This window comes from Niallia circulans (assembly GCF_003726095.1).
Lineage (GTDB): Bacteria > Bacillota > Bacilli > Bacillales > Cytobacillaceae > Niallia > Niallia circulans_A.
In genome coordinates this window covers 4077844-4539216 of record NZ_CP026031.1, presented here as the reverse complement: position 1 = coordinate 4539216, position 461373 = coordinate 4077844, and the positions used below count along the sequence as shown (strand labels likewise).

The window sequence follows — 461373 nt, the reverse complement described above, 5'->3', positions numbered from 1 at the left end:
AGACTACTTTTTTCTCGTAATCTACTTCCAGTTGATCTAATATGCTACAAGCATGCTTCATTGTCTCCCAATCTGATTTACTCCCCATGATAATACCAACTGATGCGGTCATGCTCTTCCCCCTGATTCCAATTTAAAAAGCCCTAGACAGAAAACTTCTACACTAAAAGAGAGAAAGTATCTGTCCAGAGCTTAAATAAACCTGAATAAAGTAGGTTTCTACTTTTTTCAGCTCTTTTTCATTCACTTTCCCTCATAGTCCAGTATTTTACGGTTACCGGGTAGAAACTTATGGGCCATATTCCCATTATTATATGAGGGCTATTTAATTAAACAATTATTTCGTTTATCTGTTAGTTAACACTATACCATCTTAACAAGCATATTTATATATTGTCAACACTAAATGTCGAACAATTAATATAGTTTTATTTTTATTGTTCGTGATTTAACCTTCTAATTGGATAGCTTCAAAGATTATTTGCTGTGACACAGGCTCATAAGACATTTGACCATTTACCTTTACTTCTTTAAAAACAGGCTTTTCCATCCGCTTTATTGGCATATAGCCTTCCTGTTTCATTCTGTCTAAACAGTCATCAATCGACTCATTTGTTTGCACTTCAAATCTTTTTTTCTTACTCATTAAATAACTTTCCTTTCTTAACACTTTTCACCCAGAACCCGCCATATATTGTTTTTGGCTCATATGCAATTATAAATGCTTTTGGGTCTAATTCTTTAATTGTTTGATATAATTTTAATTCATATTTTCGAGGAGTCAATATCTGCAAAGCCATACGGTCGCCTTCTAATCCTTGTGCAGTCCACGTTGTTACTCCATATCCCTGTGTTCTTAATGATTTCGGTAAATCTCGATCATATTCCTTTGTAATAACATTTACTGTTATATATCCTAAAGCCAGTTTTTCCTCTATCTTCATCCCTACAATGACTCCTATTCCATAACCAATAGCGTAGGCAACCAAGTTTTGAATTTGATCTAAATTATCTAAAACCAGCCCTAATCCAATAACATAAATGACTACCTCAATCATACTGATGAAGGCAGCTAAGTATCTTTGTCCCTTTAAAGTTAAAATCATTCGTATCGTAAAAAAAGAAACATAAACAATATTAATTACAAGAATAATCAATATCATTGTAACACTATTTTCAAGCATATACTTTCTCACTCCCAGATGTATTAATCATTCCTATATTATACTTATAATTACCTATTTAGAGAGAAGTAAACAATCTTCCCTCTACATACAGAAGACAGATAAATCAGAAAAAGGATTAAATAATAGAAGAAAGTAGAATTTTTTCATTTTCATATCTAATTCAACTTTGACAAATTAATCCCTAAAATCAGATTTATGATTCGGATAATATTTAGTATAGAAAAAAGACCTAAAAGCATATGCTCTTAGGTCTTTTAGTGCCTGGCAACGTCCTACTCTCACAGGGAGAGAACCCCCAACTACCATCGGCGCTGAGAAGCTTAACTTCCGTGTTCGGTATGGGAACGGGTGTGACCTTCTCGCTATCGCCACCAGACTATTTAATTTTTGAGGTTATTCCCTCAAAACTAGATTATGAAGTAAAAGAAAGAACAAGTAATCTTTCTTAGCTTACGCTAAGATTATTTTAGTTAAGTCCTCGATCTATTAGTATCAGTCAGCTCCACATGTCGCCACGCTTCCACCTCTGACCTATCAACCTGATCATCTTTCAGGGATCTTACTAGCTTGCGCTATGGGAAATCTCATCTTGAGGGGGCTTCATGCTTAGATGCTTTCAGCACTTATCCCTTCCGCACATAGCTACCCAGCGATGCCTTTGGCAAGACAACTGGTACACCAGCGGTGCGTCCATCCCGGTCCTCTCGTACTAAGGACAGCTCCTCTCAAATTTCCTACGCCCACGACGGATAGGGACCGAACTGTCTCACGACGTTCTGAACCCAGCTCGCGTACCGCTTTAATGGGCGAACAGCCCAACCCTTGGGACCGACTACAGCCCCAGGATGCGATGAGCCGACATCGAGGTGCCAAACCTCCCCGTCGATGTGGACTCTTGGGGGAGATAAGCCTGTTATCCCCGGGGTAGCTTTTATCCGTTGAGCGATGGCCCTTCCATGCGGAACCACCGGATCACTAAGCCCGACTTTCGTCCCTGCTCGACTTGTAGGTCTCGCAGTCAAGCTCCCTTGTGCCTTTACACTCTACGAATGATTTCCAACCATTCTGAGGGAACCTTTGGGCGCCTCCGTTACTTTTTAGGAGGCGACCGCCCCAGTCAAACTGCCCACCTGACACTGTCTCCCACCCCGATCAGGGGTGCGGGTTAGAATGTCAATACAGCCAGGGTAGTATCCCACCAATGCCTCCACCGAAGCTAGCGCTCCGGCTTCCAAGGCTCCTACCTATCCTGTACAAGCTGTACCAAAATTCAATATCAGGCTGCAGTAAAGCTCCACGGGGTCTTTCCGTCCTGTCGCGGGTAACCTGCATCTTCACAGGTACTATAATTTCACCGAGTCTCTCGTTGAGACAGTGCCCAGATCGTTACACCTTTCGTGCGGGTCGGAACTTACCCGACAAGGAATTTCGCTACCTTAGGACCGTTATAGTTACGGCCGCCGTTTACTGGGGCTTCAATTCAGAGCTTCGCACTAACGTGCTAACCCCTCCTCTTAACCTTCCAGCACCGGGCAGGTGTCAGCCCCTATACTTCGCCTTGCGGCTTCGCAGAGACCTGTGTTTTTGCTAAACAGTCGCCTGGGCCTATTCACTGCGGCTCTCGCAGGCTTGCACCCGCAAGAGCACCCCTTCTCCCGAAGTTACGGGGTCATTTTGCCGAGTTCCTTAACGAGAGTTCTCTCGCTCACCTTAGGATTCTCTCCTCGCCTACCTGTGTCGGTTTGCGGTACGGGCACCCTAAATCTCGCTAGAGGCTTTTCTTGGCAGTGTGGAATCAGGAACTTCGGTACTATATTTCCCTCGCCGTCACAGCTCCGCTTATGTGGTAATGGGATTTGCCTCATTACCAGCCTAACTGCTTGGACGTGCTAACCCAACAGCACGCTTACCCTATCCTCCTGCGTCCCCCCATTGCTCAAACGATTTAAAGGTGGTACAGGAATATCAACCTGTTATCCATCGCCTACGCTTTTCAGCCTCGGCTTAGGTCCCGACTAACCCTGAGCGGACGAGCCTTCCTCAGGAAACCTTAGGCATTCGGTGGATGAGATTCTCACTCATCTTTCGCTACTCATACCGGCATTCTCACTTCTAAGCGCTCCACCAGTCCTTACGGTCTAGCTTCAACGCCCTTAGAACGCTCTCCTACCACTGACATCAAAGATGTCAATCCACAGCTTCGGTGATACGTTTAGCCCCGGTACATTTTCGGCGCAGAGTCACTCGACCAGTGAGCTATTACGCACTCTTTAAATGGTGGCTGCTTCTAAGCCAACATCCTGGTTGTCTAAGCAACTCCACATCCTTTTCCACTTAACGTATACTTTGGGACCTTAGCTGGTGGTCTGGGCTGTTTCCCTCTTGACCACGGATCTTATCACTCGTAGTCTGACTCCCAAGAATAAGTATTTGGCATTCGGAGTTTGTCTGAATTCGGTAACCCGATGGGGGCCCCTAGTCCAAACAGTGCTCTACCTCCAATACTCTAAATCTTGAGGCTAGCCCTAAAGCTATTTCGGAGAGAACCAGCTATCTCCAAGTTCGATTGGAATTTCTCCGCTACCCACACCTCATCCCCGCACTTTTCAACGTGCGTGGGTTCGGGCCTCCATCCAGTGTTACCTGGACTTCACCCTGGACATGGGTAGATCACCTGGTTTCGGGTCTACAACCACATACTATTTCGCCCTATTCAGACTCGCTTTCGCTGCGGCTCCGTCTCTTCAACTTAACCTTGCATGTAATCGTAACTCGCCGGTTCATTCTACAAAAGGCACGCTATCACCCATAAAAGGGCTCTAACTACTTATAGGCACACGGTTTCAGGATCTATTTCACTCCCCTTCCGGGGTGCTTTTCACCTTTCCCTCACGGTACTGGTTCACTATCGGTCACTAGGGAGTATTTAGCCTTGGGAGATGGTCCTCCCTGCTTCCGACGGGATTTCTCGTGTCCCGCCGTACTCAGGATACACTCAAGAGGGAACGAAGTTTCGACTACAGGGTTTTTACCTTCTACGACTGACCTTTCCAGATCAATTCGTCTACCCCGTTCCTTTGTAACTCCATATAGAGTGTCCTACAACCCCAAGAGGTAAGCCTCTTGGTTTGGGCTAATCCCGTTTCGCTCGCCGCTACTCAGGGAATCGCGTTTGCTTTCTCTTCCTCCGGGTACTTAGATGTTTCAGTTCCCCGGGTCTGCCTTCAGTACCCTATGTATTCAGGTAAAGATTCTATCCCATTACGGATAGAGGGTTTCCCCATTCGGAAATCTCTGGATCAAAGCTTACTTACAGCTCCCCAAAGCATATCGGTGTTAATCCCGTCCTTCATCGGCTCCTAGTGCCAAGGCATCCACCGTGCGCCCTTTCTAACTTAACTTAGTTTCGACCAAAGATAAGCGGTGTATCTCTTCGTCAGCTTCCTCACTCTGCTCCTCACGTACTGTCGTACGCTCTGGTGCTCGTTCGGTCGCTTCCTTGACCTACTTGCTTCTCTTTGCTCTCCAATCTTTGAAGGAGTATTCGTTTAATACGACTACTTTCCAAAGAAGTAATTCTCTAAAATAGAGAATCTAAGATGGCGATTACTCGGTTTCTTTCTTGGTTCTTACTATTCATAATCTAGTTTTCAAGGAACAATTTCGGCTAAAGATAAACTTCGCATCTCTTCGTCAGCTTCTTCGCTCTGCTCCTCACGTACTGTCGTACGCTCCGGTGCTCGCGCATTTGCTTCCTTGATCTACTTGTTTCTCTTTACCCTCAAACTTATTACTGTTTTGAGGAATTAATTGCTCCCTCAAAACTGAACAATCAAATCGTCAACAATCTTTGATGGAATGTAAATTCCATTTTCCTTAGAAAGGAGGTGATCCAGCCGCACCTTCCGATACGGCTACCTTGTTACGACTTCACCCCAATCATCTATCCCACCTTAGGCGGCTGGCTCCAAAAGGTTACCCCACCGACTTCGGGTGTTACAAACTCTCGTGGTGTGACGGGCGGTGTGTACAAGGCCCGGGAACGTATTCACCGCGGCATGCTGATCCGCGATTACTAGCGATTCCAGCTTCATGTAGGCGAGTTGCAGCCTACAATCCGAACTGAGAATGGTTTTATGGGATTTGCTCGACCTCGCGGTTTTGCTGCCCTTTGTACCATCCATTGTAGCACGTGTGTAGCCCAGGTCATAAGGGGCATGATGATTTGACGTCATCCCCACCTTCCTCCGGTTTGTCACCGGCAGTCACCTTAGAGTGCCCAACTGAATGCTGGCAACTAAGATCAAGGGTTGCGCTCGTTGCGGGACTTAACCCAACATCTCACGACACGAGCTGACGACAACCATGCACCACCTGTCACTCTGTCCCCCGAAGGGGAACGTCCTATCTCTAGGAGTGTCAGAGGATGTCAAGACCTGGTAAGGTTCTTCGCGTTGCTTCGAATTAAACCACATGCTCCACCGCTTGTGCGGGCCCCCGTCAATTCCTTTGAGTTTCAGCCTTGCGGCCGTACTCCCCAGGCGGAGTGCTTAATGCGTTTGCTGCAGCACTAAAGGGCGGAAACCCTCTAACACTTAGCACTCATCGTTTACGGCGTGGACTACCAGGGTATCTAATCCTGTTTGCTCCCCACGCTTTCGCGCCTCAGCGTCAGTTACAGACCAAAGAGTCGCCTTCGCCACTGGTGTTCCTCCACATCTCTACGCATTTCACCGCTACACGTGGAATTCCACTCTTCTCTTCTGCACTCAAGTCCCCCAGTTTCCAATGACCCTCCACGGTTGAGCCGTGGGCTTTCACATCAGACTTAAAGGACCGCCTGCGCGCGCTTTACGCCCAATAATTCCGGACAACGCTTGCCACCTACGTATTACCGCGGCTGCTGGCACGTAGTTAGCCGTGGCTTTCTGGTTAGGTACCGTCAAGGTACAAGCAGTTACTCTTGTACTTGTTCTTCCCTAACAACAGAGTTTTACGATCCGAAAACCTTCATCACTCACGCGGCGTTGCTCCGTCAGACTTTCGTCCATTGCGGAAGATTCCCTACTGCTGCCTCCCGTAGGAGTCTGGGCCGTGTCTCAGTCCCAGTGTGGCCGATCACCCTCTCAGGTCGGCTACGCATCGTTGCCTTGGTGAGCCGTTACCTCACCAACTAGCTAATGCGCCGCGGGCCCATCTGTAAGTGACAGCGTAAACCGTCTTTCAGCTTTTCCTCATGAGAGGAAAAGGATTATCCGGTATTAGCTCCGGTTTCCCGAAGTTATCCCAGTCTTACAGGCAGGTTGCCCACGTGTTACTCACCCGTCCGCCGCTAACTTTAAAAGCAAGCTTTTAAAGTCCGCTCGACTTGCATGTATTAGGCACGCCGCCAGCGTTCGTCCTGAGCCAGGATCAAACTCTCCAATAAAGAGTTGATTAGCTCATTGCTAAACTCTAGCTTTTTGTTACTTTTTTGTTTTATAACGCTAGTTATAAAACGATTATTGTTGACGTTTGTTTGTTCAGTTTTCAAAGAGCAATTTATCGTTGCTATCAGATGCAACTTTTATATATTATCACATTTAATAGTTACTAGTCAATAACTTTCTTAAAAACTTTCAACTATTAAATTATCAATTTCCGTTACCATTCAAGGTAACTTTTACATAATAACAATTATCCATACAATCGTCAACAGTTTTTTATATTTTTCCAATCAAATTAAACTCTCAGAATATATAAGAGGAGCATGCTTTTTACTATCTATTCTAATTAATCCTATTCGGTTTATTTCCCCTTTTAGCTTTTCATCCATCTTTAAACAATAATTATATGCATCCTTAAGTTTTTCTTCTGAAAGTCTATTAGCTAAGGTGCAATGCGGAACCCATTTACCCGGAAGATATACCGACTCTTCATCATCAATAAAGGAGGCGAAATTTCTATGATGATCAGAATGTAAATCAAGTAACTCTTCAGTTATAGTCGGGGAATAAAATAACGTTTTTGTATTTATAAAAGATCCTATTGTCTGAAAATCAACTCTAACTTTTTCTTTACCTTTATAAAAAGTTCCCATCTTATGTATAAAGCTCATGACCGGAATATCTTTATAGTTTGCTAGTGTAATATGTGGCACTCTATCACCGACTTCTCTCGCATAATAGGATATTTCGTTACTCTCTAAGCCTTCCCATATCATTTTTATTCTTTGTTCTAATTCTAGATTAAACAATGCAACTACTGCATACATCGCAATCTTCTCCTTTATTTAATAGATAGTGTCTTTTATTTTTTCTAAAATCGAATTTTCTCTAGCTATCCAAGGATTGTAATTTAATTGAGATAATGCATATTTATTTCTTCAATCGCCTTATCAACAAATATCCATACTGGCGTAGAATCGAGTTCAAACTCATAAGCGTCTAGCTCTTGCTCCATCTTTTCATCTTTTACAAGCTCACACAGATAATAATGAGATACCATTTGAAAATATATATGCTTATCGTACTAATCAACTTGATTATCTATTACTTTTCCTAGATATTCTTTTCACTTCTCTCCATAACGCTTCTACAAGTCCCTCCTCCCGGAAACTTAAAGTCACCTTTATTTGTTTGCATAAGTAAAATCTTTTGCTTCTCAATCATCACAGCCCTTACTGCTACTCGGCGACGAATTTTCTGGTATTCTCCCTTTATATCCCGACCTATCCTTTCATTAAATTGCACTTTAGTACCTCCGCAGTCTTTCTATTTTAACCCCCATGAAATATTTTTCACTAAGGAACTTTCTCAAAACTTCATACAAGTTATTATTTCTTACTTTTTCTAGACTAATTTCTATTTTTCTTATCCCTATTCGAAACTTCACATAAAGCTATTGATTGTTGATATATCATAAGCGATTCTTTATAAAAAAAGAACAAGTTAGTTATGAATCCAGATTACCTCTTTATTATACGCTTTAACAAAATCATCAATAGATGCGAATGACAGTTAAAAAATGTATTAAAGCATACTTGGCTATTTCACCCTTATTAAACAGTTGTTAAAAACGTTACCTATAATCTAATAGGCATCTTAAGATACACTTATAAGATTAAAGAAATCCGTTTTTACAAATAATAGTTTCAATCATTTCCTTGCCTAATCTGCTCCCAATTTCCCCTAACCATCTCTTCATCTTTTCATAACATTTAGAAATCAATTAAGGTAATAGAAGCTTAACATACATCCTTTTTATGAACATTATTCCATAAAGATTTTTTTAGTAATAGTAAATATAGAATAAAAAATAAAATTAAATGAACTATTCGCAGTGATTAACCGTCTTATGATTTGAAAAAGAAAAAGGAGGCATCGATTTTACTTTGGACAATGAGAAAAGACTTATTAGATTTGCAAAAGAAGGAAACGAAGATGCCTCCACTCTTCTTTTTATTCATTAGTTTACTCGGACCAATTTTATATTTTGGCATAGGAAGAAAAAAATTAGGAGACACTAAAACGTTCGTACAAGTAAATCATTAGAAATAACATTTTAAAGACCATCAAGCAATAAGTAAATCTCCTTTCACCATTAAAAATAATTGTTGTACAGCATTATTAGGTCCAAATGAAGCTGGGGAAACCAACTATTCTTCTTCATATGCTCGCTGCTTCGCTATCCCGAACAAAAGGTTCCATCTCTTCCAACGGAGAAAATGACTATCGTAAACATATTGACTTTATGCCCCAGCATCCTAGTTTCTTTAATTGGATGACTCCCAAGAAATTTTAAATGAATTATAAATAATAGCCTTTCATTCGTTGGACTAACCGAGAAAATGAACCAGTTTCCACCTTAGAAATCCAGAAGGAAGAAAAAAATTACTAGAGCTTATGAGAAAATTAAAGGATAAGATGAAAATCCGTTTTTCCACCCACGGCCTCAACGTTACAAAAAAGTTTGTGATTACGGAAATCCCCCTTACTGCTTTTAAATTACATCAGTCTACTTATCCACACACAAAAAGACCTAAAAGCTATATACTTTTAGGTCTTTTTGTGCCTGGCGACGTCCTACTCTCACAGGGGGAGAACCCCCAACTACCATCGGCGCTGAGAAGCTTAACTTCCGTGTTCGGTATGGGAACGGGTGTGACCTTCTCGCTATCGCCACCAGACTATTTAATTTTTGAGGTTATTCCCTCAAAACTAGATTATGAAGTAAAAGAAAGAACAAGTAATCTTTCTTAGCTTACGCTAAGATTATTTTAGTTAAGTCCTCGATCTATTAGTATCAGTCAGCTCCACATGTCGCCATGCTTCCACCTCTGACCTATCAACCTGATCATCTTTCAGGGATCTTACTAGCTTACGCTATGGGAAATCTCATCTTGAGGGGGGCTTCATGCTTAGATGCTTTCAGCACTTATCCCTTCCGCACATAGCTACCCAGCGATGCCTTTGGCAAGACAACTGGTACACCAGCGGTGCGTCCATCCCGGTCCTCTCGTACTAAGGACAGCTCCTCTCAAATTTCCTACGCCCACGACGGATAGGGACCGAACTGTCTCACGACGTTCTGAACCCAGCTCGCGTACCGCTTTAATGGGCGAACAGCCCAACCCTTGGGACCGACTACAGCCCCAGGATGCGATGAGCCGACATCGAGGTGCCAAACCTCCCCGTCGATGTGGACTCTTGGGGGAGATAAGCCTGTTATCCCCGGGGTAGCTTTTATCCGTTGAGCGATGGCCCTTCCATGCGGAACCACCGGATCACTAAGCCCGACTTTCGTCCCTGCTCGACTTGTAGGTCTCGCAGTCAAGCTCCCTTGTGCCTTTACACTCTACGAATGATTTCCAACCATTCTGAGGGAACCTTTGGGCGCCTCCGTTACTTTTTAGGAGGCGACCGCCCCAGTCAAACTGCCCACCTGACACTGTCTCCCACCCCGATCAGGGGTGCGGGTTAGAATGTCAATACAGCCAGGGTAGTATCCCACCAATGCCTCCACCGAAGCTAGCGCTCCGGCTTCCAAGGCTCCTACCTATCCTGTACAAGCTGTACCAAAATTCAATATCAGGCTGCAGTAAAGCTCCACGGGGTCTTTCCGTCCTGTCGCGGGTAACCTGCATCTTCACAGGTACTATAATTTCACCGAGTCTCTCGTTGAGACAGTGCCCAGATCGTTACACCTTTCGTGCGGGTCGGAACTTACCCGACAAGGAATTTCGCTACCTTAGGACCGTTATAGTTACGGCCGCCGTTTACTGGGGCTTCAATTCAGAGCTTCGCACTAACGTGCTAACCCCTCCTCTTAACCTTCCAGCACCGGGCAGGTGTCAGCCCCTATACTTCGCCTTGCGGCTTCGCAGAGACCTGTGTTTTTGCTAAACAGTCGCCTGGGCCTATTCACTGCGGCTCTCGCAGGCTTGCACCCGCAAGAGCACCCCTTCTCCCGAAGTTACGGGGTCATTTTGCCGAGTTCCTTAACGAGAGTTCTCTCGCTCACCTTAGGATTCTCTCCTCGCCTACCTGTGTCGGTTTGCGGTACGGGCACCCTAAATCTCGCTAGAGGCTTTTCTTGGCAGTGTGGAATCAGGAACTTCGGTACTATATTTCCCTCGCCGTCACAGCTCCGCTTATGTGGTAATGGGATTTGCCTCATTACCAGCCTAACTGCTTGGACGTGCTAATCCAACAGCACGCTTACCCTATCCTCCTGCGTCCCCCCATTGCTCAAACGATTTAAAGGTGGTACAGGAATATCAACCTGTTATCCATCGCCTACGCTTTTCAGCCTCGGCTTAGGTCCCGACTAACCCTGAGCGGACGAGCCTTCCTCAGGAAACCTTAGGCATTCGGTGGATGAGATTCTCACTCATCTTTCGCTACTCATACCGGCATTCTCACTTCTAAGCGCTCCACCAGTCCTTACGGTCTAGCTTCAACGCCCTTAGAACGCTCTCCTACCACTGACATCAAAGATGTCAATCCACAGCTTCGGTGATACGTTTAGCCCCGGTACATTTTCGGCGCAGAGTCACTCGACCAGTGAGCTATTACGCACTCTTTAAATGGTGGCTGCTTCTAAGCCAACATCCTGGTTGTCTAAGCAACTCCACATCCTTTTCCACTTAACGTATACTTTGGGACCTTAGCTGGTGGTCTGGGCTGTTTCCCTCTTGACCACGGATCTTATCACTCGTAGTCTGACTCCCAAGAATAAGTATTTGGCATTCGGAGTTTGTCTGAATTCGGTAACCCGATGGGGGCCCCTAGTCCAAACAGTGCTCTACCTCCAATACTCTAAATCTTGAGGCTAGCCCTAAAGCTATTTCGGAGAGAACCAGCTATCTCCAAGTTCGATTGGAATTTCTCCGCTACCCACACCTCATCCCCGCACTTTTCAACGTGCGTGGGTTCGGGCCTCCATCCAGTGTTACCTGGACTTCACCCTGGACATGGGTAGATCACCTGGTTTCGGGTCTACAACCACATACTATTTCGCCCTATTCAGACTCGCTTTCGCTGCGGCTCCGTCTCTTCAACTTAACCTCGCATGTAATCGTAACTCGCCGGTTCATTCTACAAAAGGCACGCTATCACCCATAAAAGGGCTCTAACTACTTGTAGGCACACGGTTTCAGGATCTATTTCACTCCCCTTCCGGGGTGCTTTTCACCTTTCCCTCACGGTACTGGTTCACTATCGGTCACTAGGGAGTATTTAGCCTTGGGAGATGGTCCTCCCTGCTTCCGACGGGATTTCTCGTGTCCCGCCGTACTCAGGATACACTCAAGAGGGAACGAAGTTTCGACTACAGGGTTTTTACCTTCTACGACTGACCTTTCCAGATCGATTCGTCTACCCCGTTCCTTTGTAACTCCATATAGAGTGTCCTACAACCCCAAGAGGCAAGCCTCTTGGTTTGGGCTAATCCCGTTTCGCTCGCCGCTACTCAGGGAATCGCGTTTGCTTTCTCTTCCTCCGGGTACTTAGATGTTTCAGTTCCCCGGGTCTGCCTTCAGTACCCTATGTATTCAGGTAAAGATTCTATCCCATTACGGATAGAGGGTTTCCCCATTCGGAAATCTCTGGATCAAAGCTTACTTACAGCTCCCCAAAGCATATCGGTGTTAATCCCGTCCTTCATCGGCTCCTAGTGCCAAGGCATCCACCGTGCGCCCTTTCTAACTTAACTTAGTTTCGACCAAAGATAAGCGGCGTATCTCTTCGTCAGCTTCTTCACTCTGCTCCTCTCGTACTGTCGTACGCTCCGGTGCTCGTTCGGTCGCTTCCTTGACCTACTCGCTTCTCTTTGCTCTCCAATCTTTGAAGGAGTATTCGTTTAATACGACTACTTTCCAAAGAAGTAATTCTCTAAAATAGAGAATCTAAGATGGCGATTACTCGGTTTCTTTCTTGGTTCTTACTATTCATAATCTAGTTTTCAAGGAACAATTTCGGCTAAAGATAAACTTCGCATCTCTTCGTCAGCTTCTTCGCTCTGCTCCTCACGTACTGTCGTACGCTCCGGTGCTCGCGCATTTGCTTCCTTGATCTACTTGTTTCTCTTTACCCTCAAACTTATTACTGTTTTGAGGAATTAATTGCTCCCTCAAAACTGAACAATCAAATCGTCAACAATCTTTGATGGAATGTAAATTCCATTTTCCTTAGAAAGGAGGTGATCCAGCCGCACCTTCCGATACGGCTACCTTGTTACGACTTCACCCCAATCATCTATCCCACCTTAGGCGGCTGGCTCCAAAAGGTTACCCCACCGACTTCGGGTGTTACAAACTCTCGTGGTGTGACGGGCGGTGTGTACAAGGCCCGGGAACGTATTCACCGCGGCATGCTGATCCGCGATTACTAGCGATTCCAGCTTCATGTAGGCGAGTTGCAGCCTACAATCCGAACTGAGAATGGTTTTATGGGATTTGCTCGACCTCGCGGTTTTGCTGCCCTTTGTACCATCCATTGTAGCACGTGTGTAGCCCAGGTCATAAGGGGCATGATGATTTGACGTCATCCCCACCTTCCTCCGGTTTGTCACCGGCAGTCACCTTAGAGTGCCCAACTGAATGCTGGCAACTAAGATCAAGGGTTGCGCTCGTTGCGGGACTTAACCCAACATCTCACGACACGAGCTGACGACAACCATGCACCACCTGTCACTCTGTCCCCCGAAGGGGAACGTCCTATCTCTAGGAGTGTCAGAGGATGTCAAGACCTGGTAAGGTTCTTCGCGTTGCTTCGAATTAAACCACATGCTCCACCGCTTGTGCGGGCCCCCGTCAATTCCTTTGAGTTTCAGCCTTGCGGCCGTACTCCCCAGGCGGAGTGCTTAATGCGTTTGCTGCAGCACTAAAGGGCGGAAACCCTCTAACACTTAGCACTCATCGTTTACGGCGTGGACTACCAGGGTATCTAATCCTGTTTGCTCCCCACGCTTTCGCGCCTCAGCGTCAGTTACAGACCAAAGAGTCGCCTTCGCCACTGGTGTTCCTCCACATCTCTACGCATTTCACCGCTACACGTGGAATTCCACTCTTCTCTTCTGCACTCAAGTCCCCCAGTTTCCAATGACCCTCCACGGTTGAGCCGTGGGCTTTCACATCAGACTTAAAGGACCGCCTGCGCGCGCTTTACGCCCAATAATTCCGGACAACGCTTGCCACCTACGTATTACCGCGGCTGCTGGCACGTAGTTAGCCGTGGCTTTCTGGTTAGGTACCGTCAAGGTACAAGCAGTTACTCTTGTACTTGTTCTTCCCTAACAACAGAGTTTTACGATCCGAAAACCTTCATCACTCACGCGGCGTTGCTCCGTCAGACTTTCGTCCATTGCGGAAGATTCCCTACTGCTGCCTCCCGTAGGAGTCTGGGCCGTGTCTCAGTCCCAGTGTGGCCGATCACCCTCTCAGGTCGGCTACGCATCGTTGCCTTGGTGAGCCGTTACCTCACCAACTAGCTAATGCGCCGCGGGCCCATCTGTAAGCGACAGCGTAAACCGTCTTTCAGCTTTTCCTCATGAGAGAAAAAGGATTATCCGGTATTAGCTCCGGTTTCCCGAAGTTATCCCAGTCTTACAGGCAGGTTGCCCACGTGTTACTCACCCGTCCGCCGCTAACTTTAAAAGCAAGCTTTTAAAGTCCGCTCGACTTGCATGTATTAGGCACGCCGCCAGCGTTCGTCCTGAGCCAGGATCAAACTCTCCAATAAAGAGTTGATTAGCTCATTACTAAATTCTAGCTTTTTGTTACTTTTTGTTCTATAACGCTAGTTATAAAACGATTATTGTTGACGTTTGTTTGTTCAGTTTTCAAAGAGCAATTTATCGTTGCTATCAGATGCAACTTTTATATATTATCACATTTAATAGTTACTAGTCAATAACTTTCTTAAAAACTTTTAACTATTAAATTATCAATTATCGTTACCGTTCGAGGCAACTTTTATATAATACCAATTATTTATTTAATCGTCAACTGTTTTTTATTTTAAATTCCAGCATATATATACTTTCCTTAAGCACTCTTTTTTTATTACTCCCATTTGATAAAAGATACTAATCACTTAAATTTTCAATAAACCTCTAACAAACTATTGAGTACAGCAGGAAATCACGATTACCTATTAATTTACATAAGGAATATTTCCATTCTTTGATTATTATAGTCTTATCTTACAACAATCTATAGGGCACTTTGAATACTCATCGCCAACCTCTATTGTCTTCTCCCAAAAAACCATAATAGTTTTTTCTCGTTTCTTTCTATTGAAATTTTTATCATCGTCCTTATACTTGCGAAAAGGAATTAACCCAAGGATATTCTTTTGGTTCATTTTTATTTTCCCCACTATATTAACTTTTACATGAGAAAAAAGCGTTATTTTGTTCCATACAAAAATCCGTATTTAATTTCCAAAACCCGAAAGATACTTCAATGTCCCTTTTGAAAATAAATTATATGGTACAATATGGATGGAGTTAAGTTAGACTAAAGATATACTAACTAGAAAGCGAGAGATACAATGGAAACTAGTTTAGAATACCAAATAAAAATTACTGTAAATAGAAATAAGTTTTCAGGAACCATTCTTATCAAAAAAGCAGAAAATAATTTATTTTCTGCAAGTTATGGTTATGCAAATCGTAGCGATAACATAAAAAACACTATAGATACACGCTTCGGCATTGCATCAGGATGTAAATTATTTACGTCAATCGCTATTTGCCAACTTGTCGAGAAAGGTAAACTATCTTTCGAATCAAAATTAGAAGATTGTCTTCCTATTACCTTTCCAAATTTTAATAAAAATATTACAATTCATCACCTTTTAACACACACAGCTGGAATACCAGACTATTTCGACGAGGAAATAATGGATGATTTCGAGGAGTTGTGGATAGACCTTCCCATGTATCATATAAGAAAGTTAACCGATTTTTTGCCTCTTTTTCAGAATAAACCCATGAAATCAAATGCTGGGGAAAAATTTCATTATAATAATGCTGGATATATTTTACTTGGATTGGTCATCGAGGAAGTAAGTAAAATGTCATTTACTGATTTTATCGAAGAAAATATTTTTAAAAAAGTCGGAATGCAAAACTCTGGTTATTATGAATTAGATGCTCTTCCAAAAAACACTGCTTTAGGTTATATCGATTTGCCGAACAATAAATGGAGAACAAATATTTACTCATTGCCTGCAAAAGGTGGTGCAGATGGAGGCGCATTTGTAACTGCACTTGATATGTCAAGTTTATGGAATGCACTTCTAACTAATCAATTATTAAGTGATGAATATACTTCCAAGTTACTTACTCCATTTATTCAAACAAAGAAATCAACCGGATTTTATGGTTATGGGTTATGGATAGAGAAAAAGGAAAATGCTATTTTTAAATATCATATTATGGGTTACGATCCTGGAGTTAATTTTCATTCTGCCTTTTACCCCAAATCACAAATTCATACTGTTATCTGTTCAAACAAATCTGAAGGTGCGTTTGAAGTTTCGAAAGTCATTGAAGATCAACTAATAATAAAAATGGAATAAGTATCTATCCCTTACAATAACTAAACAAAAGCACTTATCCACATAAAAAGACCTAAAGGCAATATGCTTTTAGGTCTTTTTGCGCCTGGCGACGTCCTACTCTCACAGGGGGAGAACCCCAACTACCATCGGCGCTGAGAAGCTTAACTTCCGTGTTCGGTATGGGAACGGGTGTGACCTTCTCGCTATCGCCACCAGACTATTTAATTTTTGAGGTTATTCCCTCAAAACTAGATTATGAAGTAAAAGAAAGAACAAGTAATCTTTCTTAGCTTACGCTAAGATTATTTTAGTTAAGTCCTCGATCTATTAGTATCAGTCAGCTCCACATGTCGCCATGCTTCCACCTCTGACCTATCAACCTGATCATCTTTCAGGGATCTTACTAGCTTACGCTATGGGAAATCTCATCTTGAGGGGGGCTTCATGCTTAGATGCTTTCAGCACTTATCCCTTCCGCACATAGCTACCCAGCGATGCCTTTGGCAAGACAACTGGTACACCAGCGGTGCGTCCATCCCGGTCCTCTCGTACTAAGGACAGCTCCTCTCAAATTTCCTACGCCCACGACGGATAGGGACCGAACTGTCTCACGACGTTCTGAACCCAGCTCGCGTACCGCTTTAATGGGCGAACAGCCCAACCCTTGGGACCGACTACAGCCCCAGGATGCGATGAGCCGACATCGAGGTGCCAAACCTCCCCGTCGATGTGGACTCTTGGGGGAGATAAGCCTGTTATCCCCGGGGTAGCTTTTATCCGTTGAGCGATGGCCCTTCCATGCGGAACCACCGGATCACTAAGCCCGACTTTCGTCCCTGCTCGACTTGTAGGTCTCGCAGTCAAGCTCCCTTGTGCCTTTACACTCTACGAATGATTTCCAACCATTCTGAGGGAACCTTTGGGCGCCTCCGTTACTTTTTAGGAGGCGACCGCCCCAGTCAAACTGCCCACCTGACACTGTCTCCCACCCCGATCAGGGGTGCGGGTTAGAATGTCAATACAGCCAGGGTAGTATCCCACCAATGCCTCCACCGAAGCTAGCGCTCCGGCTTCCAAGGCTCCTACCTATCCTGTACAAGCTGTACCAAAATTCAATATCAGGCTGCAGTAAAGCTCCACGGGGTCTTTCCGTCCTGTCGCGGGTAACCTGCATCTTCACAGGTACTATAATTTCACCGAGTCTCTCGTTGAGACAGTGCCCAGATCGTTACACCTTTCGTGCGGGTCGGAACTTACCCGACAAGGAATTTCGCTACCTTAGGACCGTTATAGTTACGGCCGCCGTTTACTGGGGCTTCAATTCAGAGCTTCGCACTAACGTGCTAACCCCTCCTCTTAACCTTCCAGCACCGGGCAGGTGTCAGCCCCTATACTTCGCCTTGCGGCTTCGCAGAGACCTGTGTTTTTGCTAAACAGTCGCCTGGGCCTATTCACTGCGGCTCTCGCAGGCTTGCACCCGCAAGAGCACCCCTTCTCCCGAAGTTACGGGGTCATTTTGCCGAGTTCCTTAACGAGAGTTCTCTCGCTCACCTTAGGATTCTCTCCTCGCCTACCTGTGTCGGTTTGCGGTACGGGCACCCTAAATCTCGCTAGAGGCTTTTCTTGGCAGTGTGGAATCAGGAACTTCGGTACTATATTTCCCTCGCCGTCACAGCTCCGCTTATGTGGTAATGGGATTTGCCTCATTACCAGCCTAACTGCTTGGACGTGCTAATCCAACAGCACGCTTACCCTATCCTCCTGCGTCCCCCATTGCTCAAACGATTTAAAGGTGGTACAGGAATATCAACCTGTTGTCCATCGCCTACGCTTTTCAGCCTCGGCTTAGGTCCCGACTAACCCTGAGCGGACGAGCCTTCCTCAGGAAACCTTAGGCATTCGGTGGATGAGATTCTCACTCATCTTTCGCTACTCATACCGGCATTCTCACTTCTAAGCGCTCCACCAGTCCTTACGGTCTAGCTTCAACGCCCTTAGAACGCTCTCCTACCACTGACATCAAAGATGTCAATCCACAGCTTCGGTGATACGTTTAGCCCCGGTACATTTTCGGCGCAGAGTCACTCGACCAGTGAGCTATTACGCACTCTTTAAATGGTGGCTGCTTCTAAGCCAACATCCTGGTTGTCTAAGCAACTCCACATCCTTTTCCACTTAACGTATACTTTGGGACCTTAGCTGGTGGTCTGGGCTGTTTCCCTCTTGACCACGGATCTTATCACTCGTAGTCTGACTCCCAAGAATAAGTATTTGGCATTCGGAGTTTGTCTGAATTCGGTAACCCGATGGGGGCCCCTAGTCCAAACAGTGCTCTACCTCCAATACTCTAAATCTTGAGGCTAGCCCTAAAGCTATTTCGGAGAGAACCAGCTATCTCCAAGTTCGATTGGAATTTCTCCGCTACCCACACCTCATCCCCGCACTTTTCAACGTGCGTGGGTTCGGGCCTCCATCCAGTGTTACCTGGACTTCACCCTGGACATGGGTAGATCACCTGGTTTCGGGTCTACAACCACATACTATTTCGCCCTATTCAGACTCGCTTTCGCTGCGGCTCCGTCTCTTCAACTTAACCTCGCATGTAATCGTAACTCGCCGGTTCATTCTACAAAAGGCACGCTATCACCCATAAAAGGGCTCTAACTACTTGTAGGCACACGGTTTCAGGATCTATTTCACTCCCCTTCCGGGGTGCTTTTCACCTTTCCCTCACGGTACTGGTTCACTATCGGTCACTAGGGAGTATTTAGCCTTGGGAGATGGTCCTCCCTGCTTCCGACGGGATTTCTCGTGTCCCGCCGTACTCAGGATACACTCAAGAGGGAACGAAGTTTCGACTACAGGGTTTTTACCTTCTACGACTGACCTTTCCAGATCGATTCGTCTACCCCGTTCCTTTGTAACTCCATATAGAGTGTCCTACAACCCCAAGAGGCAAGCCTCTTGGTTTGGGCTAATCCCGTTTCGCTCGCCGCTACTCAGGGAATCGCGTTTGCTTTCTCTTCCTCCGGGTACTTAGATGTTTCAGTTCCCCGGGTCTGCCTTCAGTACCCTATGTATTCAGGTAAAGATTCTATCCCATTACGGATAGAGGGTTTCCCCATTCGGAAATCTCTGGATCAAAGCTTACTTACAGCTCCCCAAAGCATATCGGTGTTAATCCCGTCCTTCATCGGCTCCTAGTGCCAAGGCATCCACCGTGCGCCCTTTCTAACTTAACTTAGTTTCGACCAAAGATAAGCGGCGTATCTCTTCGTCAGCTTCTTCACTCTGCTCCTCACGTACTGTCGTACGCTCTGGTGCTCGTTCGGTCGCTTCCTTGACCTACTTGCTTCTCTTTGCTCTCCAATCTTTGAAGGAGTATTCGTTTAATACGACTACTTTCCAAAGAAGTAATTCTCTAAAATAGAGAATCTAAGATGGCGATTACTCGGTTTCTTTCTTGGTTCTTACTATTCATAATCTAGTTTTCAAGGAACAATTTCGGCTAAAGATAAACTTCGCATCTCTTCGTCAGCTTCTTCGCTCTGCTCCTCACGTACTGTCGTACGCTCCGGTGCTCGCGCATTTGCTTCCTTGATCTACTTGTTTCTCTTTACCCTCAAACTTATTACTGTTTTGAGGAATTAATTGCTCCCTCAAAACTGAACAATCAAATCGTCAACAATCTTTGATGGAATGTAAATTCCATTTTCCTTAGAAAGGAGGTGATCCAGCCGCACCTTCCGATACGGCTACCTTGTTACGACTTCACCCCAATCATCTATCCCACCTTAGGCGGCTGGCTCCAAAAGGTTACCCCACCGACTTCGGGTGTTACAAACTCTCGTGGTGTGACGGGCGGTGTGTACAAGGCCCGGGAACGTATTCACCGCGGCATGCTGATCCGCGATTACTAGCGATTCCAGCTTCATGTAGGCGAGTTGCAGCCTACAATCCGAACTGAGAATGGTTTTATGGGATTTGCTCGACCTCGCGGTTTTGCTGCCCTTTGTACCATCCATTGTAGCACGTGTGTAGCCCAGGTCATAAGGGGCATGATGATTTGACGTCATCCCCACCTTCCTCCGGTTTGTCACCGGCAGTCACCTTAGAGTGCCCAACTGAATGCTGGCAACTAAGATCAAGGGTTGCGCTCGTTGCGGGACTTAACCCAACATCTCACGACACGAGCTGACGACAACCATGCACCACCTGTCACTCTGTCCCCGAAGGGGAACGTCCTATCTCTAGGAGTGTCAGAGGATGTCAAGACCTGGTAAGGTTCTTCGCGTTGCTTCGAATTAAACCACATGCTCCACCGCTTGTGCGGGCCCCCGTCAATTCCTTTGAGTTTCAGCCTTGCGGCCGTACTCCCCAGGCGGAGTGCTTAATGCGTTTGCTGCAGCACTAAAGGGCGGAAACCCTCTAACACTTAGCACTCATCGTTTACGGCGTGGACTACCAGGGTATCTAATCCTGTTTGCTCCCCACGCTTTCGCGCCTCAGCGTCAGTTACAGACCAAAGAGTCGCCTTCGCCACTGGTGTTCCTCCACATCTCTACGCATTTCACCGCTACACGTGGAATTCCACTCTTCTCTTCTGCACTCAAGTCCCCCAGTTTCCAATGACCCTCCACGGTTGAGCCGTGGGCTTTCACATCAGACTTAAAGGACCGCCTGCGCGCGCTTTACGCCCAATAATTCCGGACAACGCTTGCCACCTACGTATTACCGCGGCTGCTGGCACGTAGTTAGCCGTGGCTTTCTGGTTAGGTACCGTCAAGGTACAAGCAGTTACTCTTGTACTTGTTCTTCCCTAACAACAGAGTTTTACGATCCGAAAACCTTCATCACTCACGCGGCGTTGCTCCGTCAGACTTTCGTCCATTGCGGAAGATTCCCTACTGCTGCCTCCCGTAGGAGTCTGGGCCGTGTCTCAGTCCCAGTGTGGCCGATCACCCTCTCAGGTCGGCTACGCATCGTCGCCTTGGTGAGCCGTTACCTCACCAACTAGCTAATGCGCCGCGGGCCCATCTGTAAGTGACAGCGTAAACCGTCTTTCAGCTTTTCCTCATGAGAGGAAAAGGATTATCCGGTATTAGCTCCGGTTTCCCGAAGTTATCCCAGTCTTACAGGCAGGTTGCCCACGTGTTACTCACCCGTCCGCCGCTAACTTTAAAAGCAAGCTTTTAAAGTCCGCTCGACTTGCATGTATTAGGCACGCCGCCAGCGTTCGTCCTGAGCCAGGATCAAACTCTCCAATAAAGAGTTGATTAGCTCATTGCTAAACTCTAGCTTTTTGTTACTTTTTTTGTTTTATAATGCTAGTTATAAAACGATTATTGTTGACGTTTGTTTGTTCAGTTTTCAAAGAGCAATTTATCGTTGCTATCAGAAGCAACTTTTATATCATATCAACCTTTGCTAAATAAGTCAATTACTTTTTTAATATAATTTTTATTTTACTATCAACTTAAATGAATCAATAGCATTAGCAAGGCTGTTTTCATATAATAGCAACTTTTCACAGTTTAGTCAATAATAAATATAAATAAATACTAAAAAAATAAAAACCACCCGCGATCCTAGCATCTCGCTCTCTCTTAAGCATCTTCGAATATATTATTCCAAAAGAATAAAATCTAAACTAAATGATCATTTCTAACATCATACCTCTCGTTAAAAAACTTCATTATAATATAGAAAAAACTCGATCAAGAGACCGAGTTTTTTCTATATATTCTATTACTTAGTAATAGTTATTACGCCTTCCTCTTTAAGTTCTACATTACCACGTTTATTAATTTGTACAGCTTCACCCTCAGCTAAGTTCGTAAACACAACAGGAGTAATTGTTGCTGTTGCATTTTCCTTAATGTAGTCAAGGTTTACTTTCAATAGAGGCTGTCCTTGTTTCACTTGATCATTTTCAGTCACAAGTGTTTCAAAACCTTCCCCTTTCAATTTAACTGTATCAATACCAAAGTGAATTAAAATTTCACGACCGTTGTCAGCCAAAATTCCAAGAGCATGTTTCGTTGGGAATAAGTTAACGATTTTTCCGTCAACTGGAGAAACAACTGTTCCTTCAGAAGGAATAATCGCAAAACCATCTCCCATCATTTTGCCTGCAAATACTGCATCTGGTACATCTGTAATAGGAACCAATTCTCCTTTAATAGGAGCAACAAATGAATCTTCACTTGTTATATTGCTTTGCATGGCACTTGGATTTACCTCTTCAATTTGCTCTTGTACTTCTTTATCCATAGATGGTTGTGCAGCAGGACGTGGTCTTTTCCCACTCATAATATCTCTCATCTGGCCTTTAATCGTTTCTGAACGAGGACCAAAGATAGCTTGAATATTATTCCCTACTTCAAGCACTCCAGCAGCACCGAGTTTTTTCAAACGATCTTTATCAACAGACTTAATATCATTAACAGATACACGAAGACGAGTGATACACGCATCTAAATGGGCAATATTGTTTTGTCCACCCATTGCTTCTAACACATCGTACGGAAGATCGCTAGTTGCTCCTGTTGAACTACTGTCACTTTCTTCTGTCTCGTCTTCTCTACCAGGTGTTTTAAGATTGAACTTACGAATCGCAAAACGGAAACCAAAATAATAAATAACCGCGAACACTAAACCTACTGGAATAATAATCCATGCATTTGTTTGCGGATTAATTAAACCGAATAACACATAATCGATTAAACCACCAGAGAATGTCATTCCTACTTTTACATTTAATAAATGCATTGTCATAAAGGATAAACCTGCAAAAACAGCATGAATCCCAAACAATATTGGAGCTACAAACAAGAATGAGAATTCCAGTGGTTCTGTAATACCAGTTAAGAAAGAAGTTAATGCTGCAGATCCCATTAATCCACCAACAATTGCCTTTTTCTCTGGACGTGCTTCATGATAAATTGCAAGAGCTGCTGCAGGTAACCCGAACATCATAAATGGGAATTTACCAACCATAAATGTACCTGCCGTTAAATTTTGAACTCCATCTTTAATTTGGCTCATAAAGATAGCTTGGTCACCTTTTACAATTGTTCCTGCTTTCGTAGTATAACTACCAAATTCGAACCAGAAAGGAGAATAGAAGATATGGTGTAAACCAAATGGAATTAATGATCTTTCAATTAAACCAAAAATAAATGCTGATAAAGTTAAATTAGCACCCAACATGTTCTCAGAGAAAACATTTAATCCATGTTGTATTGGCGGCCAAATAATAATCATGATCAAGCCTAAAATAACAGCACTTGCAGCTGTCGCAATTGGAACAAATCGTTTTCCAGCAAAGAATCCTAAATAGGATGGTAACTCAATTTCAAAGAAACGATTATACATCGAGGCAGCAACAATACCAACAATAATGCCACCAAACACACCAGTTTGAAGAGTAGGTATCCCTAAAACAGCTGCATATTCTGTACTGCCTTTTAAGTCCTTCGCATCAATGCCTAGAACAGTACCCATTGTAACATTCATAATAAGGAATCCAATAATAGCCGCTAAACCAGCAACCCCTTCACCGCCAGCTAGACCAACGGCAACTCCGACAGCAAATAGTAAGGAAAGGTTACCAAATATAATGTTCCCTGCATCCTCCATTACAGATGCAACCATCTCTACCCCACTATTATTTAAAAACGGCGCAATATCTACAAGTGTTGGGTTTTGCAGTGCATTACCAAAGGCAAGCAAGATACCGGCAGCCGGAAGAATAGCTACTGGGAGCATAAGTGCTTTACCGACTTTCTGTAAAACACCAAAAATCTTTTTAAACATTTCATAATCCTCCTAAGTTATTTTTCGGCTCAAAAAGCTTTCTCAATCAAGAGTAAAAAAACAAAAAAGGCATGAGTAAAGAGAGATTGAAAAAACCTTCAAGGGTAGGTTACCCTAAAACATTTAACTCAACCATCTTTTTCACTCATGCCTGATCGAATCAGTAACACGTTGATAAGATAATACCTATTTAATTTTTTTCTGAAGTCTTTGTAAATGCATTGTCAGATATACCGCTTCTGCGTCAAAGACTGGCCTTTTAAGTACTTGTTGCATTACTTTTATGAGCTTCCACGCAAGATTATAGCATAGGGGATACTCATTCTTCAATAGCAATGTTATTTTTTCTGGTTCTTCTACTTTTTCTCCTGTATTGACCCGTTCAATCGCAAAACGCAAATGTCTAACAAGGCGCATATAATCGATGCTATCTTTATCAATTTTCGTTTCTAGTTGATCTTCTATTAAATTCACTAGATGTGTGACTAACTGTGAATGCCGATTAACTTCTGATAAATTTTTGTTCATCATGGCACTATGAATATGCAAAGCGATGAAACCGATTTCACCCACTGGTAATTGAAGTCCTGATTGTTCTCCGATTAATTTTACAACCTCTTCAGCTATTGAATACTCAAACGGGTACAACGCCTTTGTTTCAATCAAAAATGGATTATTTAATACTAGTCCGTTCGAAACTCTGGAGGAAGCGAACATAATGTGATCTGTTAACGCTATATGAATATGCTCGTTCAACTTTGCATTTGTCTTGTTTTTAATCAATTCAATAGATGATACTATTACATCTAATAAATCATTATCCACTTGAGGAAGAAGCTTTAAATAATTGCTCTGCTCCTTTTCATCCTTTAAGACAAATAACTTTTCCACAACACTAATATCAATATAATCCCCGCTTTTCTGATTAAAGCCTATACCTTTTCCTATAAGCACTACTTCTCCATAGGTTGGATGGTCTCCAATGAGCACATTATTATTCAGCGCTTTCTTTATTAGTAAATTAGGCATACTTATTTCCCCACTTCGACAGACATCTCGGTAACTCAATGTTATTAAAGTCTTTATAGTAAGTCAACGAAAAAATGAGAAAAAGGATACCCAAAAATGGATATCCTCATCCTACTAAGAAAATATACTCTCTTAAACTCATAAAATCTCACACTATTTTTATTTCCAAATCCCTTTCTACTATTGCAAGAAGATAAAGTACAATGCAAAGATAACAAAGAATACGTACATAATTGGATTAATTTCTTTGATACGACCTTTAACAATCATTACGATTGGATAGAAAATAAATCCTACCGCTATACCTGTTGCAATACTGTATGTTAAAGGCATCGCAACAATAGTAAGGAAGGCCGGCACAGCCACTTCAAACTTTGTCCAATCAATTTTACCTAGGGACGAAACCATCAAAATACCTACTACTACTAAAGCTGGTGTTGTAACTGCTGATGTGACTACTTCCAATAGCGGGAAGAAGAACAAGGATAGCAAGAAGAATCCAGCTGTCACTACTGCCGCAAACCCAGTACGAGCACCAGCCGCTACACCTGCTGAAGACTCTATAAAGGAAGTTGTGGTAGAAGTACCGAATATAGAACCTACCATAGAAGCAATGGAATCTGCGAATAACGCTTTTCCTGCTCTTGGTAATTTATTCTCTTTCATAAGTCCTGCTTGATTAGCAACCGCAACTAATGTGCCCGCATTATCAAAGAAGTCTACAAATAAAAATGTTAAAACGACCACTAACATGCTCTGTGTATAAAATCCTGGATCACCAAGCGCAGAGAATAGCGCTCCAAATGTTGGTTTAATGCTTGGCACAGCAGATACCACAGCAGAAGGAGTATTAATTACACCGAAAATCATGCCGACTACTGCTGTAATGATCATTCCATAGAATACACCGCCATGAATCCCTCTAACCATAAGAATAATAGTAATGAAAATACCAAATATCGCTAGCAATGTACTTGGATTGGTTAAATCACCAATATGGACAAGTGTCGCTGAGTTATCAACAATAATTTTAGAATTTTGCAATCCGATAAACGTTATAAATAGCCCTATACCTGCGCCAACCGCAAGCTTTAATTCTACTGGAATAGCATTAATTAATTTCTCACGAAGCCCAGAGATTGTTAACAATAAGAAAAATACACTTGAAATAAATACTGCTGCTAACGCATATTCCCATGGATGTCCCTGTGTTAAAACAACGGTATAAGCAAAATATGCATTTAACCCTAATCCTGGTGCTAAAGAAATAGGATAATTAGCGAAAATACCCATAATAAGAGAACCCACAGCAGCAGCAAGAGCTGTTGCAACAAACACTGCTCCATAGTCCATACGCAGCGCATCAGGAAGATCAGCTACATCCCCTAATGATAATGTAAATGGATTTACCGCTAAAATATAAGCCATCGCAAGGAATGTAGTGAAACCACCTAAAAACTCTTTGCGGTAATTTGTGCCTAGTTCTTCAAATTTGAAAAACTTCTTCATTAATCTTTCCCCTCTCATAATGCTTTAATTATCTACTAAAACAAAAAAACACTCCTACGATTAAGGAGCGTTGACTAAGGGTTTGTGTTATATAGGAAGGGCAAATTACTTAATAAAATAAAAATGATTTCATTACGATTCCCTATATATACACTTACCTCGTAGTCAAGCTATTTACGGTAGCTCGGTAGAAACTTTCGGGCCGTATTCCCCGATATTATACGAGTAAAATCTTTTTCAGTTGTAAATTCAGTTTATCAGCTTGACGAATACTCGTCAATACAAAAAGCGAACAATTATAATTAAAAATTAATAATCGTTCGCTTTCTAACAAATATTTATTTATTTATTTATACTTGCGTGGGCAATGGCTAAGCGAGCAGCAGGAATACGATATGGCGAACAAGAAACATAGTCGATACCAATATTCCGGAAGAAAGCTATCGATTTAGGATCTCCGCCAACCTCTCCACAAATACCAATCATCAAGTTTTCTTTAGTCTGTCGTGCTTTCATTACTGCTAATTTAATTAATTCCCCTACTCCATTTTGATCGAGAGTTTGAAAAGGATCATTCGTCATAACATTTTTCTCTTTATATGAATTAATAAATTTCCCAATATCATCTCTAGAAAAGCCATATGTCATTTGTGTAAGATCATTTGTACCGAAACTAAAAAAATCGGCTTCTTGAGCAAGTTGATCGGCTATTATACAGGCACGTGGTAATTCAATCATTGTTCCGATTTCATACGGAAAAGGCTCCATTTGATGATTAACAAAGATATTTTCAATTGTTTCTATTAAAAATGCCCTCACATAGGCCAGTTCTTCTTTTTCTGCCACAAGCGGAATCATAATTTCAGGAAAGACAGTATAGCCTTCTTTTGTTAACTGGATTGCGCTATGGAAGATAGCCCTTACTTGCATCTGATAAATTTGTGGTTCAGTTATTCCTAGACGACAGCCACGATGGCCTAACATTGGGTTCGTTTCTTGCAGCCTCTTAATTTGTTTTTCAACAATCGATGGATGTTTATTTAACTTTGCCGCTAACTGTTTCATCTCAATTAGGTCACGAGGCAGAAATTCATGCATAGGCGGATCTAATAAGCGAATGACCATTCGTTTATCTTCAACAACTTGAAACATCTGGTAAAAATCTTCTTGTTGGAAGGCCTGCAATTTGTCTAATGCATCTCTGATTTCTTCTTTATTCTCCGCTAATATCAAACGGCGCATTTCCAGCACTCGTTCTTCACCAAAAAACATATGCTCCGTTCTCGCTAATCCTATACCAGTTGCTCCAAACTCAATAGCCGTTTTTAAATCGTGAACTGTCTCAGCATTCGCACGTACTTGTAAATCAGCATATGCATCAGCCCAAGAAAGAAGAAGCTGTAAATTCTGGTCGTTTTCCGCTGTAACAGTAGGGACTTCGCCCAAGTACAATTTACCAGCAGTACCATCTACAGAGAGAAGGTCGCCTTCAGTCAAAATCCTTTCTCCACATGTAATTGTTTTCAATTCTTCATTGACAGTTAATCCTTCACATCCTGTTATACAGCAAGTTCCCATTCCTCGGGCAACAACTGCTGCATGCGAAGTCATTCCTCCTCGACTTGTAACGATAGCCTCGCTGACAACCATTCCCTCAATATCTTCGGGTGAAGTTTCTTGTCGCACAAGAATTACTTTCTGGCCAAGAGCATGACATTCTTTTGCTTTTTCCGAAGTAAAAACAATGGCACCAGTAGCTGCGCCAGGACTGGCCGGTAAACCCTCTGCCAGTAATTCGACGTTTTGAATAGCCTGTGGATCAAATATAGGATGGATCAATTGATCAATCGTTCCAGGTGAAATACGTAATAAAGCTTCACTCTTTGTAATTAATCCTTCCTTAACTAAATCTACTGCAATTTGCAGTGTCGCTTTAGCCGTCCTCTTTCCGTTTCTTGTCTGCAGAATAAATAATTCCCCTTTTTCAATCGTGAATTCAATATCTTGCATATCTTTATAATGCTGTTCCAGTATATTGGCATATCTTTTAAAATCTGCATATGCTTTCGGAAGGATTTGTTGTAATGATTCGATAGATTCTGGTGTACGGATACCCGCTACCACATCTTCCCCTTGAGCATTTAGCAGAAATTCACCAAACAATTTATTTTCGCCAGTGGAAGGATTCCTTGTAAACACAACACCTGTACCGCTTTCATTTCCGCTATTCCCAAAAACCATTGATTGAATATTTACTGCTGTTCCTAAATGATGAGGAATTTCATGTAATTCACGATAAACCTTTGCTCGATGATTATTCCATGATTTAAAAACAGCTTTAGTAGCTTCAAATAATTGATCTATTGGATTTTGTGGAAAAACCCTATTGTTTTCCATATATAGCTCTTTAAAAGACTCGATTAATTGCAAATGGTCCTTTTCTTGAAATTCTGCAACTGTTTTACTAAGTTGTTTTTCCATTTTTCGGAGTCGTATATTAAATTTATCCTTATGTATGCCATAAACTACATCACCAAACATTTGCAATAATCTTCGATAACAATCAAATGCAAAATCTATACTAGTTAATTGAGCTAAAGATTGAACTCGTAGATCATTTAATCCTAAGTTAAGAATCGTATCCATCATACCTGGCATAGAAAATGCTGCACCACTTCTTACAGAAACTAATAAAATATTTTCCTCGCCTGTAAAGGATTTTTTCGTCTCTGTCTCCAATTTTATAACCGCTTCCAAAATATCCTCTTTTAACCAGCTTTCAAAAAAAGAAGGTTCTCCCAGATACTTCATGCAGCTTTCCGTTGTGATCGTAAATCCTGCTGGCACCGGTAACCCTAAACGAGTCATTTCAGCTAAATTTGCCCCTTTGCCGCCTAATAATCCTTTATCTTCACTACTTCCTTCCTCGAAAAAATAAATCAACTTTTCCATCGTCTACCTCCATATTTTAAATATGTATCACATTAACTTTATTTACACTTTAATATGATACATATATAGTTGTCAATATTAAAAATAACACACATATTAAAGTTGAATAATTAAATTATCGATGTATAATAGAGCCATAATGATGATAATCCTATTATCTATTTAAACTATCTATTTTTCGGGAGATAATAATGAAACTAAGTGAAAGACAAGAAAAAATTATTAAAATAGTCAAAGAATATCAACCTGTAAGTGGAGAAAAGGTGTCTGATTTGTTGGATGTATCAAGAGCCACCCTGCGATCAGATTTATCTTTTTTAACGCTTGTTGGAATCTTACAAGCTACCCCCAAAATTGGGTACACCTATTCGGGATCAGATTTAGAGAAATTTTTCTTTTTTAAAACTTTCAATACAAAAGTAAATGAGATAATGATGCCGCCGTTAATGGTTAATCAAGATACTTCCATTCGAGATGCTATAACAACTTTATTTATGTATGATGTAGGTTCATTATATGTCACTGGAGAAGAAAAGCTTCTATTAGGGGTTTTATCAAGAAAGGACCTATTAAGAGCCTCATTAAATACGAATATAGATCAGACACCTGTAGCGGTCTGTATGACTCGCGTACCTCATATTAAAGTCTGTAAAAAAGACATGGACATCTTAGAAGCGGCAAGTATTCTTCAAGATTTTGAGGTGGACTCATTACCTGTTGTGGATGATGAAAATGAAAGAAAAGTGATTGGAAAAATCACTAAAACCAGAATATTAAATTTCATTATTCAACAGGCAAGAAAGGCAGAATTAAATGAATAGAGGAGATTTTTTATGAAAAATGAAATCATTGTATATACCATTTCCGATTCAATAGGGGAAACTTCACAAAAATTATTAGCAGCTGTAACTGCTCAATTTCCAGATTTGGTATTCAACAACAGCTACCGTTTTTCTTTTGTTAACAAAGAAGAAGAGTTAGTTGATATATTAAATGACGCGTTAAAAGATGATGCAGTAGTAGTTAGCACATTAGTTGATAACCATTTAGCTAATGTTGCTAAAGACTTCAGTAAGCGAACAAAGTTACATTACTTGGATTTAATGAATCCCTTTTTTGAGATTATTAAATCTAAAACAGGTTATACCCCCATAGAAGAACCTGGTATTGTACATAAGTTAGATACAGAATATTTTAATAAAATAGCAGCAATCGAATTTGCAGTAAAATATGATGATGGAAAGAACCCGCAAGGATTTCTTCAATCCGATGCTGTAATACTCGGTGTTTCCCGTACTTCCAAGACTCCTTTGAGTATGTATTTAGCCAATAAAGGTTATAAAGTATCAAATTTACCACTTATACCTGAAGTCCCCTTACCTACCATATTAGAGAAGCTAGAGGGGCAGAAGATAATCGGCTTGATTTGTAATCCAGAAAAACTATCCAGAATCAGAAGTAATCGCTTAGATTCTTTAGGATTGAGTCACTCATCTAGTTATACAAATTTAGAAAGAATTTATGAAGAGCTAGAGTATTCAAAACAAGTATTTAAAAAGCATAATGCCTATGTTATTGATGTAACAGATAAATCAATTGAGGAAACAGCTTATCTAGTAGAAAAACATCTAAAAGAAGTAAGTATCCACCGGTAGAGCCGGTGGATACTTACTTCTTCTTGTATCAACGCATTCTCGATTATTCAATTACATGAAATAATGATCCGTTTTTTTCCGATAAAACAATATTGCATACCAGCACTTATTCTTATTCCTCTATATTTCCACCTTCTTTTCTTAAGAAATTCAATGAATGACAAACAGCTTGAATTAGCCCAACTTCTCTTTGTAGTATGCTAACATTATATTGATTCTAAGAACAATTTTTAATTAATATAAGTAAAGAGAGATGATTTTTAGTGGAATTATCATTTTTAATGTTTGCATTAATTGGTGTTATTATTGGAATTCTATCAAGTATGTTTGGCTTTGGGGGTGGATTCGTAGTAGTTCCTATCCTATTTGCATTTTTACCAGATTCTATTCCAAGCGAATATTTAATGCATACAGCTATTGGTACATCATTAGCAGTTATGATTATAAATTCATTCAATTCAACATATAATCATGCGAAAAAAGGCAATGTGACATGGTCAGTCTTCAAACTATTAGTAGGGTATATTGCAATAGGTTCTTTAATAGGTGGTATGCTTGCAGTCTATATTGATAGCGATTTCCTTAGGTTTGCGTTCATTGGTCTCTTAATTTACGTTTTGGTTTCAAACATTTTCAAAAAATCATTCACCAGAGAGATTGATGAACAATCATTTCATATGCCTAAGCAAAGTTCAGCATCTTTTATTGGAATAGGCATTGGATTTCTTTCAACCTTGTTAGGTATTGGCGGAAGTACCATGACAATTCCTTACCTTAGAAATAGAGGTATGCGTATGATACACTCTGTAGCTCTGGCTACCCCATTAGGTCTGCCAATTGCTATCGTTGGAGCCCTTACTTATTTAATTACAGGAATACAGATAGATACAATGCCTTCATCCACTCTAGGGTTTATATACTTACCTGCGCTAATCGGGTTTACAATCGGTGGTTTTGTTGGCGTACCTATTGGAAGATCTTGGGCTCAAAAGTTATCTGACAAACTTTTTTCCAAAATATACTTAATTCTTCTGTTTATTGTGGTCATTATGATGATTATAAGCTAATTATGGAATAACATTATACATAGAGATATTTATTATAATATAACCAAGTTATCTCAGAAAATGTTCCCTACCAAAATTCAATGAACAAACAAAATTCCCTACCAAAATTGTTTCTTGGTAGGGTTTTTGGTAGGGAACCATATTATTTTATATAGTATTTGACCATTTTTTACAAGGTTAAATCCTTATAAATCGGTGTTCCCTCTTCAAATGTATTCTTATTCCCACTCAATCGTCGCAGGCGGCTTACTAGTAATGTCATACACGACGCGGTTAATATGGGCTACTTCATTAACGATTCTTGTCGAAATCACTTCTAGTACATCCCATGGCAGTCTTGCCCAGTCAGATGTCATTCCATCGATAGAAGTAACTGCTCGAATACCGATTGTATAATCATACGTACGTGCATCTCCCATAACTCCAACACTGCGGATATCAGGAAGGACAGTAAAGTATTGCCATACATCGCGTTCTAAGCCAGCTTTTTTAATTTCTTCGCGTAAAATGGCATCTGATTCACGGACGATTTCTAGTTTTTCTTCTGTAATAGCTCCTAATACACGAATCCCTAAACCTGGGCCCGGGAATGGCTGTCTCCACACAATATCATCAGCTATTCCTAATTCAGAACCTAAAGCACGTACTTCATCTTTAAATAGCGTATTTAAAGGTTCAATTAATTGGAATTGCATGTCTTCAGGAAGTCCGCCTACATTATGATGGGACTTAATGGTTTGTGCAGTAGCTGTACCACTTTCAATAATATCTGTGTAAAGAGTACCTTGTGCTAAGAAATCAATTCCTTCTAATTTTGCTGCTTCATCATCAAACACATAGATGAATTCATTTCCGATAATTTTTCGTTTTTTCTCAGGGTCACTTACACCTTCTAACTTAGACATAAAACGTTCTTTCGCATCTACTTTAATGACATTCATGTTAAAGCCTTCTGTGAAAGTTTTCATTACCCCTTCCGCTTCGCCTTTGCGAAGAAGTCCATGGTCTACAAATATACAGGTTAATTGATCGCCAATAGCTTTATGAATCAACACAGCAACAACAGAAGAATCTACTCCACCACTTAAGGCGCAAAGAACTTTCTTGTCGCCGACTGTCTGGCGAATTTTTTCCATTTCAATTTCAATGAAGTTCTCCATTGACCAGTCACCTTTGCAGCCACAAACACCGAATACAAAGTTTTTCAATAATTCATTTCCATATACAGAGTGACGTACTTCTGGGTGGAATTGAACAGCATATAATCCTTTTTCTTCATTACTCATCGAAGCAATCGGACAAGAAGCGCTTGTTGCATCAATTGTAAATCCAGCAGGAGCTTCGACCACTAAATCACCATGGCTCATCCAAACAATTTGTTCTGTTGGAAGGTCAGTGAATAATTTAGAGTTGTTTTCGATATTAATTGCTGCTTTTCCATATTCACGATGCTTTGCTTTTTCCACTTTTCCGGCAAAATGTTGGGTCATCAATTGCATTCCATAACAAATGCCAAAAATAGGAAGTTCTAAATCGAATATTTTTTCATCTACGCCAAATGCATTTTCATCATATACACTATTAGGTCCGCCTGAAAAAATGATTCCAGAAGGGTTTAATTCCTTAATCTCTTCAGCTGTAATGGTATGTGGATGCAACTCACTATATACTCCAAATTCTCTAATTCTTCTTGTAATCAATTGATTATATTGACTACCAAAATCTAGGACAACGATCATTTCCTGACCTTCTATATGCGCTTTCCCCATTCCTATTCACCCCAACTACTCTATTTGAATTTCTCTTCTTACTATTTCCAAATACCTTCATTATTCATGCTTATCTTTTTCTCTTAATCAGATTTTGTTTTTTACAAAAAAGCTGATTTCGAAAGAAAACAACCACCTTTTATAAAATACCAACAAAAAAAGACTAGAATCCGCCTCAAATAAAAACGAAGGCAGAATTCTAGTCTTCTTCATAAAAGCTAAATAAATCAAAGACTTATCTGCCTTCATAGTCAGATCATTTAAGGCGACCCGGTAGAGACTCTCGAACCATATCATCGAGGATATATGAAGGAATTATATATAGATGTGAATATTGTAACAACATGTCGAATCGATGGTCAAGCTGTTGTTTTTTTAATTAAATTTTCCCACAATTCTTTCACATCTTCCCAAGTCTCTTTTTGTATATAACCTTTATACAGATATTCCTCATATTTAGCAGTCAATTGGCTCATTTCTTCACTTGAATAAATATGATCTATTTGCTTTGCATACTCTCTTAAGGTAATTTCTTCCTTCTTGCGGAGTCCGGCTATCTCTAGTAGATGCAGCAGCACCATATAAGCTTTTGGAAAATTAGCTTCCTCTGTTGTATTTCGGAATTTCCAAATGTAATAATAAGGAAGCCATTTATAGCGAAATTTATAGGCTGCTAATCCTGCTGTAATGATGATTACTAGAACTATAGTGACCCACTGCCAATTTTCTTTAGCAGTAGTTTTATAACTTTCCCATCCTTCTGTAGATGGTGATGCTTGCTCTATTGTTTGCTCTGGAGTTTCTGGTTTTTGTTCTGGCGTTTTTGGCTGTTGTGCCTTTTCCTCTGGTGTTTGTGTTTCATTATTCTCAGTATTTCGATTGCTTTCCACATCATTAATATACGTATTCGCATTAGAGAATCCTTGCGTTGGCTCAAAGGAAACCCAGCCTACTTCTGGAAAATAAACCTCTACCCATGAATGTGCATTATTATTTGTAACCTCATAGCGGCGAATATCCCCGTCCGCTTCTACAAATTCTCCCTCTGTAAAACCTTTAACCCATCTTGAGGGAATCCCAATAGAACGCAGCAGGGTAACCATAGAAGTCGAATAGTTATCACAATAACCCAGCTTTGTTTCAAATAAGAATTGATCCACATAATCCTCTTCCTCATTCGGGACTGCAACATTATTTTGACTATAAGCAAAACCATTAGAGGAGAAATAAGTTTCTATCGCACGTACCTTTGCAAATAGATTTTCATCATTTTTCGTTATATCAACAGCAAGATCTTTCACTCTTTGCGGCAATGAATCGGGAAGCTGAAGGTAGCGTTTCACCATGTCTGGATTATTTCTTATAAAGTCTTCCATATCAGCTGTTGTTAACGCATTTAGACTGTATTCCGGCACATCAAATTTAACCGAGTAACTTTCTACATATCCATTAAAAACACCACGTTCATTCCCACTTTCAATTTCCATGAACGAATTAGCAGCAGATACTTCTTTTACCCCTAATGGGTATAGTAAATAAGAAAAGCCATTGGTAAATTGCACGGTGCTTTCAGACTCTGTCCGCTTCACATTTTCCCCTTCTACAAAAGAGACAAAAGGAATTTCGCCACCTTGATCTAATACTTCAAAGTTGTCCCGATTTAATTTTAAAGATTCCTCTGATTGGACCCAGCCTTTTCCGGTATAAGTATCTTTCGTTTCTACCTTCCAATAATGAGGCTCTTCTACCTCCGCAACAAAGACCAAGGAAGAATCACCAATAAAGTCTCCCCCTAACCTCGAATCATCGACACTATAACCAACTCGATGAACACCGCTTCCTAGAATATCTCCGTCCTCTTCTCCTCCTTTATCCCCCATTGTCTGGATAAAAGGAACAGGATCTGGCCAAATAGGATCTGCCTTTGGTGATAAGTAGCCAATCCCAGCACTTCCAATTACGAATAAAAGTAAAGGAATCATCCATTTTACGATCGAACTGTTAGTATTTCTAGCTCCTTCTTTATCACTTAATCGAAAGAATGTTAACATGCCCATTGCTGTAAAACCTATGATTACCGTACGAATAATTGCCGCATCAGCACTATAAATCGTAAAAGTATCTAATACGGTAATATAAATAATTGTCAGCAAAAAGAATGTAAAAATCTTTCTTCGCTTAATTAGCCAATAATCAATTAAATACGCCATCAGCCATAATAAAATGAAACAGAGACTGCTTTTAAACATATTTGTCATTTCCGGCCACTTTGTATTAAATACCAATGCTAAATTATCGATAAATTCGGCTGCAAAAGGTTGAATCCATTGAAAAGTAAAAAATGATTCCTCATAATATAAATATTGAAGAATAAATATAATATAAACAGTCTTTAATGTGCCGCTTACCCAGCTCGGTGTCCGGAAAAAGGCTAACAATAAAGATAACGCAAGAAATAAGTGAAAAACAATCACATTCTCTGTATTCGTTAATGCTTCCAACGGTCCGAGCCATTCACAAATTAATAAAAAACCTAAAATATATAATAAAAAATTGGCAATTGTGATATGTTGTTTGCTATAGGGTGTTCCCATTTATGCCACCCCCTCTCCAAGAGCCTCTTTAAATCTCCCCTTAGAAACAGGAATGATTCGAATGCCCTTTTTTCCAGCAAATGCACTTAATGTTCTTTCTTCATTAGATAAACCTTCCTTTTGTCCCGTGATGGTAAATATCACAATATTATATCTTTTACTTGCCAACCACCCAGCTTTATCTATAAGTTCTCTCGTTACTTGGGAAGTAATTAACATGATAGTGGCCTGTGGGGGCAATTGACTACTTTCATTATCTAAAACCTCTGCTAATGTGATTTCCTTTGTAGTACGTACTTTCGCTAAATGATGGAGAAGGTATTGTTGGTGACTTTCCCCTCCTCTTATTGGAAAAATTTTACGATCCGTATCTACCGATAATAAGCCTACTTGCGCACCTTTTTTTAAAATAGCTCGAATGATAGAAGCGGTGAAAGACACTGTCGTTTCCATTCTTTTATTTTCTTGGCAATCCATCACAATCATAATGTCATGCGACTGCTTTTGTTCAAATTCCTTTGTCATCATATTATTGCGCCTTGCACTTGCTTTCCAGTTAATCCATGAAAAGCGGTCACCTGGCTGATACTCTCTCACACCAACTGCCATTGTCGTATCTCGCTGCACTCGCTCCTTCGATGAAGTCATTCCCTGCTCATAGTGATTTTCCAGCGGTTTATATATCATTTCTTCAATAGGAGGATACACTAGAATCCGTTCTACTTGAATATAGACCTTCTCCTTCTCAATCAGACCTAAAGGGTCGCCTAATTGGAGACAGATTTGATCAAATACATGCTCTCCTCTTGGCAACTCCTTCACTGTATAATTAAAGCGTAGTCTCCGCTTTAATCCAGGCATTAGCATTCTCTTTTCTTCTATTTTCTGCCCCACTGTGGAACTAAAGGAATCTCTCACCACCATATAAAAAACAGGAAAAAACGAGTTTCTCGTTAATTCAATTTCTACATGCATTTCTTCTTTCGCACTATATTCATATTTCAAAATCTTTCGTTTCACTTGCCAATCCCGCATTGGATAGACTGCAATAAAAAGACCATATAAAGCAAATGGTAAAAAACTATAAAATAAAAACCAGCTTACAAACCCACCTTGAAACATAGCATAGGAAAATACCATCACTATTAATAAAAATAGCAAAATTAATTTCCAAATCCGATTTAATTTTTGCAAAGATCTTTTCATTACTTCACTAACCTTTGTACCGGGACAGATACTTGCCCAATAATTCGATTAATAATTTCTTCTGCTGTTATCCCATCGAACTTTGTTTCTGATTTTAAAATCATTCGATGAGCAAAAACAGCTTTTACTAAGAATTGCACATCATCTGGGATGACATAATCTCTTCCTTGAATAAAGGCATAGCTTTGTGATGCTCTCATTAATGCAATGGAACCCCTCGGACTGACCCCTAGATAAACACTCGCATTTTCTCTTGTTGCAGTAGCGAGTTCCACAATGTATTTTTTAATCGTCTCATCCACATACACTTGTCTTACTTCATTTTGAAGAGTAAGTAACTCATCTAAGCTAACAACTGACTCTAATTTTTCAATTGGCGCTGCTACTTGGACTCTAGTTAACACTTCTATTTCTTCTTCTACAGTTGGATATCCCATATTCATTTTCAATAAGAAGCGATCTAATTGTGCTTCTGGTAGAGGATAGGTTCCTTCATATTCAATTGGGTTCTGGGTTGCCATAACAAAGAATGGCTTTTGTAACTGATGTGTCACACCATCAATCGTTACACTACTTTCCTCCATCGCTTCCAAAAGAGCTGACTGAGTCTTTGGAGATGTCCGATTTATTTCATCAGCTAGAATAATATTTCCCATGATTGGTCCTGGCACGAATTGAAATTCTAGCTCTTTCGGGTTATAAATAGACACTCCCGTTACATCAGAAGGTAAGAGGTCTGGAGTGAATTGAATTCTACGAAAATTAGCTCCCACTGATTTCGCTAAAGCTCGCACCATCATTGTTTTCCCAACTCCTGGAACATCTTCTAATAAAACATGCCCTTGGGCAAGCAAAGCAATTAAACTCAGTTCTGCTACATCCCTTTTCCCAATCATCACCTTTTCGATATTACCGATTATTCTGTTAATTACCAAACTATGATTTCCTGCCATTCTTCTCCTCCTGTTGCATTTCTAGTAACTTGCTAGTTTATGTGATTGTTACGACCCTATCTTTCAACTAAGCAATCATTTTCTTACTAGTAACCAATCGATTCTTTTCATCTAGCTTCTATATCTAGCATTGCCATTTTTTAAGATAAAAATTCCTGTGGATTTAAACCTAATTCTCGACAAATTTCTGTCACCACTTGTTTTTCCCTTTGATCGAAATGACCATCTGCATATCCAATCGCAATACAATACCGAGCTACAAGTCTAGCAATCTCTGGCTTTGAACGAACTTTTCCTAGTGCTCGAAAGCTTTCAGCTCTACCAATAATTTGATCATATTCTATTTTTCGGACAAAGTAATTAAATTGCTGAATTACTTTATTTGTATCAAAAACACGTAATTCCTCACTTTGATGGATAAACTCCATCATTTTTTGTTCTTCTGCATGGTCTAGCCTTCCATCAGCCATTCCTACTAATGCACATGCAGCGACAACAGCGTCAAGTACATCTGGATTTTTATAGCGCATAAAGAGATCTCTAGCTCTTTGTTTCTGCTGCCTTCCCCATTCAGCATAATCCGTCTGAGATGGAGACCAACTATAGCCACAACTATTGCAAGTTATTTTCAGCTGTCCTTTTCCGATAAATCCACCTAATAAACCGACAGGTCCTAAAATCAATCCTCCAATTGCCGCTTTGCCAATTCCGAAGCCTTTTTCGCCGGTACGGACATTTGTACTTCTACATCTTATACACTGCATATGATCACTAGAATAAGCGTCATTAACAGCATCTTGTCCATACATTTGTGGATTTCTATTAGTATAAGACTGTTGCCAGTTTGGCTGATAAGCCCCGCTACTTGAAGCCGGATAAGTTTGCGTTTCAAATGACTGGTAGTAAGGCCTATTAGGTTCTTGATAAGCTTGTTGGATAGAATCATTAGGATAGGCAGGTGCTTGGGGTTCATCATCAACTGTTACTCCAAAATTGCTGCATAAGGCAGCTAACCCACCTTGAAAGCCACTTCCGACAGCATTAAATTTCCATTCTCCGTGATGTCGGTATAGCTCTGCTGCAACAATAGCAGTTTCAACTGTATAATCTCTTCCAAGATTAAAACGAAGAAGTTCTACTTGATCTCCCTCATTAAATACTCTGACATAGGCATTAGATATTTGTCCAAAATTTTGTCCTTTATTATAAGCGTCATGAATGGTAATGGTAAAAGCAATGCGTTGAATAGTGGAAGGTACTTGGGATAAATCCACTCGAATTTGTTCATCGTCCATTCTGCCATGCCCGCTCCGGTTATCTCCACTATATACTACCGATCCATTAGGACCAGTTGGATTATTATAAAATATAAAATCATTATCACTCCATACTTTATGATTATCGCCCAACAAAAAAGCTGACGCATCTAAATCATAGTTGGCACCATGCTGATTGATATCCCAGCCTAAACCAATTACTACATTCCTTAACCCAGGATGTGATTTTGTCAAATCTATCTTTTGACCCTTGCTTAGCATAACCCCCACAAAGAACCTCTCCTTTTTTACATTCAAATTCTTCCAACTATCGATACCTATTATTTTACAGCATTATCTAGGTAATTGTACGTATATTCATTTACAGTTATATTACAACTACCCCTTTTACGATATAAAACATGAAAAAGTTTCTTCTTTTAGCAACTCCTTATTATCCTTTTTCTTTCTATACCTTTTCTCTTCTAATTTGTAATTTTTTTTGGAGGTTTGTCATAAAAAAGATAAAGTAGACATGTTTGTCATGAATTTGGTAGGTTCGTAACGGTTATTTAACCAAACAAAATTCACTTGTACTGTAGAATGGAATAGGTAAAGGAGTTGTTATGTATGTTATTGGGTTCCCTTATTTGTAAGATACGAAAATATCATAAATATAATTATTATTACAGTGGTATATGCATCACTTGCGGAGAAGTAAGAAAAGAATACGAGAAAGTACAAGAAGACACCATAGAGGAACAAGCAGAGGAAAAAGATATTACAGATCGATCGATTACACAGTAATCATTTATCATATAAAATTCTATCCCTTCTTCATTTAAGGCTTTGTTCAATGAATCGTTTTGGCAAAAAATAAATACTTTCTAAACAATATTTTACTTGAACAAAGCCTAAGTGATTTAACTTATCTTCAATAATTAAAACTTCTATCAGCGGGAGGTTCTTCCTCCGCACTGATGGTTATATTTGGACCACTAATGGAATAACTAACGATTAACAACTCTTTGTATATGAATAGCTAAATATAACTTTTCATTATCTGTTAAAGAATAATTGAATTGACTTTCAATATATTCATTTATTTTTTCCGTGCATCTAAAGGCTTCTCTATGCTTATGTTTCACCATTTCGAATAGATATGGATCATCATCATCCATGTATGTCTTGCTATAGAGCCTTTGTGCAAAGAACTTCAAATGAGTAAGAAATCGAAAATAGTTTAAAGAGTCCTCATCAAATTCCATCTTATAATGGTATTTAACAATATTTAATATATTTTGCATAACCTTTGTGATGTTTGCAATATTAGGCATTTCTTGACTCAGGTCTGAATTAACTAGATGCATTGCAATAAAACCAGCTTCATCTTCTGGCAGCTCAATACCTAATTTCTCTTTCATTAGTTGAATGGTCTCTAATCCAATAGCAAACTCTTCCTTATAAAACCTTTTTATTTCCCATAATAAAGCGTTCTTAATTTCAAACCCCTTTTGGATTCTCTGAACAGCAAAATGCAAATGATCGGTTAAAGAGATATAAAAACTATCATTTAACTTTCTGCCTAGCCTGCTGCTAGCAATCTTAATGACTTCCTCTGTGATTTCGATATATTCAACAGGTACTTCATATAAAAGTGTTTTAAACTTTTCCGACATATCATTATTTTTCAAAGCAAATACTTTTTCTATTTTTGCTTCTTCCACTAAATCACCAGGCTTCTTTTGAAAAGCTATACCTCTACCCATTACTACTAATTCTTCGTCTTGTTCATTAAACGCAGCAATTACATTATTGTTATATACTTTTTCTATTTTCATTTGACCACCTGTAGTTTAATATGGCTTTTTTTCCTTATCATGGATAAGTGATCGTGATAATGGTTTAAAAATAGGAAAGAAGGAAAGCTGAAAAATCAACTTTCCTATTTCCAATTATACATTCTCTCCATTAGAGGCTATAACCTCTTTATACCAATCAAAGCTTTTTTTCTTTGATCGCTCTAATGTTCCGTTCCCTTCGTTATCTTTATCTACATAAATATAGCCATAGCGTTTTTTCATTTCACCAGTAGAGGCACTTACAATATCAATTGGCCCCCAGCTCGTATATCCGATCATTTCTACACCATCCTCTATGGCCTCAGACATTTCTAACACATGCTTTCGTAGATAATCTATCCGATAATCATCCTTTACCTCTCCATCTTCCGAAGGAATGTCGACAGCACCTAACCCATTTTCTACTACAAATAGTGGCTTTTGATAGCGATCATACAATTGATTTGCAGTGATACGGAAACCTTTAGGATCAATCGTCCAACCCCATTCCGACTTTTCCAAGTATGGATTTTCAATAGAACCAAACACATTGCCCGAAGTCTGCTTATTGACCTCTGGATTTGTACTTGTCGTACGACTTGCATAATAACTAAAGCCTATATAGTCAACCGTATACTTCTCTAATAACGCTTCATCCTGCTCTTCCATTTCAATCTTTAAATTCTTATCTCGGAAAAACCTTTTCGCATAGCCAGGATATTTCCCACGAGATTGAACGTCTATGAAAAAGAAAGAATCTCTATCTTTTTCCATTGCATCCAAGACATCATCTGGATTACAGGAATATGGATATGTTTGACCCGCCGCCAGCATGCAGCCAATTTTCATATCAGGATTAATCTCATGTCCAGCCTTTACAGCTAAGCTGCTAGCAACCAATTGATGATGGGCTGCTTGATATTTCACTTGAAGCTTATCTTCTCCTTCTTCAAATACCAAACCTGCTCCAACAAACGGTAAATGTAAAAGCATATTGATTTCATTAAAGGTCATCCAATATTTCACTTTATCCTTATATCGCTCAAATAAGGTAGTTGCATATTTTTCAAAGAAATCGACTAATTTACGATTTTTCCAGCTGCCATAATTCTTTACTAAATTTATTGGTACATCAAAATGAGCAATGGTTACGACTGGCTCGATTCCATATTTTAAGAGCTCATCGAAAACATTATCATAAAATTTCAATCCCGCTTCATTTGGAGTAGCGTCATCTCCGTTTGGAAAAATTCTTGCCCATGAAATTGATAAGCGCAATGCTTTAAATCCCATTTCTGCAAATAAAGCAATATCTTCTTTATAACGATGATAAAAATCAATCGCTTCATGTGAAGGGTAAAATTCTCCTTCAAGTGGTTGATAGGAAGGAAGCTTCCCCATCATAATTTCAAATCTTTTATCACCAGTTGGTAATAAATCAACAGTAGTTAACCCCTTTCCATCCTCTAAATAGGCTCCTTCTGCTTGATTAGCGGCAATTGCACCGCCCCATAAAAAACCTTTTGGAAATGCCATAATGTCTCATCCTTTCTCCTAATTCTTGCTTATTTTTACTTAGTTTCGAGGTGGAATAAAGAATCTCCTTGTTGAATCTGTTTTTTATCTGTCATCGCTAAATGAAACTCTCTATAATTTGTAATCACAATTGGTGTTGTTAAAAGCTTGCCTGAGTTTGCTATTTCATCCATATCAAATTCAATAAGTAATTGTCCTTTTTTCACTAACTCACCTTGTGTAGTGTGTACAATAAAATGTTTGCCTTCTAATTGAACAGTATCCATTCCGATATGAATCAAAATATCTGCACCAGTATCTGTTGTAATCCCAATTGCATGTTTCGTCGGAAATAAAGCAGAAACCGTCCCATCAGCAGGAGCATATAATTTCCCTTCACTTGGTTCAATAGCGATACCATGGCCAAGTGCACCAGATGCGAATGCTTCATCTTTTACTTCTGATAAAGGTTTTACCTCTCCCTTTAGAGGGCTTAGCACTTCCTCTTTTTCTACCTTTGTTGCTGCTACTTGGTTCGATGCTGTAGTATTTCCTGTTGAATTTTGTCCTTTGTTAATGCCGCCAAAGAACAATGTCAATAAGAACGCTACGATAAAGCCAACTGTGATGGAAATAACTGCTCCCCATAAGTTCATATTGATTCCCTCTGGTGTAATATAAGAAGGAAGACCAAAAATTCCAAGACCGCCAACGATATAACCCTTTATATCTGTTAACCCGGCAATAGCACCACCAATACTTGCAGCAATACAACTAATAATAAATGGTTTCTTTAAAGGTAAGGTAATTCCATAAATAGCTGGCTCCGTTACACCAAAGATACCGGAAATAAACGCTGGATAACTCAATGTTTTTAACTTTTGATTTTTTGTCTTGATCAAAATTGCAAGAACTGCCCCAATCTGTGCAAAAGACGCTGCGAAGACAGGAGATAAAATCGTATCATAGCCAAGTGTCGCTACATTGTTGATAGAAATTGGTACTAATCCCCAATGAAGACCGAAAATAACAATCACTTGCCAGAATCCACCTAACAATAATCCTGCAATAACGGGGCTTAAATTATATAAGTATAAAGATCCTTGACCAATTAATGTACTTGCCCATGTTGCAATCGGGCCAATAACAAGAAATGTAACTGGAACTACAATCACTAATGTAAATAATGGCACAATAAATGTTTTCACTACATCTGGAATTACACTTCTTAGCCATTTCTCTACTTTAGATGCAAAGAATGTCGATAAAATAATTGGGATAACCGAAGACGAATAACTCATTAAAATTACTGGTATCCCTAAAAACGTAACATGGACTGGCGATTCAAATAATGTACCTCCAAACAAAGTATATAATGGATCACCTGTCGTTAAAGTGGATAAGGTTGGATAAACTAATGCAGCCCCTATCGCCATTCCAATAAACGGTGTTCCACCAAATTTTTTAATCGCTGTATATCCTAAGAAAATTGGTAAGAAATAAAATAGTGCGTCACCTGTGGCATTTAGAATTTGATAAGTACCAGATGATTCCGTTAACAATTTTGTTGATAGAAATAGTGCATTAAACCCTTTAATCATCCCTGAAGCTGCTAAAATACCAAGAACTGGCGTAAAAATACTTGAGATCATGTCGATAAATCGATTGAAAAGTGAACCTTTAGGACCTTCCTCTTCCTCTACAGGCTGTTGGTTTTGGAAACCCCCTACTGAAACAACTGCTTTGTATACATCGGGAACATGGTTGCCGATAACGACTTGATATTGACCGCCGCTTTTCATGACAGTTACAACATCATCCATATTTTTTAGGACTTCTGTATTCGCTTTACTTTCATCTTTAAGCTTAAAGCGAAGACGTGTAATACAGTGCACAACACTGGAAACGTTTTCTTTTCCACCTACATTGGCAATAATATCCTTTGCTAATTGCTCATATTTCATTTTTTTACCCTTCCTTCAGCTATGGAATTTGGTTTTTACAAATAAAAAAACCTGACCTGACTAAAATACACGCAAAACAATAGCATGTTCTTCTAGTCAGTTCAGGTTATGCCCACTTAAGGTAACATTCCTTCACGGAACTTTTAAGTTTTGTTATTTGATATCTGTAATTTATCACGTCTTGCAAAATATGTCAACGCTTTCTTTTTAGAAAAGTTAATTTTTTATTCCCTACTTAAATGCCATTCCAATCCATCTTTCAAATTTTATACTTCTCTTTGCTTAATCTCTTTTTTATTGTGTCCTTGACATAGTGCCGGTTTAGATGTGCCTCTTCTTTTCCTACACTTTCGATAATTTTTTCACGGCGTTATGCATCAAGCTTTTAAACTTATTTGATTATGAAGTGTTTTTCTAACAGCTCCTAATCCCTGTATGAATTGTTTAAAAAACAGCTCTACTTTGTCTCCTAACCCTATTGCATATAAATTGCTACCAAATATTCGCTCATTTGATAGAATTGGCTGTAAGTAATTTCCTACTGAGCCAGGGCTGCCAAACTTTATTTTTTTTATTTGCTTTTGTAATTCCTCTAACAAAGGGTCAGGACTTAACGACATTTCCTTACCACCATCATTAATCCCCATCAAATATCGACACCAGGCAGCAATCGTTAGTGGGATAAAGTGTAAATCCTCAACATCCAAATCATCTCTTTTTACATATAATTTAATTGTTTCTCCAAAACGAATAGCTAGTTTTTGAGAGGTGTCAGCTGCTATTCTCTGCGGTGTATCTGGATTGTTTGGGTTGGGGAAACGTACTTCTATTACTTCCTTTATAAACTGCATTGGATGAATAATTCCGGGATCAGTTACGACTTTCATCCCCTCTTCATAGCCTATTTTCTCTACTAAACTTTTAAGATCGTTGTCTTTCATTTCATCCGCAATGGAAGTATATCCTAGTAAACAGCCAAATATAGCCAATGCTGTATGAAGAGGATTCAAACACGTACATACCTTCATTCTTTCAATTTGATCCACTGTATCTCTATTTGTAAAGAATACACCTACTTCTTCTAATGATGGTCTTCCATTTGGAAAACAATCCTCCATAACCAAATATTCACTTTCTTCGGTATTCACAAATGGAGCAATAGTGGGAGCATTTTCTCTTATCTTAATCAATTCTGTACTTCCATAACCAAGGTCAGATAACTTTTCTTTTACTGCAACAGAAGGAAGTGGCGTAATCTTATCTATCATGGTCCATGGGAAAGCAATTTTTGTTTGATCTGTTAGATATTCAATAAATCCTTTGTCCACAACCCCTCTTTTTTGCCAATAAGCAGCAACCGTGAGAATAGCATCTTTCAGCTTATCTCCATTATGGGAGAAATTATCTGTGCTAACTAATGCTAAAGGTATCTTTCCAGCCTTATATCGCTCATTCAACAGCGAAGTTAACATAACCATCGTATGTTTTGGTTGATAAAGTCCTTGTTCTAATTCTTTTATTATAGTTGGTTGAAGATTTCCTTTTATATCTCTTAATTCATACCCTTTTTCTGTAATCGATAAAGTAATGAATTGTAAGGATGAAGTTGTAAATATCTCTATCAGACGCTGCCACGAATAATTATTACTATAGGCAGCTATACTTTCCGCCACACTTGCAATGACTTCCATATCTAGCGTACCGTTACTTTTCATTACTACATTTAGACTTAAGTTATCATATGGATGGTAAATTTTTTCGATTAATCCATCATCCATGGTAGATACAACGATTATTCCTTTTTTCGTTTTTTGTTTTTCAATTAAATGCTGCTGTAATACCGAATGAAAAGCTCTAAATAAATTCCCACCCCCTATATGTAACCAAATAGGCTCTTTCTTTGTCTCTTCCCATATTCCTCTATAATCATAATTAGGTGTTTTTATTCCTATTCTTGAAAAACTATCTTTCTTGGATTGAATAGCCTCTTTATCTAGTAATAACAACATTCTTCGCCTTCTTTATTTTTATTTGCATCGATTCAGTAATCCATTTTTAACTGAAAATCAAAATAACGCTGAGCATTATAATAAGATATATCTTGAACAATTTGCCCGAGCCATTCTATATCATTTGGGTACTCTCCATTTTCCACCCAATTCCCTATTAGATTACATAGAATTCTTCTAAAATAATCATGACGGCTATAAGATAAAAAACTGCGTGAATCTGTCAACATTCCAATAAATCTCGATAATAGCCCTTGGTTCCCAAGTGTTTTCATTTGTGCTACCATACCTTCGATATGATCATTAAACCACCAGCCAGATCCGAATTGTACTTTGGATGGAATTCCACCTTCTTGGAAATTCCCAGCCATCGTTGCTAAAACTTCATTAGCATTCGGATTTAATCCATACAGAATGGTCTTAGGGAGGTTGTCATCTCGATCCAGCTCATCTAATAATTTCGCTAATGGAATAGCAATAGGACTATCTTGCATCGAATCACAGCCTATATTTGCACCAATTGATTGAAATAAACGAGAGTTCGCACTTCTTAATGCTCCGATATGATATTGCATCACCCATCCTCTTTGGCTATATGCTTTACCAAGGCTAACAAGTAAACTAGTCAAAAACTGATTATTTTCTTTTTGAGTAATAGCCTCACCAGTCAACGCTTTTTTTACAATCATATTTAACTCTTCCATTGTTGCTGGTTCATATACAACCATTTCTAAACTATGGTCAGACAATTTGCAGCCAATCCCATGAAAATACTCTATCCTATGATCTATTGCCTCCATCAAAGTGCTATAACTCGTTATTTCCACTCCTGTAAGATTGCTTAGTTTTCCAACATATTCTGCCCAATAATTGCTTTGAATTGCCATTAGGTGATCTGGACGAAATGCTGGTAAAACAGTTGTCGAAAAAGTTTTGTCTTCCTGTAATAACTTATGAAAAACTAAATCATCAATCGGATCATCTGTAGTACCAATAAGAGCTACATTTGACCTTTCAATTAAGCTTCTTGCTGAAAAATCTGGACTCTGTATTTTGCGATTACAAATTTCCCATATTTCCTTTGCTGACGTTTTTTTTAGAATTGCTTCCACTCCAAAATATTGTTTTAACTCTAAATGCGTCCAATGATAAAGTGGATTTCCAATTAACCTTTCTACGGTCTCAGCCCATTTCTCAAACTTACTGTAATCATCTGCATCTCCAGTTATATAGAATTCATCTATGCCATTAGCACGCATGGCACGCCATTTATAATGGTCCCCTTCTAGCCACAGCTCTGTAATATTTTCATACCTTCGATTCTCATAAATTTCCTTTGGCTCTAAATGACAATGATAATCATAGATTGGCATTGTTGCCGCATAATCATGAAATAATTTTTTCGCTGTTTCTGTCTGTAATAAAAAATCTTTATCCATAAAACCCTTCATTTTGTTATCCTCCTCTTAATTAATCTTCACTTGTGTTAAAGCCTCATCTGTCTTTCCACCCCAAAGCTTTTCATAGGAATAACCTGTTAAAGATTCGACCACTTTCTTCGTTTTTGGATCTACATCCTTTTTTAAACCGTTGTTCTTTAAACGTTCAATTTCCTCTACAAGAACACCATGCGTTTCTTTATTTAATTTAAAGGTGAATGCTGTAATTAATGAAATAAAAAGCAGAAGACCTACCCCAATAATCATGATAGACATTATAGTATGAACAGCACTCTGTGGCTGCGTTGCCGAGCCTTGTACAAATCCCCCTGCCTCTAAGATGGCTCCAACTAAAAAGGTGGCAAGCGCTACAGAAGACTTTCTAAAGAACGTCATTACAGAAGCAAAAATTCCTTCTCTTCTTTTCCTCGTAATCATTTCATCTACATCTGGAATAAATGGAAAGACATTCCAAGGAATGAATTCCAGCATACTTCTTCCAATTTGATAAAAGAAGGAAATAACCCCTAACACTAGGATTAAATTACTAGGATGATATAAATAAACCGCCCCATATCCTAATAAACATAAAATCATGGTAGAATACGATATTTTAAATAAATTTGCTGGTCCAATTTTAATCATTAAAAATCCATAAAGAATAGCTCCAGGGAGCCCAATAATACTAAATGAAAGTAGATTCGCTGCTACAGTGGAAGTACTATTTAAAGCGTATACACAAAAGAATACAAATACTGCGTTAAAAGCATCTTTCGCTGTCATCGAACAAATATAAATTAATAAATGTTTACGAAAGCTTTTCACCCTGAAAGTGGAAGCAAAATCCACAAACGTTTGTATCACTACCTTTAAACCATTTTTTCGTTCTTTCTTCTGGCTCATCAGTATCTGTAATTCTTCAGGCGAAACTTCTCGTTCCCATGTAGAACGGAAAGAAATATACACACATATAGCAAAAACAACTGCAAAAAAAGCACCATTAATGAAGAAAGCAAGGGAATTATCTTGTCCTAAAATACTAAAGAGCTGTCCAGGTATAAATGTTGCTAAAAAGGTTCCAAGTCCTGAGATAAACATTCTAGCAGTTGATAATTTCGTTCGTTTATTAAAGTCAGTTGTCATTTCAGAAGGGAGTGTTTCCCATGGAATTAAAACCATCGCTGCAATAATTTCAAATGCTAAATAAGTAAGGAGATAATATAAATAATTCATTCCCGAAGTCCAGAGTAATACATATACAAGCATAAGTGGTGAACCAATCAATAAGAAAAATCTTCGCCGTCCAAATTTTCTTCCTAACTTAAATTTTAAAAAGTTATCTGAAAAGCTTCCCATAAATAAACTGACGACTGCATCTACTATACGAGCAATCGCAATAATAGAAGCACCTTCAACTGGCGTCAAACCAGCATAACTTGTATAAAAGAACAAAAGCCATGCGCCTATAATGGTAAAAGCCCCTCCACCCATCATGTCTGTTAAGCCGTATCCAATACTCCTTGCAAGAGTAACGTCTTTTTGTTTTTTTCCCATTTCTAACGCCTCCTATTTTTATTATCAATACGAACATAGGTAAAACGTTTTCATTTATCTGAAAGCATAATAGGAAAAAAGAAAGTATCAGGAACCTCTCCTTTTCCTATTATCTTTTCTTTATATTTTTTGCATTTTCTCTTTTGTTAAAATTTTGTTTGTATCCCAAGCTCCTAATAAGTACATTACCCCTAACGCGCGATCATATAACCCATATCCCGGCCTGCATACTTCATCCCAAATATGTCTCCCATGATCTGGTCGAACATACCCACAGAAACCGTTTTCATATAATCCATTAACAATTTCAGTAATAGGTACAGATCCATCCTCCACATGATGAGAAGTTTCTATAAAACTACCATCTTCAAAACGTTTAACATTTCTAATATGGGCAAAAGGGATTCTCTTAGTGAATGATTTCACAATATCAACTAAGTCATTACTTGAATTTGCTCCAAGTGAGCCGGAGCAAAAAGTTAAACAGTTAGCTGGACTGTCTACACTAGTTAAAATCCGTTCGATATCTTCTCTGTTTTTGACAATCCGCGGCAACCCAAAGATAGAAAAAGGCGGATCATCCGGATGAATAGCCATTTTAATTCCATATTGCTCTGCAACAGGAGTAATTTCTTCTAGAAAATACACCAAATTATCGAACAAATCCACTTCTGATACATCTTTATATAAAGTAAATAAATGCTGTAAATCTTTTAGTCTCTCTGGTTCCCATCCAGGCAGCGTTAACTCTTTTGTATTTTCTTCCATGTTTTTTACTACTTGCTCAGGTGTAAGAGAAATGACTTTTGTAGCATCAAAATACAATGCCGTACTGCCATCTTCTGTTTCTTTAAATAAATCTGTACGCAGCCAATCAAAGACAGGCATAAAGTTATAACATACTACTTTTACGCCAAATTGACTAAGATTCTTTAATGTTTGTTTATATGCATCAATATATTGCTGTCTGGAATTTAATCCCAGTTTTATATCTTCGTGAATATTAACGCTTTCAACAACATCTGTATGAAAGCCATACTCCTTTGCCTGATTTACTACTTCCGCAATACGCTCCACTGGCCAAACTTCTCCAACTGGTACATCATGCAGAGCCCACACTAGCCCTTTAACCCCTGGAATTTGGCGTATTTGTTTTAAAGTGATGGTGTCATTCCCTTCTCCATACCATCGAAACGTCATTTGCATATTTTGTTTTCCTCCTTTGTCGCACCATCATACTTTTTCCATTAGTATTGCTGCGGATAAAAATATTCAGGAAACTCTTGTAATAAAACACCTTTTTCAGAAAGCATTAATCTCATATGATCAGACATTAATTGTTCTGCTTTTGTCCGATTTCCTTCTAAGATTGCTTCATAAATTTCTTTATGATGACTAATTAATATTTCCCAGTCTAAATCCTTTATGTCTTTTAATCTTAATAAGCGAAATCTATTCAAATGGCCAGCCATATCTTGAATCATTTTCCAAGTTCGCTCTTTGCCACAGCAAATAAAAAGTTCCTTATGAAAACTTTCATCCAAATCGAAGAATTTTACTTTTTCCTGTTTTCCTACTTCATTGCTTGCCAGCATTTCCTGCATCTTTAAGTTCATTTCTAACTTCAGGGAAATTTCATCAGTTATATTCTCACAACATAGACCAACGATATTTGTCTCAATTATCTCACGAACAAAGCGCGCTTCTTCGGCAAGGCTAAGGTTAATTAGAGAGACAAATGTACCACTCTGCGGAACAATCGTTAATAACTCTTCTTGCGCTAATCTTATAAATGCTTCTCTAATAGGTGTTCTACTGACTTGCAATTCATCTGACATGATTTTTTCACTGATCTTTGTACCAGGTATAAGCTTTAATTTTAAAATTTCATCTTTCAATTGGTTATAAGCAAATACTTTCGCACTATTATTTGACATGAGGGACCCTCTTCTCCTTTTTATATTTTTTTAGTATATAAAAAGGAGGGGGAAATGTCATTCCTTTTCATTAATTTCAATAATCGCCTCCTCCAAAACATATTAATATACTAATATGGTAGTTATGAGTACATTATAACTTCATTTCTTTTGGAATACAATTCAAAAATAGTACTAAAATGTGACAATTGCATTAACAACTTTTGCAATTTATTTACACTTTTATTAGAATTAATGAATTATTATGGGAATACTTAATAATTATTGATGCTTTTAAGGAGGAATGAAATGCTAATACAGAAGAGGAGAGCGTGAAACCAATACGATGAAAAAAGTAAAAAGAAGTATTTATAAAAATTCCTTATTTATATTGAAAAAGAAGAAGCGTGGTTAAAGGAAAGTATAATCTTTAGACATAAGGATACTTCTTTCTGATTAAATTTTGTGTGGTAACTTAATTTCATCAGAAGTTGTCCTTATTTTTATTGTAAAAATAATCAAAACCGATGAAATTTTACTTGTCGTAAAATTTCACCGGTTTTTCCATCTTAGAGATGTTTTTGTCCCAGTCTCGTATACACATCACGTACCTAAAGGTTTCCGAAAAAAAGAAGGTATTTCCTGTTACGAAGACTAAATTCACGTTTAATATGGTTCAAACTTAGATATAGTTTCTGACGCAATATTAGTACCTATTTCCATACACTCTTGCAAACTCCTATCATTGTAAATTCCTGAAATAAAGCCAGATATATAGGAATCTCCTGCACCGACAGTATTAACAATGTGAGAAGTCTTTGCTTTTTCATAAGTAAACGAATTGCCATCATAAGCTAAACTGCCATCTTCCCCTAACATCGCTATTACAACACCATTCTTTGTTTTTGATTGAGTGATTTTCAGAAATTCTTTGATTCTTTCATCCTTTTTTTCATATGAAAAGAAGGAATAATTCATGTACGGGAGAATTTTATCATTTAATTCATCATCTAACCTCTTTGAAAAATCATGAATCCAAATCTTATTTTGATCATAAATTGAATCTAAATATCTATAAATCTTTGAACGCTTTTCTGAGTAGATAATACTAGAATTCTCTATAATTTTAGAGATAGATCCAGGTAGTTTAAAATCAGCTAATACGTTTTCATAGAAAGACTCGTGAAATCTATCATTATTGATAAGTTTCATCTTTGCCATAGCAGTTGGCTCATCTTTGTTGTATGAATTGCTAATATCGACGCCGTTCTCTTGTAAGGTCTTTTTTATGAATTCACCAAATATATCATTACTAAAAACAGTTATTAAAGAAACATCTATACCTTGTTTCTTTAAGTTGATCGCAAAGTCAACAGCATTTCCTGTAGCGTAAAAAGTTTTCTCTTTTAAATAAATATCTACACAGTTATCACCTATTGCCAATACCTTTTCCTGTTTCTTCATTTTATTCACCCAATAATTGAATAAAATATTTTCTATTTTTTATTCCATCAAATTCTGCGAAATAGATGTCCTGAGCATGACCTAGAACCAGCTTTCGATTTTTTATTGGTAATACACAATTATTGCCCACAATCATCTGTTTTAAATGCCCCGGTGAATTTCCACTCGTCGTGCCATAAGACATTAAAAAATGTGCGTGAGTATAAGGAGAATCTACTGGGACTATAGTATCCAAAAAGTCAAGGATATCCGTTTCTACGCATTCCAAACTTTCATTTATTGTAATTCCGCAAGTCGTATGAGAGCAAATAATAAACACAACACCATTTTCAATCGAACTATTAGAGACTGCTTTTTTTACTTCTTCGGTGATTTTGATTAATTGTGTTTCCATATCAGAACAAAGATGTTTAATCAGTAGCTCTGTTTTCATCAATATCCCCCTTTTCCCCCAAGAATCGCATAGCATTTTTATAAAGAACCTTTGAGCGAGTTTTTTCAGACATATATACTTTCTCTAGGCCGCGCAAAATTCTAATGGGTCTAAATCTAGGAGTATTAGAGCCAAACATTACTTTATCCGGAAAGTTATGATCTAACCAGTATTTCCCCATGTCTCTTGTGAACACCTGTTCAAAGAACAGCTCAGGACTATCCATGTAAAGCATTGATGTATCAGTGTAAACATTAGGGTATTTTACGAGTAGTATCGCTGTTTCTTTTACAAATGGCCACCCAAAATGAGCTAAGCACATTCTTAACTTGGGGTACTTAATTGCAATTCTTTCAAATCTAAAAGGATGAGCAAACTCGGATATCGAATTTTTATCCCAGGAAAAACCCGCGTGAAACATGATAGGCTTATCATATTGCAAACATTTTTCATATATGGGGTAATAATCTGGATGATCAGGTGAAAATTGTTGTTTCGCTGGGTTAAGTTTTAAACCACTCAAACCAAGTGTGCCAAAAGCATGCTCCAATACTTCTAGAGCATCAGCTCTATTCGGATCAACACTTGCAAAACCGATAAATCTTTCTGGTCTTAAATAAACCAGCTTCTTAATTTCATCATTAGAAATAAGGGTATCACCTGTTGTTGTCGTTGTGTCTAAAGGAAGTAATATTGTTTTACTGATTTTCGCAAGATCATTTTGCTTATCTATGACAGTGAGATCTGATGGACTCATCAAGCCTAGACCCATTTCCTTCATTCTAAAATTCAGACGTTCTTCACTCTCACTAATAGGGCTATACAGGGAAGGATGGGCGTGTACGTCAATTATAGTCATTGCTTTGCCTCATTGTTATTATCTTCTAGCCATTTTATCGTCTTAATTAAGGCTTTCTCGGGTTCTAAGAAGTACCTTCGATCAAGAAACTCAAGACCAAGGCACCCCTGATAACTTGTTGATGCTATTTTCTCCAGTGCATGTTGCATATTTAAGCTTCCATCGCCTGGCACTAAATGTCCACCAGGATTACCATCTACAAAATGGACGTGATGCAGATTGTCACCTAATGTATCAATGAAACTGTCAATCGATTCCTCACCTGTTGAAGCGACTACATCGATATCTATAAGTCCCTTTAATGCATGACTCCCCACCTCTTCAATCATTTTTACAATATGTGAAGAAGTATTAAATACATGTGTTGAATACTTTGTAAATGCTTCAAGAACTAAAGTGACTCCTTCGTTTTCCGCCGCTTTAGAAATAGCTTCTAAAGATTGTCTACACCATTCCCATTGCTGAATAATAGGTATATCAAGATATGCAATACCTGTTGTTACTAACACTTTTTTACAATCTAATACTGTAGCTGCTTCAATATGTCTCTTAAAAAAATCAATACTATTCTGTCTGTATTGTTTATCGGGGTGACTTATGCTAATTGGATAGACAGCTTGTTCTGGAGTTAAACAATCCACTTTCAGATTCCTATAATCAATTTTTTTCTTCAGCTCCTTAATGTCGTTCAAAGTAAAATAATCAAGATGAAAATGAGGACCTGAAGCCCATAATTCAATATATTTAAAACCTAACTCACTTACAGAATCCAAAAAATAATCAATCGTGTATCTCTTAAAGTGATAATTACCAGGTGCTATTCTATCTATCTTCATAAATACACTCCCTTTATAGAATAATACTTCCTAAAATTGTGGCTACAATTACTGATATTATAGTGTTTATTAATCCAGGAACCATAAAGCTGTGGTTAAGGACATACTTACCAATCTTTGTAGTACCCGCTGTATCAAAGGATATTGCTGCTAACGTTTGAGCTGAAACAGGTAGAAAATAGTTCGCGTTAACCGCCATCCATGCACCTATTATTATTGCTGGAGGTAGATTTAATCCTATGGCAATAGGAATCATGATGAGCGTTGTCGCTCCTTGGCTTGTTATCAAGGCAGCTACTGCGAATACAACAACTGCAAATAGCCATGGATATCTGTTGACAATTTGAGCTACATTCTCTTCGACAAATTCCTGATGTGCTAATATAAAAGTATTACTCATCCAAGCTAAACCAAAAGCACAAACTATAGCTAAAGCACCTGCTTTAAAGATAGAGCCACTTAAGATTTCTTCAATTTTCGGCTTACATACTATTATTATTAGAGCTGCACAGGTCAACATGATAATCTCAATAGTATATGGCATTGATAATGGAGTAACTTTTCCCTCAATTACCCAAGAAGGTCGTAAACCTGTAAATAATCCCAAAACAATAACAGAAACCACAGCAAGTAAGAAAATTAAAACAGACCATTTTTGAGAATTCGCTATATCCTTAATTTCTTTCCTCTCAAACTTCTTGATAAAACCTTCTTCCAACCGTCTTATATATTCAGGATCTTGGTGAAGTTCTTTGCCCTTTTTTATTGTTAAAACAGAACTTGCTATTACTCCAATAAGAGTTGCTGGAATCGTTATCATTAATAATTTTGAAAAAGATACATCAATAGTTGCCATAAAACCAATCATGGCTGCCGTTGCTGCTGACATAGGTGAACATGTTATGGCTTGTTGAGATGAAATGATACTATTAGAAATTGGTCGTTCTGGTCTAATACGGTTATCTATTGATAATTCATTCATTACTGGCAGTAAACTATATACAACGTGACCTGTTCCAGATAAGAAAGTGAATATCCAAGCCACTATTGGTGCTATTATAGTAATATTGCTCGGGGATTTTCTCAGTATCTTTTCAGCTATGATCACTAGATAATCCAACCCTTTGGAGGACTGTAAGGCCGAAGCGGCTAAGACGACCCCCAATATAATGAGCATAACATCGATTGGCGGACTAGCAGGTTGCATACCGAATACAAAGACAAATATTCCCACGCCAACTCCACCCAACAATCCCATAAAGACATTACCTACTCTAGAGCCAAAATAAATCAGTACAATTATTAGTATCAATTGTATCCAAAACATCGGAATCCCTCCCGCCTCATTGTAAGCACTTTCATTTATTGCTAAGCAAGTAAGAATTTTAAACTCTTACTTGCTTACCATATCCGAATGCACCTTCGATTTTGCAAATTTCAGCTGCAAACTTTGAACCCTTTTTCATTGCATTCTGTATTACTTCAAAGGTTAGATCGTCATCTTTAAACCTAAATGAACCATTTGATTGATCTAACAATTCAATGAGGAAGGCGGTTAAATAAGCATCTCCTGCTCCCATAGTATCAACAACGTCTTCATCTATAATTGCTGGTTGATATATAAAATCACCTTTATATAACGCGTATGAACCATTCTCCCCCACAGTGCCGACTATAAGATCGGCTCCAAGCTCTTCAGCCTTTTTCATTTCCCTTTCTCTTTCAGAACTTGTTAAATGACTGCAAGAGAGGAAGGCTATATCTATATAGGGGCATACTTCCTTCAAATATTCGTCATTCCATCGGACAGAAAAATCAAAGGATATTGGAATATCTAGAGATTTTAAAGTCTTCAGTTCTGATTCAATATAGCTATTTAGGCTTGTATGAATTAGGGAAAATTCACTTATATAAGAAATCATCTGATTAGTAAGTTCCCATTTTTTTTCTTTGGCGACACCGCCTTTATTAGAGCCTAAAAACACTCTTTCATTCTTATCTAGTTTTACCTTCGCATACCCATTCTCACCACTATAAGTTTTAGAGTAAGAATAATCTATTTGAAGTTCATCCAAAACAGCTTTAATATATTCAGCAACATCATCGTCGCCAAATTTCCCAATGTAAGCAGATTTAATATTATTCATTTTGGCATATACACTGAAATTCAGAGCATTTCCTCCCGGGTACATCTTTCCTTCCAAGACATATTTATCGACTACATTATCCCCTATACCAATAACTTTATATTTTCGCATATGGGGCCTCTCTTAATATTCTACTTTCCACATATATCTTCTTGTTGAAAGCGGATGCTCTCGAACTGTTGCTAGTGCCTCATTATAAACAGGATACACATTATTAAATAATAAGTGGTTAAAGTAATCAATTACATCAGCATCAATAGTAGATAATCCTAACTCTTTAGCATCCAATACTTCAATACGTCTCGCATATTTCTTTAAGAACGTAAGTGCACGCTCATCAAGAGCCCGTGTACTTCCTTCGGAAACCTGGATGACAAACGGAATTTCAGCATCTGCAATTTCAAAAGGTCCATGGAAGAACTCTCCTGTATGAATTGTAGATGAATTAATCCACTGCATCTCCATAAAGATACAAATACTTTGTAAATAAGCAGCTCCATAACTTGCTCCACTTGCCAAAGTATATATAACATTGTCATCTTTATGCTCATCAGCAAATCTTTTTGCACGCTTTTCAACATGTTTGCGTGCATTTTTTACGATAAGATCAATCTTTTGACGACCATCCATAAATTTTTCGTAATATGGGTAACCTTCCACTTGATTCAGAAGTTCGACAGCTGTCAGTAAAGCTTGCATTGTTTTTTCTTCAGCTATATCTTTGTCTGGACCAAAAGTATAATCAACAATATAGTCTGCTTCTTTTGTTATAGGTGAATCAGATATCCAAGTTAGGGCAATAACTGGTACTCCTTTTTCCTTTCCAATTGCAGCTGCTTTAACAGTCTCAGGTGTATTCCCTTTATGCGATGCAACTACAAGAACAGAGTTTTTTCCAAATGCTTTTGGAAGGTTGTGTACAAACTCATTACTAGAATATAGCCCCACTTTAATTTCCTTGGACTCTTTCTCTAAAAATGCTTTAGCTGGGTAAAAAGCAGCGTAAGATCCTCCGCATGCAACGTAATAAACTTCCTTAACACCCCCATCTTCCTTTTTATCACTAATAATCTTTCTGATAATCTCTTTAATATTCATTATGACTCCTCCTATCCTAATTTGTATTGCTTTGTATATTTCGATTATAATACAAAGCAATACAAATTGCAACAGCGCTTTCATATTTATTTTCACTCTCTTATTTGTTATAATTTAAAAAACAAAACGAGCTAATGAGGGATTATAATTATGGATATTAATGAATCAATACCAAAATATGAGCAGTTGAGAATGAAAATACTGAATGATATTGAGAGAGGCATTTTGAAGAAGGGAGATAAAATTCCCACTGAAAATGAATTAAGTAAAAATAATCAAATTAGCCGGGTAACTGTAAGAAAAGCTCTAGACTCCCTAACAGAAGAAGGTTATCTGATCAGAATTCCAGGTAAAGGAACTTTTATAACTGAAAACAAGCTATTAAAAGACATTGGTAATACAATAGGATTTAGCGAAAATACTAGAATGCAAGGAAAAAAACCTGGTGCGAGGGTAATTGAAAATAAAATAATTGACTTAGAAGAAGAAGAGCAAAACGTATTCGGTACTCTTGGTAATACAAAACAAATTAGTATTGTCAGAGTTAGAACTGCTGATGACATCCCTGTTTCAGTTGAATATTCTCGATTTCCAATGGACTTCGATTATCTACTAACTGAAGACTTAAATAACACCTCACTTTATGACATCATAAAAGAGAAGAGTAACATTAAATTTGGTAACTCTAGAAAGGCAATTCAGATTGTAAGTGCCTCTTTTGAAGAAGCCATGTATCTGAACGTAAAGGAAGGCCATCCTGTCTTATGTATAGAAAGTTTGGTAAAAGATATTAAAGGTAGCACAATTCATTCCTCAAAACAAATTATGCTCGGTGACAAATTTACATTAATTGTTTAAAAAGGGCTTCCAAGACGATTATCCTTGTAAGCCCTTTTCCCAATTAATGTATAAGAAAAAATAATGCCACTGTTGATAATACATAAATTAACAATAACACGCCTATCTTTAGTAATTCACTAAGTTCATTTTTTTCACATGCATTTTTAAAGTCCATAATAACACTCCCTTATTCACTAATATTTTTTTTGATAAAGCTCCTTTTTGATGGAGAGGCTTCAAACTAGATACTATAGCTAAAATTCATCCTTGGCTACAAACAAATAATAACAGGTACATACCCTTTTGGGTCATTATATACACCCATCAAGTCAGATATAATAACTTGGCAAAAGGGTACGTATCACAGAATTTATTACCTAGATGAACCAACAACTGATCTAACTACTTTCTTTTTCTATGCGACTGCTAAGCTACATGAAGAAGTGGGCTGCATAGCGAATTTCCTAAACGACAGTGATTATAATTTACAAAATATTACGAATTTGACTGATCTACCAGCTAAAACATCCTGCTGCATAGACGCTGCTTCACTAATTACTCTTTATAAATTCTTCACTGCTTTCTCCATTTCCGTTTCACCAGAGACTAAATCAAATGATTTATTAAACACATTTTTTTCTTTTATAGAAGCCATTATTGTCGCTGCTACATCTTCTCTTGGGATCACTCCTATTTCCAGATTCTCAGCAGCTGCAACCAAACCAGTACCAGCTTCATTTGTTAATCCGCCCGGACGAATAATGGTATAGGTTAATCCACTCTCCATAAGAATGCGATCAGCATAGTGTTTTGCTACATAATATGGCTTAATTTGTTCATTCCAGTTTTCTCGATGATGCGCCTGCAACGCACTAACCATTACAAACCGTTCTACCCCTGCATTCTTTGTTGCCTCCATCATTTTCACAGCACCATCAAGATCAATCAATAATGTTTTATCATATCCCGTTTTCCCACCTGAACCTGCTGTGAATACGACGGCATCACAACCTTTCACTGCAGACTCTAGCTGTTCCACCGTTTCTTCCAAATTACCTAAAGCAGTTTCTATTCCGACTTTGTCAAAAGCTTTCTGCTGTTCTGACGTTCTTACCAATGCTCTAACAGAAAACTCATTACTTTCGTGTAATAATGTCACAAGCTGTTTACCTATTTGCCCGTTTGCTCCAACCACTAATACTTTCACAGCACTGACTCCTTTCTAATCCATTTTCTACTATTATTTCATCCAATTGTTTCTTTTTCAAATAGCGTGCTTTCTAAGGGATAGGAAAAAGGCTTCCACTTAAGTGAAAACCCATTAAATTTAATGCCATTTTAGTCTAAATATCTCTTTATCTCTTTTATTACTTCTTTTATCTCATTTACAAGGCGATTTCGTTGGCGGACAAATAATGTGCTTAGAAAAAGAAATTCTTCTGGAGACGCATTGCTCCAATAAACCGATTTCACCTTCGCTAAGCCAGGATATGGCTGAAAAGGGTCTGTATTATCATAATCATACTTACTAGAAGAAGAGAATTTAAGTCTATTCAATATCCCACCAACTGTTTTTAATAGTTGATTATAGGAATCAACATCAGTGACTTCTTTTTCTAAAAGCTTTTCAACCATAGTTGTGACCTTTTCAAAAATAGAATGAATCATTGTAAAGTCAAAAGCCTCATCCGAATCTGCATCCAGTTCGTTAATAATCGCTTTGCTTTTACTCAAAAAGCGAATAAGGTTAACCGGTAAAAGAGAAATATTCGCTAAATAATCCACTAGCTCTATATGCATTCCAGTATCTCTCACCAATAGATTACTATCCACTTTATCTATTAAATCCTCTTCTGTATGCCACCACCAGTTTCCTCCTGGTGTTTGATAGCTTTTTTTCTGATGTGGCGGTTCGTATTTAAGCATTAAATGAATTGGGATATTCGTCCCCCAAAAAGATTGATCGGCTCCTCTAGGTAAATACTCTATCCTAGACGGCTCTCTATCTGTGTATTTACGAATGATGTTTATTAATAACTCGTGATTTTCCATCGCAGTTGATCTAGGTACTACTTCAACATTTTCTTTTGTTCCAGGAAAATCAATATTAATATGTGCTACACAGTTCTCATTAATTTCCTCCCAAAATTGATCACAATACCAAGCAGATCCTGCATATCTTCCATTCGAATGTCCTGCCCACCATGCTAGTTTAATGGTTCTTCTACTATTTTTTTTAGAAAATATCCTGGCCATTTCCAGCATAAGCGCATTTGCGGTTGCGTTATCTGTTGCTCCCTTATGCCAAGAATCATAATGACCAGAAATCAGAATATAATCCTCTGATTCACCTCGAAGAGTAGCAACCGGCAAACTCGTCTTTTTAAGCGCATTTTCTAATTTTGTTTTCACCACCGCTTCCAAAGAACCATTCTCTTTTATCCAATCAAGTAGGGTAACTCCATCCTCATAATTTATCCCAACAACCGGAATTTTTGGAAGTTGATCAATATTTTCCGATGTAGGTGTTCCCCAGATAGTTCCTACTGTTTCTTCATGGATAGCAATTTCCTTCGACGGCCATATATGAATGAGACCAATTGCACCAGCGCGCTCTATTTTTTTTACATAATCTTCATAATAATTCCAGCTGATTATTATTTTATCTTTCATTTTTTCATAACGATCAGCTGGTCCGTTTATTCCTCTTAGTGTTTCACTATAACGATCATATAAAAGGTTACCCTTTATCCCTTTTGGAAAGTGACCGCCAAACGATCTTGCTTTCGCTATAATCACTTTTTTCTTCGCTCCACCCACATATACTTCTCCATGAATAGGATTACTAAAATACCCAACAAACTGATAACGATTATACGACACTTCATATTGCTTTAGAGTTTCTATTATATAATCTGCGGCTCTCTCCGCCTCTTCTTCTCCAGTTAACCTTTCATACTTAGTAAGTACTTGAATGTGATCATACAAAAGATCTTTATCAATTAAATCTATATACTGGCTTGTCACTTATTTTTCACCCCATTATGAATAGTGAATAACATCTGCCACGATAACAAAAATACCTCCAATAACAAGCCATACTAATAATAATGGCCAGAAAAATTTTACCCATTCTTGATATTTAATTTTGGACACTGCCAAGCTTCCCATTAACATGGCAGACGTAGGAAGGATACAATTGGATAATCCGTCTCCTAGCTGATAAGCTAAAACAGCCGTTTGTCTTGTTACATCAATCAAATCGGCTAACGGCACCATAATCGGCATCGTCGTTGCTGCCAATCCTGTTCCAGAAGTAATAAAGACATTCATGATTGTTTGGAAGAAATACATTCCTAGTACTTGAATATAGCTAGGCATGTGATCAACCATTATTGCTAGCCCGTTCACAACAGAGTCAATAACATGGCCATCCTCTAAAACGATCACAATCCCTTTCGCTAATCCGACGATGAAAGCGCCAAAGGTTATATCTTTTGCACCAGCTACAAATTCACTGGCAATTTTACTAGGGCCATATTTAGACAGAAATCCTACTATAACACCAAGGGCTAGGAAAAATGCTGCTAATTCCTGCATCCACCAACCTTTTTCCGAAACACCCCAAATCAATAGACCAAAACCAGCTAATATTACCATGATAGTTAAATAGTGGCTTATCTTCATAGATGATAAGGATGATATATCTACATTATTATGACTTTCCTCTGCTTCCAGTTGAGCAACAATACTTGAAGATGGGTTCTTTTTAACCTTTTTCGCATAACGAATAATATAATAACTAGTGGCTATTAATAGAACAACAAGGATAATAGCACGTAACCACATACCAGAAAACATTGGAATTTCGGCAATTGACTGAGCAATCCCTACATTAAAGGGATTTAGTAATCCCGCTGTAAACCCTGCTGCTGCACCCAACATAACCATCGCTGTCCCTGTTAACGCATCATATCCTAATGCTCTAGCAATCGCGATTCCAATTGGAACAAACGCCATTACCTCTGCAGACATCCCTATCGTAAATCCGCCGAATGAAAACAAGGTCAAGAAAATGGGAATAATTACGAGGCCTCGATTCATAAAGGTTTTTCCGACTCTACCAGCAATCGCCTCAATTGTTCCAGTTGAATTAATAATTTGAAACACACCGCCAACAATAAAAATGAAAAAAACTGTATCACTTGCACTAACCAATCCTTGAACAACTGCTAACGGAAGATTAAATAGACTGATAGGATTCTGTTCAACATGATGATAAGAATCTTGAACAACAACGGTGTTACCTGAGCTTGCATCTTCAACTCGATCAAACTCTCCTGCTGGAAGAATATAGGTCAGAACTGCCGCAAATAATACCATCGTTAATATAATGACAAATGTATGGGGCATTTTTACTCTTTTTGGTCTCGACTGTTTAATGGAGTGCATCTGAGAGACTACTTTATTGGTTTTCAATATCTTCATCCTTTACCATTTTTTAATTTACTATTTTAGTATTTTGCTGCTTTTCCATTCTTCAAATTCACTGCGGATAGCCTGTAAATATTCACGATTGGAGCACACATCGTAAGCCGTCATAGCTAATGCTTTTGCTGCTTTATTTAACCCCTGCATACCTTCCTCTGAACCTGCTGCCTCTACAAACTCTGGTGTATGTGTATTCGCTGAATCAGTAATTTTAATATAAGGATGAATGGTAGCTGTCACTTGGCCAACATTGCCAATATCAGAAGAGCCTATTCCCCCTTTTTTAGGTGGATCGCTTACTTCTTCATCTAGGTATTCCAAATTTTCTTTAAACATCTTGGCAAGTGTGTGATTATTATTCCTTTCCGCATAAATAAGTCCTTCTTCAATCTCTAATGCTGCACCTACTGCTTCTGCCGAATAGCGAGCGGCCGCATAGACCTTTTCTCGGACAATTTCGAGCTGCTCTACATTCTCTGCCCTTAATAAAAATTCAGCCTCACAATATGCTGGTACCACATTTGTCGCCTCTCCACCCTTTGTAATGATTCCATGGATTCTTACATCATCTTTAAAGAATTGACGTAAAGAATTGACTGCAACAAACGTATGAATTACCGCATCCAATGCACTTATTCCTAATTCAGGACTTGCAGCTGCATGAGCCGCCTTGCCATAGTATTTGAAAGTCGCATCTACACAAGCTAAGCCACCACGTAAAACCATCGATTTCTTATGGGGATGACACATCATTGCAACGTCAACTTGATCAAAAATGCCATCCTCTACCATCATAATTTTTCCACCGCCTAACTCTTCAGCAGGTGTTCCCAGTACAACAATTTTTCCTTGCAAATGAGGCACCGCCTCCTTTAACGCGATAGCCGCACCTACAGCAGATGTGCCAATGATATTATGTCCACAACCATGCCCTAATCCAGCCAATGCATCATATTCCGCAAGCAAGGCAATGGTTGGTCCTCCAGCTTCGCCTTCCCATGTTGCCCTAAATGATGTTTCCAGATTGGCAAGACCTGTTTCTATCATAAATCCAGCCTTTTTCAATGGTTCTGTAAGCCAGTTCATTGCTTGATATTCTTGGAAACTAACTTCTGGATTCTGATGGATTTTCAACGATAATTCTCGTAATTCCATATCCATTGCATCCACTTTATCGATAAGTGTCTGTTTTTCTTGAACACTTTTATTATGCATAAAATATACAACCTCCTAAATATTCTGACTAAACAATAATGTATATACCATTTTAATTCTCTTATTAAATTAAGTAAAATTAAGCTTTTTTTTATAATCTATAAAAATTTTTTATAGATTATACAGACAAAAATATGTATTTACTTTTATTTTTATACAAAATAAAACAAAAAAGAGAATCTTAAAAGTTCTCCTCTTCTTCCTTGTTAGTACCATTAATCTATATTCATTACATATTGAACAAATGCTGCTACTGTGGCCAGACTCATCGATGCTTCACGATAATATATCCAGGTTCTTCTTTTCATTTCCTGACCATTTTTAAAAACTAGAGGACAAGAATATAAGTCATCACTCTTCTTCAGAAATACACTTGGGATAATGGCATATCCAAGTCCCTTTTTCACCATTTCCTTACAGGTTTCATAACTGTCAACTTGCATTGTTATCAATGGTGGATCACTAAACCTTTGATTCCACCAATACTCGATACTTTGCTCAAAGGGATTATAAGGACTTGTCTTATATTTAAGAAGCACTTTAGGCTCTTTTCGATTAATCATCGCCATTTGCGGAAGTTTGTGAATAGCAATTGGTTCGTTTGCAATAACACAGACATTTTCTTCATCAAGAAGATATTTAGCGTCCGGCCAATTATAATCTCCTCTAACAATCGCTACATCAATTTGCCCATCCACTAATAAATCCATCATTTCTGTACTAAATCCCGTATCTACATTTAATTGAACCTTCGGAAAGTTTTTTCTATACTCTTTCAGAATAGCTGGAAGAGTATGCAATCCAAAGTGACTATTAACACCAATTTTCAAATGTCCAATCAGTTCATTTTCTATATTCAATAAAAACTCTTTTGTTTTGCGCAAATCATTCAGAATTCTTTTCGCATATTCTACCAAATATTCACCAGCTGGCGTCATTTTTATATACTTACCATTTTTCGAGAGAATTTCAACCTGAAACTCTTTTTCCAGCTGTTTAATACGATAGGTCAAAGCAGGCTGCGTCATAAACAGATGTTCCGCTGCTTTTGTTATATTTTGCTCTTTCTGTAAATAAATCAGCAGCAAGCAATCCTTCTCATTCATTTCGTACCCCCGCCCGTTTTTAAGATTATCTTCTATTTAAGCATACAGCATTCCTATTGACTAGATGCTAACAGCATATTGTTTTTCTAGAAACAACAGATTGATTCTTATAATAGGGAAACCAAATATGATAGAATGGATAAATGACTAAAATGAGTGTGAACACAGAGCTCTAAGGCTAATCAAACATCCATCATTTACTTTCAAAGTAACTTAGGAGTGTAACTTAAAATGAATAAAAAAGATATCGCAAACATCCGAAAACAATTCAAAATGAATAATGATCTACTTAGAATAACAGATATGTTTAATGTTTATGTCATGAAAGAATCAAGTGATATATTCCATTATCAAAGTCAGCCCTTTGGCATGCTTGATCAAGATCAACAAGAGTTATTTTTACATAACTTCAAGAAATTACTTGCCGGTAATTTGGATGAAAAGCTGTTTGAATTAAAGTTTCAAAGAGAAGCAGAAAATAATAGCCAGCTTATTTTACATAAAGGATTACTTAGCTCAGAAACAGAGGATTGGAAAGAGCAAATGCTACTGATGGTAGACAAGATGCTTAATAGCAGACAATATGACAAAGATATTGTCATCACATTTATTCGCGGGGAATATTTAAAGCCAAAGAAGCGCCGCAGTGAAGAGTCTGAAGAAAGTGACCGAGATACAGTTTTCTCTCATCCTTTCATTTTATGCAGTATCAACAACACCCAAGAGCCGAAAAAAGAATTGCTTTTTGATTATGTAGAGAAAGAATTTAAATACAATATTGTTGTTGACCCCATTATTAATCTGAATGCGCCAATGGGTGGATTTCTTTTCCCAAGCTTCACAGATAACGCAGCAGATGTTAATCATATTCTCTATGCTGCCGGCAAAATCCATGAGCCAGATTACCAATTTATCGAGGAAGTTCTCAACGGCGAGGAAATGATGACTGCTCAAGATGATAAAATTGTGTTTGAGGAAATCATTAAAGATGTGACTGGAGATCAATTGAGCACTTCTACTCTTTCGAATGTATACGAGGAAATTAACCGAATGATTGTCGAAAATGAAGAAGAAGAGGTTCCAAAATTAGACTCCAAAGACGTGGAACAAGTCTTAAAGATGAGCGGAGTAGAGGACATTAGTCCAGAAAAAATCGAGTTTGCCTTCAAAAAAATTATTGATGATGATAAATATGAATTAAAAGCAAGTAATATCTTGCCAAAATTCACATCAAAATCGATTAAGATCAGCACCAAGATTGCTAACATTGCGATCAGCCCTCCTGACTTAAGATATGTGAAGCAAATCGAATTTAGCGGCAAACGCTACTTAATGATTGAAGTCGAAGAAGACACCGTAATCGAAGGATTTACAATGATTCCCGAAGCCTTCGGCGGAAATCCAGAAGAAGACTAAGATTCAAAGAGAGAGTGGGACATAAGTATTTCAACCAAATCTAACCCCCGAACAATAAAAAAATTCGTATAATTGTTTGGGTTTTTTATTTATTTTAAGAACGAAGGTTTGTGGTAATCACCCGCAGCCTGAATACACTTCGCTTTCCATGGGGCGAGCGCCAAGCCTCCTCGTTCTGCGGGGTCTTGGACTTTCTCGCAGCTCCCATAGGAGTCTACGTGTATTCAGTCTGCTCCATTTAGTTTCTTTTGAAAAAAAACTGGAACGAATTGGATTCACCACTAAATTAGAGATTGTTCGTCTTTATCCATTATTTATTTTGTTTTGTCCCACCCTCGATAAATCTAACTTACTGCTCTAGTCGCCGCTAACGCCTTTATTGACTAAGTTGTTTACTTTTATGGTTTTCGCGAATAATCCTGTATAAATAAGAATAGTCCCCACCATTACAATGAAGCCAATGTAGACAGACATCATTGTTGGAATTAAGAATGCCCCGATAATAATACTAGCTCTTGCAATTAAATCTGCTCCACTAAATGATAGGTTGGAAAAAGCAGAGTATGATCCACGTTTATCGCTTGGAATCATATTTGCCTGCTCTGCATTTCGAATCGGTGAATAAATTAATTCGCCCATCGTTGCTATCAAATTAAATAAAACGAGCATATACCACGTATTCGCCGAAGTAACAGTCACATATCCAATTCCATATATAATAAGACCTGTTATTAAAGCATTCTTTTTATTCATCTTATCTGTGAACCGATTAATAATGAAAGTAAAGCAGACTACGAGCAGCATATTTTCTATATTTAATATACTTAGCATTCGTACCCCAACAATTTCAAAACTCCCAATCCTAACTGCTTCAAAAGTTTCAGCAAGGCGAATCCCAATATAACTATTTAATGAAAATTCAGCTGCAAAAATAAAGGTGGAGCCTGTAACCACTTTTACAAAGGCTGTATCTTTAAATGCCACTTTATAATTGCTGATTAAGTCAACCAAGACATTCTTGTGCTTTTTCTGTAACTGATCTGTGAACTTGTCCTGCAGCCAAACCCCGTAAGCAATTGGAATCAATGTAGATGTGCAAGTCAGCATGATGAATAATTCTTTCTGATGATTCAAATATAAAAGTCCTCCAAGTGCTGCCCCAATAGCCATCGATAAATTAACAAGCCAGTAATCGAGTGCATAAATAGCTTTTCGATTTTCTGGTGTTGTGGAATCAATAATAATCGCATGCATTGCTGGTCGCCCTAGACTGCTTGTGATAATAAATCCAACGTATGCCAAAGCAAACAAAACAATTATTTTATTGGTCGGAAATAGACTGATCGTCATGATTAAAAAGAAGAGTGCATTCAGCCAGGATGTTATCATTAAAACCTTTTTTCTGGGAAAGCGGTCAGAAATATATCCTCCCACTAAATTGATCAGAAATCCAATAACCACTGTACTGATCAAAAATAAGCCTGCCCAAATTTTGTTTAATTCCTGTGCAAAGAACAAAGCCATAAATGGCATAACTGCTGATGATACCGCCCGATTAAAGAAAGAGGTAATCATCCTAACTTTGATATTTCTCGGTAATTCCTTCCATTTCATGTTGTCTCCCCCTTGTTATTACTGTATATTAAACTAGACGAATAATTCTAAAAATAGACAATTAATAAAACAATGTCCCCTTTTAGGAGGAAAAAGAATGGATAACAAATTACTTACACTTTGGAGATATTATCCTTCTGGCAGTATTCGAATGGAGGAAATTTCTGAAACCTTGCAATTGAGCTCGAAACAAACAACACGTTATTTAAAAAAATGGATGGAAGAAGGCTGGCTATCGTTTACACCCGGACGAGGACGCGGAAACATCTCAACTTTGTTATGGAAAAAAGAGGTAGAAACTTCTTACGAGGAAGAAGTTTTAAAGCGAATTGATCTTGAACCAGTAGAACAAACAAGCAAATACTTAATGTATGATTGGTCCACAAACAGTAAAATGAGATTAATGAATAAATTTCACACAAAACTTGGCTTTGTCCAAGAGTCAAATGATAAATTAATCGTACCAAAAAGATATCCTTTCCATTCCGTCCATCCGCTTGAGGCTGGAGATGTCTTCAGTGCGCATTTAGTGGCAAATGTGTTTAATCGGCTTGTCACTCATACAGAAGATGGAAAAGTATTACCTGAAATTGCCCATAGTTGGGACAGCACTCCTACTACATTAAGACTCTATTTAAAAAAAGACATTAAATTTCATGACGGTTCTGTTTTGACAGCAAAAGATGTGGCCGAATGCCTTGAAAAACTTCGGACACATGCTTATTACAAAGATTTATGGACACCTGTTGAAAGAATTGAAGTAAAGTCTCCACTTATTCTCGATATTATTCATCCCAATGGATGCAGCTATATCCTTCCTATGCTTAGTATGATGTGTGCAAGCATCTACAGAGAGACGAATGAAAAAATATTGGGTACTGGTTACTTCATCCTGCAACAAAACAGCGATAAGAAGACAACTTTAACTGCTTTTCAAGATCATTTTCGAGAAAGGCCATTAATTGATGTAGTAGAATTCATTCAAGTTCCTGAGGATTTTAAAGGAATCTATCATTCTCCTATGGAAAAGAATACATCTTCCTCCTTCGAAGTAGAAAGTGACTCGGGTTTTGGCATTATCGTAATGAACTCCTGTAGAAATTCTGCTATCAGGCAAAAGGAAGTAAGAGATTACCTTCATTGGATTATCGTTAAAAATCGTCATACTATTGGTGACCTAAGTCCAAGACTAATACCGAATGATAAGAGTATAATAGTCGGCCAAAATCAACAGCTGACTATTTCTGAAGTAGAAAGGCCAATATTTTCTAAACCAATTGTGATAAGAGGTGCCAGACATACTGCTAATACTACACAATGGCTTGCAGAAGTATTTGCAAAAGAAAATATCCCTATAGATATCCAATGGTTTTCCTTTGCTGATATATTAACAAAGCATCCTGAGACATTAGACGTAGATCTTTTTATACATGGAGAAGTTTTTGAATTCAATCAAGATTTTTCCTTTTACCACTTTTTAATGAATGGGTTTTCCCCACTTTCTCAAATGATAGCAAATAATGAAACACTTACAAACTTAATGGATAAATATAAGGAAATACCATTTGAACAATGGACAGCTTTAAATCTAGAAATCGAAAAAGAATTGATTAATCAATCGATTATGATTCCCCTTTATTATCAAAAGCGGTATATTCCATTTTCAACCGATATAAGCAATATTAAAATTAGCCATTTTGGCTATGTGGATTTTTCAAAAGTGTGGGTTCGGCCGAAGGAATGAGTGGTATAGGAAAGAGACATTCTCAGGATTTTTTAGTACTTCTCTTTATTAACTAAGTAAAAACAACACATAGAGTTCCAAAAGATAAGGCAATATAAAAAGACGAAACTGCTGGACTCTATGGAAAGGAACTAAACAGATGAAGATTCGCTTTGGCTATGTGGCAAATGCACTAGGATTATGGGATGCAAGTCCTTCAAAGGCTTTAACCTTCTCTCGATATTCAGCACTCCCTAAACAGGAAGCCACAGAAAAGCTACTAGCTGTTACAGCTCAAAATTTAAAAAATACAAAAAGAATTCTCTACTATAATGCTGCCAATGAAATTCCATTGTACCGCTTATCCAGTTCGTTAGTGCCCTTAGCAACGCATCCAGATGTAGACTGGGATTTCATAACTCCTTTTCAAGAACAGTGGAGAGAACTTGGCCAATTAGTTAAACAATTTAAGCTGCGGGTTAGCTTTCACCCCAACCAATTTACGCTTTTTACTAGCCCTAGGGAAGAAGTAACCATAAATGCAATAAAAGATATGACCTTCCATTATAAAATGCTAGAAGCTATGGACGCCCTTGATACCAGTCTTATTAATATTCATATTGGCGGAGCCTATGGTGATAAAGATACTTCTTTGCAGAGATTCCAGCAAAACATCCAGCAACTTCCTATGGTAATTAAGAACCAGATGACCCTTGAAAATGATGATAAAACATATAATGTGAGAGAAACACTGATAACCTGTGAGCAGGAAAACATTCCCATGATTCTTGATTATCATCACCATATGGCCAATAAAGAAGATATTGACTTAGCTCTTTATTTGGAGCGCATTTTTAAAACGTGGAAAAATCATAGAATGGTTCCTAAAGTCCATATTTCCTCCCCGAAATCCACTCTGGCCTTCCGTTCTCATGCTGACTTTGTCTCATTTGATTTTGTACTTCCCTTTTTAAAAATGGCTAAAAATCTTAATCAAGATTTCGACGTTATGATAGAAGCAAAACAAAAAAATCTGGCTATGTTTAAGCTTATCGAGGACATTGCCTCTATTAGAGGAGTAAAGAGGGTTTCTGGTGGAACAATAGAATGGTAAGTGTTTCTCTACATTTTAATACAAACGAGGAGGTGTAATGGATGACGATTGTTCGACTTGGATATGTCGCAATGAGCATGATAGTAAAAAATGCATCTCCTTCAAAGACGATGACATTTAAACAGTTTCAAAAAATAGATGACCGGGATGCAGGTCTTCGTAAGCTGGAACGGATCGCCTTGCAAAATCTCCATAATACGCTTCGGCTACTAAAACATACTGCTGCTTCCGATATCCATTTTTACCGCCTTACCTCCAGGCTAATTCCATTAGCCAATCACGAAGAGCTGCTTGATTGGGATTATATGAAACCTTTAAATGAGCCTTTAAAAGAAATAGGTGAATTTGCCAGAAAGCATCAAATTAGGCTTGATTTTCATCCTGATCACTTCGTTCTCCTTAATTCCAATCAAAAACATATATGGAAAAACTCAATTAAAACTTTAAGATTACACTATTTATTATTAAAAGGAATGGGGATTGATACAACTCATCGTTGTGTTATGCATGTGGGAGGGAATTATAAGGATACCGAAAAATCATTAGAAAGATTTATTGATAATTGGATGCTAGTCCCAAACTCTATTCAAGACATGATCATGCTTGAAAATGATGATACCTCTTTCACATTGGAAGATACTCTTTACTTATGCGAGAAACTAGGGATTCCACTTGTGTTTGATTATCATCACCATCTCTCCCATCATCATAATCCCAATTGGGAGGATAACTGGAGTCGTATTCTTCAAACATGGAGTACATCTCCATTACCAATTAAAATGCATATTTCCAGTCCCAAGGATGAAAAGCACTTCCGTCATCATGCCGATTATATTGATATAGATATGTTTTTCTATTTCCTAAACCGAATAAAAGGAAGCATTCCTGTTATCGATTGCATGATAGAAGCTAAAAAGAAGGATGAGGCCCTTTTTAAGTTAATAGAAGAAGTGAGCATTAGAAACGATGTAGAAATGATTGATGGCTCTTCTTTCCGTCTTAAGTAAAGGAAAGAAGAGCCTAAAACAATTCATTAATTACCTAGTGTTAACTCTTGTACAGGTTCGCCATTCCTATTTAAAATTCGAATAACGTCAGGCTGCACTTGAAGGAACACATAATTTGGATCCATTGGTCCTTCAAACCATTGTTGAAACGACTCGTTCCAAAACTGCTTTTTTAATGTTTCAGAATTATTAATAGAGCAAGTTCCAGCTATTTCCACATAAGAATCGCTTTGTCCCTTTTCTTCATAGCCTAACAATACAGAAACATGAGGATTTTTTTCTATCTCATCTATCTTTTCTGTATCCATTTGAGTGGGCGAGTACAAAGTTAAATTTTCATGATAAAATGTCATATACCGTGAATGAGGTTTATTATTTTCCACAGATGAAAGTACTCCTGTTCGATGACCTGAAATAATGTTAATAACTTGATTCTTTAAATTTTGATTAGTCATATTCTGTTTTACTCCTCTAATTACGGCTATTTTATTTATGTGCTCTTACTGTTCTAAACGATTCAATTCCTGAATGCATTCTTGCACCAGGGTAACTCCTTGGCTCATGGTCGCTCCCCCGCCAAATGCAGCAGTTACGCCTACTGCTTCTAAAATTTCCTGTTCGGAACATCCTTGATCCAAGCATCCCTTTGTATGATAGATGATACAATACTCATCTTGAGCATGAAGACTAATCCCTAAAGCTATTAATTGCTTTTGTTTTTGTGTTAAGGCACCTTCCTCAAAGCAGGCTTCTGTAAAAGCATTATATCTACTTGCAAACTCAGGCATTTTTTGTGTAAAATCCCCTATCCCCTTTTTAAACGATAACAGGGTAGATTCTATTGAATTGCTAGTTTCCATTTCCAAACACTCCTTTTAATTAAGCTGTACAACAAATTTATTATAAGTAAACTTCAATCGAATTAATTATCCCTTATTCATTTCCCATAACTTCCATAAAAAGTGATACATAACTGGTGATTAGGAAGGGAAAAATGGCATTATATTCAATGTAGAAGGTGAGTGAATGGAACTGTATAATGAAAATCATGCCTATCAAGCTGGGGACATCGTTTATGTTTTTTACCGGAACCCGCATACCCAAGATGTAGCGAATATCCAAGCAGCTGCTGTTGTAAAAAATCCAGACAATTCCAATGAATTATCTTTATTTCTATACGAAAATTACTACCCTCTCTCAAATGAAGTTGCTGTATATACTACAGAAGCAGAAGCTCAAGAAGCCTACTATTATTATTATGGAGATGTTTCGGAAGGGAGATTGGAATGATTAAACCCTTCACTCCAAAGCTTGTCTATTTTGAACCGGAAGCATTAGAGTATCCCTTAGGGAAAGAACTGCTGGAGAAATTCAAAAAGATGGATGTAGAGATTCGCTATACCACTTCCCATAATCAAGTTAGAAATCTTCCTGGCGACAATGATTTTCAACGTTACCGAGTGGCAAAGTCAACGCTTGTTGTCGGCATTCGCAAAACACTCAAGTTTGATACATCTAAGCCCTCTGCCGAATATGCCATTCCTTTTGCTACCGGCTGTATGGGACATTGTCATTATTGCTATTTGCAAACAACGATGGGAAGCAAGCCATACATCCGCACCTATGTAAATGTCGAGGAAATTTTAGAAGCCGCCGATAACTATATGAAAGAACGCGCTCCAGAATTTACACGTTTCGAAGCATCCTGTACATCTGATATCGTTGGAATCGATCATTTAACCCACACGCTTAAACATGCAATTGAACACTTCGGGGAATCGGAGTACGGCAAACTGCGATTTGTCACAAAATTCCATCATGTTGACCACTTGCTTGATGCGAAGCACAATGGAAAAACCCGCTTTCGTTTTAGTGTAAATGCAGATTACGTCATCAAAAACTTCGAGCCTGGGACATCTCCTTTGGAAAAGAGAATAGAGGCTGCTGGAAAAGTCGCCAGAGCCGGCTATCCACTAGGATTTATCGTGGCACCCATTTACCTCCATGAAGGATGGGAAGAAGGCTATCTGCATATGTTTGAACGCCTAGAAGCTGAGCTGCCTCCAGAAGCAAAGAAGGATTTAACATTTGAGTTTATCCAGCACCGCTTTACAAAACCTGCTAAAAGGGTAATCCAAAAAAATTATCCAATGACTAAATTAGAGCTGGATGAAGAAAAGCGCAGATATAAATGGGGAAAATACGGAATAGGAAAATATATTTATCAAAAAGAAGAAGAAGCAGACATAAAAGATCACCTACATTCTTATATGAAAAAATTTTTCCCTGATGCTAAACTAGAATATTTTACGTAAACAAAAAGAAAAAGGTCTTTAATTGTATGAGGCCTTTTTCTCCATTGATATTATTTTTTCGTAAAGACTTTAGCATCGCTAATCCATGTTATTCTTTCAGTATGTGGTAGCTCTACACTCCCAATCGGAAAAGGATTCCGCGATTCTGGACCATGAAAGTCACTACCTCCAGAAACAAGGAGATTAAATGCTTCTGCCATTCTCCCCCAGTAGTTTTGCTCCTTATCGGAATGTTTGGAGTGATATACTTCGATACCATCTAACCCCGAATCAATTAACTGTTGAAGCTGAAATTCATGTTTATAAATGCCTGGATGAGCTAGAAATGCAAGACCGTCAGCTTCGTGGATTAGTTTAATAGCATCCTCTGCGGAAAAACTGCCTCTTTCTTCAAAAGCAGGCTTTCCTTTTTTTAAAAGCTGTTCATATGCATCCTTACTGTTTTGAAAATATCCTGCTGATACTAGTTCATCTGCAATATGGGTTCGAACAAGTACGCCCTTTCCAACACGCGCAAGGCAATTGTTAAAGGAAATGTCGTAGCCAAGATTTCTTAATTTCTCCACTATTCCTTTTCCCCATTGAATTCTGTCCTCCACTCTCCAAGAGACATGATCTTTTAATTTAGGATGATGCGGGTCAAATTGATAGCCTAATATATGCAATTCACCTTGAGGACCATCTGTATTAAGTTCAATCCCAGGGATAACCTTTAATGCATCCTTGCTATAGGATAAAGCTTCTTCATACCCAGTTAATACATCATGATCCGTTATTGCAATAATTTCCAACCCTTTTTTGATACTATCCTCTACAATTTCTTGTGGTGTCCAAAAACCATCAGAGTAGATGGAATGTATATGCAAATCCATCATGCTTTTCCCTCCTAGTCTACCTGCTCCCTGTCAGCACAGCTCTTTCCTCTACTCCACTAAATATCCTCAAGGAAACAGCGTCTCCTGGCAGAAATCGTTTTTCAAAAACAGATCCATACACATTAATTGTCTCTTCCCCCACTTGAACGCTATAATGAATTTCATTCCCTTGAAACTGGGCAAACTGGATAATTCCTGTCATCTCTTCTTGCTCTGCCTCGCCAAGCTTCCATTGCTCAGGACGAACAGGGTAAAGATTTTGGGATTTGATCTCCTTTGAAATTCCGATGTCTTTCCAAGAAACATTAGGAAACTCCGCGGGAATAAACCGATCCTCTCCAATCCACTCTCCTTTGATCAGATTGCTCTTTCCAACAAATGTGGCAACAAATACCGACTGGGGATTATTATAGATACTTTCCGGAGTACCAATCTGCTCGATTCTTCCATTATTCATTACAACAATTCTATCAGCCATCGCCAAAGCTTCCCCTTGATCATGGGTAACATAAATTATGGTAGTTCCCAGCTTCTGGTGAATCCTACTAATCTCTCTTCTCATCTCCATACGAAGCTCCGCATCAAGTGCACTTAATGGTTCATCCATCAAAAGAAGAGATGGCTTTGGAACGATAGCACGAGCAAGTGCAACTCGCTGTTTTTGACCTCCAGAAAGTTCAGCCGGATAGCGTGTTTTCAAATGGGTAAGGCCCACCATTCCTAATGCTTCTCCAATTCTAATCTCCTGCTCCTCTTTGCCATTTGTTCTGCCAAACCGATGATGCTTAAGAGGAAAGCGAATATGGTCTTCTACTGTCATATGCGGCCATAATGCAAAGGATTGAAAGACCATACTTATATTCCTTTTCTCAGGTGGAACGAGTTTACTAGAGCTTGCTGCTAACTCATTATCTATCGTAATCGTTCCTTCTGTCGGTTTCATAAACCCTGCCAAAAGCCTTAATAACGTCGTCTTTCCACATCCAGAAGGACCTAGAATAGCGATAAATTCACCATTTAGCAATTCTAAGTTAATATTATTTAAGGCTGTAAAGCTTCCATAGTTCTTTTTTAACCCATCAATACTAATCACTCTTCATCACCTTCTTCTTCCAGATTTTTTCTAATAAAACAAATAGAATGCCCATGATCAATACAGATCCCACAATTAAAGTGGAAAATGCCGTTGAGTAAGTAGTGTATCCAGCTTGCTCAAAACTAAAGATAACAACACCTATCGTTTCAGAACCGCTAGACCATAATAAACTGGACACAGTCAGCTCTGTAAGAGCAGTCAGAAACACAAGAGCAGCTCCGCTTAATATACCAGGCATTAGCAAGGGAAAAAGGATGCTTCTCCATTTAGCTAATGCTTTTGCCCCTGAAATTCTTGCTGCTTCCTCCACAGAAGAATCAATTTGCGAAAAAGCAGTCAGGCTTCCTCTCATCTGTAGTACCGTAAAGCGAGTGATATAAGCAATAAGCAAAATCCATATCGTGCCGTAAATTCCTGGCTGAAAGCCTGGCACTGGCTGCAGCCACATCAATATAATTGCTAATGCAAATACCGTTCCTGGCAAAGCATAAGGAATGGTTACAATAATTTCTGAGACCTTCACTAAAACAGATGGCTTTTTAAAACGAAGATAAGCAATAACGGTTCCAATTACCATACAAATCAGCATGGTCACCAAGGCAAGCGTTACGCTGTTTCCTATCGCAGCGCCTGTTTTACCATCCTCAAATAATAGATACGAATAGTTTTTTAAAGAAAGATTTTCCCAAGCAAGAGATAATCCATATGCCTTGATAAAGGATGTAGAAGCCATAACGACTAATGGCAAAAGTGTCGTGAGCAACAGGAACATCCAGAGCACTATTTCCACTGCATTTCGCAAGCCCCTTGGGAGAAAATACCTTGGCTCTATATCTCGTGCTGCTGTTTCACTTACATTGCTTTTTCTTATAATTGCCCATTGGAGGACTGTCCCAATTAAAGCAATTACACCAAGAATAACGGAAAGAACAGCAGCTCTTGCAAAGGCAGATGGTCCATATCCAATAATCTGTTCGTAAATATACGTACTCAAAACACGGATATTTGCTGGTATACCAAGAAAAGCCGGAATGCCGAAATTATCAATATTAGATAAGAACGCAAGAATACCACCACTCGCAATTCCCGGAAGCGCCATTGGAAAAATTACTTTTCGAAAGACAACTCCCCCAGATGCCCCAGAAGTATTGGCGGCATATTTCAGTTCCCTTGGTATCCTGCGAAATACTTCCACACTCATCAAATAAACAAGGGGATAATGGGAAAGCCCAAGAACAAAAATGATTCCTCCCATACTGTACAAATTAACTGATTGATGGAAAAGAAATTGGATAGGTCCATTTCCTCCAAAGAACTGTACCCACGCAAGGGTTGAGATATACGATGGTATCAAAAAGGGTAAAAAGATAAGTAATTGCAGCCACTTTTTTGCCCTAATATTCAAATATGCCATAGTAAATGCAAGCCCTACTCCTAAAACAAGGGAAAGCAATGTACTTGAGACCGTAATGATAACAGTATTTTGAATCGTCTTCCACGTAGCCCTTTCTACCAATACTTCCTGATAAAGCTCCAGACTAATTCCTTCTCCAGAGGATATGCTCAGCCAGACAAGACGCCAAACAGGAAGTAAAAAAACAAAGATAAGCAGCAAAAATCCAAGAATCCCCCACCACTTACGGGAAAGATAAGAAAAGGAGAGCGGAAATAATGCTTCCGTCTTCCTTTCAGCGCTCTGAATAGATGAGTTCATTATGTCCACTCCTTCATAAATAGTGTTCTATTCACTGATTACCGTTTCAAATTCCTTCTTATCACCGTCTCTGGCACGATATAATTCTTGCACATCAGTAGAAAGGACTTTCATTTCATCTATCGTTTTAAGTCCCTCAGGAGCTTCAACCCCTTTGCGAATTGGTGTATATCCAAGCTCGGCAGCAAGCTTTTGTCCTTCCTCGGATAGAACGAAATCAACAAAGGCTTGTGCTGCATCTACATTGTCTGCGTCCTTCATAATTCCTATTGGTTCAGTGATAACAGGCACCCCTTCTTCAGGATAAATTAGCTCCACTGGAGATCCTTCTGCTTTCGCGCGTGTAACTAGATAATCTACAACCATCCCATAGTCTTTTTCTCCACCAGCAACACCTTTAAGTACATCGCCATTCCCTTTTGTAACCGTTACATCATTTGCAGCAATATTTTTGTAAAAGTCCCATCCTAATTTATCTTGGCGAGTAAACACTCCTAAATTATAGGCAGCAGCACCGGAATATAATGGACTTGGCATAATAATTTTCCCTTTTGCTTCTTTAGAAGTAAGGACATTCCAGCTTGTTGGCAATTTTTTTACTTTTTGCGTGTTTACAACTAATCCAGTTGCCATGACCTTCGTTCCATAGTAAGTATGATCTGGATCAACAAGCTCAGCAGGAATTTCAGCAGCTTCTTTTGATTCATATGCTTTGAGCATATCCTCTTCTTTTAAACTTTCAAATGTTACTGCATCTGCTACCAATAGAACATCTGCTTGAATCTTGCCAGCCATTTTTTCCGCTTTAATTTTTGAAATGACTTCCTCTGTTCCTGAACGGAATGTTTCTACCTTTACATCAGGATATTTAGCTTGAAATCCTTCTACTAATTTAGCAGCATCTGCATCGGGCTGTGAGGTATAAAAATGAAGGGATCCCTCTAGCTTCGATTCTGATGAACCTGTATCTTTAGAGGCATTACTGGGCTCACTGCTTTCCTTACTGCCACAGCCTGCTGTAAAAACCATCAGTATTCCAAACATTAATACAAGCATCCACTTACGCATAATCTATTTCCTCCTCATCTGTACTAGCAATATTTAAATGAGCAAACCAACGTTCAATTTGTTCTTTTTTTCTTCTATGAAATGTTCTAAACTCGATTGGCGATATGGTCACATAGCCTGTTCTCAACAAAGTGTAATCACTATCTGCTTTAAGGTCCTTCATATTATGAAGCTGATCCTTCAGCCAGTAGTACACTTGTCCATGCGGATCATTCAGTCCAACATATGAATACCTGGCAACATCCATATCTAGAGGAACAATACGAACTCCCTTATAAACTTCCCTCGAGAGGTATGGTAAGTTCACATTCAGAAAGACTCCCTTTGGAATCTTGTTTTGCAGAAGTACTTCCACAATAGGATAAAGCAGCTTTTTCACTTTTTCATAATTGATATCTATATCAGAAAAAGCGTTTAACGATACTGCTACAGCTGGAATGCCATAAAGCAGCCCTTCCACCGCTCCAGCCATGGTGCCTGAGTAATAAAGATCACGCCCTAAATTTGGCCCAAGATTTATCCCTGAAATAACAAAGTCTGGCGGCTCTTTCATCAGCACTTCTATTCCAAGCTTGACGCAATCTGCCGGAGTTCCATTAACAGCCCAGCAGCCTTTTACACCAGGAAAAAGCGGGAGTGGTTTTGCTTTTAAAGGAACTCTTAATGTTATCGAATGACTGACAGCACTTCTTTCCTGATCTGGGCAGGACACATAAACATCTGCAAAATGCTGAAGCACTTCAACTAGTGCCTGGAGACCTGGAGCAAAAATACCATCATCGTTTGTTACGAGCACTTTCATTGTGGTACCTCCTTCATCATTGCCAGGCTTTTTAAATAATGAAGATTATGATTCCACCAGTTCAAGCTTTCTGATGCATCAAAGCCCTCTACTACAACTGGAAGATCATTGATCGATATAAATTCTTTCAGCATATTTCTATCAAGAATACCCGTACCAAGAGGAACATGCAGCTGCCCCCGAGAATTGTCACTAATATGAATTTTGTCCACATTTATTAACTGAGCAAAGGCTTGCTGTGGAGTTCCTTCTGAAATATGAGCAACGTCAAAGGTTGTTTTCAGTTCCGGCAAGAAGCCCGCGATCAGTCGATTCATTGTTTCTGGAGTTGTCACGAATTCCTTTGCCTTTACCTCCATCAATTCTATGCTTAAGGTTTTCTTGTACCGCTTTGCTGTTTCGATTAATGTCAAAATAGATTCCATCATGAAAGATTCATATATTTCCTGTTTTATCTGCGGAAGTGTCAACCTCCCCGGATGAAACGTTATCGAGTCTGCCCCTATCTCATCTGCTAACTTAATAGAATTCTGGATCTGCTTTACAGAGCCTTCTCTTATTTCTTTTTCTAGAGAACTAATATTTAAGTCCCAACTCGCCGCATGCATGGTTAGGTTGATAGACTGATTCCGATTCGCTTCACGAATTTTGTTTGGATCTGTACCATGAAACCATACATGTTCTGCCCAAATTTCTAATCCTGATAACCCGCTCTGCTTAGCAAGCTGGACCACTTGATCTACCGGATAAGCCCAAGCTAGTGTGGACGCAAAATGCATAAAAGTACCTCACTCCTTTTGATTACTTTAATTTCTCTATTAATTTAAATTTTAGAAAATAAATATAAAGCTACATTAGGGAGTAGTGTAAAGAAATCATTAAATAAAATTCTGATTATTTAAGCTGAAGGGATTGATTTTACAGGAAAAAAGCGAGCTTTTGTAAAGGAAGCGTAAATTATTTACATTTGATTAAAATACATGGCGATTTAAAAAGGAGAAAGTTAAGTTAGTTTGAAAAGACCTTGGAAGATTGCTAACAGCTAAGTAAAAGCAAATTATACTAAAGACAAAATGCCTCTCCGAATAGGAGTTGCTCCAGTTTGTTTGTTTTTCTCTATTCCCTTTTTCCTCTGCTTCTCTTCCTTTTGGGCACAGAGGATGTCTCTCCATTTCCTTTGCCTTTATTTCTGTTATCTTCCATATTAAAAATAAATAAAATCAGGGAGTGTGCTTTGTAAATGTGGATTTTGTTCGAGGTTAACAAAACTTATTGATTTCATTATTCGTATAGGAAAGTAAAAATAGCGAATGGTATTGATAACGATGTTTAAATCTGAATTAGTAAATTTAGTTTTGAAATTTGTTTGTTATGTTCTATTTATGCTTTTTATTCTCTTTAGTTTTGTTGATTATTGGTTGAAAATTGCTTTTGTTGTTCTTATTATCCCTCTATGGGTAATTACGGATGTTATACAATATAGGAAAAAGAAAGAAACCCATGAATTTTAAAACGACAAACGGCTTATAATTTGTAAAATAAAAATGCCTACCACCACTGGCAAATCGAACAATCCGATTCTACCAGGAGTAGAGGCATTTTTTCTAATTTATAATTTCATTAAACATTGGCCCACATTCCAACACTTTTAATTTTCTTATATTCAGGCTGCCAAACTGCATCGATCACAGCCTTTGTTACATCCGTAATCTCGGCTCTTGCAATTCCTTCCTCTATAGCCGCTTTTGCGACTTCCACTGCCACATAGATAGAGACATCATGTAATTTCTCAATCGAAGGAAGTAACGATGCCCCTGGTTGGTTCGTTTCACACATTTCGGCGACCGCATTAGCGGCTGCAGCAAACATTCCTTTGGAAATAATTTGCGCTTTTGCAACAATAGCACCAAGTCCCAAACCTGGGAAGACAAATGCATTATTCGACTGCCCAATTTCATAGGAAACACCATTATATTCTACATCAGCAAACGGACTTCCTGTTGCAATTAATGCTTTTCCATCCGTCCATTTAATCAAGTTTTCCGGCATAGCCTCAGCCAGATTAGTAGGATTGGACATCGGCATAATAATAGGACGTTCAACATGCTTTGCCATTTCTTTCACGATTTCTTCCGTAAAAGCACCCGCTTGGCCAGAAGTACCAATTAAGATGGTTGGCTTCACCCTTTTAACTACTTCCATTAAGGAAATGATTCCATCTTCATTTCGATTCCAATGCTTAACTTCTTCTGCTTTTCTTACATAAGGCATTTGAAATTTCAAAACACCTGGTGTTTCATCTGTCAGTAATCCTCGATAGTCAATTGCAAAGAAACGGTCATAGGCTTCTTCTTTAGTAAGTCCCTCTAGAGCCATTGTATCAACCATTTGGTCCGCATTACCGATTCCAGCAGCACCCGGACCAAAGACAACAATGCGCTGATCCTTCAATGCTCCACCTGTGACTTTTAATGCAGACATAATCGCTGCAAGCGTTACAGCACCTGTTCCTTGAATGTCATCATTAAAGGTAAGAATTTTGTCCCCATATTTATCCAAAATATTGCGGGCGTTCACATTGCCAAGATCCTCCCAATGAAGAAGCACTTCTGGGAAAAACCTTCTTGCAGTATCAATGAATAAATCAATGAATTGATCATAACGATCCCCACGAACACGGGCAAACTTGTTACCAATATAAATAGGGTCGTCAATTAAAGACTGATTATTTGTACCAACATCTAGTACAACCGGCAGAACTCGGCTAGGATCAATACCAGCAGCTGCTGTATATACCGCTAGTTTTCCTATTGCAATATTAATACCACCTACTCCTTGATCTCCAATTCCAAGGATACTTTCCGAATCAGTGACAACAATTAAATCTATATCATTTTTGGCTTTTCCTAGATTACGAAACGCCTTTTCCACCCCTTCCAAATGATCAATGGAAAGATATAATCCTTCTGGACGATGATAGCTATGAGAGTAAGACTGGATAGCATCACCGACAGTCGGGGTATAAACGATTGGCAGCATTTCTGCAAGATGTTCTTTTAAAAGTCGGTAATATAGAACGACATTGCGATTATATAAATCATTCAGTAAGCCGTTTTTGAAAAGATTAGTGGTCCTCATCAAATATTGCTCATAGACTCTGTTTACTTGTTCATCAAGCGTAAGTACTTGGGGCGGTAACAGACCGTCTAGACCAAGGTCTTCTCTTTCCTCTTTCGTAAAAGCTACTCCTTTATTTAAAAAGGGATTAGAGAGAATTTCTTTTCCTTTTAACGTTGTGATAATTACATTATCTGACACAGTCATTGTGGGTAATCCTTCTTTCTATTTAAAATATGATTAAAAGATCGCTTTTTTTATTCCTATGTTATTACTGTTTGTACTTTCTCACTAGGTTATTTAACTTAAATTCATTATTTTGTAACTAAATAATGCAGTACTCGTTTTTATCTGTCATGCTGCACTCGCCATCGACTTTTTGGTCTTCTTTCTTTGCGACCTTTTAAATACATAGCTAACAATAATCGGACAGATAATGGCAGATACAACACATGCTGCTGCAACTTGAGCAGTAGCTGCTGGGGCTATTGAAGATAAGGTCGGATCTGCGGCTGCAACCACAGCTGGTGTAGCGACAGCATTCCCAGCAGTAGAGCCTGTTGCTAAGCCAACAATTGGATTTTCTTTAAATAATTTCAAAAGAAGATAAGCTCCAATTCCTGTAAACGCAGCTATTAATCCTAGTAATAACCCTGGCCCTCCTGCTTCTACAATGGTTCTAAGATCCATTCCTGCTCCTAATGGGAAAGAAAAGAATGGAATTAATAATAATTTACTGCTACCAAGAAACTTTCTCATGTCTGGATCAATATTTCCCAAGATCATTCCAATCAAAATTGGGATTAAGACACCTACAAGTGCCTGAAAAGGAATGGCTGCAAGACCGGATGCTCCTAGTGCAACTAGCGTGAAAAATGGTCCGTCTTTTAAAGAAAATAATGCATATGCTCCTACATCTGTTTCATCACCATAAGAAGAAGCAAGCGATGCATATAATCCTCCATTCGCATTTAATAAGGCTGCAAGAATTGCCAATGGCGATAACCCTAATATTCCAGCAGGTCCAAATAGCATGGCGACTGCAATCCCTATCCCCGCACCTACTATAAATTTACCTGTTAGTAAGATGGCACCCTTTTTGATTGCCTTTGGGGCAAGTTTGAAATTAATTTGTGAACCAATCAGAAACATAAATAATGCAAGAATGGTGGATGATGCTTCCTTGCTGAATAAAGCTGTTGTAAAATGACCAATTTCTAAAAATTGCGGGAAAAATGTGTTCGTTAATACCCCTAAAAATAACGGTACAACCATCATACCACCTGGAATTTTATCAAGCGTCTTCTTAATTGGAATATGCATTTTAATCCTCCTAACAAAGTTTTTACTCCCTATTGACTTCATTCGAGCCTCTATCAATACGTTTGAGATTGTTAAGCCCAAAACGTTTTGTTTTTTACAAGTTCATCTTACTCTCCAGTTAAACGCTTTCATAGTTTATGAAAGTTTAATAATTCTTTTTGTAAATAAAAAAAGTAAGCAGCTTTCATGCTGCTTACAAAAAGTTTTTTATTCTGTGTTCTTTTAAGCGATTATATTCATGTTGATAAACAGGTCTTCCAATCGTGCCATAGATTACCTTAACTTCCAGTATTCCTAAATCTTTTAAGAAATTTAAATACTTTCTAGCAGATACTCTTGATATACCTACTAAGTTCGCAGCATCATCGGTCGAGAAAGGTTCCTCTTTTAATTTTTGAACTGCTTCCCATACTTGTTTTAACGTATCCTTTGTTAATCCCTTCGGCAATTCTTCCACTGTCACAGATTCTTCCCTATGTAAAAGAAGCGTATCTAACTCTTGTTGACTAATGGAAGCTTGCTTATTGGTAATCCTAGCTTGCTCTAGATAAGTTGTCAGCGCTGTGTTAAATCTTTCAAACTCAAACGGCTTTATTAAATAATCGACTACACCATGTCTTAAAGCTTTCTTAATGCGCTCAAGATCGGAAGCAGCCGAAATCACGATAACATCAATAGCAAGATCATTTTTTCGAAGATAAGCTAATAGCTCCAGCCCAATCTTTCCAGGCATAAAAATATCTAAAAGGATAAGCTCTATTTTTTCTTTTTTTAATAAAGTAATCGCATCATCTACTGAATTGGCGGTTGCAGTTAAATGAAACCCATTGATTTGAGAAAGATATCGTTTATTAATTTCTGCTACCATTGGGTCATCTTCTACAATCATCACATTAATCATTTTATTCATCCTCTGCTTTATATGGTATATATACGGCAAAAGTGGTGCCCTTCCCAGGCTTGGACGAAATAATAAGCTCCCCCTCCAGCCTTTCAATCGCCATTACTAATAAGTACAATCCAAATCCTCGATTATTTCCTTTAGTAGAGAAGCCTTTATCTAACACTTTATTTTGAAGTGCATTTGTCATTCCTATTCCAGTATCTTTCACTTCGATCGTTAAAATTTCTTCTGCATAATCCAAGGTGAGATCTATCTTTTTGTTTATGCTGTCTACCATTGCCTCTATTGCATTATCAAAGATATTTCCGATAATCGTAATTAGTTCATTTGTAATCTCCGGGTCTGCTGGTTTTGGAAGGATATTTTCACAATCAAAGGAAAGGGAAACGCCTGATTCTCTAGCAAAGCTTAGCTTACCAATCAAAAATCCAGCAAGTACAGGATCTTGAACCTTCTTCGTAACAAAGCCTACCTCTGTTTCCCGATGATTAACCGTTTCACTTACATAATTAGCAAGGGTTTCATATTGTTCCGTACGAACTAAACCAAGGATAACATGGAGTTTATTCATAAACTCATGCGCCTGAGCACGGAGCGCATCTGCATAATTGCGCACCCCTGTCAGCTGCTCAGCTAATTGTTGAACCTCTGTTTTATCACGGAATGTGGCAATAGCCCCAACTACTTGATTTTCTACCACTACAGGAACTCTATTTACCAAAATGGTTACCCCATGCAAGTTCTGCTCTTGATCCAAATCCATTTCACCAGATTTTATGATGCGTGTTAACCGAGTTTCTGGTAAATAATCTTCAATGTTCCTTCCAATAGCATCCTCCCCAATGCCTGCTTTTTGAAAAAGCTTACTAGCTGCTTTGTTCACAAGCGTGATTTTTCCCTCCTGATCAATGGCTATAATTCCTTCACGCACAGACTGCAGCATCGAGCTACGCTCTTCCAAAAGCTTAGCAATAGCAAAGGGTTCAAGCCCTAACAGAATTTTCTTGAAATACCTCGCCAGCACGACAGCCCCTATTATGCCGATGAGAATTCCTATTAAAGTCCCTATTCCAATTCCCATCCGTCCTTTGTGGACAGCTTCTGTTACACTCTTTAAAGAAATTCCTACTGCCACTGCACCAATTTGCTCTTCCTCAGCGTTTTTTATTGGCGTAAATGCCCGCATCGATTTTCCAAGAGTTCCTTTGGAAATAGAAACATATTCCTTTCCATTAAGTACGGGGCCTTCATCTCCTCCGCTAAAATGCTTTCCAACTTTACTAGCTTCCGGATGGGATAGACGGTTTCCGTTCATATCCATCACCACAACAAAGTTCACATTCGTCTGGGTTTTAATTTGATTGGCAAATACTTGGACATCTTCCTCATTCTCTCGACCTTCAAGAACTCCTATTACTTGCGGAGTTATCGCCATCATCCTCGCAACATCCAGTGCCTTCTCTTTCTGTGTTTCTTCCACGCTGGAGGTAATGCTATTACTGATAATCAAATCCGTAATTCCAAGGGAGAAAGCAACAACAATACATACAAAAATAATAATGATAGCTTGTAAACTGAATTTGCCTTTTTTCATATTCTCCTCCAAGGGGTTATAGGGTTAATTGTTATCGTAGTACTTAAATAAAAAACTGCTCATTCTAAAGAGACAAAAACAGACTCCATTCTCTATCATAAATGGCAAAACAGCATTAAGGAGAAATAATCAGCATATAATATAGACTACTATTTAATAAAAGAGTGTCTATCACTTGATATATAAGGTCATGAAAACTAAAAAACCTTCCCTTGTAAAGAGAAAGTTTTTTAAATTCATTATATACTTAAATAAACTATGGGGCTTTTTTGTAATTAAAAAAAGTCCTTCCTTATAGCAGGGAAATGCTGTCATAAGTTGATGTTGTTTTCATAAAAAATGATAAGTGTTCTTTTAAAAATGCCACATAACGGTCAATCTCTTCTACTGTAGAGTATGGCGAAATAGTGAAAAATTTATGCGCATATACAGGGATTTTCTTGTTTGAATTTGCTGCTTTTACTAGGCACTGCTTTTTTGTATTCCCAAAGAAAATCGTATCTCTTTCAGCACCGATTATTTCTGCAAACGCATCATTAAATTGATTAATTTCAATCATTTCCTCAGCAGTTAAAAGACCGTTCCTTTCTTCTTTCCATTTTGGCTCTTCTGGATAAAAACGGAAAGTGGTAATCGGTGAAACCTCATTCGTAATGGCAACATTCGGGATTTCTTTTGTCAGCGTTTCTCTAAATTTACTATTCACACGAATATAGTTAGCTAGCAGCATTTGATATCCCTCCACACCAAATGCTAATAACGATGCATAAATTGCTAACGCACTTCCCATTCGCGAACATTCTAATGTATAGCCTGTATGGTAGCTGCCGTAACCACGATTGCCAACATAAGGAGTTTCCTCTTCGTCTAAATCAACATACTTAAGGCTTTCTCTGTTTTTAATCAAAAATAAACTTGTAATATACGGTGTTTGTCCTAGCTTATGGAAATCAAATACCATACTATCAGCATGCTTGATCTGTTTAAACTTCTGTTGATAGGATTGCAAAACTTCCTTAACATCATCTTCCAATTGAAGGGCATTTCTCTCAAAATCATAATCATTAAAGAAGGTGTACATTCCTCCCATCGCTGAGTCTGCATGAATATAGAGCGGGCTTAGACAATGCTTGCGTTCTAGCTCCTCCGCTAGTTGCTTAATTCCTGCTATATCATCAATTCCAAAGGTATCCGTTGTGCCCATTGTTGCAAGAATATAAAGAGGCACCCCACCTTTTGCAATAACTTGCTCTATTTTCTCCTTTAAATCTTCTAGATTCATAGAATGATCTTGGTTCACCTTGACTCTAACCATATTTTCTACTCCAATTCCGGCTGCTTCTACAGATTTATATAAGCTGTAGTGGGATAACTCAGAACAGAAGCAGTAAAGATTTTTCGGAATGCCCATTTGGTTAGAGGAAGGAGCATAACGAGCAATAGCGAGGCGTAAAGAATTGAAAACAGCTCCTTGCCCTCCCCATGTTGTATAGCCCGCACTTAAATTTTCGTCATATCCGATTAATTTAGACAGCATACTTGTGATTTCCACTTCAGCTGTAGCTGCGGCCGGGCCTTCTACATCCCAAAGGTTATTCCCATTTACAAGCACCATGACTAAATTACCTATGATACTAGCAATATTCGGCAAAGGTGCTGCATTGGCCACATAATTACGATTGACATAGCGATGACCTTCTACCAATTTTAGAAGCTCTTTGATTACTTCATCGATCGACACCCCTGCTTGAGGAACATTCGCATTTTGAATCACACGATTGTAATAATCCTCGGTGTACTCTGGCATTTCTCCAAGTGTTAATTTGTCAGGATCCTTTAATTCATCTATTTTTGTTAAAATTGTCTTAAAGTAGGACAGTAATTCCTCTCGTTGAAAGTCATTTCCGTCCATGCTAGGAAACAATGCTTGTATTTCCTTCATTTTATTTGACCTCCTTGACGTTTTTTCCTAGAAGTATTTTTTATTTAAACAAAGTAATAATCCAATCTGATAAGCCTGCTGCGTCTAAAAAAACGATAACAATGGCAATAGGAACAACGTATTTCAACAGAACATAACAAATCATAAAAAATACATATCCTACATTTGATCCTCGCTTTAATTCTGCAAATAAATCAGCCTTTGAAACTTTTTGAGAAACAAAAATAGCAATTAATAATGCACCTAGAGGCATTAAGATGTTACTAACCAGATAATCCATCAAATCAAAAATTGTCTTATTGAATAGATAGATTTCGGAAAGAGCACCATACGATAGGCAAGATGGAATACCAACAATAAAAATAAGGAATCCAATTATCCAAGTAGCTTTCTTCCTTTTAGCTGCATCATTTTTAGTAACTGCTGCAACTATAATTTCAATCATTGAGAATGCGGAAGTGAGAGCTGCAAATAAGAATAATAGTAAAAAGGCCAAGAAAAAAAACATCCCAAAGGGCATATGAGCAAACACTGCAGGTAAAACAGAGAATATTAACACAGGTCCTGCATTTGGCTCCATACCAAAGGAGAAAACTCCTGGAAAAATAGCTAATCCCGCCAATAAAGCTATAACGATATTCAAGATAATGATCGAAATGGCCGAACGGGGTAGATTTTGAGACTTAGGTAAATAGGAAGCATATGTAAGCATAACCGAAACACCTAATGACAAGGTAAAAAACGCTTGTCCTAATGCAAATAAAATACTCTCAGATGTCAGCTTCGAAAAATCTGGCACAAGCAGGAACTTTACTCCCTCCATTGCTCCATCCAAACTTAAAGAGCGAATCACTAATATTAAAAATAAAATAACTAATGCAGGCATCATAATTTTACTTGCTAATTCAATTCCTTTTTGCACACCTTGGGCAACAACAAGAATCGTGATTAGCATAAATACAAGCTGTGCCGATATAGTGGAATAAGGGTTGGAAATAATTTCGCCAAACAGCTCTCCGTATTGATCTTGACTCAGTCCAGCTAAACCACCGCTCAAAACCTTTACAATATATAGGATTATCCAGCCGCCTACAACGCTATAAAATGATAGAAGTAAAAAGCTTGTAAACACACCGAGTTTACCAATAAAATTCCACTTAGTATTAGAGGCTAGCTTGCCATATGTTCGAACCGCATTACTTTGCCCCATTCTCCCAATCATAAACTCTCCTAATAATAAGGGCATACCCAACACCAAAGTAAATACTAAAAAAAGTAAGAGAAAGGCTCCTCCTCCCCCTGTTCCAGCGACGTAAGGAAATTTCCAAATAGCCCCCAATCCTATCGCTGATCCGGCTGCTGCTAAAACAAATCCTATTTTTGATCTCCATTGCTCTTGTTGTGACATAATTACTCCCTTTCCTGTTGCAACATACAATCCCTTCTGCTAGAAACTCAAATCCAAATAAAAAAGTCCACACGAAGGAGGACATAAAAAAGCAATCTATTGCTTTATAAGCAAATATCCAACCCTTTTGGCAACCCTGGCTACCATGGAAATACTTCTTTAGGCCCGCAGCTTTGCGTCCTCATTTTTCAATGAGTTTGCTATTTTCGAAGGAATATAACAAAATACTGTTATTTACGTTAAAAGTGGAATTAAAGTAAAAGCTTCTCACAAGTTTGAATACCGATGAGAAGCTTTTTTCTAACTTAAACCGCTACAGTAATATCACCTTCAGCATGTGATTTTTGTTCTGAAGCTTGATTCCACGTGGATAATAGTTTATCTACATCATTTTTCAATTCTAAAAGATTTTCGGCTTCTTGTACTAGACCTTGAATTGTTTGTAATTCATCATCGCTGATTTCGATTAATTCCTCAAACATTTCAACCGATTCTCGTGAGATAGAAGCTATCTGTACAATTGTCGCCATGATTTGTTGAGAAGCAGACGATAGTTCTTCTGTACTTGCAGAGGAATTCTCATTATTTTCCGCAATAACCTTTGTCGTCGACAGAATCTGTTCAAACATTGTTCCAACCTCTAAGATGTTAGTATTTGTCTCTTTAAATTCTTCTGTGCCCTGTTGCATTGATTTAACAACTATATTCGTTTCTTCTTGAATATTTTTCACAATATTCGATACTTCTGAAGAGGACTGACGGGACTGTTCAGCCAATTTTCGTACTTCATCTGCTACAACAGCAAATCCCTTACCGTGTTCACCGGCCCGAGCTGCTTCTATCGCTGCGTTTAAAGCCAATAAATTAATTTGTTCGGAAATACCTGTAATTACTTTTACGATTGTTCCAATTTCTTTAGATTTTTCTCCAAGATTATTGATGGCATGAAAAGTTGTATTAATTGTTTGATTAAATTGCTCCATTTGCACTAAAGAGTCCTTTAACTTTTCGTCTCCCTCTTGCGTTAATTCTAATGTAGTATTGGACTGTTCCGAAATTTGATTGGATCTTATGGATAAATCCTCAATCGCCTGAGCCATTTCTTCCATTGAAAGGGCGCTTTCCTCTGTAGCGACTAATTGTTTCTGTAAGCCTCTGCCAACCTCGTCAATTGCTGCTCTAACAATGTCCGCTTTTTCCATCGCGTATTCACCAATTTCAGTTAAACTTTCTCCCTTTTTATGTACATTTTTGGAAAAGAAAAGAACTTTCCCCTTACACGCTCTAAAAATTCAATTAATTGATTAAAGGTAGCATGATAAGAACTTGAACCTTCTACTTTGCTGCTCATACTGCCTGCAGCTATTTCTTTCATCCCGTTCATGATCTCTTTATTAATATGAGGATGATGTTTCAATGTAAAATATCGATAAGCAAAATACACGGTGGTAACCAATAAGATAACAATAATACCTAGCAATATAGCCTCCATAATAAATAACTCTCCTATTTATATATTTGTTTAGACATACTGAAATTTTAAAACTCTTTCATAATGATATAAGTGCCGTCAGCGATTGTTGCAGGAATATCTTTTAATCTGCTATTTTCTTGATATTTATGAACAATATAATTTCCTTTAACATCTCTATATTTCTTCATATTATGATATTTTTCCATGACACGCATAGACTTAGGATTTGTTGCTTCTCCTACAACAGCCTTTAATCCCTGTTCAGATGCTTTCGTTATTAATTTATTTCCTAATTGCTTAATAATTTCGTGACGCTCAAGTTCAGCAGTTACTCCTAACATGAATAAATGAAGTATCTCGCCATCCTGCAGTTCTTTTCCAGTGCGCTGCTTATAATCATCCAAAAAGCGTTTATCTACATCCTCAAGAACATGCAGAATAACATTCATATCTAAAAAGGTGCCTTCAAATACATCTTCTCCAATAATCTCTGGAGCATTGGTATCTCCAGCAAGAACACCAACAACCTTTTGATTATTATCTATTGCAACTGCACAATATCCTTGCTCCACAGTAGCATCTATATAATCTTTCGTGAACTGATAGAAATCCTCATAGCCTATATTTAACTGACCAACCATTGGCTCTTGAACCCATTTCCCAGCAATATCCACTCCAATAAATGAGCTTGCAAGACAGTCAGCAGCCTTTTCGATTAGATCCGTTTGTTCCTTTGTTATAATTTCATATTTATACGACATTTCTACCTTTTGCACTTCATAACTCCCTTTCAAATCGGATTAAAAAATAGCTTTTTTATTAAAACCTGGCATTACTTAGAATGAGAGGCACGATCAATAAATGTACCTGCAAAATCAATTCTTTCTAGGGCGTTTCTAATTTGCACTTGGGCAATTTTTGACGAAGGTTTAATTACAAGAACATCCTTAAAACCTAAGCTAGAGTAAAATTGCATTGTTTGTTCTAACTGAGGTACCACCTTTGATGGAACAGGCGTTTGATGAGTACCATCCACGACAAAAGTATAATCCTTTTTAGATACTTTACTTATCGTATCCTGTAAATCAACCATATACCCCTCTGCGTCTTCCTCTCTCATCAATCCATGTACCTGGACACGTACTTCTTTTGAGTTTTCATCTATTTCCATTTTATACTTCTTTTTGTCTACAACAATCATCTCAAATCTCCTTTTCTATTAAGTTTCTATAGTTTATGTTTTTTATTGTTCTCCACAAGTCCAAAGCAAAAATAAATAGCTATCCTAGACATACATAAATAGGGATAGCCAAATAATTGCTTAAAGTATACCTGGCAACCCGACTATCATTATCCAGAAGGATTTTAGACTCGTAGCTTTGCGTCCTTACCTTTCGATAAGTTTGCCTTTTTCAATTTCAGGAAAACAATAGTACTAATAGCATATATACATATTACTATTCCATTATAAGGAACTTGTCATTTTTTGTCGATACCAGTATTTTTTCTTCACATAAAAGAAACAAAAAATAGGTCTAATTACCTTGTTTTTTCCAAATGATAATATTTGAAAATTCTCTCTCTTTACGTATATAGTTAAATTGTATAATAAACTCAATAAAGGAGTGGCGTTATGGGATTGAAAAGGAATTGGGCAGGGAATTTTCAATATAGTGCAACTAACTGGCACGAACCAGAATCAGTGGAGGAAATTCAACAATTAGTTTTAAAATTAAAAAAGCTTCGTGTAATTGGAACTCGTCACTCATTTAATAGCATCGCTGATTCAGAGGAGAATATCGTCTCTTTGCAAAAACTGAATAAAGTTATTGCTATTAATAGCGAAGAAAAAACAGTAACGGTAGAAGCAGGAATGAAGTATGGAGATCTTTGCCACGTGCTTCAGCAGCATGGCTATGCCTTACATAATCTTGCATCCCTTCCACACATTTCGATTGCTGGAGCTTGTGCTACAGCAACTCATGGTTCAGGTAATAGCAATCAAAATTTAGCTGCTGCAGTTTCCGCTATGGAAGTCGTTACAGCGGACGGTTGTATCATAACTTTTTCAAGAGAAAAGTCAGAAGAGGAATTACATGGTGCAGTCGTTGGATTAGGAGGAATTGGTATTGTTACAAAACTCACCTTAGATATTCATCCAAGTCATCTAATGCGGCAAGATGTTTATGAAAATCTTCCATTTGCTCAAACAGCTCATCATTTTGACACCATTTCTTCCAGTGCTTATAGTGTCAGTCTGTTTACAGATTGGCAGGACGAAACATTTAATCAAGTGTGGTTAAAGAGTAAGCTGACAGATGACCAGACTTTTTCATTAGGTGATGACTTTTACGGAGCAAAAGCAGCCAAAGAAAATCTTCATCCAGTACGAGGAGTCGCTGCAACTAATTGCACGGCACAGCTTGGTGTTCCAGGAGATTGGCTTGACCGCATGCCACACTTCCGGATGGACTTCACTCCAAGTAAGGGACAAGAGCTGCAAAGTGAATATATATTCCCGCGAGAGCATGCTTATAACGCTCTTTGTGCCCTTAGTGAAATACGTGAATACATCGCACCCCTTTTATTTATTTCGGAAGTGCGGACAATTGCGAAGGACGAACTGTGGTTAAGCCCATCCTATAAACAGGATTCCATCGCTATTCACTTTACTTGGCAAGATAAGTGGAAGGAAGTTCAGCAAGTACTCCCGTTAATCGAATCCAAGCTCGAGCCTTTTCAGGCAAAGCCACATTGGGGGAAGCTATTTACTACCGCCCCTTCCAAAATACAATCGCTATATGAAAAAATGCCCGCATTCCAGCAATTACTTATTAAGTACGACCCACAAGGTAGGTTTCGCAATACTTTTATGAATAAGTATATTTTTAACGAACATAACTGAATCCGTTTACAATAAAATCCCGCTAGGTTGCTTCTAAACTAAAAAGCAATGGGTGCTTAATCTATTGCTCCCATTGCTTTTTAGAAAACATCAAATTTTTCATGCTAAATCTCAATAATAATCGGAAGAATCATCGGCTTTCTCTTTGTTTGATTAAATAAATACTGGCCAACCGATTTTTTAATATTTTGTTTCATTACATTCCATTTATGAATATTCTCTGATTGCAAGTCATTGACAGTCTTTTTGACCAAACGGTTTACTTCCTTCAGTAATTCATCAGAGTTACGGGCATAAACAAATCCCCTCGTAATCGTATCTGGGCCAGAAATAATCTTCCTGTCGCCCTTGCTGATGGTAATAATAACAACAAGCATCCCATCTTCCGATAGCTGCTTTCGATCTCTTAACACAATATCGCCAACATCCCCAACACCCATCCCATCTACATATGTGTCTCCTGCTGGGACAAAGCGTGTTTGACGGGCTACTCCATTTTTGATATCGACAACTTCTCCATTTTTAATAATAAAAGTATTTTCTTTTTCCACTCCCACTGATTCTGCTAATATTCGATGATGGTAGAGCATACGAGATTCTCCATGAATGGGAATGAAGTAGGTTGGTTTCATTAAGGTTAACATTAACTTTAGATCTTCTTGATAGCCATGACCAGAAACGTGCATACCGGTTGTACTGCCAGAACCATAAATTACTTTTGCCCCAAGTTGAAATAAATTATCTATGATTTTAGAGACGTCTTTTTCATTTCCAGGGATTGGAGATGCTGCTAGAATAACAGTATCCCCCGGATATATTGTAACATCGCGAAAGTTCCCACTTGCTAAACGTGACAAAGCAGCCATTGGTTCTCCTTGACTACCTGTACAGAGAATGGCAACTTTCTCTGCTGGCAGTTGGTCTACTTGACTGACATCAATTAACATTCCCTCCGGCATATGAAGATAGCCACGTTCTATAGCAACGTTCACCACATTTACCATACTGCGGCCAAGCAATGCTAATTTACGATTCGTTTTTATAGCAGACTCTACTACTTGTTGTATTCTATTAACATTCGAAGCAAATGTCGAAATGAAAATTTTCCCATCTGCTTTCATAAAGGCTTCATCTAAATGAGAACCAACCATTTGTTCAGAAGGAGTTAACCCCTTTCGTTCTGCATTTGTGCTCTCTGATATTAATGCTAAAACTCCCTGCTGCCCGATTTCCGCCATTTTATGTATATCAGCATATTGGTTATTCGCCGGGGTTAAATCAAATTTAAAGTCACCTGTGTGAACAATATTTCCTTCTGGGGTGTGGAAAACAACTCCAAGACAGTCTGGGATACTGTGACTTACCTTAAAAAAGGAAACTTGCACTTCTCCAAACTCTAGCTTGGAGCTAGAATCAATAGTTATTAATTTTGTCTCTCCGTTTAGCTTATGCTCATTGATTTTAAGCTCTATTAAACCTAAGGTAAATCTTGTAGCATAAATAGGAATGCTTAATTTCCTTAGAATATAGGGGATTCCACCAATATGGTCTTCATGACCATGGGTAACGATTAAAGCTTTAATTTTATCCTGATTCTCCTCCAAATAGGTTATATCTGGAATTATTAAATCAATACCCAATAAGCTTTCATCAGGAAATTTCCCTCCACAATCAATAACAAAAATTTCATCCTCATATTGAACGACATACATATTTTTTCCGATTTCATTTATTCCGCCTAATGCAAAAAACGACAAAGCATTCTCATCCACTTTCATTATTCTCCTCCTTAGCACACTAAATATTGTTATTATTTCTTTTTTATTTAGCTTTCATGCAAAAAGAAGAGAAACACATCTATTGCTTAAGAAACTTTAAAGAAAAGGCTCCTGCAGAAAAAGAAAAAACCCCAATAAGGGGTCTTAATCCAAAATTCACTATTTTAAGTTTTTTATGCCAGTTTCTAATACTTCCATTTGCCATAACGTTTGTTCGTCTGTTATGGTCTTATCTTCCCCATTTATAATCGCTTTGTATAAATCATCATACACTCTTCCATAATCGCCGTTTACCGATTTCACTGTTTCTTCATGGATTGTCCCTTCATCATCAATGTAGGTTAATACTCCATAATGTTTTATCGTATCTATCCCGAAATCTTTATTATCCGGCATGTAAAATAATTTTAAATGTTCCTCTTGACGATCTTTTGTTTCTTTCACAAAACATCCCTTTTTTCCATGAACGACAAAGCTAGGTCTTTCTTTCAATCTAAAATAACTAGACTTTACAGACACTTTCATCTTCCCATAATATAAATCTAAATCAAAATAATCATTCATTCTTCCTTGTCCTAATAATTGCCTTACATCATAATGAATATGATCAGGTTTGCCAAAATAGCTGATGACTTGATCAAGCGTATGGCAGCCATGTCCATATAAAAATGACTCCGCAGGATTAAAGGTCTGTGCAGATTCTGGCACTTCCGGACGGTAATAATCGTAGTGCATTTCCACTTCCAGCAAATCCCCTAGTTTTCCTTCTTCAATGACCTTTTGCACAGTCAGAAAATCACTGTCAAAACGTCTATTTTGATACGCCTGCACAATTAAATTCTTCTCTTTCGCCAATGCAAATATTTCTCTGGCCTGTTCGGCAGTTTCCATAAAAGGTTTTTCAACTAAACAGTGTTTATTATGTTCTAGTGCTAATTTAGTGTATTCAAAATGACTGTCATGTCTTGTGCAAATAACAATTAATTGAATGTCTTTATCATTTAATAATTCATTTAAATCAGATGTATAATTGACTCCTGCAATTCGATCCCAGCTTTCACGCTTTGGATTTCTTTGGTAAATTGTTTTTACCTTGATATTCTCTCTTTGTAATACAAACGGCAGATGATATCTGTTTGTGCTTTTCCCATTTCCAATATAACCAATAGTAAGCATAGCAGCCTCCTAAAAATTTATTTATTATACTATTTATCCCATTTTTCTTCCTATTTGTCATGTGAAAAGCACCTCCTAAAAAAATCATACTAGGAGGTGCTTTTCTCTTTTATATTGTCTTACTTACATTAAGTGAATTAGGTGGAATACAATACCTACCACGAATAAGCCAAGAATCATAACGATTGGAGAAACTTTCTTTCTAAGCAGCCACATACAAAGAAGTGTTAACAATAATCCAGCTAAACCAGGAATTAAGCTATCTAAGTTGCTTTGTAATGTAGTTACTTTTATTGGATCTAATGAAAGACCAGCAGCTTGCTGTTCCAAGGCGGTCTTAATCCCCTCTGCTCCAGCAGGTAATTTATCCCAATCAATATAAGCACCTTCATCAAGCTCTACTGACGATACAACAGGGGTAAATTTGACCGATACCCACCGGTTTACGAGTGCACCGAGGATAAACATCCCGAGAATCGATGCCCCTTTTGTAATGTTTTGTAGCAACCCACCAGATAAGTCATCCGTAATTTTTGAACCAGCTTTGTAGCCAACTTCTTGTGTATACCAAGTGAATCCCATGCGGATAAGGTTCCAAGCAAAGAAGTAAATAATTGGTCCAAGAATATTACCAGTTAAAGCAAGAGAAGCAGCCAAAGCACCAAGGATTGGCTTCACTGTAAACCAGAAAACTGGATCTCCAATACCAGCTAATGGTCCCATCATTCCGACTTTAACCCCTTGAATTGCTTTATCATCCACTGGTGCTCCATTAGCACGCTCTTCTTCAAGTGCTAATGTTACACCAAGAATAGGTGAAGCCACATAAGGATGTGTATTAAAGAACTCTAAGTGACGTTTTAGTGCTTCCGCACGATCTTCTTTTGATTTATATAATCTTTTTATAGCAGGAATCATGGCAAATGCCCAACCACCGTTTTGCATACGTTCATAGTTCCAAGAACCTTGAATAAACGTGGAACGCCACCAAACCGAAATACGATCTTTTTTTGATAATTTAAATGCTTTTTCCATTTTCTGTCCCCTCCTTCTTAGTAATTATCGATAATATCGCCTAGTGGATCACCAGTGTTCCCATTTCCGCCATTACCAGAACCGCCTTTGTTAGAAAGCGCAAGATAGATAAGAGCAAGAGCCACACCGATAGCCCCAAGACCAATAAGTGTAATTTGTGAAACAGTCGCTAATACGAAACCAATCGCAAAGAATGGCCATACTTCTTTTGTAGCCATCATGTTAATAACCATTGCGTAACCAACAGCTACAACCATTCCCCCACCGATTGCTAAACCGTTTGTCAACCAATCTGGCATTGCTGTAAGTAAGTCACTCACAGGACCTGCCCCAATAGCGATAATTAATGCAGCTGGAATAGCAATACGTAATCCTTGTAAGATAATCGCAAAAATATGCCATAGTTCAACTTTTTTAATGTTTCCTTCTTTCGCCGCCGCATCCATCAAATGCACCAATCCTGTTGCAATTGTACGAACGATGATAGTTAATAATAAACCAGCAACTGCAAGTGGAACTGCAATCGCAATAGCAGAAGATACACCGGCATCTCCTTGACCACTTAAAACTAAAATAATGGCAGATGCAACTGATGCTAATGCAGCATCCGGTGCTACTGCAGCCCCGATGTTCGCCCAACCTAAAGCGATCATTTGAAGGGTACCACCTAAGATAAGACATGGTACTAATTCTCCTGTAACTAAGCCGATTAACGTACAGGCAATGATTGGTTGGTGAAAGTGGAATTCATCCAGGATTCCTTCAACACCAGCTAAAAACGCTACAATAATGACTAATAATATTTGAATCATATTTAAATCCATGTTTATTAATCCTCCTTTTTCTTTGATATTCGGATTATTTTCGTCTATTTAATTCATCTTGTGCTTTCTTGATTATTTCATCCATATTACCTTTTGAATCATTCGGAACTTTACGTACATCAAAGCTTAAACCAGCTTCTTTTAACTTCGCAAATGCATCAATATCGTCTTGGTTAAAAGCTAACACCTTATTCGGCTGAACTTTACCAGGTGAGTGTGCCATAGAACCTACGTTGATTGTCTTTAATGGAACACCACCCTCAACTGCTCTAAGAGCATCTTGTGGATTTTCAAATAGTAGTAAAGCGCGTTGACCACCAAAATGTTGATCATCTTTTGCAAGTTCAATCATTTTTTTCACAGGAACAACATGTGCTTTTACTCCTGGAGGAGCAGCCTGTTGGATTAATTTCTTCCGAAGTTCATCCTTCGCTACTTCATCAGAGACAACAATAATACGGGTAGGCTGTGTCGTTTTTGTCCAAGCAGTTGCTACTTGTCCATGAAGTAAACGAGAATCAATACGTGCTAACACATATTCAAATTTTCCAGGAGCACCTGCACTTACTGGCTGAGCAGTCGTATTAGCAGCTGTTTCTGCTGGTTCTAAAGCTTCAGGTCTTACTTTAACTCCTTCTTTAGCTGTTCCTAAAATATGTGCGGCAATTTCATGTGCAGTGTTCATTGTAAAGCGTGATGCATAAGCTTCAATCAACATTGGTAAGTTCATACCAGCAACAATTGCCCATTTTTCATTATGTTCTTCAAACAAGCTATTGGCTTGGTTGAAAGGAGTTCCACCCCAAAGATCAACTAAGAATAGTACTTCGTCTTGGTTATCGAAAGAGGCGATCGCTTCTTGCATTTTTGCCTTTACATCTGCAGGTCCTTCGCTTGGCATCAATGTAACAGCTTTTACATTTTCTTGCTCTCCGAAGATCATTGCTCCAGATTGCAAGATACCACTGGCAAATTCACCATGACTAGCAATGATAATTCCTACCATCTTTTTACCTCCCATTATTATTTTTACAGCTATCAAGCTGCATTTTTCCAACTCATCTAAAGCGATTACATAAAAGCGATTACAGTGTTTGATAAAAATAAAAAAGGCATGAGTAAAAAGTCGATTTAAATGAAGTTATAGGTATAGAATGCCCCTATTCCCTTCATTCAATCATACTTTTTTACTCATGCCTGATCGAATCAGTAACACGTAAAATAATGACGATAGTTATTCAATTTATTCTGTAAACGCTTTAAACGGAGTAATTAATATCCTTCTGCTTCACTTTAGTAAGCTTGCAAAAAAATTATAGCACACTGGATTTTCTCTTTCAATAGGGAAATTATTTTTTTTGATTCCGCTATCATTTTCTGAAACCCTCTCTCCCAAACAATGCTATGATTCTTTAATTGCAATAGTTTTTTCCTCTATCCATTCTACTGCGGATCTATTATTTTTTCGACTTACCCTTTAATCCGCGTTTAATAACATCAAAGAAACTCAACGATTGAACCATACGCTTCGGATCAACGTACTCACGAATTGTCCGTAAAACTTTTTTCGGGTCTTTAGAGGAAAATGTATATGTCCCATTTCGCTTCGTTTGGATAGAATAACGCGGAATCCATTTCCCCTTGAACATGATAGAAGCAATTACATAATCCACCTCTTCCCAAGGAATCTGGATAAACTTGCGAGCATCACGGCTATTAAAGAATTCAAAGCCCTTGTCCCCAATCATAATCTTCCCATATTCTGAGATTCCTGTGTGTGAGGTTGCGTTCATAACTAAATCGACTTTTGTATTAATTGATTGGACCATTTGTTTACTCCATTTCTATCTTTTAATACTAATAATTATACGTCTTTTTTTGCTTTAAGCAAATACTCTGGGAGAGTTCACATTATCTTAAGAATTTGGATTGAGTAATATAGAAGATGTTATATCTATCGGAGATCTCTCGTATTAATAGTCTAGTATTTTATTAGTAAAAACTTGAATAGTCTAAACAGAATTGACTTATTAGGAAATATAAAATAAGGAACAAGTGGATAACACCTGTTCCTTAGCTATTTATCTCCAAATATCTTTTAATACCCAATAAGTAAAATCAATTACTTGTGCTTCGCCATTTTCCAGAAAAAGTTCTACACCTAATCTTTCCTCCTTTGGATATATTCGACTAGTCATTGATACCTCTCCATCATTGGCGAATATCTCTATAGAGGATCGATCAATAAACACCCTGAGAGAAAGTAACTGGTCTGATTTAAGCATTGTACTTCTAATCCCATCTTCCTCCTTACCAGACTTTGAACAATCCAATACTAACTTTTTATTCTCTTTTTGATACATGATGGTTGTCTTTTCTTGATTGATCCCACAAATTTTTAAGCCGACAGCCTCAGCTGATGTTTTTGCCAAGTCAAACTCTACTCTCAATTCAAGTAGATCCTCTTTTATTTCAACGAAATAAACACTGGATAAAATATGATTTTTACATACAGTTCTCTCTGTTTCCCGCAATAAAGTTAACTCTTCAACAGGATTCATTAAAATTTTATTATCTTCCCCTAATTTTAGTTCCCTTGGCAGTGTTAACGCTCCACACCATCCATCTTCCTTCGATGGCATGTTTGACTCCCACATATCCATCCAACCAATGGAGATACGGCGACCTTTATTATCCAGGAATGTTTGAACAGCATAAAAATCATGTCCATTATCCAACTCAATAAAAGCACCGTGTACAAACTCATTTGTTTCGTAATTATATTCACCAACTAAATATCCTGTTTGAAATAAATTATTATATAAATCTCCTTTTGCTTCTATCCCTTGTGGCGAAAATAATAAGACATACTTTCCGTCCAGTTCAAAGAAATCAGGACACTCCCACATATATCCAAGAGTTCCATCGCTTTCAGCCAAAACACCAAGATACTCCCATTTTCTTAAATCTATTGATTTATAAAGAACTGCTTTTCCAATATCCCCTTTTCGAGTACCTAATACCATATACCAATAATCCCCGTGTTTCCACACTTTCGGGTCGCGAAAATGCCCGGACCCTTCCTCTGGATGCCTTGTAATTACTGGATTTGCAATTTCCTTTGTAAAATGAATACCATCATTACTTGTCGCGATACATTGTGATTGATCAAGAATATCTTTTTCTTGATCAATAAAGATATTCCCTGTATAAATTAATGTCAGGATCCCGTTATGATCAACTGCGCTTCCTGAAAAACAACCATCTTTTTCATAATCTTCTGTTGGAGCAAGAGCAATCGGCAAGTGTTCCCAGTGAACCAAGTCTTTACTTTTCACATGCCCCCAATGCATAGGCCCCCAATTTTCATCGTATGGGTGATGTTGATAGAATACATGGTATTCCCCCTTATACTGTACTAATCCGTTAGGATCATTTATCCAGTTTGCTGGAGCCATAATATGGTAACCTAAACGATAACGATTGTTGATTTTTTTCTTTGCATTTTGAAGAGCTTCTTCCGCTTGTAACAGTTTATCAATTGTTTTCATCTGAAAAGCCTCCTAACTAATCTCTTTCAAATTTTTTGAAGTTTTATTGACTATGTTTTTATCAGAATTTAATAAAGTAAAAATTGAAATAGTGGAAAATAAAAGTACTGAAATTCCCATAATGATATAAGATTGACGGAAGCCAATACTATCATATAAATTACCCGCTACAGGCGACAGAATCGAAGCACCAACTTGTGACGAAAATTGGAAACCAACTAAATATAACACAGATGACAAGCGTGTATCGAAGTTTGCTGCCAAATATTTAAAGATTGCAATTAACATGATTGGCAGTTCAACTGCATGAATCAATTTCATTGCTGATATTCCGATTGGTCCTGCAACTAGCCCCGAACCAACAATTCGGAAAGCCATTAAATAACCCGCTAAGAGTAAACTTTTTTTCGGTCCAAGCTTATTTACAATAAACGGAGCAAGGAACATCATTCCTGCCTCTAAAAAAACTTGGAAGGAATTTAAGTATCCAAATACTTGATTTCCTAATTCCTTTGTTGGGAATAAAGATGAATAATAAATTGGAAACTGCTGATCATAAACACTATAAACACAGGTGACCCCAATTACATACATCATCAATAACCAAAAGTCCTTTAAAAGAAACAATTGTCCAACATCTTTTAATTTTACTGAATCTGCTTTTTCCATCTCCTGATTTGAAATTTCAACTTGTACCGAAATAATGATGGCGACTAAGATTATAGCTGAGACAGAAGCAATCCAAAAGTTGATATTAGGATTAATATTAAATAATTGGCCAGCGAAAAAAGTCGCTGCCGCCCAGCCTAAAGAGCCCCACATTCTTGATTTCCCATATTCAAAGTTGTACTTACGTCCTACTTTTTCAATATACGATTCAATTGCTCCAATTCCTGCTAGAAAGGCAGAACCTAGGTAAAGTCCCCCTACGATTGCACCCACCATTACATTGTATTGTAATAATGGCCCATAAACATAGATATAAAAAGGTCCAACAAATACAAGTAATAAACTAATGAAAAATAAGATGTTTTTCTTTAAGCCAATTTTGTCTGAAATATATCCATATAACGGTTGCATACACAAAGCAAAGATAGCGTTTACAGAAAAGATAATACCTGTTTCCGCCCCATTTAAATTAACCTCTTGCCCTAACCAAATTGAAAATAAGGAATAGCTGGATGACCAAGTGAAAAAGAAAAAGAAAAAATATGCACTTAATTTCCAATAAAGACTTTTTGAACTCTTCATTTTCATATCTCCTTTACAGTAATTTAGAAAAACAAACCCAAACAAATACTGAAAGCACTTTCAATGATCATTCTATGTCAACCGGTTCCATATGTCAACCCGTTGACATAATAAACAGAAAAATAATCTACTAAACAATCTTTTAAGCTATTGTTCCTTTTAGTACTTTTACTGGAAGCTTTATTGAATAGAGGATCCCTAAATTCGCTTTCATTTTTACCTCTATAAACATTAATACAAGAAATAAAGTTTAATAAATTCCAAATGTATCTTTTAAAAGAAGAAGTTCTCTTTAATCTAAATAAATAAAATAATTGTAAAACTAAAAATTATATGATAACATTCAAATAAATTTGAACGTTAAAGGAGTATTGAATGATGTCCTCTACAAATTTATTATTGATTAAATCTTACGATCAATTAAAAGCGATTAGTGATCCCTTAAGAATAAGAATCTTTTCCGAAATAACAAACCAATCCAAAACGGGGAAACAAATTGGGGATATTTTAAATATCCCTGCCCCTAAGGTGCATTACCATTTAAAGGAACTTGAAAAAGTTAAGATAATATATATTGAAAAAACGGAATTACTAAATGGGATTGCACAGAAATTTTATAAGACTTATGGAACAGATATTGTTATCGACCAAAAGCTTTTTCCTCACCTCAATGAAATGAATGAATCAATTAGAACTTCAATATATTCAATTTTGTCAAATGCAAGAAATGAGGCAATTGTTGCTCCCGAGGAATCATTTTCAATATCTTCAGGAGAATATATGGATTGGCCATTAATTTCTATTCAAACAAAAGTTAATATTAATCGACAACAGTTTATGAAGTGGAAAAAAAAGTATCATAATCTTTTAAATGAATTAGCAATTATGGAAAATACGGACCAAGAAGATATAAGCACTTTTTATATTTCAAGTGTAGGTTTCGAAGTAAAAAAGGAAAAAGGTGAATTTTAAAATGATATCCTTATTTAGAAACTGGAGGTTTACACGATTATTTTCCGGAAGAATTATAACTAATATGGCAGACAGTATCTATTATATTGCAGCAATGTGGTTAGTATATGAATTAGGAGGATCAGCATTTCACACTGGATTAGCAGGCTTTTTAGCCTTGTTACCACAAGCAATACAATTTTTAGCAGGTCCATTGGTTGATCGTTGGTCTTTAAGAAAAACCCTATTTATTACTCAGCTTGTTCAAGGCATACTTATAGCTATTATTCCGATTGCGCATCAATTCAATTATTTAAATGTAACTACAGTACTAATTATAATTCCTTTGATATCTTTGCTAAATCAATTCGCATACCCGGCTCAAACAGCTGCTTTACCTTTGATATTGAAAAAAGATGAATTAGTTAAAGGTAATTCATTATTTAGTTTTGCTTATCAAGGCATTGATATGGCTTTTAATGCAATTGCGGGTATACTAATTTCATTATTAGGAGTAGTAACGTTATTCATTATAGATTCCATAGTATTTTTTATTGCTGCCGTATTATTTTTATCAATTAGAATTTCTGTTAATGAGGATCCAGATGTCTTAATACCAGATAATAAACAAAGAAAACTGAAACAATTACTTAAGAATTATTGGTTAGAATTAACTGATGGATTTAAATTTGTTTTTGGTTCTATCATTGCTAAATTATTTGTATCGATAGTTGTTGCAAACTTTGCAATTGGGGCGACCCTTGCTATTTTACCAGTATACGGTGAATACCTTGGTGGTTCTGAGACATATGGATATTTAATGGCAGCATTATCAGCAGGAACATTAATAGGAGCTCTATTGGGGAGTATTATGGGAAAATTCCCTTTAGGTACTTTGACAATTATAGCATTTATTATAGGATTTTGTTTTTGGATTAGTTCCATCTTTATGCCTTCAAAAACTTTATCTATTATATTGTTTGGTTTTGCTTGGATACCTTTAGGTGTAACCAATGTTGTCATGAATTCAGCTATATTAGGAATGATTCCACAGAAATTGGTTGCGAGAACTATTACGGTGGCAGCTAGTATCGGGACTTTAATGATGCCTATCGGTTCCCTTTTAGGCGGTTACGTTGCTACAATTCTTGATATTACCCTAGTCTTCGGATTATTAAGTTTTGGATTTTTATTCATATCAATTTTTTGGATTTTAAATTCTACATTAAGGAAATTGCCACAGCCAGTTAAAATGAATGCTGAAGATTATGGATTACATGTAAAAAATCAAAAATCCAACTCAGGCTAAATAAACCAACTATAGTCTAGAAGTTCTCATCAACATACTTCTTTATTGATCATCTCTTACTATCCTTTCTGCGGATAAGCTTTGTACTGTTCATTTAAGTTGATTTTTGTATAAAATTTACTTTCTATTAAAATAATTACAACTTATAATGTATTTAAATCTATACTAAGGAGAAAGAAATGAATTATGAAAACATCTACCCCATGCCCTAACTGTAACAAATCTCTTACAATCGAACATTTTGAAGATTTTCCATCACCATTTAATATGAAATGCCCGCATTGTAAGGCTAAGTTAAAAGAAACAAAGATGACACCAATATTAATTTTAGTAGCAATAATCATAATTCCTCTCTTTATTTTACTTGGTGTCACTGTCAAAAACTTTTTAACTAACTTCTTTCCTATTGTGGAAAAAATTCCTACAGCAATAATTTTCCTAGCATTTTGCTATCCCGTTTATGCTTTATATGAAGCTTTCAATGCTGTTATTATCTTTAAAGGGAATCTCCAATTAAAAAAACGTCAGTAATAATAGAAGCGTGAATTCTCTCACGCTTTTTGTATTAAATTAGAGCTTTTCTTTTCCGATTGCACAGCTGTTATCTACTTTCCTTACGTTTAACTATTAGCTTTCGTCCATCACATATTTCCGTATCTAATTCTTGTTAATTTCATGAAAACGATGTCTTCATTTTCTTTATCAAACCAAAACACCATACTCCCACGACATCGTCTAAAATCTTAGCCAACTTTACTCCTCCTTGCTTCACTTTAGTTATCTGTTTTCACTTCATGTCGAATCTTTTAGTTTTTTGTGGAATTCTATTCCTTTAATAATTCCAGTATTTGATATACCATAAATATACTTATTACGTTTGAAAGGCGGTGAATTCATGAAAAAAAATCTCTTGAAAATTACAATGGTTTTTGGATTAATTTTCTCTGTGTCATCACCAGTATTTGGTTCAGATGTGAAACCAATGATTTCTGACTGTGGTGGTTCAGAACATCCAGTTCCGTGCTGGGCTTATTAAATTTTGTACAGTAATACATTGGAACCTTTATTGATTTACTTTTATGAAACAATTATGCCTTTCCTTCTCTCCCTCCCGAAGGATTAAAAATGATGATATTCCTTGATGCAGCCAAAAGCTCGGAATATCCAAATGACTATATAATTTTCTTAATTCTTGCCTATACCTAGATTGCGGGCTGGAGGATTATAAGCCTTTAAGTGGAAAGGTATTGACTTTGGAGAACATACCATTAACGCCAGCTATCCACAAACGATTAACCCCTCATTCATTAAGACATACACACTTTTCTTTTAGCAGAAGCAGGAAATGAATTACTTCAAATCATGGACCGGTAGGAACATACACATTACTAATGACAGAAAAAAAGAAGCCTCTCAAAAGCTTGGTGAACTGATGAGAAGCCTGTAAAGTGATGGAGTTTTTCCATCACTTTTTATTCCTTATAAATGTTCTATTCTTTAATGAAATACTATTTTAGCATGTCAAAAATCCAGTTACACAACTGTTGAGATGTTAAAAGCTCTATAAATATAGTGGTCAAGGTGCTACCAATTCAACCTTAATTCTATCCGGATCTTCAAAATAAACCGCGTAATGTTTTTCCCCTCCTGCATAGGGATGCTTATCGGTATAAAGGATTTTAACACCTTTTTGGTCTAACTTTCTTGTCATATCGTCTATTTGTTGACGAGAACTTGCGTGGAATGCCAAATGGTTTAGACCTACCCGACATCTATGGTAAGGTATGTCCATAAACCGTTCTTCTGCTTGTACGAAAACAATATATGTCTCTCCGAGTTTCCAGCTATGTCCACTTTCCCACGATTGAAAAGACTCATATCCTAATTCCTCTAAAAACCACCCCCAAAAGGTGATTGAACTTTTCAAATTTGAAACATATATTTCAATATGGTGAATAAGACCTTTTGACAATGGATGGCCTCCTTTTCTAATCTATATAGATTATTTTATCAGATAATTTAGAGCTACAATTATTTAAAGCAACATTCTTTAAGAAAATATCCTTAGAAAAATATTTTATTTGTTTTTTGTTGGGGCAAATTGGGCAAAGCTAATAGTCCTTTTAAAAAAATTCTCTGGAAGTTTCATATTACAAATACATGCTGGCTTTTTTATAATAAATTTACAAAAATATGATATGTGAACAAACTTTTATTAAGTCATATTAAAAGAAGACTATATCAATGACCACCATCTGGATCTGGTCTTGCTGGCCTCCAACTGATGGACCTAATTTTGGTCTGACTCCATCCACCTGGATTATTTTCATTAAATGTTCTACTTCCTTCTACAGTATCTTGTTTATACAGTCTTCCTCCGATAACTTATCATTCGTTAATTATGTATTCTAGTTATGATATTAAATACCCCCACAAAAAAACCAACTTTGGAGAGGGCTATTTAGGCATGATTTAATAACAACCTGATTACTGCTTATCCAACTTTAAATGATTATTCATCCTAGCAAGTAGTATTGGAAAAATCGGTATATCAGTTCTACCTTTATATACAGAAGAAACAAATTTTATAAATTCTTCATCAATTTCGTAATCTGAGTAAACTAAACTCCAAGCAGATTCACCTGCAAATTCGACTATATCTTTATCACTATGCTTGAGGAAATGTCTAATATTATCAAGATTTTCAGCAAGAATTTCCTGGTCATCTGACAAATTATTGAAAGCTTCAATACCAGTTAGCACTTCTATTTTATTATTACTATTTATTAAACGTCTTGCTTCTTCAATGGTATATGTTATTGTGTCATCATCTTCTTCAAAGTTTCCTTCCACTTCTTCTCCTTCGATATATAAAGCCTTTAACATCTTACTAAAAGTTTCATACAACTCTATTACTTCATCTTCATCTGTTAGAATATAAACTACTTTAGGTTCCTCTGAAGTACTGTAATCTAAAGCTAACCATTCATGACCATCACCGCTTAAAAGAATTACTCTCTCTTTATTTATCTCCCATTCTTTTAAGTAATAATCTGTTTGCATAATCCCTTCGTCTTTTTTTATTCCATGTATATATTCTATTAAAATAAAGTCATCCTCTTCCCGCCCGTTTAAAGAAAAAGGTAAAGCATTATATCTTAATGTTCCACCATTCTTTATCTTTAAAAGATCTATATATTCATCAGGTAGCTTAACTTTGAAATGTTCCTCAGCTAGTTTAATATCCTCAGACGTTATACTACTTAAAGTATAAGTGCTATTATCATCATTCCATATATTCATATAATTCCACTCCTAAAAAGCATGTATATTTCATCATAAATTTCTTGTATTAGACATAAATGGCTTGTATTCTCAATAATTACAATAATAAACTGAATTTCATAATAGAAGAATGAAAAAATATTTATTAAAATGCTCATTAGTTTTATTATCATTATATTGGTTTGTTTTTGCGAAAGAATTTGACGAAACAGAAATTGTCAAAAAAAAAAATAGAAACTCGTATGAATCGATTATTAAGAATTGCTGATTTGGTCTTCTTTTTCACCACAAACACATAAAAATACCTATGCAACCATGTTAATAGAAAAAAGAGTAGAGTTTGAATATATCCGAACAAGACTTCGACACGTAAAAGGATCTTACTTAACAAATAGTACTTATATTCATCAAACAGAACAACAAAAAAAGAAACTTTCGCTAAGATCAATTTTCTTGCGAAAATTTCTTTTTTAAAATTTTTGAGAAGAAATTGAACAAGGGATGGGCAATAACACTATCCCATCCCTTTCAAATCCTTTATACCATGGTATTACTGGGATTCAGGCGGTTATTACATCATGCCGCCCGTAGGATGAGAGTGTGTATTATCTTTAACGATAAGTGCAGAAATTGCGGTATATCAATATTCTATTGAAACTAAGGTGTAACATCTTTAACGGGGATTTACTGTTTTTTATCGGATTGCGTTAGCAAAATGTTAACAATTCAAGTTGAAATCTGCTCTGTTGTTCATACACTCCACTTGGCACGAAAATTCATTTAGTATGTCTAAGTTAAATCAAACATATCGAGAAGTCTTAATGGATATGTTTATTTCTTAATACTTTCACTATAACTACACTTAGGATACCCTTTACACCCATAAAAAACTCCATACCTACCATTTTTTCTACGAGCGGTTTGCCGCATTTCGGACAGACCTTTGATCTGTTTCCCAATAAAGTCGCTACCTCGTTCTTCATTTCCTGTGTTGTATATTCCACTTTTTTGACTTCAATAGTTTGAATTGTAGGTCCCAGAATTGACTCTGTATTTTCGCAACCTGATAGCATTTTTATCAAATTATCCGATGATATATCATTATTAACTTTATCACGTGCAACTTTCACAGGCTTACAACTCCATACTTCCCTGTCTCCTATAATATAAAGACGATATTTAGCTCTTGTAGCTGCCACATTCACAATATTTTTATTTACCCAATTTGCTGCCTTTACAGATGATTTATCACAACCAAGTAAGAATATAACCTCATCTGTTCCTTGTCCTTGGAATGTATGAACAGTTCCAATATTTTTATCTTTTAACCATTTCTTTACACGAGAATCACGTTTATAGAAATCAGATTTGCGTAATGCGTCACTCATTCCCTCTTTCACGGATGTGAATGGTGTTATAATAAATATTTTCGGAATATCACTACCGTCTTTCTTGAATTTTTCTTCAAGAAGCTTTAGAACAATCTGACCTTGTGACGGTACATAATGATTCTTATTCCCGGACTGTTCCTCACCTTTTACATTTATCCAATATGACTTCTCCAAGATAAAGGTCTTCACAACTTTTTCCTTTGGTGCTTCTGTTTGCTGTTTCATAGTTCCGTCATAAGAAAGACAATTTGATATACTATACATCGGGTCTATACAACGCCTATGGACAGTAAGGGGACATCCAACCCACTCTTTTTCTTCATCTTTTCCGAGAAAGTTCCATAGCTATTAATATAATCAGCAAATCCTTGTACAGATATTTTCTTGTCCTGATATGGTGTAAGTAAATCAGATGTAATAAGACTTTTAATCATGTCTGTTTCTTCCGTCACAACCGGCTCTATTTGCTTAGGATCTCCAACAATTATTGCTCGACGGCATCGCATCAAAGCTCCAACCGCCATCTGAGGTTGTGCCTGCCCTGCTTCATCCACAATAAGCGTTCCAAGTGTACCAGGATGCTTTATATCACGTAAGAAAGTCTGTGCAGATGCAAATGTAGTTGATATAACCGGGGTAATAAGAAATATATTTTGAATCAATGCTGGGAAAGCATCAATTCTGTCTTTCTCACTCATGCGCACATCACAATCTTCATGCATATCCCACGCAATCAAAAGATTGATTATATTCTGCCTAAAGGCTTTAGAGGAAATTACAAATTCCTTATGTAGTTTACAAGCATAAAAGAACAGCTTTTCCCGCTCCCTATTGTAACGCTCTGTAAACCAAGGATTTGTAACCTGTGCCTGGGTTGACTCGATCTCATCATCCGATACATACCTGGCAATAAAAGATGAATCAATAGGAGTAAGTTTCTCAGCACCTTCGCTATGTTTGCTTAAAAGATTATAATAGCTAGTAATTTTTGAAAGCCGGTCTTTTTGTTTTTCAAAACTTCAATTTCAACCTTTTTCTCTGCTATCAAATTGTCTCGTGTAGTATCTTTCTTCCATCTTCCGAATAATCCTCTAGGTCTTGATTCCTCAAGTTCCATTAGATATGCATAATTTTCTTTTATTTTTCTATCAAGATCAACCTCAGAAATACTCTCATTAGTCAATGGTAAAGACTTTGCATAATGGCACAGGATTTCCAACTCTTTCTCAAGTTCTTTCACAATCTTAAGTTGTCTAAGAAAGCATTCTCTTTGCTCTACATATTTCTTTCGATGTTCCTCACGCACATTGTTAAGATTATAATCATTAATAAACTTTTTAAGTACAGATACACAATACTTGTTAATATTAGCACGTTTCCCAAACGGAGCAGATATAAGACCCCAACAGTCTTTTCGATTTAAAAGGTTATTAGCATAGCGCGTGAAATAAATATCACGTTCTTCTTTTATTTCACCGGATATTTTTATTTGTTCAATATCTTCTGATTTTTTGACGTTAAACAAATTATGAACTTCATTCAATCCCGACACCACTGATTCTTCATCATCTTTTGAAGGTTCAAGACTCTTGAGAATGTCATCACTTTTAGGAAGATCTGCAGTGATATTTTCGACAGCCGAATTATTACATGATGCTACTAACATTCCATATTGATTGATTTTATCATTCTTCAGCTTAAAATAAGATGGTGCATACTTAAAATACCCCTTATTATCCAACGGTCCTTGTGTAAATGAGCACCTCTCATAAGCATCGTCCGGATCTGAATGTGCGGCTTCCGCTAGAAGCTCAGCTCTTTTTACTATATTACTAGATACGATTTCTTTAAGAAGTGTTGTCTTTCCAGTGCCAGGAGGACCATTAACAGAAAATACTTCCGTGTTTGCATTTTCATCTATCGCAAGATTTACTGCCACTTGTTGCATAAGAGCAGGCATGAATTTAGCAGGCCACTTTCCTAGTGGAGCATTTTTGATATTAAGTGTATTTTGAAAGAAATCCATCATCTTCTGACGCTCTTCCTCTGGAGAAATAGATATACTATTCTCTGGAATAATTCCTACAGCTTTATTGTGTGTAGACAAAATATAATCTATCACTTTACGCTCATAATCAGAACCCTCTCCAAATTTTCCTGATTTGATTGCATCTATAAGCAAAACGATATCAGCCAAAAAAAAGCTCTTACCTAAACTTGCATAATCTTCTAGATTTTCTTCTTTATTCTTTACCTCACCATTCTTGTACCTGTCATAAATAAAGTGTCCTATGTAATCGGCAGGAAGTTCCGACTTTATTATCTTCACATAAGTATTATAAATATCTGAAAACACAGACGGCAATACAGCAAATAAATCCTCTGCTTCCTCAAACCAACTGTCATACTTTTTAGTCTCATCATCATAATCAATCGAATTCAAAGAAAATCCATTAACTTTTTTATTCCATACGGAAATAGCCCACAAAAGTGGAGATAGCTGGAATGAATTCTTCTGATAAATACCTTCCGTATCAGTTCTAAATGAAAACCAAGCAATCTCGCTACTTTTCGGATAGGCTATGTTTGGCTGTTCGTCATAATTTTTCACAAATTTAGCAAGATAATCTACCAAGTCATTTCTTTTAATTCTACCGAAAAGGAATGACAAATCTGTTCCCTCACAAGGAAATAGAGAAAATTTCTCCTTGTCGTTTTTTAATGCATGAGAAAGATCAATCGAAGGCTCTTTTATCTTGGTGAATATTGTAATTTTATCCAAATTACTATCGATCCGTTCACCTCTTGTAATCTTTTTTACTACTTTCTTATTGTCTCCAATCTCCTGTGGGATATCTACTTGATTTAAAAGTTCTATCGTCTTCCAATAATCAAGTATTTCAAGTACTTTTCTCTTCTCTATGTTTGTCATTTCTACTCTCCTAAACTGAAAAATTACTACTATTACTTACTGTTATGACATTTTTCTTCTGATAATATATTTAAAAATAGTGTGTTTTCACTCTTCTCTGTTATTATCCTGATATCTACCATCACTTTCAGTTTTCATCTCATTCCCATCCGGCAGAACAAACGCTTCCTCAACTCTATTATCCTTTATCTATTAGACAAAATGAAATCTGTTAATTTAGTTTTATCCCATTTTTGTGCTTCATTGGTGTGAATCTTATTATTTTGATATGAATCATAATTTTTCTGCAGATGCAACCGCCGCTCCTGCAACGATTATTGTTATTTCCTACTTTCTATTTATTTTACAAATTCTTTATATCAGAAGTAGCATGAAAATTAATATCTATATTAACTAATTTTTCCATTATTTATTATAGCATTTCACTCTAATACATTGTAATACATTTTATAGTTAGTGCTTTTCATTCTTATCAGCTTGTTATTATTAACTACTGGACTAATTATATCTAACTTATGAATTGTTAAATAAAAAATGGAAATAATGGTTATCGGTCATTAAATATTCTAGGAAGTGAGTTAAAAAGATGAGATGAAAGGTGATTTCTACAAAAGGGGTTGCACAAGGAAAAATGTACTTGTGGTTCCACTTGGGTCTTTATGATTGGTCTCGGACATCTTGCACTTAAATTTATTGTAATTTCATTGATGGCGTTAACAAAATGTTAGCATTTTTAATGCACTATCTTTTTTATTGTTATACTGGCTAAAAAATTAAAAGCATAAAAAGCAGACGAGGAAACCGCTCTCGTCTGTCATTTATACCTCTGATTATGAATTTTTAATAATCATGCTTGTAGCTTCCAATAACTTCTGCTCTTCTTCTGTAAGATTCTGTAACTCTACACCAACCAAATCACGAAAAATGTCTATCCCCACGTTACTCAAGAAATGAAAAAAGAAGCTTCCCACAAGTTTGCTCAACTTATGAGAAGCCTCCTATAAAACCTTCATGTTAACAATCCACTCTCATCTTATATAAAACCCTTATACATCGAGGGATTGGAAGGCAGATTACATCATGCCGCCCGTAAGATGAGAGTGTGTAATATTTTGAACGATGTGTGCCAATAGTGCGGTATATCAAGGTTTTGGGAATTCTAAGGTGTAACATCTTTAACGGGAATTTATTCTTTTTCACGAGATTGCGTTAGCAAAATGTTAGCATTCTACCACATAATTTTAAAGGAACAAATAATTATTCTATTCATTCTACACAATCCCATTACTAATTTATTGTTTCAAAAAGTATTTAGCACCATTCTACCCTCCATCGAAGGATGATGGGGGCCGTATCTTAAAAAATCTAAATAAGCTATTTATTTTCTGTACTCCAAATTTTTTTCATCTGAAATATACTTCTTAAATTTCCCTTTATCATAATCTACTGTATACCACCATTCATGAAAATGTTTTTTAGCAACTTTCTCAGCATAGACGCCCCACATTAACGAGTAATCACTTTCTTCAATAAACTGGATTAACTTATCCTTTACGAAGAGTAAACAGCTATCATATCCTAATAGTGCAGAATCGAAACATATCATGTCTCCGTCTTCATTGTGCCAGATCCCTTCAGTTTGTTGTTTTAGATTAAAGCACTCGACAATAATTTTGGATGGCATTACGTATGTTGGAATATTCCCGCCATTTATCGATTGATCCGTTTCCCACAGATACTTATGACAGGCAGGCATTACATCATTATCTTCAAAACTAGTCCTTTCTTTTTCAAAATCAATATAAGATTCACTCCAAAAGTGCTCATAAGCAAATATATTATATGTGTTTGGTAATGGTAGGCCATTGCCATTTATAGAATCCATTCTTTTTTTCAGAACTTCTTCTTTTTTGCTCTTATTAACAAAAAATGCACTTGCTAGGAATATTTTAGCATCTCTTTCGTTAAAGTTGTTATTCTCTTTTTTAACCGTCCAATCAAAATGAGAATACAGTGCAATATATTCAGTTCTGTCAAACTCGAACTCCAAATATTTCTGAGAATTCTCATAGAGAGAATCATTTTTCACCCATTCTATTGTTGGATTTGTCGGAAATTGATTTGGAATCAGTTCTAATTTTTTTGTTGGCATATCTTTCAATAAAAAAGTTGGATCAATGTCACGCATAAACGGTTCCCATGGCCCGGAGTATTGCGGAAGGAAAACTTTATTAACTTTAATCACATGGTCTTCCTCATTTGGTTCTTTCTCAATCTCCTCTATTTCTTCTTTTCCTTCAATTAGATTCCATAGATTTTTGTTTTTTCTATCCAAGTATTCTTGATACTCAATTGTATATATTTTTTCTTCCTCAAACGTAGGAAAATTATCGGTCAACTTTGCCATTAACTCATGAAATGCAATCCACTGATATTTCTTTCCAATCCTTTCAATTACATCATTATGTCTATCATGAGGACTAATATTTATGTCAAATTCTCCATGAAGTTTAATATCATATCCCATTTCAAAAACTCTTTTTATCGCTATATTACTTAATTCTTGGTCACTATCAAATTGATTTTCCCATTCTCTAACTTTTGAACCCAAAACATATCTACCGAAATCTCCATATCCACCAACACCTCTACCATACTCGGTTGTCATTGATGAAACAATTCTATTAACTGAATATACTCCCCGTGTGTTTTTATCTTTAGTATGTTCTTGTTCTAATTGATCAATTTCTTCGTTCGTAGGAATAGATTTATACCACTTGCTTTTATAAGGTGGCTTAATTTTACTCTTATCTATTTCTAGCATGTCATAAGTTAATAAAATAAATTCTATAGTTTGTCTAGCATAATCTCTTAATAAGACGTGTGGATATACTTCACTTTTACAAAAAATTTCATTATAAATATATTTAGCGATTTTTGGATGTGCTTCATAATTGTTACTTCTAACTACTCCTCCAAATACAGCTGCATATAATCTCTCTAAAATATATGGATCATCTACATCTTGAAATTTTTGTAACATGTTTATCATTGTTTCAGGAAACTCTTTAAATAAACTTACTAAACTCTTTGTACTAGAATCCCTAATTGCTTTGTTTGTGGAACTCAAAGTCCAAATTAAAGTTATTTCATATAATTCAACTGTTCTAGCGTCAATCTTTCTACTATTTTCCCAAGCCCAGTTAATAATCTTCAATATATTGATATCTCTTTTAGATATTTTTGTAGTCCAGAAAGAATCCCTTACTGGCAATGGATTTTTTATCAAAATTTCGAATAAAGTATTAGCATTTAATGGGTGGTCAAGTAGGCAACTTTTCTGGATTAGTACATTTAAAAAATTGTCAAGTGAATATTTATAACGGAATATATGTTTATTTATATAATTTTTGGTTGTCTTAGTAATACTTACCCCGTCTCTCCATATTAAGCTATCGTTAAATGACTCCATAACAGAAAAGTTATCTTCATGTTCTGGGAAAACTTCGAAGAACTCAATATTGAATTCATCTGCTAAAATAACCGATAATGCCTGTAGTAATCCAACATTAAAGGATATATTGCTCTCGGTGTTAAAGTATTTATTAATATTATAATCTTCTCTAATGTTCTTAGGTAATTCTTCACTACTTAATCCTTTTGTTCTGAATCGCTCAAGTAAATAATTAGCTAACAAATAATCACCCATGCGCTCATATGCAAAATATACAATTCTTTCTCCTCTATAGTTAACTGTATCCATTAATATATTTTCCTGAATTAAGGCTTCTAACACTTTTGTGTCGAAGCTAGTATAGTCTGTAGCAACTTTTCTTACTCTCCTATAAACATTCATATAATCCATTTCCCTATACTGAGAATCGTGCTGCCCCCTTATAACTTCTTCAAGTATTTTATGTATTACATTCAGATTTGAGTCAAAATCTAATCTATTATATGCAGAGAGCTTTTTATTAACGTCATCAATTATAAATGAAAATAGATTTGATATTTTAAGATTTTGATCGAATGAACTACGCTTTAAACTAGCATGTAATTCACATACAAGCTTTAGAAATAATGGATTATCATATTCTGGATTTAATAATGGAAAAACTGGTTCTTCAAGTTTATAGTAGGAACAAAAAGATGTAACTGGACTGTAGTCTTCTTTACTAAATCCATGATGTTTAAATTTTGTTATTTTGTTAATATCAATAAAACCCTCCGGTAGCAATTGTGATATAAAGGGAGTTCTAATTGAAAAAACGAACGATATATTTGAATACTGCTTTATTTTGTCTGTAAATCTTTGGAAATAACTTTTCCAAAGTCCTTTACCTTCCCCTTCATTTAATGCATCAATTATAAGAATAGCACGTTTACCAGTTCTTTCTGCTTCCCTATTTATGGTCGATAGAAATTGGTCAGTTGATCCTGCTAAATCCAAACTGTCTAGTAATTGTTTTAATGGCTCAATTTGGCTCGAAAAATGTTGCCCTAAAAAAAGAAAGACAATGTGGTTTTCTGCCCTTTTCTTCTTTGCCATATCTGCTAATAAATGTGATTTACCTATTCCTGCTTCTCCGTGTAATAATAAGTACGGATCATATAAACATCTGTAGCAAGTTTGATCTAAAAAACGATTGAAGTTTGAAATATTTATAGTAATTTCTCTAAAATAATCTATAAGTGAGTCTTTATCTTTCTTATCAAAATCTGCTTCGTATACAAGGTAAGTGTTTGACGCTGCTTGAATGTTATCTAAGACAGCATGTGCTTCTTTTAACAGGTCAACCTTCTCCTCAAAATTTTTATGACTTTCCAAAAAGGAATTAATTTCACTTATATCCAAATCTATTTGATTCATAAAATGACGATAAAACTCTTTTCCCTCTATACTTTCTAACGAACTTTCACTCTTTTTCTTAATGCTATCAATAATCTTCCTCAAGTATTTGTAATTTTCTTTTTGAAAATACTCACTCATTGTTATTGCTTCAAATGCGAGCATATTCTCCGTCTCAACGTTTAGTTCAGAAGTATAGCGGGGTCCAAGAGAGGATAGACTCATAGATAACTGAGTGTCAATAAAGTTATCACTTAATTTAAAATGATTATCTACATTGTTAATGGGGTCTAATTCTTTAGACAAAAATTCAATTATGCTATTTTGATTATCAATATCTAAATCTATAAATTTACTAGACAAATCGTTAGTTAATATGATATCAATTTTAGGATTGAAATGAATGCTATGAGGATTTAAAAACGTACCATTTTTAATATTTTCATTCTGGTTTCCAATAAAGAGAAATTTCATATGAAACCCATCTTTTTTATATTCAGCTATTATATCTTTTGATAAAGAAGATTCAATTTTTCGCTTTGTACAAGTAGCAGATACCTGTATAATTAGTTTTGACTTTCGGTCAATTAAATCAATTGCTGCTGCATTTTGTTTTTCCTCATTCATATTCGATAAAGATAGTCCAAATAAATAATTTAACAAATCCCTATAAAAATTTTCAGCATGAACATGTGTTGATAACAAGTTTAAACGACCATTTTCCTTAATAAATTCATTTAGTCTTACTAAATAACCAACAAACATACTTGTATTATTATTTCTATTCATCATCATTCCTCCAAATCGATTGCTTTTAAATAAACAGAGCTTCGGGTTAATCGTTGTATCTGCTAAGAATCAAGATAACAGTTTATTATTTGACTAGAATGAATTAAAAATTTCCTTCTTCCTTTTTCTCAAAATAACAGGCAATACGAACTAGTAGTTTAATTTCGTCTGCATTCATGTTATCTATGTTAATTTTGACCCATTTCACAGCAAACTCATTTGCAAAATGTTGCGCTTGTTGTAAGCCCCATTTATATTCAGATGATGATTCATTACCAACATGAAGGTAGCCAAATATTTTTTCAAGTTGGTAATGGCCCATTTCATGTATATTTTTAGGTCGGGCAGACAATACATTATCAAGTGCCGTAGCCATCTTTTCATAATCTAGTTCTTCAACTGCTTCAATTAAACAAGGAATTAAATTAGTTATGATTTTTTTATATGATGAAACAATATCCTTATTTGCCATTTCTGTTATTTCACAACTAAGACATTTGATCCCAAGTTCTACATAGTAAGTATTTTCATAACGGCTTTTGAGGATTTCTAATATATATTCCAAAGTAATAGTGGGGGATAAGTTTCTTGGAACTTTGACCTTTCTCCAAATCTTTTCTTTGTTATCAATAATTTGATACACTTTTTCTGTAGCTTTTTTTATAAGAAGAAACCGAGAGTTAATATATTCTTTGAGAAGGCTAAATGGAAAGAGTAGATCTTGAACTTCTTCAAATTTATTGGAATATATCCGAATTCCTACCCCATCCTTAATGCCTCTTGCACTCATAAAGTTACTATTCGCGATAACCAAAGGAGAATATTGTATCTCGCCCTTTTTAAAAAACTTTGGTCTATTTGTTTCAAATGGGTGAGCCATCGAAAGTGAGCGTATATATTCAAAAAACTTGTCATCAGTTGGGCAATCTTCTTGAGGAATATTTAATGGGGGAGCTACGCAAATATCTTTGAAAAATTTATATGAAACTGCATTGTCTTTATCTGAATAGACGTTCTCTATATCTAAGCTTTTTAAAAGTTGCTTGACAGCATCTAGTACCATACATGTATACATGATAAAAAATAGTAATTCTTCCTCTGACTTCGGTGGGTTAGCATTTCTATTAAGATATGAAATACTGCTATCCATTCTATCCATCACAGCACAAAAAAGATTGTAATGTTCTTTATATTCATTGTCATAAATAAAAATATCTGTTTTATTTATGGATTCTCTAAAATCTTCGCATATTTTCACATCTAAAAATCCGGTCATTTCATATCTCCTCTGTAATGTATTTTTTTAAAATAGATCTCATTCAACAGATTCGTAGAGTAAATTGAACTCTCCGTAACTCTCCTTGTTTTAAATATACTAAAACCAATGAGTAAAGGATTCTTTATTAAATGAGGATGAATAAGTTTATTTTCTCCTACCTTATTGAATGAGCAAATAAGATACCAACAATTCCTTTCCATATCCTAAGTAGATTATTCCACATTTACATTCAGTAATAGTATCATCTTCCAATCACACATAATGTTCGTTTCAAATATTTTAATACTATTTTACTATACCCTCGTAAAAAATCTAATTATCTGTATACTTTGTATCTATTATATATATTATTTCATTCAACCGACATAGGCGTGTAGTTTGTTTAATCTGGTTCATAAATTTATTAGCCCTGCAGACGTAACAAAATTCCTAAGAAAATAATAATTAATATGAAATATTAGACTCAACATCACAATTGCTGTCTCAATTAAGCAATTTTTGGACAGCCTTGGACATTCAATATTCAAATCACAAAAAAATGCGTACCTTCACTTCAGGCAAGAAATGAAAAAGAAGCCCCCAAAAGTTCAGTGAAATTATGAGAAGCCTCTAATAACGCATTAAATGTTAGCCAGTTGTTAGCCAAATGACTCTTAACTTACGTTAAATCCTTATATACGAAGGTTTCAGACGACTATCACATCATGCCGACCGTAAGATGAGAGTTTGTAATATCTTTAACAGTATGTGCAATAAGTGCGGTAAATCAATGTTTTGGATATTGCTTACTGTAACATCTTTAACGGCGATTTACCGTTTTTTGGATTGCGTTAGCTAACTGTTAGCATATTTTTCCTTTATGTGGTATTCGATATACTAAAATCGATAAATCAGCGTTTGGTAAGTTCTGTACTTTTAAAGCGCCAATGTTATTCCTTAAAATCAACATATATTGAAGTATTGTACAAGGCTTATAAGTATAGACAGCTTTATTGAAATGAAGAAAGGTCCTACAATGAATTGCTTTTTCGATTGTCTATGGATTTCATAATATTTAATATACTGTATAACTGCCAGCTATATTTTCCCTTTTAAATTCCATACTACGATCTCTATAAGGAAATGGATTTTTCTCATTTGTTTTATAAGTCATAAGAAGCACGCTCCCTTTCTTGGAAAGCTTGTCTCTTATAATCCTCAGATATTTTTAATAATTGAGTCGAAACTTTTGGGTATCTAATTCTAACTTTTCTTGCATAATTTTCATATTGAGCAGCTAGAGCTTCTTCTTTTCTACCATTAGTTCCCTGATAAATACCTCTGCTATTATAAATGCCCAATACAAATCCTTTTCCAATATCTTCTGTGTAATATTTTTCAAATACCTTACACACCGCAATATGTGGAAATATTTCATCATTCCTAGGAGAATAAGCAAAGCATTCGCCTAGAATCTGTCTTCCTATTATCTCATGTCCATTTTTATCAATTTCATCTAAAAATATTTTAACCCATATTTCTAATTTTTCTTCCGAAATATCGTTATTTTCGTCTACACATGGACAAAACTTTAATTTAAATAAAATTTCCCATGCCTGTTTCCCTAACCTTATTTTCACTTCATCAATATCTTTTTCTTCTTTAGAAGATTTATAAGCTGCTTGAATTAATGACGCTAATAATTTGGGGTCAGTTTTAAGTTCCTCCATTAAATATTTAGGAGGTAGTTGATCAATTAGTAAACTAAAGTATTCCCATTCTAGATGACAAATTCTTAAATAGAGATTTCTTTCAATATTTAGATTTGATTCTCTATAAATATTTTCAAATACCTCAATAATTAAGTAGCTATTTTGACTGTTTATAGTGAAAACTTCTTGATTTGATAATATTGCTTCTAATATTATTAGATTTTTTTCTAAATCTTTTTGAAAATATAGATCTATCATTCTTAATAATGCATTAAAATTTTTATACTTTAAAAGTTTTAACCATACCTCCTCCTTTACTCGGTTATCAACTATATCCCAATATATTACAAAATCCGTCCAATACTTATCCTGTAATTCTTCCGTGTACGCACTTAGTAATTCCAATACTTTTTCATCAACGTGTGCAATTTTTAATATAGGAAGAACCATTTCATCATTTTCTTTTAAGTAATTTAGTACATATTCTATTATCTTGATTCCTTCTTTACTATAAACCTTTTCGACGTAAGATATAAATAGGATCTCGGCTGAGTTTGCCAAAGCCTCATTTAAAAATTCGAAGTCTAAATTATAGTTGTAAATATCACTAGCTAAAATATTTCCAATGACTTGTTGTGAACGTCCAGTTGTATCATGAACCCTTAAAAGCTTTACCAAATTCCAAATAGAGTCTTTCGGATTCTCAATAATCAAATTTAATGCTTTTATACGTTCTTCTTTCAACTTTTCATTTTGTTTGTCCCAATCAGTTCTTTCATTTCTATCATATGGAGTAGGGTTTAACTCAACTAGCTTTTCATTAGTGAATAAATACAAATAATTATAAGTAACACATTTAAAAGTGATTAGATTAAATAGTTCTTCGATTTTTTTTACATTTACTTCACTTAAAGCCCAATCGGAATCTTTAAAGAATCTATGTCTATATATAATATCTCTTAATTTTTCTTTAAATGTGTATCTAACTTCATCTATTTCATTATTAAAGAGCGCTTGAACTAATTTTTCTCTGGCTAAATCATATAGTTCTAACTCAATAAATGTACATTTATCAAATAATACACCCCATTTTTCTAAATCGTTATTAGCTGTGTTAATTGCAATTGAAGTGTATGCCTTATAAGTTTTGAATAATTGATCTCTATATTCTAATTTATATTTAAACTCATATGGCCTATAATCTAGACGAGTCATACTCAAGAATGAGCCATGATTACTCCTATCGGGTAAAATTCGCTCCAAAATTAACCATCCAATTGAGCTAGTTTCAACAATATATTCAACTAAATCAATCTTTTCATCTAAACTAACATTTATCACATGTAACCAACCAGATAAAGCTTGACCTAGTGTGGATAAAGGACTATTAGATATCTTATAACTCAGATCCCTTTCTGCAAGCTTAACTAGTATTTTTATAGATCTAGGTGCTAAATTTTCTAAACAAAGTAACTTTTCAAGTGACCATATTACATGAGTATAATAATTTCTTGCGAAAAAACCATCTGATTTACTTTCAAACAAGTCCCATAGTTTCGATTCCGGATTATTAACTTCCTTTTCTAAAAAATCAACAAAAATAAATGGCGAAGCTTCTGATATTAAAGGTAAAAACTCCGCTATTGCAAACCATTGTTTTGAATTTTGTGTTTGGAGAAATAATCTTTCTATAATATTATCTACATATCTTTGAGTATCAAATGTATTAGCATTCTCTTTTAATGCTAAAGCTATCAGAGACCTAATTATTCCTCCTTTTAAGCTGCTAGAGTACTCTGAATCCTCATCCGTTAGTAATCTAGACCGATAGTGTTCCTCAATAGGCAAATCAAATTTAGCTGGTATTTCACTAAAAACTTCCAATACTAAATCTTCAAATAGTTGCAGTTTATCTTTAGTAATTTCAGAAAATAATATTTCCCAACTTTCTTCAATATTTGCTAATTTAAATACATCTTCATAACCAGTATTGTAGTGTAAAATAAATGGATCTTCACCATTCGTAACATCTTTAATAGAGTCTATATATTCGTTATAACTTATATTAATCAATCGTTCTATAAATAATTTATCTTTAGAATTATTTTTCCATGAACTTGCTAATAAAGCTGGTAACAAATTTAAATCTGTGTATTCTTCCCATCTAGGTTTACCGTTTTTACCTTCAAATACTTTCCGTTTAAAAATAGAATATAAACCATTACATTGGCGAACTAACTGATGCGCTATTGTTGCGTCACCAATTTCATCAGTTAACTTATCACGCATATTGTCTAGAGTTCGTTTATTAAGTTTCAAAGGTTTTTTATTACTAACAAAATCTTCTTCACCATATAAAATAATACTCACGTTTTTTGGAATAGAAGTGATTTCATTAGCATTGAAATTCGGAATTAAAATTTTATCTTCGAAACTCTCTTTTAATTTATTCCATTCTTCTAAATCTTCTACAATTAACACTTTAGGAATTAGGTGCCTGGACTTTGTTTTAATAATATATAAAATATATCCCATCACTTCTTCTTTTGTTTTACCCTGCAAATATATTGTACTTTGAGTACTAAGCATTCTAAAAAAATCCTCTTCAAAATCATTTTCTTCGTAATTGAAAAAGTCCAAGGAAATTTTTGGGTTAGTACACCCCATTAAAAATTCTTCAAAGCGATAAATGTCCGAAGCTTTTTCAAATAAAGCTAAGCCAATTTCTTTGAAATATTGTTCATATTTCATCAAGCTAACCGCTCCAATACGACTCGCTTCCCCATTTTCGGCAACTTGCTCTAACATTACTCCTACTACAAAGTTTTTATATATAATAGGTCCACCTGAACATCCTTGATAATCCTTAATAGAATCTGAATTAACCTTCAAATCCAAGTAACCGTTATCTCCGAGTAGTTTAAGTTCAATTAATGTACCTTCATTTTCTCGAACAGCTGGATAACCATATGTAAAAACATCTACTTGATCCTCAAAACAATACTTTATACATTCAAGCGAATTTGTATCACCAACAGTTTCATTAAGCTGCAAAGCAATAATTTCAAAATCATCTATTTCTCCATTACTAGGTAAAATAGGTGTTGCATGTCTAGTGAACTTTTTTCCATTTTTGTCTTGAAAAATAGTCTCGATTAGATTAGTATTATCAGATAAATATTCTTTTATTGAATGAATAGTTGTAATAACCTTATCATCTGAAACTAGAAAACCTGTTGAAACTTCTTCATTACACTTTACTTTCGGTATAGAATTTTTATATTTAAACCTCATATTAATCACTCCTAAAGTTCAATTACTAAAGGCTCTTCGCCATTTCCCGCAATAAGTTTATAATTATATTTATTTTGTAATTCCTCCCTTTTAAATAAATTAAAAGTTTCTGTTTTGTAATTAAAATATAATTGTTTTTCACAATTTGGATTAGCGGCTAACAATTTCATTATGGTTTGAGGATCCGGATGTTGATGTTTAAAACCATTAGTTGAAAAAAGATATTTCGGGGATTGCAATTTTAAAGCTAATTCGCTAGTGGTATTTTTAAAACTTCCATGATGTGATACTTTTACTAAATCAAAACTTTCTTGGCCTATTTCTCTCAATTTATCAAGAATAATATCTGGATGAGCATCAGCCAAAAACAAAAGTTTTCTTTCATTACTTTCTATTAAAATAGCGATTGAAGAACCATTATTAACACTTTTATCAATAGGATATTCTACTCCTATATAGTCTTCTAAGTTCATTGCTTCTTCCTGACGTTGCTTGGAAATTTCATTAACAGTTATTGTAGTATCATCCTCATACATCAATTGCATATATTCATATGCATCATCAAATAATTTATTATCGTTGATAGTAAAATTCCATTTTTTCTTTTTTAATTCTTTGACCCAATATGCTTCTAATTTATATAACTTGTCGTAATCCGGTGACAGTACATTTATTCTAATATCATCTATGTATATGGAATTATTGTCTTCTGATACAACTGCCCCTCCATTAAATTTGCCATTCCAATTATATTTTCCCTGCAGTAACAAAGCACCTAGAGTTGACCCTTGTTTTGCACTAATTTCATCTTTAGTTATCTCATCTTGATTAGCTCGTTTTACATGCGATTTCCCTAAAGATATTTCCCTTTCTAATATATCCTTCTCATTATCTTGTAATTCATATCCACCCTTTTTAAAGTTTTGTAAGTGACGATATGCATTAAACCAAACTTCATCAATTTCAATGAATTTATTTTTATTATTATCTTCAATAAATTTTATTGCACCTGAAATATGATCAGAATCTATATGAGTAATAATCATTAAATTTATCTTTTCATTATTTTGAGCTATTTTCACTAAATCTTTTTTCAAAAATTTTTCGTAAGTATTTATATATCCGCAATCTATCAATATGTGTTTTTTCTTTTTATCTCCAAAAGATATTAAGAAGCAATCTCCATTTTTTGCCGGGTACATTTTAACTTTAATCATTTATACCTCCAAGATTTTTCCTTGTTTAACTATGCAAAAGCTACAAAAGAGGCTGGTACACTTATAATATAATCCTAATTTATTAATCATTTGCTCGGCACTCACCCTTGTGATGAATAAGTACAATCTTCTAATTCTATTATACAAGAATATGCTAATAGATGGTTACATTACCTTATATTAGGGCTAACTATATTAATTCTATTTTCCTTTTTAACTTCCATTTGTTTCTTTGTACATTGTATATTTAAATAAATTTGGTAATATAATATTAATGTTGTAAGTGCAACTTGTAGTTTTGGCAGAGGGAATGCTACTCACGGCTCTAGAAAAATTGGAATTTCTAGTTTAGAAGAGGATAGAGTTACAAAATGGGAGTGTCCAGACTGCCATCAACAATGGGATCGGGATTAAGTAGACTTATTGATGCAGATAATACTCATAAGGTTTTCATATTATAATTTTATATAAATAACAGAAAAATCCAGCACTGAAATTAGTGCTGGTTTTTTCTCTTTAATGTCTTTGTTGCATTTCAGTCGACTATGTTTATTACTTCCACCTACTTAAAATTTATCATTATCTTGGCCCCACTAATCTTCTTCATTTCGATTAAGGATTAAATATATCAATAATCCTAAACATTTTTTTGCTATTGGCCAGCTCAAATTCTCAATTCTTACAACCGTTCGAAATAAATTTTACTGAACTACTTTTAATAATTAGTATCGTCTCTAACAACATAATTTACAATTTAATAAGAAATTCAAAAAGTTTTCATTCACATTTTCCTTATATAAAATCTATGGGTTTAACTATTTTATAAATATCTAAAACAAGAAAATATATATTATCAACTTTTTGAAAGTAAGATGTTTAACGCTTGAGGCCGAAAGCATTTAATTACAACCCTAGAACCTAGAAAGGAGGGACTCCCAAGTGGAGAACAATAAAAACAATTCAAATACTGATTGGTATAAGCAATGTCTAACTAACTGTGAAGATGTTGGAATCTCAAAAGCTATCATTCATATGTTCATCCACTTACAGGAACAAAAATATGAACAAGATAATTAAAAAACTTCGCATTCCCGGACATGAAACGAAAATAATTATCAAGACAATGGATAATCAACCAAAACAAGTGGATGGTTTTCAATTATCCCTTGATATAGATACGGAACTAAGAAATTCAACAAAAGGTCATTAACGTATAAATAATTCTCCTTCAGTCAAAGATGTTTACAAAAAACTAGATTGGAGGGGATAGTTTGAGAAAGCACTACCGTGTTGTAAAAGTGACTTACTCCGAAGAACTACCATCAGAATCAAGAATTGTGGTTTAAGCGTTTTATTGAGAAAGCACTTCTTGAGCATATTACAAAAGATGATTATAGACTTCAGGCTTTACTAATTGGTAGAAAATAAATTATTAGGAAGGAAACTGTCATGGAAGAAAAACAATTCATTGTGGTTTATAACCAGATGTATTATTGGTTTCATCATCTACAGCTGTAGATTTATATTCGTCGCCTACCTTTTCAAACTCAAAAGTATAAGTGTCTTCTTTTCTTTCTAAGGTAATCGTATTGTCGTCAATTTCATAAGTCATTCCTAAAGTAAAAGCACCTTTTTGAAATGAAACCGTATCTTTACTAAATTCGGCTGTATAAGATTCGCCATTACTTGAAACAACATTCCATTTTTTTGATTGCAAATTATCACCGACATTTCCACTCCCACAGGCTGTAAGCACCAGTAACAACGCTATTAAAGAAATAAATTTCTTCACGCTTTTCCCCCTTTCTGAAACTTATTTTTTGAAACTGAAAATACAATTTTCAAAAGAACTAAAATGAAGTAAACTGCACTCACACCAACCATAATTTTTATTAAAATATCCATAGTAACCATGAACATTAAAGCATTATCAACTTCTTGATTATCAACGTAATTTTAAATAGATAACCTGTTTTTATACAATGCTATTTTTTGAAAAATAAATAGGAAAAACGTTGTTATAAGAGTCGCTAAAAAACCAATAATAAATTTTTTATTCTTCTCTAACCATGCAACCATTTAAACCACTCCTACAACTGATTTAGCTAATGAGTGGGTTCTAGTTAACATCAAAACAAGTACCCCCATTGAAACTAACATCATCAGCAATCCATAAATTGTTGCACCTTCATCAATAATTAAAATACTTACTTTCTCTATCAAACCAGCATATACAACCAAGCAAACTATCATAAAAAACCCTTGTAGCATTAATGCTACTAATTGTTTAAGGTATGTTTGACCAATTGACCCGACCCAATCACGATTCATAAGCGTTGAAAATGGAAGTGGTGCAATTGAAATATGAAGCATTATTGTAATCATACGACTCCATGCAACTAGATAAATGATGCCAGCCATGACAAGTGAAACAATCAAAGCAATCGACGCCACAACCAATAATGTAAGTGCCATTCCTATATTTCCTTCTTCCAAACCATCAACAATTGTTGTTTTAAAAAGACTTGTTATTGATAATGCATCATTTGGTATTTGATTAATCATCCATTGACCTAAGTCAAAGAACGCAAGTGTTATATCAAAGCTATTTTAATTAAAGTAATGATAATCGCTGCTTTAAATATTAGAAAAAACATCTGTCCTGTATCAAATTCATTTCCTCTGTTTTTTTCAACGACAAGATTATAAATCTCGTAACAAAAAGCATAGGTTAATATCAAACCAGCAATAGGCATGACTGCCGTTTCTGATATAGTCCTTAACGTTTCAACTAAATTAGGTGAAAACTGTTCAGGTGTTTCAATTATTCCCGATTGGACATTATCAATACTTTTTTCAAATATTTCAGCTGTATGTCCTAATAATGATTCAATCGCGCCTTTTACCATGTTGAAGAAAACTTCAATTATCATTTCTTCTAGATCTTCTAGACAACCTCTCATAAATCTCACTCCTTATATTTTTAGTATCCCTAGTACCCCAACAAAAAAGGTCGACCCTTTCCTATCTCGGAAAAATCGACCTAATAAATATGGTTTATATTTTTTGTATCTCATGTATCTTTCTCTTACCCACATATTGAATCACTCCCTTACTTTATAATGTCTGAACTGTCTAATTTAGTTACCTGTTCGCTCAGAAATCGTTTTACAGATTGTTTAACCTCGTTTTGATACTTCATCTGTTTTATCCTCTAAATAGCTTAAAAACGCTTCTCGCTCCTTTAATTCAACAACAGCTTTCACTTTTTTATCACCCCTTCATTTTTTGTATTTATGAATAGCTATTTGCAACACTTCATCAATTTCATTTTCTCCATCAACATATGTTTGCAATAAAGCCCAATTTTCTTTCGTTAATGGTTCAGATCCAAGAGCATTAATCGCTAAGGCATCAGCAACAAATTTCGCTCGTTGTTCTCTTGTTGAATTTGCAATAAGATATTTATCCATGCTCATTATTTATCTCCTTTTATAATCTCTGCACCATCTAATTTAATCATATTTTCAACCGACTGTTAGCTGTACCAAATATCATTACTGTCTAAATTACTCTCCAGATATAAATTCCCTCCTTCTATAATCAGAACCATTCATCACAATTACATCTGTACTCTCCATCATTCTGGAAAAGTTTCGTTCTCCCACATGATTCTTTAATTCCTTACTATTAAAATTCGTTGTGTAAATGGTTGCTTTTCCAGCACGATCATCCAGGATTTCGAATAATTTGGAATTAGACTATACTGTGCGTTGCTCAGCTCCTATATCATCAAACACTAATAAATCCACACGTTGTATAACTTGTAATAACTCTGCCTCTGTTATCCCTTCCTTATTGTAAGTTTGCTTAATTTTTGTCAACAACTTAGGAAGTGATAAAAACAAACATTCATATCCTTGTTCTATCAATTTTTTAGTAATAGAGACAGATAGATGACTTTTTCCAGTTCCGTAGTTTCCTGTAAATAAAAGATTTTGTTTTTTATCAAAAGGAATCGATATAGGATAAGACTATTTGTTTAGCTTTCTCTAGCTCAGCACTAGTTGCTTCAAAGTTATCTAATGTTGCTTGCTTTAGTGAATCATTTATTAAAGAATAATAATTAAAACTCATTTTTAACTTTCTTCTTTTTTGTTGATAAGAAGCCTGTATAGCCAGCCTGTTCTACAAGTTCTATATCCTCACAGATACACCCAAGATAAATTAAGCTATGGTAGTTCTTAGAAGATAAAATTAAGTGAGGTAAACATATGAGCAAGTATAATTTTTTTGGAGAAGAAATTAAACGTATAAGAAATGCGAAAAAAATGACTATTAACGAATTAAGTGAAAAATCCTCCGTCTCTTCTTCCTATATCTCACAGATTGAAAATGGAAAAAGGGATACCCCTACACCGGAGTTAGAAGCTGACGTTTTCTTTACGAATTCGAAACAACTATCTGCTTATTTAAATATGTCGTGGAATACGATTGTCGAACAGAAAATGAAATTGCTAAGGGAACACATTTATTTGAATCGAATATCACATTTGAAGAACTAACAGATGAATGGTTTGAACATTATGCATCAGACTAAAATCAGCAGTGTTAGGCTAGGAAATACGCTATAAAACATTTGATAGATGTATGGAGAAATGTCCCAATAAAGAAAATCACTAAACATATGTATCAAACGGAACTTGACAAACTCAATAAGGAATTTAGCAGAAACTATATTGATAGCATTCATACTACAGCAAACATGATTTTTAAGTATGCTATAAGAAAAGATTTGCTGCATAATAGCCCTTCTTCTTCCTTTGTTATGCCTAAAAAGCAGGTTACAGTGGAAGAAATTGAACAAGAAAAGATACAGGAAAAATTTCTTGAGTTACATGAGCTGAAAGAATTTCTCTCAATAGCTAAAAAACATGGGCTTAGTATGGATTATTTAATGTTTACTACATTAGCATATACAGGTTTGCGATTAGGTGAATTATTAGCCTTAAAGTGTTCGGATATAAACTTTACTGAGTGCACTATTCGTATTTCCAAAACTTACTACAATCCAAATAATAAAATAGACAAATTTCAATTGTTAACTCCTAAGACAGACAAGTCGATTCGTACAATTATGGTTGATAAAGACTTGGTAAAATTATTTAAAACTCACCGTAAAGAGCAAATAGAACAGAAAATGAAAAATCAAATGTTATATCAAGATCAGAATTTCATCTTTGCTGAAAGTACAGGATGTCCAAGAGTAATGAAGAAGGTTGCTATCCGTTTACAACGTCTTATAAAATTGATGAACACAGATAAACACATTACCCCACATGGATTTAGACACACACACGTCTCTTCTTATAGAAGCTAGTGCAGGTGTTAAAGAGATCCAAGAACGATTAGGACATTCAGATATTAATACAACGATGAACATCTACGCACATATGACCAAAAATATAGAAGAAAAGACCTCCCAAAAGTTCAGTGAACTAACAAAAGGTCTTCTCTAAAAATTTTATTGTATGGCGTATCAAAATAATGGAAGTTAGCAATTTAACACTAACTAACCCTCAACCCCTTTAATATCAAGGGATTCAGGCGGTTATTACATCATGCCGCCCATTCCGCCCATGCCACCCATGTCAGGCATTGCAGCACCTTGACCAGCTGGCTCTGGCTTGTCAGCTACGACAGCTTCAGTAGTTAAGAACATTGCAGCTACTGAACCTGCGTTTTGTAATGCAGAACGAGTAACTTTAGTTGGGTCAACGATACCAGCTTCGATCATGTTTACCCATTCGCCGTTAGCAGCGTTGAATCCTGTTCCTACTGGTTCGTTTTTCAATTTTTCAACGATTACGGATCCTTCTAGACCTGCGTTGAATGCGATTTGACGAACTGGTTCTTCGATCGCGCGTAGAACGATATTGATACCAGTTGCTTCGTCACCTTCTGCTTGGATAGCAGCTACTTTATTGTATACGTTTAGAAGTGCTGTACCACCACCTGCTACGATACCTTCTTCCACAGCAGCGCGAGTAGAGTTTAGAGCATCTTCGATACGTAGTTTGCGTTCTTTTAATTCTGTTTCTGTTGCAGCACCAACTTTCACTACTGCTACACCACCAGAAAGTTTTGCAAGACGTTCTTGTAATTTTTCACGGTCAAATTCAGAAGTAGTTTCTTCTAATTGAACACGGATTTGATTTACACGTGCTTGGATATCTTCTGTTGAACCAGCACCTTCTACAATTGTTGTAGTTTCTTTTGTGATTACTACTTTTGCAGCGCGACCTAATGATTCAATAGATGTTGTCTTAAGTTCTAAGCCAAGATCTTCTGTAATTACTTGACCGCCTGTTAAAACAGCGATATCTTCTAGCATTGCTTTACGACGATCACCGAATCCAGGAGCTTTAACAGCTACTGCAGTGAACGTACCGCGAAGTTTGTTTAATACTAATGTAGCATTTGCTTCGCCTTCAACGTCTTCGGCAACGATTAATAATGGTTTACCTTGTTGAACAACTTGCTCTAACACTGGTAAAATTTCTTGAATGTTTGTAATCTTTTTATCTGTAATTAAGATATATGGATTTTCAAGAACAGCTTCCATTTTATCTGAGTCAGTTACCATGTAAGGTGATACATATCCACGGTCGAACTGCATACCTTCTACTACGTCTAGCTCAGTAGTGAAACCTTTTGATTCTTCGATTGTGATAACACCATCGTTACCAACGCGTTCCATTGCTTCAGCAATTAATTGTCCTACTTCTTCATCTGCAGAAGAAATAGCAGCAACTTGTGCAATAGAAGCTTTGCCTTCGATTGGTTTAGAGATAGCTTTTAATTCCTCAATCGCAGTTGAGATTGCTCTGTCCATCCCTTTACGGATACCCATTGGGTTAGCTCCAGCAGTAACGTTTTTAAGTCCTTCACGAATCATTGCTTGTGCTAGAACTGTTGCTGTTGTTGTACCGTCTCCAGCAACATCATTTGTTTTGCTTGCTACTTCTGCAACTAGTTTTGCACCCATGTTTTCAAACGCATCTTCTAATTCGATTTCTTTTGCAATTGTTACACCATCATTTGTAATAAGTGGTGAACCATATTTTTTCTCAAGAACCACGTTGCGTCCTTTTGGTCCAAGCGTTACTTTAACAGCGTCTGCTAGAGCGTCTACCCCACGCAGCATTGCACGGCGAGCTTCTTCACTAAATTTAATATCTTTAGCCATTTTGAAAAACCTCCTCAAGTATTGTTATCTCATGTATTTTTATAATCAGTAATCTCTTATGTTAAAATAAAATTAGCCAATAATAGCTAAAATGTCGCTTTCGCGAAGGATTAAGTATTCTTTCCCTTCGTACTTCACTTCAGTACCAGAGTATTTTGAGAAGATAATGCGGTCATCAACAGATACTTCAAGCGCAGCACGTTCTCCGTTGTCTAGTACACGACCAGTTCCTACAGCTACTACTTTACCTTCTTGAGGCTTTTCTTTAGCAGAGTCTGGTAATACGATACCACTTGCAGTTTTTTCTTCTGTTTCAACAAGCTCAATAATAATGCGATCTCCTAATGGCTTTAACAAGTGAAACAACCTCCTCAAATTATATACAAATTTTTATTATTAGCACTCAATCACAATGAGTGCTAACACAATTATTATATTAATTAATCTTTTCTCAGAATGCAAGAGACAAGACTTATTTTTTTGTAAATTTTTTTCTAGTTGCTTTTGCCCTTACAAAGTATATACCTTTACGCCTTAAATATTCATTCTTTCTATTATTTTAGTTGCTACTATTTGAAACAAAGCACTCCTTATTAGTAGAATAGAAAGTATGATTGTCTGTTATCTTCAATATAATAAGACAGATTAGGTTAGATATAATTCCTTTGTCACAAACTTTTAAACCATCATTATTTAAAGGAGCTTTTATTTTGAAAAAAGAATATTGGATTATCATCATAGCTTACATTGCCATGCAGCTCTCTACTTTTGTTGGAGTTCCTGTTATTCTCTTTATCGCTGGTTTGCTTGGATATAACCCAGCATCTAAAGCGATTCAATTTCAATCTAACATTATTTGGTTGATATTTAGTTTTGTCGTTACCCTTATAATCTGTCTTTTTCTGTTAAGAAAAGAAATGAGAAATCCAATGCGCTCCGATATGATGAATATTCCTTCTTCTATCGGCTGGGCAATTGGGGGGATTTTTCTATCTTTATTTGCACAAACCTTTGCAGGCATAATCGAACGACTATTAGGCATAGAAGCTGGATCGGAAAACACAGAGCAAATCATGCAACTTATTAATGCTGCACCTCTTGTCATTATCGTAGTAAGTGTGATTGGACCCATTCTCGAGGAAATAGTGTTTCGTAAAATTATTTTCGGCTCCCTATATAAGCGGTTCGGATTTTTTATCTCTGCACTAATTAGTTCCCTTATCTTTGCGGTTGCTCATAGAGATTTCACCCATATTCTACTATATGCAAGCATGGGATTTACATTTGCTTTCCTATATGTGAGGACCAAAAGAATCCTTGTGCCGATCTTCGCTCATGTCGCAATGAATTCGTTCGTAGTTATCATGCAATTAAACTATGATAGAATTATCGAATGGCAGGAAAAGTACTCAGGCGTCACACACTTTATTGGAGGATTTTTATAAAATGAGAAGATCACCGCTATTTTCAGGAATTATATATATTATATTTGGAGCTTTCTTTATATACTTTGCAGTACATGATTTACAACGAAACCAAGAATGGGGATTCTATACATATTTACTAGTCATCCTCGCAACCTTTGATATCGGTTCAGGAATTAAGCTAATCAATTTTCACTTTTTCCTGAAAAAAAACCAACGCGATACTAAAAAACCAAAACAATAATCGAAAGGCAATTTACAGGAGATGAGCAAACGAAGATTACCCTTAATAGAGCTGATTAGAGTAGAAGTCCGTTGACTTCTATTGGAAATCAACGAGTACAATTTTCTTTAAAAAAATGCGTGTATAAGAATGTAGTTCCCTATACACTCTTATACACGCATTTCCTTTTTATTCTTCCGTTTCCTCAACCTCTACTTCCGCATCCGGAGTAGGATAATGTTTTAAGAAATAAACAAGAGATTGCAGCTCTACTGCTAAGTCAATATGATGAACTCGTACATTTGATGGCACATTTAGACGAGCAGGAGTAAAGTTCAATATTCCTTTAATATTACTTTCCACTAAACGATCAGTAATTACCTGAGCAGCACTTGCAGGAACCGTTAATATCGCCACTTCTACTCCATTTTCTTGTAGAACTTTCTCTAGATCATCCATATGATGAATCGGCACATCGTTCACTAAAGTGCCAATCTTTTCTTCTATCACATCGAATCCCACTTCTATTTTTGTGTTATTATTTTTTAAGAAGTTATATTTTAAAAAGGCAACCCCAAGATTACCAACACCAATTAAAGCAACCTTTGTTAGTTCATCTTGATCTAATGTTTTACGGAAAAATGACAATAAATAGTTTACATTATAACCATATCCCTTTTTTCCAAGAGCACCAAAATAAGAAAAATCCCGTCTTATTGTAGCAGAATCAACCTTTACTGCTTCACTTAATTCAGCGGAAGACACTCTCTGCTTTCCCGATGAATGTAAGTTTTTTAAAAAACGATAATATAATGGTAACCGCTTCGCTGTTGCCTGCGGTATCTTCATTACCTCATTATGCATACTTATCCCCTACCTATATTTAAAAATTAGCAGTTATTTCTACTGCTCTCTTTTGTAATTGCCGCTTTTTCCACCTGATTTCTCAACTAAATAGGTGTGCCCAATTACCATCCCTTTATCCATGCTTTTACACATATCATAAATAGTTAACGCTGTAACAGAAGCAGCAGTTAAGGCTTCCATTTCCACACCCGTACTCCCAACTGTCTTTACCGTTGCTGAAATAATTAGGTGGAAAAATCCTGCCTCTTCTTCCCATCGAAACGATATATCGACACCCTTCAACATAATTGGGTGACACATAGGGATAATATCAGCCGTTTTCTTAGCAGCCATAATTCCTGCCACTTGCCCAACAGCTAAGACATCCCCTTTTTTGATTTCTAAATTTGTGATTTTCTGATAGATTTCTTCCCTTACTTTAATGCTAGATTGAGCAGTAGCTATGCGAACGGTTTCACTTTTTTCTGAGATATCAACCATTTTTGCACGGCCCTCATGATTAAAATGTGTAAACTCCCCCATAATAACACCTCTAAGCAAAATGATACACTATTTTAAAGAGAATGTGTATTTATTATCACTTTTTTCCCATTTCACCTTTATTGCAGTATAACGTATTTTTAGGTTACACTTATGGTACATAATCCCCTGAGGTGAAGAAATGATACTATTACAAGTAAATCAGCTAACCAAACACTTTGGAGCTGAACTTATCTTATCAAATATAAAATTAGAAGTACAAGCAAGAGATAGAATCGCTCTCGTGGGAAGAAATGGTGCCGGGAAGTCTACCTTATTAAAAATAATTGCAGGACAACTGTCTTATGACTCTGGTGAAATCATAAAACCGAAAAATGTCGAAATAGGCTATCTCGCCCAAAATACAGGGCTTGAATCAAATCTTTCCATTTGGGATGAGATGTTAACTGTATTCCACGAACTTCAAATTAAAGAGAAGCATTTAAGAAAACTGGAACAACAGATGTCGGATCCTGGCACTATCGAGAACCCAGATGCTTTTGAGAAAATTTTAAAAGAATATGACAATCTGCAATACGAATTTAAGGAAAGTGGCGGCTATCAATACGAAGCAGATATTCGTTCCGTTTTACACGGACTTAACTTTAATACATTCGATTACAGCACTAAAATTTCCTCTTTAAGTGGTGGGCAGAAAACAAGACTGGCATTAGCTAAACTACTGCTTACGACACCAGATATTTTAATTCTAGATGAGCCGACTAACCATTTAGATATTGAAACACTTTCCTGGTTAGAGCAATACTTGCAAGGCTATAAAGGAGCCGTCTTAATCGTTTCCCATGACCGTTACTTCCTTGACAAAGTAGTAACACAAGTCTATGAAATATCCAGACATCATATTCAAAAGTTTCTCGGTAACTATAGCGGTTATCTTGAGCAAAAAGCAGAAAATTATGAGCGTGAAATGAAACTTTATGAAAAGCAGCAAGATGAAATTGCCAAACTAGAAACATTTATTCAAAAAAACTTAGCACGTGCATCTACTACCAAAAGAGCACAAAGCCGTAGAAAGACATTGGATAAAATGGAACGGATGGATCGTCCAGACGGAAATGAAAAATCAGCTTCTTTTGGGTTTGAAATTACAAAACAAACAGGAAATGATGTTTTAAAAATGGATGATCTTTCTATTGGTTATAAAGATAATACTGTCTCCAAACACATATCCTTCCAAATAAAACGAGGAGATAGCGTGGCATTAGTCGGACCAAATGGTGTTGGTAAATCTACTTTATTAAAGACAATTATTGAAAAGCTGCCAAAGCATGCTGGCTCCATTTCACTTGGATCAAATGTCATGCTCGGCTACTATGATCAAGAACAAGCAGAATTGACATCAAACAAACGCGTATTAAATGAATTATGGGATGACTTCCCACTAACTCCTGAAAAAGATATCCGAACAGTGCTTGGTAACTTCTTATTCTCTGGTGATGATGTTTTAAAAACAGTTAACTCATTAAGCGGCGGGGAAAAAGCGCGTTTAGCATTATCTAAATTAATGATGGAAAAACCCAATGTATTAATTTTGGACGAGCCAACTAACCATTTAGATTTAGATAGTAAAGAAGTACTGGAGAATGCTCTAATTGATTATCCGGGCACCATTTTATTTGTTTCACATGATCGTTATTTTATAAATAGAATCGCAACAAAAGTGATTGAATTAAGTGCAGAAGGATCTACAGAATTTCTAGGTGACTACGACTATTATGTGGAAAAAAAATTAGAACAAGCAGAGATTAAAGCATTGGAAGCAACGGCTTCTATTCAGGTTGAACGTGACAATGGTACAGAAGAAAAGACATCTTACCAGATGGATAAGGAAGCAAAAAAGCTAGAAAGACAAAGAATAAGAAGAATTGAAGAAATTGAAACAACGATCGAAGAACTAGAATTAAAAGTATCAGAACAGGAAACTCTCCTATGTGAACCTGAAATCTTTCAGAATCATGCTAAGGTTTTAGAGTTAAATAACAGCCTTGAACAGTTAAAAGGTCAAATTGATCGTTTAATGGATGAATGGACCGAATTGTCAGATAAGTAAAAAGTACTGGGTATACCAATACCCAGTACTTTTTTTCCACATTATTATCCACATATTAAAGAGTTATTATATAAGCTTTCCACATATTTACCCACATTATCCACAAAACGATAATAAGTTATACACAATATCCACATAATATGTATATAACATCATATTTATTCACAATTATTCTTTTCTATGCATTTAAGTAAAAAGACTTATTCCTACTCGTTGTGGATAGTTATATCTAATCCTGGATTTCCGTTTAAATCCAGGTGTGCTCGCTGTCCTTTTTCGAAGAAAACTGTGCCAGCTGCTGCTATCATTGCTGCATTATCTGTACATAAAGATAATGGAGGAATGGTTAACTTAACTGAATCTAACTGTTTAAATTTCTCGGCAAGTACTGTTCTTAAACCCTTGTTAGCAGCAACACCGCCCGCTAATACAACTTGTTTTACCTTGTATTCCTTTGCTGCTTCCAAAGTCTTTGAAACTAATACATCCACTACACTTTCCTGAAAACTAGCAGCCAAGTCCTCTGGTCTAATAACTTCACCACGTTGTTCAGCGTTATGCACAGTGTTGATAACTGCTGATTTTAATCCACTGAAACTAAAATCATACGTACCTTCTATCCATGCTCTTGGAAGCTTAACAGCTTTTGGGTTTCCTTCTCCTGCTAATCGATCAATATGAGGTCCACCTGGATAAGGAAGCTGGAGCGTCCTTGCAACTTTATCATATGCTTCGCCAGCCGCATCATCCCTTGTTTCTCCAATAACCTCAAAATGGCCATGCTCTTTCATTAACACTAATTCGGTATGTCCACCAGAAACCACAAGCGCTAATAAAGGAAATTCTAAGTTATCCACAAGTCGATTAGCATATATATGTCCTGCAATATGATGTACACCAACTAAGGGGATATCATGTGCAAAACTTATTGCTTTAGCTGCATTTACCCCTATTAAAAGAGCACCTACTAAACCAGGACCTTCTGTTACAGCAATAGCATCAATATCCTCATAGCTTATCTCTGCTTTTGAGAGGGCCTCTTCAATCACAATCGTAATTTGCTCCACATGATGTCTCGAAGCAATTTCTGGAACTACTCCGCCAAATCGTTTATGACTTTCTATTTGAGAAGAAACAATATTAGAAAGGATTTCTGTTCCGTTTTTTACAATAGAAACAGCCGTTTCATCACAGCTTGTTTCCATGCCCATTATTATTACATTATTATTCTTCATAATTTCACCCACATTACTAAAGCATCTTCTTGATTATCTGTATAATACTTCTTTCTGATTGCTCCATTTTGAAATCCAAGTTTTCTATATAAATTTTGTGCTACTTCATTAGTTACACGAACTTCTAGTGTCATAGTAGTTGCACCAAGCTTTCTTGCTTCTTCCATAATCTTTGTAAGCAGCATTTCACCAAGTTTTTTCCCTCTGAAATCAGGCAGAATAGCGATATTTGTAATATGTGCTTCATCTACAACAATCCATACACCACAATATCCAACAAGCCCGTCTTCATATTGGATGACAATATATTTTGCAAACCGATTTTGGGTCAGCTCATTATAAAAAGCCTCTTTGCTCCATGGAGTACTAAAAGAAATCGTTTCGATTTTAAAAACATTATCGATATCCGCGACTGTCATATTGCGAAATTCAAACGTTGACATTATCCCCTGTCTTCCTTTTTCTCTATTTTATTTGCCTTCAACCAATTGGCCTCTGCTTCTGCTAAGCGAATATAATTAGGGGTAAACGTATGTATCGCTTCTCCCTCTCTAGCTTCTCCTAACATTGCAAGGATAGACGGTCTAGGATTAAAGTCCACAGCATCGGTTAACTGAGCAAACTCTCCTAATCCTTCTATTAAGATATCTTGGTGTATAGGTAAGTCATTTCCTACAAACAATATTCGCTGTTTTAATGGGACAAGTTCCTCTATCCAATCAGTTGAAAGGATTAACTGATCATTTTTTACGATCTCAATATCATTTCTGCTAAATTGATAAAGTCCTGTGTAAATCTGTCCTCTTCTTGCATCAAATAAGGGAGAAACATATCCATCAAAGTATCTTCCCACAGATGCAGCAAGCACTTCTAAACTAGAAACACCCACAAGTGGGATGTTCAATGTCCAAGCCAGTGTTTTCGCAATGGTAACACCAATACGCACTCCTGTATAAGATCCTGGACCTTTTGCTACCACGATTTTAGAAAGATCCTTTGGTTTAATATCACAGTCCTTCATTAACTGTTCAATTGCTGGCATTGCTCTAATCGAATGATTCTTTTTTAGGTTTGTAATATACTCCCCGATTACCTTCCCATTCTCATATAAGGCAACCCCTAAAACAAAATTTGATGTATCTATTGCTAATATCTTCATGAAAATAACTCCTTACATAATTGCATATAACGGGAGCCCTTAGGTGATAAGACAATTTTTCTTCCCGATGTATTATCATAATATAAGTTAATCTGCAGATAATCCACTGGTAGCTGCTCCTCAATCAAATGGGCCCATTCCACTACTGTAACGCCTGCTCCTTCAAAGTACTCATCAAATCCTAAATCCTCATCGCTATCCTTTAAACGATAAACATCCATATGATACAATGGTAATTTCCCTTGATACTCTTTAATTATTGTAAAGGTGGGACTATTAACTGTTTTAGTTATCCCTAATCCTTTCGCTATTCCCTTTGTAAAAGTTGTTTTGCCAGCTCCTAAATCACCTTCTAAAGTGATTACATCTCCTGCTTGTAAAAGCCATGCAATCCGCTCCGCAAAACCAATTGTTTCTTCCGCATTATCTGCCTTCCATTCAAAGTTATTCATAAATTACTCCTAATACAAATTTAATAATGGTATTATCTTTTATTATACTCAATTACCCACTGAGTCTAAAGCTAGTCTTTTGTTTTTTGAGGGAAACCTTCTGATCTTGCTTCTTTATTTTTAATTTAGTTATCCACAGTCTCTCCATTAAAAAAAATCCTAGACGAACAAAAAAAATCCTTAGGTTTTATTCCTAAGGATTTTTCATTGTTTGATTGCGGGGACAGGATTTGAACCTGCGACCTTCGGGTTATGAGCCCGACGAGCTACCAGACTGCTCCACCCCGCGACGATATAAAATAATAAAAGCCTGGCGACGTCCTACTCTCACAGGGGGAGAACCCCCAACTACCATCGGCGCTGAGAAGCTTAACTTCCGTGTTCGGTATGGGAACGGGTGTGACCTTCTCGCTATCGCCACCAGACTATTTAATTTTTGAGGTTATTCCCTCAAAACTAGATTATGAAGTAAAAGAAAGAACAAGTAATCTTTCTTAGCTTACGCTAAGATTATTTTAGTTAAGTCCTCGATCTATTAGTATCAGTCAGCTCCACATGTCGCCACGCTTCCACCTCTGACCTATCAACCTGATCATCTTTCAGGGATCTTACTAGCTTACGCTATGGGAAATCTCATCTTGAGGGGGGCTTCATGCTTAGATGCTTTCAGCACTTATCCCTTCCGCACATAGCTACCCAGCGATGCCTTTGGCAAGACAACTGGTACACCAGCGGTGCGTCCATCCCGGTCCTCTCGTACTAAGGACAGCTCCTCTCAAATTTCCTACGCCCACGACGGATAGGGACCGAACTGTCTCACGACGTTCTGAACCCAGCTCGCGTACCGCTTTAATGGGCGAACAGCCCAACCCTTGGGACCGACTACAGCCCCAGGATGCGATGAGCCGACATCGAGGTGCCAAACCTCCCCGTCGATGTGGACTCTTGGGGGAGATAAGCCTGTTATCCCCGGGGTAGCTTTTATCCGTTAAGCGATGGCCCTTCCATGCGGAACCACCGGATCACTAAGCCCGACTTTCGTCCCTGCTCGACTTGTAGGTCTCGCAGTCAAGCTCCCTTGTGCCTTTACACTCTACGAATGATTTCCAACCATTCTGAGGGAACCTTTGGGCGCCTCCGTTACTTTTTAGGAGGCGACCGCCCCAGTCAAACTGCCCACCTGACACTGTCTCCCACCCCGATCAGGGGTGCGGGTTAGAATGTCAATACAGCCAGGGTAGTATCCCACCAATGCCTCCACCGAAGCTAGCGCTCCGGCTTCCAAGGCTCCTACCTATCCTGTACAAGCTGTACCAAAATTCAATATCAGGCTGCAGTAAAGCTCCACGGGGTCTTTCCGTCCTGTCGCGGGTAACCTGCATCTTCACAGGTACTATAATTTCACCGAGTCTCTCGTTGAGACAGTGCCCAGATCGTTACACCTTTCGTGCGGGTCGGAACTTACCCGACAAGGAATTTCGCTACCTTAGGACCGTTATAGTTACGGCCGCCGTTTACTGGGGCTTCAATTCAGAGCTTCGCACTAACGTGCTAACCCCTCCTCTTAACCTTCCAGCACCGGGCAGGTGTCAGCCCCTATACTTCGCCTTGCGGCTTCGCAGAGACCTGTGTTTTTGCTAAACAGTCGCCTGGGCCTATTCACTGCGGCTCTCGCAGGCTTGCACCCGCAAGAGCACCCCTTCTCCCGAAGTTACGGGGTCATTTTGCCGAGTTCCTTAACGAGAGTTCTCTCGCTCACCTTAGGATTCTCTCCTCGCCTACCTGTGTCGGTTTGCGGTACGGGCACCCTAAATCTCGCTAGAGGCTTTTCTTGGCAGTGTGGAATCAGGAACTTCGGTACTATATTTCCCTCGCCGTCACAGCTCCGCTTATGTGGTAATGGGATTTGCCTCATTACCAGCCTAACTGCTTGGACGTGCTAATCCAACAGCACGCTTACCCTATCCTCCTGCGTCCCCCCATTGCTCAAACGATTTAAAGGTGGTACAGGAATATCAACCTGTTATCCATCGCCTACGCTTTTCAGCCTCGGCTTAGGTCCCGACTAACCCTGAGCGGACGAGCCTTCCTCAGGAAACCTTAGGCATTCGGTGGATGAGATTCTCACTCATCTTTCGCTACTCATACCGGCATTCTCACTTCTAAGCGCTCCACCAGTCCTTACGGTCTAGCTTCAACGCCCTTAGAACGCTCTCCTACCACTGACATCATAGATGTCAATCCACAGCTTCGGTGATACGTTTAGCCCCGGTACATTTTCGGCGCAGAGTCACTCGACCAGTGAGCTATTACGCACTCTTTAAATGGTGGCTGCTTCTAAGCCAACATCCTGGTTGTCTAAGCAACTCCACATCCTTTTCCACTTAACGTATACTTTGGGACCTTAGCTGGTGGTCTGGGCTGTTTCCCTCTTGACCACGGATCTTATCACTCGTAGTCTGACTCCCAAGAATAAGTATTTGGCATTCGGAGTTTGTCTGAATTCGGTAACCCGATGGGGGCCCCTAGTCCAAACAGTGCTCTACCTCCAATACTCTAAATCTTGAGGCTAGCCCTAAAGCTATTTCGGAGAGAACCAGCTATCTCCAAGTTCGATTGGAATTTCTCCGCTACCCACACCTCATCCCCGCACTTTTCAACGTGCGTGGGTTCGGGCCTCCATCCAGTGTTACCTGGACTTCACCCTGGACATGGGTAGATCACCTGGTTTCGGGTCTACAACCACATACTATTTCGCCCTATTCAGACTCGCTTTCGCTGCGGCTCCGTCTCTTCAACTTAACCTCGCATGTAATCGTAACTCGCCGGTTCATTCTACAAAAGGCACGCTATCACCCATAAAAGGGCTCTAACTACTTGTAGGCACACGGTTTCAGGATCTATTTCACTCCCCTTCCGGGGTGCTTTTCACCTTTCCCTCACGGTACTGGTTCACTATCGGTCACTAGGGAGTATTTAGCCTTGGGAGATGGTCCTCCCTGCTTCCGACGGGATTTCTCGTGTCCCGCCGTACTCAGGATACACTCAAGAGGGAACGAAGTTTCGACTACAGGGTTTTTACCTTCTACGACTGACCTTTCCAGATCGATTCGTCTACCCCGTTCCTTTGTAACTCCATATAGAGTGTCCTACAACCCCAAGAGGCAAGCCTCTTGGTTTGGGCTAATCCCGTTTCGCTCGCCGCTACTCAGGGAATCGCGTTTGCTTTCTCTTCCTCCGGGTACTTAGATGTTTCAGTTCCCCGGGTCTGCCTTCAGTACCCTATGTATTCAGGTAAAGATTCTATCCCATTACGGATAGAGGGTTTCCCCATTCGGAAATCTCTGGATCAAAGCTTACTTACAGCTCCCCAAAGCATATCGGTGTTAATCCCGTCCTTCATCGGCTCCTAGTGCCAAGGCATCCACCGTGCGCCCTTTCTAACTTAACTTAGTTTCGACCAAAGATAAGCGGTGTATCTCTTCGTCAGCTTCCTCACTCTGCTCCTCACGTACTGTCGTACGCTCTGGTGCTCGTTCGGTCGCTTCCTTGACCTACTTGCTTCTCTTTGCTCTCCAATCTTTGAAGGAGTATTCGTTTAATACGACTACTTTCCAAAGAAGTAATTCTCTAAAATAGAGAATCTAAGATGGCGATTACTCGGTTTCTTTCTTGGTTCTTACATAATCTAGTTTTCAAGGAACAATCAGGCTTATTAAGCCTTTCATTTTGAGGAATTGCTCCCTCAAAACTGAACAACAAATCGTCAACAATCTTTGATGGAATGTAAATTCCATTTTCCTTAGAAAGGAGGTGATCCAGCCGCACCTTCCGATACGGCTACCTTGTTACGACTTCACCCCAATCATCTATCCCACCTTAGGCGGCTGGCTCCAAAAGGTTACCCCACCGACTTCGGGTGTTACAAACTCTCGTGGTGTGACGGGCGGTGTGTACAAGGCCCGGGAACGTATTCACCGCGGCATGCTGATCCGCGATTACTAGCGATTCCAGCTTCATGTAGGCGAGTTGCAGCCTACAATCCGAACTGAGAATGGTTTTATGGGATTTGCTCGACCTCGCGGTTTTGCTGCCCTTTGTACCATCCATTGTAGCACGTGTGTAGCCCAGGTCATAAGGGGCATGATGATTTGACGTCATCCCCACCTTCCTCCGGTTTGTCACCGGCAGTCACCTTAGAGTGCCCAACTGAATGCTGGCAACTAAGATCAAGGGTTGCGCTCGTTGCGGGACTTAACCCAACATCTCACGACACGAGCTGACGACAACCATGCACCACCTGTCACTCTGTCCCCCGAAGGGGAACGTCCTATCTCTAGGAGTGTCAGAGGATGTCAAGACCTGGTAAGGTTCTTCGCGTTGCTTCGAATTAAACCACATGCTCCACCGCTTGTGCGGGCCCCCGTCAATTCCTTTGAGTTTCAGCCTTGCGGCCGTACTCCCCAGGCGGAGTGCTTAATGCGTTTGCTGCAGCACTAAAGGGCGGAAACCCTCTAACACTTAGCACTCATCGTTTACGGCGTGGACTACCAGGGTATCTAATCCTGTTTGCTCCCCACGCTTTCGCGCCTCAGCGTCAGTTACAGACCAAAGAGTCGCCTTCGCCACTGGTGTTCCTCCACATCTCTACGCATTTCACCGCTACACGTGGAATTCCACTCTTCTCTTCTGCACTCAAGTCCCCCAGTTTCCAATGACCCTCCACGGTTGAGCCGTGGGCTTTCACATCAGACTTAAAGGACCGCCTGCGCGCGCTTTACGCCCAATAATTCCGGACAACGCTTGCCACCTACGTATTACCGCGGCTGCTGGCACGTAGTTAGCCGTGGCTTTCTGGTTAGGTACCGTCAAGGTACAAGCAGTTACTCTTGTACTTGTTCTTCCCTAACAACAGAGTTTTACGATCCGAAAACCTTCATCACTCACGCGGCGTTGCTCCGTCAGACTTTCGTCCATTGCGGAAGATTCCCTACTGCTGCCTCCCGTAGGAGTCTGGGCCGTGTCTCAGTCCCAGTGTGGCCGATCACCCTCTCAGGTCGGCTACGCATCGTTGCCTTGGTGAGCCGTTACCTCACCAACTAGCTAATGCGCCGCGGGCCCATCTGTAAGTGACAGCGTAAACCGTCTTTCAGCTTTTCCTCATGAGAGAAAAAGGATTATCCGGTATTAGCTCCGGTTTCCCGAAGTTATCCCAGTCTTACAGGCAGGTTGCCCACGTGTTACTCACCCGTCCGCCGCTAACTTTAAAAGCAAGCTTTTAAAGTCCGCTCGACTTGCATGTATTAGGCACGCCGCCAGCGTTCGTCCTGAGCCAGGATCAAACTCTCCAATAAAGAGTTGATTAGCTCATTGCTAAACTCTAGCTTTTTGTTACTTTTTTGTTTTATAACGCTAGTTATAAAACGATTATTGTTGACGTTTGTTTGTTCAGTTTTCAAAGAGCAATAAAATAAAATGGAGCGGGTGATGGGAATCGAACCCACGACATCAGCTTGGAAGGCTGAGGTTTTACCATTAAACTACACCCGCATAATAAGAGTGATATTCTTTTTTTACTTGACGAACATTCATGGTCGGGAAGACAGGATTCGAACCTGCGACCCCTTGGTCCCAAACCAAGTGCTCTACCAAGCTGAGCTACTTCCCGAATATGGCGCGCCCGAAAGGAGTCGAACCCATAACCTTCTGATCCGTAGTCAGACGCTCTATCCAATTGAGCTACGGGCGCATATTTCCGAAAGCGACTTTATAATCATACAATATTTTTTATCGGCTGTCAACACTTTTTTTGATGCGGCCGAGAGGACTTGAACCTCCACGGGGTTAACCCCCACTAGGCCCTCAACCTAGCGCGTCTGCCATTCCGCCACGACCGCACTATAAGAGATGATCCATTGTACATTCATAAATCTGTTTCGTTCATTAATTAGATGGTGCGGGTGAAGGGAGTCGAACCCCCACGCCTTGCGGCGCTAGATCCTAAGTCTAGTGCGTCTGCCAATTCCGCCACACCCGCTTGTTCTAATATATAATGGTGAGCCATGGAGGATTCGAACCTCCGACCCTCTGATTAAAAGTCAGATGCTCTACCGACTGAGCTAATGGCTCTTGGCTGGGCTAGCTGGATTCGAACCAACGAATGACGGAGTCAAAGTCCGTTGCCTTACCGCTTGGCTATAGCCCAATATTAAATATAAATGGCGGTCCGGACGGGACTCGAACCCGCGACCTCCTGCGTGACAGGCAGGCATTCTAACCAACTGAACTACCGGACCAAACTTTTTATAAAATAACAAATGACCCGTACGGGATTCGAACCCGTGTTACCGCCGTGAAAGGGCGGTGTCTTAACCGCTTGACCAACGGGCCATAATACCAAATCGCTTTCTGGCGGAGAAGGAGGGATTTGAACCCTCGCGCCGCTTACGCGACCTACACCCTTAGCAGGGGCGCCTCTTCAGCCTCTTGAGTACTTCCCCAAAAAAATGGCTCCGCAGGTAGGACTCGAACCTACGACCGTTCGGTTAACAGCCGAATGCTCTACCACTGAGCTACTGCGGAATAATTTCTATCGACGTATTTGTTGTCAAACGAAACAATTACTAGCAGCATTATAATGACTGCTCTCTTGTCGACTCTTTACATTATAAGGACATATAAATAATAAGTCAAGCACCTTTTGAAACTTTTTTTAAAACAAAATCCATCCATCTATAATTACTTATCTATCTGAATCACTTCTTCTAATTTTAATCTTCCCTTACATTTCCCACAAACATACTTTTTTATATCCATTCTTTTTCTTCTCGTATATTGCTGTTTACAAGAAACACAAGAATAAATAAGTATTCGCTTTGAGTTACCTTTCTTATTTCCAACTGGTAAAGGTGAACAATATCTTGGGCCACCTACCATTTTTAGAAGAGACTTAAAATCAGCATCCTTGTGCTGATATCCTTTGTTTAATAAATGAAGATGATAATGACATAATTCATGTTTTATAATCCCTACTAATTCATTTAAACCCATCAGATCATAATATGTTTTATTGATTTCAATATTATGAGTGCTTAACAAATATCTTCCACCAGTGGTTCTTAATCGTGGATTAAAGATTGCTTTATGCTCAAAGTTTCTTTTAAAGTAATCCCACGATATATCCTCCACTAACTTTTGTAATTCCTCATTTGTCATCGTACCGCTCATTCCTCCTCAACAAGACAAACTATTATAGCATACAATAGTTTTATAACTTACTAAAACGTACACAATCATGTAATCAAGTTAAATAAAAAATTCTATATTCCCACCTTAAACTAGGCAATTTTCTACCTTTTTTAGTTATCGGCATGAAAAGCTAAAGTAAATTTTCTATTTCAGCCTAGCCAAATCAAAAAAATAAGGAGTGGATATAATGCCTAATTGGTTACAAAACCAAATCAAAAAAGCTTTCTATGAAAAAAATAGCTATCAAGTAAAGCTGTTGAATCAATGTTGGTATTACTATCGCCGTAAAAATGCTGCTAATTAACTTTTCATTATAAAATGAACTCATTTTCTTTTCATAAACTAAGAATACCTGCGTTATCTCTTCCATCAACGCAGGCTTCTTTTTATTATTATTTTTCTTCTTTTGGTTTTAGCATTGTTAGTGCTACTCTTCCTTTATTATGGTCGACGCTGTCTACCCAAACAGTAACAACATCTCCCACACCTACTATATCAAGGGGATGCTTTACAAACTTATTGCTCAGCTTCGAAATATGAACCAAGCCATCTTGCTTTACACCAATATCTATAAATGCCCCAAAATCAACTACATTTCGAACAGTTCCTTGTAGCTCCATGCCCGTTTGCAGATCCTCTAGTTTCAATACATCTTTTCTTAATAATGGTGCAGCTAAATCGTCACGTGGATCTCGGGATGGACGAACTAATGCCTCAATAATATCCTTTAGCGTTAATTCCCCTATATTAAGTTCCTGTGCACTTTCCTTCAGATTAACCTTTGTTAATGCTTCCCTTAAAGCTGTAGTACCAATATCTTTTGTTTTAAATCCTAATGTAGATAAGAGTTTTTTTACTTCATCGTAATGCTCTGGATGTATGCCCGTTCTATCTAAAGGCTCCTCTCCATCCAATACACGTAGGAAACCAATTGCCTGTTCATATGTTTTTGCACCTAGGCGCGGTATCTTCTTTAATTGTTTGCGACTTATGAATTTCCCTTCTTCTTCTCGTTTCTTTACGATATTATTAGCAACCGCTTTGGAAAGACCCGCAACATATTGTAACAGAGAAGAAGATGCTGTATTTACATTAACACCAACTTGGTTAACTGCTGTTTCTACTACAAAGTGCAATGATTCTGCTAATTTTTTTTGAGATACATCATGTTGATATTGACCAACTCCAACGGATTTCGGGTCAATTTTAACCAATTCAGCAAGCGGATCTTGCAGTCTTCTCGCTATCGATACAGCACTTCTTTCTTCTACTTGGAAATCCGGAAACTCTTCTCTAGCAATTTCTGAAGCAGAGTATACACTCGCTCCCGCTTCATTTACTATTAAATAATAGATTTCTTTATTTTGCTTTTTTAGCATATCTGCTACAAATTGTTCCGTTTCTCTTGAAGCAGTACCATTACCAACTGCAACCATTTCAATATCATATCGATCTAAGATTTCTTGGAACTTTGCTTTCGCTTCTACTGTTTTAGATACAGGCGGATGAGGATAGATAACCCCTATTTCTAATACTTTCCCTGTTTCATCTACTACCGCTAATTTACAGCCTGTCCGATATGCTGGATCTACTCCAAGAACCATTTTCCCTTTTAGAGGTGGCTGTAATAATAGATTCCGAAGATTTTCTGAGAAAATGTGTATCGCCTGTTCTTCCGCTTTCTCGGTTAACTCATTTCTTATTTCCCTTTCGATGGATGGTTGAATAAGACGTTTATAGCCATCCTCAATAGCTTCTTTTATGATTAAGCCTTCAGGGGATCGGGCATTTGTTAACCACTTTTTCTCTAAGTATTCCGTAATTACTTCTATCGGAGCAACGATGGCTACTTTTAAAACATCTTCTTTTTCTCCTCTATTTAATGCTAAAGTTCGATGAGGGACAATTTTATTTATTGGTTCTTCATATTCATAGTACATTTCATAAATATTTTTTTCGTCCTTCTCTACCTTTTTAGCGGTTGACTGAATTTTCCCAGTAAGCATTGTCTTACTTCTTATCCATTTTCTGCTCTCTGCATCATCTGATATCTGTTCTGCCAGTATATCTTTCGCTCCATTTATTGCATCCTCAATGGATAAAACTTCTTTTTCCTCCGAGATATATTTATCTGCTTCTTCTTCTAAAGAATTTTTCTTTTCTTTACTAACTAACCATTCTGCAAAAGGCTCCAACCCTTTTTCTTTAGCAATCGTTGCTTTTGTTCGACGCTTTTGTTTATACGGACGATATAAATCCTCTACTTCTTGCAGCTTAATTGCCTTTATAATATTGTTATGCAGCTCTTCTGTGAGCTTCCCCTGTTCCTCAATTAAACGAATAACTTCCTCTTTTCGTTGTGCTAAGTTTTGAATGTATGTATACCGATCAATGATATCTTTTATTTGCACCTCATCTAGTGCCCCTGTTTGTTCTTTTCTATATCTAGCAATAAAAGGAACGGTATTTCCATCTTCTATTAATGTAATAACACTTTTCACTTGTTTAATTGATACACTCTGTTCTTTTGCTATAATCGCTAAATAGTTCTGTCCTTTTTCCTGTTCCAAAACCTTCTCCATAACACCATATCCTTTCTAGATTCGTCGAACATCACGTAAATTATTATTCCTATTATCTTTCTATACGAAAGTAATACCTTTTATTTTGATCTATCTCTATTTTAGCAAAAGGTTCTTGGAAAACATATTATCAACATAAAGGAAATTACATCCCTTCCTTTCTCTTTTTATTTTACTAGCTTATAGGTGTTCAATATCGTAGCAAAGGATACGATTAAATGAGCGAACTTCCATTTCGAACAAAAAAAAGCTTACTTTTCAAAGTAAGCTTCCTAGTATAAAAGTAGAATCATCGTTAGAGTTATTATATTTCCCAATAATATCATTTGCTATGGACCTAATAGGTAAATAGCCTTTTAGCAAATTTTTAATTCCTTGAATATTAAATCCATCGGAAAAAACAAGAAATTTAGCATGGTTTTCAAAAGTAAAACGTTGTGTATGATAATGTTGTGGTCTTCCTGACAAATACCCCGTTACCGGGAGTGGATACGTCAGTTCACCTGAAGGAGAATAAAGAAAGAATCGTATGTTGCCTACACAACTGTATACAATTGTCTTAGAAGCATAGTTTATTTTAAAAACACAAACAGCAGCCCCTCTTTTCTTTACAAGAACATTATTGGATAGTTCCATTAATTCATCTACAGATTTGGCATGGTTTTCTTTAATTATCTCCGTAACTGCAACGGATGCCTCGTTTGCATATTCACCACTACCAAGTCCATCCGCTAATACACAAATAAAGTATTCATCCGTTGATGTATAAAAAAAACTATCTCCACAAAGGGTTTTCCCTTTCTTGCTAGTCTGGTAGGAAAGCACATGAACATTATTGTCTTTCAACTCATTCATAAGATAAACTCCGAATTACTGGTCTCCGCCTGAATTGCTTCTTGTAGCTTTTTGATGGCTCTTCTCTGAAGCCTAGAAACATGCATCTGAGAAATGCCAAGCTTCTCTCCAGCTTCCTTCTGACTAAGATTATCCAAGTATGTATATTGAATAATACTCTTTTCTCTCTCTGTTAGTACATGCAGTACTTTTTCAAGAACTAACTTTTGATTTACTTTTTCAAAGCCTTGATCTACATCTCCGACAATATCTAGAAGTGTAACAGTTCCACCTTCCGAATCTGCTTCAATCGAATGATCAACAGACAATGCTTGATAACTTCTTCCCATTTCCATTGCTTCTAATACTTCTTCTTCGGAGACATCTAAATAATCGGCGATTTCATCCACCTTTGGAGAACGCTGTAAATCGGTAGTAAGCTGCTCAACCGTCTTCTTTATTTTAGGACCAAGCTCTTTTATTCTTCTGGGTACATGAACACTCCAAGTTTTATCTCTTAAAAACCGTTTAATTTCTCCAATTATGGTTGGAACCGCAAAGGCTTCAAAACTTTTTCCAAAGCTTTCATCATAGCGATGAATAGCACCTATTAATCCAATGATTCCAACCTGTGTAATATCCTCATGAAACATTTTACCTTTAGAATATTTTCGTGCCAGCATTTCTACTAAATCACGATAATTTATAACAAGCGCTTCTTGCGCCTTCTCATTTTGGGTACTTTGAAAATCTTTAATTAAAGCATTTACTTCTTCTTTTGATAAATGGCGATTAGGTTGAGATTGTTTCTGCATCCCTCTCCACCTGCTCTCCTTCGAGGTATTTTGTCATGAAAACAGTTACCCCGTTATTATGGTGAATCTTGACTTCATCCATTAATGTTTCGATCAAGTATAGGCCAAGTCCTCCTTCACGAAGAAATTCCACCGACTCATCCTGCTCATACGGACCCAAATCCTTTGTAGTGGAATGAAAGTCAAAACTTTTCCCATTATCAGCTACAATGACTTCCAAGCGATCATTATATAATCGAAATCCAACTAAAACTTCTCCTGCGTCTTTATTTTTATACGCATGTTGCACAGCGTTTGTACAGGCTTCACTTGTAGCTATCTTTAAGTCTTCAATTTCATCGTAGCTAAAGCCCATTCTGCTTGCAATTCCAGACAATGTTAAGCGAATAATCCCAACATACTCCGGTTTAGAAGGAATTTTCATTTCGATGTACTCAAAATGACTCATTGTATTCCACCTTCTATCTTGCTATTTATGTCTATAATGTCTGCTAATCCAGTTATTTCAAACAGTCTGATTAAGCGGCTTGATAGACCTACTAACTTAAATTCACCATTATTTGCTCGAACATTCTTAAATATGCCTACAAATACACCTAAACCAGTACTATCCATATAATTTACATCTGATAAATCAATTATCATTTTCATTCCTTCTTTTTCAGAAAAGGAATAAATCCGCTCCCTTAATTTCGGAGCAGTATACGCATCAATTTCACCAGAAACCTTAACTTCTACATCCAATTCTTTTTCTTTTACATCTATTATGATATTCATCCCGACCCACCTTCACATTATTACGATATTGTCATATACCCCATTAGAGGTACCATTAAACTTCTCTTTTAAAAATAATTAAAGTAAAATCATCACGTAATTGAAAATCTTGAATTTTTTCTAATTCCTTAAAGACATTTTCTACAATATTCTGTGCATCTAAATGCATATGTTTCCTTATGTATCCAAGAAGCGTTTCTTTTTCAATAAAGCCTTCCTTTGTTCTACACTCGGTTACCCCATCTGACATTAAAACAATCATGTCTCCTGGATAAATTTGCTTTTCAAACTGCTGATATTTCGTCCTTTTATCAACACCCAGCAATAATCCCTTAGTCTTCAGCTCACTAAACTGTTTCGTTTCCGCTTGATAATATAAGCCAGGCTCATGACCAGCTGAGGCATAATGAAATACATGTGAAAGCACATCATATGCTCCGTAAAACATGGTAATAAACATACTAGGATCTACATTTTGTTCAACGACCCTATTTAAATTTTCTAAAACATTGCTTGGTTTATTCCTATTTTCCGGAAGACTGTCCATCGCATACTTAATCATCGACATACACATAGCAGCAGGAATACCCTTCCCTATCACATCTGCAATGGCAATGTTAATAATCTGATCATCATCATGAACAAAGTGATAATAATCGCCATTCATCATTTTAGCCGGCACACTTATTGCCCCAATATCTAATCCATCGACCTTTGGAATATCTGTGCTTAATAAAGTTTGCTGTACATTTGCTGCTATTTCCATTTCGCTTCTTAACTCTTGCTGAACATGACGCAAGCTTTGATGTTCTCTATAAGCAAATCCATAGCCTATCATAACCTCTAAAAGGATATCAAAGGATTTTGTTACATATCCAGGTATATCTGGATATAAATCCATCAGAATAGATTTATGTAAACTGATTATATCTTCTGGTGATATTTTTTGTTCAATTGATTTCCTACTAAACTTTTGCCCTTGATAAAGAGCTTGTTCAGATTCATCTTTAATATAGTTCACAAGAAGATCTCGATATTTAGATTCCATCATTTCACGGAAATCCATTATCTCCCCCCCTATCTTAGCCACTTCACCGCCTGGATTTCTGTTCCATCGCCAATAGAGGTTTTAATATCAAACTCATCCATCAAACGTTTCACACCTGGCAATCCGGCTCCTAACCCGCCAGAAGTAGAAAAACCATCTTGCATCACTTGTCTAATATCCTTAATTCCAGGACCACTATCCATCGCAATTAGTTTTAAACCAGCTTTCCCATTATCAAAAAGCTTTTCTATACAAATCTGTCCTTGACCAGCATATAAATATATATTTCTTGCTAATTCACTAATTGCTGTGGTTATCCGGGCTTGATCAACGGTACCGAAGCCGAGCTCTTTGGCGAGGTTTCTGCCTAATTGTCGAGCGGCAACAATATCCCATTCATTTATAATTTTTACACAGGATTGGTCTCCCATAGGTCAGTCCTCCAATTCCTGTTGTAATTTCTCCAAACCTTTTTCTAGATCTAAGGCAGTTAAAACATCGTTTAAACTGATACCTAGCTCTACTAAGGTGATGGCAACAGCAGGTTGAATCCCTGTCAGTACCACCTTAGCCCCCATTAGCTTCGACATACCGATAACATCACCTAATACTTTTGCAATAAATGAGTCTATAAAATCAATAGAAGTTAAATCAATGACTACCCCGTTCGCACTGGTCTCATGGATTTTATTTAATAAATCCTCCTGAAACTGAAGGGCTGTTTGGTCATCTAATTCCCATTGAATGGATACTAGTAAGTAGTCATAAAGTTTTAATATTGGTATTCTTACTCTATTCACCCAAAACCAACCAACTTTCTTTTAATATATTTTTTACACACTTATCCATCCCGCGTTAGGGATCCTCTATTTAGATGGAAGAAAAACTAAAATAAAGCAAGAGCTTCCCTTGGTAAACATAAAGATTATAAAAAATTTATCCATCCGTAATCACCAATTTAATTGCTCCATATTTCCTGAGTTACTTCCTTCATTTTATCATATTAACAGAGACTTTCTATTTTCAAAAATGGGTATATTGAAAAACAAGCGGTATTTTTGGGCATATTCTCCACTTGAAAATTTATTCATCCTTCTACTAAAGATAGGTGATGACTTTTCTATATTCCCATTTTCCTTATCCTTCAAACCTATTATAAAAATTTTTTGTTATACAGTAAAAAAATTGCTCCACTATTTCCTTTCAAACTAGAAAAAACCTCCAAAATAAATAAGGAGGTTCTTTCTAGTTTAACATACGAGCTTTTTTTACATACAGAAAGGTTGTAGTTAGGGTTATAAAAAAAAGCGCTGCAATGAGCGCATTATACTTAAAATTCAATGAGACCTAAACTAATTTGTAGAGCTTCATCGACTTTTTCCATCATTTCCTCATCAAGATGAGTAATTTTGTCCGTTAGCCTCTGTTTATCTATCGTACGAATTTGTTCTAAAAGAATTACCGAATCTCTTTCAAAACCATATCGCTTCGCATCAATTTCCACATGAGTCGGCAATTTAGCCTTTTGAATCTGAGCTGTAATTGCTGCAATAATGACTGTGGGACTGAACCGATTCCCGATGTCGTTTTGAATGACAAGTACAGGACGGACGCCGCCTTGCTCTGAACCAACAACTGGGGATAGGTCTGCAAAATAAACGTCACCACGTTTGACAATCAAAGGATTACCCTCCGCTTACAAGACGTTCTACTGTATGCTCTGCCTCGTATTCTGCGAGAAAGCTTTCTGATGCAATGGATAAATTTAATTTAGCCATTTCCATATATCCTCGTCTCATCGATTCGCGGATATGTCTCTTTTTCCGTTCGCGAAGATACATTTTCGTTGCTTGATAAATAAATTCACTACGATTAACATTTTCTTGCTTAACGAAGCCGTCCAATTCAGTTAACAAATGCTTTGGTAATTTTATCATGATCTCTGTCGTTGTGCTAGATTCAGACACAAACATACACCTCCACCATCACTACACACCATTTTTAGCTCTGCTTTTTTTAATCATACCACTAATAAGTGTTTCTGCAAAGTCCATTCAGCAATTCTACTGTATTATCCGCCAAAAATTATCCCTTTTATGCATGAAAGAATAGAAAAACGAAAATTATTCACAAAAATAATAGCTATTCTTCCATATTTTTCATATAAATAGATCTTCAAATGGTATCTGTGACCATAATTAATGTATTCAGTCATTTCCTTATCCATTACTTTTATTTGATCTTGAGTTTAAAATATTCATCTGGCAGCAAGCAGTCGAAACCACCATTGCTTTATTCTTCCTCTAGATTAAGAAATTTACTGTTTCTGTGACATTTCCATATTGTTTAAAAACCCGCGGAACTCTTGTAGAAATCATACATGTGATTTCATAATTAATCGTTTCTAGTTTAGCAGCAATTTCATTCACAGAGATTTCTGCATCCCTTTGCTTCCCAATTAGCGTTATTTCTGTTCCTGGCTCTAAATAAAACGGCAGCCTTATCATACATTGATCCATACAAATTCTCCCTACAATCGGCGCTCTTATTCCTTCGACCAGAACCTCTTGTCCTTGCAGTTTACGTAACCATCCGTCTGCATAACCAATTGGTAAAGTCCCTATCCATTCCTCTTCTTTTGCCTCATAAGTAGCTCCATAGCTCACTTTATCGCCCTTGTTTAACTTTTTCACTTGGACTAATTTTGTCCTTAAGGAAAAAGCTTCTTGTAATGGATAAGGTAAATCAGGTTCAATTTCAAGAGAAGGTGTTAATCCATACATAGAAATCCCCAAACGCACAGCATTATATTGCAAATCAGGATGCAAAAGACTTGCCGCACTATTACTGCAGTGAATAATTGCGGGCAGCTTTGTAAAAGAAGATAGTAGTTCCTTAAAGCGTTGAATTTGGCTTTCAAAGTAAGAAGAATTTTTTTCATCCGCTGTTGCAAAATGAGTAAAAATCCCCTCCACTACAATATTGGGGTGTTTTACCAGCAATTCTTCTATCGATTGAATCTCCTGCTCATTTCTAACCCCAATTCTCCCCATACCTGTATCTAACTTTAAATGAATCGTTAATGAAGCCTCCTTATTTAAAAATTGAACCGCTTCTTCTAACCAATCTTTATAATAAACAGTTAAAGTTACTTTATATTTTATTGCTGTCATAACATCCTTCGGTCTACTTGCGCCAAGCACAAGAATCGGTGCTGTTATTCCTTGCTTTCTTAAACTGATTGCTTCATCTAAAAAGGCTACAGCCAAGTAATTCGCACCAGACCGTAAAGCAGTTCTGGCAACTTGCAGAGCCCCATGCCCATATCCATTTGCCTTTACTACTGCTATTAACTTATTTTCAGGATGTAATTTTTTTCTTAATTCACCAACATTATATGCAATAGCATCAAGATCAATCTCCACCCATGTATCACGATAAAAGTTATCTTCTTGATTCAAATCCTCACACGTCCTTTTTAATAACAAACTTATTCCTTAAATTATTCTACTGATTGATCAGCTTGTCAATTCTATCCTTATAAGTTTAGCGTAACAAGTAATTATTCCACATAAAAAAACAGCCCCCTGTTGAAGGCTGCCTGAGTATTACTTATTTTATTGCCTCTCCTTGTACGGAGCGTGCAACAGTAACTAATTCATCACGAGTTAAGTCACTTGATGCAATCGTATAATCGACGCCTTCAAACGTCCATGATACTTTAGAATCTGTAACTTCACCAATGGTAAATCCTAAATCCACTGGATCTCCCTTACTAACGATTGGTCCTGCTGTAGCTGGTGCTACTACTGCTTTTTCTTGAATAATCGTATAAGATTTTTCTCCATCATAAGTGAGGATTACACGATTACCGTTTTCAGAAGCCATTTTTTTCTCTTCTACCAAGCTGACTCCTTCTAATGGTTCTTCCGGATATTTCACGGCAAAGTCTTTGTCTTCGATTTCTCCCATAACTGGAATAACCATCTTAGCCGCAGTCATACTCTTTTGTAAATCAAAATCTTTTTTATCAAAGGAAACATCAAACTTCACATTAGAAAACTTCACCGTGACCAACGCTACGCCCTCTACATCCTTTACTTTTACACTGACAGGAGAAAGATCCTTCTTGCTGAAGGCAATCTCTTGAGTTGGAAGCATTTTATTATTCTGATAGCGAGTTTTTGTTTCAAAAACGTAGTGCTTATCTGTAGCAGAAAATTTCACTTCTTTATCTTCTTCAATATCTTTCACTAAAGACTCATAGAGATAAGCTTGACTACTATTTTCCGGCCACTCACTTTGAAACTTAAAGGATTTGTTTAAAGCTGGCGTTAATACATAGACGCCTTCTTCATTTTTCAAAATCATTTGGCTTTGATTTTTTGCTGAATTCTTTAAATTCACTCGATAAAAGCTTGGGTCTTTATGCCACACTTCCACTTCATAAGTCTGTGGTTCTGTTCCCATTTTGAGAGTCATTTCGGCGTCTGCTTTATACCCTTTTGTCTCGACCTTTTCTTTTAAATCAGTCAGAACATCTTCTTTCGATTTTGTTCCGCAGGCAGTTAACAAAAGCATGACCGTTAGCCCTACAAATAGCAACCAAATCTTCTTGTTCATTTTTTCAACTCCCCTATTCTCATTTCACGTCGAAAGAGAGAAAAATAAGCAAACAGTATTTCTAATAGAAACTCCTCTTCCTTCTCTCTTGGAATTACCTATTAGAAACCGCGAAACCATACTTGTCTCTCCTATTTCTCTATGAATATATGAGACAACCTTCGGGAATATGCTACTTGAAATCATAAGTCTTTTGGTTGATATTTCTTCTGTTTATTTCTCTTTGCCTAAACAGAATCGGACCCGCTTCATTGAAGTAGTCATTTACCCCTCCCAAACAAAAGAATAAGGAAAACGATGAAATCCCTCTCGCTTTCCTTATTCCTCAATAATAACTTGTGCAAAGGCATAGTGTTTGCTATGAGTTATAGATAAATGGACTCCTTTTGAAAATGGCTTTAAAATACATGGCTTCCCCTTTTCCTCATATCCTATTTCAATATCCAAAAAGCTTAAGTTCGCTCCAATCCCTGTGCCTAGCGCTTTTGAAAATGCTTCTTTTGCTGCAAATCGTCCTGCTAAAAACTCACATTTACGATGGCCAGATAGCTGCTGAAACTTTTCCATTTCTTTATCCGTTAGAATGCGCTTTGCAAACTTCGGCTTACTTTGGAGTAAAGATTCGATTCTTTCTATTTCTGTTATATCAATTCCCGTTCCGCTAATCATAAGACAACTCCTTCTATTCTATTGCTAGTGAGCATAATATATTGTATCTTTTCCTATTCTTTGGCTATTATTGTAGAAAGAAGCTTTATTTAGGAGGTATTAAATACTGTTGTTTACCAGAAGAGAAAGCTTTAAAGAGTATATTACGTATTATCCTGTCGTTTCCATGATCTTACTTATTCATCTAATTCTATATTTATTAACCAATCTCCCTATCTTTCCAAATAAATATTTATTAGAAACCATGATGGGTGTTAACCTTTATATAGTAGAAGGAGAATGGTGGCGCTTAATCACTCCCATTTTCATCCATGGAGGGTTTGCCCATCTTCTATTTAACAGCTTTAGCATTTTCTTATTCGGACCTGCTCTCGAAAGAATACTTGGTAAATTCAAGTTTCTTCTTATTTACTTAGTCACTGGTATCGCAGCAAATATTATCACTCTTCTTATCGAACCACTTACCTATGTTCACTTAGGTTCTAGTGGAGCAATATTTGGTCTATTCGGCTATTATATTAGTCTAGTTGTATTTCGAAAAGACATTATTTCTCAAAGCAACGCCCAAATTATTACGACCATTGCTGTTCTTAGCTTAATTATGACCTTTTTACAGCCAAATATAAATATTGTTGCCCATATTTTCGGATTTCTAACAGGGGTCATCGTCGGAAGTTTATCGGAATCAAAGGGAAAGAAGATTTTTTCCAGTTATAAAGAAGAATGGTACTATTTACGACAACAGCTCCGCCGCACAAAAAAGCCTGAAGCAAAATCAATTATCATTTGGATTATCATCTTCGGTCTTGCTATTATAGGATTTGTTAGTCAATAATAACTATTATATATTTTACTTTGTCCAAGTCTCTCGCAAAAACAGGGTGAGGTTGTGAAGAAATAAAATAGATAAAGGATAAAGGCAAACAATCTCTAATTTAATATCCAAACCAATTCGTTCCATCATTAATTTCATAAGAAAATAAAACGGAGCAGACTGAATACACGTAAATTCCTATGGGAGCTGCAAGAAAGTCCGAGACCTTGCAGGAGCGAAACGACGAAGCGGCTCGGCTCTCGCCCCACCCATGGAAAGTGAAGTGTATTCAGTCTGCGGGTAATGACCACACATTCTTTCTTAAATGAAATAAAAACCCAAAACAATAATCCGAATTTTTTAGGTTATACGCTTTCTTAATCAGAGTTATATTTGGTTAGAATACTTTTTCCCCAACCTTTTTTAAGCTATCTCAAGGAAGTGATTGTGTTAAATCTATATACAAGTTTATTCTTTTGAATTAATAACTTTAAAATGGAAGAGTGATATAATTTTCATACCGAATAAATTAGAACTTGTTGGGCTATTTAGCTTTATCCGACACTCACTTAACTTAGCGAATACCATTCATATACCTTTTCTACGTCTTCTTTGGTCAGGTCTGTAACTACCCCAGTGGCTCCTCCAGCACCAGAAAGAACAACCCCCTGTACAGAAGCAAGCTCCCCTTTTCGCTGCCACCATCCCTCTGTATAGTAAAGGGCTTGAATTCGATTTCGTCTCATCAGGAAAGTCGTTTTATTAAATTGGCGGAAGGATAGTGTTAACTGCTTACCTGAAATACGGTATCCAGCTGAACGATAATTCCAGTAGCCCCATAATGGTAAAACAAGTAATAGCAACAACGATAACGCTCCCCATTCATGAAAAAAGTAAATCAAAGCGATAATAACTGGTAATGCTATCCAACTATTTTTAATAATATACCTCCAAATTGATCGTTTTGGCGGCGAATGCAACTCCTCATTCCATTCATACTCAGGTACCATTTCTTTTAATAAAAGTGGTAATTCCTTCTTCTTTAATAACGGAACAGCAACTACATCAGAAGCTTCTATATCATCAAAAGATCCACCAGCGCTAATAACAGATACACCTACTAATTGAAACGGCTGTCTAAGCATTGCTTCTGTTATTTTAATTGCTTGAATCCTTTTCAGCGGAATAGTAATCTGCTTTTTCTCGATTAGACCACGTGTAATAATCAAATCATCTTTCGTCTTCGATAATGTAAAATTCGCATATTTTAATATGGTAATGAACCAAGATAAAATCCATAACAATACAAATAAAACAAAGACAACGATAGAAACTAACGCTACACCGCTTGTAATGACTTGTTGAACATGTTTGTAGATTTCCTTATACGGAATTAAATCATCAAATTGTGAAATGAAAGCAAAAATTGCGGAGATAATCACACCTACGCCACCCGAAGTTGACGCCAAAATCACTAATTTTTTTGATGTAATCCGGTAGATTTCTTGTTGAGCAGGTTCTACTTCTTCTATCATTTCGTCCGTTTCAATCTGCTCATTCTTTTTTTGAATAATATATCTTTTTAATTCTTGAGCAACCTTTTTAGAAATAGCAGTAAGCTCTCCTTCAGCTTCAGCACCACCTGCTGTTTCAATTTTCACTTTTACTAAACTAAATGGACGGTGAAAGATTCCCTCTGTAAAATCGATACTTTGAATACGTTCAAAGGGAATGTACCGTTTCTTTTTTATAAATACACCATACTCCATTCGCAATTCATTTCCTACCACATAAAAGGTGAAAAAGTACCATGACAAAAATCCGCTAATGAGAATAATCAAAAGTAAGAGGGACGCTCCTAGAATCGTATATAAACTCCAGTCAGTGGGCTTACCTCCAAGCACAATAATTCCAATAAACGGAAAGATAAACTCTCTTAACCGCTTCAAAATAACGTAAATAATGGAAACAGGATGAAGTCTGTTTTGCTTAAACATCTTCTTCCGCCACCTTTGCTTTACTAGAAATATACTGTCTAATTTCTTCTGCTTCATCCACTTGAAGCACAGGGATTTCGTGTACGGTTGCTGCTGTAGAAATCGACACTGTGGCAAGCTCATACTTTCTTAATAAAGGTCCTTGCTTCATGTCAACATGCTGTACTCTAATCATTGGAATAAGCGTTCGCTTTATTACAATAACTCCTTGCTGTATTTCAATTTCATCTCCTCTTACTTCATATCTCCATCTTTTCCACTTTAAAGGCGGCATAATGCCAATTGTAAGAGCTATATGAAAAAGAAGATAAATAACTGTTCCTATACTTATAAGTATGTGCCAATCAAAAAGAATAGCAAACGTAATTAACCCACCACCAATAACCATCATAATGAGCGAAGATATAATTCCTGTTAAGCGCCAAACAGTGATCCCCTTTTTCGATAATCTATTTTGAGGTATTGTTATCAATTACATTCCTCCTATTTTCTGAATTTTGTCTGTATCTCTTAACTATATACGAAAATATGATAATGTGGTTTCATATTTTTCTATCTCGCTACGCTTATCCCCAAATAAAAAACCTCCACGAAGTTTTCTTCATGGAGGTTTCTGATACAAAGCTTAACGGTAAGACTTTGATTTATTGTAGCTATTGCCTGATTGACCTTGACGTTTGTTGCCGCCATAGCCTTGACGTTGACGTGGGTTGTAGTTTTTACGTCCACCACGGTCATTATTTTTATCATACGGTCTGCGGTCACGTTTCATTGGCAATGGCTTTTCTTCTGTTAATTTAACAGGAGTTGTATCTGGTTCTTTTGTAAGCATTTTTAGAACTGCAGCTACAACGGTAGAAGCATCTTTTTGTTCCAATAATTCATCCGCAGTATTTCGATAAGATTCTAAGTTATTTTCCTCAATAATTTGTGATATTTTTTCCATAACAGCTTTTTGCTGTCCTTCTATTGCTTGGTCGACTGTTGGAGGAATCATCTTTTCCATTTTTCGCTTCGTTGTTTTTTCCACAACTTGCAGATAAGATCTTTCACGATACGTAATAAACGTAATAGCTACCCCTTCTTTTCCTGCACGGCCAGTACGTCCGATACGGTGTACATAGCTTTCTGGATCTTGAGGGATATCAAAGTTATAAACATGTGTTACACCGGAAATATCAAGTCCACGTGCAGCTACATCTGTTGCCACTAGTACATCAATCGTTCCTTCTTTAAACTTACGAAGAACAGACATACGTTTCGCTTGGCTTAAATCTCCATGAATCCCTTCTGCTGTATAGCCACGTAGATTTAATGCTTCAGACAGCTCATCAACACGACGTTTCGTGCGACCGAATATAATAGCTAGTTCTGGAGATTGAATATCCAATAATCTTGTTAATATATCAAATTTCGTTTTCTCTTGTGTTTCGATATAATACTGTTCAATCAACGGCACAGTCATTTCTTTTGCTTTCACTTTAACTACTTCTGGATCTTTCATAAAGCGCTCTGCCATTTTTCTAATCGGTCCTGGCATTGTAGCAGAGAATAATAATGTTTGTCTTTCTGTTGGAATTTTTGAAAGGATTGCTTCAATATCATCAATGAATCCCATATTTAGCATTTCATCTGCTTCGTCTAAAATAACTGTTTGAACATTATCTAATCGAAGTGTTTTACGATTAATATGATCTAATATACGTCCAGGTGTCCCAACAATAATATGCGGGTTTTTCTTCAATGCACGGATTTGGCGATTTATATCCTGTCCGCCAAAAATAGATAATACTCTTGTGCGCTTTCCATATCCAATTTTGTATAATTCTTCTGAAACCTGAATAGCTAGCTCTCTTGTCGGAGCAATAATAATTCCTTGAATTACTTCATTCGCTACATCAATTTTATCAACTAAAGGCACTCCAAAAGCAGCTGTTTTCCCTGTTCCTGTTTGTGCTTGACCAATTAAGTCTTTATTTTGAAGGCTCAATGGAATCGTTTCTGCCTGAATAGGCGTCGCTTCCTCAAACCCCATTCTTTTTAATGCTTTCATTGTAGCAGGACTAATACCTAAATCTTGAAACTTTACCAATATATCCAATCTCCTTCTAGTCATTAAAAAATATCCATAAACAGATGGAATAAATCCATCATGCCAACCATTCGTATGTACCTCATTTATCTAAATGAAACATATTAAAATGGCATATCGTATTCATCACATTATGCCTTCCCCATACAATTAAATAGAAATGATGCTCGTTATATATAAATGATGAAAGTTATTGTTGGTTTCAATAGCCTTACAACCTTTATCAGGAGAATGATGAGGGTATATGCAAAATATTTAAGTCTTATTAGTTATGAGATACTATTTAACTTAGTTATAAATAGGAGGAAATTTCAAATGACTTCTATTTATTTTTATAATAGCTCTGTTACCAATTAATGATTAGTCTGTTTCTCCTAAATGAGAATCTTCAAAATTCACGCTCGAAAAAACATGATCTTTTCACGGAGCTTAAAACCAAATCAGCTAATTTAGAAAAGTTAGCCAAATACAAAGAACAATGGTTATTCCCTTCCTAGACAAAAAATTCATTTTCTCGGAATTCTTCTTCCATTCATTTCTCTCTATTTGACTAATTTATCGTTTAAAAAGAGGATTTTTCTTCTCTAACATTATGCCCCAAATGTTAAGTTTGTCACCCTACTTTTTAAAATAATATTATCATTAAGATATAAGCTTTGCAATAAATTGGGCAGCTGAAAATCTAGGTTTTATGCGTGTTTTTACCATTTTTACAATGTAAACGCTTTATGCTAAAAAGGCGGCCTATTACGTCATTTTATAGAGTTGATATAAGATTATCTTTTAATTCCACTCTTCTTTTAGTCTAAAGCTAAAGGCCGAAAATAGACAAACCTTCCTTTCTTTACTGTCTCCAATCGACCTTCCTTCTATACGATTGAACATGGATACTTTTAACTTATGAGGGCGCCTTGAGGAATGTTATTATTTCTTGAAATAATGATTCTCTTTTTTCACAATGACAAATTAAGTGCTTGGATTCCTCCACATATAATATCTTCTTATTTTCTGCCCGAATTGTATTATACAAATAGGCTGCACTCTTCAACGGGACAATTCCATCCTTCTCCCCTTGGGCAATCAATGTTGGCACTTGAATGTTGGCTAACAATGGTTTTACACATTGCACAAGCTTCCTGAACTGAATGGCAGCGGCTAACGGAGTACTTTTAATTTTGTTCATATAGCGGATAAATTGCTCATTATCTTTAATTCGCCCTCGAAAAAAATCAGCACAAATTATTCTTATATCCTTTTGAAGCTGAACCAAGTTTACATAATAAGCAGCTGCACTTAAGAGAATTAATTTCTTAATCGGATACTTTGCTGCTAAATAGCTTGCTATTAATCCACCCATGGAAAAACCGACAACATATACTGTGTCGTGTCTTTTTAATAAATCCTTTAACGCTTCTTCCGCATATTGGATCCACTCATTATATATAATCCCTTTTAAGCTTAATTGATCGCCATGCCCTGGAAGAGTTGGAACCATACACTCCCAATTGGTATAGTTCTGAATATATTCAGCTAGTGGTTCTACCTCCATTGGAGAACCTGTAAATCCATGTATACATAAACACGCTGTCATTTACTCCCCCTCCTTTTAGAGATATTTTACACTATAAGAGTAATTCATTTTTTATATACATTTCTTAACTATCCACTCTAAAAAAAGCCGAACCTACAAGGAAAACGTTTTTCGTTTTTCAAATAGGCTGGCCTCCTTCTATTATTGTATTGCCTTAACGATTTCCTCTAGCTTCATTCCTCTAGAAGCTTTGACTAAAATTACTGTTTCTTTATTTAGAAAAGGCAGTAAAGTTTCTATTAATGGCTCTTTTCCTTGGAAAGAAAAAACATGATCTTCAGGAAGAACTGTTTTTGCTCCTTCTGCAATGAAATTACCCAGCTTTCCATATGTTAAAACGTAATCGACTCCTTCTAAATGCTCTCCCATCTCATAATGAAAAGCTTCTTCTTGATCTCCCAACTCTAACATATCGCCAAGAACGGCAATTTTTTGCTTATATCCTGGCAGTTTCTTTAAGACATCAATAGCTGCAAGCATAGAAGTAGGACTGGCATTGTATGCATCATTAATAACTTTCACACCTAACTTCCCTTCGACTAACTCCATGCGCATATTTGTAAGTTTCAGCGATTGAAGACCTTTATTCATCTCTTCATAAGGAATTTCAAAAAACTCTGCCACTAGCATTGCTGCCAACGCATTTAAAATATTGTGATTTCCTAAAACCGGCAATTCAAATGGTTCAGTAGCTTTATTAATATGAAAAACACTGCCATTTTCAAGTGCCTTTATTTCATGGGGATATAAATCATTAGCAGGATCCATACCAAAAGTTTTCATATCCAGCTTCCTATCTTTTACACGGGTTGAAAGAAGGGGTTCATCTCCAAAGTAAACAAATCGTCCTTTCTCCTTCAATCCATTTAAGATTTCTAACTTCGCCTCTGCAATCCCTTCTCTTGATCCTAGATCTTGCATATGAGACTCCCCGATATTCGTAATTACAGCAATATCTGGTTCTGCTAATCGGCTCAAAAAGTCGATTTCCCCACGACTGCTCATGCCCATTTCGAGCACAGCAATATCTGTATCCTCCTCTAAACCAAGTACAGTTAAAGGAAGACCAAGATGATTATTATAATTGCCTTCTGTTTTTTGCACTTTATATTTTAAAGAAAGAAGACTTGTTGTCATATCCTTTGTAGATGTTTTTCCGTTACTTCCTGTTATCCCCACAACTTTAACCTTTAATTGTTGTAGATAGCTTTTAGCAAGCATTTGAATCGCTGTCAGCGAATTGTCCACAAAGATAAGAGGGAGATTCTCTGGCGGATTAGGGACATCCTTTTGCCAAAAAGCCGCAGCAGCACCTTGTTTAATTGCATCTGCAACATATTGATGTCCATCCGTTCTTTCTCCTTTAAAAGGAATGAATAATTGCCCTGCTTCTATTTTTCTCGAATCAATGGTTACCCCGCTAATAAGCACCTCATTATATTGCTCAAAGAAATGAGTACTGCTTGACATTGAAGCAATTTCTGCATATGTACGCTTAATCAAAATAAAACCTCCTTTAAAAATGAGCGGAGACTACTGCCCTTCTCTACTAAAAAACTTTCATTGGATGGAACAAAAGAAGAGGCATTTTTCTCACCTCTCCTTTTATGTTCTTCTTTTTAAATCGTATATTTAATATTTTGCTTTTCAGTGTGTCTTTCCACAGCTAGATCCACTAATTTATTGATCAGTGCATCATATTCTAAACCTGTGTGTTTCCATAATAACGGGAACATACTGAATGGTGTAAATCCAGGCATTGTATTCACTTCGTTAATATAAACTTTTCCTTCTTTTGTCAGGAAGAAATCTGCACGGACTAGGCCAGAACAATCAAGTGCTTTAAATGCTTTAATAGCATCTTCTTTAATCGCTGCATACTCTATTTCTGTCACGTCTGCAGGAATAATTAAAGCTGTATTTCCATCTTCATACTTTGCTTTATAATCATAGAAATCTTTTTTCGGAACAATCTCACCAGCTACAGAAACTTCAGGATGGTCGTTTCCTAGCACACCTACTTCAATTTCTCTTGCTGTTAAGCCCTCTTCTACAATAATCTTGCGGTCAAATTGAAATGCTTCGATGAAGGCTGTTTCTAGTTCTTCTCTTGTTGTACATTTACTAATCCCTACACTTGAACCAAGATTAGCAGGCTTAACAAAACAAGGAAAACCCAATTCTTTTTCTACACGTTCATAGGCTGCATCCTTATCACTTTGCCAGTCACTGCGGATAAAAGAATTGTATTTTACTTGATTTAATCCAGCTACTTCGAAGATGTTTTTCATAATTACTTTATCCATTCCAGCTGAAGAGGCTAGAACTCCATTCCCAACATAAGGAAGGTTAAGGAGTTCTAACAATCCTTGTACTGTTCCATCTTCTCCATTTGGCCCATGAAGCAGTGGAAAAATAACATCTAAGGAAGCTTCGTCATTTGCTTGAAAGAGAGTAGTAGAAAGGGCATTCGAGCCGATTTGTTCCTGTGTGTTAAACGCAAGCTCTTTTACATTTTCAACTGGTCCCATTAATTGAGGACCACGAACCCATTCACCGCTCTCTGATATGTAAATTGGGTGAATATCATATTTATCTGTATCTAATGCTTTAATTACAGCCATTGCTGTTTGCATGCTAACTTTATGTTCAGCTGATTTACCGCCATATAATAATCCCAGTTTCTTTTTCATTATGAGTATACCTCCATTTAATCAATGCACTTGTTTATTCTACCACTAGAACCATACCTTTAAAAATAAAACATGTAAGTCAAATAATAATTTAATCGAAAACACATATTCCTGTAATAGCACCTATTAATCCTTTTCCATTTTAACTCTTAATACGATATGAAAAAAGGGCAAAATGGAAGCTTATTTATTTAAATTTCTCCTAAAGAAAGAAAAAGCCACTTTGTACTTTTCTCTTATCTCGAAGAAACTTGCACTTCCAGAAAAAAACCACTCGTTAGTCTTTTTATTTCTGCCTCTACTTCCTTTGCATATTCAACAATAAAGCATGTAGCTGGACCGGCGGATTTTAATAGATCCACAGAGCATTGGACTTCTTCCTCTTGAACCAAATCTCCCTTTAACTGCCCCAATTCATAAAGAATCCCCTTTGATCCAACAGGCTGGATTCGACATTTATCCACTTTTGTCAATCGGGAAAATACTGCTAAGGGAACCACTTTTTCTTGTTGTAGAATCACTTCTTCTCCAACAAGAGGACTGCCTATTATAGCCATTTTTCCATTTATAATAGTGGTATCTTTTAAATCTGCTGGTCTTTTTCCAAGAACTGTGAGTCCTATTGCTGATTGACGGAAGGAAAAATTACTTTCTGTGCTTCCCGTTATTCCAATTTCCCTCTCTAATTCAAGCTCCTCTATTCCCTTATATATGCCTGCCAAAAGAATATCCCAAGCATCGTCTCCACAAAAATTCTGCAGGATTACCGAGAACGGCACTCCTCCCGCTGCCATACATTCCATAACCGCTACACGAAAGGAAAAATAGGAAACAATATCATAAGGGACGGAAACTTGATCATCTTCTTTCTGCCCAATTCCTCCACTATTATCTGCACTAATAACGAGCTCTTCTTTCTGATTCCACGATACGACTTGTACATCTCTCACTGCTTAACCACTCTCCACTCTTTAAGAAAAGCTGTAAGCCTTGGCATTAACAACTGGGCAATAATGCCGTTCAATACAGCTCCTATCAGCAGTACTGGAACCATCGAAATGTAAAAGCCCTTTCCCATTAGATATAAAAAAGGAAGTGGAAGTATTACACCATTTCCTAACACAAAGAACAATATGGAGATTATGCTATTTCCAGTTTGATAGATTTTTGAAAAAGTAAAAACAAGCAGAAACATTTCTACTGCGATAAACAGATGGAGCATGCCTAGTGGCAGCCCGCCTAAATATGCAGAAACAAGGTGACCGAGGGCTGCAACTATCCCTCCAGCTAGCCCGCCTAAAAGTGCTCCAGTAATAAGACTTGGAAAACTATCAAGGGCAACACTTCCAATAAAACTTGGTATTTTTATAAAAGCCCCAATAACTGATATAGCAATAAAAATAGCAAGGACATTAATTTTCTTCGCGTTCATTTCGCTCACCCTTTTTACTTGTCCGAAATACTTTTGCGCTTCGAATATACTCGATATCTGCCACATTGCTTCGGAAATTTATTACCCTCGCCAGTGCAAAAAAGTAATCGGAAAGTCTATTTAAGTATTTTAAGGGCAATTCTGGAATGTCCTCCGTTGTCCTCACCAATGTCACGACTAAGCGTTCCGCTCTTCTTGTCACCGTTCGTGCAATATGAACAATAGCTGCCGCTTCTGTTCCTCCAGGCAAAATAAAGCGCTCCAAATCGGGTGTCTCCTCCATAAACTTATCAATTCTTTCCTCTAAATAAGTGATAGCAGATTCTGTTAACTTTAGTTGTCTTCGCGTCGAAATACTGGCTAAATCCCCTCCACAATCAAATAACTCATGCTGGATTTTCTCTAAATCTTCCTTAATATCAGCAAATTGTTCCCCTGTTAATTGCGTAACAATTAGCCCGACAACAGAATTCAACTCATCGACCGTTCCATAGGCTTCTACTCGAATATCATCCTTTGATACTCTCCCTCCTATAATACTCGTTTCCCCGGTATCACCTGTTTTTGTATAGATACGCATTTTCTACCCCTCTTTCTGTTTTGTCCTTATTTTTTTGCCTAGGCATTTTGCTGCTTCCTATCATTCGATCGCTCACTACTTTAATCGCTCATTTAACCCATACCAAATAACATCTACTCTGTCTGCAGCGGCTGCTATTCGCTGAAAAATCAGCCCTGTGGCATCACGCCACAAGCGATCTCTTCTATCAATCGGAACAATGCCTTTTGTAATATCACTGCCAATTATAAACACGCAGCGATTATTCTCTTCTCTTTCCCATTGAAGCAAAGCTTCCACTAGTTTTTCCATATAATCGATTGTTTGCTCCAATGTTTCTTCCTGCAGACGATTTTTGATCATCCACTCCAGTCCTTCTATTCTATAGAAAGAACCCTTCTCATTATTTGCCATGCTTATTTCCTTTTCATCAAATAGACGGAGAACCTTTCCTTCTGTAAATCCCTGCTCTCTTGCAAATGTTACTGTCCAGCTTTTTTTTCCGTGAAAGCTACCTCCTGTAATAAAGTGCATCTTTCCTTCCTCCTAAAGCTTTCTTTGTTAGACCAAATTAACTCGATTCCTTCACCAGGGGAAATTGCACAATCCCAAAAATCCCTTTTTGTTACACCATATTTACTAAGCAAGTATCGAATGACACCGCCATGTGTAACTACTGCCATTCTATTATTTCGAGTACTCTGTTTAATTAAGTGATTCCAGCCCCTATCCACTCGCTCTACCAACTCTGCAAAAGATTCCCCATTTGTTGGAGCATTAGTAAATGGAGCGTTTAACCATTTGCAATACTCAGGTAACTCTTTTAATTGTTCGTATGTTTTTCCTTCCCAATCCCCAAAATTTATTTCCCGAAAACCAGAAACACTGTACAGAATCTGTTCAGGAAACCAATATGCTGCTGTCTCTTTCGTCCGCAATAAATCACTTGTACTTATCCAGTCATATTTAGACACTGGCCTTCCTTTTTCATAAAGCATATTTCTCCCCTTTTCACTTAACGGAGCATCCGTCCAGCCAATATATGCCTTTCGTTCATTTGCAGCCGTTAGCCCATGACGAAATAATGCAATAACCATAGTGTCGCCCATAGTGCTATTTCCGTCCCTTCTACACTTGCACCTAATAAGTCACCTGTTAATCCACCAAAAGCCTGTTTCATAAATCGGCTAAATAATAGGTAGCAGCCGATGCTTACGGAAAGAAACAAAAAGAATAAAGGCAGCCATTTGGGAAACAGTAACAAGAAAACTAACAAAGCAGCTGCAATATATCCACTATAAAAAAACAGGCGCTGCCCTTGGACAGACTTTTTAAAGTATGCTCCAAGTCCGTCCCTTTTTGCCTCTGGAACAAATAGTAGGCTCCAGCCCATTACTGCTTTAGAAAAGAATGGCAGAAGCATCACAAAAAGATAGGTAAAGTCTTGCATATGTGTCACAATTTCATAGATAAAAAGAAACTTCGTACTCAATAAAAGAATGACAGACAAAACACCAAAGGCACCGACATGAGGATCTTTCATAATTTCTAATCTTTTTTTTGCATCTTGATAAGAAAAATAAGCATCACTTGCATCCATCCAGCCATCTAAATGAAGTCCACCTGTTAATAAAATCGTACTGATCCAGACAATAAAAGCAATGGCGAGAGCTGTAAATGGAGTATATTCATTTAGCAAAAAGAAAATCCCCATATAAATAAAGCCTTGGAAAAGACCTAGCAAAGGGAATGTTTTTATACTTTTCTGCAAAAACTCCCCTTCCATCGGCAGCTCCTTCCTCACTGGAATCGCCGTAAAGAACTGAATATTTACTAGAAAACCAATACACCATTTTTTCATTAGTTATCACCAGCTTGAAGGATATCCAATAGTTTATCCCAATCAAGATGTCTCTTCATCTCATCAGCAAGCGCATCAAAACGTTTATCCTTTTGCTCTCGCATAATCAGTGTTTTTCTTTCTGCCATGCCCTTTTGCAGTCGTATCTGATTTAACCATGTATTACGAAACATATCATTGTAGAAAAGATGATGCATATAGGTTCCTATCAATTTTCCGTCTTCACGATAATACCCCTCATCCCTATTATTAAGGAATAGAAATGGACATCTTTCGGCAGAATCCTCATACTCTGTTTTGCCTAAATGAATCTCATACCCTTCTATTCTTTCTGAAGATAACTTTGTAAAGGGATGATAACTACCTTCCATGCGAATCGTCGCTTTTTTCTGTTCAAAGATTGTCCTTGCAGGGATAAGCCCTAGGCCTTCTATTTCTTCGCCTGCGATTCCAGTATCAGCTCCATATGGATCCATAAAGACAGAACATAACATTTGATAGCCTCCACATAAGCCTATTATTCTGCCGCCTTCTTTATAATAGCGCTTAAGCTGGGCATCTAATCCATTCCTTTTCATTTCTCTTAAATCCTCTATCGTACTCTTGGTACCTGGAATAATGACTGCATCTGGGTTCCCTAAATCTTCCCCTTTATCAATCAGACGGATAGTAACATCTTCCTCTAGGAAAAATGGTTCTATATCCGTAAAGTTAGACATATAACGATTGTTTACTACTGCTAAATCAAGCACTTCTTTTGAAGTTGCTATTCTTTTCTCCCGTATAGATAAGGAGTCCTCCCCTTCAATCATATGGTTATGAATAAAAGGAAGGACTCCGAGAACAGGGATGCCTGTCTTTTCCTTCAGCCATTGCACACCATCTTCAAAAAGAGTGACATCACCGCGAAACTTATTAATAACAATCCCCTTTACCCTGCTCCGTTCCTCTTCTGAAAATAAGGAGAGAGTACCAACAATGCTCGCAAACACACCACCGCGATCAATATCAGCAACAAGAATAACCGGGATATCAGCCATTTCTGCGACCTTCATATTTACAAGCTCTCTATCTTTTAAATTGATTTCTACTGGGCTTCCCGCCCCTTCCATGATTACCATCTCATAGTTCCTTTGCAGATAGTGAAGGCTTTTTTGGATAACACGAATTCCTTCTTCATAAAATCGTTCACGATACCCTCTGCCTGAAAGAGTAGTACTCGCTTCTCCTAGCAGAACAACCTCTGATTGCAAGTCAGATCTTGGCTTTAAGAGAATTGGATTCATCCAAACCGTCGCCTCTATCTTTGCTGCTTCTGCCTGAATCCCTTGTGCTCTACCAATCTCTTTTCCGTCTACGGTGACATAAGAATTATTCGACATATTTTGTGATTTAAATGGTGCTACTTTTATGCCCTCATTTGCTAACATTCTGCATAGAGCAGTAACAATCAGACTTTTCCCAACATCGGATGAAGTTCCCTGTATCATCACACCCTTCATTCTTGTCCTCCCTTCTTTCGTTGTGCGATTCCGTTCTCTACTAAATATGCCTCATATGCATGCTGCACGAGAAAATAATGCAGCCGATTTAAAATCCTGCAATATTTCTGTACAGCTGGATCGAGAGACGGTTCATATGTAACCTCATTACTAACAAGGATAAGATAGCGACAACTTTGGCTTAGCTCTATTAGATCCTTTTTCAGTTTTCCCTCTATCCCTTCCTGTTGTTTATCTTGGAAAAAAAGTTCATTATTGACCAAAACGGTTAAACAATCGAGCAAAATGACATCCTTTTTTGTAAAGACAGCCGCTAATTCCCCAATATCAACTGGCTTTTCATAGGTATTCCATTTCACCTTTTGTGCCTCTCTGTTTTGTTGGTGTCTGATAATTCTCTCTTCCATTTCAGCATCCGTAATGACAGCAGTAGCGATATAATGCAATGTTGCTCTTTCTTCTTGCGCATATCTAATGGCCAATCCCTCAGCAAACGAAGATTTGCCACTTCTCACGCCACCTGTTACAAAGATGAGGGATGATTTTGTTTCCATTTAGTTAACACTCCTCGCAATTGCTGATTCTGTTCTTTGCTTTTAACCGCAAATCGCAGCCATCTTCCTTCTAGACTCGGGTAATTATATGTATGTCTTGCAATGATGCCATTGTTTAGCAGAAAAGTAAGGAATTCCTTTTGATCCGTTAACCTTGGATCTTTTAACAAGTAATAATTAGCAGCAGAGTTGGAGTACACAAAATGTTTATTCTTAAAGAAGGAAAATAGCTTTTTTTTCTCTCCTTCTATATAGCTTTGCGTATTATTTAGAAACTCCTCCTGCTCTATTAATAATTCGCCAGCCTTTAAAGCAATTCCATTTATACTCCATTGTGACTGCAAGTGCTGCAGTTGTGCAATTAGTTCTTCTGATGCGAATACGTAGCCTAGCCGTATTCCTGGTATACTGTACATTTTGGTTAAAGAACGTAAAATAATGAGATTTGGGTAATTTTTCAAGAGCGGAAGCATATCCTCATATCCAACTACAAAATCATAGAAAGCTTCATCTAGAATGACGGAACAATCGTTTTGCATACAAATATCCAATAACTCTTCTACTAAGTTCTTCGGATAAAATATCCCTGTTGGATTATTAGGATTACATAAAAATACAGCATCGACTTGACGAATATCCTTTTCCAATTTAGCGAGAGACAGCTCCCAGCCTGTTTCTTCGGATAAATAATGATGATAGATGTCGCAATTATTAATTCGGCACACTTCTTCATATTCAGAAAAAGCCGGCTGAAGAAGTAATACCTTTTTCCCCGCCAGAATTCTCCCTAATAAGGAAATGATTTCCGCAGCTCCATTTCCAATCAAAAGCTGCTTGGAAGGAATTCCATACTGGTTTGAAATTTTCTCTTTTAGGCGACTTGCAAAAGGATCTGGATAAAGCTGAACGGTCTGAAAGAGGTCAAACCATTTCCTTAATAAAACCGGCGGAGGTCCTAATGGATTAATATTTGCGCTAAAATCAATCGCACCCACAGGCATTTCTAAATTTGTCTTTTCATATATATACTGGGGATTAGCTCCATGCATTGGCCAGTTCAAATCCAATTCCTCCTATAAATAAAAAAAGATAAAAGCAAACAACTGCTTTATTAGCAATTTTAGTGGACTCGATAATATGTTTCGTTCCTAATGGCTGGAGTGCTGTTCCCATTCTAGCCCGATCTGATTTCTGTCCTCGATAATAATTAATCCCACCGAGCTGTATACCCAGGAGAATAGCAGTCACTGCTTCCCCCCAGCCGCTGTTTGGAGACGGATGTTTCTTCGCATCTTGAAATAACAGCTTCCAGGCTTCCTTTTTCGGATGGAAAGGACTACGACTAACCAAAAGCAAAAGCATTGCTGTTATTCGACTCGGCAAGTAGTTAACAATATCATCACATTTTGCTGCATAATACCCGAATTCTCTATATTTATCATTCTTATAACCAACCATACTGTCACATGTATTAATGGCCCTATATACAAGACTGAAAGGAGCACCACCAATAAATGCCCAAAACAGTGGAGCTGTAATGCCATCACTAGTGTTTTCTGCCACAGTCTCTACCGTTGCCCGGACAATTTCTTTTTCCTCTAACTGCCCTGTATCTCTTCCCACAATATAAGAAAGCTTTCTTCTTGCCAGCACTAGATCATTAACCTGCAATGGTTCATAGACCTCTATCGCAGCATCCTTCAGACTCTTTTGGGCAATGGTTGTGGCGATAAGTAGAGCTTCTATTATTACGCCGATCCACCAATGAAGCTGATAGCTAATATAAACAAGGAAACAGCTAAGCAAAAAGGTAAGCACTAAAACACTCATGAGCATCCATAATCCTTTTAACTGCCGATTGCTCCCCTTATTTAATCTTTGATCTAAATAGGAAATCAACTTTCCCATCCCTTTCACAGGATGTGGCCAGCCTGGAGGATCCCCAATCAACTTATCTAAAATAATCGCAATGGTAATGCTGATTAAATGGCCGATCATTTAGCTGCCAGCCTCCTATCCCTTTTATCTAATGACGTTGTTAAACAGTGATAGACCCCTTCTGCTATACACTTTCCAAGCGCCGTAATCGTACCGGCAAATTCAAGATATGTTCCTACTTGAGTGGCAGCGACCGATATACTATCTGTTGATGTACCTGTTGCAATAGTTCCTGTTTCCATATCCTTTGTTTTCCGATCACGCAAGACGGCTGCTTTTGCTTCGGTAGCAGTAATGGCACTTTGCAAAAAGGCTTGCTCTGATAATTTCCCGTTAACAAAAATCCAAATATTAATCGTCCCTGGATTTAAAGAGGATGAATGCTCGTTCGTCTTAGCTGCATCGACAGCATTTCCTACTCCACCTGTTACCACAATCATGACAGAGAAATCCGCTCGCTCCAATAACTGATAGGTTGCATCTTCTGTATGAACAGCTGTCATCATTCCGACTGTCTCTTGTGGGCTAAAGCCATTTTGAAGCAAATAATTGTCCATGTCTTTCTGGTAATCCTCGCAGCAGTATGTCTTATCTACATGGCGGTTTACAAAGTTTTTATACCAGCCCATCCCGGCACCCGTTACGCCAGATGAAAGCGTGTATAATGGGAAAGGAGCCTTCATTTCTACTCTTTCTGAAGTAATAGTAATTGCCGTTGTATCTATTTGAACTTTCTTTCTCTTTAGCTCTCTTGGCACAAGCGCTATTTGAGAAGCTGGTCTGCTTGGATGAAAAGTACTTTTCACATTTGTCTTATAGATTCTTTTCACTCTTTTTTCTTGCAATACATCAGAAGGAGGGGCATCTACTTCTACTTTTCCATCATGTAATAAAAGGAGTCGATCGCAATATAATCCTGCCAAGTTTAAATCATGAAAAATACAAACAATTGTCAGGCCTTCTTCCCTGCTCCATTCTCTTAAGCTATCCAATAACTCCTTCTGGTAGGATAGATCCAAATGGTTAGTAGGTTCATCTAACAGAAGGATTTCTGGCTCTTGTGCCAGGGCCTGAGCCAAATAAACGCGCTGCTTTTCCCCGCCAGACAATGCATGAATAGACTTGTCTTGATAAACAAAGACCCCCGTTTGTTTCATTACTCGGGTGATCACTTCTTCATCTTTAGAAGTCCAGGATTGAAACAGCCCCGATTGATGTGCATACCTCCCGAGCGATACAATTTCTCGAACAGTATAGGAAAATGATTCATTCACATGCTGAGAAAGCACGGCGACTACCTTTGCTAATTCCTTCGTTTTATACTGGTCAATGGATGTGCCCTTTATCTCCACCTGTCCTACTCGCGGTGTTAAAATACCGCTGATAATTTTCATTAAAGTCGTTTTCCCACTGCCATTTGGCCCAAGGATACCAATCATTTCCCCTTTATTCACAGAAAAAGAAATATCCTCCAAAATTTGTTTTGTTTCATATTGAAAAAAGAGATTTCGTACATTCAGCATTATTTTAAACTCCTCTTCCTTCTTCTCAGTAATAACCCTGCAAACACTGGAGCACCTACTATAGCTGTTATGACCCCTATCGGGAGTTCTGTCGGAGAAATAATCGTCCTAGCCAATAAGTCAGCCAAAATCATAAAACCACTGCCAGCAAAAAGAGAGACTCCCATTAAATGTCTGTGATCAGGACCTACGATAATCCGGACAAAGTGTGGAATCACAAGGCCCACAAATCCGATCGTACCAGATACAGCAACAGCCGCACCTGTTAACATGGAGCCAGCCAGCAAAATAACCATTTTTCTTCTCTGTACATGGATCCCTAAATGCTGGGCTCTTTCTTCGCCAAATGCTAAAGCATTTAATTCCTTTCCTTGCGAAAGAAGAAGACCGGAACCAACTACAAAGAAAGGCAGGATAATTTTAATGTATTCCCACCCTCTCATAGAGACACTGCCAAGTAACCAGCCTATAATTTGGCGTAGTTCGTTCCCTGTTAATGCAATCATAAGAGAAATAAATGCACTTAGAAAAGAACCAATAATGATACCCGTTAAAATAATTGTCTCAACCCGCATGGCGGGATCCATTTTTTTTGCAAAAAAAACGACAAATAATATCGTCAGAAAGGAGAATAATACACTCATAAATGGCAAAGTCAATCCGCCAAGAAACGGAATGGTAAAGTGGAAAAATAACGTAATAACGGCTCCAACCGATGCTCCAGATGAAACCCCAAGTGTATATGGGTCTGCCAATGGATTTCTTAATAATCCCTGAAATGCAGCTCCCGCTATGGAAAGACTGGCACCGACCAGTCCTGCCAAAAGCACTCTAGGGAGGCGAATATTTTGAACTATATTAACATGCATGGGATTGACATTCGTTAATATGCTTTCTGGTCCAATGTAGCTTGCTAATATTTTCACTACAGATAAAATAGGGACAGAGATCGTTCCAATGGCTATTCCCATCACAATCGCAAATAGGAGAAAAAAAGCGGCATAAACATAAGCCGCTTTTCTTTTATTTAAAAACATCCGGATACACCGCTTTGGCAACTGCCTCTACTCCTTCAACTAGGCGAGGACCAGAACGAGTTACCATGTCAGAATCTACATCTATTATTTGCTTTTCTTTCACTGCATTTATCTTTTCCCAGCCTTTTCTCGAGCTAATTTGCTCGAGTGGACTTTTTTCTGAGTAGGCACCATAAGTAGTAATAATAACATCCGGATTAGCTCCAATTACTGCCTCTTGATCCACTTGAATCCAACCTTCCTCAGAAATGATGTTATTTGCACGAATAGTGTCTAGCATCTCTTGCATAAATGTCTTTTTACCAGTTGTAAATAAATTTGGTTCCGCGTTTACTTCTATGTAAACTGCCTTTTTATCACTATCGGAAATGGCTGCTGCTTTCTCCTTGATAGCACCTAACTTTTCTTTCATATCAGCTACAAGCTTATTTGCCTCTTTCTCTGTTCCAGTGGCTTGTCCAATCATGACCATGCTTTTATAAACATCTTCAAAAGAAGTGGCATCATTCACAACAACAACATCAATGCCTGCATCCCTGATTTGCTGCAAGCCTTCCGTAGAATTATGGGCGCTCGATGCATGTGCTAACACTACATCTGGATTTAGAGAGATTATTTTCTCCACATTAAAATCCATCCCGCCTACCTTCTCTTTTTCCGTCGCTTCTTTTGGATAGTTATCAAAGTCACTAACTCCAACTAACTCCTTTCCCAGCCCAAGCGCAAATACGATTTCCGTATTGCTAGGCATTAAGGAAACTATCTTTTCTGGTTTTTCTTCGATTACTACTTCTTGATCCAATCCATCCTTAATGGTGACAGGAAAGCTAGTCTGTTCTGTAGTAGCTTTTTCTTTATTATGCTTATTTTCCGTCTTCGTTTCTCCACATCCAGCAAGCACTCCAACAACGAGCAGCATCGCTAACAGTATGGAATACAACTTTTTCATCTATGTTCACCTTCCTAAATAATATAGAAAAATAAAAAACATCTCTATCATTGTCTATAGAGATGTTGGGATATCTTCAAAATTATTTTCAAAGTGCTCCACACCTCCCTATCCTCGTAGGTTTATTTGGTGTATAGAAAATGGCAGGTCTCCTGACTCATGATTTTCGCACATGGAGCCTTCCCATACATCCGTACAGTGGCACTTTTCCATGCTGCAATCATTTACAGTGGCGGGACCGTGTTAGATTCTCACTAACTTCCCTTTTAAGAGACTTCTTGTAAAAAGGGCTTAAGGATTCCTCTTCAACCTTCTCACTAAAAGTCTCACCATCATCTATCTATTTTATTTTTCCGTCTTTTCTGATTATACATTTAACAGATGTGTAAATAAATATATTCCTTTACTAAAGTTTAAAAAAAGGATCGACCGGAACCGCATGGCCCAATGCAATTCCCTGCTCTGATAATATGCAAGTGTAGCTTAATAATTGCACCCCAGCATGTGCAGCTTCTTCCAAGCTTTTTGCGAAAACTGGATCAATTGCAGCTGCTCCTGTCACTATTTCCACGTCTTCTCTTTGCACAACAAATAAAATAGCTGTTTTTATTATTCCTTCACTTGCAATAGCAGTTAATTCTTGCACATGCTTAGAACCCCTTTTAGTAACAGCGTCTGGAAACATGCCAATTCCATCGCTCGCTAAGGTGACACTCTTTACTTCGAGAAGTAGCTGATTGTTTTTCCTATCTTCTAATAAGAAATCCCATCGTGAGCTGCCATACGTATATTCAGACTTAACCCAATGATAAGCAGAAAGCTCCTCTATCATGGCTTTCTTTAACATTAATTCGACTAACTTATTAGGATAGGTAGTATTAATTGACACAAGCAATCCATTTGCTTCCACATACACAGCCGTCCACTTTGTCTTCCGATTAGGATTCATGCTCGGCAGAACATAAATCACAGCCCCTTCAACTAAAAGTTCGATCAGCCGCCCTGGATCTGCCAAATGGACCTTTTCTATTTCTTCTGTTTCCTGATCATAACAATGTAAAATAAACCGATTTGGGCGCTCCACAAACGTCATTTTCTTTAATGCTGCCGGAAAGCTTACCATTATATTTCCACTCATATTTGTCACCAATTAAACGATAGCTAATTGCCATTCTCTTAATTTTTTATCAAAAATAAGTAAAGCATCACTTTTTTGCTTAGCATTCTTCTCATATTCTTCATACATATCGTCCATATTATCAAAATCCCCTAAAACCCAAATTGGAATCTCCAGCTTCAATCGTGTTTGATAGGCTTTTTCAATAGATAAAACCATGCCCTCACTCATATAACGTTTTAACTCTGTTACAATTTCTTTCGGAAGAGGTGGATAAAGCCTTTTCTTTTTAATTCCTAACAGCGCTTTCTCTAATTTAAGTTCTGTCACTTTATTTGCAATAACCTCACAAAATAATTGATAAAAAGACTCCATGTTTTTATAATAAATTTTATTAAACCAGCCATCATCATGAGCTAAATAGGCATATTGGTTGTTCAATTGTTGAAAAAATGGCTTTTTTAAAGGCTCCAGTTTATGTCCTAAATACAAGAGTTCCGCTATCGTTTGCCCTTCTAAAATATCTAATGTTTCCGTCTCATCAAAATCGACCCATACAAAGTCCCCATATCCATAAACATCTTCCATCGATAACGGTGCTAATTTATTGTTTGGAACATATTCGAACTGGGTATGTATATGAAATTCTCCATCTTCAAACTGATGCTTTAACAACAAAATAGAGGCAAGAGTATCAGCAAGGATTCTGTAAAACTCTCTAAACTCTATACCATAAGAAAGCACAAAACGTTCTTTCTCATTTAGATGGATATAAACCACATCTCGAATATCATTATTACCTTTTTTCATCAAGTAAACCTCCAAACATTATTAGCTTGTAAACTTAAAGAGCTTCAGCTTACATTCTTGTTATCGAAATTGTCTTTACTCCATTTTATCGAAATCATGATAAGAAATATTCCCTTATTTTTTATATTATATTTAAAATCCTTGATCTGCTTTTACATACTTTCCATCATACATCTAGTTGTACTTATTGTAACCATTTTAGTTTAACAAAAATAAGGAAAAATAGCTTACATAATCTAAAATTTAGAAAAAAAAGGAAGCGTATACTTGGAATGTGAGAGCGTCTAGGAGAAAGCTAACTTGAATATTCGTTAATATTTGCGGATTGTTGGCATCCATCAGAATTATTTTAGTTAATTTTGTGCTGTTCAAAGGGGGCAGTAATAGTCGTTTTTAGCTAAATAATTGATTTTATCGGCTAAATTTGCTTGGTTTCAGCCAGACTTTCAATTTTTCATCCAATCTTGACCACTTACCTTCCCCAAAAAAAATACACCGTACTAGGAAATGGAATAACGCAATTTTCCAAAATCCTAGTAACGGTTGCAATCAAATCCAGCTCAATTTATGGTTGTTTTGCTTAACAATCTTTTTATACTTTTATCCGCTTCTTTTAGCACAATACTTTTATCTATTGTTTTCATGATTTTATTTTCCATTACTATTCTACCGTCTATAATGGTTGTTTCTACATCTGCTCGTGTGGCGGAATAGACAATTCTTGAGATAGGATCCACATCATAGGACGGAAAGGTATGAAAATTTTGCAGGTTTAAAATCGCTAAATCTGCTCGCTTGCCAATTTCCAGACTGCCAATTTCTTTTTCGAGTCCGACTGCTTTTGCTCCACCTAAAGTTGCCATGCGGAACACTGTTCTCGCATCCATCGCTGTTGGTCCATGTATTGGCTTTTGAATAAGTGCAGCCAACCTCATTTCATTAAACATATCCAAGTTATTATTACACGGAGCCCCATCTGCCCCTAAACTGACGGAAACATGATTGCAAGTAAGATGATGTGTGTCAGCTATCCCTGATGCTAGCTTTAAATTAGAGCCGGGACAATGACTAACATGGACACCCTTCTCTTGAATAATCCGCTTTTCTTCTTCATCCAGCCAAATACAATGCGCCAATATCAAGCGGTCATTTGCTAAACCGAGATGGTCTAAGTACACCACATTCCTCATACCTGTTTCTTTTTGCACGATTTGAATTTCCCCCTTATTTTCTGAGGCATGGGTGTGCACTTTTACACCATATTTATCTGAAAGAATCTTCACCTCTTTCAATAGCTCTTCCGTACAAGAAACCACAAATCTTGGCGAAAAGGCATATTGAATTCTTCCATTATCAAAGCCATCCCATTTTTCTAATAAATCTACACTCTGTTGAATAGACTCCGCTGTTAATTCCTGCAATGCTAAGGGGACTTCATCCCCTTTATCCATCATTACCTTTCCAGAAACAGCCCGGATTCCGCTTTCTGCAAGTGCGTGAAAAGCATGTTCCGTATGATGAACGGTTTCCATATCAACAATCGTTGTTGTCCCGCTTTCCAGTAGCTCTCCAATACCAAGCATGGCGGAATAATAAATAGATTCCTCGTCATGAGCAGCCTCAAGTGGCCAGATTCTTTGTTTAAGCCAATCCATTAGCTCAAGATCATCCCCTTTTCCGCGAAAAAGTGTCTGGCATAAGTGAATATGAGTCTGAACAAACCCAGGAATTACCGTTCTATTTGTCGCATCAATCATTTTATCTACGTGATTTTTTTTAAGATTCTCCCCTATTTCCTTAATGATATTCCCTTCTATATAAATATCTCCGGTTATAATTTCTTCTGCTTGATTCATTGTTACTATCTGTGCATTTTTGATTAACATATTTCCCATTTAAACTCCCCCATGCTTGTTTAAATTTCCGCATAAACACAAAAAAACTACGAAAAATATGCTAGTTCAAAGCATATTTTTCGTAGCAAGAAATTTACGGTTTCCAGTAGAGACCCTTAACCCAATTATTAAGGATATACGAAAAAAAGGCGCAATAGCAGCAGTTGCCTGCAGTCATGCATGTTATACCCTTATTTTAATCGAGAGGCAATTCTTTTCAAGTTAATTGTCAGAAAACTTAACAATGTTTTTTCAAGGGATCTGTTTTTTCTCAAAATCTCCTTTTTTACAAAGATTTATCCATTTCATTCTTTCACTTAATTACATATAATAAAACAGGGTATATGTCGAATAATAGCCTATAAACATCGGAAGGGAGAGTGAGAAGTATGATACACAAAATGACAGAAAATCAGATCACACTTCACATCATTCAGACACTAAAAGATAATAAAAAATCTGAATTTGAATCCATCGTTGATGAGCTACAACCATATGATATAGCTCAAATTTATGAGAGTCTCCCCGATAAGCACAGGGCTCGTTTTTTGCTTTTCTTAAAAGTCGACTTATTAGCCCATCTCTTGGAGGAATTGGATAAAGAGGAACAGCTGGAAGTTCTAAATACATTAGGAATGGACAAAACAGGGAAGGTTCTAGATTTAATGGACAATGATGACCTAGCTTCCCTTTTAAATGAACTAGCACCAGAAAGAATTAAAGAACTCCTTTCTGGAATGAAAAAAGAAGAATCCATTATTGTCCAAAACTTAATGAACTACCCAGATGAAACCGCTGGACGTCTTATGACCAATCGTTTTGTTTGGATTCGTGATTACTACACTACGCGTGAAGCTGTCGATAAACTAAAGTCGTTTGCAGATTTCGCGGAAACTTTAAGCTATTTATACGTCATTGATCAGAATAGAAAATTAGTTGGTGTTGTTTCCTATCGTGATCTTTTGATTGCTGAACCCCAGGACAAAATTCGTGACATTATGTATGAACGGGTTATTAGTGTCACAGTGGATCAGGACCAAGAAGAAGTAGCCCAAACCATCCAAAAATATGATTTCTTAGCCATTCCCGTTGTCAATGAAGAAAACATCTTAATGGGAATTGTTACAGTTGATGATATGATTGATGTCGTTTTTCAAGAAGCAAATGAAGATATCGAAAAGCTTTCTGCTTCAGGTAAATCAATAGACTTTGATACAAAAGCATCTGTTGCAGCTTACAGAAGACTTCCTTGGTTAATCTTGCTGCTTTTTATCGGGGTTGTATCTGGCAGTATTATCAGCAATTATGAGGATGTTCTTACAAAGGTTGTAGCATTATCTTTTTTCATGCCGATGATTTCTGGAATGACTGGGAACACGGGAACACAATCATTAGCCGTTGTCGTTCGTGGACTTATTTCTAATACAATTAATAAAGCAGTTGTAACAAAACTGATTTTCAGGGAATTATTAGTTGGTTTGATCATTGGGATAACCTGCGGTGTTATTATTACGATTATTGCCTATGTCTGGCAAAGCGATCTCATGCTTGGCTTAGTTGTTGGTCTTTCTTTAATTTGCACACTTATCATCGGAACACTATCTGGTACTATTATTCCAATCATTCTTTATAAGTTAAATATTGACCCAGCAGTAGCCTCTGGACCTTTGATTACAACTCTTAATGATATATTTTCGTTATTTATTTACTTCGGAATCGCACAAATTTTCCTTGCCCATTTAATGTGAAAAAAAAGACTGTCTGTCAAAAGGCAGTCTTTTTAAATCCTGTCTATTTTTTCCACCTATCTTTTTTTGTCGATTATGAAAAATAAGGAAACAATTCTGTTTCCATTTCCGTCTATATAAATAGGTAAGAAATTTGAACTAGGGGTTTGCAGAAATGAGAACAAGAAATGTTTTTTCTGAAAGATTTGATTGGACATTATGTCTTTTGCTTATGTTATTTTGTCTAGTTAGCAGTATTGCTATATACAGCGCGAACGCTGCTTACTTACAATCACAAATTATGTGGTATGTTATTGGCGCGGTTGTAATTGCCATTATTATGTATTTTGATAATGAACAGATTCAACAAATCACTTGGATTTTGTATGGAATAGGGGCCGTTTTATTAATCGGTCTTCTAGTTGCTCCAGAAACGGCATTTACTCCACGCAGAGGCGGAGCGCAAAGTTGGTATGTCATTCCCCATATTGGCAGTATTCAACCGTCTGAATATATGAAGGTCTTTTATATTTTAGCGATTGCTAAAGTTATAAATAATCATAATGTCAAAACCATTCATAAATCTCTGCGAACAGATTTTATTTTGATGGGTAAACTGGCGATTGTAGCTGGTGTTCCAATAGCATTAGTCATTTTGCAGGATTTTGGGACTACACTCGTGTTAATGGCTATTTTAATTGGAATGATGCTAGTCTCAGGAATTTCATGGAAACTGCTCATTCCTTTATATGGTGCTGCTGCTGCATTTGGTTCCATTGTTTTATACTTAGCTATCTTCGGAAGAGAACTATTAGAAAAATATCTAGGAGTAGATCCCTATCAATTCGCTCGTGTTAATTCCTGGCTCGACCCTCATAATGCTGGCGATGATGGCTTACAGTTAGTCAAATCACTGATGGCGATAGGCTCTGGGCTTATTGGTGGTAAGGGCTTAGGAAAAGAGGAAGTGTATATTCCCGAAAGACATACAGACTTTATTTTTACGATTATTGGGGAGGAGTATGGATTTATTGGCGGCAGTATTGTCATTATTCTTTATTTTCTTTTAATATTCCACCTAGTTCGAACTGCATTGCAAACAGCCAATCCCTACAGTATTTATATCAGCGTCGGCGTTATTAGTATGATTACATTCCACGTTTTTGAGAATATCGGAATGACTATACAATTATTGCCGATAACAGGGATTCCCCTTCCATTTATAAGTTATGGGGGCAGCTCTCTAATGTGCAATTTGATGGCAATGGGACTCATATTTAGTATTCGTTATCACCATAAATCTTATATGTTTTCTTCTAAATCCCTCTCTTTCTAATTGTAAAGATCAACTAGACTCCGCACCTCGCTGAGTCTTTTTTTATTTTTGTCCATTTGATGAAATCTTTCTCCCTTTTGTTTTCTTTCCTCTGTAATTAGGGTATATATTTAATAGAACAACAAAAACTATAAAGAAATTTTAGCAACAATAAGATGACTATGTTTTCTCTAATTGTAATAAAAACTAAATTAAAATAATTACAAATAAGTATTGATTTTAATTTAGAATTTGTTATAATTAATATATAATCAGTCGAAGGGAGTTTGTTAAACATGGGATTACAAACAAAAGTAGAATTACAAAAAGAACTAAACGTACAAATTGCTAACTGGAGCGTATTATACACAAAACTACATCAACATCATTGGTATGTAAAAGGACCATTTTTCTTCACACTTCATGAAAAATTTGAAGAGTTATATGACGAAGCTGGTGAAGCAGTAGATGAACTTGCAGAGCGCTTGCTTGCTATTGGCGGTAAACCTGTTTCTACATTAAAAGAATTTATCGAAACTTCCACTTTACAAGAAAGTACGGAAAAACGATCTGCAAATGATATGGTGAAATCTTTAGTAGAGGATTATAGCCATATTAATACACAATTAAAAGCACTAGCAGCACATGCAGATGAATTAGAAGATGTGATTACTAATGATTTAGCTATTGATTTAATTGGCAAAATCGAAAAACATTTATGGATGTTAACTGCATATCTTTCTGAATAATATTGGAAAAAATCTACCACTTTTTCGTCTTCCTTGCGAAAAAGTGGTTTTTTAATTTCCATTAAAGCTTCTTCTTCCTATTTATCTCCTGAAAAGCAAAAAAACCATTTTCCTTCTTTTCGATAAAAAAGTATAATGATGGCAAAAGTATGTATTTTCATCCCTAGGAGGATAAACATGAAAAAACAATTTGTTGTGATAGGATTAGGCAGTTTTGGTGGTAGTTTAGTGGAAGAATTTCATAAAATGGGGGCGGAAGTATTAGCCATTGATCAATCTCTCGAGAAAGTGGAAAAATATCGACCTTTCGCTACCCTTTGTGTGCAAATGACAACTCTTACAGAGGCATCACTAACGCAAATCGGTATTCGGAATTTCGATCATGCTTTTGTTTCGTTTGGAGATGACGTCGAGTCTAGCACCCTTACGACCATGCTGTTAAAAGAGATGGGTCTTAGCAAAGTCTGGGTGAAGGCGGCCGATGTCTATCATAAACGCGTTTTAGAAAAAATCGGTGCTGACCGCGTCATTCATCCAGAACAGGATATGGCAAAAAGAATTGCCCACCATGTTGTTTCTGATAGTATGATTGATTATATTGAGCTTTCAAAAGAACACGGAATTGTGGAAATGGTAGCTTCTCCGAAAATACATAATAAGTCGATTTTAGATTTAGATGTCCGTGCTAATTATGGCTGTACTATTATTGGCATCCAACGAGCAGGAGAAACAATTGTCTCTCCATCCGCAAATGAAGTAATCCATCAGGGCGATATTCTCATTATGGTTGGCAGTAATGACTGTTTATATAGATTCGAAGAAAAAGCATTAAGATAATCTTTTAGAAAAAATATAATAGAAATAGACTCTGCATGAGAAGGCTTTCAATACAGTCTTCTCTTTTTTATTGCCCCCCCTCATTCCTTAAACTCCATTTTATCCAACGTTTAATCCTATTCTCACTGGGTATTAAGTAGAATACATTAAGGCTGATTAAAGTTGTTGTTAATAGGAAACATATAAATTTCCTGAGCTCATTGGAACGAATATTTTACTGATGCAAAAATCAACTTATTCCTATACGAAACAACATTCTTTAAAAATGCCTAATTTAAATCAAGGAGTGAAGAGTATGTACTATAACTGGAATTGGAATTCCTTTTGGGACAAGCTACCTGATTTTATTCTAGCAGTGGTCGTTTTAATTATCGGGTGGATTATTGCAAAAATTATAGAAAAAGCCCTCTATAAAGGACTGCAAAAAACAAATGTAGATGAGAAAATTTTCCCGGACGGAAAACCCAAAAAATATTCATCTGAAAAGATAATTAGTAAGATCGTATTCTATCTATTATTGGTTTTTGTCTTTACCCTATTCTTTAATATACTAAATTTAACGGTAATTACTTCTCCGTTAGTAAATCTGCTTTCCACCATTCTAGGAGCAATTCCAAATATTTTAAAGGCTGCATTAATTCTATTAATTGCCTGGGTAGTTGCTTCCGGATTAAAGTATCTTATTAAAAAGACAGGAAGCACTCTAAAGGTTCATGAGAGATTACAGAAATGGAATCTTGCAGAAAAGAATAACCCACAAAACATAATGGATAAAGTAGCTAACATTGTATTCTATTTAATACTATTGTTATTCTTACCTGCTATCCTAGGTGCCCTTAACTTATATGGTGTTTCTGAACCATTTGCGAATATGCTTCAAAACATGCTTGCTTTCTTACCAAAACTTTTAGCAGCAGCATTAATCGTTTTAGTAGGCTGGTTTGTTGCAAAAATAGTACGTACAATTCTAACAAACTTCCTACAAGCAATCGGCACAGAAGCCTTAGCTAAACGCTTAGGTATTAACAAGCTTCTTGATAATGTAAGCATATCTTCTGTTATCGGGAACATTGTGTTCATTTTCATTCTCATCCCAACTGTTATTTCAGCGCTTGAGAAATTAGACATTCAAGGAATTTCTCAACCAGCTATTAACATGTTAAATGATATTCTAACAATGATTCCTAATATTGCGACAGCCATTATCCTTATCTTAATTGGTATTTGGATAGGCAAATGGGTAAAACAAATGGTTGTTACTTTATTAGTTAAACTAAGCTTAGATACCTATGTAAGAAAAATGGGTATAAACGCTAATACTAGTATTTCCAACATTATTGGGACAATTGTTCAAATTCTGATTGTTTTCTTATTAGCTGTACAAGCTTTAAATATTGTCGGACTTGAATTTTTAGTTACACTTTCTACCGCTGTTATTGCTTACTTACCAATGGTGATTGCTGCTATTGTCATTATTGGCGTCGGCTTATGGCTAGGTTATCTCGTACAGAAACTACTAAGCAGCGTTTTACAAGGCGGTCACTTTAAAGTGTTACCGGTTATCGCTAAATATGCGATTATCACTTTGTCTGTCTTTATGGCACTTGACCAATTAAAAGTAGCTTCTTCTATTGTCAATGCTGCCTTTATCTTAATCCTTGGCGGTCTTGCATTAGCATTTGGTCTTGCCTTTGGACTCGGCGGCAGAGAATTTGCTAAAAAACGTTTAGATAAACTGGATAGAAAAATGGAACAAACTTCTATTCAAAAACCAAATGATGATAATACTTTAAATAGCTAATCAATGTATAAAGGACAGGCGAAAAATTCTCGTCTGTCCTTTTTCTATATAGGTAAGACGATGTATTTTTACAGTATCTTCAAAACGGCTATTGTTATGAAACCCGTTTCATAGTTTAATCTAATTAGGAGAGTATAGACCAGCGTTATATACCAATTTCATTATTCGGTATAGCGTGATGGTTTTGCTCTTACATAAATTATGGTATGTCTGTATCCAACAGTTCATAGCCTTCTACTAGAGTCGAAAGCGGTACAATATCAGCATCTTTTTGATAAAGTGGAATGTACTCCTTTAAAACACTTACTACAGCTGGCCCAGAAACTCCGACATGGCCAATCGCAATAAATTCCTGTTCTGTATCTAGCTTTTTCGCTAATCGACTAGCTTGCTTATTAATATATTGACTTGTATATATATGATCAAAAAAAAGATCATTTTCTAAATAAGGGACATTTAATTCCTCGGCTAATTCCTTTATGACACTATTGCTTGTTGTCTTACTGTCTAAATAATAAAGACTATGGTTTCGACATTCTTCTAGAATAATCTTCATTACTCTTTTATCTTCCGTCGCCTTTGAACCCATATGATGATTCATCCCAACCGCATAAGGAATACTTTCAATCGCATCCTTCACCCGTTTTCTAATTTCTTGATCTGATAAATCTGTTGTAATAGCACCTGGTCCAAGCCAGCTCTTTTTCCCTTTTTTTGGTTCTAGCGGCAGATGAACGATCACTTCATGCCCTTTTTTATGGGCACGAATGGCATCTTCCTTACTTGTAGATAGAAAAGGCATTATTGCAACCGTAATAGGAACAGGTAGATTGAGCATCTCCTCTGTCCCCTTCATATTATTACCAAAATCATCAATGACGATGGCAAGCTCTTTTCTAACTTGATTTTTAGATGGAGCTGCCTCCTGAGCGGAGATTCCTAGCGGAAACGTAAGAAAACAGAAAAAGCATATTATTTTTTTCATGTTATAACCCACCTTGTTTTTCGTTAGTATTTTCTATAACAGGCGGTTACATACAAAAACAGCCCGCTAAAAATTTAGCGAACTGTCTTATTTTCCATTAATTCTGATGCACCTTCCACTGGAGTTTACAAGCACTAATGACAACGGGTATTAATAAGGTAGACAATTAAACAAGTTGGTTTATGCACAAATGGATCCACTGACCTATACTTTTTAGTTGATCTAGAAGAGTTATTAATCGATACCTAAAACGTGTAATGCTAATATAAATACACATTATACGTTTTTCACATTATTGTTCTATGACTTTTTGATGCAGAAGGTTGTACTTAACTGAATGCTATAATGTATAGCGATTGGAATAGATAGAGTGTTGAGTTTTTGCTTTCGTAAGACTAAAAAAAGCAATCTATCCTCTTCAACAAAAACTCTAATAATGAATTAAGTAAAAAAGTATATTTTACACTTTTGCCCTATAGGGAGAAATATATAACTTTCCAGGAAAAATTCGGCTTATGAGTGGACAGAAAGGAAGAATATATTAGTGAAAATTGTAGTAAATAAAATCTTAAAAAAATTAGATTCTCAAGAGTCAGCAATATTTAATATTTTCGAAGTAACACCTTCGCTAGAAAAAGTAATCAGTATTTTGAAGGAAAGTAATTATACAATCATTGCCCAGGATATTGATTCAGAAAAATTTTCTCAGATAAAAATTTCGGATATTTTTTATTTAGAATATTTGGAACGCAGAATATTTCTTTATACAAAAAATAACAGTCTAACAACTAGAGATTCTCTATCGAATTTTATGAAAGTATTGCCGAAAGAATTTGTGCAAATCTCGAAAAGTACAGTTGTAAATTCCTTATATATTAAATCTTTTATTGCGCAAAAAAATGGCAATTTGCTCTTAGAAACAATTGAGCATGAACAATTGATTGTCAGCAGACGCTATGTTCAAAATGTCAAAAAGAGTTTACAAAGCCTCTGTTATTAAACCGCTTGTGTATTGAAAATAACCGCTTGTGTATTCAAGCATATACGCACCAAAAAAAGTAAGGTATTATGCACATAGTTAATTATGATACTTAACTAGTTGTTCCTATCTACTTATGAATTAGTAAGCTGGAAAAGGAGGGTACAAAATGGAATGGCGTACAAAAATATCATCAGGATTAGGAACAGGTTCATTTATATACTTAGCACTTATTTACTTTAATGGCTCAACAATGGTGACAACTAAAACAGTCACAATAGTCTTTTTGATTTCAATATTTGTAGGAGTATCAGCCATTATTTTTGAAGTTGAAAAGATTAGTTTTTTGCTTGCTCTCATGGCCCATTATACTGCAACGACTCTTTTTGTCTGTTTTTTGTATATAGCAAATTATGGTTCCCAAAGTCTTGTTAACCTGATTGTAAGCATATCATTCATTTATTTACTTACCTATATTGTCATAATAGTCAAAAATAAATTAATCGTAAGGGACTTAAATAATCACTTGAAAAAAATTAAGAAGAATTAACCACTGCATACTATATAAGATTGGGGAAAAAAGGATGTTAAAAATTAAACATTTACAAGTTAAGTATAAGGATTTTACCGCATTGGATATACACAGTGAAATTAATATCAAAGAAAATGACTTTGTTGGTGTTATTGGAGCAAATGGAGCGGGAAAGTCCACATTAATAAAAGCACTCACTGATCAAGTAAGATATACAGGACTTATAGAAAAGCCAAAAAATATAGCAGTTCACTTACAGGAAAATTCCTATCCAAATGTTCTTACTTGTCAAACAATCATGGAAGGATTGCTAAAAACAACATTAAAAAAAGATGAAAAGCTTAAATCTTTAATTAATTTTTTTAATTTTCAAGATATATTAAGGAAAAAAGTTACTCAATTATCTGGAGGACAAAAGCAGAGATTAACACTGATAATGGTACTCTATCAAGATGCACCTTTGACTTGTTTTGATGAAATGACAGCAGGCCTAGATTTTGAATCCCGTAGTCGATTAATGGAAAAAATTCAAGAATGGTACTCAGGAAAAAATGCGACATTATTGTTAGTAACACATTATTTTGATGAAATTGAAAAACTCGCAAATAAACTGATTATTATTGACAAGGGGCGTTTAATAGAATTCGGAAAAACAGAGGATTTATTTAAAAAATACATTGGCTACTCAACGATAATTATTGAAGGAGATAACGAGAATATAGTACTACAGACAGGAACAAAAATTATCAGTGAAAAAGGAAAACAGGCTTTTTCTTTTTCAAACAAAATTGACCAAGAGGAAGCCGTAAAGGAGTTGATTATGTTAGGGAAAAAATTTTCAATTTCGAATAATAATATTGAACTTATTTATCTAAATGCAATTAATCAAAGTAAGGAGTGTCAGGAGAATTAGCATGAAACATTATATCAAATTTGAATTAAAAAATACATTTGGATACAATATTGGAATGATTGTCGGAGGATTGTTGCCATTAGTTTTAGCAATCGGAGGATACCATGATACCAATGATGCAGCACAAAATAATATAATTGCTGAGAAAATTTTTTCAATGTGCTTACCAATGATACCATTAGGACTTGTATTGCTACCTTTCACGATCGCTTTTGCTAAAGATATTGAAAGTGGTATTTCTACCCGCTTCTCTTTATTTGGGTATACGAAACTAAACCAGATGCTTGCAAAATTTATTGCGATTCTTTCTATGGTTATTGGCATTTGCATTATTTATTTCTTTGTATTGCAAATCGCTCTTCCATTACCCTTTCCTAGTACAACGACTTTAATTTTAATGATTTGTGGCATTGTAATATTAACCATTTCTTTGTACTTTTTAGCGTTCACTATTGCATGGTTTTTCAAAGGATTTAATGCTGTTCAAGGAATTGCAATGATTGCATATTTTGGGATTGCCATTCTTACGGGTACAATTGGAGATTTTGAAATTACAGGAGTAATGAAAAAAATAGCAGATTTTATACCTTTTGACTCCTTCAGAACCGAGTTGGCAAACAAGTGGGCGACACCAAGCTTCGATATGTCAGATGTATTAATGCGTTTAATTCTCTTTATGATTTTTACTATTTTTTTATTTGGTATTATAAATGTGAGCATAGCAAAAAAAAAAGCATGAGTAATTATTCTTATGAAAATTGAGCCTTAATTGGTTACATTGAACTGTCCTATTTTTGGTTAATGTTTTGAATAGAATTTGATAACAGGAAGCTCCTACATTAGTTTTTTCTCTATTGGTCGGATATAATATCTTTCTTCTGTTAATCTCATTCCATTCCTCCTTATCCTTTCATCTTAATGTCCAGGTAGAAAAAGACGCTCAAAATTTTTTGAACGTCTTTTTCTTATTCTAGAGTGATTTTTTAAATAGCCTTAGAACTCTTTCACCTTTCTTGTCTTACAATTTTCGGTAAGGGATTGAATGATAAAAAAGCAATGACATTTCTCTATTTCATTCTTATTTTATGCTGTTTACACTGAAATTCACTTTTATTTCCGATGCATCTTAAACTCCAAGAATAAATCATTATATTCTGCTAGAGAACGATGACCAAGATTTTCGTATACTTCTAATTTAGATGTCAATTCTTCATCTGGATAGAAACGTTCATCCCCAGTAATATCCTCTGGCAAAAATTTCATTGCCGCCTTGTTAGGAGTAGAATAACCGACATATTCTGTATTTTGAGCAGCATTTTCAGCATCTAGCATAAAATTAATAAATTGATGAGCCCCATCAATATTCTTGGCTGTTTTTGGAATAACCATATTATCGAACCATAGATTAGATCCTTCTTCTGGAACAACATATTCTACATCTTCATTTTCCCACATAATCTCAGCAGCCATTCCAGACCATAACACACCGATTGATGCTTCTTCATTTTCAATGAGCATACGAATTTCATCGCCTACAATTGCCTTTACATTTGGTGTTAAAGTATCCAATTTTTCCTTTGCTTCCCGCAAGTGATCATGATCTTTATCATTTAAAGAGTAATGTAAGCTATTTAAGCTCATCCCCATGATTTCTCGTGCACCATCTATCAGCATAATTTTATTTCTTAAATCCTTATCCCATAAATCATTCCAAGAAGTAATTTTCTTATTATCAAGCATGGCTGGATTATAAACAATTCCTACTGTTCCCCAGAAATAAGGAATTGAGTATTTATTGTCTGGATCAAAGGAAAGATCCATAAATCGGCTGTCTATATTTTTCAAGTTAGGAAGCTTCGAATGATCAATCGGAATTAATAAATCTTCTTCCTTCATTTTATCGATCATGTATTCAGAGGGAATCGCAATATCATAGCTTGTTCCTCCCTGCTGAATCTTTGTCATCATTGCCTCATTGGAATCAAAGGTTTCATAAATTATCTTAATCCCTGTCTCCTCTTCAAACTTAGAAATTAAGTCTGCATCAATGTAATCTCCCCAATTATATACCGTTAATGTCTTACCACTCGTATACCCTCTGCTTGAATTTAATTGATGAACAATAAATAGCAGGATGAAGGCCAGTGCAAAAATAACAATTAATCCACGAATGAGAGACTTCATTTTCTCACCCCCGCTTGTGGAGTTTTATTAACTCGTTGCGTAATGAAATAGTAGCCAATGACAAGAAGCAACGTAAATAAGAATAATAAGGTCGATAATGCATTAATATTTAAAGAAATCCCTCGTCGTGCTAAAGAATAAATCTCTACTGATAAGGTGGTAAATCCATTACCTGTTACAAAAAATGTTACAGCAAAGTCATCTAAAGAATAGGTTAATGCCATAAAGAAACCAGCAAATATTCCTGGTGAAATATAAGGAATAATGACTTTTGTCAATACATCCTTCCAGCTTGCTCCAAGATCTAAGGCAGCATCGACCAAAGTCGGACTCATTTCTTCCAGCTTAGGTAAAACCATAATCACAACAATAGGAATCGAAAAAGCTATATGTGACAACAGAACAGAAAAGAATCCTAATTTGATTCCAATGATCGTAAAAAAGATTAAGAAGGAAGCACCAATAATAACATCAGGGCTTACAATAAGCACATTGTTTAAAGACAAAATAGAATTCCTCAAGCCCTTTTTTCTCATTATAGAAATACTAATAGCCCCAAGTACTCCAATGATAGTTGATACTGCTGCAGACAAAAGAGCAATAATAATCGTATTTAACACAATTACGAGCAGTCTTGTATCTTGAAATAACTCCTTATACCAGCCAAGTGTAAAGGAATCAAAATCATGCATGGTTCCCCCGCTATTAAACGAGTAAAAAATCAGATAAAAGATAGGGGCATATAATATGATAAAAACAATACATAAATACAATACAGACCATTTGGATAGCTTTTTCATCTTATATCCCTCTCTTTCTGTTCCCTGTAAGAACCATGATGATAATCATACTAATAATCAAAAATACAGCTATCGTCGAACCCATTCCCCAATCTTGTGTAATTAGGAAATGCTGTTCAATCGCAGTACCTAATGTGATGACACGGTTACCTGCAATTAAACGAGTGATCATAAATAGGGATAGAGCTGGAATAAATACAGCTTGGCACCCAGACTTTACTCCATTTAATGTTAGAGGAAAGACAATTTTTTTAAATGTCGTCCAAGATGACGCTCCTAAATCCTGAGACGCATCTACTAAGCTAGGATTCATCTTCTCTAATGCATTGAAAATAGGTAGAATCATAAAAGGAATAAAGATATACACACTTACAAATAGAAAGCTGAAGTCTGTAAATAATATTTGTTGTTCACCGATTCCAAGAAAATCGAGCATCTGATTGGCTGCACCATGTGTTCCAAATATCCCTAAGAATGCATATGCCTTTAATAAAAGATTAATCCATGATGGTAAAATAATTAATAACAGCCATAATTGCTTATGCTTCGTTTTAGTTAATAAATACGCAGTCGGATATGCAATAATCAAGGAAAAGAACGTTATTAAAAAAGCATACCAAAAGGAACTTAACGTCATTTTCAAATAAACTGGTGTAAAGAACTTCTGATAATTTTCAAACGTAAATGCCCCTTCAATATCAAAGAAAGAATAATAAACAACAAGTGCAACTGGAGCAATAACAAAAAGTACAATCCATAGATAATAAGGGACCGTATACCATTTAGTACTACTTTTCATTGGCTGCCCCCTCATACGCTTCTAGGCGTTTATCAAACTCTTCTTCTGTTTCCCCAAGGCGCATAACATGAATAGCCTCTGGTTCAAAGTAAAGGCCAATTTCGGTTCCTACCGTTGCTTTCTTTGTAGAATGAACTAGCCATTCATTTCCATCCTCGTCATACCCACAAATCTCGTAATGAACGCCTCTAAATAATTGAGAGTCTACCTTTACCTTTAATTTACCTGCTTCTAAAGAAGTAATTTCTAAATCCTCTGGGCGTATTACTACTTCTACTGCTTCATTATCGTCAAAGCCACCATCTACACAATCAAAAGTTTTACTGCCAAAATGGACAACAAAATCTTTTTTCATTGTTCCTGGTACAATATTGGATTCCCCGATAAAGTCTGCTACAAAACGATTAATTGGTTCATCATAAATATCAGTTGGTGTTCCGCTTTGCTCAATGCGTCCTTTATTTAACACAAAGATTTCATCTGACATGGCCAAAGCTTCTTCCTGATCATGTGTCACAAAGATAAAAGTAATCCCTAATCTTCTCTGTAATTCTCTTAACTCATATTGCATTTCTGTGCGAAGCTTTAAATCAAGTGCAGATAATGGTTCATCGAGAAGAATAATTTCCGGTTCATTTACAATGGCTCTTGCAATTGCAACACGCTGTCTCTGTCCACCAGACATCTCACTGATTTCTCTATTCTCGTAGCCTTCCAAGTTAACAAAACGTAGAGCCTCTTTCACTTTTTCTTCGATTACTTGCTTCTTCCATTTTTTTATACGAAGACCAAAGGCCACATTTTCAAATACATTTAAATGGGGGAATAGCGCATAATCTTGGAAAACGGTATTTACCTGTCTTTTATTTGCAGGTATTTTATTAATCAGCTTACCGTTAAAGTAAATATTTCCTTCTGTCGGTTCCATAAATCCAGCAATTAATCGTAAAACAGTCGTTTTTCCACAGCCAGATGGACCAAGCAGTGTATAAAATTTACCTCGCTCAATTTCAAAGCTTACATTTTCTAAAACAGTTGTATCTTGATCATAACTCTTTGTTACATTTTCAAATTGAATAATATGCTGCTCAGACATAATATCCCCCTCTTCATTGATTTTTCTATTGTTTATGAATTCTTCTTATAAGTAAGAATCTGTGGCTACAAGAATTAATTCCGTTACACCATCTGCTAGATTTATTAATTGATGTTCCTCTGTTGCATGATAGTAAATAGATTCCCCTTTTTTTGCCCGATACTCTTGTCTGCCTAATTTCAGCAGAATTTCGCCTTCTACTACATATGCAAATGTTTCCGATAAAGAAGGTTCAAATATTTTAAATTCTCCATTCTTAGAAAAGAATAGCCGTATTGGTTCCATTTCTTTTTCATTTGATTCAGGAACTAGCCATTGAATCCGATACCCTTTTTCCTCATCAGAAAAATCCGTTATATCATCCTCTGTATAAACCACCTTCTGTTTTCGCTCTTCATCATCGAAGAATTCTTTCGGTGTACATCCTAAAACTTCTAAAATATCAAAAAATGTCTCAATGGAAGGAGAACTTAAATCCCTCTCCAGCTGGGATATATATCCCTTGCTTAAATCAGTTCTCTCACCTAACTCTTCTTGTGTTAATCCTTTTTTCAACCGTAAATTCTTTATTTTTTTTCCGATTTCCATGATTCAACCTACTTTTTGTTTAGAAATAGTAAACTTGAAGGCACAAAAGTTCTGTATAACTAAACTTAAAGTTTACTTATACCCAGTTATTATACATTAATTTCTTTAACTTTCAATCCTTTTTTCGGTCTATGGACTATTTTTCAATAGCATTCATATAAATTATTTCTATAAAGCAAAAATGCCCCATAACAAAATGTTTTAGAAAAGCTCGTAGTGTTTATTAACAAAACACCGTTCTACAAAACATTTTTTATGGGGCAATTACAATCTTTTATTACTCTTCTTTCCCTATCTCTAGTGGTATATACTTTCCGTTATCTATTTTTTCAATTTTTTCAAAATGAATCAGCTTTTTTAAAGATGCATTGCAATATGCAGAAGCATCATAGGAATCTCTACCAACTCTTATTCCAATCTCTGTAGGGCCAATCCCTACTTTTCCCCCTTTTTCCTTATACAAATCACACAGTGCATTATAAATATTTTGATCTTTTTCCGTAATTCGTAGTTTGGAATATTGCTTCAATCTTTATTCCTCCTATTGCTCCCTTTTTAATGCAGCTATTAACAGATTTCTTTTCCCTTACATTACTATTCTTTTCGTGTAAATTTTCCATATATCATATATACTGTCTAAGTCTGCTAATTTAAGCATACTAATCCTTTATAAAAATTACAGGCTTTTATGCTTTTTTTTTCAAAAATAGATAATACGTTTCAAAATCCTAATTGTTAATAGGGCAAAAGGTTCATTTCAATATATTGAACACCTCTTCCTCTTTCCTATTTTTTTGGTAATCAATCCCCTATTGGTAAATGCTGTTTTTTTAACTTTTTTCCCCTTATTCCGGAGAGGCTAATCTCCCATTTTGTTCAAAATAATGAACAAAATAGAAAAAAAGAAAAACCACTTGAATTATTCAAGTGATTTTTCTAGGTAGTATTAATGTTCTCTGTTTAGTTTATGGTGCTTTTTAAACATGAAATGTTCCCCATAAGAAGGAAACAATTTTAACTTTTTTAATTCTTTTGGATGTTTAATCATCATTTCTTTTAATAATTCTTTTGGCTGTTTATTTTCTGTATCAATCCCTAACTCTTTCGCTTTCTTCATAATTTGTGTATCTCTTATCTCATCGGCAATTTGCTTAAAATCTTTTCCTTCCGTTTGGATATTAAGCTTTTTTGCCTCAGTCATAATCATTTTTTCTTGCACTTCTTTGCCTAGTTGCTGTATTGTTTTTTCTTTTGTATCTATCCCCAGCTCTTTTGCCTGTTTCAAAATTTTCGCCTCAAACACTTCTTTCATTAATGTTTTGGCATCTTTCCCCTCTGTGCTAATTCCTAGCGACTTTGCTTCTTCTTTAAGATGAGCAGTATGTACTTCCATCGCTATTTGTTGTAAATCTTTTCCCTCTGTTTTTATTCCTAATTTCTGAGCTTCCTTCTTTATTAATACTTCATGGATTTCTTTTTTTATCGCAGCTGGGTCTTTACCTTCTGGCTTTATTCCCAAACTTTTTGCCATTTCTATTAAAAACTGTTTATCTTCTTGGGTTATCTCTCTTTTTTCTGAAGATGGAGCTGCACTTACTAAAGAACAAAAGCCGGTTAATGCTATAGTAGTTAGCATTAACAGCATTATTATTTTTTTCATCTAACTCGTCCTTTCCATTTAAATAAGTAATTTTATACCTTCATAGCCTTTCCTCTTCTTTATTTTATATGTAAGATTTTCCTAAAAATAATTTAATTTGCTTTTTCGCATTTCTTCTATATTCTTTTTTCATATCTAAATAAAGATATATGCTTAACCATTAGACATCTAAAGCTCCTTCTGCTATTTTACATATATACCATATTTGCTGGAGATGAGTTTATTAGATGAGTAAATTTACAAAGGAATATATTATAACCATGGAGGATATTGTGAGAGAAGGCGATCCTATCCTTCGTGAAAAAACAAAGGAAGTATCTATTCCTCCTACTGAAGAGGATATAAAAGAGTTGCAATGCATGCTGCAATATTTGAAAAACAGTCAGGATCCAATCTTGTCAAAAAAATACCAACTACGAGCAGGCGTAGGATTATCGGCAAACCAAATTGGCTTAAATAAACGAATGTTTGCGAGTTATATTAGGCAAGAAAACGGTGAAGCATTGGAATATATGTTAATCAACCCTAAGATCATTAGTCATTCTACTGCCATGACCTATATTCCTGAGAGTGAAGGCTGTCTTTCTATTGATCGATCCATTGTAGGCTATGTTCCTCGCTATCGTAGAATAACGGTTCGAGCATACAATATACATGGAGAAGAAGTAAAAATTAAATTAAAGGATTACGAAGCAATCGTTTTTCAACATGAAATAGATCACTTAAACGGAATACTATTTTATGATCATATCAATAGTAAAAACCCATTTGAGCTTCCTGCCAATGTGGATATTACTCCTTTATATTAAATGACTTTTATTTCTACAGTCTGAATAAAAAAAGCAGATAGCATTTGCTATCCGCTTTTTTATTTATTTTTTATCTTTTTGATCTTTTTGATCTTTTTGATCTTTTTCTAACTTATTATCAATTTTATATTTTGAAGTAGCTTCATTTAACCAAGTACCAGCTTTTTCTTGAACCTTTTGTGCTAATAAGGTTTCTTTAATTTTCGCTTTTGAATCTTCTAATGTTGCTTCTTTTGCTTCTTTTTTACCAGTTACTTTAATAATATGGTATCCAAAATCTGTTTTAACTGGGTCGCTAATTTCATCTACTTTCATTGAGAACGCCGCTTTGTCAAAGGCTTCAACCATTTTTCCTGAAGTAAAGTATCCTAATTCTCCACCTTTATCTTTTGTTTGTGTGTCAGTAGAATATTCTTTAGCTAATTTAGCAAAGTCTTCCCCGTTGTCTAACTTCTTCTTCACTTCTTTTGCCGTTTTTTCATCTTTTACTAAGATATGACTTGCCTCCACTTGCTCTGGAGTGCCAAAACTTGCTTTATTATCTTCAAAGTATGTCTTAATTTCATCATCCGTAATTTCGATAGATGGCTCAAGAATTTTTGTTACTTTTAGATTTTGTTCCACTTGTTCTTTAAATAAATCTTCTGTCATCCCATTTTGAGCTAACAACATATTAAAGGTTTCTTGTCCACCGTACTGTTTAATCATCTTGTCCAATTCTGCTTGGACGTCTTTATCCGTTACTTTCACTTTCGCTTTATCAGCTTCAAGATCTACTACTTTATTAGAGATCATCATATTTAATACAGTTGCGCCATATTGTTTGTTTAGCTCTTTATTTAGTTGCTCTTGTGTAATCTTTTCCTTTTCCACTGTTGCGACTGTTTTACTTCGTTGTGTTAGATAAACTGCTCCTATTATTAACGCTACTAGTACTACCACTAGAATAGGAATAAGAACCTTCTTATTTTTCATATTAAGCTAAAATCCTCTCTGCACAAAATTTTGGATATAATAGGCATACCCCTATTATAACTCTTACACTATATTATCATATAATTATGACGAAATTATTAACAGATTTAAAAAAAATCCATCCTATTACAAAATAAGATGGAATTTTTTCGACAAATTTCGTATGTTTCACATGAAACGTGTCGATTAATTTATCGTATTATTACTTGTTAACGTTAATTCCACTTTTTGAGATTTGCCATCTCTATAAATTTCTAGTTTTACTTTATCACCAATTTTCACTTCTGAATATAGATATTTTCGTAAATCTGTTGAGTTAGCTACTTTTTTCCCATCAATGGCGACAATAACATCCTGAACTTTTAAGCCTGCTTTAGCAGCGGCAGAATTAGCATCAATATTAGTAATCATTACTCCTTTTGACACTTTATTTGGAAGGTCTTCCAAATACATACGAGGGACTTCTTCTAAGCTTGCTAATCCTACTCCAAGATATGGACGTTCTACTTTCCCTTTTTCAATAATTTCATTCACAATTGGGATAAGATCATTACTAGGAATCGCAAAACCTAGCCCTTCTACACCTGAATCACTAATTTTCAAACTATTTATACCAATTACCTCTCCTGATGAGTTGATTAAAGCTCCTCCACTGTTACCAGGATTAATAGCTGCATCGGTTTGAATAACATTAAATTCCCAATCACCAGCAGATGTATTTACTGTAATGCTTCGATCTACAGCACTTACTATACCTTGGGTGACTGTTCGAGACAGCTCTTGCCCAAGTGGATTACCAATAGCCCATACTTGATCGCCAGGTCTCAATGTAGAAGAATCGCCAAAATTGATAATATCAGAAGCATATTTAGCATCAATTCTTACTACCGCTAAATCAGTTAAAGCATCTGCCCCAATTAGCTTAGCCTCCGTTTTATCCCCGTTATAAAGGGAGATTTCTAACGCATTTGCTCCTTCGATTACGTGGTTATTTGTCACTATATATGCATATTGATTATCTTTCTTAAAGATAATACCAGATCCAGACCCAGATTCTACATCACTGGAATTCTGAGAAAATGGATTTGATTGCTTTTGCATGTTTACAATCCCTACAATTGCTTTAGAAGATGACTCCACCATATCCGCAATAGCTATTGTGCCATCACTTGTTTTTGTATTCGATGTTGTATTCGCAGTAATTGCCCCAGTCTGTTTACCTTCCACTTTATTAGATAACTCCTCTACCTGCTTTTCGAGCTTATCATAAGAATCATTATAAAGGTCTGTATGGGGAATTGTGAAAAATGTTAAGGCTGAACCAACAACACCTGCTGCTAACAAGGAAAGAAACCCTTTTGTTTTCGAAGTATCTTTTCGAGCATTTTCTTGTTCTTCTTCTTTATCAAGATGAACTTGCTCTTTTTCAGCAGTATATTCCGCTTCTTCTGGCTTGTTTATTTCATCCTTTTCTACAGGATCTTCTGAAATGACTTGATCTTCCTTCTCTGCTACTAATTCTTCGCCCCCAAGGTTAGTCTCTTCAGCCTCAGGGCGATCTTTCTCCCATTCATTTCGTTTTTCCAAATCACTCATCGCTTGTTCCTCCTATTTCCAATATCAACATTACATTTATTTCAGTTCATTATTTTTCTTTTCATTTCTAATATTTGTTTATACATACATAGTAACCATCATATATGAATAAATTATGAACAAAGTTTGAAAAGACATAGAAGAATTCTAGAACATTTTATTCCATCAGATAACCTATTCGTTACTTTTCTTCTGGAAGAGGGAAGAAAAGAGTGAAGGTAGTGCCTTTTCCTTTTTCGCTCGACACTTTAATATCCCCTTCATGGAACTGAACTAATTGCTTAACAATAGATAAACCAAGTCCAAATTCGCCGTAAGGGTTATTAGTTCTAGAGATATCCGCTTTATAAAACCTTTTCCAAATGTTTTCTATTTCATGAGCATCTATACCAATTCCAGTATCTTTTACCTCTATGATTGTTTTGCTTGCTTCCGTTCGTCCTTTTAACCATATACTTCCGTTCTCGGTAAACTGTATACTGTTTTTCGTGATGTTCATAATGATTTGGATAAGCCGATCATAATCAGCATAAATCACTGCGTCACTATCCACATCAACGTAAATTTTAACACCATTTTCCTCTGCTAAAATAGACAGCTGGTCATCAATTATTTCCAATACTTCTTGGAGGGAAATAAACTCCTTCATTAGGACAATTTGGTTGGAACGTATTTTATCATAATCAAGATTCTCATTTACTAATCGGATAAGCCTTTTTGCCTCATGGCTAATTAATTTCAGACCTTTCTCCCGCTCATTTTCTGGTATCATATTATTGTTTAATCCTTCTATGACACCGCTTATCGTCGTTAAGGGGGTCTTTAATTCATGAGAAACATCTGACATAAATTGGCGTCTCCGATTTTCTAGTGCATCAATTGCTTCCTTCGACTCTCTTAAATTATCTACCATCTGATTAAAATCTTCCCCTAATTCTCCAATCTCATCAAATGTTGAAGAGGAAACTTTCACAGTATAATCTCCTTGTGCAACATGGCTTGTAGCTTCCTGAAGCTTTTTTATCCGATTGACATGTACTCTTGAAAAAATAAAGCTCATTAATAAGGCAATCGCAAAAACTAGAAAAAGAGTATAAAGCAAATAACGATTGATTTCCTGAATCATCTCCTTTGATTCTACAAGAGGAGAAGTTAAAATAATTCCTCCAACCACTACATCATTAACAGAATACGGAATTGCAACTAAAGCTACCTCTTGGTCTCCTCTTTTTGTACTAGGTTTAATAACTGTACTGCGACCATCCTTTATTTCATCCCACTCTGCATGAGTAATATTGATATCCAAATCCTTTCCAAAAGACCAAATACGATTTCTTTGTGTATTGAAGATGCCGATCGTTATCCCAGTGCCTTTTAGTTCTTCAGAATATCGTAATAACGTAGAATAAGTTGCAGCAGACCATAAATCAGCTCCTTGAACGTCCTGGACAATATTATATCCGTATCCCTTTAGTTCTTCTGCCTTCATAGAGAAAACCAATTTCTCAATATAATGTGAAAAAACAAGACTTAATACTAATAGGGCTACAAGAATAACGCTTAAGTGACTGATTAGCTGCTGATAGATGTATTTAATTCTCATGTATTACCACCGCTTCATCAAATTTATATCCTCAATCATATCATATTTATTGCCATTACTAATTAAAGCTACTTTTCTTGGCTTTGGACAATATTGTGGATTTTCGCGAATTATTAATGATTTTTTGCGAATAAGTCACATATTTTCGCGAATAAAATCTCCGCCAGAAAAGTTAAAAACATATAAAAAGGCCATTTAAAAGATATCTCCTTTAAATGACCACCGTTATTGACTTATTTCTCGTGAAAAACTTTTTCTGCAAGGAGAAGTCCACCTGTAATTCCAGCATTATCTCCTAAACCTGGTCTAACAATATATTCATTCATTTTATCCTGCACCTCCGGGTAGGAAACATACCCGTTTAAGAGCTCGGTCAAATAGCGATGGACATGTGTTAATACATGCTCCTGATTCATAACGCCGCCGCCAAGGATGATTTTTTTAGGTGAGAGAATGAGAATGTATTGCATAAGAGCTTGCGCAATATAATAGCCTTCCATCTCCCAGACTTCCTCTTTATCACTTAAATGAAAAGCCTTCTCGCCCCAGCGTTCTTCAATTGCCGGCCCAGCCGCTAATCCTTCTAAGCAATCTGCATGGTATGGGCATCTGCCTTTATAGCTATCTTTGGGATGTCTTCTTACTAAAATATGGCCCATTTCTGGGTGCGTTAATCCTTGCAGCAATTCCCCATTAATATACGCCCCAGCGCCAATCCCTGTACCAATCGTTATATATAAACAATTATCCACACCTTTAGCAGCGCCTAGCTTTGCTTCTCCTAGTGCGGCAACATTTACATCTGTATTAAAACCAGTTGGAACAGAAAATTCATCTTCTATTGTTTTAAGTAATGGATAGTCCTTCCATGCAAGCTTTGGCGTCGTTGTTATATTTCCATATGTAGCATTGTTTTTATCAACATCAATAGGACCAAACGAGCCGATTCCAATTGCGTCAACGGAAAACTTTTTAAAGAAAGCAATAACCTCTGGCATCGTTTCTTCCGGTGTTGTTGTTGGAATAGATATTCTTTCTTGGATATTTCCTTTTGCATCCCCTACTGCACAGACAAATTTTGTTCCACCAGCTTCAATAGCGCCGTATAGTGACATGGTTTCTCTCTCCTTATAAATGGTTTTGTATACTTACTGTTTTGTGTCAGCCGGAAAAACTATTCCCGTTTGTCTTCTTACCTCATCCATTACTTCCATTACCGCTAAAGAAATATCAAAAGAGTTAATAGAGGATTCGGTTTTTCCTGCCTTAATCAATTCTATAAATTCCTGCGCCTCATAAAACATCGAAGCTTCCTTTTGAGGAAGAGTAAGATTCTCCCCTTCTCCATTCCTTGGAATAAACTCTACTTTTGTAGGAGTGTTCATTTGATTGATTATTAGATTGCCATCTTCTCCTTGGATTTCAGACGGAATATGAGAGTTGGTTATTTTCGAATATATGAGAATGACATCCATATCTGGATACGCTAGAATAATGCTTCCCTCGCCGTCAACACCTGATTCCAATAAGAAACTATTAGCCTTAACTTTCTCCGGTTTTCCAAAAAGAAGTACCATAGGGTAAAGACAATAAACACCAATATCCATTAATGCTCCATTTGACAGCTCCGGCTTGAATGCATTTAATACCGTTCCTTGCTTATAAGCATCATACCGCGAAGAATACTGACAATAGCTTACAAATGCACGTCTGATTTTTCCAAGTTTATGTAAATTTTCTTGAACAACTTTAAAATTAGGAAGAAATGTTGATTTGAGTGCCTCCATTAAAAGAACTTCATTTTCCTTGGCAGCAGTAATCATTTCTTTCACTTCTGCTGTATTAGAAGCCATCGCTTTTTCTGTTAAAACATGCTTTTTATTTTTCAAAAATAGGATTGCCTGTTGCGCATGATAAGCATTAGGGCTTGCAATATATACAGCATCGATTTTATCGCTCTTTGCCATTTCTTCTAAATTAGTAAAAGTATGTTCCACATTAAATTTATCAGCAAACGCTTTCGCTTTGTCCGCTGTTCTTGAGTACACGGCATTTAATTGAAAATCTTCTATTTCACCAGCTGCCTTTATAAAAGATTCTGTAATCCAATTGGTTCCGATAACTCCAAATTTAATCGTCATCCAAAGTCCTCCTCATTCGATGAATATTCCCTGCTTCCCTTTTATTTTGGAGGGAAGTCCTAAAAAAAGCAACTATCTACTAGAATTTTTATCTTTTAAAAAGTGTCTATTTTTTTTCACAAAAAAATCCAACAAGTAGTTTCTACTCATTGGATTCTATACGAAGCATTATTTGGAAATGGCTTCTGAAATTTCTTTGACCATTTCACTTGTTGACAGAAGACCGCCTCCTGATAGATACCAGTAGCTAGGGTCTAAATAAACAATATGATCATTTTTAGCTGCAGCAATTCCCTTTACAAGTTTATTATCAAGGACCTTCTCAGCAGAAGACTCCCCACCAACAACTGCTCCTCTATCTACAACAAATAAATAGGCCGGATTTTTTTCTGCTACATATTCAAAAGTAACCTTTTGTCCATGTGTGGAAGCTTCAATATTTTCATCTGCCGGTGCTAACCCAAATACATCATGAATAATGCCAAAACGAGAATTTTTCCCATATGCACTTATGCTTCCATCATTCACCAATAAGATTAAAGATTTGCCATCTACTGCTTTTGCCTTTTCGTTAAGTGCAGCAATGTCTTCATCTATTTTTGCTAATTCTTTGCTAACCTCTTGTTTCTTCTCAAAAATCTCTCCAATAATATTCATATTATGCTTAAAGGAATTCATATAGTCTGTTGTGTCAACACCAAGATATACAGTTGGGGCAATTTTTTTCAATTCTTCATACGCAGCTGACTGTCTTCCAGAAATAAAGATTACATCAGGTTCTAATTCGCTAATTGCTTCGAAATCTGGCTCTTTTAAACTACCTACATTTGTATATTTTGAATCTTCATATTTAGAAAGATATGGTGGAATATTAGCCTGTGGAACCCCAGCTACTTCTATTCCTAATTTGTCTAATGTATCTAAAACACCAAAATCAAAAGCAACAACTGTTTTAGGGTTTACTTTAACTGTATCTTCTCCTAATTCGTGTGTTACTTTAATTTTTGCTGATTTCTCGCTACCTTTATTTGTATCGGCATTCGATTTTTCTGTATTTCCACATGCAGCTAACACTGCAAGAATACATGTTAATAATAATAGGGAAAGCTTTTTCTTCATCTTCTAAACACCTCTAAATTTAATATATATAAATTAAATTGAATACATTGCATTTAAAGACAGAATACCCTATGATAAGGTATTATTAGCCGTTTTCCTTCCTCATTTTCCTAGAATGATTTAGGATTTTGCTAATATCTAATGGTAGTGTTATTATGGTTTTCTTCTGGCGAAGGGACTTATTTTTAAGTCAGCCATAATTACACTGCCCCCTTTCTATTTTTCTTCCACCATTAGCTTCTTTCTACAATGAATCAATTATTTATCCATAATTAGCTTTCATTTTTCATGCGAAATAAACACATATTCTTTGATTGTTTATTTCTTCAATTTGCATATCCATTTCATAAATGTCTTTCAATACTTTTTGATTAATGATTTCTTTTGCTGGTCCATCATTTATGATTTTTCCATTCTTTAATGCTACGATATTATCGGAATAAACAGAGGCAAAATTGATATCATGGATTACGATTACTACTGTTTTCCCCAGCTCTTCTACTAATCTTCTTAAAACCTTCATTATTTGCACAGAATGCTTCATATCTAAATTATTTAACGGCTCATCCAAGAGGATATATTCTGTATCTTGAGCAATTACCATCGCAATATAAGCTCTTTGCTTTTGTCCTCCACTTAGTTGATCTATGTATTTATGCTGCATATCTTCTAATTCCATATATTTAATAGCTTCGTCTACCATTTTCTCATCAAGGTCATTTAATTTCCCTTGTGAATACGGAAACCGGCCAAAGCTGACAAGTTCTCTTACAGTTAAGCGGAGGTTTATATGGTTCGCCTGTTTTAAAATAGCAATTTTCTTGGCGAGATCATTGCTCTTCGATTTATCAATATGCTGTCCATCAATAAAGACATCTCCACTGTCTGCTTTCGTTAAGCGACTTATTACTGAAAGCAGTGTACTTTTCCCTGCTCCATTTGGTCCAATAAAGGAAATAATTTTCCCTTTCTCTACTGAAAGAGAAACATTATCAAGCACTTTTTTGCTCCCATATTGTTTAGTAATATTCTTTACTTCTACCATGCTTTTCTCTCCTTTAGTAATAGATAGATAAAGTACACTCCACCTACAAAGTTAATTATCACACTGATTGTCGTTGAAAAAGTAAAGACACGTTCTACAATCAGCAACCCACCAACTAAAGAAATAATGCTCAACAAAATAGATCCAGTAATTAAAGTTCGGTGTTTATATGTTTTTAGAAATTCACGAGCTAAATTGACAACCAATAATCCAAGAAAGGTAATGGGTCCCACTAAGGCAGTGGAAACAGACACTAGGATCGACACCACAATTAGCATGCTGCGCACTACTTTTTCATAATCAATTCCTAAATTAATGGCTTGGTCTCTTCCTAATGACATGACATCAAAGAATTTACTATATCTCGTAACATATATAGATACTATAGCAACGATAATAATACTGATTATTAAAATATTTGTGTTTACATTATTAAAACTTGCAAACATTTTATCCTGGATAATAAGGAACTCATTGGGATCAATTAACACCTGCATAAAGGAAGAGAGACTAGAGAAAAAGCTTCCTAATACAATTCCAATCAGCAGCAATAATAAGATGTTTTGATCTTCTCTCCTAAAGAATAGCTTATAAAGAATACTTGAGAAAAAAACCATTAAAGCGACAGATAACAAAAAATTAATATTGCTATTCATCACAGTCATTGTACTTGAACCAAAAACGAAAACCACAACAGTTTGAATGAATAAATAAAGGGAATCTAGTCCTAAAATACTTGGTGTTAAAATACGATTATTAGTGATCGTCTGAAATACCATCGAAGTAAAGGCAATACAGCCACCTGTTAGAAGAATCGCGATGATTTTTATGGCTCTACGTGGAATCACATATTCCCAGTTATTACTACTGACCTTTATTAACATAAATATAGAAATTAATAATACTGCCAGTATAGCTAGTATTATAAGTTTTACTCTAGGTTGCATCATAAGACTTTCTCCTTACTAGTAAATACAAGAATCCTCCACTTCCGATGACTCCCACCATCACACCGATCGATATCTCATACGGATAAATAATCACTCTTCCAAGAATATCACAGAATAATACAAAGACTGCTCCTAATAATGCTGTATGGGTCAAGCTATTTTTCAAATTATCTCCTCTGTATAACGAAACGATATTGGGAATGATTAGACCTAGAAAAGGAATCATTCCTACTGTCAGCAATACAACAGAAGAAACTAACGCTACGATAATTAACCCTATATTCACTACTCTTTTGTGATTGAGACCAAGATTAGTAGAAAAATCCTCACCCAATCCAGCAATTGTAAATTTATTTGCATATAAGTATGCAACAATAACCATCGGAATACTTATGTAAAGAAGTTCATAACGCCCTTCCATGATTAAAGAAAAATCACCTTGTAACCATGAAGACATATTTTGAATCAAATCATATTTCATTGCAAAAAAAGTGGTAATCGAGCTAACAATATTCCCTAGCATTAAACCAATCAATGGAATAAAGATAGCATCTTTAAATTTAATCATATTAAGTATTCGCATAAACAAAAAGGTTCCTCCGAGTGCAAACACAAAAGCGATTAACATTTTAATAATCGGGCTCTCGCCTGTAAAAAGCATTAAAGCTACTAATATCCCAAGTCTCGCCCAGTCCATTGTTCCAGCAGTTGTAGGAGAAACAAATTTATTCCTCGATATCTGCTGCATGATAAGGCCACAAATACTTAGACTAACACCAGCTATAATAATACTGACTAAGCGAGGAAATCTGCTAATCAAGAGAATTTCTCTCTGATCTGCTGTTAAATGAAAAATATTTTGTGGATGAATATCAATTACTCCTACAAATAGGGAGATGATAGATAAAACTATTAACATTATAGTTAAGTGTCTAATTTTCATAGTGCCAATGAGTAATATTACTCGTTCCCCTCACTCCCAACTTCATCGCAAATGATTTTCATTATCATTTAGATTATTTCTTTATTTTATCATCTTTTTCTAGCCCGTCAATGCTTTTTAAAAGACTAAATGTAATTATCACAACATTTCAAAAATAATAATCCCTATTACCTAGTTATTTAGTCTTTTATATACAAAAAAAAGCCCCCAAATGGAGGCTTTTTTCTCACTTTATTAGTAATGTACGTGTCCTGATGTCATTACCCAAATTGTTCCTCCGGCAACGACAATTGCGCAGAAGAAAGCATAAATGATATTAATAGTCTGTACTTGCCCTTCTCCTTCTGTAAGATGCATAAACATAAACAGTTGAAGAATTGCTTGAATAACAGCTAATGCTCCGATAATCCACATTACAGTAACCATTGGAAGATCTGTATATAACTTAGCCCCTACAGCTGCGAAGGTAAGTAATAAAGAAACAATAAAACCTGCAATATGACTAATTGGAAATTTTTCATTTTCATGATTTTTTGCCATCTTTTATTACCCTCCCATTTTCATTCTAGCAAGATAAACGAATGTGAAGATGAAAATCCACACAACGTCTAAGAAATGCCAGTATAAACTTATAATAAATGTCTTACGAGCAGTTGTTGGTGTTAAGCCATGTTTAAGCAATTGAATAATAATCAATATCGCCCAACCTATACCTAAGGATACGTGCAATCCGTGTGTTCCTAGCAATACAAAGAAGGAAGAAAGGAAGGCACTTGTCTGCATTGTCGCTCCTTCATGTACATAATGAATAAATTCATTTACTTCCACAAAGACGAAGCCTGCACCCAATGCTAAAGTAATAATTAACCATGTTAATAATCCTTTTAAATTTTGGCGACGCATATACCAGATAGCGATCCCACAAGTGAAACTACTTGTTAATAGTAAAAGTGTTTCAATCATTACATCTTTTAATTTAAATAATTCAGCTGGAGTAGGTCCGCCTGCAAAGTTATCCTTTAAAGATCCATAGGCTGCAAATAAGGTAGCGAATAATACAACCTCCGCACCAAGGAAAATCCAGAAGCCTAGAATATTTAAACGACTTTGCTCTGTTTGATATTCTAGTGGTAAGGACTTATCGACTTTTGCCATTATTTCTCACCTCTCCATGCACGTTCCGTTTTCTTAATAACATCCAGTTTAATATGATAACCTTCGTTATAATCAAAGGAACGAATGATTAAGCCAACAAAAATACCTAAGCTACAAATTGCAGCTGGAATAAACCATTCAAATATTAGGAAGAAACCGACGATACCAAATACAACACACATATAGAATGGAAGTCCAGAGTTGCTTGGCATGTGTATTTCTTCTAGTTCTTCTTCTTTTAATACTAAGCCTTCATTATTTTTCTTCATATACCAGAACGCATCTAATGCTTTTACTTCTGGAGTAATTGCAAAGTTATATGGCTGAACTGGTGAAGCTGTATGCCATTCTAGCGTTCTTGCATCCCATGGATCTGTAGAAATCTTTCTATCTGCATAACGAGTACTATAGTAGATGTTATAAACTAGCACGGCAAATCCAGCAGCAAGAATAAGGGATCCGATTGCTGATAACATGAACAATGGTGCAAATCCAGATTCCGCTGAGAAAGTATAAGAACGTCTTACTGCTCCTTTTAAGCCTAAGAAGAACATAGGCATAAAGGTTACATTAAAACCAATATTAAACAACCAGAAATGCCATTTTCCTAAACGTTCGTTTAATGCATAACCAAACATTTTTGGCCACCAGTAATAGAAACCAGCAAATACTGCATATACAACACCTGGTATTAATACATAGTGGAAATGAGCTACTAAGAATAAAGTATTATGATATTGATAGTCTGCTGCAGCCATTGCAAGCATAACTCCCGTTACCCCACCAATTGTAAAAGTCGGAATAAATGCAAGCGCCCATAGCATTGCCGTTGTAAATTGGATACGTCCTTTTCTCATAGTAAACAACCAGTTGAAAATCTTAACCCCAGTTGGAACTGCGATTAACATAGTTGTGATTGAGAATACAGAGTTTACAACTGGTCCAGATCCCATTGTATAGAAATGGTGAACCCAAACAAGGAAACTCAATAACGCAATACCGACAATAGAAATAATCATTGAATTATAACCATATAGGCGTTTTTTCGAGAATGTAGCAATAACTTCAGAGAACATTCCAAATGCAGGCAAGATAACAATATATACCTCTGGATGTCCCCATAACCAGAATAGGTTATTCCATAACATCGCATTTCCTCCACCAGAAATCGTGAAGAAATGAGTTCCGAATAAACGGTCAAATGTCATTAATGCTAATGCAACAGTTAAAATAGGGAATGCAAACACAATAATTACGTTTGTAATTAATGAAGTCCAAGTAAACATTGGCATTTTCATTAAAGTCATCCCTTTAGCACGCATTTTCAGGATTGTCACAATAAAGTTAATACCTGTCATTAACGTACCAATACCTGCGATTTGCAGTCCAATTGCATAGAAGTTGTTTCCAACTCCTGGTGTGAATTCTTTCCCCGCTAGAGGGAAATAGGATGTCCATCCTGCATCAGGAGAACCACCAATTACGAAAGAGATATTGAATAGCATTGCTCCACTGAATGTTAACCAGAAGCTTAATGCATTCAATTGTGGGAACGCAACATCACGTGCACCAATTTGCAATGGAATAACTACGTTCATTAATCCAATCAATGCTGGCATCGCCATAAAAAGAATCATGATAACACCATGCGTTGTAAATACTTCATTATAATGCTGTGGATCTAAAAATTTCATTTCAGGAGCTGCTGTTTGATATTTCATCATCAAACCGTCTACTCCACCACGGAAGAACATTAATACGGCAACAATAATATACATGATACCGATTTTTTTGTGATCAACCGTTGTTATCCATTCATCCCATAAATATTGCCACTTCTTAAAATAAGTAACACCTACTACTATAGCAAGCATTGTTAGAATAATACCTATTTGAGCAGACAATATTAGGGGATCACCAGTAATAACAATGTCATCCCACTTAATGTGCATCCTTTTCACCTCCGTCAGACTCTTGATTCTTTTCAAAAGTTCTACCTGGATATCCATGAACTCGATATAACTCAGGGTTTAAATAATAGTTTGAGTCTCCACCTTTACCGTGGTCAATCCACTCTAAATGTGTATTAGAGAAAGTCATACGGCCTAAATGTGTAGGCTTGATAATTTCTCTGTATTTCTCTTCTGTTAACTTAGGGGCAGTTTCTTTTACTTCATCTACCCATTTATCATAATCCTCTACAGATTTTGCTTCGACATCAAACTTCATCTCCGCATAACCTTTACCGTTAAAGCTTGTATTTTGTCCTTCATAGTTACCTGGGTTATCTGCTACCACATAGAGATCTGTTTCAGCACCATACATCGTATACTTTTGACCAGCTAAAGCAGGGATCCAAAATGATTGCATCGTACCAGCAGAAGTTAATTTAAACTCAACAGGTACACCTGCAGGGATATTTACATAATTAACTGTTTCAATCCCCTCTTCTGGATAACTAAAAATCCATTTCCAATCTGCAGAAGTAACGTTAATCACTACTGGATCACGATCTTTATAATCTTTTGGCACATCTTCTAAAGCAAAGATTGTTTTTACAGTTGGAACCGTTAATGCAATGATTATTAAGAACGGTATTACAGTCCAAACAATTTCAAGCTTTGTGCTTCCATGTTCTTCTGGCTCATAATCCGCATTTTCTTTTGTTGCACGATATTTCCAAACTATGTAGCCAAATAGTGCAAAAACTACTAGACAAACAAAAGCCATTAATACAATTGACCAGTTAATCAAGTCCGTAATACTTCTAGCAACAGGACCTTGGGGGTCAAATACTACCATGGATTCACAGCCACTTAAAATGAATAATGGTACAATTGCTAAAAGCGAAACTAAAACTCCCTTTTTCATTTGTACAGCTCCTTCCATATAAGTTAAAATGTTAAATTATTCACAGAATGTTCGATATTTAGACACAGAACATTCATATTACAGAGGTAAAATAGGAATTATTACTACCTGTATGATGATATCATATCTTGAACCTATTATATGTGACAAAAAACGTAAGTATAATTTTACCAATTATCACATTTTCTATCCCTAGATTTTCCCATATTCAAGATTTTATCAACCTTTTTATTATAGCAGATACCATTTTTAAAATCCACGTCCATAATTATGTCACAAACTTTTTTACAAATTAGAGTATTTCTGCAAACCCTCTTTTAAAAACGCTTACATCAATTATAATTTATACTGGTTGCTTTTTCCATCATTTTGTTCATGTTTTCCTTCTGTAAATAGACATTCCTCCTTTTATATAGTCTGTTATATTTATCACAGACTATATATAATTAAACCTCATTCTCTTTCCTAATTCTAACCATTATTTATCTCCAGTTATACAAAATATCAGAAACAACTCTTCTCTTCTTGCTGCTATAAAAAAAAGATAGAAATTTATACTGATACTAATAGCAGCTGCCACTAGTATCGGTATCTACTTCTATCTTTTGAAACGATTAATTTCCTAGTATTTCTTGTAATTTTCCTTTTACCTTTTCATTTACCTTTTTTGCATCTTCTTTAATCTCGTCTACTACTTTGCTCCATTTGGAAGAATTTTCTTTTATAGTCGTTTCTAATTCCTCTGCTTTCTCTTTAATTACCTTTTTTGTTTTTTCTACTTTTTTATTTACATTTTTATTATCCTTATTTGCAAGTCTATCACTGACGGATTGGACCTGAAAATTCTCTGGCTCTACATATTGTACGGCTTGATCCATAATTGTTTTAAAAATTGGTATGACATCACCTGAACTTTTACTTGGCAGATAATGCATCTTATCTGTTTTATCATATCCTAGCCACATCGACCCAACTAGATTAGGCGTATACCCTACAAACCATTGATCCTTTGTGCCAGAAATACTCGAATCCTCTAATTGAGTGGAGCCTGTTTTTCCGGCAAGTTGAAATCCTGTTATTTTTGCTCCTTGGCCTGTTCCTGATTTAATAACATCCAATAACATGGAGGTCATGTCATTTGTCACCGATTTGGAAGTAACTCTTGTCGACTTTGGCTCATATTCAGCCACAACGTTGCCTGTCGGTCCGACAATTTTTGTAATCAAATGACTTTCCATTCGGACTCCCTCATTAGGAAATGTAGAATAAGCGCTCGCCATTTGCAATGGTGAAACACCACTGTACATCCCGCCTAAAGCTATCCCAAGATATTCATCCTCTTTTTCATATGGAATGCCGAAGCGATCAAGGGATTTAAGACCATTTTCCAAACCAATTTTATCTAGCAGCCAGACTGCTGGCACATTTAAAGAGTCTTCTAATGCTTCATACATCGGAACTTCGCCTTTATAAGACTTAGTGAAGTTTTTCGGTTCATAATCACCCTTTTTGAAAGGCTTATCTTCAAGCATAGAGTCAATTTTATATCCTTTTTCTAAAGCAGGTGTATAAACAGCAAGTGGCTTCATCGTGGATCCTGGCTGTACTTTAATTTGAGTAGCTCGGTTAAAGCCTCTGAAAACTTGCTCTCCTCTTCCTCCTACTAATCCTCTCACTCCCCCAGTTTCCGGATCAAGTAAAACCGCTCCGCCTTGCACTAATGTACCATCAGAACTTCTAGGAAACAGGGAATCTCTTGCAAAAGTTTTTTCTAAGGTAGATTGAAGATTTTGATCCATCTCTGTATAAATCTTATATCCTCTTTTTAAAATTTCTTCTTGTGTAAGTCCATACTTGCTGATTGCTTCATCAATCACCGCGTCCACAAAGTAAGGATAATCTCTTTCAATAAAAGATCCTCCCCCATTTTCTAATACAATTTTTTCGTTTACTGCTTGCTGGTACTGCTCTTCTGTAATTTTTTTTAATTCTACCATTTTCTTTAGAACAAGGTTGCGGCGATTTATAGCACCATCATAATTGTTATAAGGATCTAATGCAGATGGAGCTTGCACTATTCCTGCTAGCAATGCAGCCTCACTAATAGATACATCCTTAATATCTTTATTAAAATATTTCAAGGATGCTTGGCTGATACCCCAGGCACCACTACCAAAATAAACGTGATTCAAATACATTTGTAGAATTTCATCTTTTTTATAATGCTTTTCTATTTCTACAGCAAGAAATAGTTCCTCTGCTTTTCGCTTATAGGTCTGTTCGGAAGTTAACAAAGCATTTTTTGTTAATTGCTGGGTAATCGTACTTCCTCCACCAGTAATTCTCCCTGCAAAAATGTTCTTAAAAAACGCACGGCTGATCCCTTTAATATCAAACCCATTATGTTGATAGAAACGTTCATCTTCAATAGAAACAACTGCGTCTGGAACATATTTCGGGACATCCTTTAATTCAATGCCTTCTGTTCTTTCCGTTCTTATTCGAGTTGCTTCATCTCCATCTTTATCATAAATAATGGTCGCCTGACTTAAACCAGCCTTTAATGAACTAACATTTGCTTGTGTTGCTAGGTACGTAAAATATAATATCGCTAATAAAACAAATAATAACAAAGCCAACAGTATAATTTGGGTAAGGTGTCTCTTTTTCCAGAAACGTCGAAACCCTTCCCAATATGGTTTTAATCGATCCATCTATTACCTATCCTTTACTTTTACTCATAGAATAAATACTTCTTCTTTTTTTCTATCTAATCATTAGACGGTTATTTTCTCTTATATGTTGCAACTATCTATGAAAACTATATTCTCTTTCTTTCTAAATTACAAGAAGGGATCTCTATCTAATATTACCAAATTTAACTAGAAGAGGGGTTATTGTTTATCCATTTGATTTCTTGGGAAAAGAATAAGTAAAGGCTAAAAGGATGTGAGAGATAATGAAAAAAATGTTCAGACGAATCATTACGTGGGGACCTATCATTTATCCCTTCGCCAAAAAAATGTGGGACAAGCGCAAACAGTCAAAGGCAACCTCAGCATTAGCAACACGCTCTAAGAGTTTCTAATTACTCTTGAAATAAAAAATCCAATGGGCTTTGAGACCTCATTGGATTTTTTATTTATGCATTTATTTTGTTATAAGTAAGCACTACTTCTTTCACTAAAGCATGATCTTCACTTAAACCAGAAACTTCACTAAAAGCAGCTTGAACTCCTTTTGCATCTATTAAGTTCTTTAATTCCACAGACTCTTGATCTTCTGCTGTATAAAAGTGAAGAGCCGATGCCATTACTTCTACTAAATAAGACGGAATTTCTTTAAACTCATTATAGTATGCTAGTGCTGGAGCAACTAATCGATCATTCCCGCCCAATTTTCGAAGCGGTGATCTACCAACTCGTTTTACATCGTCTACAATATAAACATTCGCAAAGCGGCCTAAAATTTTGTCGATATATTTTTGATGATCTGCTGCATTAAAACCATATTTTGCTACTAATACTTTTCCTGTTTCTTGTAAAACATGAAGCACCTTTTCTTTCACATCTTCATGTTGAATTGTTTCAGAAATGGTTTCATAGTTCTTTCTATTGCCTAAATAGGCTGTTGCTGCATGGCCAGTATTTACAGTAAATAACTTTCTTTCGATATATGCCTGTAAATTACTTACGAAATGTGCCTCTGCAATTTCAGGTTTTGGTCCTTTAATTGCCGTTTCATCTACAACCCACTCATGGAAAGGTTCTACTAGAACATCTAATAAGTTTTCATTCTTCTGGTTTGGCACAATTCTATCCACAGCTGAGTCAGGAAAACCAACGTATTCCTCTGTCCATGCTGCTTCCTCTTCATTTAAATGCTCTAACACAAACTGTTTAAGGGCACTACTACCACCAATCATATTTTCACAAGCAATCACATTAACTGGTGTTTGATTACTTTTCATTCGTGCTTTAATTCCGTCAGCAATTAATGGCGCGATAAACTTTAGAATATTAGGTCCGATAGCTGTAGTCACAATGTCTGCATGGATAAATTGTTCCACCACTTGTTCTGGATTTACTTTACTATTAATTCCTTTAATATTTTTAACTGTGAATTGATCTTTCGCTTCATTTGCCAATAAAACATGATATTGACCAACACGATTAATTTCATCGATAATTTGTTCGTTTACATCCACAAAGGTAATAGCATAATTTGACTGATGTAGTAATAGACCAATAAATCCTCTACCTATATTTCCAGCTCCAAAATGAATAGCATTCATCGTATTATTCTACCTCGCTTAAAATTTGGATTATTTCCTCTTCTGATTTCGCAGCAACTAATTTTTCGACATTTTCCATTTCAGAACATACAATAGCAATTTGTGATAACAACTCTAAATGTTCGCCATCCTTCCCAGCAATTCCAATGATTAATTTAACAATATTGCCATCTCCAAAATCTACTCCGTTCGGTGCTTGAATAACAGATAACCCAGAGTTTAATACTGCTGTTTTTGCTTCATCTGTACCATGGGGAATAGCTAAGAAGTTACCCATATAAGTTGATGAAATTTCTTCTCTTTGCAGCATAGCTGGAACATAATCCTCTGAAACATAGCCTTGTTCCACTAGAATTTGACCTGCTTTTTTGATTGCTTCCTCTTTACTTGCTAGGCTGCTGTTTAAAATAATGTTCTCTTTTTTTAAAATACTCATTGTTTATTCCTCCTGTTAATTTCTCAAATGATGTTTTAAAAACCTGCTGCTAATAAAATTTAATAGTTCTTCTTTCTTGCCGTTACTGAATACATGAATACTTCTTTCCGATTCAATAATAGAGGCACTTAAAAAACTTAATACTTCCATTACATTTGGATTTGCATCTAACGGCGCAAGCAAAAGTAATACCCGCTTCACCATTTCATTAGCACCATTCATTGCCCTCAAACTCACCATCTCGGGCAAGTCTATGATATTGAAAGATGGTTTTTCAATTTGATTATTACTTGTGTGATAAAGAGCTAAATTGGTTTCCGGAATAGCCAGTCCCCCTATTTCAGCCCGTGCTTCTAAAGCAGCAAATACTTCTTCCACGCTTGAAATAGAACCTTGTTGTTTCAATATCCTTAATCCCTTGTTTAAGCTTGCACTTAAACTTGCTCTCTCATCCCAAATATCCAGCTCATTTAAAATGGAGGATAAAAGCTGGGCTTGCTCTGAAAAAAGGAGAAAAGACTGGAAATCGATACATTTTTGTTTAGGAACTTCTATTCCCTTCTCTTCCCTTATTACATGACCAATATTCTTTTGAAGATAAGTTTTTACTTCTTCCAAATCCTTATCATTTAAAATCGGATTTACTAATAAATAATCTCTCGAGATGTCCTCTAATGGAATAGTCGAAAGAATGGCATCATAATCCTCGATGGAAATATTCTTTAATTCGAATACAGATGCTGTTTTCACTTCTGATAGGCTTGGAATTTGATTAACAATTTTTGCTGCAAGCATTTTAGATGTCCCAATTCCGCTTGAACAAATGATCAATAACTTTATATTTTTTGTTATTTTTCTATCATTTAACGCAGAACCAAAATGAAGGACTAAATAGCCGATTTCTTCTTCTGGTACATCTCTGTCCACAAGTGTTTTTTCCACAGCTTGTTGAACCACTTCAAACAACTCAGCATAATCCTCTTTAATATCTTCTAATAAGGGATTAGAAATACTCATTTTCTGATCTAAACGATATAATGTAGGCTGAAGGTGAGCTAATAAGCCTTGAAATAAAGAATCATCTGCCAATGTTGTATGCAGTAGTTTTTCGACATTGGCAATTAACGTCCTAACTAGCATAGCTACCTCAACATTTTCATCTTCAATTCCGACTTTATTGTCATAACGTACCTTTGCTCCCCTTAAATGCATCGTAATATAACCGACTTCCTCTATAGGGATCGAAATATCAAAAGTACGTTCTAGTCTTGAAACAATTTGGCGCGCAAAATCAAATTCTTTTGTCTGCGACAACTCCCCTAGATAATCTTCTTTAAAAGAAATATTTTCTCCACGCTGGATCCTCTCCATAGCAAGAGCAATGTGAACGACCAATCCAACATAAGAACTATCCGCCAGTGGATAAGGTAATTGCTCGTTGATATCTTCAATAATATTTTCAATACGCAGCAATTTTTCTTTTTGAACCAATCCTAAAAGCCGTTCGGAAATCGAGTCGATTTTATTGCTAGATTTTTTCTGAATATTTTCCTTCACCATTTTAAGAAACTCTGGAACATCAAATCGGTCGGATATAAGACTGCGAATCGCTTTTCTCTTATCTTCCTCCGTTCCAACCAATTCAATACCATAACCTCTTTTTCTCATTAATTGCAAATCATACTTTGCTATAATCGGTTCCAGCTTATCCAAATCATTGCTCACCGTGGCAGTTGTTACTCCTAATTCTTTTGCTAAAGAAAATAATTTAATCGGTTCTTGATGATCCAGTAAGGTACATAAAGCAACAATTATCCGTTCATCGGGTGTGTATTCTATATAATCCTGTTTTAAGATAGATACTCTTAGTTGATAAATATCATTAGGATGTCCTTCAATTTTCACACCGACTCCAGCTTTTTTATTCATTTTAAGATGAAAATCTTTTAGTATAGCTTCGACGTTTTTTAAATCACGATGTATTGTTCGTTCACTGACATTTACATGTTCAGCAATTCCCTTAATCGTCATTTCTTCCTCTATATTTTCTAATAGTATCTGTAAAATAATTCTTTCTCGAGCGGAAATAATCATAGCTTATCTCCTTAATCACCTGACATAATTTAATTATAAGACTGTTATATACACTTATTCAAACAGTATTAAACATATTTTTTTCAATTTCATTGTTGCCAATTCTAATTTATGGTTCCCTATTTTTATCTATAAATACTGAAAATTAACTACTTTTTCATCAAAAAGCTTAAATGGTTTTATTCTGGACATATACCGCGTTAAACACAAAAATACCGGCCAATTTATACAAAGTTGGCCGGTATTTCTGCTAAGACTTATTTTAATTTTTCAATGATCTCATCATATTTAGGGCTGTTCATGAAATTCTCAACAGAAACATGATGTGCATTCGGTAATTTTTCTACTGCTCTATCTGTTAAATCTTTATGGGTAATAACAAGATCTGCATCACTTGGAAGGTTTGCAATAGAAGTATTTGTTACATCTACTCCTTCTATTCCTGCCTTTTTCACTTTATTACGCATAATAGACGCACCCATCGCACTAGATCCCATACCAGCATCACAAGCGAAGATTACTTTCTTCACTGATTTGTAATCAAATTCTGTAGCACTTGTTTCATCAGGAGTTTCTGCAGTCTCAGTAATTGCACTTGCAACTGAGCTTTTCTTCCCTTTTAAAGCTTCCATTTTTTCTGTTGCTGCATTAATATCTTCTTCTTTATCTTTACTTGTTTTCAAAATAATAGCTGCAATCACGAAAGAAATAATCGTTGCAACCACAACACCAGCAATTACGCCTAAATGCTGTCCTTTTGGTGCCATCGCCATTAATGCAATGATGCTACCAGGAGACGGAGTGGCAACTAATCCTGCATCAAATAATGTAAAGGTGAATACTCCACCCATTCCACCAGCAATAACTGCTAATAACATCATAGGTTTCATCAAGATGTACGGGAAGTAAATTTCATGAATACCACCCAAGAAGTGAATAATCGCTGCCCCAGGTGCTGTCTGTCTTGATGTACCTCTTCCAAATATACAATAAGCTAATAATACCCCAAACCCAGGACCAGGGTTTGATTCTAGTAAGAATAGAATAGATTTCCCTACCTCTTTCGCTTGTTCTACCCCAATCGGACCTAAAATACCTTGGTTGATGGCATTATTTAAGAACAATACTTTAGCAGGCTCAATAAAGATACTTGCTAATGGTAAGAGCTTTGCATCAACAATTAACTCTACTCCGCTTGATAAGAAAGTGCTTAACCCTTCTACAACTGGACCAACATATTTAAAACCAATAATGGCAATAATTGCACCTAAGATACCAGCTGAGAAGTTATTTACTAACATTTCAAATCCGGCTTTAATTTTCCCTCTAAATAAATCATCCACTTTTTTGATTAAGAAACCACCAAGCGGACCCATTACCATTGCTCCAAGGAACATCGGAATATCTGCACCAACGATTACACCCATCGATGCGATTGCACCAACCACGCCACCGCGCTCTGCATAAACCATCTTACCGCCTGTATAACCAATTAATAATGGCAATAAGTATTTAATCATCGGATCTACAAGTTGAGCTAATTCAGCATTAGGTCTCCACCCTGTTGGGATGAATAAAGCTGTAATTAGCCCCCATGCGATAAATGCTCCTATATTAGGCATAATCATGCCACTTAAATGACTACCAAAACGCTGTATTTTGACACGAAAACCATTTTTATTTTCGTCTGACATTTTGTTTAACCCCCTTAATATTTCAGTTTGATTATAAAGCGGTTACAGATTATTCTCAATTCAAAGTAAATACATTTTTGACAGACACAATGTTGACACAATTAAATTAATTTAATTGGTAAAATTCAATAAAATCAGCATTCGTTTTAATTTCCTTTTTTTAAAATGCCACCAACCATCCTATTTATACGGATCTACACATAAAAAAAGAGAAGGGTTTCCCCTTCTCTAAAAAGTCTTTCATCAAGCTTCGACTACACTTGTATCTTTGGTTACTTCAATGAAATGTATATGATGTTCTTCAATATTTTTAATTTTGAAGATATATCCTTCCTCTTCCAATATATCTCCTTCAACCGCTTCAAAATTATTGGTCAAAAACCATCCGCCTATTGTATCTACTTCATCTTCTGATAAGTGAGTGCCTAAAAGATCATTTACTTCGCTAATCAATACTTTTCCATTAAGAATATAATGATTATCCTTTATTTTGCGAATGTCAGAGATTTCATCCTCATCAAATTCATCTCTAATGTCTCCAACAATTTCCTCAAGAATGTCTTCTGCTGTTACAATTCCTGAAGTACCACCGTACTCATCAAGCAAAATAGCCATATGTGTACGTTCCTTTTGCATTTTAATCAGCAATTCGCGGATAGGAACAGTTTCAATTACACGAATAATCGGTTTCATATATTCCTCTAATTGAATTTCTTCTCTGTTTTGAATGGTTGCCGTTAGAAATTCGCGAATATTAATTAAGCCGATTACATTATCCTTATCCCCATTTACTAAAGGGTAGCGAGTATAATTTTCTTCCTCTAAGATAGCCATTATTTCATCAAACGTATTGTCCACACTGATAGTCACCATTTCTGTTCTAGGGACCATAATTTCTTTGGCAATTCGTTCATCAAACTCAAAAATATTATTTACATATGCTAATTCGTTTTTATTGATTTCACCGCTTTTATAGCTTTCTGACATTAAAATTCTTAACTCTTCTTCCGAGTGAGCAAGTTCATGTTCTGACGCTGGCTTTAATCCAAAGATACTTGTCAAAAGTCTTGCAGAGCCATTCAACAACCAAATAAACGGATATAATAGGCGATAAAACCAAATAATTGGTGTTGCAAAGGCTAATGTTATTAATTCTGCTTTTTGAATAGCTACCGTTTTTGGAGCTAATTCCCCAACAACGACATGCAAAAAAGTTACAAGTAAAAAAGAAATAACGAAGGCAATTAAGTGCGATAGCGCCGTTCCGATCGATAAATGAACAAATAGAGGCTCGAGAATTTCTGCGAAAGTAGATTCTCCAATCCAACCAAGACCTAATGCTGTCACAGTTATCCCTAATTGGCAGGCTGATAAGTATTCATCTAAATGTGTCGTAACTTTTTTTGCTGCTAATGCTCCTTTTTTCCCTTCAGCAACTAACTGATCAATTCTTGAACTCCTGACTTTTACGATCGCAAACTCTGTTGCCACGAAAAAAGCAGTAAATGCAATTAATATCACAAATAAAATCAAATTAAAAATTTCCAATAAGTAGCCCGTAAAGGGGCTTACACCTCCTGATTAATAAAAGCCGCATGCCTTTCTCCCATTACAAAAGGAAAGACACTGCTACTAGTTAAAATTCATTCCTTCTTCCGAATATATAAATAAATTCAAAACAGTTAATTTAGCAAAAGAAGCAGTGCTTGTATTAAAGAAATGCTTTCATGGATAATAGTATTTCTTACTTATCTATTTTTATGTTGAGCCTGTACGTCTCTATAGGGAAGCATCTAATGTCTAATGAATTTTATCACTTAGACTCTTCCTATTTGCTCTCAGTTCCTAATACCTATGGAATGCACTTGCTGATTATTTAATTGTTCCTTCATTTCCTCCAGCGTAAGCTTACTCTTTTTGTATTCTTACTTTATTTGTTCAATTTTGTTCTTCACTATAGTAACGATAATTAGTTTGGGAACGCTCTGCTTGAAGAAGGCCAAGGTTTGTATAATAATCAATGGTTCTTTTTGCCACACCAGTAGCTTTTGCTAAATCACCAATTCTTAAATTCACAGCCCCATCGCTTCTCCTCCTAACCATAACGTTTTAGTTATACTTAATTAATTATATAAGTCTAAGGAGAAAAGTTTCAAGCAAAATACTTCCAATATATTTTGCACACGCTTTTTATCTTGCTAAATTTTCAAAAATGTCGGCTTTTTTATATGATTAAAATTCAATTTAGGTTAAAATATAGGAAGATAGACGGAAAAGAGAAAATATATCAAAAAGGGGAAATGGAGTGGAAACAATTATCAATTTTCTTACAAGTAAAAGTGTAAAAAGGTTTTTCATCTTTGCTTTCATGATTCTGGGTATCTATGCACTTAGAAGTATGATTAATTTAATGCTTTTTACCTTTATTCTTTCATTTTTAATGGATCGTATGGAAAAAATTATTTCTAAGCGAATTCACGTAAAACGAAACGTTATAGTTAGCATCCTCTATCTCATAACGATCGGATTACTTTCTTATAGCTTTATTAAATATTTGCCAATGTTGGTGGAAGAAATAACGGCATTAGTTAGACAACTAATGGATTTTTACTCTCGTCCACATGATAATGCTGTCTTAAATTATATTGTTTCCATTATTCAAGAAAGACAAATAAACAGCTATTTGGAACAAGGGCTGGGCATTATCGTCAAATATTTTTCCAGTATTAGTTCCCTAAGTTTACAATTCATACTAGCTATTATCTTAAGCTTCTTCTTCCTGTTAGAGAAGCCCCGTTTGATTAAATATAAAGAAAACTTCCGCACAAGTAAAATAGCTCCTTTTTATAACGAAATGGAATTTTTCGGTAAAAAATTTGTGTTAACTTTCGGAAAAGTATTAGAAGCACAGGTTATCATCGCTTTAGTAAATTGCATTTTAACGACAATCGGATTATGGATACTTAGTTTTCCTCAATTACTAGGATTATCTCTTATGGTATTTGTTCTTGGTCTTATTCCAGTGGCTGGGGTTATTATTTCCCTCATTCCCTTATTAACGATTGGATATACCATTGGTGGATACCCCTATATCATTATTTTGATTATTTTTGTTTGTATCATTCATGCGATCGAAGCTTATATACTTAACCCGAAGCTAATGTCTTCGAAAACAAATTTACCTGTATTTTTCACTTTTATCGTCCTTATCTTCTCAGAGCATTTCTTTGGAGTATGGGGATTAATCATTGGTATACCTGTGTTTGTATTTCTTTTAGATATCCTCCAAGTACAAAGCATGGATCCCAAAAGGAAAACAGACTTAGTAAAAGAATAGCTCGGCTTCATTTCAATTCATAAAAGCAGGATGGACACGAATCCAGCCTGCTTTTATTCTATAATGAACAGTTCAAATTAATACTTTAATACTGCTCCCGTATTCGCAGATGTCACAAGCTTCGAATAACGTGCTAAGTAGCCGCTTTTTACTTTCGACTCAAAACCTTTCCATTCTGCTTTTCTTTGTTCCCATTCTTCCTCTGGAACAACAACATCCATTGTACGATTTTCAATATCAATGACAATATGATCGCCATCTTTTACAAATGCCAATGGTCCTCCTTCGGCTGCCTCAGGAGAAGCATGACCAATAGAAATACCTCGAGAAGCCCCAGAAAAACGCCCATCTGTTACCAGCGCTACTTTTGGACCAAGACCCATTCCAACAATTTGGGAAGTTGGTGCCAGCATTTCCGGCATACCAGGTCCTCCTTTTGGTCCCTCATAGCGAATGATGACAACATGTCCTTCCTTCACTTTTCCTTTTACTAATCCTTCCAGCACTTCATCTTGTGAATTAAACACAATAGCTGGCCCCTCATGTCGTTGAATGCCATTTTGGACTCCACCTGTTTTAATAATAGCACCTTGAGGAGCTAAATTCCCAAATAGGACTGCCAATCCACCTGTTTGAGTATGAGGATCATCAATTGGTCGAATGACTTGATAATCTTTCACTTTACACCCAGCGATATTTTCTCCAAGTGTTTTTCCTGTGACAGTTAACGTATCTAAATGGAGAGCTCCTTCCTTTTTCGATAATTCGTATAGCGCTGCTGACACACCGCCTGCTTCGTGCAGATCTTCAATATGTACATCAGACGAAGGCGCAAGCTTTGATAAATGAGGTACTCTAGATGCTACCTCATTGATTCTTTCAAGAGGATACTCAACACCTGCTTCATGGGCCAATGCTAATGTATGAAGTACTGTATTAGTGGATCCACCTAGTGCCATGTCTAGTGCAAACGCATTATCTATTGCCTTTTCTGTAACAATATCTCTCGGTTTGATATCTTCTTTTATTAGATTCATCAACTGTTTCGCAGATTTCTTTACAAATTCCTTTCTCTCTGGTGCTACAGCAAGAATTGTCCCATTTCCAGGTAAAGCAAGACCTAGAGCTTCTGCTAAACAGTTCATGGAATTCGCTGTGAACATGCCAGAACAAGATCCACATGTCGGACAGCCGAATTGTTCTAATTCTCTTAGTCCACCTTCATCAATTTTACCTGACTGGAAAGCCCCTACACCTTCAAAAACGGATGATAAGGAGATCTTTCTGCCATCACTAGTGACTCCCGCTTTCATCGGTCCTCCACTTACAAAAATAGTAGGAATATTTAATCGTAAAGAAGCCATCATCATTCCAGGTGTGATCTTATCACAGTTAGGAATACAAACCATCCCGTCAAACCAGTGTGCTGCAACTACTGTTTCAATAGAATCCGCAATAATTTCACGGCTTGGCAATGAATAACGCATGCCGATATGTCCCATTGCAATTCCATCATCTACCCCAATTGTATTCATTTCAAAGGGAACTCCGCCTGCTTCTCTTATTGCATCTTTTACAATTTTTCCAAATTCCTGTAAATGGACATGCCCTGGAACAATATCAATATATGAATTGACTACTGCAATAAACGGTTTGTCAAAATCCTCCTCTTTTACACCAGCTGCACGTAGTAAGCTTCTATGTGGAGCCCGGTCGAATCCTTTCTTAATCATATTACTTCTCAATTGTGTCACTTCTACCCCTCCAATTATCCGACTAAATCGAAAAATCTGTATATTTAAACTTTTACTTATTGTAACACTATGATAACAAAATTGGTATAATTTATTCTTTCGATTATTCAGATAAAATAACTTCGTTTAGTTTTTGCTAGAAAAAGGAAAAACATCGTTATATCAACATCCATCTAACACTCCATGTCAGAAAAATTAACAAGAAATTCTTTCTATTCTTTAGGTTTCTTTCCCTTTTCTTGATACAAATTCAATATAAAGCTATATTAAAATAACATCATCTTTCTTATCCTATTTTCAACTGTTGTAAAAATCCCGATAAAAAAGCGATGAAGTTTTATATCCCTTCATCGCTTTTTTATTGATAACATTATTTTCTCCAGTTTATCCACACCTTAGAGATATAATCTCTTATGCAAATATCTCACTAATTTTCTTCACTTCTTCTTCTGTTAATGATACGTCCAATGTTCGAAGATTATTCTTAAGCTGTTCAGTTGATTTCGCCCCTGGAATGATTACATCAACCGCAGGCTGCTCTAACAGCCACGCTAGTGCAAAATGTGTTGCATCAAAGCCTTTAGATTCAGCCATTTGCTTTAATTGATCCACCTTTTCTACATTGCGAACAAATACTTCTCCTTGGAAAAGTGGATTATTTTCTTTTCCGCCGCTGATGATCGAATCCTTCGAATACTTCCCGGTTAATAATCCAGAAGCTAATGGAAAATACGGAATAAAGCTAATATTGTTTTCTACACAATATGGTAAATATATTTCCTCTGCTTGTCTTTTAAATAAAGAATACTCTGCTTGGAATACCTCTAAATAACCATCTTGGTTAAATTCTTTTATTTGTTCAGCATCTAAATTCGAAGCACCAACTGCAAGAATCTTTCCTTCATCCTTTAATTCTTTTAATGTTCCTGCTACCTCAGCCATAGGAGTAACTCCATCTGGAAAGTGAACATAAAATAAATCAATATAATCTGTTTGCAGACGCTTTAAACTATCTTCTACCGCTTTACGTAAAAATTCTCTGCTATTATCAAGTTCAATTTTGCCATCTACTAATTTATGAGCAGCTTTGCTTGCCAGAACGATATCTTGGCGGTTGCCTCTTTCCTTCAGCACCTCTCCAATTAATTCCTCTGATCTCCCTAATCCGTATACATAAGCTGTATCAAGAAAATCAATCCCAGCATCCAACGCATTTCTTACGACATTTTTTCCTGTTTCATCATTTAAATTTGGAAATAAATTATGACCACCGACAGAGTTTGCACCATATCCTAGCTTCGTAACATGCATAGCCGTTTGACCGATTTGAACTTTACTACTCAAAAGATTCATCTCCTTCATTAGTATATAGACAACTGTTTTCTTTCACTCCTAGTATGCTTTTTTCTTTAATAAGAGTAAAGCAATTCGCTTTGTATTCTATTTTCAAACAAGCTTCATATACTTTTAGGAGAACAAACATTAATGAAAGGACTTCGATTATCTGTGCATGTATTAAAAAGTGGAATCTTTGTTATCATTTTTCTCTTTCTATTTATTACATTATGGTCGATAAGTGGAGTTCAATTGCGACTAAATTTTCCTTTTATTCTTATCCTGGCCGTGCCGTTATGGGTCTATTTCCGACTTCAACGAAAGAACGAAAGAAATTCAGTCATTTTTTCTAAAGAGATTCTGCCCAATCTATTTTTCTTTTATTTGCTGACTGTTGCTTATGTGACTTTAGCTCCTTTTCACTTCACTCCACCAACCATAACGGAAGGAAAAATGAATATTACACCATATGTTCAAATTTTGTATCAATATAAATATAAGCCGCCTTTCTTTTGGATGTTATACACTTTAGGCAACATCATCTTGTTTATTCCCTTTGGTTTTATACTGCCTATGTTATATAAAAAACATTTTCAAGCATTGATCACAATAGGACTTGCTATCCTCTGCTCTCTTTCCATTGAACTAATCCAATTTTTCTTTACTGTTGATCGAACTGCAGATATAGATGATTTCATTCTTAATGTCTTTGGTGCGATAATAGGATATCTTCTCTATCTATTAATGCGGTTATTTTTGCGGAAAATAGATTTAAAATAATCACCAAAAAGGGGCATCAGAAAAAGATTAACTCTTCTTCCGATGTCCCTTTCGTCTTATTAATAAAGCAGAACAAACTATTATTCCTCACCAATAATTCTAACTTCTGTCTCAAGCTCGACGTTAAAGTTTTCTTTTACTGTTTTTTGGACATGTTTTATTAAGGATAGATAGTCATTAGCTGTAGCATCTTCTACGTTCACAATGAACCCTGCGTGTTTCGTCGAAACTTGTGCACCACCTATTTTCGTTCCTTGAAGACCGCTATCTTGAATTAGTTTCCCTGCAAAGTGGTTAGGTGGTCTTTTAAAGACACTCCCGCATGATGGATATTCTAACGGTTGTTTTGATTCACGCAAGAAAGTAAGTTCATCCATTTTCGCCTTAATTTCTGCATACTCTCCTGTTTGCAGAGAAAAAGTTCCTTCTAACGCTACCCAGCCATTTTTTTCAATACTACTAGTACGATAGCCAAGTTCTAATTCCTCTTTTGTTACAGTTTGAATTTCACCTGTTTTCGTTAATACTTTTGCTGATTCCAATACATCAGCAACCTCACCACCGTAAGCTCCCGCATTCATATATAACGCTCCACCGACAGAACCTGGAATTCCACAAGCAAATTCCAATCCAGTTAAGGAATGCTCTAATGCAAATCTAGAGGTTTCGATAATCGCCGCACCACTTTGGGCAATCACTTTATTTCCTGCAAGAGAAATTCCCTCAAGTTTAGTTAAATTAAATACAACTCCACGAATTCCGCCATCTCTAATCAACACATTAGAACCATTTCCTAATATCGTGATTGGCACATTTTGAGTAAGGGCTAATTTATACGCTGACTGTAATTGTTCATATGTTAGCGGAAAAAGTAAAAAATCAGCCTTTCCACCAATTTTAGTGTACGTATATTTATTTAACGCCTCATCCATTTTTACACTTTCTTTAGGCAATATTTCAAGAAATTTTTTTAATAATATATTTTTATTCATTAATCTCAACCTTCTATACATATTTCTGACTACACTATTCTAATAGTATACCAAAATTATAAATAGGTACGACGATAATAAGCAAATTTATGTGAAATGTTACTCAATCCCATTATATGAGAAAACACTTCTCTTCATGCTAAAAATAAGGATAAGACAAGTTTCCATAAAAAAAGCTAAGTAATCTTTTATCTATTACTTAGCAAATGCTACTAATTCTCTTTCCTTTTGGTGTAATAAGTCGTAAGAGAGGCAAGCAGGCTTATTCGTTCTAGGGTCCTTTACGACAACAGCATCTATTTGGAAAACTTCTTTTAGAACCTCTTCTGTCATTACCTCTTCCGCTGTTCCCTCTTTCATCAATTTACCATTTCTCATTGCGATCATATGATCAGAAAATCTTGCTGCATGGTTCAGATCATGAATAACCATCACAATTGTTCGATTTTCTTCTTCATTCAATTTCTTTAACAATTTCAGTACTTCCAATTGATGAGCCATATCCAAATACGTTGTCGGTTCATCTAATAACAGAAGATTTGTTTCCTGCGCAATCGCCATCGCAATCCACGCTCTTTGACGCTGACCACCTGATAATGTATCAACTTCTTGATCCTTCAGCTCTGTTAAACCCGTTACTTCTAATGCCCAATTTATCACTTCTTTATCTTTCTCTCCTAATCGCCCAAATCCTCTTTGATGAGGGGAACGACCATAGGAAACTAAATCATAAATCGTTAATCCATTCGGTGCGTCCGGTGATTGAGGAAGCACTGCCATTCTTTGGGCAATTTTTTTGGTAGGAATTTTGTGTATCATTTCTCCGTCTAGATATATAAACCCTGCCTTTGCTTTATGGATTCGAGCAAGAGTCTTTAATATCGTGGACTTCCCACAGCCATTGGGCCCGATAATGGTTGTGATTTCCCCTTCCTTTACACGTAAATTCAAATCATCAACAATAATTTTATCTTCATATCCAATTTTGAGTTGATCTGTAGACAGTATGTCCATTCTTCTCCCCTCCCTCACTTACTTTCTAGAAGTTTTATTATAAATTCAGAGTCATTTTCTTTTGCTATTTTCCGCGGTTATTTCCTTCTTTATTCGAAGATCAAAGATATATCTATTTCTTTACAAATTACATAATTGATAATGATTTTCATTATTTATTATAATTTGTACTAGGATTTCATTCAAGACTGTTTCACATATTTACAAGAATTTATTTCGTGCACCTTTCTGATTTGATTCACGCAAAAAAAGTCTGCCTTATGGTGCTGCACCATCCGTTCAGACTTTTTTATCATATAGACATTCAAAAATACTGGCTCCAATTAATTGGATTATTTCTTTCCCCTTCTGATTAGCTGTAAGCTGATCTGTTAAAACCGCAATAAAGATCGTTTCATCCTCGTGCTCTATGATGGCACAATCGTGTTCCACCTTATCCAATTCTCCCGTTTTATTAGCAATTCTAATACCACTATTCTCTCTGTGGTAATACGGCAGTTTATCAAGAAGTTGTTGATGATCTAAGATTGTCTTCTCACTCTGATTTTTATCGTTATAAATCGACTTTAAACATCGGAGAATATCTTGAGGAGAGGTATAGTTTTCGATTTTTCTTTCTCGCGCTTCTCGATCCATCATTTTTCGCTGCAGAATGGTTGATGACATCCCAATCTGTTGACACCTTTTATTCACATTGTCCATACCAAGTCGCTCAATCAAATAATTGGTTGCCATATTATCCGAAACAATTATCATTAAAGTAAGTAAATCGCGAATCGATAAACGACTTTGCGGAGACATGTATTGAACAATACCCGCTCCCCCTGTTTTTTGGAGGCTATTAACCTTTACTAAATCCTCCAAATCTAATATTCCACTTGAGCTCTGCATAAAGCCTTCAATCAAAACTGGTAATTTAATGAGACTAGCACTTGGAAAAATGTCGTTTTCATTTAGAAGAAAACTCTGCTCCTTCCATTCAATCGCTATCCCTAAATGACCTTCTCCCTCATATTCCTGCACAATTTTATCTATGCGCTTGCTTAATTTCTCCATATTCATCGTGTTATTTCCTAATAAAGGTGACAGGCTACAAAATGGCCATTTTCTCGCTCTTGCCAAGCTGGCTTTTCATTGGCACAAATATCCATCGCATGGGGACAGCGGGTTCGAAAAACACAACCACTTGGCGGGTCAACTGGACTTGGTAATTCTCCTTTTAAGATAATTCTTTCTCTTTTGTCTTCTATATCTGGATCTGGAATAGGAATAGCAGAAAGAAGCGCCTGTGTATATGGATGTAGGGGATTGGAATACAATGCCTTACTGTCTGTTAACTCTACTAAATTCCCTAAGTACATGACACCAATTCGATCACTGATCTGCTTTACCATCGATAAATCATGGGCTATAAATAGATAGGTTAATTGTTTTTCTCTTTGCAGCCTTTTTAATAGATTTACTACTTGTGCTTGCACAGAAACATCTAGTGCGGAGATCGGCTCATCTGCAATGATAAATTCCGGCTCTAAGGCTAATGCTCTCGCAATGCCAATTCTTTGTCTTTGTCCCCCGCTAAATTCATGGGGAAAACGATTGGCATGTTCTCTATTCAGCCCTACACTTTCTAATAACTCATCTATACGAGCATTTTTTTCTTCCTTTGTTCGATAGACTCCATGAATTTCTAAAGGCTCTGCTAGAATCTCGCGAACCGTGGAACGAGGATTTAACGAAGCATAGGGATCCTGAAAAATCATTTGCATTTTTCGTCGAAATGAAAAATTATCCTTTTCAGACATACTTCCCATATTGATATCATTGTATAAAACTTGCCCATTCGATGCTTTATATAATCCCATAATCGTTCTGCCTAATGTCGATTTTCCACAGCCCGATTCACCGACAATACCAAATGTTTCTCCTTTCTTGATAGAAAAGGATACATTGGATACAGCTTGTAATGTCGTATTCTTCTCTAATTCAAAATGCTTCGATACATTTTCTACTTTCAATAGAACCTGCTGTGTCATACCACTCTCTCCTTATTCCCAATATCTTCTTGCTACACATAATTCTTTTTCATAGATTGTATTTTCTAAAGGAATAATTTCGATTGTCTTTCCTGTTTTTGGGGAATGAAGCAATTTATTTTCTCCATAATAAATACCTACATGGTGGATATACCCTTGCCCTTCCTCGTAAGCAAAAAACAATAAATCTCCTGGCTCAATTTCCTTTAAAGGGATTTTTTTCCCTGCCTCTGCTTGCTCACTGGCATCTCTCGGTATCAAATACCCATTTGCTAAGCACATACTGTAACTGAAACCAGAGCAATCATAACCGAACGAACTCATGCCGCCCCATAAATAGTCTAGTTTCAAAAATCGCTCCCCTTGGTTTACTATATCTTTCCCTGTTCCTTTGCGGACATCTTGAAAAGAGGGATAAACGACTACATCCGCTGCTCTAATCCACCCTTCCCCAGAAGGTGTCGACACTTGAACCCATTCTCCTTCTTGTTTTTTTAGCGGGAGTCTCGTTTGAAAGGATAATGGCAATATCACATCTTTATTGCGATTGCATAACTCTGCTGCAAATGCTTCAACCACTGCAATCGGTCCACTTTGTAAAGAATAACCTTCCTTTTTCACCAATTGTTTTTTAGGTATCCATCCCGGGTAGCCAAGCTGATTTTTCCGAGTTGCTTGATTGGGCAATGCTACATATGCCCAGTCGCCTTTTTCATCCAATACATATACCTCTTGCCCATACAATGCTTGTGATTGTACTAAGTTCTCTGTACAAAGCTCTAGTCCTTTTTCATAATCAAGACTCGCAATCCAGCTCTTTATGTCACACGGATTATCAATTGCCCCTGCGTCTATTTCTCTGGCTGAATATTCAGTTGTCCAGAGGGTAGCAACAGGAACATCCACTATTCTCACATCATATTTCGTCATCCCACATTCTCCTTTTCGTGTACAAGAATATGATTTATCCCCAAACCAAATTGCTTAGATAAAATGATGTTTCTTCCGTCATATTGAACACCGCCATCTACTATGTCTCGGGCCAGCATCAGCGGTGCATCAAAATCATAACGAGTTATATTCTTTTTACTTGCTGCAAAATGGGCCGCAGCAGTTATCCCTAATTTAGTTTCAATCATACTTCCGACCATACATTCCATTCCTGAAACTTCAGCTAAATGATTAATAACCTGGGCACGGTAGATACCCCCTGATTTCATTAATTTAATATTAATTAAATCTGCACTGCGTGTTTTCAGCACCTCAAAGGCTTGCTGGGGAGTAAATACAGCCTCATCAGCCATAATTAATGTATCTACTGAATCAGTTACCTTCTTTAAACCTTGTATATCATCCGCTTTAACTGGCTGTTCCACTAATTCGACGTTAAGTCCTAAATCCTCCATTTTTCTTATAGCTACAACTGCCTCTTTCGGACTCCAGCCTTGGTTAGCGTCCAGTCTTAATTTAATTTCACTTCCTACTCTTCTTCTAATCTCTATTATTCTATTAATATCTGTTTGTATTTCATCTTTTCCCACTTTAATCTTTAATACATTAAACCCTTGTTTAACATAGCTCATTGCGTCTTCTCCCATTTCTACCGGGTCATTAACACTAACTGTATAATCTGTTTCCAATGTATTATTATATCCACCCAATAATTGATAAAGCGGCAGCTTACAGTATTGGGAAAAACAGTCATATAGAGCCATATCAATCGCGGCTTTTGCACTCACATTTCCAACCAGTATTTGCTGGATTCCTTGAAGCAATAATTCGAGCTGCAAAATGCTTTTGCTCAATAAATAAGGTTTGAACACTTCATGAATGGATGCTTCGATGCTTTTTAGACTGTCTCCTGTTATTACTAAAGTCGGCGGTGCTTCTCCCCAACCAACAATTCCGTTTTCGCATATAATCTTTACATATACAGACTCAGCAATCGTTACGGTTCGTAATGCTGTCTTAAAAGGTTTAATTAATGGAACTGCTACACGGAATGTTTCGATTTTAGTTATTTTCACTATGTATCATCCTTATTTTTAAAATCTTGTTTTCTGGTGGTGTTATACCAATTAACTTACTCTCCAGCTTTTACTTCTTCTAATTTATTCCACGCCGCTATCAATCATTAGTACTTTTTCATTCGTATTTATTTCCGCATTAACCCCTAGCGGAATTGATATATGTGGCGAACAATGTCCTATTTTAAATCCCTTCATGGTTGGTTTCCCCGCTTTTTGAATATAGTGGTCAATCACTTCGTCTAACACAAGCGACTTGTCTCTTTTGGGAAGACATTGATGAAAATCACCAATAATAATTCCGGCAGCATCTGTCAGCTTTCCAGCTTGCTGTAATTGATTAAGCATTCGGTCTATTGATCGCGGCTCTTCATTTATATCTTCTATCAGTAGAATTTTTGCTTTAGTATCTATTTCAAAAGAAGTACCGATTGAACTTGTGATAAGAGAAAGGTTTCCTCCTGTTATCTGTCCTGCGGCCTTTCCTTCTACTAAAATATCCAAGTTCGAGTATTCTTCTGTATACATCATTTCCTGCGGTTGAAATAATTGTTTTAATAGAGCTTTCGATAAAGGATGACAGTCTTCCATTCCAATATCCGATGAAAGCATCGGACCATGAAAAGTAACCAATCCTGTTCTATTAAAGATTGCAGTATGCAGAAACGTTATATCACTGTAGCCCCAAAATATCTTCGGATTTTGAGCAATGATGGAATAGTTAATTTGACCTGCTAATCTAGCGGTTCCATATCCTCCACAGGCACAGAAAATCCCCTTTACTTCTTGATCTAAAAACGCATTTTCTAAATCTACTAATCTAGCTTCATCTTCTCCTGCTAAATAACCGTATTGATCGTAAACATGTTGTCCAACCTTTACTTTTAACCCTAATTCCTCTTCTAAATAATGGATACCTTTCTGTAAAGTGTCGGACGATGGCGGACTAGCTGGAGCAATAACGGCAATGGTATCTCCTTTTTTTAAACGTTCCGGCTTTATCACTTTTTATTATCCCTTTCTTTTTTCATTTTTTTAATGTTTTAAGGAAAGAAGGGATGCCTTTTGTTCATCCCTTCTGCTCTCTTCTTATTTTTTATCTGCCCATTTTAATTCAAGGTATCCAACCGGATGACGAACAATTCCCGTCACACTATCGTTTTGTAAATACACATAGTTATAGAAATGAATTGGGAAAATTGGTGCCTCATCCAACAGTAATTTTTCTGCTTTATACATTAATTCAAAGCGTTTTGCTTCATCCGATTCATTTTTAGCCTCTTTAATTAATTGATCATATTCCGCATTTGACCAACCTGTTCTATTCATTGCCAAACCAGATTGGAAGTTTTCAAGAAAGTTAATCGGATCTCCATAGTCTGCAAGGAAAGAGCTTCTGGATAATTGCAGCTTTAAAGCTGTTTGTTCTTGCGTAAAGACGCTTGCTTCCATATTGGCAAGCTTGACGTCTATGCCAAGATTATCCTTAAACATTGCTTGTAAGGCTTCCGCTATTGCTTTATGTGTATCACTTGTACTATAAGTAAGCGTCACTTCTGGCAAAGTTGTATATCCTTCTTCCTTCATTCCTTGTTCAAGCAATTTCTTTGCTGCTTCCACATCTGTCTTTATTAAATCTCCATTCGTTTTACGGAAATCATTCCCGTCATTGTCCAAGTATCCATATGAAACAAAGCCATAGGCAGGCTTCTCTTGATTTTTTGTTACATAATCGACGATTTGCTGTTGATCAACAGCTAAAGCAAAAGCCTTACGAATATTTTTATTTGTGAACGGCTCTTTTGTCACATTAAATCGATAAAAATACGTTCCTGCCTGGTCTTCTACTTTAACCTTTCCTTCACTAAATAACTGCTCACTTAATTCTGCTGGAACATCAGAAACATCCAATTCCCCATTTTGGAACATTTGATATTCTGTATTGGAATCATCCACCATTGCCCAGTGTATTTTATCTAACTTAACCGTATCAGCATCCCAATATTTTTCGTTTTTCTCCATTTCAAAATAGCTGTCATGCTCCCATTTAGTTAATTTAAATGGACCATTTCCTACAAATGAGTCTGCCTCTGAAAACCATTTTGGATTTTCTGTCGCTACCTTTTCATTAATCGGAAAAAATGCAGGATTAGTGATAACATTTAGAAAATAAGCTTGTGGGGCTGTTAAGGTAACTTCAAGCGTCTTTTCATCAACTGCTTTAAGTTTTACATCCTCTGCTGAACCTTCTCCGTTTGCATATGCTTCTCCCCCCTCAATAAAATAACCAAGGAAAGCAGCTGGCGATTTCGTATCTGGATTTAACAATCGTTTCCAAGCAAAGACAAAATCACCTGCAGTAACTGGATCTCCATTAGACCAATTTGCATTCTCTCTTAAATGGAACGTATATACTTTTCCGTCTTCTGACACATCCCATTTTTCAGCTATAGCCGCTTGAGGCTCATGATTGTTATCCAATCGCGTTAAGCCCTCCATTAAATTGTTTAAAGCTGTCCATGAAACACTATCAAAACCAATTGGCGGATCGAAAGAACTAGGCTCTTGTCCATTGTTTAAATTTAATACCTTTTCTTTCGTTTCCCCTGCCGCCTTTTCCTTTCCTGCATCACTATTGGCTGTACAAGCAGCAAGTGAAAAAATTATAATCATAGCCAAAAAACTGATTGCTATCTTTTTCATCATATTCCCCCCACTTCGTTTTCATCTCGTAATCTATAAAATGACTTTTCCTTTAAAGTCAAAAAATAGCTAAAAACTATATTCCGAAGACTTCCAATCTTTAAATCGTGTGCAATACCCGTCTTGCCCGCTCATCCTGCAGCCAGCAATTGACTTGATGTTGAGCACTCAAATTACTTTTTGACGGGTATACTCTTTTGCACACCTCCATTGCATACGGGCACCTTGCCGTAAAAGAGCAGCCTTTTGGCGGAGAAAATAAATCTGGAGGAGTTCCGTCTATTGGCACCAGCTCACCTTCCTGATCCAATCTCGGGACAGAATTTAGCAGACCCTTTGTATATGGATGCTGGGGAGAATAGAAAATATCTCTTCTATTGCCCATCTCCACTATTTTTCCTGCGTACATAACCGCTACACGATCAGCTACTTGAGCAACTACCCCTAAATCATGTGTGATTAGAATAATGGATACTTCTCTTTTTTGTTGAATCTCTCGGAATAAATCCAAAATCTGCGCTTGGATTGTTACATCTAAAGCTGTTGTAGGCTCATCTGCAATTAAAATCTCTGGTTCACAAATCAATGCCATCGCGATCACTATTCGCTGTCTCATCCCTCCGCTAAATTGGTGAGGATATTGTTTCAATCGCATTTCGGGATTAGGGATGCCAACTAATGTAAGCATTTCAATCGCCTTATCTTTTGCTTCTGCTTTGGAAATCTGCTTGTGCTGTTTAATCCCTTCCATAATCTGATCTCCAATCGTCAGCGTAGGATTTAAAGCTGTCATTGGGTCTTGGAAAATCATAGAGATATCGGCACCGCGAATTTTTCTCATGTCTTCATCTTTCAGCTTGGTGAGATCCATCCCTTTATATAAAATAGAGCCATCTGTAATTCTTCCTGGCGGACTCGGAATTAATCGCATAATCGTTTGCGATGTAACACTTTTTCCACAGCCAGATTCTCCAACAATGGCTAAAGTTTCCCCCTTTTGCAACGAAAAATTTACTCCTCTTACCGCTTTTACCTCTCCTCCATAAGACGCAAAAGAAACATGTAGATTACGGATTTCTAGTATTGCCGTCATTATTTTCCACCCCTCAGCTTTGGATCAAGAGCATCCTGGAGTCCATCCCCTAATACATTGAAAGCAAACATCGTAAGCGATATAAATAAGGTTGGAAAAAACAGCCTCCACCAATGACCTGTTAAAATAGCAGATAATCCTTCATCTGCCATAACTCCCCAGCTTGTTAAAGGTGCTTGGATGCCAAGCCCTAAAAAGCTTAAAAACGCTTCTGCAAATATTGCAGAGGGAACTGTTAAAGTCATTTGAACAATTATCGGGCCCATTGTATTTGGAAGAAGGTTTTTTCTAATTATTCTGTAAGTTTTAGCTCCAAAAGTTTTCGATGCTAAAATAAATTCATAGTTTTTTATTTGCAGAACTTGTCCTCTAACTATGCGGGCCATTCCAACCCATCCTGTAATAGACAAGGCAATAATAATAGATCCTAGCCCCGGCCCCATCACAACAGACATTAAAATAACGATTAATAAATATGGGAGTCCATATAGTACTTCTACTATTCTCATCATGACGTGATCCATCTTGCCACCCTTGTATCCCGATAGCCCACCGTAAGCAACTCCTATCAAAAAATCAATGACGGCAGCAGCAATCCCAACAAACAACGATATTCTGGCCCCGTACCAGGTTCTTGAAAAGACGTCTCTGCCAAGACTATCTGTCCCAAACCAATATTCAGAAGAAGGCGGCTGATTTTGATTAATAAGCTTTTGCTCCGAAATCGAATGGGGAGAAATTATCGGTCCAATGATAGACATAATAATTAATAAAATTAAGAAAAAAAATGCTCCCATCGCTAATTTATTCTTCCAAAGATTTCTCCATGCTTCTTGCCAATAGGATAGGCTTGGACGAACAACGGCTTCAGCCTCCCCAAGCTGTCTCTCTATTGGTACAAACCATTCATCAAGAGCAATATCGTCCTTTTTTTCATACATTGTTTCTTGACGTAAGCCCATTGCTAGCCCTCCTTCTTCTGAAGTTTTATTCGCGGATCCAATATGCCATATGCTAAATCAACGAGGAATAGCATGATAATTAAAATGGTACTGTAAAAAATGGTCGTCCCCATAATAACAGGATAATCACGATTATTAATACTATCTACAAAGTATTTCCCCATACCAGGAATCGCAAATATTTTTTCAATCACGAAGGTACCAGTCAAAATACTGGCTGCCAAAGCACCTAATAAAGTTACAACTGGCAAAAGAGCATTGCGCAGTGCGTGTTTGACAATTATTTTGAATGGAGAAAGTCCCTTTGCCCTAGCTGTTTTTATATAATCTTGTGTTAATACTTCTAGCATACTCGTTCTTGTTAACCGAGCAATAATGGCGGTTGGACCTGTCGCAAGTGCTATCGTTGGGAGAATCATATGCTTCCAGCTCGACCATGTCGCTGTCGGGAGTATCTTCCAATGAACCGCAAACTGTTGAATCAACATGGTTGCTAAAACAAAGTTAGGAATAGAAATTCCTATTACCGCTATTGTCATCGCTATATAATCAATGACCCCATTGTGTTTAAGGGAAGCAATCACGCCAAGCGTTATCCCTGAAATAACCGCAACTATTAAGGAAACCATACCAAGCTCAAAGGAAACAGGAAATCCTCTTCCAATCATTTCATTTACTGTTTGCGATGATTTTTTTATCGATATGCCAAAGTCAAAGGTTGCTATTTGTTTTAAATACATACCATATTGAACAATGAGCGGTTTATCTAAATGATATTGCTCCTCTAAATTCTTCTGAATCGCATCATTCGTCGTTCTTTCATCATTAAATGGCGAACCTGGTGTAAAATGCATTAAAAAGAAAGTAATCGTAATAATGACCCATAACGTTACGACCATCGAGAAAAAGCGCTTAACATAATAAGATTTCATCGGTCTCACCACCTAACAAAATGTTGTTCTCATCGCAAGTTCAGTCATAACCAGCATAGCTTGATATGCTTCTAAGATGTTTTTTGCTTGAAAACGCACAATTGTAGTACCAGGCTCTATCTCAGTGCCCGGCATTAAATGAGCCCATTCTGCTTGTCCATAGTTCGCAAATTCGATGCGGAGTAATGGACTGGCTGGTGGTACTAAAGGTTTTATTAAATGCTTTTTTTCTAACGCTTCCCTTGTCTTTTCTTTCAGCAATTCTCCAGCTTGGGCAGGAGTTAAACTCATCGCTGCTGATCTTGAAATACTATTTTTCACAATCGCTGTTGTTACATTAGGAATAAGCTGTTCTGCTTCTTGTGCTGCTTGATCGTCCCCTGCTACAAGAATTATTGGAACACCAAAATATCCAGCAACATAAGCATTAAATCCTAATTCTCCAACAACAACGTCATCTATGTACATATTACGGACTCCAAAAATCATGCTATGGGTCATAACACCAGGAACAGAAGCTCGCGCATGATACCCGACAAAGATTGCCCCGTCATAACTAGCATCAAGCCCTTGCACCATTGAATATGGTTTCACATCCCCTGTTATTAACTTTGTTTTGGGATGAAATCTTTCTATTAATAAATTATTCATTTTACTATGGCTGTCATTTACAACCACTTCTTCTATGCCTTGATCAAATAGACTTGTAACAACGTAGTTTGCTTCATCTGTCATCAGGATGCGGCTTCTTTCATAATTTAGCTTATCGGAATCAACCTGTGTGTGATCAATTAACCCTGTTATTCCTTCCATATCAACTGACATATAAATTTTGCCCATTAGAAAAAACCTCCCACATTTTTTGGTCTAACTTATTTGTACAAAATAAAAAAATCCAGCTAACAGAGAAGTAAAATCTCTATCAACTGGATTTTCTCTGCGTATAACAGAAAAAGCAGTTTACACCAATTCTTTTAATAGTTGTTTATATTTAATATGGGCATTCTTAAAAGCAACCATAACTGCTTTTTGAGAAGATCCAAAATAACGATTTTCTACTTCCTTTAAAACGGTGTCTAAATCTAACATCGATTTCCCGACTACAATAGACTTAATGAAGGAAGAGGTTATATTGATAGTGGAAGAACATTCTGCATCAATAATTGTGTGAGAGACTCTATCCACCACTAACGCAATAAAAAAACCATTGTATTGCTGCATAATGGCATTATTAGAGGATGTTTTACTTTCTCCAATAATATATATAGTATTTGCATGATACATGTGATACTCCTCCTATAAACATCTGGATATTGCACGAGATATTTATGAGATCATCATAAACATTCGAAGCAATGCATATGTCGTAAGAAAAGGGCTCTGTCTTGAATAACAGCAAAACTAACAAACTTTTCTCTCTATCATTTTGATTTTGACGAAAAAAGATAGATTTAGATTATATAAAAAATTGTAATACACCACTCTTTTTTACGCAATACATTTTTGAGTATTTTCTAAATATTTTAACAAATAGTGTGAGAAAAAATAACATTTGCAGACACACGAGAAAACTCCCTTACTCTTATCAATATTTCCCTACTAATGGAGAAGATTCTAATTTGATGTATTCTCCATTTTCTGCGACACAAACGGTATTTCTTCCCTCTCTTTTGGATGCATATAGCGCTTCATCCGCCTCGCTAATCAACGGGATAAGAGCTAGACAGTTTTCCTTTATAGCCACGCCAAAGCTCGCAGTAATATTAATTACTATTTCCTTATAATAGAAAGGGGATTCTGCGATTAATCTTCTTAATTTCCTAGAAAGGTCAATGGCTGATTCTGCTTCTTTTCCAAATAGAAAAAGAATAAATTCCTCTCCACCGTATCTGCCAAAAACTCCATTCCCTGGCACCAGAGCTTTACTTAGAGATGCAATATGCTTTAATGCTTCGTCTCCCCCAAAATGTCCATATGTATCATTTATTTTCTTGAAATGATCAATATCAAACAGGATAACGGCTATCTTTCTATGCTTGACAAGCATCTCTTCAGCAAGGGCTGTAACATAAGCACGGTTATATATTTGTGTCAGACTATCTGTGTATGCCAATTTTGTTAAGCTGAGCTGTTCCTTCTTTTGTTCCGTAATATTTGCAAACATAATGGAAGTACCGACAATGGCTGACTCTCCTTTTTTAATCGGAGAAATCTTAACTTGATAATATTCCGTTGCTGATTTATTAGTCCTTTCCACTTCCGATATGACAGAATCCGTATCGATGTTTTTTAACAGTCCAAGAATTGGATCATCCAGCCCTAATACAGCTGCTATATGTTTTCCTCTTTTCACATCAATAAATAATCTAGAAGCTGCCTTATTAAAATCTTTTAGATGATATGTCTGATCTAAAACTAGTACTGCCTCTCCCATACTTTCAAATATATAATCCTTTTCTATTGGCGGGACCAACAAAAACTTCGTAGATATGATAGCATATAAATAAAGTGAACTAGAAAATAGCATCGCAATTGGAACAGGATCTAAGCCGTTTGGAGTAAGTCCTATCAAATAAGAAAAAGACGCGCCAACAGGGACAAGAATTCCTGTCAATAGTATGGCTACTTGTTTTGTTTGCCTAGATTTCTCTTTAAACCAATAAATCGATAGTAATACAAAGGCAATGGCAGACGCTCCGAACGAGTAAGCACCGTGTAGCAAATACCATTGTCCCATCGTAATTTGCATGAGAGGAGTTGCGTTTCGATATTCTAAATATACAGATTGATAGAATAAATGATGATAATCATTTGTCGCAACGAGTAAAAAGGAAAGGGCTGGGATTAAATAATAGAAAAAATACATTTTTTTATTTAAATGCCTATCGTAGCCGATATATTGCAAAACAAGAATTAATGTAGCTGGTGCCGAAAACGGCATACCTAAATACTGAACAGCTGTCCAAAATTTCATTCCTTCTATCGTTGTACTGGCAAGTCCTAATGCATACCCAAATGCATAAATAGCATTAAAGCAGGAAAACCACAAAAATGTCCGCATTCCCTCAAATGCCTGTCTATTCATATACGCAATAATGGCTAATATCACATGCAATGCACCCGACATCGTGATTAAAACAATAAATACCATGACAGTATGATCCATTACTTTTGCTCCTGTATCCTCATCATCTGGCTTTTGTTCATTCAGTTAGTTCCTCTTTTCTTTATGTTCTTCCACCTATTATAAATCTTGTGAAAACCCGTTACTAGATTAAGAAATTAAAAATCGGCTATTTTACAAAATAAATAGCAAGCGATTGCTCCATCTATCAAATCATTTCACAAAAAAACAGAGCCTTCCTACTATGGCTCTGCACTTTTCTTATTCTATGGAATGCAAAATTTTCTTAGCTGTTTCTTCCCCATTCGCTATACATGCTGCAATTCCTACTCCATAGTAGGAACAACCAGCTAGATGCACATTAGGGTATAAAAGAGCTAAGTCTTGGCTAAGTTGTTCTACTGCTTGCTTATGTTCTAATGAGTAAACAGGCATCGCATTAGTCCATTTTGTCACTTCATAACTTTTAGGTTTTGAAGTAATTCCAAGACTTCTCTCTATATCCTTTCTAGCCTCTTGGATTAGTTCCTCTTCTGTAAGGCTATTTAGCCGTTCATAGGCTGGATTTGTTTTTTTATAGAATAGACGCAATAATAGCTGATTATTCTTCGATGTATGCTTCCACTTTCTACTTGTCCACGTACAAGCATTACAAACAATATCACTATCCCCTGCGACTATAAAGCCTGTTCCATCTTTAGGCAGTTCATCATCGGAAATATCATAGGACAAATATAAGGTGATATTTGACGAATTTTTCAACTTGCTAAAGACAGGATTTAATTCATCCTTCCTTAAAATATGCTGTGTTACATTGTGGGGAGTAGATAAGACAACCATGTCTGCCATTTCTTCTTCCCCATTGGATAATTGAACTTTATATTGGTCTGCTTCCTTATTTATTCGTGTAACAGCTATTCCCTTTCTAATGGATACATCTTCTAATACCTTCTCCAGTCGATCTATAATTGTAGATAACCCATCTTTAAAAGAAATAAATTTCTTATTCGCAGCAGATTGAAACGATTCTTTATTCTTCCCTAACCCACGGATGATGCTTCCATACTGCTCCTTATATTCGAGCAGATAAGGTAGGGTGGAACCCATTGTTAACGAATAAATATTTCCAGAGTAAACGCCCGCAAGAACTGGTGCAATCTGCTTTTCTACGATTTCCTTTCCCAGATAATACTCTAAAAATTCACCAATGGAGGATTCTCTCGTAAAGCTTGACTTAGTACGAAAAAGATCCTTTAAAGCCTCTAGCTTTCCTCGAGTGGAAAGGAGTTCACTTGTAAAAAGAGCTTCTAATGTCATCGGAATACCGAAAATAGAATCCTTGGGAATTTCTAATAATTTGTTTTGTGTATGAATATAAGATGTCCCTGTTGCGTTATAAACAATTTCTTCTTCTAAATTAAGTTCCTTAACAAAGGGAAGAACATTTTTATTGCGGGCAACAATGGAATCTGCTCCTGTTTCCATAAGCAGATCATCTTTTGTAACCGTATGGATTTTCCCGCCTAGGTAGTCATTTGCCTCCACTAAAACTAGTCGAAGTCCTAATTGTCTTTCTCTATTTTCCTTTTGCAAATAATACATGGCAGATAATCCTGTTATCCCACCACCTACAACTAAAACCGTTTTCACTTTCTTCCACCTCTTTTAGCAAAATTCCCTCTTCTAAATACCTTCTTATTAATAGCTTTTTTTATTATAAAGCATCATGACCACTTTCTTTCTCATCATCATCGCTTTTTTTGTGTCTATTTGTTCACAATTTAATTGCAAATTAGCTGATTATGCCCTTATATTCCATTGTATAATAATAGTAGCCACGTAATGTAAGCGCTTCTCTTCGGATTCGCTATCAATTTTATCAACGCAACAATTATAACGTATTCCTAATGAATGACAAAAAATTTGATTGGTGGTGTCTATCTATTATGGCTAACAGCCGGCTATCTGTTGCTATTCATATCCTATCTTTAATTGCCTCGAAACCATACGAACAAATAACCTCTGATTCTATTGCAGAAAGTGTGAATACAAATCCTGTAGTGATAAGAAGAATGTGCGGACTTTTAAAAAGAGGAGGAATGCTAACGAGCAGAGCAGGCATTTCTGGGGCATCCTTATTAAAATCTCCTGCTGATATTACTCTTTTAGACATTTATTTAGCCGTTCAACCAAAAAGTGAATGGTTCGCAATACATGATCATCCAAATCACCGTTGCCCGATAGGAAGCAAAATTCATCCAACCTTAAACAGGACTTTTTCTACCATCCAACTAACAATGGAAAAGGAATTAGAACATATTACACTACAAGATATAATGGATGAAATGGAAATATACAGTAAAATTTAACCTGAATAAGAACGACAAAGAAACTAGCCATCAGGTATCCCTCATATGCTAGTTTCTTTGTCGACTTGGATCATCTCTTGGAAGATATTCTCCCAATCTTTTAACATGGCAAGTTGCTTTCTTCTGCTCTGCCACACTTGGCTACCAGCATTTTCTACCATCTTTTCACAGGCATGAATAAATTGATTCACTTCTGGCTCCCCTAGCAAAAGTTCATAAACGCCTTCTTCTACATATCCTTTTGTTGAAGGCAAGTTCATCCCTATCACTGGTTTTCCAGCAGCAAGAAATTCAAAAAGCTTTAATGGAAAAATAGCCTTATTATATGGAGTATCCTTATATGGCATAATCCCTATATCAAGCATATGCATATAAGCTGGAACCTGATTTCTCGATACACTTCCCATCCATTGAATATTGGGTTCCTTCAATAATTTCATAAATTCCGGGCTGTTATTCGTTCCATCTGGACCAACTAATAAAATGGTCCAATCCCTTCTCATTTGTGCAATTTGCTGGATTAATCCAAAATCAAGCTTTGGTTTAATCCCACCAATGTAACCAATCGTCAGCCCTTCTTTTTCTATAACTGGCTCCCTATTCTTCCGTTCCTGAAAAAGCTCGTATTCTACTCCATTTTCATACGTAAAAATCTTATCTCGATAAGCTGGTGTTCTACTTATTATTTCCTCCGCTAAAAAGCTTGAAGTACAAGTAATATAACTTGCCTTTTCAACAATTGTTTGTTCACTTTGATAGATGATCTTTTGCTTTAAATAAGAAAGGAAAGAAAATTTCCCGCTCAATTGTTCTGCCCATAAATCACTGCAATCATAAACGATTTGATCCCAGGAATATATCTTATGCAAAGTCGGAAAGGCAGGATAGGTATACCATAAATTCACCAAATAATCCCCTTTTTTTTCCGCTAAATAATTACTTAAACTTCGGAGCTTCTTTTGGTAGAAAAAGGGGATAAATCGAGCGAATCGTTGTACTTTATAATTTCCCAAATCACTGATTATCCACTGGTAAATACCATTTTCTAATCTCGTTACTTCTGGTGTCTGTTTTTCCCCTGGACATAACCAGATTACTTCCTCTGTTTCCTGCTGCTTTTGCAGAAATTCTGCAAATCGATGTCTTCGATAAGTTAAATTGTCTAAATTCCAAACGCCAGTTGCAACGATAACGTGGATTGTTCTCATTTTCTATGCTCCTCTACCTTCTACAGTCTCTTCCGAATAGCATTATAAGCATAATGAGAAAAATACCAGGATGACTGCAAGAAATTCAACTGCTCTATTTGACGATAAACATGCCAATTATTTTTTGCTGCTTTCCATTTATTTTTAGAAATTGAATCATTTCCTACCCTGTATTCTGCTAATATTTCGTTTAAGCCAAATGCACGGAAACCTCGCTTCAAAATCATTAACCAAGTTGCTAGATCCTGCCGAGTACGGATGTTGGGCATTTGAAAATTCCCTACTTGTTCACGATCAATTAGAACAGTAAGACAACCAACAATTGTATTTTTTAGCATGGTTTGATAATCCACTTGCTCAGGAACTCGAATATATTTATTTATCTGCTCTCCTTTTTGATCAATACACTCATAAGCAGTAAAGGTGAAAGCATACTGATTTTCCTTCATATAAGCTAATTGAACTTCAAGCTTTTCTTGTTTCCATCGATCATCACTGTCTAAAAAGGCAATATATTTTCCTCGTGCATGCTCGAGCGCCATATTGCGAGCAACAGCCGCTCCACCATTAACCGTTCTGTAAAAAACTCGAATTCGCTCTTCTACTTTTTCCCATTCCTTTAATACCTCAACTGTGCCGTCTGTGGAATGGTCATCAACAATGAGCAGTTCCCAATCTGTGTATGTTTGTTCCCTAACAGACTGGATGCTAAAAGATATATACTCTTTACAATTATAGGAAGGCATAATAATGGATACAGATGGAGCCATCTTCCACTCACCTCTTTTAGTCAGATTCAGATTTTAAGAACACCGGATAAATAATCCATAAACAACTGAGCATGATGCCGATCATAACACCCATTAGCGCTCGATCTCGAGGAGAGATTACACGATTATCCCCACTTACTGCTGCGACATCCTTAACTAGCATTGCTGGCTGCATATTGACTTGTTTTGTTTTTAGTTCATATAGAAATCGTTGTTGATCAACAGCTGATTCTGCTTGAACAGTTATTTCTTGAAGCTGATCAATGCTTTCTGAGATAATTTCTTCTTTTTCTTGATAATACTGTTGATCCATTTCCAGAAAGGCAGTTACTAATTCTGATAAGGAATCTACGGCTTCTTGTTCACTTGGACCAGTAAGTGTAAAGCTGATCTTTTTAGGGGTATCCGCAGAAATAAGAAGCTGTTCCTTCTCTATATCGACACCGGGTAAATAGTGTACAAAAGTCGTTTCATTTCTTAATAAGGATGCAATTACTTCACTATTATTTAAGTACTCATTTTCATAATTCCCTAGTAAAATAGTGGCCTCTGCTTTAACTGCTCCCTTTTCTTTCCCAGCTGGGGCAAACCATCCTATTGCTCCTAAAAGGGCACTAAGCAATAATAAAGGAATAAAATATTTTTTCCATCTAGTGGCTATAATTGATAAAACAGACTTCACAAACGAACTCTCCCTTTCTGCTGTGAAAGTTAAGATTCTAGCTTTTTATTTTTATAAACAGACAGTGTACATAAAATAAACCCAAGAAACACCCAATGAAAATATAAGTTCATCACCGAACTGGGGCTAATACTCGAAATAATGAATGATACCATTCCGATCATACACGCCTCTAACAACATTTTATCTGTCCCGCTTTCCGTCTTTTCGTACGCTCGATAGAATGATATAAATGCATAAATCAATATCATTAAGTAGCCAAGCAAAATCATTAAGCCAAAGTTTCCGGCGATTTCGGCATACCAATTATGTACTTGGTAGACATTTCCTGTTGGAAAATAACTCTTATACTCCAGATAATAAGGAATATTTCCTGCTCCAATTCCAAATCCATAAGAATCGAGCAAATAAGAAAACGTATTTCTTAAAAGATTGATTCTCGCTAAGTTTGATGGTAACACTTCATTAAGCTCATATTGTCCGGATAACTCTATAAGACTCTGAATTTTACTAAATCCTCTGTTAGCAAATATTATTCCTCCTAGTAACCCTACTCCAAGACTAATTCGCAATATTAGTTTCTTCCACCACTTCGGAATGATCAGGAATATATACACTAATCCGCCTCCTGCAAGCGCCAGTAATCCAGCACGTGATTCTGTTAAATAGATAAGCAGGAAAACTAAGATGCTTAAAATAAACATAGATCCCTTCATCATTGTTCTCTTAGTATTTTTTACAACAGCTAAAAACAAGAAAAAAGAAATGCCTAAATAGACAGCAAAATCATTTTGGTTGTAAAAAACGGCTGTCGGATACGACAGTTTATAACTGGAAGCACCATATAATCCGGAACTTGGTAATTGAATAGAAAAGATATAATTCACAAATCCTATTCCTACTAATAAAATGGTCATTCCAATCCATCCTGCCAAAAAGTACTGGAGCTGTTGCCGAGTTTTAAATGTTACATTCGCTAAATAGACAAATGCTATTCCCATAACCAATAAAGACATGTATTTAAGGGAAGCAATAATAGAAATGGACCAAAGAATAGAAATGGTTCCATAAAGAATCCATCCACCAAAGAACAACCAAATAAACGGTAGTCCACTGCGGTTAAAGTCGTGTACCATCCTTTTTTTGTACAAAGCAGTGCCTATATATAGAATGATTGCCAATAATAGCAATATTCTGTATAAAAAAACGGTAAAAGCACCAACATTCACACTCAGGATGGACTGATTAAGAAAGGTGGAAAGCAATAAGACATACATGACATTTTGAAATAATTGATCAAGTGTTATGATTGATTTCAAATATATTCCCACTTGAATCGCAATCCATATACATACGATGGGAAGTATCCAAGTTAATTGATATATCGTTGTCCAATATAAAACGGTAAGACAACCGATACCTAATACGCTGAACCCTATTGTTTTGCTTACTGTACGGTTATTTCCCAACTTCTACAATCCTTCCTCCCTACCTTTTGATTACTTTTGTAAAACTTGTTTGGATGAGAATAGCGTTTCTCTTAATCCATATTCTAAATTGGTTTGTGGCTTCCATTTCAGCTTTTGTATTGTCTGTTCATTGCATAAAATACTATGGAGAATATCGCCTTCTCTTTCTGCTTTATAAATCGGTTTTAATGATACCTCACTTATATCAGCTATATTTTCCCAAAGTTGATTTATCGAGATTCGATTATTGGCTGAAATATTCAAGCAAAGATTTTCATCCTGCTTTAATGCATGTAAATTTGCGCTGGCAACGTCTTTTACATAAATGAAATCTCTTGTTTGTTCTCCAGATCCGTATATGACTGGCGCCTTATTTTCGAAAACACGATCAGCAAAAATAGAGATAACCCCGCCTTCTCCTTTACCATCCTGCTTTGGTCCATAGACATTGCTATATCTTAAAATCCCATAGGAGAGTCCATATAATTTAGAAGCTAACTTCAAATATTTTTCAACCGTCAATTTCGTTAACCCATAAGGCGATTCTGGCAAAGTTGGATGTTCTGTCGTAACAGGGAGCTCGACTGGATTCCCGTATACAGCTGCAGAAGAGGCAAATAATATTTTCTGTACAGAAGCGCGAATAGCTGCTTTAATGACATGCAATGATCCTTTTACATTTACATTCTCATCATGTAATATGTCATGAACGGATTCTGCCACACTTACTTGGGCTGCTTGATGAATAATATAATCAGGTTTTAAGTCGACAATATAATCAATCACACGAGAATCCGTTATATCAAACGGGCATATTTTAATTGCTAAATCCTTAATATTCTCAAATTTCCCAGTAGAGAAATTATCGATAACTATTACTTCATATCCCTCAGCTAACAAACTCTCGACAATATGTGAACCAATAAAGCCTGCTCCACCAGTAACAAGAACCTTGGTCATTACGCTTCCTCCCAAAAGTGATTTAATTGATTAGTAGATTCAATTGACTTACTTGCCAATTCTTGGTAATTTCTAAGTAGTTTTTTAGCATTATCAATTGCAGAATAGTTATCAAGAACACGCTGATATAATTGTTCTGCAGCTTTGTCAAACAAGGCTGCATCAGCTGCTTGCTCTTTCACTCTTGTTACAATCTCTTGTACCGACCGAGGCTGAATCAGCAAATCGGCGTACTCTCCAAATAAATCTGGTATCCCGCCGACACTTGTGCAAATGATCGGTATTTTTAAAGCCATTGCCTCTATAACAACTGTCGGCAATCCTTCCGAATAGGATGGTAAAATAAAAATATCGCATGCTGATAAATAATCGCTTACCTTCTCATTAGGAATTTGTCCTGCTAAGAATAATCGTTTATTATACGTTTTTTCCTTTTGCAGCCTTTCTTTTCCTTGGCCGGCTCCCACATAAACCACTACATAGTCTTCCGGAAGATAAGCTAATGCCTCCGCTAATTCAAAAATCCCCTTTTCTTTCACAAGACGCCCTACAAACAAAATGATTTTTTTATTGACAGGCAATGCTAATTCCTTTCTAGAGCTTTCTTTCAAAGCAGCTGCCTGATTTAATGTAAATTTCGATAAATCAATTCCGAGCGGTAACGGCAAACACTTTCTCCCAGTCTTCATCTCAGCTGCAGCAGCCAGATGTTCTCCTACGGCAATAACTTCATCTGCGGACTTCACTGTTTTTTGAAAAATACGCTCCGCACTTCGACTAAATGATGGATAAATATGTACATCACTTCCATGTAATGTGAGCAGCCAAGGCTTTTTATATTTAGAGGCAACGATTCTTGCTGCCCCTCCCGAAGGCATAGCAAAGTGTGCATGGATCAAGTCAGCCTCTATGTTCTCTTTCTTCCAGGTTTTAAGAATACACGCTGCGATACGTTTATCTGGCTGAAACCAGCGAAGTTGACCAGGTGTCGCTCTATACACAGGCCTATATATGTTTACACCATGCCTTTTCTCTAAATATGGATAGTTCTTTTTACGATATTTTTTCTTCCATATTCTAAAGAAAGAAGCATTTAATGGAACTGGATTAATAACTGTTATCTCCACTCCTAAAGAAGATAATGCTCTTACCTGTGTTTCATGAAACACCCCGCTTCCAGGGTTATCTGCACTAGGGTATACACTTGTTATCCACAATACTTTCATGATACACATCCTATCGTTCGGCTTATTGACTTATTCCTTTTATTGATATTCTTCTCGAAATGCTACATGTTTTAATGCATGTAGCATTAGCAAATAAATAATCCCGCTTATCAACACAGACCATACAAGTGCCCAAACCAAATTATTATGAATAGAAGTCATTTGCGTTTTTAACAATAACGCAATCCCACTGCTGACCACCGCAAGAATCAATGGCAGCAGTAATGCTTTTACATAACTTTTTAGCTGAAGCCCTATCATTCTAGTTAATAGGATTCTCCCACCGATAAAATTAAGAATGCTTACACCTACATATGTCCATGCTACTATTTCCAGCTGATTACTCCGAACTGCTGCTAATAATGCTAACCCGTAACAAACTAACACTCCTAAGTCCCAATAAAAAGCAATGTCTGCTTTTCCCTTTGCTAATATAATGCTCCCATTGGGATTCATAAGGACCCTTAGAATTCCTACTATAATCATAATTTCTAAAATAGGAACAGCCGCCATCCATTGCTCTCCAAAGAAGAGTGGGATTACTAAATCTGCAACAGCATAGAGCCCTAATAGCAATGGAAACGACACAATTGCTAATAATTTGGTCATATATAAATAACCACTCTCTAATGCCCGATTATTATTTTTATCTTTCGCAAACACTGGAAAAGCAACTCTCGTTATAATAGGATTTAACTTAAGAACGGGAATGGTGATAATTTGATAGACTAGGTTATAAATCCCTAATGCCTCCATGCCCATAAATCTTCCAATCAACAACATATCCATATTGCTTCCCAATCGATTTACGAGCCGTGATAAAAGCTGATACACACCAAAAGAGAAAAATTCTTTACAATCTTTAATATCTAGCACAAAGCTTGGTCTCCACTTTGGAGAGTAACAAATATAAAAAAGAATTCCTTTCAAGGAATAAAGGCAAACCTGTGACCATACATAAGCATTAATTGGATTTTGCTTTATAAATAGGAGCAGTCCAATTAAGAGACTAAAGCTAAAAACATTTGAGAACGTTTCGATCTTTCCTAATGTCTTAAACGATAAGTCTCGCTGCATTAAGTACTGTGACTGCTGTCCTATAGGAGCAATCAAAAATACAATTGATAGTAATCTGACCTTTCCCTCTAACTCTTTTGTTTGAAAATAGTCTGCAATCATCGGACTTGCTGCCTGCATAAGGAAACAAATAAATATTCCTAAAAGAACATTTATCCAAAAAAGGGTAGACAACTGCCTGTCTGTTGCATGATGTTTTTGGATGACTGCAGCACCTAAGCCTAATTCAACAAAAATTTGTGCAAAGATGGTGATTGTCGTCAGCATGCCAATCATACCGAATTCCTTTGCACTCATGATATTTCCCAGTACAATAAACTGCCCAATCTGTAAGAGAGTAATAACAATCGTCGATATACTGGTCCATTTTGCTCCACTATTGATTTTGCCTTTTATGGAGTCCAATTACCTTGCACCCTCTCCTGTGAGCACTACTTTTATCGTCTTTACTAAAATTTTCATTTCCAAAGAAAATGTTACATTATTAATATATTGAAGATCGTACTTTAGCTTTTCTCTTGGTGTGATGTCATACCCTCCATTGACCTGTGCAAGTCCTGTTAATCCTGGTTTTACAAGCAGCCTATTCGAAAAACCATCAATTTCCTTGCTAAATTGTTCCGTAAAAGAAGGTCTTTCCGGTCGTGGTCCGATAATAGACATATCACCTTTTAAAACAGAAAATAATTGTGGTAACTCATCAATTCTTGTTTTTCTTATAAATGAGCCAATTTTTGTAATTCTCGGATCATTGACCTCTGCCCATTTTTCCCCGTCTTTCTCCGCATCCATTCTCATCGATCGCAATTTAATTAAGCGAAAGCATTTGCCATTCTTGCCAACCCTTTGTTGGACATAAAAGGGAGAACCTGGTGAATCTATGCGGATGAGAATAGCAAATAGAAGAATCAACGGGAGAGTTATAACAATACCTATACTTGCTATAAAGAGATCCATCATTCTTTTAAAAATTTGATAAAAGGAAACTTTTTTAGAAGATTTAAGGTTATTTGCTTGTACAATTGATATCTCTTTTAAAATATGGATACTCCTGTTAGCCTGCATGTTTTTTCACCTCAAAGTTTTATCTATCTGAGCTATCAGATTTAGTATAGGGTTCCAATGTTAATAAATCATTGAATCTATTTTAAGGAATAGTAAAGGATTGTAAATTTCCGATTGATGTTGACATAAAATGGAGCATGCTAAGCTGATTTGGATTACTCTTTTTATCAAACGAAGCGGGGAACACAGAGGTGGGGAGCGTAAGTATTCAATCAAATATAACCCCGAACAAATTATACATTTACATTAAAAAATTAGTATAATTGTTCGGGGCTTTTATTTATTTTAAGAAGGAAGGTATATGAAAATAACCAAAAAGGAAGAAATTAACAGAAAGAAGTTCTCTGTGCCCAAAAGGAAGAGGAGCAGAGAAAAAAGGTAACAGAAGTCATCTCATGCTACATCCAACATATAAATTTATTGAAGCTCCCATAGGAGTCTGGAAATGCAGTTTAACTATGTACAATTTGGATATTTCCCCAAAACCAACTTTATATGGAGAGGCGGGCATGATAGCCTAGTGAAGAGGAGCAGCTATTGATAACGTTGGCTTCCCGGCTCATTAATGCCCGCAGATTCTCCATATAAAGTTATGACGTTCCGTGAATAAAATCAATTTTTGTACATTAGGCGCATAGAGTGTCTGTAGCACAATGGAACGAATTGGTTTCACCACTAAATTAGAGATTATTCGTCTATATTTTGTTCCAGCCACTTTCTTTTCCTGATTTATTATCTGCTTAATAAAACCGTAATTACTCCAATGAAACATACACTACATAAACACCATGTATCTTGTTTCTTCCAATATACTCTCCGAAATGCCGAGCGTTTTATTCCCGCACGGTATCCTTTAACATCCATCATATTAGCCATGTCCTCGGCTCTATTCAGAGAACTCACAAATAAAGGAAGAAAAATTGGGACTAAAGTTTTCATCTGCTGAAATAACGAGCCTTGGCCAAACTCCGTCCCTCTTGCCTTTTGAGCATCCATCACTTTTTGTGTTTCATCTAATAAATTGGGAATGAATCGCAAAGAAATAGATAACATAATGCTAATATCATCTACAGGTACCTTAATAAAACGCAATGGAGATAGCATTTTATTTATTCCATCTGTCAAATCGATTGGTTTTGTAGTTAATGTTAAGACAGTAGATAAAAATACAATAAGAACAAAACGACTAAAGATAAAGATTCCATTTATTAATCCATACTCTGAAATAGTAATTGGCCCCCATGCTATATATACATTACTGCCAGAAGTAAATAGTACCTGCAGTATTACAGTAAATAGAATGAGCCATATCATTGGTTTGACTCCTCGTACATAGGTACGGAAAGGGACTTGTGATAAGTGCATAATGAAAAGGGTAATCATCCATAAAAATAAGTAGGCCATCCAATTATCTGCTATAAATAGCATAGCTATAAGTAAAAGGACAGAAATCATTTTTGCCCGAGCATCCAACTGATGGAGCCAGGATTCTCCCGGAAAGTATCTTCCTAATATTAATTTATTCATACTAACCCCACCGAAACTAAAGCATCTGCTAATTCATCCAGCGTTAAGCAAACCCTTGGTAATTTTATTCCTGTTTCTTGTTCAATTTTCATTTGATAATACCGAGCCTGTGGCATTTCCAGCCCCCAACTTTCCAATAAAGCTGGATCTGAAAAAATCATTTTTGTTTTGTCCGATTTGATAATTTTTCCTTGATCCATTAAAATAACTTGGTCTGCGAATAAAGCCACATCCTCCATATCGTGTGTAACGAGAATAGTTGTTAAAGATGCTTGTTTATGCCAAGTAGCTAGAAGAGACATTATTTCCTTTTTCCCCTGCGGATCCAACCCCGCCCCAGGTTCATCTAAGACAAGTACAGATGGCTCCATTGCTAATATTCCTGCAATCGCCACTCGCCTTTTTTGTCCTCCCGATAAAGCAAAGGGGGATTTTGATAAAATAGACGGCTCTAAGCCCACTAGCTCAATTACCTGTGCAGCCTTTTCTTGCGCTTCTTCCAACGATACGCCAAAGTTAAGCGGACCAAAACAAATGTCCTTTTCCACTGTTTCCGCAAATAATTGGGACTCTGGAAATTGGAACACCATCCCCACTTGCTTTCGAATCTTACGGATATTCTCTTTTTGGATAGGTGATTCTATCATTGTCTCTCCTATACGAACGCTTCCTTTTGTTGGAAGAAGTAAGCCGTTCAATATCTTTAATAGACTTGATTTTCCTGCACCAGTTCTTCCGATGAGTGCTGTAAAAGTACCTGATTCAATAGTAAGATTGATGGAGTTTAATACATTGGGTTTACGGATCGGTCCAATTTGATAATTAGCAGATACATCTTTTAATTCGATTTGCATATCCATCGCACCATTTCTTCTTCTGTCATATATTTATCTGGAACCTTACTCCCTCTATTTTTCAAAGATTCTCTGAGTTTCTCTGAAAATGGTTTTTCTAAGGTAGAATCTGTATAAAACAACTGAGAGGGACTTTCAATTTTTGTTATTCTCCCTTGTTCCATGACCATTACTCTATCAGCCTGTGCAGCTTCTTCCATGTCATGCGTAATGGATAGGATTGTCATTCCCTTATTTTTTAATTTGCGTATAATTGCCATTAATTCCTTGCGACTTCTTGGATCTAACATAACAAAGGCCTCATCCAATATAAGTACCTTGGGCTCTAATGCCAGCATTCCTGCAATTGCGACCCTTTGTTTTTGTCCACCTGATAATTGAGAAGGATCCACCATGCGAAAGCCGAGCATATCTACATCTGTTAGTGCTTGATCCACTCTTTCATGCATTTCTTCATAAGACATATTTATATTTTCCAGCCCGAAAGCCACATCATCTTCTACAGTTGTTCCAATGAATTGATTTTCTGGATTTTGAAAAACAATGCCAATCCCCTGAGCACCTTGCCCTTTCTTTTGACTAACTCCATTTATCTTAATTTTCCCTTCATCGGGTTGAAGCAAGCCAACAAGTAAATGAGCTAAGGTGGATTTCCCACTTCCATTATGACCAATTAGCGCTGTCCATTCCCCCTCACTTAATAGAAAGGAAATATTTTCCACATGACTCTTATCACGCTTTTTATCATACCGAAAGCTTAATTCCTCCACTTCCAAAACGGTTTGCAAAACGAATACCCCCTCCATAGAAAAGCTTAGAACGCTAACAATATATTTATTTAACTAATAATAAAAAACATAGCTAAAGATAATACTAGACATCCATTCACAATAATTAGATTTTTCACTGCTAAACTAAATGTTTTAGATTTAACTTGGATTTGGTTAAAAATCCGAATATGCTTATAAACTGGTAAAATAGCAATTAAGCTAATTAACGCAATAACTGGTAGTAAGTGAAAAAACACAGAGATTAATATAGCCATAAAGGATCCCGCATAAAGGCCATTATACAGCCATAGGGAGTATTTCTTTCCTAAATAAAATGGTAAAGTGAAACGATGATTTTTTATATCGTCTTCTACATCACAAATATTGTTTGCCAGCATAAGATTCGCGATCGTAAACATACAAGGTAAAGATACAATGATTATTTCGATTATTTTTATTATGTTTACTTGCAGCAAAATCACGTCTTGTTCCCATACTAAGGAAGCAATCCCATAATCAAACGCATTGACATAGACCGTAAGAAAAACGATCCCAAATCCCATTGTTACACCGGAAAAAACTTCTCCTAAAGGCATTCTTGATAAAGGAATTGGTCCAAAGGTATAGAGGATGCCAATGCAAAAGCAGATAAATCCAATCAAAAGCACCAATAATCCTGTTTCAGCAGTAAGCCAAATACCTAGCCCCGTTGCTGTAAAAAAAAGGGTGAATATGGTTGCGATAACGGTGCTTTCCTTTATCCCCTCTTGTCCTATTACGTTTTTTTCCTTCCTATATTCATCACTATTTGCCTTTCGATAATCCATATAATTATTAATCGCCGTTGTTGTTAAATCAAAGATCAACATAGAGGCAAAGAATATTAGTGTATTTTTCCAATGAAGTGCCTCATACCGATATAATACGAATAATATGCCAATAAAAAATGGGAAGATACTAGCTATTTTTGTTTGTATTTCTACTAACTTTAAAAATGAACGAATCGACATTCCAAATGACCTCCCTCTTCTCTTTATTCATTTGCTAATTTAAATTTCTCATTTGTTAAAGTAAATTTACCTTTTAGACCGGAAGTTAAATAAACCTCTTTATCCTTGGTTACAAAGATGGCCTCTATTCCCTCCATTTTTTCTACCGCCTTTAACCCTTCTTCTATCCCTTTTATAAATATGGTTGTTGAATATCCGTCTCCATCAAATGATTTATCAGAAACAATCGTAATCCCCGCAACTTCATTATTGACAGAATAGCCATTTTTAGGGCTGAGAATATGATGGTATTTTACTCCATCCACCTCTAAATACCGCTCGTATATCCCAGAAGTAACGATCGAAGTATTCGTTTCCTCCATTTTCCCCACCATTTCACCTCTATCGGAAAATGGATCTTGAACTCCTACTTCCCACGGCTTTCCAGAAGGATTTGTTCCTTTTACATAAATGTTTCCTCCTAAATCAACAATCGCAGATTCTACCTTATTATCATTTAATACTTTTATAACTTCGTCTGTAATAAACCCTTTAGCAATTCCCCCTAAATCCAGCATCATTCCTTGTTCTGGCAAAAATACCGTTTGCTTTTCTTCATTTAACTCTATCTTTTTATAGTTGATCAATGGGAGAACAGCATCAATTTCTGATTGTGTTGGCTTTTTCTCATCCGGGAATCCAATATGCCATAAATTAGTTAATGGTCCAATCGTTATATCAAAGTCCCCTCCTGAGTACTCACTATATTTTTTACCAGCTTTCACTAAACGGTAAATATCTTCTGGGACCTGGACTGGATTCCGACCAGCATTTTCATTTATTTCATCAACAATCGACCCATCTTCATTTACTGTGATTTGACTTGCCAATAACTCTATTCGATCAAATGCTTTATCCAATACAGCTTCCTTGTCTTTATCATAGATTTTAATCGTGACAACTGTCCCCATTAAAAATTCCGTTCTTTTATACGGATTACTATTTACCATTTCGTCCGATTCCTTTTGTTTTCCACATCCTATTAATAAAAGGAGGGAAAGAAAAAGAATCATAGCGAATTTGAATTTATTCATTAAAATCATCCCTTCTATGAATATCACATTTCAATTGTTTTATCATGTCTCTAAATACAAACAAGTGTTTAGATTCTTGACCATGTGAATTTATTCACATTTATAACACCGTCATTTTATCATTGCTTTCTGCCACTGTCTATCGACTTTTTGGTGGACAAAACCCTATAAAATAGCTGATTTACGGAATAATCATTGTCTTAATAGTGTTTATCAGCATCTCCTTTAAATATGGAGAATTTATGACAAAAATCCACTATTTATAAATGTTTCGAAAATGTGAACAATCAAAATTTTAAATTGTAGACATTCTATGAAGTCCATAGACAGATAAAAACCACATTGTTATATTAAAATTGTTCAAAACTTCACAAATAAGCATTTAACAATTAAGGGAGTGAATAGGAAGAATGGACAAGAAAAATATTGTCATAATCGGAGCAGGTTATGCGGGGGTTCATGCCGCAAAAAAGCTTGCTAAAAAGTATAAAAAAGATGATTCGGTTTCCATTACACTTATAGATAGACATTCCTATCATACAATGATGACTGAATTACATGAGGTTGCTGCGCATAGAGTAGAACCGGATGCTATTCAATTTGATTTACGTCGTTTATTTAATCGTACAAAGGTTAATTTGGTTACAGACAATGTGAAACATGTTGATTATCAAAGTAAAGTAGTTACAACTGAACACGGCCAATTTGCCTTCGATTATCTCATCCTAGGAATGGGCGGCGAACCAAATGACTTTGGTACGCCCGGAGTACAAGAAAATGGCTTTACCCTTTGGTCTTGGGAAGATGCTGTTAAACTAAGAGAACATATTGAAAAAATTGTTCGTAAAGCTGCTCATGTTCATGATGAAGCAACAAGAAAGGCAATGCTTACCTTTACTGTATGTGGTTCAGGCTTCACAGGAATCGAAATGGTTGGGGAACTGATTGAATGGAAAGAACGATTAGCAAAAGACAATAAGCTAGATGCAGAGGATATTACTTTATATGTGGTTGAAGCTGCTCCTACTATATTAAATATGCTAGAACGCAGAGATGCCGATAAAGCAGAAAGCTATATGGTAAAAAAGGGAGTTAAAATCTTAAAAAGCTCCCCAATCGTCGAAGTAAAAGAAGACGCTATCGTATTAAAATCAGGCGAAGAGCTTCCAACTTACACTCTTATTTGGACAGCAGGAGTTCGCGCTAATTCGGATACAAAAGATTACGGCATGTCAGCTGGAAGAGCAGGCCGCTTAAAAGTTAATGCTCATATGGAATCTGAAGACTACAAAGATGTCTATGTAGTCGGTGACTTAGCCTATTTTGAAGAAGAGCCTGGAAAACCAACTCCACAAATTGTAGAAGCGGCCGAACAAACTGCTATGACTGCAGCAAAGAATATTATTGCAGAAATCAGTGACGGTGAAAAGGAAAAATATGAAGGTAAATACCATGGGGTTATGGTTTCTATCGGAGCAAGATACGGTGTTGCAAATTTAAGCGGCATGCATTTAAGCGGCTGGTTTGCAAATTTCATGAAGCATATGGTTAATCTATATTATTTCTTTGGTATTAGAAGCGGCTATTATATGTACCAATATGTGATGCATGAATTTTTCCACACAAAAGATAAACGTAATATTTTCCGTGATTTCTTAACCCGCTATGGCAATGTTCTTTGGAGCTTACCTTTACGTGTATTTGTCGCAGGTTTCTGGATTGTAGAAGCATGTGCGAAGCTTTGGGGAGAATCGACATGGAAAGATTCTATTTCCAGCTGGTCAAAGGTTCCAAACTTATTTAATGGTCTTGGAGACGATTCATGGTTAACTGCTACAAGTGTCAAAATGCCTTTTGAGTGGCTGCAAACTGCTACAAGTGGGGCAAGTGAAGCTGCTACTTCTACTGACTTTGCAACCCCGATATTAAATAAAATGCCATTCTGGTTTGAGTGGATTATGAAAATTATGCTTCCAACTCCAGAAGTCGCACTATTTATGCAAAAAATGATGATATTTATTGAGTTAGCAATTGGATTAGCCATTCTTGCCGGTTTATTCACATGGTTAGCAAATGCTGCAAGTGCTGGATTCCTAGTAATGTTTACACTTACTGCAATGCTTGGCTGGGATAAAGTTTGGGCATTGCCAGCTTCTATTGCTTTAATGAATGGGTCTGGTCGTACATTTGGATTAGATTATTGGGTTGTTCCTTTCCTTCAAAGAAAATTGGGCGACTGGTGGTATGGTAAAGAACGAGCGATCTATAAAGACTATAAATAATAAAAGGTTTGCTAGAAACATAGGGAATTAAAGCCCCCTGTTTCTAGCAGCTTTTGAATCAGTAAAGGAGAAAAAAGAAGCTAGTGGATTTATATTCTTTGATCTTTTCTTAAACCTTAAACTTTTAAATCAATAGATTGTCTTCCACTTTAGGATGCTTGTTCCAATCAATCTATTTAACAATAAGATTAGTTATAGAATAAAGAATCTACCATACTTCATTCTTTTTTGCCCTATACTGATTAATAGGAATCAGTATTTATTTAACCTACAACCAACTTACTTATGGTAATAATTAAATCGCAAGAATGGAAGTTGAGAAGATGACAAAAAATCAACGCCTTGTATATATAGCACTGCTTGCTTCCCAAGCGGTAATTATCAGCTTATTAGAACGGGCTATCCCATTTCCCTTTGCATTTGCTCCAGGAGCGAAGCTTGGATTAGCAAATATTATCACCTGCTTAGCCTTATATACACTTCCCACAAAAGATGCCTTTAAAGTGGTCGCAATTCGGCTCTGTCTCGCCACCTTATTAGGAGGGACACTTTCTACTTTTATGTATAGTGCCAGTGGAGCCCTTTTAAGCTTTATCGGCATGTGGGGTGTAAAGCAACTTGGAACAAAACGAATTAGCTTAATTGGTGTTAGTACAACTGGAGCCATTTTTCATAATATTGGTCAATTAGCCATTGCAAGCTTTGTTGCGCAAACATGGACTGTATTCTTATATTTACCTATTCTATCTTTTATCGGTATCCTATCAGGAATAGCAATAGGAATACTCGCCAACTATTTAATCACACATGTAGAAAAACTACAGTTTTATAGAGATTTATCGGAAATAAACGAATCTAGATAGGAAAGAGGTTAAACTATGCGTGTACATCAAATGTGGGATACGTATCCAGAATTAAAAAATGACTTGTCAAAAGTACTTCAATTAATTGAAAGCAATATTCGTGTTCGTGATAAAGTAGTTGAAAAAACGATTAAGGATTTAATTTATTCCGGTGGCAAGCTACTTAGACCTGCCTATTCCCTACTTTGTTCACAAATAGGTCCGTCTAAAGATAAAAATCGTGCAATAGCAGTGGCAGCAGCGTTGGAAACCTTGCATATGGCGACGCTGATTCATGACGATGTTATTGATGAATCGCCAACACGACATAACATTCCAACCATTCATACTCATAATGGAAATAAGTTTGCCATCTATGCGGGTGATTATTTATTCTGTGTTTGTTTTACCATTTTATCTAAGTACGCAACATCTCTTTCCCATTTAGAATTTAATGCCCGAAGCATGGAAAAAATCTTAAGTGGGGAATTAGATCAATTAAACGCTCGATACCAATCTACTGTTACGGTGAAAAAATATTTAGCAAGAGTATCCGGAAAAACAGCCCAGCTTTTTGCCGTAAGCTGCTATTCTGGTGCGGTTGAAAGTGAAGCAAGCAGACCACTCGCCATGAATGCTTGGAATATGGGGCATTATATTGGGATGGCTTTTCAAATAATGGACGATATTCTCGATTATAAAGGAAATTCCCAAACATTAGGAAAGCCTGTGATGGCAGATATTAAACAAGGTCACTATAATTTACCACTTATCTATGCAATCCAAGCAAATCCGCATGAGCTGATTCCTATATTAGATAAAAAAGAAGCCTTGACTAACGAAGATCTGGCACAGCTTTCTAAACTTATCGCTAAATATAAAGGAGTAGAAAAAGCAGAGCTCCTTGCTAAAAAATATACAGAGAAAGCAATTAAACAACTAAATAAATTACCTGATGGGGATTACAAAAACCGTCTTTTTGAAATTACGCTTAGCTTATTAAATAGGAATGTGTAATGCGTATGGTAAAAATCCGGTCCAACTCTGCATGCTGCTTGTCACTTGTTGGACTCGGATTTTTTAATAGCTGTCATTCTCTATTATGCTTATCTTTAAATTCCCAAAAGCCTGGAATACTGTCTAGGTCATATTGATAGGTAGATTGTATAAGCATTAATTTCAGCTCTTGTGAAAGATCTGCCATATCATTTGGGCTTGTTCTTTTTGTTAATTTATTTACCTTTGGTTCGAACAACTTTATTAGCTCATGGAGCATTTCCGGATCTGCCTTTGCCCTTTTTACCATCGTATACATATCGGTCATTTTTCCTTTTCCTTTCGCTCGTTTTCCTGAGTTTCCTTCCATTCCTTCAGTAGCTGATCCATTTTTTTATCTAATCTTAGCAGAACAAATAAAGATAAAGTTAGTGGAAAACCAAAATTGCTAATCATTGTCATCCATTGCGTCATATCTACTAATTCCATCTACCTTCCTCCTTATTATTGATAAATGAAAGAATACGTTTTAAAGCCGCTTTTCTTGTTTTTGAAACATATTGTTGAGACGTTCGAATTCTCCGGGCAATTTCTGTATCCGTAAATTTATAAAGATAGGCATAGGTAAGGATCTTACGTTGGGAAGAAGTCAAGCTCAGAACGGCTGAATAGATTGTTTTATTTGAAATATATTCCTCCATCTCAGACCATAGTGCCTCCTTCTCGACTATTGCTTCTATTTCAGCCTCTTTATCATTTAGATTAATATCCTTTTCTCCTCCCTCTTCCTTCTCGGTCAGTATTAATGGAAATCGTTTTTGATACATGGATAAGTTTTTATTAAAATTTATGGTACTGTACTCCATCGAAGAAGTGATATACGAAGTAAACCGAATGGTAAAGAAATGCTTTTTAAAAGATTCATCCACCTTTTCTTTATTTTCCTTTGTCGGACATTCTAGCGCTTTTTTTAACAGGTGAACATTGTCCTTTTTCTGCAAAAAACTCTTTACAATTGGATTGCTTAATAATGATTTATTTTCCTCTAAAAATGCGGTAAAAGCTTCTGATTGAGAAGAACGGCATTCTTTCATCCTTTCGACCTCCCAAAAGGAACATATGTTCTGTTTTTGTTGTAAAAAAAGGGACTAATCTTCATTAGCCTCTTTTGCCTATATGTTATCTTTACCTCCTTCTATATATATAAAGAAAGATTTTATGTAAAAATAACAACCACTTGTCCCATTTTCATTTAATCGATTACAAATAACTTTACATCAAAGATAACATTGTCTTGATTTTCTTCCAATACGACAATAGTCCAGTTTTTGGCTAATATCTTTGTAAATTGCTGAAAGGATTCCTTCGGCAATGTAATAGTTCCAATTGATTCGCCGCAGTCCTCATAGTCTCTTCCCTCTACTAATTGATATTTCAATAGTATAAGCCTTTTTAACGTTCCCTTAGTCAAAAAGGTTATTTCATAATCATCTTGCATAATCGCTTTGACGCTAGCTTTATTGTCTTTATAATAAGAGAAAAGCGTCTGCCAATCTGGCAAGCCATTTCCACAGTTCTGAAAGAACGCAAAATCTTCTGTTTCGAGAGCTTTGCTAACCGCCTCTTCCTTAAATCCCTTTGCTTTCACTTGCTCCAGCATAATTGCAAAATTAAGTGCCACTCTCATCATAAAACTTCTACTCCCTTCCCCACTTCATATTGATTTCATCCCAAGAAAAAGATAAATTGATAGAAAGACTTCATTAGACAGCTTTCTGTACCATTATCTGAATAGTTTAAGTATAATCTATTTTGAAAGGAGTTAGGAAAATGATTACACAAAATCCATTTGTTTCATATAGTGTTGCAATGGTAACCCCCTTTGATCAAAGGGAAAAGCTTTCGCAAACCGGCATCTATTCATTAATAGATTACTATAAACAGAATCATGTCCCGGCACTGCTTATTAGTGGATCAACAGGGGAACAGCATTCCATGACAATCGAAGAAAGACAGATTCTCTATCGGGAGGTAAAGTCCGCAGGGAAAGATGCTTTTCTTCTCATTGGTGGAGTTGCTGCTGTAAGAACGACAGATACCATTCGACTGGCGGAAGCTGCTCAAAAAGAAGGATTAGATGGAATAATGCTTGGCTTTCCTCCTTATTTACGTATTAATCAAAAAGAAGCTGCAGCATATGTTGAACAAGTTTGCGCAGTTACCAATTTACCCATCTTGCTTTACAATAATCCTTCCCGTACTGGATTTAACCTGGAATTAAATACTCTCTATCGTTTAGTAGAGAAACATCCCCAAATAAAAGGGTTAAAGGAAGCTGGAAATCCCGACAATGCTCTTATCCTCCAAAAAGAGCTTGGTTCATCCTTCTCTGTCTTAACCGGTACAGATTTATACCTTTTAGACCATTTGCGCAACGGATATGATGGAATTACTAGTATAATAGGAAATATTTTCCCGCAAGAAATACAACAAATTGTTCAATTGATAAAATCACAAAAATGGGAATTGGCGAAAAAACAGTTCTCCAAATTGCTACCAACGATACATACTATTCTAGAAATAGGTGCACTGCGTGCTATTAAATATCTATTATCTGAAAGCAATATAGAAGCAGGTATTTGTAGAAAGCCATTATCCACTTTGAATAAACAAGAACAGAAAACCCTAATGGAGGTTTGGCAAAAAGGAGAGGCATGATGAAAAAACACTTCCAACCTATTATGCTCTTGATTACGATATTGATTTTAGCTTCTTGCAGCGATAATCATGGGCAATCAGCAGCATCTAAACAAGAACCTATTTCCATAACCATCTCTGCTGCTGCCAGCATGCAAGATGCGTTAGAGTCAATCAAGGAGAAATTCGAAAAGGAGCATCCAGATATTACCCTAACTTTTAATTTTGGTTCATCTGGAGCATTGCAGCAGCAAATTTCCCAGGGAGCTCCAGTCGATTTATTTCTTTCTGCAGCAAAGGATAAGATGGCCCTTTTAATAAAGGGTGGCTTCATTAGTGAATCCGATCATACGAACTTAGTTAAGAATAATTTAGTATTAATCACCAATAAACAGTCTGACACTACTATCAATAACTTTGCAGATTTAGAAACATTGGATAAAGAAAAAATCGCTATCGGTATACCCAAATCCGTTCCAGCAGGAAATTATGCAAAAGAAACACTGCAATCCCTGCATATATGGGAAAAGGTCCAAGAAAATATCGTTCCTGCAAAGGATGTGCGCCAAGTTCTATCTTATGTAGAAACAAATAATGTAGCAGCAGGCATTGTTTATGGAACCGACGCAAAGACTTCGGATGCTGTTCAGGTAGCAGCAATTGCGGATGAAGCAAGTCATTCTCCCATTGTTTACCCTCTAGGCATCATCAAAGACAGTAAGCATTATCAGGCAGCTAAAGTTTTTTATGACTATTTGCAAACACCCATTAGTTTAGAGGTTTTTAAAGAAAATGGATTTATTGTTAACTAAAGAGGATTGGAGTAACTTTTGGCCTCCCTTTTCTCTTTCCTTGCAAGTATCACTCATCGCCACTGTCTGCGTCATTGTTTCGGGAATAATTCTTGCCGCTTTATTAGCGAGAAAAAAATTTAAAGGAAAGGTATTGCTAGAAACCTGTTTGTTACTGCCAATCGTTCTTCCCCCAACAGTTACTGGCTTTTTATTGCTCGTTGTCTTTGGGCGCAATAGTATCATTGGAAAAGGAATCGAATGGCTTTTTCAACAACCAATTATTTTTACATGGTGGGCTGCGGTAATTGCAGCATTTATTGTGTCTTTTCCTTTAATGTATCAATCGGCAAAGGCTGGGTTTATCCAAATTGATCGTTCGATTGAAGAGGCGGCACGTGTCGATGGGGCAAACGAGTGGAAAGTTTTAACATCCATCTCTATTCCACTAGCCTCCCACTCGCTTATATCTGGAAGCATCCTTAGCTTTGCCAGAGGATTAGGAGAATTTGGTGCAACTTTGATGTTTGCCGGTAATATCCCAGGAAAAACACAGACACTACCTACCGCTATTTATGTCGCCATCGAAACTGGCAATATGAGAATGGCTTGGATTTGGGTAATAACCATCACCATTATTTCTTTTATTATGCTAGCCTTATGTCAGCCGAAACAACAATAGCCTTTCTCGTCTTTGCGCATTCCCTTACAGGTTAGTGTCAATACTGATTTCAGAGAAATAGACAAGCATATCATTTGGTATTTTTCCTTTCTCTGCTTTAATCTAAAATGGACAATAATCCACCTATGTGGAATTTTAAGGAGATGATTTTGCATGAAAATTACTTATCATGGTCAATCCACTATTGAAATTAGTACAGAAGGAAAGTCTCTAATTATTGACCCGTTTATTAGTGGCAACCCTTCTGCTGTTACAAAAGTAGAAGAAGTGAAAGTGGATGCTGTTTTACTGACACATGCACATATGGATCATATTCTCGATGCGGCACCAATCGCCAAAGCAAATAATGCTCCAGTTGTTGCTAACCCTGAATTAGCTGCTTATATGTCCTGGCAAGGTGTAGAAACAATTGGTATGAATATCGGCGGAACAGTCGATTTAGGCTTTGCTAAAGCAAAAATGACGCATGCATTCCACAGTTCCGGGATTATTGATGAGGAAAATAAAAATATCTTATATGGCGGAATGCCAGGTGGATATATTATTGAGGCAGAAGGGAAAACCATCCATCATGCCGGAGACACTGGACTTTTCAGTGATATGAAGATGATTGGAGATCGACACCCATTAGATGTTGTCTTTCTACCAATTGGAGACCATTTTACAATGGGACCCGAGGATGCGCTGCAAGCGGCTGAATGGTATCAAGCAAAACTAATTATTCCCATCCACTACAATACATTCCCTGTAATTGAGCAAGACGCTAAAGAGTTTGTAACTAAGCTTGAAGAACTTGGTTTGAAAGGGAAAGTATTAGAGCTAGGTGAAACATTCGAATTGTAAGAAAAGGATTGTGCTAGAGTACACATCAAATTAGCAATTTTGAAACGTTGCAGACAAACTTGGTTTGTCTGCAATGAATATGAAGTGGGGAAATGAGGTTGATATCGCATAAATACGTGGGATATTAGCCTCTTTTTATTTTTATTAGCAGAAGACTATTGCTTTATCAATCAAGTTTTCCTTTTATCAGCCAAACTGGAGTAGATATCAGGCAAAATTTGATTTTATCAGCCAAACTGGTGCACTTATCAGCCAATCTTTGATTTTTTCAGCCAAACTGGTGCACTTATCAGCCAATCTTTGATTTTTTCAGCCAAAGTGGCCGCTTATCAGCCAAAACCCCATTTTTTCAGCCGAACTGGTGCACTTATCAGCCAATCTCCGGTTTTTTCAGCCAAACTGGTGCACTTATCAGCCAAACTCCGGTTTTTTCAGCCAAACTGGTGCACTTATCAGCCAATCTCCGGTTTTTTCAGCCAAACTGGTGCACTTATCAGCCAATCTCCGGTTTTTTCAGCCAAACTGGTGCACTTATCAGCCAAAACCCCATTTTTTCAGCCAAACTGGTGCACTTATCAGCCAAACTCCGGTTTTTTCAGCCAAACTGGTGCACTTATCAGCCAAAACCTCATTTTTTCAGCCAAACCTCTGTCAAACTAAAAAAGGCCGCCCGCAAACGGACAGCCTTTCCTATTTTATATTACTTTGCTTTCTTCTTCCCATTGAGCAATTTCTTTTACTCTTGCTTCCACTTGCTCTTGTGTTAGTCCATGTTGCTTTACATAGAAGTTTCTTGGATGGGTGCGGCACTCATGGCTGCAGCTTCTCATATATTTCTCTTCATTTTCTTCACTGCAAAGCATTTTACGGTTACACTCTGGGTTTGCACAGTTTACATATCTTTCACATGGCTCCCCAGTAAAGAAGTCACGTCCTACAATCACATGTTCTTTTTGATTGACTGGCACACTAATTCTTTGGTCGAATACGTAGCATTGACCATCCCAAAGCTCTCCTTGTACTTCTGGGTCTTTTCCGTAAGTCACAATTCCACCATCTAATTGGCTTACATCTTCAAAGCCCTCTTTCATTAGCCAGCCAGAGAATTTCTCACATCTTACTCCACCAGTACAGTAAGTAAGAATCTTTTTACCTTCTAGTTTATCTTTATTTTCTTTTATCCATTGTGGCAGTTCTCTAAATGTTTCAATTTCTGGCTTAATCGCACCTCGGAAATGACCAAGATCATATTCATAATCATTACGAGCATCAATAACAATTGTTTCAGGATCTTGCATTTTCTCATAAAATTCTGCTGGCTTTAAGTGTTTACCAGTTAATTTAAGTGGATCTACATCGTCCTCTAAGCTTAAGTTAACTAATTCTTTTTTATGACGAACATGCATTTTCTTAAAAGCATGTCCATCTGCTTCATCAATTTTGAAAATAGTATCGCTGAAACGCGGATCCTGTCTCATTGCTTCGATATACTTGTCTGTTTGCTCTACCGTACCAGAAACTGTTCCATTAATCCCCTCGTGGGAAATTAGAATTCGACCTAATAATCCTAGTTCTTTACAAAAAGCTAAATGCTCTTTGGTTAATTCCTCAGGATTTTCAATCGGTACATATTTATAATAAAGTAATACTCGATATTCACTCATTGTTCAACACCCTATTCCTTCTAAAAATTATCTATTAATAACTATACACCAATTGTGTCAATAGTAAAAATCCATTGCTTATTTGTAAAATCGCAAACAAACAGAAAGAGACTTCACTCATCGAAATCTCCCCCTGCTTAAAAATAAAGTTAAAATAATTATAAGGTAATACGAGCTAAAAAGAAAGATGCAGATTTTACCTAGTATTAAAATTCCATTCTTTCGTAGCCTTTACATACTATCATAAAAAATACTATTAACTAACTCGAAAGTATAGCAAGGGATACTCCTTAAAGGAGTACCCCTTGTTTGACATTTTCTATTGATTATCCTTCTGTTATGGTCGTATGAAAATGGAGCGCACAACCATATTTAGACTGCTGAAATATTTTCTCTACATGGCGTATGGCAAGCTCCGCTGATAAAGATGTAACAACTACTAGCTCCGCTTTAATCTTGTTAATAACCTTTATGCTAGTTGTGATGTAATCATCCTGGTAATTTTCAAAAACATCCCGGACATAATTTATTTGTCCACAGAAAAATTGAATAGTATATTGATTCATTTTTCTATCACTTTAAGCAGAAGCAGCCGAATCACTTTTTCTCCCCTCCATAACTTACGGCGTTTGCTTTATTTGCTGCCATAACGAATGGTATATACACCAGTGTAGAAACAGCCAAACAAACAAAACCAAGCAATAGCGCAATATAATTTCCACCTGTTCCAAGGAAAGCAATAAGCGGTCCTGGGGTAGTCCATGGAACGGAATACGCAATTGGCGGAATCAATCCTGATACAATCGCAACATATCCAATAATAATATTTATGGCTGGAACAAGAATAAATGGCACAATTAAAATTGGATTTAATACAACTGGTAAACCAAAAATAATTGGCTCATTTATATTAAATATCCCTGGTGCAAGCGAAAGTTTTCCGATATCTCTGTAATCCTGCCTTTTTGCTACAATAAAGATAGCAATAAGCAATCCCAGCGTCATCCCAGAACCACCATAGTTTGCAAAAGCATCATTAATTGCCCAAGTTACAGGATATGGCGCTCCCCAAGCTGTACCGTGCTCTGCGACGAAGTTAAGATTTTCTAAGCCTGCTTCTGCAAACATTGCTTCCCGTATAGCAGCAATGGTATTCGGGCCATGGATTCCAAAAACCCATAATAGGTTGGAAACTATCGCTAAAATAACTAAAGACACAATATTGGTGCCTAAACTCTTCAATGGAGTTTGAATCACTGCGTAAATAAATCCATGTAAGCCTTCTGGATAAACCGCATTTATTAAAGCGTTTGCAATAGCGAACACCACAGTAATAATTATAATAGGAAATAATACTTTAAAAGAACGAGAAACAGCCGGAGGTACAGAATCAGGCATGTTTATTTGCAATTTTTTGGACCTAGATAATCTACTAAAAAGCTCACCAACTAATAATCCCACAATTAAAGCAACAAATAGTCCTTGTGCTCCAACCCATTGAGTTGTTAAAAAGTTGGTTCCTTCTACATTGGTATATGGTGGATAAATAATGAAAAATACAGAAAGACCTGTCAGCCCACTTAATAATTCATCTGCTTTGAGTGAAATAGCCATATTTCTAGCAACAAGGAAGACTATAAACATAGATAAAATATTAACAGAGCCATTTAGCACAGGAGAAAAAACCGCTTGTAAATCAGCTAAATTGGGAAATAATTTATGCAAGAATAAGATCTTGGCGATGAATCCGTCTGGTGCTAAGACAGCAAAATTGAGCAATACAATTAATGAACCTGCAAGCGTAATAGGAAAAGATAGAATAAATGCATCGCGGATAGCAACGATATGCCTTTGTGAATTTAATTTTGCTGCAACTGGCACTAACGTTTTCTCCGCAAACTTTTCAAAGGCCGCCATAAAACCCATTATAATTCCCCCTAAATAAATATGTTATTTTTACATTGGAAAACTATTTTTGCAGGCTTCTTTAGGTGCAAGTTGCTGATTGATTTATGCCATTAATTCTAATGCTCTTTCTAATACTGCTTTGCCATTCATCATTCCATATGCTCTCATATCAATTACTTCTACTGGAACTCTCCCCGCAATGATCTCCTCTACCTGTGGTTTTTGGTAACGCACTTGTGGACCTAATAAAACGACATCCACTTCATGTGCGACTTTTTGACATTCTGATACTGGCAGTGCAAAAATTTCGAGCTTTATTCCTTTTTCTTTTGCTGCATCTTTCATTTTATTTACTAATAAACTAGTAGACATTCCCGCTGCACAAACTAAAAGTAATTTCTTCATTTTCTTCCCTCCAATAATTGATTTTTGTATAATATTCTCATTTGAATGGTCCTTTTCATAATATGCTCCCCTTACTCAATCGGCGCAGAAGCTGACCCCACAAGGAATTTCTAATTTTCTCAGGCAATTACATACCCCCTTCCACTTAAAATGTATGCGTTTGCAAGTTAATTAGAAGTAAAAATAACCACATACTATCTTTTTTCTTCGGAAGGAATTTGTTACATTTTAGTCACAACCTGTTTTATAATAGAGGAAAGATAACCATAATTAAGGAAGTCATCCCCACTGATGATTAGTTGAACCATTTATATTTTTATGGACAGCGAATTTTTCATCTATCGGCGATTCACATAAACTTTCTGTCTATTAATAATGGGAATATAAAGAAAAATCTATTTAGGGTAGGAGGGAAAAATTTGTTCACAAATGAAATGATCCAATCCTTTAATGATTTAGAAATGCTACTCTATAACTATGTTACCAAAAATATCGATAAAGTTATTTATATGCGTATTAGAGAATTATCCGATGAAACACATGTGTCCACATCTAGTATTCTACGATTCTGCCGAAAATTAAACTGTGATGGTTTTTCCGAGTTTAAGGTTAAATTAAAATTATATTTAGATCAAAGTAAGCAAGAAAACCTAAAATCAACGAAATACTATCTTTCTGAGTTCTTAGAACGGACCATGAAGGGAAATTTCGAAACCTACATCCAAGAAACTGCGGATATGGTTAGTCAATCCGATAAAGTAATTTTTGTAGGAACGGGAAGCTCAGGCATTTTAGCGGAGTATGGAGCTAGATACTTTTCGAGCTTAGGAAAGTTTTCAACTTTTATAAAAGATCCCTTTTATCCAATTAACAGCAAGGAGCTGAAAAAATGTACCGCCATCATCTTATCGGTTTCTGGTGAAACAGATTATACCATTCATCTTGCAAATCGATTAAAAATGGAAGGTTGCAATATTATTAGTATTACTAATAGTAAAGACTGTCACCTTGCGAAAATATCTGATATAAATATTGCGTATTATGTTACAGAAGTATATACAGGACAATCAAATATCACTTCTCAATTACCGGTCATGTATATCTTAGAGGAAAGCGCACACAAGGTTAAAAAGAACAGCAAGCTTAATGAGGAGCGGGAAGCTTAGATAAAGGATAACAGGGAAATATTTTCTCTCTATTTCCCTGTAACATCATTCTTAGTTTGTATAATTGGCGGTGGCTGCTCCACCCAATTATAGTCAATCATTAAATCTGCCCCATCTTTGGCATACTGGCCAATTTCGATCGAAAGCCTATCATAATTAAGTAACAGGTCACTTCTTTGGCTGGCTCCTCCCGCTAATGCATAATTTCCAATTCCTGAGGCACTCAATAAACTAATATGAAACATCATTAACTTGTCAGAAAAAGTGCGTACAGTAGAATCAGTAATACCAAAATCAGAAGAGTTCGGACTCTGTATCCCCTCTTTTAAGAGAGTATCCGTAAATATTTTTAAATGTTTTTGTGAAATTTCTTTTCCTCTTAACATATAAGCCTGTACTTCTTTATTCGTCGTAGTCTGGGCGAAAGCCAAGGTAATCTTAAGTCCCATATTATTCGTCTGTGCATTCATAAAAAGATGGGAAACTTCCACTGCATTTAACGATCTTTTTTTGTGAAATAAAGAGAATCCACTCAAGTACTTTCTATTCTCAATAAAATCCGCTTCTTTTGGTACGGAAGTAAAGGGGGCTCGGACTAACAATCCTTTTTTATCAAGAATAGAGGTACTTAAATGATACAGCTTTGAAGTATCCAGTAGTCCCTCATGAAAAAAATGGATTATATCTTTCCGTGTGCTCATCGATAAGAATCCCCCATATGCCACTAACCCTGCTTTTGCCATTTGATTAATATAGGCCAAACAGAAGAAATCGGTAAATAAAGCTGGGGCCTTTTTATTTACATCGTCTTCTGTGAAGCCATGTGGTATGGCAAACTTATTTTCCAGGAAGATTTTCACAAATCGTTTTTCCTGTTTTTGGGCAAATCGGTAAGCAAAGCGAATAGCATCTGCAATTTCCCGATCTTTCACATGTTGTATCATATGAGTAAGAACCTGTTTAGACATACAGTTATTTAAATAAGATGTCCACAGAGAAGCAATTTCTGAGGATGTTAGTTTTAGATTTGATTCGGACATTAAAGAAAACCTCCAACACTTACATAGTTTTAATAGTATTGGCATCCCTATCGATATTATGCTATCCAATCAATCATATTGAAAAAACATAATTCATTTATAATAAAAGAATCCATACTAGATGAAAATAAGAACAAGGAATGATGATAGATTTGAAAAATTCAGATATGCTTTTTCTTGATTATGCTAATGACAAAAACTTAACCGAAGCAGAAAAAGATATTATTCAGTTTCTGATAGAGAAAAAGTTAGCCGGAGAAACGTTAAGTATCCGATCAGCGGCTAATAATCTCTTCGTATCAACTGCAACCATTATCCGCCTTTGTAAAAAACTTGGTTTTAGTGGGTATAGTGAATTCATTTACAATCTAAATTTAAAAGTAACAAAGATGCTTGATCAAGAAGTGGAATATGTAGATAGTATTCATCAACCATTAATAGAGGCGGTATCCTCCTTTAAGCGTAATTATAAACAAACAATCGATTCTCTAGATGAGACAACCATTGAACAGTTCTTATCTCAAATCAATGAAAATAAAATGATTTATTTTTACGGCGCAGGCTTTTCCACTCTTTTTTCTAGCTATTTTGCCAAGAAATTAGAGTTATTTGGTTATTACGTTTCCAATACAACTACAAGTGACAGTCGTGCCATTTTTCTCAATAATATTCAAAAGTACAAGTTACTCATCGCTTTTTCCCGTTCTGGCGAAACAGCTAAAGTGCTAGAGAAAGTAAAAATTGCCAAGGATAAAGGCGTAAAAACGATACTATTCACCGGAAATAATAAAAGTTCAACAGCCAAAATTGCTGATATTGTCTTTACTGTCCTTGATCCTACAATTGAATCTCAACAAGAATTTGAGGTAACCTCCTATGAATCCAATATGTTTATGCTTATTGATTTACTCTTAATTATTGCGATTAAAAGAGGGATTATTAAAGAATACTAAAGCCTTTCCTTAATAACGGCTAAAAGAGGATGCTTGGGAGAACATCCTCTCTATTTCGTCCATTTTCCTTTCCTTCATAACGTGTAACATGTTACAGGATTGAAAGACATAGTACACAATGCTTGCAACCCCTTTCAAAATTATATGTTCAATTATATACTTTGGATATTAAAAGATATGATAACGCTTACCACCAAGGGAGGTTTTATAGATGAAAAAGGTCGTAAATGGTCTTCAGCTATTCGGGAAATCCTTATTCGCACCAATTCTCATTCTACCGATTATCGGATTATTTATCGCATTTGGAAATGTTTTCGGAAACGGAAACTTAGCACAATATATCCCGTTTCTAGAACATCCATATATCCAAAATACAGGGAAATTTATTTCTTCTTCTGCTGTATCGATTTTACAAAACCTTGCTTTAATCTTTGCTGTCGGCATTCCGATTGGCTTAGCTAAAAAAGATAAAGGATATGCTGCCTTAACTGGGCTAGTTACCTTCGTTATTTTCATAAATGCCATGCATCAAGTGTTAAGTCTGACTGGAAGCTTAGTAGCACCAGAGGAAATGCAGCTAGCTGGTCAAGCAATGGTATTAAATGTTCAGGTATTAGAAATGGGGGTTTTCTCCGGAATTCTTCTCGGTGCTCTAGTTGGTATCTTGCACAATAAGTACTGTGACACAGAATTCAAAGGGGTTATGGCCATTTACTCAGGACATCGCTTTGTTGCTATTTTAGCCATTCCTAGTGCCATGATTTTAGGAGCGATTGCTGCAGAATTTTGGCCATTTGTACAAGATGGCATTACAGCTGTTGCAAGCGGCATTAAAAATTTAGGAGTATTTGGATTACTTATTTATGGATTCTTAGAAAGAATCTTAATCCCGACCGGTCTTCATCACTTAGTCTATACTCCATTCCTATATACAGAACTAGGTGGAGTAGCCCATATTGGAAACGAAATTATCTACGGAGCGAGAAATATCTACTTTGCTGAAATGGCAGACTCAAGCATTAAAGTACTAAGCAGTACCGTTAACTGGGATGCTCGTGGCCTAAGTAAAATGTTTGGCCTGATGGGTGCAGCTTTAGCCATGTATGTAACAGCAGATAAAAAGAAGAAAACAATCGCAAAAGCCATTCTTCTTCCGGCAGCCTTTACTTCCTTTTTACTAGGAGTAACAGAGCCATTAGAATTTGCCTTTCTGTTCACAGCACCAATCTTGTTTGTGTTACATGCTGTACTTTCAGGTGTGGGAATGATGCTCTTAAGTATCTTTCATGTTCATGCGATTGGCGCTAATGGCTTTATTGACTTCCTGCTATATAACTTGCCGCTTGGTACGACGAAATCAAACTGGCCAATGTTTATCTTAGTAGGATTATTAATGGCAGCTATCTATTTCCTACTTTTCCGCTTCTTAATTCTTAAATTAAATTTAAAAACACCGGGTCGCGAAGAAGATACAGATACAGTTACAGAAACAAGTGAGACAGCAAATGCAGAAGCAGCAGCATCGGGTACTACAAGAAATGGCTCCCCTTCTGCTTTAGGTGCAACTATTGTCAATGCATTAGGTGGAAAAGCGAATATTGAAAATGTCGATAATTGCTATACAAGATTGCGCTTAATTTTGAAAGATCCAAATGCAGTAGATGAACAAACATTAAAACAAACAGGCTCAAAAGGCATTATCAAGTCTGGTAATAATGTTCAAGTTGTTTATGGCTTAAATGTGAAATCAGTTCGAGACCAAGTTGACCAACAATTAGGAGGTATTTAAGATGAAAACATTTAAATTAGCAGTTGCAGGTGGAGGAAGCACTTATACACCAGGAATTATCCGTAGTCTTATGGATCGTCTAGAGGATCTGCCTCTATCTGAAATTCGTTTCTACGATATTGACGGAGAAAGACAAGCAAAAGTAGTTGTGGCTGCTAAAGCTGTTATTGAGGAATATACAGATAAAATTAAAGTCATTGATACAACAGATCCACAAACAGCATTTGAGGATGTAGACTTTGTCTTTGCCCAAATGAGAGTTGGAAAATATGCGATGCGTGAACTCGATGAGAAGATCCCTCTTTTCCATAACGTAGTCGGACAAGAAACCTGTGGTCCTGGCGGATTAGCTTATGGACTTAGAACGATTGCACCAATGATCGAATTAATCGATTATGTAGAAAAATATGCGAAAGAAACTGCATGGATTGTAAACTACTCTAACCCGGCATCCATTGTGGCAGAAGGAGTACGCAAATTACGACCAAATTCAAGAGTCCTAAATATTTGCGATATGCCGGTAGCAACTATGCGTAATATTGCCGCAATCCTTGGAGTAGAAAGAGAAGAATTAGAAGTAGACTATTTCGGTTTAAACCACTTTGGCTGGTTTACAAGCATTAAAGTGGATGGTGTGGAAAGATTGCCAGAGATTCGCGAGCATGTCTATAAATACGGTTTACTGACAGAAGATATTTCTAAAATTGACTATCGTCATGCCGATTCTTCTTGGATTAAAACCTTTAAGAACATTAAACTAATCATGGATCATTTTCCAGAATATCTGCCAAACCCGTATTTACAATACTATCTGTTCCCAGATCATATTGTCGAGACTTCTAATAAAGAATATACCCGTGCGAATGAAGTAATGGATGGTCGTGAAAAAACTCTATTTGAAACAGTGAAGAAATATGAAGAGACTGGTATTTTAGAAGACTCCTTCGCGGTTGGTGTACACGGAACATTTATTGTAGATGTAACCGTATCACTTGCGCAAAATTTAGGAAAAAGATATTTAGTTATGGTAGAAAACAACGGCACGATTCCAAACCTGCCTGCTGATGCAATGATTGAAGTGCCTGCACTTATTACAAGTAACGGTCCTAAGCCTGAATTCGTGGGAGATATTCCTTACTTCTATAAAGCAATGATTGACCAGCAATTAGCATCTGAAAAGATCTTAGTTGAAGCAATTGTGGAAGGCTCCTACGAAAAGGCATTACAGGCTTTCACTTTAAATAAAACTTTACCATCAGCTAAAGTAGCTAAAGCAGTCCTTGATGATTTAATTGAAGCAAATAAAGAATACTGGCCAACCTTAACAAAAGAATATAAAGAAGGCGTACTAGTATAAGATTTTAATAGTCCACAAGGAGTTTTGATACTCGTTGTGGACTTTTTTAGTTTCTAAATAGGTATTAATTTTTGTTATGTATCTCGGAAAGACAGATCCATCATCTATAATTGCAAACAGCTAATTCTACTACCAGTAGAATCGTTATTTTTCGAACATTCAACCAACCGTTGATAGGCACACTTCGATATGTATGCTAGTATCGAAGTAGACAGTGCGCACTGGAAAAATAGAGGAGATGATACGATGATTGATTCACGAAAAATTGGTGCTTATATATCTAAACTAAGAAAAGAAAAAGATCTTACCCAAGTAGAGTTAGCAGATAAATTAAATATTAGTCATCAAGCGATATCAAAATGGGAAAGAGGCGAGTCCCTTCCAGATATTACAACCATTCCTGTTATTGCACATGTATTTGATGTATCTATTGACCTCTTAATGAATGCAGGGGTTGATAAAATGGATCATTCTAAACAGTTAGGAAAAATCGTGCAGCATTTATCGGAGGATAAACCAGAAGAAGTTGCTCATTTAATCAATTCAGGATCCGCACAAGTAAATGAGCTTGTCGATATCGCTCCTATTATTAAATCTAGTCAGCTTAGTAAAGTATCAAAAAAGATGAATACCAATGTTTGGGATGTAGATTCCATCGTCCACCTAGCTCCTTTTTTACAAACAGAAGCATTAGATGAACTAGTTATAGAAGCAGCGAAAAAAGCAATCGATTGTAAGCTGATACAGCGTATTGCCCCTTTTGTGTCTGCACATACATTAAACACAATAGCTGATCAGTTACTTAATAAATCCACTGAACCAATGGAGTTATTGGATCTAGCGCCATTCTTAGAGGAAGAATACTTGAATGATATGCTCCTAAAAGTAAGCACAGGCAAGATAACATGGAGGTTCATTACGGAAATGGCTCCATTCGTAAGCGACACAGCTCTAAGTGCGCTTGTTTTACAAGAAATGAAGAATCCTTTAAATGAGGAAAAGATTCTGCCATTAGCCCCCTTTTTAGAAGAAGAAACCATTGATCAATTGATTTTGATTGCAGGTGGAAGAGGAAGCTGGACTTTCATCCAAAAGATGGTCCCATTTATAGGAGAAGAAACATTAAATACGCTGGTGGATAAAGCAGTAGATGGTGACATAGAATTAAAGGAGCTTTCTGAGCTGGCACCTTTTTTAGAGGAAGAGGCGATCGAACGATTACTAGCTCGCATTGACCCTAACAGGCTTTCTCCAGAATTCCTAGCGAAACTGGCTCCGTTTATGGGAGAAAGCTCTTTAGGCAACATGGTTAAACAGTTGCTAAAAACAAAATAAGTAAAAAAAGAGTGAGACATAAGTATTTCAACCCAATATACCCCCGAACAATTATATGTACATATTAGAAAATATTCGTATAATTGTTTGGGGTTTTTATTTATTTTAAGAAAAATGGTTTGTGGTAATCACCCGCAGACTGAATACACTTCGCTTTCCATGGGGCGAGCGCCAAGCCTCCTCATTCTGAAGCCGAGGAGGCTTAGGTTGCTCCCCGCGGAAAGGGAGTGTCTGTAGCGCAATGGAACGAATTGGTTTCACCACTAATTTAGAGATTGTTCGTCTTTATCCATTAATTATTTTGTTATGTCCCAACCTTGTTTACTGGAACCTGCTGCTTTTTCTCATAGATTGTAAAATCCCCGCCTTTCTATTAAAGTAACTTCACAACTAATTCTCCAAATACCTATATAAAGTAGACTTACTTATCCCTGTTTCTTCTTTTATATCTTTCAAGGTATATTTTTTTGACTGATACATCTCGATTGCTTTTTTTACATTCTCATCGGCTTTTCTAGGTCTGCCACTTGTTTTCCCATGCTGTTTCGCATACTCCATCCCTTTTTTGGTTCTTTCGCGAATAATTTCATTCTGGAATTCTATTAAATGGGACAGCATTTCGGACAATGAATATTCTTTTGTTCTTTCTGTATCAATCTCTTCCTTAATCGTCTGTAAATAGGCACCTTTCTTCTCAAGGATATCTAATATCTCCATCAGATGTCTACTCGAGTCTGCAATCGCGAATAATTGCACCACCACAATCTTGTCTCCCTTGGAAAGACACGACAACAATTCCAATAGCTTTGTTCTATTTTTTGCCGAATCGTGTTCTTCTTTATACACTTGCTCACATATAGGTTTTAGTATTTTAAACTGCTGCTCGCAGTGAATATCTGCGATGGTAGGGCGAATATAGCCATATTTCATCTTCATTGCCTCCAACGTTATCTCTTCTTCCTATTATAGACAGAAATGAAGACCTTGTAAAAACTTTCCCAAAACATATTCCTTTTTGGGAATAAACGTGATAGACTACCTTTAGGAAACAGAAGACTAATATTGAGGTGAATCATTTGATTGAAAAGATAAAAAGGGAATGGTTTTCAAATATCCGCGGGGATATTTTATCAGGAATGGTTGTTGCCTTAGCGCTAATACCAGAGGCAATTGCCTTTTCTATTATCGCTGGAGTAGATCCGATGCTCGGATTATATGCTTCCTTTACAATGGCTGTAGTTATTTCGTTTACAGGTGGAAGACCTGGGATGATTTCAGCAGCTACAGGGGCAATGGCACTATTAATGGGACCATTAGTCAGAGATTACGGATTGGAATATTTATTTGCTGCTACGATTCTAACTGGTATTATTCAAATTATTTTTGGCGTATTAAAAATAGCCAAGCTGATGAAGTTTATTCCAAGAGCCGTGATGATTGGCTTTGTTAATGCTTTAGCCATCCTTATTTTTATGGCTCAAGTTCCACATCTTGTTAACGTAACAAGTATAACTTATTTATTCGTTATTATTACATTATTAATTGTATATATCTTGCCAAGATTTATAAAGGTAATTCCAGCACCGCTGATCGCTATTATTATTTTAACGGCTGTTGCTATTTTTGGAAATGTTAATGTTGCTACTGTTGGTGATTTGGGAAAAATTACACAGTCCTTACCAACGTTCTTTCTTCCAAATGTGCCGTTTTCTTTTGAAACATTAGCGATTATTTTTCCTTATGCATTGGCTTTATCTATTGTCGGCCTACTGGAATCCTTATTAACATCTTCTATCGTAGATGATGCAACCGATACAGAAAGCAATAAAAATAGAGAAGCAAGAGGGCAGGGAATCGCTAATATTGTGACAGGATTCTTCGGCGGTATGGCTGGCTGTGCAATGATTGGTCAATCTGTCATTAATGTAAAATCGGGAGGAAGAGGCAGATTATCTACCTTTGTTGCCGGTGTCTTTCTTATGTTTTTGATTATGGTATTAGGCAGTCTCGTTGTACAGATTCCAATGCCAGTATTAGTCGGCATTATGATTATGGTTTGTATCGGCACCTTTGACTGGTCTTCCTTCAAATATCTCGTGAATGCACCAAAGGCAGATGCCCTAGTCATGCTTGTGACAGTCATTATTGTGGTTGCAACCGATAATTTATCCCTTGGCGTCATTGCTGGAGTTCTGTTAAGTGCGGTCTTTTTCGCAGCGAAGATTTCCCATGTTAAGGTGCATAGGCAAGAAAGAACGAATGAAGAGCACTATGCAGTGGAAGGTCAATTATTCTTCGCATCTGTTGACAGCTTTATTAAAGCATTTGATACTTCCATTACCAACAAACAAATTTCCATCGACTTTACCCATTCTCATGTTTGGGATGATTCTGCAGTTGGTGCGATTGATAAAATCGCTTTAAAGTTAAAAGAAAACCAGAATACAGTAATAATGACAGGGTTAAATTCCGCTAGTCAAAAGATAGTGGATAAGCTTACTGTATTTCAAAACCCCAATGCAAAAGTATCTGATCACTAAATTAGAAAAGGGGCGTAAACGATGTATTCTACTATTCTTTTAACAATTGATGGTTCGAAAAACTCCTTAAGAGCAACGGAAGAAGCAGTCAAACTAGCTTAAAAAGAGCCAAATGCCCCTTTTTAGTAGTTAAATAACAAAATAAGAGAGTGGCATATCTTTTTGCCCTCTCTTTTCTTATTAAAACGTAATCGTCCTTATAAACTAGTAAGCTTCAGTTCTGATATAAGTAAGTCTTGACGCCTTTTATACCTAACTTCACTTTGAATAGTCCTCCTGATTGTGGATGCTCATTTAACTTCTCATCATCTAAACCAGATCGTGCTGTGGTTATATATAATTCATCCAGCTTTTTCCCCCCGAATGTACAAGAAGTCACATTTGGGACTGGCAAAAGTATTTCCTCTAATTTTTCACCATTATCGGGATTCCATCTCGACACTTTTCCTCCACCATAATGAGCAACCCATAGCATTCCTGCGCTATCAATCGTCATGCCATCTGGAAATCCTTCTTCCTCAGAAAAATCAATAATCTGTTTTGCCCTCCCTAGCTCTCCTGTTTCTAATTCATATTCATATTGAGTGATAATTTGGGTAGGTGTATCAATATGGTAAAAGTATTTATTATCACTTGTCCATGCCATTCCATTTGAAATAGTTAAATCACTCATCTTCTCCTTGCACCTGCCATCTTTTCCGAGACAATAAAGGGCTGCCTCTTTCTTATCCTCCCTGCTCATCGTTCCTGCCCACAATCGCCCTTTAGCATCGCACTTGCCATCATTAAATCGATTTCGTGTTAATTCCTTCTCTGGATCCGTCATGAATTCTAGCTGTCCTGTTTCTATATTTAAAAGATGAAAACCGTTATCTAATGTAACAATAAATTCCGTATCTTTTTTACTACAAGGGATAATGGCTGATACTTCGCGTTCGAGTTGAATTTGTTTATGCTTACCAGAGATATGGTTATACATATGTACTTTTTTCCCTTCAATATCTACCCAATATAAGAGATTATTCCTGAAATCCCAGCATGGGCCTTCCCCTAGCTCTGCTTTAGCATCAAGCACTAATTCTACTTCATCATGCATGCGCTTCCCCCTCCATTATGTATATATAATCTAGCTCCTTTTTATATACCTTTTCTAGAAGGAAAAGAAACCCCTCTTTACCAAATTGTCCAAATTTTTTATGAATAGCTCCTTCTTTTCTCATTTACCCTTGTAAATAAGATTTGCCCCTATTCGTAATGTCGTTCTATTTGGGACGTAAAATATTTCCAAATCAATCAACGAATGTACGAGTAAAGAGCAAATTTTATTTACGTCTAGTACTAGTTCTACAATCTCCTTCTAAGGAATAAGTCTATCACAGTCTCTTGGAAAAGCACTTGCTTCGCGGATGTTTCCTAAATTTAGAAACTTCATGATGATACGTTCTAAGCCAATTCCAAATCCTCCGTGTGGTGGCATTCCATAAGCGAAGGAATCGATATAGGCTGTAAACTCACTTGGATTTAGTCCTTTCTCCTTAAAAGACTCTATCAGTTCCGTTTGACAATGAATCCTCTGTCCACCTGAAGTAATTTCACTGCCTTTATATAAAAGGTCAAAGGAATCAGTTAAAGCTGGATTTTCTTTATTTGGCATTGTATACATTGGTCTCGTAGTTCTTGGATAGTTTGTTATAAATACAAAATCGCTTCCATACTTATCTTTTATATACCTTCCAATATATTTTTCTCCTTCTGTATTTAAATCCCCTTCAGGAGAGCTCTTCTGATACTTATCCTTTAATAGCTGCTGTGCCTCCTCTAATGTCATTTTTGGTATATTATTCAATTCCGGTATTTCGACCTTTAATAAATCTAACTGGTTTGGACAATGCTCCTTTACATACTGGAAAGTATATTGAAGAACCTGCCTTTCGATCTCCATTACTTCTTCCACGTTGTCAATAAAACCGATTTCAACATCTAGGGAAATATATTCATTTAAGTGTCTAGATGAATTATGCTCTTCTGCCCTATATACAGGTGCAATTTCAAACACTCGTTCAAACCCAGCGCCCACCATCATTTGTTTATAAAATTGAGGGGATTGCGCTAAATAAGCATGCTTCTCAAAATAGTTAAAGGTAAAAACATTAGCCCCGCCTTCTGCTCCCTGTGAAACAATTTTCGGTGTAAAAATTCGCGTAAAGCCTTCGGTAGTTAGGAACTCTGTAAAACCTTTTACAAACATAGATTGAATCGTAAAAATTGCATTTATTTCCTCATGTCTTAATGATAGAACTCGGTGGTTTAATACATGATCTAATCCTACCTTTACTTGGTTCTTATTAATTTCGAATGGCAACGGGCCAGCTTCCGCTAGAATCGTTAATTCCCTTACTTGAAGCTCTACTCCATTTGCTGTTTTTTCCGTATCAACAAGAACTCCAGCCACCCGAACAACACTTTCTGTCTCTATCTTCAGTTGATTCTGCTCTTGCTCAAGGACACATTGAATCGTTCCCGTGCGATCTCTCAATAACAAGAAACCAACTTTTCCGAGCTGACGGATTTTCTTTACCCAGCCCTTTAATACTACTTCCTTTCCAACATACTGTTCGCATTCAGAGATGAGTACCCTTTTTGAAGATTCCATATCGTTGTTCCTCCTAAAATCAGTAATTTTTTTTGATTCATATCGTTATCATCATCATCATCCATGGTACTCACCTCCTTATAAGAAAAGCTCTATCTTCTTGCTCTGTATATTTGAAACAAAAAACGATAGCAGAAAACGGTCATGATGCTTATCTTGTAATTTAGAAAAAAAACAACAAAAAACCGCCCCTATAAAAGGGACGGATTATCCGCGGTACCACCCAAATTGTTCTTTAAAAAAAACCACTTGTATCATAACGGTGATGGCCGGTTACCCCTACTAATTGTTTATACAATGTTCAAAGTAACACTCACAGATGTCTTCACCAAAGGCTTTTACACAATCTTTTCAGCTGCCGACTGCTCTCTTTTGAAAAAGTTACTTAGGCTACTCCTTCTGCTCAACATGTTCGCTCCATTAAATTATGTTTTATTATAGTCCTCTATCTTTTCAATTTCAACCACTAAAAAAAGAAAATATAAATATTTCTGAATATGATTTTCCTTTTGATGCATAAAGTTTACTAATACGATCTTAAAGTTGAGGTGACTTTATTGAATACAATTATCGAAATAGTTGAAAAAGAGCAACATAGACGGATAAAGAAACTTGTTGAACATCAACAGCGAGATGGATCTTTTCGATTCCGTTTTCAAGGCAGCTTAATGACAGATGCTTTTTATATCATTACGATTAGAGCTTTAAATATCGAAACCGAAGAAGAAAACATCCGTCTTTTGACTAAAACACTGCGTACAACCCAGGAGAAAGAAGGGTATTGGAAGGCATATCGGGATGAGCCAAATGGTCATTTATCAGCAACCATTATTGCATATACTGCCCTTCTATACTCTGGCCATTATACGAAAGACGATAAGCAGATGAAGAAGGCAAGATCATTTATTATAAAAAATGGCGGTTTAGCGAAAGCTCATTTTATGATAAAATGGATGCTTTCCGTCAATGGTTTATACCCATGGTCCCATATGATATACATTCCGATGACATTTTTATTGATGCCAACGTTTCAGCCTATTAACTTCTACCAATTCAGTGCCTATGCCCGGATTCACTTCATTCCTATGTTAATAGCATCCAATAAAAAATTTACCCTTCAGCCAAAAGCAAAGCTAGATGATTTATTTGTAAGAGATATGGCTCTTTATCCCTCTTACGAATACCTAGAAAATGAGCGGTCACCCCTTACCTTCCTGTGGAAAGAAATGAAAAGAATCGGCAAATTCCCAGCCTATCTTCACCATTTAGGGTTTCAATATGGTGAAAAATATATGCTGGATCGACTTGAAGAAGATGGAACGCTTTACAGTTATGCCAGTGCCACTTTCTTTATGATCTATGCCCTGCTTGCCCTTGGCTATAAGAAAGACTCACCTGTTATTAACAAAGCAGTTTCTGGTCTCTCCTCTCTTATTGATAAAAGAGGGGAAATCAGCCACCTAGAAAATTCTACCAGCACCGTTTGGGATACAGGGTTAATTAGCTATACATTACAACAAGCGGGCATGTCTTCAGAATCTATTCCGTTAAAAAAAGCAACGAAATATCTTCTAACAAAACAACATACAAAAAAAGGTGATTGGCAGGTTCATAATCCTCGTGCAGAACCCGGCGGATGGGGATTTTCTGACATCAACACTAATAATCCAGATAATGATGATACCTCAGCTGTTCTACGTGCCTTAACCGCCGCTACTGCAAAAAATCCAACTGTTCATCAAGCTTGGCTAAAGGGCACAAACTATTTGCTGTCCATGCAAAACAGAGATGGCGGGTGGGGCGCCTTTGAAAAAAATACGGATTGGGAAATACTCAAACTCGTTCCTATTGAAAACGCCAAAGATGCAGCAGTAGATCCATCTACCGCTGACTTAACAGGAAGAGTTCTAGAATACTTAGGTAATTTTGCACATCTGCGTTATACACATCCTCATATAAAACTGGCTGTAGACTGGTTAATCGATAATCAAGTGAAAAATGGCTCTTGGTATGGCAGATGGGGGGTCTGTTATATTTACGGTACATGGGCTGCCCTTACAGGTTTAACAGCTGTTGGTATGTCTTTAAATCATCCAACAATCAAAAAGGCAGTCACTTGGCTGAAGAGAATTCAACATTCAAATGGCGGATGGGGAGAATCCTGTCAAAGCTGTGAAAAACTAACGTATGTGCCGCTACCGTTTAGCACGGAATCACAAACAGCTTGGGCTGTCGATGCTTTAATCGCAGCAGGAGAAGGAGCAAGCAGTGAAGTAAAAAGGGGCATACAATATTTATTAGAAGAAAAAAGGGAGAACCATGCCATTACTTATCCAACAGGAATCGGCTTACCTACTCAATTCTATATTTACTATCATAGTTATAATCATATTTTTCCATTACTTGCGCTATCCCATTATAGAAATGACATCCTAAACAAGCCGGCAAATTAAATTAATCTAGCGTTTTTCCGAAGCTGCTGCTCTCAATAAGCTTCGAAAAAACGCTCTTGTCTACTTCGTCCGAATATTTTCGTGGTGGTTTTTTTTCAACAAAAGAAAAAACAGCACTAATCCGATGGTAACGGCAATATGACCTAGGCCCGCGATTCCCGAAATAGCAGAATCTAACCCACTTGATAAATCAAACTCAAGCACTTGCAGCGTTCCTCTAATAATCATTAGCGTAATAGTAGAAAGCACTCCAATATTGTAAAAATAAAAGAATACATCAAAGTTTTTGAGTGTATGGATTTTCATTGTATAACAGAATAGATAGACGATTAACATAATCATCATTCCTAAAGCAAACGAATGAGTATGCACCACGGAGAGCTGGGTCTCACCTGTAAAATCTCTCATTTTCGTAAATTCTCTATAGTAAACACCACTAACCAATCCTAAAATCGCATAAAAAAAAGCTATATTTAATACTTTCTTCATGTCTCTACTCCCTTTCAAACCTATTCAATCACTACCTATCATTCTAACAAAATCCCAGTCTCGATACTATGACAGTTTTGTGGCTGTATTTCTCCCACTATGTTTTATTTTTTTATCTTAAATTAGGTTACCGTCTCTTGAGTTTCCCATTTAAAAGTGCTATCCTATACAAAACATTCCAATTCATAGAAATCGATGAAGAGAAAAAGTACGTTTTGTATTCCTTTTAGCGAGCTGGGTATGGTGGAAGCCAGTAAGGAAAGCAAACCGGAAAAATCATCTCTGAGATGCAAGGCAGAACCCGAGCAGTTAGTAAGTCTTGACGGATTTCCACCGTTAAAGGGAACACGTATGATAGTACGTTGACTAAGCGCTGTTTGCTTTTGCCAAGCAGAATTTGGGTGGTAACGCGGGTTATAAATAATACACTCGTCCCTACATAGGGACGGGTGTTTTTTATTTCCGGAAAATATCTTTCTATACTGGAATGTTTACTGATTAATATGGAGGGATATGGATGGAAACACCAAAAGAAACAGACAGAGGCCGCGAAGAAAGAATTCTCGCTTTTTGGGAAGAAAAGCAAATTTTTCAAAAATCAATTGAACAGCGCGAAAATAAAGAACCCTTTGTATTTTATGAAGGACCGCCAACAGCCAATGGACTTCCACATGTCGGGCATGCGTTAGGTAGAACGATCAAGGATATCATCGCCAGATTTCAAACAATGAACGGCAAACAAGTCATTCGCAAAGCGGGCTGGGATACGCACGGGCTACCAGTGGAATTAGGCGTAGAAAGGGCACTCGGTATTTCCGGAAAACAAGAAATCGAAGAGTATGGCGTGATTCCTTTTATTGAACAATGTAAAGCTAGCGTATTCTCCTATGAACAACAATGGCGCACATTTACAAAAGAACTAGGCTATTGGGTTGATATGGATGATCCTTATATGACCATGAGTAATGATTATATTGAATCTGTTTGGAATATCCTTGGTTCCATTCATGAGAAGGGCTGGCTGTATAAAGGGCATCGTGTTTCTCCATATTGCCCTAGCTGTCAGACCTCCTTAAGCTCACATGAGGTGGCTCAAGGTTATAAAGATGTAAAAGATTTAAGTGCTACCGTCAAATTCAAGCTTGCTTCAAAGGAGAATGAATATGTACTAGGCTGGACAACAACTCCGTGGACATTACCAGCAAATGTTGCATTAGCAGTTCATAAAGACCTGGACTATGTAAAGGTTAAAATGGAGGACGATGTATTTATCATCGCTAAAAATAGATTACAGGCAGTATTTGGTACAGAGGGAGAAGTGATCGAACAATTAAAAGGGGAAGACTTACTCGGACTTTCCTATATAGCACCATTTTCTTACGTGCAAGTGGAGAAAGGTCATACTATTCATCATGGTGATTTCGTCACAAGTGACAGTGGAACTGGAATTGTCCATATTGCCCCAGCTTATGGCGAAGATGATTATCATCTTGTGCAAGCGAACGACCTTTCTTTTGTCCATGTGGTGGATGAAAGAGGAAGATATAAAGAAGCCATTACCCCTTTAGCAGGCACCTTTGTAAAAGATGGAAAAACGGATGTCGAGATAATCAAAATGCTTCATCAAAAGGGACTGTTATTCCATAAAGAAAAATATGAACATTCTTACCCTCATTGCTGGCGCTGTGACACACCCCTTTTGTATTACGCAACAGAAAGCTGGTTTATCAAAACAACCGCAGCAAAGGAAATGCTGATCGCGAAAAATCAAGAGGTAAACTGGTATCCTGAGCATATAAAAGATGGCCGTTTTGGAAATTTCCTTGAGGGATTAGTCGATTGGAATATAAGCCGAAACCGCTATTGGGGAACTCCACTAAACGTATGGCAATGTACTTGCTGCCAAACAGAAATAGCTCCTAAAAGCATAGCACAGCTAAAAAAATATACGAAGATTCCTTTTGATCATTTAGAATTGCACAAACCGTATGTAGATGAACTAATCTTAACTTGCCCCTCATGCAGTGGGGAAATGCATCGAACACCAGAAGTGATCGACGTATGGTTTGATAGTGGCTCCATGCCATTTGCCCAATATCATACACCTTTTGAGAATAACGGCATATTTCAACAGCAATTCCCTGCAGATGTAGTTGTGGAAGGAATCGATCAAACAAGAGGATGGTTTTATTCGCTGTTAGCTGTTTCCGTCCTTTATTCCGGCAAAGCACCATATAAAAATGTGGTAGCAACAGGGCATGTACTAGATGAACAAGGACAAAAAATGTCTAAAAGCAAAGGCAATGCATTAGACCCTGTTGAGCTTATCCAAACATATGGCGCAGATGCACTACGGTGGGCGCTTGTGGCAGACAGTGCTCCATGGAATCAAAAGAGATTCTCAGAAAAAAATGTCCAAGAGGCAAAATCAAAAATTATTGATACATTTTTAAGTTTATTTCATTTCTATTCCATATACGCTGAAATAGATCATTTTGATCCGAATTTACCAAGAGCTAATAACCTCCCAATTATGGATCGCTGGATTCTTTCTCGCTTAGAAACGACTTCGATGATTGTCCAAACGGAGATGGAACAATATCAATTAACCAATGCCGCCAGAAAAATCGCTGCATTAATGGATGATATAAGTAATTGGTATATTCGCAGAAATCGCGAGCGATTTTGGAGTAGGGGAATGTCAGATGACAAACTTTCTGCTTTTCAAACCTTATATAGTGTGTTAATTCATTCATCACAGTTGTTAGCTTCCTTTATTCCCTTTACATCTGAAAGTATTCATCTTGCCTTAACAGGGAAAAGCGTTCATTTAACTAACTTTCCTTCCAAAAACTCTGAAAGGGTGAATAAGCAATTAGAAGAACAAATGGAGAAAGTAAAAGAAGTGGTTGAGCTTGGAAGAAATCTTCGTCATCGGTTTCAAATAAAAACCAAACAACCTTTGGCTACATTATTGATTTTCTCGAACAATAGTAACCAGAATACTGATTTTTTACAGTTTGAATCTATCATAAAAGAAGAACTAAATGTGAAAAGGATTAACTGGATAGATTCACAAGAAGATTATGTTCAATATTCTTTAAAGCTTGATTTTAAAAAGGCAGGGCCAAAACTAGGAAAAAGTGTTAAATTTATAAAAGATAAATTACAAGCTGCAACAGAAGAAGAGATAAATTTATTTAGAAATAAAGGATATTTAACTTTCCAACTAGAAAGTAAAGAATGTATTACCTTAACAGGGGAAGAAATACTTCTCCAAAGAAAGACAAATCTACCGGGATATCATGAGGCCTCCTCTAAGAATTTCACCGTAATGCTTGATACAACCATATCAGAAGCATTAAAAAAGGAGGGGAACATTAGAGAACTCATTCGTTCCGTCCAAGATTTGCGGAAAGAAAAGAACTTGCCAGTCGATAAGAAAATTGATTTATATATCGACTGTTCAATCACTTTCCAACACACGATTATGGAATATCATTCTCTTATTCATAAAGGAGTTATTCTCCAGGAGCTTCTTTTCGAAAGAATAACAGAAATGAAAGAACTTCAAATAGACGGCGAAAAAGTATCCATTGGATTGAAATAACCATTCAAAAAGGCTGTCTCACATATGGTGCACAACCTATCTGAGACACCTTTTTTCTTTGTAAGGATGTGTTTTTCAAAAAGAAATTAGCCGTAATCGGTTCTATTTTTTTCATATTAGATTATACTATTGGGCAGGGGTGAAAAAAATGTACAAACTATTATCGCATAATGACCTAGATGGAGTTGGCTGCGGCATTATTGCAAAACTCGCATTCGGAGAAGACGTAGAGGTGCGTTATAATTCCGTATCTTTTCTCAACCAAGAAGTAGAAAAGTTCTTAGATCAAAAAACGGAAGACACTTTTCTCTTTATTACCGATCTTTCTGTCAATGAAGAAAATACGATTCGATTAGATGACTATTATAAAAAAGGTGGCAAGGTACAACTGATCGACCATCATAAAACAGCTCTTCATTTAAATGATTTTGAATGGGGATTTGTGTCTGTTCAAGATGAGGATGGAACCTTGACTAGTGCCACGTCTTTATTATATGAATACCTTGTAAAACATGAATACATGACTCCCTCTCCAGCAATATCAGAATTCGTGGAGTTGGTAAGACAATATGATACATGGGATTGGGAAAGAAACAATAATTTAGAAGCACAACGTTTAAATGCACTTTTCTATCTTATTTCATTTGATGAATTTGTGGAAAAAATGGTTACACGATTAAAGGAAAGTGATCATTTCTACTTTGATGAGCTAGAAACACAGATTCTAGATATGGAAGAAAAGAAAATTGACCGTTACATCCGTCGGAAACGTCGTGAACTTGTCCAAAAGGAAATAGACGGTTTGTATGCAGGCGTTGTCTATGCAGAGCAATACCATTCTGAATTGGGGAATGAGCTTGGCAAGGAATATCCTCATTTAGATTACATAGCAATTGTTAATATTGGTGGAAAAAAACTTGGATTCCGCACAATTCATGATCATGTAGATGTATCAAAAGTGGCGGGCGTATACGGCGGGGGAGGTCATGTAAAGGCATCCGGCTGCAACTTAACCGATAAAGCATACCAAAATTATTGCTTAGAAACCTTTGCGTTAGAGCCTTTAAGAGAAGACCCGAAAAAGAATGAATACAATAAAAAAGACTCTCCGCTTGGGACTTTATTTGAAAACAAACAAGATGAGGTATTCTTCCTTTATCAAGTGAGCAAAAACCAGTGGGCAATTAACCATAAAAAAACAAAGCTTTCACAAACCTTCTCTACCTTCCTACAAGGAGAAATCTTCCTGCGCCGAAATTATGGCGTATGGCTTGCAAGAGATGATAAATACATTCGCTACGTAATGGACTTTGTTAAACATAAATAATATTGCCAAAAAACCATTTTGAATAAAGATTGTTCAAAATGGTTTTTCTATTAATAACTTTGTTAGATTTTTTATAATAAAGTTTGATTATTCCTAGACTTCTTATTCAACTAACAGCCTCCGTTACTTTAAGTACATTTCTTCACAATCTGTTACTTGATGTGTACATAAAAGCGAGGCCTTAAAAAGGCATCGCACAAGTTAGGTAAATAGCTAATTCATAATTTGTAATGTTAATTTATCTTTTAAACTTGACCTATATGAGCCGATTTCGTATTTAGTATTATTCATTTTTACTTTTTTCATTTTTAACATTTCAAATATTTCTAACTCTATATTTCTTCTAGCTTCAAGAACTTTCATTGCTCCCTCTATACCAGAAAGCTTATGTTCTTTACCATGGCCTTGGTTAGTGTAATAATTAATAATTCCTGTAGACCAATCAGATGTTCTTTCTTTTAATGCTTTCTTAAATGAAAATTCAAGGTTATCTTGTTCTATATATATTAAGATTGGATTTAAAGCCTCTATAATTTTAGCAAGTCTCATTACGTAGTTTATGACTTTTTCTTTTTGAACTCCAAATTTCACCATTCCGATAGTAAGTGGATTTTGTATAAAACAACATTCAAAGATATAAACTTTATTGTCTTTTTTCGCAATTTTTGCAAAATCAGTCCATTTTTCAGTAATTAATTCCACGTTTTTATCAAACGGTAATTCATATAGATCATTCTTAAACACCATGTTTAACAATTCATCAGAGAACTCTTGGCCATGTTCATTTTTTATTTTTCGATATGGTAATAAATAATTTTCTCCCTTCTTCATTACTTTATCTTTGAATATCTTTTCTAAATTTCCACTTTTCTTTAAAATTAAATCGAATTCCTTCCTAGTAAAACAAGATACACCATCATAGTCAGCAGGATGGTCTAAATTTCCTTCAAGGAACAACTCAACTTCTATATTTTTTTCAGTTAGAATATCGTAAAGTAAATTTGCAGTAGTAGATTTACCAAATCCAATTAGTCCTTCTACAATTAATAACTTTGTATTCATAAATAAGTACACCTTTCTATTCAAAATTTAAAAGGTTTTTATATAAAACAAATAGAAATTAACTGTCCACTGCACTCACCTCTATATTTTATACCATTTTAATTCAGGAATGCTGACCTAATAGAATTGCAACTTCAACCCCTTAACTTAAGATTTATTCTTTTGGCACTTTAAACCCACTCTTTTCCATGCTCATGAATAAATTGAAGTTCCTTTTGATAGTGCTCAAGTTGGCCTTCATCCAGCATCTTTTGAAAAGCAACCTCTCCTTCTCCTGCTCTTTTAATCATATATTTACATAATCCTTCAACTCGTAGAATTACCATTTCTAAAAAGTCTTTTTCTAAATTTTCAACATCATAGCATTCAAAAAACAATTTAACTCTTTGTTTAATACGATTAGCATCTTTAACTGGATTATAATGTACAGCCTCACCCTTCTCGGTATGCCAAAGTCTGCTTAAAGGAACACATGTGTAAAGAGTATAAGCTATATCCCAAAGTCTTGGACCAGGAGCTGCAACATCAAAATCAATGATACCCACTGGTTTTTCACCCTTAAAAATAATGTTGTATACAGCAAAGTCATTATGGCATACAACTTCTATACTGTCGGGAGTATTATCCATTGGTTCCCATTCATTTAATAAAGAGAAATCACTTACAGCATCATGATAAAGACGGAGCATATTCGCTATTTCTTTTAATACATTATCGGACCACATATATTTTTTCAGAGGATAATTACCTGCTTCCCCCTCAATATACGTTAATATCTCTCTATTCTTCTCATCAATTCCTAAGAACCTTGGTGCATAACCAAAACCTTTGTTTTCAAGATGCTTCAATAACTTATGAATTTTTTCACTACCTGGCTTTATATCTCGTCGAACTGTATTTCCAGAGCGATATACGTCTGAAATATTCCCACCCGTTAGCACTTCTTCCTTTTCGTACTCATTTGTCATAATAATCCCCCCACAAATATAGGGATTTCAATCATTGTGTCAATAGAGATGTATTTTTACCCATAATAAAAACAGATATACAAAGGTATCTGTCTAGGTAATGGGAATTTAATTGTCCACACCATATGAATCCCTTGAATGATTACTGATAGACAAATAAACCTACCTATCCTTACTTAATAGGAAAGAATCGCATTTGTCTTTATCCAATTAACTAATCATTTCAAAGTTTTCCACATGAATAATATAGATTCCCCTTTCTTTACATCTCTAATGTAAATTTTACCAAATAAACAACCGAAAAGAAAGGGTTTTCAAATTTTGATTATTTATTCCAATAAAGAGATTGCTTAATAGAAGCAATCTCTTCTCGAATAATTATTTACCTAAAAATCCGCCTTCACACCGTATGGTTTGGCCAGTTAACCAATAAGAATCATCACTAGCTATAAATGTTATCACTTTTGCTACGTCTTCGGGTTTTCCAAGACGACCAGTTGGAAACTGGGCTAATAAATAGTCCTTTATATCTTCATTTATCCAACCTGAATCAGTTGGCCCTGGATTAATGGAATTCACCGTAATTCCAATAGGCGCAAGTGCTACGGATAATGGTTCAGTTATCGCAATAATCATTCCTTTTGTAGCAATATATGCCAAATTATTAGGATCAGGTCCACCAGAAACAAGATTTATAATTCGGCCATCTTTTTTAGTTCTAAATACTTTTTCATATTTTTTAGCAAACTCAACTGATAACATCAAGGTACCGCTATTATTTACTTTATAATGTTTATCCAACATTTTTGTATTCAATTCACGAAAATTTGATGGAGATTCATAGGTTGCATTATTAACTAAAATACAAGCTGTTCCAAGAGTTTCTTCAACTGCTTCTAACAGTTTTGTTGGAGATTCATCTAAGCTCAATTCTAATGATATATGTTCTGATCTTACCCCAAAACTTTTTATCTTTTCACTTAACATGGTCGGGAAACCGACTTCTATTCCATTTCCCTCTTTCTCATCAAATTTAGACCAATGCGTAAAGAATATATCCGCACCTGCTTTTGCAAGAGAGAGACAAATGGCTGCTCCGATACCCGTTGATCGACTTGCTCCAGTTACTATAGCTACCTTTCCATTTAAAGGCTTCATGTTTATCCTCCTTTTAATGAGGACGCACTTAAAGAGATGAGTATTCAGTTATATAGCACGTCCTAATACTTTTAAAAAATGACACACTTCTCCCATTTGGGGAATAAGGATTTTAAATTTTTAAAAAGTCATAGGATAGTTGCCATCATAATTCTCCTTTTATCATCTCTAATAAGATAATGACATTCTGTATCGCATTTAGGAATCTTTTTTAAACTAACCTGCACCTATAGCGACACAATAAAAGGGCTTCCCTTTTATTTAAGGAAACCCCTTTTACTTAAAGTACATTTTTTTACAATATACTCCATCACTTTTATCAAACTATGTTGCTGCATAATTTACTCCCAAATATAGAATAAAGGTCCAATTTATATACTTGAATCGCACCCGTTTGTGGTTTAAAAAAATCAAATATTGATTTCTCTTTTTGATTTAGTTATTAAGGTTACAGCAACACTACCTATACTAACTAAAGCTCCTAAAATTGCAATAACACTTACCACAATATTATTAGAGGTAAAGAATCCGATTGGTATAATTACTAAAAATGAAATAAATACAAATGCTTGATACACAGCCGATATCACTCTCGCAACAAGATTACTAAATAGCGATAATATCAAAGGTGGTAAAAAAAGTATTATGATGATTCCAATAGATATCCACAAAACTATTGGTTCATCATATGAAATAGTATTAGGACCTGTTGGATGTTTTGCAACTAGTAAAACTGTCCCAACGGCTATTATTAAAGTTAAAACAACCATAAAAAATCTTTTAAACATAAACAATTCTCCTTAAAAATATTTGAAATACTCGATTTAGTAATTCTAAGTTCATTGAAGGTTTCTTGGTGTATTTCCTTATTTAATCTGAATAAATATTCACTCCCATGGACATCAACTGTAAATTTAATTTATAGGTAAATATTAACAATGTTTATTTGTTTTTTCTACACCCCTGAGGTCTTAAATTGACCTCAGTCTTCGGTCCTACATAAAGAATATCCCCTATTAAATATTCCTCATTTTTCAAGGAATTGTGTTTTTAATGAAATAACTAAAAATAACATCCACTACTTAATTCTTTTTCAACTAACCTCCCTCTATAAACAAACACTAATAGAAGGAGATTTCTCTAAAAAGCTAATAATTTTTTTAATAATACCGAATATATTTTTAAAAAAGTTAAAAATAATATTAAAAGCTAGGAGCAAAGAATACAAAGGAGTCCTTCAAAACACTTATAAATCTTTACTCCGAATTACAAAAAGGGTGTGCCGTTTGGCACACCCTTTTTGTAATTATTACCTTGGACAGGTTACGATATGAAAATTTATAAAGGTTAACAGATAAATCGGAAGCAGACGGTAATATCTTTACTATAAATAGTAAAACAGACAGAGTATTTGCTCCTTATCAGAAATCTTTTATTAATATTATTCTTCTTTCGCTTATTAAACAAACCTGCCCCTATAGCATCATAAGAAAAAGGCTTCCCTTTTATTTAAGGAAAGCCCCCGTTTGTTTAATAAGAAATCGATGAAATGCCCTTTCCACCTTTTGTTTTTAGGGTACTGATTCTATCCATCCCAGTAATGATTGGTTTTGCTTGCCTTATTAATGTTTGAGTGGCTTCAAGAGTTAGAGAGGCTTGATGGGCATTTTCATTACTCCAAACCTCATAAACATAAACAGAGTTTGGTTCACTCTCAGATATATTTACAAGATATATCTCACAATCATCAAGATTTTTCATTGATTCTGCTGCTTCCAGCAAAATATTTACCATTGTGTCTCGTTCGCCTTCTCGTACCATAAATTTACCAAACAAACTGAATTTGTCCATTTTGTACCTCCTTAATTTTTGACCATTTATTTATTTCTGCATTACACCATTGTTATCCTATTATTTCCATAAATAAATATTTATAAAGCTTCTTTATCTATCCTGTCCCGTTTGTCTAATATGAACTTAAACAAAAAAGCTGCCAAAATGACAGGCTTGATATTCGTTAAAGCACCCGATTGTTGAAGATTATTATTTTCTTCTTGAACGAAGGCGCCCTATACTTTATTGAATTCTTTCACAAACTGCCTTCTTATTACGCAAAATATAATAATTTAATCTATTGAATACTGTACCGTCTGGACGGTATAATTGTCATAACGAGTAATCAAGGAGGATTTTATATGTCCATTTCAAATTCTGAAGATAAAAAAAAAAATTATACTAAATGCTGCTGCTGATATTGTTAAAGAAGAAGGTGTCGCAAAATTAACATTAGAAGCTGTTGCAAAAAAAGCTGGGCTTAGCAAAGGTGGCTTACTTTATCACTATTCAAGTAAGGAAGCATTAATTATAGGGATGGTACAAGACTGGACCTACCGTTACTTTAAAAGCATAGAAACAATAGTTGAAAATAATACTAAAAGTGGAGTTGGTAATTGGACTAGTGCTTACATCAAAGCCTCATTTTCTGACTTAAATCTTGATAAACGTCTTTCTTCTGCTCTTCTAGCTGCAATGTTTACTAATCCAAGTTTACTAGAAGAGTACAAAAAGGAATATGACATCTTACTTGGTAAACTGATGAATGATGGTGTAGACCCTATTAATGTTACAATAATCCGTTTAGCAATAGATGGAATGTGGTTTTCGGAAATATTTGGGTTAGGCTCACTAGACACGAATCTTAAAAATAATTTTATTAATAAATTAAATAATATGATAAAGGAGGAAGAGTAAATGTCTTACTTATACTTAATGCTTGCTATAGTAGGAGAACTTATTGGAACCTCTATGCTCAAAGCGTCTGAAGGATTTTCGAAACTCTACCCTACAATTGGTGTAATAATTGCTTTTATAGGCTCATTTTTCTTTTTATCAATGGCAATGAAGACTATTCCACTTAATACTACCTATGCTCTTTGGTCTGGAATAGGTATAGTTGCTACTACACTTATTTCGGTTATAATTTGGAAAGAGAAAATTAATGTTGCCAGTGTTGCTGGAATTACATTAATTCTTATAGGAGTTGTAGTCTTGAATCTATTTGGGCCAGGACATGGTGAAGCAAGTAATCATGAGGCAAATGAATCCTCAATTGTTCTAAGTAATAAAACTGAATAAATAAAAGTCTAAGTAAAAGAGTGCTTTCTTATTTGGAAAAGCACTCTTTCCTTATTAAGCTAAATGCCCCTTTTCTTCCATAAGCGATGTTTCACTTAATACAGGAATGCTGCCCCATTAGTACCATAAGAAAAGCCGCATGGTGTTGGCAGTTGAACTTGAATATAAGCAGAGGAAAGTTGAAATAATCACCTTCTCTATGCTTGCAATGTGCTCTCCCCTTTGGAAGTTTTACTGCTCATCTGCAAGGATTTCAACGTCCTTTGCAGGTGCTTCTTTTTTCAGTAAGAAAGTAAAGTAAGGCTAAAAGAGGCATAACAACTCCAATTATAGATGTAAAACTCCAACCGCCATGGGCATAAGACCAACCGCCCAAAGAAGAGCCAATTGCACCGCCTATGAAGAATATAGACATGAAAAGCCCGTTAAGTCGCCCTCTTGCTTCACTCCCCAATGAATAAATCTCCCGCTGTCCAAGTACAAGATTTCCCGATACGGCCGCATCCAGCATAATAGCGGCAAGAATGAGCAATATGAGAGCTGTTGTTGAGTTGCCTTGAAAAATATATGACAGCAAAAACGACAAGGTGGCAATAAGCATTGCCAATCCGGTCAAAAAACGGGTCCAACCTTTATCCGCAAGTCTTCCAGCTATAGGTGCTGCTATCGCGCCTCCCATACCTACCAATGCAAACAAAGCGATGCCTTGCTGGGACATTCCGAAATCATCCACCAATCGTAAAGGAACCACAGTCCAAAATAGGCTAAAAGCTCCAAATAAACAAGCTTGATAAAAACCCCGGCGGCGTAATATAGGCGTTTGTTTTAAGAGGGTGCCTAAAGAGATAATTAATTTACCGTAGTTTATCGTAGGTGAAGGTCTACGCTCAGGGAGAATACGTGACAACAGAACCGTCAATAGAGCGATAACAATTGCCGATAAAGCAAATACTGTTTGCCAGCCCCAAATGCTGGTTATAAAGCTTGCCAGCGGCCTAGCAAACATTATCCCAAGTAAGAGTCCACTCATCACGTTTCCAACCACGCGACCGCGCTGTTCTTCAGACGCTAAATTGGCGGCATAGGGAACTAGTATTTGGGCTACCACAGATCCCAGTCCAATAAACAGGGACGCAATCAGGAAAGATAGCGCATTACGGGCGAAAGTTGCCGCAAGCAATGCACATACCACAACCATTAGTGATACTGCCACGAGACGTCGATTTTCAAAAATGTCACTAAGCGGTACGATAAACAGCAGCCCTACAACATAACCGATTTGTGTTAAGGTAACAATTAATCCTGTTGCTGCCGAAGAAAGACCTATAGAGACACTGATAGGTCCTACCAGAGTTTGCGCATAATAAAGATTAGCAACGATAAGACCACATGCAGATGCTATCAGAAACATAATCCAACTTGAAATGCGTTTATCCTCGATAATTTGATTCGTTTTCATTGTAATTCTCCCCCATTTTCATTTTTTATTTGTGTGGCAGGGCAAATAATATTCAGTACTGCCATCGCAAATTAAATAATGAACGTATAGTTTATAAATTCATATCCCAATAATATACTGAACGTATAGTTTTGTAAATACCCATTTTTCTTTTTGTTAAATATTTAGTATACTAAACGTATAGTTTTTATTGTAAAAGGGGAGGATTCGAATGAATGCCAAAAGAGGACGTCCACGTAATGTTGAAACGCAAAAGTCTATCCTTTCTGCTTCATATGATTTATTGTTGGAAAATGGCCTTGGAACAGTCACTGTAGAGAAAATTGCAGAGCGAGCAGGGGTGAGTAAAGCCACCATATATAAATGGTGGACCAACAAAGCAGACGTTGTTATGGACGGCTTTCTAGCTGCGGCGGCGGCAAGACTGCCTGTTCCCGACACAGGTTCAGTATTTAATGACATACTTATCCATGCCACTAGTTTAGCTCGGTTTTTGACCAGTCGGGAAGGTAAAATCATTAAGGAGCTGATTGGTGAAGGGCAAATGGATTCAGGATTGGCGGAGGCATATCGGACCAGATACTTCCATCCTCGCCGGCTTGAGGCTAAGAAACTTTTGGAACGGGGGATTCAGCGAGGAGAATTGAGGGAAAATCTCGATCTCGATTTAAGTATTGACCTCATTTACGGACCAATTTTCTATAGATTGCTAGTTATAGGTGAAAATTTGGATGATGCTTATGTTGAAAATTTAGTGAAATATTCCTTTACAGGAATTAATTCAATTTGAATAGATACTCTAATCTTGCACATTTGGGCTTTTTATTTTGGAATTTCCTTAACCTTGTAAATTCACTTTATGCTGGTGGTACTCCATGCCATGCATCAAGTTAAGGCAAATCATTAGCCCCAAAACGAAAAAAACGCTATTCTTTCTGTAATATCGTGGAAAGGATGGTGTTTTTTTATGTGCAGCGAGATTTTAGATGAACTTACTTGCCTTTCTTTAAAAGAATAGACTTTGCTTTGCAGAAACGCTCTATTCTTCACATTCATTAATGTTTAGCTTGATGGGCATGTGGTGGTACCTCAAAAAGAAAATGCCACCAAAGGGCGAAGCCAGATGAGCTATAGTTTATCTTATTGGTTAGCTTCATTACCTTTTTTATCCTGATTACTAAAAACATTAATGAGTTTGTAGAAAAGATATATTCCAATTGTAAATGGAGGTGAATTACAGAAGGCAAAAAAACAAATTGTGTTAAATAAGTGGTTGTTTTTCCAATCAGACATTGAAACCACCCTAAAAATCAGCATTTCTCAAGTCACTATAATTTACAATAAATGAGGATGATATTCTTCAACTTAAGCCCCCGTTAGTAGAACAAGAATAAACTTAGTAGCTTGTTAAAAACACTTTCCCTTTAGTCTCTTTAGAAGATTCAACAACATCAATAGCCGTTTTTATATTCAGCAAGTCATACCTAGAATCTACCATCATCAAACGTAATTTCTGCTCATCTATTAGCCTTATCAAATGACTAAAGGTTTCTTGCCATTTATTTACGGGGACATTTTTATTCCAATTCCGTAAATGAAACATATTAGCATTAACTTTGGCTTTATTTACAATATCCGCCCAGTTTACTTGTATCCCTGATAAAAGACCGATGGTTAAAAAATTGCCATTAGGACGCACACAAAAAGCCAAATCGTTTCCAGGTGAACCTCCTACAGAGTCAATAGCAGCATCCGCACCAATTCCATTTGTTAATTCCATAACTGTTTCGTAGAGTGAAACATTAGAGGTGTCTATTACATAGGAAGCACCAAGATGAAGTAAGTCTTCTTTATATTTATCATTTCTAGTGACTGCAATTAATCGAAAACCTAATATCTTCGATAATTGAGCAAAGATGTGACCAATCGAAGAACCACCTGCATTAACCAATAAAACATCATTTGCTTTTAGTTTCAAGACTTCATTACAAGTCACCCACGCTGTAATTGGATTGATATACATCTGCGACGCCGTAAAGTCATCAATAGAATCCGGTATAGAAACTGCAAGTTCTGATGGTGTCTTAACAAATTCTTGCCAAGTTCCTTCCCCACGTAAAGGTAAAACACGTTTACCAATGAAATTGTGTGAAACCAAAGAACCAACATCTTCTACTATTCCAACTCCTTCATAACCAGGAATATTTGGTAAAGAAATCCGATGAGAATATGACCCTCTAATCGGTATTAAGTCGGAAGGATTTATTGGACGTGCTAACATTCGAACAAGGATTTCATTATCTTTTGGTGGTTCTATGTTTTTATATTCAACTGTTAACACATCTTTTGGGTTACCGAATTCGTAGAATCTAATACATTTTGCATCCAAAACTTTAAATCTCCTTAAGATAAATCAGATTTATTTATTATATCATCTTGAACTAAACTGCCCGTTTCTTCCATAACTATAATAAACCAGTTAACATAATCAAATAATTATAGATTCTCTTAATTACCTACATTTACTGAAAAAACTCTATCCTAATTTACCTTTAAATATTAAATGTCTTTTAATCAAACTTTGCTTTAAATAATCAGTCTTTATTTTAAAACGCCATTTCCTTTTTAAAAATCAATCATTACTCCTCTTTCATCAAATACAGAATCAGGATTCCAAGCAACTTCCCAGAGATTGTTTTCAGGATCGGCAAAATAAGCTGTTCTTCCGCCCCAAAAGGCATCGCTTGCTTCTCTTATAATCATTCCGCCTGCCTCTTTGACTTTTTCCATTACTGCGTCTACATCCTCAGGGGTATTTACATTAATAGCAAAGGTAACCCCTCGATAACCCTCCATGGGATTTTGCAGTTCTACTCCTGCGTCCTTCGCTAATTCCTCTAACGGAAACAATGTTAGCAAAACACCAGCTGTCTTAAAAATAGCATATTGATCAGAGCTTGATTCCTTTTCCAGCCAGCCAATCCGCTGGTAAAACCTTCGCAATTCTGGTAACCGTAATGCTCCTAATGTAAGCAATGAAACTCTTTGTGGTACCATTTCTAACCCCTCCACATATTATTTTCTCCTCTTCATTCGATTTTCCTTTAGAAAAACCCTCTTATATTGATTTTTTTTGTCATAAAAAAAGAAAAATAGAAGAACTGCTAGCTCAGCAATCTCTATTTTCCTTCCTCTATCTCAAAACACACGGAGAATTTTGTACCACTCTCACTTGTATGCACTTTTATTCTTGCCATATGACGCTCAGCAATTCGATAACAAACAGCCAGTCCTAGCCCTGTCCCATTATCCTTTGTTGTAAAGAAGGGGGTTCCTAGCTTTTTTAATATTTCTTCATCGATTCCATTGCCGCTATCAATAATTTCCAACACAATATACTTTCCTTTACAGAATGTTTTTATCGTGAGAATTCCGTCTGGCTCCATAGCCTCTAAACCGTTTAGAGCAAGGTTTAATAAAAGCTGCCTTATCTCTTTCTCATCCAAAAATAGTTCTGGACATTCCTCTAATTGAAGGTTCACCTTCTTACCTGTCAATAAAGCTTCTGCATTAATTAAAGGAAAAATAATTTCAATAATTCTATTTAACGAATATAATCGTTTATCGCTCGTCTTATTTTTAGCTAATGTTAGAAATTCTTTGATGATTTTATTCGCTCGATCTAACTCGTCAATCATGAGTTCCATATGCTCTAGTGATAGGTTAGAGGGATTTGATTTTCCAATTTGTAGGAATCCATGAACGGTTGTCATCGGATTACGAATTTCATGGGCAATTCCAGCTGCCATTTCGCCAACTAGATTTAATTGATCAAGTCTAGCCATTTCTTTTTCAAATGCTAATCGTTCTGTTATGTCATTTAATACAATTAACACACAATTCTTCTTTTCGATCGTTATAATTTCAGTGGATAGTAATCCTTGTTTCTGCTCTCCATTTTTCAGCATGAAATTGACTCTTTGATTTTTAAAAGGAGTGAGCCATTCTTCTTCCTGGAAACTCTCTTCTATTCCATTAATTTCTTTCGCTATTTCCCATTGATAACTATCATCCTTCAATTCCTCGATTGTATAACCCGTGCTTGTTACCCAGTTATTATTTACAGCAATAAAACTAGGATTTTGTAATGTGCGGATTGCCATCATACATGGACTCGCCTCAAATATTTGTCGAAAGCGTCCTTCTGAAAGCATTAAATCATCTGTTACCTTAGATTTTTCTTCTCTTTCCCTATGTAGTTGATGATTCATGGATAATAACTCCAGCGTTCTTTCTTCAACAGCATGCTCTAAGCGATCAAGTTGCTGCTTTCTTAATAATTCCACTTCTTTTCTTTCAGAAATATCACGAATCGTACAAACAAATAACTGATAATCCTCTACCATTGCATCTCCAATGTAAATATCCACTGGAAATACAGTATGATTCTTCCGCTTCGCCTTCGCTTCTATCATTCTTCCGACTAACTTAGGAACCATCATCTCAAATGTAATAGGTGTTTCTCCAGATATTTCTGACTCAGCAGAATGTAAGAGTACTTCAATCGAAGCTCCTATAAGCTCTCCTTCTACATAGCCAAACATTCTTTTCACACTTGGGTTGACACTAATTATTATTCCTTCTTCGTCAAAGGTAACAATTGTGTCTTGTAACGCCTTCTGTAACACCGAAGAGAAGACGGCATTTTTGGTTAAATCCATTTTCGTTATTCTTAATTCCTTATTCATTTTCTCCAATTCTGACGTTGTTTGCCAATTCATTTCGTGGAGGCTTGTCGTATGACTTTCAAAAATTTGCACAAACTGGGCCACTTTACTTCTTAGTGCATCTGGATTAAATGGTTTAACAATATAATCAATCGCCCCTGCTTGATAGCCTTGTGTAATATGATGAATATCTTGACTGATGGCAGTAATAAAAATAATGGGAATATGTCGTGATTTTTTTCGTTCTTTTATTAATTTTGCTGTTTCAAACCCATTTAAGCCTGGCATTTGAACATCGAGTAGAATTACGGCAAAGTCATATTTCAAAATGCATTTTAAAGCTTCTTCACCGGATTTAGCAAAAACCAAATGATACCGAGGAGAATTTAATACTGCTTCTAAGGCCATCAGATTTTCTTGTAAATCATCTACCATTAAAATATAGATTGGTTCTGATACGGAAGAAGATAGATTTTTCTTTTGTTCTATAGATTGAGCTGAATACTGCATAAATTTATAAAGCCTCCTATCTATTAACAAGCCATTTACCAATGTTACCCAGATACTAGTATCGCTTTATTATTCTTTATAAAGCCATACTTGAATAAGCGAATATAATTGCTCTAAATTTACTGGTTTACTAATATAATCAGATGCTCCAGCTTCCATGCACTGTTCTCGATTATGTTTCATCGCCTTTGCTGTTAAGGCGATAATTGGCAGCGTTTTAAATTTATCTTTTTTCCGTATGATGGAAATAGCCTCTAAACCACTCATTTCTGGCATCATAATATCCATCAACACAAGATCAATATCCACGTTTTCCTCTAGAAGGCTAATCCCATCCTTCGCATTCTCTGCATAAAGAATTTCAATATTGTACTCTTCCAATGCTGCATGGATGGAAAAAATATTCCGTATATCATCATCTATAATTAGAACTTTCTTCCCTATTAAATTAGCACTCTTATTTAGTTCCGTAGTATCGATTAACTCATTATTTGTTACTGCAATTTGTCGATAACTTTCTTCAATAGGTGATTGTTCGACAGCTCCTTTTTGCTTTTGGCGCTTTACAGGCAAATAGAGAGAAAATGAACTACCCATTCCTTCGATACTTGTTGCTACCAATTCTCCCCCAAGTAAGCGGGAAATCTCTTTACAGATAGATAACCCAAGACCCGTTCCCCCATATTTTCTGCTGATGGTTCCATCTGCTTGCTTAAATGGTTCAAATATAATATTCATTTTATCCTTAGGAATCCCAATCCCTGTATCCTTCACAGTGAAGGATACGATAGATTCATCCGCGATGGCAAATCTGGACTTGGCTGTCTCCTCCATCCGAATAATCAGCTCCACACTTCCCTTTTCTGTGAATTTAAAAGCATTGGACAATAAATTTTTTAATACTTGATTTAAACGATGTGTGTCTGTCTCTATAAAAGCAGGCACCTCTTTATCAATTTTCACACAAAAATCAAGTTTCTTTTGATTAGCGATAGGAGAAAACTGGCTTTTCAAGCAGTTTTGTATCCCTTCCATTTTTACTGGTTCCTCTATTATTTCCATCATCCCAGTCTCAATCTTCTCCAAATCTAATATCTCGTTTATTAATCTTAGTAATTCATTACCAGAGTAATAGATAGTCTGCAAATACTGGATTTGTTTTGTAGTTAAATTCTCATTTTCCTTTTCAACGAGCATTTGCGACAGGATTAGCATACTATTTAAAGGCGTTCTAAGCTCATGAGACATATTCGCCAAAAACTCCGATTTATACTGAGAGTTATAGATTAACTGCTGAGCCTTTTCCTCTAATTTCTTTCCTATCTTTTCTAGCTCTGCATTCTTTTCTTCTGACACTCTGTATTGTGCCTGTAATTCTTCATTAATAGCCATTAATTCCTGCTGTTGAGCTTGTAGTTCCTCCGATTGGCTTTGCAGCTCCTCCGTCAAACGCTGCTCATCCTCTAGCAATCTCTTTACTTCTAGTCGATTAAAAATACCATGAATAGATATACCTAAGTATTCTCCCACTTCTTTAAGTAAACTTTGCTGCACCGGTCGGAAATATTGCAAAGAGGCTAATTCTACAATCGCTAATACTTCTCCTTCATAGGAAATGGGCTGAATAAGCACCTGCTTTGGTTCTGCCTCTCCTGAACCAGATTTAATCTTTATGTATCCATTGGGAATATCAATAAGACTGATGCTTTTATTCTCCTTTGCAGCTTGTCCCACTAAACCTTCACCAAGCTGAATGATAGATTGTCTGTCTTCATTATCAAAAGCATAATTTGCTATTTCCTTGAGGCAGCGGGCATTACCCTTCTCGCTTAACAGATAAAAAACACCATATTGTGCACCTACAGCAGGAGTTATTTGACTAATAAAGTAATCAGCAAGAGATTCCATCGTTTCTACCATTGAAAAACTAGTTGTTATTTCTGCCAATCGTGAGTCAAGCCAACTTTGCTCTTCTGCCTGGGCACGGCTTTCAATTTCATCTCGAGAATACTTTTCCAAAGTTGTTACCATTTCATTAAAGGCACGAGCAATTTCTCCTATTTCATCCTTCGAATTAATCTCCAGCCTTGGAAACTTTATTCCTCTTTTAAAGGAAACACCGGACATCACTGTCGTAACTTTATGTAGATTTTTCGTTAATCCCCTTATTAAATAAATGGCCAATGTAATGCTGCATATTACTCCGACTATAATATAGGCATAAGTCATTAATACGACAATATCATATGTTTTTTTTGAATCTTCTAGTTCTTCTTGCATCTCTTTAATCTGGGCACTATAAAGCGAACTCGCGATTTGTAATAATCTATTTTTTTCATCACTTTCTCTTGCCCAAAAATTGGTATTCATTTTTTTATTTTTGGCTTCTACTATTTGTTGGCCCTTTTCTTCAAAGGGTTGATATAATGTCGAAAATTTTATTAATAAATCCTGCGTTTCATCCCTTTTATCATTCTCGGTTAAGAAATTATACGCTTTGTTTATTTCTTTTCTTGTTTCTTCCATTTGTCTCATTGTTATTTCATTGAGTGTTTTAGAGGATTGTGAGGATAATTCATATATTTGTCTACTTAAGTTAGTTACTTCATTCTTTAACGTATAGGCTGCATTAATTCTCTCTGTTTTATCATGTGCAAGAACATGCATTTTGTCATTTTGCTGTCGAAGCATACTCATAAGTACAATAATTAAAATCGTAATGAACACAAAAATAATGCCTAAACCAACATAAAGCTTTGTACTAAATCTCATGTATCCTCCTATCAATCTACCAGTTTAAAAGCATAAAATAAGGAAACTCGGAAGATTATTTTTGATAAACAAGCATGAATATTTATAAACAAAGATGACTTTTACGTTATAAAAATAATTCTATTCTACAAAAATTATATGTTAAATATGGAAATGATACAATATGATAATTGGATAAAACTAGGAGCAGCCGGGAGGGGAACTAACATGTCCAGAGCGTAAAAAACTCTTTTATTTAAGTTATTATTGGTATACAGTGGATTCCCCTTATTTAGGACATAATGAAAACCCCTAAACCTGATATAAGCTTATAGGTTTAGGAGCTTTTCATAATAATTATGGCGTAAACTAGCTGAAGCTTTATATGCATCATCCAATATTTCCGTTAAAATAGCATTAGACACATCAGCAGAAAGCGATCTTTGTTTGATAAGAGTCCGAACTTCATATAAAAAATCAATATACGCAATATAATTATCATCATACTTTTGCTGCCATTCCTCTTTCAGCTTTTTTGCCAGTTTCGGGCTTGCGCCATTAGTGGAAACACTTAAGTGAAGACGCCCCTTTTTAAAGCTAGCTGGAATCTGACAGTTTCCTTCTTCAAAAGAAGAAGCATCATTCACTAAGCAAAACGATTTAATTTGTTTAGCGATACGATGATTTTCTTGTGAATCATTGGTTGCTGTAATAGTTAAAAAGGCATGGGCGAAATCTTCCTCTTTCCCTGTTCGTCGCAGCAGCCTGATTTTCCTGTCCTCTGAAAGTTCTTCTATTTCCGTACAAACTTCGGGACTAATCACCGTTACACTAGCTTCTTCATCTAGAAGCATCAACACCTTTCGATAGGCAATCTTGCCTCCTCCAACTACTACACAATGTTTATCTTTTATATCAACTAGTAATGAAAGCATATTCATTCCCTACCATCATTTCGTCTATTCTTTCTTTTAATATTCCAGCTATTAATGGGTCATAACCCAAATAAGGAGCGAGTTCGTATTCTTTATGGTTACTTTTTATTTTATTAATAGTTTTTTCCATTGACTTCATCAAAATTCCCGTAAAAAGAAGATAGGGAATTACCAACACATGGCGATAGGAAGAATGATCTGCCATTTGCAGTGCTTCTTCAAAGCTTGGTTGTGCAGCAGTTAAATAACAATCCTGTACAACGATTTGTTCCACTTGTTGTTCAAGTAAAGCTGCTATTTTACCTAAATCACGTTTTACATCTGGATCACTGCTTCCTCTTCCCACAAGCATAACAAGCATTGTTTCATTACTTTCTTTATAAAGAGAAGCGCTCCGAATTTTGTCTGCAACAATTTTAACCATTTGAGGATGAACTCCAATCGGTTTGCCATATTTCATCTGGACATGCGGATATTTCAGCGAAAGCTTTTCTAATACTTCTGGAATATCTTTTTTGGCATGGGCTGCTGTAAGAAGCAAAACGGGTATGATATTAATGGTGGAAGCACCTTTTTCTACACATTTTCGAAAACCTTCTTCAATGGAGGGATCAGCCAATTCTAAGAAAGAATATTCTTGTATGCCTTTGAAACCATTTATCTTCATACACTTTTCAATAAAGGAGATAGCCTGATCGCTTGCTTCCTTTACCCTGCTTCCATGACATATATATAATACTGCTTCCATTATCAAACAACCTCTTTCGGAATGGTTTCACCGAAACTTTCCTCAAACCATTTAATTTTCTCTCTCATTCTGACTACTTCGCCAATCACAATCATACAAGGATTTTCAATTTCTCCTTTTTCAGCATCCTCTATTACATGGTTAAGATCAGTAATAATTGTCTTTTGTTTAAAGGTTGTTCCCCAATTGATGAGCGCAACTGGTATTGTACCTTTTTTTCCAAAGGACAAAAGCTTCGACTGAATATATGGTAGATTTTTCACTCCCATATAGATGGCAAGTGTATCAATTTGAGAAAGTGCTTCCCATTTAATATGGTCTTCCTCGCCATTTTTTATATGACCTGTTACAAAGGCAAAAGAAGAGCCATAATTGCGGTGGGTTACTGGGATACCGGCATAACTTGGAGCGGCAATGCCTGCAGTAATTCCTGGTACTATTTCAAAGGGGATTTGATTCTTAGCTAACTCCTCTGCTTCTTCCCCGCCCCTTCCAAATACAAAGGGATCACCACCTTTTAGCCTTGTGACAATTTTCCCTTTTTTCGCATGTTTCACTAAGGTTTGATTGATCAATTCCTGTTTCATGGCATGATGATGCGGAAGTTTGCCGCAATAAATCAGTTCAGCCTTCGGTTTCGCATATTCTAATAACTCACGATTCACTAAACGATCATATAAAATTACATCGGCATTTTTGATGCATTTTAATCCTTTTACCGTTATTAAGTCCGGATCTCCTGGCCCTGCACCAACTAGATATACTCTCCCCATTTTATCCACCCTTCTTGTTGTTCCTTCTTTTCGGATCCATTAAAAAGTGGGGAAAGGAATCAACGATGAACGGATGGTTTTGCAAGGACCATGCTCAGTTTTTCCCTTTCCCTATATTAAGAGATATAATATTCTTTTTCTTTTAAATATTGTACGATTTGTTCTACACATTCTTCAATAGAATGTTTTTCTGTATCCACGATTAATTCTGGCTGAAGCGGCTCCTCATACGGGGAACTAATACCTGTAAAGTCCTTTATGATTCCTTTTCTTGCTTTCTCATATAAACCTTTCGGATCCCTTGCTTCACAAGCCTCTATGGAACACTTTATATATATTTCCACAAACTCGTTTTCTTCTAATAAAGCTCTTACTCGATCACGGTCTTCGCGAAACGGAGAAATGAAGGCAGTTAGAACGACTTGCCCACTATCAACAAATAGCTTGCTGACCTCGCCAATTCTTCTAATGTTTTCTTTGCGGTCCTCATCTGAAAAACCCAAATCTTTATTAATTCCAAAACGTATATTATCTCCATCTAAGACATAGCTATTTGTCTGGTCTTCATATAATCTTTTTGCAACAGCATTTGCAACCGTTGATTTTCCCGAACCAGATAACCCTGTAAACCATAAAACATAGCTATGATGCTTATTTTTTTCTCTTCTATCCTTCTTTGTTACTGCATGGTCATGCCATGTAATATTTGTACTTTGGCTCAAAAGTTCTCTCTCCTTTAAGAATGGATTTCTTGTTTTTGCAATCCTTTTATTAACACTTCCACTACTTCTTTACGACTAAATGTACTTGGTGGAATCTCTCCATTTCTTAAAAGCTCGCGAACCTTCGTCCCAGATAAAATTTCATGATGTTCCTTGCCATGTGGACAAGTTTTTGTAGAAGCCATGTTCTCACATTTCTTACAATAGAAACTATGTTCAAAGAATAATAGATTAATACCTAGCTCTTCTTGTGTAAATTGGTCAAAAATTCTTTGAGCATCATAGGTACCATAGTAGCTCCCTACCCCAGCATGATCACGACCGACGATAAAGTGGGTACAGCCATAATTCTTTCTCACCATCGCATGGAATATTGCTTCTCTTGGTCCTGCATAACGCATAGCAGCAGGGAATACAGCTAGGAATACACGCTCTTTTGGATAGTAATTTTTCAATAGCACTTGGTAGCTTTCCATCCGAACATCTGCTGGAATATCATCCGCCTTCGTTTCACCTACTAATGGATTTAAGAATAGACCATCAACAATTTCGAGTGCTGACTTTTGAATATATTCATGTGCACGATGAACAGGATTTCTTGTTTGGAATCCGACTACTGTCTTCCATCCCTTTTCTGCAAATATTTCTCTCGTTTCTGCCGGATCTAAGTAAAAATTACTAAAATCCGTTTTCTCTACTTTCTTTATGAGTTTAATCGGGCCGCCAATATATATATTTCCGCGATCAAACATTTTCTTTACACCTGGATGTGCTAAATCATCTGTACGGTAAACAGAAACAGCCTCTTTACTTTTATCTGGAATATAAATATCCTCTACTGTCAGCACACCATATACTTCACTTTGATGGACTAGTTTTACCGTATCCTGAAGTTCAATGGTATCTGATTGTTCCTTTGAAATGGGCAATGTAATAGGTATGCTCCAAACCTCACCTGTTGCTAAGCGCATATTCTCTACCACTGCTTCATAATCTTTTTGGGATAAAAATCCTGTAAGCGGGCTATATGCTCCATTTCCAATCAGTTCTAAATCACTAAGTGCAATAGTATCAATTTCTACCTCCACCTTTAGTTCAGAGATATCATAATTAGGATCGTATAAATTAATTAATTTTCCACCATGTGGTTGACTTAATGACATTTTTTAGCACACCTTTCTTTTTTCGGACTTTTTCTTATAAATGATTTCCGTTAAATTCCGCCACCATCTTCATAAATAGTACTGTTATCTTCACGAATCGTTTTCATTAGGCTTATAATTCCAAGTGTAGCAATACATACACTAAGAATAATAAGTACATTATAGATATCTGCTTCAATAAATAATTGAACTAAACCGTAAGAAATAACTAATGATAGGACTGGCGAAACAATCCATACCTTAAAAATTCTTAACACTAGTTTCTTCTTCAGAATCTCATATCCATTCTTCGAGACACCTATTCCGATAATGGCAGAGCTAGTTACTTGCGTTAACGGAACTGGTATTCCAAATATAGAAGCTATTGTCACTAATGTCGCGCCCGTGCCAGAAATTAGTCCTCCTTCCAGCTTCGTGAATTGGACAATTTTCTTTCCATTTGTCTGCAAGACTCTTCCCCCTAGCAGAAAAGCGCCGATTGCAATAAAAAATCCACCCACTACTACTCCTGTTTGCATGGATATCATGTCAGCGCCAACTAATGGTCCAATAGAGTTTGCAACATTATTCATTCCCGCAGAGAATGCTTCAAAGCACCCCACGATAATAACAAAAATAGATAAGTATTTTTCATTACTTGGATTGCGAATCCATTCATTTTGATTCTCAAGCTTTCTTACATATTTCCCAGCCCTAGCGCGATGAAAAAAGACACGATTGGAACAAGAAGCCAAAAGAAGACAATCCATAATATATTCGCAATATATAAGCTTTTAAAAGCCACACCTACTCCTACTACACTGCCAACTGTAATTTCACTTGTTGATAATGGAATCCCCATTATATTAGCTATAAATAGAGAGAGTGCAGCTGATGATAAAATGATTAAGACAATTTTAGCATCAAGGATACTACTCGGAATTAATCCTTCCCCAACTGTTTTTACTACTTCACTCCCGCCAATTACCGCTCCTAGAAAAATCGCTACCGCACATATAAGCAGAGCAACTCTCTTTTTTGGTATGGCGCCTGATCCATAGGCAACACCAAGGCTTGCTGCTGCACCACTTGCGCCAATGTTCATTGCAAAAAACAATGACATAATACCTGCTAAAATAATGATCATCTCTTTGTACCTCTACTCATTATTGTAAGTGTAGCCCGCATTCTGTTTTTCCTTTTCCCGTCCATCTACCAGAACGTAAATCATCCATATTAATAGCAGGCTGGGTACATGTTCTGCAGCCAATGCTCGGATACCCCTTATCGTGAAGAATATTGTAGTCCAAAGAGTTCTTATGGGCATATCTCCAAACATCTTTCCATGTCCAATGAATCAGTGGACAAACCTTTATGGATTTAAATTTATTATCCTTATTTAGATATTGCGTGTTTTTTCTTGTTTCTGACTGTTCTCTGCGAAGTCCTGAAATCCAAGCAATCGGTTCAGACAGCACTTCATGTAAAGGAACAACCTTGCGAATCTCACAGCATTTATTTGGATTAGATAACCAAAGTTCTTCTCCATATTGTGCAGCCTGTTCTTCTAACGTAATGGCTGGTTTTTTCATTTCAATTTGCAAATCTGGATACCGCTGTTTCACCTTCTCAATTAATTCATAGGTTTCATCAAAATGTACATCTGTATCTAAAAAAACAATACGAGCATCCTTTTTTATCTTTGAAATTAAATCGATAAGAACAATTCCTTCAATTCCAAAACTGCAAGCATAGACAATATCCTCTCGGTACGTATCATAAGCCCACTTTAAAACCTCTAAAGCTCCCTTTGTTTCCGTTTCGCTTGAAAAGTCCACAGGAGGATACGTATCAATAGTTTCATAGGTTAATAACTGACTCATTAAAAATCCTCCAATTTCATCATAGTATTTTGTTCGTGGATTATGTGCCCAAAATATAAAAAGAGGCAGCTTTAACCCACTTTCTCAGTTAAAGTTGCCTCTAGTTTGTCTAGTCAGCTTCTTTATTAAACGCCCTAAATAGGAAACTCCTGTTATTTCCCTAAGCGTATCTTTTCATTTTTTTCGATTTGAATAATTTTTCCATCCTGTACGACTAATGTGACCGATCCAAATTTCATTGTGTTTAGAATTTGCTCTAATTGAATTTTCACTTTGTCCAGCTGATTTGTTTCCCCCACCAACAAATCCCTCCTTAAAAAAGGTGAAATCTTACTAAACCATTTGAATAGCGTTTACGCCAGACATATTTTTGAATCGAAAACGCCTATCAAAGGAATGCTCGACCATCGCAAGTGAAATGCATTTACGATTTAAAAAATCCTTCCATTTGGAAAGAGTTGAGTATTTATTCCTTCCCCTATCTTTCAAAATGGGTATCCATTTTGTTGGATTTAGCACCTTGCATTCAGCAGGTTGCCAGACTTTTCTTCGGCCAATTCCCTCCATCTCTCTTGATAGGCATCGTTATTTTCTAAATTTTATCATAATTGCCATAATTGTCAATAAGTTTTTCGAGTTGTTTAGTCGGGATTAACAATCTATTTCCTAGTATTTTAGGGTGAATACTCTTTTTATTATAGAAGAAAATATAGTATTAGTGAATGTCCCATTACTATTGTTGGCAAAAATAGCTGATTAGCACTAGACTAAATCAGCTATTTTTCCATCCTTATTTTTTTCGTATCTTTAATAACGGCTTTGCAATGATGGGTGTTAAAATCCCTGATAAAATTGCCTCTGGCACCCCATTTGTACCAACTATAGCTAGTATCGCAGGCAAGAGATCTTCCACATTTACACCAATTGCGTTTGCATAAGGCTCTCTTACAAATAAATAGACAAATCCTAGCACAAGGATTGTATTGATTAGAGATCCTATCACACCAGAAATACTCATTGCTACCGTCTCATTCATTTTGTCTCTCAGCACCTTATAAAATAACAGTCCTGCCACTACTCCAATCATTACTCTTGGAAAAACAGATATTAACGGATTGGTAAAAATAATCGGGGCAAGGACACTTGTCGGATAAGTGAAAGCACGGATAAATGTGATAATGCCCCATACTCCTCCAATAATCGCTCCCTCTAATGGTCCTAAAACAATCGCTGCAATAATAACTGTGATCTGAATGATTGTTATACTAAGTACAGGAGTCGGAATATACCCTAGTATCGGAACAAAGGTTTGAATAATAATAATAGCCGTAAGTAGTCCTAGTAGAACCAAGCGAGTAGTTTTATTTTTTTTCTTCATCTGCAAGTAGTTCTCCTTATGTGGAAAAAGCATTATCCACTTTTCCCTCAATTTAATAAAATTCCTTTGTTATCATACTACAAAAACAAGTATTTTTTCTATGATAATAAGAAGGATTTTTCTGCATTTCCCTTTAGGATGGGGTTAATTACTTGCTGTTATACATTATTGGATTACTCGGTATAAGGAAAAGTCTTTTTAAGTGTTTCAATAAAGGTGATAACATTTTGTTTCTCCTTCATAATGGGAGCAAAGAGATAAGATAATCGTCTTGTAAATCGCGCATTTGTGATTGGGATAATACTTAGGTTTCCATTCTTCACATCCCTTTCGATCACACTTTTGGATAAAAGTGATAAGCCATTGCCATTAATAAGCGTTTCCTTGATGCCTTGATTACTGCTAATAGTTAAAAAGGATTCAGCTCTTAACCCATTGGATCGAATAACATGATCTAAGTACTCTCTTGTACCAGATCCAAGCTCTCTTGTAATCCATGTCTGATCATGGAGTTCAGAAATCGAAATGCTTTCCTGAGTCGCAAGTGGATGATGAACAGATGCAACAATAAATAACTCATCCTCCATAAAAGGCACCACCTGCAATTCCTTATCATTTGTTTGTCCTTCAATTAAACCGATATCTACTTCATATAATCTTACCGCTTGGACAATTTCTTCTGTATTTCCAATCGTAGCTTGAATTTGCAACTCGGAATGCTCTCTTTGCAGATCAAGCAGTAATGCCGGAAGAATGTATTCGCCGATCGTAAAACTAGCACCTATTTTTAATTCACCCTTAATTGCATGATGATGCTCTAAAATATGCTGTCTCGTCTGGTCATATAAGCGTATCATTTGAATGGCGCAATCATAAAGCATTTGACCGGTTGGTGTTACTTTTAAATATTTTGGTGACCGTTCCAATAGCTTTGTTTGAAACTCCTTTTCAAGATTCTTAATATGTAGACTTACACTCGGCTGACTCATTAACAGCATTTCTGCTGTCTTTGTAAAATTCTTTACTTCAACAAGCGTCACAAATGTTTTTAGAGCTTCATACTGCATTTTTTCTCCTCCTTTTCGCTAATTAAATAGTTAATTATTAAGATTACTAATAGTTGCCATTAATTATATGTATTTTACTAATTCTTTCATTTCCAGTAAAGTACAATTAGAATACGTGTCATACGAGGATGCTCTAGGCGGCTGCTTTCATGTATGGATGCCTTAACGCCTATCCAAGCTTTCGTCACCTGTTTAAATTAATCTGATTAGATACTGATCTATTTAGAAAAACAATATCCCCTGCTTGTTTCAATTAGTAACAAGCTTCTTTTGTGTTCCTAATCCGATTTGTCTGATAGGATTAATAAAAAACAGAGTGACAATCCTCCCTCTTCCTTATAAAATAAATTGCAAGAATTATCACACTAATCAAATTACAAAAGAGAATACCATTATCTATGCGAGGTGAAAGTGTTGCAGCTTCAAGTAATAAATAGTCCTTTTAATCAAGAACAAACAGAATTATTAAACCGTCTTTTACCAACTTTAACTGAATCACAGAAAATTTGGCTAAGTGGGTATTTATCTGCTTCCACTGCAGTCACAGCATCAGCAGAACCTATCTCCAATACTGAATTAACGGAGCAAAAGGCAGCTGAACCAATTACAAAAGATATTACGATTCTTTTTGGATCCCAAACCGGAAATGCACAAAGCCTTGCCAAAAATCATGGCAATCGTTTAAAAGAATTAGGGTTTAATGTCACTGTACAGTCAATGGGTGACTTTAAACCTAATAATCTAAAAAAAATACAAAATCTTCTTGTTATTGTGAGTACTCATGGAGAAGGCGACCCACCAGATACTGCAATAGCTTTCCATGAATTCTTACATGGAAAACGAGCGCCTAAGCTGGAGAACTTCCAATATTCTGTGTTAGCGCTTGGTGACAGCTCGTATGAATTCTTCTGCGAAACAGGGAAGCAATTTGATAAACGTTTAGAAGAATTGGGTGGAACAAGACTTTATCCACGTGTGGATTGTGATCTTGATTATGATGAACCAGCTAGTGAATGGTTCGAAGGCATCGTCAGCAGCTTGAGCCTTCAATCAGAATCAACCGCTCAGTCCATAAGTATAACACCACCGTCTCTTCAAGATTCTGGTTATTCTCGCAGTAATCCGTATTATGCGGAGGTACTGGAGGTCATTAATTTAAATGGACGTGGTTCCAATAAAGAAACATTGCATGTAGAGCTTTCGCTTGAGGATTCTGGAATCTCTTATGAACCAGGTGACAGCCTTGGAATTTTTCCCCATAATGATCCAGTATTAGTTGATCTTTTAATACAAGAGTTACGTTTTTCTCCAACAGAAAGTGTCACAATCAATAAACAAGGAGAAGTTCTGGCTTTTCGAGAAGCTTTATTAACCTATTTTGAAATTACAGTTTTAACCAAACCATTGGTAGAGAAATTTGCAAAAATAACAACCAATCCAGCTTTAGAAGACTTACTTGCTAAGGGAAACGAAGATAAATTAAAGGCATATATAAATGGGCGTGACTTATTAGACCTTATTCGAGACTATGGGCCAATTGAAGCAGATGTGCAAACATTTGTATCCTTGCTTCGTAAACTGCCTACCCGCCTTTATTCGATTGCCAGCAGCTACAAAGCAAATCCTGATGAAGCACATTTAACGATTGGCGCCGTTCGTTACCATGCAAACGGCCGAGATCGCAATGGTGTTTGCTCCGTTCAAATAGCGGAACGTATTCAGCCAGGTGATAAACTGCCTATCTATATACAAAACAATGAAAATTTCAAACTTCCGGATAACCCAGATACCCCTATTATTATGGTTGGTCCAGGGACAGGAGTGGCACCCTTCCGTTCCTTCCTGCAGGAAAGAGAAGAAATCGGTGCCGAAGGAAAAGCATGGCTATTCTTTGGAAACCAACATTTTGTTACAGACTTTCTTTATCAAACAGAATGGCAAAATTGGCTTAAAGATGGTGTGTTAACAAAAATGAGTATTGCTTTTTCCCGGGATAAAGCGGAAAAGGTATATGTGCAGCACCGCATGCTGGAGCATAGCAAAGAGCTATTTGAATGGCTGGAAGAAGGAGCTGTTCTATATGTTTGTGGAGACGAAAAGCATATGGCACATGATGTTCACCAAACACTCCTTACTATTATCCAAAAAGAAGGTCAAATGTCTTTAGAAAAGGCTGAGGAATATATAGCTTCTATGACTCAAACCAAACGTTATCAGCGTGACGTTTATTAAATAATTGGCAGGAAAGGAGTTTTTCTACAATGGCAAAACAAATATTAAAAGCGCCAGATGGACCACCAAGTGATGTGGAACGAATAAAAGAAGAAAGTAATTATTTACGTGGCACATTGAAGGAATCCATGGAGGAAGAATTAAGCGCTGGTATTTCAGACGATGATAACCGCTTAATGAAATTCCACGGAAGTTACCTGCAAGATGATCGTGATTTACGCAATGAACGTGCCAAGCAAAAATTAGAACCAGCCTACCAATTTATGCTCCGAGTTCGAACACCGGGTGGAATAGCTACACCGGCTCAATGGCTGACAATGGATGATCTTGCACAAAAGTATGGAAATAATACATTAAAATTAACGACACGCCAAGCTTTCCAAATGCATGGCATTTTAAAATGGAATATGAAGCAGACTATTCAAGATATACACCAATCCTTACTTGATACAATTGCTGCTTGTGGCGACGTCAATAGAAATGTGATGTGCAACCCTAATCCGTATCAATCAGCTTTGCATAGTGAAGTGTATGAATGGTCCAAAAAATTAAGTGATTATTTACTACCTCGTACACAAGCTTATCATGAGCTCTGGTTAGATAAGGAAAAGGTAGCTTTCACTCCAACTGTTGAGGAAACAGAAGTGGAGCCAATGTACGGAAAATTATATTTACCTAGAAAATTTAAAATTGGTATTGCCGTTCCTCCTTCTAATGATATTGATGTATTTTCCCAAGACCTGGGGCTAATTGCCATTACGGAAGAAGAAAAACTAATTGGATTTAATGTTGCCATCGGCGGGGGAATGGGAATGACCCATGGAGATAAAGCAACATACCCACAGCTCGCAAAAGTAATTGGATTCTGTACACCTGAGCAAATTCTTGATGTGGCGGAAAAAGTAATTACGATTCAACGCGATTATGGAAATCGCTCTGTTCGAAAGAATGCTCGTTTTAAATATACCGTGGATCGCCTTGGTCTAGATAATGTAGTAGAAGAACTAGAAAATCGCCTAGGCTGGAAACTTCAAGAAGCGAGAGAATTTCACTTTAACCATAACGGCGACCGCTATGGCTGGGAAAAAGGCATTAAAGGAAAATGGCACTTCACTTTATTCGTGGAAGGCGGCCGCATTAAAGACTATGAAAATTATCCGTTAATGACAGGCTTACGCGAAATCGCTAAAGTACATACTGGCGATTTCCGATTAACTGCCAATCAAAATCTAGTCATTGCGAATGTCTCCAGCCGCAATAAAAAGCAAATCGCTGATTTAATCGAGCAATATGGCATTATGGATGGAAAACGTTTCTCTGCACTGCGTCGTAATTCTATTGCTTGTGTATCCCTGCCAACCTGCGGGCTTGCGATGGCAGAAGCAGAACGATACTTACCAGTCTTAATCGATAAGATAGAAGAAATCGTGGACGAAAATGGGCTACGTGATGAAGAAATTACCATCCGTATGACAGGCTGTCCAAATGGCTGCGCCCGCCATGCATTAGGGGAAATCGCCTTCATTGGAAAAGGACCTGGAAAGTACAATATGTACCTAGGCGCCGCCTTTAATGGAAGCCGCTTAAGCAAACTCTATCGCGAAAATGTTGGCGAGGAAGAAATCCTTTCAGAACTTCGCGTACTGCTCCCGCGCTATGCGAAAGAAAGAACGGCAAATGAACATTTTGGAGACTTTGTTATTCGCGCTGGTATTGTTAAAGAAGTAACCGACGGCACAAACTTTCATGATTGACAGATGAGTCATTGCACCACTTTAATCGTTTTGATTGAGTGGTGCTTTTTTGTGGTTGGAATTGGGCGGTAGAGATTGAGGTTGGAGGTCGGCTGATATTTCAGAGGTTGGCTGATTCCCTCTCCACTTTGGCTGATATATTTGGAGTTTGGCTGATTCTACCTCCATTTTGGCTGATATTTTCGGAGGTTGGCTGATTCCCTCTCTACTTTGGCTGATATATTCAGAGGTTGGCTGATTCCCTCTCTACTTTGGCTGATATTTCCGGAGGTTGGCTGATTCCCTCTCTACTTTGGCTGATTTATCTGGAGGTTGGCTGATTCCCTCTCCACTTTGGCTGATATTTCAGAGGTTGGCTGATTCCCTCTCCACTTTGGCTGATTTATCCAGAGGTTGGCTGATTCCCTCTCCACTTTGGCTGATATTTTCGGAGGTTGGCTGATTCCCTCTCTACTTTGGCTGATTTATCCAGAGGTTGGCTGATTCCCTCTCTACTTTGGCTGATTTATCCAGAGGTTGGCTGATTCCCTCTCCACTTTGGCTGATTTATCCAGAGGTTGGCTGATTCCCTCTCCACTTTGGCTGATATTTTCGGAGGTTGGCTGATTCCCTCTCTACTTTGGCTGATTTATCCAGAGGTTGGCTGATTCCCTCTCTACTTTGGCTGATTTATCCAGAGGTTGGCTGATTCCCTCTCCACTTTGCCCATTTTCCCCCTTCTTCTTGGCTGGTACACTCATAATTTCACCTATTCCCCTACTATTTTGACTAATATAATACTCATAGTTTTACTGATTTCCCCACTACTTTAACTGTTATACCCCAGATTTCGCCGATTCTCCCACTTCGATTTCCACCCTTCCCTATCCACATCAAGCCATTGCTTGACTTTTCCTATAAACAAACTGATTTTCCCACTCATAGTCCAACCTAGTTTTGTATATATTTAAAGTTGTAAGCCATATAAATATTTTCATATGAAAAATAGGAGGCTACATTATGTCTGTTAATCCAGCTTCCCCTGCCTTTCAACTATTCGGGGATTCTACCCAGTCTGTTAATTATAAAAGGGATTCTTATAATTACATTACACAGTTATTTTCTGAACAAATGCCTGCAATACATACTGGGTTATTCAATGTCCATCTTAATCAAGGATTCATTGTCCAGCCACACTGGCACACAAATGTGAATGAACTTGTTTTTGTCGTTAGTGGGGAAGTTATGACCTCTGTCTTCAACCCTTTTACACAAAGCATCATGACTTATCATGTAAAACCCGGGCAAGCTTCCCAATTTCCAAAGGGGTGGTTCCATTGGATAGTAGCATTGCGAAACAATACTCATTTTCTTACTATTTTCGACCAGCCGCAACCTGATATCGTGTTTGGTTCTGATTTTCTACGTTTTTTGCCAAAAGAAATTGCTAACAGAGCTTATTGTGTAAACGAAGCCGCCTACGCACATGCCCTTGCCCCCATTACCCAGTCTACTATTCTCGGGCCACCACCAGGATGTGACCAAATCGGAGGAGCCGTAAACTATCCATACCATGCCACTCAGCCTACACCTACTATACATCCTTATCTCAATCTTTCCTCTCCTCCCCACGCTTATTAACCAAGAAAAGTAAGAAAGTATGGAGGTTATTACTGTGACAAAGAAACAACATTATGGTTCTGAAGTAAAATGTGAAGAAATTGAATGGACGTTTCCACCTCAGCAGCAAACACGACAGCCGGGGTTTGAATATTTGATGGATCCACTTCCTATTTTTGATAACCCCAAATATATTGGAACAGGCAAGTTAAAGGACCGTACAGCTATTATTACTGGAGGAGACAGCGGCATCGGCAGAGCCGTTGCCGTCGCCTTTGCGAAGGAAGGGGCAAACATTGTCATCTCTTATTTTGACGAGCATACAGATGCAGAAACAACAAAGCGAGTTGTCGAGCAATATGGTCGCTCCTGCTTACTCATTCCAGGAGACTTGCGAAGAAGAGAACATTGTGAATTCATTGTGCAAAAAACATTAGAAACATTTGGAAAAATTGACATTTTGGTTAATAATGCAGCTGTACAATTTTTGCGAGAAGACTTAACTTCCATACCAGACGAACAATGGGAATTAACGTTTGATGTAAATATCCATGCCTATTTTCACTTAACAAAGGCTGCCTTACCCCATTTAAAAGAAGGAGCCAGTATTGTTAATACGACTTCTCTTGTTGCCTATATTGGGGTAAGTCACTTGATTGATTATACGACGACGAAAGGTGCGATTGTTAGTTATACAAGAGCGCTAGCCAACAACCTTGTGCAAAAAGGTATCCGTGTGAACGCTGTTGCTCCTGGACCTTTCTGGACACCCATCCAGCCTGCCTCACAATCGGCTGAAAATATTGCTACATTAGGCTCAGATGTACCAATGAAGCGGGCGGGGCAGCCGTATGAAATTGCTCCAGTCTATGTGTTGCTTGCTTCTGATGATGGTTCTTATATGACAGGACAAACGATTCATGTAAATGGCGGTGCTATGGTTACGACTTAGAACAGCAAAAAAGGACGATATCCCGTCGTCCTCTTTTGTTATTCCTCATTATTTTTCTCTTTTTAACACCCTTACTTCATATGGCAAAAGTTCTATCTGTTCTTGCTTTATTTCTTGTGTAAGTAAATCGAAAAAGGATTCTTTTAACGTTACTGTTTGCTTTTGTTCTGTAAAATTCATGACAAATAAATAGTAGCACTCAGCCGAATCCCTTCTTTGGACGGAAACACCTTCTTTATGCAGAATTTCCCTTTCGCTGTCAAGATTACCTTCTTTTTGCAATTCCTCATAAAAATCATCTAAAAAGGCCTGTTCCGTTCTTGCCCCTATAAAATAGGCTTTTCCTTTCCCGTAGCAGTTTTCTACAACAGCAGGATTCCCTTGATAAAAGTCCTCCATATACGTCGCTAAAATATTCGCTTCTTTCCTTTCAAAAATGGTGCAATAATCTTTTATTTCATATTGCTTCCCGTTATAGATAAGGGTATTTCTATCTTTTGGATAAAGAGTATCTATTTCTTTTACATCAATGCCAAATATTCGTTTTAGCATTGCAGGCCAACCTGATAAATGGGCAAGATCCGTTTCATTAACAAGGCCGCTAATATATGAACTTACAAGTGTTCCTCCATTTGCAACATAGTTTTCTAATTTAGAAATTGTATCAAGAGACATCATGTAGAGCATTGGAGCAATAACTAAATCATAGGAAGCAAGCTCTTGATTTAATGTAACTATATCGACACTAATATCCTTTTTCCAAAAACTTTGATAATGCTTTTGCAACGTTTGAGGATATTGCTTTGTTGAATCGGAGAATCCTTGTGCATCGTTTAAAGCCCAGTTATTTTCCCAATCATATACAATTGCTACTCTTGCTTGTTTATGTGTTCCCTTTACTTCAGCAATCTTCTCTAGAGCTCCACCAACTGCTGAAACCTCTTGAAAGACTCGATTCGTTTCACTATTATCATGATCCACTACTGCCCCATGAAATTTCTCGGAGGATCCTCTTGATTTTCTCCATTGAAAATACAGAACACTGTCTGAACCATGTGCGATAAATTGCATGGAGGATAGCAAATGCATACCAGGTCTCTTCGTTTTATTCACATCATGCCAGTTGACGCCACTTGGTGTACTTTCCATAATGAGAAAAGGCTGTTGTTTTAAAGAGCGATACAAATCATTGATAAAACCAACTTTTGCAGCTAAGTCCTTTGTTTCCTCCCAATCATTGTGCCAAGCAGGATAGCAATCCCAACTAACAATATCCACATGCTTTGCAAACTCACTATAATTCAAACTTTGAAAGGGTATTAAATCATGCGTGTCTGCCATAAAGTTTGTTGTAATAGGGATAGATGGAGAGATTTCCCTTAATGGCACTATTTCATGCTTGTAAAAATCAATTGTTTGGTCAGTGACAAAACGTTTCCAATCTAAATTCAATCCATGAACCATACTTTCTCCAATGGAAGAAGGAGATTCAACTTCTAACCAATCTGTGATTGTATGGCTCCAAAATGGCCCCCACCAAGCATGATTTAGTTTATCTAATGTCCCATACTTCTTTTTCAGCCAATTACGGAAATTATCTTGGCAAAGTTCACAGTGACAATCGCCGCTATACTCATTAGAAATATGCCACATTAGTAACGCAGGATGATTTCCATAGCGCTCCGCTAGCTTTCTATTAATAATTGCTACTTTTTCACGATAGATAGGGGAAGAAAAACAATGATTATGGCGTCCCCCATGTAACATTTTCATGCGATTTTCGGTGGTTCTTAAGACTTCTGGGTACTTCTTAGACATCCATGCTGGTCTAGCGCCACTTGGAGTAGCTAAGATGACTCTCCCGCCCATTTGATAAATGGCCTCTATTCTTTCATCGAGCCAGTCAAACTGGAATTCCCCTTCTGTTGGTTCAAGTGCACTCCATGCAAATACACCTAAGGTAAACGTATTTGCTTTTGCTAATTTCATCAATCGTAAATCATCTTTCAATATTTCTGGATAATCGAGCCATTGATCCGGATTATAATCTCCACCATGCAATAAGCGATTATCTGCTACTGTTTTATCTATCATCTTAAAGTCCTCCGATTTCTATCCTTTTGTTCCTCCTGCTGTTAATCCAGATACGAAATGCTTCTGTAAAGCTACAAATACAATCGCAACCGGAATACTTATCAGAATAGCTCCAGCTGCAAAGGTGGTATAGCTTGCTCCCATTTTGTCGCTGACTAATTTATACAAGCCTATCGGAAGTGTATAGTATTCTGGATTTCTCAATATGACCGATGATATCGCGAAATCTCCCAGCGGAGCAGTGAATCCGTTCATTGCAACTACCGCAAGCATTGGTCTAGATAAGGGCATGAGTATTCTCCAAAATATTCTGGTGTTGCTAGCTCCATCAATTTTCGCACTTTCATCAAGGTCAAGCGGTATAGAATCAATATATCCCTTCATTAAATAGGTATTCATTGGGATTTGGCCACCAACATAAATAAATATTAAGAGCCAATGACTATTGATTAATCCAAGCATTTGCGCCAAAACAAAGATTGCGATTAAAGCAGAAAACTGTGGAATCATTTGTAATAGCAAGAATAGCATTAAACCATTTTTTCTCCCTTTAAACCGAAAACGAGAGAAAGCATATGCCGTATAAGAGACACATAGTATCGAAAACACCATTGTAAGAATACTAATCTTCATGGAATTCATATACCATTTTCCATAGTAAAGAGTGCCTTCCTGTTGAAAAAGGTCTTTGTAATGACCCACTGTTGGATTATCTGGGATAATACTCGTGCTTACCAAACTGTTACCTGGATTGAAGCTAGCACCAATCGTCCATACTAACGGATAAATAATAAGGGTACATACAATAAGCAAGAGGAGGTAAGTAAGTGTCATCCGAATAGTCCGCTGTTTTTTGATACTGACCGTTTTTTTGGCCATCTTATTTTACCTCCTTAAACGAATTCGTTCTTCTGAATTGCCAAAGAGCAATACTAATAACAAAAATACTTAGTAAAATCGTCAATGCAGCAGCAAGTGCATATTGACTGTTCTGCATCGTTAATTTATAAATCCAAGAAACTAAAATATCTGTACCACCGGCTGTTGATCCTGGCACAGCTGGTCCTCCCGCATTAAAAAGATAGATAATATTAAAGTTATTAAAATTAAACGTATATTGCGTAATAATAATAGGTGCCATTGAGTATAAAATAAGTGGCAGCGTAATATTTTTGAACTTTTGAAGGGGGGATGCTCCGTCAATCGTTGCTGCTTCGTAAAGATCATCGGAAATCGATTGAAGTACCCCCGTGGTGACAATGAATATATATGGAAAACCGAGCCATCCTTGTATAAGCAATAACGCTAATCGTGTCCAGTTTGGACTTGTCAGCCAAGGAATACTATCGATCCCCAAAAAGGCTAAGATGGAAGTATTAATCGCACCAAAGCTATCATTGAACATACCTGCAAATACTAAAATTGTTACAAATCCAGGTACAGCCCACGGTAGCACTAAAATAGTACGAAAGAATTTTTTAAAGCGTAATTCCTTCTGATGAACAACCACCGCTAAAAAAATCCCGATTGCCACTTGAAGCGTTGAGGCAATCAGTGTCCAAATTAAAGTCCATCCTAATACATCAAAAAAAGTAGCTCTCCATATATCGACGGTAAATATCTTTTTAAATGTCTCAAGTCCTACCCAATCCACTAAATTAGCTGGAGCGGAATGATACAGGTCATAATTAGTAAAGGCAAGTGCAAAACAAAATAGGATCGGAAAAATAACAGAGAAAATAAGTAAAAGGAAGGCTGGACTTGTAATGATATATGGATATCCTTCTGCTAAAAGAACCTGATACTGCTCTTTTATGGAGGGAATAGCAAATCCTTCTTCTCTTCTCTTTCCAATCGCATAGGCATCTTTTATATTTAAGTAATAAAAAGCTAATCCGAAGAAAATAACAATTACAGCGATAATGCCCTCTGCAAGCAAGAAGATGGAATTATCTCGGGGCACTTGTTCCCCAAGCGTAACAATCCCCCATAGTCCCATATTAAATAAATCCTTAAAAACAACAATAAATGCGATAGAAAAGATAAGGAAGAATGCTCCCTTTCCCCATTGTTTATTATAGAACTGTCCTAAACCTGGAATGATTGATAATAATGCAGCTCTTTTCGCTGTCTTTGTATCTGTATCAACTGCCTTTGCTTGGAAGCTCATACTTAAACTTCACCTCTCTCCTTTTAAAAGGGACCAGTATTTTTTGGATACTGTTCCCCTCTTATTCCTAGTTAGTTTCCACTATTAGCAGCAATGGAACCTTTAATTGTCTCGACTGCTGTTGACAGGGCCTCTTTTGGCTTCGCTTTTCCTGTTGCAATCGTTTGAAGTGCTGAGTCAATTGGCTGCCACACTGCATCCATTGCTGTAATGCCTGGTGTTAATTGTGAATATTGAGATTGATTCGCTACTGCCTTTGCATTTTCACTTTCTTTCACAGCTGGATCTTCTGCTAACGCCTTTACTGCTGGAACTTCTTTCGTAATTTCATAACGTGTTTTAGAATTCTCTTCATTTGCTAAAAATTCAACTAATTTTTCTGCTAGTTCTGCATTTTTACTATAAGTGCTTACGTTATAGCTTTTCACCCCTATGAAGGATCCCATATGTTCTCCATTTGCTAACATCGGGAGCTCTGCTACTCCATAATTGACGCCTGCTTTCGCATACGGCTCTAAATTCCACGGTCCAGAAATAACTGCAGCGGCTTTCCCTTCTGTAAATAGAGAATCCAGAACATTTATCCCTTGCTCGCCAATAATTCCGGATGGGAACAATCCATCTTTATAAAATTTGGAAATATACTCTGCTCCTTCAATGGCTCCTTCATTTGCTAAACCAATATCCTCTGGATTGTATGCTCCAGAACTGTCCTGCCCGAATACATAACCTCCATATCCACTTAGAACGCCATTTGCATAGTATATTTGATCCCATAAAGCCAATAAGCCATAATTTCCATCCTTGGTTACCCCTTTAGAGAACTCATACCATTCCTCTGTTGTTTTCGGCAATTGGTCTTCACTTACTAAGTCCTTGTTATAATATAAAATGGTCGTTTCCACGGCTTTAGGAAGCCCATATACTTTGCCATCAACCATTTGGGATTCCATCGCTGCCTCTGTATACATTGCCTTTTGCGTATCATTAACTGTGATTTCCTTTAAAATCCCCTCTGTTACAGCCGTTCCAATCTGATCTGCGGGAATTGTGATAACATCAGCTCCTGTACCTGCTGGCCCATCTAATCGCAAATCTTCTAATTGATCTGCATAAGCTTTCTCTTCAACTTTAATTTTCACCTTATTTTCTTCTTCAAATTTTTTAATTGCATCTGCAATTCCTTCCGACTTGCTTTGATCTTCCCATACAAGGAGATCATAGCCATTGTTATTTTTCTTTGAAGATGTATCGCTACTTGCTTCATCTGATGGTCCACAACCTGCTAACGCTAAAGCTAAAGAACTACTCAAAAGTATTGCGGTAAGCCTCTTTTTCATCTTTTTTCCACCCTTTGCTTTTTTATTTTCTGAAAACGTTTTCTAACAAAAGAATACTATACAAAGATTTTTTTGTAAATATATTTAGTAATATATTTTATTAACATAGAAAAATACAACACTTAATAAATTTAATAATATAATAAATACAAATAAAAACATTTACTTATTAAAAACAACAAAAGGAAAATAATTTACTAAAAAACATTACTAATTTATAAACAAATCGCTTATAATGTATTTATTGAGAACAGTGCTTTTAGGAGGTTTACATGGTCACCATAAAAGATATTGCAAAAAAGGCAGGTTTTTCACCATCTACCGTTTCGAGATTATTAAATAATGATTCAACACTCTCTATTTCTCCAGAAACTAAAAAGAGAATTTTAGATACAGCATTTGAATTAGGATATGAAAGAAAAAGTATTCAACCACTTATTGAAAAGGTGGCACTTCTATACTGGATTACGGATAAAGAAGAGCTAGAGGATGTTTATTTTAAACAAATGCGATTAGAACTGGAAAAAAACGCTATTAACCATAATATTGAATTGCATCTATACAAACATGAAGACGGTATAAATAGTATCCCCCATGATATTTCTGGCTTTATTGCAGTGGGAGCCTTTTCGATGGACGAAATTCAAAAGCTAAGAAAGAAAACAAAAAAGGGGGTTTTCATTGATGCTAACCCTGTTCCTGACCTATATGATGCTGTATTACCGGATACTGTAAGAATCACCAAAAAGGCAATTGATTACTTCATTGAAAATGGGCATCAAAAAATTGGGTTTATTGGTGGAACTTATCATAATCCGGATACAAATGAAGATGAAATGGATATTCGCGAAATCACGTTTCGTGCACATATGCAGAATATAGGATTGCTCGATGAAAGATATATATTTGGCGAAAGGCATTTTTCCGTAAATGATGGCTATACCGTTACAAAGAAAGCAATTGACTGCTTAAAAGAAGAATTGCCGACTGCCTTCTTTATTGCCTCTGATCCAATTGCAGTCGGAAGTCTTCAAGCTTTTAATGAATATAATATTTCGATTCCAAATAGAGTCAGTATTATAAGCGTCAATAATATAAGTGTGGCGAAATATGTATCACCTCCCTTAACAACCTTTCATATTGATATACCAGAACTATGCAAGACGGGTGTTTCTTTACTTCTCGAACAAATTCTAGATCAAAGAAAAATTCCAAAGACTGTTTTACTGCAGTCAGAATTAATTAAACGAAAAAGCACATGATCAAAAAGGCAACAGGGTTTCATTGTCACAAAAAAAGCATCCAAACAGATGCTTTTTTTTCATACTTTTTTCGTATTGGGGGAATATAAAAAAATCCTATGATAACTTAGAGAAAGGATAATCGTAACTAGACGGGTGATTATTTAGTGGAACGGAAAATATTAAGATTTCTCCTAATTTTAGGAATTGGACTTTTACCAATTATCTTTAGAAAAAAACAAGCAAAGGATTGGTTTCTTGTTTTCTTTTTAAAAGGGTATATGTCCAGTTTTATTGACGGTATTGTTACTTCGAAAAAACGCCTTAGTTTCCCTGTTCGATTGTTACCAAAGCATTTTAAAATTAATGTGTTATTTGACTATTTACTATTCCCGATCACCTCTGTTGTTTATAATCAAATAAGCTATCATTCCAAACTACCTGGAATTATTCTCAAAGCACTTTGTTTTAGTATCCCGATGACGATTGTAGAATTTCTGTTCGAAAAATACACAAAGTTAATCTCCTATAAGAAAGGCTGGAATTGGTATGATACATTGTTAACCGAAACTTGTACCTTCTTAATTTCCAGAATGTGTATTGGGATTATCCGTAAATTGGACAAAGAAGATAAAAAACAATCGATCCATTAAGGGTTCGATTGTTTTTCTTGGTCAAGAAGCACAAGCAATTCTTCTAGTTTTGCTATTTCATATGTTGGCTGGACTTCTAATTCTTTTTTCTTTTTTAATGGATTAAACCAGCATGTATCAATTCCTGCATTGCATCCGCCTTGTATATCGGCGCTTAGCGAATCGCCAATAATTAAAGTTGTCTCTTTGTTGATTTGCGGGATTCGTTCAAAGCAATAATCAAAGAACTCCTTCATTGGCTTTTGATAGCCAGTCTCTTCTGAGACAAATACAGCTTTAAAGAATGGGTAAAGACCTGAGGATTTTAACCGCTTCTCTTGGATTTTTGATATTCCATTGGTCACAATATATAAATCAAATCGATTGGAAATCCTTTGAATTAAATCAAATGCTCCATCTAACAGCTGATTTCCTTCTCCTAAATAATCGCGATAGCTTTGTTGTAATAAAACACCGTCTACTTTTATGCCCAATGTGTCAAAGAAGAGGGTAAATCTTGTATTGACGACCTCATCGCGCGTTATTTTTCCTTCTTCAAAGGCTTTCCAAAGGCCCTTATTGAGCTCTTGGTATTGCTGTTTCCATTCATCTCTGTAGGAAACTCCTTGCTCTTGCAGCAATAATCGAAAGGCGTGATCTTCTGCAGCTGTAAAGTCTAGTAAAGTATCGTCCACATCAAAAAGCAATGTTTGATAACACTTTACGCTCCCAGCGTTTTTGCTAGTGGTCTCTTCCTTATTATTCAGTAATCCTTGCATGTAAACTCACTCCTATTATTTCAGCAGTTCTTTCACTGGCTGTTTCTTCTCTGATGCACCACCCATTTTGAACACGAGAATTCCACCGATAATAACTAATACTCCTATTAATTGCTTGAAAGTAAACGGAACCTGATCTAATCCCAATAAACCAAAGGAATCAAATAGCAAGGCAAAAACAAGCTGAGAAGACAAAGAAATCGACACAGCATATGTTGCTCCCAAATGCTTAATCCCCTTTGTCATGCATACAACAACACCGACACCAATAATTCCGCTGAACCAATACCATGTGTGCATATTTTCTAAGTGAAAAAGGCCTGTACCTTCTGAAATAATACCCAAAGTAAAGGAGGCAATAAAGCCTAACGCTAACACTAGAGTCGTCGTTGCCCAAAGACCAGCCTTCTGATTTACTCGATTATTGAATATATTCTGCACCCCAACGAGACTCCCACTAATAAAGGCAATCAGTAATCCATATATCATGTTTTTTATTCACCTGCCCCTTCTTCGTAAATACTTTTACCAGCTAAATTCAATAAACCATCGCGGTTTTTCACGATAATAAACCCCTTTTTCCGTTCAATCAATCCATCCTGACAGAATTGCTGTATTACCCTATTTAAATGACGATAGCTAGTGCCAATTAGATTGGCTGTATCCTTAAGATTAATTTCCTTACCATCCGTATTGTATAAAGGATCCTCCTTATCAAAAGAAACAGATACTAAATAGCTAGCCAGTCTCACTTCCACTGGGTAAAATAAATTGAAACGCATCGAACTAGATTTTATATAGAATTTTTTCGTAATAATATCCAATAGAAACTGCAAGAAAGGGGCATAATCATTCGCATATTGCTTTAAATATCGTTTGTGTACACCAATGACCACCCCATCTGTGATAGCTTCCACCGTGTTCAAAATATCTGTATTCCTTACATATTCAACGTCCCCAACCATTTCGATTGGTGTTTTAAAGGATAGAATTAACGTTTTTCCTTCTGCTGTTGTCGTATATATTTTCACCTTGCCATCTACCAAAATGTAAAGATATTCCGCTGCCTGTCCTTGCGTACAAATAAATTCCCCTTGATTAAAAGCATAAAGATGTAAATGGTCTTTCAACTTTTTCGGAAAGATTGCTTCTAATTGAAACTTGCGAATATATTTTTCTATCTGCTCTAGATTTCCCATTTCTTTCAAGGATGGTTCTCCTTACATTTTTAATAAAAGAACACCTATTATCATCATACCAATTCCAATAAACTGCGGAGCCCTCATTTGCTGCTTTTCCAGTCCAAACCAGCCATTGCTATCTATTAGAAAAGTTATAAATAACTGGGCAATCAAAGCTGTTGAGATTGTTAACGTTGCTCCCACTAAATGCATGGCAGTAATCGTACTGAAAATAACAACCGAAGCAAAAGATCCTCCCGCCAAATATAATGGCTTTACTTGTTTATATTTTGAAAATGCTTCTTCCTTTACGATTAACAAGATTAGAAATGCAAGTACAAAACCAGTAAATTGTGTAATGGTAGCTGCCTGCCAAGAACCAATATCCTGACTAATTTTTGCATTTGCCACTCCTTGAAGGGTAATGAATGCCCCACCCATTAGTGCAAATAAAATACCTCTCATTTGTTCGACCCCTTGTTGTTTGATTTCCTTTTTAAAGATAATCGATTTCTAAAAATAGGAAAAGGACATATGTCCTAAATACTCCTTCTCCTAGTATAATCTTTTTTCCATAAAAAAACTCCGTCTGAAAACTTAATTTCAAACGGAGTTTATCTATTTAACTAGTTAAATATCTATTAAACAGTTTGTGCTGCTAATTTCTTTCCAGCAGCAGCAACTTTTTGTAATCCTTCTTCAATGATAGAAGCAGCTTTATCAGGCATTGCGTTATGGCCTTCGATAATAACTTCATCAATGATTTCCATACCAAATACGCCACCAAATACAGCACGCATATAGTTAACAGCCATTTCAGAAGAAGCAGCTTCTGGAGTAGAATAAACGCCGCCACGAGCATTTAAAAGGATTGCTTTCTTATCTGTCATTAATTGAATCATGATACCTTCTGCATCAAATTTAAAGGCAAAGCCTGCAGCATATACATAATCAATAAATGTTTGTAATTTAGCTGGAATAGTTAAGTTCCAAAGCGGGAATGCGAACACTACTACATCAGCAGCTGTTAAAGCATCCATCGCTTTTTGCTTTGCAGCTAATAAGCGTTGCTCTATATCTGTTAATTCTTCTCCGCTTTGCACTTTACCGAAAGCATCAAATAATTCTTGACCAAAATAAGGAGTATCTTCTGCATAGACATCATATACATTCACATTAAGGTTTTCAGCACCCTTAACAGATTCCATAAACGTTTCATACATTTTGCTTGATACAGCTTCAGCTGCTGGACGATTGTTTGCTTTTACTACTAATACATTCATTTATTTCATTTTCCTTTCCCTCATACAAATTTAAACCTATGTGAATATCATAACAAAAAAAATGGTTCAAAGGCAAATATTTTTAATTAAAGATATTTAATTAAATATTTCCAATCAAAATGCAAATAAGCTATTCCATTGGAATGAGGAAATTAGTAGAATAGTAGGTAAAATAATGAAAAGGATGATGAGGATGCACATTATAATCGACCCTGTTACATCAAAAGAAATCATTGCTTTATTAGAGGATCATTTACATAGCATGACCCTTCACTCCCCTCCTGAGAGCATTCATGCATTAGATGTGGAAGGATTAAGAAAACCAGATGTAACCTTTTGGAGTGCATGGGAGGATGGAGAGCTAACTGGCTGCGGCGCATTAAAAGAGCTAGATAACAAGCATGGAGAAATAAAGTCTATGAAAACCTCCCCTCATCATCTACGAAAAGGAGTAGCAAGAAAACTACTCCTCCATATTATCGCAGAAGCCAAAAATCGTGGCTATAGCCGATTAAGTTTAGAGACAGGTTCCATGGATGCTTTTCTACCAGCCAAAAAACTATACGAAAGCTTAGGATTTGAGTATTGCGGCCCATTTTCGGATTATACCGAAGATCCAAATAGTGTTTTTATGACGTTAGCATTAGAAAAATAAGATTTTAAAGATTCATTCGATTATAACTGCAGGCCAGTCCGTTTCCACTGATTCACAATGAATAATTGGAAACGGACTTTCCCCTTATCTTCCTTGTAATCGGCATTAAAAGCTACTCAAATGCTCATGAATGATTTTCCAATTTCCATCTGTATCTTTTACGAACACATTCGTTGCTCGTCCACTGCCTTTTATAAATTCGCCTTTATAATATCCCTCATAATGATAATGATAGACGCATGTTGCTGTGTCATTTCCCATACCTAGCCACTGTATATCTGCAGCTGAATACTTTTCTTCCTTGATAGTGTTCCACGCATTCTCAAAATAATTTTTTATCTCCTCTTTACTTCTGCATGTTTGGTCTGAGAACCAATATATCGCTTGTGGGTGCAGCAGCCGTTCTACATTTTCGAAGTCATGCGTATTTGTCGCATCAATATATTGCTCTAATAGATTAATTGGGCTCATATAAAGTAACCTTCTTCCCTATTTTATTTAGATTTACCTTATTATAATATGTTTGCATAGAACGAGAATAGATTTGATAAAAATAATGGCTAGTCGTTTTCTTTTGGCTTTTACTGGATCTTGAGATGCCTACTATCATTCTATCATTCTGGATTAGCTAGTAGTTGCAGTCCTACCGTCCGTTAAGAGCGGAATCAATCTTCCTACTTTGCCACCAAAATCATAATATAGATGGATACTTGCTTTATTTTCACAGTCCAACGCATATTTAATTCTTACCATCTCAATCTAAAAGATTATTCGCAAGCATTTCCTTAATATGATTTCTTTCCTCTTCATTTACCACGAAGAAATACTTACCATCTATATAAGCATCCTCACCTTTTACCTCATATTGTTCCATTCTATTTCTAGTATTCTTATAGCCTTTTTCAATAGATATCATCTCATTCAAGGGAATATTAGTTTTAACATTTTCACCTAAAGTCTCTAATATATCCTTAAATTTAGTAACTGAGGAGATACTAGTTCCTTTATCAATAATCGCTGCTATCACCTTTCTTTGTCTTTCATTCCTGCCAAAATCTCCTCTAGGGTCCAGTTTTCTCATTCTCGCATAACCTAATGCCTGCTCCCCATCTAAATCTATATTTCCTAATTGATAATGATATCCTTTCTTGTAGTACCCTTCATCAAGCCATTCAATTTCATTATCTACAGTTATGCCACCTAAAGCATCGACCATCCCACTTAGTGCTTCCATATTAATTTTTATATAATAGTCCAATTTTTGGCCAGTAAATCCCTCCACTGTATCTAATACCATCTTCACTCCCCCTAACGCATAAGCAGAGTTAATTCTAGTAATCGCCCCGTTTCCGACTATTTCTGCTCTTGTATCTCTCGGTATACTTATCATTTGTAATTTTTCCTTCACCGGATTTAACGTCATAACAATCAAGGCATCAGTTCTCCCCACATCGTTCTTCCGCTCATCCACTCCCATTAATAAAATGGAGATAGGCTTTTTATCTTTGACATTTTCACTTCTTAGCTTACTTTCCGTTTTTGTTTCTCCATCAATAGGTTCATAAACCTTATCTACTGTATTATCTATCGTTTTATACAAGTAAAATACAAAACTACATATACTAATAAAAATAATAGATAATATACTTATAGTAATTTTCTTATGTTTTTTCATGGTTATCTCTCTTTCTTTTTATTACTCCTTATTTAAAAAAGTTGGAATACATCGTCCGGAACTTCCTTATTTATCCATATATCAATTGTATCTATTATTACTTTACTCGCGCCATTTTGATCATATAAGGCTAAATACAAAATAATACCTGTTTCCTTATCTACTGTCAGAGCAAAAGCATCTTTCTTGGGAAAATGAGTATTATCCGGCTGCTTACCTTCAATCTGATAGAGCACTCTCCCAAACCGCTCTACTTCCTTGTATTTCCAATTATTATAATTTTCAAGAAGTGAAATATACTTTCTGCCTTCGAAAATGGAACCTAAATATCCTGATTCTATAAATTCCTGTTTTGTTAAATTTTTTTCATCAGAAATGCCTATTGTGGAATTTTTATAGATTAGCTTTCCATCTTTCCATAATATATTTATTGTTTGATAACCATCTTCGGTCCATACTTTCTCGCTGGATTTATATAGTTCTTTGTCTAGATTTAATGTAAAAGTTATAGTATTAGCTTTATCTCCATCACTCATTCTATTCTCGAATTGGCCAACAACAGTATGCACAGGTTTAAATGTTTGGGATAATCTTTCAACAATTTCCTTTTTATCTCGGTATTGTGCTGAAACACTCTGATTTATCATAAGACTTTTTATACCAATAAAAAAAAGGATAATCATGACTACACTAATGATTGCCGGAATATATTTATGAACAAACCATGGGCTTTTTCTTTTCTTTCCAGAATAATTAATCTGCTTCAATACCTTTTGCTTCTGTTCCTCCGAAAAATTTATTTCCTTTAATATCGTTCCATTCATTTTCTCATCTAAATTTTTTAGTTTTTCATCCATTGCCATCTCCTCCATCAAGCAGTTTTTTTAGCTTCTGACGTGCACGATGCATTCTGGACTTTACCGTATTCTCATTCAATTCTAGTAATTCTGCTATTTCATGTTGAGAAAGACCTTCATAGTAGTAGAGAATAATAACTTCTCGAAGGGGAACAGACAAAGAAATGACTTGTTCGGAAATAAAGCGATTCTCTTCATTTAAAAGAATTTGTTTCTCCACCGATTGCTCCTTAGTATCTCTTTTAAAAGAAAGAAAGTCTGCAAAAAGGATATTTTTATAAGACCAGCTTTTTAATACATCTTTACAGCGATTTACCGTGATACGGTATACCCAAGTCTTATAGGATGCCTCGTTTCGAAAATTATCGATATTTTCATAACATTTTATAAATACATCCTGAGCAATATCCTCTGCTGTTTGTTTATGGCGAACATAGGTATATGCTAATCGGACAACACTTTTTCCGTACTCATCCATTAACCAAATAAGGCGTTCTTCCTTTTCAAGAGGATCGGTAGAGCTCATTTGCTCTCTCTGATGCATATTGTGCTTTTTCTCAAGCATCTAAAACCTCCTCCTTTTTCCTATTACGTTTAGACGACACAAACCTCTTTTAGGTTCTGTTTTTTCTCCATATTTTCTTTTAATATGGTAAGAGACTTTCTTTAGAGATTTATTGTATTTACAATCCAACTAAAAAAATCCAAGAAAGCATCTATCACTTTCTCGGATTACAATTAGAATTTCCTACTTCTTCTTTCCACCAATACTATATCTCTCCACTCACCATCTAGCTTGCCAATTTTCTCTCGAATGCCGACTTCTCTAAAGCCACAGCTCTTATGAAGATAGATGCTTGCTTTATTTTCTGGAAATATGCCTGATTGCAGTGTCCAATAACCACTTTGTTCAGAATGTTCAATTAATTTTTCTAATAAAAGTTTCCCATATCCTTTGCGATGATAAGCTGGATGTATATACACACTGTGCTCCCCAACCCCTTGATATACACAACGGTTCGATACTTTGCTGATAGCAGCCCAACCAATCACTCTATGCGTTTCTTTATCTAATAGGACTAGGCTAGCAGTTAAATCTTTATTATTGCTCCATTTTTCCCAAGTGGGAACATCTGTCTCAAATGTTGCTTGTCTTGATTGTATCCCTAATCTATAAATAGCTGCGATTGCTTCCCAGTATTTCTCCGAAATCTTCTCAACCTTTACGCTCATCCTCCTTCTCCTCCTTCACGACACAACAGCCATCTTTTTTCTTTCCTACTTCTTCTATCATAATGGTACAACAATCATTTTTCTGCTCTTTTTTCATTATTTTTTTTAAAATATTCATAATAAATCATTCCTCCTGCTAATTGTTTTCCTTTTAGATAAAATAAAACAAAAATCCTGAAATCGTGGACATCGAAATAACCGATAAAATAAACGCGAACACTAATTTCCGCTTAAAGATGCTATTTAATAAGCTTAGCTCTGGGAGACTTGCTCCTGCTGAGCTGATCATCATTGCCATGACTGGTCCGAGCGCCATCCCCTTCGCAATAAGAATCTGGGAAATCGGAATCATAGATGATAACCGAATATATAAAGGAATACCAATAATGGCTGCGATTGGAATCAACCACCACTTCTCTCCGCCTAAGTAGGTTGCTACAAACTCTGTTGGCACGATTCCTCCTATCACTGCTCCAATACCTGCTCCTAGTAACAAAAAAGGGTAAACAGTTTTCATTAATGTTAAAATTTCAGAAACTGTATTTTTCAAGCTAAATCCCTTCTCTGCTTGAGACGCATTTTTGATGATGACATTTTTTACTTCTTTTTCAAACCCCCATTTCTCTAATACAAAGCCAAGTATAACTGAAAGTATCGTTGTAATTGCCGTATATGTGAGAGCTACTTTCCATCCCATTAGAACAGCCATTACAGTTAAAATAGTTGGATCAAGAACGGGAGAAGTAAATAAAAAAATCATAACGGTGCTAAACCGGATTTTATTTTTTAATAAATTCACCACAACCGGTATGGTAGAACAGGAACAAAAAGGGGTAATAAAAGCAAAGACTACTGCAATCAGCGCACTAACAATAGGTGGAGCCTCCTTCATCCACATCTCCACTTTGTTATAGCGAATAAATCCTTGCAGCAGGTTAACAATGAAAGATACAACCACAAACAGAACAGTTAATTCGATTACTAACCATGCGAAATTTTTCAACACTTCATACCACATCTTAAAAGCCTCCTATTATTTGCAAAATACAAGTATTATATCAAAGCTATATTAAGAAGGAAATCTAACATAGCTTTTTTCCATCACTTAACCGGGTGACAACACATATTGCTTTTTGCCATGGAACTATTTAATAACTTTAACGACCGTATTACCGTTTCTCTTTCAAAGTCTGACATAAAGGAGAGAACTTCTTCTAAATATTGATTCATTTGGGTATCAATAGAAGTCGCAATCGCTTTTCCTTGCATTGTTAATTGGAGTACGTATACTCTCTTGTCGTTCATTGATTGTTGCTTATTCACTAATTCCATTTTTACTAAAGATTGAATTTGCCGGCTAAAGGTGGTAATATCCATTCCAATAAGCTCCGCTATTTCTTGCATTGACGGATTACTTCTCTTATCAATTTCATATAAAATATGACTTTGGACAAGCGATATTTCTGTTTTTCCAACAGAACAACAATTTTTATCAAGTACACCAAATCTCCTCATCGTAATTTGTAAAATCTCACGGATATTCTCCATCCTATTTCCCCTTTTCTTTATGAAGTTATTTTTATTATATCTTATTATTTGCATTTTGCAACTATTTAATTCAGACTGTTTTTTTAAACAGTCCTACTTACACTTTTCTGCTGAGAATAATTTGTTCTCCTTTTGGTCCCATTACTCTTCTTCCTGTCTCAGCAAATCCTGCTTTCTGATAAACATATTGTGCTCTAGTATTTTTTACATTCACAGCCAAGATTACTTCCTTTTTCGCAGGAAAATGCTTTTTCACAAAGGGAACTAATTGTTCCATTGATTTCCCGCCTATCCCTTGCCCCTGAAACGAATGCTGAATAGAATAAGCTCGCATAAGAATAGCTTCTTTATTGTCACTATACGATTTTACTCCCTCCCATCCATGAAGGACAAAAAAACCCGCAACCATCCCATCATTTAAGATAACAATAGGATGACGATCCTCTTCCGTTAAACATTTCTCTAAAGCATCAAGCGGCGTACTTGTATAATATAGCTGTTCATCCGATAAAAGATATTCTTCTAATTGCCGCTTATATTTTTCTTCATAAAATTCCAATGATAGAGGCACTATCTTCACCTTCCATTTACTTTGTTGTTGATAGATTTTTCACTAGCACCACTTCATCTCTAATAGGAATACCATCGTTTCCGAAGAAAGGGATTTCTGGTTTAATCTTTCTAGCTTCTTTTACTGCGTCTTTAAGCAATTCTGCTAAACAATAGCCCCTTTTTTGGTAAAACTTTAAGGCTAGTAAATTATCATTTGTTGTAATTATTTTGACCTGATCACATGGGGCTTGTTTGGCTGTTCGTTCAACAGTTTGTAAAAGCTTTGTTCCAACGCCCCTTCCTTCTTCGATACTGTCTAAAGAGATAATTTCACACTCCGTATCTCTTAAAATGTAGGTTATTAAACCAATCATTTCCCCTTCTTTATTCCAGGCAATAAATCCATCTAAAGCACTGCAATCATAGATGCCTGTAGAAAGGACCATTTCGGGGCTTCCCCAATGAGATTGGAAAAATAATTTTACTTTTTCACGGTTGGTTTCAGTAATCGCGGTAATATTCATCTCAGTTCCTTCTCCATACAAAGATATTTTTGATGCCCAATAGGCTTAGAGGCAAAGAAAACCTCTCCTTTTTCTATATAACCATGCTTTTTATATAACTTTAAAGCTTGAGGGTTTCCTGAAAATACATCTAATCGGATGCTATCATATCCTTTGGCAAGAGCATATTCCTCCATATGCTGGACCATGATTGCTCCTATGCCTTTTCCTTGGTAACGGGGATTAAGCATGAGAGAGTGAATAATCAAAGGATTATTTCCATTCCATGGAATGGACTGCCATTCCTCTGTTTGCCATTCATTTAATACCACATGTCCCACTATCTTATCCTCTTCTAATAAAACGAATAGCATCTTGTTTTCCATGCAGTCCTGGAAATAACCTCTATTAGGATAATGATCATCCCATTGGAAAATATCATGCTTAATTAGATTTTCTCTGCATTTGATATATATATCATTAACTTCTTCTAGCATATTGGCTCTTGCCGTTATAAATCGCAATTTCATTCCACCTCTTTCCTATCATGATGCTCGTCTCTATTTTACCATTTTCACTCTTATATGGGGATAATTTCCCTTATAAATGTCCATTTTCTCGTTTGAGCATATCGAACACATATTTCATGGAATAGAGGTAAAATTATACATATAACATAAGAGTAAGAGGTGAATGGTGTGTTCGAGAAATCTATATATAAAACTATTCTAAGCAATTCCTTCACCATTCCAGTGAAGGTTACTTATTGGGATGGAAAATCAGCTGTTTATGGTAACGGCGATCCTGCCATAGAGCTTATTTTTAGAAAGCCTATTCGTATTAAAGACATTCATAATAACGCATCATTAGCTTTAGGAGAAGCATACATGAACGGGAAGATTGAAATAAAAGGAAGTATTGAGGATTTAATTGCGTCTGCCTATGAAAATGCATCTAGCTTTATGCAAAATAATAAGTTTAGGAAATTTGTTCCCAAACAATCTCATACGAAAGCGCGAAGTAAAGAAGATATCCAAAATCATTACGATATCGGCAATGACTTTTATAAACTATGGCTAGACCGTTCCATGACTTATTCCTGTGCCTATTTCAAAAATCCAGAAGACACATTAGAAACCGCACAGCAAAATAAGGTGGATCATATTTTAAAAAAATTAAATCTATCTCCGGGCCAGCATCTCTTAGACATTGGCTGTGGATGGGGGAATCTTATTTTTACTGCGGTTAAAGATTATCAGGTGAAGGCAACCGGCATTACTTTGAGCCAAGAACAGTATGATTATGTGACCCAACTAGCTAAGGAAAAAGGATTATCGGAAAGCATAACCGTCTATTTAATGGATTATCGTGATTTAAAGGATAGGAACTTTGACCGCATCACTAGTGTAGGGATGTTTGAACATGTAGGTAAGGAAAATCTTCAAGCCTATTTCCACCAGGTACATCAATTGCTAAAAGACGATGGGGCAGCCTTAATTCATGGAATTTCACGTCAACAAGGTGGCGCAACTAATGCTTGGATCAATAAATATATTTTTCCTGGAGGCTATATCCCTGGAGTCGCAGAGCTAGTCAGCCATATGACAGCTGAAAATCTCCAATTAGTAGACTTAGAAAGCCTTCGTCGCCATTATCAAAAAACATTAGAAATATGGCATGCTAACTTTATCGCTAACCTAGAGGAAATCAGGAAAACAAAGGATGAATGCTTTATCCGCATGTGGGACTTGTATTTGCAGGCTTGTGCCGCTTCCTTTAAAGCCAGCAACATTGATGTTATTCAATATTTATTGGTTAAGAAAAGCAGTAATTCGTTACCAATGACGAGAGGATAAAGAATCAGGGGGAAGGTTATTACACTTCCCTTTTTTAAACAACAGAAGCATAAGAACCAGCCCTTTGATTCCTTTAAAATCTTTCCAGCATAAGATCTGTATTTACAGCTATAGCTACTTTGCTTCCATCCGCAGCAGCAAACAGTAAGGATGATGCCCCTTCCTTTTCGGTTTCTCCGGCAACATAAACATTTTTTTTGGATGTTCTCCCTGATCCATCTGTTACTAACACTCCATTTTCATAGACATCTAATCTTAGCTGCTCCACAAACTGATTGGAGCGATAATAAGAAGGAGAAACGAAGCCACCCGTTCTAGCAATCTGCCTTCCTGATGTAAACACAACTTGCTGAAGATACCCATTTTCGCCTATTAAGCTCTTTATTGGTTCGGTAACGATTGGAACATTCCGCTTGAGGAATATTTCTTTTGTAGTTGGAGAAATCGCTGCACCATTTGTTGCTATCACTAAATCCTTCGACCAATTATAAACTAACCTTCCCATATGTAATGCTTGTGCTTCCGTGTAAGCAATAATAAGAAGAGCTTGATCTCTTAGCTCCCAGCCATCGCAGTATGGGCAGCTAAAAAGGCTTTTCCCATAATATTGTCTCGCATTAGGAATCGGAATAATCTCTTGTACACCAGTCGCTAAAATAATTTTCTCTGCTAAATATTCTTTATGTTTTTTCGTTTTAACCAGAAACACTTCTGCCCCTCTTAACTTTTCTATTTCCGTTACCGTATCCTTATAGGGAAAAATGCTCGGATAGTTCATTAAATCATTCATCCCTAATTCCTTAAACATCTGTGGACTTATTCCATCTCTTGTTAGAAAGCCATGTGATTCATGACTTACTCTATTTCTATTCGTTCCATCATCAAAGATAGCCACACTTCTTCTCGCTCTCCCTAGTGTCAGCGCAGCACTCATTCCAGCTGGACCACCACCAATAACTATACAATCAAGAATATTCATCTCCATAGATTCCCCCTTTTTCCTTCTATTTTAAGTATATGAACGACGTTGCCTTCGTAGTGCTAGAATAAATTTGTAAAAAAGAGAAACCGTTCGTCTGTTTGTTTTGTCTAATCTGTAGGTAGAAAGGAGAGGGGACTGTGGAGAAGCAAGAAAGAGATAAATTGCTTACAAACGCGATGGATACATATGGTCATTATTTATCCCGACTTGCCTACGCCCTTGTGAAAGATAGGGAAAAAGCAGAGGACATTGTGCAGGATGTGTTTATTCGTTATTATTTGCAGCTTGATCAATTTGAAGGTCGATCTAGTGTGAAAACATATTTATATCGTATAACGGTAAATGAATGCCGAAACTACTTTAAAAGCTGGGCTTTTCGAAAAGTCGAAGTTTCGAAGATTAAGAACACTTTTCTGATCCATAAAGAAACACCCGAAGAAGCCTATTTAAAACAGGAAAGTAAAAATTATCTTGCCGACTTACTTAATAAACTACCAATAAAGTATAAGGAAGTCTTATGGTTATATTACTATGGTGAATTATCTACACAGGAAATCAGCGAGATATTAAACTGTTCCAGCAATACGGTTAAAACTAGACTAGCGAGAGGACGGAAGAAAGCACAACTAACAATGAGTGAGGAGGAGATAAATCGTGCCAAAGAACATTAAACAATTATTTGATGAAATAATCCCAGCGGATATCACCCTTTCCGAAGAAAACAAACAAAGGATTTTACGAAATGCAAACCAGCAAATGCAAAACATTAGTCAGAGAAAACGAATATTCCGTCCAATATGCAGTGTAGTTGCCATTATTAGTCTTCTCCTTATTTTAATTAGTCCTTCTCTAGTAAACCGGCTTTCAACACACTCTTCTTTTCATACACCGATGGAAAAAGTAACTATACCAAATGTTGATTATTCATCTTTAATCCATTCTTTCTATATAAAGGAAACGAACGAATTGATTTATGCTGATAAAAAAAGCATTTATTCTTATTCCCTCACATCGCACTCACAGCAAGTACTTGTCGAATCTGGTGCAAACATTGATATATATGCACTGACAGCAAATGCGCATTGGCTTGTGTGGGGAGAAAAAAATAATAAGCTTTTTATTAAAAATCGAAAAACACTCTCACAGAAAGAATATAAAAAGGACATTATAGGAGATGTTCAATTGAAAGGAAATACATTAATTTATGATGATACTTCTGGATATAAGCAGTTAAATTTATCAACATTTAAGGAAACTAGCATTCATGGTTTCACGGGAATTGCCAGAAACAGCAAAGCTGATTTAGATCGTAATTTACTTGTTATTCCTGAGCAGTTTAAATCAAATAACAGAAATAAAACGGAGTTTTTTGTCTATAATCTAACCAACCTAAAACAAGTTGGGAATTATAGCGTTCCCTATAAAGCAGCGGAAAACGTTACTTTAATAAATAATAAAATATATGCAGCTTTTTCAAATGAGGATGAGAGCCCATCTATTTTAGGGTATATCGATCTCACTAATGGAGTATTTCATGAAATCCCCACACCACCCTTTACTACTTATGCTGTCTATAAAAATTACGTTGCATTAAGTGTAGTGGAAAAAAATACAGATACAGTTAAACTATATCAATTAGAAACGGAAAATTTAAAGGAACTACCCATATTTAATAATATAAAAGAACGCCTAGTCATGCCCCGTTTCACCGATGATGGATCCTTAATAGTAAACGGAGAGGCAGCAGATTTTTCTATGTACTTGCAGGATGTAGAATGAGCAGAGGGACGGCTCTTGCGCTTTCTTTTTCAAAATAGAAGCGTAGAACGTCCCTCTGCGTATTTTATATTACATATTCTCGATAACGATTATAGTCTTCTTCTTTGCATTCGATGGATAGGAATATGCCTTCTTCCTTATATTCTGTTGAAAGGATATTTGCCTTTTCCGTCAAATAGGATAGTACATTCCCTTTATCATACGGGATAGTCATTTCACAGGAAATATACTGCTTAAAGACATTTTTAGAAATAGCTTCCACTAGTTCATTTATTCCTATTTGCTTTTTAGCGGAAAGGTAAACTCCATCTGTTCCTGCCATCGATGTATCTCCTGCTGCTAAATCTATCTTATTAAAAGCATAGATAGCTGGGATATTTTCCGCGTTAAGTTCTTTTAAAGTCTTATTAGTCACATTGATTTGCTCTTGATAATTTGGATTAGAGTAGTCAACGACATGAATAAGCAAATCAGCTTCCGCCACTTCCTCCAAGGTCGACCTGAATGCTTTTACTAATTGGTGCGGTAATTTACTAATAAACCCAACTGTATCTGTTAATAAAAAGGATTTATTATTTGGTAATGTAATATTGCGCACTGATGTTTCAAGGGTTGCGAAGAGCATATTCTTTTCAAACACCATTTTCTCTGTTGCAGCATGATATTTTTCAAGCAGCACATTCATTAAAGTCGACTTCCCAGCATTCGTATAGCCAACGAGTGCAATACTTGGCAACTCTTTCTTTTTTCGCATCTTTCGCTGGTTTTTACGTTGGACCACAAGCGTATCTAATTCTTTATGCAAGCGACTAATTCTGTCTTCAATCCGTCTTCGATCCAATTCAAGCTTCGTTTCCCCTGACCCTCTATTTATAAGGCCAGATCCTCCTCCCTGACGACCTAGTGATTCTCCTAAACCAGCTAATCGAGGCAGCATATATTGCAATTTTGCGATTTCAACTTGGAGCATCGCTTCTTTTGTCTTCGCTCTTTGAGCAAATATATCTAAAATCAATACTGTCCTGTCAATGATTCGGCAATCTGTTGCTTCCTCTAAATTACGAACTTGGGAAGGAGACAGCTCATCATTGAAAAGAACAGCCTGTACGTCCTTCTCCGCAAGCAATGCAGTTAACTCCTGCAGTTTCCCTTTCCCAATATAGTGTGCAGAATGAACCCGATCCAACTTCTGCGTTATCTCTCCCACTACTTCTATATCACAAGCTTCTGCCAATTGAATTAGCTCTTCCATTGAATTAGCAAAGTCTTCTTTCTGATCATAATGAACGCCTACTACTATCGCTTTTTGTTTTCCTTCCATTCCTGTTCCTCCATTCTGTTCATAAAAAAACACACAGGTGGTCACCTGTGTGTGAAGCAATCGGAATAAGAAAGAGGAATAGTATTTATTTAAAGTAAACCCTAAGCCTAAAATGGGTTTCTAAAGAAAATATTATTCCATTTTAATAAAAAGAGAGCATAATTCTCCCCTTTTACACCACATCATTATAAATAACGTTAATGAAAGGTTGCTTTTAAAAATAGGCAAACTAATCCCGATTACTCTACACACAGGCAGAGCCTTTAAGTACTATAAAATTAGTTACATAAAGTATACAATCGAGATAGAATTCCACATCTTAAAGCAACCCTCCATTCATCTAATTAACATTATTATACCATAAATGGGAAGTAGAGGGGCAATTCTTCTGTTTTCTGCTGAATATTTTTCCTAAAAGAAAAGCGCTGGTTTAGTCAAGCTTCCCTATATACTTTTTGTAAGATCCCTATCCAGTTTGTTTAAAAGCTTGAAATACTTTCAGAAACAGGAGAACTTCCTCGATTTCCTTTATTCTTTATGAAAAGCACAGCTAGTTATGTGATCGTTGACTATTCCAATTGCTTGTAGATAGGAATAGATCGTGACGGGTCCAACAAACTTGAATCCTCTTTTTTTCAAATCTTTGCTGACCTTCTTTGATAGGTCAGTTTGCGCTGGTATTTCGTTGTCATACTGCCAATTTGATATGATTGGTTTTCCATCTACATAAGACCATAAAAATTCAGCAAAACTTCCGTATTCTTTCTGTATTTCTATCATTGCTAAGGCATTGCTTTTAACTGATTTAATCTTTAACGGATGTTTCACAACCTCTGTATTAATTCGGATATTTTCCAACTCTGTTTCTGTTAGGTTTGCACAGTATTCTAAATCGAAATCATGAAAGGCCTTTTTGTATGCTTCTCGCTTTTTTAAAATGATTGACCAAGACAATCCAGCTTGTGCTCCCTCTAGTACAAGCATTTCAAACAAATATCGATCATTATGACTTGGAATACACCACTCTTTATCATGATATTCTCGCATTAAATCACTGGAATTTGCCCAGGCACATCTAGTTTCCATCAAACCATCCTCTTTAAATAAATTATTCTTATTCTTTAGTATAATCCAATTAACCTGACAACAGTATGTCATATTTTGATACCACTTCTCGCTTCTCTTTTCTTTGGATGATACACTTAGTATAATTTTATTCTACCTAGCCGTTATATATAGGATAAACGCTAGAAGGTAAATTCCCTTTATTAACAGCAGCCGAAGAATTAGGAATAGAAGCTCAATTAGATAAACCACCATTAAAATGGTGACAGAGGGACAGTTCTTCTGTTTCTCTTATATTCCTCAAATAAGGAGGCTTTCCATGAAAATAAGTAGACTGTTTCAAATTATCTATATTTTGCTAGAAAGAAAAATGATCACGGCTAACGAACTAGCCGATAAACTTGAAGTTTCTGTGCGAACTATATACCGCGATATTGAAGTCCTTACGGAGTCTGGCATTCCTATTTATACAATGCAAGGTAAAGGAGGCGGAATTACCTTGATGGATCAGTTTGTACTCAACAAATCACTCCTTTTAGACAAAGAGCAGGATGAAATACTATTTTCCCTGCAAAGTCTATCTGCCACTAATTATCCAGATACAAGCGATATTTTAGCGAAACTAAGTCATCTATTTCAAAAAAGCGAAACTAAGTGGATTGAGGTAGATTTTTCAGCATGGGGCAGTGATACAAAAAGAAAGGAATACTTCTCTCTTTTTAGACAAGCCATTCTAGAGCGTCATGTCCTCTCTTTTCACTATATCAATTCGAATGGGGAAAAGAGCTTACGGCGAATTCTTGCAGAAAAATTATTGTTTAAGGATAAAGCCTGGTATTTAGAAGGTTTTTGCCTAGAAAAATCGGCGAATAGAACTTTTAAAATAAACCGTATGTCTAATATAGCTTTAACTAATGAAATTTATGACAACATAAAAAAAACGGAAGAATTACTTTTAAATGATTCTTTGGATGGGGATTATTTAGAATGGGCAGACTTAGTGCTCAAAATTAGTTCCAGAGCCAGTTATCGGATTTATGATGAATTTGAGGAAAAGGATATTTCCAAAGAAAAGGATGGTTATCATATCATTTCCACCTCTCATATAAAAGGGGAATGGTTATACAGCTACCTATTATCCTATGGAAATTATTTAGAAGTAATCGAACCCACAGACATAAGAAAGGAAATAAAAAGGAGAATTCAGCAGATGATAAATCAATATTGAATCAGCCCTTAATTTCTTTGATTTATTGACTACTAAACAAAAAAGACGGTTCTCCCGATTCCTCTATGGAATGCAGGAGAACCGTCCCTCTACGTACTATTTACGAATGAAATATCCAATCACCGTACCAATAAGGGCAGGTAAAATCCAGCCTAACCCTATTTCGTAAAAGGGGAGAATATTCTCGTAAAAATGCCCAATCTCCTCAAAAAAGCCAAGCTTAGCTTCTGGGATGCTTTTTACAAGTGCTTGATAGCCATCCAATATACTTACAAAGAATGTTAGCACCATTGCCATTAGGTACACACTTTGCTTGCCTTTGAATAATCGCGAAAAAAGAGCAAGTATGATAAGCACAATTGCTAAAGGGTATAAGAACATGAGCACAGGTACTGCAAATAGTATAATTTTATTTAAGCCTAAATTGGCAAATAAGAAAGAAACAACACATAGACTAAGCACAAAAGTCTTATAGCCAATCTTCGGAAATACTTCATGAAAAAATTCACTACAAGACGTTATTAATCCAATACTTGTTTTTAAACAGGCAAGCACAATGATAACCGCAAGCAAAATGCCGCCAAAAGGACCAAAATAATGCTTAGCTACTGCAGCAAAGATAAGTCCGCCATTTTCAAAAGTTCCTACAGCTTGTACACTAGAAGAACCCATATAAGTGATAAATCCGTAGATAAGCATCATTAGCAGCATGGCAAATATTCCTGATTTCCATGTCGTTTTTGCAATACTCTTTACGTCCATAATTCCCTTCCCTTTGATAGCATTAATCACCACTATCCCAAAGGCAAGAGATGCTAGAGCATCCATGGTGTTATATCCTTCTTTAAACCCTGTCATAAAAGCATTATTTAGATATGCTCCCTGTGGCTCTTGAAAGCTCCCCATCGGGCGAACAATACTTACTATTATTAATAAAAATAAAAACAGCAGAAAAGCAGGAGTCAGATATTTCCCGATCACATCCATAATCTTTGCCGGATTTAAGGAAAAATAGTAAACCAGTAAAAAGAAAAGAAAACTAAAAATAGCTAAAAATAAAGCAATATGGCTATTCGCGACAAACGGCTCAATCCCTATTGCAAATGGAACTGTCGCTGTACGTGGAATAGCAAAGAATGGACCAATCGTTAAATATAGAAATAACGAAAAGAGAAATCCGAATACTGGATGAACGCGACTTGAAAGCTCGCGCAGACCATTGCTTCCTGATAATCCAATTGCTAATATACCGAGAAAAGGAAGCCCAATCGCCGTTACTAAAAAGCCTGCTAGCGCAAGCCAAAAGTTTGTTCCCGCAAGCTGTCCAAGCTGAATAGGAAAAATTAAATTTCCCGCTCCAAAAAACATACCAAAAAGCATCGTCCCAATTAGAGCATAAGTTGAAAAAGAAATTCTTGATTGCATAAATCTAATACTCCTTTATAAATACATATAAATTAGATAATACGGGAACGTTTAAAAGTACACAACAACTTTTTAAATGAATTTTCACATAATACCTTCTAGACTATTAAAGAACTTTCTTCAAAATCTCTCCTGGCAGGCCTTCTATTTCTCCAATCCATGCCGAAGTAAATCCTTTACTCACTAATATTTTTCTCGAGGCTATATTAGCAGGATCTATAATTGCCTTTATTACCTTTAGATCTGTTTGTTTCACTAATGACATTAATCTATCCGCAACCATACCGCCATATCCCTTCCCCCAATGTTCTGGCAAAAGCATATAGCCAAGCTCTGCTTCAGCAAGCTCTTGCTCCGTTAAAGTCACATGGCCAAGCCCGATAAATACTTCTGAGTCTGGTTGAAAAAAAGCATAGGATCCAAAGAGCTGATTCTTGTCATTGCGGATTAATAGTTTTTCAAAGTCAATCTTTGCCTCTTCTAACGGAATAGCTCTTTCTGTAATCTGGGCCATCACTCGCTCATTAGAAACTAATTGGTAATACAACTCAAAATCATTTGCTGTAAATTTTCGAAATAGCATGACTGCTCATCACCTTCCTATTATATTCGCTTTTTTCTAATCTCTTCCGTAAAAATGACAATATAGTGAAATTCGTATATCCAAAACAATTTGATGAAAGCTAAAGATATTCTAAAACAAGAAAGGAATTTTCCCATGGAACAAAAGTTAAACGTATTAATGTTTAGCGGGGACTACGATAAAGCAATGGCTGGTTTAATTCTAGCTAATAGTGCCCGGGAAATAGATGTGGAAGTAACCATGTTTTTCACTTTTTGGGGGCTTTTATTACTTCGCGACCCCGAAAAAATCGATTTGGAAGGTAAATCCTTCTATGAAAAAATGTTTAACACCTTCCAACCTAAAGACGTAGAGCAGCTTCCTTTATCCAAAATGAATTATGCTGGTCTAGGTAAAATAATGATGAAGGAAATGCTTGAGGAGGAAGAGGCCCCACCACTTATAGCTTTCTTAAAAGGGGCAAGAAAAAAACACGTTAAGTTTCTTGCCTGCAAATTATCAGTTGATATACTTGGATTTAAGCAAGAAGAATTTTATCCTGAAGTCGAAATTGTCGACGCCAAGGTTTACCTTAAAGATGCTTTAAAATCTGATATTCAGCTTTTTATTTAAAGCTTCCCATATCAAAAGGCGGTCTCTGCTGATGCATAAAAACCGCCTATTACCTTTAATATACCTCTGTTGCATTAGGATTCAATTGACGAACATGGTGTAAATAGGCTTTCACCCTTTCCGCCTCTTCGAAAGGGTAAAGAAATCCCATCTTTCTGCCAACTTCTAATCCGATTTTCTCAAATAATGATGTCATAGAAAATAACGATTCCCAGACTCGATTATAATCTCCACTCGGATAAGTATACATGAGCCTTTCCCACGTATCATCATCGATATACCGCTTTAAGTACTTACTGTTTTTTCCTATGCTAAGGGAAAAATCTGTTTCCATGCCAACCTTCCATTCCAACATTTTTAACAACATCGCTCTTATGGTATTCATATGGTCAATCGCATAAAGAATTTCTTGCCTCCATAACCCTTTAACCACATAGGTCGAGACCCACCAAAATTCGTTACAGCAGTCAGAAAATTGTTCGGCAGCTGGCTTTTTCACCCAATAATCTTTATCTGTACTAGGGGGCATATAAGGGAGACTATTGTCTTTATCTAATAGAATCACCGTCAACCCATCCTCCTGACAATACTTGTTCTTTTCCTCCAGCGGAACAAGGGTTAAGTCTATGCGGTTCCCATCCGTAAATAGCATAAGATAAGAAAATCTTCCACCTAGCTCTGCGGGAAAAAGCGTGGAATCCTCTGGGGTTTGCATAATGATTCGTTCCCCAAAAACATCAATCCAGTTAGGCTCATTCAAAAAAGATTCCATATTATCTACTAAATAAACAATATCAAAATCCTGAAAAGCATCCTTTGGTACTGTTGGATTTGTTCTCGAGCCATTCATGCAAACAGCTCTTACTCTATTATCCTGATTTGCCACTTTTAACACTAAATCTAACATTTGCTTCTCTGTTCTCATACTATCCCTCCAATTATAAATTATTTATATGATTCTATTCTTCTATTTATAATTGGAGGGCACGAATCCTGCTGTAATCTCGTTATAAAAATCCCTCTAATAAGTTCATAAAAACCTCTCCTTTCTAATAAATAATATACGGACCAAAATATACAGTTAACAAGATAATGTGTACACCCACAAAATAGATAATCCTCGGTGTACCTGTCCATTCATTGATACGTTTTGTTAATATGGATAAAAAATAGGAAATAACCGCAAATAATAACAGATAAAAATAAGTACTGCCCGTAAATGTTAGGTACTTAGGTGCGGTTGCAAGTATATTCGGAACAAAGAAACGATCCTTCCATATAACCGCTGCGATTAAATAGATTCCAATGCCAGTATAGAAAATCCAAGGTGGATTGTAATCAACCTTTCTACTAAAAAATAGATACATAAAGATAACAAATGCTATTGGCCACAATAACCATATAAAGGAAAGTGCAAAAGCGAAAAAAGAGGTGGAAATCATTCCAAATGTCTTGCCTAATGCCTGCAGCCAATCCTCAGAAGAATGTTTTATTTGCTTGTTTATTTTTGTAAGTTCATTAGAAGAAACATAGACTTTATTGTCATCTCCATGTAAATCCATCCATGCAATCATATCTTCATCTAACCATTGTGGAATCGTCGATATCGCGGCTGTATTGCTGCGTCGCTCCGTCTTGGTACTTCCGTTTTCGCCTATTTCCGATTCATAAATATTGAAGCCAGTCTTTTCATTATATTTCGTTTCTGTATAACCATTCGCCTTAAATAGCAGACGCGGCTTTCCATCCCTAAAGGTAAAGGCAACATCCGAAATTTCTGTTAACTCTCCATTCTCCCTTGCAGGGTCTTGGAACGTTAACTTATATTGCGCAGCCTCTTGTCCTTTTGTAATATCAATTTCTGCATAATAGTTAAAAAACTCTGGTTTCCCTTGCGTTAATTCTAATTCCTCTTGAAGCAATAACGCCAGTTTTTGATCTTCAAACGTAAAAGATATGCCATTTACTATTTTCCCAGGATCAACCTTTATCTTTGTTTCATATAGGTGGTTAACTTTCCCATCTTGGACTCGAGATAAAGCAAGATCAACATTGCCCTTCTTCTTTGCAAATAACAGAAGGTGAACGCCATCCGCATTTTCCTCTACCGCTAACTTTTCCTTTTCTAGATCAATATCCATAATTTCCGACGTTTGTTTGGTTTCAGGATTTAATTGAAAAAGCTTATTTTCTTTTATATAAAGAATGATTTTCTCGAGCGGAAAAAACTCCGCAACATCCGCAACTAATTGTGTTTTATCTTGGTCAAAAATATTTTTATAATCAAAATAAATAAGCTCGTCTTTTCCCTGATATATTTGTGTCCATTTGTCTGCAGGTATATCATAATATTTCTCTGCCTCAATCCGAAAATCATTGGTCATGATAGCCGTCTTTAATTTATTTTCCTGAAAGAAGGAGAACAAGTAATGCCCATCCTCCGTTTCCTTGATTGCCGGCAGTTTACTTACTTCAGATTGTCCAACTAACAATCCTCTGCTCCAATCTGACTCTGGTTGCGCCGTCACATTGGAAAAATTTTCAACAAATAATAAAAACAGTCCTAATAAAATCAGCACCCCTGGTATGATCCAATATAATTTCTGTAGTACCCAGGTCTTCATCTTATTCCCCCATAGTGTTTTAAATAAGTTCTCTTTGTATTATGAATAAAATAATAATAGCATATTTTCTGACAAAATATGCTAGGGAATTCTATTAATTTTCTTTTCTCACTCTCGTTGTACACAAACTATATAGGGAAATCTGCAAGCATAAAAAAAGTGTTTCACCATTCAAATCTCTTGTTCTACCAAAAAATATTATTCTAGTAAAACTTATTATCAGTTAAAACAAGAGGGTGGGAAAAAACATAATATATATTGGATAAAGACGAACAATCTCTAATTCAGTGATGAAATGAAATCAATTCGTTCCATTTCACTCTTTTTTAAAGCTTATTTAGTTTTTAAGCAAACTAAAATTACTAGGAAAAAACAGGCTATGTAATGCTAACTTTCATTTTACTTCTTTTTATTTGTATTTTTGCCGGGCTTCTGGGCTCTATCCTCGGAATAGGCGGAGGGATTATTCTTACTCCAGTTCTAACACTAGGATTTGGGTTTGATATCCACCATGCGATTGGAGCAAGTATAATATCAGTTATTGCAACAAGTTCAGGTTCAGCAGTAGCATACTTAAGGGATCGAATGCTCAATATTCGCGTAGCCATGTTTTTAGAGATCGCTACTACTGCTGGAGCGATCATAGGAGCAATTTTAGTAGGCATTCTCTCGCCAACTCTTATGTTTATTTTATTTGGTTCTTTCTTACTTTACTCAGCGATCAATATGGTACAAAAGCTCCGTTCAGGCGAAAAAGTATTAAAAAAGGCACAACCTGACTATTTATCGGACAGGCTAAAACTAAATAATACATATTATGATAAAAGCCTAAAGACACAAATTGATTATCAAGTCGAAAAAGTCCCAGCAGGATTTAGTGTGATGTTTGGGGCAGGATTGGCTAGTGGGTTACTAGGGATTGGCAGTGGTGCCTTTAAAGTAATGGCATTGGATACCTTTATGAAAATGCCACTCAAGCCTTCTAGCGCAACTAGCAACCTAATGATGGGAGTTACTGCTGCTGCAAGTACAACTGTATTATTTTTCAACGGCTCTATCTTACCAGAAGTTGCTGCTCCCGTTGCTATTGGGGTATTAATTGGATCCACAATTGGAGCAAAAGTAATGCAAATATTACCAGCAAAATGGATCCGAATTATCTTTATTCCACTTTTATGCTATATCGGTGTTCAAATGATATTTGAAGGGTTTGGGGTGAAATTTTAATGGAAGCACAAAAAAAAGAACAAACTTTTGAAGAAGAATTAGTCATTATTGAGGAAACAATCGGAAAAATACTTAGATTCGGGGTTCTTGTCTCTGCACTGATTATTTTAGTAGGCATTATTACTTATTTGATTACAAATAACTCTGGTTATAAGGAAACGTTCCCTACTAATTTTAAAGATATTTTTATTGGGGTTGCTGCCTTTAAACCATTTGCCATTATTATGCTAGGTCTCTTTTGTTTAATCCTAACCCCTGTATTAAGAGTTGGAATATCCTGTTATGCTTTCTATAAAGAAAAGGACTGGTTATATGTTGGAATAACAGCCATAGTATTAATAATATTATTTATCAGTTTCTTAATTGGTTATACTTCTTAAAAAAGGGGCTTGTTTTCTTCCTGAAAACAGTCCCCTTTATTATTCATCCTGTTAAAATATCCTCTTTCGGAAAACGAATCTTTGATTTATTTGGTTTTGCTAATGAGAAGGCCAAGGTTAAAGGGCCAATTTTCCCAACAAACATAACAAGGACAATGACAAACTTCCCTGCCATCGTTAACGTTGATGTTAATCCCATCGACAATCCTGATGTTCCAAAAGCAGATACTACTTCAAATACAATAGCAAGGAATCTTGCGTCTTTCTCAGTTATGTCTAAAATAAAAATGGCAACAAAAATTACAAACAGACTAATAATAGTAATGGCTAAAGATTTAACAACTGTTCGATCATCTATTGATCGATTAAAGATGACAATATCCTCTTTGTTTCTTAAAAACGATAGAACAGAAAATACCATTGCAAGGAAAGTTGTTAATTTAATCCCTCCTCCAGTAGACCCGCTTCCTGCTCCAATAAACATAAGCAAAATCATAAAAAACAAGGTAGATTCATTTAGTCCTCCAATATCAACTGTATTGAAGCCTGCCGTTCTTGGAACCACTCCTTGAAAATAAGCAGCTTGAATCTTACCAGACCAAGATAGATCTCCTAATGTTTGAGGGTTATCGTATTCAAAGCCAAATACGAGCAGCACAGCAACAACATTAATTACAATTGTTCCAACTACCATTATCTTAGTATGAAGAGTTAGTTTTTTAAACTCTGATTTTTTCCAAAGATCAAATATAACAGTAAAACCTATTCCTCCTATAATAAACAGAAGCGAAATAACGATATTTACGACTGGATCTGCCACATATCTAGATAAGTTATCTGGCCAAATCGAAAATCCAGCATTATTAAAAGAGGAAATAGAGTGAAATATAGCAGCATAGACCCCTTTTTGCCACCCCATTTCTGGAATCCATCTAATCGCTAGAAGAACTGCCGCAATAGTCTCCAGAGTAATAGAAAATAAGAACAACTGTTTTGCCAATTTTATAATTCCGCCAATGGATGTTTGACCGAGAGCCTGTTGGATCAACAGCCGCTCTTTAAAGCCAATTTTTCTTCCCAATGTCATAAAAATTAAAACAGCAAACGTCATGATTCCTAATCCACCAACTTGGATTAAGCATAAAATTACAATTTCTCCAAACAAAGTAAATGAACCACCCGTATCAATAACAGCCAAACCTGTAACCGTCATCGCAGAAGTCGACGTAAACAGAGCATCCGTCCATGTTATGGTTCCTGTTGTAGCTAAGGGCATCTTCAAAAGCATTGTCCCTAGCAAAGTAAAAGCTAAAAAAACAAAAATAAGAATCTGAGGTGGATTTAAAGCAATTATATCCTTTTTCTTAGGAAACCTCATTTTTTCCCCTTCTTCCTTCCGTTACCATAGTCTTACCAACTCTAAAATATCGGCATACCAAAAACCACAGAGGTATCCCCCTGTGGTTCATTAATCTTCCATCCATGAACACAAGTATCGATTCTCCTTCTTTAAACGCTTACGAAGTTAGCAGTCGGATTCGGGTCTAAGAATAACCCTACCTTTTACAAAAAGGATTCACCCCAAGTGTTTTATCACAAAAAATTGGGTCCCCCGTTCCTCTAGTTGAGGATTCAGCGATATACTTATTTTTTTGTATCTTACTCCTCTGTATATAGATTTGTAAAGAGCCATTTCGGACAAAATTAGCGCAATAATAAGCAGTAAGAACCTATTCTCGTTCTTCTTCTTCCTTTTTCTAATCATGACGCATATTTACGCTTTTTTCATACAAACGATTAGGAAAAATCTAAACGGAATTCGGCTAATATTGTTTCTCCCCATGTTCTTTAATCAATCTGTAAAAGATAACCCAAATACTAATAACTAATAAATAAATAACAAAGGAATAATAAATCGTATATCCATGTTGATAATGAAAAATCCCTATCATGCCACAAACCCTTTCTATCGCGATACTCACAAGGGCCCAGCCTAAAATGTATAACAGCGTAAAATGGGGCTTAATATTGAAGAGATCATATAGATAAAAGAAAAGGTAGCTTATCGGGGCATACATCACATGGGAAAAGAAGTCCATTATCTCAAAAGAAGAACTGTCATTTATTATATAATACCGCACTGGTAAAATACTTAACGTATGGTCGAAAATGAAACCAAAAAAAACACCACACATGAGGTATATACTCATCGTCTTTTTAGTAAAACGTCTTGGGAGCAATATCACCAATAGAAATCCCAAAAAGATCGAGATAAGGATACTCCACTCATTTAAATTAAAATGAAAATCATAATGTAATTCTTTCATTTTTCTTCCAACTCTCCTTTATCTAGGCCAATAAACCAGCGGGCTATCCACCATACTAAGACTATTGATATAACATACAAAAGAGCAGAATATAACTGATTCCAATTCTCGAAAGCAAGAAGATCTGCCCATATATATATCCGATCTTCCAAACATAAGAATAATACAATAATCCCGGAAAATAGTAATCGCCATTTTATTTTCCAAGAAGAGCAAAGTATGCAAATTGACAAGAGAATTTGAAATGGAATCACAATAAAGCGACAAATATACATAGCAAATGAACCTTCAACCGTGCGAGTAAGAGGGACCCAGTGCAAATTAACATCTAATATTGTAAATATTGTAATTGTTAAAATTGCAATAATAAAGTACAAAAAAACAATTTCCGTAAGCATTAAACCTTTAGGAACAATAGCAAATACAATCAATACTATACATGCTAACAGTGACATAATAGCGATGGACATAAATAATCATCCTTTAAAGAAGATTTGGCATATAACATGTAATATGCCCAAAAGAAACAATATTATTTCCAAAATAAAGTATTATTGCCAGTGTTAAGATCGTCCGGTATATAGACACAAAAAGCCTTCAAGTTTTCATATACTTGAAGGCTTTCTCATCATAAACCTATGCATTAACATGATATCGGCCCTTCGGCACAACTAAAGGAGTTCCTGAGACCGGATCATTAATCACCGTACAATTAAGTCCAAAGATATCTTTAACCAACTTACTTGTAATGATATCAGCTGGCTTCCCTTCTCCTACAAGCTTGCCTTTTTCCAGTGCAAAAATATAGTCTGCATATCGTGCCGAAAGATTAATATCATGCAGGACCATTACGATCGTTGTACCGTATTTTCGATTAAGATCTGTCAGTAAATCTAATATTTCCACTTGATAGGTGATATCTAAGAAAGTGGTTGGCTCATCAAGAAATAAAATATCTGTTTGCTGAGCAAGTGCCATTGCAATCCAGACACGTTGTCTCTGACCACCTGAGAGCTCATCAATATTTCGATTAGCAAATTCTGTAATCTTCATAATTTCCATTGCTTCTGCAACTGCTTCATAATCCTTCTTAGACCAGCCACTAAAGAAATTTTGATGAGGAAATCTCCCTCGCCCAACTAGATCTGCTACTGTTATTCCTTCTGGTACAATAGGAGATTGTGGTAAAATACCGAGAATGCGTGCTAATTGTTTTGGCGGAAATTTACTAATTGCCTTTCCGTCGAGTGCAATACTGCCAGAGGAAGACTTAATAAGATTGGATAGTGTTTTTAAAAGCGTTGATTTTCCGCAGCCATTTGCACCGATAATCACACTAATTTTATTACTCGGAATTTCAAGCTCAATATCTTGCAATATCGTTTTGCCTTCATAGCCTGCTGTTAACATTTCCGCTCGAAACTCATGTATCTTATCCATTACAATTCTTCCTTTCGATTCATTCGAATTAATAGCATGATTAAGTATGGTGCACCTAGAATACCAGTGATCACACCTACTGGGTATCTAGCGACAAATGCAAACTGTCCAATAAGGTCAGATGCTAAAACCAAAATGATTCCCACCAGACCTGCTGGAATAACACTAGAAAATCCTATTCCAACTAATCGTTTAGCGATAGGGCCCGAAAGGAATGCAACAAATGCAATCGGTCCAGTGGTAGCAGTAGCTAACGCAATGATTAGAACCGAACTAATAACCAGTACAACTCTTGTTCTATCTGTGTTGATGCCTAGTGATGCGGCAGTTTGTTCGCCAAGCTCTAACATATCGAGTCGCTTTCCAAGTAAGATAATGATAGGTGCCAAAAGAAGAACAGTAATCATAAGCGGGTAAATATTTTCCATCTTCACCCCATTTAAACTACCACTTAACCATCTCATTGCTGTCGGAACATCATGATGCTGTCCAATTAGCAATAAATAGGATATTACGGCATTTAGCATTGCCTGTATGCCAATACCTATCAATATTAACCTGCCAATAGAAAAAGAAGTTCCTTTCGACAATAGAAAAATAACCAGGACTGTAGCTAATCCACCAATAATAGAAGCAATGGAGACAAAAGTACTGCTTGCATGAAGAACGATGATACAAAATACCGCAGCGGCACTTGAGCCAGCTGTTATTCCAATAACATTTGGATTTGCTAGAGGATTACGAAGCATTGTTTGAAACACATGTCCCGAAATACCAAAAGCAAAACCAGCAAAAACACCAGCCACCATCCTTGGAAAACGGATTGTTCCGACCGCAAAAGAGGCTCCTTTCACTTGCTCGCCTAGTAAAACACTAATTACATCCCCAACTGGATAAATCGTATTTCCCAGCATAAGCATCATGCAGCATAAAGCAAAAGCAATGATTGCTAACAAACAAATCACAATAATAAAACGACGACGTCTTCTTGTTCTACCTACCATAATAAGATTCATTGATTCATTCATCATAACGTACGCATTTTCGCTTTCATAGTTATTAAGATTAAAATTGGTGCCCCGATAAAGGCTGTAACTACGCCCACTTCCAGTTCACCGGGACTGCCAATAATCCGGCCGCACACATCTGAAATCGTTAGTATAATCGCTCCTGCTAGAGCGGACATTGGAATAATGTAGCGCAAATCAGGACCAATAATAAGACGGATCACATGGGTTGCAAGTAAACCTATAAAACCAATTGGGCCCGCTAGAGCTGTTGCTGCCCCACACAATAAGACCCCTCCAAATGCCGCAACAAGTCTAAGTGTGCCGGTCCGCACACCCAATCCCTTTGCTGCTTCATCCCCTAAGGCCAAAGCATTTAAGCCCGGGGCAGAGAACAAGGCGATTAGAATGCCTATAAGGAGAAAAGGAATGAAAATAGAGATAGAATCCCAATTTCCAGCACCAACACTTCCCACCTGCCAAAATCTAAATTGATCCATAACATTGGAACGCGGAATCATAATAGCCATTACAAGAGAGGATAAAGCTGCACTTGTCGCTGCTCCCGCTAAAACGAGTTTAAGGGGGGTGGCACCGCCACTCCCCATCGAACCAATTCCGAATACAAAAATGGCAGTTAAGATTGCTCCTACTAATGCAAACCAAATGTATTGACCAGCAGTGCCAATATGGAAAAAGGATATCCCACAAACAACAAATAGAGCTGCACCTGTGTTTACTCCTAATATACTAGGATCTGCAATCGGATTACGAGTGACGGATTGCATAAGAGCACCAGAAACTCCCAATGCAGCACCACACAACAAACTAAATACAGTTCTAGCAATTCTTTGGCGGACAACATTTGCTCCGTGAGACTGTACTTCCGGATGGAATAATCCATCCAGTATTTCATTCCAGCCAACAGTGCGAGATCCAAAAGCAAGAGACGCCAATATACTTATACCGACTAAGATAATAGAAATTACTAATACGCTAATAAATTTTCTCGGTATTAATAACTGCTTATTTTTTAAAACGGATGTCTGTTCCATTTACTTCACTTTACTTACAGCTTCTGAGAGTAATTTTAGGTACTCGTCGAGCGTATATTCAATCGAAAGTGTACTTGGTGTTCCGGCTGCTGCAAGTGGCGTATTATCCTCGATAATGACAACAGACCCTCGCTGTACAGCTGGAATCTTTCCATAAATCGGATCTTTTTGTAAAGCGGCAAGTGTTTTATCATTTCCATACGATACAAAAATATCTACATCATTTAATATGTCTGCATTTTCAGCACTTACTTCCAAATAGAAACTAGTTGGATCCTTAATTTGACTGGTAATACTTTCCGGGTATTCCATCCCTAACTCTGTAAGGAATTCACCCCGTGGATCTGTTGGTGAATAGATATAAAACTTGGATAAGTCAGCACCATTAACACTTACAAATGCCGCTTTTTTCCCTTTCAATTCAGGAAACTCACTTGCTTTATCTGCAATGAATTTTTCTGTATCTGCAATAAGCTGCTTCCCTTCTTCTTCCATACCCATCCCCATTGAATTATACGTTACTTGTTCACGCCAAGAAGCAACCCAAGGGTTTTTTTGATATGCAACAACAGGAGCAATTTCACTTAAAGTATCATACTCTTCCTGTGTAAGTCCTGAGTACGCTGCAAGAATGACATCTGGATTAGAATCAGAAATCGCCTCAAAGTCTATGCCATCTGTATCTTGATAAATATTCGGATTTTTTTCACCTAGCTCTTCAAGTTTTTTTGCAGTCCAAGGTAACATTCCGCTATCATCTTGAACACCATAATTTGCTGCTGAGAAACCAACAGGTACAACGCCAAGCGCAAGTGCTACATCTTGGTTAGACCAGGCAATCGTCGCAACACGTTCAGGTTTTTCCTTAATTACAGTCTCTCCAAGCGCATGCTTAATCGTTATTGGATACGATGAATCTGTATTGGAATCAGCCGATTTTTCTTTATCAGCCTTCGAAGATGACTGACTTGAACAACCCGCTAGTAAAAGAATGGCTACAATAGAGAACAAAAAAATAGGAATAGATGGCTTTCTTCGTTTTTTAAACATATGTATGTCCCTCTTTTTCTATATTATTTTATAATATAAATGATTATCATTCTCAATTATAATACTTGTTTTCTATTTTTCTGTCAATTACAAATAGTAAGTTATACGTGATTTTGCCATCTTTTGATGAAAATTCTCCATTTCACCAACTATGAGGCGGTAAAATCAAGTAGACTACTAATAAATTTAAACTCTTTTAGACATATTTAAAGGGCAACGCGAAAGCGATTGCCCTTTTTAAATTCTCATTAACTTTCCCTCATTTCCTTTATCCTCTAAATAATTGAAATCCCGAATTAATATTAATTTGCCAATTTCACAAGCATATGTGCTAATTTATGTCGTTCCTCTTCATTTCCCACTTTCCACAGTTCCTGAAGAAGTGCCTCCTCTCGATTTTGTGGTTCTGCATTGTTAGCAAGATAGCCAGCGACTTTCTCCGCGCTTTTCGCTAATTGTTCTTCATCCATGCCAAGATTTTTGCCTACTTCTATTTTACTGCTTAAATAAGATTTAAACTCATCAAAATTCTCTAGCTTCTCTTGGATTGTTTTTCTATTCATTTCTTTCACTGTTTCTTCTGCCTTGTTGGGATCTGCATTATAATTATTCATCAATAATATTCCCTCCAATGTTTTAGTCTCTTAACTATTCCCCAGAAAAGCCCCGTGAAACTTTATATGTACTTAGCAATAATCTCCATTTCTATCTCATTCTTCCTTCGTCTTTTTTAACCCACACACAAAAAAACGAAGATTCTCCGGCGGTGCACCAGGAAAAACCTTCGTTAAGATAAACTATTTACTTGTGCTTACATACCTATCTCTAGCTGCTCCTAATCCAAATACAAAGAGCAGTAATGAAGCAGCAGCTAAAATGAACAACGGAACAGTCCAGCTATTCGTTACATCATGTAAATACCCGAAAAGCGTAGGACCAATAGCCGCGAGTAAATAACCAACTGATTGAGCCATGCCAGATAGTTCTGCAGCCTGTCTGCCATTCTCCGTTCGCAAGCCAAAAAACATCATCGATAAACTGAAGGCACAACCTCCCCCAATGCCTATCATGATAATCCAGCATACAATTAACTTTGCACTTCCATAAATTAGTCCAAGTGTCCCCGCTAAAAGCAAAACGCTCATGATAGTGACTAAAGAACGCTGACTTTTCATACGCCCTGCAATAATAGGCACAATAAAGGTAAACGGAAGTAATGCTAATTGCATCACAGAAAGCAGCCAGCCAGATTGGTCTGAACTTATTCCTTGTTGTTGTAAAATCTCAGGCAGCCATGCAATAAGAATGTAAAAGACCATCGATTGTAACCCCATAAATAAGGTCACCTGCCAAGCTAATGGAGAGCGCCACAAGTTCACCTGAGTATCTACTACTTTATTTCGAACAGCTGGTGTTTCCTTGTTGAGATGCTTTACTTGAGGCAGCCAGAATAAAATGGATAGGAAGCTAAGTATCGCCCAAATTCCCAATCCACCCTTCCAGCCAATTCCAAGTCCAATGGCAATTGGAACGCTTATTCCCGAAGCAATAGCAGCCAATAAATTCATCGAAATAGAATATACACCTGTCATTAATCCAATTCGAGTTGGAAACTCTTGTTTAATCAGACTTGGTAATAGCACATTAGAAATTGAAATCGCCAATCCTAGCACAGCAGTACCAATATATAAAGCAGCCACCCCAGATAATGAACGTAAAATAATGCCTAGTGTAAGAAAGATAATAGACATCAGAATCATCATTTCCACACCAAATTTACGAGCCAATTTAGGTACAAGCTGAGAAAAAAACGCAAAAGATAATAATGGCAATGTGGTAATCATCCCTGCTAATGTATTAGAAATATGAAGATCATCCCTAATAAATCCTACTATTGGACCCACTGATGTTAATGGAGCTCTTAAATTAGCAGCAATAAAGATTATTCCTATAACAATCATCCAAACGGCTGATTTATGAACAGCTCGATTTGATTGTATATGTTGATTAGTCATTGTTTCCTCCTGATTCTAATAGCCAAATGACTATGAAATGAGTCCTTCCTCATTAATAAGAAGTCGTCAGCCAAGCAATTTGGTATATTATAATATATTTTCACCGTGATAATGAATAATATAATATAACAAGCGGGTGTTTGTCCATTCTTTTTTCTAGAACAAAATATATCCCCGCTACTGGATGGTATAACCTAACCACTATCTCCCGTATCTCAATAAGATGTAGAGTACAGCAACGTTATCGGTTTGATTTATATAGGAATGGTTTCCATTTGCATCAAAACTAATCGAATCATATTCATTTAAGATATATGACTCATTATTGACATTAATGGTGATGGTTCCCGACATCACCGTTGCTATTTCCGTCGTATTGGGGTGATGCTTTTCTGGATAATAAGAACTGTGCGGTTGTAAATATGCTCGACACATTTCCATCTCATCCTTTTGATTTTGAAAAATCGGCTCTACAGCCCAATTGCCATCATCTCCGAAAATTCTTACCCCGCTACCAGCTCGCGATACATTTACACTGTTTCCTGAGGAAAATAACGCCATCAGAGGGATCGATAAACTTTGCGAAATCTTCCACAATACCCCAATTGTTGGATTAGTTTCTCCCCGCTCAATATTTCCCAGCGTCAGCTTACTTACACCTGATATCTCAGATAAATTTTCAAGACTCAACCGCCTCTCTTTTCGCAATTTTTTAAGCACGGTTCCAACTTGAATAACTACCTGTTTTGAATCATCTGTCTCTCTATTCATATTCGTCCTCCGTTTCTTTTATGGGAAATATTGTTATTCCTATGTTATGAACTTAACTCCATTCCTAATTAAGTGGTTCAAACAAACCTTTGCATTGGTTGGTCAACTGATTATAAACCGCAGCTCCTTTGGCATAAGCCTCTTGGCTAAAATCGTTCTTTTCCATAAATGTCTTTAAAAACATGTAAGTAGCGCCTGCATAATAGTTTGCAATATATTCACTATTCTTACCGAATGCTTTATGTTGCTCCATTACAAGCTTATTAAAATTGGCTAACTGACGAATAAATTCATTACTAATTCCAGCCCATTCAATTAATACAAATGTCTCTTGATTTTGTTTCCAAAATTGAATTAGTAGTTGAATAAAGCCTGAAGCGTTAAAAGATTGCTGCTTTAAAACCGACTTAAAATCACTCATTACGTTGGATATCTGTCTTATAATGATGTCTTCTTTCACTAAATAATTTCTATAAAAAGTTTGCCTTGCAATTCCAGCTTGCTCGCATAAATCTCGGATGGAAATCTCATAAAAGTTTTTATTCTTAAGATTAAACATCATTAAACTTTGCAGCAATAATTTTTGTGTTCTTTCAACCCGTTTATCCATTTATGCACCAATTTCCTTTCCTGTGTCACATAAAAAAATTCTTTGCTTTTTCTTTGCTTAAATTTATTATACAATCCTTTCAAGCTAAGTGACAATTGTAACTTAAGTGTCAATTGTTCATTTACCAACAAAAATTATTTATCCTATCGGAGGGAATTATTTTGGAAACAGGAAAGGTAGTAGTCATTACTGGAGCAAATAATGGGATTGGTCTAGAATTAACAAAAAAAATCCTAGCAGAAGGGAGTCAAGTCATTGCATTAATACGTTCTTCTTTTTTGAAGGATGACATCTTTATTCAATCAAAAATTACAACAGGACAGTTACGAATTTATAAAGCCGATTTATCTGATTTTAACAGTCTAAAAAAAGCGCTGGAAGAAATAAACGCAGCGGAGAAGAAAATAGATTTCCTTTTCAATAATGCCGGCGGCACCTTTCCTTCGCTGTTATTTTCTAAGCAAAATCGCGAACTACATTATGAACTTCAGACAGTAGTGCCTTATATTATTTTTAAGGAACTGTCCCCTTTATTTGAAAAGGGAGAGGATAAGACAATTGTGAATACCTCTTCAGCTGTCATCCTTCATATGAAACAGTTTGATCCAGACACATTGGAAAATCCATCTTCCTTTAAAAGATTATTTGGTCCCTATGCGACAGCAAAGCTAGCTCTATCTTTATGGACAAAAGAAATAGCAAAAAAAGAGAGTGCCAATGGATTCCGGTTTCTAAGTGTAGACCCCGGGAGTAACAATACGTTACGGAAAGAAAAAAAATCAGGTATTCCCTTTTATATAAAACCATTGATGAAGTTTTTCTCTTCTCCACCCACGAAAGGGGCTACTTTACTCTACGATGCCGCAATGGATAAGACTAGAGCAGTTTCTGGGGACTTTATTGTAAAGGGGAAAAGCACAAAGGTTAATTTTGCTGAATATAGTTCCCTTGTTTTAGAGGGAGTAGACAGAATTTATGTAAGGGAATTTTTGAATAGTGAGGAGTAGAGGATGTGATGAGTATTTATTCTTAAGGAGAGGATAACAGCTTCGCTGGTTTTCCTCTCCCTTTTATAAGGCAAATCCCCAAAATTTAGTTTTAAATAGACTAATAATCTTTAATCCTAAGTCATTGTTAACCAAACAGTCTACTTTTTAGATAAGATGACAATCCCATTAGGCATTTATTCATTCTCAACTACTATTTTACCAATCATACTTCCCGTTTCTACAATTTTATGTGCTTTACGTAACGTTTCGGCATTAATTGGTCTAAGAGTTTCTGTAAGGGTTGTTGTTACTTTCCCGCCGTCTATTAGTTTACTTAGTTTGGATAAAAGTTCATGTTGTTTAATCATGTCTGGAGTTTCATACATAGATCTTGTAAACATAAATTCCCAAACAAACGTGACACTTTTATTTTTTAAAGCAGTAAGGTCGATAGGATTAGCCATTTCTACAATCGAGCAAATCCTTCCTTGAGGGAAAATAATATCGGCCATATTTTTCCAATGCTGCTCTGTTTCGTTCAAACATAAAATGTACTCAACGCCCTTTATATCATGATCTTGTAGTTGAGTTCGAAAGTTTTCGTGATGGTTAATGATATAATCAGCACCTAATTTATTCACCCATTGCTTACTCTCTTCTCTGGATGCTGTGGCAATCACTTGTAAACCTGCCATTTTAGCTAATTGAATCGCTATGGAGCCCACTCCTCCAGCCCCACCAATAATAAGAATGCTCTTAGTTTGATTTTCTTCGTAGTTATTTACATCTATCATTAATCGATCAAATAAACTTTCCCATGCTGTTATCGATGTCAGTGGTAAAGCTGCTGATTGTGCAAAATTTAAAGACTTTGGCTTTAATCCGACAATTCTTTCATCAACTAAATGGTATTCACTATACGTCCCTGGTCGAGTTAGGTCACCAGAATAAAACACTTCGTCTCCAGGTTTAAACATTCTACAATCTGGTCCAACTTCTTCCACCACTCCACTTGCATCCCAGCCTAAAATTCTTGGTTCTGATTCTTCTTTATCTTTAGGAGCACGTACCTTTACATCAACCGGATTAACCGAAACAGCTTTTATTTTAACAAGTATATCTCTTTTGGTTGGTGTTGGTTTTTCCACTTGGACATCTATCAAACTTTCTTCCTCTTCTATCGGTAAATATTTATACAATCCAACTGCTTTCATTTAAAAGCCCTCCTTTTTTATTCATGTTTATTATAAAAAAGAAATATATTAAGAGTAAGTACGCACATTCTTGTAATCCGGTATCACACATGTTACCTATTAGGAGAGAAATGAAAGCAGCTGCAACTGACATTCTTGTAATCTGCTATTAACTATGTTACTAATTAAGAAAATAAGAACAAGCAGAAATGAGAAAGGTATGAATACCGATGAGAAATCGAAAGAAAGGGTATGGATGCCCCGAAGGATGTCCGGTTGAGGGAACGCTTGATGTGATTGGGGGTAAATGGAAAGGCGTTATTTTGTTTTATTTATTAGATGGAAAGAAAAGATTTAATGAATTCAGTAGATTAATGCCTGGTATTACCAAACGAATGTTATCTCTCCAATTAAGAGAACTGGAAGAAGACGGAATTGTTCATCGAGAAGTATATCCCGAAATCCCCCCTAAAGTGGAATACTCATTAACGGAATTTGGAAGAACGCTCGAACCAATTATTTCTCTAATGAATGAATGGGGAGAAAATTACAAAGAGTTTTTAAAAGAAAATAAGCGGGAATTAAAATAGGTTTATAAGCATATATATCGATCGGATATAGTCTCTCCACCTTTGTAGAGTCTTCCTTTATATTTTATAAAGAAAACCTTGGTACAGCAAGAATTGAATATACCAAGGTTTTCTTGTTGTGATGTGGAAAAATAAATTTACAACAATTAAGTAAGTTGATTTGGAATAAGGCTTACCCGTTCTATACAGTTTTCCTATGAAAGTATAAATACCCTCCAAGAAAAAATAAAATAAAACTTCCTCCCACTACGATTAATAATTGGTCCCAAGGAACTGAAAACACATCACCACTAGTATCACTCATATACATCATTGCAAAGGGCTGGGCCCATGGATAATAAGGTCCAAAACGCTCAGAATTCACCGCTAATATTGACGGTAATGTGAAGATCACATTGACAGCCAAAGGAGCAGCAAAACTCTTGAATAGAATAGACATCCACAATTGAAAAGCTACTAATGGAAACGTGGCAACCCATCCTCCGAAAATACTTTTCCAAACAATTTCAATTGGAAATGGATCTGTGAAACCTTTCATCATTCCCACTCCATAAACGGCACCAAGGTAGAATAATTGTATAACCAATACGAGGAGCATTAACAATATGTATTTCCCTGTAAATACTTGTCCTCTTGTTACGGGCAGTGCTAACAGCTGCTTCCAACCACCAGCTTGATGTTCATATCTGCATATCACACTCGCCAGCACCCCTGTGACTAAAGGTAAAAATAGTAAAGCATATGTCAAGTTCATTGATAATAATGGTAGATACCATTCATTCATTTCCGTTTCGAGATGGAAAGGTTTAGCAGTCAACCCTGTAAAAAGGCCAATGAGTGGACCGGTAAAAATAATTAATAGGATTTTTGATTTTCGCAATTTAAACCATTCTGATTGAAGAATAGAGAGCATTTATTATTTCACATCCCTTCTTGTAAAATCTATCATTCCAGCGATATATAATAAAACACCTACTCCAATTCCAAGCAGGACATTGATCATCGGCTCATTCCATTCGTTCGTTAATGAAGGCCACTTCCAAATCATCCAATCTGGTAAAACCATGGCCGAATAAACGAAAATCACGCCTAAAATCCCTATGGTAATCGGAATCCCTTGATTCTGACTAACAGTGGCAATCCAAAGCTGTAATGCCAATATAGGCAGTGCGGCAAAATACGGATAAAAACTATATTTTACTATTTCAACAAATGGAGTTTGCTCTCCCAAATCTAAAAAGACTCCAAAAGCTATGGTAAATACCATCAATAGCACGGATGATAGGAATAAAAAAAATGCAAGCACTGTAAATTTTGATAAATAAACATTCATTTTGGAAACAGGCAACGAAATCAGTTGCTTCCATGAATTCGTTTCATTTTCAATACTAGCCATAAAGGATGTTAAAATGACGATGCCTAATGCAAGTGCAAGTGGTGTAAAAGAACTTACATTCAATAAATAATATCCCCAATCATCCTCACTCTGTTTTAATAAATAATCCTTTCTCACTCCATAGTTAACCATCTGTAATGCGACAACACCAAAGGGGCCTAAAAAGGTTAGAAACCAAAATCCTTTTCGTTTAGTTTTTAAAAAGTCTGCCCTTAAAAGTTTTCCAATCATACTGCTTTCTCCTCCATAGTCATTTGAAGGAATATTTCTTCCAATGATCTCTTTTCCTCTTCAACACGATAAATCGAAAATCCCTCTTGAACAAGAGACTGTACAGCTTTTGCTACCCCCTCATTTGAATGCTCGGTTAATAAAATGATCTCATCTTGCCAATCAGCATTTATCCCTTTTCCTAATAAGGAGCGCCAAGCTAGCTTACTATCACTAACCTTTAATAAAATCCTTTGCTGCGCATACATACGTAATGCTTCAATGGAATCCTGAAAAATCATTTTTCCTTTTGTAACGATCCCTACCGTTGTCGCCATTTGATCAATCTCTGACAACAAATGACTAGAAATCAATATAGTCATTCCTGTCTCAGCAGGCAATCGTTTAATTAAATTTCGGATCTCAATAATTCCGGATGGGTCTAGTCCATTTGTAGGTTCATCCAAGATTAATAATTCGGGATTGTTTAATAGAGAAGCAGCAATTCCTAACCGTTGCTTCATTCCTAATGAAAAGCCTTTTACTTTTTTATTTGCCACGTCTTGTAATCGAACAATCTCTAATACTTCGTTAATTCTCGTTTTCGGCACCCCTAAAATCTTTCTCAATGCTTCTAAATTCTCATAAGCAGTTAGATGTGGATAATAGGATGGATTCTCTACTAGTGAACCTACTCTTTTTAATATGTCTCTTCTTTCCAGCCTTAAATCCTTTTGAAAAATATGAATCCTACCCGATGTTGATTTCATCAACCCCAAAAGCATACGAATCGTCGTTGTCTTCCCTGCACCATTAGGCCCTAAAAATCCGTATATTTCTCCTTTTTTAATCTTCATATTCAAGCCTGCAACAGCCTCTTCTTTACCAAAACGTTTAGATAAATTTTCCGTCTGCACTACATATTCCATTTCTCTCACCTCATCTTCTATCCTAGGAAAAGAAGGTTAAAACTGAGTATGCTGACAGGTTAAATTTTGTTTAAAAAAAGATAGATTGGAAAAGGTGCTAAATGACCTTTTCCAATCTATCTTTACTTGAGTCTCTTTTTTTTATTATTTTTATTGTTGTTCCATGTTCACTTGACTTAATTTCCCAATATAACTCCATACCTTTCACCATCATATCAACAATAGACAAACCAATTCCTGCACCTGCTTCATTTGAAATACCCTTCATCCCTTTTCCTTTATCTGAAACAACTATAGCATCATATTGATCTGTGGATTCCGTTTTCACACAAATATATCTTCCACTTTTAGCGTGACGCAATACATTTTGTAATAAATTATCTAATATACGTCCTAACCAAATTGGATCAACCGTCCATTTACTATTTTTAAACGGGAGTAATTTAACTTCTATTTCAAATCCCTCTTTTTCAAAAACCGGGTACCATAAAGCTAAACATTCACGCACATAACGAATAACATCTATATCCTTCCAATCAACTTTATATTTACTAGCCATTAGTAGAGTATATGACATCAAATTTTCCATTAACCTATCAATATTCACTACCGAGGCTTCCAACGCCTTTATTGCTTTTGTACCCTCTTCTGATAAATCTTCTTTAGCAATTGAATAGGTTTGAGCTCTTATTTTAGTTAAAGGTGTCCGTAAGTCATGAGAAAGATTAGCAATTAATTCCCGCCGTATTTGTTCTTCTTTCTGTTCACGTTGTTTACTTTCCTTGAGTTCAAATACCATTTGATTAAACGTTTTTTCAAGTTGTCCAATTTCATCCTGCTTTTTTACGTTAATCTGGATTGGCAAACCGTCAACATCCCGTATCTCCATCGCATCTTGTAATTGTAATAATCGTTTTCTGATGCCTCTAAAAAATAAAAAGGAAGCTATAATAAATAAGAAGATGATACAGATAACACCGACTAATAATATCGTGCCATAATTATCATTTGCTTTTTCAAGCGGAGATTTTAACGCAGTTCTAGGAATCTCAAAAACTATAAAGCCTCGAGATTCTTCCTTTCCAACAAAGGCAATAACCGTAAAGGGGTCCCCTTCATATCGACCTTTGATAAATTTTGCTGTAAAAACAGATGACCATTCGGAAGGAAGTTGTTCTCTTACATTTACTTGCTTTCCTAACTTACCATTTTCATCAACCCAAAACATAGAGGCATCGTGAAATTGATTTTTCCACTTGGAAAAATGCTGTTCAATTGTTTCAGGCGTGACGTTTTTCAAATTGTTTGCTTCAGCATGCCACTTTGTCTCTATTTCATTGAAATCATTCCTATATTGGGATTGACTTCCACTTTCCATGTTTTCTGCAACACCAGACACAAATATTGTGACAACTAGGAATGCGAATTGAACAAGAAAAATGGCTATTAAAATAATCATCATGTACTTCGCCAATAATGATTGGAAAAACCTTCTCATATTTTCACCCGATATCCGATGCCGCGAATCGTTTCAATGATTGTTGGATTTGAAGGATTCTTTTCAATTTTTTCTCGTAAATAACGAATATGAACCATTAAAGTCTTATCTCCTTCGATATATCGCTCGCCCCAAACACCTTCATATAGCTGTTCCTTTGTTAATATTTGGTTCAAATGTCGAATAAAGAATTGAAATAAATGATATTGTTTTCCTGTTAATTGAATTTCGCTTCCTGTGTCATTGTTTACTAATCTCATGTCTTTTGTATAAATAGTTAAATGTCGCAATTCTAATATATCGTCATTCTTTTGATATCTTCTTATTAATACTTCGACACGAGCTGCAAGCTCATCAGGATGAAAGGGTTTTGTTAAATAATCATCTGCAAAATAAAGACCTTCTATTTTATCCTCAATTGAGGTACGTGCGGAAAGCATTAAAATAGGCAAATCTCTATTTTCTTTTTTGATACGCTTTCCGATAGAGAAACCATCTAATCCTGGTAACATTACGTCCAAAATGAGGATATCTACGGTTAATAGATACTCTTCCACTCCTTCGCCTGACTGTAGCCATGTTACTTCATATCCTCTTCCCGTTAGATCCTTTGTCACCCAGCTGCCTATATCACTTTGATCTTCTATATACAATACATGAACCATTTCTTCCTCCTTTTTAAAATAGCTGTTTTCTTTTACATATAACATACCTATATCAACCTATCAAAAGAGATCTTAGTTCCAACCTCTCCTTTGGCCTTATTTCATCCACTGCTAAATCTAAGACTTTCTTTTTCTTATGAATGTTAAAAAACACCCCTTTTAGACAGTATTAACCAAAGGAGTAAAGCGGTGCAACACATTTCAATTCAACGACTAGTTTAGCATTTAAATAAAATTTAATTATTTCGAATAATTCATGTGAAACAAGCATCTGTTTATGGAACAATTGTAAAAGTCCATTTATATAAATATTCAAAGAAAAATTCAAAAAATGCTGATATGCAGCACTTCTTAGGTTAATATGTCTTCAAACACTTTCATTTAGAAACATTTTCCAGCTGATTTTTTAGACCTGGTAAGAGATTTTAAGATAGTCTATTCGCTTCATCGATAAGCCCTATATTATACATGGATTCCAGCACAATTTTCTTTAACAGTGGTTCATCTGATAAAACATGATGAAGTTGTATATCTCGAAATACAGCATATTGTGATGGTATTGGTGCACGAGATAAGTATGCTTTTAAAGCTGCTAAGTCTGGTTCAACGTCTTTATTAATTTTTAAAGGAAAGTGCGTTTCATTAGCAAGAAATGGAGCAATTACACCAATGCCATCCTGGGTTTGAATAGTTATCATTTTTTGTCGCTGCAATCTAAGCGTTTGAATATAGCGATAAGGATTAGCTATAATAGGCATTTGAATGTTTTTTTCTAAAAAGTTATCGATATACTTTAATAATTGTCGTTCAGACTGAGGATGAAGTTCATCATCCACTTCCCGTTCCTTGAATACTAAATAACTGTCTTCATCAGCGAAATAATTATAAAATAAATCACTATCTGTGCAATTGATACGTAAAAATTCACGCAAATTTTTTGCGACTATACGGGTTGGCTTTTCAAACTCCATTGGACATATACAGACAATAGGCGCCTCTTCAAGGTCAGAAACCGATCCATAGTCTGTTAAAAATCCATAATGAATACCATCTACTCCAATATGGCCAAATACAATAACATCGCTTGGTGTGTTAAAATAGCGAAAGTCGGATAATGAAATATAAAAGTGAAGCCCATTATAAAAAGATTCACAATCGCCAAGTTCCTTCTCTAATTCCATTAATTTTTGAAGGCTTGCTGGTATATCATACTTTCCAAAGTTGCGCTGCATTCAAAAACCGCCTTTTCTTTTTCCTTTATTTTACTATATTTGTTATCAGGAAACTATTTTATGACATAAATTTCCCCGCTACTTCCCTTCCTGCATTCTCCCATTTGAATTTACAAACCTCTTCCTTTCACTAAAAACCCCCTGCCAATTATTAGAACTAAAGGGGGATAAACGTTGCAACTTTATACAAATGTAGCTTTCAAATAAAGATTAATTAAAACATTTTATGGACTCTTTATTTATCAAAGAATACAAAAAATCCATTTTGAAGAAAGATTGTTCAAAATGGATTTTCTTTTAATAACTCTGTTAGATTTTTTTATAAAATATAAAAGCTTCGGTTCTACATTACAGACAAAAGGGTAACCAGTGCTAAAATAGCCGGAAGCCCTTGTTTCACCATAATTGATTTGTTGGATGTAAAGCCTCCGAAAATGGCTGCCACTACCACACAAATTATGAAAAACAACTGAATCATATAGCCAATTGAATTAAGTCCAAGTATGAGTCCCCAAATGAGACCAGCTGCTAAAAACCCATTATATAGACCTTGATTTGCAAACATGATGGCTACATTTCGATCTCTTTCTAAGTGCTTCGGTAAATTGAAAGCTCGTTTTGCCAATTTTGAATCAATAAAAAACATTTCAAGGATCATAATAAATAAATGTTCTATTGCTACTATCCCAACTAAAATGGCCGCAAGTACTTCCACTCACTAATCCCCCCTTTTCTGTTTCCTAATATCAATTTATATTATTTCCATTGCGCAATTCTATCGACAGGGAGACGGTATGAAGCATATCCTTCATCAGCTGCTTTTCCGATGGACAGAAGCATGACTGGTACATAGCGCTCCTTTTCCAATCCGAAAGCTTCAGCGATATTTTCTTTTTCATAGCCCCCTATTGGGTTTGTTTCATATCCGTGCGCGCGTGCTGTCAACATAAGCTGCATGGAGACGAGACCAGCGTCAACTAGGATCGTTTCCCGATTTACTTGCTCCGGTAGTTGTTCAAAATGTGCCTTCAAAGCCTCAATTTGTCTGTCTTTTACCTCCTGTGGCATGTACCCTAGGTCAACGGCTTTTGAATAAATTTCTTCTAAATAGTCTGCATTGTTCATATCTGCAAATACTGCGATTACGGCAGATGAAGTGGTGACTTGTGACTGATTAAATTTAGCAAGCGCTGCAAGTTTTTCTTTGGATTCTGGGCTTTCGATGATAAGAAAACGCCATGGCTGTGCGTTGACTGAAGATGGAGCTGTAGTCGCTTCCTCTAATATTTCCGTCATCTCTTCTTTGCTGATTTTAACTGTTGGATCATAGTTGCGAATGGATCGGCGCTCTTTCATTATTTTCATAAAATCGTTTGTTTTTAATGTAGTTTTCATGTGCAAACAACTCCTGTATATTTTAATATTTTTCCTTATCTGCAAACAGCACTTTCTTAAACACAGTGCTTTCTTCTATGCTGAGATTTCCGAGGAAGCCTTGACTTGGTCTCGCCCTTGTTCGCTCAACCGAGCAAGGATAATACGGCTGTCCTCAGGATTACCTTCTTCTTTTAGCTTCAATCTGCTTGACGTGTCTTGTAACGGCTGCGCCATCGATATCATCCTTTTTTGAAGGTTTTTCTTAATCATTTTTTGTTCCATCTACTTTTAATTAATTCTCGATTATCAAAGTTATAATAACTAAGTTGAGGGCAATGCAGGAGAATCTCTTAAAAATGTAAACTTTACAATTTAAGGGATTCCGACATGTCATTGTTATCCAGAATATTTTCTAATAAACAATCTTCCCATTTATAAATCGCCAATCAATTAAAAAATGATGTCTACTTGTAACTCATTTTTACACTAGAGCTATCTAACTTTGCAAAGGTTGTCCATCATATGCTTTTATAGCAAGTGGTGCCACTAAAAAGTTACTAGCTTTGGCCACGAAAGAAGTAAAATGTTCACTTGTATTATGGCTTGCTACCGCCGCTTCATCTTGCCATACTTCAACCATGGTAAATGTATGATTCTTTTCTATATCTTTATATAAATTGTAAGAAACATTTCCACTTTCTTGTCTAGAAGCACGAATTAGTGTTTCTATCTCTTCTAAAAAAATTTGTTGTTTTGTTGCGTCTATTTGCATTTCAGCATGAATAATAATCATCTTCTTCTCCTCTTCTCTCAATCCTTTTATATTAAAGAAAATTTAAAACATCTATGAACACTCCGGTGCGTATATCAATATTTGAACGTCGTTCCATTAAAGTTTTACGTTTTAGATTTCTTTTATGCTATTTTGAATACGATCTAGCATATCAAATAGCAAATCTCGTTCCTCTTCACTAATATCTTTTAGCATAGAAGTGACGAAACGTTTCTTTTCTTCTTGATAGCAACTAATTTTTTGACGTCCATAATCAGTTAGCGTTACAAGAGTGATCCTGTTGTCACTCGCTTTTTTTCGTCTTAAAATCAACCCGTTTGCCTCGAGTTGTTTCAAATGCCGCGTGATTGCAGCATTGTCAATATTCATCTCTTTTTGAAGTGCTTTCTGGCTCATTTCATCCGCTTGATAAAGATGGCGCAAAAGTTCAAGGCGCGACTGACTAACACCTGTGCAGCCTTCAAATTTCGAATTGATTTCTTTATTAATAAAAAATAATTTATATAAAATAATTGCTTCCTTAGAGCAAGAATTTGTCAATAACTTCCCTCCTTTTTACAGTTTAAAAATTATTTGATGTATCAATTATTGACTCATCAAATAATTTAACTCAATTGGATTTAAAATGCAAGTATTTTTATTTTTCCTTTTTATCTCGCGCAAAAAAAGGGGTACCTTATAAAGGACATGAATAGTTTAGCGCATACTACCTGGAATTATAAGTATCACATAGTTTTTCCCATGCAAATCACCTCCGAAATAGTACTTTGTTTAAGTGTACCTTTTCGTAGGTGTTTTATATTGTCTTATTTAGATTTGTCTATACAGATATGTCACCTGTAGCTTTAGAATAAAGTAACTTAAGGAAATTGCATTTTATTTTGCCTTTTCTGGTAAAAATATCATTAATTTTAAGTATTAACCAAAGCCAGTCGTATGCAAGCTAAGCTAACCCGCGGCTTAAACTGCTCGAGGCATCAAAGGCCCCAGAGATAAGACGAAACGACTCCACTGGCCGCTGGCTTAGCCCTAAAATAATTTTACCATTTGCAAATCCGGAACCAGCTCAAGTTATTGCTGTCAGACATGGGGATCAATTTCTTGACACTCCATAATGACAAAAAATTAATTCCATTGGGTAAAAAAATCTGCTTTTTATCGCCCGTTTATCTTATCTGACCGTCAAAGTCTCAATAACAATCCCAATGCATATGCCATTCACCAGTCGAACGAGACCTGAACAAGTAAATCGTCCCGTTGTCACCCACCATAAATCTCGGCTTTTCCTCGCTTCCGATCTGCATGATATACTGACAATCTTCTAAGGAAACCGGTGACTGGATATAGGATGCGTATCCTCCTATTTTCGTTTGCGGGTAACTGCCGAATTCATCGAAGAACTGATCGCTCGCATCTTCATCCTCGTTCACTTCCGTCAAGTCAACATAATCCCAAGCCTCTTCCCAGCATGGGTAATCATCGCTATCAGCCTTGTGCCACCGAATCTGAAATTCCCTCAGACCTCTTGCTTCTTCCGGTGTTTCCATTAATTGCAGCTCTTCCACCGACTGATGCTCGATGAGTAGCCAGCCTTCTCCGTTCTTAACAGGATAGATTGGAAGCTGTTTCCTGTTAAGAAATAGCTGGATCAAACTTGCCTCTCCCACACCATCGATCCCACCAGGTATTTCAGGCACATACGCTTGCAATACGGGAATCATGGGACCATCTTTGTCATGAGGCCATCCCGCTTCCTTATCAATATAAAAATGCCCGCCAAACCAACTCATCCTCGCTTCCTCTGGACGAAATCCGCCAATTTGCGCCAGTACTGGCTTTTTTGCTATTTCCCTAAGTAAACTAAATGCCTCAAATTGTGTCATGGTAAGCAATTCTCCTCCCGATATCTGTTAGCTTTCTACTGGATAGACGGATAGCAGTCTTTCTATAAGTTCCATCCATCTCCTCAAGTATAATGGATGCCGATACGCGGCTCAAATATGCTCCTGATTCTTTCATCAAAGACGGCCAAATCGAAATCTAGCTTCTTTTTATCAGTTTCTTGCGAAAGCAGGTTGACCAACCTATGCTTTAATTGCTTTTCGTCGCTCATTCATCCATTTCTCTATCAATAATCTTTTAGAAAGTTTCATACTACAAAAGTTATTGAAATTAGGGATAAAGTCTTCTTCAAAACTAGATAAAATATACCATTTTTGTAATATTAAAGGAATTCTTATCTATTTTCCTTTATAATAATTATGGTCTACATAAAAAGAAGGGGTGTAAATGTGAAAAAAACGAAAGTATTATCGGTATCAATCCTTTCTGCAGCAATGTTATTGTTGGCGGCTTGCGGAAATGAAGAAAAAGCTTCTGAATCACCAAAAGAGAATGATTCAAAGGCTAAAACAGAGGAAACAAGTAATAAAGGGAAAACGAATGAAAAAGCAGAAGAATCAGATACTAAATCAGGTGAGGTATTGAATCCAAGTATTGCAGAAGAAACAGAAGGAAATGTTGAAGTTGTTTATACCAATGAAGAACCTGGATTTTTAAATGATATTAATGGTTTCAAAGTATCCGTTAACGAGTACCAAATTGTTAAAGTAACAGACATGAACGAAGATTCTAAGTTGCGTTTTGATGGCCAGAATAATGGATACGTAGTAACGACTAAAGTTACCATTGAAAATGGAACCGATAAACCAATGTATTATAATAATAATCATAAGATCCAGCTAAGCAATGAGTATGATTATATTCCTTCTGACTGGAAAACTCTTGTACCTGAAGATCAGCAGATTAATAAAATCAAAAAGAATAAAGAAAAGATTACTTTATATGAAGCTGGCGAGAAGGTAACTGGCTTAATGAGTTTCAGATTATCAGATGCTGAATTTGAAAAATTAAAAACAGTAAAACCAAAATATATAATTGAAGGCGGTTTAGCTGATAATGAACAAGCTAAAAATAGTAACATGCAGCAATCGCCGGCTTATGATTTTATTTATAGCGATGAACAAGCAAAACAAACAGCTGAACAACCCCAATTTTATCAAGATCGTTTAACGACTGATAATATGGCTGACAAAAAAATGATTTTTGAAAAATCTGGAATTAATGATACCAAAGAGATAGATAAAGTGAAAATTACCCTTGAAGGTGTACAATATACTGAAGTGATTCCAACAGAAGCCAATAAAGAACGCTTTAGAAATTTTAGTGATAATGGGATTGTGGCTGTGACTGTCAAATTGAATGTTGATAATCAAACATCAGAACCTGTTGACATATCGAATCTAAAAACTACTCTTAATATTGATGACAATCGTGCGAAAGTGTTAAGTCAGGGTATGGTGGAACCTCGTGAACAAAGGGAGATTGCTGCGGGACAAAAAGGTGAAAAACTGCATGTTTTCCTACTTAGAAAAGATGAATTTGAAATATATAAGAAGTTTGATATGAGATTTGGTCCATTTGTCGGTACAGATGGCAAAGACCAATTCAAAGGAAAATCTGCTACGTTTAGCTTACCAAGATAAATAAAAAAACAGAAACCAGTGTCAGTTAGAAAAGGCACTGGTTTTTTCGGACTTATTATGAGTTCCCAAATGTACAATACTTATCACTTATGATGGGGATTTTAGCTTGTTATTTTGGCTTAACAAATGATTTTTTTTGCGAATTCAAGTCCATTTATAGCTTTTGTAAAAAATAAGAAATCCTTTTAGAGCTAAACTGCCCCATTTGTGTTAAAAGAAGACCTCTCTTCTTTTATTATAAGAATGCTACAACATTCTTATTTTTTTGGTCTCAATTTATAAAAGAATTAGCAGATCATTTAGCTCACATACTCTAAGCTTAGCGTTAGTATTTTATTTAATTATAATTAAGATGTGACTTGAGATAGGCAATGGAGCGCTGCACGTAAATGCAAACAATTAATAATATGATAGACAGTATAAGTGAGAAAGGGATACTTAGAATTACTGGTAGATTAATGTCTTTCCAAATAGTCATAGTGATTTGATCAAAGCCAAAAGTTCGTAAAATACCTGCAGTTAAGGAAATAATGGCACTAAATATTAACGCTATATATAGTATGAAAAGAACCGGTATGGCAAGTAGATAAAGAAAAGAACGTATCATTTTAAAAAAAATCAAGATTCTTCACTCCTTATGATCTGATGAACAGTAGCAAGAGGTGAGATTGTATAATGGTCTTTGTAATATAGTTTCTGTATCTCACAGTTCTTTTTAATTGTTACCACATTGCCTTCCACTGAATTAGCAATTGTGTGTGATAGTAGGATAGTATCTCCTTTAATTTGCTGACAAATTAGTTTCTTATTCGCTAATGTTAAATTCATTTTTGCCCTTTCAACACATATATCATTGGCTATAAGTAGATTAATTTTATTTGTACCCGCTAATTTAAGATTAAAAATAGCAGAATGTATTTCTTTTCCCTGGACTATACCTATAACATTCATATGTGTTACATGAATAATATCCATTATAGTAAGGCTCCCCGAACTAGTAAGTTCCTTTATCTCTCCTTTATTTATTTTCAGTATTCCACTATTAGTGATTTTTTCCACTTTATTGTCTCCATTTAGGATACATGATCCCGTGTTTCTTAAGATTTCTGAAATAACTTGGGATTGAAACAAACTGTGACCATGAGTAGAGATCTCTTTCACTTGAACATCTTGCAGTACTTTAACTGAACCGCGGATTTTTAATTTTTCATAACCCTTTTCTATAGTATCTATTGTACCGTTTGTGAGGGTTAAACTAAGAAGTTTTTCGTTTTGCTCATTTGTCATCACTTCACCACCAAATATATTTTATGTTTGTCAATGATACATCTACATAATCTAAGGAAATGCAAAATTCTCAACAAAAAAAGGATTTCTGCGAAGGAAATCCTTAAAATATAGTACTCATTAACGTATTTACTTCTTTTAAAACTTTTGCTATGGAAGTGAGCTTATCGCGAGGAAATTTAAGGAATACTTCTTGAACCTTAACTTCTCCATCAGAAGTTAACATGATATTTACTACGCGTCGATCTTCTAGTTCACGTACCCGTTGAATAAATCCTAGCTTCTCTAATTTATCGACCATAGATGTGATAGCTCCTGGAGTAAGACTAAAAACTTCTGCAATTTCTGTTACTTTCATAACCCCATTAATTTTTAGTTGCAAAAGAAGTACAAGCTGATTTTGGTGGAGCAACTCATTCTCCGTTAACAGATTTGTAAAAGCTTTAGATTTTTGCTGAATTTCTAGCATTTCTTTCATGATAACTTCTATTTCTTGTGTTTGACTTGGTTTTGACATGTAATCATAGCCTATTTATATTTTTAAACTAATTTCTTTCAAAATAGTGGTTTACATAACTATTCTAATTTTACTTGGAATAATATGCAATGATATTTAACTCGTTTCTTCTCTCATAAGTTTTCCTCTCCTATTGAGCTTAATGGCTGCTTTGTAAATTAAATTAACTTTAATTTTGTTAATTTTTTTGCAGAATCGAGAATAGTTTCCTCAACCAGACGAGGGCTCCAATTTAGCTGAGTTCTTGCTTTTTCTGATGTATATCGGAATTTCCTTCCTAACATGGGTACTAATGAAGCTAAAGATGGATTCATTTTCGCAGCACTTCTCAGTATAAAGTCAGGAATTGTTTTTGTAGGAATGTTTTTCCCAACTTCCCCTAACTCCTCTTTAAGAAATTTTGCCATATCATTCATCCACATAAATCCACTACTGGCAATATATCTTTGTCCTGCTGCTTTTGGATTAGTCATTGCACGTATATGAAGGTCTACTAAATCACGTACATCAACAATTTCAAACCCGATTTTTGGATTCCCCAATCCCTTTCCTTGTATTAATTGTTGAATCACCTCAATAGAACTAGGCACATTAGCGTAGAGAATTGGTCCAAATATTGCTCCTGGGAGAATTGTTGTTAACGTTGTCTTACTGTTTTTCTCCTTAATAAAATCCCAAGCTGCTTTTTCAGCAATCGCCTTTGATTTTCGATAAGCGTTCAAATTTTTGTCATTCAGATTGGTCCATAATGCCTCATTTATATGTTGATCCTTATTAGAGATATCTGGAGTTGCTGCTGCAAGCGACGATGTCATAACAACTCGTTCAACCCCTGCGTTGACAGCTTCTCTAATTACACGCATTGCCCCATCACGTGCCGGACCAATGAAAGTATCCAAATCATCATTGTTACCTGTCGTGAGAGGTGAAGCAATGTGAAGGACATAATCAACACCTATCATGGCCTCTTTCCAACCATCATCACTCTCCAAATCTGCAAGAAAAAAAGACAAAAACTTCGTATCAATCCCAATATTTAAAAGACTATTCGAAATATATACTCCCTTTTTTTCGCTTCTAACAGTTGTACGAACGTTATACCCTTGTTTTAAAAGGTCATGAATTGCCCATCCAGCCACAAAGCCTGAACCACCTGTAACCAATACCGTTTTGTTATTTTTATTTGTCATATTAAAATTCCTCCAAAAATTATTTGATGTTTGTAGCTTACAACACAAAATAAATAAAATCAACAAAAATAACAAAAAGTGTTCATTTTGTATAAGTTGTTTATTATGTTATAATAGAGGTATTATTTAATGAGGTGAAAAGAAATGGTTACAGAAAATGAACGAAAAGAACAAATGATAAATAAAATTAATGACGAAGTTGTCAAAAATGGATTTAAAACACTTACAATGGATGGAATTGCAAAAGTAATGGGGATTAGCAGAGGTAAATTATATCAATATTTCCCCTCTAAAGACGAAGTAATTGAAGCTGTCACAGAACGGTACTTACAATATATAAAAGATATATCTGTTATAGGAGCCCCTGAAGAGTATCAAGAATTTGTAGATGAATTTATTTCTATTTACTTTCAGAATGTCATACTAGCAGGCTCAGCCTCTGAAATATTTCTAGATGATTTGAAAAATATTTATCCACATTTATTTGAGAAATTTTCTGAATCCATGTCCAAGCGTGATACTGTAATTCAGAATTTCTATGAAATAGGAATGAAAAAGGGAGTTTTTAATCAAGGAATGAATGCACAATTGATTAACTTACAGGACAAAACAATGTTAGCCGTTTTAATTCTTCCGAAATTCTTATTTACTCATCGGTTAGAACCGTCTCAAGCAATTCGTGACTATCTTCGAATACGAATTTTAGGGATCATAGCTCCTGAACATCAAAGTTTAGTGAATTATGAAAAGGCTGAAGCACAAATTAAACATCTTGATGAAAAATTTAGACGAGTTTTTATAGAAAAAATATAAATTTCGATTTTAGAATTCAAAAAACCGAAGTTTCACCGGGAAAAATACCGGAAAAACTTCGGAATTGGAACAACGTTTATTTTTAGCTAAGAATCTTTATTTTATATAAGGAAGGGAACTTTTATATGAAAACAATAAATCTACATTACCTGTTGGTTTGAAATAAATTTTGAGCAAACGGATGCTGCAAACTTTGATATTATAATAGAAAAAACCCACTCATTAACCAGATTCTATTTAAAACGAAACATATTCTATTCTTCTCACGCTTGTTAGAAGGGACAGGACGACCAATTACCTTATTAACATCAAACGAGCTCACTAAATATATATCTGCAAATGTAGCATCAATTTTGAATTACTTAAAATAGGGCGATGTTTCAATTCATATTCTTTAGCGCTTTTACGGAACTGAATATCTTTCTTCGTATCTTCTATTTTTCTTAAACCAATAGTAAAATTGATTGTAAGATGGAATTCGGCTGCTTCCCATACTCTGAATTTCATTTCACCATTTTCTTTAAAAAATCGCGTAATATGAAATGATAGACATCTTTTAATGAGTAATTGTTCGTTTTGCGGTAGTATTTATTTATGCCGTGCTCAAACTGGAGTTTCACTTCATTCGTTATATTAATACCAGTTCGATAATCGCCACTAATGTTTACTCTACGTGAACGATCTGTTTTTGCTTCTGACAAAGACTTAGCTTTACCCTTACCTCCTGAGTTGCATACTCTGGTAACATGGAATCCTCCCATAACGACTAAGCAATTTCTTTATTTTGTTTTGCCCAATTCCACTTGTCTTAACGATTTCAGTAATCTTCTTTTCTCTTCCTTTTTTTCTTAGTAACTCTCTTATATTAGGAAGGATATATTCTTCTATTGTTCTCCAATCTTCTTCACGTTTACGAATTTGAACGTCCGTAAGCTCACTATCTGGAATGGCTTTTTTATAAGGATCATTTACAACAAAAAGCTCATCTTGATTCATCTCTGCCTGTAAGTTTGCATAAATTTCCCTTTGGGGCATAGCACTTGTCGTATCAATATTAACTATATACACATAAGTTTCTTCTATCTCGATAACACGTAGTCTCTTTGAATCAGAAACATATTGAAGCACTTGGTTTATCATTATCATCCGTATTTCACCTTCTTTAAATTACTATCATCAATTGACTTAATGGTGACTGGCTTTTCTAAATCTAAAGGCTCAATCATATCTATGATAATGATTTTTCGAGATAATAAATGATAGAACATCGTTACATCACTACCAAAAGGCAAATATGTATCTTTATCAAATTCACTTGTGATTTTACGTATGCTTTCTTTAGTTCCTAATAACCTTTGCATTAATGAAATAGATAAATCTTTAATATTCTGGGCACTCATTTCTCCAAATACATCATAGTCTCGAATCTCATAGTAATTGTGAATATAACTGATATTTCTTGCCATTGTTTTATGTATTTCTTCTTCTGTCACAATACCCCAATCAACTTCTTTTCGATGCCAATACTCACGTTCAGTCTCAAATTTTTCAAGTATTCGCTCTTTTAATAATTCATCCTTCATTTTAATTGTATGAGCTACATCAAATATACTTTGTCCATTATTAATCATTACTAAAAAAGTCCGTTGTCATCACAATAGGTTCTCCCGTTTTGGGATTGGTAGGATGTTTAATACCTAACTCATCTGCAATGACAATTGTTTCTTCCCCAGTGGAAGTAAGGGAAATTGTTCACGAATATCCAGGGATAAATCAGAATATTCAGTAATATAAAAGTAGTTTCGTTCTAAATCTGCTAAAAACTCATGCTGCCTATTTGTCTTTATTCCTTTCAAGCGAGTAGATCTACCTAACGAAGATACATCTTGAATTTTTAACCATGGTTTATATTCTGAACCAATACCCGAGCCCCGGCCTTCTTTTATCCATTTCTCAATTTTAGATGTTCTTTTTCTTTTAGACATAAAAACACCCCTTTAAACAGTCATATCTAAAGGGGTAAAGTTTCGTGACTTTCTTCAAAACATCGCAACTTTATTTCAAAGCCACACTCACTGTTGCTTTGAAATAAAATTTGATCAAAATACTATATAAACCCGTATTTTACGGTAAACAAGAAGAATCCATTTTGAAAAATGGGTTGATCAAAATGGATTCTTCTTGGCATATTTAATTTCCGGTTTTATAAAAAAGTTTGATTATCTCTTATTGAACTAATGCCCCCTCAATAAGGTTTACGAACAATTATAGGAATTTAAATCCTTCCAGTCTTCAAAAGTTTTCTAAAATTCTCGGATAAGGCATTATCTTTGCTAAGTAGCAGAATAACTGAAGAGTAACAAAATACCAATTCCACAACTGCCTTTGGATGTTGTATTTTAGGATTTTCAACCCAAAAATTCGGTCTGGTGCGTCGTTAATGGATACCGCAACTCTTTTTCTAGTTATACAATAGAGCATAATTGGCGAAAAAAGATGGAGGCTGGCGGTTTAGAAGCACTTGAACCAAATCAAAAGGGGCGTCCTTCCATAAATATTACATAGCATCAAATACAAGTCAATGAAGGTGTATTCTCACCAAATGCACAAATTAGTCTTATGTCGCATATTATAAGTTATAAAAAGCTACTTTAACTTTTATAGCTATGAATTGAGTTGGTTTAACTTGACATGCTGCATCATTGAAAAACTAAAACGAATTCAAAGTAATGAAAAACAAATAAAAGTTGATGAATGTTTTGCTGTAACACCAGTTTTTTTAATTAATCAAGAAGGAGAACATTTTATTGCATCTGGCATATCGAATGGAGAACTATTCCATACATGTTATTTTAAGGTCATTTCGGTTAATGAACTGCGAAAATGTGTTGTCCTAGAATTACTTGTTCCTTGTTGTATGAAAACATTATGTGCCAATAAAGCTTTGTATCGTTCAGGTTCACGTATTTTGACTGATATTTCTTTTTTTTGTGGTATTGGTGAAGTTGAAATTCCTGTATATGATTATCTGATTTTAAAACCAAGTATAAAGGATAAATTTGAAATTTGTTTTTTAACAAATGAAAATAAAACAGGTATTTTATGGAACAACGAAACTAACTTTGCTAATACTGCTACAGTCACTCTTCATCATAAGGATACCAAGAATTGTTCGATTAAAATTATTCTTCATACTAAAGAAAATTTATATTCATTAGGTGTGAATAAAGGAGAAAGTTGCTCTATTACGGTTAAAGATCTCGAGTGTCTTAAGATCGAATCATCAAAAAGAAAATTGAAAGGACAAATAGAAGTTCAGCTGAATCACATTATTAAAACTATTAAATATTTTTAAGTTAGGTTGATTATCCAATCGAAATTGTTTTTTATAACATATTCTTATTAAGATAATACAAATTGAGGAGGATAATTATGGCTATTTTGGGCGGTTGTAGTAACGAGCAAACTGGCTTTGTAAACGATGCTGTATGTTTCACGATTGATTTAGGAGATACCGGAGCTGTAGCTACTCCAGTTTGGGAAGATGGAACTTCTTTTGTTATAAATGGAACAATAATGGTAGAAAACAATGGGATTGTAGGAGTTGGCCCCACAGCTTCTCTTACAGTTAATGGAACAGCAGTTGCGGGATTTACAGTAGCGCCAGGAGAAAGTAGATCAGTCACTTTAAATGATATCAATTCAATAGGTATTGTTGGAGCAGGAGGAACTGGAACTGCAAATGTAACCGTTTCTTTTTCATTAAATTATCAATATTAATCAGTTTGTATCTTTGATTCCACAAACTTTTGCTGAAAGTAGTGACAGGAATGTGCGCTCAACTTAACTCATGTGGAGGTAGTAGAGGACCAACAGGGCCAACAGGGCCAACAGGGCCAACAGGAGCAACAGGAGCAACAGGAATACCCGGACCAACAGGACCAACCGGGGCAACAGGAATACCCGGACCAACAGGACCAACTGGGGCAACAGGAATACCCGGACCAACAGGACCAACTGGGGCAACAGGAATACCCGGACCAACAGGACCAACTGGGGCAAATCCGCAGCTGTTTTACAATGAGGTAGCAGGCCCAGTTTCAGTTGCTGTTAATGGTACTGAAACGTCAATTGGGACTTTAAGTGTGCCAACAGTCACTGGCCAATTAATAAAATTAGATTTTGCCATTTCTGTGGATGTGACAACGACAGCTAACTCGAACTTTACTTTCCAAACTAGAGTTTATAGAAACGGAGTATTTGTAAATACACGCTCCGTGCAAAGAAATGTTAATGCTGCAATTACGTCAAGATTTCCAATTGCTACAACGTATGTAGAGACTGCAACAGTCACTGGTACGACTTCCTATGAGGTTAGGATAATCTTTACCACAGCAAGTAATGTGAGCAGCAGCAGCGCACTAAATTTGGAGATAAACGCAATTAGATTCCCTTAAACACGCATTCAATTCACTGCTATGTATTTACTCATAAATCCACGCGTATCAAAATAGAGGGGCTGTCTGAAAAGTCCCTAAAATAAAGCAAGAGGAGAAAAAGGTTCGTTTTTCTCCTCTTGCTTTTCTATTCTGTTGATTTCTATCTGAAAGTAGCTGGCGGATGCCTGCTACTTTCAATAGGTTGTGGGCCAATGCCACAATCTCAAACTCGACATGAACCTTAATGAGCCCCCTCAACGAAAACCTGCGGAACGACCGATAGCCTTTAATGGTGACCAAACGCACTCTCTACTTCGATTTTCCGTCGAGCGTAGATTGCGGCCTTCTCTTCACATTCAAGGGATCTTTTCGCTTTGGTTTTCATTTCTTCAAAAAATTGTAATTGCCTTTTAGTGGTTTTTTCTCTTTCTCATTTCCTTCCTTAAAAGTTACCTTTTATTGATTTCCATGCTGTTCACCCCCGGAGCTAGCTTGCTGCTGAAGGATATCTTCAAAATATTTTTTGTTGGCTAGCATTCTTGAATCATGGGGACGGTATTGTAAAGCCGATTCATTATGCTGATAGGCGAGCTGATGCTGGCCGAGTTTATCGTAGCAGACTGCTAATTGCAGGTGGGGAAGCCAGGTCGCGCAGGCGCGGTTTTGAAAAGCCAGGTTTTCTGCTCCTTTGTTTTCTATTGCTTTTTCATACCAATAGACCGCACTTTGAAAATCGTTTTTTTCTAAAAAATAGTATCCCAACCTACAGCAGGTTTCTGCTCTAGGCGGTCCATAGACGAGCGTGTAGAGCACCCAGCTTAATTCTTTTTCCTTCAGCCCCAATGAATGATAGCAGTCTGCTAATTTATTGCACGCTCTGATATTATCCTCGACCCATCCCTGTTTCATTTGTAAAAATCGTAAATAATACTCAATTGCTTGCTCCATTTTTCCGTGATCACACAACTCGTTCGCATAGTAAAATAAATCTCTTGGAGAAAAATCCTTTCCTGACGAGGCCATTTTTTCATAAATTTGGAGGTTGCGATCTGCGTCATGGCTAAGTGGCAGGTGAGAAACTGCAACTTCACTGTGGTGGAGGTTTCCGTACACTTCCAAATATTCATGGACGGCGCCAATCCACTTAAAGCTTTTTTCGCGTTTTACCAGCCGGTACCTTCTTAAGCTGGATGTGACGTTATTTTCTTCATCAAAAGCTAAATGGTATTTCATTGAGACCGCGTCAATACGCGGATCTAGTGTTCCTTTTAAATCCAATAAAATCTCTTGATCATTCTCAGTAAACACGTCGTCGGCATCAAGCCATAAAATATAGTCGGTCGTTGCCTGCTGAAACGAAAAATTTCGGGCAGCCGCAAAATCATCAGTCCATTCAAAATCAAAAATCCGGTCTGTATAACGGGCAGCGATGTCCTTCGTCTTGTCAACTGAACCGGTATCCACAATGTTTATTTCATCAGCTATCCCTTGCACAGAATCTAAGCACCGTCCAATAACAGCTTCTTCATTTTTTACAATCATGCATAAACTGATTGAAATCACATCGCCACCTCCGTTTTATTTTTGTTTTTTCTTTATGACATGGACAAACATGTAATCAATATGGGCATGTTTTGACAAGTGATCAAAAGACAAATCAAATAGCCCGACAAGGAATTGAAGTTCTTGTAAAAAGAGCTGTATGTTTGATTCAGTATCAGAGGAATGGGAGGTGATGGATTTTATGTCATAAAGATATTCAGGAAATAGGGTATTTATGTTGCGAAGTTGCAACTTTATTTTAAATCTAAAACTGCATCTTTTGATTACAATAAAAAGGCGTTAATTTTTTTCGATAAACGCTGCCCTAGAGTTAAAGAAAAAAATCCTGTAAAAACAGGATTTTTTTCAAACTTTATTATAAATTATCATTCTTTATTTTAAATAACCGAACTTTGTTTTAAATGGTCAATCTTTTTTCTGTCATCAAGGAAAAAAGTCGTTCAGAGATTTGCTTCAAAGCCCTTATTTTTACTGTGAACGACTTTTATACTTTTATCACCATAGAACTCTCGATTTTTCAACTTTTCTTATAAGAAGGAAAAAAGTTGTTCACACATATTTTATTTCACTTTTAATTTAAAAACCTTCTAAAAAAAAAACGCTGAATATATCAGCGTTTTGGTCTATGCACTCTAATGTTCTTTTGTAGATAAAATTTTCTTTTCATGTTTGATTTAAATCTATCGTATTTTTTTCTTTGCACTACATTTACTACAGTGCTTGGTGGATTAGCATAAGGGTTTGTTTGATGAGCCGGCGTTTTACGTTCTATTAGAAAAGTTTCAGGATAATACCATTGTCCATGGAACTCCTCTTTCATACCTATCTGAATAAACGCATTATCATTGAGGTGTAGGTTGAAAACAATAAAAGTAGAGTTTATATATCGACCTGGACTAGGAACATACTTAATCGTTAAAGTACCATATTCCAGTAGGTAAGGAAGATAATAAAAATGAAGCATTTTATCCTTCATTTTATTTAATTTGACTCCCTTTCCCCTAATATGCGCCTTGTCAAGATTGCCTTCAAGTATATTATTCCAACCACCTATACCCTTATATTCCTTAACTAGTTCACGGTTCATTCTCTTTTGGGGATTTACAGTCTTTTCAATTGCCACTAAATGGCAAAACTTATCTAAATCAAATTTTAGCTTTATTTCTTCACCTGAAGATAATACGAATTCATATGTATAAGGGTATAGTTGTGTATAATAAAATTCACGAAGAACTGGTAGGTCAACGTCCGCAAAATTGGGGCGACTATTTAAGCTTAACAAACCTGCAAGGTCTAACATATTGTTTTTCTCCTTAACCTTATGTCAAATAAAAAAGCCCTGATGAAATCATCAGAGCCTACACTTCGATAAAATTAAAAGGGCGGCACATTTTTGATAAACAAGGTATTTTTGAGACCCCCCCGTGGGGTACCGGAAGCCACCAGTTTCCAGCTTGTTCATGAAAGGAACAACAAAAATCTCTATATACACATTATAGAACTTCATAGTTTAATAGTCAATAAAAAACTAAAAAAAATAAAGAGGCGGCATAATTCTGAGGTAAACAAGGTATTTTTGAGACCCCCCGTGGGGTACAGGGCGCCGCTAAACCCTGCTCGAAAGTCGACTGTTATTATTATATTCGTATCTAAAGGTTTTTAACCTTTAAATTATTCTATTTTACTAATAATTTTGCAACGTTAATATTATGCTGTATTACTTCCCCCTTGATATATACATTTACCTTATCTGATATATCTGAACGCAATCCAGCTTTTCTGTAAATTTCCCACTCCTTAACAAACCTTTTGCTTAAGTCATTTTCAAGTAACCACTTTACTCGCCTAATTTGAAATTCATCAACTGTTTCTATCGTTGATTCAAGATAAGCAAGGGTTTTTGGGAAGTATCCAGGATATTTTTCTAACCAATGCATTTTTTGCGTTTTTTTCCCTATAGAGGTCTTTGTTTTTCGCTGTGGTTTTTGATTTTCTGAATCCCAATTTTGAACAATTAATATCACTTTCTGTAGCATCTCTGTATCCCTTGCATCCCAATCAGCCTTTACTCCTAGGCTTTTAGGTAGGGGCGAAGGTGTTGGATTGTATTCCATTAAAAACTGTTTATCATGCCGGTACAACCAAGTATAGGTTGCAGGAATTAACGCTCTTATTTCCTTTTTGTTCAAATGAGTATTTCCCTTAATTGTATCTACCCATAAATCATAATGATTTACATTGTTAATTGTATTTTGATTTTTCTCAATCGGAGTATATTTTCTTGAAGGTACCCATTTATCCAAAACATCGTTCTTTTCTGCATATTTTTTTATAGTAGCTATATCCGCCTTAAGCAATTTAGAAATGGGATAAATCCCTTCTCCTTCTTGAATTAACTTAACTAATCTTTGCTCCCAAACTCGCCCAAACACCATTACTTTACTTTTTCCATTTAAATACCTTCGTTCCTTAAACCCACATTTGCAAAGAAAGTCACCGTACACTTCTTTGCAATCACTTGAATAGTCAATACATGTTATTTCAGATGTCTTTTCACAAATTGGATTATGACATTTCCATGGTCCAGCCCCAAAAGGTGAATAATATATTCATTGGTAAAGAATTCTGAAGCAGACCCAGCTAATAAAATCATTATTAAGATATGACGAATCGGATGAAAGGCTTTACGATTATTCTGAATTATCATCTGAATCCATGTTTGTTCATCGTTAATATCAAAATCAGAATTTAAATGACTGAGAAACTCTCTAGGATAATAATCAAGGAATAATTTCTTTAATCGCCAAACATCAACACGACCATTGGGTTTGGAAATACCTATTAATTTAAGGTATTCAATATACCTTTTTCTGTAATAATTTAAATTTCTAGGTGGGAGATTTTGATTTAGTAACCATTCAACATTTTCCACCAGTTTAACATGAAACTCTTGTGTCTTACTTTCTTCAATAAGAACACTATCCAAATCAAGTTTTAACGAATCATTAAGACTTCCCAAAGAAATGTATTTATGTTGGTTTACTTCATCCAACGAAAATGGAGTAGGTTTTAGCCTTTCTTTATGATGATGACAAACCAATACTCCAGGGCACTGGTAGATTCTATTCCAGAATACGTCAAGGTATTGTGAGTTTTGTTGGTCCATTTGAGCTTTTACACAAGAAGGACAGTAATAGAGTTTCCTTTTATTAGAAATAGAAGAAGCGACAACACCAAGTCTTGTCATTATTCCTTTCCCATTTCCAAAAAACATATCACTTATTATTTTTTCATGTCTTGCTAAATCAATAAATGGGCGAAATAACGGATATAGCGTATGATTATTCACTAGGAAGTCAGGTGTATATGGGCTTCCTTTCGGAAAATTACCCGATAGGTTATTTAGACCGGCAGGAAAACCCACTACTGCCCGCACTCCCCTAGTATTAAAAAGATGTTCAATTACCCACTTTATTCTATCCTCATTAAGATATTCAAAATATCTGGCAATACCACTATATAATAATTCATCTTTATGAAGATAAGGAAAGTTAAGTATCATATTATCCTCCTATATTCCAAGTTCCTGATTTACATCAGGGATGTAGCCCTTTCTTTTTATATCCTCATAGGTTACATCGTTTCCTATATTAAATTCATTTTTTTTTCTTAAATCATCATCAGGAAGAACTTCGTTATTCTTTGATATTCTTTTTTTAGGAGCGGTTGCTACAAGATATTCTTTTGCAATCTCCAATCCTTTTTCAAAATCCAAATCATTCCCCAATTTATTAATGACATAACCAACGGCTGCCTTTGAACGTGTTTTAGGATAATTGGATTCTAACAATGCACTAAGCAATTCATCCCTAAATGTTTTTTTCTGTTGTTTCTGAAGGTCTTTTAACATTCTTCGATGCAATATTACCTCATGTTTCTTCGATGATTCTAAAATATGTTGTTGAATTAATTTCTCCATCTCAGGAGGACGCACATCCTCGAATCGCCCAAATGCTTCAAGGTCAGTTTTTCTAATGGCATCTATCATAGGTTGAATTAATGCAAATTCCTTTTTGGCAGTTTTTCGTATTAATTCAGGGGTTATTATTTCATCTTTTTTATTCATTGCACTTAATTGAACCATCATGTAAAGTTTAATCAAAACATCAGTTATGCCCTGACATTCATCATAGAGTGTTTCTTCAATTTCCGAAGTAAGTGGGGTTTCTACATTTGTCCACTGATATCTCCACATACCCCTTAGCAGCCTCTTCCAAAAGGGATTATCCTTTTCAAGTACTCCCCATTCAATGCCTCCTTGCCCTATGCCTCGGCGCGTATTTCTAAAGTCCCCTTGTAAAATAGGATAAGTTTTAGGCGTTCCAACTAAGACCACGGGGATACTTAATTCATTCCTTAAACTGACAAAGAAGTTTAACATTTGGTCCCGCTCTTTTCCTTTTGCCTCTCTTAGATTCTGGACCTCATCAATTATCAACATCCCTAAGCCAAGTTGATGGACTACTAACTTCATTTTTTCTAAATATTCCTTGGTTTTCATATCTCCTCTTAAATGGTATGAATAGCTGTTTTCTCCAAATAACATGGTTATTTCAAAGAAAAATTGTCTACACAATGCTTGTATCGAGCCATCATATGGACATTCAAGCTTTAAGTAAACTAATTGGACAATGGAACATTTGTGTTCGTTATATTGACTGTGCATTATGCATTGCGGATACAAAGAAAGAACCTGCTCAATTGCACTTGTTTTACCTATCCCCGATATTCCAACAATAGCCAACCCATTGTTACTTGCCGAAGTTGTTTTAGTTCTTTTTATCTGATAAGGATAAGAATTCGTTGGCACACTAATATCTTTTGCCTGTTGATAAAATTGTTTACTTAAAGGGTTTCTAGCAGAATACCCTGTACATAAGAGCGCAGTTATTTTCTCATACATTTCCAGAGTTCTTTCCGTTGGATAGTAGTAATCAAACAGATTTTGAACCATTAACTTTCTTTCAGGTACACTCAACATTCTTTCCTCATTATCAAACTCAGGAAATGAAGCTAGCATTTTTATTACATCCGCTCTTTCTAACATAGGAGGAAGAGCATCAATGTAAGGATTATTTTTATATAACCCAACATTCCTATTGGTATATATGGCTTCAACCGGCTCAAGAATTTTATAGTCTAAGTTATCCATTTGCATTACTCCTACCAGCCAGATTCTTTTTCAAATTCATCTAATATATCAAGAATATTTTGTTTATCTTCAGACGGATTAAATGACTTTGATTCATCAGTTACCTGAATTTTAGGTTTTTTTGGTGCAGCCACAGTTTCTTTAAAAGTAAAGCTTTCTACTTTCCGCCGCTCCTCTTTTTCTTTAGAACGATTATCACGTATGCCATCAGTTCTTTTTTTGTCAGAAATACCGGATAAACTAAGCTGAGTTTCTTTTTTCGCATCTTCTGTTATACTCCGGATTTTTGCATTTTTATTGATTTTATCCTCCAATTGGGCTTTTTCAGCCTTTCTACTGCGGAAATTTTCAAATGCTATTGCAGCAGCAACTTGTTCGAAAGACAAATTTGCAAATCTCTTCATATCAAAGGGAACTAATTCGAATATCTCTAATTCATTACTTATTTCATCCCAGAAATAAATTTGATTAGTATTTCTATCGTCAACTCGAACTTTAATCTTCCAAGTACCTCGCGTTCTAGCTCGTGAAAACCACTCTTCACGGAGAGCCTTGGGACTTGTATAAAACATCCCTGCGTATTTTAAACCTTGAGGAGTGACTAATGCTTGATAACAAGGCATTAATGTTAATTTCATCTCTTTTTCTGTTATTGTTCGAAGTATCCCGGACTTTCTTTGGATTCCCCACTCCCATAATTCATTTGGTCGAGCTACTACTTTTTCTTTTAATAAGTCCTTATCCTTCCTATATCCTTTTATCACTTGTTTATTGTGTTGAAGGACTTCTAAAATAATGACTCTTGTAAAATCCTCCAATGTGAGAGCAGCATCTAGTCGATAATCCCTCGCCCCTCTTTCTCTAAAATCTGTATCTACATAACCAGGAACAAAGGGCTTGATACTCCCTTGAATAACTCCAAACTTTCTTTCAATAACTCCTTTCAAATCAGCTCGAAACGGCGGTGTATTTTCAATCTTTATATCCTGCAATCTCACCATTTCCTCTGCTTTCTTACTAATTAATTCCCCTCGGTCTGCACGTATTGCAACTGGGATATGAGCACATGCCCATTCATCCTTTGTGATTATTACCCCATACTCTCTACAAAAAGCCACTTTATCTGTTGCTGAATTGGCTAATGCCATCATTGCACCACTCCAAGATGGACCTTCAAGACCACAATAAATTCCAGTGACTAGACGGCTAAATGCGTCAGTTATAAAGTAAAGAACTGGTCGTCCAATAATATCTTCTCTATTAATACTTGATACAATATAGACATCAGCGATAGTAGCATCTATTTGAAATAGACTTCCAGGACCAAATAATTTTTCTTGTGTTACCCCGACTATCTCTCTACCTTTTAAATCGAAATTTTTGGAACCCCATCTTTTTCTTAATGTATCTTCTGTAAATCTAAGGTGTCTTGTATGATACTCAAATTGCCAATAAGAAGGAAAATCCTCATCCAGCTTTAATTTTGAAACCCCATTAACTTGTATTTTTTTTGTAAAGTGTCTTTCAAGCATTTCATCATAAGCAGTTTGTAACGTAGCTTTTGGATTTTTTTTGTAATACCTTTCAAAGGAAAGTAAAATTAAATCCTTCCACTTTGAACTCTGGTCTTTTATGCTTTCGGGCAGTCTTAAAGATTGTTCGCTAGCATCCAAAATTCTAGTTCTTCCCAAATTAGGTATTAAAGCATTCTGATTCAACCCTTTTTGCCAATACAAACGTAAAATTTTTTTCATATAGTTTGCGGAACACCCAAAAGCCTTTTCAAGACTAAAAAGCCTTTTCCATATTGCACTAAATTCATAGATAGCAGGAACTTCAATTTCATTTAGAAGACTTTTTAAAATTTGTAGCCGCTGCTTCCAAATTTCTTCGCTACTCTGTGTTAGCTCAGTTCCTCGCAGAAAAGGTTCTTCAACTATCTTTACATAACCCTCATTGATTAAGCTTTCATACTCTTCCACATTTCCGATAAAGGGTTTAGCATTTAATTCATAGATATCAATTAAATACATATTCAAGCGGTTTTCGTCTATCCAGATTACTCTGAACCATTTTAAATTCTCAGGCTCCTTTACCTCCAGTACCATCTTTGTGTAAAGCATTTAATAAATTGGCACCTCCAAGAACATTAAGTTCATTACAAAGTAAATTTTGTAAATCTATTGGATTACTCATATCAATTCCTATTACTTTTCTGCTTAATAAAAACTTAAAGATAGCTAAATATGTCCCTTTTTCTTTATTTAAAAGATTATCCAAATCTAGAAGTAACTTTATAACAAGCTGATTTTGATTTTTGAATAACCCCTCAAAGAAATATGGAGCTAATTCAGAAACCGGGAAATTATTATCAAAGTAATATGCACCTTGAAAAAAATTCAAATTATGAATTAATACTGGACAAATTTCTTTTTCTGTAACAATCCCCCAGTCTACTCCTCTTCTTTTCCAATATTCTCTTTCGATTTCTAACTTCTCCAATACCCGTTTCTTTTTTAGTTCATTTGATGGTTTGATAGTACGAACTACCTCTTTGAGCGTTCCATCTCTATCTATAAATTGAATAGCGAAATCACTGGTCATTACAACTGGAACATTAGTTTTTGGATAAATCGGGTAAGCAATGCCCTTTTGCTCTGCAATATATTGTGCGTCTTCCCTTTGAAATAAGGGAAATTGTTCCCTTATATCGTTGACGTTCTCGGACCATTCAAGCAAACAGAAATATTGATACTCTAATTGAGACATGAAATGGTATACCCTGGGGACTATTTTCCCTTTAGCACGAGTAACGACCCCAATTGATGGTACATCTTGTACCATTAACCAAGGAATATAGCTCTCCATATATCCTTGTCCAAATCCTTTTTTTATTCTTCTTTCAATACTTTTCTCAGTCCATTTGGACCTATACTTCATACCTAACCACCCCTTTTCTCAATAAATTCCAGAAAGACAAACAATATTAACGCTACCAGTTGTAAAAAATTTCAAATACACATCCCTATTGTAAAAGGAGGGGAATTTTTCAAGTTGCAATGCTATTATAACCAATAATCATCATAATATCACTATTTGATAATTTTTTTTTTCTATATAGTAAATTATATTTACTATATATAGAAATTGCTATAGAATAAAATAAAAAGTAATAGGTGGAAATTTGATGAGTTATCTTGGGGAAAATATAAGGAAATTCAGAAAAGTAAAGGGACTTACCGTTAATGAATTAGCTAGAAAAAGTAATTCAAGCGTTTCAAGTATAAGTCAAATTGAAACAGGTAAAAGGGATGCTACCTTTAAATTGATTTTAAGCATTGCACAAGCGTTAGATATAGAAATAGCAGAACTGGTAACGCCACCTAAAAAAAATAACTTTAAACACAATTTAGATGTTGTTCTTCATTTAGGGGACCAAACAATTGTATTTGGGAGCTCTTTTAGCACCGAGTCTGATAAAATATGCTGGGGGATTAATGTCAATCTATCTGAAGAAAAAATTAATGAGGAATTATTCTTTGAAACAAACAATCATTCTTTACTATCCGATGAGTTTTTCAAAAACATTTTAAATCCTTACCTAATTCATCAAAGACTTAGAATATTAATGAGAAGGGATGTAGAGTTAAATATCACTCCAAAAGATATTAACCAAAACAAGAATATGTGGGATGACTTCAAATCCGTTATGATTTTCTATCAACAATTAGTTTTTAGAAGCTTGAAAAACGTTAAATGAAAAACAGAAGGTAAATAAAAAAGCAGAAGAAAGTTCTATTTCTTCTGCCCTTTGGCTCCATTTTTAAATTATACAAATTAGGACTCACTATCTTCGGTTAGCGTTAAGACTTCATTGCCAGCCATTAATTCAGCTTGTTTCATAACAGTTTCAATTGCTAGCTTTTGCATATCTGGTGGGTACCCATATTTCTTTAATAGTCTTTTTACCGCTACCCTCATCTTCGCTCGTACACTTTCTCGCAAGCTCCAATCTATGTTCATATTGTTTTTTATTGAGAAAGTCAATTCATGAGCAATTTGTTTTAATACAACATCACCCATAACTTGTACCGCCGTATCATTGGCAGCCAATGCATCATAGAATGCAACTTCTTCTTCAATCATATCTGTGCCTGCACCGCGTTTATGTGCTTCGTTCATTTCTTTAGCTAATCCAATTAGTTCTTCGATAATTTTTGTGGTTTCAATTGCTCGTTTGTTGTACTTATCAATCGATTGCTCCAACATTTCTGAGAACTTCTTTGACTGAACGTAATTTCTTCTAGCGACAGCTTTTACTTTTCCGTTCAATAATCTGTTTAGTAACTCAACTGCCAAGTTCTTTTGTTTTAAACCCTTAACTTCTTCCAAAAATTCATCTGATAGAATTGCAATGTTAGGTTTATTTAGACCTACTGCACCTAAAATATCAACAACTTCTTCAGAGATGATTGACCTAGAAATTAACTGATTAAGTTGAGTATCAAGCTGCTTTGCAGTTTTTCGCTTTTTATTTTCAGGATTAATTATCTTAATCAATCCTGATTTTACCGCCTTAAAGAATCCTAACTCAATATTCAACCTTTCTGCTTCTGGTTCAGTGGTACATAATGCATATGCTTTAGCCATTTCGGTGACATACTTAATAAAATCCTTCTTAGACTGCTCACCAAGACCAAGAATAAAGTCAACTGTTTCAACAATGGCTTGCATTCTATCAGTTGCTTTACCAGTTTTAAACTTGCTATAATCATGACCATGTAACAAATCTGCGATTAAATCGTATTTTTCTAGCATTATATCTACAGCTACATCTGTATCGATACCTGCTGTTTTTCGGTCGCTTTCAGTATATTGACTTAATGCAGATTTTAATGAATCAGCAATACCGATATAATCTACAATCAAACCACCTGGTTTATCCCGGAACACTCGGTTTACACGCGCAATGGCTTGCATTAGGTTATGCCCTTTCATTGGCTTATCTATATACATCGTGTTCATTGAAGGAACATCGAAACCTGTTAACCACATATCGCGAACTATAACTATTTTTAGCGGGTCATTATTATCCTTCATTCGTCTTGCAAGATGTTCCCTGCGGCGCTTATTACCGATATACGGTTGCCATTCTTCAGGGTCGCTGGATGAACCGGTCATTACAATTTTAATGACACCTTCATCATCATTTTCACTGTGCCATTCTGGTCTAAGGGCAACAATTTCTTTATACAAATCAATGGCTATGCGGCGCGACATCACTACAACCATAGACTTACCAAACATTGCTTCTTGTCGCTTTTCATAATGTTTTACGAAATCTTTAGCAATTAGTTTAAGTCTTTTCTCAGAACCAGCTAAAGCTTCAAGACGAGACCATTTTGATTTTAGTTTTTCCCGCTGAGAGGTTTCCTGATATTCCGTAATTTCATCATAAATTTCATCAATTTGAGTACGTTCCTCATCTGACAATTCAATTTTTGCAATTCGGCTTTCATAGAAGATTTTTACTGTAGTCCCGTCTTCAACTGCTCTAGTCATATCGTAAATATCAATATAATCACCAAACACTGCTGGTGTATTTTTGTCAGTAAGCTCAACTGGTGTTCCTGTAAATCCTATATAAGAAGCATTGGGCAACGCATCCCTCATATACTTAGCGTAGCCATACTTTATACCAGCTCCATCATTATCTTTATCTGTCGTTACATCAGCACCGAAGCCATATTGACTGCGATGTGCTTCGTCAGCGATTACAATGACATTCTTTCTATCAGTAAGAACCGGTTGAATATCATTTCCTTCTTCTGGAGCAAACTTATGGATTGTTGTAAAAACAATACCCCCAGATTCAACTTGGAGCAATTCCCTTAAGTGCGCTCTATCTTCAGCTTGCTTTGGTGTCTGCCGAAGTAAGTCTTTAGATTTACTGTAAGTTGCGTATAACTGGTCGTCCAAATCATTTCTATCTGTTATTACAACTACAGTTGGGTTATTAAAATCAAGAACTAACTTACCAGTGTAAAAGACCATTGATAGGCTCTTACCTGACCCTTGTGTATGCCAAATAACCCCGATTTTCCTATCACCCTGTTCGGATGCTGCTCGTTTTGTACTTTCAATTGCTTTATTAGTTGCATGATATTGATGATATCCTGCTAATATCTTAATTGTTTTTTCACCATCTGACTGAAACAAAACAAAGTGTTTCATAATATCAAGAAGCCATCTCTTATCAAACATGCCCTTAATTAATACTTCCAGTTGTGGTATGGCAGGAGGAGCAATATCATCCCCCTCTATTGTTCTCCACATCATAAAACGTTCTTCGTCTGAAGTTAAGGTACCAGCCCTTGCGTTCAAACCATCGCTAATTACCATAATTGAGTTATAAGTAAATAGGGATGAAATTGTTTTTTTATAAGTCTGAAGTTGATTAAATGCTTCGCTGATACCTACATCTTCATTCGATGTACTTTTTAGTTCAAAGACAGCAATTGGTATTCCGTTTATATAAACAACTACATCAGGTCTCTTATCCACTCCGTTTTCTATAATTGTTAGCTGGTTAACTACAGCATAGTCATTGTTTATGTCCTCATTAAAGTCGAACAACCAAACCTTCTCTGTCCTGAACTCACCTTCATAAGTTCTATATTCAACATCAATTCCATCAGTAATCATTTTTTGATATTCCTTGTTGTTCATTAACAAGCTTGGACTTTGTGGGATTTTAATTTTACGAAATGCTTCCTCTATAGCATCAATGGGTAAATTCTTGTTGATACGGGAAAGCGCACTTTTTAAACGTTCGTCTAGAATAACATCACTATAGTCTTCACGTTCTGGATAATCTCCACCCGGAGAGATTTCAGGACCATATAGTTTCTCGTAGCCAATTTCTTCAAACCATTCAAGAGTTGCTTGTTCAAGTTCATCTTCCGAAAAATTGTACACACTTTCACCCCCTTGGATTTTGTCAAATATCAATTTGACCTGTTACTAATTTAGTCACCAATTTATTCCTTAGATTCCAAGTTGCAATATTTTCCTTTTGAAGCAAATTTACCTTTGTCAATAAACTGTCTAATAGATTCCCAATTTCCTCCTGTTGGGTCTTTGGAGGTACTAAAACTTTTACCTTCCTAAGTTCTGATTGACGTATTCCAGTAACAGTTGAACCAGTTGCTCTACTTTGGATATCCTGTTTTACAATAGGATTCATTAAATGCATAAAAAGGATTGCCGGATGAATTAATTTAGGGTTGGCTCTTAAACAATAGACACGCTGGCTTAAACAGTATTTTTCAAATTCTGCAATATAGTAAAGCTCCCCCAAGGGTGCTTCTGAAGTCAAAATAATATCCTTGGCTTCAAGTTCCTCCTTCATCCACTTTTCATAAAGTTCTTCACTAACAAATTTTGAATTGGATAAATTAACCAATCTATTATTTTTTATTATTTTTGCAGAAAGAGCAAGAATACCCTCAGATGACCAATCTGACCCCAATTTCTTAGGGGTTTTACCCCGATAATCAATAATAGTTGAAGTAATTTCTTCAATTGTTTTTACATGCCAATCCAATGGTACTTTTCCATAATCGTTTTCAATTATTTCATCTTCATTATAAGAACCAAAGTATAGAAATGTTTTATTATAAATCGTACTGGCTAGGCGTTCTAACTTATTATTCAATTTATTATTTATCTCTATCTTAGCGTCAAGAGAATATAGAAATTTACCAATTTTCTGTTGAACTTTTAAAGGTGGCAATACAAATTTAAATTTAAGTATTCTCTTTGGAGCAGTATGCTTTACTGTTGAACCTGTAGCAGAGGCTAATATCTCATCCCTATATTCCTTACTACACATTAAATAGAATAAAAATAATTTATCAATTTTTTGATTATTTTTTATTACAACTTTGCCCAACCTTTGGTTATGCAGCAACCTTTTTCCTTTAATTTTCGGGACTAATGCAGGATACCCCAAAGTATCCCCTTCCTTACTTAAATCTGTCATAGTAACAATTAAATCTTTTTCCTTTAATACATATTCTTCAGGAAAATCCTGGTCTTCTTCATAGTATTTAAACTTAGAGAAGGAAAACCCCCCCCCTACTTTAAAATTTCCAGGAGTTAATAAGATGTTATTAGTTTCATCTTCCGAGAAATAATCCCCTTTGAAGGCATAACCATGTTTTATTTCAATTAACTCCTCTAATTCAACTGAATCCCAACCACTATATGTCATAACCAATCACTCCGAGGTTTCTTTTTATTTCTTCCTCTAATTTTTTTGATTTAGCAAAGTATTCTGCTATTTCTTCAGTAAGTCTTGTTACCTCGAGTTCGTATTCCTCGCTGTCTTCACTCAATTCCTCAACACCTACATAACGCCCTGGATTAAGGATATACTCATGTTCCCTTACTTCATCTATTTTTGCTGACTTGCAAAGTCCTTTAATATCTTGATAATCTGAAGATTCTTTTCTCCAGGAATTATAAATATTAGCAATTTCTAATATTTCTTCATTACTTAACTCTTTATGTTTTCGGTCTACTAAATTACCGAAATTTTTAGCATCAATAAACAAGATTTCCCCTTTTCTATGTCTAAATCCTTTTGTTGCCTTATTTTTAGAAATTATCCATAGAGATACCGGAATTTGAGTCGAGTAAAAAAGTTGTCCAGGTAAGGCTACTATCGCATCTACTAAATCCGCATTAATTATATTTCTGCGGATATCTGACTCACTTGTTGTACTAGCTGATAATGACCCATTCGCCAAAACAAAGCCAGCAACTCCACTTGGAGCAAGTTTTGATATAATGTGTTGTATCCAAGCATAGTTCGCGTTTCCAGCCGGTGGTGTTCCAAAAGCCCATCGTACATCTTCTAATATTCGTTCTCCACCCCAATCACTTATATTAAATGGGGGGTTAGCTAAAATAAAATCAGCTTTCAATCCTTTATGTAAATCATTATGAAAAGTGTCCGCATTATGGTCACCTAAATTATTATCTATTCCTCGAATAGCAAGATTCATCTTTGCTAATCTCCAAGTTGTATGATTTGATTCTTGTCCATAAACGGCAATATCACCAATTTTCCCTTGATGTGATTCAACGAACTTTTCACTTTGAACAAACATTCCGCCTGAGCCACAGCATGGGTCATAAATCCTTCCTCTATATGGTTGAATCATTTCAACAAGCAATTTAACTACAGAATGAGGTGTATAGAATTCACCACCATTTTTTCCTTCTGCACTGGCAAATTTACTTAGGAAATACTCGTATACTCTACCTAGAACGTCATTTGAACGACTCTCTTTATCTCCAACTTTAAAAGAAAATAGGTCAATAACCTCACCCAATCTGGTCTTATCTAATGATGGGCGTGCATAATCCTTTGGAAGAACACCTTTTAGTGTCTTATTCTCTTTCTCTATCGCAACCATTGCACCATCGATTATTTGTCCAATTTCTGGTTTTTTTGCATTTTCTTTTATAAAGGACCATCTTGCTTCTTTTGGAACCCAGAACACGTTTGAAGCTAAATATTCATCACGGTCTTCAGGGTCTGCATAATCTTCCTTGGAAAGTTTCTCATATTCTTCTTCAAAAGCATCAGATACATATTTTAAAAATAATAAGCCAAGTACCACATGCTTATACTCAGCAGCATCCATGCTCCCTCGTAATTTATCTGCCATTGTCCATAAACGTTCTTCATAACCTATATTTGCGGCTGTTTTTGACATTATTTGTTCTCCTTTCTTTATACCAAGCTGTTATATATAGAACTCTTTTGTGATTCCCATCTATCAGTAGCTTTCTTAACTGATTCTTGATAAAGGTCTAGTTCATTTTGATACTTATTAACAATTTCAAGTTGCCTATTATAATCCACCATAGGTATCTCTAATTCGCTAATATCTTTAGGATTTATATTCATTACAGTTGTGCCTCTTTGGAAGGTTTTAATTAACTCTATTCCAATAGGGCTTTCTAGGAATATTTTAACATAATCACTTAGGACATTTTCCTTAAATCTGATAACAATAATATTAGCAGAAGCAATTACCTTTTTACTTTTCTCCTTAAATACTGCAACTTTGTTTACTGTACCACGGCAAGTCATAACTAAATCATTTTCTATAAGTTCGTACCGTTTAACCTTACGCTCATCCTCATTAATCGTTTCCATTTCATTAAGTGAGATTTGACCATCTTCGATATTTGATATGTTTAAGACAAATATATCCCCTGGCATTAAGTCGTTCTTCATAATTGACTTGCCTCGAAATACTTCTGCTACCTCTTTTAACTTCACTTTTGGTAATTCAGACTCTCTAAATTTTTTTATCTCGCTTCTATCTTTAGCCAAAATTAATTCAATTCGCCAATCTTCGTATATTTCGAGGTCATTGTTACAAATTGATTTCATTTCATCTCTTATCAATGTTCCATCGTTCAGCTTTAGTTTCCCAATTTGAATAGATTCCTCTTTTAATCCCTTTTTTATTGTTAATAGGTAGGTTTTTATACCGGTAAAAGGACGAAAAGTACCTTCGGGTATGGCTAAGATAGAATTTATACTAAAATTGTCTGATATCCACTTCCTTATAACCGATGTATTACTAGAGAACGTAAAACTTGCAGGTACTATTTCAATCAATAGCCCCTCTTCTTTTAATAAACTCAATTGGTTTTCTAATGCAATCGAAGAAGTATCATTAGACATAAAGGATTTAACATCGTTAATCTTTCCTCCAAATGATGGAAGGGACAAAACTAAATCAAATTTATTTTCAAATTCTAATGGTAGGTACAAAGATGCATGATGAACCTCTATATTTTTGTTTAATTGGAAAGCCTGCTTGAGCAATTCATACATTAAATAATTAGAAGTTGTTAATGTAATCGTTTTATCAATTGATTCATTTATTATTTCTTCTAGCCCAACTAGGAATTTCTCTGCCTCATTAATTAAAACACTATTTACATTTTCTCTATTAAAGTAATCCTTCAAAAATAAAGTTAGATACTTAGGTGACAAAATAGTACCTGTATAATCATTCTTGTACGTCTCAATTGCAAACTCTATAATATGTACATTCTTACCCGCAAAAAATAATTCCGCAAATAAATCTCTGTCCCCCGGAAAGAACCCTAATTTTTTTTCTTCAGTATTCTCCTTCATGAACTGAAACAGAGCTTCTTTATCTGATTCACTAAATTCTTTTCCTTGCTTATCAGCTAATTGTTTCGTTTTAATAACACGGATTGCTTCTCTTAATAATTCCTCTTTCTTAATAATATCACGTCTAAACAATATATTCCAAAAATTCTCAATTAAGGAATTCATCTTTGCGCCTCCTTTCTAAGTAATATCATTATCCAAAAATCAAAGATATACCATTGTATATCTATTAAAAATAATGTAAACATGCGGCATTTACAAATTGATTTTAACACAGGTATTTTAATTCGTCAAATTTGGTATTGAAATACTAAATAATGAGTATTATAATGGACACAGTATTAATCATTCCAATAATTTCCGAGGGGGAAAATCATGACAGAAAAATTTGGTTTTGAAATTGAATTTTTACCAGTGGGGGAAAACAGCAAGAATGGGGATGCTATCGCTATTCGATATGGGTATCCTGGCGATTACAAGGTAATGGTGATAGATGGAGGAACGAAAGATTCCGGCGAAAAACTTGTGAATCATATTCAAACTTACTACGGAACTTCATTTGTGGATTATGTTGTTAATACTCACCCTGATAAGGACCACGCATCAGGATTAACTGTTGTCTTGGAAAATTTAGAAGTTGGTGAATTATGGATGCATCTTCCTTGGGAACATTCAACAACCATCCGCGAATTATTCAAAGATGGAAGAATTACTGATAATAGCCTTTCGGAACGGATAAAGGAAAATCTAAACGCAGCTTATTGTCTTTATGAATTAGCACTGGAGAAAGAAATAAGGATTAATGAGCCATTTGAAGGGGATAAAATCGGTGAGTTTACTGTTCTTTCTCCGAACAAAGAGTGGTACTTAAATGAACTGCTTCCATATTTCCCTGGGATGCCAGAAACTAAAGCTAATGAGGCGTTTGAATTACTACGTTCACTACAAGAAGCTACTCGAAGTGCTATCAAAAAGGTAATAAATTATTTAAAAGAAACCTGGTCGGAGGAAACATTAAAGGAAGATGTCTCGACCTCCGAGAGAAATGAAAGCAGCGTCATACTTCATTCGATACTAAATAACACTGGGGTTCTCTTAACAGGAGATGCTGGTGTCAGAGCATTGAATAAATCTGTGGACTATGCTGAATCATCGGGTATAGACCTCAAAGGTTGTACAGTTATTCAAGTCCCTCATCATGGGTCTCGTCATAACATTTCGCCGAGTGTGTTAGATAAAATTGTGGGACCCATTATTATGGAGGGTGCTCCTGCAACAAAACAAGCTTACGTATCAACTTCAAAAGGTGCGGAGAATTATCCTAGACGCTCAGTATCGAATGCTTTTAAACGCAGGGGGGCAAATGTTTATGCTACCAATGGGCAAACCATTCGTCGCTCTTCAAATATGCCTGACCGCAAAGGATGGAGTAAATCCGTACCATTGCCATTCTATGACGAAGTGGAGGAATAATCAGTATGGAGGTTATACAAAATTTATTTGACCCATATGAACTAAAAGCTCGGATATCTCCAGCCATTTTGACATTACTTCCACTATGCCTGTCTACAATCCTATGGTATCCAAACTTACTGGATGCCTTAAATACAACGTTCACTTTAGCAGGCATTATTATTATCCTTTTTGTCTTTTCGAAAGTGAGCAGAAATATGGGGTTTAAGAAACAAAAAAGGCTATTAAAAGAGTGGGGAGGCTTTCCAACAACTATAATGTTAAGGCATACAGACCCAACACTAGACCCACTAACAAAGGAGAGGTATCATAATTTTTTAAAAGAGAAAGTTCCTAATATAAAGATGCCGACCCAGGAAGAGGAACTTGAGGACCAAGAATATTACGATATCAACTATAATTCTGCGGTTGCTTGGTTGAGAGAAAACACACGTGATAAAACGATTTATCCAATTCTTCATGTAGATAACGCAAATTATGGTTTTGCAAGAAACACCTATGGTATAAAGGTTATTGGAATATTTGTTTGTATTCTTTCTATTGGGCTAAATGTCTTTGGCATTTATCAAAAATACGGGATATCCGTATTAAGTGTACCTTTTAAATTCTGGGTCTCTGTTAGTCTTTCTATTGTGCTGCTGGTAATTTGGCTTTTTCTTATTAATAAGAAATGGGTTAGAAATTATGCTGATGCATATGCAAGAACCTTACTAGCTACTTGTGAAAGTAGAAATTAATAATTTAATGGAAGCTTTGAAGCATTTAAAGTATTAATTGAAGAACCTTTTTGGATATAAATGAATTACAAATAAAAACATATGGAGAAAGGGGCTTTTTATGGCATCAACATTTGCAATGTGTATGAACTGTGGTTGTAACGAAGAGGATGTAGAAGTCTATAAATGTTATGACTGCAATAAGACCTTTTGTGAAGTTTGTGCAAATCATGGCTTTTTCTCAACAGGATGCCCAAATTGCAATAGCGGAGGCGGAACAAGATTAGGCAGGATTGTTTAAAAATTTAGGATAACATTTAACTAATAAAAAACTGAGCATTAGAACGGCAATGCCTTCTAAGCTCAGTTTTTTTAATTAAATGGTCATTTCATGTGAATGATTTTTTCTCTTATGAATAACTTTTTTCCTTGTGAACGACTTTTTTCCTTGTGAACAACTTTTTTCCTTACGGACATTTTCATAAGGAACTACAAAATAAATCATTCCACCGTAACACTCTTAGCCAAGTTACGTGGTTTATCTACGTCGCAGCCTCTATGAAGTGCTGCATAGTAAGCAATTAATTGTAATGGTACTACAGAGATAAGGGGTGTTAACAGATCGTGCACAGCTGGTACGATGTAGCGGTCGCCATCCATTTCTAAGCCTTTCATCGAAATGATGCACGGGTTTGCTCCACGAGCTACTACCTCTTTCACGTTACCACGTATGCTTAAGTTAACACTCTCTTGTGTTGCTAATGCGATAATAGGTGTTCCATCTTCAATTAAAGCAATTGTTCCATGCTTTAATTCTCCACCTGCGAATCCTTCTGCTTGGATGTAAGAGATTTCTTTTAGCTTTAAAGAACCTTCAAGGCCAACATAGTAATCAATGCCGCGCCCGATATAGAAAGCATTTCTTGATGTTTCCAGATATTCTCGAGCAATAGCCTCTAGCTCTTCTTTATCTTCAAAAACGCCTTCCATGGCATTGGCAATGATACCTAATTCATGAATAAGATCAAAATCTATCTGGTAGCCTTTGTTTCTTGCTGTTACTTCTGCAAGGATAGACAATACAGCCATTTGCGAAGTATAAGCTTTAGTAGAAGCTACTGCAATTTCCGGACCAGCATACAATAATAAGGTGTGGTCAGCTTCACGAGACAATGTGGAGCCTGGTACATTTGTGATAGTTAGAGTTGGATAACCCATTTCCTTCACTTGCACAAGCACAGCACGGCTATCTGCAGTTTCTCCACTTTGTGTAATGAAAATGAACAGTGGTTTTTCAGAAAGCAGCGGCATATTGTAGCCGAACTCACTTGCCACATGAACCTCTACAGGGATTTTTGCTAATTTCTCAATAAATTGCTTCCCAAGAAGACCGGCATGATAAGATGTACCAGCAGCTACAATGTACAGTCGATCGGCAGCTTTCACCGCTTCAATGATCGCTGGATCAATTGTCAACTTTCCATCTTTGTCTTGATATTCCTGAATAATTTTGCGAATAGCTACTGGCTGTTCGTCAATTTCTTTTAGCATATAATGAGGATATGTTCCTTTTTCAATATCACTAGCATCTAGTTCTGCCGTATATGCTTCCCGGGAAATAATCTCTCCCTCTAATGTTTCAATGGTTACCTCGTCTTTTGTCACGATCACAATTTCTTTATCTACTAATTCCACATATTGATCAGTTACTTGAAGCATAGCCATTGCATCACTTGCGATAACATTGAAGCTTTCCCCTAATCCTATCAATAATGGGCTTTTATTTTTTGCTACATATATCATGTCTTTGTTTTGCTCATCTAATAAGGCAAACGCATAAGACCCTTTTAATAATTTTAGTGTTTGAACAAATGCTGCCTTTACATCGCTTCCGGCTTCTACAAAATGTTCAATAAGTTGAACAACGACTTCTGTATCTGTATCACTTTTCAAAGTAACATCAGCAAGGTATTCTTTCTTTAATAAGTCATAGTTCTCAATGACACCATTATGAACAATTGTAAAGCGTTCTGATGCACTTTTATGTGGGTGCGCATTTAATCTGCTTGGCACACCATGGGTTGCCCAGCGTGTATGACCAATTCCAGCAGGTGCAAATACTTCTTCGTCCACAATACTGCGTAGGTCAGCAATTCGTCCTTTTTCTTTAAAAACTTGAACTCCCTCTCCATTGCTTAATGCAATACCAGCTGAGTCATAGCCTCTATATTCTAGTTTCTCTAAACCTTTTAATAAAATCTCTTTCGCATCCTGGTTTCCAATATAACCAACAATTCCGCACATACTTCTTTTCCTCCGTTCTAAGGGAGCAAGAAGTCACTTTTAGGGAACAAACTTGCTCCCTTATCTCTGTTTTTTTGGTTATAAGCTGTAATATACTGCATCTTTTGTACTGCCTAAAGACAGATGAAAACAAAGGCTGTAGATAATACAACTTAAAGATTACGCTTATGATTTTAGCTTGCCCTACTCTTTGTGCATTAAGTTACCTTAATGTTTTAAAGTATGACTTACGATTGGCTAATACAACCGGGAGGCATCCGCCGAAAAATCGATAAACCTCCTCCTCGTCAACTAGTTTCGTGTCGTCCATTACTAGTCCAGGCGCTTCAATTTCCTATAATAATCCCTATCCTCCTTATCAACAGGTTTGCTTTATTCAAAAAGCAATTTAATCATACCCTACCTAGAATCGTTCCGTCAAATACAATCCTATGACAAAATCGTAAATTTTTATTTCATTAACTGAGGTAGGATCCATTCCCGACACGAAAAGCGGAAAAATTAATAGGGTGAAAAACATTCCTTCGAAATGTCTTTCACCCTATTAATGTATTCTATCGTGCTAATTTTGTTCCTAATTGCATAGATATTAATATGAGTTCCTTATGTGTTTAAGCTTATTCTTCTGGTAAACCCATTTCCTCTTTAACAACTTCGGAAATAACATTCACATAAGCTTCACATAATTCCTCTGTTGGAGCCTCCGCCATTACACGTACAAGTGGCTCGGTTCCAGAAGGACGAACTAAAATTCTTCCATTTCCGTTCATATCTTGTTCTACTTTTGCAATTACTTCTTTTACTTTTTCATTATCTGTTACATGAAATTTATCTGTCACTCTAATATTCACTAATTTTTGCGGAAATTTCTTCATTTCTCCTGCAAGCTCCGATAGCTTTTTCTTTGTTACTTTCATAATATTAACTAATTGCAGCCCAGTTAAAAGACCGTCACCTGTTGTATTGTAGTCAAGGAAGATAATATGTCCTGACTGTTCTCCACCAAGGTTATAGCCATTATTACGCATTTCTTCGACTACATAACGGTCTCCAACAGCAGTTGGAATGCTCGTAATTTCGTGTTGTTCTAGTGCTTTATAGAAGCCTAAATTACTCATGACAGTAGAAACAACTGTATTGTTTTTGAGTCTTGCTGTTTCTTTTAAGTATTTTGCACATATATACATAATTTGATCGCCGTCCACGATATCCCCATTTTCATCAATAGCAATCAAACGATCACCATCACCGTCAAAGGCTAACCCAACATCTGCTTCTTTTTCTAGGACAAATTTAGAAAGTGCCTCAGGGTGTGTAGAACCTACGCCATCATTAATATTTAATCCATTCGGTGATGCGCCCATTGTAGAAATATCCGCATCTAAATCTGCAAACAAATGCATTGCTAAGGAAGAAGTTGCTCCATGTGCACAATCTAATGCAATGTGAATGCCTGCAAATTCCTCATCCACTGTTTGTTTTAAGAACTGCAGATACTTTTGACCACCTTCAAAATAGTCATCAACCTGACCAAGATCTGCACCCGTTGGTCTAGGTAACGTATCTTCTGCTTGATCAATCAGTGCTTCAATTTCTAACTCTTGCTCATCCGATAGTTTAAAACCATCAGGACCAAAAAATTTAATCCCATTATCTGCGACCGGGTTATGCGATGCAGAAATCATTACTCCCGCCTGTGCTCCTAATGCCTTAGTTAAATAGGATACACCTGGTGTAGAGATAACACCTAAGCGCATTACTTCTGCACCAATGGAAAGCAATCCTGCTACAAGCGCTCCTTCCAGCATATGTCCGGAAATACGAGTATCTCGTCCGATTAATACCTTTGGTCTGTCGTGGTCTTTTGTTAGGACGAAACCACCATATCTTCCTAGCTTAAACGCTATTTCTGGTGTTAGTTCACTATTTGCCACACCTCGTACTCCGTCCGTACCGAAATATTTACCCATTTCTATATCGCTCCTTCTAACTAGTATAGATCACGTTTTATGTTAAGCCTCTTTATTTGTAATAGACACACTCGCCGTATTTGTAGCTAGTTCCCAATCTATATTGTCAGGTCCATTTACTTTAATAGGGACTTCGTGCTCCCCATCATCCATTCCTGTTAAATCTATATAGAGATTAAAATCAGAGACACTTAATTCCCTTACCCTATTTTGCTCCCCAGAAATCCGAAGACTTGTACTACTACTTTTAGGTTTAGCAATGGTTGCCTCTAAATCGCTATTTAAACCTTTAATAGTAATAGGTACATTGCTTAACGTTCTTGTTTCTGTTTTTTCTGTCGTCACAGCTTCCTCTGAATCCTGATTCGCCTGCTCATCATCCTCTTTCTGTTCTTGTTCTTGCTCTTGCTGGGCGGCTGTTACCTTTACTGTAACCTTTACAAGCTCTGGATCAACAGATGTTACCCCATTGGATATAATGACAGGTAATGTTAATTCTTCATCTTTTTCTATTTTACTTAGGTCAACTTCAACTCTTGTGCTTTCCACATCTTTTAAAACATCTTCTGGACCAGTGATAGTTGCTTCCTTTTTATCCAAAGTTATCGAGTCAATGGTTATACCATCCTTTGGCTTACCTTGTTCCACTATTTTTATAGGTACTGTTTTACTCGTTCTTTTTACAGGAATATTCACTTCTACTATTTCTGGTTCCACTTGCACATTTAATTTATTTAAACTACCATCCAATACAGAAACCTTCGCCTGTTGGCTTACAGCCTCATTTGTATTTCCATCAAGATTTACATTTGCCTTTACATAGGCAATTTTTTCAATCTCATCTTTTGCTCCTGTAACCTTAACTGTTTTCGGCTCAATTTTCGGTGTTCCAGCAGCGTATCCTTTCGCAAGAGCGTTACTGCTAAATTCTGCTTCTACATTAAATTCTTGAGTAACCTTTTCTTTTACCGTGACTTTTATCGTTTCAGGATCAATCGATGCCTTAATTTTATCAGATAAGTCCTTTATTTGAAGGGGAACGGTCTTACTTCCTAAATTAGCATTTGCTAAATTCACATATACCTCAAAATCCTTTTTCAATTTAGCCTGCTGTATATGAACCGTTGGACCTCTTAAAGTAACGGTAACAGTTTTCGGTATCCCTGTAACAACTACATTTTCAGTATCATAATAGGCTGTTACTGGGATATCCTCTAAAATAACGGTTTCTGAATCACCTGGAACATTTACATCTGTTGAACTTTCATTGGGATCATATGCATAGGAAAAAAGTAAAAGAGCAAAAGCTAAGGATAAAACTTTTGTAAACCAATTTTTCCCTATTACATTATTAAACAATTTACTCATTTTTCTTCCCCTTCCAGCTCCACTTACTTGACGTGGTTTGTTTGGTAGAAGGTGTTATCAAGGCACTAGATAACATTTCTCTAAATGCATCTAATTTTAATTCTCTGTGCAAATCACCGTTTTTCGTTATCGAGATTGCACCCGTTTCCTCTGAAACAACGACGGTTAAGCTGTCTGTTACTTCACTAATGCCCAGTGCCGCTCTATGTCTAGTTCCCAGCTCTTTTGAAATAAAGGGACTTTCCGATAGAGGAAGGTAACATGCGGCTGCGGCAATATTTGTTTTTTGTATAATAACGGCTCCATCATGCAGTGGAGTATTCGGAATAAAAATATTAATTAATAGCTCTGCAGATATCTTTGAATCAAGCGCAATACCTGTTTCTATGTAATCACTCATTCCTGTTTCTCTTTCAATTGTGATTAACGCACCAATTCTTCGTTTAGCCATATAGTCTACTGCTTTTACAATCGATTCCACTAACTGGGCTTGGAGTTCATGTTCCTGAACAACGGATCGTGAAAAAAACTTCCCTCGCCCCAATTGTTCGAGAGCTCTTCTTAATTCTCCCTGGAAAATAATAATAAGGGCTAAAGCACCCCACTGTATTACCTGCTGCATCATCCAGCTTAATGTTTGTAGTTGGAAATATTCACTTAACATTTTAATAATTAAAATAACAAATATTCCATTCAACAATTGTACCGCTTTTGTCCCGCGGATAATTGTAATAATCTTATAAATGACATACCAAACAAGGATAATGTCTACTGTATTCGCTAAATATTTTAAAAAAGGGAAATCTGCAAACGACATTTTCCTTCCTCCAAAGTATATATTTCAAAAGTGACGCTTTAGAAGATTTTTCCCTAACTCAAATATGTCAGGAGAAAACCTACAATTATCATATTATAACACAATTCCAATTAATACAAAGAAAAGCATAACCAACAATCTTGAAAACAATTAGATTGTCCATATCACTAGTATATGTGTCTCGATTGTATTTAAGCCCTATTTTTACTCGAAAGAAAAATACATATAAAACTAAATAAAAAAACCTGCAATTTAAAATTAAATTGCAGGAAGGCTATTTTTTTGGGTATTATCCTCATCACTAAATACCCCTGTAATATCCGTTACAGTTTTCTTTATATGGTACCATAACCAATCAAATATTTCATTTACCTCTTTAATATCACCGGTTACTTGGTTAGCAGAAGCCATATACTTCTTACCATTGATTACTGTTACATTCCCTTCAACTTGTCCCTCTATTTTAATATCTCCATTACGAACGATCACATCACCTTTTACTGTCTCTCCCTCTGGCACAATAGCGGTATTATTTTCTACTATTATATTTGGCTGTTTCGAAACAGAAAACTGATGGTCCTCATTCCATGACGACATTAGACTCGATATCATTAATATAAGGAAAAGGGAAGCAGCAGCAAGCATAGGATGGTGACGAAGCCATCGTTTCACTCTTACTTGCTTCTTTTCTTCCGGCAATTTAGCTAGTATATTTTCTGCAAAGTTCATTGGAGCTTGGATGTGAGACGTACTTTGGACCAGCGCAATAGTTTTTTTCAATTCATGAAAATGAGTTGCACATTCTTCACACTGATCTAAATGCTTTTTTAATTCTTTTAAATTCTCTTCTTCTATTTCTTCATCAAGATATTGATGCATATAGGTAATAATCTTTGTTGAACAAGTCATATTATTTTCACCTTCTTTATCAGACATACCGTAATTGTTTTCTCAACGCTTCTCTTCCCCTGTGAATACGCGTTTTAACTGTTCCTAAAGGAAGCTCCAGAATTTCACTTATCTCATTCAAAGAAAGTTCTTCGATATATTTTAAAACGATGACTGCTCGATACTTTTCAGGAAGTTTGGAGATTTCCCTTTGTATCATTGCTTGTAGCTCCATACTCTCTACATCCTCCTCAGGCAATTTTCCATCCGAGGAAATTTGTGAGTACATATTTAAGCCGTCTGTTCCTGGAACCTCTGCATCAAGATAATAATCTGGTTTCCTCTTTCTTATACGGTCAATGCATAGGTTTGTCGCAATACGATATAGCCATGTTGAAAACTTATATTCCATATTATAGCGATGAACATTCACATATGCACGAATAAAAGCCTCTTGTGCTATATCCTCTGCTTCATGCCTATTCCCCAACATCCGATAACAAATTTGAAACACTTTATCTTTATATAGTTCGATTATGTCACCAAATGCATTTTTATCCCCTTTTAAAACTTGTTGAATCCTTTTTTTTACTAATGCTTCCATCTATTTACCTCCGCTCTAGTGCGGCTAATCGATTTACGAATCGACAGCAGGAAAGGTTTCATTTTTTCTTTAAAAATTTTTTATTATGTATAAAAAAATAATATTCTCACTTATATGTAGTGAAAAATCTCCCTATTATGCACATCTATCTTTTTTAGGATACTCATTCTTATTTTAACAAATAATGCCACATAATGTTTAAAATTTTTAGAATTGGTTATAAAAAAAGTAATAATATGCTAAAATCAAGACAAGCAACATTTGAATTTACTACGGCTATATAGATTAGGAAGAAATTATAAAAACATATAGAGGGTGAAGCAAATGAGTGATAGAAAATTATTAAAAGACATTGAAGAACATCGTGAAATGATGATCTATTTGGCAAACAACACTTCTTTTTCGCACCCAAAAGTTGTTGACATAAGTACAAAATTAGATTTGTTATTAAATAAATATGAAAAAATATGTAGTCAGCTATCTGTAAAATAATAAGGATTGTTTTTGTCCTGACTTCCAATCCAATTATCATATGAAAAGCAGTGCACATCCATGCCTGCTTTTTAGCTTTGTTACCTTTTTTAATTTTATAGTAATTTTTCTCCAAATAGGGAACCCATTAATGCTACAGCTAATAAGGCAGTCTTGTTTCTTTCATCTAATATCGGGTTAACTTCTACAAATTCAGCGGAAGTAATAAGTCCTGATTCCGCTAACATTTCCATAGCTAAATGACTCTCCCTATAACTTATTCCCCCAGGAACTGGTGTTCCAACTCCTGGTGCATCATTTGGATCTAATCCATCTAAGTCCAGAGACAAGTGTACCCCATCTGTTTTTTCCTTTAAGTAATCAATCGTACTCTCCATCACCTTCGTCATTCCTAGTCGATCAATTTCATGCATAGTAAAAACCTTGATTCCTAATTCTTTTATAAGCCTGCGCTCACCTTCATCCAAAGATCTAGCCCCTATTATAACTACATGCTCTGGTTTTATTTTAGGAGAGGCTCCTAATATATTGGTCAATAGCTCATGCCCATATCCTAAACTTACAGCCAGTGGCATGCCATGAATATTCCCTGATGGAGAGGTTTCTGCCGTATTTAAATCTCCATGTGCATCATACCAAATGACCCCTAAATTTGTGTAATGCTTAGATACTCCAGCAAGTGTCCCAATTGCTATACTATGGTCTCCGCCTAATATAAGAGGAAATGACTTTGATTGAATGATCTTATCAACCATTTCTGCAAGCATTAGATTTTTTTCTGCTATTAAGTGAAGATTTCTAAGATTGCTTTGAACATCTATTATGGTTTCTGGTCTTCCTACTGATATATCTCCCCAATCTTCAATAGAAGAAAATAGCTTTGATAATCTTTCAAAAACACCTGCATAGCGGATTGCACTTGGCCCCATATCTACCCCTCTGCGCATTTGTCCAAGATCCATCGGCATTCCAATAATAGTCAGCTTTCTCATGAAAATCCTCCCCATCTCTCCAGCTATATTTTTCTTTTATTGTACCTTCTCCCGAAACAATGACTCAACTCAACATCTTTATGTATATATATGCGAATATGCTATAAATCCTCAAGGGGAAATAACAAGAATGCCATGTTTAAAAGCACAAAAAAACCAAACACAATCGTGTTTGGTTTAAAGATGAGCCATGGAGGATTCGAACCTCCGACCCTCTGATTAAAAGTCAGATGCTCTACCGACTGAGCTAATGGCTCGTTGGCTGGGCTAGCTGGATTCGAACCAACGAATGACGGAGTCAAAGTCCGTTGCCTTACCGCTTGGCTATAGCCCAAAAATATAAAAAGGACATATAATTAATATTGTCCAATGATAAATGGTGGAGGGGGACGGATTCGAACCGCCGAACCCGAAGGAGCGGATTTACAGTCCGCCGCGTTTAGCCACTTCGCTACCCCTCCGATATTCAAACTAATGACAATTAAAAAAGTGGTGCCGGCTAGAGGACTTGAACCCCCAACCTACTGATTACAAGTCAGTTGCTCTACCAATTGAGCTAAACCGGCAATAAATTTATAAACTTTTAAAAATTAATGGTGGAGGATGACGGGATCGAACCGCCGACCCTCTGCTTGTAAGGCAGATGCTCTCCCAGCTGAGCTAATCCTCCAAATGGTGACCCATACGGGATTCGAACCCGTGTTACCGCCGTGAAAGGGCGGTGTCTTAACCGCTTGACCAATGGGCCGTATTTATTTTCGTAAGCTTCCAACCGGGCTCGAACCGGTGACCTCTTCCTTACCATGGAAGTGCTCTACCTGCTGAGCTATGGAAGCACTTTGGCTAACATATAATTAAAAATAATGGCTCCGCAGGTAGGACTCGAACCTACGACCGTTCGGTTAACAGCCGAATGCTCTACCACTGAGCTACTGCGGAATAATGGTATGCCTGGCGACGTCCTACTCTCACAGGGGGAGAACCCCCAACTACCATCGGCGCTGAGAAGCTTAACTTCCGTGTTCGGTATGGGAACGGGTGTGACCTTCTCGCTATCGCCACCAGACTTATTTTATCAGACATGTATTATTATACATGTTTTAGATATTTTTTCAAGTGTAATTTCGAAAAATTATTCCCTGAAAACTAGATTATGAAGTAAAGAAAGAATGAGTAATCATATTGTCCAGCTCCAACGCCATAAACAGGCATTTCCGCTTTTCATTTTAGTTAAGTCCTCGATCTATTAGTATCAGTCAGCTCCACATGTCGCCACGCTTCCACCTCTGACCTATCAACCTGATCATCTTTCAGGGATCTTACTAGCTTACGCTATGGGAAATCTCATCTTGAGGGGGGCTTCATGCTTAGATGCTTTCAGCACTTATCCCTTCCGCACATAGCTACCCAGCGATGCCTTTGGCAAGACAACTGGTACACCAGCGGTGCGTCCATCCCGGTCCTCTCGTACTAAGGACAGCTCCTCTCAAATTTCCTACGCCCACGACGGATAGGGACCGAACTGTCTCACGACGTTCTGAACCCAGCTCGCGTACCGCTTTAATGGGCGAACAGCCCAACCCTTGGGACCGACTACAGCCCCAGGATGCGATGAGCCGACATCGAGGTGCCAAACCTCCCCGTCGATGTGGACTCTTGGGGGAGATAAGCCTGTTATCCCCGGGGTAGCTTTTATCCGTTGAGCGATGGCCCTTCCATGCGGAACCACCGGATCACTAAGCCCGACTTTCGTCCCTGCTCGACTTGTAGGTCTCGCAGTCAAGCTCCCTTGTGCCTTTACACTCTACGAATGATTTCCAACCATTCTGAGGGAACCTTTGGGCGCCTCCGTTACTTTTTAGGAGGCGACCGCCCCAGTCAAACTGCCCACCTGACACTGTCTCCCACCCCGATCAGGGGTGCGGGTTAGAATGTCAATACAGCCAGGGTAGTATCCCACCAATGCCTCCACCGAAGCTAGCGCTCCGGCTTCCAAGGCTCCTACCTATCCTGTACAAGCTGTACCAAAATTCAATATCAGGCTGCAGTAAAGCTCCACGGGGTCTTTCCGTCCTGTCGCGGGTAACCTGCATCTTCACAGGTACTATAATTTCACCGAGTCTCTCGTTGAGACAGTGCCCAGATCGTTACACCTTTCGTGCGGGTCGGAACTTACCCGACAAGGAATTTCGCTACCTTAGGACCGTTATAGTTACGGCCGCCGTTTACTGGGGCTTCAATTCAGAGCTTCGCACTAACGTGCTAACCCCTCCTCTTAACCTTCCAGCACCGGGCAGGTGTCAGCCCCTATACTTCGCCTTGCGGCTTCGCAGAGACCTGTGTTTTTGCTAAACAGTCGCCTGGGCCTATTCACTGCGGCTCTCGCAGGCTTGCACCCGCAAGAGCACCCCTTCTCCCGAAGTTACGGGGTCATTTTGCCGAGTTCCTTAACGAGAGTTCTCTCGCTCACCTTAGGATTCTCTCCTCGCCTACCTGTGTCGGTTTGCGGTACGGGCACCCTAAATCTCGCTAGAGGCTTTTCTTGGCAGTGTGGAATCAGGAACTTCGGTACTATATTTCCCTCGCCGTCACAGCTCCGCTTATGTGGTAATGGGATTTGCCTCATTACCAGCCTAACTGCTTGGACGTGCTAATCCAACAGCACGCTTACCTTATCCTCCTGCGTCCCCCCATTGCTCAAACGATTTAAAGGTGGTACAGGAATATCAACCTGTTGTCCATCGCCTACGCTTTTCAGCCTCGGCTTAGGTCCCGACTAACCCTGAGCGGACGAGCCTTCCTCAGGAAACCTTAGGCATTCGGTGGATGAGATTCTCACTCATCTTTCGCTACTCATACCGGCATTCTCACTTCTAAGCGCTCCACCAGTCCTTACGGTCTAGCTTCAACGCCCTTAGAACGCTCTCCTACCACTGACATCAAAGATGTCAATCCACAGCTTCGGTGATACGTTTAGCCCCGGTACATTTTCGGCGCAGAGTCACTCGACCAGTGAGCTATTACGCACTCTTTAAATGGTGGCTGCTTCTAAGCCAACATCCTGGTTGTCTAAGCAACTCCACATCCTTTTCCACTTAACGTATACTTTGGGACCTTAGCTGGTGGTCTGGGCTGTTTCCCTCTTGACCACGGATCTTATCACTCGTAGTCTGACTCCCAAGAATAAGTATTTGGCATTCGGAGTTTGTCTGAATTCGGTAACCCGATGGGGGCCCCTAGTCCAAACAGTGCTCTACCTCCAATACTCTAAATCTTGAGGCTAGCCCTAAAGCTATTTCGGAGAGAACCAGCTATCTCCAAGTTCGATTGGAATTTCTCCGCTACCCACACCTCATCCCCGCACTTTTCAACGTGCGTGGGTTCGGGCCTCCATCCAGTGTTACCTGGACTTCACCCTGGACATGGGTAGATCACCTGGTTTCGGGTCTACAACCACATACTATTTCGCCCTATTCAGACTCGCTTTCGCTGCGGCTCCGTCTCTTCAACTTAACCTCGCATGTAATCGTAACTCGCCGGTTCATTCTACAAAAGGCACGCTATCACCCATAAAAGGGCTCTAACTACTTGTAGGCACACGGTTTCAGGATCTATTTCACTCCCCTTCCGGGGTGCTTTTCACCTTTCCCTCACGGTACTGGTTCACTATCGGTCACTAGGGAGTATTTAGCCTTGGGAGATGGTCCTCCCTGCTTCCGACGGGATTTCTCGTGTCCCGCCGTACTCAGGATACACTCAAGAGGGAACGAAGTTTCGACTACAGGGTTTTTACCTTCTACGACTGACCTTTCCAGATCGATTCGTCTACCCCGTTCCTTTGTAACTCCATATAGAGTGTCCTACAACCCCAAGAGGCAAGCCTCTTGGTTTGGGCTAATCCCGTTTCGCTCGCCGCTACTCAGGGAATCGCGTTTGCTTTCTCTTCCTCCGGGTACTTAGATGTTTCAGTTCCCCGGGTCTGCCTTCAGTACCCTATGTATTCAGGTAAAGATTCTATCCCATTACGGATAGAGGGTTTCCCCATTCGGAAATCTCTGGATCAAAGCTTACTTACAGCTCCCCAAAGCATATCGGTGTTAATCCCGTCCTTCATCGGCTCCTAGTGCCAAGGCATCCACCGTGCGCCCTTTCTAACTTAACTTAGTTTCGACCAAAGATAAGCGGCGTATCTCTTCGTCAGCTTCTTCACTCTGCTCCTCACGTACTGTCGTACGCTCTGGTGCTCGTTCGGTCGCTTCCTTGACCTACTTGCTTCTCTTTGCTCTCCAATCTTTGAAGGAGTATTCGTTTAATACGACTACTTTCCAAAGAAGTAATTCTCTAAAATAGAGAATCTAAGATGGCGATTACTCGGTTTCTTTCTTGGTTCTTACTATTCATAATCTAGTTTTCAAGGAACAATCAGGCTTATTAAGCCTTTCATTTTGAGGAATTGCTCCCTCAAAACTGAACAACAAATCGTCAACAATCTTTGATGGAATGTAAATTCCATTTTCCTTAGAAAGGAGGTGATCCAGCCGCACCTTCCGATACGGCTACCTTGTTACGACTTCACCCCAATCATCTATCCCACCTTAGGCGGCTGGCTCCAAAAGGTTACCCCACCGACTTCGGGTGTTACAAACTCTCGTGGTGTGACGGGCGGTGTGTACAAGGCCCGGGAACGTATTCACCGCGGCATGCTGATCCGCGATTACTAGCGATTCCAGCTTCATGTAGGCGAGTTGCAGCCTACAATCCGAACTGAGAATGGTTTTATGGGATTTGCTCGACCTCGCGGCTTTGCTGCCCTTTGTACCATCCATTGTAGCACGTGTGTAGCCCAGGTCATAAGGGGCATGATGATTTGACGTCATCCCCACCTTCCTCCGGTTTGTCACCGGCAGTCACCTTAGAGTGCCCAACTAAATGCTGGCAACTAAGATCAAGGGTTGCGCTCGTTGCGGGACTTAACCCAACATCTCACGACACGAGCTGACGACAACCATGCACCACCTGTCACTCTGTCCCCCGAAGGGGAACGTCCTATCTCTAGGAGTGTCAGAGGATGTCAAGACCTGGTAAGGTTCTTCGCGTTGCTTCGAATTAAACCACATGCTCCACCGCTTGTGCGGGCCCCCGTCAATTCCTTTGAGTTTCAGCCTTGCGGCCGTACTCCCCAGGCGGAGTGCTTAATGCGTTTGCTGCAGCACTAAAGGGCGGAAACCCTCTAACACTTAGCACTCATCGTTTACGGCGTGGACTACCAGGGTATCTAATCCTGTTTGCTCCCCACGCTTTCGCGCCTCAGCGTCAGTTACAGACCAAAGAGTCGCCTTCGCCACTGGTGTTCCTCCACATCTCTACGCATTTCACCGCTACACGTGGAATTCCACTCTTCTCTTCTGCACTCAAGTCCCCCAGTTTCCAATGACCCTCCACGGTTGAGCCGTGGGCTTTCACATCAGACTTAAAGGACCGCCTGCGCGCGCTTTACGCCCAATAATTCCGGACAACGCTTGCCACCTACGTATTACCGCGGCTGCTGGCACGTAGTTAGCCGTGGCTTTCTGGTTAGGTACCGTCAAGGTACAAGCAGTTACTCTTGTACTTGTTCTTCCCTAACAACAGAGTTTTACGATCCGAAAACCTTCATCACTCACGCGGCGTTGCTCCGTCAGACTTTCGTCCATTGCGGAAGATTCCCTACTGCTGCCTCCCGTAGGAGTCTGGGCCGTGTCTCAGTCCCAGTGTGGCCGATCACCCTCTCAGGTCGGCTACGCATCGTTGCCTTGGTGAGCCGTTACCTCACCAACTAGCTAATGCGCCGCGGGCCCATCTGTAAGTGACAGCGTAAACCGTCTTTCAGCTTTTCCTCATGAGAGGAAAAGGATTATCCGGTATTAGCTCCGGTTTCCCGAAGTTATCCCAGTCTTACAGGCAGGTTGCCCACGTGTTACTCACCCGTCCGCCGCTAACTTTAAAAGCAAGCTTTTAAAGTCCGCTCGACTTGCATGTATTAGGCACGCCGCCAGCGTTCGTCCTGAGCCAGGATCAAACTCTCCAATAAAGAGTTGATTAGCTCATTGCTAAACTCTAGCTTTTTGTTGCTTTTTTTGTTCTATAACGCTAGTTATAAAACGATTATTGTTGACGTTTGTTTGTTCAGTTTTCAAAGAGCAATTGGTTGGCCGCTCAATAAGCGACTTTATTAATTTAACACATCCAAACTTAAGAGTCAACTACTTTTTTTATTTTCTTATTCGTTGATTTCTTTTGTCGAAGTGACGTTTATTAATATACCAAGATAACTATTATTCGTCAACAGTTTTTTCACATTTTATATTTTTTCATCTAATAGCTTACTTTCTGGCAGGATATATGCTAGACATTCCTTAGGGGAAGCCACTCTTTTAAGCAATACAAATAAATTCTTATACCTTTTAATCATCGCTTTCTTCACAGCAAGATCAATTCTTTTATCTCCTAAATCCAATAATATTTCATCCAATTCCCTTTTAAGTAGATATTCAATCTCTTTTATTTCCTTTTTATTTAATAATAATCCAATCATCACTAATCCTCCTGCTGCATCCATATTTTGGTCTCTGTATTATGTACTAATTTTTCTTTTTTTATAAAAGTTTTTGTCATGATTTTTTTCTTTTCTACATAAGTATGAGACGAGCAGTAAAGTGGACGAGGTGACAAACAGATGAATTTTTTCTATGTTCTTAACAGTAAATCCTTAAAACAAATGGCATTGATAGTTGTAGTATCCTTCTTCACAGCCTGGTTTTTGTATGTGGAAAACATTGTTCAAATCCCTGTATTTTCTTCTAAGGATGGACCAAAGGCTGTTTATAAAGGGGAGAAAGGAGTTGCGCTCACCTTTAATATTGGATGGGGCGACAAAAGAGCAGAACCAATTCTTGATATTTTGAAAGAAAAGAAAGTGAACGCAACATTTTTTCTTGCTGGTTCTTGGGCAGAAAGGCATCCTGAATTAGTCAGTAGAATGGTAAAGGAAGGTCACGAAATTGGAATACTAGGTTATGACTATGTTGACTATTCTGAAGTAAAAGAAGAAAAAATTCGCCAAGATATATCTAAAGCAAAAACGGCATTTCAAAAATTAAAAGTAGAAAATATTTTATTAGCTAGAGCCCCAACCGGTCATTTCAGTCAATCTACTTTGACTATTGCAGACCAATATGATTACACATTAGTACACTGGAGTATCGACTCTAAGGATTGGACCAATCCCGGATCACAACAAATCATCAAAAAAGCTACTTCAGCTAAAAAGGGGGACATCGTTTTATTACATGCTTCTGATTCTGCTAAACAAACTGCAAAAGCCCTACCAGAAATTATAGGGAAATTACAAAAAAAGAACTTAAAGTTAGTTACTGTTTCAGAAATGATTTCCAACGCTGATTCCAAATCGAAGGAAGTACATTAAAGCAAAAAAGCTGTGTCCTAATTAGAGGTAATCGATTGAATAAAGATCGAAAAAACTCTTTTAGGGCCAGTTTTTTCTTTCTTATTCCATTATCTTTTGCTTACCATCAGGAATAAAAATTCAAAAAGAATCCATTCTACTTAATAGATATCTTTAATGAAAGAGGTAATTATCATGCTAAAAAAAGGGATTACCCTCCTGCTAGTCATTTCTTTATTAAGTGGATGCTCAGAAAGTGAAAATTCTCAACAAATGGACTATGATCAAACGAAGAAAATGGTTGTGGATATATTAAAAACAGACGAAGGGAAAAAAGCTATTCGTGAAGTAATGAACGATGAAGAAATAAAGCAAAACCTGGTTATGAATGAAAAGGCAGTAACAAATACAATAGAAAAAACACTCGTTTCTGACAAGGCAGCTGAATTCTGGCAAAAAAATTCAAGGATCCTGAATTTGCTGAAACAATGGCAAAAAGCATGAAATCCGAAAATGAAAAATTGATCAAAGACCTGATGAAGGACCCGGGATATCGGAAGATGATGGTCGAGTTGCTGCAAGATCCTTCACTAGAATCAGAAATGAAGAACATTTTAAAAAGTACAGAATATAGAGAGCATGTGGAACAAATCCTCCAAGAAACAATGGAAACACCTGAATTCAAATCTAAATTTAAAGAATTACTAGATAAAGCTGCGAAAGAAGCCTCTTCCTCTTTATTATCAGAAGAAAATAAAATATAAAAAGAGGTGCCTTCAAAGGAAGGTACCTCTTTTTACTATCAGAAGTTAGTTTTCTACTCTATCCGCTGCCATCTCTAAGACTTCTACTATTTGTTCAGCAATCTCCTTATATCTTTCACCAATAGGATGTGTTTCTTTATAGACGGATGGAGCAAAATCTTCTTCATTCCAATCTGGCTGCCCCAATGGCAGTTCTCCGAGTAAGGGTACCTCTAAATCCTTTGCTAATTTCGTTCCTCCACCCTTGCCAAACACATATTCCTTTTCCCCTGTTAAACGACTTTCAAAATAAGACATATTTTCTATGACACCTAATATCTCATGTTCTGTTCTTAATGCCATCGCCCCAGCACGCGCTGCAACAAACGCAGCAGTTGGATGAGGTGTTGTTACAATAATTTCTTTACTTGTTGGCAGCATAGAGTGGACATCTAAAGCCACATCACCTGTTCCTGGTGGTAAATCTAATAGGAGATAATCAAGTTCTCCCCATTCTACTTCATCCATAAAGCTTGTCAGCATTTTACCAAGCATTGGACCTCTCCAGATAATAGGGGTATTATCTTCAACAAAGAATCCCATCGAAATAACTTTAACCCCAAAACGCTCAACCGGAATAATACGCTCCTTTATTACTTCTGGTCTATTCGTGATTCCCATCATATCTGGGACACTAAAACCATATATATCAGCATCTAATAACCCAACTTTTTTTCCCATCCTTGCTAAAGAGACAGCTAAGTTCACGGAAACCGTTGATTTTCCTACTCCACCTTTCCCACTAGCAATGGCAATATAAATTGGCTTCTTATCTTCAGATTCTGTTTCCTTTATTATTTCCTCTACAAGCGCACTAGATAATTCGGTAAAGCGTAACCCAACACTCTCTACCCCTCTTTCTTTAAGCGCGCTGACAATTTGATTTTGCAACTCGATTTGATAGGCTGAGCCTAACTTTGCTACAGCCACCTTTAAACTGGCATGCCCTTTTTCTTCATTCCATTTGACATCTTTCACTGCGCTCAGTTCAAGCAATGATTTATGTAAAAAAGGATCGATCATATTCTCCACTATCTTCTCGATTTCTTCTTTTGTTATCATGACGCAATCCCCTTTCCTATTTTTACTATCAGTATAGCACAAAAATAGTTATCGTTTACATTCTGAAGATTCAAACGTTATTACTAGCATTTATTTCCCGGGAATAGATAAAATCGATAAAAATAAGAATAGAGACATCATAAGTCTCTATTCTTGAATTTCAAGTTCCTCTTCATTTGTAAAAAAGCGATTAACCCCTTTATAAATAGATGCTGCAATTTTCTCCTGATAATCTTCCTTCATAAGATTTGCCTTTTCTTGTGGATTCGATAAGAAACCTACCTCCACTAGCACTCCTGGTCTCTCGGCATATTTAAGTATGTATACACTCTCCAGCGTTTTTGCCTTCCGGGTAGTATTCTCTAAGTTATCAATTAATTCGTCTTGAATAAACTTAGCAGCTCTATCATTTCCTTCTTGCTTAGAAGAATAGAAGGTTTGTGCTCCACTCCATTTCGATGAAGGGATAGCATTTAAATGAATACTCAAGAATAAATCCGCATCCGATTTATTGATAATGCTTATTCTTTCTTTTAAATCCTCAACTTTTCGATTGCGATAGCCTTTCGTACTTTCACTAGCCAAATCCTTATCTATTTCTCTTGTCATGATGACTAACGCTCCTTGCTCTTGCAGATAATCTCGAAGCTTTAAGGAAACGCTTAAGGCGATATCCTTTTCCAATACCTCCTTATCCCCTGCACCACCATCAGGCCCGCCGTGTCCAGGATCAATAATGATTACTTTTCCGGTTAATGGCAAATTCCAGGCATCCCATGAATCATCATTTGAGAAATCAAATTGCAAAATAAAGAAAAGGAGTGCTAGTCCTAGGATATATATGCTTATTTTCCACTTTTTATTCACAGTTAACCTCATTCCCCCCTGTGCCCGTCCTTATTCATACTATATGGAGGAATATGAGGTTTTAGAACAGCAAGTCCTCCTTTCAGGCCATAACAAAAAGATGGCATCTTCATGCCATCTTTCAATGTAAGCGAAGCTTTCTTCTCTTATTCGCTTTCGTATAACCTTCCAGCCACCATTCATCAACAAATTGTTCGCATAAATAGTATAGGGATTCATTTTTATTGCTTTCCTCACTGCCCCAATAAAGAAGAAAATGGTAAAGTGTTTCTTTTAAATGAACATCTTCTTCCTTGCATCTATTTTTTATAGCTTGAACTTCTTCGCCATATTCACTAAATTTACTGTAATTCGCTCCTAAAAGAAAGGCCTCTATTGCTACATCATAACAAGCCTCTTCGATTCCATTGTTCATTAAGATACTAGAAGTTAGGTTAGAGGAGCCAAAATAGTGAGCTACCTTTTCTTTTAATTCTTTAAGGGATATTTCCCTAAGAACCGCTCTTTCATATTTTATTTGTTTCTCGCGTTTTCTTATATCAAAGCTTGTAATGACTGCCAATTGATTTCACCTCTTGCTGTTATTTTTCAACCAACAAGATGAGACCATACTAGTCTAACAAACCTTTTAGCATCCAATTAAAAGAATAGTTGCTATTTCAGTGCTTTCTTACCATTTTCACCTTCGTTGCTCTCTACATAATCTTCTACATGTATGTCACTCATTCGCTTATTATACCAATGATAAAATTCACTAGCATCTGACGCTGGAACATCGGTTAAATCCGTTTGCTCAATCGGCTGTGATCGATTAATGAATTCAATAGTGGCAAGACCCAAATTCCTCTGTAACCGGGATCTCTTCACATTAACTTCTATAACCTTTGCTCTTTTTGTCAAAATTAATGTTGATTGCAGGCTCCCCTTCTTCACTTGAATAAATTCTTCATGTTGGATGTACCTGCTATTAAAGTAATCCCATACTCTCAACAAATAAATCAAAATAAACAATAATATCGCCATATACCATATCTCTGGCTTCCAATAGACAAGACCAATTGCTACGATTATCCCAAAATAACTAGGTCTAAGCAGTCTGGCATATAGAGCTTTCTTAGGCAGCTTCTTCATTTGCTTTTTCAACCGATACGCCGGCAGAATCTTTTCTATAATTTCATATGCTTGGTCCACTGGCATATATGGGAACAAGGAGTTTACCTCCAAATCTTCATCCCCGATATCCCCGGCACTCACTAATTTCACCTCAGCTATTTTCAAAAGTCTTTGCATTGGAAGTTGGATCACTTTCACTGCCTGCACTTTCTCCTTTTGAATGGAAAAGGACGTTTCTGAGACTAATCCTTTTTTTATATAAATCTTATCCTTATCAGAGGTTATTTGAAAACGGCCATATTTCCAGAAAGTCACACCAAGACCAAATAGCACCCCTATAATCAGAAGAGCAATGCATACGCCGACTATCATCCAGATATGATCCAATAGATAAGTAAGAACCTTACTTGTCTCCACTTCCATTTGAAAGATTGAATCTATATTGGAGAAAAAAGATATTAATAATGGAATTAACGCTAAAAAGCTCAAAGAAGAAAAAGAAGCCCTCACTAAGTCTCTTCTTGTTACCTGAAAATGAACCGTTCTTTCGCTTCCAGCAACTGTTTTAGCTTCTTCTCCGTCGCCTGCTGAGACATTTTCCGGTTGATGGATATAAGACTCTAACCAATCTGCCTCTTTCTTGCGAATAACTGTTAACGGTATAGAACTCGAATCTCCGGTCTCTCCTGTTTCCAATGTTAAGGAAGTTAGGTGAAGTCCTTTATGAAAAACAGAGGTGTGTCGGTGAATATTTTGAATTTTATAAAAGGGGATTACTCGATGCGACTTTGTAAAAACCCCAGACCTTATATGTAGCGCTTCCTCTTCTACTGAATAAGTATGTGTAAACCAATCCAGTACGATGCTAAGAAGCTGCACAATAGCATAAAGAAGAAAGAGAACTTGAAATATCTTCATATACATTTTTTCGGATCCAAAATGTGACACAAATAAAATAATAAATAAGAAAAAATTACTTTTTACAAATCCAGCTATATCAAAGACTATTTTAATCGGATGCTGCCGCTTCCTGATACCTTCCATTACTCCACTTCCTTAATCTTTGCAAAATGAGCAATTTGATCACGTAAACGATAAGCCTCTTCCTTTGGAATGGCAGGAATCTCATGCGAGGTCCCCATCGTCCCGACCGTTATAGAATATAATTGATATTTCCTTTGCAGTGGTCCTTGTGTTAATTCAACCGACTGTACTTTTGTCATCGGGATTAATTGATGATTCTCAACCATTACTCCCCATTTCAGTTGAATAAACTCTTCACTGACGTCATAACGCCAATAGCGCTGTTTTAATGGCGGTGCAATAAAAATTCCCCATAATGCCGCCAAGATTGTTAATACGCCAAGACCTACAATGATTGGACCTATCCACGCCTTCCATGAAAAATAAAAATAGAGGAAGTAGCAAACACCCAATACCACAAGAATCGTACTATTAGATATCGTCTCCGATATCCGCCATACTTTCACAGCCTCTTTAGATACCTTTTTTGTTGGTTCAGGGATAGAAAAATACATGTAAACACGCTCCTTAAATATTCTACTTATCTACGTTGCATTAATGAAAAAGGTTTCCTCCAATGACAAAAAAATCTCCTTTTTCAAGGAGATTTCTGTATCATATTGACCTATGACCACGCATCCAAGCTTATACCTCTGTAAGAGAAGGAGTCTCATCTTCTTACCGCCACATAATTTCTTATCGTAACATCCTCGTATTTTTTTTCAAAGGGAGAGAAGAAAATGAAAAAGTACTTAAAACTTATAGCTATACTTGCGACAATGTCATTTATTCTCATAGCCTGCAGTAATGATAATGATAAAAGTAAAATCAAGAGCAACTAGGAAAATAGCTCTATAGAAGAAAAACAGAATAACTCAGAGGAGAATGACAACCAAGCAAGTGAACCAGATGATACGACAGCTGAATCAGAAGAGAATAAAGCCGACAGTAATAAGTTTAACGATAAAGCTTCAAATAATAGTTCTAATACTCAGGCAGAAGAAAAAAAGGATAGTATATTATCTGCTTATTCTTCTAAAGAGATTGAGTATGCTCGCGTTTGGTTACAAATTGTTAATAATCAGGATATTGAAGAACTACGCGTTCAGCATATCTCAGCTGGAGAAACCAGTAAATCCTTATGATGCGGATAGTGTCCAATATCTGCAAGACGTTATATCGTTATCAGGGAAAACAATGGCTGATGGTGCCATCACATAAGAGGGAATGGGGATGGCACCATCAATAAATATGATATTCCTTCCCATTGGCCGAGTGCAGAACAAATAAAAGAACCTATGCAGGAATATACGAAAAACATTATTGAGTATCCAAAGGAAATCTCTATTCAACCTGGTAATGACGAAGAAGTCGAAAAATTGATTAAAATAATTAAAACTGAATTCTAAAAGAATACACTGATAATAGAATACACTATTCCCATACACGCAACCCTGTTCTGTCTACTTGTTTCCCGGTAATTAAAGTAGATACGAATTGGCAAGTTGCGTGTTAGCATTTAGCATTCCGAAAGTATTAAAACTAACTTTAATTTAATAAATTTGCAATAATGCTGCCCTTTAAAGGGAGGTTAACCCTTCTTATATCAACGCACCCTTTAAAGTGGAAATCTCTATAATTATAATTAGTTGCCGACTTTTAAAAGTTCTAATCTAAATTCCTCCTCTAAATCGGCTAGCCTCATTAACTTCTCCGATATACCTTTCCAATCTTTATTTACAGACATAGAATGACACATCCCAAGAACCTTAGCCTGTTCAATCTTCAACTCTGATAGACGTGAATGCCTATCTTTAAAATACACTGCATAATCGTTGGCTCTTCTTGCACTTAATTGGAAAAGGAAGAATGTTGTATGCCCTATAGTATCAGCTGTAATAGGAGCATTTAATAACTGATCCGCATAAAAACAAATTGCTTCCCTTCCAATTAACCCTATATCCGCTTTTTCGAATTCCCGATAAGTTCTCTTAAAGTAATCAATTGCTCTCTCATATATTTCGTTATTGTTTAATGTGACGACCTTTTTTGCTGTAGACCAATATTTATTAATTCCTTTCCTATATGGAATCCCTTCCGCCATCCAAGCCTTCTTAAATTGGTCCAGTGATAATGGAACAAATGGAAAGCCAGCTGGATCTTGTACATAAATATTTTCATCATCCATTTGATAACCTAGCACATAATGGTCTGAACCATGTAAATTTTTATGATTCGGATGGTATGTTAGCTCCCCCATATCTAAAGGGCCTAGAATGACAGGGTTTTGTTTGATTTGCTTTTTTAACAACGTAAATGGGTCATCTAAGTCACTAGCTTGCTGATGCTCTTCTGCAGTAAATCCAAGGATGTTTAGAGCATAATTGATACCATCATCGGGATCTCTCATACTAAAAAAAAGGTTTTTTTCATTTTCTATCATGGCACCTAATCCAACACCAGTTAATACTTCTACAAGTTGAGGAGATACATTTTCTCCTATTGATGAAAGAAACATTGCAGTTGAATTTGAATAACAGTAATGGCCATTTCCTATATACATTAACATCACCTCCGAGTAGATAAGTTGATCTTACAATTTTGAAAATTGAAAAACAACATCAAACTTTATAATATTTCTTCTATCTATTTTGCCTTCTCGTCAAACTTCTTCGAGCTGCATACTTATACAAATCTTGTATCACTTTCCGATAAAAATAAGGAAACTTCAGTATGAGAAACGGGATGCAACATGGAGAACTGCTAGCAATACATCCATAGTTAGCCATTTAATTAGTTCTACTTTTGATAACGCTTCGTTAAAAACACAAAATACAAAACGTGATGTTTCTATTTGCCCATGATATAGATATTACATATGTATCGAAACGTTTAGGACACAAAAATATTCAAACCATACAAAATTATTATCTGGTTAATGCAAAAAAACACCAGCAATCTGCTGATGCTTTCCATCTGTAAAGTTATTTATAAAGTTCAAAGAATTAAACCAATTGAATTACATGATCAAAAACCACATTATATTACAAACCATTTTAACTTCCTGCAAGATTCACCTACAAATTCCAAGCACCCTATGGGAGCGATGGCTGAGTTATAATAAGGAATATGATTAGAAATAAAAAAAGAATTATATTTTTAGTTATAAAATAAATTACTAGGGGAGGAACAGCGCATGAAAATTAACAATCTAGGGCTCTTAAATTCGTTATCTTCAATTATAAACTCTGGGAAATCTGCTAATATCGAATATATATTAGCAGAATATATTTTAAAAAATCTATATAGAATATCAAGTATTAGTATTTTAGAGATAACAGACGAATGCTTCACTTCACGATCCGCAATCAGAAGATTCTGTGAACAACTAGGATATGCTAATTTTAGCGAATTAAAAAGTTCTGTGAATAAATTAGTATTTCCAAGCAATTTAAGATTTAGAGATATTAAAGAGTACTCTAGCTATCAAACACATATAAAAAATCTTATTGATGACATGATATTAGATATTGATGAGCAATTAAACTTTGAGAACATCAATTATTTATGTCAGTTAATTCATAAGGACGTAAAGGTTGTACTTTTATGTGCAAATAATACTAGTGGAACGATAATAAAATTTCAACAAGAATTACTGTTTGCATCTAAGGTTATTCATGTTATTTCCACCTCGTTTACTAATAATAAGGTTTTAAATGATTTAAATGATGAAGATATTATTATAACTGTGTCAGCATCCGGTAAATTTGCAGAATTATCACTTGATTTTGTTAAAAGTTTACGAGGACATAAATTCTTAATAACAGGGAATCAGGACAAGAGTATAAAACTGGCTTATGAAAATATTTTTTATATAAGCAAAAATAGCATTTCAAATGACTATCTTAGTATTTATGGAAAATATGGTATTACCTATATTTTAGATTTAATTTCTATGCAATATTTATTTTTATATGCTTAATTGATTTATAAATAGTAAAACCTCCTTGTAATAAGTTTTCTGACAAGAAAATTGGCTACAAGGAGGTGATAAGTATCCTATATTCGATTACATTACATAACTTTTTAAACTACTATGCGTGGAATCCAAAACTCAGCCATTATGATTGTAACAAAATGCAAGCTTTTTATTTAATAGATATGGTCGTAAATAAGCAACCGTACTGCATAATGGTAAAACATCCTTACTCAATTTAATTCCAAGGAAATCATTGATATATTCTTTTCTTTTTTGGATCCTCATCCAAAGTTCGGGATAATTTTTTCTTATCTCCTCTTTTAATGCATCGTCAGCTAGTGCAATTGTACTTTCAGCTGATACTCCATCATATCCAGCGACACGTGGTATTATATCAGTTTGAAAAATCATTCCACTTTTAATAATTTCATCCGAATTCTCATAAATCGGAGATGCCAGCCACTCTTCATCAGCCGTCAAGTGTCCTGGGCATAGCTCCCAATGAAACACTTCTTTAGGAAGAACAGAATTAATAAAGCTATACATGTCCCCACCAGACATCCCAATTCGAATATTCTCAAGCCATGCTACAATAGCAGTGTAATAAGGAGCTGCTAAGTCTTCTACATAATTTTTTTTACTTTCTGGTAACTCAGAGCGTTCCATAACAGCATATCCTGCTCTACTGGATAATCCTCCTTTATATCCCACAGTTAAAGAAATGGCATCCCCTTTCGTCACCTTTTTTGACATAGGGTATAAATTTCCCTTTTCAAATCTTTTACCTGTGGACGCTATCGTAACTACACTATTTCTTTGACCTAAATCATTCAGTTCTTTACCTAGTTCCATTTCAGAGACACCAACATCTAATTTATTTATAGTACGCAAGATGCAATCCGACGCAAGAGATGCTCCAAACTCATAGTGTGCTATTTCATTTGCATTATTCACTCTCCGTACTCCACGGTTTCCAGCAATGAAAATATCTGTTCTATTGGTTAGGGAACCCTCCTTCCCAACAATATCTCTGATCGTATCCACAATAAAAGAAGGAGTATCAAAGAAATTTCGATTATTCTCAACTTTACTTGTGAAGTGCTTCCATCCCACTAAACCAATTTTCATCGATTCTCGGATTCCTGCTTTAAGAAAGACGCTTGAAAATGGAGTATCGGGTTCCATAGGCTGATTGGGTAAGGAAAAGTGCGGACAATGTATTCCTTGTGCTGGTATTCTAGAGTATTGTGCCTTATTAAGGTTTTCATTTCCCAAGATTAGAAAGGCATCGCCTTTAGAGTGAAGAACCAATATAGCTTCTTCAAATCTTGGAACAAATCCCACTAAATATTCAAAGTTTCCGCCATGCTCAAGATCTGCATATACCAATAACGCATCAAGCCCATCCACTCTCATCTCTTGTAATACATTTTCATATCTAGTCTTTATCGTTTCATCATCAATTAATAACGGTTTTCTACTACAATCAGGCATTGGTGCTTCCATTTCTCTCAACTGTACATTTTTTGAATTATACTTCATATATATATATCCTTTCTCCATCTACGTTATTAGTAACAGCACGTTTCTACTATAATACATTTTACATATGCCCTGCTGCATGCCATTGACCTACCATTTATTTTTTACTATTAATAATGACTATTTTGCTGTAACTGCTAAGATTGTCTCTTTGGCTATAGTAACATTTCCCGATAGTAATGGCTTATCAATTTTCAGCATTTCCTTTGTATTCACAATAATTATTGGAATAACAGTATTTTTTGCTCGTTTTTTCACCATATCTAGATCAACAGTTACAAGCGCATCTCCGACTTTAACCTTTTTTCCTTCTGTAACATGCACAGTAAATCCCTCCCCGTTCATAGAAACGGTTTCCAATCCAATATGGAGTAAGATTTCAGCACCATTTGCAGTTTTAATGCTAATGGCATGTTTTGTGGGAAAAACATGCATGATAACCCCATTTACTGGAGAACTTATATTTCCTTCAGCTGGCACAATGGCAATGCCATCACCCATCATTTTTTCTGCAAAAACAGGATCAGGAATATCTTCTAGCTTCATTATACTACCTGTTGCATATGCCTTTAATTCGATCGTTTTTGAAAATTCAACTTTTTTCATAAACATATTTTTAAACATAATTATCATCAGTTCCTTATTTTATATATTATCAATGGGAAACATAGGACGCATAATGCGTTTAAATGGCAGCCTTGCTGTATCCTGAAGTGTTGCTCCTCCTGTTAATGACATAACATTTAATTTCCCCGCAGCTTTTAATTCAGGAAAAATATATCCTTGTTTTACAATAATAATGTCATAGTCTTTATAATCAATACCAGCAGCATGAAACTGATGTAATTCCACAAAAGGATGATTATTTCCTGAAACGATGATATCAATTGGTTTGCCTTTAACAGTAACAGTGATACAATTTCCAAAATCTCCTTCACTTGTGTAAGCATAACCGGCCAGATATCCTTTAGCACTGACTATAACATCTAAATCAACTTTGGCAGATAACTCATCCAAATTCATTCCTAAAGAAATAGATAGTGTCTCTCCTACTTCACATTTAATCAACTCATTTAATGTTTTTGAATCATTAATACCAGCAAACAAAAACCTCTTTGCTTTAGATTTGGTATGATTTAGTTCTAACACTTGGCGTAATATGAATGTATTACATCCCACAGAGCCAGATGTTACATTATCACCAGAATCAGTAATAAACACAGGTTTATCTTCATACTCTATTGCCATTTTCATCGCCTCTTCAGGCTGTGCAGTTAATCCAGTATAATGAAATTCATAACGTTTATCCCATACATATTTTGCTAGTTTATCTGCAACTTCATTTGCATATTCCTGATCATCACCTGTTGCCGGGATGACCACAATACCACACCCTGCAACGTCGGTATCATGACGCAGGTAGCCTACATGCCACGAACAGCTAAGGATATTCGGATCTTCCTCCAATTTATCCATATATTTATTGATGGATTTTACAGGTTCATCAGCTGAAACACTCTGTTCGCCTCCCAAGATCATTGGCAGTTTACGATATACCGGTGTAATATTTTGCCGATTTCTTAAGAATGTAACTAGCATTTCACATACAAACTCTATTGTTTCTTGTATGTCTGTATGCGGGGAATGTCGATAGCTGCGGATCATTGTGGTGCTTTCTACATATTCTTTGGATAAGTTGCCATGTGGATCACAAACAACCGCTATTGGTAAATAAGGTCCAACTAATTGGCGAATCATCTTCAATATGTGGTGATCACCTGAGCCTCCATCTAATTCTGCTACTTCGCTTGCTCCATGGAGATGAAGAAAAATTCCATCAATTTCGTGAAGATGTTTTTTCACATCTTCCAATATTCTCCTTTCAATGTAGTCAAATGCTGGTTTCTCTAAAACACCACCAGCATTTGCGTTTGCATAAATGGAAGGGATAATTTCTATTCCCTCTCTTATAAACACATCTTTGCATTTCATCTCCTGAATACAATCTTCTCCAAATAAAAGATTAAAATCTTCCAAGTTGCTTTTATATGGGATGTTAGCATTTGATTCAATAATAAATTGTGCAATCATAATTTTCATTTTTTACACCTCTAACTTTTAATAACTGAAAACTCTTCCTATCTGCTTATTTCCATAGGTATCTATTTATATCGGCCTTTATAAAGTCAAAGCACTTTATCTAATTCTGGTTCAAACTTAGCATTCTTATTTGCTTCTGTTTTAGACAAAATGATCTTGCTTGCTACAAAAGATACAACAATTGCCACAATTGCCACAATGGCAGCTAAAAATAGATTTCCAAATCCACCATCATTATCCATAAAAAACAAAGCAGTCAGTAAGCCTGGACACCCTCCCATAACATAGCTTACTAATCCGAAAATACCAGCAACTAATCCTGCGCTCACAGCTCCGATTGCCGTTCCGATCAATACTTTCGGTCTCATGATTAGCGCTCCATAAAATGCTGGTTCTGTAACACCACAAAGTGCCGTCACACCAAAGGAAGTAATCATGCCTTTCTTGCTTTTATCATTTTTAATTGTAGTAGCTACGGCTAAGGCAGTTCCACCAATACACAAGTTAGAGATGAATCCCATAACCATAACAACTGGGTCATATCCAATTGATGCAACACTGTTAAACCCTATTGGCATTATAGCTTTATCTAACCCTAACATAACCATGTAAGGGTAAAATGCCGCAAGAATTGGCATGGCTATCCCACCAATGGTATCCATCATATTTGTAACTCCAACCCCTACATAATCACTTAGTACTGTTCCTATAGGACCTAAAGCAATCAATGTTATAGGAACAACAACTATCATGGTAAATAAAGGTTTCAAGAAGTATTTTACTGTTTCAGGTATATATTTTTGGAAGAATTTATCAACAAAATACATAAGTCCTACACCAAGCATAATGGGTAAAACACTGCTTGCATAATCAACCACTGGTATGGAGATTCCTAAGAAATCTAGTCCCTCGACACCGCTAATATTGGAACTAACCAAAAGGGCTCCTAAGAATGCCCCCATAATTGGTTCCATTTTTAATCGTTTTGCCATTGTGAAACCAATGTAAACCGGCAGGAAAGTAAACGCAGCACTAAATATGGCATTCAAAATTACTGCCGTTCCAGATTCCATATCAACACCAAAGTAATTAATCATTAAATTCCTAAGTGCTAGAATGATACCTCCTGTAATCAATGCCGGAACAATCGGCATGAAGATCGTTGCCATAAAACTACCAAATTTATTCACATAATACATTGCTTTCTTGTCCTCAGGTTCTTCTGCTGCTGAATCTGAACCACTGTGCTGTTCCTCTTTCCATCCTGATACTTCTAAGAAATCATTATATGCTTCATTAACATTCGGACCAATAATGACTTGAACCTGTCCAGCTTTGCTTACAATGCCTACAACATTTTCAATTCCTTTTAACGCTTCTTCATTTACAAGCTTTTTACTATTGTAATGTAAGCGAAGCCTAGTTGCACAGTGTTCAACATGATTCAAGTTATCGACACCACCAATGTGTTCAAGTACTTGTTTCGACATGTTAACATATTTCATTATTTTCCCTCCATTTCAATTCTTTTTGTATTAAGTGTTTGCTGTTTTACTTAACGGATGTACATCATAAAATCGATTCTTTAGCAAAAAAATACTTCAATAAGAAATACTTCTAATTACATAGGTAAATCGATTTTAGAGTATTGAACATCATCGGATTAGAAAGCGCTTTAATTTCCAAAAACAAAATATATTGAAACGAATAACTTATACTACTTTCCGAACTTTAAGTGGAATTTTGTAAAATACAATCCACCTACAAGATATCAAAAGTATTTATGAATCTTTATAAAACCTTGTAGGTTCAGTTTGGATTATAAATAGTAAAACATTAATTTTTTTTATATTCTTTTACTTAGAACAAACATTATTTTAAATATTTCTTTTTGCTGCTATTAAGTCTTTAAACCAGTAGTAACTTTCCTTTGGAATCCGCTTATGATTATTTTCAAAATCAACTCGAACTAAACCATATCTTTTTTCATAGCCATTTATCCAACTATATATATCCATTGTTGACCACATATAATAACCTTGGACATTGACCCCCTCTTCACGTGCTTTTAGCATATAGTCAATAAACTCTCCTACTAATTTAATTCTCTCTTTATCTTCAACATAGCCATTTTCATCCGGGGTTTCATATTGACCATGTCCGTTTTCAGTGATATAGACCAAAATATCACCATATTTTTCTTTAATTTCCATCAGTGCATTATACATACATTTGGGATAGACTTCCCTGCCCCAAAGATTCCTTTTTACTTTTGGGTCAAATGAAGTTTCAAACATATTCTTAATACGAATGCCTTCCTTGGAATTGGAGCCTTTTCCTTTATTATTGTGAAAAACTTCCGTCTCACCCTCAGAATAATCTGTTACATATTGACGGTTATATAGGTTTAATCCAATATAATCAATCTTTCCTCTTGCAAATTCAACAAAATCCTCTTCATGAATAAACGTTGTACTAACATTATTGTCTTCTAAAACTGCTATTAACTCGGCAGGCAATTTTCCTAATACGGCTGTATCTAGTATAATTCGGTTATAAAAAATATCCGCTCTTAGTTTTACTAGTCCTTTTTCTTTTGTAGTAGGATCTAGCTCCACATTACCGTTATCATGAACAACACCAATATTCCCATCCAAACTTAATTTTTTATACGTCTGAACAGCCTTAGCACTCCCTAGCATAAGGTTATAAACTACTGTCCAAAAACGTCCGAAGTCTGCTTTGTAATTTGGCGGATAGTTTCCTACTATATAGCTGCAATATGCATAATACCTTGGCTCATTAATAGTAGACCAAATTTTAACTCGATCCCCGAAATGTTCAAAGCATACTTTTGCATATTCATTAAAGGCATCCACAACTTTTCGATTTTCCCATCCACCAATCTTTGCCATTTCATTTGGAAGATCATAATGGAATAACGTAACATTTGGAATAATGCCTTTTTCCAAACAATAGTCGATAACGTTATTATAAAATTCAATTCCCTTTACATTCACTTCACCGACTCCATTAGGAATAATACGAGCCCAGGAAATCGAAAAGCGGTAAGTATTTTGATTTCCTTCTGCCATTAAATCAATATCTTCCTTATATCTGTGATAAAAGTCACTTGCAACATCACCATTTACATTCAAAATATTCAATGGACTCTTATGATTAAAACTATCCCATTCGTTTAAACCTTTCCCATCCTCTTTCCATGCTCCTTCACATTGATAAGCTGCAGTAGCTGATCCCCATAAAAACTCATTATTATTATTCATCTCGTTTAAACACTCCTCCCTTTAAGCTCTAATATAACGCTTTCACAATTTCATTATAGTAATTTTAAAAAAAGTCTGTGGTTCAAAAATGGAACGATTTGAGATTGATATTATCTATTCGTTTAGTTTTAAAGAAGAAAGTAAGCAAGCTCTCGTTCTGACCTCAAATAGTATTGTTCTTCAAAATCATAAAGAAAAACGGCTCTAATTACACAACGACAAAGATATTTTAGTTATTTTTTTGCATCCTTCTAGACATAATCTTTAATCGTATGTGATATATCCCCACTGCCAAAACCAATTCTGCACCTTTTGACAGCTTTGTAAATCTACCTTTCCTTTTTCAATAAATGAAAAAGCTCACAAATTTGATTAATCACCATTTGTGAGCCTTTATATCTTATTAAATTGAACATATTTTGTCCTTATAATGATGGTGGTCAGGGGGCGAAATAGGTTTTAAAGTATGATAATACACGTTTTTCCTATAACATTGTGTAATCACTTTTTGACTATATTGTATCGCCGATCCATTGGCAAAACGTTGATAGACCCAGCCAATCATCTGTTTTCGAATATCCCGATAACTGTGAAGTATTATTCAGTCTGATATCTACTAACTTAGTTACATGATTACGTTCTAATAACTCTACGAATGTCCGTAAATTTTTTTGCAAAAAACCAATTGTACATAAATTAATTGTCATAGTATTCCTCCGAAAATTTTGTTAAGTATCTATGGTCCTGAATAAGCTTACAGTCTTATTAGAGATAATACTTATGATCCACTTTATTGGCGATTATGCTATAGCTTTCTAACTTGCATTATTGTCATGCTCTTTTTTTCATATATCACAACAGTTAAAATGGACACAAGAATGATCGCAGTATTTGCAGCAATTGTTCCCGTCCAGGTCATCGTCATGGTACCAAAGATAGGGGATGCTGCATTGAACATGGTATGGAATAATACGGACATAAAGACAAAGCCTTTTCCTGAAATTTTGTAGATTGCCCCGTGGAAAAATCGAAAAGCAATGAGTTGAACTACAAACATCCCAAAGTTAATAAGCCCTTCACCGTGATTCGTCCCCGGAATGAAGAAAAGGGGAATGTGCCATACAGTCCAAATAATCCCAGTGATAACAGAAGATACAACAAAGCCGTATTTTTTGTTGAGTTTAGGCTGCAATATGTACATCCAGCCAGCTTCCTCTAAGCCGCCAATAATAAGATTACCAGGCAGCGAAAGAAAAAACGTATAAAACGGAAGCACTATTTCTGTGCGGTCTGAAACTGCTATATGGATTAAGAAATACAGTGCAAGCCCTGCAACAACAAACAAATAGACAAATATGTTGTTTTTGATATAAAAAACAGTTTTCAACCATTCCTTAAAATCTGCTATTTTTTTATTTTTCTTCAAAACGACATATGAACCAATAGCAGGCGACAAAATATAAATTGCAAAAGGAATATTCATCAAGAATTGCTGGAATGTGTGAACCCAATTGTGAACTGAATATCCGAATGGCCCAAGAACAATCAAGGCACCTGACACAAAATATGCTATGCTAAAAGTCAGCAGCGTAAATTGTACTGTGGTTTTTTTATCTATCATGGTATCTACACCTCACATTTTAGAGTATTTTTAAGTATCACTTGCAACATCACCATTCACATTCAAATATTCTATGGACTCTTATAGGTAAAAATATACCATGCTCCTTTACATAGATAAACTGCAGTGGTTGATCCCCATAAAAACTCATAACTATTATTCATTTCGATCAAATTGCGCCTCCCTTTAAGCTCTAATATAACGCTTTTCTCCTTTCATTATAATGATTTAAAAAGTCTGTGGTTCAAAAATGGGACGATTTAAGACTAATATTATCCATTTGTGAAATTTATAAGAAACAACCTAGCTCTCGTTCTAGTAATTCTCCACCTTTCAATGAAAATTGAGCAATAATTTAGTTTAATGAGGAATAAAGTGGATCATTGTACTCCATAGTTTCGCTGGGGAAAAACAATAGTACATAGTCTGAGGTTCTTGAAGGCTTCTGTTATGAGTTGTCATCAAATATAATCACAGACAACTTTTAGCATAAAAAAGACCCTTTCCACAAAAGTGAAAAGAGCCTTGAAACGCCAAAAATTAACGTTTTGAGAACTGAGGTGCACGACGAGCGCCTTTAAGACCGTATTTTTTACGTTCTTTCATACGAGCGTCACGAGTTAATAATCCTGCGCGTTTTAATGTTGGACGGTATTCAGGATCTACTTGAAGTAAAGCACGTGCGATACCATGACGGATAGCGCCAGCTTGACCAGTATAACCTCCACCGTTAACATTTACTAAAATATTGTAGCTTCCAGTTGTTTCAGTAGCCACTAATGGTTGTTTAACAACTTCGCGTAAAGCTGCAAACGGGATATAATTTTCGATTTCACGACCATTGATGATGATTTGTCCGTCACCTGGAACTAAACGTACACGAGCAACAGAGCTTTTACGACGACCAGTACCGATATATTGAACCTGTGCCATTTGTTTTACCTCCCTTTATTAATTATCCACGAAGTTCGTAAACTTCTGGTTGTTGAGCTTGGTGCGGATGTTCGCTACCAGCATATACGTGTAATTTTCTAAACATTTGACGACCAAGAGAATTCTTTGGAAGCATACCTTTGATTGCAAGTTCTAACATTTGCTCTGGGTAGTTAGTACGCATTTCTAAAGCAGTTCTTTGCTTTAATCCACCTGGGTGCATAGAGTGACGGTAGTAAATTTTGTCAGTTAATTTTTTACCAGTCAATTCAATTTTTGAAGCATTTAAAATAATTACATGATCACCAGTATCCACATGAGGTGTGAAAGTTGGTTTATGTTTACCACGTAGAATTGATGCAATCTCACTAGCAAGACGACCTAAAGTTTGGCCTTCAGCATCAATTACGTACCATTTACGATCAACATTGTTTGAATTAGCCATAAACGTTGTACGCATGAGTTTCCCTCCTGAAATGTTAAAGTTATAGTTTGTTTAAAATATAAATGTCTGTTCTTACGTCTATATGTTCACACAATTAAGTTCCGGGGCTTAATGTGGGATTAAAATACATACCATATTATGATATATCCTAGAGTAGCATATGTCAAGGGAATGTTACGCCAGGTTTAGTTGTTATGAGAAAAAAATCTTTTTTCCGTGGCTTTTACTCAAAGAACATCACTTTTTACTTATAAGAAAAGGATTCCTTGGTCGCTTTCTGTACTCTTTTTGGAAAAGGAGGAAAGCATTAGTCTCCTCTCCCAGCGTCGCAAGAATCATGGTTTAATACCATACTTTCCAAAGATACAATCCATTTGCAGAGGCTGTTTTTCCTGCTGCCTTTCTATCCTTTTTCTCTAAAATTACGGGAATATCTTGTGGTAACTTTTTCCCTCTTCCTACATCTAATAAGGTACCGACCATAATCCGCACCATATTATAAAGGAATCCATTCCCTTGGAAAGAAAAAATTAACATATTGTCTTCCTCTGTAAGCTTTACTCCAGTAATCGTTCTTACTTTTCTTTCTTTGTCTGTTTTAGCAGAGCAAAAACTAGTAAAATCATACTCTCCAATAAAATAACAAAGTGCTTCCCTCATCGCCTCCATATTTAGAGCATATGGATAATAATAGGCATAATTACGTTTAAAGGGATCTCTCCGCTCTCCTAATTGAATAAAATAGCGATACTCTTTCGCTGTTACATTATATCTGGCATGAAAGGAGTCAGGTACTATCTCTGCATCTGCAACCACAATATCGTGGGGCAAAAGAGTATTTAGAGCAATCGGCCACTTATCTGCAGGTATATCAAGAGAGCTATCAAAATGAATGACTTGTCCCTTAGCATGAACGCCAGCATCCGTTCTACCAGAAGCCTGAATCTTTACTTCTACTCCTTTATGGAGCCTTCTTAAAGCCCTTTCGATTTCCCCTTGTACGGTTCGATCCTTTGGCTGAATTTGAAACCCACTGTAATTTGATCCATCATAGCTAACTGTACATTTATATCTTTGCATCGTATTCTCCATTATGTTCTTAATACAAACAGCATAGCTGTTATTAGTATCAGAATAATAATCATTATGGTATCAATAGGATTCCAGATTAATTGGCGGTATTTCGTTCTTCCTTCTCCACCTTGATAGCCACGTGCTTCCATCGCAATAGCAAGCTCCTCTGCTCTTTTAAAGGAGTTAACAAATAAAGGAATCAATAAAGGAATAATTGCTTGTACACGGCTTTTAATGGAGCCACTAGAGAATTCTACTCCTCTTGCCATCTGAGCCTTCATAATCTTTTCTGTTTCATCCATTAAAGTTGGAATAAAGCGCAGGGAGATAGACATCATAAGAGCCAGTTCATAAACAGGAAATTTCACCTTTTTTAGTGGTCCTAATAGTGTTTCAATTGCATCCGTTAACTCGATTGGCGTTGTTGTTAATGTAAGCAAGGATGTCATGATAATGAGCAAGAAGAAGCGAATAGAAATGAGAATCCCCATTCTAATACCTTCTTTATAAATCGTAATCCATCCCCATTCAAACAATAGCTCTCCATTTTTCGTGAAAAAAATATGCAAAATAAACGTAAAAATAATTAACCAAAAAATTGGCCTCAGTCCTAAATAAATGTACTTAATCGGTACATTGGAGATGGCGACTAAAGTACCTACATATACAATCAATAGCAAATAGCTCCAAATATTATTAGCCAAAAACACAATACAAATAAATAGGAAAACAAGTAGTAACTTGGAACGGGGGTCCATTCTGTGTAATGTAGAATCAACGGGAATAAAACGCCCTATAATCATTTTTCCCATTAACTGCTCCCTACTTTCTTCTGAAGATACACTGCTAACTCATCCGTAAAATCTTCCATGTTTAAGTGAACCCGTTCCATCTTCACTCCGAATTTTGCTTCTACTTTCTTTTGGAATCGTACAACTTCAGGAACATTCAATCCAATAGCAGCTAAATCCTCTGCTTCTTTAAAAATTTCTATTGGAGTCCCTTGACGATGAACTTTCCCTTTATTCATAATGACTATTTGATCTGCATAATGAGCAGCATCCTCCATACTATGTGTAACTAGAACAGTCGTTAAATTTCGCTCTTTATGAAGCTTATAAAACATATCCATAATTTCTCGTCTGCCTCTTGGATCTAAACCAGCTGTCGGCTCGTCTAATACAAGTACATCTGGTTCCATAGCCAGCACACCAGCAATAGCTATTCTTCTCATCTGACCACCTGATAAATCAAAAGGAGATTTCATGAGAAAATCTTCAGACAATCCTACCTCACTTAATGCCTTTACAGCTCTTATCTTTGCTTCTGATTCAGGAATACCAAAATTAAGAGGGCCAAAACAGATATCCTTTTCTACTGTTTCTTCAAACAACTGTTGTTCTGGAAACTGAAAAACAATCCCTACTCTTTGCCGGATACTCCGCAAGTTCTTATGTTTCTGTCCACCTTCAAGTGTACGGTCACCTATTACCACTTTCCCTTTAGACGGTGTTAAAAGAGCATTAAGATGCTGTAAAATGGTAGATTTACCTGAACCAGTATGACCTATAACGGCAACATAGCTTCCTGAGGGAATATCAAAACTTACATCCTCTATCGCCAATCGCTCAAACGGAGAATTTTCCTGGTAACGATACTCTACTTTTTGAAGTGAGATGTCCATATGCCTGTCACCAACTCTTCTTCTGTTAAATATATTTCCTCTAATGAAATACCTTTGTTTATTAAGCTTTCCCTAATCTTAATAGTAAAAGGTATATCTAAACCTATTTCAACAAGTTCCTTCTGCAGTTTAAATATTTCCTTAGGATTACCTTCCTTATATACTCTACCCTTATTCATTACGATAATCCGGTCTGCCTTAGCAGCCTCATCTAGGTCATGAGTAATCGAAATAATGGTCATATTTTCTTTTTGCAGCTCTCTCATAATATCAAAGACTTCTTCTCTTCCCTGGGGATCAAGCATAGAGGTAGCCTCATCTAATATGATAATTTCAGGTTTCAATGCAATAATTCCTGCAATAGCGACTCTCTGTTTTTGTCCTCCAGATAGATGGTGCGGCTCTTGATCAAGAAAAGATAACATCTTTACTTTTTCCAAAGAACGCTCTACTCTTGTTACCATCTCACTTCTTGGAACAGCGTTATTTTCTAAACCAAAAGCCACATCATCCTTCACCGTTGTACCAACAAACTGATTATCAGGATTCTGGAATACCATTCCTACCTTTTTCCTTATGTCCCAGACAGTCTCCTCTGTTATCGGAATACCGTCTATTACTATAGAACCTTCATGAGAGAATTGTAATCCATTTAATAACTTAGCTAACGTAGATTTACCTGAACCATTATGTCCAACTATCGCAACCCACTCACCAGCGTTTACATGAAAAGAAACGCGATTAAGGGCATATTCTGACTGCTCCTCATATTTAAAGGATACATCTTCAACCTTTAGTAAAATCTTTTGGTCCATTATATTCCCACCATTTACCTGCTAGATATTATTGATTATAAATAAAGTAAAATTACTACATTCACATAAACAATTAATAACCTTCGTGTAGTAATCTCCGGGTAATAGTTCATTTTTTTATTCTAACTCATTGTTAAAGCAAGATAAAAAAATAAACTCGCCAATTGGGCGAGCTTTGAATTGGTTTAACATAAGATTATTTGTATAATCTTTGATATCCTTTTTCTATGCTTGTTAAATATATCTTATGGTATTCCACTTCTTAGCACCCTGCAGTCCTAATAAAACATGAAAAAAGCCCGCACCTCTTTCTAACGATTTAATCCAAAGAAGAGGTGCACGAGCTAGACGAGTCATTAAATGAAGATAAATGCTCATCATAACACTCTATATTGGCTTGATCAAAAGTGAGGATTATTAAAGAAAAAGGGCACTTGAACAAGTTTCATAACAATATAAACTGTCCCGTACCCTAAGTTTCTTTGAAATCCTATTACACTAACTCGATAATTACCATTGGTGCTCCGTCTCCGCGACGAGGACCCATTTTCATGATACGAGTGTAACCACCTTGACGATCAGTATAACGAGCAGCAACATCACTGAACAACTTTTGTACAGCGTCTTGGTTTGTTTCAGCATTAGCAACTTCATGACGTACATAAGCAGCTGCTTGACGACGTGCATGTAGATCTCCACGTTTACCAAGTGTAATCATTTTTTCTACAACAGAACGAAGTTCTTTTGCACGCGCTTCAGTTGTTTCAATGCGCTCATTGATGATTAAGTCTGTAGTTAAGTCACGTAACATAGCTTTACGTTGTGCGCTTGTGCGTCCTAACTTTCTGTAACCCATGTGAGATTCCCTCCTTTTGTTAAAATACAAGCTTTATAGATATCGTTCATAATCAAGAGACTTATCAGTCGTCTTTTCTTAATCCTAATCCAAGCTCTTCTAATTTATGTTTTACTTCTTCAAGAGATTTTCTACCTAAGTTTCGAACTTTCATCATATCTTCTTCCGTCTTATTCGCTAATTCTTGTACGGTATTAATACCAGCACGTTTTAAGCAGTTATAAGAACGAACAGAAAGATCTAATTCTTCGATTGTCATCTCAAGAACTTTTTCTTTTTGATCTTCTTCTTTTTCTACCATAATCTCAGCATTTTGTGCTTCGTCAGTTAACCCAACAAAGATATTCAAATGCTCAGTTAAAATCTTTGCACCAAGTGCGATAGCATCTTGAGGACCTGTACTACCGTCAGTCCACACGTCAAAAGTTAACTTATCATAATTAGTCAATTGACCAACACGAGTATTCTCTACTTGATAAGAAACACGAGATACTGGCGTAAAGATAGAGTCAATAGGAATTACACCAATAGGTTGATCTTCACGTTTGTTTTGCTCTGCTGGTGTGTATCCACGGCCACGCTTTGCAGTTAAACGCATGCGGAAATTTCCGTTACTCCCTAAAGTTGCGATATGAAGATCTGGATTTAAGATCTCTACATCACTATCATGTGTAATGTCTGCTGCTGTTACTACCCCTGCACCTTGCATATCAATCTCTAAAGTTTTTTCATCATCAGAGTATATTTTCAATGCTAGCTTTTTGATATTTAATATGATAGCTGTAACATCTTCTACGACGCCTTCAATAGTTGAGAACTCATGAAGTACCCCATCAATTTGAATGGATGTGACAGCGGCACCTGGCAGTGAGGATAGTAGAATACGACGTAAGGAGTTACCCAAAGTAGTACCATATCCACGCTCAAGTGGCTCTACGACGAACTTACCATACTTAGCATCATCGTTGATCTCAACCGTTTCGATTTTTGGTTTTTCTATTTCGATCATCAAGATATACCCTCCTTCAAAACGTCGAAACCTCGGTAATTTTTACCGAAATTCCCCATGTTTACGTTCCCGCTTGTGCACAACAACTGGGTTAGTTAATAAATCTGTACGGGTTCTAAAAGTTTTAGTCATATCCCATTATAGACAAGGATAGAAAATTTATACAGAAAAATTAAACTCGGCGACGTTTAGGTGGTCGGCAACCATTATGAGGAACTGGAGTTACGTCTCTGATCGCTGTAACTTCTAGTCCTGCAGCTTGAAGAGCACGAATAGCAGCTTCACGACCTGCACCTGGTCCTTTAACTGTTACTTCTAAAGTTTTCATACCGTGTTCCATAGATGCTTTTGCAGCAGTTTCAGCAGCCATTTGTGCAGCGAATGGAGTAGATTTACGAGAACCTCTGAATCCAAGTGCACCAGCGCTTGACCATGAAAGAGCATTTCCATGAACGTCTGTAATAGTTACGATAGTATTGTTGAAAGTAGAACGAATATGAGCAACACCAGACTCAATATTCTTTTTAACACGACGTTTACGTGTATTAGTTTTACGTGCCATTATAATGTACCTCCTTTACCGATTATTTTTTCTTATTAGCTACAGTCTTACGAGGACCTTTGCGAGTACGAGCGTTGTTTTTCGTGTTTTGTCCACGAACTGGTAAACCACGACGGTGACGAAGGCCACGGTAGCAACCAATTTCCATTAGACGCTTAATATTTAAAGAAATCTCACGACGAAGATCCCCTTCTACTTTTAAACCGTCAATGATATCACGGATTTTGTTTAATTCATCTTCCGTTAAATCACGAACGCGTGTATCTTCAGAAACACCAGCTTCTGCTAATACTTTTTGTGCAGTATTTTTTCCAATACCGTAAATGTAAGTTAAAGATATTACTACACGTTTTTCACGTGGAATATCCACACCAGCAATACGTGCCATCTATATGCGCACCTCCTTGTTATTAACCTTGTTTTTGTTTGTGTTTAGGGTTTTCACAGATAACCATAACTTTACCACGTCTGCGGATAACTTTACATTTTTCGCAGATTGGTTTAACAGATGGTCTAACTTTCATTATCCTAACCTCCTTGATAGTACGGAGTGCAATCAGATTATTTAAAGCGGTAAGTAATTCTTCCGCGAGTTAAGTCATATGGAGATAACTCAACCGTTACTTTATCACCAGGTAAAATACGGATGAAATGCATGCGAATTTTACCAGAAACGTGAGCCAATACAGTATGACCATTTTCTAATTCTACCTTAAACATGGCGTTCGGCAAAGTTTCAGTGATTGTGCCTTCAATTTCGATTACATCGTCTTTAGCCATCGAAAATCTCTCCTTTCCATAAAAAAATACGAGATCCATCTTAACTAATATAGCAAAGTGTAGCTCTTCTTGTCACACGATCGGTGTACATTAAACTACTCTGAACTGCTCCTATAATATAATAAAACTGCATTAAACTGCAACTAATTGATTATACCATAAGAGAAGGTACTTCGTCCGCTATTAATTATAAAAAAATATAATAATAGGCAAAGAAATAGAAAAAGGTTTAATGCTACCAACTAAACTTAGCATTGCTAGATCATTCATTTTAAGAAAGAAATGATCTTTCCTCTCATTACGAACATTCTATCAACAGCCTTGTGTCTTATCGTATCGAAGTATGCAAGCATTTATATGACCTTTTTCAAGAAAAATTGTCATTCTTCAAGAGTCTAGCCTTAAAACTTCCCACTCATACTTGGTTTCACTTGAAAAGCCACATAGATTTCGTATTTCAAGGATTTCGTAGACTGTTCGACAACTGCACACCTGTTCTAATACCAATCGTCATAATAGAAAGAATAATAGTTACATTACCTTCTTCACTACTAGATAAAAAAGCAATTCAAGCGGAGTTACCATGAAATCCAAAATACTCTGCACCAATTATCTAAATTGATTAATCTTTTAACGAAGATAAACATGTCAAAATAACACGGTTATGCTTTTTTTGTTACAGATATAACCATGAAAATTATTATACCTTTTGAAAAAAGGAAATGCATCATGTTTAGGAATAAACTCCTCAGCCATTTCATCCCAATTCTTCTATTTATTATCTCTGATTTATTTCCATGCTAGAGAACAGATTAGTCAAAGCAAAAGTTACTCTTATTTTAAAGTACTTAATAATTCATCAAGATCTACGAATACTTTATTAATATCTTGTTGTCCATTGATATTACGAAGATAACCTTTTGACTCATAGAAATCAAGTAATGGTTGAGACTGCTTAATATTAACTTCTAAACGATTTTTCACTGTTGCTTCATTATCATCTGCGCGTTGGTATAATTCGCCTCCACAACGATCACATGTATCTGGCTTGGATGGCGGATTAAACACTAGATGATAGGTTGCACCACAGCTTTTACAAATACGTCTGCCTGTTAAACGCTCCATTAATATCTCTTGATCCACTTGAACATTGATACAAAAGTCTAGTTTCTTATTCAATTCAAACAAAATATTTTCTAAAGCTTCTGCTTGAGGAACTGTACGAGGAAAACCATCTAAAAGAAAACCTTTTTCACAGTCATCCTTGCTAAGTCTTTCGCGAACAATACCAATAGTCACTTCATCTGGTACTAATTCACCTTTATCCATAAAAGATTTTGCTTTTAGTCCCAGTTCTGTTTCGTCTTTCATAGCCGCACGGAACATGTCGCCAGTTGAAATATGAGGGATGTCGTACTTCGCGACAATCTTCTCAGCTTGTGTACCTTTACCTGCGCCAGGGAGCCCCATTAAGACTAAATTCATGCGTATTCCCCCTCAAGTTCTCTTACATAAAATTCAAGGGACAAACGTCCCCTAAATTATACTATTTAATAAAACCTTTATAGTGTCGTTTTACTAATTGAGATTCTAATTGCTTCATTGTTTCCAATGCAACCCCAACCACAATTATAATACTTGTTCCGCCAATCTGAGCAGATTGTGGAAGCCCTGCAATATTAATAAAAAATACAGGAAGTATAGCAATAATGGCTAAGAATAGAGCTCCAACTAGTGTTAAACGAGATAGAACACGTGATAAATAATCTTGCGTACTTTTACCAGGTCGAATACCTGGAATATATCCACCTTGTTTTTTCAGATTTTCAGAAACTTGTTCTGGGTTTACCTGAATGAAAGCATAGAAATAAGTAAACGCAAGGATTAATACTGTATATATAATCATTCCTATTGGATGAGTATAATCAAATACTCTTTGAATCCAGGAAGTAACATCATTTTGCGGTAAGAATGATGCAATAGTTCTCGGTGTGACCAAGAAGGAAACTGCAAAGATAACTGGAATAACACCAGCAGAGTTTACTTTCAACGGTAAATGTGTTGATTGACCACCTGTGCTGCTATTTCCGTTTACCATTCTTTTAGCATATTGAATTGGTATCTTTCTAAGAGCTTGCTGAATGAAAATTACTCCTACTACTATTGCAATGACAGCTATAACAATTAAAGCTAACGTTACAATATTAAGGAACAATTGATCACCCGGGTTGTCAAACTGCTGAGCATAGATTTGATTAGCAATAGAAGGAATTCCTGCTGCGATACCAGCAAAAATGATAATAGAAATACCATTACCAACCCCTTTAGAAGTTATTAGTTCTCCTAACCACATCAAAAAGGCTGTACCTGCTGTTAACACGATCGAAATTACCAAATACGACGAAAATCCAGGTTTTGTAATCAATGC

The 461373-nt window shown here is 36.5% G+C and carries 395 protein-coding genes, 20 tRNA genes, 15 rRNA genes, 8 pseudogenes, 9 riboswitches and 2 other annotated features (2 of these 449 cut by a window edge); of the genes and pseudogenes, 90 read left to right on the top strand and 348 right to left on the bottom strand.

Annotated features, from left to right (window positions below):
• The 11 genes from purE to C2I06_RS21680 form a co-directional block, all read right to left on the bottom strand.
• Window positions 1-112, bottom strand: partial view of a 5-(carboxyamino)imidazole ribonucleotide mutase gene (gene purE / locus C2I06_RS21730; protein WP_095333458.1) — the beginning only. 377 nt of this gene lie to the left of the window's left edge; 112 of the gene's 489 nt are visible here — the first part of the coding sequence; the start codon lies at window positions 110-112; its stop codon lies beyond the left edge, outside the window.
• Between the two features lie 124 nt (window positions 113-236).
• Window positions 237-338: riboswitch (purine riboswitch) on the bottom strand.
• 110 nt (window positions 339-448) lie between these two features.
• The gene (locus C2I06_RS21725) at window positions 449-646 is read right to left on the bottom strand and encodes an NETI motif-containing protein (RefSeq protein ID WP_047944722.1); all 198 of its coding nucleotides are present in this window, start codon (window positions 644-646) and stop codon (window positions 449-451) included.
• The gene (locus C2I06_RS21720; protein WP_095333460.1) at window positions 639-1184 is read right to left on the bottom strand and encodes a DUF2179 domain-containing protein; all 546 of its coding nucleotides are present in this window, start codon (window positions 1182-1184) and stop codon (window positions 639-641) included. Before C2I06_RS21720 ends, C2I06_RS21725 begins: the two co-directional genes overlap by 8 nt.
• Before the next feature lie 262 nt (window positions 1185-1446).
• Window positions 1447-1563 (bottom strand): 5S ribosomal RNA (rrf, locus tag C2I06_RS21715).
• Window positions 1564-1653: 90 nt separating this feature from the next.
• Window positions 1654-4588, bottom strand: a 23S ribosomal RNA gene (locus C2I06_RS21710).
• Between the two features lie 479 nt (window positions 4589-5067).
• Window positions 5068-6615: ribosomal RNA gene (locus C2I06_RS21705) — 16S ribosomal RNA — on the bottom strand.
• The 16S, 23S and 5S rRNA genes sit together here, the layout of an rRNA operon.
• A gap of 288 nt (window positions 6616-6903) precedes the next feature.
• Complete coding sequence (locus C2I06_RS21700; protein WP_095334373.1) at window positions 6904-7440, bottom strand: 2'-5' RNA ligase family protein; 537 nt, start codon at window positions 7438-7440, stop codon at window positions 6904-6906.
• A 286-nt stretch (window positions 7441-7726) separates the two neighbouring features.
• Window positions 7727-7918: an NUDIX hydrolase gene (locus C2I06_RS21695; protein ID WP_095334372.1), complete on the bottom strand. Its 192-nt coding sequence runs from the start codon at window positions 7916-7918 to the stop codon at window positions 7727-7729.
• Between the two features lie 1319 nt (window positions 7919-9237).
• A 5S ribosomal RNA gene (rrf, locus tag C2I06_RS21690) occupies window positions 9238-9354 on the bottom strand.
• 90 nt (window positions 9355-9444) lie between these two features.
• Window positions 9445-12380 (bottom strand): 23S ribosomal RNA (locus tag C2I06_RS21685).
• A gap of 479 nt (window positions 12381-12859) precedes the next feature.
• Window positions 12860-14407: ribosomal RNA gene (locus tag C2I06_RS21680) — 16S ribosomal RNA — on the bottom strand.
• Between the two features lie 813 nt (window positions 14408-15220).
• Between C2I06_RS21680 and C2I06_RS21675 the strand changes: the two genes are divergently transcribed.
• A complete protein-coding gene (locus C2I06_RS21675) occupies window positions 15221-16252 on the top strand; it encodes a serine hydrolase domain-containing protein (protein ID WP_095334374.1) in 1032 nt (343 codons plus the stop codon).
• Between the two features lie 83 nt (window positions 16253-16335).
• Here C2I06_RS21675 and rrf (C2I06_RS21670) read toward each other — a convergent pair.
• The 7 genes from rrf (C2I06_RS21670) to ppdK form a co-directional block, all read right to left on the bottom strand.
• Window positions 16336-16451: ribosomal RNA gene (gene rrf / locus C2I06_RS21670) — 5S ribosomal RNA — on the bottom strand.
• 90 nt (window positions 16452-16541) lie between these two features.
• Window positions 16542-19476: ribosomal RNA gene (locus C2I06_RS21665) — 23S ribosomal RNA — on the bottom strand.
• Window positions 19477-19955: 479 nt separating this feature from the next.
• Window positions 19956-21502 (bottom strand): 16S ribosomal RNA (locus C2I06_RS21660).
• 480 nt (window positions 21503-21982) lie between these two features.
• Window positions 21983-24052, bottom strand: a complete 2070-nt coding sequence (gene ptsG / locus C2I06_RS21655; RefSeq protein WP_095333068.1) for a glucose-specific PTS transporter subunit IIBC — start codon at window positions 24050-24052, stop codon at window positions 21983-21985.
• A 186-nt stretch (window positions 24053-24238) separates the two neighbouring features.
• On the bottom strand, window positions 24239-25081 hold the full coding sequence (gene glcT / locus C2I06_RS21650; protein WP_095333066.1) for a glucose PTS transporter transcription antiterminator GlcT: 843 nt from the start codon (window positions 25079-25081) through the stop codon (window positions 24239-24241).
• Window positions 25082-25261: 180 nt separating this feature from the next.
• A complete protein-coding gene (locus C2I06_RS21645; RefSeq protein ID WP_095333064.1) occupies window positions 25262-26590 on the bottom strand; it encodes an NCS2 family permease in 1329 nt (442 codons plus the stop codon).
• A gap of 142 nt (window positions 26591-26732) precedes the next feature.
• Window positions 26733-26835, bottom strand: a riboswitch (purine riboswitch).
• 97 nt (window positions 26836-26932) lie between these two features.
• The gene (gene ppdK / locus C2I06_RS21640; protein ID WP_123258834.1) at window positions 26933-29542 is read right to left on the bottom strand and encodes a pyruvate, phosphate dikinase; all 2610 of its coding nucleotides are present in this window, start codon (window positions 29540-29542) and stop codon (window positions 26933-26935) included.
• Between the two features lie 191 nt (window positions 29543-29733).
• Here ppdK and C2I06_RS21635 point away from each other — a divergent pair, with 191 nt between their 5' ends.
• The 3 genes from C2I06_RS21635 to C2I06_RS21625 all read left to right on the top strand — a co-directional run bounded on the left by C2I06_RS21635 (window position 29734) and on the right by C2I06_RS21625 (window position 32264).
• Entirely contained in the window at window positions 29734-30363 is a 630-nt protein-coding gene (locus tag C2I06_RS21635; protein ID WP_095333060.1) for a CBS domain-containing protein, read from the top strand.
• Between the two features lie 12 nt (window positions 30364-30375).
• The gene (locus C2I06_RS21630) at window positions 30376-31197 is read left to right on the top strand and encodes a pyruvate, water dikinase regulatory protein (RefSeq protein ID WP_123258833.1); all 822 of its coding nucleotides are present in this window, start codon (window positions 30376-30378) and stop codon (window positions 31195-31197) included.
• Between the two features lie 263 nt (window positions 31198-31460).
• The gene (locus tag C2I06_RS21625; RefSeq protein ID WP_123258832.1) at window positions 31461-32264 is read left to right on the top strand and encodes a sulfite exporter TauE/SafE family protein; all 804 of its coding nucleotides are present in this window, start codon (window positions 31461-31463) and stop codon (window positions 32262-32264) included.
• A 218-nt stretch (window positions 32265-32482) separates the two neighbouring features.
• On the opposite strand, the gene guaA is transcribed toward C2I06_RS21625, so the two are convergent.
• From guaA to C2I06_RS21600, 5 genes are all read right to left on the bottom strand, one after another.
• Window positions 32483-34033, bottom strand: coding sequence for a glutamine-hydrolyzing GMP synthase (gene guaA / locus C2I06_RS21620; RefSeq protein WP_095333053.1), 1551 nt, complete (start codon window positions 34031-34033; stop codon window positions 32483-32485).
• A 228-nt stretch (window positions 34034-34261) separates the two neighbouring features.
• Window positions 34262-34363, bottom strand: a riboswitch (purine riboswitch).
• Window positions 34364-34392: 29 nt separating this feature from the next.
• A complete protein-coding gene (locus C2I06_RS21615) occupies window positions 34393-36627 on the bottom strand; it encodes a transglutaminase TgpA family protein (RefSeq protein WP_123258831.1) in 2235 nt (744 codons plus the stop codon).
• Window positions 36628-37833, bottom strand: a complete 1206-nt coding sequence (locus tag C2I06_RS21610; protein ID WP_123258830.1) for a DUF58 domain-containing protein — start codon at window positions 37831-37833, stop codon at window positions 36628-36630. It abuts the gene before it with no gap.
• Window positions 37833-38786 (bottom strand): AAA family ATPase, encoded by a 954-nt coding sequence (locus C2I06_RS21605; RefSeq protein ID WP_095333047.1) that lies wholly within the window; start codon window positions 38784-38786, stop codon window positions 37833-37835. The genes C2I06_RS21610 and C2I06_RS21605 overlap by 1 nt, the downstream gene beginning before the upstream one ends.
• Before the next feature lie 140 nt (window positions 38787-38926).
• Complete coding sequence (locus C2I06_RS21600) at window positions 38927-40333, bottom strand: TerD family protein (RefSeq protein ID WP_095333045.1); 1407 nt, start codon at window positions 40331-40333, stop codon at window positions 38927-38929.
• 339 nt (window positions 40334-40672) lie between these two features.
• On the opposite strand from C2I06_RS21600, the gene C2I06_RS25205 reads away from it, so the two are divergent.
• Window positions 40673-40849, top strand: a complete 177-nt coding sequence (locus C2I06_RS25205; RefSeq protein WP_163187717.1) for a hypothetical protein — start codon at window positions 40673-40675, stop codon at window positions 40847-40849.
• Window positions 40850-41052: 203 nt separating this feature from the next.
• On the opposite strand, the gene licT is transcribed toward C2I06_RS25205, so the two are convergent.
• The 15 genes from licT to C2I06_RS21525 form a co-directional block, all read right to left on the bottom strand.
• Window positions 41053-41883 (bottom strand): BglG family transcription antiterminator LicT, encoded by an 831-nt coding sequence (gene licT / locus C2I06_RS21595; RefSeq protein ID WP_095333043.1) that lies wholly within the window; start codon window positions 41881-41883, stop codon window positions 41053-41055.
• Window positions 41884-41997: 114 nt separating this feature from the next.
• A complete protein-coding gene (locus C2I06_RS21590; protein ID WP_095333041.1) occupies window positions 41998-43419 on the bottom strand; it encodes a 6-phospho-beta-glucosidase in 1422 nt (473 codons plus the stop codon).
• A gap of 35 nt (window positions 43420-43454) precedes the next feature.
• On the bottom strand, window positions 43455-45362 hold the full coding sequence (locus C2I06_RS21585; RefSeq protein ID WP_123258829.1) for a beta-glucoside-specific PTS transporter subunit IIABC: 1908 nt from the start codon (window positions 45360-45362) through the stop codon (window positions 43455-43457).
• Between the two features lie 377 nt (window positions 45363-45739).
• Entirely contained in the window at window positions 45740-47371 is a 1632-nt protein-coding gene (locus C2I06_RS21580) for a mannitol dehydrogenase family protein (RefSeq protein WP_164463754.1), read from the bottom strand.
• Between the two features lie 32 nt (window positions 47372-47403).
• Window positions 47404-48822: a glucuronate isomerase gene (gene uxaC, locus C2I06_RS21575; protein WP_095333037.1), complete on the bottom strand. Its 1419-nt coding sequence runs from the start codon at window positions 48820-48822 to the stop codon at window positions 47404-47406.
• Between the two features lie 15 nt (window positions 48823-48837).
• Window positions 48838-50364 carry an MFS transporter gene (locus C2I06_RS21570; protein ID WP_095333035.1) on the bottom strand — a complete coding sequence of 509 codons (1527 nt, stop codon included), beginning with the start codon at window positions 50362-50364 and terminating at the stop codon, window positions 48838-48840.
• Window positions 50365-50484: 120 nt separating this feature from the next.
• Complete coding sequence (uxuA, locus tag C2I06_RS21565) at window positions 50485-51570, bottom strand: mannonate dehydratase (protein WP_123258828.1); 1086 nt, start codon at window positions 51568-51570, stop codon at window positions 50485-50487.
• A gap of 41 nt (window positions 51571-51611) precedes the next feature.
• Window positions 51612-52301 (bottom strand): GntR family transcriptional regulator, encoded by a 690-nt coding sequence (locus C2I06_RS21560; protein ID WP_123258827.1) that lies wholly within the window; start codon window positions 52299-52301, stop codon window positions 51612-51614.
• Between the two features lie 645 nt (window positions 52302-52946).
• Window positions 52947-53744: a PfkB family carbohydrate kinase gene (locus C2I06_RS21555; RefSeq protein ID WP_095333029.1), complete on the bottom strand. Its 798-nt coding sequence runs from the start codon at window positions 53742-53744 to the stop codon at window positions 52947-52949.
• 1 nt (window position 53745) lies between these two features.
• Window positions 53746-54177, bottom strand: a complete 432-nt coding sequence (locus tag C2I06_RS21550; protein WP_095333027.1) for a secondary thiamine-phosphate synthase enzyme YjbQ — start codon at window positions 54175-54177, stop codon at window positions 53746-53748.
• Window positions 54155-55036 carry an amidohydrolase family protein gene (locus tag C2I06_RS21545; protein WP_095333025.1) on the bottom strand — a complete coding sequence of 294 codons (882 nt, stop codon included), beginning with the start codon at window positions 55034-55036 and terminating at the stop codon, window positions 54155-54157. Before C2I06_RS21545 ends, C2I06_RS21550 begins: the two co-directional genes overlap by 23 nt.
• On the bottom strand, window positions 55033-55872 hold the full coding sequence (locus tag C2I06_RS21540; RefSeq protein WP_095333023.1) for a sugar phosphate isomerase/epimerase family protein: 840 nt from the start codon (window positions 55870-55872) through the stop codon (window positions 55033-55035). Before C2I06_RS21540 ends, C2I06_RS21545 begins: the two co-directional genes overlap by 4 nt.
• Before the next feature lie 13 nt (window positions 55873-55885).
• A complete protein-coding gene (locus C2I06_RS21535) occupies window positions 55886-57199 on the bottom strand; it encodes an anaerobic C4-dicarboxylate transporter family protein (protein ID WP_095333021.1) in 1314 nt (437 codons plus the stop codon).
• A 58-nt stretch (window positions 57200-57257) separates the two neighbouring features.
• Window positions 57258-58130 carry a fructoselysine 6-kinase gene (locus tag C2I06_RS21530; protein ID WP_123258826.1) on the bottom strand — a complete coding sequence of 291 codons (873 nt, stop codon included), beginning with the start codon at window positions 58128-58130 and terminating at the stop codon, window positions 57258-57260.
• 12 nt (window positions 58131-58142) lie between these two features.
• Window positions 58143-59117 (bottom strand): SIS domain-containing protein, encoded by a 975-nt coding sequence (locus C2I06_RS21525; protein ID WP_095333017.1) that lies wholly within the window; start codon window positions 59115-59117, stop codon window positions 58143-58145.
• A gap of 150 nt (window positions 59118-59267) precedes the next feature.
• Here C2I06_RS21525 and C2I06_RS21520 point away from each other — a divergent pair, with 150 nt between their 5' ends.
• A complete protein-coding gene (locus tag C2I06_RS21520; protein ID WP_217279800.1) occupies window positions 59268-59975 on the top strand; it encodes a GntR family transcriptional regulator in 708 nt (235 codons plus the stop codon).
• Window positions 59976-60519: 544 nt separating this feature from the next.
• Here the strand turns inward: C2I06_RS21520 and C2I06_RS21515 are convergent.
• The 5 genes from C2I06_RS21515 to C2I06_RS21495 all read right to left on the bottom strand — a co-directional run bounded on the left by C2I06_RS21515 (window position 60520) and on the right by C2I06_RS21495 (window position 66769).
• On the bottom strand, window positions 60520-61164 hold the full coding sequence (locus C2I06_RS21515) for an SDR family oxidoreductase (RefSeq protein WP_123258825.1): 645 nt from the start codon (window positions 61162-61164) through the stop codon (window positions 60520-60522).
• Window positions 61165-61295: 131 nt separating this feature from the next.
• Window positions 61296-62984 (bottom strand): M28 family peptidase, encoded by a 1689-nt coding sequence (locus tag C2I06_RS21510; RefSeq protein WP_123258824.1) that lies wholly within the window; start codon window positions 62982-62984, stop codon window positions 61296-61298.
• Between the two features lie 15 nt (window positions 62985-62999).
• Window positions 63000-64436: a YfcC family protein gene (locus C2I06_RS21505; RefSeq protein WP_249928250.1), complete on the bottom strand. Its 1437-nt coding sequence runs from the start codon at window positions 64434-64436 to the stop codon at window positions 63000-63002.
• Between the two features lie 30 nt (window positions 64437-64466).
• Complete coding sequence (locus C2I06_RS21500; protein ID WP_123258823.1) at window positions 64467-65663, bottom strand: M20 family metallopeptidase; 1197 nt, start codon at window positions 65661-65663, stop codon at window positions 64467-64469.
• Between the two features lie 215 nt (window positions 65664-65878).
• Entirely contained in the window at window positions 65879-66769 is an 891-nt protein-coding gene (locus tag C2I06_RS21495) for a LysR family transcriptional regulator (protein WP_095333007.1), read from the bottom strand.
• A 231-nt stretch (window positions 66770-67000) separates the two neighbouring features.
• Here C2I06_RS21495 and C2I06_RS21490 point away from each other — a divergent pair, with 231 nt between their 5' ends.
• Window positions 67001-68185, top strand: a complete 1185-nt coding sequence (locus tag C2I06_RS21490; protein WP_123258822.1) for a DUF4317 domain-containing protein — start codon at window positions 67001-67003, stop codon at window positions 68183-68185.
• Between the two features lie 357 nt (window positions 68186-68542).
• Here the strand turns inward: C2I06_RS21490 and C2I06_RS21485 are convergent, their stop codons facing one another.
• Window positions 68543-69799, bottom strand: coding sequence for an MDR family MFS transporter (locus C2I06_RS21485; protein WP_095332998.1), 1257 nt, complete (start codon window positions 69797-69799; stop codon window positions 68543-68545).
• Between the two features lie 97 nt (window positions 69800-69896).
• Between C2I06_RS21485 and C2I06_RS21480 the strand changes: the two genes are divergently transcribed.
• The 3 genes from C2I06_RS21480 to uvsE (C2I06_RS21470) all read left to right on the top strand — a co-directional run bounded on the left by C2I06_RS21480 (window position 69897) and on the right by uvsE (C2I06_RS21470) (window position 73643).
• Window positions 69897-71543 (top strand): ABC transporter substrate-binding protein, encoded by a 1647-nt coding sequence (locus C2I06_RS21480; RefSeq protein WP_095332996.1) that lies wholly within the window; start codon window positions 69897-69899, stop codon window positions 71541-71543.
• Between the two features lie 139 nt (window positions 71544-71682).
• Window positions 71683-72636 carry a UV DNA damage repair endonuclease UvsE gene (gene uvsE, locus C2I06_RS21475; RefSeq protein ID WP_095332994.1) on the top strand — a complete coding sequence of 318 codons (954 nt, stop codon included), beginning with the start codon at window positions 71683-71685 and terminating at the stop codon, window positions 72634-72636.
• 41 nt (window positions 72637-72677) lie between these two features.
• A complete protein-coding gene (uvsE, locus tag C2I06_RS21470) occupies window positions 72678-73643 on the top strand; it encodes a UV DNA damage repair endonuclease UvsE (RefSeq protein WP_123258821.1) in 966 nt (321 codons plus the stop codon).
• A 26-nt stretch (window positions 73644-73669) separates the two neighbouring features.
• Here the strand turns inward: uvsE (C2I06_RS21470) and C2I06_RS21465 are convergent, their stop codons facing one another.
• Window positions 73670-74098, bottom strand: a complete 429-nt coding sequence (locus C2I06_RS21465; RefSeq protein ID WP_123258820.1) for a pyridoxamine 5'-phosphate oxidase family protein — start codon at window positions 74096-74098, stop codon at window positions 73670-73672.
• A 45-nt stretch (window positions 74099-74143) separates the two neighbouring features.
• Window positions 74144-74509 carry a carboxymuconolactone decarboxylase family protein gene (locus C2I06_RS21460; protein ID WP_275068564.1) on the bottom strand — a complete coding sequence of 122 codons (366 nt, stop codon included), beginning with the start codon at window positions 74507-74509 and terminating at the stop codon, window positions 74144-74146.
• Window positions 74510-74669: 160 nt separating this feature from the next.
• Between C2I06_RS21460 and C2I06_RS21455 the strand changes: the two genes are divergently transcribed.
• Entirely contained in the window at window positions 74670-74933 is a 264-nt protein-coding gene (locus C2I06_RS21455; protein ID WP_123258819.1) for a transcriptional regulator SplA domain-containing protein, read from the top strand.
• Window positions 74930-75958, top strand: coding sequence for a spore photoproduct lyase (splB, locus tag C2I06_RS21450; protein WP_123258818.1), 1029 nt, complete (start codon window positions 74930-74932; stop codon window positions 75956-75958). The genes C2I06_RS21455 and splB overlap by 4 nt, the downstream gene beginning before the upstream one ends.
• Before the next feature lie 50 nt (window positions 75959-76008).
• Here the strand turns inward: splB and C2I06_RS21445 are convergent, their stop codons facing one another.
• The 16 genes from C2I06_RS21445 to C2I06_RS21370 form a co-directional block, all read right to left on the bottom strand.
• Complete coding sequence (locus tag C2I06_RS21445; RefSeq protein ID WP_123258817.1) at window positions 76009-76833, bottom strand: PHP domain-containing protein; 825 nt, start codon at window positions 76831-76833, stop codon at window positions 76009-76011.
• 16 nt (window positions 76834-76849) lie between these two features.
• Complete coding sequence (locus C2I06_RS21440) at window positions 76850-77926, bottom strand: ABC transporter ATP-binding protein (protein WP_123258816.1); 1077 nt, start codon at window positions 77924-77926, stop codon at window positions 76850-76852.
• Window positions 77919-79643: an ABC transporter permease gene (locus C2I06_RS21435; protein ID WP_123258815.1), complete on the bottom strand. Its 1725-nt coding sequence runs from the start codon at window positions 79641-79643 to the stop codon at window positions 77919-77921. Before C2I06_RS21435 ends, C2I06_RS21440 begins: the two co-directional genes overlap by 8 nt.
• A gap of 27 nt (window positions 79644-79670) precedes the next feature.
• A complete protein-coding gene (locus C2I06_RS21430) occupies window positions 79671-80711 on the bottom strand; it encodes an ABC transporter substrate-binding protein (protein WP_095332975.1) in 1041 nt (346 codons plus the stop codon).
• The gene (gene surE, locus C2I06_RS21425) at window positions 80704-81513 is read right to left on the bottom strand and encodes a 5'/3'-nucleotidase SurE (protein WP_095332973.1); all 810 of its coding nucleotides are present in this window, start codon (window positions 81511-81513) and stop codon (window positions 80704-80706) included. The genes C2I06_RS21430 and surE overlap by 8 nt, the downstream gene beginning before the upstream one ends.
• A complete protein-coding gene (locus C2I06_RS21420) occupies window positions 81510-82292 on the bottom strand; it encodes a sugar phosphate isomerase/epimerase family protein (RefSeq protein WP_123258814.1) in 783 nt (260 codons plus the stop codon). Before C2I06_RS21420 ends, surE begins: the two co-directional genes overlap by 4 nt.
• 841 nt (window positions 82293-83133) lie before the next feature.
• Entirely contained in the window at window positions 83134-84837 is a 1704-nt protein-coding gene (locus tag C2I06_RS21410) for an NAD-dependent malic enzyme (RefSeq protein ID WP_123258813.1), read from the bottom strand.
• Window positions 84838-84984: 147 nt separating this feature from the next.
• Window positions 84985-85953 (bottom strand): 2-keto-3-deoxygluconate permease, encoded by a 969-nt coding sequence (locus C2I06_RS21405; RefSeq protein ID WP_095332966.1) that lies wholly within the window; start codon window positions 85951-85953, stop codon window positions 84985-84987.
• A gap of 193 nt (window positions 85954-86146) precedes the next feature.
• Window positions 86147-86854: a response regulator gene (locus C2I06_RS21400; RefSeq protein ID WP_095332964.1), complete on the bottom strand. Its 708-nt coding sequence runs from the start codon at window positions 86852-86854 to the stop codon at window positions 86147-86149.
• Between the two features lies 1 nt (window position 86855).
• Entirely contained in the window at window positions 86856-88451 is a 1596-nt protein-coding gene (gene dcuS / locus C2I06_RS21395) for a DcuS/MalK family sensor histidine kinase (RefSeq protein WP_095332962.1), read from the bottom strand.
• Window positions 88452-88743: 292 nt separating this feature from the next.
• Window positions 88744-90393, bottom strand: a complete 1650-nt coding sequence (locus tag C2I06_RS21390) for a pyridoxal phosphate-dependent decarboxylase family protein (RefSeq protein WP_123258812.1) — start codon at window positions 90391-90393, stop codon at window positions 88744-88746.
• 40 nt (window positions 90394-90433) lie between these two features.
• A complete protein-coding gene (locus tag C2I06_RS21385; RefSeq protein ID WP_123258811.1) occupies window positions 90434-91801 on the bottom strand; it encodes a sodium-dependent transporter in 1368 nt (455 codons plus the stop codon).
• 126 nt (window positions 91802-91927) lie between these two features.
• Window positions 91928-92013: riboswitch (cyclic di-GMP riboswitch) on the bottom strand.
• Between the two features lie 93 nt (window positions 92014-92106).
• A complete protein-coding gene (locus C2I06_RS21380; protein WP_249928249.1) occupies window positions 92107-93003 on the bottom strand; it encodes a methyl-accepting chemotaxis protein in 897 nt (298 codons plus the stop codon).
• Window positions 93004-93023: 20 nt separating this feature from the next.
• On the bottom strand, window positions 93024-93293 hold the full coding sequence (locus tag C2I06_RS25665) for a hypothetical protein (protein ID WP_249928248.1): 270 nt from the start codon (window positions 93291-93293) through the stop codon (window positions 93024-93026).
• A gap of 47 nt (window positions 93294-93340) precedes the next feature.
• Entirely contained in the window at window positions 93341-94051 is a 711-nt protein-coding gene (locus C2I06_RS21375; RefSeq protein WP_235850340.1) for a hypothetical protein, read from the bottom strand.
• A gap of 56 nt (window positions 94052-94107) precedes the next feature.
• On the bottom strand, window positions 94108-94476 hold the full coding sequence (locus tag C2I06_RS21370; RefSeq protein ID WP_047943348.1) for a hypothetical protein: 369 nt from the start codon (window positions 94474-94476) through the stop codon (window positions 94108-94110).
• Window positions 94477-94606: 130 nt separating this feature from the next.
• A riboswitch (cyclic di-GMP riboswitch) is annotated at window positions 94607-94693 on the bottom strand.
• Window positions 94694-94908: 215 nt separating this feature from the next.
• Here C2I06_RS21370 and C2I06_RS21365 point away from each other — a divergent pair.
• Entirely contained in the window at window positions 94909-96180 is a 1272-nt protein-coding gene (locus C2I06_RS21365; RefSeq protein ID WP_123258810.1) for an FAD-binding protein, read from the top strand.
• Between the two features lie 104 nt (window positions 96181-96284).
• Here C2I06_RS21365 and C2I06_RS21360 read toward each other — a convergent pair whose 3' ends face one another.
• From C2I06_RS21360 to C2I06_RS21325, 8 genes are all read right to left on the bottom strand, one after another.
• Complete coding sequence (locus tag C2I06_RS21360) at window positions 96285-97958, bottom strand: ribonuclease J (RefSeq protein WP_095332952.1); 1674 nt, start codon at window positions 97956-97958, stop codon at window positions 96285-96287.
• Between the two features lie 159 nt (window positions 97959-98117).
• Complete coding sequence (locus C2I06_RS21355; protein WP_095332950.1) at window positions 98118-99134, bottom strand: oxidoreductase; 1017 nt, start codon at window positions 99132-99134, stop codon at window positions 98118-98120.
• Between the two features lie 123 nt (window positions 99135-99257).
• On the bottom strand, window positions 99258-100169 hold the full coding sequence (locus tag C2I06_RS21350) for a PTS system mannose/fructose/sorbose family transporter subunit IID (protein ID WP_047943344.1): 912 nt from the start codon (window positions 100167-100169) through the stop codon (window positions 99258-99260).
• 17 nt (window positions 100170-100186) lie between these two features.
• Complete coding sequence (locus C2I06_RS21345) at window positions 100187-100993, bottom strand: PTS mannose/fructose/sorbose transporter subunit IIC (RefSeq protein ID WP_047943343.1); 807 nt, start codon at window positions 100991-100993, stop codon at window positions 100187-100189.
• A gap of 34 nt (window positions 100994-101027) precedes the next feature.
• Window positions 101028-101999: a mannose/fructose/sorbose PTS transporter subunit IIA gene (locus C2I06_RS21340; protein ID WP_123258809.1), complete on the bottom strand. Its 972-nt coding sequence runs from the start codon at window positions 101997-101999 to the stop codon at window positions 101028-101030.
• 451 nt (window positions 102000-102450) lie between these two features.
• Window positions 102451-102822, bottom strand: coding sequence for a DUF956 family protein (locus C2I06_RS21335; protein ID WP_095332946.1), 372 nt, complete (start codon window positions 102820-102822; stop codon window positions 102451-102453).
• Window positions 102823-103074: 252 nt separating this feature from the next.
• A complete protein-coding gene (locus C2I06_RS21330; RefSeq protein ID WP_206426431.1) occupies window positions 103075-104535 on the bottom strand; it encodes a glycoside hydrolase family 32 protein in 1461 nt (486 codons plus the stop codon).
• 21 nt (window positions 104536-104556) lie between these two features.
• The gene (locus C2I06_RS21325; RefSeq protein ID WP_123258807.1) at window positions 104557-105795 is read right to left on the bottom strand and encodes an MFS transporter; all 1239 of its coding nucleotides are present in this window, start codon (window positions 105793-105795) and stop codon (window positions 104557-104559) included.
• A 375-nt stretch (window positions 105796-106170) separates the two neighbouring features.
• Between C2I06_RS21325 and C2I06_RS21320 the strand changes: the two genes are divergently transcribed.
• From C2I06_RS21320 to C2I06_RS25200, 4 genes are all read left to right on the top strand, one after another.
• Window positions 106171-106767 carry a winged helix-turn-helix domain-containing protein gene (locus tag C2I06_RS21320; protein WP_123258806.1) on the top strand — a complete coding sequence of 199 codons (597 nt, stop codon included), beginning with the start codon at window positions 106171-106173 and terminating at the stop codon, window positions 106765-106767.
• Window position 106768: 1 nt separating this feature from the next.
• Complete coding sequence (locus C2I06_RS21315) at window positions 106769-108055, top strand: MFS transporter (protein WP_123258805.1); 1287 nt, start codon at window positions 106769-106771, stop codon at window positions 108053-108055.
• A 186-nt stretch (window positions 108056-108241) separates the two neighbouring features.
• Window positions 108242-108586, top strand: coding sequence for a hypothetical protein (locus C2I06_RS21310; protein ID WP_123258804.1), 345 nt, complete (start codon window positions 108242-108244; stop codon window positions 108584-108586).
• A 364-nt stretch (window positions 108587-108950) separates the two neighbouring features.
• Window positions 108951-109091, top strand: coding sequence for a hypothetical protein (locus tag C2I06_RS25200; RefSeq protein WP_156485486.1), 141 nt, complete (start codon window positions 108951-108953; stop codon window positions 109089-109091).
• 540 nt (window positions 109092-109631) lie between these two features.
• Here C2I06_RS25200 and C2I06_RS21300 read toward each other — a convergent pair.
• The 10 genes from C2I06_RS21300 to C2I06_RS21255 all read right to left on the bottom strand — a co-directional run bounded on the left by C2I06_RS21300 (window position 109632) and on the right by C2I06_RS21255 (window position 128782).
• Entirely contained in the window at window positions 109632-110027 is a 396-nt protein-coding gene (locus tag C2I06_RS21300) for a VOC family protein (RefSeq protein ID WP_123258803.1), read from the bottom strand.
• A 515-nt stretch (window positions 110028-110542) separates the two neighbouring features.
• The gene (locus C2I06_RS21295; RefSeq protein WP_123258802.1) at window positions 110543-111358 is read right to left on the bottom strand and encodes an SMI1/KNR4 family protein; all 816 of its coding nucleotides are present in this window, start codon (window positions 111356-111358) and stop codon (window positions 110543-110545) included.
• A gap of 800 nt (window positions 111359-112158) precedes the next feature.
• Window positions 112159-112995, bottom strand: a complete 837-nt coding sequence (locus C2I06_RS26035; RefSeq protein WP_206427981.1) for an AAA domain-containing protein — start codon at window positions 112993-112995, stop codon at window positions 112159-112161.
• A 5-nt stretch (window positions 112996-113000) separates the two neighbouring features.
• Window positions 113001-113429 (bottom strand): AAA domain-containing protein, encoded by a 429-nt coding sequence (locus tag C2I06_RS21285; protein WP_164463753.1) that lies wholly within the window; start codon window positions 113427-113429, stop codon window positions 113001-113003.
• A 263-nt stretch (window positions 113430-113692) separates the two neighbouring features.
• Complete coding sequence (locus tag C2I06_RS21280) at window positions 113693-115663, bottom strand: DEAD/DEAH box helicase family protein (protein ID WP_123258800.1); 1971 nt, start codon at window positions 115661-115663, stop codon at window positions 113693-113695.
• Window positions 115664-116493: 830 nt separating this feature from the next.
• Window positions 116494-116646 carry a hypothetical protein gene (locus tag C2I06_RS25330; RefSeq protein ID WP_206427980.1) on the bottom strand — a complete coding sequence of 51 codons (153 nt, stop codon included), beginning with the start codon at window positions 116644-116646 and terminating at the stop codon, window positions 116494-116496.
• 395 nt (window positions 116647-117041) lie between these two features.
• Window positions 117042-121301 (bottom strand): SMEK domain-containing protein, encoded by a 4260-nt coding sequence (locus tag C2I06_RS21270; protein ID WP_123258799.1) that lies wholly within the window; start codon window positions 121299-121301, stop codon window positions 117042-117044.
• 103 nt (window positions 121302-121404) lie between these two features.
• A complete protein-coding gene (locus C2I06_RS21265) occupies window positions 121405-122577 on the bottom strand; it encodes a hypothetical protein (protein WP_123258798.1) in 1173 nt (390 codons plus the stop codon).
• A 1145-nt stretch (window positions 122578-123722) separates the two neighbouring features.
• Window positions 123723-127565, bottom strand: a complete 3843-nt coding sequence (locus C2I06_RS21260) for a hypothetical protein (RefSeq protein ID WP_123258797.1) — start codon at window positions 127563-127565, stop codon at window positions 123723-123725.
• 11 nt (window positions 127566-127576) lie between these two features.
• A complete protein-coding gene (locus C2I06_RS21255; RefSeq protein ID WP_123258796.1) occupies window positions 127577-128782 on the bottom strand; it encodes an MBL fold metallo-hydrolase in 1206 nt (401 codons plus the stop codon).
• A 939-nt stretch (window positions 128783-129721) separates the two neighbouring features.
• Here C2I06_RS21255 and C2I06_RS25195 point away from each other — a divergent pair.
• Window positions 129722-129859 (top strand): hypothetical protein, encoded by a 138-nt coding sequence (locus C2I06_RS25195; protein WP_164463752.1) that lies wholly within the window; start codon window positions 129722-129724, stop codon window positions 129857-129859.
• The gene (locus tag C2I06_RS25190) at window positions 129843-129992 is read left to right on the top strand and encodes a hypothetical protein (RefSeq protein WP_164463751.1); all 150 of its coding nucleotides are present in this window, start codon (window positions 129843-129845) and stop codon (window positions 129990-129992) included. Before C2I06_RS25195 ends, C2I06_RS25190 begins: the two co-directional genes overlap by 17 nt.
• A gap of 255 nt (window positions 129993-130247) precedes the next feature.
• On the opposite strand, the gene C2I06_RS21250 is transcribed toward C2I06_RS25190, so the two are convergent.
• The 5 genes and pseudogenes from C2I06_RS21250 to C2I06_RS25885 all read right to left on the bottom strand — a co-directional run bounded on the left by C2I06_RS21250 (window position 130248) and on the right by C2I06_RS25885 (window position 132919).
• The gene (locus C2I06_RS21250; RefSeq protein ID WP_123258795.1) at window positions 130248-130574 is read right to left on the bottom strand and encodes an META domain-containing protein; all 327 of its coding nucleotides are present in this window, start codon (window positions 130572-130574) and stop codon (window positions 130248-130250) included.
• Between the two features lie 287 nt (window positions 130575-130861).
• Window positions 130862-131691, bottom strand: a pseudogene (locus C2I06_RS26060) (VirB6/TrbL-like conjugal transfer protein, CD1112 family).
• A gap of 372 nt (window positions 131692-132063) precedes the next feature.
• On the bottom strand, window positions 132064-132261 hold the full coding sequence (locus tag C2I06_RS21240) for a hypothetical protein (RefSeq protein WP_123258794.1): 198 nt from the start codon (window positions 132259-132261) through the stop codon (window positions 132064-132066).
• A gap of 282 nt (window positions 132262-132543) precedes the next feature.
• Window positions 132544-132801 carry an ATP-binding protein gene (locus C2I06_RS25640; protein ID WP_249928329.1) on the bottom strand — a complete coding sequence of 86 codons (258 nt, stop codon included), beginning with the start codon at window positions 132799-132801 and terminating at the stop codon, window positions 132544-132546.
• Window positions 132791-132919: a hypothetical protein gene (locus C2I06_RS25885; RefSeq protein ID WP_275068563.1), complete on the bottom strand. Its 129-nt coding sequence runs from the start codon at window positions 132917-132919 to the stop codon at window positions 132791-132793. The genes C2I06_RS25640 and C2I06_RS25885 overlap by 11 nt, the downstream gene beginning before the upstream one ends.
• Before the next feature lie 137 nt (window positions 132920-133056).
• Between C2I06_RS25885 and C2I06_RS21230 the strand changes: the two genes are divergently transcribed.
• Both C2I06_RS21230 and C2I06_RS21225 read left to right on the top strand, forming a co-directional pair.
• Window positions 133057-133347, top strand: a complete 291-nt coding sequence (locus tag C2I06_RS21230; RefSeq protein ID WP_123258793.1) for a helix-turn-helix domain-containing protein — start codon at window positions 133057-133059, stop codon at window positions 133345-133347.
• Between the two features lie 122 nt (window positions 133348-133469).
• Window positions 133470-134301, top strand: a pseudogene (locus C2I06_RS21225) (site-specific integrase).
• A gap of 95 nt (window positions 134302-134396) precedes the next feature.
• Here C2I06_RS21225 and groL read toward each other — a convergent pair.
• Both groL and groES read right to left on the bottom strand, forming a co-directional pair.
• The gene (gene groL / locus C2I06_RS21220; RefSeq protein WP_047943331.1) at window positions 134397-136031 is read right to left on the bottom strand and encodes a chaperonin GroEL; all 1635 of its coding nucleotides are present in this window, start codon (window positions 136029-136031) and stop codon (window positions 134397-134399) included.
• A gap of 72 nt (window positions 136032-136103) precedes the next feature.
• Window positions 136104-136388 carry a co-chaperone GroES gene (groES, locus tag C2I06_RS21215; protein ID WP_047943330.1) on the bottom strand — a complete coding sequence of 95 codons (285 nt, stop codon included), beginning with the start codon at window positions 136386-136388 and terminating at the stop codon, window positions 136104-136106.
• Between the two features lie 353 nt (window positions 136389-136741).
• Between groES and C2I06_RS21210 the strand changes: the two genes are divergently transcribed.
• Both C2I06_RS21210 and C2I06_RS21205 read left to right on the top strand, forming a co-directional pair.
• Complete coding sequence (locus C2I06_RS21210) at window positions 136742-137476, top strand: CPBP family intramembrane glutamic endopeptidase (protein ID WP_095332938.1); 735 nt, start codon at window positions 136742-136744, stop codon at window positions 137474-137476.
• Window position 137477: 1 nt separating this feature from the next.
• Window positions 137478-137699, top strand: a complete 222-nt coding sequence (locus C2I06_RS21205; RefSeq protein WP_095332936.1) for a YdiK family protein — start codon at window positions 137478-137480, stop codon at window positions 137697-137699.
• Window positions 137700-137867: 168 nt separating this feature from the next.
• Here C2I06_RS21205 and C2I06_RS21200 read toward each other — a convergent pair whose 3' ends face one another.
• Both C2I06_RS21200 and moaC read right to left on the bottom strand, forming a co-directional pair.
• Complete coding sequence (locus C2I06_RS21200; protein WP_095332934.1) at window positions 137868-138542, bottom strand: redox-sensing transcriptional repressor Rex; 675 nt, start codon at window positions 138540-138542, stop codon at window positions 137868-137870.
• Window positions 138543-138581: 39 nt separating this feature from the next.
• On the bottom strand, window positions 138582-139067 hold the full coding sequence (gene moaC / locus C2I06_RS21195) for a cyclic pyranopterin monophosphate synthase MoaC (protein ID WP_095332932.1): 486 nt from the start codon (window positions 139065-139067) through the stop codon (window positions 138582-138584).
• Window positions 139068-139206: 139 nt separating this feature from the next.
• Between moaC and C2I06_RS21190 the strand changes: the two genes are divergently transcribed.
• A complete protein-coding gene (locus tag C2I06_RS21190; protein WP_095332930.1) occupies window positions 139207-141135 on the top strand; it encodes an ABC-F family ATP-binding cassette domain-containing protein in 1929 nt (642 codons plus the stop codon).
• A gap of 206 nt (window positions 141136-141341) precedes the next feature.
• Here C2I06_RS21190 and tsaD read toward each other — a convergent pair whose 3' ends face one another.
• From tsaD to C2I06_RS21090, 20 genes are all read right to left on the bottom strand, one after another.
• On the bottom strand, window positions 141342-142370 hold the full coding sequence (gene tsaD / locus C2I06_RS21185; protein ID WP_123258792.1) for a tRNA (adenosine(37)-N6)-threonylcarbamoyltransferase complex transferase subunit TsaD: 1029 nt from the start codon (window positions 142368-142370) through the stop codon (window positions 141342-141344).
• Window positions 142367-142813 carry a ribosomal protein S18-alanine N-acetyltransferase gene (gene rimI, locus C2I06_RS21180; RefSeq protein WP_095332926.1) on the bottom strand — a complete coding sequence of 149 codons (447 nt, stop codon included), beginning with the start codon at window positions 142811-142813 and terminating at the stop codon, window positions 142367-142369. The genes tsaD and rimI overlap by 4 nt, the downstream gene beginning before the upstream one ends.
• Complete coding sequence (gene tsaB / locus C2I06_RS21175; RefSeq protein ID WP_123258791.1) at window positions 142813-143529, bottom strand: tRNA (adenosine(37)-N6)-threonylcarbamoyltransferase complex dimerization subunit type 1 TsaB; 717 nt, start codon at window positions 143527-143529, stop codon at window positions 142813-142815. The genes rimI and tsaB overlap by 1 nt, the downstream gene beginning before the upstream one ends.
• Complete coding sequence (gene tsaE, locus C2I06_RS21170; RefSeq protein WP_095332924.1) at window positions 143526-143981, bottom strand: tRNA (adenosine(37)-N6)-threonylcarbamoyltransferase complex ATPase subunit type 1 TsaE; 456 nt, start codon at window positions 143979-143981, stop codon at window positions 143526-143528. The genes tsaB and tsaE overlap by 4 nt, the downstream gene beginning before the upstream one ends.
• A gap of 215 nt (window positions 143982-144196) precedes the next feature.
• Window positions 144197-144270, bottom strand: a tRNA-Met gene (locus C2I06_RS21165).
• Window positions 144271-144289: 19 nt separating this feature from the next.
• Window positions 144290-144406, bottom strand: a 5S ribosomal RNA gene (gene rrf, locus C2I06_RS21160).
• A gap of 90 nt (window positions 144407-144496) precedes the next feature.
• Window positions 144497-147432 (bottom strand): 23S ribosomal RNA (locus C2I06_RS21155).
• A 355-nt stretch (window positions 147433-147787) separates the two neighbouring features.
• Window positions 147788-149335, bottom strand: a 16S ribosomal RNA gene (locus C2I06_RS21150).
• Window positions 149336-149457: 122 nt separating this feature from the next.
• Window positions 149458-149531 (bottom strand) — tRNA-Gly (locus C2I06_RS21145).
• A gap of 41 nt (window positions 149532-149572) precedes the next feature.
• Window positions 149573-149649, bottom strand: a tRNA-Pro gene (locus C2I06_RS21140).
• 4 nt (window positions 149650-149653) lie between these two features.
• A tRNA-Arg gene (locus C2I06_RS21135) sits at window positions 149654-149730 on the bottom strand.
• Between the two features lie 64 nt (window positions 149731-149794).
• Window positions 149795-149878 (bottom strand) — tRNA-Leu (locus tag C2I06_RS21130).
• A 55-nt stretch (window positions 149879-149933) separates the two neighbouring features.
• Window positions 149934-150018, bottom strand: a tRNA-Leu gene (locus C2I06_RS21125).
• 16 nt (window positions 150019-150034) lie between these two features.
• Window positions 150035-150110: transfer RNA gene (locus tag C2I06_RS21120), tRNA-Lys, on the bottom strand.
• Window position 150111: 1 nt separating this feature from the next.
• Window positions 150112-150186, bottom strand: a tRNA-Gln gene (locus C2I06_RS21115).
• 14 nt (window positions 150187-150200) lie between these two features.
• Window positions 150201-150277, bottom strand: a tRNA-Asp gene (locus tag C2I06_RS21110).
• Window positions 150278-150299: 22 nt separating this feature from the next.
• Window positions 150300-150371 (bottom strand) — tRNA-Glu (locus C2I06_RS21105).
• Window positions 150372-150390: 19 nt separating this feature from the next.
• Window positions 150391-150481 (bottom strand) — tRNA-Ser (locus tag C2I06_RS21100).
• 7 nt (window positions 150482-150488) lie between these two features.
• Window positions 150489-150563: transfer RNA gene (locus tag C2I06_RS21095), tRNA-Asn, on the bottom strand.
• Between the two features lie 156 nt (window positions 150564-150719).
• Window positions 150720-151196: a SprT family protein gene (locus C2I06_RS21090; RefSeq protein ID WP_095331001.1), complete on the bottom strand. Its 477-nt coding sequence runs from the start codon at window positions 151194-151196 to the stop codon at window positions 150720-150722.
• A 220-nt stretch (window positions 151197-151416) separates the two neighbouring features.
• On the opposite strand from C2I06_RS21090, the gene cmpA reads away from it, so the two are divergent.
• Window positions 151417-151533, top strand: a complete 117-nt coding sequence (gene cmpA, locus C2I06_RS21085) for a cortex morphogenetic protein CmpA (protein ID WP_095331003.1) — start codon at window positions 151417-151419, stop codon at window positions 151531-151533.
• Window positions 151534-151621: 88 nt separating this feature from the next.
• On the opposite strand, the gene C2I06_RS21080 is transcribed toward cmpA, so the two are convergent.
• The 13 genes from C2I06_RS21080 to acpS all read right to left on the bottom strand — a co-directional run bounded on the left by C2I06_RS21080 (window position 151622) and on the right by acpS (window position 162577).
• Window positions 151622-153811, bottom strand: coding sequence for a Tex family protein (locus C2I06_RS21080; RefSeq protein ID WP_095331005.1), 2190 nt, complete (start codon window positions 153809-153811; stop codon window positions 151622-151624).
• 258 nt (window positions 153812-154069) lie between these two features.
• On the bottom strand, window positions 154070-154666 hold the full coding sequence (locus C2I06_RS21075) for a PP2C family serine/threonine-protein phosphatase (protein WP_095331007.1): 597 nt from the start codon (window positions 154664-154666) through the stop codon (window positions 154070-154072).
• Window positions 154663-155460 carry an RNA polymerase sigma factor SigB gene (sigB, locus tag C2I06_RS21070; protein WP_047944172.1) on the bottom strand — a complete coding sequence of 266 codons (798 nt, stop codon included), beginning with the start codon at window positions 155458-155460 and terminating at the stop codon, window positions 154663-154665. The genes C2I06_RS21075 and sigB overlap by 4 nt, the downstream gene beginning before the upstream one ends.
• Complete coding sequence (rsbW, locus tag C2I06_RS21065; protein ID WP_047944173.1) at window positions 155438-155908, bottom strand: anti-sigma B factor RsbW; 471 nt, start codon at window positions 155906-155908, stop codon at window positions 155438-155440. Before rsbW ends, sigB begins: the two co-directional genes overlap by 23 nt.
• Window positions 155905-156237, bottom strand: coding sequence for an anti-sigma factor antagonist (locus C2I06_RS21060; RefSeq protein WP_095331009.1), 333 nt, complete (start codon window positions 156235-156237; stop codon window positions 155905-155907). The genes rsbW and C2I06_RS21060 overlap by 4 nt, the downstream gene beginning before the upstream one ends.
• A 55-nt stretch (window positions 156238-156292) precedes the next feature.
• The gene (locus tag C2I06_RS21055; protein WP_047944176.1) at window positions 156293-157303 is read right to left on the bottom strand and encodes a PP2C family protein-serine/threonine phosphatase; all 1011 of its coding nucleotides are present in this window, start codon (window positions 157301-157303) and stop codon (window positions 156293-156295) included.
• Window positions 157304-157314: 11 nt separating this feature from the next.
• Window positions 157315-157716: an anti-sigma regulatory factor gene (locus C2I06_RS21050; protein WP_047944177.1), complete on the bottom strand. Its 402-nt coding sequence runs from the start codon at window positions 157714-157716 to the stop codon at window positions 157315-157317.
• Window positions 157717-157719: 3 nt separating this feature from the next.
• Window positions 157720-158085, bottom strand: a complete 366-nt coding sequence (locus C2I06_RS21045; RefSeq protein WP_047944178.1) for an STAS domain-containing protein — start codon at window positions 158083-158085, stop codon at window positions 157720-157722.
• A 530-nt stretch (window positions 158086-158615) separates the two neighbouring features.
• Window positions 158616-158966 carry a type II toxin-antitoxin system endoribonuclease NdoA gene (ndoA, locus tag C2I06_RS21040; protein ID WP_016201246.1) on the bottom strand — a complete coding sequence of 117 codons (351 nt, stop codon included), beginning with the start codon at window positions 158964-158966 and terminating at the stop codon, window positions 158616-158618.
• A gap of 4 nt (window positions 158967-158970) precedes the next feature.
• Window positions 158971-159252: a CopG family ribbon-helix-helix protein gene (locus C2I06_RS21035; protein WP_047944180.1), complete on the bottom strand. Its 282-nt coding sequence runs from the start codon at window positions 159250-159252 to the stop codon at window positions 158971-158973.
• A 336-nt stretch (window positions 159253-159588) separates the two neighbouring features.
• Window positions 159589-160746, bottom strand: a complete 1158-nt coding sequence (gene alr / locus C2I06_RS21030; RefSeq protein ID WP_095331011.1) for an alanine racemase — start codon at window positions 160744-160746, stop codon at window positions 159589-159591.
• 151 nt (window positions 160747-160897) lie between these two features.
• Window positions 160898-161908: a LolA family protein gene (locus C2I06_RS21025; RefSeq protein WP_095331013.1), complete on the bottom strand. Its 1011-nt coding sequence runs from the start codon at window positions 161906-161908 to the stop codon at window positions 160898-160900.
• Window positions 161909-162226: 318 nt separating this feature from the next.
• The gene (gene acpS, locus C2I06_RS21020; protein ID WP_095331015.1) at window positions 162227-162577 is read right to left on the bottom strand and encodes a holo-ACP synthase; all 351 of its coding nucleotides are present in this window, start codon (window positions 162575-162577) and stop codon (window positions 162227-162229) included.
• Window positions 162578-162686: 109 nt separating this feature from the next.
• Between acpS and C2I06_RS21015 the strand changes: the two genes are divergently transcribed.
• Window positions 162687-163412 (top strand): rhomboid family intramembrane serine protease, encoded by a 726-nt coding sequence (locus tag C2I06_RS21015; RefSeq protein WP_095331017.1) that lies wholly within the window; start codon window positions 162687-162689, stop codon window positions 163410-163412.
• 548 nt (window positions 163413-163960) lie between these two features.
• On the opposite strand, the gene C2I06_RS21010 is transcribed toward C2I06_RS21015, so the two are convergent.
• The 22 genes from C2I06_RS21010 to C2I06_RS20905 form a co-directional block, all read right to left on the bottom strand.
• Window positions 163961-165388, bottom strand: a complete 1428-nt coding sequence (locus C2I06_RS21010; RefSeq protein ID WP_164463748.1) for a PH domain-containing protein — start codon at window positions 165386-165388, stop codon at window positions 163961-163963.
• Window positions 165381-165860, bottom strand: coding sequence for a PH domain-containing protein (locus tag C2I06_RS21005; RefSeq protein WP_095331021.1), 480 nt, complete (start codon window positions 165858-165860; stop codon window positions 165381-165383). Before C2I06_RS21005 ends, C2I06_RS21010 begins: the two co-directional genes overlap by 8 nt.
• Before the next feature lie 153 nt (window positions 165861-166013).
• Window positions 166014-167480: a degradosome RNA helicase CshA gene (gene cshA, locus C2I06_RS21000; RefSeq protein WP_095331023.1), complete on the bottom strand. Its 1467-nt coding sequence runs from the start codon at window positions 167478-167480 to the stop codon at window positions 166014-166016.
• Window positions 167481-168378: 898 nt separating this feature from the next.
• A complete protein-coding gene (locus tag C2I06_RS20995) occupies window positions 168379-169071 on the bottom strand; it encodes an alpha/beta hydrolase (RefSeq protein WP_123258789.1) in 693 nt (230 codons plus the stop codon).
• Between the two features lie 141 nt (window positions 169072-169212).
• Entirely contained in the window at window positions 169213-170574 is a 1362-nt protein-coding gene (locus tag C2I06_RS20990; RefSeq protein ID WP_275068562.1) for a UDP-N-acetylmuramoyl-tripeptide--D-alanyl-D-alanine ligase, read from the bottom strand.
• Between the two features lie 116 nt (window positions 170575-170690).
• Complete coding sequence (locus C2I06_RS20985) at window positions 170691-171764, bottom strand: D-alanine--D-alanine ligase (protein WP_095331027.1); 1074 nt, start codon at window positions 171762-171764, stop codon at window positions 170691-170693.
• Between the two features lie 236 nt (window positions 171765-172000).
• A complete protein-coding gene (locus C2I06_RS20980; protein WP_123258788.1) occupies window positions 172001-172714 on the bottom strand; it encodes an ATP-binding protein in 714 nt (237 codons plus the stop codon).
• Entirely contained in the window at window positions 172711-173196 is a 486-nt protein-coding gene (locus tag C2I06_RS20975) for an ECF transporter S component (RefSeq protein ID WP_095331031.1), read from the bottom strand. The genes C2I06_RS20980 and C2I06_RS20975 overlap by 4 nt, the downstream gene beginning before the upstream one ends.
• Window positions 173177-173776, bottom strand: coding sequence for a cob(I)yrinic acid a,c-diamide adenosyltransferase (locus C2I06_RS20970; protein ID WP_095331033.1), 600 nt, complete (start codon window positions 173774-173776; stop codon window positions 173177-173179). The genes C2I06_RS20975 and C2I06_RS20970 overlap by 20 nt, the downstream gene beginning before the upstream one ends.
• Before the next feature lie 75 nt (window positions 173777-173851).
• A complete protein-coding gene (locus C2I06_RS20965; RefSeq protein ID WP_095331035.1) occupies window positions 173852-174289 on the bottom strand; it encodes a bifunctional adenosylcobinamide kinase/adenosylcobinamide-phosphate guanylyltransferase in 438 nt (145 codons plus the stop codon).
• Window positions 174238-174864 (bottom strand): histidine phosphatase family protein, encoded by a 627-nt coding sequence (locus C2I06_RS20960; protein ID WP_095331037.1) that lies wholly within the window; start codon window positions 174862-174864, stop codon window positions 174238-174240. The genes C2I06_RS20965 and C2I06_RS20960 overlap by 52 nt, the downstream gene beginning before the upstream one ends.
• Window positions 174822-175616, bottom strand: coding sequence for an adenosylcobinamide-GDP ribazoletransferase (gene cobS, locus C2I06_RS20955; protein WP_095331039.1), 795 nt, complete (start codon window positions 175614-175616; stop codon window positions 174822-174824). The genes C2I06_RS20960 and cobS overlap by 43 nt, the downstream gene beginning before the upstream one ends.
• A complete protein-coding gene (locus C2I06_RS20950; RefSeq protein WP_123258787.1) occupies window positions 175616-177118 on the bottom strand; it encodes a cobyric acid synthase in 1503 nt (500 codons plus the stop codon). The genes cobS and C2I06_RS20950 overlap by 1 nt, the downstream gene beginning before the upstream one ends.
• Window positions 177115-177672 carry a bifunctional adenosylcobinamide kinase/adenosylcobinamide-phosphate guanylyltransferase gene (locus C2I06_RS20945; protein WP_123258786.1) on the bottom strand — a complete coding sequence of 186 codons (558 nt, stop codon included), beginning with the start codon at window positions 177670-177672 and terminating at the stop codon, window positions 177115-177117. The genes C2I06_RS20950 and C2I06_RS20945 overlap by 4 nt, the downstream gene beginning before the upstream one ends.
• Window positions 177642-178733: a pyridoxal phosphate-dependent aminotransferase gene (locus tag C2I06_RS20940; protein ID WP_095331045.1), complete on the bottom strand. Its 1092-nt coding sequence runs from the start codon at window positions 178731-178733 to the stop codon at window positions 177642-177644. The genes C2I06_RS20945 and C2I06_RS20940 overlap by 31 nt, the downstream gene beginning before the upstream one ends.
• A complete protein-coding gene (cbiB, locus tag C2I06_RS20935; RefSeq protein ID WP_123258785.1) occupies window positions 178708-179670 on the bottom strand; it encodes an adenosylcobinamide-phosphate synthase CbiB in 963 nt (320 codons plus the stop codon). The genes C2I06_RS20940 and cbiB overlap by 26 nt, the downstream gene beginning before the upstream one ends.
• Window positions 179667-181133, bottom strand: a complete 1467-nt coding sequence (locus C2I06_RS20930) for a heme ABC transporter ATP-binding protein (protein WP_123258784.1) — start codon at window positions 181131-181133, stop codon at window positions 179667-179669. Before C2I06_RS20930 ends, cbiB begins: the two co-directional genes overlap by 4 nt.
• Window positions 181133-182170 carry a FecCD family ABC transporter permease gene (locus tag C2I06_RS20925; protein ID WP_420915971.1) on the bottom strand — a complete coding sequence of 346 codons (1038 nt, stop codon included), beginning with the start codon at window positions 182168-182170 and terminating at the stop codon, window positions 181133-181135. The genes C2I06_RS20930 and C2I06_RS20925 overlap by 1 nt, the downstream gene beginning before the upstream one ends.
• Window positions 182157-183119, bottom strand: coding sequence for an ABC transporter substrate-binding protein (locus C2I06_RS20920; protein WP_123258782.1), 963 nt, complete (start codon window positions 183117-183119; stop codon window positions 182157-182159). Before C2I06_RS20920 ends, C2I06_RS20925 begins: the two co-directional genes overlap by 14 nt.
• 125 nt (window positions 183120-183244) lie before the next feature.
• Window positions 183245-183444: riboswitch (cobalamin riboswitch) on the bottom strand.
• An 81-nt stretch (window positions 183445-183525) separates the two neighbouring features.
• Window positions 183526-184257 (bottom strand): DNA/RNA nuclease SfsA, encoded by a 732-nt coding sequence (sfsA, locus tag C2I06_RS20915; RefSeq protein ID WP_095331054.1) that lies wholly within the window; start codon window positions 184255-184257, stop codon window positions 183526-183528.
• A 12-nt stretch (window positions 184258-184269) separates the two neighbouring features.
• A complete protein-coding gene (locus C2I06_RS20910; protein WP_095331056.1) occupies window positions 184270-185046 on the bottom strand; it encodes a hypothetical protein in 777 nt (258 codons plus the stop codon).
• 560 nt (window positions 185047-185606) lie between these two features.
• On the bottom strand, window positions 185607-186941 hold the full coding sequence (locus C2I06_RS20905) for a 5'-deoxyadenosine deaminase (RefSeq protein WP_123258781.1): 1335 nt from the start codon (window positions 186939-186941) through the stop codon (window positions 185607-185609).
• Between the two features lie 63 nt (window positions 186942-187004).
• Window positions 187005-187103: riboswitch (purine riboswitch) on the bottom strand.
• A 227-nt stretch (window positions 187104-187330) separates the two neighbouring features.
• On the opposite strand from C2I06_RS20905, the gene mgtE reads away from it, so the two are divergent.
• The 5 genes from mgtE (at window position 187331) to C2I06_RS20880 (ending at window position 193370) form a co-directional block, all read left to right on the top strand.
• Window positions 187331-188689, top strand: coding sequence for a magnesium transporter (gene mgtE / locus C2I06_RS20900; protein WP_095257993.1), 1359 nt, complete (start codon window positions 187331-187333; stop codon window positions 188687-188689).
• 154 nt (window positions 188690-188843) lie between these two features.
• Entirely contained in the window at window positions 188844-190004 is a 1161-nt protein-coding gene (locus tag C2I06_RS20895) for an FtsW/RodA/SpoVE family cell cycle protein (RefSeq protein WP_095331060.1), read from the top strand.
• Between the two features lie 275 nt (window positions 190005-190279).
• A complete protein-coding gene (locus tag C2I06_RS20890) occupies window positions 190280-190732 on the top strand; it encodes a Dps family protein (protein ID WP_047944207.1) in 453 nt (150 codons plus the stop codon).
• A gap of 177 nt (window positions 190733-190909) precedes the next feature.
• Window positions 190910-191569, top strand: a complete 660-nt coding sequence (locus tag C2I06_RS20885; RefSeq protein ID WP_095331062.1) for a potassium channel family protein — start codon at window positions 190910-190912, stop codon at window positions 191567-191569.
• 295 nt (window positions 191570-191864) lie between these two features.
• The gene (locus tag C2I06_RS20880; RefSeq protein WP_095331063.1) at window positions 191865-193370 is read left to right on the top strand and encodes a mechanosensitive ion channel; all 1506 of its coding nucleotides are present in this window, start codon (window positions 191865-191867) and stop codon (window positions 193368-193370) included.
• Between the two features lie 199 nt (window positions 193371-193569).
• Here C2I06_RS20880 and C2I06_RS20875 read toward each other — a convergent pair whose 3' ends face one another.
• Window positions 193570-194355 (bottom strand): divergent polysaccharide deacetylase family protein, encoded by a 786-nt coding sequence (locus C2I06_RS20875; protein WP_095331064.1) that lies wholly within the window; start codon window positions 194353-194355, stop codon window positions 193570-193572.
• Window positions 194356-194899: 544 nt separating this feature from the next.
• Between C2I06_RS20875 and C2I06_RS20870 the strand changes: the two genes are divergently transcribed.
• The 4 genes from C2I06_RS20870 (at window position 194900) to C2I06_RS20855 (ending at window position 197518) form a co-directional block, all read left to right on the top strand.
• The gene (locus tag C2I06_RS20870; RefSeq protein WP_123258780.1) at window positions 194900-195355 is read left to right on the top strand and encodes a LytTR family DNA-binding domain-containing protein; all 456 of its coding nucleotides are present in this window, start codon (window positions 194900-194902) and stop codon (window positions 195353-195355) included.
• A gap of 148 nt (window positions 195356-195503) precedes the next feature.
• The gene (locus tag C2I06_RS20865; protein ID WP_123258779.1) at window positions 195504-195884 is read left to right on the top strand and encodes a DUF3021 family protein; all 381 of its coding nucleotides are present in this window, start codon (window positions 195504-195506) and stop codon (window positions 195882-195884) included.
• A 34-nt stretch (window positions 195885-195918) separates the two neighbouring features.
• Window positions 195919-196779 carry an ATP-binding cassette domain-containing protein gene (locus C2I06_RS20860; protein ID WP_123258778.1) on the top strand — a complete coding sequence of 287 codons (861 nt, stop codon included), beginning with the start codon at window positions 195919-195921 and terminating at the stop codon, window positions 196777-196779.
• Window position 196780: 1 nt separating this feature from the next.
• On the top strand, window positions 196781-197518 hold the full coding sequence (locus C2I06_RS20855; RefSeq protein ID WP_123258777.1) for an MFS transporter permease: 738 nt from the start codon (window positions 196781-196783) through the stop codon (window positions 197516-197518).
• Window positions 197519-197889: 371 nt separating this feature from the next.
• On the opposite strand, the gene C2I06_RS20850 is transcribed toward C2I06_RS20855, so the two are convergent.
• From C2I06_RS20850 to C2I06_RS20820, 7 genes are all read right to left on the bottom strand, one after another.
• Window positions 197890-198963, bottom strand: coding sequence for an ABC transporter substrate-binding protein (locus C2I06_RS20850; RefSeq protein ID WP_095331066.1), 1074 nt, complete (start codon window positions 198961-198963; stop codon window positions 197890-197892).
• Window positions 198960-199763, bottom strand: a complete 804-nt coding sequence (locus C2I06_RS20845; RefSeq protein WP_095331067.1) for an ABC transporter permease — start codon at window positions 199761-199763, stop codon at window positions 198960-198962. The genes C2I06_RS20850 and C2I06_RS20845 overlap by 4 nt, the downstream gene beginning before the upstream one ends.
• Before the next feature lies 1 nt (window position 199764).
• On the bottom strand, window positions 199765-200562 hold the full coding sequence (locus C2I06_RS20840; RefSeq protein WP_123258776.1) for an ABC transporter permease: 798 nt from the start codon (window positions 200560-200562) through the stop codon (window positions 199765-199767).
• Window positions 200552-201658: an ABC transporter ATP-binding protein gene (locus tag C2I06_RS20835; protein WP_047944214.1), complete on the bottom strand. Its 1107-nt coding sequence runs from the start codon at window positions 201656-201658 to the stop codon at window positions 200552-200554. The genes C2I06_RS20840 and C2I06_RS20835 overlap by 11 nt, the downstream gene beginning before the upstream one ends.
• A gap of 45 nt (window positions 201659-201703) precedes the next feature.
• Window positions 201704-202246 (bottom strand): helix-turn-helix domain-containing protein, encoded by a 543-nt coding sequence (locus tag C2I06_RS20830; protein WP_095331071.1) that lies wholly within the window; start codon window positions 202244-202246, stop codon window positions 201704-201706.
• Between the two features lie 277 nt (window positions 202247-202523).
• Entirely contained in the window at window positions 202524-202775 is a 252-nt protein-coding gene (locus tag C2I06_RS20825) for a hypothetical protein (protein ID WP_095331073.1), read from the bottom strand.
• A gap of 417 nt (window positions 202776-203192) precedes the next feature.
• Window positions 203193-203906 (bottom strand): hypothetical protein, encoded by a 714-nt coding sequence (locus C2I06_RS20820; protein ID WP_123258775.1) that lies wholly within the window; start codon window positions 203904-203906, stop codon window positions 203193-203195.
• 227 nt (window positions 203907-204133) lie between these two features.
• Between C2I06_RS20820 and def the strand changes: the two genes are divergently transcribed.
• Window positions 204134-204715 carry a peptide deformylase gene (gene def / locus C2I06_RS20815; RefSeq protein ID WP_095331077.1) on the top strand — a complete coding sequence of 194 codons (582 nt, stop codon included), beginning with the start codon at window positions 204134-204136 and terminating at the stop codon, window positions 204713-204715.
• A gap of 63 nt (window positions 204716-204778) precedes the next feature.
• Here def and C2I06_RS20810 read toward each other — a convergent pair whose 3' ends face one another.
• The 20 genes and pseudogenes from C2I06_RS20810 to C2I06_RS20715 all read right to left on the bottom strand — a co-directional run.
• Complete coding sequence (locus C2I06_RS20810; RefSeq protein ID WP_123258774.1) at window positions 204779-205690, bottom strand: peptidylprolyl isomerase; 912 nt, start codon at window positions 205688-205690, stop codon at window positions 204779-204781.
• Between the two features lie 186 nt (window positions 205691-205876).
• Window positions 205877-207286, bottom strand: a complete 1410-nt coding sequence (locus C2I06_RS20805; protein WP_217279751.1) for a S1C family serine protease — start codon at window positions 207284-207286, stop codon at window positions 205877-205879.
• Window positions 207287-207467: 181 nt separating this feature from the next.
• The gene (locus tag C2I06_RS20800) at window positions 207468-208889 is read right to left on the bottom strand and encodes a sensor histidine kinase (protein WP_095331080.1); all 1422 of its coding nucleotides are present in this window, start codon (window positions 208887-208889) and stop codon (window positions 207468-207470) included.
• Window positions 208890-209122: 233 nt separating this feature from the next.
• A complete protein-coding gene (locus C2I06_RS20795) occupies window positions 209123-210004 on the bottom strand; it encodes an ROK family protein (RefSeq protein ID WP_123258773.1) in 882 nt (293 codons plus the stop codon).
• A 33-nt stretch (window positions 210005-210037) separates the two neighbouring features.
• On the bottom strand, window positions 210038-211030 hold the full coding sequence (locus tag C2I06_RS20790; RefSeq protein WP_095331083.1) for a Gfo/Idh/MocA family protein: 993 nt from the start codon (window positions 211028-211030) through the stop codon (window positions 210038-210040).
• A gap of 168 nt (window positions 211031-211198) precedes the next feature.
• Window positions 211199-212149 carry a siderophore ABC transporter substrate-binding protein gene (locus tag C2I06_RS20785; RefSeq protein ID WP_095331085.1) on the bottom strand — a complete coding sequence of 317 codons (951 nt, stop codon included), beginning with the start codon at window positions 212147-212149 and terminating at the stop codon, window positions 211199-211201.
• 286 nt (window positions 212150-212435) lie between these two features.
• Entirely contained in the window at window positions 212436-213194 is a 759-nt protein-coding gene (locus C2I06_RS20780; protein WP_123258772.1) for an iron ABC transporter ATP-binding protein, read from the bottom strand.
• Window positions 213188-214141 (bottom strand): iron chelate uptake ABC transporter family permease subunit, encoded by a 954-nt coding sequence (locus tag C2I06_RS20775; RefSeq protein ID WP_123259195.1) that lies wholly within the window; start codon window positions 214139-214141, stop codon window positions 213188-213190. Before C2I06_RS20775 ends, C2I06_RS20780 begins: the two co-directional genes overlap by 7 nt.
• Window positions 214131-215087 (bottom strand): ABC transporter permease, encoded by a 957-nt coding sequence (locus C2I06_RS20770; RefSeq protein WP_095331088.1) that lies wholly within the window; start codon window positions 215085-215087, stop codon window positions 214131-214133. Before C2I06_RS20770 ends, C2I06_RS20775 begins: the two co-directional genes overlap by 11 nt.
• A gap of 234 nt (window positions 215088-215321) precedes the next feature.
• A complete protein-coding gene (qoxD, locus tag C2I06_RS20765; protein WP_047944233.1) occupies window positions 215322-215627 on the bottom strand; it encodes a cytochrome aa3 quinol oxidase subunit IV in 306 nt (101 codons plus the stop codon).
• Window positions 215628-215633: 6 nt separating this feature from the next.
• Window positions 215634-216242 carry a cytochrome aa3 quinol oxidase subunit III gene (gene qoxC / locus C2I06_RS20760; RefSeq protein ID WP_047944235.1) on the bottom strand — a complete coding sequence of 203 codons (609 nt, stop codon included), beginning with the start codon at window positions 216240-216242 and terminating at the stop codon, window positions 215634-215636.
• Window positions 216242-218194 (bottom strand): cytochrome aa3 quinol oxidase subunit I, encoded by a 1953-nt coding sequence (gene qoxB, locus C2I06_RS20755; protein ID WP_095331089.1) that lies wholly within the window; start codon window positions 218192-218194, stop codon window positions 216242-216244. Before qoxB ends, qoxC begins: the two co-directional genes overlap by 1 nt.
• Complete coding sequence (qoxA, locus tag C2I06_RS20750) at window positions 218184-219113, bottom strand: cytochrome aa3 quinol oxidase subunit II (protein ID WP_095331091.1); 930 nt, start codon at window positions 219111-219113, stop codon at window positions 218184-218186. Before qoxA ends, qoxB begins: the two co-directional genes overlap by 11 nt.
• Before the next feature lie 614 nt (window positions 219114-219727).
• Entirely contained in the window at window positions 219728-221827 is a 2100-nt protein-coding gene (locus C2I06_RS20745; RefSeq protein WP_095331093.1) for a transglycosylase domain-containing protein, read from the bottom strand.
• A 428-nt stretch (window positions 221828-222255) separates the two neighbouring features.
• Window positions 222256-223407 carry a mannitol-1-phosphate 5-dehydrogenase gene (locus tag C2I06_RS20740; protein WP_123258771.1) on the bottom strand — a complete coding sequence of 384 codons (1152 nt, stop codon included), beginning with the start codon at window positions 223405-223407 and terminating at the stop codon, window positions 222256-222258.
• 4 nt (window positions 223408-223411) lie between these two features.
• Window positions 223412-223843, bottom strand: a complete 432-nt coding sequence (locus C2I06_RS20735) for a PTS mannitol transporter subunit IIA (RefSeq protein ID WP_047944240.1) — start codon at window positions 223841-223843, stop codon at window positions 223412-223414.
• Between the two features lie 15 nt (window positions 223844-223858).
• Complete coding sequence (locus C2I06_RS20730) at window positions 223859-225937, bottom strand: BglG family transcription antiterminator (RefSeq protein ID WP_095331096.1); 2079 nt, start codon at window positions 225935-225937, stop codon at window positions 223859-223861.
• Between the two features lie 257 nt (window positions 225938-226194).
• A complete protein-coding gene (locus C2I06_RS20725; protein WP_095331097.1) occupies window positions 226195-227631 on the bottom strand; it encodes a PTS mannitol transporter subunit IIBC in 1437 nt (478 codons plus the stop codon).
• Between the two features lie 243 nt (window positions 227632-227874).
• Entirely contained in the window at window positions 227875-229179 is a 1305-nt protein-coding gene (locus C2I06_RS20720) for a hemolysin family protein (RefSeq protein WP_095331098.1), read from the bottom strand.
• A 402-nt stretch (window positions 229180-229581) separates the two neighbouring features.
• Window positions 229582-229734, bottom strand: a pseudogene (locus tag C2I06_RS20715) (MerR family DNA-binding transcriptional regulator); the annotation flags it as partial.
• 202 nt (window positions 229735-229936) lie between these two features.
• Here C2I06_RS20715 and C2I06_RS20710 point away from each other — a divergent pair.
• Window positions 229937-230968: an AI-2E family transporter gene (locus tag C2I06_RS20710; protein WP_095331100.1), complete on the top strand. Its 1032-nt coding sequence runs from the start codon at window positions 229937-229939 to the stop codon at window positions 230966-230968.
• A gap of 77 nt (window positions 230969-231045) precedes the next feature.
• Here the strand turns inward: C2I06_RS20710 and ilvD are convergent, their stop codons facing one another.
• Complete coding sequence (gene ilvD / locus C2I06_RS20705) at window positions 231046-232722, bottom strand: dihydroxy-acid dehydratase (RefSeq protein WP_095331102.1); 1677 nt, start codon at window positions 232720-232722, stop codon at window positions 231046-231048.
• Between the two features lie 411 nt (window positions 232723-233133).
• Window positions 233134-234033, bottom strand: coding sequence for an aldo/keto reductase (locus tag C2I06_RS20700; RefSeq protein WP_235973216.1), 900 nt, complete (start codon window positions 234031-234033; stop codon window positions 233134-233136).
• Window positions 234034-234207: 174 nt separating this feature from the next.
• Here C2I06_RS20700 and C2I06_RS20695 point away from each other — a divergent pair, with 174 nt between their 5' ends.
• Window positions 234208-234837 carry a VanZ family protein gene (locus tag C2I06_RS20695; RefSeq protein WP_123258769.1) on the top strand — a complete coding sequence of 210 codons (630 nt, stop codon included), beginning with the start codon at window positions 234208-234210 and terminating at the stop codon, window positions 234835-234837.
• Window positions 234838-234917: 80 nt separating this feature from the next.
• Here C2I06_RS20695 and murB read toward each other — a convergent pair whose 3' ends face one another.
• From murB to C2I06_RS20620, 15 genes are all read right to left on the bottom strand, one after another.
• Window positions 234918-235829: a UDP-N-acetylmuramate dehydrogenase gene (murB, locus tag C2I06_RS20690; RefSeq protein WP_095331105.1), complete on the bottom strand. Its 912-nt coding sequence runs from the start codon at window positions 235827-235829 to the stop codon at window positions 234918-234920.
• A gap of 195 nt (window positions 235830-236024) precedes the next feature.
• The gene (locus C2I06_RS20685) at window positions 236025-236843 is read right to left on the bottom strand and encodes an ABC transporter ATP-binding protein (RefSeq protein WP_095331107.1); all 819 of its coding nucleotides are present in this window, start codon (window positions 236841-236843) and stop codon (window positions 236025-236027) included.
• Between the two features lie 279 nt (window positions 236844-237122).
• Complete coding sequence (locus C2I06_RS20680; RefSeq protein WP_123258768.1) at window positions 237123-237905, bottom strand: serine hydrolase; 783 nt, start codon at window positions 237903-237905, stop codon at window positions 237123-237125.
• An 11-nt stretch (window positions 237906-237916) separates the two neighbouring features.
• Window positions 237917-238876, bottom strand: a complete 960-nt coding sequence (locus C2I06_RS20675) for an ABC transporter ATP-binding protein (protein ID WP_095331110.1) — start codon at window positions 238874-238876, stop codon at window positions 237917-237919.
• A gap of 12 nt (window positions 238877-238888) precedes the next feature.
• The gene (locus tag C2I06_RS20670) at window positions 238889-239806 is read right to left on the bottom strand and encodes a C40 family peptidase (protein ID WP_123258767.1); all 918 of its coding nucleotides are present in this window, start codon (window positions 239804-239806) and stop codon (window positions 238889-238891) included.
• Window positions 239803-240903, bottom strand: coding sequence for a dipeptide epimerase (locus tag C2I06_RS20665; RefSeq protein ID WP_095331113.1), 1101 nt, complete (start codon window positions 240901-240903; stop codon window positions 239803-239805). The genes C2I06_RS20670 and C2I06_RS20665 overlap by 4 nt, the downstream gene beginning before the upstream one ends.
• 84 nt (window positions 240904-240987) lie before the next feature.
• Window positions 240988-241908 carry a S66 peptidase family protein gene (locus tag C2I06_RS20660; protein WP_095331115.1) on the bottom strand — a complete coding sequence of 307 codons (921 nt, stop codon included), beginning with the start codon at window positions 241906-241908 and terminating at the stop codon, window positions 240988-240990.
• A gap of 84 nt (window positions 241909-241992) precedes the next feature.
• Window positions 241993-243606, bottom strand: coding sequence for a peptide ABC transporter substrate-binding protein (locus C2I06_RS20655; protein WP_095331117.1), 1614 nt, complete (start codon window positions 243604-243606; stop codon window positions 241993-241995).
• Window positions 243607-243706: 100 nt separating this feature from the next.
• The gene (locus tag C2I06_RS20650; RefSeq protein ID WP_095331119.1) at window positions 243707-244699 is read right to left on the bottom strand and encodes an ABC transporter ATP-binding protein; all 993 of its coding nucleotides are present in this window, start codon (window positions 244697-244699) and stop codon (window positions 243707-243709) included.
• Window positions 244699-245661, bottom strand: coding sequence for an ABC transporter permease (locus C2I06_RS20645; protein ID WP_163185700.1), 963 nt, complete (start codon window positions 245659-245661; stop codon window positions 244699-244701). The genes C2I06_RS20650 and C2I06_RS20645 overlap by 1 nt, the downstream gene beginning before the upstream one ends.
• A 2-nt stretch (window positions 245662-245663) precedes the next feature.
• Complete coding sequence (locus tag C2I06_RS20640; RefSeq protein WP_095331121.1) at window positions 245664-246593, bottom strand: ABC transporter permease; 930 nt, start codon at window positions 246591-246593, stop codon at window positions 245664-245666.
• A gap of 12 nt (window positions 246594-246605) precedes the next feature.
• Window positions 246606-247433, bottom strand: coding sequence for a M55 family metallopeptidase (locus tag C2I06_RS20635; protein ID WP_095331123.1), 828 nt, complete (start codon window positions 247431-247433; stop codon window positions 246606-246608).
• Window positions 247434-247553: 120 nt separating this feature from the next.
• The gene (locus C2I06_RS20630) at window positions 247554-247877 is read right to left on the bottom strand and encodes a DUF3870 domain-containing protein (protein WP_095331125.1); all 324 of its coding nucleotides are present in this window, start codon (window positions 247875-247877) and stop codon (window positions 247554-247556) included.
• A gap of 301 nt (window positions 247878-248178) precedes the next feature.
• Window positions 248179-249759, bottom strand: coding sequence for a histidine kinase N-terminal 7TM domain-containing diguanylate cyclase (locus tag C2I06_RS20625; protein ID WP_095331127.1), 1581 nt, complete (start codon window positions 249757-249759; stop codon window positions 248179-248181).
• Window positions 249760-249978: 219 nt separating this feature from the next.
• A complete protein-coding gene (locus C2I06_RS20620) occupies window positions 249979-251367 on the bottom strand; it encodes a protoporphyrinogen oxidase (RefSeq protein ID WP_123258766.1) in 1389 nt (462 codons plus the stop codon).
• A gap of 296 nt (window positions 251368-251663) precedes the next feature.
• Between C2I06_RS20620 and C2I06_RS20615 the strand changes: the two genes are divergently transcribed.
• Window positions 251664-252086, top strand: coding sequence for an Rrf2 family transcriptional regulator (locus C2I06_RS20615; RefSeq protein WP_095331131.1), 423 nt, complete (start codon window positions 251664-251666; stop codon window positions 252084-252086).
• Window positions 252087-252127: 41 nt separating this feature from the next.
• Here C2I06_RS20615 and tuaH read toward each other — a convergent pair whose 3' ends face one another.
• The 13 genes from tuaH to C2I06_RS20550 all read right to left on the bottom strand — a co-directional run bounded on the left by tuaH (window position 252128) and on the right by C2I06_RS20550 (window position 265777).
• Window positions 252128-253294, bottom strand: coding sequence for a teichuronic acid biosynthesis protein TuaH (tuaH, locus tag C2I06_RS20610; RefSeq protein ID WP_123258765.1), 1167 nt, complete (start codon window positions 253292-253294; stop codon window positions 252128-252130).
• A gap of 20 nt (window positions 253295-253314) precedes the next feature.
• Window positions 253315-254064 carry a teichuronic acid biosynthesis protein TuaG gene (gene tuaG, locus C2I06_RS20605; RefSeq protein WP_123258764.1) on the bottom strand — a complete coding sequence of 250 codons (750 nt, stop codon included), beginning with the start codon at window positions 254062-254064 and terminating at the stop codon, window positions 253315-253317.
• Between the two features lie 16 nt (window positions 254065-254080).
• The gene (locus C2I06_RS20600; RefSeq protein WP_123258763.1) at window positions 254081-254746 is read right to left on the bottom strand and encodes a hypothetical protein; all 666 of its coding nucleotides are present in this window, start codon (window positions 254744-254746) and stop codon (window positions 254081-254083) included.
• Window positions 254747-254775: 29 nt separating this feature from the next.
• Complete coding sequence (locus C2I06_RS20595) at window positions 254776-256215, bottom strand: O-antigen ligase family protein (protein ID WP_123258762.1); 1440 nt, start codon at window positions 256213-256215, stop codon at window positions 254776-254778.
• Window positions 256216-256245: 30 nt separating this feature from the next.
• The gene (locus C2I06_RS20590; protein ID WP_123258761.1) at window positions 256246-257175 is read right to left on the bottom strand and encodes an NAD-dependent epimerase/dehydratase family protein; all 930 of its coding nucleotides are present in this window, start codon (window positions 257173-257175) and stop codon (window positions 256246-256248) included.
• Entirely contained in the window at window positions 257175-258401 is a 1227-nt protein-coding gene (gene tuaC, locus C2I06_RS20585) for a teichuronic acid biosynthesis protein TuaC (RefSeq protein ID WP_123258760.1), read from the bottom strand. Before tuaC ends, C2I06_RS20590 begins: the two co-directional genes overlap by 1 nt.
• 39 nt (window positions 258402-258440) lie before the next feature.
• Window positions 258441-259883, bottom strand: a complete 1443-nt coding sequence (tuaB, locus tag C2I06_RS20580; protein ID WP_123258759.1) for a teichuronic acid biosynthesis protein TuaB — start codon at window positions 259881-259883, stop codon at window positions 258441-258443.
• Window positions 259884-260543: a sugar transferase gene (locus tag C2I06_RS20575; protein ID WP_095331147.1), complete on the bottom strand. Its 660-nt coding sequence runs from the start codon at window positions 260541-260543 to the stop codon at window positions 259884-259886.
• Window positions 260544-261275: 732 nt separating this feature from the next.
• Window positions 261276-262070 carry an energy-coupling factor transporter transmembrane component T family protein gene (locus C2I06_RS20570; protein ID WP_095331149.1) on the bottom strand — a complete coding sequence of 265 codons (795 nt, stop codon included), beginning with the start codon at window positions 262068-262070 and terminating at the stop codon, window positions 261276-261278.
• On the bottom strand, window positions 262067-262924 hold the full coding sequence (locus C2I06_RS20565) for an energy-coupling factor transporter ATPase (RefSeq protein WP_095331205.1): 858 nt from the start codon (window positions 262922-262924) through the stop codon (window positions 262067-262069). Before C2I06_RS20565 ends, C2I06_RS20570 begins: the two co-directional genes overlap by 4 nt.
• On the bottom strand, window positions 262909-263712 hold the full coding sequence (locus C2I06_RS20560; RefSeq protein WP_176474221.1) for an energy-coupling factor transporter ATPase: 804 nt from the start codon (window positions 263710-263712) through the stop codon (window positions 262909-262911). The genes C2I06_RS20565 and C2I06_RS20560 overlap by 16 nt, the downstream gene beginning before the upstream one ends.
• 50 nt (window positions 263713-263762) lie before the next feature.
• The gene (gene menA, locus C2I06_RS20555; RefSeq protein WP_095331153.1) at window positions 263763-264704 is read right to left on the bottom strand and encodes a 1,4-dihydroxy-2-naphthoate polyprenyltransferase; all 942 of its coding nucleotides are present in this window, start codon (window positions 264702-264704) and stop codon (window positions 263763-263765) included.
• 23 nt (window positions 264705-264727) lie between these two features.
• Window positions 264728-265777 carry an FAD:protein FMN transferase gene (locus C2I06_RS20550; protein ID WP_123258758.1) on the bottom strand — a complete coding sequence of 350 codons (1050 nt, stop codon included), beginning with the start codon at window positions 265775-265777 and terminating at the stop codon, window positions 264728-264730.
• Window positions 265778-266187: 410 nt separating this feature from the next.
• Here C2I06_RS20550 and C2I06_RS20545 point away from each other — a divergent pair, with 410 nt between their 5' ends.
• The 3 genes from C2I06_RS20545 (at window position 266188) to C2I06_RS20535 (ending at window position 269918) form a co-directional block, all read left to right on the top strand.
• A complete protein-coding gene (locus tag C2I06_RS20545; RefSeq protein WP_095331157.1) occupies window positions 266188-268059 on the top strand; it encodes an FAD-dependent oxidoreductase in 1872 nt (623 codons plus the stop codon).
• A 323-nt stretch (window positions 268060-268382) separates the two neighbouring features.
• A complete protein-coding gene (locus C2I06_RS20540; protein ID WP_095331159.1) occupies window positions 268383-268922 on the top strand; it encodes a Gx transporter family protein in 540 nt (179 codons plus the stop codon).
• A 15-nt stretch (window positions 268923-268937) separates the two neighbouring features.
• Window positions 268938-269918 (top strand): polyprenyl synthetase family protein, encoded by a 981-nt coding sequence (locus C2I06_RS20535; RefSeq protein WP_123258757.1) that lies wholly within the window; start codon window positions 268938-268940, stop codon window positions 269916-269918.
• Window positions 269919-269991: 73 nt separating this feature from the next.
• On the opposite strand, the gene C2I06_RS20530 is transcribed toward C2I06_RS20535, so the two are convergent.
• The 4 genes from C2I06_RS20530 to C2I06_RS20515 form a co-directional block, all read right to left on the bottom strand.
• Window positions 269992-270225: a hypothetical protein gene (locus tag C2I06_RS20530; protein ID WP_095331163.1), complete on the bottom strand. Its 234-nt coding sequence runs from the start codon at window positions 270223-270225 to the stop codon at window positions 269992-269994.
• Window positions 270222-270386, bottom strand: a complete 165-nt coding sequence (locus C2I06_RS20525; RefSeq protein ID WP_095331165.1) for a YvrJ family protein — start codon at window positions 270384-270386, stop codon at window positions 270222-270224. The genes C2I06_RS20530 and C2I06_RS20525 overlap by 4 nt, the downstream gene beginning before the upstream one ends.
• Entirely contained in the window at window positions 270377-270991 is a 615-nt protein-coding gene (locus C2I06_RS20520; protein WP_095331167.1) for an RNA polymerase sigma factor sigma-70 region 4 domain-containing protein, read from the bottom strand. The genes C2I06_RS20525 and C2I06_RS20520 overlap by 10 nt, the downstream gene beginning before the upstream one ends.
• A 158-nt stretch (window positions 270992-271149) precedes the next feature.
• The gene (locus C2I06_RS20515) at window positions 271150-271587 is read right to left on the bottom strand and encodes a hypothetical protein (RefSeq protein WP_095331169.1); all 438 of its coding nucleotides are present in this window, start codon (window positions 271585-271587) and stop codon (window positions 271150-271152) included.
• 140 nt (window positions 271588-271727) lie between these two features.
• Here C2I06_RS20515 and C2I06_RS20510 point away from each other — a divergent pair, with 140 nt between their 5' ends.
• The 5 genes from C2I06_RS20510 to C2I06_RS25180 all read left to right on the top strand — a co-directional run bounded on the left by C2I06_RS20510 (window position 271728) and on the right by C2I06_RS25180 (window position 275570).
• A complete protein-coding gene (locus tag C2I06_RS20510) occupies window positions 271728-272615 on the top strand; it encodes a dihydrodipicolinate synthase family protein (RefSeq protein ID WP_095331171.1) in 888 nt (295 codons plus the stop codon).
• Window positions 272615-273406, top strand: coding sequence for a molybdate ABC transporter substrate-binding protein (modA, locus tag C2I06_RS20505; RefSeq protein ID WP_171509228.1), 792 nt, complete (start codon window positions 272615-272617; stop codon window positions 273404-273406). Before C2I06_RS20510 ends, modA begins: the two co-directional genes overlap by 1 nt.
• Window positions 273387-274067, top strand: coding sequence for a molybdate ABC transporter permease subunit (modB, locus tag C2I06_RS20500; protein ID WP_123258756.1), 681 nt, complete (start codon window positions 273387-273389; stop codon window positions 274065-274067). The genes modA and modB overlap by 20 nt, the downstream gene beginning before the upstream one ends.
• Window positions 274068-274220: 153 nt before the next feature.
• Window positions 274221-274910 (top strand): metal-dependent hydrolase, encoded by a 690-nt coding sequence (locus tag C2I06_RS20495; RefSeq protein WP_123258755.1) that lies wholly within the window; start codon window positions 274221-274223, stop codon window positions 274908-274910.
• A gap of 300 nt (window positions 274911-275210) precedes the next feature.
• Window positions 275211-275570, top strand: coding sequence for a hypothetical protein (locus C2I06_RS25180; RefSeq protein WP_164463746.1), 360 nt, complete (start codon window positions 275211-275213; stop codon window positions 275568-275570).
• A gap of 35 nt (window positions 275571-275605) precedes the next feature.
• On the opposite strand, the gene trhO is transcribed toward C2I06_RS25180, so the two are convergent.
• The 4 genes from trhO to C2I06_RS20475 form a co-directional block, all read right to left on the bottom strand.
• Complete coding sequence (trhO, locus tag C2I06_RS20490) at window positions 275606-276574, bottom strand: oxygen-dependent tRNA uridine(34) hydroxylase TrhO (RefSeq protein WP_095331179.1); 969 nt, start codon at window positions 276572-276574, stop codon at window positions 275606-275608.
• Between the two features lie 326 nt (window positions 276575-276900).
• Window positions 276901-277140 (bottom strand): hypothetical protein, encoded by a 240-nt coding sequence (locus tag C2I06_RS20485; RefSeq protein ID WP_047944691.1) that lies wholly within the window; start codon window positions 277138-277140, stop codon window positions 276901-276903.
• 31 nt (window positions 277141-277171) lie between these two features.
• On the bottom strand, window positions 277172-278500 hold the full coding sequence (locus C2I06_RS20480; RefSeq protein ID WP_047944690.1) for a PTS sugar transporter subunit IIC: 1329 nt from the start codon (window positions 278498-278500) through the stop codon (window positions 277172-277174).
• Window positions 278501-278584: 84 nt separating this feature from the next.
• A complete protein-coding gene (locus tag C2I06_RS20475) occupies window positions 278585-278887 on the bottom strand; it encodes a PTS sugar transporter subunit IIB (protein WP_123258754.1) in 303 nt (100 codons plus the stop codon).
• 419 nt (window positions 278888-279306) lie between these two features.
• On the opposite strand from C2I06_RS20475, the gene C2I06_RS20470 reads away from it, so the two are divergent.
• Window positions 279307-280053, top strand: a complete 747-nt coding sequence (locus C2I06_RS20470; RefSeq protein WP_095331183.1) for a MurR/RpiR family transcriptional regulator — start codon at window positions 279307-279309, stop codon at window positions 280051-280053.
• 29 nt (window positions 280054-280082) lie between these two features.
• On the opposite strand, the gene C2I06_RS20465 is transcribed toward C2I06_RS20470, so the two are convergent.
• Window positions 280083-281093 (bottom strand): DUF3231 family protein, encoded by a 1011-nt coding sequence (locus C2I06_RS20465; RefSeq protein ID WP_095331185.1) that lies wholly within the window; start codon window positions 281091-281093, stop codon window positions 280083-280085.
• A gap of 152 nt (window positions 281094-281245) precedes the next feature.
• On the opposite strand from C2I06_RS20465, the gene C2I06_RS20460 reads away from it, so the two are divergent.
• The 4 genes from C2I06_RS20460 (at window position 281246) to C2I06_RS20445 (ending at window position 286527) form a co-directional block, all read left to right on the top strand.
• Window positions 281246-282046 carry a MurR/RpiR family transcriptional regulator gene (locus C2I06_RS20460; RefSeq protein WP_095331187.1) on the top strand — a complete coding sequence of 267 codons (801 nt, stop codon included), beginning with the start codon at window positions 281246-281248 and terminating at the stop codon, window positions 282044-282046.
• A 211-nt stretch (window positions 282047-282257) separates the two neighbouring features.
• The gene (locus C2I06_RS20455; protein WP_123258753.1) at window positions 282258-283835 is read left to right on the top strand and encodes a PTS transporter subunit EIIC; all 1578 of its coding nucleotides are present in this window, start codon (window positions 282258-282260) and stop codon (window positions 283833-283835) included.
• Between the two features lies 1 nt (window position 283836).
• A complete protein-coding gene (locus C2I06_RS20450) occupies window positions 283837-285192 on the top strand; it encodes a 6-phospho-alpha-glucosidase (protein ID WP_095331191.1) in 1356 nt (451 codons plus the stop codon).
• A gap of 246 nt (window positions 285193-285438) precedes the next feature.
• The gene (locus C2I06_RS20445) at window positions 285439-286527 is read left to right on the top strand and encodes a helix-turn-helix domain-containing protein (RefSeq protein WP_164463745.1); all 1089 of its coding nucleotides are present in this window, start codon (window positions 285439-285441) and stop codon (window positions 286525-286527) included.
• A gap of 390 nt (window positions 286528-286917) precedes the next feature.
• Here C2I06_RS20445 and C2I06_RS20440 read toward each other — a convergent pair whose 3' ends face one another.
• Entirely contained in the window at window positions 286918-287457 is a 540-nt protein-coding gene (locus tag C2I06_RS20440) for a recombinase family protein (protein WP_095331208.1), read from the bottom strand.
• Window positions 287458-287603: 146 nt separating this feature from the next.
• On the opposite strand from C2I06_RS20440, the gene C2I06_RS20435 reads away from it, so the two are divergent.
• Complete coding sequence (locus C2I06_RS20435; RefSeq protein ID WP_123258752.1) at window positions 287604-289067, top strand: SulP family inorganic anion transporter; 1464 nt, start codon at window positions 287604-287606, stop codon at window positions 289065-289067.
• A 214-nt stretch (window positions 289068-289281) separates the two neighbouring features.
• Here the strand turns inward: C2I06_RS20435 and C2I06_RS20425 are convergent, their stop codons facing one another.
• Entirely contained in the window at window positions 289282-290163 is an 882-nt protein-coding gene (locus C2I06_RS20425; RefSeq protein ID WP_123258751.1) for an SMP-30/gluconolactonase/LRE family protein, read from the bottom strand.
• A 261-nt stretch (window positions 290164-290424) separates the two neighbouring features.
• Entirely contained in the window at window positions 290425-291720 is a 1296-nt protein-coding gene (aspS, locus tag C2I06_RS20420; RefSeq protein ID WP_095331214.1) for an aspartate--tRNA(Asn) ligase, read from the bottom strand.
• Between the two features lie 195 nt (window positions 291721-291915).
• Window positions 291916-292136, bottom strand: a binding site (T-box leader).
• 141 nt (window positions 292137-292277) lie between these two features.
• On the opposite strand from aspS, the gene shc reads away from it, so the two are divergent.
• Entirely contained in the window at window positions 292278-294173 is a 1896-nt protein-coding gene (gene shc, locus C2I06_RS20415; protein WP_123258750.1) for a squalene--hopene cyclase, read from the top strand.
• Between the two features lie 60 nt (window positions 294174-294233).
• On the opposite strand, the gene C2I06_RS20410 is transcribed toward shc, so the two are convergent.
• Window positions 294234-294662 (bottom strand): DUF2871 domain-containing protein, encoded by a 429-nt coding sequence (locus C2I06_RS20410; protein ID WP_047944678.1) that lies wholly within the window; start codon window positions 294660-294662, stop codon window positions 294234-294236.
• 186 nt (window positions 294663-294848) lie between these two features.
• Window positions 294849-295102: a binding site (T-box leader), on the top strand.
• 77 nt (window positions 295103-295179) lie between these two features.
• Here C2I06_RS20410 and ileS point away from each other — a divergent pair.
• Together ileS and C2I06_RS20400 are read left to right on the top strand one after the other, a co-directional pair.
• A complete protein-coding gene (gene ileS / locus C2I06_RS20405; protein ID WP_123258749.1) occupies window positions 295180-298272 on the top strand; it encodes an isoleucine--tRNA ligase in 3093 nt (1030 codons plus the stop codon).
• 148 nt (window positions 298273-298420) lie between these two features.
• On the top strand, window positions 298421-299599 hold the full coding sequence (locus C2I06_RS20400; protein WP_123258748.1) for a DHH family phosphoesterase: 1179 nt from the start codon (window positions 298421-298423) through the stop codon (window positions 299597-299599).
• Window positions 299600-299812: 213 nt separating this feature from the next.
• Here C2I06_RS20400 and C2I06_RS20395 read toward each other — a convergent pair whose 3' ends face one another.
• From C2I06_RS20395 to C2I06_RS20375, 5 genes are all read right to left on the bottom strand, one after another.
• A complete protein-coding gene (locus C2I06_RS20395; RefSeq protein ID WP_095331220.1) occupies window positions 299813-300661 on the bottom strand; it encodes a P-loop NTPase family protein in 849 nt (282 codons plus the stop codon).
• 170 nt (window positions 300662-300831) lie between these two features.
• Window positions 300832-301629, bottom strand: coding sequence for a phosphotransferase (locus tag C2I06_RS20390; protein WP_095331222.1), 798 nt, complete (start codon window positions 301627-301629; stop codon window positions 300832-300834).
• A 378-nt stretch (window positions 301630-302007) separates the two neighbouring features.
• Window positions 302008-302787 carry an SDR family oxidoreductase gene (locus C2I06_RS20385; protein WP_123258747.1) on the bottom strand — a complete coding sequence of 260 codons (780 nt, stop codon included), beginning with the start codon at window positions 302785-302787 and terminating at the stop codon, window positions 302008-302010.
• 410 nt (window positions 302788-303197) lie between these two features.
• Complete coding sequence (locus C2I06_RS20380) at window positions 303198-303575, bottom strand: hypothetical protein (RefSeq protein WP_095331226.1); 378 nt, start codon at window positions 303573-303575, stop codon at window positions 303198-303200.
• A gap of 742 nt (window positions 303576-304317) precedes the next feature.
• Window positions 304318-304638 carry a putative quinol monooxygenase gene (locus C2I06_RS20375; protein ID WP_095258713.1) on the bottom strand — a complete coding sequence of 107 codons (321 nt, stop codon included), beginning with the start codon at window positions 304636-304638 and terminating at the stop codon, window positions 304318-304320.
• A 327-nt stretch (window positions 304639-304965) separates the two neighbouring features.
• Here C2I06_RS20375 and C2I06_RS25880 point away from each other — a divergent pair.
• The 3 genes and pseudogenes from C2I06_RS25880 to emrC all read left to right on the top strand — a co-directional run.
• A pseudogene (locus C2I06_RS25880) lies at window positions 304966-305091 on the top strand (hypothetical protein); the annotation flags it as partial.
• A 66-nt stretch (window positions 305092-305157) separates the two neighbouring features.
• Entirely contained in the window at window positions 305158-305538 is a 381-nt protein-coding gene (locus tag C2I06_RS20370) for a hypothetical protein (protein ID WP_249928245.1), read from the top strand.
• Window positions 305539-305922 (top strand): multidrug efflux transporter outer membrane subunit EmrC, encoded by a 384-nt coding sequence (emrC, locus tag C2I06_RS20365; protein WP_095331230.1) that lies wholly within the window; start codon window positions 305539-305541, stop codon window positions 305920-305922.
• Window positions 305923-306175: 253 nt separating this feature from the next.
• Here emrC and C2I06_RS20360 read toward each other — a convergent pair whose 3' ends face one another.
• Window positions 306176-307381, bottom strand: coding sequence for an MFS transporter (locus tag C2I06_RS20360; protein ID WP_095331231.1), 1206 nt, complete (start codon window positions 307379-307381; stop codon window positions 306176-306178).
• A 211-nt stretch (window positions 307382-307592) separates the two neighbouring features.
• Between C2I06_RS20360 and C2I06_RS20355 the strand changes: the two genes are divergently transcribed.
• The gene (locus tag C2I06_RS20355; protein ID WP_123258745.1) at window positions 307593-308171 is read left to right on the top strand and encodes a TetR/AcrR family transcriptional regulator; all 579 of its coding nucleotides are present in this window, start codon (window positions 307593-307595) and stop codon (window positions 308169-308171) included.
• A 606-nt stretch (window positions 308172-308777) separates the two neighbouring features.
• Here C2I06_RS20355 and C2I06_RS20350 read toward each other — a convergent pair.
• From C2I06_RS20350 to C2I06_RS20285, 14 genes and pseudogenes are all read right to left on the bottom strand, one after another.
• Window positions 308778-309770, bottom strand: coding sequence for a zinc-dependent alcohol dehydrogenase family protein (locus C2I06_RS20350; protein ID WP_123258744.1), 993 nt, complete (start codon window positions 309768-309770; stop codon window positions 308778-308780).
• A gap of 236 nt (window positions 309771-310006) precedes the next feature.
• Window positions 310007-310438, bottom strand: a complete 432-nt coding sequence (locus tag C2I06_RS20345) for a VOC family protein (protein ID WP_123259192.1) — start codon at window positions 310436-310438, stop codon at window positions 310007-310009.
• A 122-nt stretch (window positions 310439-310560) separates the two neighbouring features.
• Window positions 310561-312618, bottom strand: coding sequence for a PAS domain S-box protein (locus tag C2I06_RS20340; RefSeq protein ID WP_123258743.1), 2058 nt, complete (start codon window positions 312616-312618; stop codon window positions 310561-310563).
• A gap of 69 nt (window positions 312619-312687) precedes the next feature.
• Window positions 312688-315390, bottom strand: coding sequence for a response regulator (locus C2I06_RS20335; protein WP_095331237.1), 2703 nt, complete (start codon window positions 315388-315390; stop codon window positions 312688-312690).
• A 308-nt stretch (window positions 315391-315698) separates the two neighbouring features.
• Window positions 315699-316304 (bottom strand): NAD(P)-dependent oxidoreductase, encoded by a 606-nt coding sequence (locus C2I06_RS20330; RefSeq protein ID WP_163185752.1) that lies wholly within the window; start codon window positions 316302-316304, stop codon window positions 315699-315701.
• Window positions 316285-317052, bottom strand: coding sequence for a sirohydrochlorin chelatase (locus C2I06_RS20325; protein WP_095331241.1), 768 nt, complete (start codon window positions 317050-317052; stop codon window positions 316285-316287). Before C2I06_RS20325 ends, C2I06_RS20330 begins: the two co-directional genes overlap by 20 nt.
• Window positions 317053-317054: 2 nt before the next feature.
• Window positions 317055-317825, bottom strand: coding sequence for a uroporphyrinogen-III C-methyltransferase (gene cobA, locus C2I06_RS20320; protein ID WP_123258741.1), 771 nt, complete (start codon window positions 317823-317825; stop codon window positions 317055-317057).
• A 116-nt stretch (window positions 317826-317941) separates the two neighbouring features.
• Complete coding sequence (gene cysC / locus C2I06_RS20315; protein ID WP_095331245.1) at window positions 317942-318547, bottom strand: adenylyl-sulfate kinase; 606 nt, start codon at window positions 318545-318547, stop codon at window positions 317942-317944.
• A 14-nt stretch (window positions 318548-318561) separates the two neighbouring features.
• Window positions 318562-319710: a sulfate adenylyltransferase gene (sat, locus tag C2I06_RS20310; RefSeq protein WP_123258740.1), complete on the bottom strand. Its 1149-nt coding sequence runs from the start codon at window positions 319708-319710 to the stop codon at window positions 318562-318564.
• A 50-nt stretch (window positions 319711-319760) separates the two neighbouring features.
• A pseudogene (locus C2I06_RS20305) lies at window positions 319761-320836 on the bottom strand (inorganic phosphate transporter).
• A 19-nt stretch (window positions 320837-320855) separates the two neighbouring features.
• Window positions 320856-321572 carry a phosphoadenylyl-sulfate reductase gene (locus tag C2I06_RS20300; protein ID WP_095331251.1) on the bottom strand — a complete coding sequence of 239 codons (717 nt, stop codon included), beginning with the start codon at window positions 321570-321572 and terminating at the stop codon, window positions 320856-320858.
• Window positions 321573-321724: 152 nt separating this feature from the next.
• The gene (locus C2I06_RS20295) at window positions 321725-321853 is read right to left on the bottom strand and encodes a YezD family protein (RefSeq protein ID WP_235973290.1); all 129 of its coding nucleotides are present in this window, start codon (window positions 321851-321853) and stop codon (window positions 321725-321727) included.
• Window positions 321854-322047: 194 nt separating this feature from the next.
• Window positions 322048-322154, bottom strand: a riboswitch (SAM riboswitch).
• A 208-nt stretch (window positions 322155-322362) separates the two neighbouring features.
• Window positions 322363-322950 carry an ECF transporter S component gene (locus tag C2I06_RS20290; RefSeq protein ID WP_095331253.1) on the bottom strand — a complete coding sequence of 196 codons (588 nt, stop codon included), beginning with the start codon at window positions 322948-322950 and terminating at the stop codon, window positions 322363-322365.
• Window positions 322951-323123: 173 nt separating this feature from the next.
• Window positions 323124-324017: a LysR family transcriptional regulator gene (locus C2I06_RS20285; RefSeq protein ID WP_095331255.1), complete on the bottom strand. Its 894-nt coding sequence runs from the start codon at window positions 324015-324017 to the stop codon at window positions 323124-323126.
• A 414-nt stretch (window positions 324018-324431) separates the two neighbouring features.
• Here C2I06_RS20285 and C2I06_RS20280 point away from each other — a divergent pair, with 414 nt between their 5' ends.
• Both C2I06_RS20280 and cysI read left to right on the top strand, forming a co-directional pair.
• Window positions 324432-326249 (top strand): assimilatory sulfite reductase (NADPH) flavoprotein subunit, encoded by a 1818-nt coding sequence (locus tag C2I06_RS20280; RefSeq protein WP_123258739.1) that lies wholly within the window; start codon window positions 324432-324434, stop codon window positions 326247-326249.
• 29 nt (window positions 326250-326278) lie between these two features.
• A complete protein-coding gene (cysI, locus tag C2I06_RS20275; protein WP_123258738.1) occupies window positions 326279-328003 on the top strand; it encodes an assimilatory sulfite reductase (NADPH) hemoprotein subunit in 1725 nt (574 codons plus the stop codon).
• A 614-nt stretch (window positions 328004-328617) separates the two neighbouring features.
• On the opposite strand, the gene C2I06_RS25875 is transcribed toward cysI, so the two are convergent.
• Window positions 328618-328743, bottom strand: coding sequence for a hypothetical protein (locus tag C2I06_RS25875; protein ID WP_275068561.1), 126 nt, complete (start codon window positions 328741-328743; stop codon window positions 328618-328620).
• Between the two features lie 259 nt (window positions 328744-329002).
• On the opposite strand from C2I06_RS25875, the gene C2I06_RS20270 reads away from it, so the two are divergent.
• Together C2I06_RS20270 and C2I06_RS20265 are read left to right on the top strand one after the other, a co-directional pair.
• On the top strand, window positions 329003-329623 hold the full coding sequence (locus C2I06_RS20270) for a cupin domain-containing protein (protein WP_123258737.1): 621 nt from the start codon (window positions 329003-329005) through the stop codon (window positions 329621-329623).
• A 34-nt stretch (window positions 329624-329657) separates the two neighbouring features.
• Window positions 329658-330554, top strand: a complete 897-nt coding sequence (locus C2I06_RS20265; RefSeq protein WP_249928244.1) for an SDR family oxidoreductase — start codon at window positions 329658-329660, stop codon at window positions 330552-330554.
• Between the two features lie 48 nt (window positions 330555-330602).
• Here the strand turns inward: C2I06_RS20265 and C2I06_RS20260 are convergent, their stop codons facing one another.
• The 4 genes from C2I06_RS20260 to C2I06_RS20245 form a co-directional block, all read right to left on the bottom strand.
• Entirely contained in the window at window positions 330603-332648 is a 2046-nt protein-coding gene (locus tag C2I06_RS20260) for a beta-galactosidase (RefSeq protein WP_123258736.1), read from the bottom strand.
• A gap of 18 nt (window positions 332649-332666) precedes the next feature.
• Entirely contained in the window at window positions 332667-333527 is an 861-nt protein-coding gene (locus C2I06_RS20255) for a galactooligosaccharide ABC transporter permease GanQ (protein ID WP_047944009.1), read from the bottom strand.
• Between the two features lies 1 nt (window position 333528).
• Window positions 333529-334818: a sugar ABC transporter permease gene (locus tag C2I06_RS20250; protein WP_095331268.1), complete on the bottom strand. Its 1290-nt coding sequence runs from the start codon at window positions 334816-334818 to the stop codon at window positions 333529-333531.
• A gap of 71 nt (window positions 334819-334889) precedes the next feature.
• Window positions 334890-336158, bottom strand: a complete 1269-nt coding sequence (locus C2I06_RS20245) for a galactooligosaccharide ABC transporter substrate-binding protein GanS (protein ID WP_123258735.1) — start codon at window positions 336156-336158, stop codon at window positions 334890-334892.
• Window positions 336159-336430: 272 nt separating this feature from the next.
• Here C2I06_RS20245 and C2I06_RS20240 point away from each other — a divergent pair, with 272 nt between their 5' ends.
• A complete protein-coding gene (locus C2I06_RS20240; RefSeq protein WP_095331272.1) occupies window positions 336431-337420 on the top strand; it encodes a LacI family DNA-binding transcriptional regulator in 990 nt (329 codons plus the stop codon).
• Between the two features lie 146 nt (window positions 337421-337566).
• Window positions 337567-338052, top strand: a complete 486-nt coding sequence (locus C2I06_RS20235) for a CBO0543 family protein (RefSeq protein ID WP_123258734.1) — start codon at window positions 337567-337569, stop codon at window positions 338050-338052.
• Here the strand turns inward: C2I06_RS20235 and C2I06_RS20230 are convergent.
• From C2I06_RS20230 to C2I06_RS20210, 5 genes are all read right to left on the bottom strand, one after another.
• Window positions 338049-338810: a YjjG family noncanonical pyrimidine nucleotidase gene (locus C2I06_RS20230; RefSeq protein ID WP_095331276.1), complete on the bottom strand. Its 762-nt coding sequence runs from the start codon at window positions 338808-338810 to the stop codon at window positions 338049-338051. The genes C2I06_RS20235 and C2I06_RS20230 overlap by 4 nt on opposite strands.
• 15 nt (window positions 338811-338825) lie before the next feature.
• Window positions 338826-339299 carry a DMT family transporter gene (locus tag C2I06_RS20225; RefSeq protein WP_061800661.1) on the bottom strand — a complete coding sequence of 158 codons (474 nt, stop codon included), beginning with the start codon at window positions 339297-339299 and terminating at the stop codon, window positions 338826-338828.
• Window positions 339300-339304: 5 nt separating this feature from the next.
• Window positions 339305-340018, bottom strand: a complete 714-nt coding sequence (locus tag C2I06_RS20220) for a Crp/Fnr family transcriptional regulator (RefSeq protein WP_095331280.1) — start codon at window positions 340016-340018, stop codon at window positions 339305-339307.
• 12 nt (window positions 340019-340030) lie between these two features.
• Window positions 340031-340456, bottom strand: coding sequence for a DMT family transporter (locus C2I06_RS20215; RefSeq protein WP_047943997.1), 426 nt, complete (start codon window positions 340454-340456; stop codon window positions 340031-340033).
• Between the two features lie 176 nt (window positions 340457-340632).
• Entirely contained in the window at window positions 340633-341274 is a 642-nt protein-coding gene (locus C2I06_RS20210; RefSeq protein WP_123258733.1) for an FMN-dependent NADH-azoreductase, read from the bottom strand.
• A 193-nt stretch (window positions 341275-341467) separates the two neighbouring features.
• Between C2I06_RS20210 and C2I06_RS20205 the strand changes: the two genes are divergently transcribed.
• The gene (locus tag C2I06_RS20205) at window positions 341468-341929 is read left to right on the top strand and encodes a GNAT family N-acetyltransferase (protein ID WP_061800667.1); all 462 of its coding nucleotides are present in this window, start codon (window positions 341468-341470) and stop codon (window positions 341927-341929) included.
• 105 nt (window positions 341930-342034) lie between these two features.
• Here the strand turns inward: C2I06_RS20205 and C2I06_RS20200 are convergent, their stop codons facing one another.
• The 11 genes from C2I06_RS20200 to C2I06_RS20155 all read right to left on the bottom strand — a co-directional run bounded on the left by C2I06_RS20200 (window position 342035) and on the right by C2I06_RS20155 (window position 348821).
• Window positions 342035-342400, bottom strand: a complete 366-nt coding sequence (locus C2I06_RS20200; RefSeq protein ID WP_123258732.1) for a YybH family protein — start codon at window positions 342398-342400, stop codon at window positions 342035-342037.
• A 283-nt stretch (window positions 342401-342683) separates the two neighbouring features.
• Window positions 342684-343604, bottom strand: a complete 921-nt coding sequence (locus C2I06_RS20195; RefSeq protein WP_095331284.1) for an LCP family glycopolymer transferase — start codon at window positions 343602-343604, stop codon at window positions 342684-342686.
• Between the two features lie 32 nt (window positions 343605-343636).
• On the bottom strand, window positions 343637-344461 hold the full coding sequence (locus C2I06_RS20190) for a hypothetical protein (protein WP_123258731.1): 825 nt from the start codon (window positions 344459-344461) through the stop codon (window positions 343637-343639).
• Entirely contained in the window at window positions 344454-345026 is a 573-nt protein-coding gene (locus C2I06_RS20185; protein WP_095331290.1) for a sigma-70 family RNA polymerase sigma factor, read from the bottom strand. The genes C2I06_RS20190 and C2I06_RS20185 overlap by 8 nt, the downstream gene beginning before the upstream one ends.
• A 173-nt stretch (window positions 345027-345199) precedes the next feature.
• Window positions 345200-345694 (bottom strand): GNAT family N-acetyltransferase, encoded by a 495-nt coding sequence (locus C2I06_RS20180; protein ID WP_123258730.1) that lies wholly within the window; start codon window positions 345692-345694, stop codon window positions 345200-345202.
• A complete protein-coding gene (locus C2I06_RS25870) occupies window positions 345678-345812 on the bottom strand; it encodes a hypothetical protein (RefSeq protein ID WP_268877124.1) in 135 nt (44 codons plus the stop codon). Before C2I06_RS25870 ends, C2I06_RS20180 begins: the two co-directional genes overlap by 17 nt.
• A gap of 33 nt (window positions 345813-345845) precedes the next feature.
• Window positions 345846-346712 (bottom strand): permease, encoded by an 867-nt coding sequence (locus tag C2I06_RS20175; protein ID WP_123258729.1) that lies wholly within the window; start codon window positions 346710-346712, stop codon window positions 345846-345848.
• 83 nt (window positions 346713-346795) lie between these two features.
• Window positions 346796-347242 carry a MarR family winged helix-turn-helix transcriptional regulator gene (locus tag C2I06_RS20170; RefSeq protein ID WP_016201414.1) on the bottom strand — a complete coding sequence of 149 codons (447 nt, stop codon included), beginning with the start codon at window positions 347240-347242 and terminating at the stop codon, window positions 346796-346798.
• 97 nt (window positions 347243-347339) lie between these two features.
• Window positions 347340-347813, bottom strand: coding sequence for a GNAT family N-acetyltransferase (locus tag C2I06_RS20165; protein WP_123258728.1), 474 nt, complete (start codon window positions 347811-347813; stop codon window positions 347340-347342).
• Between the two features lie 16 nt (window positions 347814-347829).
• A complete protein-coding gene (locus tag C2I06_RS20160; protein WP_095331298.1) occupies window positions 347830-348318 on the bottom strand; it encodes a GNAT family N-acetyltransferase in 489 nt (162 codons plus the stop codon).
• Complete coding sequence (locus tag C2I06_RS20155; RefSeq protein WP_164463744.1) at window positions 348315-348821, bottom strand: GNAT family N-acetyltransferase; 507 nt, start codon at window positions 348819-348821, stop codon at window positions 348315-348317. Before C2I06_RS20155 ends, C2I06_RS20160 begins: the two co-directional genes overlap by 4 nt.
• 174 nt (window positions 348822-348995) lie before the next feature.
• Between C2I06_RS20155 and C2I06_RS20150 the strand changes: the two genes are divergently transcribed.
• Window positions 348996-350153 carry an SAM-dependent methyltransferase gene (locus C2I06_RS20150; RefSeq protein WP_123258727.1) on the top strand — a complete coding sequence of 386 codons (1158 nt, stop codon included), beginning with the start codon at window positions 348996-348998 and terminating at the stop codon, window positions 350151-350153.
• Window positions 350154-350226: 73 nt separating this feature from the next.
• On the opposite strand, the gene C2I06_RS20145 is transcribed toward C2I06_RS20150, so the two are convergent.
• On the bottom strand, window positions 350227-351132 hold the full coding sequence (locus C2I06_RS20145; protein ID WP_095331364.1) for an NAD(P)/FAD-dependent oxidoreductase: 906 nt from the start codon (window positions 351130-351132) through the stop codon (window positions 350227-350229).
• Window positions 351133-351272: 140 nt separating this feature from the next.
• On the opposite strand from C2I06_RS20145, the gene C2I06_RS20140 reads away from it, so the two are divergent.
• On the top strand, window positions 351273-351806 hold the full coding sequence (locus tag C2I06_RS20140; protein ID WP_123258726.1) for a sigma-70 family RNA polymerase sigma factor: 534 nt from the start codon (window positions 351273-351275) through the stop codon (window positions 351804-351806).
• Window positions 351790-352914 carry a hypothetical protein gene (locus C2I06_RS20135; protein WP_123258725.1) on the top strand — a complete coding sequence of 375 codons (1125 nt, stop codon included), beginning with the start codon at window positions 351790-351792 and terminating at the stop codon, window positions 352912-352914. Before C2I06_RS20140 ends, C2I06_RS20135 begins: the two co-directional genes overlap by 17 nt.
• A gap of 64 nt (window positions 352915-352978) precedes the next feature.
• Here the strand turns inward: C2I06_RS20135 and hflX are convergent, their stop codons facing one another.
• Both hflX and C2I06_RS20125 read right to left on the bottom strand, forming a co-directional pair.
• On the bottom strand, window positions 352979-354235 hold the full coding sequence (gene hflX / locus C2I06_RS20130; RefSeq protein WP_095331366.1) for a GTPase HflX: 1257 nt from the start codon (window positions 354233-354235) through the stop codon (window positions 352979-352981).
• Window positions 354236-354763: 528 nt separating this feature from the next.
• Window positions 354764-355321, bottom strand: a complete 558-nt coding sequence (locus C2I06_RS20125; RefSeq protein WP_123258724.1) for a DNA-3-methyladenine glycosylase I — start codon at window positions 355319-355321, stop codon at window positions 354764-354766.
• Between the two features lie 238 nt (window positions 355322-355559).
• Between C2I06_RS20125 and C2I06_RS20120 the strand changes: the two genes are divergently transcribed.
• Window positions 355560-356528 (top strand): helix-turn-helix transcriptional regulator, encoded by a 969-nt coding sequence (locus tag C2I06_RS20120; RefSeq protein WP_275068560.1) that lies wholly within the window; start codon window positions 355560-355562, stop codon window positions 356526-356528.
• Between the two features lie 96 nt (window positions 356529-356624).
• Here the strand turns inward: C2I06_RS20120 and brnQ are convergent, their stop codons facing one another.
• Together brnQ and C2I06_RS20110 are read right to left on the bottom strand one after the other, a co-directional pair.
• On the bottom strand, window positions 356625-357953 hold the full coding sequence (gene brnQ, locus C2I06_RS20115) for a branched-chain amino acid transport system II carrier protein (RefSeq protein ID WP_095331309.1): 1329 nt from the start codon (window positions 357951-357953) through the stop codon (window positions 356625-356627).
• A 106-nt stretch (window positions 357954-358059) separates the two neighbouring features.
• Window positions 358060-358536, bottom strand: a complete 477-nt coding sequence (locus C2I06_RS20110) for a GNAT family N-acetyltransferase (RefSeq protein ID WP_095331311.1) — start codon at window positions 358534-358536, stop codon at window positions 358060-358062.
• 135 nt (window positions 358537-358671) lie between these two features.
• Between C2I06_RS20110 and C2I06_RS20105 the strand changes: the two genes are divergently transcribed.
• A complete protein-coding gene (locus C2I06_RS20105; RefSeq protein WP_095331312.1) occupies window positions 358672-359148 on the top strand; it encodes a DsrE/DsrF/DrsH-like family protein in 477 nt (158 codons plus the stop codon).
• Window positions 359149-359203: 55 nt separating this feature from the next.
• Here the strand turns inward: C2I06_RS20105 and C2I06_RS20100 are convergent, their stop codons facing one another.
• Both C2I06_RS20100 and C2I06_RS20095 read right to left on the bottom strand, forming a co-directional pair.
• Window positions 359204-360073, bottom strand: a complete 870-nt coding sequence (locus tag C2I06_RS20100) for an aminoglycoside 6-adenylyltransferase (protein WP_123258722.1) — start codon at window positions 360071-360073, stop codon at window positions 359204-359206.
• A gap of 124 nt (window positions 360074-360197) precedes the next feature.
• Window positions 360198-361772: a hypothetical protein gene (locus tag C2I06_RS20095; RefSeq protein WP_123258721.1), complete on the bottom strand. Its 1575-nt coding sequence runs from the start codon at window positions 361770-361772 to the stop codon at window positions 360198-360200.
• Between the two features lie 384 nt (window positions 361773-362156).
• Here C2I06_RS20095 and C2I06_RS20090 point away from each other — a divergent pair, with 384 nt between their 5' ends.
• Window positions 362157-362999 (top strand): sulfite exporter TauE/SafE family protein, encoded by an 843-nt coding sequence (locus C2I06_RS20090; protein ID WP_123258720.1) that lies wholly within the window; start codon window positions 362157-362159, stop codon window positions 362997-362999.
• Window positions 362999-363379: a DUF1634 domain-containing protein gene (locus C2I06_RS20085; RefSeq protein WP_123258719.1), complete on the top strand. Its 381-nt coding sequence runs from the start codon at window positions 362999-363001 to the stop codon at window positions 363377-363379. The genes C2I06_RS20090 and C2I06_RS20085 overlap by 1 nt, the downstream gene beginning before the upstream one ends.
• 43 nt (window positions 363380-363422) lie before the next feature.
• Here the strand turns inward: C2I06_RS20085 and C2I06_RS20080 are convergent, their stop codons facing one another.
• From C2I06_RS20080 to C2I06_RS20030, 11 genes are all read right to left on the bottom strand, one after another.
• Complete coding sequence (locus C2I06_RS20080) at window positions 363423-364757, bottom strand: TrkH family potassium uptake protein (RefSeq protein ID WP_123258718.1); 1335 nt, start codon at window positions 364755-364757, stop codon at window positions 363423-363425.
• Between the two features lie 121 nt (window positions 364758-364878).
• Window positions 364879-365027: riboswitch (cyclic di-AMP (ydaO/yuaA leader) on the bottom strand.
• A 175-nt stretch (window positions 365028-365202) separates the two neighbouring features.
• On the bottom strand, window positions 365203-365706 hold the full coding sequence (locus tag C2I06_RS20075) for a hypothetical protein (RefSeq protein ID WP_123258717.1): 504 nt from the start codon (window positions 365704-365706) through the stop codon (window positions 365203-365205).
• Window positions 365703-366176, bottom strand: a complete 474-nt coding sequence (locus tag C2I06_RS20070; RefSeq protein ID WP_095331326.1) for a hypothetical protein — start codon at window positions 366174-366176, stop codon at window positions 365703-365705. Before C2I06_RS20070 ends, C2I06_RS20075 begins: the two co-directional genes overlap by 4 nt.
• A gap of 166 nt (window positions 366177-366342) precedes the next feature.
• On the bottom strand, window positions 366343-367146 hold the full coding sequence (locus C2I06_RS20065; RefSeq protein WP_095331328.1) for an ABC transporter ATP-binding protein: 804 nt from the start codon (window positions 367144-367146) through the stop codon (window positions 366343-366345).
• Window positions 367146-368177 (bottom strand): FecCD family ABC transporter permease, encoded by a 1032-nt coding sequence (locus C2I06_RS20060; protein WP_123258716.1) that lies wholly within the window; start codon window positions 368175-368177, stop codon window positions 367146-367148. Before C2I06_RS20060 ends, C2I06_RS20065 begins: the two co-directional genes overlap by 1 nt.
• Window positions 368174-369208 carry a FecCD family ABC transporter permease gene (locus C2I06_RS20055; RefSeq protein ID WP_171509206.1) on the bottom strand — a complete coding sequence of 345 codons (1035 nt, stop codon included), beginning with the start codon at window positions 369206-369208 and terminating at the stop codon, window positions 368174-368176. The genes C2I06_RS20060 and C2I06_RS20055 overlap by 4 nt, the downstream gene beginning before the upstream one ends.
• A complete protein-coding gene (locus C2I06_RS20050) occupies window positions 369209-370258 on the bottom strand; it encodes an iron-siderophore ABC transporter substrate-binding protein (RefSeq protein ID WP_123258715.1) in 1050 nt (349 codons plus the stop codon). It lies immediately after the preceding gene.
• Window positions 370259-370560: 302 nt separating this feature from the next.
• Complete coding sequence (locus C2I06_RS20045) at window positions 370561-370821, bottom strand: DUF3243 domain-containing protein (RefSeq protein WP_249928327.1); 261 nt, start codon at window positions 370819-370821, stop codon at window positions 370561-370563.
• Window positions 370822-371055: 234 nt separating this feature from the next.
• A complete protein-coding gene (locus C2I06_RS20040; RefSeq protein WP_123258714.1) occupies window positions 371056-372273 on the bottom strand; it encodes a CynX/NimT family MFS transporter in 1218 nt (405 codons plus the stop codon).
• Between the two features lie 201 nt (window positions 372274-372474).
• Window positions 372475-373044: a helix-turn-helix domain-containing protein gene (locus C2I06_RS20035; protein WP_095331336.1), complete on the bottom strand. Its 570-nt coding sequence runs from the start codon at window positions 373042-373044 to the stop codon at window positions 372475-372477.
• A 64-nt stretch (window positions 373045-373108) separates the two neighbouring features.
• Window positions 373109-373654 (bottom strand): TetR/AcrR family transcriptional regulator, encoded by a 546-nt coding sequence (locus tag C2I06_RS20030; RefSeq protein ID WP_095331338.1) that lies wholly within the window; start codon window positions 373652-373654, stop codon window positions 373109-373111.
• Between the two features lie 161 nt (window positions 373655-373815).
• On the opposite strand from C2I06_RS20030, the gene C2I06_RS20025 reads away from it, so the two are divergent.
• Entirely contained in the window at window positions 373816-374661 is an 846-nt protein-coding gene (locus tag C2I06_RS20025; protein WP_217279740.1) for an SDR family NAD(P)-dependent oxidoreductase, read from the top strand.
• A gap of 176 nt (window positions 374662-374837) precedes the next feature.
• On the opposite strand, the gene C2I06_RS20020 is transcribed toward C2I06_RS20025, so the two are convergent.
• Window positions 374838-375857: a zinc-binding alcohol dehydrogenase family protein gene (locus C2I06_RS20020; RefSeq protein ID WP_123258713.1), complete on the bottom strand. Its 1020-nt coding sequence runs from the start codon at window positions 375855-375857 to the stop codon at window positions 374838-374840.
• A 209-nt stretch (window positions 375858-376066) separates the two neighbouring features.
• Between C2I06_RS20020 and C2I06_RS20015 the strand changes: the two genes are divergently transcribed.
• On the top strand, window positions 376067-376426 hold the full coding sequence (locus C2I06_RS20015) for a winged helix-turn-helix transcriptional regulator (protein WP_047943959.1): 360 nt from the start codon (window positions 376067-376069) through the stop codon (window positions 376424-376426).
• A gap of 181 nt (window positions 376427-376607) precedes the next feature.
• Here C2I06_RS20015 and C2I06_RS20010 read toward each other — a convergent pair whose 3' ends face one another.
• The 11 genes from C2I06_RS20010 to C2I06_RS19960 form a co-directional block, all read right to left on the bottom strand.
• Entirely contained in the window at window positions 376608-377339 is a 732-nt protein-coding gene (locus C2I06_RS20010) for an ABC transporter permease (RefSeq protein WP_123258712.1), read from the bottom strand.
• Window positions 377340-377342: 3 nt separating this feature from the next.
• Window positions 377343-378053, bottom strand: coding sequence for an ABC transporter permease (locus C2I06_RS20005; RefSeq protein ID WP_095331344.1), 711 nt, complete (start codon window positions 378051-378053; stop codon window positions 377343-377345).
• Window positions 378050-378961 carry an ABC transporter ATP-binding protein gene (locus C2I06_RS20000; RefSeq protein WP_095331346.1) on the bottom strand — a complete coding sequence of 304 codons (912 nt, stop codon included), beginning with the start codon at window positions 378959-378961 and terminating at the stop codon, window positions 378050-378052. Before C2I06_RS20000 ends, C2I06_RS20005 begins: the two co-directional genes overlap by 4 nt.
• Before the next feature lie 97 nt (window positions 378962-379058).
• On the bottom strand, window positions 379059-380459 hold the full coding sequence (locus tag C2I06_RS19995) for a HAMP domain-containing sensor histidine kinase (RefSeq protein ID WP_095331348.1): 1401 nt from the start codon (window positions 380457-380459) through the stop codon (window positions 379059-379061).
• Complete coding sequence (locus C2I06_RS19990; RefSeq protein ID WP_095331376.1) at window positions 380456-381124, bottom strand: response regulator transcription factor; 669 nt, start codon at window positions 381122-381124, stop codon at window positions 380456-380458. The genes C2I06_RS19995 and C2I06_RS19990 overlap by 4 nt, the downstream gene beginning before the upstream one ends.
• 425 nt (window positions 381125-381549) lie before the next feature.
• The gene (locus C2I06_RS19985; RefSeq protein WP_123258711.1) at window positions 381550-382356 is read right to left on the bottom strand and encodes a hypothetical protein; all 807 of its coding nucleotides are present in this window, start codon (window positions 382354-382356) and stop codon (window positions 381550-381552) included.
• A gap of 343 nt (window positions 382357-382699) precedes the next feature.
• On the bottom strand, window positions 382700-383071 hold the full coding sequence (locus C2I06_RS19980; RefSeq protein WP_123258710.1) for a DUF1304 domain-containing protein: 372 nt from the start codon (window positions 383069-383071) through the stop codon (window positions 382700-382702).
• 41 nt (window positions 383072-383112) lie between these two features.
• Window positions 383113-383751: a nitroreductase family protein gene (locus tag C2I06_RS19975; protein ID WP_095331352.1), complete on the bottom strand. Its 639-nt coding sequence runs from the start codon at window positions 383749-383751 to the stop codon at window positions 383113-383115.
• Between the two features lie 478 nt (window positions 383752-384229).
• Window positions 384230-384526, bottom strand: coding sequence for a putative quinol monooxygenase (locus tag C2I06_RS19970; protein WP_123258709.1), 297 nt, complete (start codon window positions 384524-384526; stop codon window positions 384230-384232).
• 111 nt (window positions 384527-384637) lie between these two features.
• On the bottom strand, window positions 384638-385066 hold the full coding sequence (locus tag C2I06_RS19965) for a MarR family winged helix-turn-helix transcriptional regulator (protein WP_123258708.1): 429 nt from the start codon (window positions 385064-385066) through the stop codon (window positions 384638-384640).
• Window positions 385067-385716: 650 nt separating this feature from the next.
• Window positions 385717-386409, bottom strand: coding sequence for a DUF1963 domain-containing protein (locus C2I06_RS19960; RefSeq protein WP_123258707.1), 693 nt, complete (start codon window positions 386407-386409; stop codon window positions 385717-385719).
• Between the two features lie 408 nt (window positions 386410-386817).
• Here C2I06_RS19960 and C2I06_RS19955 point away from each other — a divergent pair, with 408 nt between their 5' ends.
• Entirely contained in the window at window positions 386818-388071 is a 1254-nt protein-coding gene (locus C2I06_RS19955) for a DUF5068 domain-containing protein (RefSeq protein WP_123258706.1), read from the top strand.
• A gap of 337 nt (window positions 388072-388408) precedes the next feature.
• Here the strand turns inward: C2I06_RS19955 and C2I06_RS19950 are convergent, their stop codons facing one another.
• The 4 genes from C2I06_RS19950 to C2I06_RS19935 all read right to left on the bottom strand — a co-directional run bounded on the left by C2I06_RS19950 (window position 388409) and on the right by C2I06_RS19935 (window position 391065).
• Entirely contained in the window at window positions 388409-388693 is a 285-nt protein-coding gene (locus C2I06_RS19950) for a hypothetical protein (RefSeq protein WP_123258705.1), read from the bottom strand.
• Window positions 388690-389358, bottom strand: a complete 669-nt coding sequence (locus C2I06_RS19945; RefSeq protein WP_123258704.1) for a hypothetical protein — start codon at window positions 389356-389358, stop codon at window positions 388690-388692. The genes C2I06_RS19950 and C2I06_RS19945 overlap by 4 nt, the downstream gene beginning before the upstream one ends.
• A gap of 103 nt (window positions 389359-389461) precedes the next feature.
• Window positions 389462-389875: a MarR family winged helix-turn-helix transcriptional regulator gene (locus tag C2I06_RS19940; protein WP_123258703.1), complete on the bottom strand. Its 414-nt coding sequence runs from the start codon at window positions 389873-389875 to the stop codon at window positions 389462-389464.
• Between the two features lie 158 nt (window positions 389876-390033).
• The gene (locus C2I06_RS19935; RefSeq protein ID WP_123258702.1) at window positions 390034-391065 is read right to left on the bottom strand and encodes an SDR family oxidoreductase; all 1032 of its coding nucleotides are present in this window, start codon (window positions 391063-391065) and stop codon (window positions 390034-390036) included.
• 144 nt (window positions 391066-391209) lie between these two features.
• Between C2I06_RS19935 and C2I06_RS19930 the strand changes: the two genes are divergently transcribed.
• Window positions 391210-391878, top strand: a complete 669-nt coding sequence (locus C2I06_RS19930) for a TetR/AcrR family transcriptional regulator (RefSeq protein WP_123258701.1) — start codon at window positions 391210-391212, stop codon at window positions 391876-391878.
• A gap of 280 nt (window positions 391879-392158) precedes the next feature.
• Here C2I06_RS19930 and C2I06_RS26030 read toward each other — a convergent pair.
• Window positions 392159-393024 (bottom strand): annotated as a pseudogene (locus tag C2I06_RS26030) (Mu transposase C-terminal domain-containing protein); the annotation flags it as partial.
• Window positions 393021-393863: pseudogene (locus C2I06_RS25990) on the bottom strand (TnsA endonuclease N-terminal domain-containing protein). The pseudogenes C2I06_RS26030 and C2I06_RS25990, both read right to left, overlap by 4 nt.
• Before the next feature lie 701 nt (window positions 393864-394564).
• Here C2I06_RS25990 and C2I06_RS19915 point away from each other — a divergent pair.
• From C2I06_RS19915 to C2I06_RS19905, 3 genes are all read left to right on the top strand, one after another.
• Window positions 394565-395233 carry a CotZ-related putative spore coat protein gene (locus C2I06_RS19915; protein ID WP_123258700.1) on the top strand — a complete coding sequence of 223 codons (669 nt, stop codon included), beginning with the start codon at window positions 394565-394567 and terminating at the stop codon, window positions 395231-395233.
• A 77-nt stretch (window positions 395234-395310) separates the two neighbouring features.
• The gene (locus tag C2I06_RS19910; RefSeq protein WP_061800732.1) at window positions 395311-395658 is read left to right on the top strand and encodes a DUF3992 domain-containing protein; all 348 of its coding nucleotides are present in this window, start codon (window positions 395311-395313) and stop codon (window positions 395656-395658) included.
• Between the two features lie 50 nt (window positions 395659-395708).
• On the top strand, window positions 395709-396335 hold the full coding sequence (locus tag C2I06_RS19905; RefSeq protein WP_123258699.1) for a collagen-like triple helix repeat-containing protein: 627 nt from the start codon (window positions 395709-395711) through the stop codon (window positions 396333-396335).
• Window positions 396336-396773: 438 nt separating this feature from the next.
• On the opposite strand, the gene C2I06_RS19900 is transcribed toward C2I06_RS19905, so the two are convergent.
• The 7 genes from C2I06_RS19900 to C2I06_RS19860 form a co-directional block, all read right to left on the bottom strand.
• Window positions 396774-397880, bottom strand: a complete 1107-nt coding sequence (locus C2I06_RS19900) for a tetratricopeptide repeat-containing glycosyltransferase family 2 protein (protein ID WP_123258698.1) — start codon at window positions 397878-397880, stop codon at window positions 396774-396776.
• 610 nt (window positions 397881-398490) lie between these two features.
• The gene (locus C2I06_RS19890; RefSeq protein ID WP_123258697.1) at window positions 398491-399180 is read right to left on the bottom strand and encodes a PBECR4 domain-containing protein; all 690 of its coding nucleotides are present in this window, start codon (window positions 399178-399180) and stop codon (window positions 398491-398493) included.
• Window positions 399181-399556: 376 nt separating this feature from the next.
• Entirely contained in the window at window positions 399557-400441 is an 885-nt protein-coding gene (locus C2I06_RS25860) for a TnsD family Tn7-like transposition protein (protein ID WP_275068617.1), read from the bottom strand.
• A complete protein-coding gene (locus C2I06_RS25855; RefSeq protein ID WP_123258694.1) occupies window positions 400417-401442 on the bottom strand; it encodes a TnsD family Tn7-like transposition protein in 1026 nt (341 codons plus the stop codon). Before C2I06_RS25855 ends, C2I06_RS25860 begins: the two co-directional genes overlap by 25 nt.
• Before the next feature lie 9 nt (window positions 401443-401451).
• Window positions 401452-403092, bottom strand: a complete 1641-nt coding sequence (locus C2I06_RS19870; RefSeq protein ID WP_164463743.1) for a TniB family NTP-binding protein — start codon at window positions 403090-403092, stop codon at window positions 401452-401454.
• Window positions 403093-403103: 11 nt separating this feature from the next.
• Complete coding sequence (locus tag C2I06_RS19865) at window positions 403104-405215, bottom strand: DDE-type integrase/transposase/recombinase (RefSeq protein WP_123258692.1); 2112 nt, start codon at window positions 405213-405215, stop codon at window positions 403104-403106.
• Window positions 405175-406032, bottom strand: a complete 858-nt coding sequence (locus C2I06_RS19860; RefSeq protein ID WP_123258691.1) for a TnsA endonuclease N-terminal domain-containing protein — start codon at window positions 406030-406032, stop codon at window positions 405175-405177. The genes C2I06_RS19865 and C2I06_RS19860 overlap by 41 nt, the downstream gene beginning before the upstream one ends.
• Before the next feature lie 247 nt (window positions 406033-406279).
• Here C2I06_RS19860 and C2I06_RS19855 point away from each other — a divergent pair, with 247 nt between their 5' ends.
• Window positions 406280-406852 carry a helix-turn-helix domain-containing protein gene (locus C2I06_RS19855; RefSeq protein ID WP_123258690.1) on the top strand — a complete coding sequence of 191 codons (573 nt, stop codon included), beginning with the start codon at window positions 406280-406282 and terminating at the stop codon, window positions 406850-406852.
• Between the two features lie 77 nt (window positions 406853-406929).
• Here the strand turns inward: C2I06_RS19855 and C2I06_RS19850 are convergent, their stop codons facing one another.
• From C2I06_RS19850 to C2I06_RS25595, 4 genes are read right to left on the bottom strand one after another with little or no spacing between them, the layout of a single operon-like run.
• Window positions 406930-410070 (bottom strand): type I restriction endonuclease subunit R, encoded by a 3141-nt coding sequence (locus tag C2I06_RS19850; protein ID WP_123258689.1) that lies wholly within the window; start codon window positions 410068-410070, stop codon window positions 406930-406932.
• A gap of 22 nt (window positions 410071-410092) precedes the next feature.
• Complete coding sequence (locus C2I06_RS25325) at window positions 410093-411367, bottom strand: restriction endonuclease subunit S (RefSeq protein WP_206427979.1); 1275 nt, start codon at window positions 411365-411367, stop codon at window positions 410093-410095.
• Window positions 411357-412880, bottom strand: coding sequence for a class I SAM-dependent DNA methyltransferase (locus C2I06_RS19840; RefSeq protein ID WP_123258688.1), 1524 nt, complete (start codon window positions 412878-412880; stop codon window positions 411357-411359). Before C2I06_RS19840 ends, C2I06_RS25325 begins: the two co-directional genes overlap by 11 nt.
• 17 nt (window positions 412881-412897) lie before the next feature.
• On the bottom strand, window positions 412898-414487 hold the full coding sequence (locus tag C2I06_RS25595) for a restriction endonuclease subunit S (protein WP_123258687.1): 1590 nt from the start codon (window positions 414485-414487) through the stop codon (window positions 412898-412900).
• Window positions 414488-414697: 210 nt separating this feature from the next.
• Here C2I06_RS25595 and C2I06_RS19830 point away from each other — a divergent pair, with 210 nt between their 5' ends.
• From C2I06_RS19830 to C2I06_RS25175, 3 genes are all read left to right on the top strand, one after another.
• Window positions 414698-415795 (top strand): ComEC/Rec2 family competence protein, encoded by a 1098-nt coding sequence (locus tag C2I06_RS19830; protein ID WP_123258686.1) that lies wholly within the window; start codon window positions 414698-414700, stop codon window positions 415793-415795.
• A gap of 5 nt (window positions 415796-415800) precedes the next feature.
• Complete coding sequence (locus tag C2I06_RS19825) at window positions 415801-416532, top strand: hypothetical protein (RefSeq protein WP_123258685.1); 732 nt, start codon at window positions 415801-415803, stop codon at window positions 416530-416532.
• A gap of 100 nt (window positions 416533-416632) precedes the next feature.
• The gene (locus C2I06_RS25175) at window positions 416633-416812 is read left to right on the top strand and encodes a hypothetical protein (protein WP_164463742.1); all 180 of its coding nucleotides are present in this window, start codon (window positions 416633-416635) and stop codon (window positions 416810-416812) included.
• 200 nt (window positions 416813-417012) lie between these two features.
• Here the strand turns inward: C2I06_RS25175 and glmS are convergent, their stop codons facing one another.
• The 6 genes from glmS to sigW all read right to left on the bottom strand — a co-directional run bounded on the left by glmS (window position 417013) and on the right by sigW (window position 424462).
• On the bottom strand, window positions 417013-418815 hold the full coding sequence (gene glmS, locus C2I06_RS19820; RefSeq protein WP_123258684.1) for a glutamine--fructose-6-phosphate transaminase (isomerizing): 1803 nt from the start codon (window positions 418813-418815) through the stop codon (window positions 417013-417015).
• A gap of 617 nt (window positions 418816-419432) precedes the next feature.
• On the bottom strand, window positions 419433-420785 hold the full coding sequence (gene glmM, locus C2I06_RS19815) for a phosphoglucosamine mutase (protein ID WP_095331398.1): 1353 nt from the start codon (window positions 420783-420785) through the stop codon (window positions 419433-419435).
• 42 nt (window positions 420786-420827) lie between these two features.
• Window positions 420828-422153 carry a CdaR family protein gene (locus C2I06_RS19810; protein WP_095331400.1) on the bottom strand — a complete coding sequence of 442 codons (1326 nt, stop codon included), beginning with the start codon at window positions 422151-422153 and terminating at the stop codon, window positions 420828-420830.
• On the bottom strand, window positions 422146-422970 hold the full coding sequence (cdaA, locus tag C2I06_RS19805) for a diadenylate cyclase CdaA (protein ID WP_095331402.1): 825 nt from the start codon (window positions 422968-422970) through the stop codon (window positions 422146-422148). Before cdaA ends, C2I06_RS19810 begins: the two co-directional genes overlap by 8 nt.
• Window positions 422971-423228: 258 nt before the next feature.
• Complete coding sequence (locus C2I06_RS19800) at window positions 423229-423879, bottom strand: anti-sigma factor family protein (protein WP_095331408.1); 651 nt, start codon at window positions 423877-423879, stop codon at window positions 423229-423231.
• A gap of 19 nt (window positions 423880-423898) precedes the next feature.
• Window positions 423899-424462 (bottom strand): RNA polymerase sigma factor SigW, encoded by a 564-nt coding sequence (gene sigW, locus C2I06_RS19795; protein ID WP_047943945.1) that lies wholly within the window; start codon window positions 424460-424462, stop codon window positions 423899-423901.
• Between the two features lie 324 nt (window positions 424463-424786).
• Here sigW and C2I06_RS19790 point away from each other — a divergent pair, with 324 nt between their 5' ends.
• Entirely contained in the window at window positions 424787-424954 is a 168-nt protein-coding gene (locus C2I06_RS19790) for an aspartyl-phosphate phosphatase Spo0E family protein (protein ID WP_095331404.1), read from the top strand.
• A gap of 95 nt (window positions 424955-425049) precedes the next feature.
• On the opposite strand, the gene rocF is transcribed toward C2I06_RS19790, so the two are convergent.
• The 13 genes from rocF to C2I06_RS19725 form a co-directional block, all read right to left on the bottom strand.
• Window positions 425050-425946 carry an arginase gene (gene rocF, locus C2I06_RS19785; RefSeq protein WP_123258683.1) on the bottom strand — a complete coding sequence of 299 codons (897 nt, stop codon included), beginning with the start codon at window positions 425944-425946 and terminating at the stop codon, window positions 425050-425052.
• Between the two features lie 184 nt (window positions 425947-426130).
• A tRNA-Lys gene (locus C2I06_RS19780) sits at window positions 426131-426203 on the bottom strand.
• 2 nt (window positions 426204-426205) lie between these two features.
• A tRNA-Gln gene (locus C2I06_RS19775) sits at window positions 426206-426280 on the bottom strand.
• A gap of 43 nt (window positions 426281-426323) precedes the next feature.
• A tRNA-Tyr gene (locus C2I06_RS19770) sits at window positions 426324-426407 on the bottom strand.
• A 29-nt stretch (window positions 426408-426436) separates the two neighbouring features.
• Window positions 426437-426512: transfer RNA gene (locus tag C2I06_RS19765), tRNA-Thr, on the bottom strand.
• 28 nt (window positions 426513-426540) lie between these two features.
• Window positions 426541-426616, bottom strand: a tRNA-Val gene (locus C2I06_RS19760).
• A gap of 3 nt (window positions 426617-426619) precedes the next feature.
• Window positions 426620-426694 (bottom strand) — tRNA-Glu (locus tag C2I06_RS19755).
• 15 nt (window positions 426695-426709) lie between these two features.
• Window positions 426710-426782: transfer RNA gene (locus tag C2I06_RS19750), tRNA-Thr, on the bottom strand.
• Window positions 426783-426810: 28 nt separating this feature from the next.
• Window positions 426811-426885: transfer RNA gene (locus C2I06_RS19745), tRNA-Asn, on the bottom strand.
• Window positions 426886-426895: 10 nt separating this feature from the next.
• A 5S ribosomal RNA gene (gene rrf / locus C2I06_RS19740) occupies window positions 426896-427012 on the bottom strand.
• A gap of 160 nt (window positions 427013-427172) precedes the next feature.
• A 23S ribosomal RNA gene (locus tag C2I06_RS19735) occupies window positions 427173-430108 on the bottom strand.
• A gap of 360 nt (window positions 430109-430468) precedes the next feature.
• A 16S ribosomal RNA gene (locus tag C2I06_RS19730) occupies window positions 430469-432016 on the bottom strand.
• Window positions 432017-432286: 270 nt separating this feature from the next.
• Entirely contained in the window at window positions 432287-432520 is a 234-nt protein-coding gene (locus tag C2I06_RS19725) for a hypothetical protein (RefSeq protein WP_123258682.1), read from the bottom strand.
• Window positions 432521-432661: 141 nt separating this feature from the next.
• Here C2I06_RS19725 and pdaB point away from each other — a divergent pair, with 141 nt between their 5' ends.
• Together pdaB and gerD are read left to right on the top strand one after the other, a co-directional pair.
• The gene (pdaB, locus tag C2I06_RS19720; RefSeq protein WP_123258681.1) at window positions 432662-433411 is read left to right on the top strand and encodes a polysaccharide deacetylase family sporulation protein PdaB; all 750 of its coding nucleotides are present in this window, start codon (window positions 432662-432664) and stop codon (window positions 433409-433411) included.
• 156 nt (window positions 433412-433567) lie between these two features.
• Window positions 433568-434154, top strand: a pseudogene (gerD, locus tag C2I06_RS26025) (spore germination lipoprotein GerD).
• A gap of 45 nt (window positions 434155-434199) precedes the next feature.
• Here the strand turns inward: gerD and C2I06_RS19710 are convergent.
• The 5 genes from C2I06_RS19710 to C2I06_RS19690 all read right to left on the bottom strand — a co-directional run bounded on the left by C2I06_RS19710 (window position 434200) and on the right by C2I06_RS19690 (window position 438773).
• The gene (locus C2I06_RS19710) at window positions 434200-435255 is read right to left on the bottom strand and encodes an Mrp/NBP35 family ATP-binding protein (protein ID WP_095333681.1); all 1056 of its coding nucleotides are present in this window, start codon (window positions 435253-435255) and stop codon (window positions 434200-434202) included.
• A gap of 147 nt (window positions 435256-435402) precedes the next feature.
• Window positions 435403-436122: an N-acetylmuramoyl-L-alanine amidase CwlD gene (cwlD, locus tag C2I06_RS19705; protein ID WP_095333686.1), complete on the bottom strand. Its 720-nt coding sequence runs from the start codon at window positions 436120-436122 to the stop codon at window positions 435403-435405.
• Window positions 436123-436243: 121 nt separating this feature from the next.
• Window positions 436244-436684 carry a DUF2521 family protein gene (locus C2I06_RS19700; protein ID WP_095333679.1) on the bottom strand — a complete coding sequence of 147 codons (441 nt, stop codon included), beginning with the start codon at window positions 436682-436684 and terminating at the stop codon, window positions 436244-436246.
• A gap of 92 nt (window positions 436685-436776) precedes the next feature.
• Window positions 436777-438279 carry a PH domain-containing protein gene (locus C2I06_RS19695; protein ID WP_123258680.1) on the bottom strand — a complete coding sequence of 501 codons (1503 nt, stop codon included), beginning with the start codon at window positions 438277-438279 and terminating at the stop codon, window positions 436777-436779.
• Window positions 438279-438773, bottom strand: a complete 495-nt coding sequence (locus C2I06_RS19690; RefSeq protein WP_095333675.1) for a PH domain-containing protein — start codon at window positions 438771-438773, stop codon at window positions 438279-438281. The genes C2I06_RS19695 and C2I06_RS19690 overlap by 1 nt, the downstream gene beginning before the upstream one ends.
• Window positions 438774-439143: 370 nt before the next feature.
• On the opposite strand from C2I06_RS19690, the gene C2I06_RS19685 reads away from it, so the two are divergent.
• A complete protein-coding gene (locus tag C2I06_RS19685) occupies window positions 439144-439479 on the top strand; it encodes a hypothetical protein (RefSeq protein ID WP_123258679.1) in 336 nt (111 codons plus the stop codon).
• A 424-nt stretch (window positions 439480-439903) separates the two neighbouring features.
• On the opposite strand, the gene C2I06_RS19675 is transcribed toward C2I06_RS19685, so the two are convergent.
• Window positions 439904-440827: a cysteine peptidase family C39 domain-containing protein gene (locus C2I06_RS19675; RefSeq protein WP_095333670.1), complete on the bottom strand. Its 924-nt coding sequence runs from the start codon at window positions 440825-440827 to the stop codon at window positions 439904-439906.
• A 627-nt stretch (window positions 440828-441454) separates the two neighbouring features.
• Here C2I06_RS19675 and C2I06_RS19665 point away from each other — a divergent pair.
• On the top strand, window positions 441455-442240 hold the full coding sequence (locus C2I06_RS19665) for a MurR/RpiR family transcriptional regulator (protein WP_123258678.1): 786 nt from the start codon (window positions 441455-441457) through the stop codon (window positions 442238-442240).
• Window positions 442241-442372: 132 nt separating this feature from the next.
• Here the strand turns inward: C2I06_RS19665 and C2I06_RS19660 are convergent, their stop codons facing one another.
• The 20 genes from C2I06_RS19660 to secY form a co-directional block, all read right to left on the bottom strand.
• On the bottom strand, window positions 442373-443779 hold the full coding sequence (locus C2I06_RS19660) for a M24 family metallopeptidase (protein WP_123258677.1): 1407 nt from the start codon (window positions 443777-443779) through the stop codon (window positions 442373-442375).
• A gap of 120 nt (window positions 443780-443899) precedes the next feature.
• Window positions 443900-444403, bottom strand: a complete 504-nt coding sequence (locus tag C2I06_RS19655; RefSeq protein ID WP_095333666.1) for a PTS sugar transporter subunit IIA — start codon at window positions 444401-444403, stop codon at window positions 443900-443902.
• Window positions 444404-444424: 21 nt separating this feature from the next.
• Complete coding sequence (locus C2I06_RS19650) at window positions 444425-445879, bottom strand: M81 family metallopeptidase (RefSeq protein ID WP_095333664.1); 1455 nt, start codon at window positions 445877-445879, stop codon at window positions 444425-444427.
• An 86-nt stretch (window positions 445880-445965) separates the two neighbouring features.
• Window positions 445966-447384 (bottom strand): PTS transporter subunit EIIC, encoded by a 1419-nt coding sequence (locus tag C2I06_RS19645; RefSeq protein ID WP_171509187.1) that lies wholly within the window; start codon window positions 447382-447384, stop codon window positions 445966-445968.
• A 372-nt stretch (window positions 447385-447756) separates the two neighbouring features.
• Window positions 447757-449166 carry a glycoside hydrolase family 1 protein gene (locus C2I06_RS19640; protein ID WP_095333660.1) on the bottom strand — a complete coding sequence of 470 codons (1410 nt, stop codon included), beginning with the start codon at window positions 449164-449166 and terminating at the stop codon, window positions 447757-447759.
• Window positions 449167-449971: 805 nt separating this feature from the next.
• Entirely contained in the window at window positions 449972-450787 is an 816-nt protein-coding gene (locus C2I06_RS19630; protein WP_123258675.1) for a CPBP family intramembrane glutamic endopeptidase, read from the bottom strand.
• A 540-nt stretch (window positions 450788-451327) separates the two neighbouring features.
• Window positions 451328-451720 carry a 30S ribosomal protein S9 gene (gene rpsI / locus C2I06_RS19625; protein WP_047943731.1) on the bottom strand — a complete coding sequence of 131 codons (393 nt, stop codon included), beginning with the start codon at window positions 451718-451720 and terminating at the stop codon, window positions 451328-451330.
• 22 nt (window positions 451721-451742) lie between these two features.
• Window positions 451743-452180 (bottom strand): 50S ribosomal protein L13, encoded by a 438-nt coding sequence (rplM, locus tag C2I06_RS19620; protein ID WP_095333654.1) that lies wholly within the window; start codon window positions 452178-452180, stop codon window positions 451743-451745.
• A gap of 327 nt (window positions 452181-452507) precedes the next feature.
• Window positions 452508-453245: a tRNA pseudouridine(38-40) synthase TruA gene (gene truA, locus C2I06_RS19615; protein ID WP_328588024.1), complete on the bottom strand. Its 738-nt coding sequence runs from the start codon at window positions 453243-453245 to the stop codon at window positions 452508-452510.
• Window positions 453246-453256: 11 nt separating this feature from the next.
• Window positions 453257-454051 (bottom strand): energy-coupling factor transporter transmembrane component T family protein, encoded by a 795-nt coding sequence (locus C2I06_RS19610; protein ID WP_095333650.1) that lies wholly within the window; start codon window positions 454049-454051, stop codon window positions 453257-453259.
• Window positions 454051-454923, bottom strand: a complete 873-nt coding sequence (locus tag C2I06_RS19605; RefSeq protein WP_095333648.1) for an energy-coupling factor ABC transporter ATP-binding protein — start codon at window positions 454921-454923, stop codon at window positions 454051-454053. The genes C2I06_RS19610 and C2I06_RS19605 overlap by 1 nt, the downstream gene beginning before the upstream one ends.
• Complete coding sequence (locus tag C2I06_RS19600) at window positions 454899-455738, bottom strand: energy-coupling factor ABC transporter ATP-binding protein (RefSeq protein ID WP_095333646.1); 840 nt, start codon at window positions 455736-455738, stop codon at window positions 454899-454901. The genes C2I06_RS19605 and C2I06_RS19600 overlap by 25 nt, the downstream gene beginning before the upstream one ends.
• Before the next feature lie 493 nt (window positions 455739-456231).
• A complete protein-coding gene (rplQ, locus tag C2I06_RS19595; protein WP_016204582.1) occupies window positions 456232-456594 on the bottom strand; it encodes a 50S ribosomal protein L17 in 363 nt (120 codons plus the stop codon).
• Window positions 456595-456658: 64 nt separating this feature from the next.
• A complete protein-coding gene (locus tag C2I06_RS19590; RefSeq protein WP_016204581.1) occupies window positions 456659-457603 on the bottom strand; it encodes a DNA-directed RNA polymerase subunit alpha in 945 nt (314 codons plus the stop codon).
• Between the two features lie 172 nt (window positions 457604-457775).
• Window positions 457776-458165, bottom strand: coding sequence for a 30S ribosomal protein S11 (gene rpsK / locus C2I06_RS19585; protein WP_016204580.1), 390 nt, complete (start codon window positions 458163-458165; stop codon window positions 457776-457778).
• Between the two features lie 22 nt (window positions 458166-458187).
• Window positions 458188-458553 carry a 30S ribosomal protein S13 gene (gene rpsM, locus C2I06_RS19580; RefSeq protein ID WP_016204579.1) on the bottom strand — a complete coding sequence of 122 codons (366 nt, stop codon included), beginning with the start codon at window positions 458551-458553 and terminating at the stop codon, window positions 458188-458190.
• Between the two features lie 22 nt (window positions 458554-458575).
• On the bottom strand, window positions 458576-458689 hold the full coding sequence (rpmJ, locus tag C2I06_RS19575) for a 50S ribosomal protein L36 (protein ID WP_000868344.1): 114 nt from the start codon (window positions 458687-458689) through the stop codon (window positions 458576-458578).
• A 37-nt stretch (window positions 458690-458726) separates the two neighbouring features.
• Complete coding sequence (gene infA / locus C2I06_RS19570; protein ID WP_016204578.1) at window positions 458727-458945, bottom strand: translation initiation factor IF-1; 219 nt, start codon at window positions 458943-458945, stop codon at window positions 458727-458729.
• Between the two features lie 834 nt (window positions 458946-459779).
• On the bottom strand, window positions 459780-460430 hold the full coding sequence (locus tag C2I06_RS19565) for an adenylate kinase (protein ID WP_123258674.1): 651 nt from the start codon (window positions 460428-460430) through the stop codon (window positions 459780-459782).
• 61 nt (window positions 460431-460491) lie between these two features.
• Window positions 460492-461373, bottom strand: the 3' portion of a protein-coding gene (gene secY / locus C2I06_RS19560; protein ID WP_095333642.1) for a preprotein translocase subunit SecY. It continues 414 nt past the right edge of the window; only the last 882 of its 1296 coding nucleotides appear in the window; its start codon lies off the right edge, out of view; it ends in the stop codon at window positions 460492-460494.

What these genes read in the sequence shown, in the direction of transcription:
- C2I06_RS20465 (WP_095331185.1), bottom strand. Translation starts at nt 281,093, where the DNA reads ATGTCCGAATCAAATCTAAAACTAACATCCTCAGAAATTGCTTCTCTG.
- brnQ (WP_095331309.1), bottom strand. Translation starts at nt 357,953, where the DNA reads ATGCAATCAAGAATTTCTTTTTCAACTTATGCTCTAATTGGGACGATG.
- C2I06_RS20200 (WP_123258732.1), bottom strand. Translation starts at nt 342,400, where the DNA reads ATGAGCCCAATTAATCTATTAGAGCAATATATTGATGCGACAAATACG.
- C2I06_RS26035 (WP_206427981.1), bottom strand. Translation starts at nt 112,995, where the DNA reads ATGTATAGTATATCAAATTGTCTTTCTTATGACGGAACTATGAAACAG.
- C2I06_RS20120 (WP_275068560.1), top strand. Translation starts at nt 355,560, where the DNA reads ATGGTGACAGAGGGACAGTTCTTCTGTTTCTCTTATATTCCTCAAATA.
- C2I06_RS21590 (WP_095333041.1), bottom strand. Translation starts at nt 43,419, where the DNA reads ATGGCATTTCCAAAAGGTTTTTTATGGGGCGGTGCAATTGCCGCTAAT.
- modB (WP_123258756.1), top strand. Translation starts at nt 273,387, where the DNA reads ATGGATTTATTGTTAACTAAAGAGGATTGGAGTAACTTTTGGCCTCCC.
- uvsE (WP_123258821.1), top strand. Translation starts at nt 72,678, where the DNA reads ATGACGATTGTTCGACTTGGATATGTCGCAATGAGCATGATAGTAAAA.
- C2I06_RS20570 (WP_095331149.1), bottom strand. Translation starts at nt 262,070, where the DNA reads ATGAATAAATTAATATTAGGAAGATACTTTCCGGGAGAATCCTGGCTC.
- C2I06_RS19830 (WP_123258686.1), top strand. Translation starts at nt 414,698, where the DNA reads ATGACAGAAAAATTTGGTTTTGAAATTGAATTTTTACCAGTGGGGGAA.
- C2I06_RS20845 (WP_095331067.1), bottom strand. Translation starts at nt 199,763, where the DNA reads ATGAAAAAGCTATCCAAATGGTCTGTATTGTATTTATGTATTGTTTTT.
- C2I06_RS20250 (WP_095331268.1), bottom strand. Translation starts at nt 334,818, where the DNA reads ATGAGCTTCCAAGCAAAGGCAGTTGATACAGATACAAAGACAGCGAAA.
- C2I06_RS21550 (WP_095333027.1), bottom strand. Translation starts at nt 54,177, where the DNA reads ATGAAAACAGAGCTACTGATTAAACATCTTTGTTCTGATATGGAAACA.
- C2I06_RS21540 (WP_095333023.1), bottom strand. Translation starts at nt 55,872, where the DNA reads ATGAAGATAGATAGAATAGCACCTGGTAATTATCACTTTAAGAGATAC.
- uxuA (WP_123258828.1), bottom strand. Translation starts at nt 51,570, where the DNA reads ATGCAAATGACGTTTCGATGGTATGGAGAAGGGAATGACACCATCACT.
- C2I06_RS20615 (WP_095331131.1), top strand. Translation starts at nt 251,664, where the DNA reads ATGGCTAACAGCCGGCTATCTGTTGCTATTCATATCCTATCTTTAATT.
- C2I06_RS19910 (WP_061800732.1), top strand. Translation starts at nt 395,311, where the DNA reads ATGGCTATTTTGGGCGGTTGTAGTAACGAGCAAACTGGCTTTGTAAAC.
- C2I06_RS20455 (WP_123258753.1), top strand. Translation starts at nt 282,258, where the DNA reads ATGAAAAAGGTCGTAAATGGTCTTCAGCTATTCGGGAAATCCTTATTC.
- C2I06_RS21240 (WP_123258794.1), bottom strand. Translation starts at nt 132,261, where the DNA reads ATGAGCATGGATAAATATCTTATTGCAAATTCAACAAGAGAACAACGA.
- C2I06_RS20040 (WP_123258714.1), bottom strand. Translation starts at nt 372,273, where the DNA reads ATGACTAATCAACATATACAATCAAATCGAGCTGTTCATAAATCAGCC.
- C2I06_RS21570 (WP_095333035.1), bottom strand. Translation starts at nt 50,364, where the DNA reads ATGGGAAAAAAACAAAAAGACGTTACTCTTGCAAGGAGTATTGGATAC.
- C2I06_RS21610 (WP_123258830.1), bottom strand. Translation starts at nt 37,833, where the DNA reads ATGAAAAGATCTTTGCAAAAATTAAATCGGATTTGGAAATTAATTTTG.
- C2I06_RS21080 (WP_095331005.1), bottom strand. Translation starts at nt 153,811, where the DNA reads ATGGAGAAGGTTTTGGAACAGGAAAAAGGACAGAACTATTTAGCGATT.
- tuaC (WP_123258760.1), bottom strand. Translation starts at nt 258,401, where the DNA reads ATGAAAGTATTGTGGATAACAAGTGTATACCCTAGTGCAGATAACCCT.
- C2I06_RS21360 (WP_095332952.1), bottom strand. Translation starts at nt 97,958, where the DNA reads ATGAAAGTGGATGAGAATGCTTTGTCGTTTTTTGCATTAGGCGGAATA.
- C2I06_RS20385 (WP_123258747.1), bottom strand. Translation starts at nt 302,787, where the DNA reads ATGAAGCCTTTAAATGGAAAGGTAGCTATAGTAACTGGAGCAAGTCGA.
- C2I06_RS20520 (WP_095331167.1), bottom strand. Translation starts at nt 270,991, where the DNA reads ATGAAAGAATGCCGTTCTTCTCAATCAGAAGCTTTTACCGCATTTTTA.
- rsbW (WP_047944173.1), bottom strand. Translation starts at nt 155,908, where the DNA reads ATGAGTCATTTTGAGTACATCGAAATGAAAATTCCTTCTAAACCGGAG.
- C2I06_RS20995 (WP_123258789.1), bottom strand. Translation starts at nt 169,071, where the DNA reads ATGACAGCGTGTTTATGTATACATGGATTTACAGGTTCTCCAATGGAG.
- C2I06_RS19810 (WP_095331400.1), bottom strand. Translation starts at nt 422,153, where the DNA reads ATGAGTAAATTGTTTAATAATGTAATAGGGAAAAATTGGTTTACAAAA.
- C2I06_RS25325 (WP_206427979.1), bottom strand. Translation starts at nt 411,367, where the DNA reads ATGACATATAGTGGTTGGGATTCAGTTGAATTAGAGGAGTTAATTGAA.
- C2I06_RS20205 (WP_061800667.1), top strand. Translation starts at nt 341,468, where the DNA reads ATGCACATTATAATCGACCCTGTTACATCAAAAGAAATCATTGCTTTA.
- C2I06_RS20795 (WP_123258773.1), bottom strand. Translation starts at nt 210,004, where the DNA reads ATGTCACTATACGGCGCTATTGAAGCTGGTGGAACAAAATTTGTCTGT.
- C2I06_RS19695 (WP_123258680.1), bottom strand. Translation starts at nt 438,279, where the DNA reads ATGGAAGGTATCAGGAAGCGGCAGCATCCGATTAAAATAGTCTTTGAT.
- tsaB (WP_123258791.1), bottom strand. Translation starts at nt 143,529, where the DNA reads ATGAAGATATTAGCAATAGATACATCAAATTTTGTTTTAGGGGTTGCC.
- C2I06_RS20905 (WP_123258781.1), bottom strand. Translation starts at nt 186,941, where the DNA reads ATGGGAAATATGTTAATCAAAAATGCACAGATAGTAACAATGAATCAA.
- C2I06_RS20950 (WP_123258787.1), bottom strand. Translation starts at nt 177,118, where the DNA reads ATGAAGGGTGTGATGATACAGGGAACTTCATCCGATGTTGGGAAAAGT.
- C2I06_RS20590 (WP_123258761.1), bottom strand. Translation starts at nt 257,175, where the DNA reads ATGACCAAGGTTCTTGTTACTGGTGGAGCAGGCTTTATTGGTTCACAT.
- C2I06_RS20930 (WP_123258784.1), bottom strand. Translation starts at nt 181,133, where the DNA reads ATGCTGAATGTACGAAATCTCTTTTTTCAATATGAAACAAAACAAATT.
- C2I06_RS21630 (WP_123258833.1), top strand. Translation starts at nt 30,376, where the DNA reads ATGAAAAATGAAATCATTGTATATACCATTTCCGATTCAATAGGGGAA.
- C2I06_RS21260 (WP_123258797.1), bottom strand. Translation starts at nt 127,565, where the DNA reads ATGAGGTTTAAATATAAAAATTCTATACCGAAAGTAAAGTGTAATGAA.
- glmS (WP_123258684.1), bottom strand. Translation starts at nt 418,815, where the DNA reads ATGTGCGGAATTGTTGGTTATATTGGAAACCAGGATGCGAAAGAGATT.
- C2I06_RS19865 (WP_123258692.1), bottom strand. Translation starts at nt 405,215, where the DNA reads ATGCTTTACACAAAGATGGTACTGGAGGTAAAGGAGCCTGAGAATTTA.
- tuaH (WP_123258765.1), bottom strand. Translation starts at nt 253,294, where the DNA reads ATGAGAACAATCCACGTTATCGTTGCAACTGGCGTTTGGAATTTAGAC.
- C2I06_RS21675 (WP_095334374.1), top strand. Translation starts at nt 15,221, where the DNA reads ATGGAAACTAGTTTAGAATACCAAATAAAAATTACTGTAAATAGAAAT.
- C2I06_RS20630 (WP_095331125.1), bottom strand. Translation starts at nt 247,877, where the DNA reads ATGTATCATGCAAATACTATATATATTATTGGAGAAAGTAAAACATCC.
- C2I06_RS19905 (WP_123258699.1), top strand. Translation starts at nt 395,709, where the DNA reads ATGTGCGCTCAACTTAACTCATGTGGAGGTAGTAGAGGACCAACAGGG.
- cbiB (WP_123258785.1), bottom strand. Translation starts at nt 179,670, where the DNA reads ATGATCGGCCATTTAATCAGCATTACCATTGCGATTATTTTAGATAAG.
- uxaC (WP_095333037.1), bottom strand. Translation starts at nt 48,822, where the DNA reads ATGAAGGGTTTTATGGATAAAGATTTTTTATTACAGACAGAAACAGCG.
- C2I06_RS20015 (WP_047943959.1), top strand. Translation starts at nt 376,067, where the DNA reads ATGAGAAATCGAAAGAAAGGGTATGGATGCCCCGAAGGATGTCCGGTT.
- C2I06_RS19975 (WP_095331352.1), bottom strand. Translation starts at nt 383,751, where the DNA reads ATGAAAACTACATTAAAAACAAACGATTTTATGAAAATAATGAAAGAG.
- C2I06_RS20735 (WP_047944240.1), bottom strand. Translation starts at nt 223,843, where the DNA reads ATGAGTATTTTAAAAAAAGAGAACATTATTTTAAACAGCAGCCTAGCA.
- C2I06_RS20390 (WP_095331222.1), bottom strand. Translation starts at nt 301,629, where the DNA reads ATGACAAATGAGTACGAAAAGGAAGAAGTGCTAACGGGTGGGAATATT.
- C2I06_RS21340 (WP_123258809.1), bottom strand. Translation starts at nt 101,999, where the DNA reads ATGGTAGGAATTATCATTGCTAGTCATGGTGAATTTGCCAGTGGTATC.
- C2I06_RS21520 (WP_217279800.1), top strand. Translation starts at nt 59,268, where the DNA reads ATGGATATTAATGAATCAATACCAAAATATGAGCAGTTGAGAATGAAA.
- C2I06_RS20525 (WP_095331165.1), bottom strand. Translation starts at nt 270,386, where the DNA reads ATGGAATTAGTAGATATGACGCAATGGATGACAATGATTAGCAATTTT.
- emrC (WP_095331230.1), top strand. Translation starts at nt 305,539, where the DNA reads ATGTCTTACTTATACTTAATGCTTGCTATAGTAGGAGAACTTATTGGA.
- C2I06_RS25885 (WP_275068563.1), bottom strand. Translation starts at nt 132,919, where the DNA reads ATGAGTTTTAATTATTATTCTTTAATAAATGATTCACTAAAGCAAGCA.
- tuaG (WP_123258764.1), bottom strand. Translation starts at nt 254,064, where the DNA reads ATGGCTCCATCTGTATCCATTATTATGCCTTCCTATAATTGTAAAGAG.
- C2I06_RS20230 (WP_095331276.1), bottom strand. Translation starts at nt 338,810, where the DNA reads ATGCAAGGATTACTGAATAATAAGGAAGAGACCACTAGCAAAAACGCT.
- C2I06_RS20100 (WP_123258722.1), bottom strand. Translation starts at nt 360,073, where the DNA reads ATGAGAACAGAGAAGCAAATGTTAGATTTAGTGTTAAAAGTGGCAAAT.
- C2I06_RS20480 (WP_047944690.1), bottom strand. Translation starts at nt 278,500, where the DNA reads ATGGGTTTTATGGCGGCCTTTGAAAAGTTTGCGGAGAAAACGTTAGTG.
- rplM (WP_095333654.1), bottom strand. Translation starts at nt 452,180, where the DNA reads ATGCGTACAACGTTTATGGCTAATTCAAACAATGTTGATCGTAAATGG.
- C2I06_RS20375 (WP_095258713.1), bottom strand. Translation starts at nt 304,638, where the DNA reads ATGGACAAATTCAGTTTGTTTGGTAAATTTATGGTACGAGAAGGCGAA.
- C2I06_RS19565 (WP_123258674.1), bottom strand. Translation starts at nt 460,430, where the DNA reads ATGAATTTAGTCTTAATGGGGCTCCCTGGCGCAGGTAAAGGTACACAA.
- C2I06_RS21055 (WP_047944176.1), bottom strand. Translation starts at nt 157,303, where the DNA reads ATGGATTTCCGTGAAATGATGGAATCTAAATATCGAGATCTTCTTGTG.
- C2I06_RS19930 (WP_123258701.1), top strand. Translation starts at nt 391,210, where the DNA reads ATGGTTACAGAAAATGAACGAAAAGAACAAATGATAAATAAAATTAAT.
- C2I06_RS21310 (WP_123258804.1), top strand. Translation starts at nt 108,242, where the DNA reads ATGAAAACATCTACCCCATGCCCTAACTGTAACAAATCTCTTACAATC.
- ptsG (WP_095333068.1), bottom strand. Translation starts at nt 24,052, where the DNA reads ATGTTTAAAAAGATTTTTGGTGTTTTACAGAAAGTCGGTAAAGCACTT.
- C2I06_RS20985 (WP_095331027.1), bottom strand. Translation starts at nt 171,764, where the DNA reads ATGAAAAAGAAACTGGGATTATTATATGGCGGTAAATCAGCTGAACAT.
- C2I06_RS21010 (WP_164463748.1), bottom strand. Translation starts at nt 165,388, where the DNA reads ATGTTTAAGCAAAACAGACTTCATCCTGTTTCCATTATTTACGTTATT.
- rpsM (WP_016204579.1), bottom strand. Translation starts at nt 458,553, where the DNA reads ATGGCACGTATTGCTGGTGTGGATATTCCACGTGAAAAACGTGTAGTA.
- C2I06_RS20085 (WP_123258719.1), top strand. Translation starts at nt 362,999, where the DNA reads ATGGAAGCACAAAAAAAAGAACAAACTTTTGAAGAAGAATTAGTCATT.
- C2I06_RS21295 (WP_123258802.1), bottom strand. Translation starts at nt 111,358, where the DNA reads ATGAATATATGGAATGATGATAATAGCACTTATACTTTAAGTAGTATA.
- C2I06_RS20260 (WP_123258736.1), bottom strand. Translation starts at nt 332,648, where the DNA reads ATGATAGATAAAACAGTAGCAGATAATCGCTTATTGCATGGTGGAGAT.
- C2I06_RS19600 (WP_095333646.1), bottom strand. Translation starts at nt 455,738, where the DNA reads ATGGACCAAAAGATTTTACTAAAGGTTGAAGATGTATCCTTTAAATAT.
- C2I06_RS21580 (WP_164463754.1), bottom strand. Translation starts at nt 47,371, where the DNA reads ATGTTGTTATTACTAGATAAAGAGGCTATTCAATCCAAGAAAGATAGT.
- C2I06_RS19710 (WP_095333681.1), bottom strand. Translation starts at nt 435,255, where the DNA reads ATGATAACAAAAGAAGAAATCGAGAAGATAGTGGAGAATATGATCGAT.
- trhO (WP_095331179.1), bottom strand. Translation starts at nt 276,574, where the DNA reads ATGAGTGAATATCGAGTATTACTTTATTATAAATATGTACCGATTGAA.
- C2I06_RS20370 (WP_249928245.1), top strand. Translation starts at nt 305,158, where the DNA reads ATGGTACAAGACTGGACCTACCGTTACTTTAAAAGCATAGAAACAATA.
- C2I06_RS21530 (WP_123258826.1), bottom strand. Translation starts at nt 58,130, where the DNA reads ATGCGAAAATATAAAGTTATTGGTATAGGGGATAATGTAGTCGATAAA.
- C2I06_RS21190 (WP_095332930.1), top strand. Translation starts at nt 139,207, where the DNA reads ATGATACTATTACAAGTAAATCAGCTAACCAAACACTTTGGAGCTGAA.
- C2I06_RS20215 (WP_047943997.1), bottom strand. Translation starts at nt 340,456, where the DNA reads ATGAGAGGTATTTTATTTGCACTAATGGGTGGGGCATTCATTACCCTT.
- C2I06_RS21370 (WP_047943348.1), bottom strand. Translation starts at nt 94,476, where the DNA reads ATGATTGTTGTAGACAAAAAGAAGTATAAAATGGAAATAGATGAAAAC.
- C2I06_RS20450 (WP_095331191.1), top strand. Translation starts at nt 283,837, where the DNA reads ATGAAAACATTTAAATTAGCAGTTGCAGGTGGAGGAAGCACTTATACA.
- C2I06_RS20625 (WP_095331127.1), bottom strand. Translation starts at nt 249,759, where the DNA reads ATGGATCATACTGTCATGGTATTTATTGTTTTAATCACGATGTCGGGT.
- C2I06_RS20355 (WP_123258745.1), top strand. Translation starts at nt 307,593, where the DNA reads ATGAATGCCAAAAGAGGACGTCCACGTAATGTTGAAACGCAAAAGTCT.
- C2I06_RS20850 (WP_095331066.1), bottom strand. Translation starts at nt 198,963, where the DNA reads ATGAAGTCTCTCATTCGTGGATTAATTGTTATTTTTGCACTGGCCTTC.
- C2I06_RS19990 (WP_095331376.1), bottom strand. Translation starts at nt 381,124, where the DNA reads ATGGTTCATGTATTGTATATAGAAGATCAAAGTGATATAGGCAGCTGG.
- C2I06_RS19825 (WP_123258685.1), top strand. Translation starts at nt 415,801, where the DNA reads ATGGAGGTTATACAAAATTTATTTGACCCATATGAACTAAAAGCTCGG.
- C2I06_RS20700 (WP_235973216.1), bottom strand. Translation starts at nt 234,033, where the DNA reads ATGCATGTTACGAAGCTAGGATATGGTGCAAACTCTGTCGGTGGTCAT.
- acpS (WP_095331015.1), bottom strand. Translation starts at nt 162,577, where the DNA reads ATGATTAGCGGAACGGGAATTGATATAACAGAAATAGAAAGAATCGAA.
- C2I06_RS20410 (WP_047944678.1), bottom strand. Translation starts at nt 294,662, where the DNA reads ATGAAGAAAGTATTAAATATAGCTTTTTTTTATGCGATTTTAGGATTG.
- C2I06_RS19870 (WP_164463743.1), bottom strand. Translation starts at nt 403,092, where the DNA reads ATGGATAACTTAGACTATAAAATTCTTGAGCCGGTTGAAGCCATATAT.
- C2I06_RS20640 (WP_095331121.1), bottom strand. Translation starts at nt 246,593, where the DNA reads ATGAAATCTTATTATGTTAAGCGCTTTTTCTCGATGGTCGTAACGTTA.
- C2I06_RS19590 (WP_016204581.1), bottom strand. Translation starts at nt 457,603, where the DNA reads ATGATCGAAATAGAAAAACCAAAAATCGAAACGGTTGAGATCAACGAT.
- C2I06_RS20445 (WP_164463745.1), top strand. Translation starts at nt 285,439, where the DNA reads ATGATTGATTCACGAAAAATTGGTGCTTATATATCTAAACTAAGAAAA.
- C2I06_RS19725 (WP_123258682.1), bottom strand. Translation starts at nt 432,520, where the DNA reads ATGATTGGATTATTATTAAATAAAAAGGAAATAAAAGAGATTGAATAT.
- C2I06_RS20090 (WP_123258720.1), top strand. Translation starts at nt 362,157, where the DNA reads ATGCTAACTTTCATTTTACTTCTTTTTATTTGTATTTTTGCCGGGCTT.
- C2I06_RS20495 (WP_123258755.1), top strand. Translation starts at nt 274,221, where the DNA reads ATGAAAATTACTTATCATGGTCAATCCACTATTGAAATTAGTACAGAA.
- cobA (WP_123258741.1), bottom strand. Translation starts at nt 317,825, where the DNA reads ATGGGGAGAGTATATCTAGTTGGTGCAGGGCCAGGAGATCCGGACTTA.
- C2I06_RS20145 (WP_095331364.1), bottom strand. Translation starts at nt 351,132, where the DNA reads ATGAATATTCTTGATTGTATAGTTATTGGTGGTGGTCCAGCTGGAATG.
- C2I06_RS19660 (WP_123258677.1), bottom strand. Translation starts at nt 443,779, where the DNA reads ATGAAGTATAATTCAAAAAATGTACAGTTGAGAGAAATGGAAGCACCA.
- C2I06_RS21605 (WP_095333047.1), bottom strand. Translation starts at nt 38,786, where the DNA reads ATGGCAGGAAATCATAGTTTGGTAATTAACAGAATAATCGGTAATATC.
- sfsA (WP_095331054.1), bottom strand. Translation starts at nt 184,257, where the DNA reads ATGAGTGGAAATATAATGGTAAGCTTTCCGGCAGCATTAAAGAAAATG.
- C2I06_RS20725 (WP_095331097.1), bottom strand. Translation starts at nt 227,631, where the DNA reads ATGTCAGACGAAAATAAAAATGGTTTTCGTGTCAAAATACAGCGTTTT.
- rplQ (WP_016204582.1), bottom strand. Translation starts at nt 456,594, where the DNA reads ATGGGTTACAGAAAGTTAGGACGCACAAGCGCACAACGTAAAGCTATG.
- C2I06_RS20920 (WP_123258782.1), bottom strand. Translation starts at nt 183,119, where the DNA reads ATGAAAAAGTTGTATTCCATACTGTTAGCGATGCTGCTCGTTGTTGGA.
- C2I06_RS20475 (WP_123258754.1), bottom strand. Translation starts at nt 278,887, where the DNA reads ATGAAGAAATTACTTTTAGTTTGTGCAGCGGGAATGTCTACTAGTTTA.
- C2I06_RS21075 (WP_095331007.1), bottom strand. Translation starts at nt 154,666, where the DNA reads ATGAATGAGTTGAAAGACAATAATGTTCATGTGCTTTCCTACCAGACT.
- rpsI (WP_047943731.1), bottom strand. Translation starts at nt 451,720, where the DNA reads ATGGCACAGGTTCAATATATCGGTACTGGTCGTCGTAAAAGCTCTGTT.
- C2I06_RS20875 (WP_095331064.1), bottom strand. Translation starts at nt 194,355, where the DNA reads ATGAAAAAAATAATATGCTTTTTCTGTTTTCTTACGTTTCCGCTAGGA.
- C2I06_RS25595 (WP_123258687.1), bottom strand. Translation starts at nt 414,487, where the DNA reads ATGAATTCCTTAATTGAGAATTTTTGGAATATATTGTTTAGACGTGAT.
- C2I06_RS21465 (WP_123258820.1), bottom strand. Translation starts at nt 74,098, where the DNA reads ATGACTAATCAAAATTTAAAGAATCAAGTTATTAACATTATTTCAGGT.
- C2I06_RS25875 (WP_275068561.1), bottom strand. Translation starts at nt 328,743, where the DNA reads ATGAGTGTACCAGCCAAGAAGAAGGGGGAAAATGGGCAAAGTGGAGAG.
- C2I06_RS20745 (WP_095331093.1), bottom strand. Translation starts at nt 221,827, where the DNA reads ATGGATCGATTAAAACCATATTGGGAAGGGTTTCGACGTTTCTGGAAA.
- C2I06_RS20575 (WP_095331147.1), bottom strand. Translation starts at nt 260,543, where the DNA reads ATGCAGGCTAACAGGAGTATCCATATTTTAAAAGAGATATCAATTGTA.
- ppdK (WP_123258834.1), bottom strand. Translation starts at nt 29,542, where the DNA reads ATGGAAAAGTTGATTTATTTTTTCGAGGAAGGAAGTAGTGAAGATAAA.
- C2I06_RS20080 (WP_123258718.1), bottom strand. Translation starts at nt 364,757, where the DNA reads ATGAGGTTTCCTAAGAAAAAGGATATAATTGCTTTAAATCCACCTCAG.
- C2I06_RS20010 (WP_123258712.1), bottom strand. Translation starts at nt 377,339, where the DNA reads ATGCTCTCTATTCTTCAATCAGAATGGTTTAAATTGCGAAAATCAAAA.
- C2I06_RS25665 (WP_249928248.1), bottom strand. Translation starts at nt 93,293, where the DNA reads ATGGAGGCTATATTGCTAGGTATTATTGTTATCTTATTGGTTACCACC.
- C2I06_RS20110 (WP_095331311.1), bottom strand. Translation starts at nt 358,536, where the DNA reads ATGCTATTTCGAAAATTTACAGCAAATGATTTTGAGTTGTATTACCAA.
- C2I06_RS19690 (WP_095333675.1), bottom strand. Translation starts at nt 438,773, where the DNA reads ATGTATTTTTCTATCCCTGAACCAACAAAAAAGGTATCTAAAGAGGCT.
- qoxA (WP_095331091.1), bottom strand. Translation starts at nt 219,113, where the DNA reads ATGAAAAAGGGAGTTTTAGTTTCGCTTTTAGCAATTGTACCATTATTC.
- rpsK (WP_016204580.1), bottom strand. Translation starts at nt 458,165, where the DNA reads ATGGCACGTAAAACTAATACACGTAAACGTCGTGTTAAAAAGAATATT.
- C2I06_RS21280 (WP_123258800.1), bottom strand. Translation starts at nt 115,663, where the DNA reads ATGACAAACATAGAGAAGAGAAAAGTACTTGAAATACTTGATTATTGG.
- C2I06_RS25175 (WP_164463742.1), top strand. Translation starts at nt 416,633, where the DNA reads ATGGCATCAACATTTGCAATGTGTATGAACTGTGGTTGTAACGAAGAG.
- C2I06_RS19685 (WP_123258679.1), top strand. Translation starts at nt 439,144, where the DNA reads ATGACAACCAAGCAAGTGAACCAGATGATACGACAGCTGAATCAGAAG.
- C2I06_RS19985 (WP_123258711.1), bottom strand. Translation starts at nt 382,356, where the DNA reads ATGCAGCGCAACTTTGGAAAGTATGATATACCAGCAAGCCTTCAAAAA.
- cmpA (WP_095331003.1), top strand. Translation starts at nt 151,417, where the DNA reads ATGCCTAATTGGTTACAAAACCAAATCAAAAAAGCTTTCTATGAAAAA.
- C2I06_RS19860 (WP_123258691.1), bottom strand. Translation starts at nt 406,032, where the DNA reads ATGAAGTATAGGTCCAAATGGACTGAGAAAAGTATTGAAAGAAGAATA.
- hflX (WP_095331366.1), bottom strand. Translation starts at nt 354,235, where the DNA reads ATGGAAGGAAAACAAAAAGCGATAGTAGTAGGCGTTCATTATGATCAG.
- C2I06_RS20880 (WP_095331063.1), top strand. Translation starts at nt 191,865, where the DNA reads ATGTACTATAACTGGAATTGGAATTCCTTTTGGGACAAGCTACCTGAT.
- C2I06_RS21320 (WP_123258806.1), top strand. Translation starts at nt 106,171, where the DNA reads ATGATGTCCTCTACAAATTTATTATTGATTAAATCTTACGATCAATTA.
- C2I06_RS20335 (WP_095331237.1), bottom strand. Translation starts at nt 315,390, where the DNA reads ATGAGATTTAGTACAAAGCTTTATGTTGGTTTAGGCATTATTTTTGTG.
- C2I06_RS20635 (WP_095331123.1), bottom strand. Translation starts at nt 247,433, where the DNA reads ATGGGCAAAATTTATATGTCAGTTGATATGGAAGGAATAACAGGGTTA.
- C2I06_RS21545 (WP_095333025.1), bottom strand. Translation starts at nt 55,036, where the DNA reads ATGACTATAATTGACGTACACGCCCATCCTTCCCTGTATAGCCCTATT.
- C2I06_RS21255 (WP_123258796.1), bottom strand. Translation starts at nt 128,782, where the DNA reads ATGATTAAAGTTAAAATGTACCCGGCAAAAAATGGAGATTGCTTCTTA.
- C2I06_RS19655 (WP_095333666.1), bottom strand. Translation starts at nt 444,403, where the DNA reads ATGTTTAAAAATATGTTTATGAAAAAAGTTGAATTTTCAAAAACGATC.
- tsaE (WP_095332924.1), bottom strand. Translation starts at nt 143,981, where the DNA reads ATGAATAACTTTGAATGGAAGGCAGATAATGCGGAAGAAACAATTGGT.
- C2I06_RS20285 (WP_095331255.1), bottom strand. Translation starts at nt 324,017, where the DNA reads ATGCAGTATGAAGCTCTAAAAACATTTGTGACGCTTGTTGAAGTAAAG.
- C2I06_RS19630 (WP_123258675.1), bottom strand. Translation starts at nt 450,787, where the DNA reads ATGATAGATAAAAAAACCACAGTACAATTTACGCTGCTGACTTTTAGC.
- C2I06_RS21410 (WP_123258813.1), bottom strand. Translation starts at nt 84,837, where the DNA reads ATGACTGTGTCAGATAATGTAATTATCACAACGTTAAAAGGAAAAGAA.
- C2I06_RS21390 (WP_123258812.1), bottom strand. Translation starts at nt 90,393, where the DNA reads ATGAAGGAAATACAAGCATTGTTTCCTAGCATGGACGGAAATGACTTT.
- C2I06_RS19855 (WP_123258690.1), top strand. Translation starts at nt 406,280, where the DNA reads ATGAGTTATCTTGGGGAAAATATAAGGAAATTCAGAAAAGTAAAGGGA.
- C2I06_RS20835 (WP_047944214.1), bottom strand. Translation starts at nt 201,658, where the DNA reads ATGTCTGAGCAGCATATTATTCAATTTGAAAATGTAACAAAGAGTTAT.
- C2I06_RS20440 (WP_095331208.1), bottom strand. Translation starts at nt 287,457, where the DNA reads ATGAAATATGGCTATATTCGCCCTACCATCGCAGATATTCACTGCGAG.
- C2I06_RS20565 (WP_095331205.1), bottom strand. Translation starts at nt 262,924, where the DNA reads ATGCAAATCGAATTAAAAGATGTATCTGCTAATTATCAAATTGGACCG.
- guaA (WP_095333053.1), bottom strand. Translation starts at nt 34,033, where the DNA reads ATGGGGAAAGCGCATATAGAAGGTCAGGAAATGATCGTTGTCCTAGAT.
- C2I06_RS21635 (WP_095333060.1), top strand. Translation starts at nt 29,734, where the DNA reads ATGAAACTAAGTGAAAGACAAGAAAAAATTATTAAAATAGTCAAAGAA.
- C2I06_RS20485 (WP_047944691.1), bottom strand. Translation starts at nt 277,140, where the DNA reads ATGAATCAATATACTATTCAATTTTTCTGTGGACAAATAAATTATGTC.
- C2I06_RS20050 (WP_123258715.1), bottom strand. Translation starts at nt 370,258, where the DNA reads ATGTTTAAAAAACGAAGAAAGCCATCTATTCCTATTTTTTTGTTCTCT.
- C2I06_RS20550 (WP_123258758.1), bottom strand. Translation starts at nt 265,777, where the DNA reads ATGAATAAATTCAAATTCGCTATGATTCTTTTTCTTTCCCTCCTTTTA.
- C2I06_RS20785 (WP_095331085.1), bottom strand. Translation starts at nt 212,149, where the DNA reads ATGAAGAAAAAGCTTTCCCTATTATTATTAACATGTATTCTTGCAGTG.
- C2I06_RS21090 (WP_095331001.1), bottom strand. Translation starts at nt 151,196, where the DNA reads ATGACAAATGAGGAATTACAAAAGTTAGTGGAGGATATATCGTGGGAT.
- C2I06_RS21385 (WP_123258811.1), bottom strand. Translation starts at nt 91,801, where the DNA reads ATGTCACAACAAGAGCAATGGAGATCAAAAATAGGATTTGTTTTAGCA.
- C2I06_RS21400 (WP_095332964.1), bottom strand. Translation starts at nt 86,854, where the DNA reads ATGATTAATGTGATGATTGTAGAAGATGACCCAATGGTAGCAGAAATT.
- C2I06_RS21205 (WP_095332936.1), top strand. Translation starts at nt 137,478, where the DNA reads ATGAGAAGATCACCGCTATTTTCAGGAATTATATATATTATATTTGGA.
- sigB (WP_047944172.1), bottom strand. Translation starts at nt 155,460, where the DNA reads ATGCAGAAACAATCTCAACCTAATCGCCATTTATCAAAAGAAGAAGTA.
- sigW (WP_047943945.1), bottom strand. Translation starts at nt 424,462, where the DNA reads ATGGAAGCATTAGTAAAAAAAAGGATTCAACAAGTTTTAAAAGGGGAT.
- C2I06_RS20730 (WP_095331096.1), bottom strand. Translation starts at nt 225,937, where the DNA reads ATGATTATTTCCGCTCGAGAAAGAATTATTTTACAGATACTATTAGAA.
- rocF (WP_123258683.1), bottom strand. Translation starts at nt 425,946, where the DNA reads ATGAGAAAGCTGACTATTATTGGAATGCCGATGGATCTTGGACAAATG.
- dcuS (WP_095332962.1), bottom strand. Translation starts at nt 88,451, where the DNA reads ATGAAAAAAGGCAAATTCAGTTTACAAGCTATCATTATTATTTTTGTA.
- C2I06_RS20840 (WP_123258776.1), bottom strand. Translation starts at nt 200,562, where the DNA reads ATGAAAAGTAGTACTAAATGGTATACGGTCCCTTATTATCTATGGATT.
- C2I06_RS21560 (WP_123258827.1), bottom strand. Translation starts at nt 52,301, where the DNA reads ATGTCAAATAATAGTGCGAAAGTATTTGCTTATAACCAATTGAAAGAT.
- def (WP_095331077.1), top strand. Translation starts at nt 204,134, where the DNA reads ATGAGTAAATTTACAAAGGAATATATTATAACCATGGAGGATATTGTG.
- C2I06_RS19640 (WP_095333660.1), bottom strand. Translation starts at nt 449,166, where the DNA reads ATGAATAATAATAATGAGTTTTTATGGGGATCAGCTACTGCAGCTTAT.
- glmM (WP_095331398.1), bottom strand. Translation starts at nt 420,785, where the DNA reads ATGGGTAAATATTTCGGTACGGACGGAGTACGAGGTGTGGCAAATAGT.
- C2I06_RS21535 (WP_095333021.1), bottom strand. Translation starts at nt 57,199, where the DNA reads ATGTTTTGGATACAATTGATACTAATAATTGTACTGATTTATTTTGGC.
- qoxC (WP_047944235.1), bottom strand. Translation starts at nt 216,242, where the DNA reads ATGGCAAAAGTCGATAAGTCCTTACCACTAGAATATCAAACAGAGCAA.
- C2I06_RS20790 (WP_095331083.1), bottom strand. Translation starts at nt 211,030, where the DNA reads ATGACGATTAAATTTGGAGTTATCGGAACCAATTGGATTACAGAATCT.
- C2I06_RS21265 (WP_123258798.1), bottom strand. Translation starts at nt 122,577, where the DNA reads ATGACCGGATTTTTAGATGTGAAAATATGCGAAGATTTTAGAGAATCC.
- C2I06_RS19970 (WP_123258709.1), bottom strand. Translation starts at nt 384,526, where the DNA reads ATGATTATTATTCATGCTGAAATGCAAATAGACGCAACAAAACAACAA.
- C2I06_RS21335 (WP_095332946.1), bottom strand. Translation starts at nt 102,822, where the DNA reads ATGGTCCAATCAATTAATACAAAAGTCGATTTAGTTATGAACGCAACC.
- C2I06_RS21325 (WP_123258807.1), bottom strand. Translation starts at nt 105,795, where the DNA reads ATGAAGAGTTCAAAAAGTCTTTATTGGAAATTAAGTGCATATTTTTTC.
- C2I06_RS21720 (WP_095333460.1), bottom strand. Translation starts at nt 1,184, where the DNA reads ATGCTTGAAAATAGTGTTACAATGATATTGATTATTCTTGTAATTAAT.
- C2I06_RS25855 (WP_123258694.1), bottom strand. Translation starts at nt 401,442, where the DNA reads ATGATACTTAACTTTCCTTATCTTCATAAAGATGAATTATTATATAGT.
- C2I06_RS20685 (WP_095331107.1), bottom strand. Translation starts at nt 236,843, where the DNA reads ATGGACATACTGTCTACAGATCAACTCAAAATTGGATATGAAGATAAA.
- C2I06_RS21355 (WP_095332950.1), bottom strand. Translation starts at nt 99,134, where the DNA reads ATGCTTACTATTGGTTATATTGGAAATGGGAAAAGCACAAACAGATAT.
- C2I06_RS21025 (WP_095331013.1), bottom strand. Translation starts at nt 161,908, where the DNA reads ATGAACAAGAAGATTTGGTTGCTATTTGTAGGGCTAACGGTCATGCTT.
- C2I06_RS20290 (WP_095331253.1), bottom strand. Translation starts at nt 322,950, where the DNA reads ATGAAGAAAAAAAATAAAACTACTCGCTTGGTTCTACTAGGACTACTT.
- C2I06_RS20030 (WP_095331338.1), bottom strand. Translation starts at nt 373,654, where the DNA reads ATGGATAAACGGGTTGAAAGAACACAAAAATTATTGCTGCAAAGTTTA.
- C2I06_RS21350 (WP_047943344.1), bottom strand. Translation starts at nt 100,169, where the DNA reads ATGGAAAAAGCATTTAAATTATCAAAAAAAGATCGTATTTCGGTTTGG.
- C2I06_RS20535 (WP_123258757.1), top strand. Translation starts at nt 268,938, where the DNA reads ATGCGTGTACATCAAATGTGGGATACGTATCCAGAATTAAAAAATGAC.
- C2I06_RS19650 (WP_095333664.1), bottom strand. Translation starts at nt 445,879, where the DNA reads ATGAAAATTATGATTGCACAATTTATTATTGAATCAAATGCTAACATC.
- C2I06_RS20055 (WP_171509206.1), bottom strand. Translation starts at nt 369,208, where the DNA reads ATGGAACAGACATCCGTTTTAAAAAATAAGCAGTTATTAATACCGAGA.
- C2I06_RS20400 (WP_123258748.1), top strand. Translation starts at nt 298,421, where the DNA reads ATGTACAAACTATTATCGCATAATGACCTAGATGGAGTTGGCTGCGGC.
- C2I06_RS20860 (WP_123258778.1), top strand. Translation starts at nt 195,919, where the DNA reads ATGTTAAAAATTAAACATTTACAAGTTAAGTATAAGGATTTTACCGCA.
- C2I06_RS20185 (WP_095331290.1), bottom strand. Translation starts at nt 345,026, where the DNA reads ATGCTTGAGAAAAAGCACAATATGCATCAGAGAGAGCAAATGAGCTCT.
- C2I06_RS19840 (WP_123258688.1), bottom strand. Translation starts at nt 412,880, where the DNA reads ATGTCAAAAACAGCCGCAAATATAGGTTATGAAGAACGTTTATGGACA.
- C2I06_RS20740 (WP_123258771.1), bottom strand. Translation starts at nt 223,407, where the DNA reads ATGAATGCTATTCATTTTGGAGCTGGAAATATAGGTAGAGGATTTATT.
- C2I06_RS21645 (WP_095333064.1), bottom strand. Translation starts at nt 26,590, where the DNA reads ATGAAGAAGTTTTTCAAATTTGAAGAACTAGGCACAAATTACCGCAAA.
- C2I06_RS20655 (WP_095331117.1), bottom strand. Translation starts at nt 243,606, where the DNA reads ATGAAAAAGATAGCAATCAGTTTTTTGGCTATGATTATAATTTTTTCA.
- C2I06_RS25190 (WP_164463751.1), top strand. Translation starts at nt 129,843, where the DNA reads ATGAACAAGATAATTAAAAAACTTCGCATTCCCGGACATGAAACGAAA.
- C2I06_RS19890 (WP_123258697.1), bottom strand. Translation starts at nt 399,180, where the DNA reads ATGTTAGACCTTGCAGGTTTGTTAAGCTTAAATAGTCGCCCCAATTTT.
- C2I06_RS20695 (WP_123258769.1), top strand. Translation starts at nt 234,208, where the DNA reads ATGAAAGGACTTCGATTATCTGTGCATGTATTAAAAAGTGGAATCTTT.
- modA (WP_171509228.1), top strand. Translation starts at nt 272,615, where the DNA reads ATGAAAAAACACTTCCAACCTATTATGCTCTTGATTACGATATTGATT.
- C2I06_RS20890 (WP_047944207.1), top strand. Translation starts at nt 190,280, where the DNA reads ATGGGATTACAAACAAAAGTAGAATTACAAAAAGAACTAAACGTACAA.
- C2I06_RS21405 (WP_095332966.1), bottom strand. Translation starts at nt 85,953, where the DNA reads ATGCATATTCCAATTAAGAAGACGCTTGATAAAATTCCAGGTGGTATG.
- C2I06_RS20670 (WP_123258767.1), bottom strand. Translation starts at nt 239,806, where the DNA reads ATGACGAAATATGATGTGAGAATAGTGGATGTTCCTGTTGCTACCCTC.
- C2I06_RS20000 (WP_095331346.1), bottom strand. Translation starts at nt 378,961, where the DNA reads ATGGAATATGTAGTGCAGACGGAAAATTTATCTAAACGTTTTGGTAAA.
- C2I06_RS20820 (WP_123258775.1), bottom strand. Translation starts at nt 203,906, where the DNA reads ATGAAAAAAATAATAATGCTGTTAATGCTAACTACTATAGCATTAACC.
- C2I06_RS21050 (WP_047944177.1), bottom strand. Translation starts at nt 157,716, where the DNA reads ATGGGAGACCAATCCTGTGTAAAAATTATAAATGAATGGGATATTGTT.
- moaC (WP_095332932.1), bottom strand. Translation starts at nt 139,067, where the DNA reads ATGGGGGAGTTTACACATTTTAATCATGAGGGCCGTGCAAAAATGGTT.
- C2I06_RS21500 (WP_123258823.1), bottom strand. Translation starts at nt 65,663, where the DNA reads ATGCATAATAAAAGTGTTCAAGAAAAACAGACACTTATCGATAAAGTG.
- C2I06_RS20035 (WP_095331336.1), bottom strand. Translation starts at nt 373,044, where the DNA reads ATGAATAGAGAGACAGATGATTCAAAACAGGTAGTTATTCAAGTTGGA.
- C2I06_RS19940 (WP_123258703.1), bottom strand. Translation starts at nt 389,875, where the DNA reads ATGTCAAAACCAAGTCAAACACAAGAAATAGAAGTTATCATGAAAGAA.
- C2I06_RS25205 (WP_163187717.1), top strand. Translation starts at nt 40,673, where the DNA reads ATGTTATTGGGTTCCCTTATTTGTAAGATACGAAAATATCATAAATAT.
- C2I06_RS20160 (WP_095331298.1), bottom strand. Translation starts at nt 348,318, where the DNA reads ATGAATATTACCGCGATTACTGAAACCAACCGTGAAAAAGTAAAATTA.
- C2I06_RS21525 (WP_095333017.1), bottom strand. Translation starts at nt 59,117, where the DNA reads ATGAATATTAAAGAGATTATCAGAAAGATTATTAGTGATAAAAAGGAA.
- tsaD (WP_123258792.1), bottom strand. Translation starts at nt 142,370, where the DNA reads ATGAAGAATAATAATGTAATAATAATGGGCATGGAAACAAGCTGTGAT.
- truA (WP_328588024.1), bottom strand. Translation starts at nt 453,245, where the DNA reads ATGCAAAGATATAAATGTACAGTTAGCTATGATGGATCAAATTACAGT.
- C2I06_RS20380 (WP_095331226.1), bottom strand. Translation starts at nt 303,575, where the DNA reads ATGTTTAAAAGATTTTTTATGGTTGTTTTAACTTTAATAATAGCCGTT.
- C2I06_RS20865 (WP_123258779.1), top strand. Translation starts at nt 195,504, where the DNA reads ATGGAATGGCGTACAAAAATATCATCAGGATTAGGAACAGGTTCATTT.
- surE (WP_095332973.1), bottom strand. Translation starts at nt 81,513, where the DNA reads ATGAAAGTGCTCGTAACAAACGATGATGGTATTTTTGCTCCAGGTCTC.
- C2I06_RS20945 (WP_123258786.1), bottom strand. Translation starts at nt 177,672, where the DNA reads ATGGAAACAAAATCATCCCTCATCTTTGTAACAGGTGGCGTGAGAAGT.
- C2I06_RS21200 (WP_095332934.1), bottom strand. Translation starts at nt 138,542, where the DNA reads ATGCATAATGAGGTAATGAAGATACCGCAGGCAACAGCGAAGCGGTTA.
- C2I06_RS20175 (WP_123258729.1), bottom strand. Translation starts at nt 346,712, where the DNA reads ATGTGGTATGAAGTGTTGAAAAATTTCGCATGGTTAGTAATCGAATTA.
- cdaA (WP_095331402.1), bottom strand. Translation starts at nt 422,970, where the DNA reads ATGTCGTTTGCAGATTTCCCTTTTTTAAAATATTTAGCGAATACAGTA.
- C2I06_RS21725 (WP_047944722.1), bottom strand. Translation starts at nt 646, where the DNA reads ATGAGTAAGAAAAAAAGATTTGAAGTGCAAACAAATGAGTCGATTGAT.
- C2I06_RS20395 (WP_095331220.1), bottom strand. Translation starts at nt 300,661, where the DNA reads ATGAATACAAAGTTATTAATTGTAGAAGGACTAATTGGATTTGGTAAA.
- C2I06_RS20345 (WP_123259192.1), bottom strand. Translation starts at nt 310,438, where the DNA reads ATGGTACCACAAAGAGTTTCATTGCTTACATTAGGAGCATTACGGTTA.
- sat (WP_123258740.1), bottom strand. Translation starts at nt 319,710, where the DNA reads ATGTCATTAAGTCAACCACATGGTGGAAAATTAATTAATTTATACGAT.
- pdaB (WP_123258681.1), top strand. Translation starts at nt 432,662, where the DNA reads ATGAATTTTTTCTATGTTCTTAACAGTAAATCCTTAAAACAAATGGCA.
- C2I06_RS20975 (WP_095331031.1), bottom strand. Translation starts at nt 173,196, where the DNA reads ATGAACGCGAAGAAAATTAATGTCCTTGCTATTTTTATTGCTATATCA.
- C2I06_RS20650 (WP_095331119.1), bottom strand. Translation starts at nt 244,699, where the DNA reads ATGACGGCAATACTAGAAATCCGTAATCTACATGTTTCTTTTGCGTCT.
- C2I06_RS20960 (WP_095331037.1), bottom strand. Translation starts at nt 174,864, where the DNA reads ATGGGCGACACTATGGTTATTGCATTATTTCGTCATGGGCTAACGGCT.
- C2I06_RS20065 (WP_095331328.1), bottom strand. Translation starts at nt 367,146, where the DNA reads ATGGATAAGATACATGAGTTTCGAGCGGAAATGTTAACAGCAGGCTAT.
- C2I06_RS20675 (WP_095331110.1), bottom strand. Translation starts at nt 238,876, where the DNA reads ATGACACAGCAGGTTCTATTGAAAGTAGAAAATGTATCGAAGCATTTT.
- C2I06_RS19610 (WP_095333650.1), bottom strand. Translation starts at nt 454,051, where the DNA reads ATGGGAAAAATGATTATAGGGCGTTTTATTCCCGTTGATTCTACATTA.
- C2I06_RS20780 (WP_123258772.1), bottom strand. Translation starts at nt 213,194, where the DNA reads ATGGTAGAAGTAAAGAATATTACTAAACAATATGGGAGCAAAAAAGTG.
- cobS (WP_095331039.1), bottom strand. Translation starts at nt 175,616, where the DNA reads ATGAAAAAATGGTGTATTGGTTTTCTAGTAAATATTCAGTTCTTTACG.
- C2I06_RS20325 (WP_095331241.1), bottom strand. Translation starts at nt 317,052, where the DNA reads ATGGAAGCAGTATTATATATATGTCATGGAAGCAGGGTAAAGGAAGCA.
- C2I06_RS21060 (WP_095331009.1), bottom strand. Translation starts at nt 156,237, where the DNA reads ATGAATATCATAATAGATGTAAAAGAAAAAGAATTGGATGTAGAAGTT.
- C2I06_RS20170 (WP_016201414.1), bottom strand. Translation starts at nt 347,242, where the DNA reads ATGGAGAATATCCGTGAGATTTTACAAATTACGATGAGGAGATTTGGT.
- C2I06_RS19995 (WP_095331348.1), bottom strand. Translation starts at nt 380,459, where the DNA reads ATGAGAAGGTTTTTCCAATCATTATTGGCGAAGTACATGATGATTATT.
- C2I06_RS20545 (WP_095331157.1), top strand. Translation starts at nt 266,188, where the DNA reads ATGGACAAGAAAAATATTGTCATAATCGGAGCAGGTTATGCGGGGGTT.
- C2I06_RS20195 (WP_095331284.1), bottom strand. Translation starts at nt 343,604, where the DNA reads ATGAAAAAACATAAGAAAATTACTATAAGTATATTATCTATTATTTTT.
- C2I06_RS20895 (WP_095331060.1), top strand. Translation starts at nt 188,844, where the DNA reads ATGAGAACAAGAAATGTTTTTTCTGAAAGATTTGATTGGACATTATGT.
- mgtE (WP_095257993.1), top strand. Translation starts at nt 187,331, where the DNA reads ATGATACACAAAATGACAGAAAATCAGATCACACTTCACATCATTCAG.
- C2I06_RS20360 (WP_095331231.1), bottom strand. Translation starts at nt 307,381, where the DNA reads ATGAAAACGAATCAAATTATCGAGGATAAACGCATTTCAAGTTGGATT.
- C2I06_RS21420 (WP_123258814.1), bottom strand. Translation starts at nt 82,292, where the DNA reads ATGCATTTTGCGTCCACACTAGCTTGGGCTTATCCGGTAGATCAAGTG.
- murB (WP_095331105.1), bottom strand. Translation starts at nt 235,829, where the DNA reads ATGAATAAAAATATATTATTAAAAAAATTTCTTGAAATATTGCCTAAA.
- C2I06_RS20925 (WP_420915971.1), bottom strand. Translation starts at nt 182,170, where the DNA reads ATGTTTTTAAATAAAAGAAAAGCGGCTTATGTTTATGCCGCTTTTTTT.
- ileS (WP_123258749.1), top strand. Translation starts at nt 295,180, where the DNA reads ATGGAAACACCAAAAGAAACAGACAGAGGCCGCGAAGAAAGAATTCTC.
- C2I06_RS19645 (WP_171509187.1), bottom strand. Translation starts at nt 447,384, where the DNA reads ATGAAATATGTTAACATGTCGAAACAAGTACTTGAACACATTGGTGGT.
- C2I06_RS21315 (WP_123258805.1), top strand. Translation starts at nt 106,769, where the DNA reads ATGATATCCTTATTTAGAAACTGGAGGTTTACACGATTATTTTCCGGA.
- C2I06_RS20680 (WP_123258768.1), bottom strand. Translation starts at nt 237,905, where the DNA reads ATGAATATGGAGAAATTAAGCAAGCGCATAGATAAAATTGTGCAGGAA.
- C2I06_RS19960 (WP_123258707.1), bottom strand. Translation starts at nt 386,409, where the DNA reads ATGACACAATTTGAGGCATTTAGTTTACTTAGGGAAATAGCAAAAAAG.
- C2I06_RS20125 (WP_123258724.1), bottom strand. Translation starts at nt 355,321, where the DNA reads ATGGAAACTAGATGTGCCTGGGCAAATTCCAGTGATTTAATGCGAGAA.
- C2I06_RS20965 (WP_095331035.1), bottom strand. Translation starts at nt 174,289, where the DNA reads ATGCACTTTATTACAGGAGGTAGCTTTCACGGAAAAAAAAGCTGGACA.
- C2I06_RS20045 (WP_249928327.1), bottom strand. Translation starts at nt 370,821, where the DNA reads ATGAATAGAAAAACAATCCAAGAGAAGCTAGAGAATTTTGATGAGTTT.
- C2I06_RS21380 (WP_249928249.1), bottom strand. Translation starts at nt 93,003, where the DNA reads ATGGAAAAAGCGGACATTGTTAGAGCAGCAATTGACGAGGTTGGCAGA.
- C2I06_RS25870 (WP_268877124.1), bottom strand. Translation starts at nt 345,812, where the DNA reads ATGAATATTTTAAAAAAAATAATGAAAAAAGAGCAGAAAAATGATTGT.
- C2I06_RS20775 (WP_123259195.1), bottom strand. Translation starts at nt 214,141, where the DNA reads ATGCAACCTAGAGTAAAACTTATAATACTAGCTATACTGGCAGTATTA.
- C2I06_RS20245 (WP_123258735.1), bottom strand. Translation starts at nt 336,158, where the DNA reads ATGAAAAAGAGGCTTACCGCAATACTTTTGAGTAGTTCTTTAGCTTTA.
- C2I06_RS21555 (WP_095333029.1), bottom strand. Translation starts at nt 53,744, where the DNA reads ATGAAGAAACAGGAAAAGGTATTGGCAATAGGTGATAACTGTGTAGAT.
- C2I06_RS19665 (WP_123258678.1), top strand. Translation starts at nt 441,455, where the DNA reads ATGAAAATTAACAATCTAGGGCTCTTAAATTCGTTATCTTCAATTATA.
- infA (WP_016204578.1), bottom strand. Translation starts at nt 458,945, where the DNA reads ATGGCTAAAGACGATGTAATCGAAATTGAAGGCACAATCACTGAAACT.
- qoxD (WP_047944233.1), bottom strand. Translation starts at nt 215,627, where the DNA reads ATGGCAAAAAATCATGAAAATGAAAAATTTCCAATTAGTCATATTGCA.
- C2I06_RS20970 (WP_095331033.1), bottom strand. Translation starts at nt 173,776, where the DNA reads ATGCGTATCTATACAAAAACAGGTGATACCGGGGAAACGAGTATTATA.
- C2I06_RS21230 (WP_123258793.1), top strand. Translation starts at nt 133,057, where the DNA reads ATGAGCAAGTATAATTTTTTTGGAGAAGAAATTAAACGTATAAGAAAT.
- C2I06_RS21490 (WP_123258822.1), top strand. Translation starts at nt 67,001, where the DNA reads ATGAATAAAAAAGATATCGCAAACATCCGAAAACAATTCAAAATGAAT.
- C2I06_RS20810 (WP_123258774.1), bottom strand. Translation starts at nt 205,690, where the DNA reads ATGAAAAATAAGAAGGTTCTTATTCCTATTCTAGTGGTAGTACTAGTA.
- C2I06_RS20225 (WP_061800661.1), bottom strand. Translation starts at nt 339,299, where the DNA reads ATGATATATGGATTACTGATTGCCTTTATTAGTGGGAGTCTCGTTGGG.
- C2I06_RS20105 (WP_095331312.1), top strand. Translation starts at nt 358,672, where the DNA reads ATGGAACAAAAGTTAAACGTATTAATGTTTAGCGGGGACTACGATAAA.
- C2I06_RS21435 (WP_123258815.1), bottom strand. Translation starts at nt 79,643, where the DNA reads ATGAACTCATCTATTCAGAGCGCTGAAAGGAAGACGGAAGCATTATTT.
- uvsE (WP_095332994.1), top strand. Translation starts at nt 71,683, where the DNA reads ATGAAGATTCGCTTTGGCTATGTGGCAAATGCACTAGGATTATGGGAT.
- C2I06_RS21445 (WP_123258817.1), bottom strand. Translation starts at nt 76,833, where the DNA reads ATGATGGATTTGCATATACATTCCATCTACTCTGATGGTTTTTGGACA.
- C2I06_RS20210 (WP_123258733.1), bottom strand. Translation starts at nt 341,274, where the DNA reads ATGAATGTATTAGTAGTAAAAGCAAACAATCGTCCAGCAGCTGAAGCT.
- C2I06_RS20075 (WP_123258717.1), bottom strand. Translation starts at nt 365,706, where the DNA reads ATGAAAGAATTACATTATGATTTTCATTTTAATTTAAATGAGTGGAGT.
- C2I06_RS20190 (WP_123258731.1), bottom strand. Translation starts at nt 344,461, where the DNA reads ATGGATGAAAAACTAAAAAATTTAGATGAGAAAATGAATGGAACGATA.
- C2I06_RS21270 (WP_123258799.1), bottom strand. Translation starts at nt 121,301, where the DNA reads ATGAATAGAAATAATAATACAAGTATGTTTGTTGGTTATTTAGTAAGA.
- C2I06_RS20340 (WP_123258743.1), bottom strand. Translation starts at nt 312,618, where the DNA reads ATGCAGTATTCAGCTCAATCTATAGAACAAAAGAAAAATCTATCTTCT.
- cysI (WP_123258738.1), top strand. Translation starts at nt 326,279, where the DNA reads ATGGCAAAACAAATATTAAAAGCGCCAGATGGACCACCAAGTGATGTG.
- C2I06_RS19945 (WP_123258704.1), bottom strand. Translation starts at nt 389,358, where the DNA reads ATGACAAATGAGCAAAACGAAAAACTTCTTAGTTTAACCCTCACAAAC.
- C2I06_RS20885 (WP_095331062.1), top strand. Translation starts at nt 190,910, where the DNA reads ATGAAAAAACAATTTGTTGTGATAGGATTAGGCAGTTTTGGTGGTAGT.
- C2I06_RS19605 (WP_095333648.1), bottom strand. Translation starts at nt 454,923, where the DNA reads ATGGACATCTCACTTCAAAAAGTAGAGTATCGTTACCAGGAAAATTCT.
- C2I06_RS21585 (WP_123258829.1), bottom strand. Translation starts at nt 45,362, where the DNA reads ATGAAATATGAGCAATTAGCAAAGGATATTATTGCCAATGTAGGTGGA.
- C2I06_RS21365 (WP_123258810.1), top strand. Translation starts at nt 94,909, where the DNA reads ATGGGATTGAAAAGGAATTGGGCAGGGAATTTTCAATATAGTGCAACT.
- qoxB (WP_095331089.1), bottom strand. Translation starts at nt 218,194, where the DNA reads ATGCACATTAAGTGGGATGACATTGTTATTACTGGTGATCCCCTAATA.
- aspS (WP_095331214.1), bottom strand. Translation starts at nt 291,720, where the DNA reads ATGGAATCTTCAAAAAGGGTACTCATCTCTGAATGCGAACAGTATGTT.
- splB (WP_123258818.1), top strand. Translation starts at nt 74,930, where the DNA reads ATGATTAAACCCTTCACTCCAAAGCTTGTCTATTTTGAACCGGAAGCA.
- C2I06_RS20830 (WP_095331071.1), bottom strand. Translation starts at nt 202,246, where the DNA reads ATGGAAATCGGAAAAAAAATAAAGAATTTACGGTTGAAAAAAGGATTA.
- C2I06_RS21485 (WP_095332998.1), bottom strand. Translation starts at nt 69,799, where the DNA reads ATGAAATGGAAGGAATTACCGAGAAATATCAAAGTTAGGATGATTACC.
- C2I06_RS21285 (WP_164463753.1), bottom strand. Translation starts at nt 113,429, where the DNA reads ATGAGTGAGAAAGACAGAATTGATGCTTTCCCAGCATTGATTCAAAAT.
- groL (WP_047943331.1), bottom strand. Translation starts at nt 136,031, where the DNA reads ATGGCTAAAGATATTAAATTTAGTGAAGAAGCTCGCCGTGCAATGCTG.
- C2I06_RS20240 (WP_095331272.1), top strand. Translation starts at nt 336,431, where the DNA reads ATGGTCACCATAAAAGATATTGCAAAAAAGGCAGGTTTTTCACCATCT.
- C2I06_RS21480 (WP_095332996.1), top strand. Translation starts at nt 69,897, where the DNA reads ATGGATAACAAATTACTTACACTTTGGAGATATTATCCTTCTGGCAGT.
- C2I06_RS20330 (WP_163185752.1), bottom strand. Translation starts at nt 316,304, where the DNA reads ATGCTTTCATTACTAGTTGATATAAAAGATAAACATTGTGTAGTAGTT.
- C2I06_RS21615 (WP_123258831.1), bottom strand. Translation starts at nt 36,627, where the DNA reads ATGGGAACACCCTATAGCAAACAACATATCACAATTGCCAATTTTTTA.
- C2I06_RS20540 (WP_095331159.1), top strand. Translation starts at nt 268,383, where the DNA reads ATGACAAAAAATCAACGCCTTGTATATATAGCACTGCTTGCTTCCCAA.
- C2I06_RS21495 (WP_095333007.1), bottom strand. Translation starts at nt 66,769, where the DNA reads ATGAATGAGAAGGATTGCTTGCTGCTGATTTATTTACAGAAAGAGCAA.
- C2I06_RS20645 (WP_163185700.1), bottom strand. Translation starts at nt 245,661, where the DNA reads ATGGGCTTACGTCAAGAAACAATGTATGAAAAAAAGGACGATATTGCT.
- C2I06_RS20180 (WP_123258730.1), bottom strand. Translation starts at nt 345,694, where the DNA reads ATGAGCGTAAAGGTTGAGAAGATTTCGGAGAAATACTGGGAAGCAATC.
- C2I06_RS21455 (WP_123258819.1), top strand. Translation starts at nt 74,670, where the DNA reads ATGGAACTGTATAATGAAAATCATGCCTATCAAGCTGGGGACATCGTT.
- C2I06_RS20515 (WP_095331169.1), bottom strand. Translation starts at nt 271,587, where the DNA reads ATGATGAGAGTGGCACTTAATTTTGCAATTATGCTGGAGCAAGTGAAA.
- C2I06_RS20300 (WP_095331251.1), bottom strand. Translation starts at nt 321,572, where the DNA reads ATGAGTCAGTTATTAACCTATGAAACTATTGATACGTATCCTCCTGTG.
- menA (WP_095331153.1), bottom strand. Translation starts at nt 264,704, where the DNA reads ATGTCGATTCGTTCATTTTTAAAGTTAGTAGAAATACAAACAAAAATA.
- C2I06_RS25200 (WP_156485486.1), top strand. Translation starts at nt 108,951, where the DNA reads ATGAAAAAAAATCTCTTGAAAATTACAATGGTTTTTGGATTAATTTTC.
- licT (WP_095333043.1), bottom strand. Translation starts at nt 41,883, where the DNA reads ATGAAAATAGAAAAAGTATATAACAATAATGTAATTGCTGCGTTTAAT.
- C2I06_RS20255 (WP_047944009.1), bottom strand. Translation starts at nt 333,527, where the DNA reads ATGGCCAAAAAAACGGTCAGTATCAAAAAACAGCGGACTATTCGGATG.
- C2I06_RS21700 (WP_095334373.1), bottom strand. Translation starts at nt 7,440, where the DNA reads ATGTATGCAGTAGTTGCATTGTTTAATCTAGAATTAGAACAAAGAATA.
- C2I06_RS19935 (WP_123258702.1), bottom strand. Translation starts at nt 391,065, where the DNA reads ATGACAAATAAAAATAACAAAACGGTATTGGTTACAGGTGGTTCAGGC.
- C2I06_RS21430 (WP_095332975.1), bottom strand. Translation starts at nt 80,711, where the DNA reads ATGCGTAAGTGGATGCTTGTATTAATGTTTGGAATACTGATGGTTTTT.
- C2I06_RS20005 (WP_095331344.1), bottom strand. Translation starts at nt 378,053, where the DNA reads ATGATTGGAAAACTTTTAAGGGCAGACTTTTTAAAAACTAAACGAAAA.
- C2I06_RS19800 (WP_095331408.1), bottom strand. Translation starts at nt 423,879, where the DNA reads ATGACTTGTTCAACAAAGATTATTACCTATATGCATCAATATCTTGAT.
- C2I06_RS19675 (WP_095333670.1), bottom strand. Translation starts at nt 440,827, where the DNA reads ATGTTAATGTATATAGGAAATGGCCATTACTGTTATTCAAATTCAACT.
- C2I06_RS20270 (WP_123258737.1), top strand. Translation starts at nt 329,003, where the DNA reads ATGTCTGTTAATCCAGCTTCCCCTGCCTTTCAACTATTCGGGGATTCT.
- C2I06_RS20060 (WP_123258716.1), bottom strand. Translation starts at nt 368,177, where the DNA reads ATGATGAATGAATCAATGAATCTTATTATGGTAGGTAGAACAAGAAGA.
- C2I06_RS20095 (WP_123258721.1), bottom strand. Translation starts at nt 361,772, where the DNA reads ATGAAGACCTGGGTACTACAGAAATTATATTGGATCATACCAGGGGTG.
- C2I06_RS21345 (WP_047943343.1), bottom strand. Translation starts at nt 100,993, where the DNA reads ATGGATTTAAATATGATTCAAATATTATTAGTCATTATTGTAGCGTTT.
- C2I06_RS20855 (WP_123258777.1), top strand. Translation starts at nt 196,781, where the DNA reads ATGAAACATTATATCAAATTTGAATTAAAAAATACATTTGGATACAAT.
- C2I06_RS20070 (WP_095331326.1), bottom strand. Translation starts at nt 366,176, where the DNA reads ATGTCCATCGCTATTATGTCACTGTTAGCATGTATAGTATTGATTGTA.
- C2I06_RS20020 (WP_123258713.1), bottom strand. Translation starts at nt 375,857, where the DNA reads ATGAAAGCAGTTGGATTGTATAAATATTTACCGATAGAAGAGGAAGAA.
- rimI (WP_095332926.1), bottom strand. Translation starts at nt 142,813, where the DNA reads ATGTCAACGTTTGAATTTCGCAATATGACAGTCGCGGATATCGATAAT.
- glcT (WP_095333066.1), bottom strand. Translation starts at nt 25,081, where the DNA reads ATGCCTAATTTACTAATAAAGAAAGCGCTGAATAATAATGTGCTCATT.
- C2I06_RS20805 (WP_217279751.1), bottom strand. Translation starts at nt 207,286, where the DNA reads ATGAGTGATTTGGAAAAACGAAATGAATGGGAGAAAGATCGCCCTGAG.
- C2I06_RS20510 (WP_095331171.1), top strand. Translation starts at nt 271,728, where the DNA reads ATGATTACACAAAATCCATTTGTTTCATATAGTGTTGCAATGGTAACC.
- rpmJ (WP_000868344.1), bottom strand. Translation starts at nt 458,689, where the DNA reads ATGAAAGTTAGACCATCTGTTAAACCAATCTGCGAAAAATGTAAAGTT.
- C2I06_RS20770 (WP_095331088.1), bottom strand. Translation starts at nt 215,087, where the DNA reads ATGAAAATTAGACACTTAACTATAATGTTAATAGTTTTATCTATCATC.
- C2I06_RS20425 (WP_123258751.1), bottom strand. Translation starts at nt 290,163, where the DNA reads ATGCATGATGAAGTAGAATTAGTGCTTGATGCTAAAGCAGAGCTAGGG.
- C2I06_RS20800 (WP_095331080.1), bottom strand. Translation starts at nt 208,889, where the DNA reads ATGAGAATTAAATACATCTATCAGCAGCTAATCAGTCACTTAAGCGTT.
- C2I06_RS20910 (WP_095331056.1), bottom strand. Translation starts at nt 185,046, where the DNA reads ATGAAAAAAGGTAATAATGATATTCGAGATGTGGTTTATATCCATCTA.
- C2I06_RS19790 (WP_095331404.1), top strand. Translation starts at nt 424,787, where the DNA reads ATGAGTGATAGAAAATTATTAAAAGACATTGAAGAACATCGTGAAATG.
- C2I06_RS20530 (WP_095331163.1), bottom strand. Translation starts at nt 270,225, where the DNA reads ATGACCGATATGTATACGATGGTAAAAAGGGCAAAGGCAGATCCGGAA.